Source organism: Bacillus sp. RZ2MS9 (genome assembly GCF_001816185.2).
GTDB lineage: Bacteria > Bacillota > Bacilli > Bacillales > Bacillaceae_G > Bacillus_A > Bacillus_A cereus.
Window position 1 is genome coordinate 3,001,689 of sequence record NZ_CP049978.1, and the last position, 461,373, is coordinate 3,463,061.

Sequence of the window (461,373 nt, forward strand, 5' to 3'; positions counted from 1 at the left end):
TAGTTAAATTATCATCAAGAAAAGCTAAAGAGGCTTTGTTTATATAAAATGATTTCCAGTTTGTTTGAATTTCTTCGAAACCTACATCTGATTTAATTAATTGTATTCTTACAACCCCATCCAATGGACGCCCGCAGCCTCCCATTTCATATTGTAGAAATCGAAAATGGTTAGGATATTTAGTCTCTAAACTTTCGAAATGTTTAATAGCCGCTTCTGTAACAGTGATATTAATTTGCATATTATTTTCCCGCCTTTTCTATTTTGGATTGAAAGTAGAATAATTCAAGAACTCCCAATTATAAGATTCATAACAAGGTACTTCAAGTACTTCAATTATTTGAAATTGTACTAAACGTTGTGCACCAGGGAACTTTGAGAGAATATCTTGATCAATGTTCCAAATGATACTTGCTTCTCCTGTGATTTGTAATGTACCACCAGTATTAAAATCAAAAAACAGTAACCCAACATTGGGATTTTGAACAATATTTCCTAAGGTATTGAACAACATGTTTCCTGAGTAATCTGGAAATATAATTGATTTTTCATTAATGACATGAACAAATCCTGGCATCCCACCCCTATGGGAAATGTCCATCTTTCCCTCAGAACTTGCACTTGCAATAATAAAAGTATCGGATTCACTAATCCAATTCTGTTGCTTTTTATTTAAAGTGTTAAGCGGATGAAGTTTCTTATTTACAATTTCTTCAACAGCTTTATATTCGAATCTTCTCGCCTGTATATATTTAGGACAATTACCGAATACTTGTTCAATTTTGATTTCAAAGTTTCCATCTGGATAAACTATCGAAACCTTACCATTTATTCGTATTCTTATTCTGGAAGCAAAATCAATTACTAAAATCCCTACTTCTTTATGTTGTAAAATATTTAGAAATAAAGGGTCACCTTCGTTTATTTTTGTATTGATTTTAACTATGTCGGCTTCAATAGCTTGTATGATACCAGGATTTCCTGCTAAAAATGAACTCCAAACTCTTCCTCTTTGATCCATAGAAGACATCACGAATGAATTCTGTCCATTGAGAAAATTCATGAACTTCTTTGGGAGTGTCTGTTGAATCATTGTACTTGCAGAGTTTGCAATCTTTTGTACACCTAGTAAATCGTGTACAGTACGCTCTCCAGAATGAAAAACCTCCATTTATTATTCCTCCAATCTACTTTGCAATAGCGGACTAGCTAAAACACCTTCAAATAATTAAATGAAATAAAAAACATCTGATTCCCAAAAAATGCAAAGCGAACATTGATAATATAAGCTTTGTCATAAACAAGCTTTCATTACTTTTTATTAATATACATTGAATAATGAAAGCCATTCACTACAAGAAAATAACTTCATTTCACACTAGTCCTCTTTTGCAAAAGCATAATGGATTCAAAGGATTACCTTTAAGTTCTAACCTAAATATATACAGATATCTTTACATTTAAAGCCACGCTTTACAAGATACTTTATATACCCCTTATCGTGAGATTTTTATCTATTAAAGTTACTTATCATTTCGTATTGCTATCTTGTAAAGCAACTTCAGTTTAACTCTCAGTTAACTATTAATCAATTCTATAATTTCTATAGTTAACATAGATGACATCTATTATTTTGAGTACATAAAACATTTATATATTAAGGATAAATTTAATTCGTGAAATAGGAGGCGCCAAAATTTTTTAAGTTAAAAATAGTTATTTGAGTTTGTTTCTTTATGATTTATTGAAACCTTAATCATAGATAATTTCTATGAAAACGATAGAAATGATTACATTGATAAATAATAGATGCTTTATATAATTAAGTTAAGCTCATGAGCTAGCAAGAAAATGGACAATATCAATTATTTATAGGAGGCAATTTATATGCAAAAAACAGTTGCAGGTATAGTAATTCCAGATAGTAAAATAGCAGTAGAGGCGCAAGAAATTCTTCGTGAATATGGTAACGATTTACTTTGGAATCATTCAAATCGTGTTTACTTATTCGGTGCTCTTCAAGGGAAAAAAGCTAATCTTAAGTATGACGAAGAGCTATTATATGTTAGCGCTCTATTCCATGATCTTGGACTTACAAAGAAATTTAGTAGTCCAGACAAACGTTTTGAAGTAGATGGTGCAAATGCTGCACGTAGTTTTCTGCAACAACATGGCATGGATAATGAGTCAATTAGACTGGTTTGGGATTCGATTGCACTTCACACAACGATTGGAATTGCTGAATATAAAGAACCCCAAGTTTCATTAATTTATTCTGGAGTAGGATACGATGTTATGGGGGATGGATATGACGAAATTTCAGAGGAAATTCGCGAGCAAGTTGTATCTGCTTTCCCTCGAGATAATTTCAAACAAAAAATCCTTCCTGCTTTCCTTGAAGGTTTCGCTCATAAACCTGAAACTACTTTTGGAAACATTAAAGCAGATGTTTGCTCGTTACTTCTTCCAGGCTTTAAACGCAAAAATTTCTGTGATTGCGTTTTACATTCACCTTGGAAAGAATAGTCATTACACTTACGACTGTTATAAAAATTAGAACGAGCTAATTAATTTCTAATTTAATGTAGTTAAATATTACTCATAGAGATAAAAAGCTTGCCATTTTCATTAATGGCAAGCTTTTTTAAGCAAATAATATCTAATACTAGAAGGATCAATTTTGGAGCACTCCATACATGCCCATCAACCTAAGATTTTGAAGTATCCCCAAAACAAAAAATTCATCCTTTCATAGTTGTCCATAGAAATTTAGTTCATTTTTTCATTTTGAGGAAGAACGTATTTTTCAACTTGATAGTGATGTGATACTACCCCATCTTAGAAAAATTATTAGATGACAAAATGGAATGCAAGATTGGATCCTCACACTCCATCCAACACATGAACTAAAGGAGAAACTTATCCAAAGTGAAAAATTGGAGAATTAACGGGAGTTAAGTTCGAGGCTATTGAAACTAAAGAAAAATACTTTTTATAAAATAGTGAAAGAATATGGAGAAAACGAAGTGGCAACTAACTTATAACGAATTGAAGCCGAAAGTTTCTTAGCGTAGAAAATTCGGCTTCTTTTATATGGAAGATTGCTCTACAATATCAGAGTGAAATAATCACCTGATTCATAGAAAAACCGCGGTTTATACTGTAATCCGTGCCATAACAAAGCATTAGCCAGTTCCCATGTGTTCAATTAATTGAAATGCTGTCGGGGGTGGACCATTTTCGAGCCTCAAGCGAATTAAATTAGCACACTCTTCAGGGGTTAGTACAGAAGTATCGATTTCTAAGTCATAAATACCGAGCTCATGGACGGACTCTTGCCATAGTTTTACTGGTAATGGGATTGAACCATCTTCTGAGTAACCAACTTTCCATGTTTCTATCCGTCGTTTCATAATAATTTCAATTGGACAATGTACCCCCACAAACATAACTGGCAGTCCCTTTAGTATCCGTGCACATTCGGGCAGAATTCTCCATGGGACGGAATAATTGTCATGATGACCAACATCAACTACGACGTTTATCCCTAAACGACTATGTGCAGCAATAGACTCATACATGGCTTTATACATAAGTATAACCAAGGGCTCAATATCGGGTCGCTCGCCACCAGGGCGTAACCCAATACCTGGCTGATAGCATTCTGGGGTCATTTGCATGAACCCATCTACTCCTAAGTTCATCCACACACCTTTAAACGTGCTCTGGATTACAGTGGTGATGCTGGATTTCCCAGATCTAGGAGTACCGTTCATAATAACAATTTGTCCAGGTTTATCCTTTGGTAACATACAGGAATACCCCTTTCATGATTCTACCTTTTAATCTTAACTCCGATTTCCCCTTTAAAGGATTAACTTACAACTTCAAGAATGATCCTCAAGAGTCCTTTCTTATTTCACAATCTGGCCCAATTGTTGAATAACTTTATTATCTCTGTACATTAACATTAGGGGGAATTTTGTTTTGTTAGCTCATACAACATCAATTATAGTGGATGTCGTTTCTTTTTCTAAAGGCTACGACGTGTAAAGAATTTAAAGACCCCTCAGGAATCAATGAATTCCTAAGGGGTTGCCTACGTGATATAACATATTTACAATTACGTTACGTTTAAAATACGTATCTTTTTCATTTACCTTATAACCACCCTATTTAAGTTTATAAGAACTATGCTTTTGAGATAAAAGTCATTACTTGTTTTATAAACTCGTAACCAAAATAACCACTAAATCCGAATAGGACTATTGCGGCAAATATAGATACTCTTTTAATAAAGGTTGGATTTAGAAAACGTCTAGTAAAATGAACAAAGCTTAATAAGATCATATCATGCATAAAGATACCTAATAAAATACCTACAGCTATTAATATAAATGTAGATGTACTTGCATTACCTAATGAAGAAACGAGAACCGGGCCAAAGACCCCTATCCAAAATACAATATTAGCCGGTGATATAGCAATCATAAAACCAGATAAATAAGCTGATAATAAAGATTTATTAGGATCTTCTCCATCTATGTTAACTTCCGACTTTGCTTCTTTAATGCTTTCTATTCCAATAAACATTAAAAATATAAAACCTAGGAGCCACATAACTGTTTCTACCCATGGATTGGTTAATACACTAGAGAACCCTAGATAAATCAGGACTATTAAAGATAAATCTACAGTCATTCCTCCTATACCTACAAACCAACCATGTACGAAACCATTTCTCATTCCTTGTTTAGTCATTTGGACTGTCATAGCACCTGCGGGTATTGCTAAAGATAAACCTAACAAAATATATGTGAAAAGTGTTATAATCATAAAAATTCTCCTATTATAAGTATTGTAATAATCAAACCCTTTTTCTTTTTCCTCGGGTTCAGCAAATAGAACTAGAGCACGGCGACTTTTCACATTACTTCTAGCAAGCATCAAAAACTCATAAGAAGATAAATGCCTAAAATCCCATAAGATCCTTTACATGTTCAGCATTCTTTTTAGATGTTAATTTTTCAAGTAATAAAAACGCAACATCAAAAGCTGTGCCTGGATTTGATGATGTAATAATATTTCCATCTTGTACTATTAAATCATTTTGTACGATTGCACCGAAATTCTTTAACTGCTCTTTTCGTTTACTCGTTGGATGACTGTATGTGGTAGCTTTTTTACCTACAAGAATTCCACTTTTTCCAAGCGTTAATGATGCAACACAAATACTGGCAATAGGCTTCTGCTTGGCATAAAAATGTTGAATAACATGTAAGAATTCTCTACTGTATGCATCCCGATAAAAACCAGCCTCTTCAAATCCTCCTGGAATAGCTAGTGCATCAAATTCATCTAATTGAATATCATCAACCGTTTTTTCCGGTATGACAGTAAAATTCCAAGTACAAGTTAATTTATTCCGAAGACCAACTGTTACGACCTCGGTTGATCCATCTCCCTCCCATTTATTCCAGCCTAGTACATCTGTAAATACACTAGCTTCTACTGCTTCAAACCCGTCAGCTAATAATAATAAAATCTTTTTCATATCGTAAACCGCCTCCTTCTACCCTTATTTTATAGAAGTATAGAAGGCTGATAAATAAGTTCAATAAGGATATTTGATTGTTTTTCTTTATTTTATAAAGAATTTAGGTTATTCTATTTTATAAAAAAAGGTTGGATAATTTATGGATCAAATTGATAAAAAAATCGTGGGACTATTACAGTCAAATGCAAAAATTTCAATGAAGGATTTAGCGGAAGCGGTTCACTTATCTTCCCCGTCAGTAACTGAGCGAGTACGAAAGTTAGAGGAACAACAAATTATTGAAGGTTACCATGCACATGTTTCTCTAAAAAAAATAAATCGTCCAATTTCTGCACTTATACTGTTTAAATCAACAAATTGTAAATCATTATCTAACTTTTGCTACAATCATCCAGATGTACTTGAGTGTTACAGAGTAGCAGGAGAAATTAGCTATATTGTCAAAATAGCAACACATTCTGTAGAAAGTTTAGAACAATTTATTGATGATTCAATGCAATATGGTACGCCATCAACGAATATTGTGTTATCTTCTTATGAAAAAAAGATAATTACTCCTTTTATTAGTGAAGAATAAAAATACTGGCATAATCAATTAACTATTGCTTATGCAGAAGGATAATTTTTGTATGTTATATTAAAAAATAAAGACGTTATATTTTTTTAAAAGGAGTGTAATTACAATGGATTTTTCTAATAAATCAGTGATCATAACAGGGGCTGGAAATGGAATCGGGAGAGGAATTGCTTTACATTATGCAGAAAAAGGGGCCAATGTTATTTTAGCAGATATAGACGAAAAAGCAGGTGCAAAAACAGTTACTAAGATGAAAGAACAGGGTAAAGAAGCACTTTTCGTACAAACAGATGTAAGGCTGGAAACAGATATTATTCGATTAATGGAAGTAGCTAATCAAACATACGGTCAGATAGATATTTTAATTAATAATGCAGGAAAAGAGTTATTCAAGTCTCCTTACGATATTTCGCTAGAAGAATGGGACGATGTAATAAGCACAAACCTAAGAAGCGTTTTCTTGGGTTCACGTGAAGCAGCAAAGTATATGCGTCATAACAAAGAAGGTGGATCTATCGTGAATATTGCCTCTACAAGGGCGATTATGTCTGAGCCAAATTCAGAATCTTATGCTGCCACAAAAGGTGGGATCGTTGCTATTACACATGCGCTCGCAGCCTCATTTAGCGAAGATAGGATTACCGTGAATGCTATTTCCCCAGGTTGGATTGAAACAGGAGATTATTCAAAATTAAGTAAAATTGATCATGAACAGCACCTATCAAAGCGTGTAGGAACACCAGATGATATTGCACGAGCCTGTCTGTATTTAACAGCCAGCGAAAATGATTTTGTTACAGGTATAAACCTTGTCGTAGACGGTGGAATGACGAGGAAAATGATGTATGAGGAATAGGCGGTAATCAATCAAGAAATACAGATTCGCTATCAATAAAGCCTACTTTATCCAAGGTGATTTACCGAATCATCATGTGAATTTGAAATACAATTGAACTGTTTATAAAAAAGATGAACCGGAATTTCCTATCTCTAATAAAGAAGGGATTTCCGTTTTTCTTTCGGATGAAACATGTGAAAATGAATAAAAACCATGAAGTACTCAATGCAAGGACACCAGCTACACTAAGAGCGTTAGTTAGATAAAAAATAGAATATATCATATAGCTAGTAAGAGATATTAGTATCACTGAACGGGCTGTTAATAGCTATTGAAAAGCATAATTTAATCAATCTCAATTACATCACAAAACTTAAATATCCTTTGATTATGAAAAGCATCGGTACAAGTAATCGCCTCATTTAATGAATTTCTATTAGAAACTGTTCTGTATTCTTTATAAACCTACGTTAAAATATTCAGATGAACCTTTTATTAACTCATAACCCCTCCTCAAAAAATAGTAAAAACTACACTTGTGAAATCAATATTTTCTGTTTGCACTTTATATAAATCGATATGTCTCCACCTTAATTTTTGTTTTTTGTAATCCCCACTAATTCTTTTCTCAAATCCCCCAAAATGGATTTGAGAAATTAGGGAACTATAATGTCGTATTGAAACATATTAAGGGGGACAAAAGGTGAACAAGGAAATGAATTATGGAAGTGATTACAAGTTTATTCCAGCAACTTCAATTGAAAGTGGTCATGGCCTCGAAGTATTACCTGATTTATTTTGTTACACGATTCAAATCGTCAATATATGCTTTGTTGGAAATCCTCAGACCAATGATTTTGTTTTAGTTGATGCTGGAATGCCTAAATGTGCAAATGAAATTATCTCTATCGCTGAAGATCGATTTGGTACCAATAGTCGCCCAAAAGCAATTATTTTAACTCATGGGCATTTTGATCATGTTGGAGGAATAATTGAACTCATTAAATATTGGGATGTTCCAGTCTATGCCCATCAAATGGAGATACCGTTTTTGACTGGACAACAAAGCTATCCAGAACCAGACCCTACAGTTGAAGGTGGTATGGTAGCGAAAATGTCTCCCCTGTTCCCTAATGAACCGATTGATTTAGGAAATAGCGTAAAAGCACTACCTACCGATGGAACTGTTCCCCATATGCCAGATTTTAGATGGATTCATACATCAGGGCATACTCCTGGGCATATTTCATTATTCAGAGAGAAAGACCGAACTTTAATTGCTGGGGACGCTTTTGTTACAGTGAAACAGGAGTATCTGTATAAAGTAATAACTCAAGAACAGGAAATAAGCGGACCCCCTCGTTATTTAACAACAGACTGGAAAGCAGCTAAAGAATCAGTCATTAAATTAGAAGAATTAAAGCCTCTAGTCGCTATTACTGGACATGGGATACCAATGTCAGGTGAATTGCTATGAACAAGCCTCAAAACACTCGTTCAAGAATTTGATAAAATTGCTGTACCTGATTACGGAAAATATATAGATAAAAAGATGCATTAAATGCGGAAATACTTTGTTTATTTTTATATTAATGAATTAAAACACCAACGAATATTAAGTTTAATATGAAAAAACACTGTACTTAGGCAACATCTCTATTATAAGAATGGAACTACCCTTTATGAATAAAGCTCGATATTCCGCAAATACTATCCATAGTATAAGCCTGCTTCTTACCCAGGTTGTACTTCTTACCATTAAGGGGTGATTAAAACGGGTTACGCTATATAAAAGCATAATCCGTTTTTAATGAAATATTGTATTCCATATACGTTTAAACAATGGAGGAAAATGATGAAACATATTGTTGCCTTATTAATTAAATACACAGCGATAACTGCAGTATTGCTAATCATGCTCAGTATCTTTCAAGGCATTTCAATTCCTAGAGTATTACTAATTTCTCTTTTTCTTACGGGAGCTGCCTATTTAATCGGAGACCTCTTCATTTTACCTAAATACGGAAATATGATTGCTACAATGGCAGATTTCGGCTTAAGCTTTTTCGGAACTTGGTTACTAACATCCTTGTTTACTAATTTAGATGCTACTCGTAACATTGGACTTTCTTCATTTATAGCCGCTTTAATTATTGGTGGAACAGAAGTTTTCTTCCATATTTATATGAAGAGGCTAGTGCTACGTAACGACGATGAATTAAAAAATCGCAATCATATTCATCATGATAAATATGCTATGGAAATATCAGATGAATATATAGATTCTTCCACAATAAATAAATCCAAGCTTGAGGATACATCTAAAAAATAAAAAAGTGGCCAATGCCACTTTTTTATTTTTGTTTATTAAGCTTGATCAGAATTTCTTACATGTAACGGAGGTGGAACTACCCACCCTTTTTTCTTACTTAAACGTAGCAGAGTTACACCTGCCTGCGCTTTTTTCATATGAAATTGGCCAAATAGCATCCCTACATCTTCTCGAAGACATTTTCCCATCACTTGACTACATGTCACAAGTCCAGCTGCTAATCCTGCAGAAACAGCAGCAGCAATTTCAACATCATTAATACGTGCTCCCGGAGGAATGTCTTCGATAGATGCAACTGGTCGTTCTGGAGGAGCAGGCGGTAAAGCGACCCCATTAATCTTTAAAAGAGCTTTTAATTCTTCTATTTCCGAATTCATATCATTTTCAATTAAGCCTTCTAAAAACTTCTTCAAGTCTTCATCACCTGTATGATTCATAAATACTTGATGGCTTGCAATCGCACCCTGTGCAGCAAGAAGATAGCTCCAAATGTCAAATACTTCACCGTAATGTAACGGTTCATTTTGAGGATTTCCACTTAATATACCCATTTTTAAATTCCTACCTTTCGAAAATATCATAATAAATATTGATTTCAATATTGAAATCAAATTTTTAAGTATGCTTTTTCCTGCAAAAGATTTTCTACTATGCATGGAAAACACCTTTCCAACACCGCGTGTTTATTGTTTAGGAAAGTAGTTTACAAATTAAATACTCAAAGATTATGAAAGAAGATTATCAATAATCTTTGAGTGAGTATCTGTTTAATATAAGGTTTTTTATTTTTATGAATACACAAAAGAAATTGATTTACATATTTGCTATATTTTAAGCCAATTTACTTAGCGGTTAGCTCTACCACCAAGTTGTTGTTCTGCCATTGCTACTAAACGTTTTGTAATTTCGCCACCAACAGATCCGTTTGCACGAGCTGTTGTATCTGCACCAAGTTGTACACCAAACTCTTGTGCAATTTCATATTTCATTTGATTAAGAGCTTGTTCAGCACCTCGAACTAACAATTCATTACGACTTCCACTATTATTGTTTGCCATCTTATTTCACCTCCGATGTTTTTAATATGCTACAAATTATGAAATAATAATTATCCTTTTTATGGGAATTAGATTATGAATAAAAATTGATTTTTTTCTTAAAGTAGGGCAAAACATATAAGAAAGAATAACTGATATAACATACTTTCATAACAACACTATGTATACTTCCTAATTCCCTTCAGTAAATAAAAGAAAGATTTCTATTTCACCAAGAGATTAAATAAAATTATGTTTTGAGACATAATCCAAAAGGAGATATGAGATGAAAGCTGTAACCTATCAAGGACCAAATCAAGTACAAGTTAAACAAGTTGATGATGCAAAGTTAGAGAAAAAAGATGATATTATTGTAAGAATTACTTCAACCGCTATTTGCGGTTCTGATTTACATTTATATCAAGGTAACATGCCCTTACCTCAAGGATACATTATCGGCCATGAACCAATGGGAATCGTTGAAGAAGTCGGGCCAGATGTCACTAAAGTGAAAAAAGGCGATCGTGTTGTCATCCCCTTCAACGTTTCTTGTGGACATTGTTTCTATTGCCAACATGAAATGGAAAGTCAATGTGATAACTCAAATCCTCATTACGATTCTGGTGGATACTTTGGTTATACGGAGAAATTTGGTAATCATCCAGGCGGACAAGCAGAATATTTAAAAGTTCCATTTGGCAATTTCACTCCATTTGTTATACCGGAATCATGCGAGCTTGAAGATGAATCCCTACTATTTTTATCAGATGTTTTACCTACAGCCTATTGGAGTGTAATAAACGCAGGCGTTAAGCCAGGTGATACTGTTATCGTCCTTGGTTGTGGACCTGTTGGATTAATGACACAAAAATTTGCTTGGATGCAAGGTGCTAAACGTGTAATTGCAGTGGATTACTTAGATTATCGGATGAATTATGCAAAAAAGATTAACAATGTTGAGGTATTTGAGTTTACAAAATTCCCCGATATGGGAGAACATTTAAAGGAAATTACTCATGGTGGTGCCGATGTAGTTATTGATTGTGTGGGGATGGATGGAAAAAAATCGCCACTAGAATTTCTGGAACAAAAATTGAAATTACAAGGCGGAACTCTCGGCCCTATTCAAATAGCTACGAAAGCCGTAAGAAAATATGGAACGGTTCAAATGACTGGCGTTTATGGTGGCAATTATAATGCATTTCCACTCGGAGCATTTTGGGTTAGAAATATTAATCTTAAAATGGGACAAGCACCTGTCATTCATTTTATGCCAGAACTATTTAAAAAAATAACAAATAAAGAATTTGATCCAAAAGAGATTATTACACACAAAATCCCCCTTGAAGAAGCGAGCTACGGTTATCAAATTTTTAATAATCGTGAAGATGATTGTATAAAAGTCATTCTGAAGCCTTGAAGCTACAATTCATTATTCTTAATGAAAAGATAAGATTACATTTCGTAATCTTATCTTTTTTTATTAAATGCTAAGTATCTATCCCCTATTTTCATCTCACATCTAAAATAGTTATTTTCAAAAATTTTTCATTTTGAGATAATAATTAATTGATAAAAACATGAATTAAAGTATTAAGTAACCAAACAGCGGACACGATAACAATGTTAACTAACTTAAAAGAGGTGTACTTTAAAAAACTAGAATTTATGAAATGAGTTCCAATCAAACTTTTAGAGAAACACTTGCATTTTTAATTGTACGTGATAATGCACATCAAAATGCTTTCGCAAAAGCTTTAGAGACATTGGGTGTTGAATGGGGGAAACTCTTCCCTGTGCCCAACTATGATATTAATAAATACCCAGAGTGCAGAAAGTATGTAGACATGGGATTCCATAACGCACAATTTAATTTTAGTTTAGATCCAACAAGAATGGGAGAAATATTCCAAGGTGAATCACCAAGTAGAAACAAAGGAACATTAGCAGTAACTGACCCGCCAAAAGGTTTTCCTGTACCAGAACTTCCTGAAATACCAAATGAGCATAGTCCTGGATTAAAAGATATGGGTCTTTAAGATCATTATGGCCAACTATTGATTCATGGTTGGTCATAGTTATTTATAAAGATTCATGTAAACTTGTTGTTAACATGATAGGATATTTTAATAAATCCTCTTTATTTAAAAGTGGTGTTGATCATATTTCTGCTCCTCTTAATGTTGTTTCTATGAACCATTAAACGCCACTGTATACTTACTTATAATCTCCCTACCTCTATTCACGTATAACATCCCTATATTGTAAACAAAGAGGAGGGACTTGTCCCCCCTCTTCTTTTAATTTTTCTTTAAAAGAATTGCTCCTGCAATCCCTGGGTGTGTCATTTCGAATGGATCTAGAATTAATTCTAAGTCCTCTTGTGACAATACACCATTTTTCACACAAAGTTCTCGAACGGATTGCCCTGTCGCGATTGCTTCTTTCGCAACGCGAGCTGCTGCTTCATAACCAATATGAGGGTTCACAGCTGTAATAATTCCTACACTTTTCTCAACATACTCTTTTAAGCGCTCTTCATTCGCTTCAATTCCTTTTAAGCAATTATCTGTAAAGGCACGGAAACCGTTATTCATAATGCTAATCGATTGCAGTAAGTTGAAAACAAGTACTGGTTCCATCACGTTTAATTCTAATTGTCCTGCTTCTGAAGCAAGGCAAATTGTATGATCATTACCTATTACTTGGAACGCAATTTGATTAATAACTTCTGGCATAACAGGGTTTACTTTCCCTGGCATAATAGATGAACCTGGTTGACGAGCTGGTAACATAATTTCCGCTAAGCCAACACGTGGACCTGATGCCATTAAGCGAAGGTCATTCGCGATTTTAGACATATTCATCATACATACTTTAAGTGCTGCAGATACTTCAGTATAAGCATCCGTATTTTGCGTCGCATCTACTAAATCTTCTGCACCAACAAGCGGTAGTTCACTAATTGCAGCTAAATGTTTTACAACTGCTTCAATATATTCTGGATCTGCATTTAAGCCTGTACCAACTGCAGTTGCCCCCATATTTACTTCATATAAATGTTGACGCGATTGTTGAATTCGTTTCATATCACGTTCAAGTACGCGAGAGTATGCTTTAAACTCTTGTCCAAGACGAATTGGCACCGCATCTTGTAAATGTGTACGCCCCATTTTAATAACATGGTCAAACTGTTCTGCTTTTAATTCAAATACATCATGCATATAACCCATCGTTTGTAATAAGCCTTCTAATGCATTTAACGTTGCGATATGAATCGCCGTTGGGAATGCATCATTTGTTGATTGCGCCATGTTCACATGACTATTTGGACTAATATAATGATAGTCTCCCTTTTCCATTCCTAATAATTCAAGAGCACGATTGGCAATGACTTCATTTGCATTCATGTTCATTGAAGTACCTGCTCCGCCTTGGATTGGATCGACGATGAAATGATCGTGCCATTTTCCATCAAGAATTTCTTGAGCAGCTTCTGCGATCGCGCCACCCTTGTTCAATTCCAATCTTCCTACATCTGTATTAGCAAGCGCTGCTGCTTTTTTTACAATTGCGAACGCTCTAATTAAACTTTCATGAATTTTGTACCCTGTAATCGGGAAATTTTCAACAGCGCGTAAAGTCTGAATTCCGTAATATGCCTCAATAGGTAATTCCTTTCCTCCCAAAAAATCATTCTCCACTCGCACGTTCTTGTTTGTCATTGCCATTTTAATTTCTCCTCCATATTAAATGTAAAACCTAAATAAATCATATGAAGTCATTACCAATCCTTATCAGATTTTATTGTTAAATCGTAGGCTAAAGGCTCTTCAATAATTTTTTTAATCTCTTCTAATTTATTAGTTTTCCCAAGCGCCCACATCAATTTTGCTATGATGGCTTCCGTATTCATATCTCCAGACAATATTACTTGATGTTGTGCCACTTTCCGTCCTACTTCATAGAGAAGTATGTCTTCTCCTTCTTCCAGGCATTGAGTAGTAATCACTACAGCAATCCCCATTTCAGTCAACTCTTGAATTTTCGAAAGCAAGTTCCTTCCTTCAAAAGGTAATCCACCGTTTCCAAAACTTTCAATAATAATTCCTTTATACAAATCTTTTAAACAATCAAATATCTCTGGTTTTGTACCTGGATACAATTTCATAAGAAAAACATCCGTACATAAATTAGTATTTATTGAAAGTTCATTATGGGAGGACGTTGGCTTCCAATGATATTTCACTTCATCTTCATTTACCTCCGCAACATATGGATAATTCACACTTTCAAATGCATCATAACTTTTTGTTCGCATTTTAACTGCTCTCGTCCCAATAATCACCCTACTATCAAAAACAATAAACACACCGCCAACATCCTCACAGGCAAATCTAAGAGCATCAGCTACATTTTTCTTTGCATCTGTCTTTTTAAAACTAATAGGTACTTGTGAACCTGTTAAAACAACTGGTTTTCTTAAACCTTGCAGCATATAAGATAACGCGGAAGATGTATAAGCTAACGTATCCGTTCCATGTGTAATCACAAACCCGTCATAGTCATCATAGTGATTAAAAACAGCATTAGCTATTTCTTTCCAGTGCTCAGGTTGCATATTGGTACTATCAATATTCATTAAGATTTTGCAATCTATTTCTAAGTTTCGAGAAGACTTCGAAAAATAATTCAATAATTCCTCAGCAGACAATCCTGGAACAAGCCCCTCATTCCCCTCCACAGATGCAATTGTCCCACCAGTTGCAAGTAATAAAATTTTCTTCATACACAACCCCTCCATAAAATAAACAACGATATATCGTTCGCGTAATGCGTATTTATATTTATCATTATAGAACTTAATTTGAATTAATCAAGATTTTGTATTCAATACGCGTACTTTTTTTCTATTCTTGATTCTTTTTCTATGCTATAATTAATTTAATAAAATTAGATGGGGTATGAGACGAATGCTGGAACGTTTATCTAAATTAAGAAAAAATCAAAAATGGTCCTTACAAGAGACAGCAGATCGACTTGGGATTGCGAAAAGCACCTATGCTGGTTATGAAAATGGTTATAGATTACCTTCATTACAATCTTTATCTAAAATAGCCGATTTATTTGATACATCTGTAGATTATATATTAGGTCGAATTGAACATTCACATCAAAACAAAGATGTAATTGATATTACAAGACTCCTAAACGATCCAGATGCAACACTTTTAGTAGATGGAGAAGCACTGTCAACAGAAGAGATAATAGATTTTATTGCTTTTGTGAGAAGTAAACGAGAACTAAGTTCCAAGAGAATAGAAAATATTGAACCAACATGTAAAAGTTAATTCAATAAAAAACGAAGACACTGCACTCTTTAAACTTAGAAATACTTAGACAATTAATTTGTAAACGGTTTATATAATAGATTCTTAGCAGCTGGCCTCATTTGGGGACTTATACTTGGAAACAATCCCATTGGTTATATGATTCAATTATTTTTCATCATTTGTGTGGGGTAGCAGCTATTTTCGGAGGTCTCACATCCAATAAATCAATTATCATGAAACAAGGACTTCTCGCTATTTTAGCGTTGCTTGCCCTTTTATCTGTCATATAGAACTAAAGCTTTTCAATAAAGGAACTCACTTTTGAAGAATACGCCATTCTTTCTGTAGATTTATAAGAAAGAATGGCGTTTTTGTATGTCTATTTCTGTATCGAGAGAATTTGAAAGTATAACAGAATTCAAACAAGAATTAGCAAAGTATATAAAGTACTATAATCATGAAAGAATCAAGGAAAAATAAAAGGGAATGAATCCGGTATTGTACTAGGCTCATTCCCTAGAGGCTACTTAACAAACCGACCTTTCTAACTTTCGGGGACACAGTCTAGTTGAAGTGCTACAAGCAACGAATTTACTATTTTAAAGTTAAGTGTTTAACCTTGAAGTATTTAATTCTTTTTTCCAGACAAAGCATACATTATATCTTGATGCTTTATTGTCCTCTTATAATTATGTGGTATCGGGAATTTGTTTCGTTGTTCTTTTATTATAATTATGATTACTATAAGTGATAAAGCTACAGGTATAAAAACGATTAACAAAGCATCTTAATGTTTATGAAATTCTTTGTTAATCGTTTCTCTTCTCCCTAATCTCCTGCGAGACTATATTTTTTATTAAAATTTCCCATATCTTATTTGATTTATTCTGTGACACCAGATTGGGTTACTTTTACATCAGCTGTTACACGAAAACGTAAATCTTTATAGGATTCTTCCCATTCTTGACTGTTCCATTTTCTTACGTGAGTTCTACCAAGCTTTCTAAGTCCTATAGGATCTGTGTCTTTTTTAATAAATCTCTTTATCAATGTAGTTGCTTTTTTTTCTATTTCTTTTTCCATAATTTTTTCTAATTTTTTTATTTCTTTAGGATTATCTAGATTTTTTGTTTTTGTAAATTCTTGAATTTCAGCTTTAACTTGAATATGAGCATTTACGAATGGATGCTTACTATTCCCCTCCATCTTATATTTTGTTCTAGCTTTTATATTCTCTATCGTAGCGTAAGTATTTGAAGAACCAGGTAGTTTGAATTGGTATGTACCTTGTTTAAAATTATCTGTCAACAATTTAAATACAAATAAATCTTTAGGGTTCACTTTATCAACCATTTTACATCTTTTAAAAAGTGCTATTCCATCTAACTCCAACACGTTACCTTTTTTAGATATTATCGGTAAATAGGAATCTCTCGCATCATCATTAAGTTGGTTTAAAAACATAAAAAAATTTGTTTTGGGCTGCGTTCCATTGTCCATATTTTGCTCCAGTAAAGAGGATAGATAGGAAGCAATTTCTTTTTCTTTAGAATAGTTCCCCTTTAATAGTGATTCCCCTTTTACATTTGTAATTGCTAAATAAATTGCATTTCCTACACTAGGATTTCGGTTCAAAGTCTCTAAAATTTCCTGCATTCCCTTTTCAATTATTTTTTCATTAAATATAATAACACGCAATTGCCCCAACTCTAGAGGTCCAGAAGATTTTTCGGATGCTCTTGCAAGAACTTCTCTACCAGTCTGGCCTGATGCTGAATAGATTTTTGTTTCACCTTCCCCGCCTCCTTTATAAGCTGAAATCGCAAAGGTTCCTTTTAGCTTACCGTCTGCTTCGGTATCATATGCCGCAACTTGAACTAAGTCAATGTCATCCACAATTTTCGTTTTAGCACAACCTATTAAGAAGACACTTAATATAAGGAAAAGTATCCATCGCTTCATGTTTATCTCCTTAACTTTATTTTGGCCGTTTGAATTAGCCATAGTACAGGTAGGTATACATATATATATACAAAGCCCATTTGACCTGTCCAAGTATTTAATAAGTTAATTTTATTACGATTATTCAAGAAAAATGATAAAACAAAGATGAATAGGATGATAACTGGCAAAACATATTTTTGCTTTATTCCCAGTGCCTCTTTTATACCACGACTTACTCCCCATAATGTAAAGGAAACATTGGGTAATATAAAAAAAGCCCAAACAGAAACAATAATGTATTCAAACCGCTCTATAAAGGGAAATTGTATAATTTTAATCATGCTTAAATATGCCCATATCGCACTCGCTAGTTGTTTTTCACTAAAAAATGCAAGAGTTAAAATCATAAGGTATGTGTAGACAATAGTCGTTACTAAATTTGCATAGTGCGCATATTTTTGAGACGTTTTTGCCTTTTTAATAAATGGGTAGTACAGCAATAACATTTCAAATCCAAAAAAACTAAACATATTTCCTTTCATTCCTTTCATAATTTCTAGGAATGAATGCTGTGCAATTGGAAATAAATTCTGGAAATCTGCATACTGCAAAGGATAAAAAAATGTGAAGATTAGAATGCTTGGGATAACGATTCCAAAGAAGCCGATTCCGGCAACTACACGAAATCCTCCAGTAACAATGTAATAACATAGACCCAAAAAAGCCCCTGCTATAACCCAAGATGAAATTGAAGGAAACATCCAAACATGTACTACTTCGATATAAGTATGTAGTGTTGTTGCACCTAACAATACAATATAGGATAAAAAAATGAAGTTGAGCAATCCACCAATCCATTTTCCAAGTACGTTTTGATTGATTGCAATGATGTCTCCATTACCCTGATTTAAAATCTGATATATGATCCAAATCATAACATTAACAGATATTCCAAAAAGTAGCGTGCTAATCCACGCATCATTTCCAACTAATTTTGCACTAATCCTTTCAAAACCAAGCATACCAACTCCCAACTGTATAGTAATAATTAAAAAAAATACCATATATGGCGAGACTTGATACTCAATTGGGATCTGTTTCATAATGCTCCTCCCTGTTAAATTCAATCATCAAAATCATTTCGTGATATGATTTTATTTTTCTCTACCTCTTCTGGATTAAAGCGAAAACGCTGTTTAGACCTTGAAAAAATAGGACGTCGAAACATCGCTGAGATTGGCATACGTATAATGCTGTCTTTCCAATCTGTAGGACGTGTAGGATAAAAAGGGAACAAATAAGGACGTCTTAATGATTCTGTACGTAATAAGCGTACTAAAAGGAAAGAACTTGTTAAAACAATTCCTAATAAGCCCAATAGGTGTGCAGATATTATAAAAGGAAAACGAATTACTCGAATTGTATTACCAATTCGATATATTGGTGCTGTAAATGAACTAAGAGCTGAAAGTGCAACAATGATAATAAGTACGTTACTTGTAAGACTTGCTTCTACCGATGCTTGTCCAATTACAATACCACCTACGATACCGACAGTTAAACCCACTTTAGTTGGTAAACGTGCCCCTGCTTCTCTCAGTAATTCAATCGTTATTTCTAAAAAAAGTGCTTCAATTAATGGAGGAAAAGGTACTTTACTTCTCGATATGATTAACGTTTCTAGAAGTTCTTTTGGGATAAGCTCGTAATGATATGTTAAGATCGAGACATATAATGGCGTCGTTAAGACAGAAAATATAAAAGCAAAAAGCCTTAATAGACGAAAAAAAGAGGCTATAATCCAAGGCATGGTGTAATCTTCTGTCGTAGAAAAAAAATCAATTAATGTTGTTGGAAGAGTGATGGCATAAGGCGAGCCATCTACAAAAAGTGCAATTTTCCCTTCTGCTAATACAGCTGCCACACGGTCCGGACGTTCTGTATTCAAAAATTGAGGGAATATAGAATTCGGGTTGTCTGCAATTAACTGCATCAAATAAGTACTATCCAAAACATGGTCTGTTTTTATTTGACTTACCCTTTTTATAATTTCTTGTAGATTTTGATCATTTACAATTCCCTCAATAAATACAATCGCAACAGTTGTGTTAGAGAGAGAGCCTACTTTCAATTCCTTCATTTGTAAATAAGGTGTTGGGAGCTTTCTACGTACTAAATTTAAATTTACATCTAAATCTTCGACAAATGCGATTTGCGGACCCACAATATTGTATTCAATTTCAGCTTTTGTAATATCCCTTTTTTCTTTCTTTGACACATTTACTAACAAACAATTTAGTTTATCTGTATCGAACTGAATAAGTATATAGCCATTTAAAATACTATCCTGAATATCTTCAATTTGATTTGTTATTTTTGAATTTTCAAAGGGTAAGACAGACCGAATATCTTGTAATGAATCGCAGCTCTTCTCTTTTATATAAGTTAAAACCTCTTCATGAAATATATTTACATCGATTAAGGTTCTAAAATATGAAATGACTATAGAGGATTTGTTTGAAGCGATCTCCAACGTTATAAAATCTTTAGATTTTTTTAGTAATTGCATTAATTCCTGCAAAGATTTTATAGAGTGAACAGGTACTTTTTCATGTGGTTTCAATTGATAATACCCTTCCTTTCAAAAAGAACCTATATATAGTTTTTAAAAATTTCTATTTTAAAAATGAGGGATATTTATATGTCAATATGCTCATTAAAAATAATGCCTTTTTAACTAACTTAACCAAAATTAGTTAAAAAATGTATTACAAGTAAAAATTTGAAATATCCCCAAGAAAAATTACAATATTAAAAACATCCTTTCTTTTGGTTCTAAAGAAAGGATGTTTTTATAACAGGCTTTTTCAAGTGTCTATTCTATAGGGTACATTTACCAGTGTTCTTCTCTTTATTATTTCATTAAGTAACATTATCATTACATTCTGTATGGTTTCTTAAAAAATTTCAGTAAAAGAACATATTAATTTTGAAGTGTACAAATAGGGAGAGTGACTTCAACTGTAGTTCCCTTATTCACTTCACTCTCAATAAATACCTTTCCCTGATGTGTTTCAATGATTTTATAACAGATCATTAACCCTAAGCCAATCCCCTCTTCTTTAATACTATAAAAAGGTTCTCCGAGGTATGGTATACGTTCTTTTGGAATCCCACACCCTTGATCGATAAAACGAATACTTAATTGATTATTATCAAGTATATTTAATTGAATGAGAATTTCTCCTCCCATCGGCATAGATTCAATTGCATTTTTTAATATATTAACAAATACTTGCTTTAATTGATTTCCTTCACATGAAATCAATGGAATACCAGGGTTAAGATCAATTCTAATTTTTATATTATTCATCATTGCTTGAGGGTGTAGTAGCATTAAAACTTGATCCATTAGCACACTAATATCATTAGGTTTTATTTTTACCACCTGTGGTTTGGCTACCGCCATAAATTCAGTTGTAATACTCTCTATACGCTCAATCTCTGATGATACTATATTTATATAACTTTGATTATTTTCATTTTCCGTTGATTTTAGTAATTGCATGAACCCTTTCATTGCAGTTAATGGATTATTAATCTCATGAGCCATTACAGTCGCTAATTGTCCTACAACAGCAAGTTTTTCAGATTTTCGTAATAATTCTTCTGTTTTTAGCCGTTCAGTGATATCACGAGAAATACTTAGGAAAACTTTTTTACCATTTAAGTTAAAAACACGAACACTAAACTCAGTTGTTATTACTTTTCCTGTTGGAAAAACATATTCATCTTGCAAAGTGAAGGAAGTTTGTCCCTTTTTAATTTTTTCAAATAACCTTACGATTATTTGAGAATCTTGTGGTACTACATTTGAAAATGATAATGAGAGCAACTCTTCTCTACTATATCCAAATCTTCTACACCCAACAGGGTTTACCTCAATAAATCGACTTGGAGCATTATCTTCATTCAGCTCTACTACATATACCGCATCAGTTGCTTGTTCAATTAGTGCACGGTACTTCATTTCACTATCTCTTAATTGCTGGTGTAATCGATGTCGTTCTCTTTCTGCTTGTTTTCTTTCAGAGATGTCTCTACATATTGCTGATAAAGCTATCACATTTCCTCTTACATCTAGTATAGGAGAAACTGTCAGACTGACATCAAGAAGACTCCCATCGCTCCTTTGTCTAACAGTTTCTAATCTAGTAACCACAGATTCACCTGTTAGAATTTTCTGAATATTTTTAAGCGATTCTTCCATTAAAAAATCTGGTACACAAGGTAATCTCTTACCTATGATTTCTTGTGATGACCACCCAAATATCTTTTCATAAGCTTTATTCGCTTGTAAAATATGCCCTTCTCGATCAGAAATGGTAATAGCATCTAGATTGTGCTTTATAAATGATTCCAATAATTCTTTGGTAGCGCTTAATTCTGATTCTACCTTTTTCCTTTCGGTTATATCAACTGTAGAACCAACAACTTCAATAACTTGTCCATTTCGTTTAATCGGCCTAAGCGCAATAAGAATAATAGTTTTATCATTTGGCCAAGGTAATTCAAATATAATTTCTTTTCCTTCCCATGCCTGAAGATAGTACTTCATCAATTGTGGAACTAAATGTGGAGGAACAATAGAAGCATCAATAGTACGTAAGCTTTTTCCTACCACCTGTTCAGAATAAAATCCGTTTTGATAATAAAACTGTCCATCACATAAAGTGTGTATAAAGTGCTTACCCACTTTTTTAAATTTAAAAATTCCTCCTTGAAGCTCATGTACGGTATCTGCAAGTTCTTGCTTCGATTTTTTTAATTCTCGATTCATTTTAGATAAGTCCTGTGTTAAATAATACAATCTCCGGTAGGCTTCCATAAGAAATAGCCCAATTAAAAGTCCTAACGCTATATATAATAAGCCTCCTGTGTAAAGTAATGTAGTATTAAATAATACGCCAACTAACCACTTTATTCCAATAAAAACAGAAAAATATAACGATGCACTTTTAAAAGGATGTAGTTTTTTAAAATAAGTTTTAAAGGTAGAAAATAGAATCCCCATACCTAAATAAGCAATCACAGGAGGTTCCCAGTACCCTCCTGTGTAAAAGATACGCATTACAATTATGCTAATTAACGTAATCCAACCAGCAATACGACCAAAGTAAATAAAAGATAGAATAAGAGGAACAACTCGAAGATCGTAGGAAAATCCCATGTATGGAAAAGAAAAGAACATTAACGTAACTGCAATAATCCCTCCATAGAGCTTTTCAAAATATCGACTAGAATTAATTGTAAACACTTGAATAAATATTGCTGCGCTAACTAATAAAGAAAAAATAGAAAGGTTGATGAAATAATCTTTAATAATCATGTAATGTCCCTCCTTGCATTAAGTGTATTCGACAAAAAAGCTAAAAATCCTACAAATTGTATAAACAGTTCAAATGCATAAATTTTAAACTAGGATAAAATCTAGAAAAGTAAATAAGGGGCACAGCAGATGAGATATTTTAATGAAAAATAGTTCAAAAAAGATAATAGTAACCGTTGACTACTATTATCTTTTTTCTTTAATTTATCGTAATATGTCTGAAACTCTAAGGGACGTGGTATGTCATTTCATCAAACAATGATTATATGCTGAGTGATGAATATAGAAATTTCAGCAGTCATTTTTGAAAAATAACATAAAAAACAAAACTATCTTTAAAAATAGAAAAAAACTATATAAATGTCAACTAATCTATGTACAAAAACGTTTACTTAATTTTGCATAAAATCACTCAACTTAGGAAGCTAAGTAGTTCTTCAAGGTCGATAAGAACACCTGTAGATGCTTCAGGATAACTACATAATTGTATGAGTAATGTACTTGAAACCTTTCGGTAAAACCATACACATAAGACAACTAACTCCTTTGTTCAATATTTACTTTTTCGCTGAACAAATTCTTTTTCTTGAGCAAAATATTCTAGGATATAAGGAGATTTTTCAATTAACTTGTTGTCTAGTTTATTGTCCAGCTCCAATTACTTCGTTACTTTCAGATTCAGTTCATTATATTTTGTACTTTGTCTTTATACACAAAATATTCTTTACCATCCACTACTGCTACTACCGCAAATTCATCATTTGGATTGAATGAAAGCCAATCAGCCCACATGTTAGTATTAGCCCCTCCACTCCACATATTATGAACAGTGTTTTTAGTTAAATTCATAACTTTATAAGACGCATTTGGCGCATTTGTTCCAGTCTTTATTTCAAAAGTGTATGCGTTATGAATTTTTTTATAAAAGTAGAAAACGTTTGATGGACGAAGCTGATTCAAAAAATCCTGTTCTTTTTTCTCTGCAATTTTTATCCCTTCTTGCAAAGTGACAACATCTGTTTTTAATGTTTTCCAACTGTTTTTCGCTGCATTCAAGCTAGGGGTTAAGAATTTATATTTATTTTGATCAGCTTTTTGATCAGCTTTATCAATATGTCCCAGTACACCCGAATATTGAGAATCTAAATCCTCCCATTGCGTAGACATATAAGTAAGAGCAGTGATAGCACTATCAAGCATACTATGCATATCACTAATATTATGAAATGCAACTCCAACTACACGATTCAATGTTATTTTATAATCTACAGTCTGACGCAATTTTGCTAATTCAGGTTCTAGCCAACCTAACTTACCTCTTGCATCACCTATCATTATGCCACCAGCAATCAAGGTTGGAATAAAGGGGATTTTAACCATGTCTAAGCCCTTAGATTCTATGTCTTTCTGATATTTTACTTGTCCTAAAAGGTCCTCTAGACGCTTTTGGTCAGCCTCCACATCAGCACCTTGGTTTTTTAAAATCGATTGCAATGTCTCTTTATGACTTCCAAATGTTCTAACATCTTCTCCAATAGCATTTTTTAATTGAATTAATTCTTCTTTTAATGCTTTTGCAGACTTTTGATTTTGTTGAATTCCTCCCTGTAAATCTGTAATCCCTTTTTTTAAAGTATCTCCATTTCCAGTATTGATCGCCTCTACTAATGTTTCATAATAATTTTCAAATTTTGTATTGTATTCTATAATGCCTGTCAATGTATCAAAAAGCTGTTTTTTTACTTGTGTATTCCATGTAACAGCATGTGCTCTTGCATTCTTTTGATCTTGTACAATTTTACTAGGTAAATCTGCATTTCCATTAATAGTTATTCCTTCAAAACTCACATCTGGATTATTAATTAGCAAATAAGAATATTCATTCATAGCTTTTGCAAATAAACCAGCATCTTGCAAAGCTTTTTTCATCTGTTCTTCATTTGCTGAAAAAGACATATTTTCAGTGTTCGTTTGTTCAATTTCAATTGCAAAAGTTTCTAGTGGTATGACTGCATAAGTAGTTGTTATAGTTAAAAATGCTGATACAGCGAGTAGTTTATGAGGGATTTTTTTCATCATTTCGTATTCCTCCTATATAAGGTATGGTTTCAAGTTCTAATCTTATTAAAAAGCGATGTCTTTCAAAATGAGTTCTACATCTTTTATCAGTATCGTTTGAACTTTCTTTAGCAGCCTTCAAATCATTAAGTATTAAAGAAAATGTATATAATCTGCTTCAAATTAACCGATTCTGTTGCAAATTTTAAAAAAGCAATTAAACTACAAGGTTATTTTTTATTCGAATCATACTTATATATAATTGAAAGGCGAAGTCTTTAATGAGACTCCGCCTTTCTGTTATATAAGGATTTATTAATTATTACTTTTCTGTTTAACAGTGTAATCATAGACTTTCTATGTTTTAGTTCACTTTACAACAGAATTAATATTTCCCTATTTTTGTGGAGTAACAGTTTCCACTTTTAATTCCTTTATTCCTTCTTTTAATGTAACAGCATCTGTTCGTAATGTTTTCCAACTGTCTTTCGCTGCATTTAAATTAGGTTTTAAGAATTTGAATTTATTTTGATCGGCTTTTTGAGCTGCATTCTCAATATGCCCTAGAACGCCCGAATATTGAGAATCTAAATCATGCCACTGTGTGGACATATAAGTAAGAGCGTTAATAGCATCATCAAGCGCCTTGTGCATTTCATTAATATTACTGTAAGCAACTCCAACTACACGATTTAAGGTTACTTTATAATCCACGGTCTGACGTAATTCTGCTAATAAAGGCTCTAACTTACCTAAATTATCCCTTGCTACTCCCACTATGATACCGCCAATTATTGGTAGACCCAAAATAGCACCCTTCATTACATTAAACCCATCAGATTCTAATTGTTTATAATAGTTTACTGATCCTAATACTTCTTCTAGACGCTTTTGATCGGCATCAACATCTGCACCTTGATTTTTTAAAATTGACTGCAAGAGCTCTTTATTACTTCCAAATGCTCTAACATCGTGTCCAATAGAGTCTCTTAATTTAGTTAATTCTTCTATTAGTTGTTGTGCATACTTTTGATTTTGTTGAATTTCACCTCGTAAATCTGTAATCCCTTCTTTTAAAGTTTCTCCATCCCCTGTATTAATCGCCTCTATCATTGTTTCATAATAATTATCAAATGTTGTATCGTATTCAACAATACCATTCAGTGTATCTAAAAGCTGTTTTTTTACTTTCGTATCCCAAGTAACGGCATGTGCCCTTGCATTCTTTTGATCTTGTACGATTCTACCAGGTAAATCTACATATCCATTAATGGTAATTCCCTCAAAATTCACATCAGGATTCTTAATTAACATATAAGAATAGGCATTCATAGATTTTGCAAATAATCCAGCCTTTTGCAAGGTCTCTTTCATTCTCGCTTCATTTGCAGAAAGAGCCGTATCTCCATTATTCGTTTGTTCAATTTCACTTGCAAAAGTTGTTACTGGTGAAACTACATTAGCGGTTGTAATAGTTAATAGCGTCGATACAGCGAGTAATTTGTAAGGGATTTTTTTTATCATTTCATTTTCCTCCAATTTAGGTTTTAAATTTCAGTTCTACTCCTGTTTAAAAGCAATATCTTTTGAAATGAATTCTGCATCTTTATGAATATCATTCCAACTTTCTTTAGCGGCTTTTAAATCATCTGGTATTAAAGAGAATTTGTGGTCTTGCATAGAATCGATATTATCCAATAAATCTGTATAATTTGCGCCCATTGTATTCCATTGCTTTTGAATATTTGTTAGAGACAATATCGCTTGATCTACAGTCTGGTATAAATATGCCAATGTTTCTTTCGCGTTAGTAAGCGAAAGAACTGCTTGATTAGCACGATCTGCTTTCATACTTAATTCTCCGATTTTGTTAGAAATTTCATTATAGGAATCCATATGCTTAGATGCTGTGACACCAGCCGCTGTTCCTAGACCGATACCAGCTGCACCAAGAGCCGAGAGTCCACCAACAACAGCCGGTGTTGCTGTACCGCCAGTTACAACAATAACTACCGCTCCTCCAATAGCTGCAATAACTAAAATAGCTGCTCCCAATCCACCACCAATTGACCATGCTAATACATCATCAAAATGTTTTTTCTGAGTAGAACGAAGTTGCTCAATTTCAGCTTGAAGTTGTGGAATCGTTGCCTGTTGACCTGCTAATATTGCAGTTAATCCACCTTTCCCATCCGGACCACCAACATTATTTTTAAAATCTGTAGAATTTTGATATAGTTTCCCTTTGAAGTCTTGTAGCATCTTAATCACATCTGTAACTTCTTTTGAATTTGTATTGATTGTAGTAATTAAATCATTTATACCCTCTTTTAGACCTGCCTTATCTTTCTTTTGTACAGTTTCTACTAATGTGTCGTAATAATTTTGAAATTGTTCATCGTAATTTACAATATTACGAGCAGTTTTTTGAATCTGTGGCTTCGCTGTATCTAACCAGTAATTCGCATTGATTCGTGACAGCTCTTGATTAAGGTGAATATTTTTGAGCAACTCTCCCCCCTCTGAGCCTAAATCGATATTAGATAAATTTACATTTGGTTGCTTAATCATTGTTTTTGCGTATAAATCCATTACTAGAATATGAGACCCTGTTTCAGCTAATGCTTTCTTCAGTCCTTCGGGGCCTAATGCATAATTGCCTACTTTTTGTTCTTGAGCGGTCGTTTCTTGTGCAAATGCATGAATAGTGTTACCGGTAGTAGCAGTTATAACTGTTGCTAATGTAGCTAAAGTTAATACTTTGAATGGAAATTTTTTCATGACTATTCTCCTTCTTTCGCTAAATGCTTATAATCTTTATGAATTACCAAAAAACGCAATATTAAAATTTATATACTTGTTCTTCAAGGTAACTTATTACATTTTTTAATTGTCTTAATGTATCTTTTTGAGACTGCTCGTTAGTTGTATCAACATTAGTGGATAATTTTGTAATACTATTTTTTATTAGATTTAAATCTTCTTTATAGCGCTTTAGTAGATCCAGTTCTACATCTACTTGATTTGCAAACGTATGCAAATCATTTTGTGTAAGAAGAAGCATTGATTTTTGTAAATCAGCTATTGATAATTTCGTTGTTAAATCATATATTTTTTGATTTTGTTTCTCTAAATCATCTAAATATGCTCGCTGTTCTGCTGTTAATTTATTTACTTCAGCAAAAACGCCAAATGTTTTCTTAATCTTTTCGGTATCAATGACCTTCATCAGGTCATACTCTTGTGTTTTTGCTGCGGCTGCGGCTGCTATTTCACCTTGTTTGCTTTTCTCAATTGCTTCACGAGCTGCTTTTTTTGCTGCTTCAATCTCTAGAGCAGTTTTACCTTGTTCTGTCGCTTCTTGCGCCGCTTTTTTCTCCGCTTCTAAAATAGAGTTGTTAATTTCTTTTCCTTTGTTATACGCTGCCACCCCTGCTTGAGCAGCCGGTTCAATAATTTCTTTTGAAAGACTATAAACTTCTTTGAATATAGCAAATCCCTGTTCATTTAAAGCCCCTGGTATTAATGCAATTTGCTGTAAATCATTTTGAATTGCTTTTTTGGTATTTAATATTTCATTTTTTAACTGATCTATTTTTCCTGTTCCATCTGTACTTAGTATGCCTTGCGCAGTTGCCACATTAGTATCAAAATCTTTTAATTTTTTATCAAGCTGTAATTTAAGATCTGTTAATTCATTGATTTGTCGTTGCGCATTTTCTTGATTCGTCATAGCCATTTCTTGAAGTACTTCAAGTCTATCCGAAAACCCTTCTCTATCTTCTTTATTGTCTACAAACGATTTTAATGTCGGGTAATAACTATTAAATTTTGTTACAAATCCTTTACTTTTTGAATTTAATAGAATTAACTGTGGATAGAGTTCCGATGACCATTCCTTCATATCTTGTTTGATTAGGAATTGATTGGTATTTAAAGCTGGGACTTCCTCTAGCTGTACATTAGGACTCATTAAAGATTGATCAATATACGTTTGGACTAATTTAGAATGCGCACCTAATTTTCGTAATGATGAAGAAATATCCATGTTTTCTTGTTGAGTTTCTGCTTGAACGATTGGTGTTGCGAGAGTATTGATAGGAATAGTTGCTCCAGTTACAATGGATGTTATTAAAAATCCTGTCATTATTTTAGTTTTCATTCCGTACACTCCTTTACCATTGTTTTTATAACTTAATTCATATAACTTGTACGACCGCTCTCTTTGTAAACTGGATAAGAAGGAGAAATCTTTCAGATACGTTAATATCGTTGTTTTTTACTTCTAATAGGATATAAGGATTTTATTTATCTCTCATTTCGATACTCTATTTTTTAAAATATAAATAACAAAAATTTATTAACTATATTTGAATCAGGCACCTTATGAGTAGTAAATTATTAATTCTTTCCTAAAGTTGCGGTTTAACTTACAGAATCGTGAGGATCAATAAACCAATGCTTACAGTTAATCTTGTCATAACATTGTTTAATTTCAATTTGATAATATCCCTCTTAGTTTTGTCAGCAAACTCCTTACTAGACAACAAAAGATGAAATTATACTGTACATTGCTTATACTTTTATTGCGGAATAACTTCACTTTTGTTATGCAGAAACTTAGAACACGTTTATTACCAATTTGATTCTTGACCTCTCGTAAATAAATTGACTATTTAGAAAATTATTAAAGACATAATGTTACTTATAACTTCACTATAATTCCTATTAGCGTAACCTTCTCCTTTCTGTCTGGTCATACCAGTTATGTTGTTCATTAAAACATTAAATTTTTAATGCGTAAATAGAAAAATTTTGTCGATTAAGCTCGATAATTCACTGTTAAATAAAAATATGTCCCGAAAAAAATTATATAAATATAGTTATTCGTAAATTTCATTTCTGTAATTGGAATGATTACAAATTAATGTGTATACGGTTAAAAATAACTATTTTAGCTCAACCAAGAAATTTTATTTTAGAAAAAATACTTATAGAATAATATAATAGGTCTTTTTATACTTTTTTACCTTTATTTACTTATGTATAATTGCATAAAATGTAGATATATTTAGTAATATATGTTACATTATTGATTTTTCACAAAAATCCTAATATCATTATTAATAAATATCCAGTATGAAGATATTAGTCTATAAACTTATCTTCGTTATAAACATAGGTTTTAAATTACAAAAAAGCTGCAAAGCTTCCTTGGAACACTTTGCAGCCTTCTGTCTTTTTATTTCCTTTAGCAAAATAACGGTTAGTATATTTTTTCAAATTAACAATATGGTACAAAGATTTCCATTGAGCTTTTGCTCACATATGTGTTTATAAAGTCTTCAAGAGCTATTTGTTTGAGCTGACATCAGACTAGTTTATCTGATTCAGAACTATACCGATAAAGTGCAACTTTAATCAGTGGGGGTTTTGTTCATCCCCACTGATTATTAGCCCACACCAATCGGGCTTTTACGGGCAGCCCGCCCCCCCACCTAACTTCTTTGCTTTCGCTGAATTTTTAGATGGAGGTCTTACTGCCCGGCAAATAGCGGGATAAATTCAGCACATGATTGTTATTAAAAAAATAGATATACTTTGTTTCTCCATTATTTTTCTAACTCCTAAAAATTGAAACTGTTCCGCTAACAAGATAATATCTGGTTAATCTCATACGTCTATTTGAATACAAGTTCTTTTTCTAGACAAATCACAAACTCTTTCTAGCGTAATAAGTCCAGTATTTTCATCTTTTGGGGTACTTACACCCATGTTTAAGTCTTTACATTGGAGACAGCAAATAACAAGCTTATATTATTGTATATTTTTCACGGTACTGCCTAGGAGTCATGCTAGTGATTTTTTTGAAAACTCTTATAAAATAACTTTGGTCATTAAAGTTAAGCCAAGCACAGATATCTGATAACGAATAAGTAGTGAGGGTTAATAATTTCTTTGCTTCTTCCACTCGTTCCCTTTGAATATATTCGCTTAAAGTAATTCCCATTTCTTTTTTAAATAGTTTAGACAGATAAGTAGGCGTAATTTCTAAATGATTAGCAAGTTCATTCAGAGATATTCCATCGTAAACATTTTTATTAATATGTTTTATACATGTAGTAACCGCGTAAGAATACTTTTTTGCATTGTATTCTTTCACACGATCTGCAAAGGTACGTAAAGCGTCCCCTGACAATCGCTTTACAGATTCTACACTATCTAATTGTTCCAGGGTTTGTATATATAAAATACTATGAGCAAAAGCAATATCTGGTGGCAGATTTCCTTCTATTGCATATCGAGTGGCTAAGGTAATCGCAATAATTCCAAGGTTTTTTTGATTCCTGAGCGGATCCTCTATTAGCATAAGTTCAACATCTTCTTGTGAAACCGCATACATATACTGTATTAACTTTTTTTTATTTCCTTCTTTGATAGTCGAAAAGAAATCATTTACTAATGCCATATTGTGTGTTTTAGGTTTGTTTTGTCGGCGTTTTAAAATATATAAATCAGGTTTCACAATTTTATTAGGAACTTCCTCTAGTACTTTATTTTTTTCCAAGACAATATCTACATCTAACTTTTCATTGAAAATCATGTAATGTAATAAAATTCCCATATCAATTAATGTAGTTTTTTTAATCTCAGATAAACACTGATAATAGGCAAGTCTTTCTTGAATGTTATCATTTGATTTAAATTCTTTCTGAAATTTTATGATCATATCATCTGAATCTTTTGAATGTATAGTAGGACCGATTATAATAGTCCCTTTAATATCATCATGATTTTCTATATGAATTAGAACAAAATTTTCAAGATAGTTGTTACTTCGGAAAAGTGGCAAGTTAAAGGGATCGTTTTCTTGATAAATATCACTAAGATGTTCTTCTTTTGAAGAATAAAAAGGACTACAAACATTATCAGATGTAGAATGATATAAAATTTTTCTGTCTGTAGACAAAATATGCACAGGGGCATTAAATGCTTTATGTGCAAGATCACACAAGTGTTGTATATCGATAGAAGTATTCATTACATTCTCCTTTATAGATCCATAAAATATATTTTGTTATATATAATTCACGACAAATAATACTATAAAATATCAAATTAGTACAATTCACAACAAAATATTACTATATCTTTTTTATAAAAATCATATATTATTTAATTGTAGTTAGCATCTAAATATCAGAGTAGATACGTAAAGGAAATACACTAAGTTCTTTTCTTAATTCTACAAAATATAATTATTGAATTTGAGAAAACAGTGAAGTACTTCAAAATACAGTGGTAGTCAATGCGAGGACCAAGCTGGAAAAAGATTTAAAATAAAGCGAAAGTAACAGGAGATACTGTACCACCGCAAGAAACAACAGTCAAAGTTCCAATTCAATCATTTATACAAATTGAATTCAAAAAATAAATACTGCTAATTTAAATGTGAAACTGAAAAACTATTTTGCTCCAAATTTTAGAAAAAGATAATAAAGAAGTTGTGAAATTGGAAACAGATGAAAGCGATACGGCTATTTTTGAAGCACTATGCTTTGAAAAGTACAAGGTGGAGGAAATTCAAGTACTCAATTAAATATTTAATTGAGAGAAAGGTCTTTTCATCAACTAAAAATAAAAAACGAATGGAATATTCAAAAACATGACACTATATTACTGGTCGTAACAATAGTTTTACTTTCCACAAAAGAGGAAAAAATATATAGACTTTACAAATACTAAGAATAGCAAACTAGCTAGTTTTATTACCTCATCACATAAAGTGAAACTTTAATCAGTGGGGGTTTTGTTCATCCCCCACTGATTATTAGCTCTCACCAATCGGGCTTTTACGGGCAGCCCGCCCCCCACCTAACTTCTTTGGCTTCGGCTGAATTTTGAGGTGGAGGTCTTACTGCCCGGCAAATAGCGGGATAAACTTATTATTAATTTCCAAATACAATAGTTGTTAATCAACAAAAAAACTTCAATAATTAAGGTGCACAGTAAATTGACCTCAAAACAGTAATTACTACAATATCAGTTTTTACTTATTCTATAAAAAAGAAATATCACTTAATGATTATTATTTTATATCGATTTAGACATAGAACATTTTATTATATCGGCTTAAGTATTATGGAATTAAAATTGCAAATAACGCCAAAACTCTTTTAAGGGCTCGTACATCGTTCGTATCAGGTTGATTATCTTTTGATACCTATGTCATTAACACAAATAAAAAAGTTTATTACAAAGGAATCTGAGAGGTTTTTTCAATTTCGAAATTTATTTTTTTGTAAATTAAAGGAAAAATAATCCATATATACGGATTATTTTCTTAGTGTACTCTGTATTGACCTGTTAACTGTTTTTCAGCCATTCGAACTAAGCGTTTTGTAATCTCTCCACCGATCCGAACCATTTGCAGATGATGTGATGTATCAGGTCCCAGTGTGACTCCTAGTTCAAAAGCAATTTCATACTTCATTTGCTCGATAGTACTTGTAGTAGCAGAAATAAGAATTTCATTTGTATTACTTTCGCATCTTTGAATATTTATAAATAACATGTACCTAATTATGCTATTTACGCATGAGTAACCTAATTTATTCCAGTATTTTTATAGGAACCCTTTCCCTCCCCTTATTCCACCAATTAAATTTGAAACACAAATGTACATTGCATTTCAATATAACAATAAAAGCTACAAAAGCAACGAATTTACTATTTTAAAGTTAAGTGTTTAACCTTGAAGTACTTAAATTCTTTTTTCCAGATAAAGCATACATTATATCTTGATGTTTTATTGTCCTCTTATAATTATGTGGTATCGGGAATTTATTTCGGTGTTCTTTTATTATAATTAAAGTTTGAAGTTCTATGTTCAATACTTTTGCGAGGACATGATAGTTATATCCATTGTTTAACAGAGAAATTATGTCATAAAACATAGTTTTTCCACCCACTAATTTTACTAATTTATTCTTTAACTCATCCCCTTTTTCTTTAGCTTCATCAATTTCTAACAACATAGATTTTTTATTTGTCTGCTTAATGTATTGAGTATACAACTCTGGGAATTCTTTTTGTACTTCTTTGTTTAATACTGGTTTATATTTAATCATATAAGTAACTTGTAACAATGAGCGTTTTAACAAACTATCTTCAATGAGATACGCTACTTTATTAAATAAATGGACATATTCCTCAATATTGGAATAACTATTAAAATGAGCTAATACTCTACTTTTTATACTAAAAGCCTTGCCTACATAAATAATATTGTCATTATAATCTTTAATGAAATAAATACCACTGTCAGTTTTTTTCAATTTATTATCTAATTCTTCTATACTCATAAAATGCAATTCACTCATACTTCTCTCTCCTTAGCAGTTTTAAATCGTAAAAAACAAGCAAGGTTTCTAAAAAAGTACTTAGCTGCCCTAGCATCTCTAATTTTATCTCTTGCTAAATGTCAAAAAACTGTTTCTATGTTCCTCAACTATCAATATGATTATTAATAAAATTTTCTATCGTTATTATCTCGCAATTTTATCATGTAATTTCGAGATCGTTTCCTCATTTAAATTACTGTGTTTTATCGAATAAAGGAAATATATTACTACCCCAATAGTAATCCAAATACTAAAGTACACCCATGTCCTTAACGGTAAATTTAGCATTAAAAACACACAGCATACAATTGCAACGCATGGTAATACAGGTACAAAAGGTACCATAAATCCACGTTTTAAATTTGGGTGTGATTTACGTAGAATAATAACTGATAGACAAACTAACGCAAACGTCACCAAACTACCGATATTAACTAAATTAACTAATTCTTTCAAATCAATAAACCCAGCTATTATAGAGCTCCCTATTCCTGCCAATCCAGTTATAAAAGTGGGTGCTCCAGTTTTCTTATTAACTTTCGCAAATGATTTCGGTAACAATCCATCACGACTCATTGCAAAGAATACTCGTGTTGCCGCATACATATTGGAAAAAATAACAGCCATAAGGCCAATTACAGCACCTGCAGCAATTGCACCAGCGACTTTTCCTTGTCCTACAACTTCCATTACATAAGCCATCGCCTCAGGAACATTTAATTCTTTATAAGAAACCATTCCTGTCATAACAAGGCATACCATAACATAAATAATTGTACATATGATTAATGATGCAATAATACCGATTGGAAGATTACGTTTCGGATCTTTTACTTCTTCTGCTGAAGTTGCTAATATATCAAAACCCGTAAAAGCGAATAAAATAGCTGCTCCACCCGTAAAAACTCCACTTAAACCGTATGGTGCAATTGGTATCCAGTTCATTGGTTTTACATAGAATATACCAACCGTAATAAACAACAAAATCATTCCAATTTTAATCAATACCATTGTATTATTGATTCGTTTACTTTCCCTCGTACCACGGGATAACATCCATGCTAATATCAATGTAATGATTACTGCTGGTAGATTCACAATACCACCATGCGAAGGAATCGTTACTAGAGCTTTAGGTATCTCTAATCCAAATCCCTTTATTAAATTGTGGAAATAGCCTGTCCATCCAGCAGCGACAGCCGCTGTTGCCACGATATATATTAATAGCAATGACCAACCTACTAGATGAGCAACAAACTCACCAATTGTTGCATATGAGTATGTATATACACTACCAGACGCCGGGAGTGTAGAAGCAATTTCCGCGTAACATAATGCTATAAATCCACATATAATTGCTGCAAGTATAAATGAAAAAACAACTGCTGGGCCAGCATTTCTTGCTGCTACTAATCCAGTTAACACAAGAACACCCGTTCCAACTATCGAGCCTACCCCTAACATAATTAAATCAAATGCTCCTAATGTTTTCGTTAAAGTCTTGCTTTGATTATGCTCTAACAATTGTGTAACGGATTTCTTTTTTAGTAAATTACTCATATTTTCTGTATCCCCTTTAAAATAAGGTTTATTCTTCTCGTTAGTGTTGTATATAAATTTACTTAGTTATTAACTAGCCTCATAATATTTCTTTTACATTAAATAGATTTAAAATATTATATAAATTCGCTTCTCACTTACTAGTTAAACTAGACATTTCCATAGATTTTTGCGTACAACGTTTCATAGCTGAAATGATAGCTGTTCTTAAACCTTTTTCTTCTAGCGTTACTACAGCCTCTATCGTCGTTCCACCTGGAGAACAAACCATATCCTTCAATTCACCTGGATGTATTCCTGTTTCCAATACCATTTTTGCAGAACCTAATACAGCCTGAGCAGCAAATTTATAAGCTTGTTTTCTCGACATACCGCCAAGTACAGCAGCATCTGCCATGGCTTCTATAAACATATACACATATGCTGGAGAAGAACCACTAATAGATGTAACAACATCCATTAGTTTTTCATTTATAACCTCCGTCTGGCCGAAAATATTAAATATGTTCAGTACCTCTTTTATATCTTTTTCTGTAACCATTTCATTAAAACATAACGCAGACATTCCTTCTCCAACAAGTGCCGGTGTATTAGGCATTACTCTAACAACTTTTAACTTTCTACCAAATTCATTCTCAGTGCTCTTAATACTTTTTCCTGCAGCAATAGTTACAACGATTACATCATTTTTTATTTGATCTTTTATTTGGTTAATTACCGATGAGTATAAATCTGGTTTGATTGATAAAATTAAAATGTCAGCGCTGTTAGCGACTTCATTGTTGTTAGTAGTTATAGTTATGCCATATTCATTACTAGCATTTTTTAAATTAATAACATTTAAATCTGAACAAATTATTTGATCTGGAGAAACTATATTTTTTTTAATCATCCCACCTATCATAGCAATACCCATGTTTCCACATCCGATGAATCCTATTTGTTTATTCATAATAATTTGCTCTTGCTCCTTCTACTCTAAATTTTATTGATTTTGAAATTATTATTCTAAATAAGGGCTATTACAATTACTTGGTTTATCAATAGAATTTCAAAATTCTCCTTCCTATATAGAGCTTACATATACCTCTAATAACTTCTTTGCTTTCGCTGAATTTTGAGGTGTGGGTCTTACTGCCCGGCAAATAGCGGGATAAAATCATTTCTTTAATCTATAATAAGAAGGACATAAAAAAACAAAAAGTTACAAAAATTTTCAAATTAAAACTTTTATAACTTTTTGTTTTGATGTAAATATAATTTCAATTAATGTATCTCACCGTTTTAAACTTGACGCTCCATAATCTTGTATAGTTACATTTATATGATATTTAATCGGTACTTTACTAAATGTTTGATCCCAATCTTTTTTGACTTTCTCCCATGTTCTCGGGTGTTTAATTCTTAATTGGTTGCCAAAACCCGCAATATCGACTTGGTATTCTTTTTGTATTTTTTTTGTAACATGATGTACTAAGTGCTTTACTTCTTTTTCAATAGCTTTTTCTTCCCTTTTTAAAAATTCATTTTCAAAATCTTTTCCTGATTGCATCCAATTTTCAGACAAACGCCCTTCTGATTCAATGTTTACATCAAAGGAAATATTATTTCCGTTAACATGTGGTATGATTTTGCTTTTTATTGACTTTATTTCGTATATAATGAGTTTCTTTGATTCTTTATCAAAAGTTTTTACCACACCACCATTCCTTTTTCCATTTATCCATACTACTCCTTCCAATTCCTGTTCATTTAAAAAGCCCATCAACTTTTTTGTCTTCCCTTTAATTACAGCAGCTCCTGCAAATTTTGTTTCCCCTTTTATCGAGATTACATTTTGCAAAAGAAAACTGGACCCTGACCGCATCTTTCCTTCCAATTTAGCGAGCGAGACAGGAGGTAAAATCCTTGTTGTTCTATTTCTATTATCTGCAATTCCAGACAAACGAAATGCTGGGATTTCTCCTTTTTTGTTTGATTCCAGTACCTCCTTCGCTAGACCCTTGCTAATTAAGAGCATACAGCTAAGCCGAACTTCATTGTCACGGAGATACTGTTCAAGTAATTGTTCTAAACTGAATGTACGTACAAGACTATCACTAATAACAATGTTTTTTAAATGTGGGCTGAACATTGTGCTCTCTCTTTTCAATGAAAACTCACGAACAATTTGATGAATGGAATCACCGGTCTCAGAAACATTTATATAACGTTTTTGTTGTCCATTTCCTTTACTTTGTGCTTGCGAACTAACAATTTGATAAGTAGCTGTTATAAGATTTCTTTTAGGATAACCTCCTTCCTCATCCTCTTTCTCAATTGTTGAATCCTTCCCTTTATCTAGTGCTATACCTGCAGTTAAACTCAACTCTTCTACTTCTTTACTGCTCCAACATCCTGTTAAAAATAGAAGCAAAAGCGTCCATAACAAAGCCAAATAGAACCGCATATAATTAAATTTATTTTTCACACTACTCCTCCTTTTAATCGCGTAATAATAAGAAGAAGCAGTGGCAGTAAACCAAATAAAAATAAAGCAGCATTACCGAGCATATCCCCCAATTTAAGCAAGTCATTTATATTTTTCGAAGTCATAGCAATGATGTAAATGATTGGAATCAAAGCAAAAATAAACGGATGAATTCCCTTTTTAAAGAGTTGTGCTAATCCTAATGCAGCTGCATAATAACTAATCGTATAGGTAGCAAATATTTGCATAATCCATATTACAAGCAATAAAGATTCAAAACGTTCAAATATCAATCCAGAAATTTCAAAACTGCGCATAAGATCAATTGTCGGCCATGTTCTTGTTACAACCCCATCAATTGATAATGCACCAATGACCATTACAACAGTTATTACATAAAAGATTAACGGAATAGAAATTCCAACTAAAATAGCTTTTACTGCTTTATTTCGTTGTTCCATAAATACCAAAAGAATTAACATAATTTCAGGACCTGTATATGCGAGAGACGTTGTTTTTATCCCATCTAACACTGGTTTAATCCCCAAACCCAATACGGGACGGAGATTATCTATCTCGAATATTCCGATGCTCATAAAGGAAATGATTAAAAAAATAAAAACAGTAATAGGAAATATTATTTCAAACATCCGTGCAATTGAATTAATACCACTCATAATCAAATAGAGACCTATCCACATAAAAGGCATAACAATAGCCCATGTGGGGGTTCCTTCGAGCAAAAAAAAGCTTATTACTTCTGCCATTGAACGAATTTGAAATGCTGAAGTTGTAAGAAAATACCCTATAATAAGAAAACTAAGCAACCTGCCTATCCATTTCCCTACAATATCTTGACTGTATTGGTAAAATGTTTTTTCTGGAAACTGCTGACTTAATTTGACCATAATTACTCCTGAAACCATTGCCAGTATTCCACCTAATATCACACTTAGCCATACATCTGGTGTTTTCACTTTTTCCACAGATGCTCTGGGCAAAGTGAGGATTCCTGTCCCAAGTATGTAATTTACAATAATAACAACTGCTTGCGAAGTTGTTATTCGGTCTTTAAGTTTAGTAATCACTGAAGGCCACTTCCTTTCGTCATCAGCTACCTTTTGCGGATATTTTTTTTGGTATGCATTATTTTTGGTCGACGTCTCATTATTTTTAATGGCATGCGAACCATAAAATCTTTCCAGTCACTAAATCGATATGGAACAGCAGGACTGGTATAAGGAACGCCAAAACTTTTCAGTTTCACTAAATGACTGCAAAGTAAAAGAAAGAAGAGAATAACTCCATACAAGCCAAATATCGCAGCACAAAACATAGCTATAAAACGAAGAATGCGTAACGTAATTCCCACACTATATTGCGGAATAGTAAAAGAAGAAATAGCTGTTACCGCAACAACGATAACCATTATTGGACTAACAATTCCTGCTTCTACGGCAGCCTGACCAATTATTAAACCACCCACAATTCCCATTGCAGGCCCAATCGGTTTAGGCAGACGTAAACCTGCTTCTCGCAAAACTTCGATAGCTACTTCCATAATTAACGCTTCTATTAAAGCGGGAAAAGGAACTCCTTCTCGCGATCCGATAATAGAAATAGCGAGCTTAGTGGGAATTAATCCTGGATGAAATGAAATAAAAGAAATATATAGTGCTGGGGCAAATAATGAAACAAAAGCTGTCATGAAGCGTAATAAGCGGAGAAGCGTACCAGGAAGCCACCTTTCATAATAATCTTCTGGTGATTGCAGCAGCATACTAAATGTAACTGGAGCAATTAAAACAAATGGTGTTCCATCTAACAAAATAGCTACTCGACCTTCCATTAAAGCACTAATAACACGATCAGGTCGTTCTGTATTTTGAATCTGCGGAAAAGGACTGAGATAATTATCTTCAATAAGTTGCTCTATATAACCAGATTCGAGTACACTGTCTATGTCAATTTTCTGAATTCTGTTTTTTATTTCATCCACCAATTCTGTACTAGCAAGATCTTTAATAAATGCGACAACTAACTCTTTCTTTGCACGTTCTCCTACTGGTAGCTTTACTAATGATAAGTTCTCATCCGCACAGTGTCGTCGCAAAAGTGAGGTATTATCACTCAATACTTCAGTAAAACCGACCCGTGGCCCTCTGACTAATGCCTCCGATACTGGTTCTTCAATATTTCGTTTATTTGCTTTTGTTGTACCAAGAATAAACACATCTGCTAAACCATCAATTAAAAGAGCTGTTGAACCTATCAATACTTTGGGTATTAAATCTTTTATGTAATGGACTTCTGCTACTTCACTAATTGTAAGAACTTTATTTTTAATATATTCTTTTGAAACAGTCCCCTCCACATAAGAAGATTCATTTTTATATTCATCAGAAAAATCATCCATTAGTAATTTCATAATATGTTTGTCAATTATCTCTTTATCTGATAGACCATCAATAAAAACGATCCCAGCTTGAATATCTGTGCGTCCAATATTAAACTTCCGAAAGCGAACATCAGAATTATGTCCGATTTGTTGCTTTATAAGTTCTAAGTTAGAGGCAAAATCATTTGTGAAATGAACGTTTGCATTTTGAGATAGTTTATGCTCTTGTTTCGTTTTAATTTGAATATTATTTTTTTTCACTTGTTTGTCTCTTGACTTCCACCAACTCATTCTTCCCACTCTTTCTCTGACATACGAACCCAACGAAAAAATCTTGAGATAGTATACGGAATTAAAAACAAGATAAAAGCTTGTACAAAGACTTTCCAATCTGGAAGATAAGAGGTAATTATGTTCCACATTTTTATCACCCAATTTATATACTCTGCTAGGATTGAGATTTCTAAAAAACGATATGTACTTAATAAAAAATAACGATAAGATTAAAGAGCAGAAAAGCGAGACATTATGCTTATTTAGTACAAATAACCTAATTAGTATAAAAACATTTCTGACCTAAAATACCATTTCCAATTATAATTTGTTAAATATTATCTCCTTTTCCCTTATTTATATGCCCGCATTTGAATTTCAAATAATATAAGGATCAATGATATTTCCTCTTAAAGAAAAAAAGATGCTAGAAGATAGCATCTTTTTTTAAATTCAACTTACTATGTAGTTATATTTTATTTTGAAAATACTCGTTTTTTTAATGAATATTAATGTTTAAAAAAATAAAAAATACATATTCTTTTGTTCTAAGTTCATGCACTTCTACCAAATCAATACGGAATTTTCTGATTTTAAAACTAATATGAAATAAAGGAGAATAAAAAGAAAAACTATTATCAATCTATCAATTGAAAATAATACTTAACAAGAGTTTATCATCTTAACTCCAAGTGTATTCGTTTTGCTTCAAAATAAAGAACTTGAATAAATTTTTTCGTATCAATACGAGCAGGTAATGTTGGTTCATTATTCAATTCTGTCATCTTTCTCCTTACGGTAGTAAAATCAAAAAATCTAGAAGCATAATTTTCGAACTTCGGGTTTAAAAAATCAGTAAGTCCAAGGGATGCTAAATGGTTTAATGATTGATAAATTGCTCTCCGAATCCGTTGTTTGGAAGCTTCTATGAACCTTTTTAATTCGGCATCTTCGGCTGAATCCCCAAGTTTTTTTTGAGCCAAATTCATAAAAATCTCTTTTAGTGAGGGAAAGCCTTGTTCCAACGTGTTATCTTGTTCATATTTATATAAATAATCTAGCATATCCATCAAATCTTTACTTCCACTTTCACTGGCTATTCCTAATTCAGACAAAAGAAAATGAATGGAATTTTGAAAATGATTAAAAGTATTTAAATGTTTTTCATTACGGTATTTTTCTTGCGTACTTGAATTACTATCTAATTTTAGTACCATATTAAGCGATTCTTGAATGTTTTTTATCGATTTTTCCAAACGAATTCGTTCAATGACTTTCCGAACAACTGTTAATACTTCAATCCGGTTAATTGGCTTAATAATATAGTATTCAACACCAAGCGAATAAGCTTCAGCAATTAATTCTTTTGATTCTACTTGAGAGACCATGATGATTTTCCCTTTAAACGAAGGTTTTATTTGACGGATTGTTTTTATTCCATCTTGAATCGGCATTAACAAATCGATAAATAAAATGTCTATATTTTTAAGGATTAGCATTTGTTGCTCTAAAGATAAACCATCCTCAGCTTCTCCTATAACCTCCCCAAGATCTTCATCCTCGATAATTTGAGCCAACATTGAGCGAACCGCTTTTTCATCATCTACTATATAAAAATACATAGAATCACCCTTTCGAAATTATATGATCAATCCCTAATCTAATTATAAAAATTGATCCTTTTCCTTCGGTTCTGTCCTCAAGCGTAACATCACCTTCAAGTTGTTCGACCATTTCTTTAACATACGATAATCCGATACCTGTCGATGGGTTGCCTAAATCATCATATTTAGAAGTAAACCCAGGCTCAAAAATTGAATCTTTATATTTTGAAGAAATACCAGGACCATTATCGCCTATTTGAAATTCAACAAAATGGTGGTCTTTATTAATGTCAATTGTGATGGTTCCCATACCTTGGATAGCTTCTACAGCGTTTGTAACGATATTATTTATAATAGATAAGATTGTGTAAATATGATAATGAGAATGCACACCATCAATTTTATACACAAATTGGATGTCTTTCTCTAGCAACCGTGCATATTTCGTATTTGCCCGTATAATGATATTTACTAGTTCATGTACAGACATATAATCTGTAAAACTTTCATCAGAAATTAGTTTTGAAAGTCCCGCAAAAATACGTTGGTTATCCTTTTTAACGTCATGGACCTCACCAGCAATTTGTAATGCCTGTTGCCTTAAATCCCCAAACTGAAAATCCATCTGTTTGTGCTCAAAAGAGTCTAAGGTTTTATATAAATCATAGGATTTTTTTGTTATATTCTCAGCATCTTGTAATGTTTTCTTTAAATGAACAGCATCTTCATATAAATTAGAGATAAGCATGAGCATGTGTTCATTTTGCTTCTTTATATGTCTCTCCCTTGATTGCGCTTCATACAATTTCATCATATTGAAAAAGCTTAGAACTATAAAACTATGGGAACATGCGATAACAATAATCTCATTTATTGCCTCGGATGTGATCGATGTTTTTAATACGAAATATTGAATCATTAATTCCACACAGTCTGACAGTATTTCAATCATGCAACCAATAAAACCAATCATTAGTGGTTGATGATAAAAACGTTTGATTTTTGCTAAATGAAAGAGATACGAATAAGTAAAATAAAAGAAAAAACTAGGATAGTGCGTATGAAAAGCGGCTAGCCAATCCATATTTCCCTTTATAATGACATCCATTGAGATACGAAATACTACAACGACTATCGCTGTTAAAAAACCCGGTAAAAATGCTGGAATTCGTCGAAACAATAACAAAAAAAAGAAAAATGTTGGTGCGCCAAAGCTCATTCTAAATGTTTCATTTAAAGGAAATGACTTTATTTCACCTACTAAGGGTACTGTAAGTATCATTAAAACGAGAATATAGATGTCTTTTTTTACTAAATTACTAAGATTCAAAATAATCACTTCTCACTTTCGCCTAACAGTCAGTATACAAACCTATTTGCATTAATACAATACTTACTCTATTTTTTTCAAAAACTGATAAATAAGATATAAACGAAAGCATTATAGATTGTGAGTATTCATTACACCCTTCTACTTTAGAAAGATACTTTATAACTCAAAAATGTTCAGACACAATATAAGGTCTGAACACTTTTGGACTCGCTCTAACACCAAAATATCTGTGCTCCTTTTTAAAATATACTTAAATCCCATTCTTTTGCAATATGTTCTAACAACATAATTCCTGGTAAACTATTCCCATATTCATCAATGGCTGGTCCGTAAATACCAATACCACATCCATCTTGGAATGATAAATCCTTCCTAGATTTTGAGGGAACAAGTGTCATAATTCCACCGGATACCCCACTCTTAGCTGGTAATCCAATGAAAGCAGCAAATTTTCCAGAAGCATTGTACATTCCACAAGTTAGCATTAAAGCTTTTGTTAACCTAGCTACTTCTTTAGGGAGCACTTGTTCTTTGCGAATAGGATGATATCCATCATGTGCTAGTATAAGCCCTATTAAGGCAATATCTTCTGTATTTATTTCAATCGAACATTGTTTTAAGTAAACCTCTAGTGTCTCCTCCACATCTGATTCTAGAAAACCATTCTCCTTTAAATAGTATGCTAATGCTCTATTACGATGAGCCGTTTCCCATTCTGATTGAAATACTATTTCATTAATAGCGGGACGCTTCTCTATCATTTTTTCAATTAATACGTATAGAGATTCTAATTTTTCTTGCACCGATGTCCCTGGCAAAAGTGAAGCTATCGTAATCGCTCCAGCATTGATCATAGGATTAAAAGGTTTTCCTGGTTTATGTATCTCTAAACGAATAATTGAATTAAAGGCATCTCCAGTTGGCTCTACGTCAACTCGTTCTAATACATAAGAAATACCGCGACTTAAACAAGCGGCTATAAAACCGATTACTTTTGATATACTTTGTAATGTGAAAGGTATCTCCCAATCTCCTGATTTTATCATTGTTCCATCTGGCTTTACTATACAAATACCTAACTGCGATACATTTATTTCCCCCAGAGCGGGAATATAACTGGCGCTTCGTCCCTTAGCTGCATACGCTCGATAATGAGCTACCCATTGATCTAAGCAAACTTTTTCTTGACCCTCAACTTGAACGCTAGAATCCTTTATCATTTAATCATATTCCCCCGTACTATTAACTTTATATAGAATGATTTTTTCTTTACTATAATCAATAATATTTGCACTAGAACCAAGAAAAATATTCAGACATATTGCAGTCTGAATATCCTTCTTATTACACACTTTTCTTTTTTGAAGTTTTCTCATAACTATCCCAACATTCAATATTTTCAAGCCCTTTAATGTTTTCTTTATAAAAAACAGGATCTTTACCAGCTTTTTTCTGTTTTATATAATCTTGTAACGCCGCAAATGCTACTTTTGAAAGTAAGGTAATAGCAATTAAATTAATAATAACCATAAAGCCCATAAATAAGTCCGCTAAATCCCATACAATTTGAATCTTTGCAACAGAACCAAATACAATCATAGCCAACACACTTATTCTGTATATCATTAACCACACTTTACTTGTATGTAAGAAGCGAATATTTGTTTCACCATAATAATAGTTGCCAATTAACGCACCAAATCCAAATAAAAAAACAAAGATAGCAAGACAACCCGATGCCCAAGGACCTATGTGTTCACTTAATGCTGCTTGTGTAAGTGCAATACCATTTAACCCCGGTTGTTTATATGCATCAGACAGCAAAATAATAAAGGCAGTGCTAGTACAAATGATCAGTGTATCCGTTAATACACCAAATGCTTGAATCAGTCCTTGTTTCACCGGATGACTTGTTGTTGCTGTTGCGGCAACGTTTGGTGCACTTCCCATACCAGCTTCATTTGAGAATAAACCGCGTTTAACTCCATTCATAAGTGCTGCACCAATTGAACCGCCTGCTATTTGTTTAAAACCAAATGCGTTTTGAACAATAAGAGAAAGAACTTCCGGCATTTTTGATATGTTGGTAACTACAACAAATAATGCAACTCCAATGTATAATACTGCTAAAAATACCACCTTGTATTCAGCCATTTTTGCAATACGTTGTACACCACCAAAAATAATCGCAGCGAAAGCAATGGCCATGATTATCCCAACTGTTAGACGATCTGTACCAAATGAGTTTTGAAAAGCAATTGTAACTGTATTTGATTGTACTGAATTGAATACAAGACCAAAAGTAATTGTGATTAAAATAGAGAATAATACTCCCATCCAACGTTTATTCAACCCTTTTTCCATATAATAGGATGGACCACCGCGGAAACCAGTTTTATCTTTTACTTTATATATCTGTGCTAATGTGCTTTCGACAAAACTGGAGGCCGAGCTAATAATAGAAATAATCCACATCCAAAATACAGCTCCAGGACCACCTAATGCAATTGCAATCGCAATTCCTGTGATATTCCCTGTTCCAACGCGGGCTGCCATACCAATACAAAACGCTTGAAAAGGAGAGATTTGATCTTTAGAACCACTTTTCCCCTCCATTAATACACGGACCATTTCTTTTAACATTCGAAACTGTACAAAATTCAATTTAAATGTAAAATAAATTCCGCAAATAACAAGCATAATAATTAACAATTTAGACCATAAAAAATCATTTGTTGATCCGACTAACTCTACAAAAAATCTTTCCATATTATCACTCCATACCAAAAATTTATCTATCATAATCTATATAAAATCACCTATATTCCTTGGCATAAATACCTCATTCATATTCAAATACAACAAGGATAAAAATTTTCTATATTAATAGAATTGGCCTGTTTAAACAAACATCGCAACACGCAACCTCAAAACTGAATTTTCTAAAAACTTACCATTTATACACACGATGCTCTATCCCCTTCTGCAAAACTAATATTCTTATCCACTAATGTTGTTGTACTATTATGTTTGTTTCGTTTACCGGTGATTTACATTTAAATCATAATAATCAATAGTGATTAACTGGTTTTTTGTTAATTTTCTTAAGAACATGGAAATATCTCCTTTCTTACTACTAATCTCAAAAATAGGCTAGGTAAAAATTTCACGAAAAATCTATAAAGCGCTTTCAATCTTTAACTAAGAGAAGCTTGTCTTTAATTTATAATTAAAAGTACAGAATGTTACGAAAAAGTACAGATTTTTATAAAAACAAAAAAATATTTTAAGATTTTTCATCTAAAAAAACAGTGAGATTTTGTGAATTTTATACAGTATCCAAACGTCGCAGATTTTGTTCTATCTATCCTTTGACAAGCCTCTATTTTCTTCATAAAAACATGCATATTTTTTCTCTTTTAGAAGTTCATATAAAGTATTTGAAATCAAGAATCAACGGAATATTATAAGAATATTTAAAAAATAAAACATTTAATTTATTTATGGTATCATACAAAAAACATTTGTTTTCTCAATTAATCCCCCTAGTTGGATTCGTCTATATTGCACATATTTACAACATGAAAGACACTAAGAAAAAAGGATTTTGTTGAAGGGATGAAACATTACAAAACTCTTATTTAGGACCTTATGTCATCCTCTTTTCTAGCAATATCGAGTTATCCCAAAAACGTATATTTACTAACATAGATTACAGGTGGTGTATTGTGAAAGAAATAGTATTCGTTCAAAATAAAAAAAGACTCCTTATGAAATTCGAATTTTTAAAAAAGGATTTAGTACTTACCATTTCACTGATACTAGCAATTGTAAGCTGCTTAATACATTCGCCAAAGATCGAATATATTAACTTTGAAGTGTTAATTAGCTTATTTAATCTAATGGTGGCCATTAAGGCCTTGGAACAGCTAAAGATATTAGACAAACTTGCCGTTGCGATTTTAAATAAATGCAATAACAGCAGGTCAATATCTATTATTCTAATTTTGTTATGCTTTATTTGCTCCATGTTTGTAACAAATGATGTTGCTCTCCTCACTTTTGTACCAATAACACTTGTCATTAGTAAAAAAACACAAATGAACATGATGGATACAATCATCCTGCAGACAATTGCGGCAAACATCGGTAGTAGCTTGATGCCTATGGGAAACCCACAAAATTTATACCTATATTCTTACTATGGAATTAAGCTCATCCCATTTTTAGGTTCAATCCTGCTTTTAGCTGTACTTGGAATTAGTTTGTTATTTATATTTACTCAAAAACTTCAAAAAACAGATTTGAAAATAGAACTACCTGTTATTACCGTGAAAAATCGAAAAAAAGCTACCGTCTGGATTTTGATACTTATTACTATCATTGCATCTATTTTTGGTGTTATTAATTATTACATTGCGCTAATAGTCACACTGATAGCAGCATTTACGTTAGATAGAAACTTACTATTTAAGATTGATTACTTTCTTCTAATAACCTTTGTCTGTTTTTTTATTTTTATCGGAAACATTTCCCATTCCGATGCACTGGGGACATTTGCTCGCGCTAATTTAAGAGGAGATACTTCAGTCTTCTTTAGTTCCATATTTTTGAGTCAATTGATTAGCAATTTTCCTACTTCAATTCTTCTATCAAACTTTACTTCTGATTGGAAAGCTTTATTACTAGGAGTAAATATTGGAGGGCTTGGAACAATTATCGCATCTTTAGCCAGTGTAATCTCCTATAAACTATTCATTCAGGCCAATGTTAAAGAGAGTAAGGCATATTTAATTAAATTTAGCATTTACAACTTTTCATTTTTAATCATACTTACATGTATACAATACTTTATCTTTAAATTTCTAAAAATTTTTTAAAAAATTGATTCCTTTAGAAAAACCCAAATATCTCAATTTAATGCTGAGATATTTGGGTTTTAATATAGGTATGTTTAAAGAGCTACAACAAAGTTACCATCAATTTAATATTTTGAGATGTTCCCAAAGCGAAAACCTTTTAGCTTTTACGTTATTTAATAGAGTTTGGTTCATTTTTTATGCACTCAGTTATATAATAAATGACTGAATTTATAGGGTAATAACTTTCAATTAATAATAGAAAGTTATTACAATGTTATTTCATTTTTGAAGTCCTCTTCACAAAATCCTTAATGTCCCTCAATTTTTTCCCGCTAATATTATCTTTGATGGTTAAATTTAGTTCAATTTCTAATTTTGCAAATACTGCTCCTACACAATTATAGATACTTAATCCCTCTAAACTCTTTCAAGCGGTAATCCATTCCGATAGAAATTACAAATGACAAAATTTATCCGTTTTTCCTACTTGCTAAATTCAGCAAGTAAAATGTTTTTAAAAACTTCTGGGTTATTAAGGTTTAAACTGTTCGAATTGATAGCGAGTGTATGTTTACCTCCAAGTGTTCCACCAGCAAAAGTGGAAAACCCAGGAACGGCCCCCCTGTGTCCCCATACCGAGACACCGTTCGGAAGCTTAATTTCAAGTATTCCAAGACCATATCCGGTTCCCTCTCTATTTGTAGGAACTGTAGTAAGCATTTGTTTTAACTGCTGTTCCTTCAGTAATTTGCCACCTAGTAAGCAAGAGAAGAATTTGTTTAAGTCATCAGCAGTAGAAATCATATCTCCATCCGAGCTACCTGGGTTAATATAAGTAACATCTTTTAGCTCACTCGCTCCGTCTAGTTGCAAATAGCCACGGGCATGCTTGGTGCCTGGAATCACGCTTGAATTACCAGGTAAAAATGTATTTGACAAATCAAGCGGTTCAATAATCCGATTTTCAACCTCTTCCGCATAGCTGTTTCCTGTTACTTTTTCAATAAGGATTCCTAGTATTACATATCCTGTATTTGAATAAGACCAACCCTTTCCTGGGGCAAAGTCTGGGGGAAGTGAAATCCCCATCTTTACAAATTCTTCAGCCGTATACGATTTTTTTATATCCGTAATATCAAAGTCTTTTGAATTTATATAGTCAGCAATACCACTTGTATGATTCAATATTTGCCGGATCGTAATCTGGTTACCATCATATCCGTTTCCTTGAATAACACCAGGTAACCATTTTTCAATGGAGTCGTCTAGATTCAAACGGTTCTCTCCAGATAATTGAAGTAGAACTGTTGCAATGAACGTTTTCGTCACACTGCCAATGCGAAAGCGAAAATCTGCTTGCATTGGTTTCTTAGTTTTCAGATCCGCTACCCCAGCACTATAACTCCAAGTTTTATCCCCCTTAGAAATTTTAGCGAGTATTCCTGGGTATCCAAGTTGCAGTTCATCTCGCATTGCTTTCTTAACGGAAGTACGATCGCTTTGCGTACTTGTTTGTAACGAACTAGATACATTTTGCGTAGATTCTGCTTTTACAACTGATGTTGGTGTTATGTATAACAGGGAACTTCCACCTATTAAAAGTGCTAGACTTGCACATGTAATTTTACTGCGTGTTTTCATAAAAAATTCCTCTCTTCTATTAAAATTGTATAGATAGTTGATAGCAGTGTCATATACGAGCCACACAGCTATCCATTCTCTCAATGATGAAAAGGCAACAATACATTTGCAATCATTGTACTCATTATTTTCACAAAACACTCTTGTTACTAATTGTTATATATATGCCGTACTTATCCCCCCTTCACGCCTCCTTATATTTTTATCCTACACAATGAAAATCTCTTTTTCCTTACCTATCCCTTACAAATTCCTTACATTCAAAATCACTTGTACACTAGGGTTGAAGTAGCATCTGTGCCCGAAAACGCAAAAAAATAGATTACCTGCACACGAAAAAGTATAGTGCACAGGTAATCTATTTGTTTTTAAGATTAACAAAAACCTAATTTATCTTTTGAATTCTTCCATCAATAATAGACTGAATTGGTTCTTTTGATTTTTTTATATAATCTACTAATGCTTCAAAATCAGTTGGTCCTGTTTCAGCATCTTTACCGTTTTTAAAAGATACAAATCCATCTCCCCCTGAAGCTAAAAATGCGTTAGCAACGACGCTGTAAGTTTTAGAAGGAATAATTTCTTCTCCATTCGTTAAGCGAATACTTGTTACTTTTTCTCCATTGGGCTTGTTCGCATCCCAAGTGTATTGGATTCCTGAAATTTGAAGCATTCTTGTTATGTCTTTTTGCCATTGTTGATTTAAAATACCACGAATGTCTTGACCTGTTAAATTTACTTTTATTAATTGATTTCCGAATGGTTGAATACCATATATCTCTCCCCATGTAATATCACCAGCATCTAAGTCATTACGAATACCACCAGGATTCATAAGTGCAATTTGGGATTGCATTGTTGTACGCTGGGCATCAGCAACTAAATTTCCAAGAGTAGATTCACCAGCCGTATTGAGTTTGCGATCTAGTGACGCAATAGACTTACCTACAACTTCATTAACAAGAGGTGCGATTTTTGCTTGATATTTCTCCATCTTCTTCTTTATTTTTTTATCAGGCTCTATGCCTTCATGATAAGTTGTAACAATTTCTGCTTTTTTCTCAACAATATCTTGTGTTTTACGATCAATCTTTACATCAACATCAGCAAAAGCCATACCATATGAATTTGCTTGTACGACAAGTTTATTATTAACAGTTCCATTTACATAAGTGTGGCTATGGCCACCAAAAATAACATCGACTTCTGGATCAGTCTCATTTGCTAATCGGACGATATCACCATTTGTTACGCCGTTCCCATCTGTTATACCTCCGTTATGTGCAAGAACAACGATAGATTTAACGCCTAGTTTTTTTAATTGCTTTACGGATTTGTTAATAGCTTCAACTTCATCTGTAATTTCTACATTCTTTAGCATAGTAGGCATAACAAGGTTAGGAACATCCGTTGTTACGACTCCGATAAATCCAACAGGAACTCCTTGTACCTTTTTTATAGTGAATGGTGGTAAAAATAAACGACCGGTGGATTTATTATAGAAATTTGCAGCAACATATGGGAATTTTGCTCCTTTAAAATTCCCTGTTTTCTCATGGTATCCACCATAAATAAGGCGGTTCATTTCTTCAACACCTTCATCAAATTCATGATTCCCTATCGTTCCAACATCGAATTTCAAATCATTTAGAAATTCAATCGTAGGTTCGTCTTGTAATAATGCTGAAACAGGAGTACTTGCTCCAACAACATCTCCAGCATGTACCTTTAATGTATTCGGATTTTGTTTTTCACGATCACGTAAATAAGCCCCTAAGTACTCAATTCCCCCTGCATCTTTATTGTTAATTTTTTTTACAGTGTCTAGTTGCCCATGAAAATCGTTAATACCGAGCATTTGTACATCTATGTAGCGGTTTGATTCTGTACTTGCTTGGGCTGAAGGCATAGCAAATACACTAGTAAAAGTAACTGTACTTAATGCTAAAGCAACTGGAATGATTTTTTTCAACATAAAATTTCTCTCCCCTAATTAAAATCTGACATAATACGATGTTATTTTAATATATTAAGAGAATTATTTCTATAAAAATTCAACTAATTATAAAAATTAATAAGATTTTATTGTTTTCTGACAAAACATTTCTTTATTTTGAGGATTATTCAAAATATTATCTTGATAGTAATATAACAATACTTCTAAGAAATCTAAAAAACTCTAATCAATATATTTTAGCTGTTAAGAAGAGTATTCAATCCAAAATTAATGGAGATTTATCAACCTAACATCTCAATATCACCATTAAAAAAGATGCTCCTGGATTTATCCAAGAGCATCTTTTATAAAGCTTTATTTTAACTTGTTTATAATTTATTAATTAACAATTATATAGTTGTAATTAGTCCTTTAAAAATGATAGGAGTGCTTCATTAAATTCTTTAGCATGCGTTGCATTTAGCCCATGTGGACCACCCTTTATTAACGTTACTTTAGAATTAGGAATTGCTTCATGTGTTAATTTCCCACTATATTCATATGGTACAGTTGCATCAGAATCACCGTGAATAATAAGAGTAGGTATATTAAACTTCTCCAAGTCTTTTCTAAAATCTGTCTTACTAAAGGCGGGAATACAATCAAGTGTTCCTTTAGGTGATGCACTGGCTGCAATATCCCAATTATATAAACGGAATGGCTCACTAACTAAATCTGTTCGATTACCAGCCGCGAAAAATCCCTTAGTAAATTCATCAAGAAATGCAAGGCGGTCATTAATCACACCACTTTTGAACGCTTCAATTGTTGCATCATCTAATGCCCCTTCAGGATGATCCTCTGATTTGTATAAATATGGAGGTACTGCTCCAGCAAAAACAGCCTTTTCAATACGATCTGTTCCATACGTACTAATATACCGGGCTACTTCGCCTCCACCCATAGAAAAACCAACAAGTGTGACATTTTGAAGCTCTAAATGTTCTAATAGTTGATGTAAATCAGAAGTAAAGGTATCATATTCATACCCTTCCCACGGCTGAGATGATTTTCCAAATCCTCGACGATCATATGTTATAACTCTGTATCCAGCCTCAACAAGAGCGGGAACTTGGTATTCCCAAGATCGACCACTTAACGGCCAACCATGAATTAGTACAACTGGTTTTCCTGTGCCATAATCCTCATAATATATCTCAATTGGTTCTTGATTTTCGGTTCCTACAGTAATTTTAGCCATGCTTCTACCTCCAAAAAATATTCTAATATGTATCCTTTTCTTCAATAATCCGGATGAATGTCATAACCTATTCATGCACGTTTATGTTGTGAACTCTAAGTATGAAACTCTATTGTCCCAATGCATTCATTTTCTCCTTTTGGAACAATCCCCCCTCTAATACCTTTTTCATCATAAAATAATTACTTAACATTACTCCTATTCAATTGTAATAACAAAAATAGGTGACTATCAATATTGTTCTATCTATAGGATGTATAGGTAAAACCAATCTATTTTATAGTGAAAACAACTATAGTTACGACCTATACGAATTATAGATAATTTAGAATTGATTAACGAATCAGTTTTCAAATACTATAAAATTGTATAGCACTTCATGTTCTGTGAATGCTGCTATAACCAATATTATTGGTCAGCTTAGTTATAAACGAAGAAACTTATGATAGTATTCGACTATTTAAACTTTCTTCGATTACTTAATTTTTAGGAGGAATACATAATGACTGATCTCTATTCTCGTATTAACAAAGATGATGCTGTCGTACTTTTAGTAGATCATCAAACTGGTCTTATGTCCGGACTAGTACGTGACTATGGTGTTGATGAATTCAAGAACAATGTTTTAGCTCTTGCTCATACTGCTAAGTTTTTTGATTTACCAGTTATTTTAACAACAAGTTTCGAAAACGGGCCTAATGGACCTTTAATGCAAGAATTGGTTGATCTCTTTCCTCATGCACCAAAAATAGCTCGACCTGGACAAATTAACGCATGGGATAATGATGATTTTGTAAAAGCAATCGAAGAAACTGGAAAAAAACAACTTATCATCGCAGGCGTAGTTACGGACGTTTGTGTTGCTTTCCCGGCACTTTCCGCTATAAAAGCTGGATATGAAGTATTTGCTGTTACGGATGCTTCAGGAACTTTCAGTAAACAAGTTGCAGATGCTGCCAATACTCGTATGGCACATAGTGGTGTGCAACTTATGAACTGGTTTAGCGTAGCTTGCGAATTACAACGCGATTGGCGCAACGATGTCGAAGGTTTTGGCAATTTGCTTGCTAGCAATCTTCCAGGCTATCAAAATATAATTGGAAGCTATAGGGGAGCTCAGCGAGATCTTAGTAAACAAAATGCATAAAGTGAAACTTTAATCAGTGGGGGGTTTGTTCATCCCCCACTGATTATTAGTTGAACCAATCGGGCTTTTACAGGCAGTTGATCCCCCACCTAACTTCTTTGCTTCCGCTGAATTTTGAGGTGGGGGTCTTACTGCCCGTTAATGCGGGATAAATGTATCTCAAGGAAATAGCTTTAAATCACCTTTTTTAAAGTAGATAGTATGAATTTAGTGCTGATTAAATCAGCACTAAATTTAAATTAAAAAGTATAGCAGATCTCCAATTGACAGAATATACATCACTTTCAATAAACAATTAAAAAAGGAGCGTTTTATTATGAGTAATTTAGAATTGTTAAATCCGGAGAACAGCGCATTAATTTTGATTGATTTTCAACCTCAAATGACTTTTGGAGTTGCAAGTATTGATAGACAAACATTGATTAATAACGTTATGCTACTTGCTAAATCAGCAAAAACTTTTAACGTACCTACTATTCTTACTACAGTTGAGACACGCAGCTTTTCTGGTTATTTTTGGCCACAAATTCTTGATATATTCCCAAACCATGAAATTATAGAACGCAGTTCAATGAACTCTTGGGAAGATCCAAAATTTGTTGAAGCAGTTAAAGCAACAGGTAGAAAGAAATTAATATTTGCAGCACTTTGGACTGAAGTTTGCCTTGCATTCCCTGTGCTTGAAGCAATGAAAGCTGGCTATGAAGTGTATGCAGTTGATGATGCTTCAGGTGGTACTAGTCTGACAGCACATAACGCTGCTATGCGTCGTGTAGAACAAGCTGGTGCAATTCCAGTGACAGCAATTCAAGTTTTACTTGAATACCAACGTGACTGGGCACACAAAGACACTTATGATGCTGTAATGGAAATTGTAAAGGAGCACACTGGCGCTTATGGTCAAGGAGTAGAATACGCATATACTATGGTGCACGGCGCGCTTCCAAGCAGGAAAATATGAAACAAGAAGGAGTAGCTGTCGAAGAGACTTATACAGGGAACACGATGGATGCTGCTGATCCAGTAACAACGATTGTTACATGGGAAATTCAACAAGGTAAAGAAAAACAGTTTGAAACATGGAGACATGAAATCGAAGCTGCCGCTACTAAATTCCCAGGGCATTTAGGTGTAAATCTAATAGTCCCAAATAACGAATCGAGAGAGTATACTGTTATTTTTCGCTTTGATACGTATGAGCATCTACGTGCTTGGCAAGAATCAGACATTCGCCGGGATTTGTTAAAAACGGCAGAACAATTTCAAGTTACTAATCCGAGTTACAAAACTGAAAGTAGTTTGGCTTATTGGTTTGTTACTCCGAAAACGCCAGTTCCACCGCCAAAATGGAAAATGTCTATCGTTACCCTTTTGGGTGTATGGCCTCTTAGCATGTTAGTTCCTAAAGTGATAGGACCTATTATAAAACATATGAATCCTATTATGTCGGCCTTTTTTGTTTCAGTATGTATAGTGTCCTTGCTATCATGGGTAGTCATGCCGATTTTCGGTAAATTATTTCATCCATGGTTACAAAATAATAGAAAGTAGACGAGGTGTGAACATGAATTTACCGGATATGATCTTATATAACGGAAAAATTACTACCCTTGACCCTTCTCAGCCTGAGGTATCTGCTATCGCCATAACTGATGGTTTAGTCACTGCAGTAGGTGGAGATGAGCTTCTTAATAGTGCCACGGAAAAAACAAAGAAAATAGACCTTAAAAGAAAGAGAGCTATTCCAGGCCTGAATGACTCTCATATACACGTTATTCGTGGTGGTCTGCATTATAATATGGAATTACGTTGGGAAGGCGTGCCATCACTTTTTATTGCTCTAGAAATGCTCAAAGAACAGGCAAGGCGTACACCTGCTCCTCAGTGGGTAAGGGTAGTTGGAGGTTGGTCTGAATTTCAATTTAAAGAGAGACGGTTGCCAACTTTGGAAGAAATTAATGCCGTTTCTGAAGACACTCCTGTCTTTGTGCTACATCTTTACGATAGAGCACTTGTAAATCGTGCTGGGCTGCATGCACTGGGATATACAAAAGATACACCAGACCCTCCAGGCTGCTTAATTGAGCGGGATAAACGAGGTAATCCAACGGGCCTTTTAATTGCGAATCCTAACGCTTCTATTCTTTATTCAAGTTTGGGTAAAGCACCAGCACTTAATTTTGACGACCAGATTAATTCAACTCGCCATTTTATGCGCGAATTAAATAGATTAGGTATTACAAGTGCTATTGACGCAGGTGGTGGATTCCAAAATTATCCTGATGATTACAAAGTTGTTGAACATTTAGCCGAGAAGGAACAATTAACTTTGCGTATTGCTTATAATCTATTTACGCAAAATCCAAATCATGAATATGAAGACTTTGCTTCATGGGCAAAAATTGTTTCTCCAGGTCAAGGAACTGATAAGTATAAAATGAATGGTGCCGGAGAGATGTTAGTATTCTCAGCAGCCGATTTTGAAAAATTTCAAATGCCACGGCCTGAACTAGCTACGATGATGGAAGCTGACTTAAAGAAAGTAATTTCTCTATTGGTGGAAAACCGTTGGCCCTTCCGTTTACATGCAACTTACGATGAGTCAATCACACGTTTCTTAAATGTATTTGAGGAAGTTAACAGTGAAATTCCTTTTAATGGTCTACGATGGTGGTTTGACCATGCAGAAACAATCTCAGATCGTAGTATGGAACGTGTTAAGGCTTTAAATGGCGGTATTGCCATCCAAGACCGCATGGCTTTTCAAGGTGAATACTTTGTTGATTTATACGGAAAGGAAGCTGCAAAGCGTACTCCTCCGATTTATCGTATGTTAGACCTTGGTATACCTGTTGGCGCCGGTAGTGATGCAACTAGAGTTTCCAGCTATAACCCTTGGGTCGCTCTTTATTGGATGGTTGCCGGAAAAACCATTGGTGGACTTTCGATATACGATGAAAAAAATAAACTGGATAGAAAAGTAGCCCTGGAATTATATTCAAAAGGAAGTGCGTGGTTCTCTGGTGATGAAGGTAAAAAAGGAACCCTTGCAGTAGGTCAGTTTGCTGATCTTGCTGTATTGTCTGCTGACTACTTTACTGTGCCAGAAGAAGAAATCAAAAACCTTGAATCATTACTCACAATTATGGGCGGACAGGTTGTGTATGGAAATGATGAATTTAAAAATTTATCACCTGAATTGCCGCCAGCATCACCTGACTGGTCACCGACGGGAGTTTATGGTTATGGCGGTGCTAACCTAGCCAACACTATACTTTCTCACGATGCCCATGATAACAAGTTACATAGTTGCAGTAACCCTCTCCATCAACACACTCATACCGTAATAGGAAAAGATGGAACTACATGGGGTATCGGTTGTACTTGCTTTGCTTTCTAAATCAAAACCACCGGTATAATGCCGGTGGTTTTCTTTCTGCAATAAGGATATGTAGATTCGAAATAGCATTGTATATCTCTATTGGAATCTATTACTATTTAATAGGACAAAAGAGTTGATAGCTTAAACTTGATTTGATTTTTACATCCTTCTCTCCGTGCAAAGCCTACCCCTTTCCCTTAAGTAAAAGTCAAAAATCGATCACACCACACATATAAAGCCACTGCCCTTTGACTTTAATATTTGCTTTATCTTAAGACTTATAGATTTTTTCAAATTTCACACTAGAATCATTATTAGTTCTATTACACTGATACTTTTTGCGAATCATTTAACTTCTGCATAAAGATGCGTGCAGCAAAACTTAAAAATTTATCATCAAAGTGAATAAGATTAATATCTTGACTTGGTGTTGGATCAGTAATACGAACTATGCTCAAAGTATCATTATTAACAAAGTTAACCAGTGAACGAGGTATTATGGCAACCCCATGTCCATTGTATACAAGGCTCAATAGAGAAATAGAAGATTTTGTTTCTATATTTGCTTCAGATAAAGATAACCCTAAACTCTCACAATATATTTTAATAGATTCACGACAACTACATGAAACCATTATTCTACTCAGCCCTACTAATTCTCGAAAAGAAACAAATGATTTTTCATTCAAAGGATGATTTTTTGGAATGATAAGGACGAGCTCTTCACTATACAAAAGGGTGTTTGTTAATGTGTCTGGAATTTGAGCACTACGTGTAATCCCAAAATCAATATTTTTGTCAACGATTTGATTTACGGCAACTTCGGATTCTACAATTTTCACTACGATGTTGGGATAATGTTGTTGAAACTTCATAATATAAGGTGTTAAATAAGTAAGGTCCTCTAATAGACCTCCTATAGTAATCACACCTCTTTTTACACCCTTTAATTCAAAAATTTCATTATAAACGTCATCAAATTGTTGCATGATAAATTTTCCTTTATCAAATAGCAGCTTACCCGCTTCTGTCATTTTGATACCTCTTCCAACTCGATGAAACAAAGGTGTATCAAGTTCACCTTCTAACACACGTATTTGTTGACTTAAAGTCGGCTGTGAAATACCTAGAACTTCCGCAGCTTTAGTAAAACTATTATTATTACAAACTTGAATAAAATACTCTAAATGACGTAACTCCATTCTTGATACCCACTCTCCGCTTTATGAAAGATTTATAATGAAAAGGACGATATGTATACGTGAACATAACAACTTTATTTCCTACTATATTAATTGCAATTACATAATTTCTTTATTTTGTACTACAATACATTTACTACTATTTATTAATTTTCCCTCCTATTTATTTAATTTATATTTAATTAGGATATTACTAAACAGAAATAACATCTAAAAACTTACACTTTCTGTGCGTAATATCCTAACTTTTTCAACTGTTTACTTATCATTTTTTCTCAATATAGTCCAAACTACCAAATATTTGCCGAATCCCCTCTTTATGCTGAGGAAAAATTAGTGTCACCAATTCAATACTTTCTGAAATAATTGATGCATACGTGACACGGCGGTCTTTAGGACATGGTTTCACCTCTTCTTTTCCAACCTATCCACTACATACGTGATACAAAAACTTGCAAGTAATATTTTGTCCCCAATTTTTTTATAGGCTGATCAGCTTTACTGTATAGTAGCTCAAGCACTGCAAATTCAGTTGCATTAAGTCCATAAATTTTTAGATCCTTTTCAATAAGTTTAGTGATTGGCTGTAATTCCCTTGATAATATAACAATTAACTTTAAAGATAAGCTCTCATCGTTAATCACGCTCACAATTACCAATCCTTTACAAATTATCTTGAATTCGAGATTTATTATATTATCGTCTAAATATTATGTCAATCATTCATTTTAGCTTTATCAAGCCACTTATAATTTATTTCTCAACATAAGACATATGGAATTGTTAGAAAATAACTGTTAATATATAGATATCTCAATTACGTTATTTTTTAGAGGGCTTGTTGTCTAGCGCAAGCTCTCTTTTTTCATAGTCTAAATGGAATTCGGACACATTTTATATGGTGAGTTTTGCCCTCTTTTAGCGATAGAGACAAAAAATCTGGTTGTGATGTAAAAACTTCAAAATAACCGCAAATAATCTATAAAACTCAGACATATCAATGAATACGCATTCAAGCGATTCCGATCCACAATGCTACACTCCATCCTCCGAAAAAGGATCCAACAGCAACACCCAAAAAGAAAATAGACATGAATAATCCATTTAAGCGACTACGAACTTCTGGTTGCAAAGAGAAAATCAAACGTTGACTTAAAACTGGAAGAGGAATATCGCACTCGATGTTTCCAGCCCCGTCGACTGCAAGCAAAGCAACTTCTAGAGAAGGGAATTTAAAGAGGAGAATTGAAAGAAAACCTTGATATTGAATTATCCATCGATCTCATTTACGGACCAATTTTTTATCGGTTGCTAGTAACCGGTGATAAGTTGGATGATTCCTATGTACATCACTTGGTAACAAGCGCATTCGATGGAATACGATAAACATGAATAACATTCGAAAAAAGAATTAAATGCGCCTTCCTCCTATACGAATAAAATTTCGCTTAACTTAATAAATAAAATATCTAATTATTTAAGCTGATGTATATGAGTCGGTCCCCCACATACATCAGCTTAAGAGTTGAGAATTACCCTAAATGAATGAACATGCAAAAAAATTTATTCTGAGGATTTTACGATATTTTATTTAATCGAAATGTGACATAACTCCTAATATTAGTCTTATTAAGACGCAAGCTCCCTCTCTTCTATTTTTTAATTGAATATTTTAGGTTTATAATGATTTATTTTTAAAGATAATTACCTAATTTATTAACTTATTTTAGAGTAAAAAATAGGAGAAGCCTATCGTGACAGACTCCTCCTAAAAAAACAACCGTTATATACATATTGAAAATAAATTTATTTTATTAATAATGAATATTCACCAGTGTTATCATCAAATTTATACACATTCAAATAATATTTCCCTGGTTTCGCTACGAATTTTCCCTTTATAGCATTTCCTTCATCTTCACCACAAGCTACGTAATTTTGCATGTCTGATTCATGATAAAGTACCCATGTCATCCCAATGTTTTGTTCATTTACCACAGAAATATCTACTTCTTTTGGAACTGTAACATCAAACGTATAAACATCTGTTTGATCAGGAGCAATCAGATTTCCTTTTACAAGCTTATTAAACGGGAGTACCTTTTCCTCTTCAAGGGATCCACCTGTTTGCGGATCTTGTTTTACAGTAACTTTTGTTTGTTCTTTACTTTCTTTTCCTCTACTATCTTTCACTGTTAGTTCCACAGTATATGCTCCTTTTTCTCCATATACATGGGTAGGGCTGACTTCTGTACTTGTTGTACCATCTCCAAAGTTCCATAGATAAGAAATAATTTTTCCATTTTCACTTTCTGTACCATCACTATGGAATTGAATTCCTTCATTTACTATCCCGCTATATGGTCCATTCATATTTACTATAGTCGTTGTTTTTTCTTTTTCCTCTGTTGCAACACCATGGAAAACAATATCATATTCAAATTGATTGGCTGCATTCACACGATAGTTAACAAAATAGGCTGTAACTGTTTTATAGCCGCTCCATCCTGTTTGAGACAACTGCTCCAAGGTTTGATTGACTTGTTTACTCATTGTTTTCCAGTCTTCAGACTCACCTTTTGATGTACTACCTATGTACTTGCCTTCTACAGTAAATGTGTTAAAAAATTGAGACTCATGTTTTGTGATTTTTGCATCTTTTATATTAGTTACATCGACAATTTCTTTCTTCACTTCAGCTAACGGCTTAGGTGCATGTTGTATTAAGTAATCATTTGTTACTTGTGGTACATTGTATTTATCTTGATTATCAATCAACTGCTGCATATACGTTTGATATTCTGTATTCAGCTGTGCATCTTTACTTAATGCTTCACGATACGCGTCATAATTTTTCACATCGTTTGCACGGATTAAATCCTGAATCTTATCAAAGGTTTCAAAGTGGTGATTATATAGATAAGACTGTAGTGCAAAGGAATAATTATAAAAATCCCATGATCCATATTTTGCGAACAAAGTTTGCTTTGCAGTATAACGGCTTGCCGGATCAGATGATAAGCCACTTATAATACTTTTACGTGGAACAACATTATTTGTACGTGTAGATCCTGCAAAGAATTCTGCATTCCCTTCTTGGAACCAAGTTAAGCGTTCATTTTGATATAGTTCTCCACTCCCAAATAAACCAGGAACCTCGTACCTTCCTTGTAAATAATGAGTGAATTCGTGACGGAATAACTCTTCTAGACTATAAATACTCTGTTTTGGTGTACGCTCATATGTAAAGAAAGTACCCTTCTCTTCAATATAAATACCGCCGTTGTTCGTTTCATATCCATATAATTGTCTATTTAATTGATAATCATCTGGATTATTATAAATTACAATTGTCAGCACATCATCTGCGTTACCTGGTTCTAGTGCTTTATCATTTCCAATTACACGGTGATATTGTGCCTTTACTTCTTTGGCTGCCCAATATAACCTTTTAATTTTCTCTTCTGTTACTTTATCGCCTGTCTTAAAAACAATAGATCCATCATCAAATGTATATGTTTTAGGTAAGTATTGTAACTTCCCTTCTTCACGTATTTTCTGTAAATCTACTGTATTTCCATCATAATCTTTTCCACCGTAGTTTGTTTTGATTTGCTCTACCGCTATAAAATAAGGTCCACTTAGGCGAGGATACATATTCATCGCTTGTGTAATAACTTCCAATCCTTTGTTTGGATTGCTATGAAATTTCCCTAAACGTCCTGCATAATAAATCCCATTATTAATTAGCCAACTATTCTCAGTTGTTAAATTCCGTATGAGAGCAATTCTACTAATCTCATTTATAAAATTATCAATTTTTCCATACCACATTGTTGCATTAGGTTTTTTATTCGTTTCCTGCAAATAAGACTGTAGATCATAATCAATACCTTTTACAATTTCATATACAGCTTGTTCTTTCGTATAATTTTTAGCATACATAGAAAGGTTATCATTAAACTGTTTTAAAATATTTGCTGCATACTGTACTGTTTCAGCATCACTAGAAGCATTACTAATTAACTTTCCATACGCAACTACTACTCTATCTTGCTCAGCTGTACCTAATGTAAAGTTTGGATTTTTTGCAATAGCTTTTAATGCTGGTAAACATTTGTCATGGAAGCTTCTCTCATTTAAGTAACCTACTTCATTATTAAAATATCCCACATAAAAAGCAGAACGTAATATCTCAACGAAAGTTTCAATTCCCATTGAGTCCTCTTTCGTAAAAGATTTTCCTCGTCGTCCTAATTCATTAATGATAACGTTCATACGTTCTCTATTTTGATAAAAAGCTTTCGTATCTTGATTGAATTGAAATAAGTCTGTAATTTGATTCCATGAAACTCTTGATAGCGTATCAATGAATTGACTATCAGGCATTTTATTCAGTTCTGCCAGAGTATAGCTTTGCTTTAATTGCCTGTCATTATGTTTCATCACCGAAGTTGGCCTTTGTGAAAAATCACCTACTTTTAAACGCTCTTCAAAAGTTAAAGTTCCATCCGCTTTTGTAGCATGTGCAATTTCATCTTTTAAAGTTTCTATCCCAATCGGTTTCATCTGTAACGTATTATAGGGTGCTTTTTCTTCTGCGGATACCTGTGTTTGAATACTTCCAAATGATAATGCCATCGTACTAATACCGATCATCATTTGAGTAAATTTTAAATTCTTGTTCATAACATTTCCTCCATTTATATATTCCACCCAAAAATATAACATTTTATTTTAATAAATTATCATAAAATGTATTATTACATATTGTTTAATATGTATTTCTGTATAAATTAATATTAAACAAAGCATTATTGAATCTCTTTCTTTTTCCATACATACTCATAAATTGAGTAAACTTTTTGTTTGGAATTTACAGGTTCGTTGCACGAAACCAGACTCTCTGGCAAGATTTCTTAAGATGTTCGGGGATAAATAACATTGAATTTCTTGAGCAAATAGTTGTAGTTCATCAGATACAAAAATAGACATAAAAAACGCTATCCTTTCCTATGATTCTAGAGAAAGAATAGCGTTTTTTTACTCGTTCAGTACTTAGTAGGTATAACTTTTTATATTTCAAATGACTTTTCTCTCTAAAATTATTTTTCATACAAATTTTCAGATTCTAAAAAATCTATAAATTTCTTATAATGTGTCACTGTTCTTTCTAAAGCAATCATTAAAACAAATATAAAATAAATTGCTTGAATTCCATTCATATAATTAAAGAGTGATTCAAATATATATACAATACTTGCAATCATAGAACAAAACCATAAATAAAATTTCATTTTCAGTTTTTTAATTTTTTGCTTAGTTGTCTTACAAGGCTGGCCATGAACTCTTATAAACAAATAAATTGCTGTATGCAAAATAATAATTGAAAATTGGAAACTTCGATTGTCCTCTGAACTAAATTCAGAGAAACCTATTTCTAATGAATGTAATACTATCCAAATAGAAAACAAAGATAGCACGAAGACATATAAAAAACCAAATAATAATTCAAAAATAAATAACCAAGGTTTATTTAATATTGAGTAAAATGGATTTAGATATTTTATGGTTAATAAAAATTTCTTCACTAAATCAGTAATAATAATTGATGTATTAGTTATATTCATATAGAAAAGTAATGTTATTGGAACCAATAACATTATAGCAATGCCCCAAATGGTAATCTTAATACCGGATAAAAAGAAAACAGCTCCAAAAATTACAACTGAAAAAATAAAAGTTGATATTGGAACAAACATTAAAAATATAAGAGTTCTTATTAAGATTAACTCCCCTAAAAAATCTTTTATTATGAAAACATGTATTTTTTCCTCCTTGTAATTCTTCACAGTTTCAACTATTTCTTTCTCGGATAAAAGAAAATACTTCAATCTATTAAACATAAAAAAACTCCTTTATATTAATTTAAAAAAGATTGCCCTCTGTATGCTACAGAGGGCAATCTTTCTTGATGATTAAAATATATACCCAACTGTTAGCAAATATATTAAAAGACATTGTCATTAATTCACTTTAAATTTCACTTCTGGGTATTTGGAGTCCAATTTTTCAAGCGCAGAGCTATCGTCTACCTGTTTCACATATCGATCAAAAAAAGCGAGACTGAATTCGTTTATAATACGGTGAACGTATCTTGGATCTTCATCTAAGCTTCGTAACAAAGGAGAGAACAAATGAAAATCAGTGAAACTCGTATGATTGGTATGGGGAATAACCATTGACATGCCACCACCTGCAAGTGCATGGTCACTACGAACTTTTCCCTCTAAAAAATCTTTCGTGGAATCATCACTAATCTCTGCATTCATAATCAAAAACGGTTTTCCAACTCTAGATTTTGGAACATTTTCCCCATATAATGTACCATCCATATTGATGGCTGCTTTGACACGGGAGTCTTCCACTAACACTTGCGCAGCTGTAGCTCCACCATAAGAATGTCCAAACATTCCAATTCGGGATGTATCCATTCTTCCTGTAAAGCGATTATCTTTATCGCTTTGGTTAAGCTTCTCTATTTGATTAAGTACAAAAACAACATCTTCCTTCCATAATTTGATATGGCGATCTCGTTCGGCAAAATCAGTTAAATTGATCGACTGTACAAAAGCGGTTCTGCCATCTGGAAAGACGGTAGCTGCAGCATCATAGGTATGATCAATTCCTACGACGATGTAACCTTGGCTGGCCAACTCCTCCACCTCAAACGTGTTTTGATTGCGAAAACCGCTTAAACCATGGGAAAAGAGTAGGACCGGATAACGTTCCTCTGAATCTGACAATTGAGCTTCCATGAATGCATTCGACTTCATCAAGCCTAGATGATGAAACGCGAATGCTGGAATAGACAATGATTTTTCCAACCCCTTGGCAATCTCATCCGAGTTATGGATATAAGGTGCGCGATTCATCTCTCCTTTTTCTTTTGCAGGATACCAAACCTGAACCATCAGCTCGCGCCGGCCGTTCAAATCTTTCATATAAGGTTCTTCTCGATTATAATCAATCCAATGATAAAGTGTAGTACCAACCTTGAAGGGACCGCTCGTTTTTTCAAATAAAACTACCGGCATGAGGGAAGGAAGCATGACCGCAATAGTCAAATAAATGACCAGTAGCGCTGTCTTGACTGTGAATGCCCCACAACTTTTAACGTTCTTTTTTGATTCAGCAAATAGATAGCAGCTTGTTAAAATAAATGGGGACAAATAAGCAGGAATCATCTGCCAGCGATACCCTTCTACGATAAGCTGCACAACAACCACACAAAAGGCAACTGTTAGAATGAAGACAGACCATTGTTTTATTTTCTCACTAAAAAACAATATACAGCCTAGAATACTAAAATTCACAATGATTATAACAGTCTCAAAAAAATCCATTTACATTCCTCCTATACCCGTATTTTATCTTCAAGGACATCCCAGCCAAATTGAAAAAACAATTTAAAATTACAAACTTTTCGTTTCCATCTCTGATTACCTTAATTCGTACCTTTAGTACCGAAAAATTATTTTTGGTACTCATTTTATATTATACCGAAATCTTCCAGACTGTAAAGTATAATTACCCTTAAGTAAAATCGACATAAAGTGAAACTTTAATCAGTGGGGTTTTCTTCATCCCCCACTGATTATCAGCCCTCACCAATCGGACTTTTATGGGCAGTTGATCTCCCACCTAAATTCTTTGCTTTCACTGAATTTTGAGGTAGGAATCTTACTGCCCATTAAAGCGGGATAAAAATAAAAAATGAGCGGGGCTACGTTAACCTGTATGGTTATTGTGACCCTACTCATTTTTTATGTAGAAGTACTATTTAATCCTTACTTGTGATTCCATGCAATATGATATCGGCCATCATTGCAAGTGACTCTTGTAGAGTAATTTGGTTAGAGGCTATACTCCCCTGTTCAAAAATTGATTTCATTAACGTTTTGAGTGTTTGGATTAGCACTGGAATGTCCATTGAACGTAAAACACCGCTATTGATGCCCTCTTCAACTAGCCCAGTAATTACCTCCCATTCTTCATTTATGCCTTGTTCTATTTTTGCCCACTGCTCTGGATGGTAACGTCGCAGTTCAATCAGTAAACGTACGAAGCTGTGCTGAAAATCCTTAGGCACAATTAAAAGAATCCCTTTTAATTTTTCCGGTATGGTCAAATTCGAATTATCGATAATTTCCCGAAAACGTATTTGGGCTTCTTCATTTATTTGCTCAACTACATAACCAATAAGCTCGTCCTTAGATGGAAAATGCTCGTAAAGCGTACTTTTGCTTACACCTAGATCACGAGCTAAATCACTCATTGTGAATTTTATTCCCCTTACATGAAAAAGCGCAATAGCAGTTTTGGCAATCCGATCTTTCATCATTTATTCACCTCATACCAAAATAGTAAAGTTATTATCTCTCCAGTACTATAATAGTACTTCGAGTACAAGAATAGTTTAACTTTTTATTTCTTGAAGGTCAAACGTGATGAAGATGAAGATGATGACATTTCACTTCATAGCCTTTAAATGAAAATATTATGTTTTTTATGGAAACCAAGTTTATTTTTATCATTGCGGGGACATCAAAACTTTAACTTGATAGGGATATGGCACTACCCCAATTAATAAATATTATTAACTATATGTCTATCATATTTTTTATAAACAGGATCAATTAGATTTAAAAAAAGACTTCTTTTTCTTTACTCTTAATAAATCACCTGTCCACCCTTTGAATCGCATATACATATACATACCCCCTGTTGTGAAAATAATAAATAAGAGAGCCATTAAATAGCTATATTTCCATTCAAGTTCAGGCATGTATTTAAAATTCATACCCCATAATGCTCCTAAGGCTGTCAAAGGCGTACTTACAGCAGTTAATACAGTAAGAGCTTTCATAATTTCATTCCCACGATGAGAAGAAACAACTTCTTGTAAATGAATCATCGTGTCTAATTCTTCTTGGTACTCTTTAACAAGTTGTAATCCACGCTCTAATTTTACGTGTGTTTGTTTATAACAAAGGGTGTTTGTTAGTTTTTCTAACCAAGCTTCTTTTAGGCCTTGTAACACTTCTTGTATTAAGCGAAACACATGTGTGTTCATAAATAATTCATGACGAATATGATAAATCCTTTCTAAAACTGCTATGTTATTATGATGATAAAAATCCCATAACACATTTCTGAAATTGTTTTCAAAATAGTCAACCTTTCGTAAATAGTGAGATATAAATATCGATAAGATGGCACATAGTCCTTCAGCGGAACTATTACAATTTTTTATACCTATAGGGAAATTATGTATTAATTCTTGAAAATCTTCTTCCTCTTTTTCTTGGACCGTTATCAGTATCCCATGAGCTACGAAATAATGAAGAAATTTTTGAATTTTGGCGTCCTTTTTATCTTGATCATATAAAAACGAACCATATACACAAGTTTGACTTGGTGATAACGTATAAACATATAATCCATTTTCACAAGGAGAACTTATTTTCTTTACAAATTGAGAGAAATAAGATGTTACATCACGGGGGATTATAGAAGAAATTTCTTCAAACTCACTAGTTTTCACATGATACCAACTCCATTTCGTCATTTTTATGCATTCCATATTATTCTTCCTTTCTAAATAGTTTTATGTTTGATCGAATCATATCCGTAATATGAAATTTGTATGTAGGTATCCATATCTTGGAGGAAAAGTTTTTAAATCATCTAAATTACAAAATAAATGCATAGGAGGTCTTATTCTTTAAAAAGGAAGACCCCCTATATATTAGTTATTTTTATTCTCAATTTTAAACATTTCCTCTATACAAGCACTTTTTATCTTTTCTTATTTATATTTTATATTTGGAAAAGAAGCCACACAATTTGGCACGTCTATTCAACGAAATCCATTTCGGTCGTCATTATAATTTGGATTTATATGCAGATTGATTGGTGATGTCCTCAAATACTTGACTTCCAATAATATAGTATCCATGAAGCGCGGCCTCTTTTGAAGCGTCTACCATACGGAAAGAAACAATTTCACCTTGCATTTTTTCAATTTGTTTTTTGTGGAGATCTACTACTCCTCCTGTCCAAATAATAGTATCATACTGGTCTAACTTAAATTGTTCTTGTAATACACGCATGATGTCTTGGAAATGTGTATCCAACTCTTTTTGAATTAAAATATCCACCTGACTTGTCTCATAATTTTCTTCTTTATCTCCATATCCTTTTTCTAATATTTTTGGCATGTCATTAATATGCAATTGATTACTTTCACCCGCATGATTCTGCAGGATATTCTTAATATTTTTCAAAGGCTTGCTACATCCTAGTTCCGTCTCATAATGATTTAAAATGACATTCTGTTTCATATCTGTCATTTCTAATGTACGAAATCCACCATCAATAATTAAGATGCGATCTTGTTCCTGAATGATTCCCTCTTTTAAGAAATAGGCATGTAAAGCGATCGGTTGCTGAAGAATCAAAGCATTTTCAACCGTAATATTAATAAATTTCCCATCAATTTGTACGGAAGTTTCTTTTTTTAGTGCACGTTGTAATTGCTCATGCTGACTACCAAAACAAGTGACTGGAAGCCCGGTAACAACTAAAGGTAACACGACATTTTCTTTATAATCCTTTGCAATGCAACCAAATATTTGTTGTTTAAACTCTTCGCTTTCATAATAATTTTCTATTTCTTCGTCAAATGGAGGAAGAAATGAAGCGTCAGATTGATGTGCTTCATTTCCCATGTAGTATGCAAAGTCTAAGTCTATAAAACTTACTTTTGTTAAATCTTCACTTTCAACATGATTAGGTACAGGAGCTAGTGTGGCAGCTTCACTCTTAATCGTCACCTCAGAATCTACATCCTGTCGATATGCCCGCTTAGTAAAACCAATTCCTACATCAATTGCATACAGAGATTTCATACTTTTTTCCTCACTTTCTCTTTTTAGAATTAAATCTAAGCACTCTCTTCTTTCCCTTCTTTCACATATTTCTTTTCATTTTCCGTTTTTTCTCCGTCTAGGTTCTTACTATTTTGTTTTATTTCATTATCCTTTTCATCTTTTTTCTTTTTGTTATTTTCGTTTTCTGTTAAATCTTTAATAGTAGAAATTACAACCGGTGTGGCTGTAAGCAGTTGTGGTAATGTTTGTTTTGCAACATTAGCTGCAGTTACAGAGAATTGTTTACTTGTCTCGGTTACCTTCTCTAATGTTTCCTTTATGTTTCCTTCTTGTAGTTTGTCTTTTACGCTTTTTCCTTTTGTTTGTATAGCTTTCCGATTTTCTTTTTTTAACAGAGATACCATGACTCCGGTCGTAATCCCAATCACAGCATATTTAAATATTGTATGTTTCATTTTTCTCACCCTTCTCTACTTTTATTTTCTTCCATGCTACAACCTAAAATAATTAACTTATCTATTTATCAGATATTGCAATCTATTAGAGAGAATGATAGTTTTGCGGCTGCCTATCACTCGCCGTTAATGTTTCATCTGTTACTAGAAGTAAAATTCTCCCTTGATCTAGTTTTTCTTCATATAAGTTAGCTTCCTCCTTCGACAACCCCATTTCCTCCATTTGATTTCGGAGCTCGTCCCCTTTTTTGGAGAAAAAGTTGATAATACTTGTGCCCAACCCTTGTTCTTTTACTCCAATCGTATTTGTGTTTGTATCATCCGCAATCTTTTTTGTTATATGTTTTTCATGTGTTAAGACGTAAATGTCATCTTGGTGAATCCCTTTCAATTCTAGCTCTTTTACTTTCATAACTACTTCCTGTTCATTTTGATATTCATAAACCACCGGTTTTCTTTCATTCTTATGCATCGTATTTTTCCTCCCTTAGATTTTTTATTTTCTTATTTAGTTGTTATGTAATATGTAATACACCTATTTTAAAGATGTTAAACCTAAATTTTCAAAAAACTTCACATAATAGGTTATTAATGTTTTTGAATATCAAGGAAATGTCACGAGCACTTTGCTTTGATAACAGTGTTACAAATAACGCTTTATTTGGAAGACAAGTCCATTATTTTATAGAAATCATAGAAAAATAAAAAAGCACTCCTTTTCAAAGAGTGCTAAAAAAAACATATAACCTAATAAAAATATTTCTATTTTGATTACAGAAAGAAAGTCTTTATTAAAACATATGGTTGCTAATTTAATTGCGATCTGCCTTGCACCCAAGCAGCAATATCATTTATAACATACTCAGGAATATTAGCAGGACTATAATATTCATCCGGTTTACTTATTTCCCCATCGCCCTCTGTAAAGAAATGATTTAACTTTGGATATAGTCGATAATCAACGTTATTTCGTTCTTTTAATTGTTCTTTCCAAAGAGGAATTTCGATTTTTGATTGAACTTGATAGTCTCTTTCTCCTTGAATAATAAGAAGTGGTGTCTTTTGTTCTTTTGATATTTCTGCTGCTTTAATTTTCCGAATAGAATCCCAAAATACTGCTGATCCTAAGTAAAAATCTTTTGGAGGATTCTGACCAGAGAAATTTGGATCATTTAATAATTTAAATTGCGATTTGTAGAATTTATATTGCTCCTGGTTCATTGCTCCAATAGAAAAAAGATACTCAAATTGATCTAAAACAACGTCTTGAATCGTACGAGCTGGTCCACCCATTACAATTGCCCCAGCAATATTTTGATTTTGGTCTTTTTCAATCATTTTCGGAAGCATCATTCCACCTTGACTATGACCAAGAATATATATTTGATTCTTATTTATTAGAGGCTCATTTTTAAGAAATTGAGTTACAAGAAGAGCATCATCTGTTGTCTCTTTATCAACTGTATAGAAGGGACTGAATTGTGTTTTCAGCCCATGTTCATACGTTCGTTTATTATAGCGAAGGACAGCAATTCCCTTCGATGCAAGACCTTCAGCTAAATCGCGAAATGGTTTTAAAGCAAACGCTGTTTCATCCTGATCAGTTGCTCCTGATCCTTGAACAAGAATAACCGCTGGAAAAGGACCATTTCCTTTTGGAACCGACAATGTTCCTGGTAATGGAAATGCACCACTTCCAACTACTACTTCTTTATCAACAAATAATTCAGGCTTACTATATGATGGACGCTCAGCAACAGGACTAAACGACATGCTTAGTTGAAAATCGTCTATTTTTCCAGATGGATCTAGTTTAATTAGTAAAGGTACAGTCATTTTTTCAAAAACTAATTGAATCTCCACATTTGTATGAACAGGATTTGTCTCTTTTTGTGTAACCTCTCCAATTTCTATAAAAGAACCTGCTTGTAATTGAACTGGCAGTCCCTCCCAATAGCTCTTCAACCATTCTTCGGATATTATTTTCTGTAATGACCTTGAGGTTAAATCAAATGCAGATTTATAATCTTCACTATTCATATGGCGAATAAATGAAAGAGTAGTAGATATAACAGGATTTTCATCATCACTATTGTCTATTTTTTTTATATTTGTGTTTACTTCCTTTAATTTTGAAATAAATTGGTGGTTAAATGGATTATTATATGTATTAGGATATAAATTTGTTTTCAAAATTTCCGTATTCCGTGCCTTATACAAATTTGAAGAACTCTTAAAATTTTCAGGTGAAATTACTTCCTCCGCATATGAGACTGAGGGAATTGCTATTGTAAAAATTGCACTGATAAGTAATAACTTATTACTTATTCTTCTTTTCTTACCCATACTTATTGATTCTCCCTTCAAAATTTAAAATTTCTAATACAATATGCCAACTATAAGGAAAATAAAAATTACCAAAGAGATTAATAATCTATTTTACGATCCCCCTCTCAAGTTAAAAATCTATCATTAACAAACTTCAATAAAAAACGCCTTCCCCCTCTTTTTTTATTGTTGGATTTTCCAATGACCTAGAAGCACAGCACGAAATTACATGTAACCGACCCATGAGATTCTCTGTTTCAAAAGAAAAAAGCCCCCCACTAGATGCTTTCTTTAATTGTTCTCACTATCATTTATTCAGGTAATTCTCTTATTACTATAAGATAAATTCATTCTATTTCCTAAACCTCACTTATTTCTTAATTCACTCATACCAATATAAAACCTAATAACCTACCATCAAAAAATAAAGAAAATAGGTTATTTGGCTATTCATTTCGTAAACTTAATGCTCAAATTAGTTTTTTTCACAAAGTTAAACTTTATTAAGAAAAACTTAAAGAATTTCCCTCTATATTCATAAGAACTTTTTTCTATACTCAAAAATGTAAATAGACAAAAGGAGAAACGATCATGAAGAAATTTGTAATTTGCATACTAGGAATAGGCCTCCCTATATACTTACTACCTTTTATATTACGCGGAGATTTAGACAGATTTAATCCGATTGCTGAAGAAAAAAATGTATATGCCGTTGCGAAAGGATATGGTGTTCCAGATTATCATCATAAAGGAAAAGCTATGTACTCACTAAAAGCTGTTGACGAATTAAGTAATGAAAAAGAATATACAGTTGGAACGAACACGCCTAATGATTTTATAAGAAAAACTTACTTAAAAATTCATGTAAAAGGAAAATATGTGTATTCTTACGATATTATTTCTAAAGAGGATATTCCTGAGAAAATAAGGGGACAATTGGAGATAGCAAATAAATAAAAGAGCCAATTCATACGATTTGGCTCTTTATTCTCTCTCCCATCTACCGTTTGGATAATTCTTTCGGTAGATTTATTAAATTCGTTATCATTGTTCCAATAACCATTGTTCAATTACTTTTACTGTTTCATCTCGTTGTGCTTTTGCCGTAATTAAACTCGCATTATCACCTTTTTGCTCACCATACATGCCAAAATGAGCATGGTTTCCCCCTTTTATCATGTGCATAGTTGTATTTTTCGACATTAACTTTTTATTGTTCTCTATTTTTTCTAAAGTTGCTAAAGCATCTACTTCTCCATAAATTGATAACATCGGAATCGATTTTGTAGAAAAGTCATCTGCAGGATACGAACCTAAGAAAATGATTCCGTGTACCTTGTCTTCATGCTGAGAGGCATACTTAGAAATCATAGCTCCGCCCATTGAATGCCCCGCAACATACCATTTTTGAACTTCAGGATACTTTTCAATTACACTATCTACCTCATTTATTCCAAATATCGCTAAGTTTAATGGTAACTTAGGCATTACTACAAAGTGCCCATCTTTTGCAAGAGCTTCTCCTAAGTAACTATAAGCCTCAGCTTCTACTTTAGCTCCTTGATAAAAAATAACCCCTACTTTCGCATCTTTCGCTCCAAAAACGATATTATCTTCATCTTTTTTATCATCTACTAACGACAAAGCCTCTTGCGTCGGTTTATAAGTAAACTGAGACCAAGTTAAAAAAGTAATACTTCCTATAATTAAAATAGCTAGTAAAGAGTACAGCGTAATTTTTATCCATTTCTTCACAAAGATGACCTCCATAAGATGTATATATTCCATATTTCGGATTATCATTAACACACATAAAAACTCGAGCATTTTTATTATGCTCAAGTTTTTATTTACGCCTTTAATTTATACTATAAATGGTCCAAGATAAATATGTAGCAAATGCAGTCCATAAAAAATATGGAATTAGCAACCATGTCGATACTTTAGATAAATTGGAAGAAACCGCTATGAGAAGCAACGTAGTAATAGCGACTAGTAAACAATCTATTGTTGCTAAAAACAAATTCTTTTGGCTAAATTGAAAATAGCTGAACGCTTGATTGAATATATAATTTAAAAGGAATAAAAACCAAAATGTTTTTGGCTTAAATCCATAGTTGTTGTAAATAATTGCTACTGATAATGCAATAAGTCCAAATAATACAGCCCATATCATTCCGATTGTCATACCAGGAGGTGTCCAAGACGGCTTTTCTAACGCATCATACCAAGTACGATCAATAGGGAATAAAACACTAGAAACATAAAACAAACCATATGTTAGTAAAAATACTATAATACTAGATTTTTTCATAAACATTCTCCTTTTTACTAGAAGATTATAGAAACTTTATATGATTAGTATGTCCTTATAATGGATAAAATTCTAAATACATATTGTTTAACCTATTTCATACAAATTCTTTCATATTTTTATATGCACAAAGGGCTCTCTCTCGTGCTGCCTTATGATCAACAATCGGATAAGGATATGTATTCCCAAGTTTTATATTGGATTTTTGTAAAATATGCTCAGGTGCTTCCCAAGGTTTATGTATATATTTGTTTGGGATATCTCTTAATTCTGGTACCCATCTTCTTATATACTCTCCATTTTTATCAAACTTTTCTCCTTGTGTGATAGGATTAAAAATACGAAAGTACGGGGATGCATCTGCTCCACTTCCAGCAACCCATTGCCATCCCATTGTATTATTTGCAATATCAGCATCTAGTAGTGTATCCATAAACCATTTTGCACCTTCTTGCCACGGAATTAACAAATGCTTTACAAGAAAAGAGGCTACAGCCATTCTTGCCCGATTATGCATAAAACCGGTTTGCCATAGTTCTCGCATTCCCGCATCAATAAACGGATAACCAGTTTCACCCTTCTGCCATACTCTTAATAACTCCTCTTCCTTATTCCACGGAAAATGTTCAAAGTTTTTATTAAGAGGTTTATATACTGTAAACGGATAGTGATATAGCAAATAATAAGAAAACTCTCTCCAAATTAATTGGCGTATAAAACTAATCACTTGTTTTTCAAAAAAACTACATTGTCTTTCGGTACTTTTATTTATTAAGTAGTGATACATTAACTTCACTGATATTTGGCCAAATGAAAGATATGGCGCCAACATTGAATGAGCATTTTGATTTGGAAAATCTCTTCCTTCACTATAAGAGGCTAATTTACTAGAGAAAAATTTCTTAAATGTTTTGTATGCCCCTTCCTCTGTAGGCTCCCATATTGCTTCCATATGAGATGTCCACGGTATAGTCGGCAACAAGTGTAATTCTGAGACAGATAAGCTTGCTGGTAAAGAGCTTCCCCACTTTATACTCTGTACTCTGCTAATAGGTTTAGGTATTACCTGCTTTTGAAATGCATTGTAAAAAGGCGTAAACACCTTATATTCAGTGTTATCCTTCTTTTTTATAATCCACGGTTCTAATAATAAATGCGAATTAAATTCCTTACAAATAATACCTTTATCTTCTAATATCATTTTCATTTTTTGATTAGATTTTAACCTGTCTGGATCATAACAACTATTCCAATATACAGCCGTTATATCTAATTGTTTTATGAGAGAAAGTAATTCTTCCTGTGTATTTCCTTTGCGGATTATTAAAGTAGAGCCCAATGCCTTAAGTTGCTTTTGGACATCTATTATAGCATGGTATAACCACCACTTTGCCGCACTTCCTATTGAAAAAGTTTCATCTTGTACATATACCGGAAGAACCTCCCCGGACTGAACAGCCTCAAATAGAGCTGGGTTATCATATAAACGAAAATCTTTTTGAAACATCACGATAATTTTGTTTTGCATGGCTATCCCCTCTTACTCTTAAAACATAATAGATTCTTTATGTGAATAATCCTCTTTTTTACTTTTGCATTATTATATTAATAATTCTTTGTAATCGTAAACAAACGTTTCCATAGTTATTGGACTTCTATCTAGTAAATTCGATAAATCTGATGTGACTTTTTTAGCTAACCCTAATTTTGCAGTTGTATATATTCCAATCATAACCCAAATAAAGTCACTGTTAAGTCCCTTTTGAATCATTCTTTTTCTAAATTTAAATATACTTGGATTTGTATAAGTAATATCTTTATTTATTATTTTTGAAATAATAGCAGCAACTTCATAATATGTTAATGCCTCATTTCCCGTTAAAGAATAAGCTTTAAATTCATGTCCCTCTTCGGTTAATATTTTAGCTGCAACTTCTCCAATATCCCGTACATCTATAAAACTTGTTTCCCCTTTACCAGCAGGTACTTCAATTATTTTTTCATTTCTTAATTCATCACCATGTTGTGATAATAAATTTTGCATAAAAAAACTCGGTCTTAGGAATGTGTAAGGGATCCCAGAAGCCTTTATCATAGCTTCAATTTTAGCATGAGGTACTATCGGATTTTTTTCTACACCTAATAAAGATAAAAATACAATGTGTTTTATACCTATTTCTTTTGCGGCATCTACAACAGGCTGGAAATACTTTTTTGCATCAGCTAGATGTGGTGGTCTTATTAGAAAGACTTTAGTAACACCTGTTAAAGCCGCCTTTACAGATGAAGGGTTTTCAAAATCAAAATACACTCCTTCAGTTTCTCTACTGCGCGTTGTGACTTTGAAAGTAGCATTTCTTTTTATTAGGCATTTTACAACCTCTTTTCCTACATTCCCTGTAGCACCTGTTACTAAAATCATTTTAATCACCCTTTATTTTTTTGTAAATTTTGAATCATACTTTGCAAAACTCGAACTGTATTTTCTACTTCCTCTTTAGGAATACTAGCTGTAGCATTTTTTATAACTTCATCGCTTACATTTTCTATCTCCTGTATTAATGTCTTAGTTTCATCTGTTAAAAATATTAAATGTGACCGTTTATCTTTAGGATTATGTTTTATAAGAATCCATTCTTTTTGCAATAATCTTTGTATAATCCCGGTTACTGTTGGACGGTCTGCTAAGAGCCTTTCAGCAATCATAGCTGGGGTGGTTCCATTTGGATAAAGAGATATATCCTTTAACACAGACCATTGCTGAGCTGTTATTTTATATTCTTTTAATTGATTTGATAATTCTGTTTTCGTCATTATACTTACCTTGTGTAATAAATAGCCTAAATTATTCATATAACCCCCAATATAGTTAGCACACTAATTATATAGTTAGTATACTAACTATAATGTGTAATTACAAACTTCAATTAATAGTTTATATATAAAAGATATATCAAATTCTTATTTTGTACTATTTCATATTATATTTAAAATCTTCTTTAATCCTGTTTTGCATGTATTGTACACTCTATATACAAAGGTTATTCCTTGCTGTGACTTTAAATAGGCATTTACAATTGTATCTAGCATAGGTATTTCTTATTGTCCGATTAGTCATATTTATTCTTAATTCTGCAAAATAAAAAGAAACTGGAGAAAAATATAGGAAAACAATTTGATAAACAGTCAAACTTAAATACATTTATTGATTCAACAATCCTATGGACTTTTCAAAACAAAAATGCTATAAATACACTTTTGAATGAAGGTAAGCTTATAGCCAATCCTATTTTTGTTAGTAAAGAAGATTGCACAGCATATAAATACATTGTAAGACACATGAAACAGAAAGGTATTGACTTTACTATAGATTTCCCCATTTGGGCATGGCATTCATGCAATGGTTACCAAAAGAAGCCTACTATTGTTTATAAATGCTTTATTTAAGCATTTATATTAGTTACATAATGAAAATTTTTAAATAGTTTTTAAACATTTTTTAAAAGTTGTAATTCTACATGTATCGTAAGACTATTTCCATGACTTTCAGCCCATACTTTGCCCTCATGCAATTCAATTGTGCGCTTTACAATTGCTAAACCAATTCCGGATCCGTGTATTTGACTCGACCGTGATTTATCAACTCGATAAAACTTCTCAAACATCTTGCTTAATTCTTGTGCTTCAAGATGATCTGTTTTATTTGTAATACAAATAAATGCCTTATCTTCTTCTTTTTTTAGTTCCACTATTACTGTTGAATTTGAAAAACTATATTTTTCAGTATTAGATAGTAAATTATCAAATACACGCACCAGTTTTTCTATATCTGCCCATACCCAAATATCCTTATTAATGATATTTAGTTTAACAATTAATTGCTGTTTTTCAAAAATCGGGATATACTCTCCTACTAGCTGACCTAACAAATTGCCCAATTCTACTTTTTCTTTTCTCAACTTAACATCAGGTAAAGATAATTTTGTGTATTCAAACAATTCATTAATGAGAGTTTTTAATTTTAATGTTAAATTATACGTATTTTGAATATACATTTCTAATTCTTCTTTATTTCGATATTGTTTTTCATTTACTAATGCTAAATATCCAATAATAGACGTTAAAGGGGTACGCAAATCATGAGAAATATTGGTAATAAATTCACTTTTACCTTTCTCAATTGCTCTCTCTTTCTCAAAACGCTCCCTTAATTGACTAGCCATCCAATTAATATTATAAGCTAAAGAAGATAATTCATCTTTTCCTTTAACACGTATGGAATGTTTCCAATCTTTTTTTACAATCTTTTGAATACCTCGTTCAATTTCTTTAATGTATCTTGTAATAGGGATCATAAACAGCAAAAATAAAAGGATGAAAATTAATATACTGCTCACCAAAGCAAGTAATAAATTTTGATTATATTGAGTTGGTGAGATTGTTTTATTCGAATTTGGAGATTGTACCATTACATATCCAATTCCATCTTGAAATGAAACTGGTGAAACAAACAATATGAATTTCTCAAACAAAGGATTTCTGACGTTTGGTGTAACATTTAATTTCTCCTGTAATAATTCCTGTGGGAGATTATCCTGCAATTGAAAATTATGTGAACGATAGATAATATGGCCTTTATAATCTAATACTAAAAACCTTAAATTTTCATTCTTCTTTTGGATAGATTGAATCATCGGTATAACTTGTTCTATATGCCCAGATTCCAAATTACGCTTTTGTATATCATTAGTTATCCCTATCGCTATTTCCCTTATTTCGGCTTCTTTTTCAATCTGTTGATTATAAGAAAGTAGATTTGCACTTTTCATTGCTATGAGAAAAAAAGTAACAACCGCAACGATGAAACAGAGCAAAAAAATTAAAATAAGCTTTATATTTAAGCGTGTAGAAAAGAATATATTATCCCTTAATTTCGTACGATCGATCATACTCTATAGCCAACTCCCCATACTGTTTTTAAATAAACAGGCTGACGAGGGTTTTCTTCAATTTTTTCCCGTATTTTAGTAATATGAACCATGACTGTATTATCTGATTTATAAAATGAATCTTCCCAGACCATCTCGTATATTTTTTCTACACTAAAAACCTTTCCTTTATTTCTCACTAATAAAGAAAGTATGTCAAATTCCTTTGGAGTTAACCTTACTTCTTCATTTCTAATGAAAACTTGTCTTGTCTCCTCGTCTACCTTAAGATGGCCTATTTCATGAATAAATTGTTTTACTTCTTCTGTTTGATAAACACGATATCTTCGTAATTGAGATTTAATTCTTGCCATTAATTCAAGTGGATTAAACGGTTTGGTAATGTAGTCTTCTGCCCCACTCATTAATCCCTGGATCTTATCTATATCCTCATCTTTAGCTGACAAAAAAATTATAGGCATTTGATACTGTTCTCTTATTTTTAAACAAGCCTCTATGCCATCCATTTTCGGTAACATAATATCTAAAATGATTAAATCAATTGTTGTATTTCTTAAAGTTTCTAAAGCTTCTATAGCATCCGATGCATCTATAATTTCATACCCTTCATTTTTTAAATAAATGGATACGATTTTTCTTATCTCTATATCATCATCTACAATCAAAATTTTTTCTTTCTGCATCATATTTTCTTCCTCTCTGACATCTCGTTCTATGCTGTAGTATTATACATTTAGTTTTACCTTACACGTATAAAGTGAAACTTTAATCAGCCCTCACCAATCGGTCTTTTACGGGAATCCCGCCCCCCACCTAACTTCTTTGCTTCCACTTAATTTTGAGATGTGGGTCTTACTACCCGTTAATGCGTGATAATACACTTTGCTTTTTTAAACATATTGAAGAAACCATCTGTTTTGCAAGTTGATTTGAACTGGGTAAAATAGCCCCCTACGATCCGAGGCCGCTTCACATACTCTTACATAAAACAAATAACATTCATAAATTCCTCTCTAATGTTAATTTAGAACATACAATCAATCTACTGAAAAAATCTTAATTTTCACCCTACAAAAATATTAAGATTTCTTAAAATTGAATGGAGAATTTACATATTAAAAATGGACAGTTCCCTATACTATTAGACCTGTCCAAATTAACGTTTTTAATTTATGAATTAAAATATTATACTTTTCTTTATTTTATAATATCTGTCACTATAAACATTGATTTTCTATCTCTCTAAGTACATCATTTCCAATATTATCTATCTTTTCATTTTTTATAGTGTTATATAAACTCTGTAAAACTTTTAACTCTGTTCTTAAATGTAAAATGACACTAGATAATATATATAACTTAGCTACACTCTCTTTTCCACACTTCTCTTCATATACTTTTTGAAGGGTAGTAAGATATAACGTCAGTTGAGAAATTTTAGTTTTTAGCTGTTCTAGAATTAATTCTTCTTCCCCATATTGTGCAAAAAGTAGCGCTTCATATATAGGACGATGCATATCCTCTTTCTTTATCATTTGCTCTAATAATAAATGTTCAAATTCTTGTTTACCACTTTTAGTAATACCGTAAATAGTCCGTTCAGGACGTTGTTCATTACGAATAATATCAACAACCTCTATAAAACCCTTCTTTTCAAGTTGCTCAAATGTATAATATAAAGAGCCTTTAGTAATTTTTATATAATATTTCATTTCACTATTTTTTAAAAGTTGCTGGACTTCATACGGATGCCTATTTTTCTCCATAAGAAGACCCAGCATAAAAAGCTTTGTATTCATAACTCTCCACTCCTTAATAACCTATACCAATAGTATAAGCTAAAAATAAGTAAAGAATCTTTTTGTTTTATAAAATTTATAACTTCAAATTCACTTTATTATCCTTTGTACCAGCTTTGACATTCCCCATAAATAATATTGCCATAAACGAAACGATAATTGGAATTAAAGCTAATAGAAAAACAGTAGTAATGGAAGATGACATAGCAGCTATAACCTTTTCAAGAATAAAAGTAGGTATACTGGACCTTACATCTGAGCGAAATATTGCACTCGGATCACCTAGATTATTTAACATGCTGGAACCATGTTCTATTCCCTTAAAAGCATCCTTTAAGTTAGCTGTAAAGGTACTATTTTGAATGGAGCCAAAAATCGTTACTCCAATTGTCATACCTAGTGAACGAAAGAATGAATTTGTTGAAGTAGCTGAACCACGGAATCTCGGTTCCATATTATGAATAGAAACTGTGGGAAGCAAAGAGAACGAAAATCCAACTCCAAACCCCGTTATAATCATGTATATCGTTAAAAGTACACGGCTTGTTTGTGGATCCATCGTTCCTAACAAATACATACCTATCCCAAAGGATATTATAGATAATAACATCAAGTTGCGGTAACTAATTTTCGTTTGAAATATTCCACCAATTGCACTACCTACTACAGAACCTAACATCATTGGGGTTAAAATTAATCCAGCATTAGTTGCTGTTCCACCATATACAGCCTGAACAAAAATAGGAATAAATACTGTTAAAATAACAAATGTTGCTCCATAGAAAAACGTAATAATTTGTGATATTGCAAACTCCTTACGCTTAAACATCCAAAATGATATTATCGGATCTTTCACTTTTCTTTCTACCAATAGGAAGCCAACAAAAAATACAATAAACGATGCAAATAACCCAATGATTTGTATCGAATCCCACTTAAATTCTTTTCCTCCCAATTCTAAAGCGAACATTAAGCTAATTACTGCTATGACGAGTGTTATCGCCCCCCACCAATCAATATTTTGCTTAGTAGGTGGATTATTTTCTTTATAAGCTTTTAAAATAAAAATTAATGACATTAGACCAATTGGAATATTGACGTAAAAAATCCAATGCCAACTTATATTTTCTGTTATATACGCACCTAATAAAGGTCCTAATACACTTGAAGAACCAAATACGGCCCCTAATAATCCAGTCATTTTCCCTCTTTTTTCAATAGGAAAAATATCAAATACAATGGTAAAGGCGATTGGCATCAGTGCCCCCCCACCTATACCTTGAATTGCACGATAAATACTTAGCTGAACAATACTTTGCGCAGTACCACATAATGCAGAACCAATTAAGAAGATTAATAAACCAAAAATATAAAACCTCTTTCTACCATACATATCAGATAATTTCCCGAAAATAGGCATACCCGCCATAACTGCAACCATATAAGCAGAAGTAACCCAGATGAATTTATCCAATCCACCCAAATCTGAGACAATTGTACCAATTGAAGTGGCAACAATTGTATTATCCATTGCAGCCATTAAAATGCCTAGCATTAACCCAGCTATCACTAAGCGTAAGTTGCTCTCTTTTGCAACCATACCTCTTTCCTCCTTTTTTCACACTCAATAAAATATATAGTCTAATTAAACTATATACTCATTATAGTCTAATTAGACTATTTTTCAATAAATCATAAGAAAAAAACAAATCCCCCCAAATATATTGGAGAGATTATAATTGTAGAATTGCTTCCTATATAAAGTAATTAAAACCGTAAAAACTATTACTTTTTTATACTACCTTGATTTTGCATACATGTAGCTTACTCATTTAGTTTTGGTCTAGTTTGTAAATATAAATTCAAATCCGGACTTGAACCGCTAATAATTATATCTCGAACAATTTTAGAAAGCACCATACTATATACTAATCCATTATCTCCATACGCATAGATAAAGTGACAATTTGGAAACTCTTCATACATTCCAATTATAGGTAAACCATCATGAGTACCACCATAAAAAGCACTTAAATAAAATTCAGGTTCAACTGTTATATTGGGAAAGAGCTTATTAAATTCATTTACTAATTTCTCTTTTTTATGGATTAATTTTGAATCTCTTTCTTGAGCAATGTTTGTATCTTCATCTAACCCACCTATAATAATCCTGTTATCTGCAGTAGTTCTCATATAAATATATGGTCTCGCAGTTTCCCAAATGAGAGTACGTTTATACCAAGAAGATAAATCTTCTACAGGATTAGTAACAACTGCATATGAGCTAATCAGTGTAGCGTTCTTTTCCTTTTTAAATTCCAACCCTTCATATCCTGCAGCCACAATTACTTTATTGGCAGTAATAGAATTGCCCCCCTTTGTATAAAAGATAGCACATTCTTTCTCTAACTTTTTGCCAACAATCTCTGTATCTTCATAAATTTGAACTCCTTTATTAGCAGCTTGTTCTAATAAACTATGTGTAAATTTATAAGGATTTATTTCACCATCATTATACGTATAAATAGCTGCACGTTTTTTAAATGGATATCTCTGTCCAATTTGTTCCTCTGATAGCCAAGTCGCTTTAAAATCATGCTTATGTAAATAATACAGTTCTTTTTCTAATTTCTTTATATCCTCTTCATAACTTGCATAATATAAACTGTCACGTCGTTTAAAATCAGAGCAATAAGGCAAGTTTTGATCAGCATATTCAATATCATTAATAGCTTGTTCACATAATTTCATATGCTTAACTGCATACTCTTCTCCAAATGTATTTACAAGTTCAAAAAACATCTTGTCACCTAAATATTGAATCAGTGCTGTATTTGTAAGGTTACTTCCGTGTCCTACCTTTCTTTTATCAACGACAACAATATTTAAATCTGATTCACTCAAATAGTATGCTGATTGAGCACCTGAACTTCCTGCTCCTATTATTAGTACGTCACATTTTATATCTTCTTCCAAGCGAGGATAAGAAGATGTATTAGAAAAAGTTGTGTTCCAATATAATTTCCCTTTCTGTAAATCCATTTAAAGTGCACCGTCCTAAATAAAATAGTTATATCCCCATCTGTATCTCCAAATCATTCTTACTATATACTTCTTATCAAATTTATTTTTGCTACCATTAGATTATTAATGCAATATTTTGTTCACCCATATATGGTATTAAACTAGGCTTATAAAAAGTTAATAGTATATATATTATTTATTTTCATTTAGAAATTTAAGAACTTGGTTAAAAGCTTCTTCACCTGCTGGAGTGTTCATTTTAAATTGAAATTCATGTGCTAACTCGCCAGAGATATTTTTATCAAAGAAAAGTGTATCTACAGGTACTCCTTTATTTTGTAAAGTAGAAGCTAATGCTTTACCTTGCTCTTCAAATGATGCAGTATTTCCATCTGTGATGAACGTTGGTGGGTAATCTTTTGTAACGTGTTTATAAATAGAGGCGATTTCCATTTCAGGTAATGTTTCAAATTTCTTTTTCCCAAAGTAAGCCCAGCCAGTAGTACGCATAAAGTCTTGCACTTCTTTGGATGTTTCCATTTTAGCTAATGCAGGCATATTATACGGGCCGCAAAATAGCAATATACCTTTAATTGTAGAAGGAGCAACAACAGCGTCAATCCCGGTTAATTTCGCATAATCTGGAGATGTTTGAATAGTAACAAATTGTCCAGATATTTGCGCTCCCGCAGAATCTCCTGCAAAATATAGGTCATCTAGTTTTACATTATATTTCTTTGCATTTGCTTTTATATATTCATAAGCCTCACCAAGTTGTAGTACTGGTGTAGGATACTTTCTTTTAGGAGCAAGAGCATAATTTATATTTATCACTGTATAACCACGAGCAGCTAATTCTACTGCATAACCAGTAATGTCTGATTTATCTCCACCTACAAATCCACCCCCGTGCACCCAAAAAATAACAGGTGTTTTCCCTATAAAATTTTTGGGATAAATAATGTCTAATGTACCATCAGGAAATTTAGAATTATAATTGATATCTTTAACAATTCTTGTCTCTTTTAGAGCGTTTTTATAATTATTAGATTGAACAAACATTCCACCTTCAAATGCTTTTTTTATGAGAAACGCTTTCGGAATAGGTGAAACATTCCAAAAAACAACCCCCGCAATAATCAATCCGAAAACAATAAAAAGAGTTAGCAACATTCTTTTTTTCCATATCACTTTAGGTTTTAACTTTTTTATTCTCATAATTAAAGAATCTCCATTCTTTTTAATAATAATCTTGAAATAAATCACAACATAATTTTTTATTTTCCGCTTGCTAATCCGTCCTTAAAATCTCATACAAAAGGTTATATATTTTTATTATGTACATATTAGATATCTCCTATAAAACACATGAAAAATTCAAACAAAAAGAGCAAAAGATCCCCATTTATAGAAGATTTCTTTTGCTCTTTGTAAAGGACACAAGTCCAAATAAAAGTTGCTTATTTATCGATAACTTACACATAAAAATCCATTTGTTTCAGTACTTTATTAGCAGAAACTTTAACAACCGTTTCTTTTTCACCCGTTCTATCAATTATGAAACCATGAACTTCAATATCAGAAGGTACTAATGGATGATGACGGATCATATCTATACTCTTTTCAATATTTTCACTAACATTTTTTTGTCCACTCAGCCATTGATTAAGGCTACCACTTGAAAATTCAGGCATGCAATTTTTAAAGAGATAGTCTAATTCTATATTATCTTTTATGAAATCACGTTGAGTTTGTAGATTAACTGAAGAAGTTTCTTTATCCTCTATTCCGACAACAAAAATTTCTTTAACATTTTCTTGATAAATAGCAATAATAATAGATCTCATTATATCTCCATAAGGATGTACAATTACAGAATCATAGCTGTGTATAGTCAACATGTTTTCTTGTTGAATGTTAGTTACTTGTTGGATACTAGGCTCTATTCCGTGTTCAATGTCTGTTAATAATAAAACTTTTTTATTCTTTGAATTCATATGGAGCACTCCTTCTTCATTATTGTATTTATGAAACTTTTAAGCTAGTAACAATAATAATTGTTACCAGTTTTTCCAGCTTCCCTCTGGATCAACACTTGCAAGTCTAACCCATCCATTTTGAACTTTTTCTCGAAATGTGAAATCATTATTTAACAAACGTTCTATATATTCAATAGGTGCTTGAATGACAATTAGTAAACGAAGTGGTGAATGATACGTCTCACTATCTGACTGCATAACGGATTGCCAAGGTAAGCCTGGCAACAGGTCACTAGCATTCCCTTGCATAACACCGAGACCCGCCGTTACGGTTTGGGTTGTTTTATTTCCACTACCATAATAATGAGGAGCTACAGTTGATGCGTAATATTGTAGATTTATCCACTGTGCAACTGTTCCTGGTCCTGCAATAATGTTAGCTAATATATCGCCACTTTCATCCTGTTTCCAATCATAATTATGAAGGAAAGCCCTACCTTCTAAGTCACAATCTTGAGTTAATTCACGCTGTCCGATAATAAAAGATGCATTACGCGCTAATCCCCATTCTGGACGTATTTCACTCCAATCTTCTGCAAATCGATGCGCCTCTTTACTCGGATTTTTTATTTTCGTTTTAAAATTAGGTAATTGCGTTAAACGTTCTCTATTTGCATGTTGGCTCACATTTGGCATAATCGTCTCGATACAATCAAACGCTTCTTGCGCAGTTTTCGAAAGTTCTGGGACGTAAATCCATTCCAATTCGTCCACTGTTGTTTTATGTTCAGCTGCTGCAAAAATGGTATCCTTAGGAATGTTAATGCCTTCAGCAAACAACGCCTCTCTCACTTCTGGAAGATTACATAAAGTCGCAAAAACTCTTGCATTGAATCCTCCTGCTGCTCCGCCACAAGCACCACACTCAAGTGCTGCCGCATAAGGATTGTTCGTACTTTGACTACTATGTCCGCACATTACAACTAAAGGAGCAAATTTTTCTGTCAGTCCCACCATTTTTAAAGCTTGACGCACATAGTTCACTTTTTCTTCTTTCGTAAAACCGATAGGTATCTCACCTTTTGTGTCATGAACATGATTAAGCGAGAATGTTGTATCAGGTTTTTGTAACATAGTTTTACGAAGTTTACGAATGAAACCACCAACTCCTCTTGGGACAAAGCTTCTTGTCACCATCTGTAGACCAAGTAAAGGACCACTTAACTCAGGTAGCGCCATACTTGTCAGTACGTTCTGTTTCATCGTTTTAAATGTATAACGCACCGAACTGCCTACCCTCTTACGTTGCTCATAAGATTTAAATTCATTTTCATCTGTAAGCTCTTTTATTTGATGCTTCGGTTTCAGTATAACTGGCAAGGAAGGATGGCTGTCATTACTACCTAGTTCACTAGTCGCAATTGGTAACCCAAAGAAACCAGCTATTCCAAACGTTTCAAACGGACCTAGTTTTTCTAAGTGGCGACGAAACGGTTCTGAACGTACATCAATACAAAATGCTAATTGAGCTAATACACGCTTTTTATCATTGGTTGCACGTTGTTTAGAAGCAATCTTCTCTCTTAATTGCTCTGCATGCGTTTGTTCCCAAGCTTCCAGCCAAAGTTTCCTGCGAATATTTTCATCAAAACGATATGCAAATGCTAACAATTCGCTTTGTTCAGCTGCAGACATTTGTGACCATTCCCGTGTTGAAATATTCCCCCAATAGATCCAAGAAGCTATAAGTGGGACGATCGAAACTTTTTTCTCAACCTTTTGATTTTTTAAAGGTAAATAAGGTTTTGCAATAGCCAGCTCCATAGAAATTCGAACTGCTAAATATTCTATTAAAAGCCCCTGTTCCTGAATCGATTGTTGTGAGCGCCATCGTATCATTCCTGCCCACCCAGGTAAAGAAAGTAAGTGCCCTTCAAGATAAGCTTGTATGTTAGATTCAGAAATTCCTAGTTCAAATAACGCTCTCGCTAAAGCTACTTCGGCATCTTGTGGCCAATCTTTTAAAACTTTACGCTCATTTTTACTGAGCGCTGGATCAAATGTAATAAGGTGTTGCCATGCGCGATAAAAACCTTTCTCTCGATTTGGCATCGTCCAACTTGATCCGGAGTCATCAAGATATAATTTACACCATTTAATGATATGATAATTAAGAATATCAGATAGGTTTTCACTATTTTGATTCTCTATAAGCGAACTTATTGGCTGCATAACAGAGGCTTTCATATTTGCTGTATTTATATAACTCATTTCTTCTGCCAATTTATTTAATTCTGGCGATGATAATAGACTAGAAGGTAATTTTTCTAACTTTAAAGCCGCTTGGCAAAATCGCTCTACTTTCTCTCGCGGAATATGAAAAGATTGTGAATCCAGCCAACGAGACAAACTCATTTGTAAAAATGATTCCTCAATCTCACCTTTCGCTTTTGCCGAATGAATCATGGAAGTACTAGGATACATATCCACATTACGAGCTTCTTTTAGCCAATTTGCGACTTGTTCAAATGATTGCTTTTCAAGTCCCATCCAAGGGTGGTGAGCTGCAAACGTAGAGATAGGCCAAAGTGGTGCAATAACTCGGCTAGCAGATGCAACTAAATCATTTATATTATTTTCTTGCATATCAATGTTTGTATCTTTCTTTAATATTGACGATATGCTCATCACGAATTACCTCCCTTTGATACATAATGTTTCAGATAGCTTGGGTGACTTTCTACTGATTTTCTTCTCGCCTCACCTACTCGAACTAACCAAAGATAAAGTACAGCGAATAAAGTAGAAGATTGATGACGAGTAACGAAAGTACTAGTAACACTACTAAATAGTAAAATACATATAACAAAGATAACGGCTGGAGCTGAAGGTTGAACACTTTGATAAATATCAGTATGCAACCATTTATAAAGAGAATTATGAACGGTAAAGTAAATGAGAGAAAATCCAATCAAAACAATTACGCCAGCAATTCGTCCCATTCTTCCCTCTCCAAAAACAACAAGCTGTTTCCATGAAAAGTATAGTGACCAGCCTAAGATTAACGCACTAACTAGCTGATACCCCTCTCCAGAAGTCATAAACCAGAAAGTAATTGCTATAAATACTCCTAAAACACGCCCGACTATAATCCATAAATTGGACATCTTTTCATTAGACTGATTCACTATCCCAAAACGTTGCACTGAAGAACCAGCTTGTAAAAACAGTGTAGCTTTAAACAAACCATGTAAAATTAAATGAATAATAGCCGCTAAATAAGCGCCTAATGCACATTGAATAAGCATAAATCCCATTTGTGCAATAGTTGAACCTACTAGCTGACGTTTATAATCAACTTGGACTAAACTAATTCCTGTTCCGATTAAGACAGAAATACTAGAGAAAATAAGTAAAAAGATTTGTGCAATATCATCATGAAAAAGAGGTGAAAATCTAGTTAACATGATACCGCCAGCATTTACTAAACCTGCATGCATAATAGCTGAAACAGGAGTTGGAGCAACGGCAGACTCAATTAACCATCTTTGAAAAGGCCATTGTGCTGCTGGAATCATCACAGCTAGTATAATGAATAAATTGATTACTGTTCTTTCTAATGTTCCAAATTGAACTAAATTTTCATTCGTTAAAACTGATGTTAACTGCCACTGTCCAGTTATTTGAAAAAGCCAAATGATAGCTGATAGCAACGCAATCCAACTTATTGTAAATAAATAGCCAGAGATTTTTGTTGCTTCACTAACTACTTTCCACCCTTTATTTAGCCCTATGAGTAGAACCAATCCTATAAGCGTTGCTCCCCAACAAATAATCATGAAACGAAGATCATCACTTAACCATGCAACCGAAGATACACCTGTAGTAAATGTAAAAAGTACAAAGTATTTTCGATATGAGCGATCTCCCATTAAGTAACGTACAGAAAAACGCTGAATGATTAAACCAATTGTAAGAACAAAGAAAGCCATTAACCAAGCTAAAGTATCTAGATGCCAAGGCCCCACAACTCTATCTCCATTGTTATTAACAAGTGCGAGCAAAGAAACCAATGAAGGTAAAGCAGCGATACCAATATGGATATGAACAAAACGTAAAGGAATCCTTGCATGTAAAAACAATAATCCACTTAGCCAAGAAGCACTAAGCGCCATAAAAAATAAAGTTAACAGTGTTGATGAACTCAGCGAAATTAACATGTTAAATACTCCCTTCTAAGCGAAAATAACCTATAAAAATTCCTTTTAATTACGATAGTTTTTTAAATTTCAATTTTCATTCACTCTTTTTAGTGCATCGTTTTTTCCCATAAAAAAAACCGACAACTTCCATAATTCAATGATTTTATATCATCATTGAATTATGGAGATTGTCGGTTTCCCTTCAACTAACTTCAATAAAGTTTTTTGAAGAGCTCCCATTTTATAGAGGATAATAATGTATGTATTACTCCTGTTAAAAAGAAATGTATATTTCTGATCTCCTAGATTATGCAATCAATATATCAATTTATGTTATACGCTATCTTTTAATTAAGAAACTTTTTCATTTAGTCAATATGACATATTAAAAAAATGCTAAAGCCTTAATTATAGCAAGCTGTTAAAATGAGCATCTATCAATTTTTTAAAACAATTATAAGATAAACCATATTAAGCAGTTTGTCAATTTATTTATCCGTTTTTTAAGAGTTATTAGAATTAAGTTTTATTATACCTAAATAACTTCAAGTTTTTAATTATTAGCCTGTTAATAAAGTGCAAAACTTGTAGGTTTCTTAATCCTTCCACTAACCTTAAGGTATTTTTAAAATTTCTCCTCAAGATTATGAAGCAATTTAAAAATCATTACTCGTTCGCCTGTACGGGAGCTTATATCCGTATGAAAGCTTTTCACTTTCTCTCCAGTTAATTCTAGTATAATCTCTTTCAGATCATCAATTCCAGATTCAACTAGCTCCGAACGATTCTTCTTTATCGTTAGCATCCCGTCTTTTGTTTCGCAAACACTATATTCAGCCGGCGTTAAAACACCTTGTAAATTTACGATAATCATATCCCGTAATATATCTGTCTTAACGGATATAGACCCGCGTCCTAGATAGTCCTTTTCCCAGTGAGTAATTGCTTTGCTTATCTCTGATTCAATAGAGCCTTTTGAGCTTTTCATCTATGTATCCTCCTTCAATAAAATAAATTTACAATAACAATATAATAATCCGGATTGATTTTATTTTCAATTATTGAGAAGAATTTATTGGGATTGCAAAAAAGAACTCTTATAAAATTAAGAGTCCCTTTTATATTAAATGCGCTTTTCCTTAGTAATGTAACGCAAAATAGCACTTAGGCATTTGTAGATTTATACAACATATTTCGAAGCAGAATACAAATAAACCCTAATACTAATGCAAACATGCCTACAAATAAAATATATTTCGTTCCAATTTGTGCAATAATTATCCCTGCGATCCCAGTACCAATTGTAGTCCCTAAATTACAAGAAGTTAAAAATAATCCATTAGCGAAATCTGGTGAATTAGGTGCTGAAGACATCATCCAATATTGATTGACATTACCACCAATCCCGCCAAAAACACCCCAAATTACAATAAAAATTGCAGTTGGTATCGCAAGATCTGATACAAAGAAAAAGACAAAATATAATATCATTAGAGCAATGGGATAAATGATTACCGTACGGAAAGGAGCTATTGTCAGTAATCTCCCTGCAAGAATATTCCCGACAATATTTGCTAACCCATAAAAAAATAGCATGATACTTATCATATACGGCGACATTTTCGTAACTACATCTAAATATTCGGCTAGATAACTATAAATTCCAAATACCGCTCCATTTAAAAAAGTTACAGCAAGTATGGATAGCCATGTGATACCTTTCGTTAAAATCTTAAGCTGCGAACCATAAGAAAGCTTTTTCTGAACAGGCATAGAGGGAATAAATACGATTGTCATAATAAACGCAAAAATATTAACAAGTGCAAAAAATGTTAATGATATTTCAAGTGTAAATACATTTGCTAAAAAGTTGACAATCGGTACACCTAAAACCATACCAGCTGAAACCCCAATAAACACTTTGGCAACTGCTTTTGGAGCTTCTTTTGCACTAACTGAAGTTGCTGCTACTGATAAAGCCATCGATACGTACACTGGATGAAAGAAAGCCGGAATTACTCGTGCAACTAAAGCAACTGTAAAATTCGTTGTAAAAATTGAAATAACGTTGCCGATAATAAAGATTGCTAGTACGAACAACATAACCGTTTTTCGATTTACACCCGAAAAAACTAAAGGAAGCGTTGGAGCCGCAATGGCAATGGCGAGCGCGAACAAACTAACCATTAAACTTACCTTCGAAACACTTACATCAAAATGATCTGATAATGCCGGAAGCAAGCCAATATATCCCATTTCAGTATTAAGAATACCGAAAACCCCTACTGCTAATATAAAAATTAATACACTTTTTGAATTCTTCATAAAAAACACTTCAACTCCTCTTTCACTTCTTATCAATGCTTTTGGTAATGTGATTATAAAATGGTATTATTGAGATAACAAATACCTATATTGAATACATTCCCATAACAAATAGGCATACGAAGGAGAAGAGTTTTTTGGACATACGTGTATTACGCTACTTCATTGCGGTAGCAACGCAAGAGAATATATCTGCTGCTGCAAATGCATTGCATTTATCTCAACCTACATTATCAAGACAGTTAAACAACCTGGAAGAAGAGCTTGGAACTACTTTATTTGTGCGAGGAAATCGAAAAATCACTTTAACAGACGAAGGTATGTTTTTATTAGATCGAGCAAAAGAAATTGTGGATTTAATAGAAAAAACAGAAGCTAATTTTAACCAAAAATCTGAAATTATTAGTGGAGAAATTCATATTGGAGCTGGAGAAACAGAGGCAATGCAGTTCATTGCACAAACTATAAAAAAAGTTGTTGTCCATCACCCTAACATTAAATTTCATTTATATAGCGGCAACGCTGATGACGTTACAACAAAATTAGATAGTGGTTTATTAGATTTTGGTATCGTTATTGAGCCAGCAAATAAACAAAAATATGACTACTTAAAGTTGCCAGCTACTGATGTATGGGGCGTACTTATGCGAAAAGACAGTCCCTTAGCGGAAAAAGCTTATATCCATCCAACAGACTTACTAAATAAACCTCTTATCATATCAAGACAAACGGCTGTAAGTAATGAATTATCAGGATGGCTTGGAGAGGAAATTGAAAACTTGAATGTTATAGGTACATATAATTTACTCTATAATGCATCCTTACTCGTAAAAGAAAATATAGGCTACGCATTATGTATTGATAAGCTTATGAATACGTCTGGGGAAAGTACACTTTGCTTCCGCCCCCTATCTCCTAAGCTAGAGGCTGGACTAAATATTCTTTGGAAAAAACATCAAACATTTTCAAGTGCTACAAAGATTTTTCTAACATATTTGCGAGGAGGTATGTAAATATTTTCTTACAAAAACTACATGTTTGAAAAGCAGCATAACCTTCTTTCTAGGATAAATTTTTAGAACGAAACACATATACACAAATGTAATACATCAATGAGATAACTATTCCTTGATTATTTTTTAATTTTTTCTTTTGCTTTTTCTGGAACATCACTTTCTTTTACTTCTTCTAATGAAAAAACATAACCTCCTTTTACTCGAACTTTTATATAAGTATCTTGATATTCATGTTGGCCGGTAATCCCTACCTTAATTACCGATTCCTTTCCTGATTCATCCACTCCATTTAGCATATACATAAATCTCCTAGGGTAATCAGGGTCAGGTTCAGATGGTTCCTTAGTAAGAGCATAGACATCTTTTTCTATCACAAGTGGATTATATCTATCTATAATTTCGTTTTCTGTAAAAGTTAATCCCGAACACACTATAATTAGCACTACAACTACTCCAGCAATTTTAAATAATAATTCTTTCATGTTTAAATTTCACCTTTCGTTAATTAATATATTTATAATAATATTTATATTTTTAAATTTTAAAATGATAAATATGTTGTATAAGACCTTTCTAAATATAATGGGTATATCTTAATAAAAAGTAAATAAATAACTTAAGTTTTTCTTAATCTCCCATAATGAGTCATTATCATAACGGACATAGACACTGTAACAGTGAATAAGAGCTATCGAAAAAATAAAGTTACCTCTCTAAGGAGCTACCTGTAGCAAAAGAAAAAGACGATTTCTTTATCGTATAGGAAATCGTCTTTTGGCTTAATTATTGATTTAGTAATAAAAACACCTTTTTAAAATAACTATGTTTATACTATAGACGTTGATCTTTTTGGAAGTTTAGACGAAAATGATCCTCGTCATTATATACCCCAAATCCATACCCTTGCTCTTTATAAAATTTAATAATTTCAGGAAGGGCTTGTAATGTTTGCGCCTTTTCATGCATTAAAACAACTTCTACTTCTTCTGTTGTCTGTTTCTTTACATTATCGATAATCTGAGTTGGATTATCTTTTAATTTCCAATCATTTGAGTCTATTGTCCAATCCCAAACTTTTATTGCTGCTTCTACAATTTGGTTACGAATTTCCTCACCCTTTAATCCTGGTGCAGATCCATATGGCGGACGAACTAATTTAGGAGTTGTACCCGTAATATTATGGATAAGAGCTAACGTTTCTTTCATCTCCGGTACAAATTGTCCTTTTTTGTATAGCTTATCACTATTATGTGTCATACTATGAGCACCAATATAATGTCCTTCTTTTACCGCTCGTTTTACGTTTTCCTGAAAACCTGTATTTTGTAAATTGCTACCTTGCATAAAAAATGTCGAGGCGACATGTTGCTCTTTTAGTACATCTAAAAATTTCCCAGTTAGTTCGCTAGGACCATCATCGAATGTTAAATAAACAACCTTTCCCACCGGTTTTCCATCAGGTCTTTTCTGTTTTGCTGGTGGTGTTTCTTTTTTCTTTTCTTGTTGTTGCGTGTTAACTTGATTACTACTTTCGTTAGCTATTCCCTTCGCTGGGATAGAGTTCCATTTTCCTATTAAAAAGAAGGTGAAAAAGGTCGTTGCTAAAACAACTCCTAGAGATATTATTACCTTAGTTAGTCGACTTGTTTTTTTCTTACTTTGTGATTCTTTCATTATTTTTCGATCCTTTCCCTATTAATTTTTATATTCATTATTTATACAGCTGAGCATTAACTCCAGCTGATGTTTACAATAAATAGATTAATAGGGGAAGGTGAAGATAAAATGCAGATAATGTCGAATTTAGTTAAAGAATAACGTATGGCATCCACTCTTTAAAAAAATATTTGTTTCTCTACTACAGTTAAATTTGAAAACTGGATATACATCCAAAATAAAAGATACTACTCTTTCTAAACAATATTTTCATATCAAGATAACAACATGCTGGTATAAAGATAAAATACAAAGATAGCCGTACTATTGAAATTCTATTATAATTTTGTAATTGGAATTCATTTGAACCAAATGAAGAACTAGAAGAAATATTATTATGTGGAGGTGCCCCGATGAACCTTGTAATTAGAGAGTTAGAAACAAATGATTTAGATAATCTCCCGGAGATTGATGACAGTTTTATAGTGAATGCTCGGTTAATTCTTTCTCTTTCCAAAGGAAATAAACGTATAGAATATACAGTAGAAGACGTTCCGAGTTATGAAAAAAGTTATTTACAAAATCAAGATGATAATGAAGAACTGGCTTACAATGAATATATAAATAAACCTAATCAAGTCATTTACATAGCACTGTTACATAACCAAATCATTGGATTAATGGTATTGAAAAAGAATTGGAACCACTATGCTTACATAGAAGATATAACGGTAGATAAAAAATATCGTACACTCGGAGTTGGTAAAAGATTAGTTGATCAAGCAAAGCAGTGGGCAAAAAAAGGCAATATGCCAGGTATCATGCTTGAAACGCAAAATAATAATGTCGCAGCATGTAAGTTCTATGAAAAATGCGGATTTGTAATTGGTGGGTGTGATTTTCTTGTTTATAAAGGTTTGGATAAGACAAGTGATGAAGTTGCAATTTATTGGTATATACATTTCAAATGATAATAGTTTATAACGTAAAAAACTCAAAATAAAACCCCAATTTCTCTATACTAAAATCGAGAAATTGGGGTTAAGTTATTTAAAACAAATAACTAATTAATAATCCTGCTGACAACAAGAAGCCGAAAATCGTATTTGTCATCGCTGTTGATTTCATTGCGATGCGCATATATCCAGGATCCTTTGCCCCTTTTTGGAAACTTTGAATCGCAGAAATTGGCTTTCTCAAACCTAGGAACATAACTAATGCCCAAGGGCTTATATAACCCATTAATACAATTACGGCAATCCATAAATACGCAATGAAAAAGGCTACCGCTAGTGTTACCACAGCTTTCTCTCTTCCAAGGAGGATTACTAATGTCTTTCTTCCACCTTTAATATCTTCTTCGATATCTCTGATGTTATTCGACATATTGATTGCACCGACTAAAATTCCAATTGGAATGGAAATCAATACACTTTCAATCGTTATCGTATTCGTTTGAATAAAGAAAGCAATGAGTACAAAACATGTCCCCATTAACAATCCGGAAACTAATTCTCCAAACGGGGTGTACGCAATTGGTAATGGACCGCCTGTATATAAATAGCCAACTGCCATCCCAATTAAACCAATGACAACTAACCACCAGCTGCTATTCATACAAATATAAATGCCGATAAGTGCTGCTACGACATATAATAAAAGCGCAACTGTTAACACATTTTTTGGCTTCAATCCATGACGGACAATTCCGCCACCGATGCCAACGGATTCAGCGGTATCTAATCCACGTTTGAAATCATAGTACTCATTAAATAAGTTCGTTGCTATTTGCAATGCTAAACATGCAACCATCATCGCAATAAATAACAGCCAATCAATTTTGGCAACATAAAGTGATGCCACTGTTCCTAAAATTACAGGAGAAAACGTCGCCGTTAATGTATGTGGGCGCGTCATCTTCCATATTAATTTAGCGGAACTAATTTCTTTTTCTGTCCCCATAACTCTGTTCAATCTCCCTACATTTTAAGTATAAATTACTAGCAGTATCTTTCTATCTATTTCCTGCCACGCATCCATTCATTATATCAATAAATGATTATCCTTTCTAACAAATCAACTTTTAATAAAGTAAAAATTATAAAATGAAACTTTACCATATTCACATAATATTCTGTATTATTTCTAAGAGTGGTTTTAAAGCGATGCGATAAGTAAATGAAATACATAATAAAAAAGAGCCAATCTCCAACACAATAGAAGATTGACTCTTTCCTTTATTTACTCCCCTGTTTCAGAAAATCGCTTTATACGTTCTCCAATTTCATCGCGAACACGTTGAAATTCAGACCATTCTTTTCCTGCTGGATCATCAAATCCCCAGTGAACACGATTCACATGCTGCGGAGTAGATGGGCATACAGCATCCGCATGACTACAAAGCGTAACGACTAAATCAGCACTATTTAAAATGTTTGCATCAATTATATCTGATGTTTGATTTGTTATGTCGATATTTACTTCGTTCATTACTTTAATTGCGTTTGGATTTACTCCATGTGCTTCAATTCCTGCAGAATACACATTCCACTTATCCCCTAAATATTGTTTACCCCACGCTTCTGCCATTTGGCTTCGGCATGAATTTCCCGTACATAAGAAATAGATTGTCTTTTTGTTTTCCATGGTATTTTCCACCTTTATTTTTAAATTCAGACTGGTTGGTCATTAAAATATTTACGTTTAAACCAAAAAGCAACGTTTACAAGTGCAATCATTACAGGTACTTCAACTAATGGTCCGATAACTGCTGCAAATGCTGCGCCTGAATGAATACCAAACACCCCAACTGCTACAGCAATTGCTAACTCAAAGTTATTACTACCTGCTGTAAATGCTAACGTTGTTGTTACCGGATAGTTTGCACCAATTTTTCTTCCCATAAAGAAAGATACAAAAAACATTACGATAAAATAGATTAATAACGGAATCGCTATTCTTACCACATCTAGTGGCACGCTAACAATCATCTCTCCTTTTAAAGAAAACATAATGACGATCGTAAATAGCAATGCAAGTAATGTAAGTGGACTAATTTTAGGTATAAACACCTTTTCATACCACTGTCTTCCTTTTAACTTAACTAGTACAAAGCGTGTCAACATACCTGCTATAAAAGGAATTCCCAAATAGATAAATACTGATTTTGCTACTTCTATCATTGTAATATCGACAATAGCACCTTCAATCCCTAACCATTCTGGAATTACAGTTACAAATACGTATGCATAAACTGAAAAAAAGAGCATTTGGAATACCGAATTAAAAGCAACTAAACCTGCCGCATACTCTTTATCCCCATCAGCAAGATCGTTCCAAACGATTACCATTGCAATGCAACGTGCTAATCCAATCATAATGAGACCAACCATGTATTCTGGTTTATCAGGAAGAAAAATAATTGCTAACACAAACATAAGTACCGGACCAATAATCCAGTTTTGTACTAAAGATAGAACTAACACTTTTACATCTTTAAATACTCGGCCCATTTCCTCATAGCGAACTTTCGCTAATGGTGGATACATCATTACAATTAAACCAACAGCAAGTGGAATAGACGTCGTTCCAACCTGTAATGTATGTAGTCCGTCTACTACACTAGGAAACACAAACCCTAAACCAATCCCAACAGCCATCGCTAGAAAGATCCATAGTGTTAAATAGCGGTCTAGAAAAGATAAACGTTTCATTTTATTTCCCATCTCCTATTAACAACAAGAATTTTTTTCTACTACTTTAGAAGTCGTACAACAAGATGGATCTTCTATTTTGTGAACATCACTATCTGCTTTTGTATAAAAGAACTCCCACTCATTACCATCGGGATCCGTTACCCAAAACTTATCTTGTACTGCATAGCAACAAGTCGTATCCATCTCATCACGCGCGAAGAAACCTTCTTTTTCTAATCGTTCTTTATGCAATGTAATTTCTTCAGCTGTATCCACTTGGAAACCGAAATAATTTACTTGGTTTCCCTTCACTTCATCTCTTACGTTCAGTGTGAAGTTAAGTCCTGGCGTCTCTAATAAAAATTTTGCATAATCTGTTTTCACTTTAACTGGTGATACACAAAATACCTTTTCATAAAATTCAATAGACTTCTCTAAATTCGTAACGTTTATACCGATGTGAACATATCTCATACCTTATTCCTCCTTTATATATATCTTTAATCAATTTTTTTTGATTAATAGTGCAAAATTTTAACAGCAGCTACCTTTTCCTGTTTTTCTAAAGATACAACACAATTCTTCTGATAATAAATTATTCACTTCCGCATCATTTAAATCATAATAACTCCACGTACCTTTTGTTTCTTTTACAATTAAACCTGCATCTAATAAGATCTTTAAATGATAGGACAACTTAGATTGCGTCATTTCAAAAACTTCTGTCAAATCACATACACACGTCTGGCCTCGCTGGCAAAGCTCATACATGATTTCTAAACGTTTTTGATCAGCCAACGCTTTAAACTTTTTCTCATATAACTGAAAATTTCGTGCCACTGTAGTTCACTTCCCTTCATCAACTTTTTTTGATGTTTATAGTATATACGCTAGTGAGTTTATTATGCAACTTATTAATCAAATTTTTTTGATTTAGAAAAACTTCCTCCCATTATATCTTTGCTACAACTAAAAAGAACCCTAGCCTTTTCAAAAATGAAAAACTACGGTTCTTTTTACAACTTAATAGTTACAATATTTCCGAGAAATGGAGTCTCTATAACTGTTTTAAATTTTAATTTGACCATTATAGAGTAGTGCCCTACCATCAAGCTAAGAAAAACAAATACCCCAAAATGAGAAAAATCGATATAACTCTTCGGCAAATAAAGATAACTCTTGTTTTTAGTGCATAATCATAAAAAGCACGTCACCCTTTCTCATTAACATAAGAGAATAGTAATGTGCTTTCAATTTCAAAAATAGTCTAAATCCTTAAGTTGATGGTTGTGGGGCGGGCCCCAATAAGAACGGTATCTAAGATTGTATGAAAGGTGTTAGTTCCATTCAAAAGGCCTCAGCCGACGATTAACTCAAGTACCGGTTTCGGATGACTCCCATGTGATGAAGTTCGTGTCCTGCGATGCCGTACGCGAGGGCGCGCGCCGTAATGCTTAGGTTGTTGGCTGTACCCTTGCGGTTCCACGCCTCCGCCGGTAGCCCGCGCAGCAATGTGACCGTTGATTGCCGGACGGCCTGGTAGTCTTCGGCCAGTTGCGCGATTGTCCAGCTTCCGAAAGGAGGCATGAACAATTCCTGATCGAAACCGGTCAGCGGCGTCTGGTCCCCTCTTGCGAACCGGAGCAGGCGGTAGGTTATGACGCGTTCCGCGTCTGTAATGTGGCCCACAACTTCTTTCAGTGTCCATTTTCCTTCCGCATACCGATATGCGGCCTGGCTTTCGGTCAACGATGCCAGGAGCTCGGTCATTTGCTTTTCCTGGGCGAGCAGAATGTCGATGATGTTACCGTCTGGCACCAAACGGATATATTCGCCGGAGCTCCCAGCGTATTCTTCTTCTGAAGGTCTTTGATTCATGCGTAGTCACCTCTTTATGTATATATAGAAAATTATAGGACTCGTCTATGTCTAATCAATTCGCGAAATGATAGAACTTTCCTTTTAATAATTGAGGATAAGCAACTATTTAGTCAGTCAGTCGCCACACTATCCTGATTCGTTAGCACAATAAGCAACGCTAATCAATAATGCATAAAAATTATCTGTTATACAATATTTCAAAGTTATTAATATATAAAGGTAACACCTTCTTTTTTTAATTTAAAGATGAATTTTCAATTATATTTTGAAATAGACCGAAGTAAAACACACTAGTCTAACTACTTTTCTATACAAGATTTTATGCAAAAAAGAATAGCGAAGACCCTAGAATCCCCGCTATATCAATGATGTATAAAATCTTGTATAAGAGATAGATAGACATAGAGACAAAAAATTTAGTAAAAATAAGGATGCTATGAAAAACTTGCTAACGATAATGAGACATTATGTTAACCTTATATGAATATCCTATACAATCAAAATCACACGATGTATCACCTCACCCGAATGGTATAATAAGGAAAATGACAGGGGCTTCTTCAAAAACGTTAGGAGGATACTATGGAACTGGGATTAGAAGATAAAATTAGGAAATATTTAGTGAGCAAATATCAGTGCCACTCTGTTATTGTCTATGGTTCCTATGCGAACGGTGACTACTCTGAGGACAGTGACATTGACTTGTTATGCTTTACTGATGTACCCACCCATTCAAACGATATAAATATTTTGCAGGAGAAGCAGTTGGATGCTTGGATTTACCCGACTGAGAAAATAAGGGACATAACAGATTTCCTTCGCATCCAAAACGGGTATTCAATTTTGGATGAACGAGGTTTGTGTGCTAATTTTCTAAACCAGATTCAGGAACTATACCAGCAAGGTCCAGAACCATTACAAGATACCCAGAAAGAGTTTCTGAGAGAGTGGCTTAACAAGATGTTAAAGCGTTCGGAACGGGGAGATATAGAGGGGAACTTTAGGTTTCATTGGTTGTTGGTTGATAGTTTGGAGATTTACTGTAACCTGCACGATACATGGTACTTTGGACCAAAAAGGACATTGAAATGGATGTCTGCACACGATACTAACAGTTACAGATTATTTGAAAAAGCCATACACCCAAATGCAGACCCCTATGATGTAACCGCTTGGATTGCGTATATTACACAAGAATAATCCACTTCCAATAACGAGAATTATGTAAATAAGCTGGCCATGTGGACAGCTTATTTTTTTTGCTTAGCGTGCAAAATTCGCGTCTCGTTGGCGGTACCCCATACCCATCAAGCTAAGATTTTGAATTATTCCAAAATGAAAATTTCATTCTTTCATAGTTGTCCATAGAAGTTCAGTTCGTTTTTTTCATTTATGGGAAGAACGTATTTCTTAACTTGATAGCGATGTGGCGAGACCTCTACAATCAATTTATGGATAATCAGATTTAATATCAAATGTAAAAGTTACCAATATATACATATAAACCAGTATTATAGTTAGATACTGGTTTATTTGATGCTTTTATTTATGTACTTGTTAATTTAGCATAGATGATAAAAAATAAGGTTAATTGTCCTATTATCGTAATATTCGGCACTACTATAATTAAATTAATAATAAAAAAGACTGCTAAAATCCCTAAAAACAAGCATAAATGATAAATGTTCAAGCGGTGTTGTTCAAACCTGTATTGATGAAAAACAATTGTAGTTGACAGGAAATAGAGCAATACAGAACCAAAAACAAAATATAAGATAAAAGAATAATAGACCTCATGTAAAAATAATAATCTAATGGATGCTGCAACCATACTCAAAGACATTAAAATAAATAGATGACCGTAAATAATAATTTGACCAGAAGTTTGTCTAGACTTGTCGAGTTTCTTCTCCATGTTATCGAAATATTGCCACCACATCGAAATAATGAGGATAAATGAAATAATCGCAAAGCTTATTGAATCCCAATTTCCTTGTTTAGGTTGAATGACCACAAGAGTGCTTATAAGAGCTTCCCCAAAGAGAATAATAGAAAATAGACCAAATCTCTCTAACAAGTGGGCTGTATTTGTAGGAACCTTTTCTAAACACTTTCTTCCAAGCAGTGGTACAATAATATCGATAAGAATCCCAAAATATAACACAGCATATCGAATCCAAGAATCAAAAAAGACGGATAATAATGAAATAGCGATTCCAATCCAAAAATATCTTCCTAAAAAGAGGGCTGCTTTTTTTCGAGCCCCCTCTTCTATACGCTGGACCACAAGATATTGAATTGCAGTCACGACCCTTAAGCCAATATAGCCAATTAAAAAAGAAAGATAATAAGGATCAAAATCAGCTGATAAGCTTGATGTCATTATTAGGACAAAAAACATTTGCAAGATCAAAAAAATTCGTTGATGAAATAAATCTTTTCCAAACCGGTTAACAAAGATGGTTTGCCCTACCCAAGCCCACCAGATCGGAATAAAAATTAAGACAAACTTTACTAAATACTCTGCATGGATGTGACCATCTTCAACATGAAGTAAAACATGAGTCGCAGCCGTCACTGCCGCCACAAATAACAAATCATAAAAGAGTTCTAACCACGTCACTTTCTTTTCTTCCATTTCTGCACTCCCTCCTTATAGTAATAGTATGCTAAAAATATATAATAATTGGAAGAGAAAATAATATAGACATAAACCATTTCTCATCGCGGGCGTAGTTACGGATGTTTATGTTGCTTTCCCAGCACTTTCCGCTATAAAAGCTGGGTATGAAGTATTTGCTGTTACGGATGCTTCAGGAACTTTCAGTAAACAAGTTGCAGATGCCGCCAATACGCGTATGGCACATAGTGGTGTGTAACTTATGAACTGGTTTAGTGTAGCGTGCGAATTACAACGCGATTGGCGCAACGATGTCGAAGGTTTTGGCAATTTACTTGCTAGTAATCTTCCAGGTTATCAAAATATAATTGGAAGCTATAGGGAGGATTTATGGAAAGGTATTATACAATTTCAAGTTATGCACCATATATAAGAAGAATCCAACAAACTATGATTAATCACTACATTTTCTTTCATAGGATAGGATGTCAACGTAAAAAAAGACACTTTCTATAGTGTCTTTTTTGAAATAGTATACCTATGTTAGCTTTTTACACTCTAAAATAAAGTCGATATCCTCACAAGTAGTATCCTCATTGTAAATACGTTCAATAACTTCCGCTGCATACTCTTTATCTTCATATGTTTCTGCTAATCTCTTTATATAGTTTTTTACAATTTGTATTGCTTCTTCCAGGTCTAGATTACTTTTCATTAATTCAGGGTTGAAATATCCCAATTCGTACACTCCTTTTCATTAATGGGGTACCGCCACATCAACTTAAGGGATGTATTAAACAAAAACGTAAGCTTTCTGGTTTCGGTTTAAATAAAAACCTGTCAATAAGATCAGGATTGCATTGGAAATGTATCTCTGTTGTTTTTTGTTATATATTTGGATCAGTATACAGTTATGCCAAATCCAATAGTAAGAATTAATCCTGCAAAGATATATGGTAGATTAACATTTACATTAAGTAAAATGCCTCCCGTTGCTGGCCCTATTATATTCCCGAGACTTGTATAAGTAGAATTCATCCCTCCGATAAATCCTTGATTTTCTCCAGCTATTTTAGAAAGTAATGTTGTAATTGCTGGTCGAAGTAAATCAAATGCCAAAAAGATGATAAACGTTAAAATCGCGACCATCCAATAATTACCGACAAATGTAGATACAACTATAATTATAGCGGCTATGAATAAGCTATATTTAATGATCCCTTTCTCACCAAATTTTTTTACTAATTTTTCAAAGAACATGATTTGTGCTATTACTCCTAATATGGCGCTTACTTAAATAATTATTGATATATCTTTAGGTGTAAAACCAAACTTTTTATCAACAACAAAGCTAAACATATGTTCATAAGCTGATAAACCACATCCTAAAACAAAAACAAGTAATAGTGGGATAAAATATAAAGGGTGAAAAGATTGTTTAATTTCTTAAAAAAAACTAACTTGTATTTTGTTATCTTGCATTTTAATTCGTTGTTCTTTAGATACAGGATCTTTCAAAATGAATACTGAAAAACACGCAGCGATACCAGAAATTACTGCTGCAAAAAAGAACGGTGCACGTATGCCAAAATCAGATATAAAGCCACCAATACCAGGTCCAATTATGAATCCTGTACTAATAGCTGCTGATAAATACCCTAATGCTTTTGCTCTGTTTTCTAATGATGTTGTATCAGCTATAAAAGCAGTGACTGCCGGCATCATACATGCAGAACTAACACCTCCTAGTGCTCTAGAAAGAAATAATACCCATATTTGATTTCCAACTCCAAATAAAAATTCAGAAAAGGAAAATAGAATTAACCCTGCTATGATCATTTTTTTCGACCAAATATATCTACCCATCTTCCGGCAATAGGAGATGTTAATAGTTGAAAAATGCAAACATAGCAATTAAATATCCCATAGTGTCAGTGCCTAAATGTAATGCCCTCATATAAGATGGCATTACAGGAACTACAAGACCAATTCCTAAAAATACGATAAATACATTAAATAATGCTAAAACTAAAGCTAAATTTTTCCTATTGTATATATCCATATGACTTTCCTCACCTTATGATTAATTATATATAGACATAAAAAAGCTTTTTTATATAATTGTCTTTAGCATAAACCCTAAAGTAACTTTAAGGTCAATACAAAAATTAAAGACGTAAAAATATCTATAAGGCGTATCACCAGATCAGGTTGCCCCAAAACGATAAAATGAACTTCATTGTTATAAAAGACTCAAATTTTTCGTTTTGGAGCATTATAAAATTTTAACTTGATGGTGATGAGGCGGGACTCCAAACAGTACGATTTTATTTCAAAGACACAACGATCTTACTATACACTTTTTATTTATCCCACACTCTCATCTGCTAATATTACTATTTTCTATTACTAATGTTGCCGTTTCACTCGGATGGCTAAGAGGAAAATGATGGCCATATGGAACAAAATCAACTTTACCAAGATGCGATGGAGCAGAATAGGCTCTGTCATAATCCCCCCAAATAATGTGAAGATTATACTTTGTTACTTCATTGAAATCACCTTGATCGTTTTTCAGTAGTAAACTGTTAAGCTGAACCGTAGTATTTAAAATTCTAGGAGAAGTAAAACTGTTCCTTATTTTTTCAATATAATGTTCAGGGATGCTCTCCATACTTTCAAACAAACCATTACTTAATAAATATCGCTCTATGAAATTAGTAGTTGCCAATTTTAATGTCCATTTGTTCATAAATTGAGGAACATTTAGCGATTTAGCATTTTTTTTAACTACAGGTGGCTGAAGTAAAGTGATTGCATACTTCTTATCTATGTACTCTTGTACCAATGCTTCCAGAAGAATAAATGCACCGAATGAATGACCAATTAGATGTGCACCATTTGTAGCTTTCTCCAATAACTTTTTCACTACATTCAAATAGATATTTAGAAGATTTTTATCTCGTTTAAAAGGAGAACGCCCCAAACCTGGAAGATCCAAGATCCATACAGGTTGACCAGTTTTTTCATGAAGCTCTTGTGCTAAAGGAATTAAATCCTCTCCATCACTCAATAAACCATGTAATAAAATAAACGGTTTACCCTCTCCTTGTAATTGGTAAACGGTATTGTTATCGCATAATGTTCGTTTAAATACATGATTATGCTGGCCATTTTGATACATCATTCGATAATCCAGATCAGCTACTACGGCAGGGAAAAATTTCATTACACTCGTCTTCCTAAACCAATCTCCTCCCATAATTTTTTTCGCTGAAACATTTGAAAATTTTCGTTTTGTAATAAAATTCAGTCCATCAGAAGGAATTTTTGTTATTTTACTTACTCCACTATTCATAATTGTTTTCATAAGCGGCATTGGAACCGAGATTTTTGATGCCCTCATATTCATACTTTCCGACATAATAGGGGTCACCATATCATTTCGGGAATATCGTACGTTTAGACATAATTTGGACACAAATCAACCGATTTCTTAACGTACAAGGAATCGGCTAATTCTTTACATACTCTTTGATAATGACAGAATCCGGAATCATACACAATTGTTGATTTGAAATACAGCACAATATAGAGATTACGTACTATGTCGGACTATTATGTGACATATAATTATTGATGCATGAATTCTAAAATAAAAAATACTTAATAAATAATAATATCAATTTATATTTTTTTCTCTAAATCTTTTTTTAATTCTGATATTATTTGTTTTTTGTTATAGTCAGTATTATTATCTTTATGTTTTTGAATTAATAATGCACTATAACCTGATGTATAAGCTGTTGCGAATGACACACCTGTATCGAGGGTCATTTTACTATTAAAATACAAGGAAAATATGTCTTCCCCTGGAGCAAATACATCTACTTTTTTCTTTTCAAATTCTTTAGAATACATTTTCCCTTTAACATTCAACATTCCTACACCAACGACTTCGGGATATGCGCCAGGATAAGCTTTATCCGAGTCACCTTCATGTTTAATATTCCCCGAGGAAGAAACTACAATTATATTCTTTTCACTAGCCTTTTTTATTGCCTCATGTAATTCATTATTTTCATTTGGAAACTCTAAGCTGATATTGATGATATCCACATTTTGTTCTATTGCCCAATAGACACCTTTAACAAGGTTTTCAAATTTCGCATCCCCGTTTCCATTAGCTACTTTAGCAATATATAAATCGGATTCTGGAGCAATTCCTAATAGTGTATGATTATTTTTACGAGCACCAATGATTCCAGCGATTTTTGTTCCATGCCCATTATCATCGGCAAATTCATCTATCTTATCACTAGTAAAATTGGCACCTTTTATGTAACTCAAATCACTATTATTTTTATCAATGCCTGTATCAAGAACAGCAATTTTTATATTCTTCCCATAAACTTTTTCATCATTCCATTTTTGAAGATTATGATTAATATCTTTTTGCATAACCTCCTGCTGATTTTTTGTACCTAATCCTTCATCGGAATCATGATTTTCGTGTCGTTGTTGATTTTCCTGTTTTACATGATTTTTGTGTCCTTCGTGATTTTCATTACCCTTGGCGGTTGTTTGGTTACTACATCCAATTAGTAAACTACAACTAACAAGAAATGCAAGAGCGCCTATTGCGTTGTTTTTCATAATTCTTCTCCTCAACTGTTAAGATATCTTCATACTATTAATGAGTATGCCACTTTTCACGATGACCAATTAGAGGCGAACAGTTGCGAACATATGCTTTGCAGTATCGCATTCTAGCATCCATCTTACCTAAAGTAGAATCTAAAGCACATACTTGCATCGCTAATATTGCTTTATAGCAATCTGAGGTTATAAAATTCCATGGACCCCATCCATTATCATCTAAACAGTATGGGAATCCACCACCTGAAATGATTCCATCTTGTTCATCTTTAGAATGATCCACATAAATTACCGATTTTGGCCATTTTTGATTAAGACTTTCTTTTAATTTTTTTGCAATTTCATGATTTCCTTCACCTAGTGAAGTAAATCCTTCTAAAGTACTGGAAAGTCCTTCTTTATGAGTAGCAACACTTTCTTTAATCTTGTTCATGTCTTCTTCGCTAATTCCAAATTCCTGGGCGTTTGCTTTTAAAATTTCATCCATTGAATAAAATTTTTCATGATTTCCCTTAGCGGTTTCAACTTTTTTCTCTAATTCTGTCTGCATTCTTTCTTGATTGGCAACCATTTCATTCATAAATCGATCATCGTCAGTTTTTTGAGGAGCCTTTTGTATTTTTTGAGCATCATAACTTGTAATCATTTGTTCGGCGACCTGTTTAGGTGTCATATCCTTCATTTCTCCCTCATGATGCGATTCCGCGGATGCAGACAAAGGGCTACCAACTATTAAAGTTAATGCCAATGCTCCTACTAATTTTACAATTTTTTTCATTGTAATTCCCCCTTATTTAATATTCACATAAAATATTACCAGTTTTTAGAAATAAATCAACAGATTTTTCTATTTTTTTCAATAAATTCATATTTTCAGATGATTATATATTTAAGCGCTCCCTTTTTTGTGTAATAAATTTTGAAATATTAATAAAACATTGGTAATATTTAGATAGGAGGGATAAACAAATGGTACTTAATAAAAAGATAATATTTCCATCTTCCATTCTACTAGTAATATGCCATATTTTTATTGCTTATTATTGGGTTGTTGATTGGAAAAAACTAATAACCCCATACGGACTAATTATTTGGATAAGTTCGACACTTTTTGGTTTTTTACTTTATCGATATTATAAAAAACTAAAATTAAATAAGGAGTTTAATTTTAGTGCTTTATTATTAATTATTTCTTCATCATTTATGGTGTTATTAGGAATTATTTTTGTATTTATTTCAATAGTCGTTAGCTCTATGCCTTAAACATTATCTGAATTACAAATGAAAGAGAGCATGAGTATAATAATTATTAAACAGTTGTCCCGGCTTTTATTTAATAACAAAAATAAACACCCCCATGTTGAAAAAAGATTAATCAAAATGAGGTTCCCTCTTTAATTTTAGTACAAATTTTGTATACAAATTAACAATTGTGTCTGGTTCGGGATTCTGTCATCAGCAAAGATTATGTAAAGAATTAGCCGATTCCTTGTACGTTAAGGAATCGGTTGATTTGTGTCCAAATTATGTCTAAACGTACGATATTCCCGAAATGATATGGTGACCCCTAATACTTAATAATTCAGCAATGTTCTGATCGTGCTGTTTGTCTTCAACAAGTGTATATGTTTGAATAGTCGGTTGCTCCAATCTGAAAACCTGCACAATAAACTTCGCAAGCTCAATGTTTGAAATAAGTGGTAACCTATATCCCTTACCTCCAGGAATCACTGGCATGAGCCCTCTTCGCATACTCTTCACAAGCAAACCTAATCCTGCTATCTGCTCTGTACTCCCTGTTTTACTACTACCGACTACAGTTGGCGGATTAATTACAGAAAGCGGATAACCTACTGCTGATGCCTGCTGACGGATATAAAGATCTGCTAAAAATTTTGTTCTCTCATATGGATTTTTTATTTTCAAATAATTATTCCCTTCTTGAAACACATCAATTGCAATCTTGCTATTTTTATCATCAAAGGGACTCATATAACCTACAACATGAATAAATTGTTGCAAGCCCTTCAATTGATGAATACTTTTAGCTAATTCACTAATATGTTTGGCGCCATTTAAAAATACGGAAGCTACCTCTTTACTTGTCGCTTGAATATCCATGGGGCCTCCTGCGTGAATAATCACATCCGTTTTCAATACCCTCTCCTTATCTTCAGCACTTAGACCTAAATCTATTTTCGTCAAATCACCTTCAATAAAGTGCATAACTTCCTTTTTTAAGATACCTCTTTCTTGAAAAAGGCGTATTGCTTTACTTTTCGACCTCACTAAAAGAAGAATTTTAACATCCTCTTTGGCTAATTCTTTCACTAATTGCTTTCCAATAAAGCCTGTTCCACCAGTTAAAAATACTGTTCTCATATAAAATCCCCCTTTTTAGTACTATTCAGTACTAATTCGATGTAAAAAAAATGCTTCTTTTATCGAAGCATTTTTAAAAAATGATCTGCTGTTTTCGTGATTACAGTTGCATCCTTCAATGTTTCTGAAATAAATAACGCTCCTTCAAGATTTGTAATAAAAAGTGATGCAACCTCATCAATATGAATCGTATTTCTAAATTCTCCATTCTCTACCCCTTGTTTAAGTAATAGAGAAACTTTCTTTTGTAATCCTGTAAAAAAAAGACCTATTTTTTCTTTTATTTGCGTGGCCTGTTTAGGACTTTGAATATAAAGAGTAATAAATGGACAGCTCCCCTTATACTCTCTCGACTGAACTCCTTGTGATAATTGCTTTAAAAACAGTTGGATACGATCTTCAACTAAAAATTGATTCTGAGAAAGTACGTCATCAATTGCAGATTGATACATTTCAATCCAATAATCAACGACCGCTTCTAATAATACTTCCTTATTAGAAAAGTGATAATACACATTAGACTTTGAAACTTTGCTTACACGTACTAATTCATCCATACTTGTATAAGCAAACCCTTTTTCTAAAAATAATGTTGCGGCTACTTCAATCACACGTTTTTGATTCATTAATTTTACCTTTGTCATAACTAGAACTATATAGTACTAATTTAAATATTACAAGTATTTATGTTAATTTAGAAAAAAGTTTGATTAAAAAAGTTCCACTAACATTGATTTTACTGCAAAAAATCTTAGCATCAGTGTTACGAAAAAAAGAAAGGGAGTGGATCCCCCACTCCCTTTAACCATCTACCCCTGATTCTTCTGCGCTTCTCTAAACTCCTCCTTCACCTTCTCTAACAACCCTTCTTCCGTAATTAATCGATGTGCCGTATTCGCTAGTACTTTTGCCGATGTAATTAATGCTTTATCTCCAAGTTCTGAACGTGCTGCTTCTCTAAATTCATTCGTATGTGCAATTAAATCATCTGGTCCGATTTTAATGTACGGATGAATTGTCGGTACGACTTGGCTTACGTTTCCTGCGTCGGTTGAACCAATCCCTACTCTTTCTTTACGATTTACATCTTCACCTAATAGTTCTAGTTCTTCCGCTACGATATCGTTATATGTTTTTGTTACGAGTAATTCATCGATTTCATTTTGGAATTGATGGATTTTTACTTTCGCACCTGTTGCTAATGCTGCTCCCTGTGCGATATTTTTTACTTTTTCTGTTACTTCTGCACATCTTTTTCGCGTTGCTGCACGGATGAAGAATCTTGCTGCGGCATAGTCAGGAATAATATTAGGTGCTTTTCCTCCCTCTGTAATGACGCCATGAATTCTCACGTCTGACGGAAGTTGTTGGCGAAGTGCGTTAATACCGTTATAGAGCTGAATAACCGCATCTAATGCGTTAATCCCTTCTTCTGGCGAAGCTGCAGCGTGAGCTGTTTTTCCGTAAAAATGAAAATCAAGCGGATCGACCGCTAGTGAAGGACTCGTTGTCGCTGTCTTTCCGCTTGGATGAATCATAAGCGCCGCATCAATGTTTTTAAATAAGCCTGCCTTTACATAACTCGATTTTGCGCTACCGTTCGGTCCTCCTTCTTCAGCTGGTGTTCCGAACACGACAACTTCCCCGCCAATTTCTTCAAGCGTTTCTGATAATGCAATTGCTGCTGCAACGCTAATTGTGCCGATTAAATTGTGACCACACGCATGGCCTAGTCCTGGTAAAGCGTCGTACTCCGCTAAAAATGCGATTGCTGGTCCTTGTTTTCCAGAGCTTTTTCGCGCGATAAATCCCGTTTCATGTCCAGCTATATTGTGCTGCAACTGAAATCCTGCACTGCCTAGCAATAAACTTAACGTTCTAGATGCATAAAACTCTTGGTTACCAATTTCCGGATTCGCATGAATATCATGACTTGTTTCTATGTACTTTTCCTTATTTCTTTCGATACTCTCTTCAATTGTTTTTCTTTGTGACGTTACTCCTGTCGCTCCCATTTCTCTTCCCCCTTATATTTTCACATAAAAAAGCCTCTTTCTAAAAGATAGAAAGAGGCTTCTGTATATACAGTCAAAATGAGCTTCTTTCTTATCTTTCAAGTTACCTTGCTGGAATTGGCACAGTATTCATAACGAATCCGCTGCCGAGGTATCATAGGGCCAGTCCCTCCACCTCTCGTGATAAGAATTTTCATAAAATTATATTAAATTATTTTTTATTCTAAGTTCATTCCAAGTAAAAGTCAAGGAATTCCTATCTGAATTTACCGAATATCTAAAAATCCTTTTAATACACCAATTGTCTCAGTTGCTTGCAGTCTTGCACATACGTACGGAAATTCCGTACTACCTTCAAACATCATTTGAGATGTAAGCGGTGCGCCTGCCCAGAAGATTTCATCATCAATTACGATAAACGGGAATGCTTTATTTTGTCTTTGTAACTTTACATTTTTCATTGGAACTGGTCCATCACTATAAACTGTTATTTGCGCATTTGTACGCATTAACGCTTGCCATACTCGTTTATCCACTTGTTTTGTACTTGGAAGTGAAATAATAATTTTTCGTTTTGCGGCTAAAATATCTTTTAATACCCCTTTCGTTTCCTCAAGATTCATTTCCATAAACCAGCGTAAACGTTTCGAAATTTTTCGTTCCCACAATTGTCTTGATGTCGTACGATCATACACATCTCCATGACGTTCTATATGAGCTGTTAATTGTGATAACGCTTGTTTTCTCGAAAGGTTTTTACGCATATAATGACAATCTGATAATTGAATGAACTTCCCTCTCGCCCTTGTCACTGCAACATTGACGAGGCGATGGTTTTTATGGTCAAAGAATAAAACGCCTGGTCGTTCTTGCGGATAGCTATCCACTGTATCAAATATCATCATATCTCTTTCAGAACCTTGAAACTTATGAACCGTCGCCGCCAAAACTGGTATATTTTGATATTTCGTTCTCTGCAATATTTCCCTGATACACGTTGATAAAAAGCGGGATTGTGCCCTGTAAGGTGTAACAACACCTATCGATTGAACACCATCTAACAGTCCGATTAACATCATTTGCATCGCTACTAAACCAGACATAATATTAAAACGAGAACCTGAAGCAGCGTCTTTTAACGAAAAGGCGCCCATTAAGCTCGTATCAAATAAAACACTCGCCTCATTTGCGAATGGTTGCAATTGCGCAAGTTCTTTACGTTCTGAAACAGACGGATGATCGTATACTCTATTTTTATAAATAAATGAATTTGTAAACTTCGATATATCCGCATGCATACGTCTTTGTTCCTGCAACATAAAGAGGTTCGGATGTGCTTCTGATTTATTGACAGACTCAACAATCCCCGCATGGTAAAACATATCTTCCCCGAGCCATTTTCGAACGAGTTCATGATTCGCCATCGCAATTGGAGGTAACTGTAAAAAGTCACCACAAACGACGATGCGTTTTCCAAGTGATGCAGCTAATGCAATTTGCGGAACATATGCCATACTCACTTCATCTACGACAACTAAATCAAATGTACGCTCATAAATCAGTGAATCAATGGCACATTTCGATAAAGTCGCACCGATTACTTTTGCATTTTCAATATATTCTTTTTCTACTTCTTTAATTTTCGCTTTTTGCTTTCGAAGATCACTTTCAATCTCTTGTATACGCTTCTTATCAGCAGAAGTCGCTTTATATGATAAAATCTTTTCACGGAGATCTTGTCGTGCTTCCTCTAAATAGAGTCTTTCTTCTCCCCAAGATCCGTTCGTCGTTTCAACTAACTTCGATGCAAGCAACGTTTCATGATTTCGTATATGATCATGCTGGCTATAACCGTAACGAACAATTTCACCAGGCGTCCATTTCTTTTTCTTCTCAATTTGCTTCGTTACTTCACTCATTAATACGTCCACTGCCGCATTACTATGAGCTAACACAAGTACCGATTTTCCTTTTTGATAATGCGCCGAAATAATACGTGATAAATTGTAAGACTTCCCTGTTCCAGGTGGTCCCCACACGTATGTTGTCGGATTGTAAAACGAACGATACGCCAATTCATTTTTCGGATTTTTCATCTTCTCAATATGTTTCGGACTGCTCGTCCCATCAACAAGACGCTTTATACGATTACGTTTCAGCTTATCTTTACGTGCTTCTTTCAATCGCTCTTGTAGTTGCTCTAACAATTGCCACGGTTCACTATATAAAACCGCTTCTCTTATTTCACCTTGTATATAATCATTTAATTTCAGCTCTATTTCTAATCCATGTATAGATAATACTTCCCCTGTCGCTTCCTCACCATCGAACTCAATTCGAATGGGTGAACCTTCAGGTAAGCTTACTTCCGAAATAAGCTGAAATACGTATACTGTACTTTCATAATCTGTATATAAAAAACGACCGTTCATGATAGAAATTTTACTACCACCTATCGTTTTCCAATGTTTAATTTCATACGCTAATGCATAATGCCACTCTTTCATCGTTTCCGATAATGAAGGAGTTTGAGTAGTTGTATTCATCGTATAATCTCCTTCCTTCTCCCCAAACATACTTTCTCACTATACCATATAACACGCTAAAATTTGTAAGGTTTTTATCTTGCTTATTTTCTTAATTTTCAATAATATATTGTATATAATTTTCAGAAAGAAGGAATCTACATGCCAGTTAGAAGAATTGAACACGTTGGACTTATGGTTGCAAACTTAGAAACATCTATTTCATTTTATGAAGAAGTAGTCGGCTTACAGCTCATGAAACGTATGGGTCATCCGAATCCAGACTTAAAACTCGCTTTTTTAGGTGTAGAAGAATCAAAAGAAACGATACTAGAACTCATTGAAGGCTACAACTCTTCTCTTCCGGCAGAAGGAAAAGTACATCACATTTGCTTTAAAGTGGATTCATTAGAGGATGAGATCGAAAGACTAAAGAAACAAAAAGTAACCTTTTTACTAGGAGAAGAAATTGAAACATTACCAGATGGAACACGTTACATATTCTTCGCTGGCCCTGATGGAGAATGGATTGAGTTTTTTGAGACGGAGAGATAAAGTAAGACTTTAGGATAGAAAAGGAGCCGGAATTCCGGCCCTTGTTTTTAATGAAACATATTTTATTATAGGAATAAAAAGAAATAGGATATCCTCTCCTATTTCTTTTCTTAGTGTTATAAAAATCTTTCTAATAACTCTAACTTGCACAATGCTTCCCGTTAATATAATAGGCTGATTCTGTGAAAACTGTAAATACAACCTCTACTTCTGGAAGTCCAAAATCCATTACATATGTAGTAATGGCCTTGGCAAATCGATCACGAATTTCCTGTCCACGCTCGAACCATTTCACTTCAATAAGAGGAAACGCTTCTATTTCTTCTCCATTGAATACAAACGTAGAACTTGGTAGTTCCAAGGTGAAATTATCCGTACCACACTCACAGATATCTGCGAGTTCTTCTACTAATGGCTTGCTTATGCTTTTTAATTGTTCAGTAGTAATTCCACGAAACACAACATGCGGCATGTTATTCCCTCCGTTACATAGCTTTATATTTCCTCATATCATAACACAATTTATTTTGCTGCACTAACATCTATTCGTACATTTCAATGACATTCTTAAGAATGATCATATGTTATTGAAGCTAATATAATCAGGAGTTAAGGAAAAGCAGACTGATAGAATTAAAGGTGAAGAGGTAATACTTGACCTCAATTCTAATCGTCATATAATCAATGCCATGCACAAAATGACTCATCAAAAAGTATTATCTCATGAAAAGCAAGGATTTATTAAAATGACTCCAGAAAACATCGAAGCAGTACGTTGAGTAATTGATGAAAATAATAGTGGAACCTTACAACATAAAGAATAGTACCTCAAGATTTTGATTGGTTGGTATGAAGGCGATTTCTCCCTTATCGTTTTATGATATGCTAATAACATTTGGTAAAATACGGTATCTATAGACAGTCAAACACCTTTAAAGATACCTCGTCCAGTTCTTGCTGTTGCAAGATAAACAGCATATAATCAGTTAACCACCCACATTAGTAACGAACACATAAAGAAAAGGCATTCCAAATATGAAACGCCTTCTTTCGTTTTATAAAACCATCCAACACGCTGAACTTTTCAATTTAATATAATCACTCGTTTAACTAAAGAAATTGATTACGTGCATAACGCTCTTCTCACTTTTCTTGCAAAATTTAGTGGATCATCAACGTCTTCGATATTAACGTAAATTAAATTTGGATCATCACATAACCACTCATTGTGTATAGACGAAACGATTATTCCTTGTTTAATAATTGTCGCCACAAATTCAGTGACTTCTTTTTGTAAAAGTGCTACTCGGCCTAGGCATAATGCCCGTCCAGTTTTATTGTCTCGTGATTCGAATGAAAAGGAAGTTGTTACTCTAAAACGTTTTCCCAAGATTGTGGCTCGTATTTCATCACGGTTTATTGTTGCCACGCATTTCCCACCAGCGAATCCTTCTTGACCGCCAATGATTCTTGCAAACTGTTGACAAATTGATTCCTCATTAACCGCCATACCTTTAATCATTCCTCCTTTTACTATTAGATTATGAATTCATACATAGGTCTGAAACGGCAATGAATCTAATCTATTATAAAAAAATGATGGCGATCTACCGAAAGCTATTAACTCAATTATTCTTGATCGTATGAATTGTTATCAGAGTTTAAATGGTGCAGAATTTTTATTTTATGCCTAATGGACATCGGAGACTGAAAGCAAAACTCAGCTATTATAATGGTAAGACATTTTTAAAAAGCATAAAAAAGACACCCTAAGGTGCCATCCTCCGACTTGAGAATTATATCTATGTATGGAGAAATTTAGAAAAGACAAATACAAAAGAGAAGATTCTAACTATAATTTATAGAACTCTTATGCTATGACTTACTTACATATTTCCTTATTTACCAGAAGAAGAATCTCAGTTACATTATTTTCTGAACAGTCTCGTTAAAGCCATCCCAAGAAATCCAGCACCCATTCCTATTAGCCATCCAGTTTGGGCATTTCCTAACATAGATCCCACTCCTCCACCAAGAAACATACAGCCAACGAATACTAATCCTCCAATTCCCCAATTCGGCCGTTCCATAATTCAATCACATCCTTTCAATAAAATATATGCGATTAGCTAACTCAACTTTCTTCCTTAAGATAGTTCATTACTTTGCTTAGGTTTAGCACTTCAGGGAATTCATAAGATGCGAAGCTTGAGTCATTTATATAGATTGTAGAAATACGGGTATCAATCGTTATTAAAAATAACTGACGCATTTTAAACATCATCGATTTTATCATTTTGGACAACCTATTCTGTTAAATTGATATACATGCGAAAAAACTATCAAAATAAAACCCCAGAAATCCAAAGGTCTCTGGGGCTCCATTATATATTTAGCTCTTTTTGCTTTTTGTTTTGTTTATGTCTATACAGCAATTTTCGGCTTATTAGAGAAATCACTAATAAGGTCAGAATTAATAAGATAAGTTGCATAAATGATAAATCAAAATATTTAGCACCTGTAACGATTAAAAGTGTAGAAATCGTGCCTTTTACAACGAAAAAAATAATAACCCATAATCCGCCTTTTTTCCAGTTCATTTTATATTACCCTTTCCTACGTTTAAATTCTTAAAATATTTAATGATAGTTCTTAAATGTGACAACTTAATAGAAATCTATTATATTAACAAAAAATTCATGTCTAATTAAATACAATGATTCTATATTAAGTGAAAATGATATTCATTGTCAATTTTATTGACTATTTGAATACTTATTATTTCTTTCTACTTTGTTTCTTATAAGCAATACGCTCTTGTATTCAAACAAAAACACCTCCATTGCATTTGCACACTTAGTATGCGAATGCAAGAGGTGTTTTTTCATATACCATCAGGTAAGATTTCCTGCTTTGTTTATTTCTTGATACATAGCTATTTTTTAATACACAATAACTGGATCATACGTGTTCAAACTATCATATACAGTTTTTGCAACATTAGGAAGAAGGTTCACACACCCACCTGATCCTCCTGTTAAATAAGCATTATTTCCCCAGTCTTTGCGCCAGCCGGCATCGTGGAATCCTTGACCACTATTTGTGAACGGAACCCAGTAATCTACTTTAACCGCATAATCAGCTTTTCCTACTGCGTTACCTCTTAGCGTATATGGTGTTCGTTTATATAGGACGTACCACACACCTGGTGATGTATCTTCACCAGTACTATGTTTACCAGTTACTACATTTGTTGTAACAACTAATTTTCCATCTTTGTAAATCCAAATTTGTTGCTCTGCAATTGAAACTTCTGCATACGTGTCTCCGATGCCATTATTCGATGTTGTTTTATAACCGATACCTTCCTTCTCCCAACCATTCCCGTGAATATTAGAAGCAGAAAGCGATTTTTCGCCTTTCTCAAAGGCTTGTTGAACTTGTTTAGTTTCTTTTTCAACATCTAGTGCCCAGCCGTATCCTTCTCCTTTTACTGATATGACTGAACCGGAATGAGTTTTAAATGAGAAATCTTTATTTAATGTTGATTTGGCATTATTAATTTCAGTAATTTTCTTCTTAATGTCACTCGCATCAATTGTAACTTTCATATCCTTTGACATAGAGGCATTTTGAATTAAATCTTTCGCTTTTAAAGGATAAACTTCATCCTGCACTTTATACTCAACAGACTGCCCAAGAAGATTCTGTAGTGCTTTCTCCTCTTTTTTGACAATCGGATCGTCTTCTTTAATAGGTTTTATGTATGCAGACTTCAGATGAATTTCGCTTTTATATTTTTGCTTATCATAATCTTTCAGTAGACTAGTAACATCATACTGTTTTCCTTCAACACTTTTCGAAATAACAATTTTCCCTTGTTCTAGCTTCGCCATAGCATCTTGAGGCGCTTTTAATTTCTCATTCATAGAGATGAGCTTTTCTTCTACAAGTTTTTTCATCGTTTCACTACGATACTGATCTGCCTTCTCTGGTAGCAATGAATAATTTTCTCCCTTTGAGGAAGGGAAAAATGTCCACTGGTTTTTTAATAGTTTCTTAACTTGAGGCAAATCTTTTTCCGTAAGTTCTGTTTTTGTATCTTTTTCATCTAAAATTTGTTGTTGATCAACATAGACTTTGTTTGCTAGTCCAGATGTCTTTAATTTCTGTATTGCCTGATCAGCGCTCAGACCACCAACTTTTGTGTCATTAATTGTAACATTCGAATTGAAGTGAGTTGCCTGATAATAACTCATTCCCCCAATAAGAAGTGCAATTACACCAATACCCGCTGCAATAAACTTCCAATTTGTATAACGTTTTTTTGATCTTACTCGTTTTTGATCAATTTCTTCAACTGATTCATTTGTTGTATTGTTGTTCATCAATCTTTCCCCCGTATGCATTAACGTCAAACGATTTTCAACTAAAATCATAAACTAGTGTACCTTATTTTTCCTAAAATTTCATTATTTCCGACCACATTTTATCGCAATTTAATGATTAAATTTAGATTTTTCAATAGTACGATGCATTGCACAGCCCTTTACAAGTTATAAAATGAAATTTCAATCAACCGTTATACCAAGGAAATTAACTACATCTTCTTTGGAAAACTTTTTCTCTTTACGCAAATACGAATTATATTATCCATTTTATGAACATCACCTCCTAATTTTGTCAAAAAAATAAACGATAGTCCTTCTATCTAAAATGTAGAAGGACTATCGTTTTTTCAGTTAGAGTATTTGTATAATCGTTTAAGTTTTTATTTCCTGAAGGTCAAACTTGATGAAGATGATGAAATTTCATCTCATAGCCTTTAAATGAAAACATTATGTTTTTTATGGCAACCAAGTTTATTTTCTTAGCTTGATGTCCCCCACATATCCAGCAGCCTAAGATGAAGTAAGAGTCTGTTCAACTAGATTTTTTCTAATATTTTTAGGAGCATCTTATTTCGCCTCGTCATATTTCACTAATTGAATTTAAAACACATCCGTATGCTATTTAGTAAAATTTACGATTCGAGACGTAATTATTGCAGTAATCAAGATAATACTAGCGGTTATCAAGCCAGATTCTCCAATCCAAATCTCAGTTTGATACCCTGTACTTGCACGTGTGAAAGGTCCTTGAATAATGGCATTCCAAGTAGCATGGATGATAACCGAAGGCCAAATGCTACCTGTGATAAGTCGTAAATAAGCTATAATATAACCGAATGGTACAATACAAAGATAGATACCAAGTACTGAAAGAACGACAGATGGTCCCGCTACATATAGACCAGCAATAACTATTGGAACATGCCACGTTGCCCAAATCAATCCACTAATAAGGATGGGCCGTGAAAACTCTGCATCGACTAGCCTTGTGAGCATATAACCTCGCCAACCCATTTCTTCTCCCAAAGCTGGGATTAAGCCAAGCAAACTTCCGAAAATGCCGCTCAATACTACTAGATAAATGAAGCTGAATGGTGCCGTTACATACTGAAGCCCAAGCATATTGTAGATCGGTTCTAAAATAAACATACCAACTTCGGGATACTGAAACCCCGCAATTCCGCTCGACCAGGCGATAGAATAAGTAATTCCACAAATAATCATAGGGATTAGCAGAGCAAAACCAATCCCTTTCCATATCTTTAAGTTACCGAGACTAAAAGATACATCTTTAAACCCTTCTTTCAGTATTATGCGAGTTAAAATAGAAGATAATGCTGGGGTAAACATATATACCACAATAAGTGGCATACTTTTCGTAATTATTATTACTACATTTAGGATAATTGAAGTAATGATTAAGATACTCAGAAAAAGTTGAAGTCCTATTTTAGCACGTTGGATTTTATCTTTATTGTGGAACGATTTTGCGTGTAATATCATTTTAATCCGCCCTTCCCCTATAATTCACTTGTTTATCGAATATACTTCTTGTCATTTCCACAGACACAACTTAGAATAAAAATATTTTTGTATACAAATTCATTCATCTTTAAAATCCCTCCCCAATTTATAATCTAGTCTTACTTACGACTCATCAATGTAATTATTATTTATAAGTTGTCATAGCGGATAGTACAAAAGTGTAATGATTAGTCTATGACCTGTGTCAATTAACCTTATGACAATATGTAACTAGAAAATATGATATGGGATAGATAACAATTGAATTAAGGCAATTGATTCGTGCAAGTACAATGAATCAATCTTGCTTTTACAAATAATTCAATTGAGGTGAAAAAAATGAATAAGAAAAGAATAATTGCAATGGTTAGTACAGCTTTATTAGTCACAGGATATGTAGAAGTAGGAAAGGCTCAAACAATAGCAGTCGAAAATTCAGGTCAATCAATCCAAAAAAATATAGTTAAATCTATACAATCACAGGCTTACCCATTAAAAACGATAGAGCCGTCAAAAAAATTTGAGGATTTAAAACCACTTAAGAAAATGATTGGGAGCGCACAATATGTAGGTTTAGGGGAGAATACTCATGGAAGCTCTGAAATTTTCACTATGAAGTTTCGCCTTGTGAAATATTTGGTTACTGAGATGGGTTTTACAAATTTCACAATGGAAGAAGATTGGGGAAACGGCTTAAAGCTAAATGAATATATCCAAACAGGAAAAGGAAACCCTAGAGAATTTTTAAACTTGTTATATCCTACTGATGAAATTATAGCCATGATTGAGTGGATGAAAGATTATAATGCTGATCCATCCACTAAAAAAAAGATCCAATTTATTGGGCTCGACTTAAAGGAGTTGGACCAAGGTTGCTTTAATAAAGTAATTGATTATGTAAGGCTGCATCGACCAGATTTGCTGGCAGAAGTAGAAGAAAATTATAAAGAATTGCCGTCTTTTACTGGAAGTTTACAGGAATATATGAAACTTGCTCCTGAAATAAAAGAAAAGTTCAAAGGAAATGCTGAGAGAGTATCCCAATTACTAAAAGATGAGAATGAGCAAGCCAACACAAAAATAGTTTCACCCGAGTACATCTGGGCGAAAGCAACGGCAAGTGCAATAGAGAAATTTACAACAATGCTAATTCCTAACGACCATCCAAGTCTGTTAAAGTTACATGAGCAATACATGGCCGATCATGCAATGTGGGCGCAAGAAACATTCGGTGGTAAAACGATGGTATGGGGACACAATATTCATATAGCTAAAGGAATTATCGATGATGAATCATACCCTTATGCTGCGGGGCAGTTTTTGAAGGAACGTTTAGACAATAATTATGTCACAATTGGTAGTACAACTACGGGGGGGGAATTTCACCTTATACAGTGAATATGATCCTTCCACTGGAGGTAAAATTACATCGCGTGCGATTCCACAAAATGTAAATAGTTTCAATTATACCCTCGGAAAAGTACCATATAACATGTTTTTATTGGATAACCGTCACCTTAAAGGACCAGCAGAGAAGTGGGTTAAAGCAAAAAGACCATTACTAAGTATAGGGGCACAACTCTTCCCCAACGAATCGGCATACTTTGATAAGTCATTGCTTGAGCAATTTGATATTATTTTTCATATTCGAAAAACAAGTCCATCTCATATTAAATAAAAGTACAAAACAATCCCGTTCTTGCAGATGCAAGAACGGGATTGTTTTATGGTGATTCATATAAGCATCTTTTTTAACCAGAATTAGGTTACTCTCCCCTTTTTATCATCATTTAAAAATGTCATATGACACTTTTACACTAGTGAGAATGACAAAAAAAGCAGTACAATTCGGTTATTACATAGATAGGAGCGAGAACTTTATGAAATCAAGATTCATCCAGAATGGTTATTTTTTATTGCTAACTTTCGTTACAGGGTTGTTTTATTTTTGTTTTTATCTAATAGCTCTGCTATTCAGTTTCACCCTTTCATTTACGGTAATTGGGATTCCACTAGTTATACGCGTACTACAGACTACGACACCTTTTATCCAATTCGAGCGCATACAGACGAAAATTTATACAGATATTTCAACAGACTCTTATGATAAAAGTATAACAATAGATACATCAAACTGGGCTCAGGTGAAATTAGTGCTTACAGATCGTCGTACTTGGTCTGCTGTCTTTTGGTTAATGCAGAAATTTGTGATTGGCATTTTTAGTATCATTTGTGCAACCATTTTTTATGTAATGCCACTTATGTTCTTGTTGGCACCACTACTGTATCGCTACATTGAAATGAATATTATATTCATACAGATAGATACTTTTACTAAGTCACTCTTTGTAATGTTTATGGGTATAGTATTTACCGCCATAAGTAGTAGAATAGTAGATCGTTTGACAAAGAAAATTGGAGGCTATACACGTAGCATGATTCGGCAACTAAATCGATAGAAGTTTGCCTTCTGTGAGAGAATTGCAGTGTAAAATTAAAAAGTATAACAATGTATGAAGGATTAATTTATAATATAGGAAGTAAAAAGGTAGGCTACTTAGGGGGTAAATGACTTGTTAGATATGGTTAAGTATTGGTTTTGGTACGATTGGATTATGTTAGGGATACGTCTACTTACTAGTGTGTCTATCATCCTAGCTACATTAAATTTTCAGGATGGTTTAACATTACCACTTTGGATTATTATTCTTTGGGAAATTATTGCCTTCTCTGTTCCATGGGTAGCCTTACTATTCAATTATAAATATTATTTGTTCACAGAAATACTGCTATATGGTGGACAATGTATATATTTAACCTCATTATTTCCGGAAGCTTACAACATATTTCTTATATCAGTGTTTCTAATTGCTGCGAATAGTAAGCATTTTTCCTATTATTGGACAGCTCCAATAACAGTTTTTATAACGACTGGAATTTTCTATGCGGTTGCGCCAAGTAATAGCTATTGGGTTATGGTCACCTATTATGGATTCGCATATGTAATGGGCTTCGCTTTTCATTTATTAATCGTCAATCATAAACAAAATGAATCAATTCGTAAACAAAACGCGGTACTTGAGCAATATATGTCTCAGATTGAACGCATCACACTGGCGGAAGAACGGAACAGACTGTCGAGTGAGCTTCATGATACAGTTGGTCACGCTTATACTTCTATTATTATGGGGATGGAAACGTTGCGCACCGAACTTGCTACTGAAATGGGTATACAGAGGCTAGATTCTCTGCTTGAAATGGGACGGAAAAGCATCGAGGACGTGAGAGGTTACCTACATCAAATGGATTCTCCATGTCAATCTCCTTCCTTGATTCAATCTCTACAAAATCTTGGAGCCGAATTTCAGGAGCACGCTCAGGTAAATGTAAGTTTTAGGACATTCGGAGAGGAATATCAACTATCTCGGCAAGCGAAGATCACATTCGTTCGTTGCTTACAGGAGTCCCTTACGAATGCAGTACGTCATGGTCAAGGGACTGAAATTATAGTTTCATTGCAGTTTGAACAACAATATACGAGGTTAGAAGTTCAAGATAATGGAAAAGGAAATGTAGAATGGCAGGAAGGCTTCGGTATGAATGCGATGAAAGAACGGGCAATGAACTTGCAAGGTCATTTGTCTGTATATACAAAGCCAGAGGAAGGAATGCTTGTTACATGCACCATACCGCGACAAACTGAAATAAAAGATGGACTTATTCGTTTGTTAATTGTAGACGATCAGCCATTTGTCCGGGAAAGTTTGAGGACACTACTCGATAGATATGAAGATTTAAATGTAGTCGGTTTGGCTGAGGATGGCAATGAAGCCATCGATTTGTGTGGGCGCCTTCAACCCCATGTTATACTTATGGATTTAGATATGCAGCACATGGATGGAATTGAAGCAACCAAAAAGATTAAGCAACAATGGCCACATATCCGCGTATTGATTTTTACAACGTTTCAAGATACCGAACAGGCAGTGGAATCACTTCGCAACGGTGCGGATGGTTTTTTACTTAAATCTATTGAAACGTTGGAGCTAGCCAATACGATCCGACTTATTCACAAAGGTGGGACACTAATTGATCAGGGAATGTCTCACAAAATATTTGAGAAGTTTGATGAGCAAAAAGAGACACCACAATCAAAAGCAGCCGTTTATGAGCTAACAGCTAGGGAGATAGAAATATTACAGCTAGTAGCAAAAGGACTTCGATACACTACCATAGCATCAAGGTTATATTTGTCAAATGGTACGGTCAGAAATTATGCTTCTACAGCTTATACAAAGCTAGGAGTCTGTAACAAAGAAGAAGCTGTTCAAAAGGCTCTAGAAATTGGAATTATTGAATAAAAAAGTGTTTTTTGTTTCTTTACAGCAAGATGAAATGTAGTTACAAAATACATAGAGGATAAACTTATGAATTTAATTGGATATCATTTTTTATAGGTAAATTTCTTGAAAAATTTAACCCTGTTTAAAAAATTTAAATAGCGTTGCTACATATTGAATGTAGCAACGCTATTATTTTCTATATTAGAAATTAGACATCTTTATTATTGCTATAGGGAAGGCTGTTTCAGGTCTTTTCACATGAAGATTCCTCTAAGCCAAATGCCCCCTCCCTAATACACTTGTTGCCTCTGAAAATAACTATTTAAAAATATGGTTGCTAATTTCATTTCAATCTTCCTTGCACCCAAGTGGCAATATTATTTATAACATACTCTGGGATATTAGCAGGCTATAATATTCATTCGATTGACTTAATTCTCCATCTCCTTCTGTAAAGAAGTGATTTCACTTTCGATACAGTCGATAATTAATGTTATCTCTCTCTTAATTGTTCTTTCCAAAAAGGATTATCTATCATTCTTTATGAATAACATCATTACATTGATCTTTTTTTCGAGAGTACAATTCCTTTATATAATTGAACTGTAATCAAGTAATAAATCGAGTAAATTACTACAAAAATAACAAGTGGTAAGCAAATACGAGAGTACGGATCGATTAAAATAGGACTAAACATGTTCATACCAAATAATATATGAGTAATCCCGACAATTGCTGGGAATAAAAATATGAAGTATAACTCTTTATAGATTGAGTTTGTTAATAATTCTCGGCGGACAACAATTTTACGAAACGTTTGATAACGTGCCACATCTTTTGATGCTCCCGACAGAACTTTAAACATTAAGCAACTTGCCATCGTTGCTAAAAATGCAACTCCAACGAAGAACTCCATAAACATTAGTCCGCTAGCAAAATCATGACTCACAATATTGTGACGAAAAACCGGGAAAATAATAATAACTAGTTACTATTATTATTTATTTGTCACTTTTAAAGCATCTAACACTATCTTGGTTGCTTCTGCAATAAGCTTATCATCGTATTTAGCATCCTCTTTATCATGATTAGAAAGTATCGCAAGAACAATTGGTTTTTTATTTGGTGGCCAAATAATTGCGATATCATTTCTGGTTCCATAAGATCCCGAGCCAGTCTTATCAGCTACTTCCCATCCTCCTGGAACTCCGGCACGAATTAAATTGTCTCCGGTAGTATTCCTTTTCATCCAATCTATTAATAAATCCCGTTTCTCAGTTGAAAGTACATCTCCTAGCGTAAAAGCCTGAAGACTAGTAGCTAATGCCTTTGGGGTACTAGTATCACGTACGTCTCCTGGAGGCACTTCGTTTAATTCTGGTTCAAAACGTTCAGGATTTGTAACGGTGTCTCCTACTTCTCTTAGTGATTTTTTGAATTCACTAGGTCCACCTAATTGTTTAAGAATAAGATTTTGTGCAGTATTATCACTATATCGAAGAGAAGCATCTGCAAGCTCTTTCAGGGTCATACCACTATCAACATACTTTTCTGTAATTGGATTGTAATTAACAAGATCTTCACGGGTATACAAAACTCTTTGATTTAGATCTTCTATTGATTTCTTTTGTAAAAGTACTCCCACAGCTAAAGCTTTGTGGGTAGATGCGTATGCAAACCGTTCATCTGATTGATAAGTAACGGTTTGATTCGTATCAGTGTCCAATGCATAAATACCGAGTTTAGCATCAAATTCTTTTTCAAGTTTAACAAAAGAATCATTACCAGTAATTTCTTGTTTGATTTGATTTGTTTGTTTCGTTTGTTTAGGTAATTCAGATTGAGTATTACCATCGGAACAGCCTATAAGCGTTGCACATGAAAGAAATACTACAGGTACCATCTTTTTGTAATGTAAAATGTTAAAAAACTTGTTTAAGACTATCATACATTTTCAACCTCTTTCAAGAATATATGTTTTTTTAGGTGTTATACATATCGATACAATTAAAGAGTGTATCGGATATCACTCTCTTGCATCTCACTTTTCATAAAATGAGTGAACTATCATGAACCCCTGTTTTATACGTATACTTAATAGACAACCTAAATAACAAGTTTGTTCCATTTTTATCAGTAGTCGTATCTAGAAACCTAAAAAAGTCCATTTAGAAAATCTAAATGGACTTTTTCACTCATATAATCCTATCTATAGTTAAACGAATAAGATTAAATAAATTTAATTTTTCTTATTTTATCTAATAAACTGTTTAGGCATTTCTTTAACGTGCTTATCGTCATCACGCCAATCATAGGTTTCTTTCTGTGAAACATCTAAAGTTTGATCTCCAATTCTAACAATATTCTTATTTACCCATTCAATATATGGATCTGTATCTGGATAGTTCCAATATATATTTTTCTCTGAATCTGTATCAAGGTTAACTAATTCACCCCTAACAGCATCCGCACTTAATGATCCTGCATTATGAAAATAAGTCTTGATGAGATATTTTCCATCTGGGGATTTCACTGTTCGAATGAATTCCCCTTTTGGAACACCTTGCAAACTAAAAAGTTTCCAATATCCAAATCCAATTATAATTACTAACATAGTAAGTATAGTTAGTAATACTTTTCTTTTTGTTTTTTTAATTTCACCTTTTGTATTTATAATACTCATTCAACTCCATTCCACAGAACGCATACCATATTATACCATTAAATAAATGGTATAATATATCAAAAATAAAAATCCTCCCGTAATAGCATTATAAAAAGGGCATGTGATGGTCTCCCTATTTATAAAGTGAAACTTTAATCACCCTCACCAATCTGGCTGCCCGTTAATGCGGGATAATCATGAAAATTCCCCTTTAAGAAAAAAATAAAAAATCAGACAGTATACTTGAATTGCTCTTCGCAAGAGAATATACTAATAAAGCAGGCTATGACGTTCCTTCCTTCTAACTTCTTTGGCCAAATAGGGATGTTACTTTCCTGCTAAACACATAGGCTATGACAATTCTTCCTTCTTTGTAGAAATTTCAAATTGTTTTAGAGTTGTCAATTCCCTATGAAAAATAATTAGACTATAAAACCTCTTTCTTCTTTGGGATTGCATAAACTTTAGTTTATCAACCATTGATGTAGAGGTTTTCTTTTCTTAATTAACAAATTACCACTTAACAACTAAATGTTATATCCCTAATTTCCCACTAAAAAATAGCTATGTACCCTCTGTGCATTTTTCTACAATTAGTGTGTTTATACATATAAAAATAAAAATCTACCACTGAAAGGAGGACAGTCAGACTATTCCCCTCTTTTATAAGGCGTGAATAGCTGGCGTTCTCATGAAAAATTCTATTTACATAAGAAGAAGTTTGAAAGTAATTATAAAAAGAGAAGAAAATAAACTACCGAACATTTATTTAGCCACTGTTTTAAAAAACTTGGAAAATTTAGGATTTACTTTTTCCGAGCCTTTAATAGAAGAGTTGCAAACACTTTCGGTTGATGCATTCACATCGTTTTACAAAGAGTTGGTAAAACATTTAAAAGAAATGGTTGGAGCACATATTCAGTTTACTCCTATGTATCCAAACTTTCCGCAACAAATGATGGATTTAAGTGACGCTGATTTATACATTAATGCCATTATTCATTATGTGACGTTGCGCCTACCTGTATCAAAAGTAGAAGAACGACTCCCTCTTTTAGATAGAGTTGATTTGAAAGTTATTGACTTAGGAAGTGAAGAAGATTTCAATCAAATGATTTCTCAATTGATTAGTGCAAACAGCTCTATTTCCTCAACTGATAAGACGGATGTAGAATGGGCTATTACACACACTGAAGATGTTTCCTGTTTTCTACCTAATGTAATTCCTCATAAGGAAAATATGTCTTTTATAATTGGGGTTTTATTAATAAACAGAAAAATATCAGCCGATGCTGCTGCAAAGTATTTTAAAACAGCAACTGATGTTCTTCGCCTTGCAGTTGCTTTATCTGAAGGCGATGTGAGTTTATCATCCTCCGTCCGATTCAAGAAGTTTAACCGAGCAGAAAGACGCTTCCTTTTAGGATTGTTAGAGCAATGCGGAAACATTACCGAAGATATGCTTCGATACAAAAAACGTTGGATTCGTTTAGGTGAAATTCTTCATCCAGCAGAATATCATACTCGTTTCCCAAAAACCCACCGAGCATTTGAGATTCTTCGCAACAACATTAAAGTTGAAACATTTAATGGAAAAATAGAAGCAGCTTTGTTGAATCGTGATATCATGACAGCAAAAAATCTTTTAAAAACTCGCCCGGGGGAATTTGCCAGACGCTTGGATCATTTAATCCGTTTATGTAGTGATAAGTCAACAGATGTTTTCAATATTCTCGAAGATTTTCTAAGTATAATAGGAAACGTTTCTACTCCTGTATTACTTCAACTCACAGCTCATTTTAAGCATCGAAATGATAAAAATGAATTTCGCACCTTTTTTCCAAAGGGTAATGTAGCAAAAGCTATAGGTATCGAAAATACACTTCCATTTATCTCAGAGGATATTTGTTTAATGATTGTAAAAATGTGTGAAGATACTTTAAAAAATCGCTTCGCAGAACTTCCAAGTCTCGGAAAAGTATTTTTGGATGAACAGTTAAAAAATCACTTAGTTCCCTTCTCTCAACGTTCAGCCAGCAAAGCGCTTCGCACATTATCTCGAGGAAGTAAAGTAGATTTGCCAGAAGGAGATACGATTCGTTTTTTCCTATGGTGGAAAGAAGGCTATGTGAATGGACAACATACAGGACGTGTTGACATTGATTTATCTGCTGCAATGTACGACGAAGATTGGCAATACAAAGAACATGTATCCTTCACGAACTTACGTTCAAAAAATTTCAAAGCCTACCATAGCGGAGATATTACTTCTGCACCAAAGGGGGCATCTGAATTCATTGATTTCGATATTCCGTCTGTGCTGAAATATGGTGCACGCTATGTAGTAATGACTTTGCTTTCTTACACAGACCAACCGTATAAAGATTTACCAGAATGCTTTACTGGTTGTATGGTTCGTCAATATCCTGGTTCAGGTGAAATATTTGAACCTTCTACTGTTCAAGATAAAGTGGATATTACTGCCGACACCCAAATCTCTATTCCAGTTATTTTAGACTTAAAGGAACGAAAATTGATTTGGACAGATTTGTCTCTTACGAGAGATCTAACTTATGATAATACCATCGAGGCTAATCAAAAAGGTATGATACTAGTTGGGAAGGCTTTAACTAATTTAGTTAAACCGAATTTATATGACTTGTTCCGATTACATATTGAAGCTAGAGGTGAACTCGTTCAAGACATCGAAGAAGCAGAAAGCATTTTTTCTTTGGATAAAGGGATTACTCCTTTCGATATTGAAAAAATAATATCTGATTTTATAGCTGACTCAAAAGGCTAACTACATTACAAACATTGATAATGCGTGGAAAATATCGATGTATAATGTCTATGTGAAACAGGACCTGATAGATGCATATCAGGTCCTGTTTTTTATTTAGTAGATACTAAATAGTCCGGTTAATCACTATTCATCTAAATACACTATACTAATAAAGTGAAATTTATTCGAAAGAAGTTCATTAGTTAATATGTATCTAATTAAGAAACAGTCATATACCAGCCCAAACATCTTTTCCATATCGCCCTTCATCTTGCACACGATCCAACCAATTTCTTGCTTCTTGTTCACTGACTTCATGAATTTCTTGATATGCTTGACAAAGGGTATCTTCTACATCCGGAGCCATTTTACTTCCATCACCACATATATAAAGATGAGCTCCATTATCTAATAACGAAATTAAATTGATTCTATCTTGTTTTATTAAATGCTGTACATATGTTTTTGGATGTCCCTCTAGACGAGAAAAAGCTGTGTGTAAAGAGATTAATCCATCTCTTTCATCATTTTCTAGTTCTGTACGATAAAGATAATCTTTTTCAGGATGACGACAACCAAAATATAGATGTGCTTCTCCTAAGTTAATACCTTTTTGCTTTTGAACACGACGCGCTTGCAAGAATCCACGGAATGGTGCAATTCCAGTACCTGGCCCAACCATAATAATTGGTGTTTCTGGATCTTTAGGTAATTCAAAGTTTGATTGTGGCGTTCGAATGAAACAGATAATCTCATCTTTATTATGACGCTGAGCTAAGTAATTAGAAGCGACTCCTTCATATGTCCCTTCCCCACTCCATGCAGGCGCATTAACAACACCGACCGTAATGCTCAGACGATTCTGTGCAACGAGTGGAGAGCTTGAAATAGAATAGTAACGCGGTTTGAGCGCAGGAAGAAGTTCTAAAAAGCGTTCAAATCGGATTTCACAAGCCTCATACTTTTCAAGAAGGTCCAACATTGAAATCCGTTTCTTTAGTATTTGTTCATGGTAAACTCCTTCTTCTAATAATGCTTCCAATTCTTTTTTATGAGGAGGACATGCTGTGAATGTTACCATTTCTCGTATTTGTGCTCGAGTGGCTGCTTCTTGAACTTCAACACTATAACTAAGAAGGTCCAATAAACTAACAGGACTGTCTAAAGGTATGTGATTTATACTTCGTCCACTTGCACTCAGTATAACTTGATCCTTCCCATTTAATCCAAAGCGTCTTAAAATTCGGTTGATATTTTTCTCGCTATTAACTGGCAGCACTCCAAGGTGGTCTCCTTCTTTATATGTAGCGCCTTCCGGCAAGGATACCTCGATATGTCGTGTACTTCTATCACTGCTGGATGATTGGAGTTCACGATTTTCTAGTATAGACGCATAAACTGCTTCATATGTTCGTGCAAGAGGAGATCCTCCAAGACGACTGACAAATTGCAGACTCAAAGTACTGCGCTCTTTTTCCATATTTTTGTTGAGCTCCAATCCAAATGCCTTCATCGCATCAGACCACATGCTTTGTTTCCATTGCTCGAGCTGTTCCTCGAAATCACCACTTGCATCTGCTTCTCCGCGTTTAGAAAATCTTGTTGCTCCTTTTTGAGCCATCTGCTCATCAATGTATCTTGGAATCCGTTGATAAGTACTAGCCCAATTATGATCTCCACAACCAAAAACTGCGTATTGAACCCCTTTTAGCTCATCTGTTTTTAGTTCCTCCAACCATTGCACAAACTGCCCTGCATTACTTGGCGGTTTTCCATTATAAGAAGAAGTCACAATAAGTACCGCTCCTTCTTTTGGCAAACTTCCAATTCGATCGTTAAGAGCTACCACTTCCGTTCGAACTCCTTCTAAACTAGCTGTATCTGCTAATTCTCTTGCAATACCTTCTGCTACCCCTGTATCCGAGCCATACAGAACAAGAAGTGAAAGATTATCGGCCCCAATAATAGAAGGTGTCTTCTGAACGTGCTGCTTAATTTCATCGTTTTTCAGCTTGTCCTCTGTAGGTGCAAGAGCAGTAGGATGGCTAATAGTTTGTTTTCGGGGTAGAATCCTAATCTTAAAATCACCGGGCTTTAGCGTTAATGTTTGTTTTACGTCCAGCTGATAGTTTTGATAATCAATTAATTCAAAATGTTGAAGAAGCATTCCCATTACAAGAGTGGCTTCATGAAGTGCAAATTGCATACCGATACATGCTCTCTGGCCATTTCCAAATGGCTTATAAGCATGATGAGGAACCTTATCCAGCTCTTCAAATCGTTCAGGTTGGAATTCTTCCACATTGTCTCCCCATGCATCTTTATCCCTATGTAGCTGTGGAATAAGAACAGAAATACGATCTTCTCCTTTCTTAATTGGGTATTTCCCGCCAATCACTGTATCTTCTTTTGCATAGAGACTGAATGCTGGAGCGGTAGGCCATAGACGCAGTGATTCATTTAAAATCATCCGTATATACTTCAGTTTCATAACTTGTTGGTATGTTGGAGTAGGATCTGTCAAAACACGGTCTACTTCTTCATAGGCTTTTTTCAATTTATCCGGATTCTTTAATAAAAAGTAAATTGCAAAAGATAACAATCCACTTGTTGTCTCATGCCCAGCTATTAAAAAAGTGATAATTTGGAAACGAATGTTTTCATCATCTAATTTTTCACCAGTTTCCGGATCTGACACATTTAACATACGGGAAAGTAAATCATTTTCTTCCTGATCTCCACTACTTTTACGTTCAGCAATAATATTATCTACTAAAGAAAACATAGATTGGATATCATGCTGAAATTGACGTTTCGTTCTCCACATAAGTTTGTCTTCTATATCCAGCCGCTGCAATTGGTGCATCGCCTCATCTAGAGCACGGGTCATGCTAGTAATAAAAGGATGAGGGGTCTCACGATAAAAGCTATTAAATCGGTAATTAAAACCACATAGACCAATTGTATCTAACGTAAGACGAGTCATATCCTCCGGAACATCCACGTTTTCATTCGGATTAAGCCGTGCCCATTTTTGAACGAGTTGTACAGCAATATCAACCATCATAGCATGGTAATCTTTCATTGCCCGTTGGCTAAATGTAGGCATCAAAATATTATGAGCTTTTTTCCAGTTAGGCTCGTGAGTCTCGCTTGTAAATAATCCGTCTCCAGCAAAGGCGCGAACTTTTGCTAAAGCACCCTCTATACTTTTATCGAACCGTGTTTCGTCACAGACTTCTGCTACCAGTTCATGTCCGGAAACGACAATTATGGTATCACTTAAAGTTTGAATTCGAAAAATGGGACCATACTCTTCCGCCAGCTTAATAAACGATAGAGTCGGTTTATCTTTATCGATTAATGGGAGATTACCCAGCGGTCCATATGTTTTCGGCTGAGGAATGGCAGATACTTTTTTTTCCATTTAAAACACCCTTTCAAAAAAGCATGAAATAACATATCCCATTTAATAAAGAGGAAATAGCAACTAATCGCCTGGGATAAAGATATGTAATTGATTACCTTATTTTATCTTTTCCCTAACTATTCATGATTATGATATTACGTATAAGCTTGGCAATTAGATTTATAACTTGTAGAAAAATACTAAATTAAAATGAAGCGAATAAATATAGTTGGAGCCTTTTAATGTTGGTGTTAAAAGATAATCTAAACTTGTAATGTTTATGAGAAATTGCAAACGGATCTCATCTCTTGTATTTGTTTATAAAAACGATTATTTTAATTCATTTTCTTCTAAAACACCCCAAAAATAGAGAAGTTGACGAGCTTAAGATTGTAGTATTCGAAAAATCAGTAGTTTAGTTAAACCAATACGATAAGCAAGTATACCGTGTTACTAATGAAAGAGGACCTGATATGAACATCAGGTCCTCTTTTACTATATAATTATTTCCCTGCTTCTTTTAGTTCTTTTCTAGCTTTAAATACCGGCGCCTTAGCAGCAAAAAACTTGTAGGAATCATTATCAAGCGTTTTATTTTTCTCTACCGATTTAGCTTCTCGACAGCTTCCGCACTTGTATCTACACGTTTAACGAAAAAAACTAATAGTAGTGCAACAACATTCATGCCAAGCGCTACATAAAACGAATATTGAATTCCAGATAATAAAGCCTTCTGAGTTACTATTGCCTTCGTAGTTTCTGTAAAGGTTGCTGGATCTATATGAGACATTAAACTTTCAGCTTTTGTTTTTGTTACAGAGTTCATAATCGTAACAAGAATAGCAGTACCAATCGAACCGGACACTTGTTGAGCCGTATTATTAACAGCTGTACCGTGCGGGTTTAAGCGAGTTGGCAATTGATTAAGACCATTTGTCATAAGTGGCATCATAACCATCGCCATCCCAAACATCCGCAGTGTGTAGATAAGAATAATATGTGTGTGACTAGAGTCAATTTGCAGACTTGCCAACATATAAGTTGAAACAGCTGTAATGGAAAGCCCCACTATGCCAAGAATCCGAGGACCATATTTATCAAATAGTTTACCTGTAATTGGTGACATAATCCCCATTATAACCGCACCTGGAAGCATCATCAGTCCAGAGCTCAGCGGAGAAATGCCACGGACGTTTTGTACATAAGCTGGTGTTAAAATCATACCCGAAAACATGGCCACCGCGTTGACAATTGCAATTACAGACGCAAGTGCAAACATTGGGTACTTGTAAACACGTAAATCCAATAACGGCTCATCCATTTTTAATTGACGAATAATGAAAGCAATTAGGGCAATTGCGCCTATGATTAAGGTTGTTAAGACAACTTTATTTGTCCAACCATCGGAGCTTGCAGAACTGAATCCATATAACAAACCGCCAAAACCGACAGAAGATAATAGTAATGAGAGATAATCAAGTTTTGCATTTTTGTTTTGTTTCATGACATTCTCAGATTTCCAAATCCCTAACAGTAAGCTAATGATTGCTAACGGTAAAATCATTTCAAAAAGCAAACGCCAGTCATAATACTCTACAATATAACCTGATAGTGTCGGCCCAATTGCTGGAGCTGTAATCATAACTAGTCCAAAAATCCCCATTGCTGTTCCCCTTTTTTCTCTTGGAAAGCTTACTAGCATAATATTCATTAACAAAGGTCCCATAACTGAAGAGCCTGCCGCTTGAACCATCCGACCAGTAAGTAATAAACCAAAGTTAGGTGCTACAGCCGCTAAGGCAGTACCAAGAATAAAAATCACCATAGATGTAATAAATAGGCTCCTATTGGAGAAACGCGTTATTAAAAATGCTGAGGCCGGAATTAATATACCACTTACAAGCATATACCCTGTAGAAAGCCACTGGATCGTTGAATAATCTTGAATGTTTAAATCTTTCATTATTGATGGCAAGGCTACATTTAAAAGGGAGTTATTTAGAAATGAAACAAATGCCCCAATAAAAAGGATTACAAGCATTACATATGGTGGTTTTCTTTTATGTAATGTTTCACTCATATATTTAATTGCCCCTTCATTATAAATTTCATTGATTCGTTTAAATCGTTTACATATTTGCACAAGAAAATATTACCCTTGCAGTATTTTGCCAAACTCTTCGAATGGATATTCTCTTTTTAGCAATTCCACTTGCTCAACATACCATTTTAAAATCTTTTTGTTGATTAAACCTTTATAAAAATGTTTGTTAACGGAATTTAAATTAGGCTGAAATACAAAAAAGAAGCAACTGAAAATCCCCTTCTAAAATAAAGTGAAGCTTTAAATCAATGAGAATTTTACAGGCAGCGAGAAAAATCAAAAAGACTACGCACCCATTCCTTTAAATACAGGCTTGTAGATCTAGTTATGTAACCATCCATAAAAAGGAATATTACATAGGCTAAGTCTAACATTACATTTTTAAAGTGAGGAGAATAAGCGTATGGACCAATATTGGTATTTGAATTCAAAGGGAAATGGGCAACAATATACTAACCAAATTTCATTATATTCACAGCCCGAAATAACTACATCTGAGGTAATGAATGATTTGAAGCTTCCTGAGAATTGGAGTTACCGAGTCTATCCAGTTAGTTGGGATTCATCAGCCAATTATACGGGGTTCAATCCCCAACCTCCTCCCTTCTCTTGGGGGCAGCAGCCAATTAATTATGCAGAGATACTACCACAAGGTCACCCTGCTAATTGGACTCCATTACCAAGTCATGCAGGTTTTAATTTTCAAAAACCTCCCTTCCCCTGGGCGCAACCATTCAATCATACAGGGATGTTCGCACAAGGTCATCTTGCAGCTTTACTATCGCCGCCAGCCAAGCCTTTTCATTTCAATACCAATAACTCGGGTGTTTTTGGAAACCCTCCAGGATGGGGTGGTCCGTGGGCCCCAATGGGATGGGGAAATAACGGAGGTAACGGTCAGCTAGGAATGCTTGGAAACTTACTTACAGCAGGAAAAGGCACCATGAGTGGAATAGGAATGATCAGTAGTCTAATCGGGATGGGGAAGTTCTTCTTTTAGTTAATTAGAACAGGAGAATGTGGCTGTAGCTTTAATCAGCCACATTTAAGGACAGTAATCTCCCACCTAACTTCCTAGCATAGCATTCGCGGAAATTTTAGGTGGATATGTATTGTTACAAGTTACTGTTTTACTTTGAGTGCTCCTTTACTTTCTTATCAAGTGCCTTACTATAAGCATCTTTGTTTTCCTGTGATAACTCATAAATTGCTTTTTTCCAATGCTCTCCGTCTACACCTGATAAAAATTCAGTACCTTTCATTGTAGCTTCTTGAATCTTCTGTTTATCTTCTTTACCAGCATCCTTAATTAACTTCGTTGCTTTTCTTGCCTCTGTTACCCCTTCTTGTATGGATTTGTGAATGTCTTTGTATGTATCAGGTACTTTTATGTGTTCCATATTGTCTAAAATTTTATCTATCTCGTTTGATGTTTTTAAAACAGCTTTTGCTTTTTCTTTGTCCTTTAAGGATTCTCCTAAGTTTAGTAACAGTTCATCCTTCTTAAATTGGAACTCTACCACTTGCTCACATATGTAGTACGGATACTGTTGTTCAGAAATTACTGTTTTCGTTATTGCTTTACTAGTTTGCTCAGTCTTATGAGTAGAATCTTTATCTCCTACCTCGCATCCGACTAACAGCATAAATGGAACTGCTAACGTTACTAGTTTCTTTGCTCTCATTATGTATTCTCCTTGTAGAAAGTATTGTAAGTAATTAACATATCAAACTATAACACACATTACATTATGGTTCACTTCCATTACGTTTTAAAATGTAAAATAAGAATACACCCCATAAGCCGCAAATAAGATTAATAGAATAGAAATGCCGAGTACCATATATATGATCCATTTTAAATTTGAGTTCATATCATCCTCCCACCTCTAGATAATTCCAGTATATAACAAAAAAGCATTGGATACCCAATGCTTTTTACACTTACGCAAATAAAGAAGTATTCGCATATAAAGCTGGTGAACCACCTGAATGTACGAATAAAATATTGTCTTCCTTATTAAATTTATCTTTTCTAATTAAGTCGATTAATCCCGCTACTGCCTTACCTGTATACACTGGATCAAGTAAAATACCTTCTGTTTTCGCAAGTAACTGAACTGCCTCTACCATTTCCGGCGTTGGTAACGCATAGCCTGGTCCTACATATTCATCAAAGCACGTAACAGCGTCGCGCGAGATAAAGTTTGGAATACCAACATGTGCTGAAGTTTCATCTACAAGTTTTGCTACTTTCTCTTCTTGCTCAGCTTTTCCTCTACTTACGTTAATCCCGATTACAGGAATATGGCTTTGTGTTCCAGAAAAACCAGTAACTAAACCAGCATGCATACCGCCGCTACCACTTACACAAACAACTGAACTGAAATCAATTCCTTGCTCAAATGATTGCGCCATAATTTCTTGCGCACAAGCAACGTATCCCATTGCGCCCGTAGGGTTTGATCCACCAACTGGAATTACATATGGTGTATTACCTTTTTCACTTACTTCTTGTGCTACTTTATGCATTTCTTCCATAAGATCTGCTCCGTTCGGTACAACAATGACATTTTCAGCACCTAATAAGTGATATAAGAAATAGTTTCCGTTAAAGTCTCTCTTCTCTTCTGGCTCAAGCCCTTCCTCTAATACAAGGATACATTTCATTTTTTCTTTTACCGCAGCTGCCAGTGTGAGGCGGCAATGATTTGACTGAATACCACCAGCTGTAATTAACGTATCTGCCCCCTTTTCCTGTGCATCCGCAACTAAAAATTCTAACTTTCTCGTCTTATTGCCACCAGCTGTTAAACCAAGTAAATCATCTCGTTTAAAATAAATAGTCGGGCCACCAAGTGCTTCAGAAAAGTTGTTTAACTTTTCAATTGGTGTATATGATTCTGTATATTTTTTTCTCGGGAATTTAGCTAAATTCATTGTAACGCTCCTTTTGTACTTCTTTCACAATATATGTAACGTTACTATTATTACACGTAAAAATGGTGAAGTCATCTTTCTCGGTTAAAAATGTATTAGAATTTCATTTTGATAAGTAAAACCGTATTAATGATTTTAACTTAATTACGGTACATGAAATTTATATCAACGATTTTTTAAATATATCGTTCATTCCTTTCAATATATCAACGATTTTTCAAATATATCTATCGTAACTTGCAATATATCAACGATTTTCTTAATATATCGATCTATCGACAAAAAAACGACAGACAGGCAACCCCTTTCTCATCAACAAAAAAAGAGCCCACACATTCAAATGCAGACTCCCTCCAATCACTTATTTACCGAAAAACGAAGTAACTGTGTTAATCCCGGCTCTAAATTCATTTCACCTTTATGGCGTACGTATACGACTTTATCCCCATCAAATTTCGGAGGGTTTGCTTTACTATACGTATGCCACTCATTCGTTCCTTCTATAGAATACTCCATATATTCAGTTGCACCGACAATTATATTTTCACTATCATCTGCCGTTACATTTGGTGCCATCTGCGCAATTTTTGAATCACTAATTAATAACTTCTTTATATCCTTATCACGTTTGTAATCGTAAGCTGTCACAATTACATCGTTACCATATGCTTTCACTTGTAACCCTTGTTTAAATGAATAGCCATCTGGAGCAGTTTTCTCTCCTCCATTTGGTCCTGCTGACATCCAGCCTGTTTCAATCCCGCCCGTATTTACAACAGTGAAACCTTTTTCATCTCCACCTTTAATTTTCTTTTTACCAGCCCAGTCAGGTAAGTTTAAATCCCAATGCGTATGACTCGTGAAGAAAACAACTTGCGGATAGTCTTTTAATATATCGTACAATTTATCCACGTTTAAATAATCTTGTAAATATGGTGATTGTCTTGATCCAGATACTGTATCAGGTAAAACGTGATGAGAGAAAATAAAGATTGGTTTATTTTTATCTTTTTGACTATACTCTTCTAAATTTTGTTTTAACCAACCTAATTGCTCATCACTCATATATACTTCATCCCACATTTTTGAATCGTGGTATTTCATATATTTTTCAGTTCCTAAAAATAAAAGTGGATAGCCATCTAATTCTTTTTTATGATATACCTTTTCTTGTCCACTAAATTTCAGATAGCGGTTAAATAAAGTTTCCTCAGTTACACCATTTGGCCATGTACTTTGGGAGAGTTTCCCATCTGCTGTCCATTTACCAGCATAAAACTCATGATTCCCAACAGTAGACCATACATTTTCTGGATGCTTATTTTTATTTAACACACGCTTTACATCATCATATTGTGACTGTTGTCCAGTCGGCGTTATATCCCCATTCATAATAAGCGCTCTAGAAAGTGGCGTTACTTTATTCATATCTTTTAATACGTGATCAAAATCTCCTAAATCACCTTGAATGTCACTAATAACATTAAAAGTTGTAGCTGATTTTCGAACTTGCTCTTTCCCTTCCGCATGTGCTGAAAATGTCGGTAATAATGCCGCCATAACTGCTAACGAAGCAACTGTCTTTTTCATACAAATTCTCCCCCTAATAATAGAATGTACCAACTGACATGTTCTGCTTCTCTTAGGTGCTTGTCCAATTCACATTATAAGGGGAGATTGTAAAGATTAATGGAATAAAAAATTAAGTGTTTTTTAAGAGATTTTGTCTTTTCTACACACTCCACAATTAGCAATTCGCGCCAATCTAGCTTTCTAGTCTTTAACATTACATAAATGTAAATGAATATGATGAATCTCTTAGTTTAATATGTTGTCTTTTTAATCTCTGTTATATAACCGCCACAAAATATGCTATCTTTTCAAGTTCTCTTTCTTTAATAAACGTTACTCCTCTTTTAATTAGCCTTAAAATTGTAAAGTGGCTTAATAATATGTTTAATATCAATTGTTTCTTTTGTATTCTCAATAATTTCATCCATTGGCTTATATACCATTGGTGCTTCATCTAAAGTACTTTCTGCAACAGATGTAGTCCAAACCTCTGTCATTGTATTTTGAAAATCCTCTAAGTTAAGTACTTCTTTCGCCTTCTTGCGACTCATAATACGCCCTGCTCCATGAGGGCCAGAAAAGTTCCAATCTGGATTTCCTTTACCAAATGCAATGATTGAACCATCTCTCATATTGATTGGAATGATTACTCGTTCATCTTTCTGAGCTGAAATAGCACCTTTTCTTAGAATCATATTGTCCATATCGATGTAGTTATGGATTGTAGTGAATTGATCTGTTACTTTCCAATCCATTGTAGTGACGATTTCATCAATCATTGCTTTACGATTTAACTCCGCATATTTTTGTGCAATTTTCATATCATTCATGTAATCTTTAAATCCTTGTCCTTCTAAATAAGCTAATTCTTTACGAATCACCGGTTTCTTAATTTCACGTAAAGCTTCATGTATTTCTTGTTGTCTGCCTTCTTTCGTTAAACGCTCAATAATTTCTTCTTTAATAGATTTAACGTTTATAAGTTGCTCGTAAGCAAAGTTTTGATAATACTCTGCTACTTGTTTCCCTAAATTACGCGAACCACTATGAATAACAATGTATACATTTCCTTCACCATCCTCATTCAGTTCGACAAAATGATTGCCCCCGCCAAGTGTACCAATACTTTTTTGAGCACGTTGCAATGTAAACGGGGCTCTTACACTATCAAAATCAATCATTTTTGAAAATCTATGTTCCTTATCTCGAATACGAAAACCACTTGGGACAAGTTTACGTATCGTTTCATCTAAGTAATCGAAGTTGATTTCCTCTTTTTTCTTATTAATTATAACAACCTCCATGCCACAACCAATATCGTACTTACCTCCCAGTTTCCTGAAAGTGTGGACTATACCTTCTCTACAGTCATCGAGATATGCAGTCTCTACTGTAGGCTCACCGTATTAATTATTCCTCTTCAACTCAAAATGGATGAGGAATAATTCTGTACCTTAGTCTGCTAACATGGTACAAGTCTCTGAACCATTCGATTATGTCACCATAACCACTGGCTGCTGATTGCCCTCGCCTTTTATCGTTAGGGTTCCCAGTCAATTGAGTGAGTAGTTTAAAGTCTGAGCCGATTAGTTAACCCCGACTAAATTAGGAACAATCTTATCTTGAATTGTCATTGTTGTCCCAATCGTGCAACCTGCACCCGCATGTGTATCTGGCATAATACGAATCTTGCTATCCTTTACGAATTCTTGGTTACAAAGATCAATAATTTGACCTGCTGCAGTTTTTTCTACATTCGTAGTAAACACTTTTGCTTCATTGTATTTCCCTTGTAATTTCAACATCTTCTATTTCCCCTTTCCTTTAGTTTCTACAAAACATTAATTTATATATATTTATAATTATATTTTCCACCACTACAGCTCATTTCCTTTTTTATAAAAAAAGACACAGAGATTCCTCCCCATGCCTACTAATTTCCTACCTTTTCACCGCATGCACATAATGCACCGTCTCAAAAGCTTTCAAATAATCGTTTCGTCCTTCAAAATATAATTTATTTATGTCTTCTGGCGATAAATGTTCATAAATGAGTAAGCCCGCCTTCTCTAACAGTGCTTCCATTTCGGCATAAGAAAAACATGATTTCATTGGTTCTCCGCCTACCGCAGCCATTTTCACCATATTTTCAACTCGATTGGACAGTCCCTTTTCCGTAAACAAATTTTCATCGGGATAATCAAAAACGATAGAACTACCTGCCGGAACCATCTCGAATAAACATTCTAATAAACTAGCAAGTTCCTCTTTCGTTAAATAGTACGTAACACCTAAAAGGCTAAAGAAAGTCTTTTTATTTTCAAATCCTTCATTGCGTAACTGTTCATAGGAAAATCCTTTCGTAAAATCCATTGAAACAAAATGAAGGTTATTTGGAACTTCAATTTCTACTTCTTTTATTCTTTCCTTCTTAAACGCCTGCGTAGAAGGATGATCCACTTCAAATATTTCTATTTTATTCTCTAACTCTCGGTTTCTAAAACTGAACGTATCTAAGCCTGCACCGAGTATGACGTATTGTTTCGCTCCTAATGTAATTTCATGTAGTAATACTCTTTCACAATATGCGGCACGTGCTAAAGGTGTTGGTGATAACTGAACTTGTGTAATCCATTTTAATATTTCTTTTGGATTGTCTTGAAACCGCTCTGCAATGTCTGTATTGAAAAAGTGAATCCCTTGAACCATGTTCGTTTCAATATTGTTACGTTCTTTTTGTGAAATGAAATCTTTAGCTACATAATCATTAAAGATTTTAGGACTATCAAATTCACTATGATATGCCCTGCTGAAAGCTGATACTAACGACGTTACACTTGCTTCACCTTGTTTCACGTACATACACTCTCCTTCATTTTTACAACAAAAATAGGGTTCCCCTGGCCAGGAGAACCCTATTATACACTTTATTTTTATATTGGTAAATTATAGCATAAATAAGTTTTTTTGTCAAGTTTTCAGCCTACTAACGCTCAACAATTTGTGTAATCTCTAGCAGGAAGATTTCGATCTACACCGAATATTCCAGTTCATAACAATACAAATGGAGGCCAATATGAAACGATTCGTCATTATTACTGTAGGAAAAACACACAGCGGTAAAACTACATTTGCAAAAGCTTTAGAAAAAGAGTTACCCCACTCTTTCGTTATGGATCAAGATAACCAAGCTAAATTTATTAACACGCATTATGAAAAATTACAGCCGGCTGAAGGTGCTAATACATTTAAGCACGGTCTTTCAAAATTCATTGTTGATTATGCGAAAGAACATACAAATTTACACCTTATTATTTGTAATTCCAATCGCAGTAAAAGCGGAAGATTCTATTTACTAAACGAATTATTTCCACAGAATGAATATGTACGCATATTAGTTCATTTTGACATTCCAGATGATGTACTTTACGAAAGAGTGGCTCGAAGCACGCGAAGTACGAATATTTTTAGAGGTGGATATTCTAGTTTCAAAGAAGTATTTGATCAACAACAAACTGAATCACTTCACGATGATGTGGTAGATCCTATAGAAAATGAGGCTGATTATTTGTTTGTTATTCGCAATAATAAAGATATAAGCTTTACTATTGAAGAAATTGTTCATCTAGCTAAAGATTTATCCCCTACTCCAAAATAAGAGATTATAAAAATTACATAATCATAGATTATTATGCAAATACTTCCTCTAGGCAGCGCAGATGGTATATAATGATGGAAGAATCTACTTCTATATGCTCAATTTTACACAAAACAGCTCATGCATATGAAAGAAAAGAGGTACAAAAATATGAAAACAAAACAAACAATCGCTGCGTCTACACTAGCTTTAGCAATGATTGCTGGCGCGAACTCTGCTCATGCGGAAGTAAATGATACTACTCCCCAGCAAAGTACAGGAGATCGATTAGCTGAAATTAAGCAACATAAACAAGAGTTAGATGCGAAATTACAGCAACACAAAGAAAACGTGGATCAAACATTAAACGAACTTAACAAAGTTAAGGAAAATGTTGATACGAAGGTGAATGAACTACATGAACGTAAACAAGTTGCTGATGAAAAAATTAACGAAGTTAAACAGCATAAACAAGAACTAGATGCAAAACTGCAGCAAGACAAACAAATCGCCGAAGATAAAATCGCTGAAATTAAAGAGCATAAAAAACAAGTAGAAGATAAAGTTGCTGAAGTAAAAGAACATAAGCAAAATATCGATAACAAAGTGAATGAGATTAAAGAACATAAACAAACTGTCGATGAAAAAGTGAATGAAATGAAGCAACATAAAGAGAACATTGATCAAAAGGTTAATGAACTTAAGGAAGTTAAAAAACAAGTAGATGAAAAATTAGCTGAGTTAAAGAAAGCGAAACAAACTGCTGAGGACAAACTCGCTGAACTAAAAGAAAACAAGCCGAATACCGGTAACACGTTAGAGGAACTTAAGAAAATTAAAGGCAATTTAGACAGTCTTTCCGCTAACTTAGAATTAGCTAAACAAGATGTAAAAAACAAACTAGCTGTTTTACAAGAAGCTAGACAAGATTTAATTAATAAAATTAACGAAATTAAACAATCGAAACAAACTGTTTCAGATGATTTATCAAAGAAAAAACAAGACTTAGATATTAAAATCAACGATTTTAAGCATACTGAGAAAAAAATTGACGACAAATTAGCTGAGTTACATACAACGAAGCAAAATGTTGATAACAAGATTAATGAAGTATCACAGTCTAAACAAACGCAAGCAGATAATGGTACTAAAAACAATAACGCTAAAGAACTTCCTAACGCTGGTAGCGAGCAATCAAACAATATGGCTCTAGGAATGCTATCTGTATTAGGCGGTGTTTTATTACTTACTCGTAATAAAATTAAAACGTTATTCTCTAAATAAGTCCATAAAAAAAGGAAAACCGCACATACATGTACGGTTTTCCTTTTTTTATATTAACTGTCCATCTCGAAGCGTCAATATACGATCACATACATCAAGCATTCTTTCATCATGTGTAATCATAATTGCTGCTTTTTGGCTCTCTTTCACTTCGCGTTTCATCATTTCAACAACTTCACGTGCGCGTTTTGAGTCTAAGCTTGCCGTTGGCTCATCCGCTAATATTAAATCTGGGTTGTTCATGAACGCACGAGCGATTGCTACCCTTTGTTTTTCCCCGCCAGATAGTTGATTTGGATAATGATTCTTTCTTTCTCCTAATCCAAATGCCGCTAATAAATGATCTGCACGCTTTCCGGATTCTTGTTTACTTTCTTTTTTTAGCTTTGCAATGTAAAGTAACTGTTCTTTCACATTTAAATATGGAACAAGGTTTGCAAACTGGAAAATGAAGCCGATTTTTTTCAAACGAATGTCTGTCATTTCCTTTTCTGATAGCTTCGTAATATTTTGCTCGCGAATGTAAATATCCCCTTTTGACGGTGATAATAAAGCACCAGCGATTGATAATAACGTACTTTTCCCTGATCCAGAAGGACCGACGATTCCGATAAATTCTCCGGCTTTCACATCAAGCGATATCGGATGAAGGGCTGTTACTTCCGTATTCCCTTCTCCGTACACTTTACTTACTTTGTCTAATTTTAATAATGAAGTCATTACATCCCGCCTCCAATTGCTTCTAATGCATCAACTTTTAATACTTGGTATAACGAAATAAGTGTTCCTAAAATACTAATTACGATAAAGATTGCTGCATATTGCGCAATCATCGGTGTTGTTAATAAGAATGGCATACCAGCTGGTAAAATTTGTTCTAACCCTTGTACAAGAACGATACTGATTACCATCGCAACGACTGATAAGAATAACGCCTGCACGACTAAGCTATTTGCTAAATAAGAGTTCTTCGTACCAATTGCTTTTAATACGCCTAATTGCTGTGTTTTTTGCAGTGTAATAACGTAGAAGAATACACCGATTAATAACGCAGCGATAACAAGTAAGAATGCAATGATCATCGTCAATGTTCCTTGCTCTTCTTTAAATCCTGGAATACTTTGCAGTACTTCTTTTTTGTCGATAACATGTGCATTTTTGATTTCTTTATCTGTATTCAGCGCAATTGCACTATAATCTTTTTGATTTGGTTGTGAAATAGATCCCCATACGTCTTCATTTACATACACAACTGGTGTATGGCTAAACATTTGATCTTTCGTAAATCCAACGATTGTAAATTCTTTCTTTGAAACAGGATCAATAATTGTATCTCCAATATCAATTCCTTTTTCTTTAATTGATTCGTCAGCAACCATTTCGTTATTTGCTGTACCTAATTTCTCACCTTTTACAATTTTGGGTTCTAAAAATGAATCACGTTCACTTGAGAAAATAGCGACATCCACTTTTTTCGAACTATCTTTCTTTTCATATGTTGAAACTTTCACACGAAACGGAACCGCTTCTTTCTCGCCTACTTGATTTACTACGTTATCTACATCGTCTTTCTTAATTTGTGAACGAAGTAATTTATTTTCCGCATCATCTGCTAAAACGAACTTATTTGCCTCCATATTTTGAATCGATGAAGCATTATCATATGATAGTCCATTTGCTAATCCTGAAATAACAAGAACTAAAAATGATAATAACACCATAATCAGTCCGATTAATCCGTATCTTAATTTTGATTGTTTCAATTCACGCAGAGCTAAAAACATTTCGCTCGCTCCTTCCTCTTTCTTTCTATGCACTTATCATAAAAAAGAAATATGAACGGAATATGAACAGAAGATTACAGAGGGGAAATTAAATTACATCTGATACTTTTTGAGCGCGGGAAAGGTGTGGCTTTATAGCAGAAATACAGTACGTGAAATTTATATCAGCGATTTTTCAAATATATCAGCGCAAATAGAATTATATCGGCGATTTTCAAAATATATCGGCGCAACTCAAATTATATCAGCGATTTTCCGATTATATCGACTTACCGACATAAAACGACAAAAAAAGAGGCCGTTCCGAAACAGCCTCTTTCTTTCCATCTATTTCGGAAGCTCCACCAGAACGGTTGTTCCTTCCCCCTTCGTACTATACACCGAAACGTTTCCATGATGCAGTTCAACAATCTTCTGCACAATCGACAACCCTAAACCGCTACCTTCTACGTTTCTCGTCCTTGCTGTATCTACTTTGTAAAAACGGTCAAAAATACGATCCATTTCTTCTTTTTCCATACCGATTCCGTTGTCTGATATAGAAATAATGACACTAGACTCTAACTCTTCGACGAAAAACTCAATCGTTCCACCATCGTTTGAAAACTTAATGCTATTCGTGAAAATGTTACTCCAAACTTGATGAAGTAAGTTTTCATCACCTTTTATAGTGATATCTGGCACATTAAATTCAACGGCGATATCTTTTTCCCGCCATTTCCACTCAAGCATAAAAATGACGTCTTTAATTTGCTTCTGCAGATTGAATTCTCTTATTTGTAGAACCTTTTCCTCTTTATCTAATGAAGCGAGCGTAAGTAACTGTTTACATAAACTAGACATTCGCTTACTTTCACCCTCAATAATTTGTAAGTAATGATTTCTTTCTTCCTCACTCATCTTTTCTGTTTGCAACGTCTTTGAAAAACCTTGTATGGAAGAAAGTGGCGACTGAAATTCATGTGAAACGTTCGAAACGAATTCTTGTCTCATTTCATCTAGTTCTTTAATACTCTTCGTCATCTTTTGGAAGCTTGTAGATAACGTTCCTATTTCATCTTTTCGTTTTACATCTAATTCAATTTCATATTCCCCACTCGCAATTTTTTGCGTAGCCTTCGTAAATTTACGGATTGGGCGAACGATGTAACCTGCTGCAATCGCTATAAAAATAATACTTAATAGTACGATAAACCCTAATAATACCGCTAGAAAAATTCTCATCTCGCCGAATTGTTGTTGAACGTCAGGGCGAATGAATAAAGCGTACTGTTTATCACCGTGTTGTACTGGGACACCGACGCTATTAATTAATTCATTATCGAAAAAACCTGTAATAAAGAGGCGCGTTGGATAAGTAGAAACACCATTAAATGTCTCCCCCTGCAATACTTTATGAACGGTATCATCACTTATTGTCGTCTTACGAAACGCATTACCGATACGCTTTCCATTCTTTTGATCATCAACAATGTAAATCTCATACCCTAATTTTGCAATAGAATGCAAATACGTCTCTTGATTTTCTTCACTTTGCTTTTCATATAACGATTTAACTTCTTCCGCATACTTTAAAATCTTTTCACTGTTATATGGTTTTAACTTCACTTGATAATATACGTTTGTTAATAAAAAGCCGATAATACTACTAAGTAGCATAATGCCGACCGTCATAAATACAAATCTAGAATATAGTGATTTCATCTTATTTCAACTCCAACTTATACCCGAGGCCGCGCACTGTTGTAATTTGAAAATCATCCGTTCGTTTTGAGAAACGATCTCGCAGCCTTTTCACATGAACATCAACTGTTCGTTCATCTCCTTCAAAATCCATTCCCCATACTAATTCAATTAGCTCTTCTCTTGAAAATGTTCTTCCAGGATAACTAGCAAGTTGTGATAATAACTCAAATTCCTTTAAAGGAAGCAAAATCGTTTGACCGTTACACTTTACTTCTACACCTTTTCGATCAATTGTCGTTCCGTGCAACGTAATAATATCTGCACTCAGCATTTGATAACGTCGTAATAAAGCTTTCATACGGAAAATCACTTCAGCTGGTTCAAATGGTTTTACAATATAATCGTCCGTACCAGAAATGAATCCTTTTTCTTTATCAACTAACTGATCTTTCGCCGTTAATAAAATAACCGGTATATCATGATACTTCCGGATTTCTTCACATAACGTATAGCCATCAACGAACGGCATCATAATGTCTACGATCGCAAGATGAATATTTTCCTTCTCTAAAACGTCTTGCGCTACCTTTCCATCTTCTGCTTCAAAAACTTTAAACCCCTCTTTTTGTAAATGGTAATGCAACAACTCTCTAATATGCTTATCATCATCAGCTAATAAAATATGTATCATCTTCATTAAACCCTCTCTCGTTCATCCTTCTACATCACTACATTAAGAAACAATTGGATTTTTTGCAAGAAAAAGAAAAAGAATCTATTTTGAAAAAAGATTATTCAAAATAGATTCTTACGTTTTAGTATTAAGATTATTTTAATCAAAAACAATTTCTAAGCCTTCGAAATATCAACAAATCCTTCTCCGAACACATCACGAACATCGTGTATAGCGATGAACGCCGCCGGATCCGTAGTTTGAACAATCCGCTTTAGCTTCACTACTTCTTGCTTATTAATAACAACATAAAGAATTTCCTTCGGCGTTTTCGTGTAATAGCCATGCCCTGAATATACAGTAACCCCTCTCCCCATTAAGGTTGTCACCTTCCCGGCAATTTCATCTGGATTATCAGAAATAATCGTAATAGCCTTCTTCGGATTTAACCCTTCAATTACAAATTCCATCACTTTCGTTGCTACATATAGCATAATAATTGTTATCATCAGTTTTTCTGCACCAATGATGAAATAAGATGAAAATGCAACGATTAAATCGAAGAACAGTAGACCGTAGCTAATGCTCCAGCCTAAATATTTATGTGTCATCCTTGCTAAGATCGTAGTACCTGCAGTTGTTCCGCCAACGCGAATGATAAGACCAATACCACACCCGATAAATATTCCTCCGAAAATGGCATTTACAAGCATTTCATCCGAAGCAATCGTCCAGCCTTCTGTTAAATGAAGAAATAGCGAGTTAGTCACTACAGCGATAATCGTATAAATTGTTGTGATTTTATTTAAAAATTTATAACCGACTATTAACAAAATCGCATTTAAAATTAAGTTAACTAAACCTGGTGACCATTCAAATAAATAGTACGTAATAATCGTGATACCTGTTACCCCACCCTCACCAAACTCGTTCGGGATAACAAATAAATTGACACCTAAAGCAAAAAGAAATGCACCAATAATAATAAAAATAATGTCTGTCGTTCTTTTTTTCATACAGTACCTCACTTCTTATGTAAATATTTATTCTGTCATAAACTCTCACCATTATATCGTGGAATATTCAAATCGAACAGTGGTTTGTTTTTTATTTTAATATAGGATGATAAATCAACTTTATCCTATATCCACTTGTAATTAAGAAAGTAAAATAACTGTATTTATTATGTACTACAACTAAAGTTTTGATTTCACATGCAATTCATGCTAAAAATGAATAGGAACACGTACTCGCATTAACTTCGAGTACAAAACAAATAGGCGAAGCTATAGAATAGGCTTCGCATCAAACGTGTGCTCACAGAGATTTATATTCATAAATCTCTGATTTTTTCACTTATCTTTCTCCATATACTCTTTAATTTTCCGTTCTTCCCATTCTTTTCCGAATATCCCAAATGGAAAAGTTGTTAAACCGTGTATAACGATACCAATCCCCCAACCTCCAAGTGGATATAAAAACCATAATTTACTTGAATCAGAGCTTATATTTATGAAAAAAAGCATTAAGTTAACTAATATATAGACCGTTAAATGAATGTAAAACGCTTTTAAATTCTCCACTCTTTTTTTAGCTCGTAAATAATTCTCATCTCGCTCCATATATAAACACCTCTTTCATTATTGTATTTTTTAACTCGCTCTGATTTAAACATCATATTCTAGTCGGATATCCCTTATTCTCAAAAAATACAAAGCAAAAAAGTATCCAGCAAATGGTCATACACATCACCATTTGCTGGATACTACATGATACATTTGTTATTTACAGGATTTTAATTAAGACCAAATCCATACACCATCATTATTTTCAGCGTTCGTCTTTGCTTCATGAACTTTTTCAATATGATCAACTGTGTTCCAGTTAATAGAACTTCCGCCCCACCCTACATACTTCATATCAATTTTCACTTTCTCACCCGCATTAAATACTTGTCCCTTTGTTAAGAAAACATCAATAATAGCTTTCTTCCCATTTAGCGATGGATACTCAACTACAACATATTTAGTAGCACCGTCTCCCTCATCTTCCATCGTTCCTACTTTTGATACTTCTCCAATTACATAATTAGGTGAGCCATCTTCTTTCATGTGCATACCTAACTTGTTTGTTGTATTTTCAACTGCAGTTGCAACCATATATTCTGTAAAATTACGCATCATAGATCCAGTAGCTTTTACTTCATCTCCTACTTTCACATTTGAAAGTGAATCAATATACACACTAACCGGTTCCTCATATTGCTTAGATTTTACAACAATTACACCGTTATCTACTTCTACTACTCGTCCTTCTAACGTCGAGAAATTCGATTCAATAGAAGCTGCACTCGCTTTTGTTACTTCTAGTCCTGGTAAATTTGTTCCTGATAATGCTGCGATCCCTAAAGCACCTGCTAAAATTAATTTTTTCATACCCATTATGAAACATCTCCATTCACGATGATTTTATTTTTTTGATTGGTATCGACCAACCTGTAATCATTATAGTTACAGGTAGTAAAAATAACAACCGTTTTCCTCATGCAATGTTGCATACTTTGATTTTCAAATATAAATCGGTTATTCCTATATTCAACACTAAGACTGAATTCTTGAATCCCAGCAGGTAAACGGATTGATGATGAAGAAACTAATGTCATACATCATGTTTTTCAATGATACAGTTTGTATAATCGTAGTCCATTACATTATGTAGGAGCGGAGTTAACATGTTAAAAAAACAAAGAGATTACAGCCAGGAGATACCGTGGCGACAGTAAGTCCTTCGTGGGGAGGAGCAGGTGATTCTGAAATAAGATAACGATATGACAGGACTCAAATAAATAAAAACACTCCTATAAGATATGACTGTGAATTGGTACTTTTCAAATGATATGAAGATTACTTATCTAATGATAAAGGGGGATTTACGTGTATGGACGTAACATTTACAGTAAGTAAATGGGATGAAAAACTAATTGATGATACTAGAAAAGATTTCCCTATTAATATTGCCCATGTTGAATATGATATTGATGGAGAATTAAAAGGAAAAGCTTTTGTTGAATACTTATTATATTATCTAGACTCAAATATAAATGATGGTCACTTGGCTACGGCTAAAATTTCTGGATTTTTACACTTTGAAGGAATTTATAAGGGGCAACAAGGGACATTCACAGCTATAGAGCAAGGAATATTTGATAAAGGAAATTTAGATTCCCCAGGAACAATTATTAAGGCTACCGGTAACTTAGAAAATCTGAGAGGGTCCTATAATTATCAGTTTACAGGTCAAACTAGTAAACTAATTTTAGAATTTGAACGTTAGCAAAATACCTTATAATTTAGTGGAAAGGACATTTCTTGTAATACTAGGAATGTCCTTTTTGTCAACGAGCTTATTCAAGTTAAAAATGAACAGAGTATATTATCAATATACAGCAATGCATATCATTTTCGTTATGGTGGGATTAAAAACCTAAGCCCGAGTGACATGGCCCCCACCTATTCATTACTTTTCCTACTAACTAAAGAATAATCCCAGAAAAACTCCCCTTCATAACTTCCTTTTCAAGTTGATTCCTACATATAAACATCGCAGTAATATTTGTACGATTTTTTTCATCGGGTTCAAATTGTTCAATGGTTAAGTCACAACGAATTGTGTCACCACTAAACACAGGACGTAAAAATTCAAAATCCATCTTGCGAGCTAGTACGTTATAATCACCGCCAATTTTTGTAGGTAGTGTTGATGTTAAAAGCCCTTGTACAACAAATCTCCCCTGCTCATCTGGTGTAACATGATGAACACCTTCATCTTTCGATACTTCCGTAAATAACGCAACATCTTCTTTTGTAAACGTTCGTTCAAAGGTGATTTTTTCGCCTACTTGTAATTTCATCCCATGCCCCTCCTCAAAAACTCTTTTAAAATAAGAAAAACCGAAACTCAAATCATTTCGGTTTTTCAAAACTATAGAAGTCAATATTTACTTTAAAGAATGGACAAACAACCCACTACGCAGTTTCGGTTCAAACCACGTTGATTTCGGTGGCATGACTTCTCCGGCATCTGCGATTGCTAATAAATCTTCCATAGATGTCGGATATAATGCGAATGCTGCTTTGTATTCGCCGCTGTTCACAAGGCGTTCTAGTTCTTCTAATCCGCGGATTCCTCCGACAAAATCGATACGTGAATCAGAACGCGGATCATGTATTTCAAGTACTTGGCTTAATAAATGATCTTGCAGGATAGATACATCTAAACCTCTAACAAGATCATTCGCATCAAATGTTTCTTCTTTCACAGTAAGCTTATACCACTTCTCATTTACATACATACCAAATGTTTTTGGCTCATTTGGTTTATACGGAGAAACAGGTGCTCCTTCTACATAAAAGTACTGCGTAATTTGATTTAAAAACTGTTCCTCTGATAAGCCATTTAAATCTTTCACAACTCGGTTATAGTCCCAAATAGATAACTCATCATGAGGGAATAAAACAGATAGGAAGAAATTAAACTCTTCTTCTCCTGTGTAATTTGGATATTGTTCTCTTCGCATAAGCCCTACTTTTGCAGCTGATGCAGAACGGTGATGCCCATCTGCAATATAAAGATTAGGAATATCTTCAAATGCGTTTACTAAAGTCGTAATTACATCTTCATCTGCAATCTTCCACGCAACATGCTTAACACCGTCTTCTGCTGTAAATGTATAAATTGGCGCATGCTCTTCTTTCCAGCTTCTAATTAAATGCTTTACTTCATCTTTTGTACGGTAAGTTAAAAATATCGGACCTGTATTTGCGTCACACACATCTACGTGGCGAATACGATCTAGTTCTTTTTCATGACGTGTTCTTTCATGTTTTTTAATTGTATCATCTTCATACTCATCAATAGATGTACAAACGACAAGGCCTGACTGCGTTCTTCCTTGCATCGTCAGTTCATAAATATATAGCGCTGGCTCTTCATCTTGTATGAACACTTCTTCTCGTATAAATTGCTTTAAATTGTCGCCCGCTTTTTCATACACGCGATCATCATACGGTGACAATTCAGGATCTAAATCAATTTCTGCTTTATCAACATGCAAGAAAGAATATGGATTCCCTTTTACAACTTCCCTTGCCTCTTCACTATTTAATACGTCATACGGTAAAGCTGCCACTTGTGCCGCTTTTTCCTCTACTGGACGAATGGCCCGAAACGGTCGTATTTTTGCCACATTCCTCTCTCCTTTACACAATCATTCGAACGGCTACAACACCTGTAATTTTGCTTATATTTTCTACAATATTCTCTTTTATTATATCATCAATTCCGTTATCGATATCAATCATTGTGTATGCCCAAGAATGTTTACTACGATTAATCATATCGGCAATATTAATATGATGTTCCGCTAAGCATCCTGTAATTTGCCCTACCATATTCGGGACGTTTTGATGCATAATTGTAATTCGTTTCTTTCCGATATACGGCAATTCTACGTTTGGATAATTTACTGAGTTACGAATATTTCCTGTCTCTAAATATTCACGTAATTGACGCGCCGCCATTACTGCACAATTTTCTTCCGATTCAGACGTTGATGCGCCAAGGTGAGGCGTCGCTGTTACATTTTTCATCTTTATTACATTTTCATTCGGGAAATCCGTTACGTAATGTGTAATAATATCTTCTTCTAATGCTGTTTGAAGAACCTTTTCATCTACAAGTTCTCCTCTAGAGAAATTAAATAGACGCATCCCTCTTTTCATCTTCTCTACAGCGTGTTCCCCAATGATCCCCTTCGTTTGATTCGTAAGAGGAATATGCAGTGTAATATAATCACACGTTGCAAAAATTTCATCAAGGCTAAATGCTCTTTGCACATGTGTAGAAAGACGCCAAGCTGTTTCAACTGAAATATAAGGATCATATCCGATAACATCCATGCCTAACGCTAACGCATCGTTCGCAACTAAAGCACCGATTGCGCCAAGTCCGATAACACCTAGACGTTTCCCTGCAATTTCTGATCCAACAAATTGTTTTTTTCCTGATTCAACAAGCTGTGGTACTTCTTCACCCTCTAAGTTTTTCGTCCAACTTACACCATTAATAATGTTACGTGAAGACATAATAAGACTGGCAATAATGAGTTCCTTTACAGCGTTTGCATTTGCCCCCGGCGTGTTAAATACTACAATTCCTTTTTCTGTACATCGCTCGACAGGAATATTATTTACACCAGCGCCAGCTCTTGCAATCGCCTTTAAGTCTTTTGAAAACTCTTCTTGATGTAGAGAGTAGCTACGAAGCAAAATTCCATCTGGATGATTGATTCTATCTCCTACTTCATAACGTTCTTCAGTAAAAACTTGCAAACCTTTTTCTGCAATTTGATTTAACGTTTGAACACGAAACATATCCCCATCTCCCTATCTATTCTCAAGCTCAAATTCCTTCATATAATCTACTAATCGTTTTACGCCGTGTGCTGGCATCGCATTGTAAATACTGGCACGCATACCGCCAACTGAGCGATGTCCTTTTAACGTAACAAGGCCGCGTTCCTTCGCTTTTTGTAAAAACTCATTGTTAAGTTCTTCTGACGGTGTTGTAAATGGAATGTTCATAAGTGATCGATACGCAGGATCAACTGGTGAAGTAAACAATTTAGATTCATCTAAAAAATGATAAATAAGTGAAGATTTCATTCTATTTTGTTCTTCAATCGCAGATACTCCGCCTTGCTCTTTCAACCACTCTAGTACAAGTTTTGTTACGTAAATACTAAAGGATGGCGGTGTATTATATAAGGAGTTATTTTTACTGTAAGTTTCATAATTTAACATTGTCGGACAAGAGCGATCTGCTCCCCCAATTAAATCTCTTTTTATAATAGCAATCGTTAAGCCCGCAGGTCCTAAATTCTTTTGCGCCCCCGCGTATATAAGACCAAACTTCGAAACATCATATTGTTCTGACAAAATATTTGAAGACATATCCGCAACGAGCGGCACTCTTTCTATATGTGGAATATCCACATATTTTGTCCCCTCAATTGTATTATTCGTTGTAATATGTACATAATCTAGTTTTTCATCGCTTAGTAAACCGTCCAGTTTAGGAATCGTAGTAAACTTCTCTTGCTCGGAAGAAGCAATTACTTGTACTTCCCCAACTTTTTCGGCTTCTTGCAGTGCCTTTTTAGACCATGAGCCAGTTAGTACGTATCCAGCTTTTTTATACGTATTCATTAAGTTCAGTGGTATCATAGAAAATTGTAATGACGCACCACCTTGTAAAAATAAAACTTCATACTCATCAGGGATGCTCATTAATTCACGAAGTAAGTTACTCGCTTCCTCTATAATACTTTGAAAATAAGAAGATCGATGACTCATTTCCATAATAGACATGCCTGTCCCGTTATAATTTACAAGCTCCTTTTGCACTTTCTCTAAAACTGGCAAAGGGAGTATTGATGGTCCTGCTGAAAAATTATAGACTCTCTCCATTACCCTCATAACCTCCCTATTTCTCATTTTTATTAATTTTTAAACTTTCTGAATTATAACCCAAAATATAATACGTGGTCAATTTGTTTTCTATTATTACGGCGCAAGACGCAATGGAATCGCTTGCATGTGCAAACTATTTTTATAAACATACAAAAAAGTGTTAAGTACATAATCGTACTTAACACTCTAGTAATAAAGTATAATTGCTAATTATCCGTGAAGAACCGATCAAAAATTTGATAAATAGCAGAAAGACCAATGAGCCAATAAATAGTGTCCACAAGCGCCGGCATAGAACCAAACCATTTCTCAACTACATTGTAATCTAACGCTACAAACAACCAATTCAAACCGCCGAGAATCACCAAAATTACTGTAAGGTAAGACAAAAATTTCATTATGATTGCCCCCTAGGTGATAAGATGGTGAAAGGCCTTTCACTAGAAATATATGTAGTAAACTTCAAAACTTACCTATTTTGTAAAAATTATTTTCGGTACCAGCCGTTAATAACTGCCTCCGCTTCTTTACTATGTATTTGATACGGATGTGTACTATCATTAGAGCCAATAAACCAAATTGAAAAACCTTTAAAATATGGTTTCGGTTCTAATACATCGCGGTAAGCACGCCATCCATTTAATTGTACATCTTTCGAAAACACATTAGAAACATCTGGATTCCACGGATTTTGCAGTCCAAGTTCACGCGCTGGAACGTTAAATCCACCAAAATAAACGGGCTTTCCTGTTGCATTATGTAATTGTTCCAATTGCTGAACAACATTTTGTCCACGGTTATATACTGTCGTCGCAAATAAACCTTGCTTCACTTCTTCATATGACGGATTCCTTTTTCCAGAAACTTCAAACCAACTATCGATACTAACAATATCTACCTTCTTTAAATACGGACGGTTTATTTTCTCTATAAACTTCGCTTCATAAGAAGGATCCCAGCTTGCTGTTAACCACCAGTTCATTTGATACAAAATATTTCCTTTATACTGATTACGAACAAAATCAATTGTATCGCTCCAGTATCCTTCTGCATACTCCATATTCACGAAATTAGAAGCAATCTTTAGTCCATACACATTGTATTTACTTGTAATGGAATTAAAAATATCTTGCAGAATAACCGTCTTCCAATTCCAGAAGAAATCATTAATGTTACTTGGGTTCCATTCTGTCTCTCCAACATTCCCCTGCTGAATATATGGGAACGGTTCCACTATAACTTGAATATTACGCTTTAATAATTCTTGAATTAAAATAATAGCTTGTTGCTTTTGCGCTTGATTAATTACCATGTTAGTAGAAGTCACATTTGGGATATCTACTTGAATCGGTACATTTACTGTATTTAAATTTAAGCGCTCCACATCCGCTAATACTTTCGCTACATTTCCAACTTCCCATACTGTTACGTTTCCTGATTTGATTTTTCCAGATTGAACAGTATTTACATCTGCCTGTACATTTCCTTGAAAACAAAAAGAAAACAACATAATAAACACTCCTAAAAAACTTATTAAACTCTTATTTTTCTTCACAACTTTCCCCCTATAATTTTTGCCTTTCTTGATTATTTTATACAACGTTTCACATTTATTCCAGAAAAAAATGAAGTGCCGTTCAACTATATTCATATAAATCTTCTAAAAATAGTAGGAAAAATAAAAAAGGAGCAGATTTCCGCTCCTTTTTATCCTTTTACGATTGAAATTATTGAATCCCTTCTGGTAACTTAATTGAATCAAACTTTTCATATGAATCAATCTTTATACTCACAACTGCATCCAATTTTTCCTTATCTGTACTAGCTTTTTTATCTGAGTTACTTTCACTCACTTTTATAGTTGTTCGCATCTCTTCAAATTTATAATCTTTTGTTATTATATATTCAATGTTAAACGCATCCATATTAAATCCTTCCGTTAATTTTTTCATATCTCCATTAATTTTTTGTAACGTATCTACCGCTTCTTTTCCCTTTAATTCAAGTGTAAGTTTATATGTGTCTCCATCTTTCTTTGCTTTCATTTTCTTAGCCAAAGCTTCCGGTAAATCTAACTCATTAAGTAAATTTTTACTGACCATTACATCATTTACATTAAATTGATTATTAGGTATCGTAACTAACTCTCCTGTATCAGGGTTTTTCACTTGAGCAGCGACCTTTCCATCTACTTCATACGTTACAATATCTGTACCACTTATTTTCATTTCAGCTCTAGAATTCTTCAGTTTCGGCTCCATTTGTATTTTCATTTTAATTTCTTCTGATTGGCCGCTCCCCTTCATTGACATAAGAGATGTCAATGTAAGATATTCCTCTTGTTTTAATCCGTCAGCTGCTTTTTTAAAAATATCTTTCGCTACTAACTCTTTTTCTTTTTTTACAGATACTGTTTTAGGTCCACTTGTTTTTTCACTGCTACAACCAGTTGTTAAACCTACTATTAGCGCCAAACTAGATATTACAACCATTTTCTTCATACTGATTCTCCCCATTTCCCACTTAAAAATATTTTCATCCCATGTATAGTAAATCAACTGAAATAAATATATATACAATAATTATTTAACCTCTAAACGAAACCAGTTATTCAATCCGTATACTAATGTAACTAAAGCTCCTATCACACCAAAAACAACAATATTTATACCAATTGACGAACCAAATAAAACAGCCATCATTGACACCATCAGTAATAGCATAGCAATACTATTTATCTTAATTTCTACTACATCGCCATCCTTTACTTTCTTTTCTTTACTTCCAAAAAAGAATTGTTTTACTTTAATATTCGCTTCATCTAATTCAAAAGGAAGCGTATATTCTTCGTTATTCTCAAGTTTCATTACTACTTCGTTATCTACCTTTACAGCAACTCTTGCTGCTCCTCCCATTACCCCTGTTGCTCTTATTACTTTAATACTCATGCTAAATCTCCTCTCCCCCTATGACTTCTCCATGTCATTCATTTTTGTAATTCTTCTCTTATGAAATCCTTGAATGTAAAACAAAAAATGTATTTGTATGACACCGAAATCTTTTACGCTATACACCCATTTCTCGTTAAACAAAATATTCCAACAGAAATTATAACAAGTTCCTACAAATTTTTTTGTCAAATTTTGTCGCGTTTACAAAAAAAGAGACTCTTACATATAGTAAAAGTCTTTTCTATCATTACCGTGGCTGTAACGTTAACATTTTCCCTTCTATTCCCGCTGTATTCAGTGTAGTCGTATGATAAATCATCTATTTGATCATGATACCAATCCCTTCTAAAAGGATAAAAATCCTCTTCCCCCTAATTCGCTTCTATTATGAAAGAACCTTTTGAAACATTGAAAAACCCCTTTCATTTTCCTACCAATGAAGGGGTTTTTCTTATCGTTCGCTACGCCAACTTTCATTATGCCCAAGATTTGAATCTGTCGCTACTTGCACATCATATAACATTTCACTAAAGAAGCGTTTATCTACTTCTTTTGGTACAATGCGTCTTTCATCATCAATCTCATCGTATTCATATGAACCACGATTCACTGTACCTGCTTTATAAAATTGAATGTCAAATACACATACATCTTCTTCATCTTCATAACCAATCGGTGCTCCGCTAAATGACAATTGCACTCCTAATCCGGTACGAGTATCTTCTTTGTACAATGTATAATATACACCGCCATCTTGAACAGACCCACGGATCCATCCAAGCTTCGTCATCTTACCGAATAACGAACGACCATTTAGTAAAATACCGCCAAATCTCTCAATAGCACTCTCATCATTCTCTTCTACTACAAACACTGGACGCTCAATTTGTAGGAACGGCTGAACAATTCCCGCACTTTCTAATTGCTCTTTCCATAATTCCTTCTCCGCCCCAGACAATTCTAACGGATGAACGAAACCAATAACAGTGCCAGATGAAAGTTCATAACTCTTCCCGTCAATTGTACAGAACACGCCACCTTCTGCATAACGGAATGCCTTCAGCAACTTCCCTTCCTTATACTCACCCCAAATGAGTGAAATAGAAAATTGCTTCATAATTGGATTATCCATAAATACAGACTTCCATGCATTATGTGACCAATAACGCTTTAATGAAAGTGCCGTTTCCAATCGTTGTTTTTGCATGGAAAGAGTATTTCGGAGTTCCTTCTTTAAAGAGGCTAATTCTTTTTTAGCCTCTTCAGCCTTTTCTACATCATCTTTTGCATTCGGCTTTGGAAGTGACTTCATACGTTTTCCTTCTTCTGTCTCTAATTCAATTTTTGACTCTGTAGTTAAAATGGCAGTAAAACTTCGATTCCCGAAATCAATTATTTTTTCACCATGTATAGTAAAGCCGAGGTCCGGCACCAATTGATCTTCCAGCTCTTCCTCTGTTATACCACGTGTTTTCGCAGCAAGACTTAGCGCTTCTTTTGCTGCATTACGTACTTGCTTATGTTTATATTTAAATGCTATTGCATGAATAGACATAAGTGCAAGCTTAGATGAAGACAAACCTAAAGCACGAACGGCATCCGCTGCTATCTTTCCTCTCATTTGAAGCACCCATTCATCAATTTGCTTTATAAGTATGTCGACCATTTTGTCGTCACTATACATTCCGTATAGCGAAAGAATTCCACGTTTCTTCACATCTGCGTCTTGAGAAATCCATATTTGATATATTGTTTGCACATATTCTTTTAAGTCCTCTTCATTTAAAGCTCTACCAATTACTTCTGCTGTTTCTTTCTTCTCAATAACAGCATCTGAAATATACTGTTGTAAATAGGCTAACGGAATTGCAGCATCAGCAATTTCATCAGAGTCACGTAAACGGATTTGTGGCTCATCCCCAATCAATTGCAGAAGTGAATTTCTTGTTTGTTCAGTTAAAATACGTGCACATAGTTCTTCTATCTTTTTTTCCTCCGTTTGAAATAAAAACGAGAATTTTCCTGCGAAAGATTCATTTTTACTTTCTTGCAAAGCTTCCTGTACAAGTTTCGTATATTTTTCAAGCTTATACTCTATAAGTATTTTCATCACATTTTCACGAACAATTTTCTTTTTATTATGAAGTTCAACTGCTACATCTGCTGCAGCTTCTACATCTTTTGAAAGCAGTTTAACTACAGACTCACGCATTTTTTTAGATGAATCTCCTAAGCTTTTAATTAAAATTGGACGCATTTTAATCATGTTATCCTTTGCTAACTCTTCTAAAATATATGCTTTGGCCACAGCAGAATACTCATCAAATCGTTCAATGATGTACGCTTGTTCTTTTACAATTACACAAACAAGCGCTTCCTTCGCCTTATTTCGCTCTTCACTGTAGCATGCAGCTTCTTCAACTGCATAAGCGATAAGCTTTTTCTTACTTAATCCATACGAAAGCAGATCTTCTAATACTTGTTTCGGTTCTACTCCCCTGACAGAACATTCGTAAAGAAGTTCGTATAAATTAACACTATCTTCATCTCCAAACTGTAGTGTAAGTACAGCTTCCCTCTTCGCTACATCATCTATATCCCAAAGAAGCGCAACCTCTAACACCGGCATACCCCAATACATACTTCTATATTTCGGATTTTTAAGTATTTGCTCCATATCCTCAAGTGACAATTCCCTAGTAAATAATCACGATATGTATCCCGCACTGTAGACAATTTTATTTGCAAAGCAGCAACAAAAAATTCTTCTCGCATTTTCCCTATATTTAGCTCATATCCTTTTTCAGCTAACGTTCGTGCGATGATGAGATAATTCATTTTACTTACATATTGCAAAGTACATTGAATAAATTCAGGATCTTCCTCCAACATAAAGCATAGCAATTCATATTCATACGTCTTACAAAAATCCTCACTATTTAAATCATGTTGCCTTAGACGATGCGCAAAAAATCTTTCCTTAGAAATCCAAAACTGTGTACAAAAACTTTGAATTTCTTCATATGTTTCTCTATTTACACTACCAGTTTTTTTGTAGTTTTGAGACTGACCGAGAGTGTGACACATATAACGTGTTGCATAGTTTATAAAACCCCAAACATTTTTCTTCGCCAATATTTCAATATATCGCCTCGCAACATTCGAATATTTATGAACACAAAATAATAGCCGCCAAATATGTTCCGGTAAATTCCCACCTATAAATACTTCACTATCATCTTTACCTTTTAAATACCGTTTAACTGCTTCAACCTTTTCCTTTTCCCCTAGCAGTTTCAATATAAATTCTGTATGTTCTTCTAACCTCTCATTCAATAAAGAACTATATGTACGAAACTTTTCATAATCTACATCAAACATTACAAGAAGTAATGTTACTTGCTGGTTAGTTGGTAAAGTATGTAATTGTCCCTCTATATAGTTCGGATTCTCTCTTGTTAACTCTCTAAGAAAAACATCTGCTTCATTCACATAACTTGAAATACTGGATAAATATTTACATGCGATTGCTACAAGTTTGTCCAAAGGAAGTGCACTTTTTTCTAAATAAATCTTCATTTTAGAAAAACTGACATGCGCAAAACGGACTACAAGAACATTTAATAATTGCTCCTCGAGTATATGGTAAAATAATCGAAAAAAATCCGGATCTTGTTTATGCACTTTCCTAAAATCGTTTATAAATCGCTCCGCAAAATCGCTTCTTTTTTGATCACGAATTGTCGTTAGTTGAATATCTTTTAAAATCTCTTCTTCTTTTGTCTGTAAATATCGTTGTGATAATTGTTTCTGTTCTTCTGTCATATTAATATATTGAAACAACTCAGATGTACTAGTAGTCAAACTTTGTACCCCCCGCATCTTTTTATCTATTATAAAATACCCTTATTTAATGGTAGTATAGCATAAATCCCACAAAAACGAACATACATTCTATGTCAGGTTAATGTAAATTAAAATACACTACTCAAAATACATTTCCTTCTCTCTAAACTTCCCATTACGCACTTCTCCCCACTAAAATCCTTTAATTTTTCACTACACCAATTCCTCAAAATCCCCTTCACATAAGCTAACGTTTTCTTATTATTTTCAAACGCAATTTTAAGTACCTCTAACACTTTCTCTCCAGAAAGTCTTTGTATCCAATTCTTCAATTCCTTCACAATATATGGGGATAAACTACTAATATTTTGTTCATAAAACTTATAAACTTCACTATTTGGAACGTCCTCTTCTATGGTTTCCACCTCTATCTCTTCCGCTTCTTCTTTCTCTTCAATAACTACTTGTGAACTACTATTATCCTCTTCTTTTGGCATACCAAAATGCTGCAGTACTAATGGAATCTTGTATTCTTCTTCAAGGCATTTACGTAAAAATATATGTATGAACTTATTACTTTTTATAGTCTTTAACTCACGTAATACGCACTTCTCCACATTCGTATTTGAAATAGGGTTATAGTGTAACCAATTTATTATGAATACCTCTTTCGTTTCCGTATCATATAAAATCTTTCCATACTCAACAAACCTGTTTAGCAACTTCTCAACAGTCTCCATACTATAACCTGTTTCAAGCTCTGCCACACGCTTCGGTAATATGTAAATACCACATTGCTTTGTTTTCGTACCAGTTAACAAATATATGTAAAAATAACGTTCCTCTGGCGTTAAATCTAATATGAATTCATCTTGCCAAAAGTTCACCTGCACATTACGGTATACCGCCATATGTTTCCCTCCACTCTTTGCTAGTAAATAGGAAAATTTTAATCCTTCATTATAAAGATAGGCATACGGGAATGGTTTTGGCATTCGAATTACAATTTTTTTACTACTACAACGCCGGTTTCATTTTTTCGCGCTTGTTTTGTTCTTGTTTTTGTTTTTGTTTTTGTTTTTTCTTAGTGATTTATTACTTGGTAGGGGCTTATAAGGGGCTTGGAAGGGCATTTTACATTACAATCTATGAAATACAATTTGTTCTTCCTACTAAATAGGAGCTATTCCAAATTATTATTTTGGATAGCTCCTTTCAAATTCTTCTTATTTTTTACTTCTACCAATGTCAGCTTCTACATACAATTTATTCTGCTATTTGCGGACAGTACAACTCTCATTTCAAAATTAGGTGAATAAACTGCTCGATTGCAATGCGAGTGGCCCTCACTGATTAAAGTTTCCTTTTATTTTTGCATTGAATCTAACATCTTCACAATAAAGGCAGCTGCCTGACCACGAGTTGCTGTACCTCGGGGATCAAACTCATTATTTCCAATACCATTAACTACCTTTAGACTGTATAATCGTTGAACCGATTCTTTGTATGTTATTAAATGCTTATCTGTAAATGGTAATGCTACTAACTCACCTGTAATTCCTTTATATCGTAATGCTTTGTCAATCATAATAGATACTTCTTCACGAGTAATTGGTGAGTTAGGATCAAAAATCCCTTCACCACGACCATTAATAATTCCTGCACTTGCACAACGTTTAATACCGTCATGAAGTGATGGATGTGCCTCATTAATATCTACAAATGACTTATTTCCCTCTGGTAGTTTAAGAGCATTCGAGATTAATTTCGCAAACTCCGCTCTCGTTACATTTCGATATGGCGCAAATACACCATTACCTTCGCCTTGCATAATACCTAGACTGTTTAATTTACGAATATGCTCTTCAAACCAGCCACCTGTAATATCATCTTTTGGTTTTTGTACTTCTTCCTTAGGCTTTTGTACTTCTTCCTTTGGTACATTGTAGTTAATTTTAATCCAGCTTGGGTCATAGAAAATCCATTCTCCATTACCTACTTTATACCAACCATTTTTAACCGCTAATACTTTGTAACGATCTCCGGTTGAAGCTTTACGTACAACACGATGTTCAATACCCGCATCACTACGTACATTGATGCCACTACCATTTACCACTAGTTCCATGCTAGGTTCAGCTGGATTATTTTCATTTGGATTAAATGAGTCATTTTTATCTTGTAAAGGCGTATCAATCTGCGCATTTATATTTGCATACCACTGAATTCCTTGTACGAAACCAGCCCAATTACCACGTGAAATTAAAATGTCAGGACATTTTTTCCCGCTCCATTGTTGATGCTTGTAAATATGATCTGCACCAATTCCTTCTTTGTTCATTAAATAACCTGCAAGTCGTTTTGCATTTTCTAAAGCTTTATTGTAATCACCATCTTGGTTAACCGCGATCTCGATACCGATAGACTCCCTGTTTCCTGATCCATCTCCATCTCCTGCATGCCAACCATTTTCGTTTGTTGGTAAGTGTTGATAAATTTGTTTATCGTCTACAGTAAAATGCCATGAAGCTGTTCGGAAAGTGCCTTCAGTTGCTTGCTTGTATAAATATTTCGCATGATTTTCAGCATTAGCACCAGCGGCTGTATTTGCGGTCTCATGAATTGTAATGTAACGTGCTTTCATCGGATTTGCAGGACGAATATCAGGATTTCCTGCTGGAACAATCCACTCCACAAATGGAACTCCTGCAAGTGTTCCATATTTCTTCGTACTCTGTGCACTATATTGAATACCTCTTGGCTTTGCAACAGGTTTCATTTGACGATCAGATCCATCATTTCGACCATCTACAGATTCAAATGCCTTTTCAATGTTTGAAATAGCTTCCTTTTCTGCTACTTGTCCCTTCTTAGCATTTTTCATTTTGTTTAATTCTTCTGTTTCATCATGTTTATGCTTATATTCTTCTAAAAGCATTTTTTCATTTTCAGATACTTCTGCTTCGTTAATTTGTACATGATTAGGAACTTCCAACTTGAAATTAGAATAATTTAATCCGCTCGTTCCGTGTTCTCCTTGGGCAATATTAAGTTGATCAGTTTGAGAGTTGTTTATCTCTTCTGCTGATGCTGATAAAGGTACGCTCCCTAAAATCACTAGACTTGTTGATAATGCGATTACTTGTTGTTTGATTGTCTTATTCATTATTATAATAAATACATACACACTCCCACCGTGTATGTATCTCAACCTCCCTTTATTGTCACATTAATTTTTAAAAATATGAATCTACTATGTACTTCTATTATATTTTCTTTTTATTTACATATTTTAATTATTTCATTTTATACTCATTAAGAAAATATTTATATGTCATCCCTACAGATGAATTTCATCTAACATACTTTTTACAAATTTCGTCAACAAACATTATTTTACAACTAATTACAAATACCGTCAAAATAATCAATTTAAACTTAGACAAATAACTGGCATACAATTTCATAATAAGAGATCCTATACTATCGAAATACATCTATTACAAATTCCCTTTAACGTTTTCAACAATCTCATTTATCGTATTCCGATCAAACTTATCACTAATTTCATATGACTCACGATCTCCTACGAATTGCACGCCTACGATATCATTGCGATCCTTACCGTATTGCACTTCAATAATAGATCCTCGCTCTATTTGTTTCCAAATGAGACCTGCTTCATCTTTATTATCTAAAATAATGCAGTCTTCAATATTTTCATCAATCCCAATTAACTTATTATCATCCATATATCCAATCTCGTATTGTTGCCGTTCTTTCGCTTTGCCACTTACTAATATACCTTTGCTACCATATGAGTAATCCATATAGTCCTTTTTCTCCGTTTGTACCGCTTTCGGCTTTTGTGCTTCAGTTTTTTCAGCAGCCCCACAACCTGTAATAAGACTGATTGGGATAACCACTATTAATACTAATCTAGTAAATTTTTTTATCATTTGTAACCAACCTCATATATTTAATGCAAAACTCCATTTATTACTCTATTAAAGAATAACATGATACTAAGTAAACAGAACGAAAGATAACATATTATTTACATACTCGCACTTTAATGAAGGACCAGGCCATTTAAACCTAGTCCTACATAACTTTAACTTTGCTTCACATACTTAATTGTATTAAATGACGTCTCATTAAATAATCGCAAGTTTTCCCCATCATAATCTTGAACTTTATATGCTATTTTCTTTTTTTGAATTGTATCTTCTACACCGTCTACTAAACGTTTATTGAGATGTAAATAGATTGTAAAAGCTTCCTTATCATATTCCCAAGTTCCTTCAATATAATTCTTTTTATTTGGATACTCACCTTTACCATACGTTTCAAATGTCTTATCACCTTTTAAAATGAGTGACATATTGAAACCGTCTGTTCCTTGGAATCCCCAATTACCAATTAATTCCGTACCATCTTTTACATTCTTCATAACATTATCTGTATTAATTCCAGCTTTCTTATCTAACTCTTTCAAATCTTTCATTGATACTGTACCGTCACCGATTTTAATATCCCCTTCAAGATCTTTAAATGCCTTAAGCCAGTAAATATCTCCTTCTTTCACTAACTTTTCAGATTTCTCTATTAACTCTTTATCAGTCTTATCACCTTTTTCTCTTTTTTCTTTTCTGGTGAATACTTCATTTATTAAAGAAAAAGACTCTCTAAAATAACTAATTGCTTTTTCAAAATCTTTTTGTTGGTTTACATACTCTGCAGGGGGATCTATCGACTCAAATTTATCTAACACTTTATTTAATTCTTTCACACTATCTACTATATCTGATTTCTTTTTCTTACCGTCAAAAACCTCTCTTGTAATATTATTATGCTCCGCAAACAACTTATCAAACTCTACCCCTAATTTATACACTTTATTAGGATAGTCTTCCTTTGAAACTTTTTCTTTCTTACTATTAGACTTCGATTCTTTTACTTTAGACTCTTCCGTTTTCTCCTGTTTAGAAGTGTTCGTTTTCTCAGAAACTCCACAACCAAATAACAACATGACCGGAACTGCTACCCCTAGTAGTTTCTTTGCATTCATGACTAATTTCTCCTTCTACTTGAATAGATTACTCTTGCTATACCCATCCTCTTTTTTATCTTGTAATTAAAGTTACAATCGCAATAACTCCTAGAATCGGTCCCCAATATTCCATTTTTATAAAAAATAATGAGTGCTTTTTGTTAAACATAACTTTTTCACCAGTTTCGGTATCTATATAAACTTTCCCATCTGGCTTATTAATATATTTACCTAAATACCAAGACATAACCCCTGATATAATAAACATTACCGCCATTGGCCAACTATGGTCTTGAAAATATGTAGCGTCCCCCGTTATAGATCCAAAGATAGCCTTACCCAAAAGAGTATTAATAATTACAATAATTGCGACTAAAAAACCCCAACCAGACCAAATAATCATCTATTTCTCCTCCTAAAGCGTACAACTTTGTACTTTATGTTAATTTGAACTGCAAACGAAAATGTTTAAAAAACCGAATATTCAGACGTTAATAATTATATTTAGCTTACATTCGATTCTAACTTTAATGTCCTAAATGCAAATGAACCAGATATAATTTGTAAAATTGTCGGAATAAGTAAAAAGAATAATGACATAAATAACATAACTATAGGAATCACAATCATACAAACTCCATAAACTTTATTATTAACCTTGTTTACTAAACACGATAAAATGAACAATCCTATTTGAACCGTTAAAATAATAGAGTAATAAGCTAAAAGTTCGTAATCAACACCTTCCATAATATTAAACGCTACAACTATTAATATTATGGAAATAATAATTCCCAAAATGCCACCAATTAAACCTAATACGAATTCAGGTGTTCTTTTCAATTCAATCCCCCTTTTATGAACCACTAACAGCTTGTATATTTTTCCCATTCACCATCATACCAAATATTCACTGGAAAAACTATACATACTTTTCATTCTTCCTTACCTTACAGTGACCTTCTTACCATTATAGATAGCTTGTAGCAGTCACAAAATCAAAACCTTCAAAATTACTAACCGGTTTCGATACTTTTAGAAAGTAGACATACCCCTTGAATACAATTAGTATTAACACATGAAATACGAAAGGCTTAAAAAGGCTTTCACATGAAGAAAGGAAGTTGCACAACTATGGATTTTAAAACAGTTATGCAAGAACTTGAATCTCTAGGTAAGGAACGAACGAAAAAAATATACATATCTAACGGTGCGCATGAGCCAGTATTCGGAGTAGCTACAGGTGCTATGAAACCAATCGCTAAAAAAATAAAATTAAATCAAGAGTTAGCTGAAGAGCTTTATGCCACAGGTAACTACGATGCTATGTACTTTGCAGGTATTATTGCCGATCCAAAAGCTATGAGTGAGTCTGATTTTGATCGCTGGATAGACGGGGCATATTTTTATATGCTATCTGATTATGTAGTGGCAGTAACTTTATCGGAGTCAAATATTGCACAAGATGTTGCTGATAAATGGATTGCAAGTGGGGACGAGCTTAAAATGTCTGCCGGATGGAGTTGCTACTGTTGGCTTTTAGGAAATCGCAAAGACAATGAATTTTCCGAAAGTAAAATTTCCGATATGCTTGAAATGGTGAAAGATACAATTCATCATTCTCCAGAACGAACAAAATCCGCTATGAATAATTTCCTAAACACCGTGGCAATATCATATGTACCACTACATGAAAAAGCAGTCGAGACTGCAAAAGAAGTTGGTATAGTTGAAGTCAAACGTGATAATAAAAAAAGCAGTTTGCTAAATGCTACAGAGAGTATTCAGAAAGAACTTGATAGAGGAAGACTTGGTTTTAAGCGTAAGTATGTAAGATGTTAAAAGTATGAAGGTGTCAATCTAGGAGAGATTGACACCTTTTTAGTGGACATTACTAGACTAACGGAACTGCAAGTTAAAGGGAACCAATCATTCATCTCCCCCCTATACATCTCAAACTTCTTCTTTCAATTTATATACCCTATCTCTTTTCTCATCATCTTTGATAAAAATAAGTTTTCCTTCTGTAACAAAACCTTCTAATAGTAAACATACTTGTCCATATGCTTTAGGCTTATTCGTAGTGAATCTTTCATCGGGTATTTTACCAGATCGTATTAATCGTTCACATAGCTCAAGCGCACTTATTTCTTCAGAATCAATTAATTCTAAAATATCTTTTTGTAATGGTGATAAAGGGGCTGGTACCTTACATACCTCAGCTACCTCCACCTTTTCTTTTTCTTCTTCAAATAAATCTTCAAATGAAATTTGATTCATTACATCTTTTCCTTTCTAACAATTGATTTATATAACATGAATTGAATTCTATAGGTACGAAAACTTTAAATATTAGCTATTGTTATGTATTGCTTACCTCATTACATGAATTTCAAACTCATGTACATCATTTCATATAGTATATTTTGATTATACCAAATATACGTTCTGTCTTCTATTGTAGAATTTTTATAACAGAAATGAAAGTAATAGTGAACATTTTTCTTCTCTTTAGTTGTATAGAAAACTATGTAAAAATTTTACATAATAAAATTATAGTTATCTGTTAAATTTCTACGCTAATACGCAAAAAAACACTCGTTGCCTTTAATCGACAATCGAGTGCTTTAAGTTCATCTATTTTTAAGTAGCATAAATTTATAAATTTTGTAGTAACAGTATGACACCATTTATATGTCGTGACAACGACTATGTTAACACTTACGAGTTTGTATGAGTTCGTTAGTTTAATATACATTCCATATGTTTATATTCATCGCCAAATAAAATGCTATCTCACCTAAGATTTTACTTTATTTTCTATTCTATCATTGCACACAGTACTCCATGATGGTACAACCATGATGGAGTACATACTTTCAAAAAACCTTTTATTTTTTCTATCTACTTCACATATACTTTATTTTTTATTCATATATACTTATGCGTATTTAAATTTAGCACCACGAACTTTATTATATCCGTCCATAAAATATAATTTAGTATAGTAAGGTTTATAAAATCACTATAACTAAGCTCATTTATTTACTGTAATGAGTTTTTAATGTTTATTTATATTTTAGGAATATCAATTATATTTCCTGGTGACTCATTAATAAGAATATCTGAAATACTTGGGTTCCTTTTTTTCAACTTGAATATTTGAATTTTTGTTAATTCAGAGCTAAATGATATATTTTGTGTTTTAAACTCCAAATTCATAATTTTATTTTGAAGTTTTAATATAAAAACCTTCCATTCTTGTAATGGAGAATTCGCAACTTCCTCTGGACTTTCTAATAATCGATATCCGTCTGCATAATGAAACATTAGTAATCCCGTTCCTAAGTCACAATCTTTGTTTTCAAGAATTGCATTTGGTATATCAAATCCACTATTCCAATTATAATTTGCTGCAAAACAATGAAGGAGTATTGGATTATCTATATTCTTTATTCGGCTAATTGTATCCTCTTTATTTGTATTATAAAGTAATTCTTCAAGCAAACTAATATCTTTATTTTCCATTACACCTTACCACCTTACTGATATTTACTTATTTTGTATTTCCAATTGTTTTAGCTTTCTTTCCCAGAGTTCTACTGTTGCACCTTGGCTTGGGTACAATGGTAAACCATTCCCCTGTAATTTTCTTAATTTTTTTTGCAAATCATATACCTGCTTTTGTAAACTATCAATACTTTGGCTAATATCCATTTTATTTAATGCTCTTGCAACTACTTCATTGTAAACAGAATAATATCCTCTGTGTCTAGCCATTGTACTTATATTATCATCTGGTACTCTTAGAAAAATACCATTTGATGAGTCATCAAAGTTCATACCTATCTTTTTAATGACAGGATTATCTGCCATTTCAGAAGGAATAATATGCTGTGCTTGATATCCACTCCATTTAGTTGAACGTCTAAGCCCCATTTCTGTCATCATATTTTTTCCTAATTTAGTAGAATTTCCTCCTATTGCAATACCCGGAGTACCAGGAATAATCCTACTACCTTCACCCGTACCCTTAGAAACTTCATCGACTTTCCTTTCGAACTTGCTAATTAGATTTCCAAGCTTTTCCGTATCAACTTGGAGGGACCTCAATCCGAATAAATCAGCCGTTTGACTAAGCCTAACCTTAACAGGAATTGGAACATTCTGATATTCCTTTTTCCACCGTTAAGCCGTGCTCATTCCGTCATAAACAGGGAGCTTGTATTTAACTTCATAAATACCTAGAATATCCGGATGTGGCGTTTTTGTTACACCTTGATTAATATTCTTTATCGGATCACCGAAGTTGTCTAAAATGTACTATTCAAAGTTTTCAAGGTTGTGTCCATCTTTTATACCTATAGTCTGTTTTGCTTTAAAACCTTCTACTTCAATTAAATGCTTATCATAACCAGTCTTAAAATTCACTTTAATTTTCGGATTAACTTTAGGAACTTCACCAGTCCCCTATGTTGTACTTTTAAATAATTCGGGGAAAAAGAAGAGGCTTTCTCTAAGTCGTTAGACCATAAAGAAAGCCCCGTTTAAATTAAAGAGATTAACCAACTATTAACTAATTCCAATCAATAAAATCCTATCATTAGTTTTCAGGAATATATAAATTATCCACAAATTCAGAGAAACTTTTAGAAATTAGTCGGATGTATTCCTCTCTTAACTCGTTATCTTCTTCAAAGTAATCCATATCACAATGATATACACTACCTCTATCTTTCCCATCAATTGATAAACAAATCAAACTCCCCGCGGGGTCAATTCCAATTGGAAGAAAATTACTTGGTACCACTTGCATCAAATTATAACTTCTTAATTTCTCTTCTAGATTTATTTCATTTTCTATTGATAGAGGAAAAAACATTGAAACAGACGATGTTATTACGCCTTTCTTAGTTGTATCATTAGTTTTAAATCTTCGTTGCTCAGTTTTCCCTCCATTTTTAGACAGCAAAAATTGTTTATAATCAGCAGGTAACAATATACCATACTTATTTTCGAAATCTTCGATATCTTCAATGCCAATAGGGGTAAAAGTATATTCAAAATCTAAATTCCTCATACAATTAACCTTCTTTCCTGTTCATTTTGTTTTTCTCAATCAGAGTATAATCTCTCAATCAATTCAGAAAAAGAGTCGCATATTAATTTAATTTTATCCTCATTCACTGATTCCTGATCATAGAAAACTACTGACGGAGAATCTTTAGTATCACAGTAATTAAAACAAATAAGTCCCCCAAATGGGTCTCTTGCAAATGGAATAATACCTTCCGGAAGTGAAGTTAATTCATAAACAACTTCTATATTTGCATCTTTGCTTGTAAAACTTAATAGACAATCAAAGACTGCTCCACCCTCATCATCATTAATATCATAAATATTAGGCTCAGGATAACCACCGTTATTTTTTTTAATGCATTCACGGTAGTCATCTGGAAATCTGACACCAAATGAATTCTCCACAGCAATAATTACTTGCTCATCTATCGCTCCATCCGTAAATAGCCAAGTTACTCGGCTCATTTTATCATCTCCAAAATAATTTTCTTCAGTTTACCTGTTCTACCGTCATCTCCACCACCCCAAATTGCTCTACCACCTGTATGACCCGCAACCTGATGTTCATAGTAATCAACAAGTTGCATTTTACCAGTCTCTTGATGATGATGCCATGTGACTGATTTTGGCTTCTTACCTAATTTGAATAACTCAATATCTGTTTGGCTGAATTGTTTTGCTAAGTTTGGATCTTTCATTATATCGTCATATAGTTTTTGTGAGAGATATTTAAACTGCACTGAGTCAGGCTCTAAATGATATGACTCTGATAAAGATGTTTCATATTTTGAATTAAAAATTGGGTAACCATCTTTATCATATTTAACTTTATAAGTTTCCCCATTTTTCTTAGATGTAAATGTATAAGTAGTAATTCCTGTAGAATCATCTACTACTTTTTCTTCAAAATCTCTTGGTTTATTAGGTTTTCTACTATAAGGAGGTAAATCTCTAGCTGCTTTTGTCATAGCTTCTTCATATTCTGCAGTTCTTTCATTAGTCGGTTTAATTTTTTTAGTTTGAGTACCTTCCCCCGTACCCTTAACCCCACCACTCTCCAAATTCGAGATCCTACTCTGAATACTCGCCTTTGAGGCATCATAGGCTTCTTGGAATTTTCCGCTATAGTTCGTTCCAGATCTAACGACACTTCCATCTGGCAGTATTTCTACACCTTTAGCGAATGGGGTTACGGAGTCCATGTGCAGTGATACTCAAGTTGTTTAATTTTGTGTCTAGAAATGCAATAACCTTCTGCCTGTTAATTTGGTACGAGGTTATTAAAGTTGTTTAAAAATAAGTTTTATTTGTTGCACTTTTTCATTTAAGTGAATAATAAAAGTGTTTAATTTCTGGATAGCTAATAATTAATAATCACCCCTTTAATATTCAATCCCAAACATTAAAAATTACTTCACCGATATTTTCTGGTCGCCAATATTTAGCATCTTTTAATTCTTCTTCTGTTAAGTTGTGTTCCCTAGGTATAAAAGGCTTTTCTAAATAAGCTTTCGACAAAACTTGATAGTACGCTTCAAATTCACTTTCTAATATGGGCATATCAATAAAACTAAAAATAATTTTTCCTTCTACATTTTTATCCGCAAAAGCTAAGAAAGGATAAAACTCATGCAATAAAATAATAAATTCCTTATCGTCTATTATCACTATCACTTCAAAAAAATTTTTGGGATAGTGTGGTTGTATCCATTCTACTATTTTGAATTTACATGTCCTCAATACATCATAAAATATTCTCTTTGTTTCATTTTCATTATGGGAATTTAAATGTATTGCTTTCAAACCTGTAATATGTGGCGGTATTTTCACTCCCAAAACCTCATTCCCTTTTATTAACTAACCACAGATATCGAAACATTATTCCTTTTATTATACGAGAAACTCAAAAGATGATATTAAATTTCAATTCTGTACGATTTTTCAAACAACTTTATTATTCGTGGTCAGTCCACACCTTTGGCTAATATATTTTCAATTATATAATAATAGTAATTTTCATTAGCCTGAATTCATAAAAAATAATTTCTAAAAATTTATAGCATGTCTATCTATTAAAAAAGCACTCGTTCCTTTAGTTGACAATCAAGTGCTTTAAGTTCATATGTTTTTAAGTAGCATAGATTTGTAAGATTTATAAGATCTGTAAGTTTTGTAGCAACAGTACGACACCTTTTACATGCCATGACAACTACTAAGTTAAAATTGACGAGTTTGTACGGGTTCTTAGTTTAATATACTTTCCATGTGATTATATTCATCACTCAGTAAAATGTCATCTCGCCTAAGCTCGTACTTTGTTTTTTCGACGTACAATGAATTAGAGAAACTATTCAAAGTTGCATAAACTCTACCTACTAAATTAGGATTTTTTTGTTTATATAAAAACTTTGCAACAGAACCTTTAAACTAAACTTCAAATCCAATTACTATCCATTCATCAACTATGTCCCAAAAATTCATATTATATCTAGGCTCTTTATTCGTCCACCATAAAGTCGCATTATCATTCTTAGAATTCTTATAATCTACTGCAACATAACCACCCATACCACTTTTAAAGAAACCAAAAGTAGTTTGTAAATCAATTTGTAAAGGTTCTTCTAACTCCTCAATAATACCCCATTCATCATCATCAAAAAAAGTTACATTTTCTAAAGGAACTAAACCCATAGATTGACTCGCATAAAAATAGAAACCATTATGAACAGTTCGATAAAAATTTCGTATTGTTGAAGGAATCTTATCCCAAGATTTTTCTAATTCTTCATTATTAAACTCATCTTTGGGATTTCCCCCTTCATAATATAGAATTTCCCCATTATCTGTTTTAATAGTGTATAAAATTGAATATCTACCATTTGTGTTCATAAGCTCTACTTCTTCAAGGTGCCTAGACAAATAAGAAATAGTGTTTCTTAATTCCACTCCTACTTGCTCTTTCCATATCGATAAAATACTCTCAACTCTCTTGTCTACGTTTTCTTCTTGAAACAATTCATACCATGAATTTGGTATTTTCCCACTATCAAGTTTATTAATCTCATGGCATGATATAAGTTGTGCATTTCTTTTATATTTTCTTAAAAAACCAAGTTTTTGTTCCATAATTCTAGCTCCTTTATTTATCTATATCCTTTTTATTTCCTTCAACAAAATCATCAATTTGTTTTTGTAATTTCATTTCTAATTCTTTTTCCTTCTTTATCATTTCTTCTCTAAACTTAGGATCAACTTCAATTTTTTCTTTCTTATAAATTGTCCAATCAGAATAAGATTTAGACCCCTTAGATTTATTGGCTGCTTCACTTAATCCTAGAAAATTCTCTTCATTGTTTAAAACCTTAAGTTGTTGTTCTTTCGTTAATTTATCGAAATTTTCCATCTTTGCTATATTTTTCATTGATACGATATGATCAGCTTGAAGTCTATCTGTAATATACTTACCAGGTAAAGCAGGGTCAGGCGTTCCTATTTTATCCTCAATGCCCTCATTAACTTTTTCCCGTAGCTTTGCAGTAGGCGTTCCATCTCTTAATTCATCATATAATTCCTTTGAGATTCTTCTTTCCCCGCATCGAGGCGGTGTTCCAATATCACCCGTGCCCTTAGTTAAAACAAAAAGCGATAACTGGATTTTCAATTATCGCTTACTAAATCAAACCATTTAGTTCACTATAAAGTAACAATTTTTTTATTAGCTATAATAGTTTTAAGGTTGGTGTAATTTCTGATCATATTATTACCTTATGCACTAACGGCTTCATTATTATACTTTCATAGTATCTTTTAATATCTTACTATTCCTTACTTACAAGTATTCTCTCGATTAAAGTCAAATGCTGCTTCAACGCCATTTTTCATTAATTTTTGTAATAATACATCAAGTCCATCTGTGTAATAACAATGAATTTCTTCTTTATATAATGGTAATAATGTATGGAAGTATACTGGCCAGTCACCCTCTATTCTTTTACCATCTTCACGAAATTCCATTTTGAATGCACCTGAACATTGTGGAAGCGGTGGTACCACCATAACACCGGAAAATTTTGTTTCTTCACTATATGGATGAATTGGCGCATTTAGATCTTGTTCTGCTCCACCTAACTGGGCTACATACGAATTTTTTAAATATTCCTTTGATTGATTTGGAAATACAAGCCACTGCCCCAACCAATATCCATGTCGCATTACATCTTGTCCAAAGTCCTGTAAAAGGCGTAAAGGCCAAGCATATTTCGAACTCGCCAAAGCGGCTACTGATACATCCCAATCCTTAGGTAGATGCATGACAAGCTCTGCATAACCACTATCTACACTCGATGGAGCTGGCATACGGAAATAGCTATTTCGATACGTTACTACTGTATGAAAATCAACCATTTTATTTGGTCCAACATCATATAATTCTACATCGGTGATCATTTTTGTATTGGCTTCTATATGATTCGTAATCATTCCATAATGTAGCTGAATATGTGACTTAAAATCTTCTATTGACGTTGGGCGTATCATTGGATTATTTTCTATTTTTTGTTCATCATTTTTCTCATCAGATTCCCATACTAATTCAAATTCAAACCCTTTTAGTTCACTTTTTGCAACTCTCTCTTTAAATTCGTTTGATACGAAAGTTTGTACAGATACAATCGGAAAATCTCCATATTTATGCTTTGTATTCAATGTACAAAAAATATGCTCCCCCCTAATTTCCTCTGTAATAAATGCAAATTTATCAAATCCACCAAAATCATCAGGGTCCGCATTCTCATAATCAATACAATCTAATACATTTAATACATTTATTGCATAACATTCGTATCGTTCATGAACAAGTGGAAGAATTTCAACTTTCCTTTTAATTAAATCAAATACTACTTCTATCGCTTTTTTTGTAAAAACAAGTGGTATTTCACTTAATAAATCTGATGGTTCCCCCTCATTTAAAAGTTTCATTTGCAGTGGATCCCATTTATCAATTACTGAATGACCTTGAAAAGCATTATCAAAGATTTCTTGTCCTTCCTCATTCTCACACTCTAATTGATCAAAATTAGAATTGCTAATAATTTTCCATATTTTCATTAAACTACTCCTCTTAATCTTTATATAGGAATTCTATTTTCCCCGTTAATAAATTATTTCTAGTATTCTCTATAAACTTCAATATCTCTTCACGCTTAAGCTGTTTTGTATATCTGTTAAAAAACCAGTACAACGTAATATTATTGTATGAAATAGTTTCTGCAACTCTATTACAAAACCAACGTTTACCCTATTCATATCTAAAACATTGAAAATACCTTTCCAGAGCATTTATTTCATCTAAGGAATTTTCAACAGAATATATTTTACCCTTACTAGCTCTATCTATGAAAAGGCAACAACCTGCTTTTTCAACAATTTATAAAATATATATTTGTATTTTTCAACCCAAAAGATATAATTCTTTTAGAGTTTCCATAAAATCAGAATCCGTCTTTACTCCAATCATATTAATCAAATCATAAAATTGGCTTATTTTAAAAGAAAAATTATATAGAACAACTGCGGCACTATTTAACTTTCTAGATTTATCTATATAAATCTTAGAGTCACCTTTTCCTAAAAATAATACATTATATCTATCATTTGTGCTTTTTTCTAAAATTATTCTGTCTGGCTTAAGTGCATAAAAAGAATAATACTGTTCATCTAAAAAAGTTTTGAATATCTTTTGAATAATACTTAATGATGTTGCATTTTTAATCTCATTTTGAATATTTTCATCATATTTTCTTACTTCTAACTTACTTTTCGAAAAAATATATAAAGCCACTGCTGATTTATATTTATCTGAAAATACATCTACTTTGTATTCTTTTCCTCTAACAACTTCAAAAAGCTCATACTGATTATTTACTTCATTGAAAGTTAACTTAACTATAGCTTCAGGATAATCTTCTCCACTTACCGGTGCAACATAAATAATATCTTTTTCCCCTTTAATCACTTTAAATTCAGTTTCAATTAAATTGTATATACCAATTAAGTCCATATTTTACACTCCATTATGGGTTTATTAATTTTAATCTCTGCCCATTCTTCTACGATGTTATCCATCGTTTCTATTAATTGAATTCAAATTGTTTATATAGCCTGAAAAATCACTCAATAAAATTATAACATGTCTATCTATTAAAAAAGCACTCGTTGCCTTTAGTCGACAATCAAGTGCTCTAAATTCAAATAATATTTTCTAAGAGTTTAATTTATTGATTATATAAGACATACACGGAACCAATAGCAATTTTCCAACAATATTATTTTGAATTAATAATTGTATTAAACGGTGCTTAATTCAAATACCCTCTATTTTAAGCCCTAAAATCAGTTAATCAGTACTAGATATTTTCAATATATCCCCTAATTCGCCTAACAGTTCTATGTTTTTTAAAGCCAACTCAACAGGTATGTCTTTCATTAACACGAATGGTAATTGTTTTGATCCTTTTAATAAGTCAAACAATCCCTTTTTGATGATAAATACCTCTTGTATTTTCTTTAAATCCATAGCCCCTCCTACTGGTGGACTTACCAATATAAGATTACACAGTTTTTCCTTAAACACTTCCTGTTCTTCGTCCACACAGTCAATATCTATCGCTCCGTCATTTATCCACTGTATAAAATTCTCACTTACTGTGGTTGCATAATTCGGATCCATAATCCCCGAATCAACTTGTACTAACGCTGTTGCGTTTTCATTTGCAGTCATTAACAGTATTTTGCCTCCACCATTACTTCCTACAGCAACATAACCCTTTGCATATTCATGGACTTCATATGTTTTATTCATTTCATCTATTATATCCACTCCAAATATAACGACTCCATTATCGGACACAAAACCATTTGTATGCTTTAGTAATTGTTTATAAGCATTAGGGAGTATTAATCCTATTTCCTCTTCAATTTTTTTAATTTCATTTTCATCAACTGGAGAATATAATTCATAAGTCGACAATTTTTGAACATTTATCATTTAAATCCTCCTAATCCATCAAAATATCTATATGCTTCTCGCATTACTTTTTTTGCTACTTTTAAATCTACACCCGCTTCAATCATTTCTTTATAGCTAATATTAAATTCGTATATTATATCCGTACTAAAACCTTCATTCCTTCTTCTAGCTCTTTGAAGGGCGGATATTATAGTATGTGGTTCACCAGAGGTAGATTTGAGTAATATTGATAGTGCTTGTCGACTGCTATAATTATTACCGCTTGTTTTAGCCCATATCTTAGCCCATTCATCTTGTATTGCATGATGCGCTTGTACCAATCCATCATTTTTGGTATTCCGAAAACCTAGAGCACGATTCTTATTTGGACTCATTTTTTTATACAAGTCAACATCTTCAACAATATAACCTCCATTTTTAAGTTGACTCCTAGTGGACCTTTGCGGAAATGCAATACCAGCCCTTTCATTAATTAGCATGGAGCTGTTCAGAAGTTAATTCGCCATATTTCCCTCTTAAATATTCTAATCTGGATTCTCCCGTACCCTTAACCCCTCCACTACCCTTAGCAAGTTGATAAGCGTCATCCTTAGCTGCCGTACTTGCCTTTGAAAACTTTCCAGCTACTTCTCCAACAGTTGAAGATTCTATATAAGGAAGCTTCATTCCTATTCCAGTATCCACCATCCTAACTGCTACTGGAATAGGAGTATTTTTCATAGCATCTAGTGTATTCTTTAAAGTCTTATTTTCCTTAAGCGATTGTACCACATTATTTCTACGCTAAAACGCAAAAAAGCACTCGTTGCCTTTAATTGACAATCAAGTGCTTTAAGTTCATCTGTTTTATAAGTAACATTAATCCGTCACTATTCTTTTTTCAATAGCCTAACTAAAGTTAGTTGATTTGGATATTTTACATATTTACTCGCTAATAATGCATTCCTTAATTTAACAGAGAATATTTTAAGATTTATTTTGCTCTTCATATTCTTTCATCTCTTCGAATTTTCTTCGCTCATTTTCATTACTCGGTTTCTTCCCTAAATATTTATATTCAAAATAATCCACTCGGTCATTCGGTCCAAAAGTAGATTGATACCATTTAGTATACCCATAATAAATTTTTAATTTCCCCTCAGATGTCACAATCACGTCAAAAGGTTTATAGACTTTGTATCAAAATTTTAAAAACCTTTTATTCAAAACCGATAACAATCCATTCATCTACAAAATTCCAAAAGTGAACATTATATTTAGGCTGGCTCTTAGCTGACCAAAAAGTAGCATTGTCATTCTTACAATTTTCATAATCTATAGCTATGTAGCTCCCCATACCATTACTAAAGAATCCAAAAGATGTTTTTAAATTAATCCTTATAGGTTCTTCCAATTCATCTATAATCCCCCACTCTAAGTCATCATCCCCAAAGTAAGTTATAGCTTCTAATGGCATCAATCCCATTGATTCACTTATGTAATCATAAAATCCATTATGAACATTTTCATAAAAGTCCCTAATAGATTCAGGAATTTCTCTCCATGAAGATTCTAATTCCTCATTATTAAAACTATCTTTAGGGTTTCTTCCTTCATAATATAAATCTTCTCCACCTTGATTTTTTATTGTATACAAGATTGAATAGGTGTCCTCACTTACCATCAGTTCAATATCCTCAAGGTATTCTGATAAGTAAGCAATAGTATTAGATAAATTATTATCTACATATTTTTTCCATATACTTAAAATTTTCTTGATTCTCTTTTCTCTATCATGTTCACTAAATACTTCCACCCATAAAGCAGGAATTAAAGGTGAATTTATATTCTTAAATTCATTTGCATTAATCAATTGAATATCTTCATTATACTCTCTTAATATATCTAACTTAGAACTCATTTTTTCCCATCCTTTTTAATATTATTTTATATTATTCTTTGTTAAAATCATCAATTTGTTTTTGCAATATTCTTTTAATCTGTCTTTCTCTTGTAATCATCTTGCTCCTAAAATCAGGACTAACTTCTATTTCATCTGGTGTTCCCTTTTTATAATGTGTCTTAATTCGTTCATTAATTTGTCCAGGTGTTAACTTACCAAATTTATCATGCAGTTTATCCAAGCGATTTGCATATTTTCCTCTTTGAAGCTTTTCACCTTCACCCGTACCCTTAACCCCACCACTCTCCAAATTCGAGATCCTATTCTGAATACTCGCCTTTGAGGCATCATGGGCTTCTTGGAATTTCCCGCTATAGTTCGTTCCAGTTCTAACGACACTTCCATCTGGCAGTATTTCTACACCTTTAAAGATTGGGGATATGGAGTCCGCACCTTTTGCTAATGTATTTTCAATTATATAATACTAGGAATTTATGTTAGCCTTAATTCATAAAAAATTACTTTTTATAAATTTAACCCAAGTTTCTCGTTACCACATTTCTATATTATAACATTAACTCAATCGTATCTTTTAAAGCTTCATTTACATTAATAGCCTTTTAAATAAAAAAACTGAAAGAGGATTAATCCACCTTCCAGTTTCTTCTTTCATTATTCTATCGGCCCCATAAATTGAGTAATTAAATAAACATGCTCGATAAGTTTGACTTTTTGTAAGTTTTCTACTTTTTCTGGTCCACCTAGTGCAAGTAAAGGTGTGTAACCAAAACATTCATCTATTTCAAGCTTTCCGTATTTATTTAATGCCTGCTGATAATGCTTCCAATCCAATCCTTTCTCTAAAAAATAATCATCTTTCGTATTTTTAAAGAAAAACTTGAATTTTCCAGCTACTACATCTACCGTACCTTTTCGATACTTAAGTAATAATAAATAGTTATTTTCCCACACAAGAATATCTCCCATACCTGTTGTAAAAATTGGGATAGCTTCTTCATAACGGATATAACTTTCCTTTAATATATCTAAATATTTTTCTGGGTTTATTGCTCTTAAGTATCCATTTAACATACTCCCAAACCCATAGCATTTCCATAAATCTATTATTTGATCTGGAACTTTCCCTGTATACTTTTCAATAACCTCTGTTGATGGTTTTTCGAAAGATATAAAATCATTTATATTTTCCATAGTATCCCCCTACTCCGATTTCAATCTAACATTAAGATATGTCAAATTTTTTTCTTCCTCTGATAAGGTGTCAGCAACTCGTCTAATTTCCTTATCCACATTACCAATCCTGCTTTTCCACTGCGAACCTATTGATGAATTAATTCTAGAATCACCCATGCCAGTTATTTTTAATGGATTTCCACCCGCAATTTGATCTGGGTCATGTAATGTAGCTTTATCCTTTATCCACTTTAAAGCTTGCTCTTCTGCTTCCCTAAATGAAAAACCTTCTTCCATAAATTCATCAATTTTATCTTGCACAGCTTGTTTTCGTGTTAATCTTTGAGCTGAATTTGCTTGTTTTGATCTCCCATATTTTAAAAATTAGTTCCGATTCTAAATAAACTCATAAACTGTCAATTTTCCCAGTCCATCTTCTTGGTTTTTTAATTGTCATATAAACTCATCTTCATTATGTTTCCGATTACGTTTAAATTTGATTCCAATTTCGTCAGTACGCGAGCTATTATTACCCACTCCGCTAGTTTTATTACTTCCTTCTAATTTACTATGCCCATGAGCAAGTTGATAAACGTCATCCTTAGTTACCGTACTTGCCTTTGAAAACTTTCCAGTTACTTCTCCAACAGTTGAAGGAAGCTTCACTCCTATTCCAGTATCCACCATCCTAACCGCTACTGGAATAGGAGTATTTTTCATAGCATCTAGTGCATTCTTTAAAGTCTTATTTTCCCTAGGCGATTGTACCACATTATTTCTACTCTAAAACACAAAAAAGCACTTGTTGCCTCAAATAGACAATCAAGTGCTTTAAGTTCATATGTTTTTAAGTAGCATAAATTTGTAAGATTTATAAGATCTGTAAGTTTTGTATTAACAGTACGACACCTTTTACATGCCATGACAACTACTACGTTAAAACTTACGAGTTTTTACAAGTTCGTTAGTTTAATGTACATTCCATGTGTTTATATTCATCGCCATGTAAAATGTCATCTCGCCTAAGCTCGTACTTCGTTTTCTATTCTATCATTGCACACAGTACTCCATGATGGTATTACCTTCATGGAGTCTCTATTTTCAAATATATCGTTTTTCTTTTTTCTAATTCAATACTTTAATTATCTTTAGTTCGCTTGCCTTATGTGTTAGTGATATATAACACCTTTCTTATAGATAGCTTTGGCACTATAGAGTGCTCCTAAAAACATTATCTTTCCTCTCTACACAAATGAATATAATGACCAAATTCAGGAAATACATCCCAGTTTCTTTCAAGGGTATCGCTAATCTCACGCTCCTCGACTAAGCCGGTCTTTAAATCCCTTTTTTCCATTGCTATATAGCCATTTTCTCGGAATCCCAAAATCAAGCTACTTACTTCTGTATCAGTTTCATCATCATATTCCCAATACGTAGCTGTTCTTAAAAATATCTTACTGTCACTCACAACTTCAAAATCATAATTTAAATACTTACGAATCAAGTCATCATAAAATCCCACCGAAACCCATTCATTTGTAACATTTACAATATACTTAAGGTTTTCATCTTCAGTTAATACCGCCGTATATGGTTCATGTTTTTGATGGTATGTGTATGCATCACGGTCATCTAAAATATTCCAAGGCTTCTTTTTAATGTCCGACCATTCGTCACAATAATAAATTTTCATAGTCAATTATACACCTTCCCTTTAATATCCCTAATAATAATCCTATTTTTTGTTGCTTCATCAAGAATCGTTTGCGGAATTGGTTTATTTTGAACTGGTACTTCTAATATTAACTCACCTTTAAGCCGCCCCCTTTGAGAGCGTTAGGATTAAAAGGACCATTTGATATTTTAGAACCTGAAGGATATTTTTTTGTAATTTCATTTAAATAACTCTTAGCTGTCTTTTCTTGCACTTCACTAAGTTGAGTGAATTTTCTAGATACTATTTCCTTATTGTGCGCATATGAGTCAACTACGTATTTTTTACCCCCTACTTCTTTTGCTTCCAACTCTACCTCATTATAAGGGTAACGAGGACGATTTTCCTTATTAAAATTATTCCCTGCTTCCCATCGCTCTTTAAGCCAATCCGGTACACTTTTCTTTTTAGGTGTAGCTTCACCCGTACCCTTAGCCACACTACCTTCCTTACTAACTCCTGAACCTCCACTACCCTTAGCAAGTTGATAAGCGTCATCCTACCACATTATTTCTACGCTAAAACGCAAAAAAGCACTTGTTGCCTTTAATTGACAATCAAGTGCTTTCAGTTCATATGTTTTTTAGTAGCATAAATTTTGTAGGTCTTCGCTTGATTTTATATTACATCTTTCTATAAAAAACTGCAGTCCAATTATATCTAACACTTGGGCTACACTTCATATCAGACATTTTTTCATATAAATGTTCTTAGTATATTATTTTTGTAACTTTAAACTAGCAATTAACTCATCTAAACTATCCGAAATCTCTTCAAATGAACCTCGTTCAAAATCCTCCAATTCAACCTTACCACTTACATTATCTAAAACAACTATCAAACCGTTCCCCTCTACACCTATTGGAGTCTTATCAACCTTATTATGATTGTTTTTATACCCTTCTAAATTACTTTCGAAGGAATCCAATTCAATATTTGGTAATACAGGTTCTAGCCTAATATAATGATTACCAATAAATCCATCTAAATCAGCAAACCAATAAGAATTAAAATAATCATCAATTGAAGTGTGCAGTTTAATTTCAAATCTTTCCTCAATCTTCGTTAAATCATTCTTATTATTTTTTTCAATAGGTTTCCATGAAATTTCTTCTTCATCATCCATTTCACCCTGATATATAAATGAATCAACTTCTTCGTTATATGGCGTTTTAAATAAAAAATCTAACCCTTTATCAAAATATTCTTTTCTTAAATTAAAATATTTGCTCATAGCATCCTTCATTACCAAAATAATCACCCTTACTTTTCTAAGAATTTTTCTAATAGTTCAGCATATTTTTGGTCATTTCCCCAAACTCCTGCGCTTTTCTCAGCATTATGAATCCCTCCTAAACCTGGATGTAGCTTTGAGGGTACAGCCACAGCTTGACCTCCACCACCAATGTGATGATGTATTAAAGTGTCATTATATAATTCTTTTAAATCATATTGGGGAAAATGTTTTCTAAACGTTGGATTGTTTATAGGTGCGAATCCTAATTCTATTTTTTGTCTATTTGACCTATTAAACGCTTCTGGGTACTTCTCTAACATCTCTTTCCAATAAAAATCTTTATCGCGTAACCAACCCTCTGCATTGGTGTTTTTTTGCCCTTTACCAACATAGGGCATCTCAACAGTTAAGCGAGGATCCGCAGTATATTTAGCCTCTAGCTTACCTAAATCAGCACCACGATATGTTCTAATAGGATCATTAATATCACCTATCTTCTTAACCGTTTCACCCGTACCCTTAACCCCACCACTCTCCAAATTCGAGATCCTACTCTGAATACTCGCCTTTGAGGCATCATGGGCTTCTTGGAATTTCCCGCTATAGTTCGTTCCAGATCTAACGACACTTCCATCTGGCATTATTTCTACACCTTTAGCGAATGGGGTTACGGAGTCCACACCTTTTGCCACTAGACCTTTAATGAAGTAGTCCGCATCATTAATCTTATCTACGGTTTTCCAACCTTGTATTTTTAAATTTTTTAATAGATTATTTTCCTTAAGCGATTGTACCACATTTCCACCCAAATTTGGATTAAAACCAGGCATTCCTTCTTTGAATTTTAATAATTTGGCTAAATCAGCTAATTCACTCGTGCCTTTGAATGCTTTTACTCCTTTTCCTAATAGCCCTACAGCTGGGATTGCATCTAATCCGCCAAAAATGATGTTTCCTGTTCGTTCTTCTTGGCTCAATTTCCGGTGTGTTCCCCAGTCTTCTCCGTCGATACCGCTTTTTATTTGTACAGCGCCGTATACAACTGCCGCAGCGGTTCCAAGTGGTGGACAAAGGATTGTTGTGATGATGATTCCTACGCCTATTCCTATGTCTCGCACCATTTCTAGTTTTTTCTGTTCATCTTCTATCGATTTGTATTCAAATCCCCGTGTGGATGGGACTACTTTCTTGTATTCTTCATAATTTAATTTTGCATCTGGATTTTGTTTTTTTAGTTCTTTGTATTCTGCCCTAAGTACGTTATCAAATGCAGGTGAATCTCTAAAAATATCTTCTACTGTTATTTTATCTTTCTTCTTCTGTATTGTTTGTGGTACACTTCCGTAGCCTGCATGCGCACCTGGTAATACTGTCGTTGTTGTAGAGCCAATTCGGTTATTTGTTTCAAAACTGAGAATAGATGTATCTCTCATTTTTTGAGCGAATTTATCCATTTCTACTAAAAAAGGTTTATCTATATGTTCAGAGACTAATCGCCCTGCTTCTCCGCAATATTTTTGTAATGTCGAATAGCTATCAAGTAATTCCCCGATTTTTTGCGATTGATCTTTAGGATTAAAATGTATACTACCATCCGAGTCTAAATCTCGTATTCTTTCATCAATACTTTTTAATAATTCATTTGCGTCCCGTAATTTTATGAGTCCATCTTTTGTAATTCGATTCATACCATCTCCCATGTTTTGCCATGGTTCAGGTCTATATTTCACATCCATTTCGTTTTCATCCCCCAGCCGTATGGTGATTTCTACAACTTACTTAATATTTCACGTAATTGTTCGTCCTTTTCAAACATTTCTACACATGCGTCCCTTACAACTGTCGCCGACCTATAATAGTGTTCAGACAATTCAAGTGTTTTGTGTAATATATCAGGGTATTTTTCAATTACTCTCATCGCTTCACCTTTTTGATAAAAATCACTACTTAATAAACTCTCAATATTCGTTCCAATGACGTCTACATGGATTTTATATATATTTTCTAACTTCATTACTATATCAAGTAGTTCTTGAAAATTAACTAATACTTCTTCTCCACCAGAACCACTATCTCCCATTGATACTTGCATTATTGAATACCTCCTAACGAGAATTGTCTCGGGTCAATTAACTTTTTATATGGCATTTTTAACACGTCATACAATTTCTTATTAACCGCATAGAGGCTCACCCAGTCATATCGATTACGATCTACATCTATTTGAACGAAATCTTCTCCTTCAGTGAAATATAAGAAACATTCCCATTTTCCTCCTCTATTACTTCGAGGCCTCGTATACGTTTCTATCGCTATAACGTCTTTATTTGATAAATCTTTTTCCTCAAATGTTTGTTGTTCTGCCTCTGTCATTCTCTTTGAGAAAAATGTATCTTCTATTTCCCTCGGTTCTCTCAATAAGAAAGGAATGCGTGTTAATAAGGAAAAATATACGTCTGGCTTTGGTATGTAGTCGATTTCGTATTTTTTATTTGGCTCTATTTCCGTTAATACAGCCACTCGGTCTTTATCCTCTTTTAAAAAGCCAATTAATACATTATTCATTCTCGTGTATTCATAACAATTTTCATATTCCTTTAATAGTTCAATCATTTGAAAGGCTGCAGGGGTAATTCCATTTTCACTTGTAAGTAAGCCTTTTTCTTTTAAGCTCGTTGTTGCTTTCGTAACACATTCTTCATCAAGTAAAATAATTACGTCACGATTTGGTAATCCAAATATATCCGTAACTCCAGCTGCACCTGCGAGAACATATAATTCAGCAGGTGCAAAACTCATTTCTTTCCCCATTCTTTTATCCCTCGTTTCTCCATCACAGTTGTTTTATCGCCCTTACTTCCGATTTATCTCCGTACGTTTGAATGCTTTTATCTAACTCTTTCAAAGCTTTCGTATGTCCTTCAAATGCCTCTACCATTTCTGAATTATATTGAATGATCAAATCAAGATAACTTAAAAATGCATCTCTCGTTTTTCCATTCCATTTCGCACCTGTGACATATGCTTTTAAGTCTTTCGCTTGGTTTAAAGAATCCTTCATACCATTTTCAATGTTTTGTGCGTAAGAAATGGCACTTGCAGTGTTACTTCCTATAATTTCAACCTCTTTACCACTCATGTTCGTTCCCTCCATTCTTTGTATGCTTAATGGATAAGTTTTTCAAATTCCTTTTTCTTTTCTTCAAAAGCCTTGGTCGCTGCAGCGTATGATGACGCTTTCTCCGATTCTGCTTTCGCTTTATATTCCAAATACTTTGCATAAGCTGTACTTTTTGCAGATCCAACATCGCTTAATGCACTTTTAAAATAGGATACTAATGTATGTAATTCTTCATCCTTTTCATGACGTTTTTGTTCAAATTCAACTGCCGGAATTTTATTAGCTTCTAAGCCATTACTTTTACTCTCATACTCTCTCTTCGCTGATTCAGCCTCTTGAATGAATTGCTTTAACTCTCTTTCTTTATCTTTTAAATAATCATGTAAATCATCATACCGATCTCGTTTCCTCGCACTTTCTGTAAAACCAGACGCATTTAAAAAAGCATTGTACAATTCATCTAACATCTTTCTCCCCCTTTAGCACAATAACTATGTAGTTAAATTCGTATATTTAAACATGAATATTCATTACATTAAGAATTAACAAATAATTATTTTTACATATTGCTATTTTATCAAAGGGATTTTAACATTTCCATATTTTATGAATGGCTTTCGCATTTTTCTTCAATAAAGTGAAACTTTAATCAATATGACTATGTATTTATGTGCAGAAATAATAAAAAACACTGCCAGGCGCAGTGTTTTTTATTACTACCTTTTATCCAATTCATTCGTATTAAATCCTTGCTTGAGAGTAAGACCAGTTCTTTCTTATTTCACCAACAACTATTTCTGGATAATCCCAATGAAGCGTACGAGTAGGCTCCCGGACTCGTTTTACTATTCCTTAGGCTGTTTTATTTCTATATTCATTCCAATATTTTGGCTCAGTCGCTCTTAAAAGAACGATAGAAAAAGGATCTGATATGAATATCAGATCCTTAACTTTAATTTCTTAATACATACATCTTTTTACACGATAACTGGTTCATACGTGCTCAAATTATCATACTCAGTTTTTACAATACTAGGCGGAAGGTTAACACATCCTCAGATTCACCTTTTCTTGTAGCAGTGCATAATGTTTAATAAAATTAAAGCATATTTTTACTTACCAGACTTAATTTTTTCGTTATATTCTTCTAAAGTTAACCCTTTTTCTTTTAGATAAACGGCAACTTCTTTTCCTACATAACGATAGTGCCATGGCTCATACTTAATGCCAGTAATATTCTCTTTATCTTTTGGATAGCGGAGAGTAAACCCATATTCTGCAGCATTCTTATCTAACCATTTGAATGCATCGGTAGTTTCAAATTTTGCATTTAAATCTTCTACAGTATTTTGCCATTCAACTGAAATAATGTCTAACGCTAATCCAGTATGATGTTCACTTGCACCAGGATACTGAAGATATTCCAATGCCTTAGCACTAGCCTCTTTATCCGACAAACCTTGAGATTTATAGCTTTTAACTGAAGCATCATAATAAGTTTGTTGTAATTTTATAGCTCGATAACCTGATCTTAAATAAAGATTGATTCCCTCTTTTTTTGCAGCTGCTACCATATCCTGATAGGAAGTTGCAATTCTACTATCTATTTTCATATTTGGCTTCGCATTTTGGGTGATACTTGTTAATTCAATTCCTAGTTCCTTTGATAACATATGCTCTCTATTTACAAGGATAATTCTCCAATCATTAACATCAGAGATAGGTAAAACATCTTTTTTCTTCGCATGTATTTCATTTTTATTTTTATCGTTATTATTAGTAGTTGCCTGAGATGTTTGCTTTCCACTACAAGCAGCAAGACTCCATCCCATTGCTAATACCAATGCTAAAATTATAAATTTTTTAATTGTATCTCATTCCCTTTTTGTTTATTAGTCTTTATACCAATTTCCCAACACGTCTCTAGGAATCTCCTTGAAATCCTTCAAAGAAACGGGGCCGACAAATTTTTTAATTCCATGTTTTTTAGAATTTTCATCCGAATAATCTTTTAAAAATTGAATTTTAAATTGTTTCTTACCATCGGCATAGTCGGTTACTGTCGGTACGATTGCCGCTTGTCGTATACCAAAAGTTTTATCTTCATACTTAACAAATTGTACATAAGATAATCCTCCAACTAATGTTTCTAATTTTTCTTGCGCAGAAATAAGATTTCCAAGAGAATAATAGATTAGCGTTTCATGTCCATCTTTATTTTGTTTCCACTCAATTGGTTGAATTACATGTGGATGATTTCCAATTACTACATCTACACCTAGATCTGTTAAATATTGAGCAACTTCTTTTTGTTGCTTTGAAGGTGTTGAGGTATATTCTACTCCCCAATGCACCATAACAATCACCATATCAGAGCTACTCTTTGCCTTTTCCACATCATTTTGTATCGCTTTTTTATCAATTAAATTTAAAGCCCAAGACTTATCAGCTGGAATTTTAATTCCATTCGTACCATATGTATAATTTAATAACGCAAAACGAATACCATTTTTTGTAATCGTTTTTATTTCATTACGCTCGTTTTGACTCTCATTAATACCTAACGGGATAACATCCGGATATTTCTTCCAGTATTCTCTTGTATTCGCAACACCTTTAATACCCATATCCATAGCGTGATTTGTCGCTTGCGTCACTATATTGAATCCAGTGTCCACTAAAGATTGGCCTACTTCTTCAGGTGTATTGAAAGTTGGATATCCCTGTACTTTCAAATTATTTCCGGCAATCGGAGTCTCCTGGTTCACTATAGCAAGATCACTTGATTTAACAGCTTTTTTGATATTTTCATAAATATAATTATAATCATATGAACCGTCTTTTTGTTTGCCATCTTTAATTACTGCATCATGATATAAATTATCACCCGTTGCTATTAAATTCACAACCGATTGTACTTTTTTATCTTCCGTAAAATTAGGAGACTGTTGGATAGGACTTTTCTCTACCCAATTTGGTGCTTTTAATGATGTATCTATATTGGATTCAGCCGGTGGTAATGAAGCTTTAGATGTCTTAACATCTGTATTACCACAAGCGGTTAAAAGCACTAAAAAAATAAGACATACTAAAAAAAACTTTTTACTTCTCTGTAAAGTATCTAACATGTGATCCTCTTTTCTGTTTTATTCCTTATAACCAGTTCTAACAAATCATTCTTTAAAACAACGTATTTTGGTTTTACCCTTAATTATGGAAGGACACTCTGTTACACCTGCTTCGGAATATACTAATAATTGTTTTCCGCTTTCTAGCAATCTATCGATTCCATCAGAAGTGATAGGTTACTAGAAAAAGATGATCCATCAGGATGTCGACTAGTTTGATATACCTATTCCAATTGCAATAACTCGTTTAATATTTAAACAAGATAGGAGAATCGTTCATATAGCCTCTTCTCTCGCTTTATGTTTAAGGTGCCTCCAAAAAAGGGATCGTTGCTGTACCCCTTTGCATAGTGCGAAATTTTTGTAACTAATTTCTTTCATTCAAGCGACAAACATTATACCGATAACAATAAGTAAGACCCAAGAACTTATTTTACCAATATACGAAAAAAGTAGCAATCTTTTGTCCCATATAAAGAAGCCCATTAGGAGAAATGAACGAGAGATTCATTCTATTCAATTCCTTCATTGATTAATAAAAAAACAAGCCACCCAACTATTGGATGGCTCTATACTATAAAGAGAATTTGTTATTGGATTACTTCAATTTCCCTTCAAAAACAATCTTCCTACCGCACGGCTCAACTACTGTTTTGCCGTCTTTCTTTACTTCATGAAAGATTGGCTCTTCCATACGACGAGACGGAGCGTAGCCTTCTTGTTCCATACGTGCTAAGCAGTCTGTAATTGTTTCATTTTCAAGTACTTCAAATTTCTTTTTATTAGGTTGTTTTGTCATGCCCTAACCTACTTTCTATTTTTCTTGATGCAAATTGATTTTTCATGTAGACCATATATAACATTGCGAGAATTCCCATTATAATCATAACCGCAATAAAAAAGCTTGTATACTGTATTTTTTCTATAAATACGCCGCCTAATACAGGTCCCATAATACTTCCTAAACTAAAAGCGATTCCGGATAATATATTACCTGCAGGTAGTAAATGTCTCGGTAATAAATCAGTCATAAATCCAAGCCCTAAAGAGAAGCACGATCCAATAACCATACCCGCTAAAAGCATGCAGGCAAAGACGATCCAGTAATATTGATCAAATACGGCGGCAAGTAGAAAAATGCCCGTACTTATGCTAAACGTCCACGTTAATATACGGTCCCTTCCGTATTTATCACTCAATATACCGAGCGGAATTTGTGTAATAATACCCCCAACTGCAAATGCTGGTAATAAGAAGGATACATCTGAAACAGACCACCCTTTACGAAGTGCGTATACTGGTAAGTTACTGTTTAACATTGCTTCAAGTACGCCATATGCAAGTGGTCCTAGCAGTGCAATCCATCCTAATCCAACAACTTGTTTATAACGAGAAAATGATGATTCACTCTTCACTTCTCTTTCATCTTGCGCTGGGAATGCATTTTTTGTTGGAAGTAGTAAAAGCCAACCTATTAAACAAAGTAAAGTAGATATAATAAATGGCGTTGCAAGACCGTACTGCACAGTGCTTGCTAAATACGGGCCAACGGCAAAACCAATTCCGAAGAATACACCGTATATCGATACTTGTCTCCCTATTTTACTTGGGTCTGATGTTGTCGTGATCCACGTTTGTGTTCCGACATGAAGCATATGATCTCCGACTCCAACTAGAAATCTAAGGATAAACCATACCCAAAACGAAAATGTTTGTGTAAAAAAGAATAATGAAATAATAACGAGAAACCCACCTATAACAATAATCGGCTTCATTCCAAACCTTTGCATCGGTTTTTCAAGAAACGGCGAAATGACTAATATCCCAATGTACAATGCCGTCGCATGAATACCATTAATACTTGAACTAACCCCTTCTTGTTCAAAAATCATTGCAATGGCCGGTAAGAGCATTCCTTGTGATAAACCCGAGATTGCTACAATCCCAACCATAATCCAAAAAGTAAAACGCATTGACATCCCTTTCCCTCTCCTTCTCACGCTTCCACTTTTCATTATAAACTGTTTCTGCAAATGCGTGTACGAATATTCGCAATAAAAAACAAGCTAAAAGAATGAATCTTTTAGCTTGTTACCTTATCCTTCCCAAACTTGTGCTTTCACATTGTTATGAAATTGCTTAAAGTATGGATGTTTATAAAAAGCAGTTTCATATAAGTATTGCTGTGCGTTTGCGATTGGTGGCTGCGGATATTGCATTTGTAAAGGAACTACAGCTGGCGAAACTTGCATATACAGCGGGTTTATCATCATTTTTGTATATGCGTAATGATTATATGGCGAATAAGCGATGAAAAATGGTTGATGCATTGATAATCTCCCCTTTTACCTACAATGTTATAGTATATGCAATACCTTTCATTTCGGGGATTATTTCTGTTCTAACCAATTCTCTACATGTTTTATAAATACATCTAAACAATCAATAAACGGCGAGTGTCCGCAATCTTCTAATACCTTCAACTCTGCATTTGGCAAATGTTTCGCTAATTCCTCACCGACTACTTGGGGTACGACATAATCTCTATCACCTTGTATGACGAGTGTTGGCGCTTTAATACGATGAATTTGCTTACTTCCCTCTACAACCCCATTATGTTCATCTGAAATATTAAATGTAATGAGCGCATAATTCACATCTACGAAATTACGTTGCGTTAACATATCATCTAAATACTTTTCATAACGGTCCGGTTCAGGTTGGTTATGTGTATATATTAATAGATTCCATACTGTACGGTAATATAGTTTGTTCATATTTTTTATCGCGTCTAATACTGGAGCGATTTGTACTGGATCTTGTGCAATTTCTTCTTTCGTCTTTACTAAACTTGATACAATCGGCTGCCCATTCGTATCTTTTTTAAAGATTGGGTAACCTTTCATTCCTACTGATTCTACTAAAATTAACTTTTCTACAAAAGTTGGGTGATTCGCTGTAAATTGCATCGCAACGCCACCACCCATTGACCAGCCCATTAATGAGAATTTCTCTAGCTTTAACTCGTCGATAAATAATTTTACATCTTCTGCAAAGTCTTGTAATGAATCTATCGATTGATTATACGTTGATTGTCCAAATCCTCTTAAATCAAGAGCGTAAATATGATATTGATTTTGCAATTTTTCAATGACTAAATCCCAATGTTGTGACGATGTCATGTTCCCGTGAATGAGTACAAGAATATCTGTATTTCGCCTTCCAACTTCCTGATATGCAATCGTTTCTCCGTTCGATAGTGAAACAAACTCCATTGTTGCAGGCTTAATCATCACAAGTTCCCCCATTCTATTTAATAGAAAGAAAATTCTTTACTTAATTAAAGAATAGCACGTAGAATGTACGTTCGCAACATAAAACCTATAAGAATTTTTTACATAAATCAACATGTCTATTACTAGACAATTATTATAAAAAAGTATATAGTTAGCTAGGTAACTAATTTGAAAGGATCAAAATACATGGACGAAAAACAACATTTTTTTCACATCGTCAGCCAGACTTCTCGAAAGTTTACGAAGAAATTTAATGAACGTGTATCTCCAACAGGGTTATTTAGTGCGCAATGGGCTGTTATTTTCCGCATTAATCAAACTGGTTCTTGTACGCAAACAGAATTGTGCCAGTATTTAAATGTTGAATCACCAACGATGACTCGTACGTTAACACGTATGGAAACGATGGGATGGATTATTCGTACAGAAGGTAAAGATCGCCGTGAGAAGCTCATTTCTTTATCCGAAACAGCGATAAAGATGATTCCAATATGGCAAGAAGAAGTTGATACTTTCGAAGAAAAAACGCTAGAAGGTATTAACGAAGATGATTTACATCAAGCATTTCAAGTGTTACAACAAATTATTAAAAATTTAGATTAAATTGGAGGGATGACGATGCAAAGTGAGAAACTTTGGACGAAGGATTTCCTCGGAACTTGTTTTAGTAGTCTATTTCTCTTCTTAACATTTTACATGCTTATGACTACTCTGCCTGTCTATGTAATAGACGGCCTAAAAGGAAAACCTGAGGAAATTGGTTTAGTTGCAACTGTGTTTCTTATTTCTTCTGTTTTATGTAGACCATTCACAGGAAAATGGCTCGATGATTTAGGAAGAAAGAAAATATTATTTATTTCACTTTCATTATTTTTAGCCGCTACTGTTATGTATTTCGGTGCGCAAAGTTTATTCTTATTACTTGCCCTTCGCTTCTTACACGGTATTGGGTTCGGGATGGCAACGACAGCTACTGGTACGATCGTAACTGATGTTGCGCCAGCTCATCGACGAGGCGAAGCACTTGCATATTTCGGCGTATTTATGAGTCTGCCGATGGTAATTGGTCCTTTTTTAGGTTTAACAATTATTTCTCATTTTTCGTTTACTGTGTTATTTATCGTTTGTTCCGTATTTTCATTACTTGCATTTTTATTAGGACTACTTGTAGATATTCCACACGAAGCACCTGTTAGCAAACAAAAACGTGAAAAAATGAAATGGAAAGACTTAATCGAACCATCTTCTATTCCAATTGCACTTACAGGATTTGTTTTAGCCTTTTCTTATAGTGGTATTTTATCCTTTATTCCTATTTATGCGAAAGAACTCGGTTTAAGTGAAATTGCAAGTTACTTCTTTATTTTATACGCACTTGTTGTTGTCATTTCTCGTCCATTTACAGGAAAGATTTTTGATCGCTTCGGTGAAAATGTACTCGTTTACCCTGCTATCATTATTTTCACAATCGGAATGTTCATATTAAGCCAAGCACAAACTTCATTTTGGTTCCTTGGCGCAGGTATGCTAATCGGTTTAGGTTACGGAACATTAATTCCGAGTTTCCAAACGATTGCGATTTCTGCCGCTCCAAACCATAGACGTGGTTCTGCGACAGCTACGTATTTCTCATTCTTTGATAGTGGTATTGGCTTTGGTTCTTTCATTTTAGGTATTGTCGCAGCGAAATCCAGTTATCATAATATGTATTTTATCGCAGCTATTATCGTTGCGTTCACTTTACTTTTATATTATGGATTACACGGACGAAAACAAAAATTCAAGAAACAACCTACAGACGGAAAAATTTCCGCTTAACGTTAATAAGGAAAGTAAACTTCCCCGTTTACTTTCCTTATTTTGTATTTCTTTCAAGACGAGCGTATACTTATAGTAGAAATAAAAAGGAGGGCCATATATGAAACTAAAAAAATCTCCCCTACTCTTACTTATACTAACATTCATATTTGTAATTACAGGGCTTGGGTTTACTTACTTCAAACAAAATAAAACGACCCCATCAAAACATAATGTGACAAAAGAAAACTGGTTAAATGACCCTTACTTACGTTGGTCATATACTCATATGAAAGAATTCACTTTAGTTAATAACGTAAAAAACAATCCTGACCAAATTGCTCACTTCCCTTCCGCATTGCAAAACTTAGACGATTTTGCTGTGGAGCGTAGATTCGGAAATACAACTCCTCTAAAAAAACTTTTAGATGATAACAAAACAGATGCTTTTGTCGTTGTACATAATGGACAACTTGTTTACGAACGATATTTCAATGGGTATAAACAGAATGAACCTCATGGTATGGCATCATTAGCAAAAGTCTTTACCGGGGCAATTATACAATCTCTCGCTGAAGAAAAACGTATTGACTTAGAAAAAACAGCTGACACTTACATAAAAGAATTAAAAAACACACCGTTCGGTAATGCCACACTTCAGCAATTAATGGACATGCAAGTGTCAGCAGAATACCCGACCCACGGATATGAGCAGCCTGGGCTAGAAAATCAAGATGCACAATTATATTTAGCTAGCAATATTTTACCCCGCGGCAAAAACTACGACGGTCCGATGAAAATTTATGATATGTTACGAGAAGCCGAAGAAACTGCACCGCCTGGTTCTTCCTTTTCTTACAATAACGGATCAACAGAAACGCTCGCTTGGATTATTAAAACTATTACTGGTAAATCACTAGCTGAAAATGTAAGTGAACGAATTTGGTCTCAAATTGGTATGGAAAAAAACGCGTATTACGTTACAGATGAAACAAAAATAGAACAAGCTAGTGCTGGATTAAATGCAACTGCTAGAGATATGGCGAGATTTGGGCAATTACTATTAAACAACGGGGAATATAACGGAAAACAAATTCTCCCTTCTTCTATTACAGAAAGTGTAAAAAATGTCCAAGAAGGTGAACTTGCAATTGGCCCTGGAGCTTCTATTTCTTATCATAATCAATGGTGGATTCCGCACAATGAACAAGGTGCTTTTGAAGTGTTAGGTAGTTACGGACAAACACTTTACATCGATCCGAAAGCAAATATGGTAATCGTTCATTTCTCTTCTAACGCAACGCCAAGTAATGAAATACATTCGGTTTATTCAAATATGTATATTGATATTGCACATTATTTAGAAAAGCTTCCACAGTAGTGGAAGCTTTTTCTTGTTGGGATATTTTATTTATACTCCTACATATTAGAAGATACTGAAAGAATAACTGCTTAAAATACGCCTATCAAAATTTATATAAGCAGTTTACATGTTTAATTAAGTGTTTAACTAATACATCCACACCTTTTGGAGAATTCGTTAAAACACTTCCCTTACAAAGATTGTCTGTTCATATTGGTCGAAAATTTCTTCTATAGATGAAAATAAAGTTTCTTCCGGGATGATGAACTTTATTTTTTGACCATTTTTTAACATAAAGGAAATTGTTCCATTATCATTAAAACCTGTATGAAACGTTCCTCGTTTATTTAATACTACCTCTTCAATTGTATTTATTTCAATTGAAAAGTTATTCTTTAATTGCAAGAGTTCATGTACATCGCCAGTATGTATTTTTGTATCTATTTCAGTTTCTAAGTTTAATTGTTTTTTCTCAATTTTTTTGAACCAGAACAAAAACAATAGCTCTGAAATACCAGGTAATTGTTTTTTATAAGCATGTCGACTATGAAACTGTCCGCCAATCTTTATAAAATATATACAGTCACCTGTAATAAAAACTTTATAATACATATCTGCCGTAAACATTTTAGGCTTTAAAAGATAAAAACTTTTGATCATAATTCCCCCATCAATTTTAAATGTATTTGTATAAACATTTTTAGCTAGATTTATGCTAAAACATATTTCTCATGTAATACAACACTATTGTATTGAATCTCCTCTCCCTTTGCAACCGTTGCTTTGAAGCCAGCTAGTAACCTTTCTCTATACTATCCCTATAAGTGCTACCCCATTTCCAACCGTTTTCTTCTAGTATATTAAAAGCAGAATCTGATACAAGGCTCTATATCAACCTATCAATAAATTATCATCCTATAAATATCTGAATTTTCTTTATATTAGAGGTTATCTCCTAAACAACCTCGAATAATTGTAATACATATACATAAGGAGGCTGATCTATTTTGTTTCGTTCCTTTACAAATGGTTGCGTCGCCTTAGTGCAACGCTTCTTGCCAGAACCGTTTATTTTATCATGTTTACTAACTGTTTTCGTTATCTTCTTTGGTATGTTTGCGACTCACCAAACCCCTGTAGAAATGATTAATCACTGGGGTAATGGAATTTGGGGACTCCTCGCCTTTTCTATGCAAATGGCACTTGTACTCGTGACTGGATCTGCTTTAGCAAATGCTCCTCTTATAAAAAAAGGATTAACGAAAGCTGCCAGACTACCAAAAACGAATGGACAAGGCATTATTGCCATTTCAATTGTAAGTTTACTTGGTGCATACATAAACTGGGGCTTTGGAATTGTTGTATCTGTTTTATACGCAAAAGAAGTGGCAAGGCAGCTGGACGGATTAGATTATAGACTAGCAATCGCCTCTTCTTACTCTGGGTTTCTCATTTGGCATGCCGGTCTTTCAGCCTCTATCCCTCTTACGTTAGCAACAGGCGGTGAAACGTTAATTAAAACGACTGCTGGAAGTATTAAAGAGGCGATTCCAATAACAGAAACGTTATTCTCACCATACGCTCTCGTTCCAGTTATTATTTTTCTCGTTACGATGCCTCTCATTAATAAAGCGATGCATCCAGATGAAAAACATACGATTACAGTAGATCCTAGCGTGTTCCATGAAGAAGCCGCTGCTCAAGAAGTAGAAAAAAATACGTTCGCTGAAAAGATGGAAAATAGCATTATTATTACACTTTGCGTTGGATTGTTAGGTCTCATTTATATTTTCAATTACTTTTATACGAAAGGTTTTAACCTTACTCTCGATATCGTGATTTTTATGTTATTAATTGCAGGTCTTATTTTCCACCGTACTCCGATTCAGTATATTCGCGCTTTTTCAGACTCTACGAAAAGTGCTTCTGGCATTTTACTTCAATTTCCGTTTTACGCAGGAATTATGGGCATGATGATTGGAGCAAATAGTGAAGGACTTTCACTTGGAGGAGCTATTTCTAATTTCTTTATTAGCATTTCAAATGAAACGACTTTTCCGCTCTTTACATTTTTAAGTGCTGGCATTGTTAACATTTTCGTTCCATCTGGCGGCGGTCAATGGGCTGTGCAAGCACCAATTATGATTCCAGCTGGCGCTGAACTTGGTGTACCTGCTGCAAAAACAGCAATGGCAATTGCATGGGGCGATGCTTGGACGAATTTAATTCAACCTTTCTGGGCATTACCAGCATTAGCGATAGCTGGTTTAGGTGCTCGTGACATTATGGGATTTTGTGTTGTGAACTTACTATATGCGGGTTTTATCATTAGTCTATGTTTCTTATTTATTTAAACAAAAAGCTAGTTTTATACTAGCTTTTTTACATAATAAATCACTTATTTCCCATGCAATTTATAATCTTCTTCCACTCTACTCTACCTCCGTAAGATGTAATGACTCAAATGCAAAAAAATCTTCACACACTTTTTCAATTAAATGTGGATTTTCCCTCAAAAAATTCCACTGTAATACTTTAGGAAGAAAATGCATTTCATATTCTTTACTTCCCTGTACTACCTCATCTACTTCTCTTTCACAAATTCCTCTTATCAAGTAGTCATTTCTTAACTCTATTTGAATTTGCTGAAATGTTTTACTACATTTTTTCAATTGAAGTAAACACGTAACATACTTCCGAAAAAGTTCGCCATCATACTGAACACAGTTTATAATACGGTCGACTTCATTCATAATGTACGAGCCTTTTCTTCTCTTCATTAAATACGAGGACTGGATCAAATTGTTCTTTGTATAAATCAAGCAGCGTAACTGAATGATTTGTTTCCGGTAGTCCTTTTTGCACATGATTGAAAATCGCCGCGTTAAAACTTGAAGGATTAGGATGAGCGTATACAATTAGTACGTTCACTACATAACAACTCCCTCTATACATTAAAGTTTCTCCTTCTTTAACATCTTCTCTACAATTTGCACGTTTTTCGAACTTTGCAATAATCGATTTAATAATATAAGTAACTCTTCTTTTTCTAAATCTTTCAGTTTCTCTTTAACTGCACTCTCACCAGCACCTTGAATATCATAAACAACTGCCGCCATATGCTTACAAAGATTCTCATATGGACATTCGCAGCTACTTTCTGAAAAATCTTCGAGATCGATAACTACTTCATAATTTCCGGCATTTCCAGTAACGAAAGCAAACACTTTTTTATCATGTATTTCAACATCTTCTACATGTCCATCTTCATAATATTCATATCCCTTATCTACAATGTACTTTGGGATCCATTTCGTTATATCTTTTAATAAGTAAGCGTACATAATTGTACCCCTTCCTTTAATTCCCTTTTGACTTCAAAAATCCTGTATGTTATTCTAATAACTGTCAAATAGCAAGTCTATATGACAAAACGACTGACACCTATTCGGCGAAGGTGTCTCTTTTCATTTGCAGCCGATATGAATTGCCTCTTTCAGGCACATTCAATTTTTGACACTACACACTCAACACCATTCCCTGTATCAGGCTGCTTTAGCAGTCTTTTACTCTACATACTCCGTTATTTTAAGAAAAAAAGAGAGCTTAGCTCCCTTTTCTCGCCTTATACAATACCCCTTTTTCAGCATAGAGATATTCATCAGCTAATGTAATTTTCCCATCCAGTTTTAGTTCATCTAATAATCTTGATAAATAAAATTGATGCAACATCTTTTTCGTGAATTTTCCTTCATGATGCGAAACGATATGTTCTTGAATATCTAACAATGATATCGGCTTATCTTGCTCTATCATATATTCATAAACTGTACTACGCAGTTTTACGTATTTTTCGAGTGTCACAGTAATGCGCAACCCCTTTCTTCTTAATATAAATTTTCGTAATCGGTTTTTTTGCAATAAAAAAACCTCTCCGATAAGAAGAAGTTACGTATATATCTTCGTCTTATCTCCCAGAACAAATATGTTCTGCTGGAATTAGCACCTGCATCGCGGTTGCTGGGTTTCATCGGGCCAGTCCCTCCACCTCTCTGGATAAGAAAATATTCACTTAATTCTTACTATACGTAATTCCACTTTAATTGTCAAATAAATATAACAAATTATATTTTCTTCCTTACTGTTCATACTACCCATATACGAACACGCAAGGAGGATTATGAAATGCATCAAAATGCTCGCGGATATGTACAAGATTCTTTTCAATCATTACAAGAAGCTAAAAATTGTTTAGAAGAAGCGCTCGAAACAGTTGAAAAAGATTTTAATCGCGCTCGTATTGAACAATCACTTTATGCTGTTGAACAAGCTATTCAACGTTGCGAGTACACCGTTCACATTTTAGAAAAAGATTAAAAACTTCCCATCAATTGATGGGAAGTTTTTTCAAATGGCATACTTCATAATTATTGCCGTTATGATTAAAAAATATACAGAATTAGCAATTTCTAAAATTCCTACTTTTATAATAGAAATTTTTTTGCCATACAACACAATTGCTCGAATGGCACTTGGTATAAAAATAAGAGAACACCACGGATTAATCACAAATATGATTATTGTTAATACGATATGATATCCCCAAGATATAAGACGATACTTCGGGTTATTTTTTTCACGAATCATCGTTTTCACATAGAACGTACTACCTAAAAAGTATAAAAATGAAATAAGTGCAATGAATAATGCTGTATGATCGATTTGCTTCATTGAAAAGTAATAACTAATTAATCCACCGATACAAAACACAATAATCGCACAAATATCATTTAATAGTGCTCTTTCATTTTTTTGACGTGCGTAATACATATTCACTATAAATAATGGAATCATTACTATTACGAATAAAAGAATTCGCCACTCATATAATAAAGAAATCATCCCAAATAGGAACGCAATGCTGAAATAAACAATGGCAGCTTGTAAAAACTCTTTTTTTCGTCTTTGCTTTATGTACGTAAGAAATGGATACGTGGCTAAATAGATAAAAAACCACGCTAAAAACAATGGAATATGATAAATAGTAGGTTTCCCAAGTATGACACTTAATAAAAAAGGAATAACAAGCATAGCCCATGCACCATGTTGCTTTGGAATAACTAACTTCATTAACTATACACCTCACTTTTGAAAAAAGTTCTCACCTACCATTATACAAATAATTTTATATAATAACGGATGTATATTAAATCGATTTTTTGACAAAAAAATGCTCCTTACAATATGTAAGAAGCATGAAAGAGGCAAACGAATATGTAAGTCGCGACCCTACCTTATATGAGTATGCTTTTCTATGTCACGTTATGCTCATCTAATATACCGTATTTCTTTTTAAATCTTGTAAGAATCGTAATCCATGAAGTACTAAATAGTAATAAGAAAATAACATTCGAAATCGCATGGCTCAAATCAAAGTAAAAACTTGCGATATAATACGAAATGACAGTTTCCCACGTTGCTTCTCGTATAAAACCGAGAAGGCCCCAGAAATTCATAATCCAGCCAAATAAAAAGCCAACAATTACTCCGTAAAGAAGTCTTCCCCATAGCTTTTTCATAAAAAATGTATTACAAAGTAAACCTGCTATAAAACCAATCATACCCCAGGAAAACATTTGCCACGGTGTCCATGGACCTTGTCCTAAAAAAATATTAGATACAATCGCTGCTGTAGCACCAATCATAAAACCAGTTTCACTACCAAATACAATTGCAGAAACGATAATGACAAAAGAAGTTGGTTGTACACTTGGTAAAATAGAAAATGGCACCCGGCTTACTGCTGCAATTGCCGCTAATACAGCAACGAGAACAATTTCACGTGAAACAAACGCCTTTCTTTCAAAACGGATATAGAAAGGTAACATAATAACCGCTAATATAAACAAACTACTTAACATGTAATAACCGTCCATGACAAGTGTCGTAAGAAGTAATGTGCCGATTATTACTGCAAAGATACATATTATGAATGCAACATATCGTTTGGACACGCTTCGTACACATCCTCCCACGTTAATGCATATGGCAATTCTTTTCGAATGAATCGATTAATAGATGTTGTATAAAAGAAGTTCCCGCTAAAAAATTCTTTCGGTGCATCATTCATAATGACTGTTCCGTCAAATAACATCATACATTGATCAACGTATTTCGCTGCAAATTCAATGTCATGCGTCGCCATTACAATTGTTGTTCCTTCTTTTTGCAGCTCCCTAAATAGTTCTCCTACTCTTTCTTTCTTCCATGGATCTAACCCCTTTGTCGGTTCATCCAGTAATAATAGCGTTGGCTTTGATAATAACGTTGTACATAGCGCAAGTAATTGTTGCTCTCCTCCGCTACAATCGTGCGGATGGCGTTCTTTAAGCGAATACAACCAAAACTGTTTTAGCCTATCTTCTGCTATTTCTTTTCCTTGTTCTCCGTATAATTCACGTGCACGTTCATAAACCTCGTCCCATACTGTATCAAATGTAAAATGATAATACGGATGCTGCGATACATATCCAATACTTTTAAATCGTTCTTTCGAATCAATTTTATGTATCACTTTTCCGTTCCACTTTACTTTCCCTCTTCTCGCTTTTTGTAATCCTGCTAAAATCGTTAACAGTGTAGACTTACCTGTACCGTTCTTCCCAACGAGCGCTACCCATTTTCCTTTTTCAATCGAAACTGATAAATCATGTAAAATAAGCGGACTATTTTTTTCATATTGGAACGAAATATGCTCTGCGCTTAAAATTACCTCTTGCTTTTCACTTTGTGCTATTGGCTCATTTACATATGATATCGCTGCAAAATCATTCATTTTCATTTGCGCCTCTCGCACTGTAAACGGAATATCTCTCACATTCCACTCTAAAAATAGCCTTGGAATTTGCGGAATAAATGGACGGAATGATTCTACTCCCCACATATCCGTAATAACAATTTTAGGACTACCATCATACATAATACGGCCATTATCCATACAAACAACGCGTGTTGCAAGCGGGATAACTTCATCTAAACGATGTTCACTTAAAATAATCGTAATTCCAAGTTCTTCATTAATCCGTTTTAATAATCCTAAAAACTCTTTTGCAGCGATTGGATCTAACTGCGCTGTCGGTTCATCTAATAATAGCAATTTCGGCTGCATAACTAATACCGCAGCTAAATTAACAAGTTGCTTTTGCCCACCAGATAACGTGTGAACAGATTGATGCAATAAATCTTGAAATCCTAAAAAGCTAATAAGCTCTGCTATTCTTTTTTGAATAATATGTGATGATAATCCGATATTTTCTAAAGAAAATGCTAATTCTTGAATTACTGTATCCATAACGATCTGATTTTCTGGGTTTTGAAATACCATGCCAATTTCTTGGGCAGATAACAAATCAGCTACTTCCTCTATTAAAACACCCTCATAAAATATCTCTCCAGAACGCGTACCAATTGGAAGTAACTCCTTTTTAAAATGTTTTAATAAAGTCGTCTTCCCAGATCCCGATCCTCCAGCAAGTGCAATAAACTCACCTTTTTGAACAGAAAGAGAAATATGCTGTAACGCATATTCGTTTTCATCAGCATATACAAATGATAAATTGTTTATTTCTGCATGCGCCACCATATCCATTCTCTCCCTTCCATTATGATTGGTAAACTAATAAACATCGTAAATACGACAAACATCATCCCATCGTATTGTTGAAATAGAATCGATTCGACTTTCGGATAAATAATCAATTTCCCTCCGCCATAATTACTACATATAATAGCAGCTATAAATAGAATGATTAAATAACTGAGCGTATACCAGTCACGCCTTTCCATTCTATAGCGAATATACGTCGTACGCTTCGTTACACCAAATCCACGAGCTTGCATAGAATCTGCCGTTTGCAGTGCATCTTCTAATGAACAAATTAATAATACTTGCAGCAATTGCATACCATTTTTGACGCGTTCAATTATCGAACCTGAATCTACCTGCACACCTTTCGTCTTTTGAACGAGTGTGATTTTCTTTAATCGCCTTATAAACAAAGGAACAAATCTCACTGTAATCATCGTTAACAATGCAACTTTCGGTGAAATTCTTGAAAACAAATATAAAAATTTATGACTGGAAATAATATCATTGTATGACGCAAACGTAAACATAACTGCAACTAGTAATAACCCCATTACTATTCCAAACATAATCGCCTCAAGCTTAATACGGCTATCACCTAACCAAAATAACGTAGTTCGACCTCTATGCGTTAATAACGAATTAAATAAAATTACCATAAAAAAGAAAACAATTATGCTCGGTAGCATCTTTCTTATCTTTTCGCTATTTCCTTGCATCACATTTAACATAATAATTAATACTATTGCTCCAATTAAAAAAAGAGGATGAAGACACATCATACATAGTATCATCACCCCGATATAATAGAAAAAATTCACAAAAGGATGTAAAGAAGAAAAACTTATTTTCATAGCCCTTTACCGAATGCCTTTCTTATTGTAATACGTATACCCACTCAATTGTATCTCCTGGTTTTACCGTAGCTACACCAGCACTATGGTTTGGAAAAGCACCGTTCACACGATATTTCCATCCACTAGTATCCGCAATATCTTTTTCATATAAATCATTAATACCTTTTACATAAATACTATCTCTAGATCCGCTTGCATCAACATCTAATCCTGTACGTTGTAATACTTTATACACAGTATCGCCATCTTGTATATCCATCTTTTTCGCACCCATTATATATCCGTTATTTCCTTTTACCGAGATTGTTACTTGTTTTGCTTGCGGTTTCGGTGGTGCTGGTGGATTAGGTGGTACTGGTTTCGGTGGTGCTGGAAGAGTTACGTCTTTTCCACCTTTATTCGGATCAACTTTTTGCTCCTGCTTCGGTGTTTCTTTCGGCTGATTCACAACCTTTGCTTCTTCTTTTACTTCTGGTGCTTTCGGTTGTTGTTTCTCTTCTTGTACTTGTTGCTGCTCTGGTTGCTTATTTACAGCAGGTTGCTCTTTCGGTTGTTCCTGTTGTTCCTGTTGTTTCTCTTCTTTCTTTACCTCTGGTTGTGCCTGCGGCTTTTCCTCTTTCGGCTTCTCTTCTACTTTTTGTTCTTGTTTCTCTTTCTGTTCTTCTTGCTGCTTTTGCTCTGATTCAGCTTGCTTTTCTTCTGCTTTTTCTTCTGGCTTCGCTTCATCTTTTTGTTCTTCTTGTTTCGCTACCTCTTCTTGCTTCGGTTCTACCTTCTTTTCAGGCTTTACAGCTGCCTCTTCACATCCGGCAAGTAGCCCGAGCGAAAGCAGTAAAGAAATGAACCATTTCACCTTACTCATCCTATCTCTCACCTTTCATACGAAAATTAGGAGCAAATAATTGCTCCTAATTTTTTGTTAAGCTGCTTTACGTCTCCATAATACATATGCAGAAGCAATACATAATACACCCATACCTACTTCTGTTGCTGGACTATGAGAAGATGCTCCTGTTTTTGGTAGACTGTTACCGTTTCCGATTTTTTTATTCTTAACCGGTTCGTTATCTACAACTACTTTTAGATTTTCATCTTTTGTTTCTTGTTGTACTTGTTTTTGTTCTTTCGGTTCTTCAGTAACTTCTTTTTCTACTACATTATTTTCTGGTTCAACGACCTTTTCTGGCTCTTCAATCGGTTTTGGCTTAATTACATCACCAGCGTCTACATTAGACCAATCATAAATAGATTTTCCCATTTCCTTAAATTGAAGTAATGCTAAAAGAGCCTGTTCTGTAGCCATTCCGTTACCATTTTGATCACTTGGTAACCATTTAAATTCACCATTTGAAAGTTGATATGATAATAGGTTTTGCATTGCCTTATGAAGACGATTTTGATCTACATCTTTAACAAGCGATAATCCAATAATTGCTTGCGCAGTACTATTTGAATTTTCTTGTCCATCAGCTGAAAAACCGCCATTTTGCAGCTGTTCGTTATATAAATACGCAACAGCTTTTTGTATAGCTGGTTTCACATCTGATCGCTCTTGATAAGGAGCTAATGCTGATAAAACCATACCTGTTACATCAACGCTACTAGCACTATCTTTACTACCTGAACTATTATAAGTCCATCCACCGTCTGTATGCTGATTATTTAACAGTGCTTCCACTAGAGCAACTCTGTTCCATTTTGATTCAACTGGAATCTCATACTTCTTCGTATCAAATGCAAGTAAAGCAAATGCATAACCTGTAACAGAATTCACTTTATCTGACTCATACAATTTTTGAACTAAATTATGTCCACCTACATTTTTAGGGTCTGCACTCATTGCATTCATCATAATAATTGTTCTAGCTAAATCTGTCGCTGAAAAACGGTTAATACGCTTTTCTACTTTTTCAGTTACTGACTTAACATAATTTAATTTTGCCTCAATTGGCACATTCTTTCCAGAACGAGAAAGCGCTACAGCTACCCAGTCACTTTCAATTCCATCTTGTAACATCTTATCTGATGTTTTAGAAATGGCTTCGTTTAATTGTGCACTTGGAACTTGAATGTTCTCTTGCTGTGGTTGTTCTGTTTTTTTATCATCTTGACCTTCTGGTTTTGGATCAACTGTCGGTTTACCATTTTCACCTTCCGGTTTTGGATCGACTGTCGGTTTACCATTTTCACCTTCCGGTTTTGGATCGACTGTCGGTTTACCATTTTCATCTTCCGGTTTTGGATCGACTGTCGGTTTACCATTTTCACCTTCTGGTTCTGGTTCTTCTGTTTTGCCACCGTTAGGTTCTTCTGTTTTACACGTCCCGAACTTATCTAACGTTTCTTTCAATGTTTCCTGGCTTATATTGCTCCAGTCTGAAACAAAGCGAAAGACAACAACATCTCCAGATTTTAATTTATAACTATCTGCTCCGACTTCTGCAGACTTATCATTTACATCATACAGCCAAGCACTTGTAGCCCCGGCCATTAAACCATCGATGCCTTTTACATATGTTCCAAACGACATCGTTTCAGATTCTACCTTGTCCCCCATGACCTTTTGCAGCAAACTTAAAGCTGTTTCCCCATCTTTAATTTGCTCTTCTTTCGGACATAACATAATGCCTTTTTGTGATTCCCCAATAATTGCAAGTTTTGCTGTATTTTCTTCAGCAAACGTAATATGTACTGTATTCGCAAAAGAAACAAATACAAGTGTCACTGCCATTAACGACGTAAGCAGCCACTTTTTCAACATTGCCATCCCAAAATTTCCTCCCTTACTACCATTTACACAAAAAAAGGCCCTTCAAGGGCGTGCGATTGACACTCTCTTTTTGTAAGTGTCGAACAAAAATGTACAACACCTCCTACCCGCATTATTCGCGGCTATATTTGTATAGGAAAAATAATTTTGTTTATGAACGTATCATTGTGATAACATTCACTTTTCTTGGCACAACTTACTTCCATTTAAGTTATCGTAAAACGATAAACCTATACATTCTGTAAATTTTAAATTTCTGTATTATTTTACTATTGACAAAGAATTTTGTCCATGCTTTATCGGATTTATTTTCTAAGAATAATAACTTATTAACTCTTAACTATGTAAACTCTTTTCACTAATAATGACGCCATCTTCATCCGCATAGACATATTCATTTGGATTCCAATCCACTTGTCCAAAGTGCAATGAAATATTTCGTTCTCCTTTTCCTTCTTTCACACTTCTATTTGGCATCGTTCCTAACGCTAAAATACCAATATTAATATTCTTTAGTTCACTAGAATCACGAACATACCCATTCACAATAATTCCTGCTAGCTTTCTTTCTTCCGCAATAGCTGCCAAATTATCACCAAGTAACGCACAATTAGTAGACGCTCCGCCATCAACAACTAATACTGTTCCTTCTGGTAATGTTTGCAATCCTTCCTTCACTAGTACATTATCATCTTTCACTTTTACAGTTGCAATTTTCCCGTGGAATTGTTCTTTCTTCCCAAAAGACCGAAAAGACTGGCGACATATTTGTAATTCCTTTTCAAATTCATCACATAGATCTGTAGTTTTCCACATCTTGTTCCCTCTTTTCCTTTTTCTTTCTACATAACATATTCTTGGCTTATTATCGTTTCCCTGTCTAATATTGCAATAATTTGTATGTACGGGAAAAGGATACAAAAACTATTGCCTTAAGAAGCTACCTTTATTATAATCTATTTCACAGATTGAATTCAGAATATTGAAATTAATAAAATGAAGAAGGAGGAATTTTATGCAAATACAAACTGAGGCAAAAAAACAACCTAGTAAACAAAAGTTTAAAATGCCTGATGCGTACGTACTACTATTTTTTATTGCCTTACTTTGCGCCATTGCTACGTATTTTGTTCCTGCTGGAGAATTTAAAAGAGTTACAAACGGGACCGTTACAACGACAATACCAGGTAGCTATCATTCTGTTCCGCAATCACCTGTAGGATTTGTTTCTTTTTTTACCGCTATTGAAAAAGGAATGACACTTGCTGCTCCGATCATCTTTTTAATTTTATTTACAGGCGGTGCCATTGCCATTCTTGAAAAAACAGGTGCTCTTGACGGTTTAATCTATCATGTTATAAACAAATTTCGTAATCAGCAATTACTTTTCATTTGTATCGTTGCCGCACTTTTTTCTATTCTCGGAACGACTGGCATTATCGTTAATTCAGTTATCGGTTTTATCCCCATCGGTATCATCGTTGCACGCACATTAAAATGGGACGCTATCGTCGGTGTAGCAATTATTTATTTAGGCACTTATGCTGGTTTTAACGCTACTATTTTATCCCCCTCACCTTTAGGCATTTCACAAAAGATCGCAGAACTTCCGATGTTTTCGGGAATTGGTTTACGCACAGCTATCTATATATCTTTTTTACTTGCCACTATCCTTTATATTAATTGGTATGTAAAGCGCTTGAAAAAATCGAATAAAGGAAGCATTCTTGGCGATAACTGGTTTCCAAGTAACGCCCTTTCAAGCGAAAAGGAAGCAGAGAAAAAAGAAGTTCCTTGGACGATACGTCATAAATTAATTTTACTCGTTTCAGCTTTATCATTAATTGCATTTTTAATAGGCGCTTTTCGTCTACATTGGACGGACGCAGAAATGACCGCTACTTTTATTTTCATAGCAATTACAGCCGGAATAATAGGTGGCATGAAAGCAAACGATATCGCTTCTACTTTTCTAGCGGGCTGCCAAAATCTCATATATGGTGCTTTAATCGTCGGAATGGCTCGCTGTATTTCAGTCATTTTAGAACAAGGAAAATTACTTGATACAATCGTTAACCAGCTCGCACAGTCTCTTGAAGGACAAAGCCCTGTATTTGGCGTTATCGGTATGTACGTAAGTAGTGCCGCATTACATTTCCTTATTTCATCCGGGACAGGAGAATCGGTTATTTTTATTCCGATATTAGCTCCATTAGCTGATTTCATGCACATTACACGCCAAGTTACAGTACAGGCTGTTATGCTCGGCGAGGGTGTAGTAAACTGCCTTAATCCAACTTCCGGTGTTTTAATGGGCGTTCTCGCAGCAAGCGGCATTTCTTATGGAAAATGGATTCGTTTCATGGCTCCACTTGCACTCATTTGGTTTATCATCGGACTTGTTTTTCTTATTGTTGGGGTGAATATTGAGTGGGGACCTTACTAAATACTTAACTAGATAAATAAGTACTATCGTTCCATATAAATATCTATTCTATTTCCCTCACTAGTCCTATAAAAATCATTTATTCTAGTAAAAATCTAACAAGGGATTGATCATAATGATCAATCCCTTTTATCAAAATATAATACCTTTAAAAATCTTAGTTCCAAATTTTATTTACCCATTCAGGATGATCAATAAAAGGATTGCGGTTATGTTGATATTTTGTAAAAATCACTTCATTACGCTTTCGCTCTAAATCATCGACCGGGTCTTGTTCATTCCATTTTAATAAAACAGATAGTTTCCCCATGTATGGATCTTTATTGTTATTCACTTTTTCATTTAGTTCTAAATCTATTTCGCCGTTGTCTCCCTCGTAACGAACAGCCATATAAAACAGCATTCTAGCAATATCTCCCTTTACACTATCACGAGGTTCCCAAGAATCACTATCATATTTACATTCTGTCGCTTCAGAATGATTCACACCACCATTATCAAAATCCAGATTTCCACGTGAACTATTTACAGATACATCCGTCGCTCTTAAATGATGTAGATCTGTTCCAGGTCCTGCAGTCGTTCCAAAGTCACCGTGAGATTTTGCCCAAACATGCTCTCGGTTCCAGTTATTTACTCCTGATCCATTCGTAAGTTTCCCTTGCGAACGACCAGTGTATAAGAGTATCACATTATTTTTATTATTTGGGTCCTCATCAGTATCTCTTAGCGCTTCCCAAACCGCACTGTATGATAGCTTTGTATGATTATCAATAATATTATGCAGTTTCTTCTTTAATTCTAAACCCGTTTTTCCTATTGCGTTATTATAATATGTATCGTCATAATTTTTCACAATACTCTCTTGTGCTGATGCAGGAGCTACTTCACCGTGTATAGTATCTGTGAATGATAGAGATGCAGAACCTAAAATAAAAAATGAAGACAGTGTAATCATAGCAAGCTTTGTATTTCGAAACTTCATATACCCATTTCCCCTTTAAAATATAATTTGAAGCTATTCACTAAAAAATGCTTTCTAACTCCCGAAACCTTTTAGAAACCCCTACCCCTTTTCTGTTTATTTAATACAAGACTCTATCCAGTCTGTATCACTTCTAAACTTTTTATTTATTCACATTCCAAACAATTTCACTTTTAACAAGAAATATCCTTCTCCTATAAAGATTATTAAAATATTCTTTACAATTTAAAAGTAGTTTAATATTAACTTATAAATTTAAATTTATTTATGCAATAATGCATATTTGATAAATACTTTAAAAAACAGTTTGAATAAAATGCATTCAAAGAAAACCGTGCCACAAAACAGATACAATCTAAGACAGAAATAATAAAAATCAAGATGATAGCTCGACTTTTCCCTTTTCCATAACTGTCTTTATTTTTGTGTAAAACCTTTCTTTCCCTGAATAATACGTACAAAAATAGATTGGATACCATGTAGGCACCAATCTATTTTAATTAAAGAAACTGTGTCAATTCTGAGTTCACAATACGTTGTGCAGTAATGATAACACTGTCAGCTGTTAGTCCATAAACACTATATAGTCCACCAGGTTGATTAGGAACAATTTGAACTTCATATTCAAATGCTTGTCCAAAAGCAGGATGAACTAAACTTAGAGTTACAAAAGTAGAAGCATTAGAATTCACATTGAAGTTTACCTGTTCAATTAATACTAATGAACCGTCAAGTCTAAAAACTCTAGCTACTCCAGTAAGTGGGCCCGCAGTACGGTTAAGGATTTTCACCCTAACTCTATTTGCATTAGCAGGTTGATTTCCTACGTTTTCAATTGGTCCTGTAGTAAGAGCCATATAACATCACCTCCATTATATTATTATGATATTCAACGATAAACATTAATGTTATAGTCTAATTACCCAATTTACTTAAAATAAAAAGAAGCTCCAAATTCTATTATATTTAGGTCATAGATATTAAACTTAATAAAATCAAAGGCAGGAGCATATTTGATATGTTCCTGCCTTTTTATTGTGGGATACCGATAAATAGCCCTCTAGCTAAGATTTTAAAGTGCTACAAAATCAAAAATTTTATCTCACCACAGTTTTCTACGAGAATCCAGTGAACAGCTTATTTACATAATTTTTGTTCTCGGAAGTTGATTTTGTAGCGCCCTTTCTCGTAATTCACTATGTTTTCCAAAGAAAATAGTGAAAAACAGGGCGATGAATACATTTACAAAATGACAAAACTGTAAGAATACACGAATGTTTGTAAGAAAGTTCGATGTTTTCTTTTTCCTTTTTTTATTATAGTGAAAAAGAAGAACAAAATATTCTCTTATGTAGGAAAGGAAGATAATAATGATTGATCTATTAAATAAATGGATGTTAGAAAGTACAGCCAATTTTAATATCGTTGTAGGACTTACAGCACTTCTATTTTTGGGTTCAGTAATTGCACTTATTATTATTTACAAAAAAATTGGTAAACCGGTTGAAAGAACAAATACTATTTATTTAAAAATTACTTCTCGTATGTTTACTACTCAAATTCTAATGAATGCTATATTTATTTCTTTAGTTGGTAAAGATATTGAGAATTTCCGTCAAATCTTTATATTATTTGAAGCTTTTGTATTCTTTATTGGAGCTATTTATTCGTTTAAATTATATAGACAGGAGTACAAATGATTCACTTATAAGAAACAATAAAAAACAGTAGTGATTTTACATTACTGTTTTTTATTGTTGATTTTTAATTGTAAACTTTTCATTTTTAGTTAACTGTATATTCTATACATATGAGGTTAACATAACCCATCATTATCGTTAGCGAGGAAAAAGGACAACCCTGCTCTCACAAGTGAACCCTTTTTTAGTTCTATGAATCTATACATATTTTATACATTCCTATCCTAACGCGGTTTTAGTGCTCTTGTTTGTTACTGGATTAGCCAAAAAACTGTATAAAATCTTGCATACTATTAGCGTGTTTTTTCAAAAATACTGGCATCCCCCAATTTGTGCTTTCTTATGGATATTTCTTGACTCCTCATTAAAACACTCTCCGGTTCTTTGTCTATCTTTAAGAATAAACTCTGCTTGTTTATTTCAAGTTCTTACATCGAGGCTTTACCTCCTCCTAAAGCCAAACAAATGTTTCATATTACACGCCTACATTAAACTGAATATCCAATCCTTATCTAGTCTGCAAATAAAAAAGGATAATCAGCCCCATAATGGACTAACTATCCTATAAATTATTGTCTAAATTCAATAAAGTGAAACTTTAATCAGCCCTCACCAATCGGGCTTTTACGGGCAGTTGATCCCCATCTAATTTCTTTGCTTCCGCTGAATTTTGAGGTGAGGGTCTTACTTCCCGGCGAATAGCGGGATAAAACTAGAACTTCTTTTCCTATGTATCATTATTTCGTTACTTCACCAAACTGCGCTCTCGTCACTTTCGCCAAGTCCTCTACTTTAAGCTCAATTTGTATACCAATTTTCCCGCCACTCACTATCATCGTTTCAAGTGATTGGGCACTTTCATCAATACATGTAGAAAATAGCTTTTTCATTCCAACTGGTGAACAACCGCCGCGAATGTATCCTGACACTTTCGTAATATCTTTAACAGGAATCATTTCAATTTTCTTTTCACTTACTGCTTTTGCGGCAGCTTTTAAATTTAGTTCCTCATCTACCGGAATAATAAACACATGATAATTTTTACTATTCCCTTGAGCGATTAACGTTTTATATACTTCTCTCACTTCTCGTCCAATTTTCTCGGCTACTGATACGCCATCAATTTTCCCATCGTCTGGATCATATGACATCATCGAATATTCAATTTTTTCTTTATCTAATATTCGCATCGCATTTGTTTTATCTTTTTTCATAACGTTCTCCTTAAAAGGTTATTTCATATTATTAAGTTTTCTTTTATTATACACCTCTTTTTAACAATTCTGCGGAACTTCACATTTTTGTAGATAAATTCAAATACTATTTATTTATATCTTTCCACAAATGAATTACGTTTTACATACACTTCTGTCAATCTAATATAAGCTCCGAATCCGCATATAAAACCATTTTTCATATAAATTTTATTTATATCTCAATATTTACGACTATTAATTCATTCTCCGTGACAAAATAAAAAGAAATATCTACTAAAAAACACATAAAAGGTGGTGAATAAATTGTTACAAAGCATTCATTTGTTTTTACAGATAATTAACACCATTGGAAAATGGTTATTTATGATGATAAAACATTATCGGATCACTTTAGGAATTCTTCTTTCCATTAATTTAATTACCTTTTTATATACGTCAGAAAAGAAACATTTCCCATGGTTTGCATTTTTCCTATTGTTATATTTTATAATTTCCTTTTTAAAAATACGGAAACAAAGAAAAAATAATAAATCATTGATTCCTGAAATTCATATCAAAAACACAAATTACATTCACATAAATAATAGTGAAAAATCAACTATTAATTCTAATAAAAAGGATAACAATCATTATTAACAAGGTCTGAAAAACTAATAAATAATACAAAATGTAAAAGGACCATTTTTCACGGTCCTTTTGTTAATTCTCATCTTCAAACAACACAACTATTAATCCTATTTTTATCTGTACACTAGAATTTTCATTTAAATGGTTTAATAATATACTCTTCCCCTAAATCAATAAAGTTCACATTCAAATCTTTTATAATCTCTTTTATTTCATGCGGTTCCAGTGAAGTACCTACTATAGATTGTCCTTTACTCTTTGCTAAAACTTCAAACAATTCCTTTTGACTATTCATAGCCATTTGCTGTTGACCTGGTTCATCAAATACCATCAAACCAGGATGATTTCCTGCGAATTTCTCACTTGTCTTAAATATAGCTATTATATAAGACCATATTAAACGTATATTATCACTGGCAGATGAATCAAATTTAATATCAAACCCTTTAACAATAGGGGTATATTTGTCATGAGAAATCGAAATTTCATTCGTTTTAATACTTGAGAAACTAAATTCCTTTAATAAGATGAGAAAGCATTTTTCAAAATATGCTAATTTCTCTTTGTCTAATTTTGAAAAATATTCACTCGACATATTTTCCAATCTTTTTAAGTAATTTTTCCATTCACCTTTTATATTTTCAAAACGACTTAACAATTTCTCAAACGATACATTCGCCTCAGACAATTTGTTCAATCGGATTTTCATTTCAACAATCCTATCTAACTCTCTTTTGGTTGGTAGTTTAGGATTTTCACTTAGTTCCGTTTTATATAATCTCAATTCTCTCCTTGCTTCATTTAAATGTTCTAAGATGACAGCAAGTCTTGATTCTTTATTCTTAATCACTAATTTTGATTGCTTAACCCCAAATTTCAATGTCGCTATTTGTTCATTTATAAACTTTATATTTTCATTCAAATCTAACGGCTTTATCCCTGTATCCTTCGGCATTAACGTATCTTCAACATGCTGATGACATGTTGGACATAATCCTTGAGGTAATGTTGAGTCTATATCTGATCCTAACTTATATAATTTGGAAGCTTCTTTATTTCTTTTTAAATCAATTTCTAGATTTTCTAAGTTTTCTACCATTATTTTTTGATTATTGATTTCTAAACGTAAATCCTGCCTAAATGAATTAACTTCATTTTGTAATGCCATGACTATGGTTTCCTGCTCACGGATTTTCTCCTCATATTCATCAACAACTTCTGAAATTACCTTTACTCCAAAGCTCTCTTTTTCTTTTATTCTATCTTCTAAAATAAATATCTCTTCTTCAATTGCAATCAATTTATTGTCTTCTCCTACAACATTCAAATGTAATTCATCTAAAAGAGTAGGTTTATCTGGAAATCTTGGAATTTCAGCATGTATACTAAAAGCCAGTCCTTCAAAATCCCGTTTAAGAGCCTGCCAATTACTTGAAATTAAGACTTTCTGTACTTTTAGCTCTTCTTTTTCTTTTGAATTTCTGATAACATCCATATCAAGTAAAAATTCAAAAGCACGTTTGGATAAATCACGGATACCATAATTCCCTGAAATCGGGACATAAAATCTGCTCCATCCTTCATTTTGCTCAACAAAGAACAATGGAAAAAGTGACTGTATATACAACAGTTTATCTTTTCCATCAAAACTTGGAACCATAGGAAGTTCTAATCCTAAAAATCCCTCTAGAAACTTATGAAAACCAGCTTTTTCAACGGCAGCACCTTGTAAGTGAACATAAAAGTCCTTTGTTTCCAAACTATTTTTTATTTTCCACTCTATCGCTGGCCCAAAATGAACTCGAATTAATTTATCATCAATACTTGATGATTTTATCCATCTAGTAAGTGTAATAATTTCATTCTTATTATTTGAAATTTCTAGCTGCACTTTTGATTCTAAAATAGGAATCTCTTTATCCAAATAAAGAAGTTTATCTTTAAGGACCGGTTTCATCGTTTTTGCACCTTTTCCACCTAATAACTCTTCAATGCCCAACGCATATAAAATTGCATTTAAAGACGAACTTTTTCCTTTTGTATTTCTAGCTCTTAAAATGTTGAACCCATTTTCTAAAGAAATCTCCGTACCAAAAAGCCCCTCACTCGTCTCTATTGTAATTTTCAAGCGATTTATTTTCAATTTATTCATGATTGGTACTCCTCTTTAAAGATTGACGATAAAAATTTATCCGATAAACTCTTTTTTATACTATGTAAGAAGGATTTTTCTTCTTCTAATAAATCTTCTTGGTATTCAATTGATACAGCAAACTCTTCTCCTTTTGTAGTTAAAGTGAATTTTCCTGTGTTTTCATTAAAAGAAAACAACTCCATAGCTATTCCATAATTAAGTGCCCTATTCAAAAATGGATCAAAACGTATGATTGGAAAATGTCTTGTTTCTTTTAATTTTAGTAATCTGTCATATCTAGCTGTTCTTTTTAATGCCCAATTAAAAAGTTGTAATTTTAATAAAGAAGCTGTTTGCTTTGTTGAAGAAATATATAGTATCAATACAATTTGTGAAATTTTAAACATGGGTCTTAATTCTGGTGATATCGGTATTTTTTTTCTACTAAAATTGATCTGTTTGATTTCATCTAATGGTAAATCCATAAATTACCCTCCAAAATCCAAAGGACAGTCTATTAACCAGCTCGCAATTGCCTCACTGCATAAATCCTCATACACCGAGAACTCAAATATCTCATGAAACTTTTCACCCTCTAAGGCTGACTTGTACCTTTTCATTGTATCTTTTAATAATGCCTTTGGCATTAAATCCGTTAATAATACCTCTTCTTCTAAATGTTCAGCTATGGAATCTTTAATTCTCACTTGTTTTTCGTATGCTAAACTATAATTTTGCTGCATACGATTTAAAATTTCCTGTCCCTTGATATAATTTCTCACCTGTAAATTGATGTACTTATTCGTTCTTTGTATTTTAATTTCTGTATCCAGTCCTTCAAACAATGCACTAATTTTTCTATCTAAGATTTCGATTGAACTTGTTTGACATTGCTTCCAATCAATAATCTCTTGCTCATTAGGAACTGGCACATTTATAGTAATCTTTTCATTTAAAATTTGTTTAATTTTAAAAATTTCACTGACATAATATTTTTCATCGTGAACAAGTACATCAAATTCAGGGTCTAATAAATCTATTAATTCTTCATCTTCTCTATACTCAATTGCTTTTTCATGACAATGTGCAACTAGTTCTTTGTTTGTATATTTAGGAGTCAAAAGTATCCATTTTTTAATTTTCACATTTTGCAAGTATCGTAATAATTTATTTTTATTTTTTTTTAATTTATTTAAGTCCTTTGTCACTTTATCCCGCTGATGTTTATATAACTTTGCAGAATCATATTCATCATCAGGGCAATAACATTGAAACACGATTCCACTTCTCGTGAATCCTTCAATTCCAAGGTCACCATGGGTATTCGCTGGCATTTCTTGATAGCCATCTGATTCATACTTCATTTTCAAATATGACTGACATTGTTCTTCCCAACTGTCTCCGTCATATGTCCCAAATTCTGTCTTGAACATAACTACCCCCGTAAACTAAATAATATTATTATATTTAGTTTACAAATTTATCTAAAATTCTACAAGTCCGTCTGAACGATAGTCATACAATCTTCTAAAATATAAATACTTTTTTTCGCTATTTAAATGTTGAAAAAGTTATTTTTCTCCTTCCCACTAATTCCCATAATACCTCCCCAAAACCAAACGTTAGTTCTATATTGATTATTTTAAAGCATTAATTAATTTAAATCAAATATGCACTAACTGGTTAAATATTTTCTATACCTTTTTATAAAATTGTCCATCCACACCTAGTATGCTTTCAATTTAAATAGTGGTTTTTCATAATACGTTTAGTACTACAAGATAATATTTAGAAGAACTCCTATATAAAGGACAATTTTTTGTATTTTACTAGAGCATCTAATCTAGATTTTTAGCTTATTCACTATTTATTTCCACAACATCAAAAATTTTCAGTAGTATTTTTAATACCTATACCCTTCAATAGATAATTTATATAATCTTTTATTTTTTAATGACATAAGACAAACTATCACTAGCGTCCTATATCCGCAAACATCGATTCCTCTACCAGTTGTATATCATCTAATTCCACTACTCCACGTATTAAATTACATGTAGTTTACATCCATTCTTATAAAACTTAACATGCATGCTTATAAGTGAAAGTATAAAAAATCATAAAACTAAAAATATTGATAATTCAAAAATCATCTGATATAATTTGGAAAAACTTATGTTAAGGAGAGATTTGTCATGCGAAATGTTAATACTTCTTTCCAACTTCATCATCATACGTAACGCCGTGTATCCGAAGAAAAATTTTTCTTCGTGGGTACAGGGCTTTTCCTGTTGACCCACGAAGCGTTCATAAAGCTATGTGGGTATTTTTATACCTGCATAGCTTTTTTTAATTTAAAAAAGGAGTGATTATGATGGAAATGAGAAATGTAAAAGGAACGAAAGACTATTTACCAGAGGAGCAAGTGCTGCGAAATAAAATTAAAAGAGCTTGTGAAGATACGTTTGGACGATACGGATGCAAACCTTTAGAAACGCCGACGTTAAATATGTATGAGCTTATGTCTTACAAGTACGGCGGTGGTGATGAAATATTAAAAGAAATATATACACTTCAAGATCAAGGAAAACGTGATATTGCCTTACGATACGATTTAACTATTCCATTCGCAAAAGTTGTGGCAATGAACCCGAACCTCCGCCTCCCTTTTAAACGTTATGAAATTGGGAAAGTATTTCGAGATGGGCCAATTAAACAAGGAAGATTTCGTGAATTTATACAATGCGACGTTGATATTGTCGGTGTAGAATCAGTCATGGCTGAAGCGGAACTCATGAGCATGGCGTTTGAGCTGTTCCGAACATTAAACTTAGAGATATCGATCCAATATAATAACCGAAAATTGTTAAATGGTATTCTTCAGGCCATTAACATCCCTACTGAATTAACAAATGACGTCATTTTATCATTAGACAAAATCGAAAAGATTGGGATTGATGGTGTACGAAAAGATGTATTAGAGCGCGGAATTTCTGAAGAAATGGCTGATACAATATGTAATACTGTATTATCTTGTCTAAAGCTTACAATTGTTGACTTTAAAGAAGCTTTCAATAACCAACTCGTTGCCGATGGCGTAAACGAATTGCAACAATTACAGCAATATTTAATCGCTCTCGGAATAAATGAAAATACGATATTCAATCCGTTTTTAGCAAGAGGACTGACAATGTACACAGGTACTGTATATGAAATCTTCCTAAAAGATGGCTCAATTACATCTAGCATAGGTAGCGGCGGCCGTTACGATAACATTATTGGAGCATTCCGTGGTGATAGTATGAACTATCCAACAGTCGGTATTTCATTCGGTTTAGACGTTATTTATGCAGCACTATCGCAGAAAGAAACAATCTCATCTACAGCGGATCTATTTATCATCCCGCTCGGGACAGAATTACAATGCTTACAAATTGCCCAGCAATTACGTTCTACCACTTCCTTAAAAATCGAACTCGAACTAGCAGGACGCAAATTAAAACGTGCCCTTAATTATGCCAATAAAGAGAATATCCCTTATGTGCTTATTATTGGTGAAGAAGAACTTAGTACAAACACTGTTGTGCTGCGGAATATGAAGGAAGGTAGTGAGATGAAGGTTCCGCTTACTTCTTTGAAAAATAATACATTGAATAAATATTTTACTACGCCTACTACGTTATGACTGTGAAGTATTCTCAAAATGTAAATCAGGTAAACAAAAAAGGGCTGTCCGCGCATGACAGCCCTTTTCCCTTAATGAACAACACCTTCATAAGTGAAATTATATTAACGATTTTCCGAATATATCTATCATAATTTACACTATATCAACGATACATAGATTTTTCATTTGATAGATAACCGGGCAATTAGTTTACATAAAATAATTATACTCAATTTAATCTTACAAAACTTTAACATCCAATTACCTATTTTAATAATATATGGTTTTCTAATTTCACTACCAATTTAAGAAAAATTCATATCCTTCTCTACTATACCACTTTCATCTATTAACTTTTATTTTGTGCATTCCTACTCTCCAAAACTTTCTCCATATTATGAGTTGCCCATTCCATCATTAATAGAATCACTGGACGTAGTGATTCACCAAGATCGGTTAACGAATATTCTACTTTAGGTGGCACTTCACGGTATACTTCACGATGTATGATGCCATCTGCTTCAAGTTCTCTAAGCTGAAGTGTTAACATTCTTTGTGTGATATTAGGTTTTAATCTTTTTAATTCATTAAACCTCTTTTTCCCATCTAATAAATGATACAAAATAACACCTTTCCATTTTCCACCAATCACCTCTACCATCGCTTCAACTGGACAAGAATATTTATTTAAAAATGGGTAATTTATATTTTTTTCATTTGAACAATCCATAATAAATCCCTTCCCTTAACAATAGTATCTTTTTTGATACTATAACACATAAATGTGCGTACTTGTATCTATGTTACTTTAAAAATATAATTTACTTACAAAATAAATTAACGAAAAGAGGAACTTTTATGACAAATACAAACGAAATTACAAAAGAGAAAATTATGGAGGCTTTTCATTTCAGACATGCATGTAAAGAGTTCGATCCTATGCACAAAATTTCAGAAGAGGATTTTAAATTCATTTTAGAAACAGGCAGATTATCTCCTTCTTCTTTTGGATATGAACCTTGGAAATTTATTGTCGTACAAAATAAAGAATTAAGAGAAAAACTACAACCGTATTCATGGGGCGCTGGTGGGCAACTTGCAACAGCAAGCCATTTCGTCATTGTTCTTTCAAGAAACATTAAAGATATGCATTATGATGCAGAGTATATTAAATATATGATGAACGATATTATTGGATTGCCTGAAGACACTCAAAAAATTAGATATGAATTCTTCAAAAAGTTCCAGGAAACAGATTTTAACTTATTACAATCCGATCGTACTGTATTTGATTGGGCATCTAAACAAACTTATATTGCTTTAGGTAATATGATGACGAGCGCAGCTCAAATCGGCATTGATTCTTGTCCGATAGAAGGATTCGATAAAGAGAAAGTAGACTCCTTACTTCGTCAAGAAGGCATTATACAAGGCGATAATCTTGAAGTATCAGTTATGGTTGCCTTTGGTTACCGTAAAGAAGATCCAAAACGTGATAAAACAAGACAGACTATGGATACAATTGTTGAATGGATTAAGTAATATAGCACACACAAATAATGCTCCTAATGGCTGGATACTTATACTAAAGAACTATTAGTCGTTTTTCTTATGTATGAATTTGGTTTTTCATGGAAAGATATGTTAGTATGTATACAGTTTGAGCACTCTATTTTTTAGAGTCGAACAGGAGGAGAATGAATATGTCTGATATTGAAGTTGGCGAAGTGTTTACTCTTAGTGATGAGAATAACGAAGAGCAAGAAGTAGAAGTACTTGGAGCGATGGATGTCGAAGGCGCAGAATATATTGCAGTTGCCTTTGTTGAAGATATCCAAACAGAAACTGAGGAAGACATTGATATTTTCTTTTTAAAAGTAGAAGAAGATAATGAGTTTTCATACATTGAAAATGATGAAGAGTTTGATAAAGTATCTGCTGCGTTTGAAAAGATTTTGGATGAGCAAGAGCAAGAATAGTATGAATGAAAAACACGAGGGCGGATGCATATCCGCCCTCTTTTTATTACTCATCCAGAGACTCACGCAGTAATTGCAGTACATCTTTCATCGCAAAAGGTCCATCTTTTTTAACATGCTCCGCAAATTCTGAAACGAGACGTAATGTTCTCACACTTTCGATTGGATGTTCTCCTGATGCACTTTCAGCTGAAAGCATAACTGCATTCGTCCCGTCCAGTACAGCTTGAAACACATCAGTCACCTCAGCCCTTGTTGGAATAGAATGATCTACCATAGATTGAAGCATTTGTGTTGCTGTAATGACATATGTATTCGTTCGATTACATTCCTGAATCATCATTTTCTGTAAAAGCGGAATGCATTGATACGGTAACTCTACTCCTAAATCGCCCCTTGCAATCATAATTCCATCTGCTTCTTTACATATATCCTGAAAATTCTCGATTGCTTCCATCGTTTCTATTTTTGCAATTACATTAGGTGACGTTTCTTTATACTGTTGTATAAAATCTCGTATTTCTTTTATATGACTAGGTTTTCTTACGAAAGAACATGCGATAAAATCAACATTCTCCTCTAAAAGAAACTGAATATCTTTTTTATCTTTCTCTGTAATAGCTGGTAAACGAACAGCCGCATCTGGTAAATTAACTCCTTTATGAGATGAGATATTGCCACCTGTTTTTACCTTCGTTTCTATTTTGTCCGTACTTATCTTTTCAACAATTAATTCAACTTCTCCATCATTAATTAAAATTCTACTGCCTACTTTCACATCATTCGGTATTCCTTCATAATCAACACTCGCTTCTGTATTACTCCCTGTAACTGGTTGTGTATGTAAAATAAAAGAATCTCCTGCCTGAAGTGTAATTTGCCCTCCCTTCACTTCACCTAATCTTATTTTAGGTCCTTGTACATCACCCAAAAATTTAGTAGAGTCATCTAATGATTTCACTAAACGAATGATGTCTTTATGACTTTCATGCGTGCCATGCGATAAATTCAGTCGAACAATTTTCATACCATTCTTTATTAACTGCGCTAACGTTTCTTTATTATTACTTGCGGGTCCAATTGTACAAATTCGATCGATTGTCATTTTTGTCACCATCCTTTTTTTAATAAGTTTCCCATATGAACTTAAAAATAACAGAGATTCTGACATGAATAGATTTAAATTTACATGAATTTCATAAAATTAAACCTGTATCCCTTGCTGGCTAAGCATTAGAAGATATATTCGCTTTTTTGCAAATGAAGACATGTTGAATCGAAAGTAAAAGAAAAGTTAAGTATGGGATAAACCATTGAGAGTTTCGAAATTTTCATATATTGTATGAATTGAGTTCGAACTCAAAAATTTAAAAAGGTGGGAAAATTAGTGAATATGAAAAAATCTTTATCGGTGACAACTTTAGGGTTAGCGGTTTTAGGTTTTGGTTTTACTAATAACGCAAGTGCTTCAGAGATCGATACTGTAGACAAGCAGCCCGTTTTAGTTGACTTTGATACAATTCAATCAACAAAAACATCTAGTGTTCCTAGTTTGACTATTGCAGCTGCACCTAAGAATGACTCTAACATTAGCGTATATACTCCCTTTTTTGGTAACCCATATGCAGTTGCTAAATCGAAATCAACTACGACCGAAGACTATGTTTATGCAAAAGCAAGAACTTTCAATGGCGATGGCTCATTAGTAAATACGAAAAGTAATAGTGCAAAAAAATCATCCTTTGTAAGTGCTACAGCGACCAACACAAGCATTTATTATGGAGATGATTACGCTATCGGTAATCATACCTATAAATTAAGTGGTTATAATGATGTGAATCACGAAACAAAAGCTTTCTGGTAAGAAAGAGAAAAAAGATATGCATCTTGCATATCTTTTTTCTCTAATATTTTACATATATTGAGGTGCTATTTATGAAACAAATATATATTATTAGCGGTGTTTTACTTATTTCATTACTTACAATTTATATTTTGTTCAATACTTCAATCATACAACCTCATCCACCTTCCATAGAAAATAAACGCGAGCAACAAACCAATACTATTTCTTACGGATTGAAGGATAATCAAGGCCAACATATTAACAATGGCAGTACAATTACTAGTGAGGATAATAAAATTAATGTAACATTATCATTCGTACATACTATTAATGAAAACCGAAAATATGGATTAATTGTTCTAGAAGATTACGAACAAAAACCTTTTAAAATAGAAGATACTACTAATGAAATATCACACTATTTTTTTGATATGAAACCAAACAGTTCAATGACTACGAAAATCTCTTTACACACTTCTCCTAATGCAAGTGAATTAACCTTTTTAATAATAAAAAAACCTGAATACAAATTAAAAGATAATAACTTAAATAAAGCAGCTATTTTAGAAGATATTCTAAGTATGCGATATTCAATGCATCCTCTTCAGAAAGAAAACGAAAAAATAAAACTCCCCCTTATAGATCCAGATGCTATTTTAAAAGATGGTCTTTACGAACCAGTATTTGTTACGAACCGTGAAGAGAACTTACAAACTGTCTTCTTTGAAAAGGAAGGCAAGCAATTAATTTTATCAAACGGTAATGAAACAAATGATGAAATGACTTACGCAATCGTGGCTTTTAAAGATTGGAAACAAGTTGAAATATTTAACAATAGAAAAGTCGTTTATACTAAGGTTGCACCTGAAACAAGACAAATCTTTAATTTCACATTGCCTTCAGTGGATCAAGAAAGTAATTTTCAACTCGTCGCTTTTCCATTTCCTTATAAAGTTAGCGAAGAAGATTATGTCAGTCAACAAGCATTCAGTTCCTTTCGCATCGTAATTGAAAATGAAAATAAATAAGTTATACTGTGCACATTACAACAACCTAAAAAAGGCCTACTCACACGAGTAGGCTTTTGAAACTATGAAAGTTTCGTCAATAACTGATTTAAATCTTTTTTCGTTTTCGTCGTTAATGATTTCATTTTATTAACATCAATCTTTTCCTTCTCCGCCCCTACAATTAACGGATACATACTTTGACCGATTGTTTTAGAATCCGTCGGATGTGATGCTTCTAGCTCTTTTTCAATCACATCCCACTTTTCGTTAATTTGTTTGCCAAGCTTATTCACTGTTTCCAATTTCGGATTAGCAGCTAACTGCTTGTCCAAGCTATCAATTAATGCTACAACTTCTTTAACATTCGTTTTCACAGCAACACTTTTCTTCGGATCTTTCGTTACCTTTCCGTTATTGTTTGTGCTTGTACTTGTGCTTTGATCTGCTGTTTTCCCGCTAGTCGTTTGATCATTCGTTTTTCCTGTCGTTTCTTTTTCTTTTGTTTTTACATTTTCGTTTTGAGTTGACGTTTTGCCGTTACTTTCTGTTCCTGATGATTCTTTCGTATTTTTTGCATCCTTATCTGTTTTTTCATTTGAAGAAGTATTTGTTTCTTTTTCAGTATCTTTCGTTGTTTTTGAAGCTTCATCTGCACTTGTCGTTTTTGCTTCTCCATCCTTTTGCGCAGTTACTTGCTCTTTCTTTTCCGTTTCTTTATCTGCTGAAGGACTACAAGCTGCCATAGTAAGCATTGTACCAATTGTAATCGATGCGATAGCGACCTTTTTCATTTTCATATAAATCCCCCTATGTTTTACATAATTTATCCTCCCCTTTACGATTCGATTTCCCCTTAAAAAATCCCTTTTCATACGAATTATCATCTTTCCGACAGTAATCTTCATAATAATACGGACAAAAACTGATAAACTCATTTTAATATTCGAGTTTCTTCTACTTCATTTTTCTGCTCGCAAGTAAAAGAAAAAGAGTATATTGTCACATTAAGAATCACTATCTTCATATGACGATATACTCTTCTATCAAATTTTTATCTTTCTTGACATTTTATTTATACAAAAAAATAAAATTTTCTTTCGTTTTTTGTTTCTCAGCATTTGTTAACATAATATTTTTATGAATAACCACCATTCGAGTGAATGACTTGCCCAGTAACCCATTTCGCTTCTTCACTTACTAAAAAAGAAATTAAGCGCGCAGCATCCATCGTTTCTCCAACTCTACCTTGCGGGAATTTCCATACTAAATAATGTTTTAATTCCTCTGTAATCCACCCTGTATTTGTTGGTCCTGGATCAACAGCATTAACAGTAATCCCCTTCTCCATCGCTACTGGTGCCACTGACTTTGTAAATGCTTCAATTGCCCCTTTCGTTGCTGCATATGCTAATTCATCTGGCATTGGACTTACTGACTGTCCTGAAGTAAGATTAATAATACTCCCGCCCGTTTTAAGTGAATAATGTTTTATAAACAATGAACTTAATAGCATAGTAGCCCGAACATTAACTGTATAATGTTTATCCAACTGCTCTACATCTAATTCCTCAATCCTCGTATGAGTAGAATATACTGCATTATTAACTAGAATAGATGGATCACCTAACCGTTCTGATACCATATAAAACAAACGATTTGGCGAATAAGACTGCGATAAATTGATTTCTGCCATTTCACATCGAACATCGTAACTTTCAATTTCCTTTTTCAGCAAAAAGGGTTCTTGATCACTCATTCCCCATGGCATCGCTTTATCATACTTTGGCCAGTACGTGAAAAAAATGTCTATCCCCTTTTGAGCAAGCACCTTGCATACAGCTGCACCAATTCCATTCAGACGAGTTGCCCCTGTTACAATTGCTATTTTCTTCACCTTTTTCTCCTCCATCTATACACAGATCCCCTGCATGAATACAGAGGATCTATCTTCTTATTGAATATTTGACAGTATACGTTCAGCACCTAATTTTAACATTTTAATAAAGATATAATTTACAATCGTAAACATTACAAATAAAACGATAAACATAACCCACAGTCCGACATGAAGGAAGAAGTATAATACACTTACTCCCCCCACAATAATTAAAGCTATTAAAATATTAGCTAAAAAATTCCACAAAGTTGTATATCGACTTTTAAATAATTTCTGCTCTGTATCCCAATGAATATCTGCAGTTTGCGCGTCCCAGCGTGTTCCGATTAAATTAATTAATAACAACCCGTTCGCACTTAGTAAAAACCACAGTATCATAAAGACTGGAGAAATCCCAGCTACAACTGCCATCGTAATACCGAATACTGCTAAAATGATCACATTAATTAACCAAGCAGTGATTGCTTTCGCAAAAAAGATATCCGAAGCCTTTACTGGTAAATAACGATTCACAAACCAAGAGCTTCCATCTCGCGAAAATGACGTTGTTGCAATGACGTTACTACCCATTAAAAATAACGATGCACAAAGGCCAACACCAATTGCAAATCCCGTTGTCTCTGGATTGTTAATATACTCTGTAATAAACTTTAAATTTCCATCTTGCACAAATAAAATAAAGAACAACATAATTGGCATAACGAAAGTTTGTACAATGCAATTTAAGAAAAATTGTGGTGTACGGAATAACGTTTTAAATTCTTTTTTCACATACGCTTTTAAATGCGAACTTTGTACTGTTGATTTCTGTAAACCTTCCGCCGAAATAACTTGTTTCTTTGCTGTACTCGTTGAAAGTCCAATAACCCCTTTTAAATATGTACGCTCTGCTATGTAATAAAACAACACAAAGAAGACAAATGAAATAACTGCAAAGATTATTACATATAAAGGTCCCTTCCAATTTGCATTTTCTACTAATGCCACTGCTCCGAAATATGTAGTTGGAAAATAGTTTGTCATTTGTACTAAAAGAGAAGATTGGTTGTTTGCAAGGTAATCCGCAATTGCATCTTCAGAAAACGAACTTTTATTTTTCCACTGCAAAAATACGTTAATTCCTACAATAAATAGTATACTTACGATTCCAATAAATATATTTCCTCGGTCTTTATTTTTCGCTATATTTGTATACCTCATAATAACTGTCATCAGTAACGAAGCTAGTACTAACGGCACAATTGGGAAGAGTAAGTAAATAAAAATCATATATATGTAATATGTAATAAATGCGCCACTTTTTAATCCGTACGTAATAAAGATTGGTAATAAAATGAATGAACTCATTACGTATTGTGTTATTAATACTGTTAAAAATTTTGCCGAAATAATCTGGGCTGGTTTTAATGGTAATGGTAGTAACATTTCAATATCATTGCTGTAGTAAAATACAGTTAAAATGTTCGTAATACTCATTAAAAATACCCATATACTCGCAATCGCAAGTCCCATTGCGATAATCATTCCTGGATCTTGCCCTAAATGTATCATTCCCTCATACATTGCATGCGTGATAGAACCAAATAGTAAAAAGCCGACAAATAAAATAGCTGCAAATGAAAATACATACGCCCATCGCTTCTTCTTATCTGTTATAAAATCTGCATAATTTAATTTCAATAATACTTTCGTTAACGTCCAAATTTTACTCATTGCCCGTCATCTCCAAGAACATTTTTTCAAGTGATTCATTGGATTTAAAATGATCTCTCATTTCATCTAAATTCCCTTTAAACTGAAGGTTTCCCTTATTAATAATCGCGACGCGGTCACATAATTTTTCTGCCACTTCTAATACGTGTGTAGAGAAGAATACAATCTTTCCTTTATCCGCATGTTCTCTCATCATTTCTTTTAAAATATATGCAGATTTCGGATCAAGCCCAGTTAATGGTTCATCTAAAATCCATACATCTGGCTCATGTACGAGCACACCAATAATAACGATTTTTTGTCTCATACCGTGCGAATAACTTTGAATTTGATCAGATAAAGCATTATAAAGATCAAACTTCTTCGCTAAAGACTCTATTCGTTCTTGTCGTACTTCTTTCGGCACTTCATACATATCGGCCATAAAGTTTAAATATTCAATTCCTTTTAATCGTAAAAACATATCTGGACTATCTGGTACATAACCAAACGTCTTCTTCGCTTCCATCGGCTCTTCCATAATATTTTTTCCGTTAATCGTAATAGTCCCTTTGTCCACCCCGTGAATGCCAGTAATCATCTTAATTGTCGTTGATTTACCCGCACCATTCGGTCCTAAAAATCCAAAGATTTCGCCGCTAGGTACAGATAAACTTAAGTCTTTTACTGCATAGGTAGACCCATTATAACTTTTTGACACATTCGTAATTTCAATCATTCCATCCAATCCTTTCCTTAATTACCAAATAACTATATTGATATTATAGCATAGTTCTATTTTAAGATTTTTACATTTTTCAGTATATTTAACCTTTAAAATAAATATACACCCCTAATCCAACAACTAAAACGACAGCTAGTATAATATAAATCATTGTTAAGCGTTTAATATTCCCCTTTGTCGCTTTGCTATAATTTGCATCACCATTCCGTCCAATTAACACCGTCGCAATGACAGTAATTACTACAAGTAATACAACGATCATGATCCAAGTTAGCATTTCTTCCTCCCCCTCCTTACAACCATTTTACAATATTATCCTCTTTATTTCGCAGCATATTTCCTCTTTTTACTATTATTATGAAGCAAACTGGAAAACTATTATTACCATTCCTACCCAATTGTGATATATTTATAACATAACGTGACTTATTTCTAACAACATAAGGAGGAACTATCATGAAAACAACTTGGATAAAATATTTAGGATTTCTCGGTTTCTTCGGTTTCCTCGGATTTTTTTATGAAAAAGGATTGTTTACTATGTTCTGTTTCTTCTCCTTTTTCACATCGTATAGAACAGTTCAACACGATGAACTGTTTGAACAAATTGTCAATAAATCGTGTCGCAATGCATTTATCGTTACGTTACTAACTACCACAATCATTATGTTTATTGAAATGTTATTTCCAAACCCTACGCTACAAGAGATTGATATCGCTCTTATTTTCGGCACACTCATTCTTACATTCGGCTTTTCTATGTTCTTTTTCGATAAACCAATTGATGAAATGGAAGATGCACCATGGCGTTCGTAACGAGAATAAAAGAATACCGCGCCAAATTGAACATGACACAAGAAGATTTAGCGAAGAGCGTTGGTGTGCGACGTGAAACAATTAGTCATCTCGAAAAAGGTAAATACAATCCTTCCTTACAACTTGCTCACGATATAGCGAAGGCATTACATAGTACGATTGATGAGATTTTTATTTTTGAGGATTGATTAAAGGCATCCAGTCACAAGAATCACATAAAAAAATACCGTCATTCTTCTTGGAAAGAATGACGGTATTTCTCATTGATTATCCATATAAAACCGCATGAAATACGCCTAATAGTAAGTATTGATCTTGCATGTAATCTTCATCATATACATTCATCTCAATGTAATACATATCTTCCTCAAGACGAATATTCCAATCTGCAATTACATAGCCCTTTCGTAATAACTTTCCCATTCCAAATGAAGTTTTATGAACAACATATTCTTCTGCCTTATATGTAAAGGTAAATAAGAAATTTGCATCCAATAACTTTCCGTCACATACAAGTATTTCATGCTCTGCATCATGATTATCTTTGTACGTTACTAAAATCTTTCTTTGGCGCTGCCTACTTACATCCTTTGCAATGACGCGAATATTGTCCTTACTATCCTTTATTTCATAAATAATATTACTACCAATTTTCGGAATAAAATCCAGCACTCTCATCAGCGTATTTTTATAATAGCCCCTTACTACACCTACTTGCTCACTTCCATTATAAACCTCTATCGGTGTCGTATCTGCTTTGCTATCACACAGTCGTTTGTAAGAGAGCTGCATCATTCGCTCTCCTCTTAAGTACTGATCAAACGTCACAGGATATTCTATCATGCGCAGTTCTTTATTTAGCTCATACAAATAGCTTTGAACACTCTCTATTAATGTTGTAGTAGCTATACGCTCTTGAAGTTCAAATTCTTGCCAACTGGAAAAAACATTCCATTGATTATGATCCTCTTCATAGAAGAAACCAAGAATTACCTCTTCACGGTCAGCCGTTTCATATTTCATAGGCACGTTCTGCCCATGTTGAACTTGCTCCATCCACTGACCTAAATAAATGCCCAGCTCTGCAACCTTCATACATGATTTTTGAAAAAATACGCTGTCACTCGCGCAAATCGTTACATCTCCTTCGATAAAACCCTTTGAATAAGCATCATACCGTGGCTCATCCTTCTGCGGGAGATTCTTATCTAACTCAAATAAAAACGTTAACATCCTTTATTCACCTCTAGTTGTTACACTAATCATACATGACATCGCATCACGCTAGGAAACTATTTATATACGCATATTTAATTCACGCATTATAACACGTGAATGACCTTGTATAGTAGCGCTATTTTTTGTTCTATATCTTAATATACGAACTTATAAGAGCGATTTTTCAAATATATCTATCACAACTTACAATATATCAACGATTTTTCAAATATATCGATTTTTCGACAAATATCAGCACAATTAAAATGAAGCTACCTTTTCTTCAGCCACTTCTACAATTTCTAAAATTTGTAGCAGACTCTCCACTTCATAAGTCGGATTAACACTCGTCTTATTCTCTTTCAAACTCGGATTATACCAACACGTATCAATGCCGAAGTCTTCTCCGCCTTTCATATCAGAAGTTAGCGAATCTCCGACCATTAGTACACTTGATTTATCCGTAATTCCAAATTTCTCAAATGCATAATCAAAAATCTCACGCGCTGGTTTTTGATGACCAACTTCTTCAGAAATAATAATGTGATCAAAGAAATTACATAAAGGCGAATTTCCGATTCTTGATTGTTGCACCTTCGTATATCCATTCGTAATAATACCTAACTTGCAATCTTGAAGATTTTCACATAATTGTACTGCGCCTTCTATAAGATGTACTTCCTTCCCTAAATTTTCAAGGTATACATCACTAAATTGCTGCGCATCTACGGCTATATTATGAAGTGCAAATAATTGTCTAAATCGCTCTACGGCTAATTCACTTAGCGTAATCATTTTATTTTCTAAATCTCTCCATAATCCATTACTAATCTCTTTATAACTTGCAAGATAATCATTATACCCTGTAGGCATACCAAACTGTACAAACGCATTATGTAATGCGTGTCTTTCTGTTTCAGGGAAATCTAATAATGTATCGTCTACGTCGAATAATATAAATTTGTATTTCATGATGTTCTCCTCAATTCCTATTTTAAAAGCTTCGTTCTCATTGCTTATAAGTTTTTATATATGTCGTGATGAAGCGCTTTAACCCGCTCTTTATAGAATACACCTTTATCTTTTATTTTCAAATGTGCTATAAATAAGTTTGCTAGCATGACTGCTGTATCTAGTCTATAAAATAAACTAACAATATGAGGAGTAACATTAAAGATACTATCATTCTTATATCCATCTTTAAATTCATCCCAACTAACCTCATTTGTTTCAGCTATTCTCATAAGCTCCAGCAATGGATGACCAATTAAAGCATTATCCCAATCAACTATTGCTTTAACTTCTCCATTATACCCGATTAAATTGGCTGGTCGAATGTCCATATGTAATAAACATTTTATATGATCTGCTGTACTAAGAATATATTCAATTGTTTTTGTATCCGGAAGATTAATTTTGCAGTTCGTGATTGTATTAAACCCTTCTATCCGTTTCACAATTCGTTCTGCTATATACTTACTAATGGGCTCTCTAATATTTTGTTTGTAATACAAACCATCAATTGGCATACTATGAAGATTGCTCACTAACTCCCCTATTTTGCATGCGGAAATTGGCATATGATCAGCATACACACAATCCGAAATTAAAAAATCAAGTTCGGTTGAAAGATGCAATCCGTGTATCCTTGGTACTGGAATACCTTTTGAATGACAATACTTAGACAGCTCCGCTTCCTTTTGCAACGAAATCCGACTGTTAAATAAGTCTTCATTTATATTTTCCACTTCTCTTTCCCACGGTACTCGAAATGCCAAAGACCCCTTTTCTGAATCTCCTTGAAAAACAATATTTTGTACTCCCGTTCCAATCACCTTTAAATCTTGAATAGCTAGTTCCTTATACTCTTGACTTAGTATTGTTGCCAGCTTCTCTCTTAACCCCTCTGCTTTTACACGTGTATGAATCATTTTATCCCCCGATTCTTAAGTTCTTTTCATCCATTTTCTCCTCTGTGCACAACATCCTCATTAACAAAATTATAGCAACAATAGTAAAAGGAGGCTAATCCACTCAGCCTCCTTCTCATTATTAATCTTCTAGCAATAACTCTTTCATTTCCTCTAACGACTCTTTCGTAAAGCCAAGAGCTTTTTCAGCGTATGCTTCAACTGATCCGTATTGCTTTTGAATTTCACCAATCGCAGCTTGCAAGTATTCAGCACGTGCTTCAAACATTGCACCTAATATCGCTCTGCTCTCATCGTTTTGTAATTTCGCACCTAAAAAGGCCATCATTTTTTCATTTAGCTTTTCACGGAATCCGTTACTTAGTAAGTAGTCTTCCATTACTGTTTTTTCTGGTACACCTAGTAAAAGTAGTAATAATGCTGAACCAAATCCAGTACGATCTTTTCCAGCTGTACAGTGGTTTACTAACGGTAAGTTTTCCGGGTTTTGCGCTAAGTTTAAGAAGCTCACGAATGCCTCGTTGCCACTTACGAAATCTTGATTCATTTTCACAAGATACTCACCTGGTTTTCCTAACATAGAAAGGTCACCAACTTGGAAAAACTCATTTATATTTAAGTCTTTCGCTAAGTCTTGCATAACTGGTAAGCACACTTGACGAACACCTGTAATTTCTGGATTCGGCTTATGCTTCACTTCAAAGTCTGTACGGTAATCACAAATTAACTTTAAGCCAGACTTTTGTAAATACGCAATATCCCATTCTGTTAGTCCTGCTAATTCTTCAGAACGGTATAATTTGCCCCATTTCACTTTACGGCCTTCTGTCGTTTCATATCCTCCCATATCACGGAAGTTAAACGCGCCTTGTAATGGCAGTCTACGCTCAGCTACTGTTACTGCTTGTCCATTACTTCCTACTAATCTAAAATATGGACGTTCATTTTCACTCGGGTTTTCAATTGTATATGATAATTCTCCATTTACCGTTGCAAGTAATTCTCCAGTTTCTTCAATATGTTCTGGTGAAGTACTCCAATAAATACGAACTTCTTCTATATTATTTTCCCATTTTATTTGTAACGTATTATCTTCATTTCTCTCTACAGTTGCTTGTAGCCAATTTCTTTGCTGCTCCATTCTTTCACCAACGCTTTCTCTTATAGTCAAATCTTACTCTATTTTATTATAGGAATAACTACTTTGTCGTTCTCATTTTTCTTTTTATCTTACAAACAGGCGAAAAGTTCTTTTACTTGTTCAAAATTTGTACATGGATTACCACGAAATACGTATGCGATTTGTTCATTACCTAAATCTTCGTATACAACTGTTCCGCGATTAGGGTGCGGATAAAACTCTAACCCGTTTATAATTTGTTTTGGGCCATAGTTCATTGTCCATGAAGAAATAGGATAATACGCTTTGTTTTTATGTCTACAAACCCAAAGTGCATATAGTTTATTAACTTCGTCCCAGTATACATACTGCGTTTCATCATTTCCGAAACCGACCGATTCAAGTTTCCAATTTAGTTTTTCATGAATTAACAAATTTACATAGGATACGTCATCTGGAGCATTCCACTCTCTACATCTTCCTATCTCACCCATTTCACTTCTCTTCGCTTGAAAGCTTAATAAGTGAAATGATGTATGTAATATCGTTTTCCCAAGCTCCATATTTACTGGTTGTAATTCAAATAGAAATCGTTCCATTTCGTCTTGGTTTACATATCCATGATCAACAGAAATTTCAACTTGTGTTTTCCATATAGATGTAACGTAACTTTCTTTTCCTTTATAATTTATACCTTTCCAATACACAAGCCCTTTATAATGAAAACAATCTCCTTTTGCTTGAGAAATACAGCTATCCGGAAATACTGGTTCCATTATATCGAGAAAAAATTCCTTTACTCGAAACATCCCAGTTGGAGTAACAACCTGAAACCAAAAACTTCCCCACTTTTCACCTTCATAACGTTCTGAAACTTTTTCAACATTCCAGCCTTCTAACAATACATTTGGATACAATAACACGAATGAATGCATGGATTGCTTTAACATATATAGTCTCCTCCCGCTATACGAGTTCGAGAGTATACATCATTCATCCTCCTAAAACTTTCTCACATATCTCTCAGTTGAACTAAACAGCTGACATCCATTCTTTTCAAAAACATCCTTCATCCATTCATTTTGTATATTTGTCTCACCAATATAATAAGATGCACCTATTTCCTTTAAGACAAACATCGCACCTGCAAATAATGCCGCTTCATATCCCTTATTACGCATATTTGGAGTAACTGCGAAGTACATAAGTTTCCCTTCTTCTAACGTACCTCTTTCAATATGCGGGATTACAATTCCTATCGGCTCTTCATCAACACTCGCTGTTAAGCAATGTTCTTTCCATTGCTCACCAATTTCTTGTAGCATCATATGCACAAATTGATCATGAGCGACTGGTTCTCCCGTCGCTTCATTCCACAGTGAATAAAAAGCCTCTTCTCCAACTTCTTCAATAAGCTTAAAATCAATTTCACTTTCTGCATCTTCTACTTCATATATATCTTTAAATACAATCATGTTTTCCGTAACATATTCAAATGAATACGTTTCAAAACATTTTTTATACACATCATAATTTGGACTTTTTGAAGAGATTTCAAAATGTAGTTTTTCTAATCCATCTTTTTTAGCTTCAGCAACGCAATATTGCATCATTTCCTCTAATTGCTCTTCTGTAAAAATCTCTGCATTATTTTCTTTTATCATAATAGAAGAAGCACTTCTTCTTATTTTAAAATGTTTTTCTAACTGTTCTATCGTCGTCATATTCTTCCCTCATCTATATCATACTCGAATTTCTAATCGTTCTCCTTGCATGAGCAGGATTGTCCTTGAATATATAGAATACTAGAAAAGATCGCATCTTTAAAGTGCGGAGGAGGTTCTCCAGTGGATATTACAGCATTGCAACAACAGTTAGAGCTTATACAACAAAATGACTATACGCAACTACAGCATATAGACGTAAATGAGTTAACTTTGAACATGCTTCAGTATATCGGAACGACTGATAGCTACGTTCGTTACCAACTTATATATAAATGTTTTGCGCATTTCATTCATCATGAATTCCTTATGGACGATCAGCTGAAATTACTTCTGCAAACTTGTTTAAGTGATGAGTATTTATATTGTGACATTTACTCCCCACATACAGATGGGGTTTTCACACGTTCTTACACTGTTTCGTTAATTGCGTTAATACTCCAATTCGCTAATTCGCACTACTTTTGTACAGAGGAGGATATCGAAGAAATAAAAAATAAACTCATTACATACACAAACTTAGAAACGGATTTTCGGGGCTATATCGAAAATAAAGGATGGGCTCATTGTCTTGCTCACGTATCTGATGCCTTTACTGAAATTGTTCATAATACGTATACAACTTTTGAATGGTACGAAGAATTAATTCATTGTTTATTAAATAAAATCTTTATTCCATCTGACCTTTTTCATAATAACGAAGATGAACGCATTGTTACTCCATTACTAGCAATGCTGTATCATGATTTTCCTCAAAACGAGTTAATTTCTATTATTCATAAAAAAATAAAAAGGCTTCCTCAAATTAGAAAACGCCTTTCGCTTAATGAGTATTGTATTTTATGTGCCAATATTAAAACCTTTTTACGCACATTATTTTTCAGAACGAAAGACGACCATAACTTAGCCTTTACAGCACGTAAAACAGAAAGAATGTTAAAAGAAATTCCTAGCTATTATTAAATACAAGGAGCAATGACATGGGTTATATTGAAGATATGAGAAATCTAGTAGGAAATCATCCACTTATTCTAATAGGATCACACGCCATTATATTAAATGAAAAAGATGAAATATTGCTGCAGCTCCGTACAGATTTTAACCGTTGGAGCATTATTGGTGGTGCCCTAGAATATAACGAAACGTTAGAAGATGCTTTAAAACGAGAAGTGTTTGAAGAAACTGGACTTATTATTAAAAATCCAGAACTATTCCGTACATACTCAGGGCCAGATTTCTTTCAAATCTATCCAAACGGCGATCAAGTACACGGTGTACTCGTTGTTTATATTTGCCGAGAATTTCATGGTGAACTTGTATGCGATCAAAGTGAATCAAAAGAACTACGCTTCTTTTCACTTGATGAATTACCTAATAATCTTCCCTCTGTTATTGAGAGGATTATTACAGATTATCAAAAAAAATAAGGGAACGCTTAACGTTCCCTCTCAAATCCAATCCGTTTTTTAATTTCCGCTAAATTTACCTTTGCAATAGCGCGTGCCTTCTCAGCACCGTTTTCCAACGCTTCATATAATAAATTCGTTTCATTCATATACATAGTGTATTTCTCACGAGGTCCAGCTAACTCTCGATCTACTACGCGAAACAACTCTTTTTTCACATCGCCCCATCCGATTCCAGTCTCATATTTTTCACGTAATGACTGTATTTCGTCTTCTGTCGCAAATTCTTTATAAATTGTAAATAAGGTTTCTAGTTCTTTCGGTTCATTTGGAAGTGAAGAATCTGTTTTGATTTTAAATATTAACTTTCGTAGTTTTTCTTGCTCTGCAAATAATGGGATCACATTTCCGTAACTTTTACTCATCTTCCTTCCGTCAAGACCAGGTAAAATAGCTCCTTCTTCTTGTATGACATACTCCGGAAGTGTAAATGTCGTGCCAAATGTATGATTAAAATACGTCGCAATATCACGCGCAATTTCAATATGCTGAATTTGGTCTTTTCCAACTGGTACATGGGTAGCTTGAAATAATAATATGTCAGCTGCCATTAAAATCGGATACGTATATAACCCCATATTCACTCCTGCATCGACCTCTAACCCCGCTTCTTTATTTTGCTCCACCTTCGCTTTATACGCATGAGCACGGTTCATAAGACCTTTCGGAGTTAGGCAAGCTAAAATCCAAGCTAATTCTAGAATTTCTGGTACTTCTGTTTGCCGATAAAAAACAACATCTTCCCCAAGTCCAAGCGATAACCAAGTAGCTGCTACCTCTTTCGTATAACTGCTGAACTTTTCTGAATCATGCACAGCATTTAATGCATGATAATCAGCTATAAAGTACAATGCTTTTCCTTCATTATTCTTTGACATTTGTAATGCAGGTTTAATCGCACCAATATAATTCCCTAAATGCGGATAACCTGTCGGCTTAATTCCTGTTAACATTATTTTTTCACTCACACTAACTCCTCCTTTCGCAAAATAAAAAGAGCCCCTCATCCTTAAAAAGGACGAGAGACTCCCGCGGTACCACCTTAATTAGCTATCATTAGCTCACTTCATACTTCAATAACGTGAAGTAACCGTCTTTACCTACTCATTTCAGTTAGAAGCTCCAGAGTCCATTCCATATTCATCCCTTACTGATTCTCACCACATATCAGCTCTCTGAAAAGTTTCGAATATGTACTCTTCTCTTTCATTGCTTTTTCGTTATTTTTTACAGTTTATCACATTTCACTTCCAAACAAACCCGAATTTTCTATTTTATATAGCAGGAATTTCCACTTCAATTGTCTAATATTATATAGGTTTGCAGAAATATTCGAAACAACTTTGGAGGTTTTTTCATGGTAAAATATATATCCATTTTAGGTTCCACAGGATCCATCGGCACATCTGCATTAGATGTCGTTTCAGCTCATCCCGAACATTTCAAAATCGTCGGTTTAACCGCAAATTATAATATCGATCTTCTTGAGCAACAAATCAAAACGTTTCAACCTCGTATTGTAAGCGTTGCAACAAAAGACTTAGCAGACACGCTTCGTACGCGTATTTCAGTGAATACAAAAATCACATACGGAACTGATGGCTTAATTGCGGTAGCTACTCACCCTGATTCAAATCTTGTATTAAGTTCTGTTGTCGGAGTTTCCGGACTACTTCCAACGATTGAAGCATTAAAGGCGAAGAAAGATATTGCCATCGCTAATAAAGAAACGTTAGTTGCAGCTGGACATATCGTAACTGAACTAGCGAAACAAAACGGATGTCGCTTAATTCCAGTAGATAGCGAACATTCAGCTATTTTCCAATGTTTAAACGGAGAAAATAATAAAGAAATTGAGAAATTAATCGTTACAGCTTCTGGCGGTGCATTCCGTGATAAAACACGTGATGAAATGCAAACATTACAAGCAAAAGATGCTTTAAAGCACCCAAACTGGTTAATGGGCGCAAAACTAACGATTGATTCTGCCACATTAATGAATAAAGGGTTCGAAGTAATGGAAGCGAGATGGCTATTTGATATTCCATATGAAAAAATTGATGTAATGATTCATAAAGAAAGTATCATTCATTCTTTAGTAGAATTTATTGATGGATCAGTTATGGCACAGCTCGGTGCTCCTGATATGAGAATGCCGATTCAATATGCGTTTCACTATCCTACTCGGCTACCTTCTTCCTATGAAAAACTAAATTTATTAGAAATCGGTAGTTTACATTTTGAAAAACCAAATTTAGAGAAGTTCCCTTGTCTACAATACGCATATGAATGTGGCAAAATCGGTGGTACTACTCCCGCTGTATTAAATGCAGCAAATGAAATTGCGAATGCACTATTCTTAAAAAATGAAATTGCCTTTTTCGATATCGAAAAAACAATTTACAAAACAGTTGAAGCTCATCATAACGTAAAAGATCCTTCACTAGATGCTATATTAGAGGCGGATCAATGGGCACGCCAATATGCAAATGAATTGTTAATAAAAAAGCGCTAAAACAGTTCCCACTGTTTTAGCGCTTTTTTTCACGTATTCAACTTAACAAATCTATAACCGTGCGTAACTAACACTTTTAATATCGCATATCCTGGAATGGCTAAAATAATGCCCATAATCCCGAATAAGTTTCCGGCAGTTAAAATGATAAAGATGATAGTAATCGGATGAATGTCTAACTTTTTCCCCATAACTTGCGGAGAAATAAATTTACCTTCTGCTAATTGTACAACCATCATAACGATAATTACTTTTAACACCATTGCTGGCGAGTCGATAAATGCGATAATTAACGCTGGTGTAATGGCGATAATTGGTCCTACGTACGGAACGATATTTACAATCATCGCTAAAATTGCAAGTAGTACCGCATATTTTATACCAATAATAAGATAACCAATTAATAGCATAATACCGATAAATAAGCTGACGATAATTTGACCTCTAATATACGAGCTAATCGCATAATGCATATCATCTAGTATTCTCATTGCTGCTGGTTGTCTTTGCTCTGAAATGAACTTTAAGAAGTGATTCGGCAATTGTTCGCCATCTTTTAAAAGATAGAACAATATAAATGGAACCATTACAAATGTTAAAACAACCTCTGTAATAGTACTCAAAAATCCAGTTACATTCCCAGTTACTGATGATAATGACTTTGTAAAATCAACTGTATAGTCTTTTACCATATTCGCAACATTAATATTTAAATTCTCCTGAATTTTACCGAGTAAATTACTTTCCCCGAATCTACGTGCTGCTTGTTCAATCTCATGGCCAAAATACGGTAAGTTATCAATTAATGCATCAATTTGATCTTTAATAATAGGGATAACCGTTACAACTAAAAATACAAATAATCCTAGTACGATTAAATATATAGAAGCTATCGATACGATTCTTGAAACACCTTTCTTTTCTAAAAGCGAAACGAATGGATGTAAAATATAGAATAGTACGCCTGCTAATAGTACTGGGAAGAAAATTGTTTTTAAAAATACGATAAACGGTGTAAAAACAAATGATATTTTTGTTAGCAATAAAATATTAATGAACAATAACGCAAATCCAAGTAATACCGCCAAATAATTTTGTTCTCTAAAAAACTTTCTTAACTTATCTCTTTTTCTTATATTTATTTTCTCCAATGAAACCACCTCTTCGAATGATGAAAAGCCCTTATTCAGGGCTCTTCATCATAATCTATATATCTATTTCTTTGCAGCTTTCACTACAAATGATACAATAAAAATTAACACGATTGCACCTAATAATGCTGGCACTACATGAATCCCACCAAATGTTGGCCCAAAGGATCCAAATAATCTACCACCTAACGAAGCACCTAATAAACCTGCGATAATATTTCCGAACATACCACCTGGGAAATTTTTACCTGTTATAGAACTAGCAATTGCACCTATAATAGCACCAACTATTAATGTGATAATCCATCCCATTTTTAGTCCTCCATTTCTATTATAGTTTGTATGATTTAATACAAACATATGTATTTATCATTGCTAATCATATTTCACTATAGAAATATATTTACTACTATTTTACATATGGAGATACATATATTATATGCAAAAAAGAAAAATATTGTCAAACTCACCCATAAAGCAATTATATTCATATACCATATTTAAAGGAGGCTTCATTATCTATGATTCTTAAGTTAAATTCCAGTTCTTTTGAAGTAGCAACATCCATTTTACAGGTTCAAATTCCAGCTTATAAAGTTGAAGCAGACTACTTAAATAGCACTGCCATACCTCGTTTATATGATACTGTAAACGATATTCAAAGTTGTGTTGAAACATTCTATGGATATTTTTCTGAAAATAAACTTGTCGGTTTTATTTCTTTTGTACAAGAAGAAAAACTAATCGATATCCACAGGTTAGTTGTATCCCCCGATTTTTTTCAAAAAGGAATCGCAACAAAACTCCTAATTTATATATTTAACATGTTTCCCTCTTCAATGACATACATTGTACAAACAGGTAAAGCGAATACCCCTGCTATTACTTTATATAAAAAACACGGATTCATCACAGTATCCGATACAATACTTCCTGACGGTATGATTCTTACGCAATTAAAAAAGACAGAATACACAAAATAATTTGACTTGTTCGCTCCTTTATGTTATTTTTTACTTTATAAAACCTTTTGCTGAGTCCAAATTTTGGAGCGGGGGAACCATTTTTGTAGCTATGCTACTTGGGGCGAATCTTTTTTAAGTAGGGAAACTCTCACTTCCCGAGTCCGACAGCTAACCTCGTAAGCGTAATGGGAGAGGAAGGTGCTTTTTGCCTATGTTACACATTTTGCCTCCTTAATTATAAATATGGGATCGATATCAAATAGTCACCTATATTTATAGAAAAGGAGAATGTATTATGTTACGTTTATCTGATCACGCAATTAAAATGATGGAGCAAAGACTTCGAATTGAAAAACAACGCACATATCAAGCAAATAAGGTTGTAGATAACTTACATCACAAATACTTCTTTCAGCATATTTTTCAACCGAAAAGATAAAGAAAATGTTTATTTAATATTAAAAAACACAAGGTGTGTCTTACAAAGACATTCCTTGTGTTTTTTATATTCTTTATAAAATTCTCACTACATTTAAGCTTGCTGTAATCGCACCTGCTATAGTAGTCACATGCCCTACACCTAACGGGCCATTTTGTAATATTAATGTTGAATTGGCACTCGTCACATTCACAAGAAGTGTATTTGAAATGGCTGGTTCGATTACTACAGTTGATGTCGTTACGTTTTGTATAAAACTCCCTGTTAGTTGCGTTCCATTTAATAGCAATCTAACAGATACTGTCTCATTCCCACCATTTGCATCCCCTTGAAAATAGTAGCTTACTAAATATATTCCTGGCGTCGTTACTGTGACTGTCGTAGCACTAGTTAAAGATACACCAGTTCCATATACAGTGGATCCAGAATTAATTGGGATGTTGGCACTTGCTGCAATTGTGCTTGTTGATGTAGAAAAGAAATATCCGCCACCTGTCGATATAGCAGATGATCCTGTTGCTCCAGTTAAGCCTGTTGGACCCGTGGCACCTGTTGGGCCTGTTACTCCTGTTCCCCCTGTCGCTCCTGTTATTCCTTGTATGCCTTGTATTCCGGTCGGTCCAGTTGCACCAGTCAATCCTGTCGCTCCTGTTGCGCCGGTTGCTCCCGTCACACCTTGTGGGCCTTGAATTCCTTGGATTCCTTGTGGGCCTGTTATTCCAGTCACTCCTGTTGCTCCCGTCGGACCCGTTATCCCTTGCGAACCTTGGATTCCTTGGATTCCTTGTGGACCTGTTACTCCCGTAGAGCCGGTCGCTCCTGTTGGGCCTGTTACTCCTTGTGGACCTTGAATTCCTTGAGGACCTTGAGGACCCGTTACTCCCGTCGGACCTGTTGCTCCAGTTGCACCGGTTGGACCCGTCGAGCCAGTTATACCTTGTATGCCTTGAGGTCCAGTCGGGCCTGTTGGACCAATCGGACCTTGAATTCCTTGCAGACCTTGAATTCCCTGTGGACCGGTTGGACCTTGTATCCCTTGTATTCCCTGAATCCCTTGCGGGCCTGTTGCTCCAGTTGCACCGGTTGGACCCTCTGGGCCTTGCACTCCTTGTATTCCAGTCGCTCCCGTTGGACCTATATCTCCTTGTGGACCTTGAATACCTTGTATTCCTTGAGGACCAGTTGGACCTGTTATGCCACTCGGACCTTGTACGCCTTGCACTCCTTGAGGACCGGTTGGACCACTCGGACCTTGGATTCCTTGTAGCCCCTGTAAACCAGTTGGACCGGTCGCTCCCCTTACTCCTTGCTCACCTTGTATGCCTTGTATCCCTTGAGGGCCGGTTGGACCGATTGGCCCCTGTGCCCCTTGCACTCCTTGTGGACCAGTCGGACCGGTTGCTCCTACCGGTCCCTGGATTCCTTGTAGACCTTGCGGACCAGTCGGACCGGTTACTCCTTGTATCCCTGGTGGACCTTGAATGCCTTGATCACCCGTTGGACCCGTTGCCCCCATTGGTCCCTGTACTCCTTGCAAACCTGTTACACCAGTTGCTCCGGTCGGTCCCTGTATTCCTTGTACCCCTTGAATTCCAGTCGCTCCTGTTGCTCCGGTCGCTCCTGTTGCCCCTGTTGCTCCAGTCGGACCAGTTGGACCCCCTGGTGATCCTGCTGGACCGGTTGGACCAGTTGGACCTCCTGGTGGACCAGTTGGACCGGTTGCTCCAGTCGGGCCAGTTGCAGAACCTGTCGGACCAGTTATCCCAGTGGCTCCTGTTGGGCCAGTTGGACCTGGATCACCTTGTAAACCGGTTGGACCAGTCGGACCGATTACACCTTGCACTCCTTGTATTCCTTGTATTCCTGTTGGACCTACCTGCCCCATCTCTCCCTGGGGACCTTGTAAACCTTGAACACCAGTTTCCCCTTGTGGACCCATTGGTCCTTGCTCCCCTTGAATTCCTTGAGAACCAGTTGGCCCTGTTGGACCAATCGGACCCTGTATTCCTTGTATTCCGGTTACACCTTGTAAACCACTACCTCCTAAATTACCTTGCACACCTTGTATACCAGTATTTCCAGTTGGTCCAGTCGGACCAATTTCCCCTTGCACTCCTTGTATTCCTTGTACTCCTGTTGGGCCGGTTGGACCGATTTCTCCTTGCATTCCTTGTATGCCTTGTATTCCTGTTGGACCGGTCGGACCGATTGGGCCAGGAATTCCTTGTATCCCTTGAATACCAGTTGGACCAGTCGGACCTCTTTCTCCTTGTATTCCTTGAACACCTTGTATTCCCTGTGGGCCTCGTTCTCCCATAGGTCCTTGATTACCTTGAGAACCTTGTGGTCCAGTTAAACCAGTTGGGCCGGTTGGACCATTTTCTCCTTGCACCCCTTGCACTCCTTGTATTCCTTGTGGGCCGGTTGGACCGATTGGACCTTGTACGCCTTGTATTCCTTGCGGTCCAGTTGGTCCACCTAAAGCACCAGTTGGACCAACTGGACCAGTGGGCCCCGTAATACCTGGCGGTGGAAAAGGAATAGGTGCTTGAAACTTACTACACTTATCTTGATTCTTCACAAGCATCTCCCCCGTTATAACTAACGTATCAAACTATTTTTAATACATTTAAACTAGCTGTTATCACACCAGATAATGTCGTTACATGCCCGATAGCTAACGGACCATTTTGTAAAGACAAAGTTGTATTTGAAGAAGTAACTTCAATGACCATCGTATTCGAAACTGCTGGTTCTAATATAAAAGTACCTCCTGTAACATAAAAAATAAAACTTCCTGCGACTTGTATTCCATTTAAAGTAAGCCTCACTGAAATTGTTTCATTTCCGGCAGTTGGATCGCCTTGAAAATAATAGCTTACTAAATAAATTCCCGGCGTACTTAACGTTACAGTTGTTGCATTTGTTAAACTGACATCAGAACCAAAAACTGTAGATCCAGAATTAATTGGTATTAACGCATTCGCTGCAATTGTACTCGTTGAAGTAGAAAAGAAATAACCTCCCCCGCTAGGTAAGCCAGTCGCTCCTGTCGCTCCCGCTATTCCCAAGAAACCTATTGAACCTGCACTACCAGTTGCTCCTGTCGGTCCCACCACGCCACTTGGGCCCTGACTACCTTGTGCTCCAACTGGGCCTATACTACCACTAGCACCTGTCACCCCACTTGCTCCAATTGGGCCTTGCAACCCTTGAATCCCTTGTATACCTTGTATTCCTTGCGGACCCGTTGCACCTGTATTGCCTGTCGTTCCCGTTATTCCTTGTATTCCCGTAATCCCTTGAACACCTTGCACACCTTGTAGTCCAGTTGCCCCAGTTGCTCCTGTGGCTCCAGTTTCGCCCGTTGCTCCTGTAATTCCAACATTTCCTTGTGGGCCTTGTGGGCCTTGACTACCTTGCGCTCCTTGGACTCCTTGTGAGCCTGTTATACCGACTTCCCCTGTATTTCCTTGGGGACCTCTAATTCCTTGTGCACCTGTTGGGCCGATAATTCCTTGCACTCCTTGTATTCCTTGCACTCCTTGCGCTCCTGTTGGACCCGTTATTCCTTGTAATCCTTGAGGACCTTGCAAACCAATAGCTCCTGTCGGTCCTATTATTCCTTGCACTCCTTGAGGACCTTGGGCACCTTGTGTACCTGTCAATCCGGTAGTCCCTTGTATCCCTTGAACACCTTGAGGACCTTGTGTTCCAGCTGCTCCTGTTTCCCCTTGAATTCCTTGAACTCCTTGTATACCTTGTGCTCCAGCAGGACCAGTTGCTCCTCGGATTCCTTGTGTTCCTTGAGCTCCTTCCGCTCCTGTAACACCAACTGGACCAGCTATCCCTTGTATTCCCACCATTCCTTGTGCACCTGTTGGACCTATCACACCTTGTATACCTTGAATACCTTTAGGACCTTCTGCACCAGTTGGACCAGTTACTCCCAGCGGACCTTGTATTCCTTGAGAACCTTCTGCACCAGTTGGACCTGTTATACCTTGGTTACCTTGAGGACCTTGTGCTCCTTGTACTCCAACTGCTCCAACTACACCTTGGGAACCTTGCGCTCCCCTTACACCTTGAGAACCTGTTGGACCTGTTATACCTTGCACTCCTTGCGCTCCAATTTGTCCTATCCCTCCGCTTACACCTGTTGAACCGGTCGCACCCGTTGGACCTGTTGGACCTCCTGGTGGACCGGGTGGGCCAGCTGGTCCAGTCACCCCACTAGAAGGGAATTGGACCGGTCACTCCCGTCGGACCGCCCGGTGGTCCTTCTGAGCCTTGAGTACCAATACTACCCGTCGCTCCTGTTATACCTCTTATTCCCTTTATCCCTTGAAAACCTGTTGCTCCCGTTATACCTTGTATTCCTTGCACACCTTGTGGTCCTTGTAAACCTATTGCACCTGTTATCCCCTTTATTCCACTTATACCTTGGGCACCTTGCATTCCAGTAGAACCAGTTGGACCCACTTCACCTTGTATTCCTTGAGCTCCTTGTGGGCCTTCTTCTCCAGTAATTCCTTGTATACCTTGGAAGCCGTCTTCTCCTTGTATACCAATAGCCCCTTGCTCTCCTTGTATTCCTTGAACACCTTGAGAGCCTTGTGGACCAGTTACACCCGCGACTCCAGTTATGCCTCTCTCTCCCTGCATTCCTTGTGCCCCTGTTTGTCCTCGCTCACCTATTTCCCCTTGTATTCCTTGTATGCCTTGTATACCTTGACTACCAGCAGGACCCGTAGCTCCTTGTATTCCTTCTAATCCTTGTACTCCAATATCACCAATTAGACCTTGGTTACCAATTAATCCTTGAGCACCTTGGAGACCAGTTGGGCCAGTTATACCTTGCTCTCCTGTATCACCAATAACCCCTTGTATTCCTTGTGCTCCTGTTGTCCCTCGGGGACCTTGTATCCCCCTGATACCTTGAGGACCTTGGGGCCCAGTTGCTCCCGTCGGTCCAGTCACCCCTGTAGGACCAACAGGACCTTCATGCCCTCCAGTTGGACCGATTGGACCACTATTACCTGTCGGACCCGTTGCTCCTATAAGCGGAAGAGGCAGTGCCACTCCAAATTTTTTGCAATTTCTATGATGACGCACAACAATCCCCCTTCCCCAAAATAATTACACCTTTTATATGAAATGCATTTTTATAAGAAAAGTACACATTTAACCTGAATTTTATTAAAATAAAGAAGCCTATCATTTGTTTGAAATGATAGGCTTCTTTTATAAAAACAGTTTATTTTCTAGCTTTAATAATAAAAGTAGTCGGCACCATTCTAGCTTTATATAAAGAATAATACTTCGTAGACGGCTCAGCTAGTTCTCCATCAAACGAGCTTGATGGTTCAGGCTCTTCTATTCTCTCAATTTTAAATCCCGCTCTATTTAACTCATTTATGTATGTACTTATTTTTCTCTTATATAATGTCGCTTGTACATTTTCTCCTTTAAATGTTTCAAACGTAATGGGCGTTTCCTCATGATAAGAAGACTTTATAGCAACTTCTTCTGTACCATACTGTAAGTTTGAATATATGGGATGCTCCCAGCTAAAAATAAAACTTCCTCCTGGCTTTACATACGAATAAATCAATTCCAACGTTTTTCTTAAATCCGAAGTCCAGCCTAATGCATAAATGGAGTATACAATATCAAAATAATCTTTCGGTATATCCCCTTCTTCTTCCATTGCTCCACATATTAACTTTGGATTCCAACTCTTTAACGTTTCATTCGCTATTTTAATTTGTTCACTTGAAAGATCCAGGCCCCATACTTCCTCTGCTCCATGTTCCCCCATATATTTCAGCGAATGCCCACTTCCACATCCAATATCAAGTACCTTTTTATCTTTAATTGAATCGAACAAATGAATCTCATCTTCAGACGCCGTATAAGGACCATATTTCGGTAAACAATCCACTTGAAAGAAATAAGGTGCAACTGTATCCCAACACTTTTTATTTAAAGCTAACATTTGTGTACCTTTCATATGCTACATTCCCCCATCCATTTTCTTCCCCACTATTAATTACACATCATAACCCGTTCTTCCTTTTCTCTTCGCCCGGTAGTTTTTCACTTTCGCAATCGTACCGCATGCTCTTCCTCCTTCTTCTCCAGCATACATACCGCACCATCTTTTACTTCCATTTCGCGAATAATCATAAAATACCCAGCGACAATCTGGACATGCTTTTAACCTTCCCCACACATTTTCTTGAATTGACATTAACACAATGCTTAACACTTTTGTATACACATTCTCTTCATATACTGGTTCATATGTAATACCTTTCATATCATCCTTTATATGTACATGAAATGGGTATTTCTCTAACCATTTTTGTAATGATCCTTCGCCTTCAATTGTCATCCGAATATCTTCTCGAAAACCTCTTAATTCCTCTATCGTATGAAATGGAAACTCTTCATCAAAATATTCTTTCATAAAGAGCTTTATATCTTCTTTTGTTTGCAGCAAATCAATTGGCTCTCTCGTATCGTTTGGTATTCTCCATGTATTTAAAAATTCCCGAATATATTCTAGTTCATTTGGAGCGTTTTGATTCAATTCGATCCACCTTCTTCTTAAAATTTACTTTTTTCTGACTTTATGTATAATTATAGTATAAAATAGTTAACCATCAAATAATTTTACTGGTTACATAATTAGGAGGATTTCTATGAAAGGTTTCTCAACACCGATACGTTTCATGCTTATTTCTTCATTTTTTATGTCTTTTGGGTATTTTGCAGTATACGCATTTTTAGCTATTTATCTATTAACCTTTCTTCATTTTTCTGCTGTCCAAGTAGGAACAGTGTTGACGATTATGACAATTACATCACGAGTTATCCCATTATTCTCAGGGTTAATTGCTGACAAAATAGGCTATATCATTATGATGATAGCCGGATTATTTTTAAGAGGAGTCGGATTTATCGCTTTAGGAATATGCTCTGATTTCTATACAATTTCTATTTCTTCTGCACTTATTGGCTTCGGAACTGCATTTTACGAACCTGCCGCTCGCGCTATATTTGGCTCACAGCCAGCTCATTTGAGAAAAAATTTATTTACATATTTAAACCTTAGCTTTAATTGCGGTGCAATAATCGGACCAATTGCAGGAGGATTCTTACTCTTACTCGATCCACTCTACGCTTTCTCTCTAACAGGATCTCTTATGCTGTTATTTGCTTTTATTTTTTACTTACTTAAAAATCACTTCCAAGTCACTACTGAAAACACGTCTATTACATTAGGAATACAGGTCATCTTACAAAACAAATCTTTCCTTCTGTTTTCCTTTATCATGATTTTCTTCTATATTATGTTTACTCAGCTTACTGTCGCACTTCCACTTCATATGAAAAACATTAGTAATAGCAATCAACTTGCTACACTCGTTATTACGATAAATGCGATAACAGGCGTCATATTTATGGTATTATTCCGAAAATTATTCCACAAATACAACACACTTTCGATTATTAAATACGGTGTTTTATTAATGAGTATTTCCTTTTTACTCATTCCTTTATTTCAACACCCATATTGGCTCTTTATTTGTGTAATTTTATTTACAATCGGTGAAACACTCGTATTACCTAACGCTGATATTGCTATTGCAAATTACAGTAATGAATCATATACAGCCACTTTCTTCGGATTTTATCAACTATCACTCGCATTTGGTTTTATCATTGGTAATTATACCGGTACATCTTTTACATCCAACTTAAGCAGAATGTATACACCATGGCTTATTTTTGGCGGAATAGGACTTATTGGTTTTATTTCACTACATATTTTGAATATAAAAAAAGTGGCCTCTAAAGAGGATATACACCTATGTAATACAAGCGACCTATAACGAAAAAGATTCGACCATCATATGTGACAGTCGAATCTTTTTATTTTTCATATTCAAGGTGATTATGTCTTTTACAACCAAATAAATAGCAAGCCCCTATATGATCAGTTTCAAACTCTAATCCTGGAACGTATCCAGATTTGATACGTTCTACCATTGTTTTATAACAATTATTCTCTTCTGTATATTCCTCAATTAACTCTTTCTTATCATTTTCTGTCCAGTTTTCTTCTACTTCTTCACTCTGAACATCTTCTATTTCTGCTGTTTTCACTTCGATAGATTCCCGTATAACTTCATTTATACGGGAGAAATTATTCGTTTTATATAGAGCATACACAAATCTACCAATCCAATTAGGACTTTTCCAGCATTCTTTATATCCCTTTTCGAACCATTCAATTGCTTCTTTATAGCAATTCAATTCAACATATAAATCTGCTACATTAATTTCCCCTAAAAAATTATCAGATTCCCTGTTAAAAGTATCTAACTTCTCTTTTGCTTCTGTCGTTCGTTCTAAATCAATTAAACATTTTACATAGCTATACATGATATAGTCCGAATCCCCTGCAACTCGTAAAAAAAATTCCGAAGCTTTTTCCAGCTCTCCAAGGTTATAATGAGCTACAGCTACATTATGATATGCTTCATCCGATGGTTGAATCGAAATAGATTTTTGTAATACTTCTTTCGCTTCTGTCCATTTTTCTTGTTTCATGTAAATGTCCCCTAAGATGTTATAAGGAAAGTATGAAGAAGGATTCAACTTAACAACTTCTCTTATTAATTCAAGAGCTTTATCATCATTCTCTTCCTCATAGAAGTACATCCAAGCAAGATTATTGAGAGATTGTACGTCTCTAGATTCATGTACTGCTTGTTGAAACAGTTCCATTGCTTCCTCATATTTATTTTGTTCAAACATTTCAATTGCCTTCTCGTTAATGTTCAAATAACTACCTCCGAAGTGAATAAATTCATCTACGCTTTATCATTATTTTAAGATGTAAAAATTGAAATTTCTATAAAAAATTTCTTTATCCTGTCTACATTTCGATTGAAATAGAAGCTAAAACACACGAATTTACAACAATAAATAAATTTTTCAGTCTCTCTTACATTGGATATACAGCCTTTTTTAATTTACATATTATGGTACAATAAAAAGAGTACTAACTAAACATTTACGCTCCACACTAGTAATCTAGCAATACCAAAATCAAAATTCACATGGAATTGAGGGATGTTATGAAACAGAAATTAGCTGTTCTTCTATTCACTGGAATCATATTATCAGGATGTTCAACTATAGCAGAGAATTCTTTAGAAAGCGGGAAAGGCAGTATGGAATTATTAACACCAACGATCACAGCAAAAGATAATGAATTAGAAATTAAAACTAAAGGCATTGATGAAAATAAAGTAACTTTTATTTATGTTGCTAATAAAAAAGTGTTGGAACAAAAACTAAAAAATGGTGAATCCTACAAGCTTAACATTAAAGATATCGAACACGCTCATAGGACAGACTACAAACCAAAAGTTCAACTTTTCCAAACGAAAGATGATAATGATGATGGAGAAATGGTAACCTTCAAACAAGTTAGATATACAGTTAAAAACTGATTTTAAAGTTGTTTCATTATAAATGTAACGAACGAAAATATACTTTTAACAGTAGATAAATGTAGGGGGTGCTAACATGAAAAAACGATGGATTTCTTGGTGGATTGGTAACATATTTTGGATTATCGTTTTTGGAATATGGGCCGCTATTATTTGGCTACGAGATGTTGATGGTGCTGGTGTTATTCAAACACCTGAAATTAAATCAATATCACTTATCGTTTTATTAATTGCGTTTATCATACCGGTATTTTTTCAAATTATATGGCTAATCATTAATTTGAGAATGAGTAAAAAAAATAATTATACGATTTAGTTTTTTTGAATTAACAGATCAATATTTTTCATAAAAAAAGAGAGGAATCTACATCAAAATAGATTCCTCCTTTTACATTTGGACTTATACTGCACTTTTACTGCAGCACTACTCCTCTTTTTTACGATGCATGTTCATCTTTCTTCTTCATTAACGCTCTTTTCTTCATCGCCTTCGTTAAATATCCACCCTTAAACGAGCGAATTTCATACGAAGACATAAACGCTTTCGGTGCAATTTCATTAATGATTTCTAAAAGCTCTTTCTCTCTAGAACGCTTTGCGACGATATCTAAGCGATAACGTATAGAATTAATACCTTCGCCTTCAAATACTGTAACGCCAAATCCAGAGTGACGTAACTCATCTACTAATTCATTACAACGGTCTAGTAAACTAACTTGATACGTAATATAACCAATTGCTAATTTATTCTCTATATAACCGCCTAATAACAGTCCCGCACTAAAGCCAATGACATAGGCAACGATGTTCATCCAATTTGATAAATCTTGAAACACAATACCTAAACTGACAATGTAAATAGCTCCTTCTAACAATCCAACACCAGCAGCGGATCTTGTTTGATTCTTTACAAGCAAAATCGTACGGATTGTTAAAATTGGAACGTAAATAATTTGTAGCACAAAAATAAGTAGCGCTTGTAACATTGGTATCCACCTCTTTCAAAAAGTCTTTTGTCATAATAACATACATAACCTTTAGAAATCGATGGGTTTTTTAAAAAATTTTTATTATTTTTCATACTATTGAAAAACGTAAAAAAGAAGCGTATTATATTTGTCGTTAATTTGTTTACTTGTATCAAATCACTAAAATAAAAAAGGAACCCGATTAGGTCCCTTTCATCATAGCTCTATGTTTTTCGAAGCATGTTCCCTTTGCTTCTCTTCTTCTTTCACTAACTGCATATTTGCATACGCTAAATTTGCAATCATTAAAAAGTGGCCACCTAAAATACCTGTACCGAATGCCCACATTTCCATCTCATGCTCAATTTCATACATGATGATAGCTCCTAAAATAGCAGCTGCAAATCGGTTTAAAACTCCTAATCCAGGAGCCTTTTCCTTCATTACGATACTTTTTCCGAGTTTCTCCACTCTGCGAGCTAATAACCAAAGACAATAGGCGCTTACTGCTAATCCAATACCGAACCCTGTCACTTGTTTTCCAAACGGAGTAATCGTCCACATAAGTAGTAAACCACTAAAGATCACATACAATTGTAATCGATATACACGTAAGGCTTCTTGAATCAAAATATCCGCTCCTAAGTTCTCATTTTTTGTACTTTAGAAGAAAAGCAGCAACTTACACAGTTGCTGCTTTCTCTTCTTCTTGCTCTTGTTCCATTTTACGAATTTCAACACGTTTAATTTGGTAAGCGTCTTTTTCTAACACTTTAAATTCATAACCTTCCGCCTCAACGTGTTGTCCTTCTTCGATTTCATGATTTTGCATCATAATCCATCCACCGATTGTATCCACATCATCTTCTTCAATGTGTAATCCAAATAAATCTTTCACTTCTGAGATAAGCACTTTTCCATCAACAATGATATGTTGCTCGTTCACATGTTGGATTGGTGGTGCTTCATCTTCATCATATTCATCACGAATTTCGCCGACGATTTCCTCCAAGATATCTTCAAGCGTTACAATTCCGGCTGTTCCTCCGTACTCATCATATAAAACAGCCATCGGAATTCGCTTCTTCTGCATTTGAAGTAATAAATCGTGAATTGGAGTCGTTTCCATCACTTCAATAATCGGACGCATATACGAGCGAATAGATGATAAATCTTTTTGATCCTCGGTCATATATCGAATAAAGAAATCTTTTACGTTGACCATACCGATAATATCATCTTTATCTTCTCCAAAAATCGGATAACGTGTGTATCGCTCATTTTGGATTACTTTCATGTGTTCTTCTACTGAATCTTCCAGGTAGAAACCAACGATTTCTGTTCGCGGTACCATAATCTCTTTTGCAATACGATTATCAAATTCAAAAATGTTATTTACATACTTGTATTCAGCTTGATTAATTTCGCCACTTTCATAGCTATCTGAAAGGATAAGACGTAATTCTTCTTCTGTATGAGCTACTTCATGTTCTGAAGCTGGCTTTAAACCGAATAAACCAGTTATCACACGAGCTGAACCGTTCAATACCCAAATAAATGGATACATTACTTTATAGAACATCATTAATGGACCTGCCAATAATAACGTTACCCTTTCAGCCTTTTGAATTGCCATCGTTTTCGGAGCTAATTCCCCTACTACAACGTGTAAATACGTCATAATCATAAAAGCAAGACCAAATGTTAATACTGATGAAATAGAAGGATTTAAGTTCCATTTCTCAAATAACGGGTGTAATAACTTTTCAATTGTCGGTTCACCTAACCAACCTAATCCCATAGCTGTAACTGTAATACCTAATTGACAAGCAGATAAATATTCATCTAAATTTGTTGTTACCTTTTTCGCTGCTAAAGCACCGCGTTTTCCTTCCGCAACAAGCTGATCGATACGACTTGAACGTATCTTTACAATCGCAAACTCTGCTGCTACGAAAAATCCAGTAAATGCGATTAAAATCGCAACCATGACTAAATTAAATATTTCCAATGAATCCCCTTAGTTAAAAAACTAAGGTGTCCACCTCCTGTATACTATAATGTTTTCTTATTTGTTTGTTAGAAAACATAGCCCGATACAAAAATTAAAGAGGTCGGATTTCACTTATTCTATAATAATAGAGCAAGTGTCTGTATTAAAGCTGTCGTTTGACCTGATAAAGATTTCGATATTTTTTCACGTTGTGAATCAGTCAATTCATCTAAAAGCGGCTTTAACTCAGTAAGCTCCACTTCTAATTGATGAATATGGTCTGTCACTTCATTCACTTGTTTCGAAACGTGTTCATTGATACCGAGCAGCTTCTTCTTCTCCTCGATTTTCTCTTTAATCTCACAAAGCGGCATATGCATTTCTTTGCACTTCTCAATAAATTGTAATGTCTCAAATGCTGTTTCGTCGTAATAGCGATAATTAGATTGAGATCGCTCCGCTTTTAAGATACCTAGATTCGTATAATAATCAATCGTTCGTTTCGACACGTGAGCCATGAGAGCCAACTGTCCGATTCGATACACCTTCCCAACGATCTTCCCCCCTTGTTTATATTACTTACATCATACAACACATAAACTGTACAGTCAAACGTGACGGTTTATTATTCACAATTTATACAAAATTCCAATCTCCTCCTATGATGATTCAATACGAGTAATCTACACTTATACAATAAAATTACTAAACTACTACCTAATCACTACATTGTCTGCCACTTTTAACCTTTCTTATTTAAAAGCATATCCTACTAATAATGATTGCTTGTATAGGAGGGAATTAATATGAAAAAGACAATCATTTCTCATTTTTATAATGAAGAATACCTACTTCCATGGTGGCTTATGCATCACACGAAAATATTCGATCACGGCATTTTAATTAATAGAGGGTCTACAGATCGTTCCGTAGAGATTTGTAAACTATTAGCACCCCACTGGGAGGTACGAAATTCAAGATTTCTTGAGTTTGATCCAACTAATACTGATATTGAAGTGATGGAAATTGAAAGAGAAGTTTCAGGTTGGAAAATCGTTTTAAATACTACTGAATTCTTTTGTTGTAATAATACTGAAGAATTTTTTTCATCTCTTCATACACTAGGCCAAAACATGTATGCGATTAGAATGATTTTAATGATAGATAATCATAATTATAATTATTCAAAGCCTAGATATTCTATCCCCTTAGTAGAACAGCGATACCACGGTGTCTTCCCTTATAACCCAAATCTCGGATGTGCTTGGAGATTTATTCACAATCATCTAGACGGTGCATATTTACCTGGTAGACATCATTCGCGGCACGGATATATAATTTATGACTATCCTTCATTTATTTTAAAATTTTATTTTAGCCCTTGGAATGAACAATCAAAGGCAAGAAAATTACAAATTACACCTACCCTTTCAAAAAGGGGTGTTCAAATGGGACTTCAAACACATTACGGTCAATCTTCTGAAGTACTGGACATACGTTTTTTAGAGCTTAGTAACCTAACACAAGACCTCCGTCATAACCCTGAATATCAAAAATTATTTCCAAAATTCAAACCGTAATATTTTCTGCATCGTCATCACCTCAAACATTTTCATTCACTTAATCAAAAACAATCTCATTTGCATAAAACATGAATACTGTATAAATAATAAATTTTTATTTTAGGAGGAAAAAATGAAAGCTGTTATTCTTGCTGGTGGGTACGGTACAAGAATTGGGGAAGAAACACATTTAAAACCGAAACCTATGATTGAAATTGGAACAAAACCCATTCTATGGCACATTATGAGTTTGTATAGTCATTACGGGATTACTGAGTTTATTATTTGCTTAGGCTATAAAGGATATGCAATTAAAGAGTTCTTTCTAAATTACAACTTACACATGTCTGATTTCACAATACAGTTAAACGATAATACAATTACTAGCCATTCTCATCGTGTAGAACCATGGAAAGTTACACTAATCGATACTGGTGTAAATACCGAAACGGGTGGCCGAGTGAAAAAGATTCAAAATTATGTCGGAGACGAACCTTTCTGCCTCACTTATGGTGATGGATTAAGTAATGTAAATATAAAAGAACTTATTACATTCCATAAAAAACATGGAAAAATGGCTACTGTTACTGCCGTACAACCTCCTGGTAGATTCGGTTCTCTCATATTAGATAAACAGTCTGTAACATCTTTTCAAGAAAAACCATTAGGTGATGGCGGATGGGTTAACGGTGGATTTTTCATTTTAAATCCTGAAGTTTTCAATTACATTAGTGGAGATAAGTCTGTTTTTGAAACAGACTCTTTAGTTCAGTTAGTAAATAAAAATGAATTGGCCGCATATCAACATTCTGGTTTTTGGCATCCGATGGATACATTGCGCGATAAAAATAAATTAGTCGAGCTATGGGAAAGTAATAACGCTCCGTGGAAGGTTTGGTAATATGGCTTCATCATCTTTTTGGAATAAGAAAAAAGTATTTATTACGGGACATACTGGATTTAAAGGCTCCTGGCTCACCCTTTTCTTAAGTTCTTTAGGTGCAGAAGTAGTAGGCTTTTCTTCTCATCCCCCATCCATTCCTAACATTTTCGAACAAGGTAACGTAGCAAAAGAGTGCACGACAATGAAAGGCGATATTACAGATTACCATTCTTTATTTCATGCCATGAAGCAGCATAAACCTGACATAATATTTCATTTAGCAGCTCAGCCAATCGTAACCGCTTCATACAAAAACCCTATCGATACATTCAAAACGAATGTTTTAGGTACTGTTCACGTGCTAGAAGCAGCAAAGTCCGTCGAAAGCGTACGTGCCATTATTAATGTGACAAGCGATAAATGTTATGAGAATGACGGTAGTGGCGACCGAGCGTTCGTGGAAAATGACCGACTAGGAGGTTTCGACCCTTATAGCGCTAGTAAAGCTTGCGCTGAAATAGTGGCAACATCCTATCAAAAATCATTCTTCCGCACTAATACCCAGAAACTCGCCTCAGTCAGAGCTGGTAACGTCATCGGCGGTGGTGATTGGGCAGAAGATCGATTATTCCCTGATATCATTCGGGCATATTTGCACAATCATACTTTGTGTATTCGAAACAAATATGCCGTCCGTCCGTGGCAACATGTTTTAGATCCTCTACATGGCTATATCCTTTTAGCTGAGAAACTTTGGAATGATGCTAAATATGCAGAAGCGTGGAATTTCGGCCCAATGAATGAACCTAACAGAACCGTTCATGATGTCATTGAATCTGTAATAAAATTATGGAATAACCCACTAACAATCATTTCCTCCTCTACAAATACTCCTTATGAATCACCTGTTTTAACACTCGATAGTACAAAAGCAGTAAACAAACTCGGCTGGACTCCTAAGTTATCAACAGATGATTCTATCGCTTGGACTGTTGATTGGTACAAAAAATATGCATCTGGTGAAAATATAGAATCTTTCACACGACAACAAATCGATGCATTCAAAAATTTATAAAGGGGCTATAAAATGGAACAGAAAAAATGCCGTTTTTGCCACTCATTACTAACCAACACTTTTTTAGATTTGGGCGTTTCCCCTCTCGCTAATTCATTTGTAGCTCCTGAAAGCTCATATAAAATGGAACCTTTTTATCCGCTGCACACATTTGTTTGTCACTCTTGTTTACTCGTACAGCTAGATGAATTTGAATCCCCGCAAAATATTTTTCATAACTATTTATACTTCAGCTCTTACTCCTCAAGTTGGCTACTACACGCTAAACAATATGTAGAAATGGCGATTAAGCGTTTCAACTTAACGAAACATTCAAAAGTGATTGAAATCGCAAGTAACGATGGGTACTTATTACAATACTTTAAAAAAGAAAATATCGAGACATTGGGAATTGAACCCGCGAAAAACGTAGCAGAAATTGCTATCAAAAAAGGAATTCCTACTCATGTGAATTTTTTCAGTAATGACTTAGCAAAAAAATTGCCACAAGCTGATTTAATCGTCGCAAATAACGTATTAGCACACGTTCCAAACTTGCATGATTTTGTTGCCGGTTTAAAAACACTATTAAAACGTGATGGCACGATAACAATCGAATTCCCGCACTTATTAAACCTTATATCCTTTAACCAATTTGATACCATCTACCATGAACACTTCTCCTACTTCTCACTTATAAGCCTTCAAAAAATTTTAGCTCATCATCATTTACAAATTGTTGATGTAGAAGAGCTTTCAACACATGGTGGTTCATTACGTATTTTTGTAAACCATCTAAGTTCCCAATCCACTATCCATTCCAACGTTACAAACTTACTCCAAAAAGAAGTCAATCACGGACTCGATACATTAGATTGCTATCTCCTTTTTTCTAAACGAGTGGAACAATTGAAAATAAATATTTTAAAGTTTTTTATCAAAGCAAAAGCTTTAAACAAACAAATCATCGGCTACGGCGCTCCGGCTAAAGGAAACACCCTGTTGAATTATTGCGGGATAGGTAAAGAATTTCTAGCTTATACAGTAGATAAAAATCCTCACAAACAAAATCTCCTTTTACCAGGAACTCGTATTCCAATAAAATCTCCAGCAGAAATTAAACGTACAAAACCAGATTACATTCTTATACTTCCTTGGAATTTGAAAGACGAAATTATGAAAGAATGCTCTTTCATTCGTGAATGGGGCGGTAAATTTTTAGTGACAGTTCCAGAAGTTGAGGTGATTGAGCCATGAAGAAAGTTGTTGTAACAGGTGGTAGTGGCTGGATAGGTAAATATGTTGTACATTCACTTATACAAAAGGGATACGAAGTGCACGCCACGTATAATAAAAATAAACCCTCTCACCTCCCTTGCCACTGGCATAAAGTAAACTTGCTCCGCAATGACGAAGTAAAACAATTCATTTACGACGTTCAGCCTAGCCATCTCATTCACCTTGCTTGGGAAGCAGTACCACCAGCATGCTATGTATCTATTAATAATTACTATTGGCTAAAGTCTAGTATTTCATTGATTCAGCACTTTACAACATGCGGCGGAAAGCGTGTTGTCGTTGCAGGTACTGGCGCAGAATACGAATGGTTTAACGGCATATTATTTGAAGATTCACCGCTCCTTTCCTATAAAACCCCGTATTCTTTATGTAAAAATGCACTGCACTCCTGGCTAGAAACGTATGCACAACAAACAGGCCTCAGCATGTGTTGGGGCCGCATTTTTCATATGTATGGACCTCACGAACAAGGTAATCGGCTCGTTTCTAACATTATCACTTCCTTATTAAAAAACGAAGAAGCACTATGTACACATGGAAAACAATCGAGAGATTTCCTCCATGTGAGTGACGTCGCTGACGCTCTCGTAACAATATTAGAACACGGCGTTACAGGCACCATCAATATCGCTTCTGGTCAATCTGTACAAATTAAAGAGTTAGCTTCTATCATTGCTAAAAAGATAGGAAAAGAACATTTAATTAAACTAGGTGCAATCCCTTTCTCTAAAGATGAACCTTTATTTGTCGGGGTTAATGTAGAACGTTTAAAAACTGAAGTAAACTGGAAACCAACATACGATCTAAATACAGGAATAGAAGAAACAATTTTATGGTGGAAATCATTTATACAAAAACATAACGATATGCATCATTAAAACGTAAATCCTTCGTTCCTCTCGCTAATTCCTTATACCATTCTTCTAATCTTTCCGGCGTAACAATATGATGCGTACCCATTCCTCCATGCTTACTAGCTTCAGAAAGAGTCGGACCAATTTGTAACTTTCTCTTTCTCATCGCATCATTCCACGGACTAAACCCAAACCATAATATACAGGCAAGAGGTGGATAAATCATCGATTCATGCGCAGATAAATGTCTTCCAACCGTATAACTTCCATGCTCATGATTATGAATAAATCTTCCCCTTCTCCATAGTCTCCACTCCTCTGGTAAATAACCATGAAATCGCTGTTTCATTAAAGGTATTCCAAAGTTAAGTTCCGGATAATTATAGTTAGGATCATCGACCATAATAAGCCCTTCTAGCCAATACATCCTACCTCCCAATTCATCTAGTGATTTCCAAAACTGATTTTTATCTTGCATGCAAAGAAACTCAGTCGTATTTAAAATCATTTTCCATCCTTGTACTTCTTGTTCTATCCTCATCACTTCATGATCTGTCGCATATGCATCAAACTCTGGATTTACAGAATCTCGCACTTCCCAATGCGGTGCGAATTTTTTACAAATCTCAACGGAACGATCTGTTGAACCTTTATTAATTAAAATACCATGATCAAAAAGTTTCGTATGATGCATAAGCCACCATGGCAATAAATATTCTTCATTGTAAAAATGCGAAATAACGGTTGTAGTTATAATAATCTCCTCCTCTTTCTCTATTAATCTACTTTTTATCCTACAACCAATATACTCATAAGCAAAAATATGTTTCCTAATTATTGATCAAATATTATTATTAATATTTTTGTAAGTTTTCCTTTGGTACCCAGCCCTTCTCACCATCTCTTCCTTCGCCCCAAACCCATCCATTGAATTCTTCTAATCCAATCACTCTTTCTCCAATACTCACATTTAATTCTTTCGCAGTATATTGTTTTATAATAATTCCTGTTCCATTCATATCTTTTTTTATAATTTGCTCCGGAACCCATCCTTTCCGGTCATATTTCTCTTCGTGACAAAACATCCAGTTTTCCCAGTTTTCCGGACCAGCGTAACTCTCTATCATTTTCACTACATCCCCCTCTTCTAAGCGAATTGGATTAGGATAATTGCTAACATGTGATTTTATAACGATATATTTCATAACAACCTCCAATAATCAGAAAATTAAGTTATAATATCATTATAACTTAAAGAGGAGGAATGCACGCATGTACTACAACACTTCATTCGAAAACGATCAACCTGTAGCCCGTCTATAAACTAAGACGGGCAATCATATAACACATACACTACGCCTCGTCTTAGGGAACTCATAATACCCTAAAAATAGACGGAGGTACTTTACATGAAACAAACAATTTTAGGAGCTATATGTTTATCACTAGCAGCAAGTATATGGGGTGGTATGTATGTTGTTAGCAAATACGTACTCGATTTTATCCCACCACTAACACTCGTTTGGCTACGCTTTATCATTGCTTTTGTTGTTTTGTATGGCATTTTGAAACTAGCTGAGAAAAAGCAAAAGAAAAAAGTAACCATTCGCAAAAAAGATTGGCTCCTATTCGCTTGGATTGGATTTATCGGCTATTTCATTTCGATCACATGCCAATTTATCGGAACAAAATTATCCGACGCTCATACAGGCTCGTTAGTTACATCAGCTACACCTGCATTTATGGTTATATTTGCAGCGCTCATTTTGAAAGAAAAACTAACCGCTCGTAGACTTTTATCTACTATAATAGCGACAATCGGCGTCATTATCGTAATCGGGTGGGATATTGAAATTGGCTCCTATTTTATCGGAACAATCATTTTAGTTGGAGCCGCTATTACGTGGGCTTTACTATCTATTTATGTAAAGATCGCTTCAATCCAATTCTCATCCTTAGTTATTACAACGTATGCCATATTCTTTTCACTCTTTTTTATTACACCCTTTATGATATGGGAACTACAAACATCCTCTATCGGAACAGTAAATACGTACGTAATATTAGGCGTATTATACTTAGGTATTGTTTCAACAGCAGGTGCCTTTTTCCTTTGGAATAAAGGATTAGAATTAATAGATGCAAGCATCGGTTCCTTATTTTTCTTCTTCCAACCTATTGTTGGATCATTACTTGGCTGGCTCTTATTAAATGAGACATTAAATAGTAACTTTTTTATTGGCGGTATTCTTATTATATGTAGCGTTTTCATTACTACTTTTGAAAAGAAATAAAAAGCAGGCAGAGATTTTTAGTCTCTGCCTGTTCGCATTATTGGATCTTGATCGTGAAAACCAATACAAATCGGTATATTACTTTGCACTTCACTACGTACACTTATAAAACTACACAGCGTTTTAGCAATTAAATATAAAGTTACACCGACTGCTTTTTCACTTGTGTCAAAGCCATTTCCATTATACATATCTGCTAATTCTACAGACCCCGGCCCCTCAATATTATATGTCCATTCAGATGCCCAATCATCGTCCTCTTCTTCAAGTGGAATATATTCCTCACAAATATAAAACTGACTATCCCATTCGTTATCAAGGTCATACTCAAAATAAATCGCTTTTGATTCTTCATTAGTAGCCATTTCTACAGCTGAATCCAAACCTACTCGAATACTTTCCTTATATGACTCTAAATCAATTGCTTTAATTCGTTCTGCATATTCTGCAGACGCTAACATGCTACAAATTTCAAAATACTTCGCTTCTATTTGCTCTACTGCTAACGAAAAGACATCCTCTTGCATCTCTTCTAAATACTGAAATATATCCACACTAAACACTCCTCACTCTTTACGCACTCCAATGCGATGGACGGGATAACATTTTCGGTAATTTCGTATGCTTATTCCCTTTCGCTGCGTTAATTTGAACTTGCGTCAGAAAAATACTATTTGTAAAATCAGCCCCGCGAATATCTGCATCTCTTAAATCTGCTCCGATAAGATCTGCTCCTCTTAAATTTGCTCCATTTAAGTTAGCCGCAATTAAGTAAGCACCCCTTAAATTTGCACCTTGTAAATTTTTCTTTTTCAAATTTGCTCCCATAAGATCTGCTCCGCGGTGAATGATTCGTTTCTTACGTGCAGTATTCATTTCCTTCCATACTAATTCGCTCGTTTCTAAAAGAAGAATGTTCACCTCTGCCCTATGCATTGGAACATTTATTTTCATTAACTCATCTGGATTTAAATTCGAAAGTCGCTCTGTCTCCTCAATTGCGGTCTCCAGCTCTTTATGAATTGGCTGTGTTGCCTTTAAAAGAATCGCCTCATTCAAATACCAAAGCATTTCATGAAGTTGATGCATAACTGGAAAAGCATCGTACATTTTTCTTGCATGCTTTGCATCTTTCCGCCAATCAATCCCTTTAAACGTACCCTGAGAAATCTTCTGTCCAGCACCGAAACACTCAAATACTGTACAACCTTTATAACCTTTTCCTCTAAGATTTTTATGTATACTACATTTAAAATCTGATTGTAAGTTGGAACATGGTTTACCACCATCTTTATTCACTGCAAAATCTACCGATGCTGCGAACGGTAATGCAACGCAACATAGACCGAAGCATTTTTCGCAGTTTGCTTTTAAATGATCGTTATGATTAGTCAAAATCTATACCCCCTGTTGTCTTTTGACTATTTCATAATATTCCAACTGTAATAAATAATCAATTTTAAAATAAACCAGCATCTTTCGTTTCAATTCATAACTTTATCATTCGATTTCCTTTCAATTGAAAAGGACTATTTCTATTTAATGAATTATAATTAAATTATAAATTTTCTAACTAAAAAGGAGACTTATTATGGCACTAGAAATGAAAACAAACTGTCAAATTTGCGATCAATCGCTCGAACAAGATTCTGAAGCATACATTTGTGTATATGAATGTACATTTTGCGCACCATGTACAGAAGAAAGACATAACGTTTGTCCAAACTGCGGCGGCGAATTAGTACGTAGACCGAAAAAGAAATAATAAAAAGCAAAGCGATATCGCTTTGCTTTTGTTTAGGCATCTGAAATTATATATTTAAAAACTTCACACAAACAGGCTCTGGCACAACAACATCAGATTGTAAAAGTGTTAACTTACCTGTAGATTCATCTCTTGAAAATAACACAAGATTATGTGACTTTTCATTTGTAGCAACAAGGAACTTTTCAGTAGGATCTAATACAAAGTCTCTTGGCCAATTTCCTTCTGTAGATGTGTGTTCAACAAATGTAAGCTGACCTGAATTTTGATCTACGCTATAAACAGCGATACTATTATGACCACGATTACCTGCATATACAAAGCGGCCGTCAGAAGAAATATGGATAGCACTGCCTTGACTATTTTCATCAAATTGTTCTGGAAGAGTAGAAATATACTGTAATTCTGTAAAGGATCCTTCTTCCGAGTTATATGTTAGCGCAATAACCTCTGAACTAAGCTCCGTCATTACATAAGCGTATTTTCCATTTGGATGAAAAGCAATGTGTCTTGGTCCACTTCCCGGATTCACAGACAGGCTATTCACTTCTATTAATGCACTATCTTTTACTTCATACGTAATTATTTTATCTATCCCTAAATCAACGCCCACTACATATTTTTCATCAGGAGTGTACCCCGCGTAATGTGCATGTGGTTTTTCTTGTCTTTCTTTATTCGGACCTGAACCTTCATGTGCCATAATAGATGAAGCAGGATTTACAGCTCCATTTTCTTCATTTATTTCAAAAGACTCAATCGTTCCTTTATGGTAATTTGCTGTAACTACTGTATGATTTCCACTATCAACACTAATATGACAAGGAGAAGCCCCTTCTACTACTTGTCTATTTTTCGCTTTTAGTTCTCCAGTATGACTATCAATGGAATACGCAGCTACACCGCCAGATTCGCCTTCCTTAACAACAGAATAGAGATATTCATTATTTCGGTTAATCGTTACATATGTAGGGTTATCCAGCTTAGCAGTAAGTGTTACATTACCAATTTTTTTTGCTTCCGTGTCTAAAATAAACTTATATATTCCTTCGCTATTTTCTTTCGTGTAAGTCCCAACATATCCGATAAACTCTTTGTTATCCTTCATTTTCATAACCCTCTCTCCCTATATTTTCATTCATCATACTTTTTAAAATATTTTATGTTGAAAGAGTATCCTAAAAAATCGGAGTACCTCTTTATACGTTACCATATTTTCTTGGTAAATAGCTTTTAAACCCACTTTTTTTGATACGCTGCTATACTTTCATATTCTTCTTCCAATTGACGGGACAAACGGATATAGATTGGCGTTAAATCTTTATATTTTTCCACACTTTCCATGTTTGGCTCATGATGAAAATCTGCACCTACCATTTCAGAAACTACGGATAATGTATCTATTTCACCTAAACTATATAAACCGAGGATTGCAGCTCCTAAGCAAGAGCTTTCGAAACTTTCCGGAACATATACGTCTTGATGGAAAATATCCGCCATCATCTGTCTCCAAAGTTCCGACCTTGCAAAACCGCCTGTCGCTTGAATTTTTTTCGGTTCGCCAATTAGTTCTTTTAAAGCGAGAAGAACTGTATATAAGTTATAAATTACTCCTTCTAAAACAGCACGTATCAGATGTTCTTTCTTATGATGCAATCCGAGTCCAAAGAAAGATCCTCGCGCATTTGCATTCCATAAAGGAGCCCTTTCCCCCGCTAAATACGGGTGAAATAATAAACCGTCAGATCCCGGATTCACTTTTGCTGCTATTTCAGTAAGCACCTCATATGGATCTTTTCCTAAGCGCTTTGCAAGTTCAATCTCTGAAGTGCCCAATTGGTCACGAGCCCACCTGAAAATCATACCGCCGTTATTAACTGGTCCACCGATTACCCAATGGTCTTCAGTTAACGCATAACAAAAAATTCTACCTTTTGGATCTGTTACAGGACGATTTGTTACAGCACGTATCGCACCGCTTGTACCAATGGTAACAGCCACAACGCCAGGATCTATTGCATTTACACCTAAATTAGATAGTACTCCATCACTCGCTCCTACTACAAAAGGCGTAGAAACAAGTACATTCATCTCTTTGGCAAGCTCTTCATCTAATCCTGTTAAACTGTGCGTTGTTGGAACAAGTTTAGAAAGCTTTTCATCTGTAATTCCCGCAACATGTAAAGCCTCTTCATCCCATTTTAAAGATTTCAAATTAAACATCCCTGTCGCTGACGCTATAGAATAATCAATTACATACTCTTTATATAACTTGTAAAAAACATATTCTTTAATAGAAATGAATTTATAACTTTTTGCGAATAACTCTGCCTTCTCATTCTGTAGCCAAACTAATTTCGAAAGCGGTGACATAGGATGAATTGGTGTCCCAGTACGAAGGTAAATTTCATGACCATTCATATCATTCTTTATTTTCTCCGCCCAGCTTGCACTTCTATTATCTGCCCAAGTAATACATCCCGTTAATGGATTCCCCTTTTCATCTACAGCAATGAGACTATGCATTGCCGAACTAAAAGAGACACAAAGAATATCACTTGGCTGTACACTACTTGATCGTATAGTTTCTTTAATCGTATTTATTACTGCACGAAAAATTTCTTCTGGGTCTTGTTCCGCTGTTTCAGGCGTAGGAGAATATAAAGGATATTCAATTCCATGACTAGCAATAACAGATCCATCAGTAGAAAATAGAACTGATTTTGTACTAGTTGTCCCAATGTCTACACCAATCATATATTTTGAGCTCACCATTTCTTCCTCCTAACAAAAAATTGTTACAGTATCCCACCATAAAAATACATTCCTTTTATCTATTGATAACGTTGTATGCCACAATTATCTAAATAGAAACATCTTTATCTTAAACAAACATATCGAGTAGTAAAACGCCTCCAAAAGCGATAAATGAAAGTAACGTTTCTAATACTGTCCATGTTTTAAATGTTTCTTTCACTGTTAAACCTAGGTATTCTTTTACCATCCAAAAACCAGCATCGTTTACGTGTGAAAACATTAATGCTCCTGCACCTGTTGCAATAACGAGTAACTCTAAGTTCACACCTGTTGTATTTTCAACGATTGGCGAAACGATACCCGCTGCTGTTGTTAAAGCGACTGTCGCTGACCCTGTCGCAATTCGAATTAATCCTGCTACTATAAATGCTAATACAATTGGAGATAGTGCTAAATGCTCAGACATTTGAGCAATAGCATTCCCTACGCCACTATCGATAAGAATTTGCTTAAATCCCCCTCCAGCACCAATAATCGCAACAATTGAACCGATTGGTAATAAGCTATCTTCTGTTACCTTCTTAATAGCCTTTTTATCGATACCTTGGCGAAATCCAAGAAAATAAAACGCTGCAAAACATGCAATCAATAGTGCAATGATAGGACTACCGATTAATGTGACAGTCTTCATCAAAGTAATAGAAAGGGGCACATAAGGAGCTGCTGCAGCTAAAACCATTAACATAACAGGTAACAAAATAACTAAAAATGAAACTCCTATTCCTGGTAATTTCGTTGATTTTGTATTTACACGAATCAATTCTGGCTCATTTTCAGGAATTACACGTTTGTGAATCCATTTCGCAAATATAGGACCTGCAATAATCGCTGCAAAAAATGTAATAATGAGTGAATACAATAGTACCTTCCCAAGATTCGCTTTATAAATACCAATTGCAACGATTGCCCCTGGATGCGGAGGAACAAGGCCGTGTACGACAGATAGCCCAGCAATTGCTGGTAACGCTATCAATAAAATATTTTGTTTCGTAGTTTTATGAATTGAAATTACTAACGGCAGTAATATTAAAATACCTACTTCAAAAAACACCGGAATTCCAATAATAAAACCTGCAATTAACATAGCCCATGGTAAGTTTTTTATCCCAAAGGATTTAATAAAGAACTCTGCCACTTGCATTCCAGCACCTGACTCTGCCATCATTTTCCCTAAAATTGTACCTAATACTAAAATGCCTACTAAATGTCCTAGAACACTTCCGACTCCCGTTTCATAAGCACTCACTATTTTATCCATTGGCATTCCAGACATAATTGCTAAAAACAAACTTGCAATCGTTAAACTAATAAACGCATGCCATCTCCACCAAGATACCCCTAAAATAACAATTACAATTGATAATAATGTAATCATTAAAAGGTACATATTCATACTCAATCCCCCTTTATGTAAACCCTTTCGTAATTACTATATAATTAAAAGAACCTATATAGTTCTTACTTGAGTAAAAGATACCTTTACATATTGCTATACACTTAAAAGCATCTTCACATCATAATGATTTATATAAAAAGAATCTCCCTTATTAGAGATACACTATAACTCATCTCTCTAATAAGGGGATTTCTCTTTAATAATTATAATGTTATTGTGATAAACGCTTCGCGCGATCAATTTTCCCTTTTTTAAAAGTGAATGACACTTTCTTCTCTTGCTGTTTTCACGTAGTAAGACTACAAACTCAGTATCCACTTTAAACGATGAAGTTACTTAGGATTTGTCTTCTCATGAAAAACAACTTTCGGAAAGCACCTTCACTTTCATAACATTATAATTTAGGCGCTTTCGCCCAATCAGCAGCAAATTTCTCAATACCTTGGTCTGTTAATGGGTGCATAGCAAGTTGTTCAATTACTTTATAAGGGATTGTTGCAATGTGAGCACCTGCCATCGCTACACGAGTTACATGATCTGGATGTCTAACAGAAGCCGCAATAATTTGTGTATCTAGTTGATGAACATCGAATAATTCAGCAATTTTAGCAACTAATAGTACACCATCTTCAGAAATATCATCTAAACGTCCTAAAAATGGAGAAACGTACGTTGCACCTGCTCGAGCAGCTAAAAGTGCTTGGTTCACCGTGAAAATAAGTGTAACATTCGTTTTCACACCTTTTTCAGTAAGGTAGCGACAAGCTTCTAATCCTGCTAACGTCATCGGAAGTTTAATTGTAACTTTTTCATCGCCACCGTTAATTTTAATCAGTTCTTCTGCTTGGGCGATCATCTCTTCAGCTGTAACAGCATCTGGCGTTACTTCTGCCGAAACAGATTCAACTTTAGGAACTGCCTGACAAATTTCTGCAATACGGTCTTCAAATTTAATGCCCTCTTTTGCTACTAAAGAAGGATTCGTTGTAACACCAGCTAAAACTCCAAGTTTATATGCTTTTTTTATATCCTCAAGATTTGCAGTATCAATAAAAAATTTCATGATTAATTCCCTCCAGTTTTTAAACGTTGATGAGTTACATGTTTAATATGCTTATCCCGTAAAAGCCCGATTTGTGTGGAATGAAGCCCCTACTTATTAAAGTTTCACTTTATTTCTTTTCTACTGCATGTCCGCCAAATTCATTGCGCAGAGCTGCTACAACTTTTCCTGTAAATGTATCATTGTCTAATGAGCGGTAGCGCATTAATAGAGACATTGCAATAACAGGAGTTGCTGTTTGAAGGTCTAATGCTGTTTCTACTGTCCATTTTCCTTCACCAGAAGAATGCATAACACCCTTAATCTCATCCAGTTTTGCATCTTTAGAAAATGCATTTTCTGTTAATTCCATTAACCAAGAACGAATCACTGAACCGTTGTTCCATACTCTTGATACTTTTTCATAATCGTAGTCAAATTCACTTTTTTCTAGAATCTCAAATCCTTCACCAATAGCAGCCATCATACCGTATTCAATTCCGTTATGAACCATTTTTAAGAAGTGACCACTACCAGCTTTTCCAGCATATAAGAATCCATTTTCTACAGCAGTATCGCGGAAGATAGGTTCAACGATGTCCCAAGCTTCTTGATCTCCTCCGATCATGTAACAAGCACCATTACGAGCGCCTTCCATTCCACCAGAAGTTCCTGCATCCATAAAGTGAATGCCATCTTTCTTTAATTGCTCATATCGGCGGATAGACTCTTTATAATGTGAATTACCAGCTTCAATTAAAATATCTCCTTTTGATAAAAGTGGTGTAACCTCATCAATAACAGAATCAACAACAGCGTGTGGTACCATTACCCAAAGAATTCTTGGTGATTGTAATGACTGAACAAGTTCACTTAAACTAGATGTACCTGTTGCCCCGTACTCTTTCATTTCTTCTACTGCGCTCGTATTTAAATCAAATGCTACTACTTCATGTTTATGATCCATTAAATTTTTCCCTAAATTTAATCCCATTTTACCTAACCCAATTAATCCTACTTGCATAATATAATTCCTCCTCAAATCATCTTTTATTAAAAATCCATATCACTACAATCTGGAATACCTTTCAGCACTGAAATTTTAATATGTACAGAAAGGTATTCACAGTCATAGCTTAAGAATTCAACACATTTTTTGTAATTTGAACAACATTTTCTGTCGTAAATCCAAATAGATTCATGACTTCAGCTCCAGTACCTGAAGCTCCAAATGTTTCAATTGATATTACTTTTCCTTCTTGTCCTACATAACGTTCCCAACCAAGAGATACACCCATTTCAAGAGATACTCGTTTCGTTATAGAAGACGGAAGAACGGATTCTTTATATTCGTTCGATTGGCGATCGAATAACTCCCAGCTCGGCATTGCAACGATGCGAACAGAAACTTGATCTTCTTCTAATTTTGCTTTCGCACTAGCAGCTAAGGATACTTCAGAACCTGTCGCAATTAAAATCACATCCGGATTTTCATTTGTTTGTGTTAATACGTAAGCTCCTTTAGAGAAATTCTCTATGTTCGCTTTCGTTTCATTAAACACCGGTAAATTTTGACGACTCAGTACTAAAACGACTGGACCATCCGTTTGCTGTAAAGCATACGCCCAAGCACTTGCTGTTTCATTTGCATCTGACGGGCGGATAACTGTTAAACCAGGAATTGCTCGAAGAGCTGCCAATTGTTCAATTGGTTCATGCGTTGGACCATCTTCTCCTACAGCAATCGAATCATGTGTAAATACGTAAGTAACAGGTAACTTTTGCAGTGCAGCCAGTCGAATGGACGGACGAAGATAATCATTAAATACAAAGAATGTACTTACGAAAGGTTTTACTCCTCCATGAAGCGCCAATCCATTCGCTGCAGCGCCCATTGCATGTTCACGTACACCGAAATATATATTTCGTCCAGCATACGATTCTACTGCATATACTGCTTCACCTTTTATATCTGTCATCGTAGAATGAGAAAGATCCGCACTTCCACCGAAAATAGAAGGAATCGATTTCACATAATGATTAATAGCTTCCCCACTTGCAACACGAGTAGAAATTGTTTTTTCAGTATCAAAGGATAGAATGTCTTTCGCTTCAATTAAAACCTCACCTGTAATCGCTTTTTCTAATTCATCTGCCAGTGTAGGATTCGCTTCTCTGTATAAGTTGAACTGCGCATTCCAGTCATTGTCTTTTTCAATACCTTTTTGTTTTAGTTCATTAAAATGAGCTTTTACTTCTTCAGGTACAAAGAAATCTTCCTCATAATCCCAACCATACACTTGTTTTGTCGCTGTCGCTTCTTCTACTCCAAGCGGATTACCATGTGCTTTGTTCGTTCCAGCAACTTTTGGACTTCCATAACCTATAATGGTTCTAATTTCTATAAGAGTAGGTTGATCCGTATTTTCTTTCGCTGATTGAATAGCTTTTGTAATCGCATCAACATCGTTTCCATCTTCAACTCTTACATATTGCCAATGTACAGATTCTGCCCTTTTCTGAATATCTTCAGAGAAAGCAATGCCTAATTCACCATCAAGTGAAATTTCATTTGAATCATACAGTACAATTAACTTGCCAAGTTTCATATGTCCTGCCATTGACATCGCTTCATAAGCGACACCCTCCATTAAGTCACCATCTCCGACTAAAGCATACGTATTGTGATCTATAATAGAGTGACCATCCTTATTAAACTTCGCTGCTAAATGAGCTTCTGCCATTGCCATTCCTACAGCATTAGCAATCCCTTGTCCTAACGGGCCTGTAGTCGCTTCAACTCCAGGAGTATGCCCAAACTCAGGATGTCCAGGTGTTTTACTATTTAACTTTCTGAAATTTTTCAAGTCATCAATTGAAACGTCATATCCAGCTAAATGAAGTAGGCTATATAACAGACTAGATCCATGTCCCGCCGATAAAACGAAACGATCACGGTTAAACCATTCTGGGTGATTAGGATTGTAATTTAAATGATTCGCCCATAATGCATAAGCCATTGGTGCTGCTCCCATCGGAAGACCTGGATGACCTGAGTTTGCCGCATTAATAGCATCAATCGATAACGTACGAAGTGTATTCACTGCTAATTGATTTATGTTTTGTGTCATAGTAATCGTCCCCCTAAATGCTTTCATTAAAGAAAGTACTTATTTTTCCGTCTCTTGATCTAACCACCATTTAAATCCACTTTCTTGTAACAGTTCATTAGACGCTTCTGGACCATATGAACCAGACTCATATTCATGAAGCGGTAATAAGTTTTCCTCGAACGCTTCAAGAATTGGTTGTACCCATTCCCATGACAATTCAACTTCTCTCCAATGTGCAAAGAATGTAGCGTCTCCACTCACAGCATCATGAATGAGTCTTTCATACGCTTCAGGTACTCCCACATCCGCTTGCTCACAAGTAAAGTTAATACGCATCGGTTCAATTTCTCCATTTTTCAATGGATTTTTACTGTTTAACTGTAATGAAACGTTCTCACCTGGGCTAATTTCAATTATTAATAAGTTAGGTGCTGCATTTGGATTATTATCTTGATATTGCTGTTTTAACGTATTTTTAAATTCGATTACAATACGAGTAGACTTTTCTTTCATTCGTTTGCCTGTTCGTATATAGAAGGGAACGCCAGTCCAAAATGGATTATCGATCCACAGGCGAGCAGCAACAAATGTGTCTATGTTAGAAGAAGGATTTACTCCTGGCTCCTCTTTGTATGCTACAACTTGCCCGCCTTTTATCTCACCTGCAGCGTATTGTCCGCGAATGATATGGCTTTGAACGTCTTCTTTTTTCACTTTACGAAGCGTTTCCATTACCTTTCGCTTTTCCTCTCGAATTTCACATGCATTAACCTTTTCCGGCAGATTCATAGCAGTCATCATTAATATTTGTAACATATGATTTTGAACCATATCTCGAATGGCCCCTGCCTGGTCATAATATCCTGCCCTTTCTTCAACCCCAACTGTTTCACTCGCTGTGATTTGTACATTCGCTATATGTTCTTTATTCCAAATTGATTGGAGAACAGGATTTGCAAATTCTAATGCTTCAAGATTTTGAATCATCGGTTTACCTAAATAATGATCGATACGGTATATCTCGTCTTCTTCAAACGTGCGACTAAGCTTATCGTTAAGCTCACGAGCAGATGTAAGGTCGTGCCCGAATGGTTTCTCAATCATCAGACGTTTCCATCCATCCGTTTTATCAAGTCCGCTTTCCTTAATATTTAAAGCAATGGTCTCGAAAAATTCAGGAGCAACGGAAAGATAGAACATTCTATTCCCTTTTATATGTAATTCTTCTTCCCTTTCACGAACGACTTGTAATAACCTCTCATAGTCTTCCGGCTTACTCACATCTAATGGACAATAGCGAAAATTATCTAAAAAACCTTCGAGTTCCGGAGTACCTTCTTCTCTATGACGGGAAAACGTCTCTATTGATTCTTTTATTCTTTCTTGAAAATCTACATGAGATACTTGACGTCTCCCAAGCCCGATAACGGATATTTGCTTTGGAAGCTTTTGATCTCTATATAAATTATATAGTGCTGGGTAAATTTTGCGTTTTGCTAAGTCCCCTGTCGCTCCAAATAAAACAAAGGTCATTGATTCCAATTTCAGTCCCCCTCTTGTTGTATAATCCTTGTCAATATTTTAAAAATGAATTGTACAGAAGCTCATGTTTTATAAAAACAAAGAGTTATCAAATCCCAATTCTTTTTATACCTTTCGCTTTTTAATTGTCCCCAATATTAATAGTGGCAATTCAAAGCATTTCTACCACAACTTACTTATTTATAGAATTTAACGAAACATTTTATATCAGATTACTTTTAGTAATTAAATAATCTTATGTCTAATATATTAACCACATAAATTATTATCGTCAATAAAAATGTCTTGAATTACATACGATTTATTTCGTAATACTTTTCTAAGTGTATTCCTAGTTACCATTCATTTTCAAAGATAATGATCGTTATAATAAATATCATTTTCATCAAAATATTCAATTAATTTAACACTAAACTCACGAGCAGACGTTACATTATAACCAAAAGGCTTCTCTATAATAAGACGATTTAATCCTTTTGTAGCTCACAATCCACTTTCTTTCCTTCATTCATATAAATCTATACTTTTCATATTTCTACTCAAAATTGATAGGCAATACTGTAACACCACATTGTTGCCTATTGTAATCGTTATAACTTTCTTTGTGCTACGAGTGTTATTATAAATCGGCCATAACATGAATAGCAGTACGTACTTTAAAGTGATGTAGGCACTTTAAAATACCTATACTAAGTGAGTAATAATAAACATAATGAATAAATCATGCTGCAAAAATAACATCTACCCTTTCTTCAAAAAGCTTTACAGTAGTTTTTAGAAGTACGTTACATTATTTCATTTCATGCACTTTCCCCTTCTCTATATAAAATTCTCACTAACAAAATTCAAAATATTATACTTATTTTTCGTACTTTGCTATGCTATAACCACAAACAGGAGGTATAAACTATGAAAGCACAAATTATCCATTCTTTTGGGGATTCATCTGTATTTCAATTAGAAGAAGTTTCAAAACCGAAACTTTTACCAGGTCATGTTCTAATCGATGTAAAAGCAACAAGTGTAAATCCAATCGATACAAAAATGCGTAGTGGGGCCGTTTCAGCCGTCGCTCCTGAGTTTCCAGCTATATTACACGGCGATGTAGCTGGTATTGTTATTGAAGTAGGAGAAGGTGTTTCGAAATTCAAATCAGGGGATAAAGTATACGGATGTGCCGGAGGTTTTAAAGAAACTGGAGGTGCACTTGCAGAATTTATGCTTGCTGATGCACGATTAATTGCTCACAAACCTAATAATTTAACAATGGAAGAAGCTGCTGCTCTACCATTAGTTGCAATTACAGCTTGGGAATCTTTATTTGATCGTGCAAATATTAAACCTGGTCAAAATGTTCTCATTCATGGAGCTACTGGTGGCGTAGGACACGTAGCCATTCAACTAGCTAAATGGGCAGGCGCTAAAGTTTTTACAACAGCTTCTCAGCAAAACAAAATGGAAATAGCCCATCGTTTAGGAGCCGATATAGCTATTAATTATAAAGAAGAATCTGTTCAAGAATATGTACAAAAACATACGAACGGAAACGGATTTGAAGTTATATTTGATACAGTAGGCGGCAAGAATCTTGATCATTCTTTTGAAGCTGCTGCGGTCAATGGAACTGTCGTAACTATTGCAGCTCGTTCAACCCATGACCTCTCTCCTTTACACGCAAAAGGACTCTCTCTGCACGTTACTTTTATGGCATTAAAAATATTACATACAGATAAGCGTAATGATTGCGGAGAAATCTTAACGAAAATAACGCAAATTGTAGAAGAAGGAAAACTTCGTCCATTGCTAGATTCTAAATCTTTTACGTTTGATGAAGTTGCACAAGCACATGAATATTTGGAGTCAAATAAAGCAATAGGTAAAATAGTTTTGAAAAACGTTTGGTAACTTTCACTAAATAAAATGTTTGTTGTTGGGAAATAACAGCGAGATCGCTTCGCCTTATCTTTTTCTTAAGAGGCGTGCCACAACCTTAAAAGCTTTCCATCCTTTACAACAAGTAAAAAAATAACAGCTAAATTTTGAGGTGGGGGTCTTACTGCCCAGCAAATAGCGGGATAACATTCAAAAAAACCTTGCAGAAAAATTCTACAAGGTTTTTGTCTATAAATACAAATTAATCACTATATTAAAATGAAAGAGTTTGTAATTCATCACAATAATATTAAATATACGCTGCTTTAAAGGCTTGTTGGACAGCTTGTACTTCTAATGAGTCTTTACCATATAAGTTCGTTGCTACACGAATACAAGCTTCTTTTAATTCTTTAAAATCAGAAGTCATATTTAATTCATCCGTATTTGCATAATAGAAAATATCAAACATTTTATCTTCTCCAATGCCATGTACGTTTACTCCATTATGGCTTCCACCACTAGCAATCAAGTAAGCTACTTTATTAATAATGCTAGAGTTCGTGTGTACACCACCATGATCGTGGTCAGCATCAATAGGTAAGTTATTATAATGCCTATAATCCTCTGGATATCTAGAAGAGATAGATGATGGGTTTTTCATATCTCTAAAAATACGACCTGATTGTTCTCCCATTGTCCAATTGAACTTTCCGTTATTGGCATACTTTTCAACGGCTACTCCTAAAATATCAGATAACGCTTCATTAATTGCACCAGCTTCTCCTGCGTACTCAAGTCCAGACTCATTTCTTGTAACCGCGTGTGTAAATTCATGTCCTGCCACATCAAATGCTCTAACAATTGGATCTCCGTATACTAGCATAGCGCCATTACTAAATGCATTAAACCACTGCTTAGGATTTCCTTTATTCGTACCATTTGTGTTCCAACCATGAACGACAGAAATTACTTTTTGTCCGTTATTATCAAAGCTGTTACGGCCATATTTTTCTTGATAAAAATCATATACTTTCGTTGCTAAATAATGGGCACTAACTGCTTTAGGATCTGTAAAATTTGTAGAATTACTTGTTACTAAATCATCGAGATAACCCCATACATTTCTTCTATAATTATTATAATCTTTATAATTAGCAGTATATGTTTCAATTCCCTTACCACGAGAATAATCTGCAAGCATGTACGTTCCATCACTTCTTTGTGTAATTCCAAACGTACGATTAATACCTAAGTCATCTTTTCCTGTACCTGTTAATTTTGAAGGATCTGTTGATTTATTTGATGTCGCAGATTGGACAATACTACTCTCTACTTGTATACCCAATTTTTGAACGAGTTCTTTTAATAGATTACCACCAAAAGCATCAATTAATACTGTACCGGATACATATTCAGGTGTAGATGCACTAAAAGTAATTTGATATGCGTTTGTAGCTTTATTTGTATTTTCATCTACATATACCACTTGTTTAATTTCTGGTTCTTCGATAAATGTTAGATCATTTCCATAGATGTTGAAAAGCTGTTTCTTTGCATCCTCTTCTGATAGAGTAATAGGTTGTTTCAAATCTTCCTGTTGTTGTAAATTTTGGGCACTATCTCCCGAAACGCTCGTAAGTACACCATCATCATTAATATGTGCTGTTAGTTGATATCCGTATACATCACGTCCTTCATACGTTTGTTGAAGACGTACCAATGTAGTACCATCATAAGATTTACGACTTTGCGTAACATTATAATTAACTTTGGATTCCGTATTAACTTGCTTTGATGATAATGCTTGTTCTGTTTTTCCTTTTAGTGCATCTTTTGCTACATTTTCTGCCGAATTTTGAGAAGGTGCTGTTAAATTACCTGTTCGGAACGTATCTTCCTTTGTTTCCACTTTTAAATCTTCTGTTTCCGCATGTACTCCTCCATAAGGCATAATCGCCGATAACACCACTCCTGTAGTTAAACCTACCTTTACGAAATTATTCATATTTTTACTCCTTTATAATCGTATTATTAAATTAAATAAATGTATTTTAGAATTTTAAGCATAGATAAAAAATTTTAACTATAGCCAATCGTTTTTACATACCTCTACATACATAGGTTAATAGATTGTTTTGCTACTTTTTTAGATTCAATTCATTTCTCAAAAATTATTCATTATATAAGCTATCTTTATATTTATTCATATACGTTATTTTTTGTGGTTCTGATAACATATTTATTGCCATCCACACATTCTTTTTCATTTCTAATTTTTGCATTGGTATCTCTTTTAAAAACTGATTACCTATAATCGCTTCCATTTCTTCATCAATTCTTTGTATAAGATTTTCTTCTGGATTATTTTGCAAAGAAGTATTTTTCAATCCCCATTTTGTTATTATAAATTCATTCGTTTTATTCATAGGATTAATAATAGTAGCTTTACTAGTTAATCGTTTTTTTATTTCATCATGATAGATTTTAATTCTATATCCCTCTTTTAGTGGAATGATATCTTTTACAATTGTTACATTTGTTCCTTCCATTTCCTTCGTATAAATTTTTTCACCTTTTTCATTAAAGACCTCTATCGATGCATATTTTTCACCTGCATAATAGCTATGAGGCGTTTTAGTAGTAACCGTAAAAATAGCTCGATTTTGCTCTAAGTCTGTATTTAATACGGCAAACTGGTCATCTCCTAATCCTAGGAATTGAATCGTTTCATTTACCAACTTACTCACTTTCATTTCGTTAATATCAACCTTTAGACTATTATCTTTTTCTTTTACATAGGCATAATACGAACTGAAATGGTACATACTATTCGTTTTCCCACCTGAAATTTCAACCGTATACACTCCATTTGGTACGTCTTGTAAATTGATATCTGGTGTTTCAATTGTTTTCTCTTGAATAACTGTATTCCCTTCTTTTAATTTAATTTTTCCTCCTCTTAATGTATCTATTTCATTTGTATTTAAATGGATATGCAAATTCCCTTTTAACCCAAGTGGAGCAATTTGCTGATTCGTAACTATTTCGAAGTTGGAGTTTATCGGAATATCAGGATCAACTATAGCTCTTGCTTTCGCTAATTGTGATTCAGGCACTATATAAGCTAAAGAAGTAACAGCCGGAAAACCTTTCGCCCTATTCATCTCTATTTGTTTATGATTAAGCTTAAAGCCCCATCTTTCAAAAACAGGTGTAAAATCAACTTGTCCATTCTCACTATAATACTGATTCATTAAATCTGGTAAAGAATGGTCACCTTTTTTGAAAGCAGCATTGCTAGCTAGTTTTCGATAACCTTGATACATTTTTGCAAATGCTTCATCGCCAGCTTTTTGTTTCGCCATCGTTAAAAGAATAAGTTTTTGTCGTAAATCTAAATCATCATAATTTTTATTTTCTTTCATTAAAGCATTATATAAATTCCGTTCTACCTGTTCCTTTTTCCCGAAATTAAACAACCAACCAAGTTGATCTGCTTTTTTGCCGTATTTACTATATTGATATTGAACACCAAATAGATTATTAGAAACTTCTCCTGTAAATATTCCTTGATTATCAAAACCAGCTTGGTATCCATGAGCGATTTCATGTAAAGTTCCCCAACTTAGTTTATCTAACCACATCTTTGTACTATCTGTACTATTCGCTGTCCAATTTGTGCCATAATAGGCACCGCCAGCACCAGATATATCTGCTTTTAAGAAATAACGATTTTGACTTTTTTTATTTTCAAACGTTGAGCCATCTAAACCAATAATTGAATCATACATCACAAAAATATCTTCATAATACGCAATTAACTCATCCAACGATTGAAAATCTTTTAAAGATCTTACTAACTCTTTATCTTTTTTAGGTACAAATAATTGAAAACTCTCCCCTTGAAGTAACGCATACTCTCCATCAAATTGATCCCATGTACTAAAAAATTGAGATACACTTCCTTGTTGTTTATAAATGGGAAGGGGTTTAGTAGCACTTTCATTCCCTACTTGGTACTCAAGTACAGCGTGCTCTTCACCATACGGAGTATCTATGAAAGGAACTAAAGACGTATCACCTTGGATAGTAACCCATTCATTTCCTACTTGTATGGATTTTTCATTTTTTGAGTCATTAGACAATAAACGTAATGTTAATTTGTCTTTAAAATTAGGATTTGTTTGTCTTACCTTTAATGGTGTATTTCTCTTCAAAATAAATCCTAAATCTTGTCGATCATGATATTTCCCCTTACTTATGCCCGCCTGAAATATCCAAGTAGGCTCTTCTAAACTAGTAATTTTTTTTGCATTTATTCGTTCATCAGCATGTAAGTGTATATTTCCTATGAGGAAAAACATTGTATACATTAGGCCTATAACAAGTAACCTTTTCATTTGCATATCTCCTTCTCTATTTTTTTATATACAAAATACAATAAAGCCCTCCTTCTTCACTTATAATTGTCGTCAATAAGTTACTTATCAGTGTAATTATTATAGTTACATTAACTCGTGATTATCAATCATTAAATGTATGTAATTTTGCATATATGAATATTTTGTGATAAATTCCAAAATATCGTATAATTATCAATATTTTTTCAGACATTATTCAATAAAAAAAACACGAAGACTCTTAAGTCTTCATGTTTTTTATACATGTTATTACACTTGTGATTGAATTAATTACTAAAATCTTTTTAATCGTAAAAAATCAATTATTTTTAGGCTGATAGCCGTACCTAATCTTTTACAATTTACTTATTCTTTTTGTTCTGTAATATTAAATTTTGAAACCAATTCCGTTAATTCTTCCACCTTTTCTTTCATTTTGTTGGATTGGATTGATATTTGTTCAATTGATACGGCCTGTGATTGAATTGAATTTACAGTTTGAAGAGTCTCCTTTTTCACATCCGTTGCAGTTTCAGAAACTAGCGAAAGAGAAGCATTTACTTCTTCTGTACCAGCAGACATCTCTTCTGTCGCTGCGGATACTTCTTGAATTTGACCTGTAATCTTATCAATATCTCTCATAATAGACAAGAAGGTTTGATTCGCTTTGTAAGCAGCTTCTTTTCCTTCTACTGCCTTTTGTTGTCCTTTTTGCATGACATTAACTGTATCTTGGGTATCTTTTTGAATGGATTTTATTAAATGATTAACTTCTTTTGCAGATTCTTTAGATTGCTCAGCCAAGTCTCGAACTTCTGCGGCAACCACTGCAAATCCTTTCCCATTCTCTCCAGCACGTGCCGCTTCAATAGCGGCATTTAAGGCAAGAAGATTCGTTTGTTCGGCAATATTAGTAATTGCAGCGAGAGCTGTATCAATCTGTTGTGTACGTGTAACAAGTTTATTTATTACTTTTGATGTTTCCTCGACAACATCATGCACACTATTCATTTGAAGAATAGAGTGATTTATCACTTCACTACCGATATTTATTCGTTCTGTAGTCGTTACTGCTACCTCAGCGACTACTGCTGAAGATTCAGCTACAGTTTGCACCCCGGTTGTAATTTCTTCCATTGAGGATGAGCTCTCCTGAATACTAGTTACCTGTCCTTCTATTTTTGTTTTTACTTCTAAAACAGTCTGTACAACCTCATTTGAAATACTAGACGCTCGATTTGTATCTTGTAATACGCCCTCCGTAGTAAAAATAACCTCTTGTGTTGTCATCTTAACATTCGCAATTAATTGTTGAAGGTTATCTAACATACTATTAAAAGACTGAACAATATGCCCTAATTCATTATTTGCTTTATAAGGAGTACGTGTTGTTAAATCTCCAGCTGCTACTTTTTCCATATCATTTTGTAGTAATGCAAGTGGTTTTCGGATAGTTAATTTAATAACATATCCAATTAATATAATTATTAAAATTGCTAAAATCGAAATACTAACAAACATTATCATTGTATTTTGAGCACTATTATTATTTTCCTTTTGTAAAAGCTCTGCATTATTACTATTATATAAAATCAATTCACGAATTGATTTTATTGATTTTTGCATATTAGGTTCAATCTCTTTTAGATAATATGCATATGCTTCCTCATTATTAGACTTCCCTAATTCTTGTGCTTTCTTCATTTGAGTCCTTAATTCATTAAATGTTTCATGAAACGTGTTATATAATTCTTTTTCTTTAGTAGAAATAAGTTTAGCCTCAAACTGCTTTAAAAGATGATCATTTTCCTTACGAATCCCATCCATTTCTCTTATTAATTCGTTCATTCTTTTTTCATCTTTTGATAACATTATTTCCATAAAGTTCATATTAACGTGATAAAAATTAGATTCTACAATTCCAATCCACTCAATTGGCAGTAAATTATCCTCATACATATTAGAGGAAGTACTTTTCCCTCTTTCTAACCCCCAAAACCCTATTAGGGATAATACTATACATGCAATACTTGATATAGTTATTAATATGTTTAGTTTTGTACCAATCTTACTGTTTCTTAATAATTCCAATTCACTTTCTCCATTCTAATATATAGTTTAAGTAATGTATTTTATACCAAGAATCCAAAAATTACGATGTTTATTTTGTAATATGTAATTTTGCATATCGTCCACTACTGATTCAAAATAACCTAACATTGTAATTTTCGTTTTCCAAAAATTCATGATCATGAACACATCTCATTAATTCTTGAACTTCTTACCCAAAATATCCGCATATACTGTGGCACCAGGGAAAACCATCACTGGTATGATATATAAATTACGCTTCCATACAAGACTAGCTTAAAAATATTTTTCTTATTGCTCATTTTTCTATTCCCCCTCTATTAGAAGTACTCCTAGCACATCACACTAATAAAAACGATAATATTAAAAAATAAGGAAAGACATAATACGTATGTCTTTCCTCTAAAATTGTAATACTCAATATGCTCTTGGCTCTATTTGATTTTCCATTTAAATCCTCACATATCTTTCTTTATAATATCTCCTAACTCCATCCAATTTGTAATACGCGGGATATTGAGATATTGATTGTAAGAAGTAGTTTTTGCATATACATTTATCGGTTTTCCTATTAACGTTTCTAAAACAGCCGGCTTATCATCAAAGAAATAGTTTAATTTTATTTCTTGTATAAAGTGTATTTTTTCTTCATCCTTCATTCCATAGAAAAAGCGATCTTCATGTACCGGAAATCCTTTTTCTATTAACCATTTTTTTGTTTGCTCTCCATGCTCTTTAGGTCGCGCCGTTATATAGTAAATTTCATGTCCCTGTCTTTCTAATTCTTGCAATGTCTCTACAGCATACGGAAACGGTGAACAAGAAGTATAATAAATCTCATCCAGCAAACTATTCCACATATGACCGCCTTCCTCGGAAGTCATGCCAAATGCTTCATGAATTTCAATTGTTTTTAAAGAATGGAATACATCCAACCCTACTTTTTTGTTTAATTTCTTATTATATAAATGAAAAGCATGCTGCCTTAAATCAATTAGTGTATCATCGATATCAAATCCAAATTTCACTCTTCATCGCTCCTTTCTGCAATCCATTTATCGGAACATATAAGTAGTTTTTATTCCCCTTATTGCTCATCTTTCCGATATGCTGGATAGCCAATAAATCTATAATCTTTTCCAATCTGGGTAAATGATATATCCTTAAATTCAATTGCATCTTTCATTTTAGTAATACCAGTCCCCTCTACAAAACTAGGCGCCAATCTACCTCCAATAATTTTAGGTGCGAAATATAAAATAATTTTATCCATTAGTTTATTTTCAATAAACGAAGCATTTACTTCTCCACCACCTTCAATAAGCAGGGAGGAAACTCCTTTTTGTCCTAAAACATCAAGCATTTCATGTAAGTTTATATGCTTTTCTCCGCTAGTAACAAATACTTTAACTCCTGCATTTTCTAATGCTTTCTTTTTTTCCTCTGCATGATTACTTGTTGTAAATATCCAGGTAGGAGCTTCTCTATCTGTAACAACGTTAGCTTCCATCGGTATGCGTAATGTCGAGTCCAATATTACTCGAATTGGATTTCGGCCATTTGGAATACGCGTTGTCAATGATGGATTATCCTTTTGAACAGTATTCGCTCCTACTAAAATAGCCGCATTTTCGTTTCGTATTTGGTGTACTTCTTGTCTTGCTTCTGTAGATGTAATCCACTTACTATCCGATAAAGACGTAGCGATTTTCCCATCTAATGTAACTCCTGATTTAATCGTTACAAATGGGCGCTTTGTCAAAATATATTTATTAAAGACTTCATTCATTTTTTTAGATTCTTCTTCACACACTCCTACAAGTACTTCAATACCTGCATCTTGTAGAATTTTAATTCCACGTCCAGAAACAAGCGGGTTTGGATCAAGTGTAGCAACTACTACCTTCTTAATTCCTGCTTGTACAATTGCTTCAGCACAAGGCCCTGTTCTACCATGATGAGAACAAGGTTCAAGAGTTACATAAATTGTACCACCACGTGCCTGTTCTCCAGCCATACGTATCGCATGTATTTCGGCATGTGGTTCTCCGGCCTTCATATGTGCTCCGACCCCTACAATTCGATTATCATTTACAATTACAGATCCAACCAATGGATTTGGAGTCGTTTGTCCCTTCATAGCCTTGGCATTTTCTAGTGCTAGCTTCATATACAATTCATGCTCAAGCATGTAAGTGTCCCCCTTCAAAATGTCCAGAACGCTGAATCTTCGTTTGCAAATATTTCTCATTAAACTCTGAGACATCACCCCATAACGGTTCACGACTCGTAACATTTAATCCAGCTTTTTGTAACGCTTCTAATTTTTTCGGATTATTTGTAATAAGTTTTACAGGTTTTGAGCGTAGCGCTTTTAATACTTCAATTGTATCATCATAGTTTCGAACATCATCTTCAAAACCTAGGTTCAGATTAGCTTCTACTGTATCTAACCCATTTTCTTGCAAGAGGTACGTCATAGCTTTACTAAACAAGCCAATTCCTCTTCCTTCATGATTCGCTAAGTAAAATAAAGCACCTGAACCATGTTCTGTAATCATTTGTAAAGACTGCTTTAATTGGAATCCACAGTCACAACGTTTACTACCAAAGATATCACCGGTGTGACAAATACTATGCATACGAATTAGGGCATCTTCAGAATTCTCAAAATCACCATATACAAGTACACTAGATTGCTGCATATCAGCTAAATTAATAGATGAGAGTTTTTCGATAATTCCTTCTACACTATTTGTAACCTCACTACATTGTAACCAAGAATACCATTGAAAAACTTTAGTCTCCCCATATAAATTAATTGGCAATTTGATAGGGCCTACTAAATAAATATCCTTTCCATCTTGATGTATAAATTGAATTTTATCTTCTAACATATGAATTGTATCTGTTGTAACCATTAGGTACCTCCTAGTATAGAGAATCTCTAAAATTCTCTTCCATTGTTATATTTTTTATTGTTTAACTTACACAACGTAAGTGTTTTTACAGATGCTATTCTTTTTTCTCTCAGCTTATATGCAATATGTATCATTACAACTTTGGCCATTTAAAGAAAAGAGTTTTAGTTACATAAAACAACTTAGTTACTTTATGTAAGTGAGTATACATTCGTAATCAATTTACGTCAAGTAATTAATTATAAAAACATTTGTTACTAATAGTAAGATGTTATATAATTTATTTTAGGAGGTGAAGGAAAATGAATGATTCTACATTATGCCCTCGCTTTGAAAAAGGAATGAAATTTTTTAGTCAACGATGGACAGCACTAATTATTTACCAACTTTTTTCTGGATCTCAGCGCTTTTGTACACTTGAATCTTCTCTTCCTGTTAGCGGAAGATTACTTTCAGAAAGATTGAAAGAATTAGAACTAGAAGGAATTGTCGAACGTAAAGTCTTTCCTGAGACACCAGTTCGTATAGAATATTCTTTAACTCAAAAAGGATTTGCTTTAGAAGCTATTATTCGCGGAATAGAAGAATGGTCACAGGAATGGATAGAACTTGAGGAATAACATAAAAGCTTTTTCGTATATAGTTTTAAGTAATCAAATTACAGATACCTATTATTAAAACGCTAATTTTTCAAGCATTTATGAAAAGCTAGCGTTTTTTAATAAATAAAATGTAAGAAATAAAGCAAGGTGATCAAAACGATCACCTTGTTCCCTTACAGATTAAAATAGTGTTTTAAAATCTTTTATTCATACATACTCGATTAATAAAAAAAACGAATAAGCTTTTTTATTAATAAACAGTTTTATTTTTACAATACAGTTAGCTTCCCCTGCTATTTGCGGACAGTAAGACCACCACTGATTAAATTTCTATTTTATTACATTCGAATATTACTTATGAAATTTCACACGCTCTTCAAGTGGTTGGAATTCTTTTTCACCTGGTGCAGCTGTTGGATTACCAAATGGCATTTGTGCAATTAGTTTCCAATTAGCAGGGACATTCCATTCTTGTTTTACCTCATCGTCAATTAATGGATTATAATGTTGTAATGATGCCCCTAATCCCTCTGCTTCTAAACCTGTCCACACGACTAATTGGTGCATACCTGATGCTTGGTGTGACCAAATTGGGAAGTTTTCAGCATATGCAGCAAACTTTTCTTGAAGCGATTTAACGATAGCCTCATCTTCAAAGAATAATACTGTTCCATAACCAGCTTTAAAAGAATCCATTTTTTGTTGCGTTCCTGAAAAGTCTCCATCTCCAACTACTTTTCTTAATGTTTCAGTGGTAATATCCCATAATTTATCATGAGCTTCACCAAATAATACAACTAATCGTGCAGTTTGAGAATTGAAAGCGGATGGAGTATATTTCACAGCAAACTCCACGATTTCTTTAATTTTTTCATCCGATACTTGTACCTCTTTATTAATCCCATAGTAAGTACGTCTTTCTTTCAGTGCAGTATAGAAATCTTTTGTCATAATTCCGTTCCTCCTAAGTTTTAATATTCTTCAAAATGATACATCTCGAAGATAGTATGCGTTTAAATGAGTTCATTTTTGAATCATTGAACTTCCTAGCACCCATTGCCAGTCATTCTAAATCTAAACACACTGCTTCCTTCAGTTTTCCTAAAAAAAGCCTTATAACATCATTCATAAAATCTAATCATCATTCGGTACTATTTTACCCATTCTCTATTCATGTATCCTGCTTGTTTCATATTTACACAAATATGAAATGTAGCTACTTTAATCACCAAATTTCACATTAATTTAGAGCATCTTCAATTACAGCAATTTCGCTCACTCGAACAAAACGATGCAATTTAAAGAACATTGCAAAATTAAGTACTACCTGTAAAAGAACCCTCTTAGCCGACTATAAGAAAAAATAATAAAAAGCCAAAAACGAACAATAATATGTTCATTCTTGGCTTTTACTTAACCATCACATTTATTTTTACTATTGCTTCAAATGATTTTTAACTGCCCTTATTACCAATTCGTGATCTTCTTCTGGTGGTAATCCTGAAACTGTTATCATTCCAATAACCCCTACGTTTTTTATTCTGATAGGAAAACATCCACCAAACGCAGCGTATTCTGAAGTATCTAAAAGATATTTTTCATTATAGGAGACCCCAGTTATTTCACTTTGTATCTGCATATAATACGAGCTACGATCATGCAGGGAAACGACTCGTTTTTTACGCTCAATCCATTTCGTATTTTCCTCATTTGTCCCTGTCATCTTGAAATGAAATAATTGCACACCATTTTTCGTTATATCAACAGCAATCAATTTCCCCTCTTGCTTTGCTGTTTCAACGATAAATAAACCTAGTTGCAAGGCATCTTCATTTGTAAAAGAGGAAAATTGAAGTGTTTCCTCCTCTTTTAAAATTTGTTTACTTATTTCATTCAAATTTGAAGTACTCATATCTTTAACCTCCATAATTGTTTTATGCCACACCGACATTTTTTCGAAATTATTAGGCCATATAATACAACCTTTTAATCACACTGATTCTAAATAAACTACTGTAACATCTTTGATAACTAGTAGTACCGTAAAGCTTGTTTTCTTCTTACTGGTGCTATTATGAATGACATTCAAAGTTATAAAAAGTACTATTCTACTTATCCCTATCTTACAGAGACTATTATGAAATATATTTAACATCTTAAAAATGTATGTACTAAAGAATAATATTTTTAATCACTAACTTTTTTGATCAATCGTTATAATCCAATTTCATCAAAATTTTTATCAATTATTACACTATCCAACAATAGGAGGAAACAAAGATGGATGAAAGTATATCCAAAAGCTGAAAAGCAGTTGAGTCCCTTGAGGGAATAGTTATAATTCACTACGTATAGAAATAGACATACAAAAACGCCATCCTTTCCTATAATTCTAAAGAAAGAATAGCGTATTCTTTTCAAAAATGAGTTCTTTTATTGAGAAACTTTGATTCTATATCATACATAAAAGGGCAACCAGTGCTAAAACAGCTGGAAATCCTTGTTTCACAATAATCGATTTATTAGATGTGAAACCTCCGAAAATAGCTGCTATCACCACACAAATCACGAAAAATAATTGGACCATATAACCAATTGGATTGAGCCCAAGTACAAGTCCCCAAATGAGACCAGCCGCTAAAAATCCATTATATAAACCTTGGTTTGCAAACATAATGGCTACGTTTCGATCTCCTTCTAAATGCTTCGGTAATTTGAAAGCACGTTTCGCTACTTTTGAATCAATAAAAAACATTTCAAGGATCATGATAAACAAATGTTCTAATGCTACGATCCCGACTAAAATAGCTGCGATTATTTCCACACTATTCTGCCCCCTACACTCTCTATTCTTTAATATTCTCTACATTTTTTTGCATCTGTAATAGAACATGAATAAGTATTTTTCGTTCTTCTCCACTGATATTTACGAACATTTCCTTCATAAAATGTTCCTTTTCTTTCTTGTTAAAATATTAATTGATGTATCAATTATTGATACATCAATTAATATACATCTCTCTTTTTATTTTTGCAAGTTTTTTTGCTCAATTGGTTTTATTTTGTTCCAGCAACTTTAAACCAATTCAAAACATCAGTTCGCATTTCTAGAAATCATAATTACTTTAAGTTCATTCTGACAATCATATTTAACTACATATATAAAAGAATTGAGTTATATCTCCATCAATTTATAAAAATTAATTTTTTCTAAAAACAGATACTTTACGTTTTTTATAGTAATAAAAATCATTTTTGTTTCAGAGGCAATCCATTTTGTTAGCTTGATGGGCATAGGATAGTACCCAGATGACGAACCAATTATCTTTCAAGAAGACGGCTAGAAATCTGGATTTGGCACAGGCGTTGCCTACTTCCGTGATCCAGATGGTACTAATTTAGAGCTAATTGCTCCAAAAGGTCCATTTAGACGTGATTAATTAAAATATATTAATACTGAAAAACCACCTTTATGAGAGGTGGTTTTTTGTTGCTAATGGTGAAGATTAATATTGAGGTCTGATTGAGACCTATTCCTTTTCCACATCTTTCATCATACCATCGAAAGAATAGTCTTATAGCTATTTCAAATATTTCGGCAGTACTATATCGCTAGCAAGCTAAAATTTCATGGTACTCAAAAAAAATCTGCTGAATCATAACCAAAAAGTTCATTTTATCATTTCGGGGTAATTCGAAATTCTTAAGTTGTCGGGCACGGGGTACAGCTGAAAAACAGTGTATATTCATTAACTTCAAACTAATTTTGATGTAACAAAATTTGTATTTATACCTTTTTAACGAATTCAGATTTTAATTTCATAGCTCCAAAACCATCAATTTTACAATCAATATCATGATCTCCATCAACTAATCGGATACTCTTTACTTTTGTACCAATTTTTACAACTGATGAAGTTCCTTTTACTTTAAGATCTTTAATTACTGTTACAGAATCACCATCGTTTAAAATATTTCCATTTGCATCTTTAATTACCTTTGTATCTTCACTATTTTCAGCTTCTAATTCTAAAGTCCACTCATGAGCACATTCTGGACAAACAAAAAGATTCCCATCTTCGTAAGTGTATTCTGAATTACATTTTGGACAATTTGGTAAATTAGGCATATTTTTATTTCCTCCACTCGTTTTCGTTTATTCTATTAAATAAATATTATTTTTAATTTCCGTTTTTCGTTTAAATGTACGGAAAATATTCTCTTCTTGCTGTTTGATACTTATTTGTTGAATGTATAAAAAAACTACTTGTTCACACCTTGTAAAAAATCTTCTCCACATTCTCCAAAGCAAACTTTCTTCTTCTCTACTTTTTTAATAAAATGATTAAAAAAGTAGATTAACTCAAACAAACTTTGTATGTGAAGTGAAATTTTTAAAAATCTAATGCATTTTCTTTATTCTTTATTGTATTGATTTCCTGAGATTGCTGAGAAAGCCCTGTACATTCATGAAAAGCAAAATGCTTACACCCTATACATTTTTTTGTATTCAGATGTCCTAAAGCACAATTAATTGCTTCTCCGGTATGATTAAAAAAGTTTTCTTCCCCAATCTCAGCGTACAATCCATTCTTATCTAGATTGGCTTTTAGCTCTGATTGAATTCCAGAAATAAGAAGTACGCCACCTTGTTTTTTGAAGTGCTGAACAATATTCCTAAAGTAAGACTCTCCTGTGGTATCAATAAAAGGAACTTTTCCCATACGTAAAATTAAAACATTAGGTTTATAATGAATAGTCGCTAAAATATTTTGTTCAAATGTTTGAGCAGCCCCAAAAAATAATGGCCCTTCTATTGTATAAATGCTAATTTGTGGGCAATCATGAGCTTTATTTACCACATGTGGTAGCAATTTTTCATTTCTTTTTGTATGATCAGGAAGCACTTTTGATATGACAAGCATATTACTCATACGTTTTGTAAACAAAATAATAGCTAATATAAGACCAATCTCTACAGCTGTTGTTAAACTAGTAAATACAGTAAGTAAAAATGTTACCAATAATACAAGAGAATCTCCCGTCTTCATTTTAAGTATGTGATAAAAATGTTTCTGCTCGCTCATATTCCAAGCTACCACCATTAAAATCGGGGCCATACTAGCAAGTGGAATATGTGAAGCATATGGCGCTAACAGTAGAAGTGTAAATAACACAAATCCTCCGTGAATAACACCCGCCATCGGAGATACAGCTCCACTCTTAATATTAGTTGCTGTACGTGCAATCGCTCCAGTTGCCGGAATTCCGCCAAATAACGGGGTAACAATATTGGCAATCCCCTGACCGATAAGCTCTTTGTTACTGTTGTGTTTACTATTTGTCATACCATCTGCCACGACAGCGGATAAAAGTGATTCAATTCCACCGAGCATCGCAATAACAAATGCAGGACCAATTAACTGCTTTATACGTTCTAATGTGATTTCTGGTATATCAAACTGAGGAAGTGTATTTGGAATCGTACCATATGCTGTACCAATAGTAGGTACATAACCTGAGAAAAATACAGTTGCAATTACAGTTGAAATAACAACACCTACTAATGAACCAGGCACTTTTGGTAAAATCTTTGGTGTTATGAGTATAACAAAAAAGCAAATCAAAGCAGTTATAACACTATAAAAATTGGTAGTACTGATATGAGTGAAGAGTTCCTTCAAATTCGCTAGAAATTCCTCATGCTTTTTTATACCTGTTAAACCTAAAAAACTAGCAATTTGTCCCGTAAAAATAATAACAGCAATACCTGAAGTAAAACCAATTGTTACAGGACGTGGAATAAACTTAATTAAAGAGCCTAGCTTGAAGATTCCCATAAGACATAAAATAATTCCAGCTAACAAACCCGCGAGTAGTAAATTTTCGTATCCATAGGTAATTACAACTCCTAAAAGAATCGGAACAAAAGCACCTGTAGGTCCTCCAATTTGATACTTCGAACCACCAAACAGTGAAATGAGTATTCCAGCAATACAGGTTGTATAAATCCCATACTCTGGCTTAACACCAGAGGCAATAGCAAAAGACATAGCAAGTGGAATCGCAACAACTCCAACAATCATTCCTGAAAGAAGATCCTTTTGAAAATGTGCTAATGAATATCCTTCAAACCTTCCTGTAAATAACTTTCTCATTACAAACCCTTCTTTTCTATTTTTAATAGTTCTGGATTACAAATGTATTTCTCGGTCCCTTATACAGAAAATTGTCCTTTTCACAAAAAGAAAAACCATCCTAATATTTACTATATGTTTTACTTAAATGACACTCCAATTCACCTATATCTCCACCTTGTTGTACATAGGATTTCAATCTTTCTGCTAGACGTTCTCCGGCTCGACTATCTAGCTTCTTCGTATCAATAAACGATCTAATCCTTACCTTATCTGGAGTAATATCTCTACGAAACATTTGTCCTGGAATTTCACTCCAAAAACGATTCCATTCATCCAGTAATCCTATTTGATCAAATAAAAAACCTTGAATTCCACATAACCAAGCTGTACAAGCAGTATTTCTTTTTCGACATCCAACTCCATCTTGTAAATGTTGGCATGAAAAACAACAAGAATTTCCACTTTTTATACAAACTTCACAAACGTAATGAGCTCCTAATGAGCGAAATGTTTCAATCCCATGTTGGATGATATCTTCTTTCTTAACCTCAATACTCAACCTATCCCTCCTTAGCCATCATTTCAGTTTCTGCTCCATCTAGCTCTTCTAACATTGAAATCGTATCGATTAAATGGTTGTTAAAAATCTTCCGTGCAACCACCAATAAATCCACAATAATAGGGTCTCGTAAAGAATATAAAACTCTTTTTCCATCTTTTCTACCAACAACAATGTTTTTTGAACGTAGTACACTTAATTGCTGAGAAACAGCTGAACCTTCCTTATTTAGAATATCTTGAATTTCGTTTACGCTTTTTTCACCTTCTGACAATAATTCTAAGATACCTATTCGCAAAGGGTGTGCTAAGGCTTTAAAGAAATCTGCTTTAAATTGTTGCATTTCGTTTCCCATTGAAATCCCTCCGTTACTTTTCCTCAATTTTCAAAAGTACCATATACATCTTCAAATGTTTGAATATGTATATGGTACTTTTAAAACCTCGAATTTTCAATACAAATTTTACAATATTAAATAAGCATCAAATAGAGATACTATTCAAATTCAGGTTCAAAATTTATTATCCAAAATAAAAGCGCCTAACATATTAGGGATATATAATACGTTAGGCGCTTGATATTTAAAATTTCTCGATTTAGGTCTTGATAATATTGGATGAGTATATAACCAAAATGCTAGATGACTAATATGAATAAACTTATTTGTAAAATTAATTCATTAGAATATTTTAAGAGCAAGTTTTGAAAAAAACTATTCAAAACTTGCTCCTTCTTTTCTCAGATCCAACTATTTTGATACTAAAACCAACAGTAGTGAATTAGAATAATGATTTAATACTTGCTAAGACAGTAAGTACACCTACAATAATAACAAATACGTTACTCATTTTCCCTTTGTATTTAGCTAGTACTGGAACTTTTTGAATCGCATACATCGGTAATAGACATAAGATAGCAGCAACTAATGGACCGCTTAGAGAATCAATAAGTCCAAGAATACTTGGATTTGTATAAGCAACAAACCAGCATGATAATACAACAAAAGTAAGGATTACTGTCTTAATTGTTTTTTCTTCAATATCTTTTCCACGTGATTTACCGAACTTAATAATCATGTCACGCATTACTTCAAATGCTCCGATATAATGGCCAAGGAAAGACTTTGTAATAGCCACAAAAGCAATAATTGGAGCTGCAATAGTGATTACAGGCGAATTAAGCTCATTAGCAAGATATGAAAGAATTGATAAGTTTTGTTCTTTTGCCATTTTTATATCATCTGGAGTCAAGCTCAATGCGCTACTCCAAACGAAGAACATAACAACAGCGAATGTCATGATATAACAAACCTTTTGTATTTGCGCACATTTAGCATCAGTGGCTTCGATTCCATACGTAGCTCTCTGTTTCACAACAAATGATGAAATCATAGGTGAATGATTAAATGAGAATACGATGATTGGTAGAATCATCAATATCGTTCCAAAATAGCCTGTTCCTGTTGAAGCAGTTGAAACAGCTGAAAAACTAAGCATTGACGTATTCCACTGTGGAATTAAAGATATTGCGATAAAAAGTAAAGAAACTATGAAAGGATACACTAACATACTCATTACCTTTACAGTAATATCTTGACCAAAATTCAGTATAGCGATAAGACCAAGAACTAATACAAGTGATAAAATAGCTCTTGGAGGTTCTGGCATGTGCAATTGATGCACGATAAAACTACTTGCAGTGTTTGTAAGCGCAACCGAATACATTAGTACGATTGTATAAATTGAACCGAAATATACGATGTTAAAAATGATACTCGCTTTATTTCCGAAATACTCTCTAATTGTACCTGTGATCCCCTCATCAGCAGAATTAGAAGCGTATATCATTTTAGCAAGCGCCCTATGTGAGTAATACATAACTGGATATGCAAGTAATGTAATTAGTAGTAAAGATAATAAACCACCTGAACCTGCATTAATCGGTAAAAAGAGCACCCCTGCTCCAATTGCAGTTCCAAATAGACTGAGTGCCCATGTAGTATCCTGCTTATGCCACTTTTTCGGATCTGCATATTGCTCATTTTTTCGTGCGGTATTTTCAGCTTGAACTTCTATTTTCTTTGCAGTATTCCCGTTCATATAATAACTCCCCCTTGTATCTATTCCTGCATCTCTCTTTGCACCTAACAAATATTCCCTTTTCGGAAAATGAATTCCTTACAAGTTGCCCCACTTTGTATGTCCTTCATCATAATGAATCCAAATTGAAACATTCGCTAGTTAGCGTCCTAATATAATTGTTAGCGTTCACAAAAAAGTTTACTCGTAATATCCGCTCTTTATATAAAGACCTCTTAAGAGAACAATATAGAATAGACTTCATAAATACGTTGCAACATTTCTAATAACAGTGTATTACTTTAATGGTTTCTCTTTTTTACTTTTAACAGTAATTTTAGCTAAACCGGCCTCTCTTCATTTGCGAGGCATTTCTTTCTCAATTCTATACATTACCTTCATAACTTCGGTAGCACTGATGATATTGCTTACACAAGCCACTGAAGCACATTACATACATTTCGCCTCTAATCACACACCTTTCTTACTAGTAATCGCATTTTTTATATTTTCTCCAGAGATAATAAAATTTCTCTCGACGCCCTCATTATAACGTGTATATTTATAAAATTAATATTTTTATATTTTCAGAAATATTAAAGTGGAATATTTTTATATGGATAATATTTTACAGTTAGCATGTAGCCATTGTTTTTATCGCTTAAAGCTGAATTAGTTAGTAAAAAAATACAATAATACATTGTTTTTCTAGGTTACTCATTATAAAGATACTTATATCCCCTTTATCAAAAAATTTCATTTTAAACATAAAAGATATTCTAATAAATAATTAATGTAGGTAAAAAGAAAAAATTCCAAAATAAAAAAACCAAATTTTAGGATATATATTATTAATATTGAATTCATATACATTTTAAAAAGATACACTGAGTAAAAAACAAAAAAGCTGCCCCATATGGACAGCTCATTTACATAATTATCGTTATCAGGAATATCTCTATGTTTGTAATGAATCGTTTTTACATCATTTCCTTTTATACGAAAAGTAATTGTGTCCTCTCCATAAGGCGGATTGTGTGCACCCTCAAAAGTTTAAATTTTAAAATCCCTCATTAACTAGCTCTTTTATCGAGTTTAATTTTGAAGAAAGCTCGATAAACCATTCTTCATCCCCTGTTAATAATGCAAGATCTATAAGATAAAGGATTTGTTCCTTATTTATTACCTTTGATTCAGGGAGTTTGTTAACGTGTTTACTAAAGAGTAAAATCGCTTCGTTTATTGTGTACTGGCCGTCACGTTTCACAATACTAACTGTAACTATATCCTCTACATCATCAAGTGATACAATATAACCAACTATTAATTCACCTTCATTTGATATTCCACGAACCCAATCTCCTACTTTTAAAACATGATTATTATTTGACATCATACCGTTTCACCTTCCTATAAATATTTTTTGTGACAATAAAAAAGATATAAAAACAATTATACTGTAATATTTTTCATTACATTTAAGTGTTAAGAACTCACGGCTATATAATAATTAAGCCGCTTAACGCTCTTGATTGATAAGGTCAACAACTTCTTTCATTGTATAATTCTTTAAGTATTCACCTAGATGCTCTTCAGCACCTAAGAAAATAGCGAAAAGAACTTTTCGCATGTTCGAACCTACAACACACTGATTGTTTGATTCTGGACACTTCGGCTGCAAAGCACCTTCAGAGGTTATCTGATAAATATGCCAAAGATTAATTTCATCTAAATCGCGAGCGAAAATAAAACCGCCACCAGTCCCCTCTTTCGATTGTATAAACTTATGTTTTTTTAACAAACTTAGTACTTTGCGAATGCGTACTGGATGTACACCTGCACTTTCTGAAATAGCATTACTTGTTGACATCCGATCTGGCTGTAAAGCTAAATAAGTTAAACTGTGTATGGCCAAGGTAAAGTCGCTGTTCATGATTTTCCTCCTACGATCAAAAATATTGTTTCTCATATATTAACTGTAGCCATAAATATTACAGATAGGTTAGAACGTTAAAACATATAGAATACTTCTTGCCATAAAAAATTAATTCTCTTATATTCTATCCGGTCCCACCTATATCTGATAACTTCATTTAGCTTTTTAAGTTGAAAATAAAATTAAACACTCCACTGTTTCTTCACTTGTTCTTCTGCCAACTGTTTAATTTTTGTCCAAATCGTATCTTTACTCACAATAACATTTGTTTGATAATTTCTATCATTATAATTAACTGTAACACATACTTCAATCATCTTCTGCTTCCTCCTTTCAAAAAACTTTTTCTAAAAATACTACTTATTAATTGGCCAATTTTTGCAATTCAATGTTCAAAAACGTTCGAACGCTACGTGGTAAAAATTTACGAATTTCTTCCTCATTAAAACCAATCTGCAATCTTTTCTCGTCCAGCATAATTGGGCGTCGTAACATTAGTGGATGCTCAATTATTAATGTATAAAATTCATTTAGCGAGAGCTCATCAATATTTATATTTAAGTCCTGAAAAGTTTTGGATCTAGTTGAAATAATTTCAGTAGCCCCCTCTTCAGTTAAACGAAGAATTGATTTAAGCTCATCAACTGTCATAGAATTTGATACGATGTTTTTTTCAATATAATCAATTTGATGCTCTTCAAGCCATGCTTTCGCTTTTCGGCATGAGGCACAGCTTGCTGTTGTATATAGAATTACCATATTTAACTCACTCCTTTAATGTTATGAAACGTACATTTTAAACATCGGTTATTGAAATGTATTAAAAAAAATTACAGTTTAGAATCAAATACAAGCAATATTATTTATTCGAGAATATTTAATTTATCTACATTTTACAGACGATAACAACTCACTTCTAAAAACTATACTGTAATTTTAAACTTTACAGTTCTATAAATCAAATGTTAAGTCTTGGATTCATTCTATTAACGTATAATGGGAGCAGTTGAGACAATACTTGCCTCAACCGATTTTTATATCTCTTTATAATTTTTTGCAGTAATGACTGTTTCAAACTCAAAGGTTTCGGGTAGATGATCTGCATAAGAATATTCAAAAGTTCGTCCATCCGTTAAATAAGCTACTTGTTCAACTCGCATTAGGAAATCCTGATTTGTTAAGTTCATAAACTGCTTTTCCCTATCATCTGGGCGAATTCCTTTAACCCTGACAACAGATGTCCCTACTTCAAGACCAAGTTTATTTTGAATATGTGAGTATATCGACTCCTCTAAAACAGAAACCTCAACACCTGGGATAACCGAAATTGGCATCCATGTATGCTCCATAATCGTCGGAATGCTGTGAATGATGCGGAGGCGAATGATTTTATAGACGAAATCACCGATTGAAACTCCCAATTTCTCAGCAACTACTTCATCAGCCCCAACAATCGCAAACTCGATAATTTTACTTTCTACCTCACTGCCGTATACAGCTTTCGTACCCGTTAAAGTTTGAATCATTCGTGCCTTTTCCTGTTGACGCCAATCTTGCACCACTGTTCCACTTCCGCGCCGGCGGATGATGTAGCCATCTCTAACTAATAGATCCAGCGCTTTCTTAATAGTAAGGGCTGAAACACCAAATTCTTCAGCAAGGACGGGGCTACTCGGAATTTTTTCGTTGATTTTATATTCACCATCTAAAATTTGCTGTTTAATCTTTTGATAAATGCCGAGGTATTTTACTTGTGTTGATCCGCTTGCCATTTTCATACCTCCTTTATACTGCAAACTCTCTTCTATTCATTCAAATGTAAAGCCTCAAGTTTGTAAACTGAAGGTGATGGGGCAGCAAATCCATTTTCTAAGATTTCAATATTCGTTACCGCTTCTTCGTCTTTCACAAGTTTTGGTGCACCATTTATAATTGTTTCATACGCGGCATCATAGAAACGACCGTAATCACCAAGTGGCGTTTTAATTTGTTTTTCAATCCAGTCACCATTTGCATTACGATACTTAGCAACTCCATAGTACATCGGTGAATCTTCACCAAATCCTGCACTCTCAGGCATAACACCCGCTTTCAAATCATTTTCCTGCTGATCTTCACCATATTTAATAAATGATCCGTTTGTTCCATGAACGATAAAGCGTGGATAATCTTTTGCTACGACATGGTTCGTTTTCAGCTTAATCTTCAACTGATTTCCGTAATGTAAACCAACATCGAAATAGTTATCAACCGCACCTTCCATTTCATTATTACGAATATCGTATGTCACCGTATCTGGACGGCCGAATAGTGAAATCATACGGTCCATCGTATGAATACCTAAACTGTAAAATGAACCTTCTTCTTTTGGAGCTTCATGAGTGATTGAACCAGGACGGAAATAATCAATATGTGATTCAATCTCAATAATATCACCAAGGAATCCTTGTTCAATTACTTGCTTCACAGCTAAAAAATCACCATCAAAACGGCGGTTTTGATAAGGCATAACTACTACACCTTTTTCTCGTCCTAAAGCTAATAATTCTTTCGCATGTTCCACTGTATCGCAAAATGGTTTTTCAACGATAACTGATTTTCCAGCAAGTATAACTTTTTTCGCTAATTCGTAATGCGTATGTGCTGGCGTACAGACCGTCACCACTTGAATTTCCTTGTCATTCAACAATTCGTCCAAATCAGTAGTGAAGTAAACACCTTTTCCCTTATATGGAGCCGCTAATTTTTCATTTATTTGACGTACAAAAATCGTTTTTATTTTTATATTATTACGCGTGTTTACATAAGGTAAGTGATAGCGGTTAGCTGACTTTCCAAATCCAATAAAGCCCATTGTTAATGTCATATTTTTCAACTTCCTTGCTCATAAATTTTCGTTTCTATATTTATTATATAATTTAATTATTAAAAGTATATAGTTTTAACTTTATAATTATATATTAAATAAAAAATCCACGATAAAATTCGTTCTCACTATAAGTTATGGACCTATAAAGTGAAACTTTAATCAGTGGGGCGATTTATTCTCTACTGATTATTTACCCGTAAATACCGGGATGAAAAGGAGCGTAATGAACATGGCATATACTACTATATCTATGGAAATTTTCGGATCAACTGAACAAGTATGGCAATTAATCGGAGGTTTCAACTCCCTTCCAGACTGGTTACCTTATATACCTAGCAGTAAATTAACTGAAGGCGGTCGTGTACGTCATCTAGCTAATCCAGATGGTGAAACAATTATAGAACGCTTAGAAGTATTCAATGATAAGGAACGCTACTACACGTATTCAATCATGAATGCACCGTTCCCGGTCACTAATTATTTATCTACAATCCAAGTTAAAGAAGGTACTGAAAGTAACACATCGTTAGTAGAGTGGTCTGGTACGTTCACTCCTGTTGCGGTTAGTGATGAAGAGGCAATAAATCTGTTTCATGGTATATACAGCGATGGACTGAAAGCATTGCAGCAAGCATTTCTAGATTGATTCATGTAATTGATTGAGACGAAAAAGTTAATTAACAGTCAAACATTCAACTTTGTGGTTAAGTTCATTATGAAAGATAAACAAATACAAATTTCATGCCTGCTTGTTAATGACAAGAAATAAAAAATACTACCTCCAAATGGAAGGTAGTATTTTTTTATTAATCAGGAAAAACAATTAATCCCTCTTCTTTTTCCTCCTGTTTTAAATCTTCTTCTGGGAATGTTACAGTTGAATTTTTATCCCCTGTTTTTTTTGTTTCTTCACCTGGAAATACGAAAGTTGAATTTTCTTTTCCTTCATTTTTTTCTACGTTATCTGGAAATACCATAGAATCATTGGTAGTCAAATCACTATGAAAACCAAGGTTAGACAAAATCGCTTTTAAATCTGGTAAAACCCCTATTTTATCAGATGATGGGTCATTAGACTTTGTGCCTGTATTAGGATTACTTAAAATTGCTCTCAATTCTTTTGGTGTATATGCCTTACCTAAATGTTCTTTAGCAATCCCTTGAATTGATACAGCAGCCCCAGCGATTATAGGCGAAGCGCTAGAAGTACCACGGAAATTAGAAGTATAACGATTCATTATACTCTGATCTGTAACTTTTTGTCCTTTACTATTTTGATTTTGATATGTATCTAATGTGTCAACATACTCTCCCCAACCATATACATCAATTCTACTACCATAGTTAGAGAAACCTAAACGTTTATGAGGAACTCTTGCAGTAGATGCTCCAACTATAATAGCTCCTGAATCTTTAAAGTCTGGACTATTTCGATTTAAAATCTGTTTACCATTACGGTCTTTAAATTCATCTAAATCAATCCCACCATTACCAGCTGCTTCTACAATAATAATGCCCTTATCTGTACCTTTGCGAATTGCGTTAAATATACTCGGGTATACTTCTACTGGTAAAGGGTCATCTCCATATCCATCATATTTAAAGGATTCCTCTATTAATAAAACATCTCCAGCCTGTAAAGAATCTACGGCACTTAAAATAGCATCTCTTACATCGATTCTCCCATTATCTCGGATCACTGAAATTACTTTTGCCTTTGCTTTTGGTGCAATCCCAATGTTCCCAATCCGATTGTCAGCTGCAGAAACAACACCTAGAACTGAAGTACCGTGAGAAAGATCATTACTCATTTTTCCAGACATAAATTCAATATTTTGACCGACTAAATCTTCATGATTTAATAACCAGCCTTCTTCCAAATCTACAAAGGTTGCTCCTTGACCATCTCCTCCTTTAATTCCCCAAGCATAAGGAGCATTAATTCCTAAAGGTGCCTCTTCAAGATATCCCTGTCTCGAAAATCTAGGTTCATCATAAGGATTGATTGATAATACAGGCAATCTCGAGCTAGTTGTTGTGTTTATACTCTTATTAGAACGAAATTGTATTTTACTAGAATCGTTATTGGCAGCATGTACTGTATTTGTTACAAATGTCGTACCTACCCCAGCAAAAGTTGTAATTGCAAGTGATGATATCAACATACCTTTAAAATTTTTCATCTTTCCACCTCTAGTTTTCTATTAGAATTAACATATTTAATAATGTGTATGAACCGAAAAGCTTTTTATCTTATTATAAAAATTAATAGATTTTTATAACTTTTTGATTTACATAAAAACTCCTTTCATTCTTGTAATTCAATGTGTATATTTCAAAATAACAAACTCACTGTAACTATTATAGTTACACCTTTATTGATTTTCAACTACGAAATATAAATTTTTAAAAATAAATTTATATTACTTTAAAACAGAGCTAACCTTTTACGCATAAAAAAAAACAAAATATCTGTGCAAATTACAGCGGTGAATAAGTTTATAGACTGCAAAAAAACAAGAAAAAGCAAAACACTAAGTGCTTTGCTCCTTATAAAATTCCTTTTAACTTTTCACCAATTAACCTCGCTACATACTCATAGCCTTCTGGTCCAAAGTGTAATCCATCTTTTTCACCATTTTCTACAAATCTTTTATAATCCCGTTCTTGAATCATTTCAGCGAATACGTTTAGAAAATAACTTCCTGTTTCCCTCGCCACTTTCTCCACCACGTCTGCATACTGACCAAGCACTCTATTTGTTCTATTACGCTGTCTTTCTTCATCAACTGGTGCAGGACTAATCAGTAGTACTTTATCTGATGAAATATGGTTCACAATCTTCTCTAAGTTTTCTTTATATGCTTGTAATGACACTTGAGAAAAAGAAACTGCATCATTCGTACCAAGAAAAACTGTTACGAAATCTGGTTTATATGATATTACATCTTCTTCAATCCTATTTAACGCATCGAATGTATTATCCCCTGGAACACCTGCATTCACTACTTTCCACTTCGGAAACATCTCTTGCAAACGTGGTGTTAATCTCGGCATTCCATCAAAAAATGTTTCATCAGCTGTAATACTATCTCCAAAGCATACTAACGTTTTCATTAAGCTACTCTCCTTTTACGTATGAAACAACTTTCCTTCTATTGCTTTTATATATCTTTCAGCAGAACGTTCAACTGCCTCATCTGCATTTTCTTTTACTACTCGATGAAAAGCATTGTATAAACGATTAAACTGTAACGGCTTCACTCGGTTCACCATTTCTTCCACTTTTCTCGCTGGTAATGGAATTAAGTTTGGATAGCTATACATAAAACTTACCCACCGCTCATCCGCTACAACTTGAATAATATCACCTGTTAACAAAATCCCTTTTCCATCATTACCTTCTTCCCAATGCAATACAGAACCACCACTAAAATGTCCTCCAAGACGATGTACAGTAATCCCATCCGCTAATTGTAAAGACTCACCAGACCAATAAATAATACGACTACTTGGGCGCATCACCCATTCTTTATCATCTTCGTGTATATAAATTGGTACATCAAATGTCTCTGCCCATTCTACTTGCGTTGAATAATAATGAGGATGAGACAATGCAATCGCATCTAATCCACCAAGCTCTTTTATTTTCGCAATTGTCGTTTCATCTAAATACGTAATGCAGTCCCATAGTAAACGATATGACTCTGTTTTCACTATAAATGCCGTTTGACCGATCGCAAATCCTGGTTTTGTCGTAATACTATAAAGTCCATTTTCCTCTTCGATTATTTCATTTTTATATGTATCATCTGTTTGCAAATTTTCTAAAGTCGTCCAAGACTGCCCTTTCGGATTCACATATTGCCTCTCTTCATCACAAATATGACAACTCACCGGTTCCTCTACACTCGCTGCATACTGCACACCGCACGTTGTACAAACGTAATTTTTCATCATAATTCCCCCTATCCCTATATTTTTATTAAACTGATTTTTGTTGATAATAATCTACTTTTTTATTTTCAATTAATAAACTTATAAAAGTAAGTAAATAAACAACTGTAACTGACAATGGAATTACAGTAAATCCTTTTTGGCTTCTGCAACATTCATCTCACTATCTCCCCAAAAATATTTGTACTATAAAGTCACCTCAACCTCGTCCATCCAATAACGCCAAGCTGCTAAATAATCTTCTAAATCTTTCGGGTGGTGCCGTAAACATGTATCTATACGCAAATATAATCCTATGACTATTTCTTCATATAAATCACGGTCTTTTTTATAAAATACACATTGTTTCATCGCATAATCGATTGTTTCTTTTGTTAAATCTTCCGGGGTTGAACAGAACGCATAAATCAAATCATATATAGGATCTCCTAACACTGGTAAAGGATCAATTACACCGTGCAGTTTATTCCCTTGAAATATAAAATTATGAAATCCAAGATCACCATGCAATAAAAATGGCTGATTTATTCCAGTCCCCCTACTTGGACTATTTGCTAACTTAAAAACCGTTCTATACTCTTCCTCACTTATGTAACGTCTTACATTTTCATGAGCTTCCATCACATTTGTCGTTAAAAATTCATTCCAAGATTGAACTGGGTTTTCTTTCCACCCCCAGCCATCAATCTCTGTAGCTACTTCATACTTATTGATAACTTCCTTTACAAGTTTACTAAGAACACTCCGTTTATGGCCTAGTTTGCAAGAAGTTGTGCCCTCAAGGAATGAGTAAACAATATAGCGATTTAAAGGTTCCTTATATAAAAGCTTTGGAAATAATTCGTCCTTTTTATAAAACTGAAGAAAATAAGCTTCTTCACGTATGACATCCGATTCATTCAACTTTATAACGTATTGTTCATCTAACAAATATATAGTACTTGTCGTTCCCCCGTTTAATGCTTTTACGCTATTTGGATAATGTGAAATAACTTTTTCCTTAACTAGTTGTGCAGTGATTATTGAAATGTCCATTCTCTCACCCTTCAACTCCGAATATTTCCTTAATTCAAAAGACAACTTTACTATTATTTGACAAACATAAAGGAATTCCTCCTAAAAATCTTAATATAACAAAAAATAATTTTATTTCATTTCAGCTGATTCCTTCAATATTCCATCATAAAGTTCATTCCATTTATGGTAATGCGATGTGATTTCTTCACTCCAAATGATCTTCATTTAATCTAGTAATTTCTATTGAATTATCTCTTTCTTTTAACTTAAGAACCAAACTTTCTACACCAAACACTTCTGTAAACGTATGACTGCCTACAATTAAATTAATTCCTTTAAATTTCGCATGTTGCACTGTATATAATGTTTTTTCACCTGTTATGTACGTGTCACATCCTTTTTCTAATGCACGTTCAATCAAATTTGTATTGTTTCCTGCACCGGTTAAGATCGCAATCCGTTTTACTGGTTTATCGTGATTTCTCCAGCTCTTCACTTTCTCTTCCATTTTTTCTTCAAGTTTTCCAACTAAGTTTGAAAAAGGAATCGCTTCTTTATATTCTCCTATTCCCGGTAGTTCTTCTTCCTCATAGGTTGAATATTCCAGTATTGTATCTATCCCAATTTCGTTAAATAACGATGTACACGTGCCAAACTTTACAAAATCTAACGGCAAATGAATCCAAAAATGATTCATTTCATATTGCTTCAATTTCTCAATACAAGCCTCTTCCATACCAAATAAAAAACTCCACGGCGCATGATGTGTAACTATCATATCGACTCCATTTCGATACGCTTCTTCAATAGTTTCTAACGTTAAATTTGTTGTGTAACCGATTTTGTGAAATTCATCTTTACTTATATAAGTAAAACCATATTCATCATCGCCATATTTATGAAGATGCTCTCCAAATAGTGATGTTATATGTTCATTAAACTGCTTTATATTCATTTTTATTTCTCCTTTCATTTACTTTTATATTTCATAAATAAGGAAATACTAAATTACAACGTTACATACATATAGGAGGACAATATGAAACCTGAATTTTTAAAAGCTGTACATGATGCAATCGGAAATGTCGAACACATTCATATAGAGGAAAGCGGTGCTGACAGCTTACTTATTCATCATGATGATGCACAGCAGTTACAACAAGTTGCTAAGGCGTTAGAAAATAATAATTTCCGCTCCGCTTTAAGAACAACTGGAAATGCTTCGTACATTGAAGTATTGAACAGATAATGAAAGTCCGGATGTATTCCGGGCTTTCTTTTTATCCCGCTATTCACCGGGCAGTAAGACCCCCACTGATTAAAGTTTCACTTTATATTGAAACTTCAAACTCTTTCACATACACCGCTGTTCCAGCAATATCTATTTGTAACTTCTCGTTTTCTATCCCTTTCGTTACATAAACAGTTACACGACCATCTTTATTTATTTCCTGTCCTTGCTCAACGATTAAACTCAATTCATGTTCAAAACCTTTCTCTAAATACTCCGCATAATACGCTCCCATTACACCTGAAGCTGTTCCTGTCACTGGATCTTCAATCGTCCCAGCGTAAGCTGATGAAAAATGACGGCCGTGCATTTGTGCTATTTCATCATAAGTTTCTAGACAAATTGGGTGAATAGAAGCATTAGGTATTTCTTTTAATACTGATGGAAATGCAGCATTATTAGGTTTCATTCTCTCACATGCATTAAGATTTTTAATCGGTACAATTACAGTCCAATTACCAGTACTTCCATATACAATCGGTAAACTTACATCTAAATCATTTACTTCTAAACCGATACTATGAGCTAATTCTTCTGCTGAACCTGTAAATTCTTTAAACTGAGGTGCTGCCTGTCTCATTTTAATAAAGGTTTCTCCATTTTCATTTACACCTATTTGTATCGGTAAAATCCCAGCCTTCGTTTCAATCGTAAGGTTACTTTTCTCTTCTAATAAACCTTTTTCGCGCAAGGCAAATATCGTCCCTACTGTCCCATGACCACATAAATCCATTTCAAAACCAGGTGTAAAATAGCGCATTCTTATATCTCCTACTTCTGAGGAAAGAACAAAAGTTGTTTCGTTATATCCAACTTTTTCAGCAATAATTTGCATTTCCTCTTCCGTTAATCCATCTGCTTCTAATACAATACCTGCTGGATTTCCCTTATTTGGTTTATTCGTAAATGCGTCGTAATGAAATACGTTTATAGTCTTCATTTTCTTTTCCCCTTATTTGTCCATTTCTTTATTTTTATAATCAATAAGAAAATCGATCTAACCAACTTTCATAATCAGCTTTTTGAAATGGACGGATAATAAGTCTATCCGTCTCTACTTCTAATAACGATAGCTTCATTTAATTTCATCCCTCGAAATATTAATTGAATTTTCTTTATTATCTTACACAAAATACAAAATCTAGTAAATCATTATGTTTTTGATACATAAAAACCCAGTCATGCTTTATACATAACTGGGTTCTCCATCGTTTCATAATTTTCTATTTCACAAGAACTGCATCTCGTAATTCCCTCTTCAACACTTTTCCTAAAGCGTTTTTCGGTAACTCATCTATGAATACTACTTCTGGTATTTTATAGCTTGCTAATTTCTCTTTACAATACTGAAGAATACTTTCTTCTGTTAATGTTGTTTCGCCATCCTTCACAATGTAAGCTCTTGGAACCTCTCCCCAAAAGTCATCTGGAACTCCAACTACTGCAACTTCTAAAACACCATGTATTTCATGAATAACATCTTCTACTTGATCTGGATATACGTTGTCACCACCGCGTATAATAACGTCTTTATATCTTCCCATAATATGCAGGAATCCATCATCATCTATCATGCCAGCATCACCCATGTTAAACCAGTTATCTTTTACTACCTTCTTTGTCGCCTTTTCATTATTCCAATATCCTTTAAACATGTATGGACTTTTCACATGAATCTCTCCAACTTCATTTGTTGTTAGTTCATGTCCTGTTTCCGGATGAACAATTTTCACCTCTACATTTTTCAAGGTCTTTCCTACAGAAGACATCTTTTCTTTTCCCATCATTGGATGCCATGAGGTTACAACCCAACCTTCTGTACTACCATAGCCTTGCACCATATATATGCCTTTTTCCATATATTTTTGAATGAGTGTTTCTGGCACTTTTGTACCACCGCTTTGTGCTACTTTAAAGGTTGAAATGTTACGTTCTTTTTTATTTAGTTCATCAAGCATGTAACTATAAACGGCTGGGAAAGCAAGCATCGTAGTAATTTTCTCTTCTTCAATCTTATCCCAAATAAGAGCAGGATTCGAATCAGCTAAGAAGATCATCGTAACGCCATGATAAATACAATTTAAAATAGAAAGCACGCCACTCATATGAAACAATGGATGCACAGATAAAAAGCGTTCACCTGCTGGGATTTCTCTTTGTCCCGCAATTTCAGCAAAATAATGATGTAAGTTTTTATGTCCAATTACACATGCTTTTGCCTGTCCAGTCGTTCCTGATGTAAACAAGTAAATGGCATCGTCTTCTTCATGAACTTCTACGTTCGGTTCTGTCGTTGGCTGTTTTTGCAACTCTAATTCAAATGAACCAAAGTCTTCTTTTGTTGTTTGAATTACATAAGGAATTTCTTTAACAGCATCAACCTTTAATAACACTTCATTAAATTCTTCATCAATAACTAACACTTTTAATTTCGCTTCTTTTACAATCGTTTCTAATTCATAAACAGTCAGCTGATGATTTAGCGGAATAAATACCGCTCCAATTTTTAAACTTGCCATCATAACGCTTGGAAATGGGTGATTATTTTTGCATAGTATTCCTATACGATCTCCTCTTTGCACACCATTATATAACAAATAATGTGCAAACTGATTTACTCGTTCATTATATTGCTGAAACGAATATCTTTTCTTCCCCCCTACAAGCGCTTCCAAATTTGGTGATTGCATTGCTCTTTTTTGTAGTAATTTTTGCATCGTTCTCAAGTAAAACTCCCCTTTATATATGTTAGGTTTTTTATTTTACCAGATTAACTATTAATTTACTAAAGATTACACTTAGTGAATATAAAAAGAATATAAAATAGCCATTTACTTTACAAGTAAATGGCTATTTTTCATTATATATTAGAATACTTCTTGTTCATCACATATTGCACATACTCAGGTGCACTTTTATCAATCTCTTCATCACTTAGTTTATATTCTGCACCATATAAATAAAAGGAAGGTATAAATTCCATACCTGTGTATAAGCATGTAGCTTGGAATGGTTTCGTCAACTCATCCATTGTAATTCCACTATTTTCATAGTCTTTTTCTAATCCACCTATAGAAATAGCTACACCAAATTCTTTCCCCTTCACTTTATCACCTTTAGATCCGTACGCAAATCCATATGTTAATACATCATCGAACCATTTTTTTAATAATGGTGGTGAGCTGTACCAGTAAAGCGGAAATTGAAATATATATCTGTCATGTTCTACTAATAACTTTTGCTCTTCTTCAATATTAAACTCCCAATTCGGTGCCACTTTATACAATTCATGCACCGTAATTTCATCCGAATATTTCTCAAGTTCTTCAATCCATCTTTTATTAATTTTTGATTTTTCAATATCAGGATGTGCTACAATTACAAGTGTTTTCATCTTTTTTCATCCCCTTTATAAATTATTCAACCCTTTACGTATTAGTATGAATGAGTCACATATAATTGAAAAGTACGTACTTTAAAGTGCTATAGGAACCTTAAAGTACCTGTGGAGGTGTTATATGAATCAAAATGATAATTGCCCAATTGCAACAACACTCGATGTAATCGGTGGAAAATGGAAAGTTCATATTTTATGTATTTTGTCAGATGGAAAAATGCGAACAAATGAAATTAAACGAGAAATCCCAAACATTACACAAAAGGTTCTTACACAACAACTTCGGCAACTTGAAGCTGATGGGATTATCTATCGTACCGTATATCAAGAAGTTCCACCAAAGGTTGAGTACACACTAAGTGAATATGGAAAATCTTTAATGCAAATAATGGATAATCTGTTTGAATGGGGAAAAGATCATCAGATTAAAAGATTACATGACTAAAAAAGCACTATATACTTTGTTTCATCCTCTACGTTCATATTTTTTATTTCTATAAAGTTTATTTTCATCATTTTTTAGCTAACTTGTTTTCTTAGATTGATGGACGTGACCCCACATCCATCAATCTAAAAAGATACAATTAGAAAAATGAGATTTCTATAAAGTTTCGCATATAAACACTACTTCCGCCTCATTAAACGCTCGCTCTACTTTTTCTAATCTCAATTGTACGTAAGCTATAAAGAAGCACCCCTAAACCGAGAATTTTTTCATTATTAGACACATTAGAACCTAAGGTAATAGTAGGTACATTTAAACCCATAAACCTTTCACTCCATTCTATAGGCATATAAAAAGATACTCCTTAAAAATAAAAAACGCTATTCTCTCTGTAAAATCATAGAAAAGAATAGCGCTTTTTATTTTGAAATAGAAATCATCATTTAAACTAAACATGCTAATATTGATTTTGTGCGATTGTCAGTTACCTCATAATAAATTTCTAATCCTTTCCGAGTACCTGTAACCATTTTAGCAGCTTTTAGTTTAGATAAATGTTGACTAATTGTACTTTGAGGCATTTGTAAATCCCCATACATTGTTGTTACATTAGTAGGACCTTTTGCAAGCATTATTTTTACTAAAGATAGACGAACTGGATGCGCCAATACCTTTAACACCTCAGCGATTTCTTGAAACATTTCTTTTTTTTCTTTCATCTTATTTCTCCCCTTTTATATACATATTTATGTTATCCATATATATAATTCGGAGGTATATGCGTTTTTGTGTCCGTCATTTAAAAAAAATATAAAAAAACTTTAATCCGAAACTAAAGGATTAGCTTAACATAATGTCTCACCATTAATGATGAATAGGAATCTCATTATAGAAGCAGCAGTTTTTATACCACAACTCTACATTCAACTAACTAAAACCAATGAAAAAAAGAGCAGATAGTCTGCCCTTTTATGATGCCTCCTTATGTTCCGTGGAATGTTTAACACTCCCCAGTCTCTTTAGTTTATTCCACCCTACCGCTACTCCTCGAAGCGATGAGAATATAGATTTAATGACAACATAAGTCATAAATTGGCGATAAATAAAACGTTGTAAAATTAACCATGCCAATGGTTTTGGGTTCTCTTCCTCTAATTTAAATGCGAACAGAGAAGCGAGAAGATCCATTAAAAAGAAAACAAGATAAAATCCTAAAACTTTTAGCGGATTACTACTAAATAGTCCTATAATCATTAATATATCTGCAAAAGGAGCAATGAATTGCAGCACATATTGGAATAACCACATATTAGGCAGTGCAATAAATCCTAATGTTTTATGCTTTGGATTACATAACGCTTTTCGATGTTTCCAAAGACATTGAAGTGTACCATATGACCAACGATACCGCTGTTTAATGAGACTTTTCACATCTTCAGGTGATTCCGTAAAAGCATGCGCTTTTTCTTCATATACAATTCTATGCCCTTGACGTAAAAATGTAATAGTAAGATCCGTATCTTCTGCTAACGTATCTTCGCTTAAATATCCAGATTCAACTACATTCTTTTTGCGCCACGCCCCAATAGCTCCTGGAACTACTGTAATACAATTTAACTCATCAAAAGCTCTACGTTCTAAATTAAACCCTGTAATGTACTCAACATGTTGCCAAGTAGTTAACAAATTCCGTCTATTCCCCACTTTGACATTACCTGAAACTGCAGCTACATTCTGATCTTCAAAGTGTCTAACCATTAGAGAAATGGCGTCTTGCGCAATAATAGTATCCGCATCTAAAGTGACAATGATTTCTCCTCGCGATTGTTGAAACCCTAGGTTCATTGCCGATGATTTCCCGCCGTTTTCTTTCTGAATGAAACGAACTTTAGGGTGTTTATAAAATGTTTCTTTCATTACTTTTGACGTACCATCTGTCGATCCGTCATCCACAACAATAACTTCAAATTCTCTATAATTACTATCCAAAATTGAGTGAATTGTCTTGGCTATCACCTTTTCTTCATTATATGCTGCTATGACAACACTAACAAAAGGTTGATAGGACGAATTAATATAGCGAGATAACGTTTTTCTTTTCTGCTTCCATGCAAAATAAATTAAGAATAAAAATCGAAAAATCCCTAATCCAATAGCAATATAAAAAATAGTTGTTAATATATGCTTAAAGTATCCTGCCCCTGAAAAGACAGCTTTATTGTAAAGCAAATATTGCTTCCCCTCAGAAGAAACAGGAGGCATGATTTCATCTCGTTCTTTATTCATTAAATCTGAAATTGTTACAAAACTATATCCATGCTTTTTTAGGTCTTTAATAATAATTTGGAGCGCCTCTACTGTATGTGTACGGTTCCCTCCCGCATCATGGAGAAGAATTATATTTCCCTCTCCCTTATAAATGGGATTAAGAGCACGCTTTACTAATTCATTTGTTGATGGTATTGCCCAGTCTTCGGGATCAACTTTTTCCGCTACCATTGTATAGTTCATATTTTGTGCACGTAAAATAGGCAATATTTCATTTGATGAATCCGGGTTAGCATCCGCTTCATATGGCGGTCTAAATAAAACCGTAGAATGTCCAGTTACTTCCTGAATTAAACGTTGCGTCGTATTAAGTTCTACTTTCGTTCGTAGTAAAGACGTATCTGCTATGTTAGGATGCTTGAAAGTATGATTGCCAATTTCATGCCCTTCATCGTATATTCTTTTTACAATACTAGTATTTAGTTGCGCGTTTTCACCAAGTACAAAAAAAGCAGCTTTTATTTGATTCTCTTTTAATATATCTAATATTTCTGGCGTATATTTCGGGTCTGGTCCATCATCAAATGTTAATACTACTTGTTTCCCATTTGGTTTTCCATATCGTTGCACTTCATATGCAGATGGTAAGGATTGATATACTTCATCTGTAATATAATCATCTTTGCCTACTTTAAAATCTCTCAATCCATTTTTTCTTTCATTCTCAATCTGTAAAATTTCACCTTGTCCAGAATAATTCACTTCATCTAAACTACTGATTTTATGTAATACATTAGGATTTTTTTGTACCTCAATAGGATTTTTTAAAACTTTCCATATTGTAGGATCTTCTGCTCCTAATCTCCATAGCGCAAACCCCTTTGCATGATTGTCCATTGCGATTTTCACTTGATTATAAAGAGTAACACCGTCTAAGAACCAAGCAGTATGTTCTTTCTCTCCTGTTTTATATCTAAAATACGGATTTCCACTCACCTTATCCCATTGAATTTTTATATTTGAATCATGAGCCATTGCCATAACTTCTGAGAAAGTCATAGACTTTGCAGCTTCTTTACTATTTACTTCCCAATCATATCCATAGTTACCGAAAGCAACTATAAGTTTATTAGACGGAATATTCAGTTCTTTTAATGTATGTTGGAACCATTTATTTGAAGCAATTGGTCCTGGTTCCCCCGCTCCATAGTGCTCATCGTACATCATTACAATCATTCGATCTATTATTTTTGCTAACGCACTATAATCAAAAGCCTTATCATTAGCTGGAACATCTTGTGTAACGAGCAAATCATGTTCATGAAATTCCGTAGTAAGTTCTTTCATAAAATTTGTTAAGTTTTCTCTATCACTTTCAGGTACGGCCTCAAAGTCAATATTAATACCTGAAAACTGATTTTTTTTAACTTGGATTACTAAATCATTAATAAACTTTGTCTTTACATCGTTTGAGGAACTCAGTAACTTATGAATTAGCCCACTATCAGGACCAGAAGCTTCCTCAGTATAGTTAGTAAGCAAAGGCATAATCTTCACTTGATTTTTTTCTGCCAACTTTACTATCTCAGGTTTTATCTCACTTCTAATCGTTAAATCTGCTTTTAAATGATACCACTCTGGTACTAACGTAGTTAATGAATCGATATTTTCTTTTAAAGAAGCGGTACTATTTTCATCCCAGTTTACATAAAAACCATACACTTCTTTAGGATGTTTACTATCCTTCGGCGGATTCACCAAATTTTTATTATCCTTCGTTTCGGTATTTGGGTTAAATGCTTCCTCCTTTAACTGCTGATCACTAAGTTTTTGATTAATTGGTACAAGTTTAGTATCTTGTTGTACAGCGGTATTCATATTTGGAATTTCTGGTGTTGAAAAAATACTTTGAAAGAAAAAATAAAATACAACACTTACACTAACTATTGAGATACATAGAAACCAAATAAAGGCTATGTTTCTCCTTCCTTTCGGATCATAAAAAACAGGTTTTTCTTTATCTTTCTCTTGTTGAATGTTTTTCTCCATTATATTTTTCACATACTCCTTCTTAATAGAACTATAGAATATTAAAGTGCAACTTTAATCAGTGGGGGTTTTGTTCACCCCCCCACTAATCATCAGCCCTCACCAATCGGGCTGCCCAGCAAATAGCGGAATAAATCCTTTTAGCTTTGAAGTGAATCTCTCACTTCCATATTCTATTGATTCTTCTTTTCATTCCCTTGCTGGTGGCCTCTATTTTCTTGTTGAGACCCCCTACCATTGTTCCCTTGCTCGTTTCCGTCATTTTCTTTCTGGGATCCTCTTCCATTGTTCCCTTGCCCATTTCCATTATTCCCTTGTTGTGATCCTCTTCCATTGTTCCCTTGCTGATTCCCATTATTTCCTTGTTGTGATTCTCTTCCGTTGTTCCCTTGTCCATTTCCATTATTTCCTTGTTGTGATTCTCTTCCGTTGTTCCCTTGCCCATTTCCATTATTCCCTTGTTGTGATCCTCTTCCGTTGCTCCCTTGCCCATTTCCATTATTTCCTTGTTGTGATCCTCTTCCGTTGTTCCCTTGCCCATTTCCATTATTCCCTTGTTGTGATCCTCTTCCGTTGTTCCCTTGCTGATTCCCATTATTTCCTTGTTGAGCTTCTCTACTTTTATTCTCCTGTTGATTCCCTCTATTTTCTTGCTGAGATCCTCTTCCATTGTTTTCTTTTATTTGCTTCGATGGCTGTTCCTCTGTTTTCTTTTGTTCTTTCTGCTCTTGCTTTTCATATTTTTTTTCGTCTACAGGAGATAAATCCATTGATGCATCAGGAGATGACTCCGGCTGTGATTGCACCTCTTCTTCATTTCCCACCGGATTAGGCGGCGTGGCAGGAGGAGTAAGCGATTTGTTTTTCTCATTCTCTTGCTTTATATAGACACCTGTGCCAATTCCAGCTTTTCTAGCATTCTCTCGTACTTGCATCGTGCTACTTTGATATTCAACTGTAATATGTTTTAACTCATATTCTTTCTTCAATTCTTTCATTGCCTTTTCTAACTGTGGTTCTAGCGCCTTGTCCTTTGCAACTGCTGTTAGCATAACTTGCTTATCATTCGTTAAATACTTATCCTCTTGACTTTGCTTTATAATAGTACGTATTACTTCTTGTAATTGTTTATTTTCCCATTGCTTCAATTCTTTTAAAATACGCCTTCCATCATCATTACAAGCCTGTAAATCTATAACACGAAAATCCTTCGTTACGCTCACCTCTAAACTTGGATTTATATCAACTGAGACGTAAGCAAATACTTTTTCTTCTGGTTGGTTGTAGAAAAACAGCACTGCAAATAGAAAACAAGCAACAAGTATTGATGCAGGTTTTAAAAAGGAAGGGATCGAAAAATGCGATGCTTTTTGTTCTTGCTCATCAAATGAGATTTCCTCCCCGATCATGAAAGAATCCCCTTTTCTTTTACACGTAATAAACTCTCCATTTGGTGTTAAAACAACTACGCTATGCTTTTTTATATCCATCACAATTCCTTTATTCATCATGCTTTTCCCCTCTTATGTAATCCAGAATATATGTATAGTTGTTTGCAAAAATAATACACATTGCAATAATGTATTTTCTATGTCGTTCCAACGTTTTACGACTTACCCTAACACGCGGTTCAATATGTTTAAGCGGTAACTTTTTCTTTCGGAACAGCTCTTCCATCATTTCCTCTTCTTTTATAATAATTTTTACAATTTCTATTAAGTGCTCACGCGTATCACGATGCTTAGGAGATTCTTTAGCAAGCTCTGAAAATGTGATTTTAAACTCAGCTAGCACACTTTGAAAATGAAGAATTTCCTCCTTACGGTTACTATTTTCCATCTCTTTCATATACTCCGTAAGCGACACTTGCATTTCTAACATTTCCTCTTGCTCATCTTCTTTTAAAAAGACAAAGTTATGTTTAGATTCCTTACGTATATAGTCAATTACATCTCTTTTTATAAGAAGATCAGCAAACGCTAAAAAGGATTTTCCTTTTGTATAGGAATACTGTTCAATTGCTTCGTTAAACGCAAACAATCCAATGCTATATTCATCATCCTGTTCTGTAATATATCGGCGGCAGACAGATGAAATTGATTTTCTAATAAAAGGCTGATACTGTACGATAAATGCTTCTTTATCTGCTTCGTTGTTTTGTATGTTACATACGATATCTTCTATTTTCGGTTTTCTTAAGATTTTCATTACTAAACTCAACACTTGTAATCTCCCAGCCTCCTTCAAATAGCAAAATGGCCACTACAAAAGTGACCATTTAACCAGATTTTCTTGGTACTTTTCTTCGGTCTTGTTTTCTTGCTGTTAGTTATATTTTTAGAGTCTAACGTTTTCTTAATGATTTTTCCTTTTCTCTCGGCACTAAAGTTAAGTTTGTATTTTTATCTACTTTCTTATTTTCTACCGTTCGTTTTGCTTATTCATTTTCTATTTTATCTGCAATCCTTGAATAACTCTTCTCTATATAATTGGTAATTTCATCCTTCCGTTTTGGATGCCACTTAATCTAGTAATTTTATTAATACTTCTATATTCTTTCATAGTCATTTTTCTTCTATTTATTTTTTTCACTATACATATTCGGAGGAGTACAAAGTTTTATGGGGGTCAAAAAATATTTTTATAAAAAAATACATATTTATTTCAAAAATAAAAACCATCAATTTGAAAAAGGGTAATCAAATTGATGGTTTTCTTATAATATCTATTAAATTAAGTTGGATTCTCATTATATCTAAAAAAGTACTAGCTCTCCCCTGCAGATTTTCTCCATTTTCATCTTTCTTGGTTATCATAATATGTCTTATCTGCGTATTTTCTATCATTTCCTTTTAGATAAGCTAAAATTACTTTTGGATTTTTAAGTAAAGTCCAGTCTCCATATGTATCAAATCTTCTGCATGAAGTTATCATTCCATTTTTAATAGTACCGAATTTCTTATTATTTTTCTTTCCCCACTCTTTTAAACGTTTAGCAAAATCTGCATCTTCTGCCATAAGCATGTTTTCATTAAATCCGTTGATTGCCATAAAATCTTTTCTATAGCACCAAAAAATCCCTACAGATATAGCTCCGTACTTAAAAAGTAAGGGGATTATGATTAACATTGCGGAGAGAAATATTCCTAAAGATATTCTTTCAAACTTCCCATTTACCCCACCACCAATGTATTTACCTGAAGCTAAATATTTATCTACATTAGACAACATAGACTCTGTCATTATGGTATCAGCGTCTATAGTGACGATTATTTCTCCATTAGCTATTTTAGCCCCTGCATTTCGAATTTTAGATAAGTTTTTATCGTTATTTTTCAATGTAACACAATTATAAGATTTTGCTATTTCCTCTGTTTTATCTGTACAACGATTTAAAACAACTATAACTTCCGTTTGCTCTTTATATGCCTCTGATGCCTTTGCAATTGAATCTAAACATTTTCTAATGTACTTTTCTTCATTGTGTGCAGGAATTATAATAGAAAACTTCACATCTTTTTTCAAATTGACTCCTGAAGATTCGTTTGTCTCAGTCATAATATGCCCCCCTTATTTTATAAGGTAAATATCTGTTATACATAACGTATATTAAAATTCAATAAATTATATGATAGGAACTGCAGGTAAACTATTACTTGAGTATTAAAAAATAAAAACGTTATTCTTTCTAAATAAGCAAAATTACTAGAAAGAATAACGTTTTTTATTAGTTACATTAATATTTTATTCGTTGCTTTATTTCTTCAAAACGAGCATGTATAATTTTTCTGATATCTGGATGATTCTTATATAAAGTAACAGTATACATGATGGAAGATGCAAGAATAGTAGACCATATTAACCAATCTCCAGCATGAGAAAGAACTTTAATTATTTCACTCGTAAATTCTTCCTGTCCGTCATGAAATGTATAGCTGAGTAGTTACCTTATTTTAAAAAAAACATTCTGATTATTTCTTTTTCACTTCTTCTACAAATTCCCATGTCTCTCCGTTATCTTTTGATTGATAAAGTGCACTACTATCGCCATTGTAGTCTCCATCTGCCCCTTGTCCAACTAACATATTAAAAACCCCATCTTTCTCATATGGCATACTAGGAGAATCAAAAGGACTTATTGTGGACTGTGTATGATCTAATTTCACTTCATGCGGCGGATATTCTACCTTTTTGAAAGATACTCCCCCATCATCTGTGCGATATAACTCTCCTTCATTACCAGAAGGCCTAATTGCTCCTAAAAACCCAAGTTTATCATTTATAAAAATGATTCCTGATACACTACCAATCCCCCCATTAAATGGGTCTGGATTGATAACCTCCCATGTTTTCCCTTCATCACTAGTCTTGCTTAATGAATAAAAAGCGCTCCCTAATGCTTTATCTGTCATATTTAGTTTATAACCAACTTCTTTCGATAGGAAAAACTGTTCTTTTTCATTCTTTAAATCTTGTTGTTCCTTCTCTTTAAGCATATCTTCTTTTGGAGGCGTCTTTGATTTACTCCAACTTGCGTCACTTATTAAATTATATCTAGCAGGGACTAGCTCTTTCTCTTTTCCAGGGACAAATATAGATACAGTATATCCAATGATATCAGAAGCTGCTTCTTTAACACTCTGCCTCTTACCATCCTCAGTAATATTAATAATTCCCTCTGTATTGGATCCCCAATTTCTTTTTCCATAATAAATCAACCCATACTTACTTTCATTCCATTTTTTGACCGTTTGCTTAACTGGGATCGCCTTAACCGTTTTAATTAAAGGTTCTACTAATTTATCATCATTATAATCAGGCTTTGCATATCCATCTCGTATTATAGTAATATCTTCTGATTTCTTCTTATTATAAGAGATTAAATAAGTTTCTTCTTTCCCATCAACATTTTTCCCATAAACAAATGTATCAAACGCTGTGATTGTTCCATCTGAATGAAATGTAAGATCAAAATCAGTTGCCATATACAATTTCTTTGGCAAAGGATATTTTTTATTTATATCTTCAAAAATACCTTCTACTCCAGATTTATATATATTATTATGTTTAAGTTTAACTGACCTTTCATGTTTTAACTTTTCTATAAACCATGCCAATTTGCCATTGTAATTTATTGCACTTTTATAAATCTGCATCCCATAAAATGATGTAATTGCAACAATAATGATAATAGAAATGGATCTCCATGCTATTGAATTTGTTAATTTTTTAGATTCATATTCTCTATTTTTTATCACCCGCATTGTAGTAAATGTAGTTATGGATATAAAAAGTACTATACATAATAACAAAATGTAAATATTATAATTCATTCTTCCGTACTTACAGTATAAGGCCAACTCATAGCAAAAGATCCCGTATACAATTATTAGTATTGGATTTGTTACTAATGACAGAAGTATCCTTTTTGTATTTTCTCTAAATATAGAAACCACTCCTAATTATATGAATTACTGATATTAAGTATACTTTATGAATATTCACCATTCTTATCATCGGATTTATACACATTCAAATAATATTTTCCTTGTTTCGCTACGAGTTTTCCCTTTATAGTATTTCCTTCATCTTTACCACAAGCTACGTAATTTTACATGTCTAATTCATGATAAAGTACCCATGTCATCCCAATATTTTGTTCATTTATCACAGAAATAACTACTTCTTTCAGAACTATAACATCAAACGTTTAAACATCTGTCTGATTAGGAGTAATCAGATTCCCTTTTACAAGCGTATTGGAAGTCCTTCTTCTCTTCGAGGGATCCACCTGTTTGCAGTTCTTGTTTTACAGTAACTTTTGTTTGTTCTTTACTTTCTTTTCCTCTACTATCTTCCACTGTTAGTTCCACATTATATGTTCCTTTTTCTCCATATACGTGGGTAGGATTCGCTTCTGTACTTGTTGTACCATCACTATAAAATTTAATTTCTTCATTAAAAAGCATTTTTAATTTTTTATATACTCTTACTGTCGACGTTCAAAAGCTAAACGTACTGCAAGACCTGTCAATACGCTCGCCATAAGCCAACGCTGCACTCGCAGCCACGTTGGACGTGTGCCAAACCATTTCGCAATTTTACTTGCTGTACATACAATTAGAAGGTTAACTATAAAGCTAACAGTGATTTGCGTAAGGCCCAAAACTGCACCTTGAAAAAGCAACGATCCCTTCTCTGGATCTTCAAATTGAGGTTAAAGTGATACATACAAAATAGCAATCTTTGGATTCAGAAGATTAGTCATGAGTCCCATTAAAAATAATTTCCGTGGTGGTTCATTAGAAATCGTACGAGGTTCCATAATAGATATAGCACCCGGTTTAATCGAATTCCAAGCTAGCCAGAATAAGTAAGCAGCACCTGCCCACTTTACTGCTTCATATACAGCGGGAACCGCAAGGAATAGAACTGTAAGTCCAAACATAGTTGCGATTATATAGATTACAAATCCAAGCATGATGCTCAATAAAGAAATAAATCCCGCCATACGTCCCTGCGTAATGGAACGGGAAATGAGATAAATTATATTAGGCCCAGGTGAACAAACCATGCTAAGCGAAACAATTGCAAAAGCTATCAAGGTACTCAAGCTGACCATAAACCTTCCCCCTTTATGTTACATAAAATTTCCTATTATACATTTTATCATGATTGGGGAGAGAAAAAATTAATATAAACCGATGCAGCTAAGTAATATTATCGGATCGAATATAGTGTAATCACATATTTCTCATTCTCTTAAGTAAGGACTAAAAATAACCTATCCATAGAGCTACTAAAACCACTACGAATAAAGCAAAGCAACATGTAATATTTCGAATCCACTTTTGTATATCACCAAAATACCTTTCTATAAATATAGCGTTGATAGTAAGCATAAGAAATAAAACAATGTAAGTAAAAGCACCCAATTTATCGTTAAACTTCTCATTTGTAAATGTACTTACATGAAGGAATAGAAAAACAAACGTTACTATGAATAGCTCAAATAGCCTTTTTTTATTCACCCCACCACCACCTTACAGTAATTCCCTTTCATTCCATTTTATCAGAACATACTGTGTAGCAGCACATGAATATTATATTCATGTTAAAAAGGCCAACAATCCAAGATTGTTAGCCTCTACTTCCCATATTCGTATCTTTTATCACTTTACTTCCTTACAACTGGAATCCACATTTCACCAAACACTAAGCCGTTTCTTTTCCCCATCTCAACCGTCGTATTTGGTCCACCAACATAAGCAAACTCATTTGCATCTGGTAAAGCTTGACCGAAGGCGATGCCAGTCAACTTATTACTTAACTCTTCAGCTGTTTTGTCTTCCCCTTTTACTACTAAGTATTCTCCCCTCGGAAACTGAATCACTCTAGATTCTTCTTCTATTTGTGCTTCTGTCATGACACCCGCATAATACATCATTTTGTTATTCACCGCTTCGCTCACAGAAAAAATGTATTCATTTGTCGCTAAAGCTTTTAAAGTGTCCAGCCTTCCATCTTCTTTAACAGCCGACCAAAAGTCTTCCTTTTCTTTATTTATTCCAGCAAAGTCTGTGTACTCACTCTTAATTTCAGTTCCAATACCTAACACAATAAAGCTATCTTTTTCTTCTATAGTATAATTTTTCATATACAAAACCTGCCTCTTTTTTTATTAATCAAACGATTTATCTTTTCATCTGATACGTTTATAATATCTTTAAACCATGTCAAAAAATGATACTGTTTAGGAGACCAAAATGAAAAAAGTTGAACGGATCAATACAATTATGCGATATATTAACAACCGCTCTCACTTTACAATTTCTGAAATCATACGAGAATTTAACATATCACGATCGACAGCTATTAGAGACATTAGAGAAATTGAAGCTATGGGAATGCCACTTGTCGCTGAAGTTGGGAGAACGGGTGGATATTTTGTTATGCATAATTCTATCCTGCCCGTTGTTCGCTTTACTGATAATGAAGTGAAAGCTCTTTTTATTGCCTTTATGGCTACGAGGAATCAACAACTTCCCTACCTAAAGAGTCGTCAATCTTTAGCCGAAAAACTACTAGGACTCATCTCAGAAACCCAGCAAGATGACCTTGTTCTTTTAAATCAACTCTTGCTTTTTGAAGGGACTAACCCACATAACCCTGATCTACTTGAGCTTTCTGACCTCCCCCATCCGATGTTAGAAAAACTCATTCAAATCCTTCTTTTGAATAACCATTTATTGATTACCATTAAAGAAGATGAAGAAATCAAGTCTTATCCAATTTATCTATTACACCTTTATCAAGAAAAAAGCCATTGGATTATTGAAGGATTTGACTTAAAAGAAGAAAAGAAGTTGATGTTTCCTGTCGATGATCTCATCAATATCGAACCATACACGACGAATAAAAGACTCAATAAGAAAAAGATTTTAGAAAAACTAAGTAAGAAGGCTAAAGCAATTAACCTTGTACTTGAACTTGGTCCGACAGCAATTGCCCAGTTCAAAAAATACCATCCTTTAAAAATTTCAATATCTTATACTAATCCTTACCAATCCACAGCCATTTTAAAAACTTTTATCAATGTTAACAATCCCGATGAAGTGACGGAAATAATAAATTGGCTGCTTTTTCTAGGGAAGGATATTACAATTAGGGAAATGCCTGAAGAAATATTAAAAGATTTACAAGAGCGATTATGTTTATATTCCCCATAAGTAGTGATCAGTTAAACCTCAAAATATTGAGTTTAAGCGATCACTACTTAACGAGGCTTCTATGAATAATACAACAAAAAAGGTAGGAACTAACTTTTAGTTCATACCTTTTATATTAGAGTTTTCTATAAACACATTAAATTGCTTGTTTAAGATTTGAATGTGGATTTGGTCCATACTTATTCTCACCTTCATCACTTTCAATGATACAAAACACAAGTAGAACCGCTCCTCCAAATGGCACAAAATTTAATAGCTGCCACCATCCTGTTTTTCCACTATCATGTAATCGACGAGCTTCCACTGCCAGAGTAGGAACGATAAAAATTGTTATATATAGCAAGGTAATATTGGCTCTTAAGTAAAAGGCCGACGAAGAATAAGAGGCCAAATATATTAATGACCAAAACGTAACCTTATTAAATAAAGTAAAAATCCAGTACTCTTTTCTCGTAGCTCTCCCACTAAATTTCGCATAGTTTTTGAGAGTATATAAATACCATTTCATTTGAACCTCTCCCTTTTTCATCCCCTAAACGATTAATTTATACATTATATACCTTATAAGTATAAATATAACACATCACTACGATAACCTCTATATTTACACGGAATATTCCGTTTATTAACAAGTCATTTTAGTTAAGTGTTAACATACCATACAGGCATGTGTATTCAATTTATTATTCTCCTATTTACTTTAAAACTACTACAATTAAGCGAAGTATGAATGAATTATTAAAGCACGGAAAATCTTCCCGTGCTTTTTCAAAAAAATATATTATTCCGGATGATTTCATTCACTTACCCTAGCTGACGTTTAAATGCTTTACTAGCAAAGAAGCAAGCAATAACCATAATTCCGACGCACCAAGCGAGCGCAATCCAAATATCGTTTCCAACAGTTCCTTCATATAAAAGAGCACGAATCGCATTCACGATTGAAGTTACAGGCTGATTCTCCGCAAACACACGAACAATTTTTGGCATCGTTTCGGTAGGTACGAAGGCTGAACTAATAAATGGAAGAAAAACTAGTGGGTACGAGTAGGCTGTCGCCCCTTCCATAGACTTTGCCGTCAGCCCTGGAATGATAGCCAACCATGTTAGCGCTAACGTAAACATTCCTAGTATCCCAGCTACTGCAAGCCAATCTAGAATATTCGCACTGGAACGGAAACCCATTAAGAGCGCAACAAGAATAACTACAACGATAGTAAGTACATTAGCAACAAGAGAGGTTAAAACATGAGCCCACAATAACGATGAACGCTTAATAGGCATCGTAATGAAACGTGCCATCAGCCCACTCTTTACATCCGTAAAGAGTCGCACAGAAGTGTAAGCTACACCGGATGCGATAGCCATTAGCAAAATTCCCGGCAATAAATAATTGACGTAGTTATCTGTTCCTGTCTGTATAGCCCCACCAAATACGTATACAAACAATAGCATCATCATAATCGGTGTAATCGCTACCGTAATAATTGTATCTGGACTACGCATAATATTGCACATTAAGCGCCCAAGTAATACCCTTGTTTTGCTTTTCATTTATATCCCCTCCTTTTTGCCAATGATCGCAAGGAATATTTCTTCCAATGTAGGCTGCTTCTCAATATACTCCACTTTTGCCGGTGGGAACATCTCTTTCAGTTCAGAAAGAGTACCTGTCGTAATAATTTTTCCACCATGCAAAATTGCGATACGATCAGCCAGTTGTTCTGCTTCCTCCAAATACTGAGTCGTAAGCAAAATAGTTGTACCACTATCAGCAAGTTCCTTGACTGTATCCCACACTTCAATCCGCGCTTCAGGATCGAGTCCAGTCGTTGGTTCGTCAAGAAAAATAACTGCTGGCGCCCCAATCAAACTCATCGCGATATCAAGCCGGCGCTTCATCCCACCTGAATACTGATCTGCCCTTTGGTTTGCCGCATCAGTCAGGCTAAATCTTGCAAGTAGATTGTCAGCAACTTGAGCGGGATTGGAAACACCACGTAATTTGGCGATCATTATCAAGTTTTCCCTCCCTGTCAGCATACCGTCTAAAGCTGCGAACTGCCCTGTCAAACTGATACTTTGACGAACATGGTCTGGTTGACGCTGTACATCAAATCCGCAAATACTTACTTCACCGCTATCTTGCTTCATTAGCGTCGAAAGGATGTTAACCGTTGTCGTCTTTCCCGCTCCATTTGAGCCTAGCAGCGCGAAAATTTCTCCACGCTGCACCTCAAAATCTACCCCTTTTAAAACTTCCTTGTCTTTAAAGGATTTTTTCAAGCCTTTTATAGAAATCGCTGCATGACTCATACTTTTTTCCTCCCTATAAAAATGTTTTGCGGAGATAATTTATTTACCTCTATCTATTTAGTACCACTGATATTCTGTATCACTTAGTACCGAGCTAAAAATATAACTGAATAGCTATGGTGGCAATTCATATGTGTAACCAGCTAATCAGTCGGTATTACTTATTCCATTTATTTTTTTCTCAATTTCTTCATAATACTTTCATTCAAATCTTCACGATACTTGGAGACGTAAGTTTTAGCATTTGCCACTAGTTCGTCAGCAAAGGAAGCCACGTCATCCCCAGTAATGTCAAGCACTTGTCTTCCTTCTGCTGCACCAGCTTCAAACAAATCGATTAATTCATACTGTATGTGTAACATATCCATCCCGTTACCCGCTGAGAAATTCCACATGTAGTTTTGAATTTTCTTAAATACAAATTGGTAGTCCTCTGGCAGAGCCTCAACTCGTGCCATCATCATTTTGTACTCTTTTTTATCACCAATTAACTTTTTAAACATTTCTAACATCTTATTTTCCTCCTTTTTTATAAAACCGAACAAGAAATTCCCAAAGTATCGGCCGGAACATTTTATCTTATGAACCTATTTTGACTTCAAGACGTTAATTTTTGACGATACAAAATCCCATTTTTCCCAAAACAATTCAAGCTCCTGGCGGCCTTCTTCATTTAATGAATAAAACTTACGAGGCGGTCCCATATCTGATGGTTTCTTTTCAATATTCACAAGCTTTTTCTTCTCTAATCGTACGAGGATGGTATACACCGTACCTTCCACAACTTCGGTAAACCCAAGATCATTCAGGTGGCGGGTAATCTCATAGCCATACGTTTCACGGCGACTAATGATTTCCAGTACACACCCTTCCAGTGAACCTTTCAGCATTTCAGTTAAATTTTCCATGTCCTGATCCTCCTTTACCCCCTATTCTGTCTGACTTATATTCAGTATCACAGAGTACTAAGGCGAATTTTTTACTGAACAGTTTTTGTGAATCCGAACTATTCAGTATCACTTATTACATCTACATTGTATGACTAAGTAGTTATGGATGTCAACTTTATTTTCAAAAAAATTAAAAATCCGCTTTACCCTAACCGGATACAGCCTACTTTTTTATGTTGAACTATCCATATAGCTAGTAAGCTAAAGAATGCTTTACAACAAAAATAAATACAATCTTTTTTGTAAGGGGCTACCCCATTTCCATCAAGCTAGCAAAACCGAGATGCCCCCAAACCGAAAAAATGGGAGTATCTCGGTTTTATATATTTGATCATATGTCCTTATTCATATACAGCTAGTTTTTGTAATGGTTGTTCTTTTATAATTAGCCATTCGCTTACAATAATACTATATACAACCAAAAGTGTAATTTAAATCACCTCTCTTTTTAGTGTTTTTATACCGATGTATCTTGTTTTCATGAAATAGATTAAGAGAATTGTGTTTTTTGTTCGTTAAATTGATATTTAATTAATGTAAATTTGATATTAAATATCAACTACCCTCTTCACTATACAGAAACATTAAAAATATCATTACTAAAGCTAAGCCAAGTTTCAATTAAATTATGCCTTAGTTTATAAAAGAAATACCCAATGTAGCATCTAATATGTAAAAAACCATTCGATATTTCGGTATTAATTTATACCTAATTTCAGATCCTTTAATAAAATATCAAAGATCAAATGGAGTTAGAAAATTTTTTATGAGTTGTTTTCACTTTTAATAAATTCCCATTTTTCTTTGATCATGCCATAAGCAATAAATTAATTCCCTCTAAAAAATCCCGAAAATTCATTTAGCTCCAAATGAAAAGTGATTTACGGATGTAACTTATTTATTATTTGGAGAGCGTACTTTGTATTTATCAACGATTATGGATGCCTTTAATCGCCAAATTATAAGTTATGTCGTCAGTAATCGGTCCTTAGCGATGAAGATAGTAAAACAAGCAATGAGAGGACGAAAAGTAAAAGATGTCATTCTTTACACAGACCAAGGAAGTGTTTATACTGCGAAGGAATTTCAATCGTATGCCAAACAAAACGGCATTATCACCAGCATATCCCGGAAAGGAAATTTCCATGATAATGCCATCATGGAAAGCTTCTTTGCGCATTTACAAGCGGAACTTTCTACTCACAAAAGATAGCAAGAGTATTCAACACAGCTGTACGAAAGGTTGTGCTAGAATACATTCATTACTACAATTGTGTGCGAATTCAAGAAAAATCAAACCACCTATCCCCTAAAGAATTTAGGGAACAGATGGTTTAGGTGTTTTGATAGGCGTTCCATTTTCAGGGTTCACTTCAGTTTTAATTTTATTACTTCATTAGTCTTCTTAATTTTCCAATCATTGATTCCGTTGAGTTCCTTTTTCTCAATTTGAACATTAAGGGTGTTCTCTCGTTTCTTTATATTCATCAATAATATATCCCGAATAGGTAGTAGCTTGCCTTTCATATCCAATTTTAGTTAAATTAATATCATTAATCCATTGGAAATAATGAGTCAGCTCATGAGCAATAGTAACCAGATAATATCCTAATGCATCATCTTTTCCATTTTTTTTTAACGTTTCATAATAATCACCTGTTGAAATACGAATATATGGCTCATCATTTCGATTAAATGGCTCGAAGAAAGTTCCATAGACTAGCTCTCCATCCATCGCTTTAATTTTACATGCATATTTCACATATATCGGTACTCTAATAGGGAAATAATACTCTTGTCGTAACCATTTACAAAATTCTTTAATTGCTCTTCTTACCTCAGGATCAACATCTTTATCAAACTTTAATCTTAATCCTGTACGGTGGCTCTTGTCTTCTAAATTATAATATTTCTGCCAATTTGTCAGTGTCCAAATATGCATATCATCACCCTAACTACCTAATATTTTCTATGCCCCTTACCTGGTGTATGTTTTTTAGGTTTTGAAGGACCATCTCGTTTGTTTGATTGACTTTTCCAACCTTTTTTCTCTTTATTTTCTCTTCCTTGTTTCTTTTGACCAGGCCTTGCATATGGATCAGGATTATAATTTGATTTGGCAAACTTATATACTTGATACCCCCTGTAAATTGCAAACCCTCCAGCAATAACCCATTCCAAAAGTTAGTTCCTGCAGCAGCTAAGGCAATTGCATAATGCCCATCTGGATCGACTTTCATTACCGGATTATTATCCCCATACGTGTATCCATTCATTGTAACCGGATCATCTTCATCACCCGGATCTGGATCTACCGATAAAAACACACCATGTTCTGGATTATAGTATCTCGCAATTAGATAATACATGCCAATTTCTTTATCATACATGTATCCCTCATATCCAAATGGATTATCTGCGGCGATACCTTTTGCGTCACTCTTTAATACGTTACCCCACGAATCATATTCATACGTTGCTACGACTTCTCTATTTTGATCTGTCATCGCGACTACATCACCACGTGGGTTGTAGTGATAGTATAGCGTTTGCCCTTTTGATTTCATAGCTAAGCGTGTACCACTTGTGGAATATACATATTGACGAAGTACAGTTCCACTACCATCTGTCTCATATAATGGGTTAATGCTATCTCCATCATAGAAATAGCGTGTTACTTGACCATTTACACTCTTTTCAATACGACGATTATTTTCATCGTATTTATACGTTGCGAATACATTGCTTTCACCTTGTTTTGTAATTGATACAATCTGGTCATTTTCATTCCATGTATACTTGTACTTCCCGTCAGATGTACGATTTCCATTCGCATCATACGTTAACGATTCGTTTCCGAATTTTACAAGCTGATTTCCTTCATTGAATGTTGCCGCTATAGATTTTGTTTCTTTTCCATTCTCTACAACTTTCACACTCGTACGGTTCCCAAATCCGTCATATGTGTATGATTTACTTGTTCCGTTTGGCAATGCTTCATTTAATAGTTGGTTGATCGGGTCATATACAAAGTTTGTTTCTGTTACTTTTCCGCCCGCACCTTCATGTTTAATCTTCGTACGGTTACCCGCTTGATCATATTCATATCGTTCAGAAAGAAGAATACTGTTGGATGTACCTACTACTAGGTCTTTAATTTTGTTCGCGTGGTCATAGTTAAACGTCGAACCTGAACCATTACCAGCTGTATACGTACGAACGTTTCCTTAATCATCATAATCAAATCGATACGTTTGAGAACCGTCTGTTACACGAATGTTTTGATCTAGCGTGTTGTAGTCATACGATACTTTATTTGTGTATCCACCTTGCGTTACTGTTTGCTTTGTCGTGATATGCCCAGTCAACTTTTCCGCCTCGGCTATCTGTTGCACTTGTGACACGGTCAGCCTTATCGTATGTTTTCGTGCGTTCTACACCATTGACATGGTCTTTCACTTTCGTAACTTGTCCATTTTGATCACGTTCAAAAGTAAATGAATCTTTTCCGTTACGATAACATCATAGCCATGTCTTCTGCTGCATTTGTAATTAGTTTTAAACCAAATGTTTCTTGTAATACATCAAGCACGCCAGGTGAAATAAATTCAGGAGCCTTTGGACCGATGCGAATATCTTGAATCCCAAGACTAAATAGCCCGAGTAAAATGGCAACCGCTTTTTGTTCAAACCATGATAGCACAATACTTACTGGCAATTCATTCACTTCACATTGGAAAGCATCAGCTAAAGCAGCCGCTATTTTCACTGTAGAAATTGAATTATTGCACTGTCCTAAATCAATGTAACGCGGAATTTCCGTACCAGGTACAACACCGTAATCCACATCATTAAAGCGGAATTTCCCGCAAGAAGTTGTTAAAATAACTGTTTCTTGCGGAAGCGACGTTGCTAATTCACGATAATATTCTCCGCCTTTTCCCGGTGCATCACAACCGGCGATAACAAAGAAACGCTTTATTTTCCCTTCTTTTACTGCATCAATAATTTCTGGAGCTAATGACAATACTGTATTATGATGAAACCCTGTCACTAACTGTTCATCCGACTCCATATGTACTTCTGGAAGTTCTAGTGCTTTTTGAATTAATGGTGTAAAATCATCATTTTCAATTTTTTGTACACCTTCTAAACCTGCAATGTCATATGAAAAGAATCGATCAGAGTACGAGCCTTTAATTGGCATAACACAGTTCGTTGTAGCTAATATGGCACCAGTAAATTTTTCAAAAAGGCGTCTTTGATCATACCATGCCTTACCGATATTTCCTTTTAAATGTTTATATTTTTTCAGCTGCGGGTATCCGTGTGCTGGTAGCATTTCAGAATGTGTATAAATATTAATGTCTTTTCCTTCTGTTTGCTTTAATAGTTCTTCTAGTGCAAATAAATTATGACCCGTAACTACAATTGCTTTACCTTCTACACGATTTTGTGTAATTTGTACAGGCTCTGGCACACCAAAATGATTCGTATGTGCCTCATCTAATAATTCCATCACCCGTAAAGCTGATTTCCCCACTTTCATAGCCATATCAATATGCTCTTGTTCGTTAAAGTTAGAATTTGTTAATGTCATATATAAAGCTTCTTGTGTTGTAGCATCTACAAATGCATCCGTATACCCTAGCTGAGCAGCATGTGTGCGATAAGCTGCAATTCCTTTTAGCCCAAACACAATCGTATCTTGTAAACTCGCAATCGTTTCATTCTTGCCGCACACACCCATTACTTTACATCCGCCTGCTGGCGTTTGTTCACATTGATAACAAAACATATCATCCCACCCTCTCCCAATCATTCATTACACCTTAAGCATAATACCCATTGAAAAAAAGTGATGTGATATCAATCACAATAATATATAAAGATTTGTGACAGTTCATATTGTTGACATAATATTTTTATTGACACTAAAAAATATGCATTAGTGTACACACATCTTTCGATACTTTTAAATAGCTAATTAATTTGGAGAAATATATACAACGAAAAAAATTTTTGAATCAAATGTACAAATAGTTGCAATTCATCACATATGAAAATAGACATAAAAATACGCTCTTCTTTCTATCATTCAATAGAAAGAAGAGCGTATTTGTCATTTTAAGGAGCTATCATTTTTTATTAAAGTCTTTATTGTAAACCTTTTTATTTACAATACATTTACATTATCTTAACATTACTTACATTATTTATATGATATATTTATATAGAAGCTACTTAAGAAATTTCATATACATTTTATCTTTATGATCTCTTATCTAATCAATAAAAAGATCATGTTATATTTTTATAACAGGGGTGAATTACGATGACTGAAACTTTAAAAACACTTATAATGCTTGATGCTACTTATGTTGTTATAGCAATTATGACAGTACTAGTATTTGTATACTTGGAATTAAAATCTCAGTAATATATGCTGACGTAATCAACAGATTCAGCATTTAAATATAGTTAGAAGAAAGAGAGGAGAAAATTATTTCTCCTCTCTTTTGTATTTCTACAATTTCTTATTTTAATAAATCCAATGTATGTAAAAGTAATCCTTTGTCCCCTACTTCCCCATGACCAGGCACTACTGCATTTATATTTCTATATCGCTTCAGCACATTCTCAATCGATGTAGACCATTCATTTACATAAGCATCAGCAACATTTCCTAAATCTTTTGCGGACGTAGATTTCACTAAACAGCCTCCAACTAAAATATTGTATTGCGGTAACCATACGACAATATTATCTTCTGTATGCCCTTTCCCTGGATAAAATGTTTCTACTTTCATATTTCCAAACTTCAAATTTGTAACGGTTTGTAAATCTCCAAGTGGCTCTTCATATCCACTTTTCTTTGCTAGTTCTGCAGTTAATGCTGTACTATGCGCTTTAATGCCTCTTTCTTTCAACGTTTTTATTCCGCCAATTCGATCAGCGTGCGCATGTGTAATAATGACATCCGTTACACGCTTCTGAAACTTCTTTTCTACCATTTCTATTAGTTCCTTCGTTAATTTGTCATCCCAAGAAGAATCAACAAGTACTAACCCTTTAGAAGTATTAAGAACTAGACCGTTCGAAGGAACTGCTTCTCCATTAAAAGAACCTAACTCCGTATGAACCCATACATTCTTGTTTAACTGAGATATTGAAATGGTTCCCGTCTCATTTTTTATTACTGTTTTCTCTACCTTTTGTGATGCTTGTACAGAAGAAATTGTGCTAACAAATTGAATTGTTCCTAGTAAACCTACACATAATCCTACTTTTAACAACGTATTCTTTTTCATGTTATCAACCCTTTCTTTCAAGCTAAATAGTTATTACCTATATTAGACAATTCATCTCAAATATTTGTTCCATATAATTGGACACTTTATTATCGCCGCTTATGTAAATACACGCATGGTGCAGTAAAAAAGATCACCCAAATGGATGATCTTTTTTATAATTTATCAACATATTGCTTCGCTTCTAGTAAGGAAAAACCAAAAGCTTCTCTTACTCTCTTAACTGCTGTAACTTTTTTTCCTTCTTCTACAAGCTGGCGTAGTTCTTTATTAATTTCAGGTTCTCTTTCTACAATTCCCTTTTCTTTCGTAATTAATTGTAATCTATCTTCAATTCTCTTTAAACGCGCATCATTTTTCTTTTCAATTGTAGCTAATTTTTCAGCGATATAAATGAAACCAAAGGCTAATATTAGTATAACCATCCAGAATTCCATGAATGTTCCCCCTTACTAACTTTCATTTATTTTATTTCACTAACTTATGTAAATTTTACCACAGGACACATTTACTGTATAATACCACTATATCAAACTGTTAATAAAACCTATTATTTTAGGGGGTCGCTTTATGAAAAGATTTTTAAATACGTTACTTCAATTTGTAGTTCTGTCAATCGTGCTACATTTATTATTTGATATAGTTGGTTGGCTTGTTTTCAATGCACCAATTAAAAACAAACAAATCATTATTTCTTTAATAACAATCTCATGGGTTATGTACATGTACCGAGACAAATTTTTTCAAAAGTTCACTTCAAACTAACTAAAAAAGAAAACACTTCATTGGTGAATTACGAAGTGTTTTCTTTTTTTTACTACTGTATAATAAAAATAATATTCTGTCTTTAAAGAAAGGAGTCACCATGAACTTAAAAATTAGCAATATATACGAGAAAATGAACCAATATTCCGTTGCAGGTTTAAGCCTCGCTGTTATACGTAATGGCAAACTAGATGAAGCGACTGCCTTTGGAACACTTGAAGCTGGAACAACTAGAGCTGTTACTACAAATTCTCTCTTTAATTCTTGCTCTATCAGCAAATTCATCACTACAATGCTCGTACTAACATTATCAGAGCAAGGTATCGTATATTTAGATGAAGACGTAAATGATAAACTCACATCTTGGAACATTCCTACCAATCTATTTACTTCACAAAAAAGTATCACTTTGAGAAACTTATTAAGCCATCAATCTGGACTCATTGATCCACCTAATAGTTTTGAACATTATACACCTGCAAAAGGATTACCTAATATGTCTGAACTCCTTTCCGGTAAAACACTATATTGCCCCGTATCTATAGAAGTAGCTTATAAACCAGAAAGTGAATTTCATTACTCGGACGCAAACTTTTGTATAATCGAGCTACTACTAGAAGATATTACAGGAAAATCATTTAATCAGTTATTAGAAGAACATATCTTCCAGCCACTACAAATGAAAAATAGTACACTTTTCTCTCCAAAAGACATAGATAAAACCGATGTTTTTGCTTGCGGACATAATAAAGATAGAACTGTAACAAATGAGAGATTTCCATTTTATCCATTCGCAGCTGCTTCAGGCATTTGGACAACACCAACTGACTTATCAGCTTTAGTCATTGAAATCATTCATTCCTTACAAGGAAAGGGCAAACTAAAACTTTCTCAAAAATTTGTACTAGACATGATTTCTCCTCAAGGTTGCTCAAAATGGACTGGATTAGGTGTTTTTCTTGATGATTCTAATGAAGAATTACAGGTTTATTCACTCGGATGGGGCGTCGGATTTCAATGTATGATGGTTTGTTATCCATACTGTGGGAATGGTGCTGTTATTATGACCAATTCCGATTTAGGTGTTCATCAAATGGAAGGGATCATTGGTGAGGTTGTAAAAACGTTATCCTTATAATGAAAATAAAGAAGCTGTTCCTTCCAGCTTCTTTATCTATATAACATTTTTCGCAACAATTTTTATATGTTCTGGTGCGATAATCTCCGTTATACTTTCTTGGAAATCTTCCCGCAACATTTCTTCCAAATGTTCTAACTGCACTTCAACATGTGTGCATTCTAAATTATGTATATTTAACAGTGCATAATGATCTTTTTTCTTAATTACTAAATATTGATTTTCCTCTGTCACAAGTACAGAACCTAATCGGACTCCTAATAAGCGTTGATCATCAAACTTCATAATTACTTCTCCTTCCCTCATATAAACAAAACTACAATGAAAATAATTACATTTATGGAAAAACACGCTTATTTAGACTATATCATAATTTACTAAAATAGAAATATCTTTTTCTGTTTCAATAAAAATCCCTATTCTTTCATATATTTCGATACAAAAAACTTTCTCAACATTAAATTTGAATTTTCAGTTTTTAATTCCGTAAAAATCTATTATAATAAAGTTAATAAATGTTTGACCTCTCCTAATTCATGTACATATGGATGATCAGTAGTTATCGCTACTGATCTATTTTTTTGATTTCAGAAAGCAAATATGCTGCATCCTTTCCTACACCACAAATAAGTGCAGAACCCCTTTGAGATTGCCACGGCAATCCGATATAATACAATCCTTTTACTGGACTGATTCCCTTTATATGATTAGGAAATCCTTTCTCATTCACTGCTTGTTCAATTTCAATCCAATTATAATTTTGAACAAAACCAGTTTACCATAAAGTAAACTCCCCTTCATTCTATCTTCCCAGTCTTTAGCGCCTGTGCCCAGTCATATCTTTCTTGTTGAACAGCCAATCTAGCAGCTTCTTCCCAATTATAAGGAACTGAAATTTGTTCAATTGTCCATTCTCCCAAAACCTTTTCTATCACTACATATTTTGCATGCGGAGTTCCTGATTCCATTTTATGCATAACAGGTAACTCATCTTTGTATGCTGGAAGTCCTACACTTCCTGGATTTATAATGATCTTTCCGTTCGCTAAATAAACAACTCTAGGAATATGTGTATGACCACATACTATTATTTTTTGTTCTATATTTTGGAGTTGATCCATTATATTTTTTTCATTCTTTAATATTGCACCATTCTCATTCATCTCTTCTAACAAATACACTTCATCTGAAGTTGGCGTACCGTGACAACATAACATATCGTCTACAATAAATTGTGAAGGATGTTGTTTTAACCAACCTATATGATAATTTGTTAATTGATTTTGAACAAAAGTTAGTGTAGCAGATTGCTCTTGTATAGGTTCCCAAAGCATGCGATCACAATTGCCTTTAATATGTATCATCTCGCTACTCATTAATATTTCAATTGTCTCTAAAGGCTCTAACGGCCCATACACACTATCTCCTAAATTTATTATCATTTCGACCTTGCGACGTGTAATATCTTTTAATACCGATTTTAAAGCGTGACTATTTCCGTGGATATCTGAAATTATAGCTATTTTCATCTTAATCCCTACTTTAATATATTATTTATAAACATCTGCAGCCAATTCCCTCAAAACTTCTACATTCACTACTTCAAAACAACCATTGTTTTTCTTGATTATATTTTTATCACAAAAGAGATTCAAAGTACGTAATAAATGCCGATAACTCGTTCCTAACAACTCCGCTATTTCCGTTAAATTCCCACTAAACACAATTCTATTTTCATGCTGAACTGCTCGTTCTCCTGCTGCTAACATGTAACTCGCAAGTCTATTTTCAAGCGGATACAATAAATTAATTGTACTGTTTTTGGAAAGTCGGTTTAATTTATGTGCTAATGATCCGCAAATACATCTTAAAAATTTCGCATCATGAAATAGCTTATTTCTCACCTTTCCTAAAGGTAAACCCACACAATACGAATCTGCCATCACTTGTACGTTTGAAGTGATTCTTTGAGAATGAATTAACTCCACATCTCCAAGTAACTGCAAACTATCGTAAAAACATAATAATACCGATTTTCCGTTACTTAATGTGTTAAATGCTTTCGCTTTTCCTTCAACAAAGAAATATAAATAATCTATCTCTTCATTTTCTCTACAAATAAACTCATTCTTTTTAAAAAATATAAGTTCCATATATGGCTTCATATCATGACTAAAAAATGAATCAATATTATTTTGCTTTATATACTCTGCTAATTTATTAGAATTACATACTTTCTTCATAGTTCCCCACCTTTACAACTCATCCCCATTGTAATCAAAATTTTCTTCTTCCACTATGACATATGTCATAACAATACACAATTTCAGCATGATACAGTCATTACAAATATGAAATATAAAGGGGATATTACATTGTATAACTTTCTTTCTGTCTTTATTGGTGTGCTCATCGCCGTTATGCTTCCATTGAATGGAATTTTATCCGAGTTAATTGGAAAGTATACAGCAAGCGTTGTCATTCACCTTGTCGGTTTAATTGCAGTTATCTTCATTTTAATCATAAACAAAAATAAAATTCGTTTCGATAAAAGTATTCCACTTTTTTTATATAGCGCTGGAGCAATTGGAGTATTCACTGTTCTTTTTAACAATATAAGTTTCTCCGTCCTTGGTGCTTCTATTACGATCGCATTAAGTTTACTCGGTCAATCTATTGCTTCCATCATTATCGATCATTTCGGCTTATTAGGAATGAAAGTTGCAAAGTTTGAAAAAAAAAAACTAATTGGATTATGTTTCATCTCTTCTGGAATTATAATCATGACAATTTATTAATGGGGGCAAGAAAATGTTATATATTACGATCGCTATTTTAGCTGGTGTTTCTATCGTTGTTGCTAGAATTATTAACGCGAATTTAGCAAAGGAAATTGGAAACTGGGAAGGTACGTTTTTCAATTATATTACTGGATTATTTTTCTCTATGTTATTTTTAATTTTCAGTTCAGATTCATTGTATATTCCAATGCAGACGTTACAATCTATTCCTATTGCTGTGTACTTAGGCGGATTAGTAGGCGTTATCGTTATTTCATTATCCAACTATATTACTCCTAAAATATCAGCCTTTTATTTAACATTACTCATCTTTATCGGACAATTATTTGCGGGGACTATTATTGATTTCTTCCTGACAAATGAACTCTCAATCGGTAAAGTTATCGGTGGCATTTTCGTATTAATTGGGCTCACTTACAATTTACTCATAGATCGCCCGATAAAAACTGTGAAGCATAACCAAGTTCAACTATAATACTTTACGCTTACCTATCATATATTAATAGAAAAGCTCTTCACACGAAATAATAGAAAGGAGAAAATTCTATTAAAAAAATTATTTTATTGCTAGGTAGCGTATTAATTATTTGTGGAATTGTATGGTTTGTAAACTCGGGAAAATCTATTCAAGATCTCTATACTGCAAACAAACCGAAAAAGAAAGCTACTATTATTTCAAGCTCGCGAGATCCAAATGAGCCCCCTGTTTTTTTAGGTAAACAGGAAATAAAAGATATACATGTAGAATCAATTAAAACAAAAAAGGATATCTTTCTCACAAAAACAGATGAATTAAAAACGTTTATTAACAGTATGAATACCGCAAAAAAAGGCAAATTAACATTGGATGAAGAAGGATCAGATTTAATAGATTGTGATATGTGGATTACTTTCGAGGATGGAACTTATAAAAAATATTTCATATGGGTAGTTGATCATCACAGCAGCGAAGTGATGATTGCTCAGCAAGATACTCCTGATGATGTAAACCTTACGTACTATCAGTTAAACGAAGATAGTTCAAAAAAAGTTTATAATTTATTTAAAAAAATTATTTAAATGAAAAAGTCATGAGCACGCGAACTCATGACTTTTTGCACTATATATACTCCGGGAACACTCTACAACCCTTTTCCTGCTCTATATCATGACCAAAGAAAACAATTGGTTTCTCTTTCGCCACAACTTCTTTTAAACGTTTAATTGAAGATAAAGCTAATTCTGGATCAAATCCTGCGAATGGCACTTCATCTTCAAAATTCTCTTTCGTGTACGATGCATCAATCGTTAATAAAACTGAACCGGATTGCTCCGTCTCAATGAATAGCGACTGATGGCCTGGAGAATGACCTGGCGTATACAATAATTGAACACCTGGTACCACTTCATAATCCCCTTCAATAATTTTGTAGTTCAAATGCGGTAATATACATTCTTTCATATATTCTTCTCTATGAAGTGCTGCCTCATATTCGGTTCGCTGCATAATAATCGGTGTATTTGTAAAAGCACCGTTTCCTCCTGCATGATCAAAATGTAAGTGAGAGCTAATAATATATAAAAGGTCGTCTGGTTCATACCCTACACGCTTTAATATATTCACGATTCTATCTTCTTCAGTCATTTTCGGTAAAATCTGTCCTTCAACAAATGTACCGTTAAAAAGCCCTTCATTATTAACTGCACTTTCTGGCATACCTGTGTCTACTAAAATAGGACCTTCTTCCGTCTCCAGAAGATAACACCACACCGGCAAGTTTAATAGTTTCCCCGGTGTTAACGCACTGTTAACAGACGAATGATCCAACATGCAACGACCTGCTGGGATGAAATAAAGTTTCTTTACTGTCATTATGTATCCACCTTTACATTTAGTTTTGGATAAAGTAATACATTAAAAAATTCTTCTTTTTAGAAATAAACTCCTTCTAGACTATCAGTGCAGCTTGCATAAAAAAGAGGGTATTTTTTTACATAGCAGTATTTCACCAACTATAATATAGAAGTAAAGGATTCTTACTTTAAATGAAACATTAACACCGATTAACGCTGAAAACTAAAAAAAGCACATGCACTACTTGAAAGCGGGCACACCATTGGGAAAATCGTATTAGAGAAATTTTAATCATGATAGTGATAGGTAGTATGTGAAATTATATTAACGATTTTTCGAATATATCTATCATAACGTACAATATATCAACGATTTTTCGAATATATCTATCACAAATCAAATTATATCAACGATTCGACAAGGTATATCGATTTATCGACAAATAACAACAATAAGAAAAGGCTGTTCCAGATGAACAGCCTCTTCTTTATTTACTTGAAATCTCTTTATTATTTTGAACGTCTAACGGAGCTCGCTTTCCTATTCCGAAAGCATAGAAACTAATTGTAACGATAGCTAAGAAAATAATACCTACAACTAATGAAATGCGTGTATCATCGTTAAACCACATTCCGATTAATACCATAATTAAAAAGGCAATTGTTAAATAGTTTGTTACAGGAGCAAATGGCATTTTGAACGGATGATCTTTCATCTCTGCTCCCTTTTCTTTCCTAAAACGAATTTGACTAATTAAAATGACGAACCATGGTACCATACCAGGAAGTACACTCGCACTATATACATATACGAATAAGTTTTTCGGTGCGATATAACTTAAAACAACACCAACCGCTAAACCGATAATTACACCAACTGTACCGAATAAAGGTACACCATTTCCAGAAAGTTTCGTGAAATATTTCGGTGCTTGTCCATTTACACCTAACGTATACAGCATACGTCCAGCACTATAAATACCACTATTACAACCAGACATTGCTGCTGTAATAACAACGAAGTTAATAAGGCCAGCTGCTGCCGTAATACCAACCTTCGCAAAAGTTGCTACGAACGGGCTACCAATTGTACTTAATTGATCCCACGGATACACAGTTACAATAACGAAAATAGCACCGATGTAGAAAATTAAAATACGCCAAATTGTACTTTGAATCGCTCTTGTAAGTGTCTTCTTTGGATCCTTCGCTTCACCAGCAGTAATACCGATTAATTCCACACCTTGATACGCTCCAACTACAAGTGATAATGCAAAGAAGAATCCTGAAAAACCACCTGTAAAGAAACCGCCATTTGACCAAAGATTAGATATGCCAATCGCTTCTCCGCCGTTACCAATTCCGAAGAAAATAAGGCCAAATCCTGCAATAATCATTAATAGAATCGTAACGATTTTAATCATCGCAAACCAAAATTCAAATTCACCAAATGACTTCACAGAAATTAAGTTAGCTGCACCAAGAATAACCATTGCAATTATACCTGGTATCCAAGCTGGTAAATCCGGGAACCAATATTGCATATACGCTCCAACCGCGATAATTTCTGACATCCCAACGATAACCCACTGGAACCAGTTACTCCACGCTGTCATATAACCAGCTAGTGGATGAATATACTTATGACCGAATGTCGCAAATGAGCCTGTACTTGGCTCCATATACAACATTTCTCCCATGGCACGCATGATGAAGAAGATGAAAATACCTGCAATTGCATAAGCAAGCATTACTGACGGACCTGTCCATTTAATTGTGCTGGCTGATCCCATAAACAAACCAACACCAATCGTTCCGCCTAAAGCAATCATTTGAATATGACGTGCTTCTAAACCTCTTTTCAATTCTTTGTTTGCCACTTCACTTCCCCCTCTTAGATGATTCATAGCCGCATTTTAACACAAGATGCTTTCCCCTAATTCCTTTCGGCCCTGAAAATGATGAAGCAAACGTCATTTTACACTAGCTTTAAAGCTATCCTAAAATCGTTTTGTGCTCCTAATAAAATTCTCAAAACCTTTCATCTTCCAATATTCTATAAATCTTAAAATTACTTACCTTATATTAATTCATTAATCTGAAAAATTCAATTATTTTTTCAATAAATTATTATACATAAGTCTGATTAATTTTTAACTAAATTAACAATAAAATACATCTATTCAATATGATTCCGGCATGTATATTATTACAATATAAATAACCGAGGAGATGCTATCTTCCTCGGTTTCATATCTCAAATACTTCAACCTTTATAGTTGATAACGTAATTTCCCACACATTCGATTCATATACCAATAAGAAATTTAATATATTAATAAACTACTAACTTCTTTACCCCAGCCAAATTTTGAGGCAGAAACCTTTCTGCCTCAAAACAACGGGATAAAATATAAAAGAGTCTCATTAAAAAATGAGACTCTTTTACAATTTCATATTTAAATCGATTTCGAAGTTTGCTTACCAAAGATAAATACCCTAGTAAACAATGCCATTATAACTACAATAACCAGAAAATAAAGTGGCATCACCAGTAACGAGCCCGTATGCAATTGACTCATTCCCCAAATTGTCATCGTTACAATTACATAGTATCCTAAGCTAAACAACGCTCCAGCTGTACCAATGACATCTTGAAAATCTACTAACGCTAAACTTAAACAATTAGGTAACGCTACTCCAATTCCTAATAGCAATATAAACATCGCTATTAAAAATACAACCATATATATTACATTCGGATTTGATCCCACAAACGTAATAACAGATAAAAAGATAGCTCCTCCTGTCATTACGAGACAACCGATATATATAATTTTCTCTGGTTTATAAGTAGCAAGTAAACGTTTTGAAATTTTCGCTCCAACAATAGAAGCAGACGCTACAACAATTCCTAGAAATCCATACATACTAGGCGATAATTGAAAATATTCAATAAAGATAAACGGCGCTTCTGCGTAATAGCTAAATAAAACACCATTTGCTCCTCCAATTAACAACCCATATGTTACCACTTTCGGATTTGTAATTAACCTCTTCAAGACTGAAAATACATTTATTTTATTCGTTACTGAGCCCGTTTTTGTTTCAGGAAGAGAAACAAACGTATACAGAAAAATACCGATACTCATAACTACTAAACTTAAAAATACTATTTTAAATCCAAACATTTGATCAAGAAAGCCACCAATTAACGGTCCTATCGCTGGTGTAAAAGCAATGACTGCCGAGATTTGAGCAAACATAACATGCCTCTTATGCCCTTCTACACTTTCACGAAGAATCGTTTGCGTCACAACTGATCCTGCACTTGCTCCAAACGCTTGAATAAAACGACTTACCAATAAAACTTCAATGGAATTTGCAATAAAGCACAAGAAACTCCCAGCGCCGTATACAACAATTCCAAATAACATTGCTGGGCGACGGCCAATTATATCTGATAGCCATCCAATAAAAAATACACCTAAAGCAAATCCAGCAAAATACACACTAAGCGTTAACTGCACCTCATTATTACTTACATGTAACGCCTTTGAAATGTCCGGTAAAGACGGTGTGTAAATCGTTTCACTAATTTGCGGAAATGCGACAAGAATAATCATTAACAAAAGTGATGGTACTGAGACTTTTTTCATTTTTCATACCCTCCTATAACTTTGAAAATCTCAGAAATAAAAAGACTTTCCTTAGCTACGGAACAGGAGGGGCCATTATAGAAATCCGGTCATAAAACAACAAAGAAAACACCTCAATTACGTATGTTAATACTTATAGGAGGGTAATATTAACATCGATTTTTAAATATACTTTTTCAATTATATTACATATTAATTTTATTTTTCTAGTATTATCATTTCGAATGCTCTTTTTATATTAGTGAACAAATAATAAACGCCATAAAAGATAACAACTTGATATGAACGCCTTATTGTGGAATAATTAGAAATAGTTTGAATTAATGAACCTGATTATAAATTGAAGGTTCTTTTTCTCTTTCTAAATCTTTTATAACTACTTTAATCATTCTAGTAACTATATCAATCCCTCTATTAATTTCCTTAGAGGATAAGTATGCAGACGAAAAGGAAACGGAAAATTTATAGTTTCTCATTTACATAAAAGAAAGAGGGAGCTCCCCTCTTTCTTTTCTATCGTTCTATTTCACAAGACTAAATCATTCCTTTTAATATTAATCCTAAAACTGACATTATTATCGCGCTAATAATAATTCGTAAAATCCAAGTAGTGTTTGTACTTATTTTTTCTAATTGCTTATTGATTGTTGCTATATCTTTCTCATTAATAGTGGTACGCGTTTCTAAAGCACGAATGTCTCTCATCATTTCTTTTTGCTCCGCCTTGAGACTGTCAATTTTAGCGTAAACATCTTCCATATATTCACACCCTCTGTTCATCTTAATAGAAAAATCTATATATATTATGAGACAACCCTCTTACCTGTGAATACATTGCGTATATCCGCGTACCAAATTTTTTGTACAATCTAATTGAATTACTCACATGTTTCCATTCTTCTATTTATAAATTAGCGTTGAGATACATTAAAATTAGAAAAGGAATCCCTTGTTTATTTAACAACAAACAAGGTGCAATCCACCATTCGGGAGCACCTACGATAATTTCTATTGTTTTCATATTTACAACTCCATATAATCAGTATGATTTTCTGAAGAAGCGAATTTTTGAACTGCTTAAAGTATACTAATATGAATACGAAATAGCTGTATTGATAAACTCTCTAGAACAATAAATATACTGGCTGAAACGGATCTATATCCAATATTTTTTCCAGTAACATGAATGGTTATTTCTGATAAATGCGTTTGTACATCATTGTTTTCAAAAATTTCATCCTCAACCTTTACAATATCTGCTTCACAATCTACTTCTTTAAAAGTTTTCAATAATTTTGTTTCCAATAAACTACAATCAAAGCTCTCATCTTTTATTACGGCAAATTTAACCTTCATATCGATTTCCCCATTTTTAACAAACTAAAATCACTAAATCAATATAAATATATATTATTCTATTAAATAATTCAAAATATACGCTTCTTATATACATTATTAAAAATAGGTTCTAAAGAATTAAATGAAAAAAGAAATTACATATACAAATCCCCTCTTTCAACCAATCAATATAGAATTCCCTTATGCCCAATGATTAAAATCTTTTCATATTAAAGCCGTAGATTCTAAGGACTTTTTGTTTTTATATTGATAAGTCATTTCTTGAATTTTGTATCATCGGAATTAATAATATAGTAAAACAAATTAAATATTAGGCGTTCAACTAATCTTTCATATAATTCGTCTCTTAATCATTTTGCTCATTGCACTTTTTTATTTTCCTCACTATTTCAACTGAACTTTGTGTAATAATACATATTTCAAATACATTATTTCCTTTCACTCATACTTTTATCATTGAGTTTTTATTCACAAATTCGTAACACATACATATGAGTTATCATGCTAAAATTAGTTTATTCACAAGAAGAAGTTATTCTTAATAAATCAATAATTTTTAATACCCTGTTTAAAGCCTTGCCCCCCTGCAAGGTTTTTTCCTATTTAAATAGAGTAGTAGTTTTCGTTATGCTTCTCTCCCCCTTGTTCCTTACCCTACAAATAATACTTCATATTTATTTTAATTTTTCAGCATCCGTACTCGCTCTGTTCGAGAGCTCTTTACCAAATATTCAATCTAATGATAAGATTGACCAAATTAATATTTTCGTCCATAACTGTATCAAAAAGTACACTAAAGAAAAAATAGCACTCTCACAATTAAGTAAACGCGAGCTTTTTCTTCTATCTACTTACTATTTAAGGTTAATAGTGATATAACCAGATTTAAAAATTCGACTTAAATTCATTGATGAATGGAGAGGTTTATATGAAATTGAAAGACAAAGTAGCAATCATAACTGGTGGTGCAAGTGGAATTGGCGAATCTACTGTTCGTCTTTTTATCGAAGAAGGTGCAAAAGTAGTTATTGCTGACTTTTCTGAACGTGGAAAAGAACTATCAGATGAATTGAATGCACATGGATATAATACGTTATTTATTAAAACTGATGTAACAAAAGAGGCAGATATTAAACAGCTAATTCATGAGACAGTAAGTACATACGGTAAATTAGATATTATGTATGCCAATGCCGGCGTTGCTGATGATGCACCAGCAAACGAATTATCCTATGAAAAGTGGAAAAGAACTATTGATATTAATTTGTCTGGGGTATTCCTTTCTGATAAATATTCGATTGAACAATTCCTTAAACAAGGTACAGGTGGTGTCATCGTTAACGCTGGTTCGATTCATAGTTTTGTTTCATTACCTACCCCAACAGCATACTCCTCTGCAAAAGGTGGTGTGAAACTATTAACTCAAAATTTATGTACTGCCTACGCTAAATATGGAATACGTATTAATGCGGTGTGCCCCGGTTATATTGACACCCCTTTACTTGGTAGTGTTAATCCTGAACAGAAAGAATATTTAGCTTCACTTCATCCACAAGGCAGACTTGGAACACCAGAAGAAGTCGCTAAAGCTGTCTTATTTTTAGCAAGTGATGATGCTAGTTTTGTTAACGGTACAACACTTCTTGTTGATGGAGGCTATACTGCACGTTAATTTAAAAATTTTGAAGCACCCTAAGAAATATATAGTCTTCAACAAGAAAAAGCGCCATCACAAGTGACGGCGCTTTTTCTATGTAAGAGCAACTAGAAGGTATCCTTCTAGCCTACTCCCATTTATAAGTCCAAAACTGTTCAAGTTGCAGCCATTTTAATGTTGCTGCATCTTTGTTTTTTATTTTTGCATGCGTGTCTTCAAGCATTGCTTCTGTTTGTGAACGGTGCGCACCTAATGCAGTTAATTTATGATCAAATACTTCACTAATGTTATTTACAACATCCGGTTCTCCTAATACTGCTTCACGATTTTTCGTAATCGCAACAGCATGGATAACTGGGCGCTCTTCTTTTGGCATACGTGATACAGCGCGAACGACAGCGCGGCCAAATGCATTATGATCTGGATGTACACCGTGCTCTGGATAAAATGTAATAATTCGAGATGGATTTACTTCTTGAATAATTGCTTCAATTTTGTCAGCAACGAAATCAACATCTTCAAATTCTAACGTTTTATCATGGAAGCCAAGCATTCTTAAATCTTTAATACCCATCGCTTCACAAGCATCTTTCAATTCTTTCTTACGGATATGTGGAATCGTTTCACGGTTAGCGAATACGTTCTTACCCATGTTACGTCCCATTTGTCCTAGAGTACCACATGCATACGTTACAGGTACTCCTTGATCTGTTAATAAGCGAATTGTTCCTCCCGCAGCATATGCTTCATCATCTGGATGCGGAAATACAACAAGTACATGTCTCTCCATAAGTTTCCCTCCTTCTTACTTAAATGGTGTTAAGCTTAACTCAAGTGCAACTGCTAGACGACCTAAATTATCATGTCCAGCTAATAATAAACGCTCTTGATCGTCTACTTCCCAGTGCGTAATACCTTCAGCATATACCCAACCGTGATCCATTTTCAAACCAACTCGGTATGGATTTGTTCCAGTTATCTTCCCGCGTTCAAAACGGATAATCGCATTTCGAATGAAAGCACCAACTGTCATCATCTTTTCATTTATGTGTGATGCATACGCTCCGTTTGTCGTTTCTAAATGAATATATACATCTTTATTTACAAAACGTTCAATTTCATTTTGAATAAGAGAACTATCTTTTACTATTTCCATCGGAATTCACCTCTTTAAACCATTTTACGCAAAAATAATGTAAATTGCTATCTCTATATTAGAGGACAACGCTCACTTTTCCTAATAATTTGCACTGTGTTTTTTATATTTTTTATATGATATGTAAAAAATACATTTTTTCCTTCACTTTGTTAAATAGTTTTCTTTCTTTTTTGAATTTGCTACAATATATTTTATCCCGTATTATTGCAGCGAGATACATTTCGACAATTGAATACATAATTTAAAGAAGGTGACATGATTGGAACAGTCAGCACATGAAGTAGCAAATTGGCAATATTATTTTGCAATTGCCGTATTTTTAATCACGTACGGATTTATTATTTCTGAGAAATTGAATCGTGCTGTAATCGCACTATTCGGTGCTGCTATTATGATTATTTTTGGAGTTGTAGATTTACATACTGCTTTCACATCACATATTCAATGGGAAACGATTACCCTTTTAATTGGGATGATGATTCTCGTACATATTACGAGTCAATCAGGCGTCTTTGAATTTGTGGCCATTAAAGCGGCAAAAGCAGCTGGTGGAAAACCGATTCGCATTTTATTATTACTATCCCTATTAACTGCTGTCGGATCAGCATTTTTGGACAATGTAACGACTGTTTTATTAATCGTTCCTGTTACATTATCCATTACACGTATTTTAAAAGTAAATCCTGTGCCTTATTTGATTTCAGAAGTGCTGTTTTCAAATATAGGCGGAACAGCAACATTAATCGGTGATCCACCTAATATTATGATTGGATCAGCAAACAAGCATTTAGACTTTAACGCCTTTTTACTTAACTTAGCTCCAATCGTAATTATTATTTCTATCGTGACACTTGGCATTATTTACTTCATGTATCGTAACAAACTAAAAACAACACCTGAACAAATCGAAAAACTAATGGCATTAAACGAAAAAGATTACATTAAAGATCAAAGCCTCCTTTTAAAATCTATTTCGATTTTAGGACTAACTATTTTAGGCTTCGTACTTCATTCGATTATTCATGTAGACGCTGCTGTTATCGCGATGACAGGCGCTACACTTCTTATGTTAATCGGCGTGAAAGAACATGATATTGAAGATGTATTTGCCCATGTTGAATGGGTAACCATTTTCTTCTTCGCCGGATTATTTGTTCTCGTTGGCGGGTTAATTGATATCGGACTTATCTCTTCACTTGCAAGAGAAGTAATCGACGTAACAAACGGTGACATCGGATTCGCAGCTATACTTATTTTATGGGTATCTGGCATCGCATCTGCGACAATCGACAACATCCCATTTGTCGCAACGATGATTCCTCTTATTCAAGACTTAGCTACAGGACTCGGACTATCTGTCGATTCTCCGCAAATCGAAGTACTATGGTGGGCGTTATCTCTTGGAGCTTGCTTAGGAGGAAATGGAACACTAATCGGTGCATCTGCAAACGTAGTCGTTGCTGGTATTGCAAAACGTGAAGGACATGGCTTCTCTTATATGGACTTCTTAAAAATTGGTTTACCATTAACTATTGTTGCACTCTTGTTATCACATGCTTATATATATTTACGTTATTTAATGTAAAAGTTGTATTGCATGAAATTATATCGTCAAATACAAAAGGTTTGCAGCATCCGTGCTGCAAACCTTTTTTCATCACCAAAATATACCGATAATTGCTAAACCACCTAAAATCATACCACCAATTTGTCCGACAATTGTTGGTGATAATTGAACACCTTTTCTCACTTCAACAACTGGTCTTTCGTGCCTTAGTTGCTGCACTTCACTTTGAAGTTGGTGCACACTTCCGTGTAACTCTTTAATAAGTTCTTTTAATTCGGCGACCTCTTCATTTACTGGTTTTGCCTTTTCTAAATTCATTTTACATGACTCCTTATAAATTCAATCAACACACTGTAAATTTTCGCCAATTACCATTATATCTCCTGCATACTACATATATAATTTCGAATGTACTTTCTAACCTTGCAGCTCTATCCATTCATCCCGCAATATCCCCATAATCATACGGTCAAAACACTTCCCATCTCTTTGAACCGCTTCTCTCATACAGCCTTCCATTTGAAAACCCATCTTTTTATACAATGCAATGGCAGGTTTATTATACGAAATAACATCGAGACCGATGCGGTGTAAATTCAATTCATAGAAAGCATACTTTAGAATAAGATGTATTGCTTCTTTCCCATATCCTCTTCCTCTATCATTCGCATCTCCTATACCAATGGCTAATAAACCTGTTTTGTTATTCCACTCTATACCATGAATCGCCACAAAACCAATTAAGCGCTCTTCTTGAACTGTCCTTACCATGAAAGAAACACTATTCGATCTCCGTCCTTTTAATAACTCATCACTTGCTATTTCTTGTAACGATTACGGAAACGCTACATCTGTATCGACATTTCTTAAATACTCACTATCCTCTTGCCACATAACCATTACTACAGCATCTGATTCTCTAATAGCGGATAATTTTACAATTTTATTTTGAAAAAGATTCATCGTCATTTCAAACTCCCCCTTTTTTAATAACGGGGATACTTATTTTAGCCTATTTATCCCCTTGTTCCATAAACTGCTTTATAAACGGGATACTTACAATAAGCGCTGACATTGGCACATCTCCTCTACACGAAATTAACTTCATTGTATAATTTTTCGTTTATTCTAACAATAATAAAAAGCCCTCCAAATTTAGAGGGCCTTTCCTAATAGCAAAACTATATTATTTCGTAAACATTTTCTCTGCTTCATCCATTGCCATTTTGTTACCTAAAGCAGAATAGTCAAGCCATGGTTGGTCATTGATAATATATACATGCTTGCCTTTAACAGCTTTTAAGTCTTTCCAAATTGGTGTTTCTTGAAGTTGTTTAAATGCAGCTTTTGCTTTATCATCTCTATTTACAACAACGAAAATCGCATCTGCATCAAAGTCAGGTAATACTTCTTGTGAAATGACTTCGAAAGGACGTTTTCCATTGATTTTCTCTACACCATTTGCAGGTTGTAATCCTAAGTCTTGGAATAAAATTGGTCCCATCGGTCTTTTCGTACTAAATACACGTAATTCTTTTGCAGTAACGCGAATTGCCATTACTTTTTCGTTATTACCTAGCTCTTTATCTATTAAACCTTTTACTCGTTTTGATTGCTCTTCGTAATCTTGAATATATTGATCCGCTTCTTTCTCACGGTTTACAAGTTTACCAACTTGTTTTAAATGGTCTCTCCATGTACCTTCATCTAAATTGAAAGTATGCGTTTTTGCAATTTTTTCGTATTTCGCTACATCTTTACCAGCATATTTTTCATCAACATAAATGTCAGTTGGCTTTAATTGAAGTAACGCTTCCATATTCGGATCTGTTACAACACCAAGCTTCTTCGTATCTTTCAACTTCTCTTTAGCGTGCGGTAAGAAATCTTTTAAATCTCCACCAATAACAGAACCTACTGGTGTAATTCCTAATGCAAGTAAATCATTCGTTAAATGAATAGACATAGAGGCGATTTTTGGGTCATTACTTTTTTTCGTTTTTTTCGTTGCCTCTTCATTAGATTTCGTTTGACCACATGCTGCTAGTACTAAAATACACATGATGCTAAATAAAATAGTAAGTTTCTTTTTCATATGTTCTCCTCTTTGAAGTATTTATTTTGTTTTTGTAAGTAAATAAAGAAAATACGGCGCTCCTAAAGCTGCCACTACTACACCAGCTGGAATAGAGTTTGGCTCAAATATAGAACGACCTATCGTATCTGCTAGCACTAAAATAATCATTCCGATAATGCCAGCTAGTGGAAGGAAATGTTGATACGTAGTACCTACTAACTTTCTTGCAATATGCGGAGCAACTAAACCAATAAAACCAATCCCTCCTGCCATCGATACACTCGCGCAAGATAATCCAACCGCTGTAGCTAAAAGGAGTAACCGTTCTTTTTGAACAGAAACACCAAGTCCCGCTGCCACACTATCACCGAGTGACAATGCATTTAACGTTTTAGATTTTAGCCATGCATACGGAGTTAGTATGAAAATCCAAGGTAATAATGCAAGGACATGAATCCAATCCCTTCCCCACACGTTACCAACTAACCATCTAGAAGCGAATGTATATGTCTCATCATTTAACTTGAGAGAGAAAAATAACGAAATTGCACTAAAGCCAGCTGAAACCGCGATACCAACGAGAATAAGTCTAATGGGAAGTAAACCTTTTGATCGATCACTCGCAAGTAAAATAATAAGAAATGCAGCTAATACTCCTCCGCCAAATGTAAATAACGGTATTAATATCGATGCATTCTCATTAATAGAATGAAAGAAAGTAACGAATATAATTAGCCCGAAAGATGCACCTGAATGCAGTCCAAGAATACCAGGATCGGCCAACGCATTCCTTGATAACCCTTGCAAAATCGCACCGGAAATCCCAAGGCCAATACCAGCTAACATTGTGATTATAATTCTTGGCATACGATAATCGTACAGCACGGTTGCACTCTCAAAATCACCATGACCGAAAAGCGTTTGAATTACTTTGAGCGGTGCAATGCTAAGTGTCCCCGTATTTAAGCTAAGCAAAATGACAGCGATACTAATACAACCAAATATTGTAGTTACAGTAACGGCTCTCGTTTTATCTGTGTTTAAAATCTTCTTCACTTACAACTCCCTCCCAACTTTACGTGCTGTATAGAGGAAGAACGGAACTCCAACAAGAGCCACCATAATTCCTATCGCCAGTTCTTTAGGAGGGTTTACTGTTCTTGCCCCTAGGTCAGCTAAAACTAATAACATAGCACCTAATAATGCTGACATAGGAATAATGAGTCGATAATTAACACCAACTAATTTTCTAGCAATGTGCGGGATAACTAGTCCTACAAATCCAATAGAGCCAACAGCTGAAACAGATACACCTGCAAGAATGACTACTATAATCATCCCTAGTATTCTCGTTCGGTTCGTTTTTACTCCTAAATTCGTAGCGACATCATCCCCCATTGATATGAGTGAAATAGACCGCCCTAAAATTGTCGCAAAAACAATTGTTATGAGAATAATAGGAACTAAAAATTTCAAGTGTTCCCACTTAACCCCTGCAACACCACCAGCGTACCAAAAAGCTAAATCTTGACTTAAGTCATAATAAATCGCGACACCTGAACTTAACGAATGTAAAAGCGCAGCCATAACTGCCCCAGCGATCGTTAATCTCATCGGTGTTAATCCGCCTGATGTGGCCGATCCGATAATAAAAATGAGTACTGTACTTAAGACCGCTCCAATAAAGGAGACAATCATTAAATAGGAATACGGCATATGCGGAAAAAAGGCAAAACTAAGTGCTACTACAAACATCGCACCTGCATTTATGCCAAGTACACCTGCATCAGCTAAAGGATTTCGTGTTACTCCTTGCATAACAGCCCCAGCGACCGCAAAAGCCGCTCCTACAACTGCTGCGCCAATTACCCTTGGGAGCCTTAATTCGTAAATGATTTGATGCTGCGTTAATTTCGGATTGTAATCAAAAACCGCTGTCCACACCGTTTGCAAATGAATATCCTTTGCACCAAATGCGACGGCCAAAAATATAGATCCAATTAAACATATAATTGTTAAGCTCATAAAACATATGAACTTAATATGTATCCAGCGGTTATTGCCAGCATGTATAGTAGACTTATGTAACATGTTTCATTTCATCCTTTATATGCAGTTGTTTTTTATAATTATTTTTAATTTATAATCATTACTGATAATAATTATCATTTTCATTTAGATATTATATCCTCACTTTTTTTAAATAGCAAACTATTTTTTTACTTCGTTAAATATTAAAATACTTATTACAATTCCCTTCCAAAACTTACAAATACACGCAAAATAGAATACTAGCTTATTTTTAAAAGTGTAGTATACTTAATCATTATTTTGAGTTTTCAAATAAAAACATCCAAGGTGATGCAATGTTATATATAAAACAACTACTCTATTTTACTTATGAACAAGCATTATCCTGCTTATTCCCAGTCGTTATTTTCTTAACACTAGCCCTTTCAAAAATCGTTTCGATCCCAGGGTTATACCGCTACGATTTCATACTCATCGTATGCCTTCTTATGCAGTGGGTTATGTACAAGACTGGCCTTGAGACGAAAGACGAATTAAAAGTAATTACTGTCTTCCACCTCATCGGCCTTTTACTAGAAATATATAAAGTTCATTTCGGTTCATGGAGTTATCCGGAAGAGGCATATTCAAAGGTTTTTGGAGTTCCACTTTACAGCGGCTTTATGTATGCAAGTGTTGCCAGTTACATATGCCAAGCGTGGAGAAGATTGCATTTACAAATGCATCATTGGCCGAAAGCTATTTTTGTAATACCTCTAGGAGCACTGATTTACTTCAATTTTTTCACACATCATTTTCTATACGATTTTAGATGGTTCTTAACGTTACTTCTATTCATCGTTTTCTTTCGAACATTTGTGGAATTTTCATTACGAGGCGTTACATATAAAATGCCGCTCGTTCTCTCCTTTTTTCTTATCGGATTCTTTATTTGGATTGCAGAAAACATCGCAACATTTTTCGGTGCATGGCAATATCCAAACCAACGGGAAGCTTGGAATCTCGTTCACTTAAGTAAAATCAGCTCATGGTTTTTACTCGTTGTTATTAGCATTATGATTGTTACACAACTCAAACATTTGAAAGAGTCGAAAAAATAATGCTGATTATGTAAAAATAGTTAGCCCATCACTAATTAGAAAGTGATGGGCTTTTTACCTTCCTTATTAAAGGATTTACACATTATGAACTACTACTAGCAGAAGATGTTGCTGCAGATGAAGCGGCAATCGTTGCCATCATAGCAGCCTGTTGTGCTTGTATGAGGACTTCTATCATTGTTTGTAAACCTGTGTTGGTAGTTTTACTTTCCTCACCTTTCTGACTTACGAACAGTTGAATAGCAATAAGAATATTTGTATCTGTATGCCAACGGAACAATTTATCCCCCTGCAATTTTTCAATAAATGCTCTAATAGAATGAATCTCTTTTTCTCCATCCTCGAGTAACGCTAGTAACCCGATAGCTGGGTAATGCATCTGTTTTACTTTTACCTTTTCTTGCTTTAACAAATTCCATATATTTGTGCATTTTGCGACTAACAGTTCTTCCCTGACATCCTTCTTTAGTGAAAGAATATGACTCAAAAATTGAAGATCATTCCCTTTATGCAAACCAGCTGTCGCTAGTTTCTGATAAAGGCGTTCCACTCGGTCCATAAGTGTGTCTACATTCTCTGATTGTCCTGCTAATAAAACCGCGAGCGGATAATCATTTGTACTTGTAAGAAAGAGGTGATCCTTTTTCATGCGTTTATATACTTGCATCGAGCGTTGAATGTGCGCGCCATGCTGTTCATTTTCTTCTGTTAAAAGTACAGCTGCTGCGAGATAAGTAAATATACTCCGGCTAAACCCACCAGTGACCAATTGTTCATATAAATCTAAAAACTCCCGAAAAGCTTTCTTGTAATCTGTAAAGTGAATATCTAATGTTGCTGCCACTACAAAACGATGATAAGACTTTAAGTATGAAAACATCCCTACCTGATTCTTAATATAACTACTAATTTCTAAAAAACGTCCGAGATTAAACAGTTTATCACTACCTGCATACATAGCAGCAATCATCATTCCTGTTCGAGAATCGCTCGTTTTCCATTTTAGTTCTCCCTTTAACTGTACATATGTATGTTTATATTGCTCCAACTTTTGCTCTAATGTAATCATAGTATTCACCCCTATTTCTAGTTCTTCTCTATCATTATACTTATATTCCATATTTAGGAATACTACAATTAATAATCACACCATAAAAATTATAAAATCCTCTTATCCTTCTTCATCAGCATCACGATGATAATCCCTAATCCTTCAAGAAGTTAAACAAAAAAGGTAGATAATAATTTATCTACCTTTTTTGTTTATATCATTTAACATTACACCTGTATTGCTTGTTATATGCAATTAAGACTAAAGAGCTTTAATAATACGTTCCATCGCCTTCATTTGTCCAATATGATCAGCTTCATGATAAAGCATCATACCGTAAAGCTCACCAACTGTTTCCAATCCTAGAAATGGCTCTGGCAGTTTATTTTCAAATGCTTCTGCTGGAATTTCTTTAATACGTTTTGCTTGTTCTTTTAATTGGACCGTTAACACTTCTAATGATGGTCCTTCTGTTGTCCATTTAGATGGTCTTGATCCATATCCAAACATACCTGGATATTCAGTTGGTAATTGTTTGAATTCTTTTCCAAACATGAAAACTTCTGCTGCCGTTAATACATGACCGATATGCCAACGAATTGTATTGTTAAAACCCTCTGGCTGCGTATCTGCAATTTTATCATCTAGCGTCTCCATAAATTTAAGTAATGCCCCGCGCGTTATTTCAAATTGTTTTAGACCAATTATTCTATTCATTTTATCGTTCTCCTTCTTCATGTACATTTTATTATGAACTAAGAATGTTCAATTCATTAAAGTTTCACTTTGTTTAATCTATCAGAAACAATGAAGAAATACATCTAATATGCTTAGTAAAATAATAAAAAGGTTCACCTCTCGTACATATAGAATTACTTATTACACAAATAGTTTAGTAAATAAAAGAGGAGTGTTAATTTCATGTTACATGTTTTAAAACAGCAATATAATCTTATTAGCTCTACAAGAGAAACTCTATTTTCGTTTTTGGAAGAAATCCCAGTAGAAAAATTACATAGCACAGTTCCTAATTTCGGGAGCGGTAGCATTATAAAGACTCATATTCATGTAGCCGATTGCTACCGATACTGGCTTGGATCATTCGCATTTAAACAAAAGCGAGTAGACTTTTCATTTGCTAGCGATTACGAAATTGAGCATGCAGATGTGAAAAAAGTTCGCGCTAGATTTAAGTTAGTAGATGAGACTGTACAACGTTTTTTAGATGAATACAATGACCGTTGGCTCGAAAATATTGCAAATGAAGTAAAGTGGCAAAAAGGGCCTTGGAGTACAACTCCGCTATGGCTTTTAACTCATACGGAAACCCATGAGTTTCATCATAAAGGACAAATTGTATCAATGGCTAGGCACCTTGGATATACTCCTCCTGATACAGACCTTAGTTAATACATTCATGTTCATTTCAAAGCGGAATGAGTAGCAAGAATAATAGTATGATCAAAAAACTCGTTGATACATTTTGTTGTGTATAAAACTTTTATTATTTGTTTTAGGTATACCATACCATTATAAAATTCATGTAACATCGAATTAAGGTTCATATTTTTTATGTAACTCATTGAAGAAAGTTTAAGTATTTATACATTCAATTACTAACTAAAGGAGAAAATTATAATGAGATTAGAGAGCGAAAGAATTTATTTAAGGCCTCTTTGCCAGCTAGATGCTCCTATTATATTAGAAAGTACAATGGATGATGAAATAAGATATATGACTGGAACTAAGTCCACTTTTTCATTGGAGCAAATTACGAAACATATAGATCATATAAATAATGATTCAAGTCGCTATGATTTCGCTATTTGTTTACAAAGTACTGAAGAGATGATTGGAGAGTTGTCGATTTTAGATATCGATGAGGAGAACAAAAGAGCAGGATTCAGAATATCAATGCTTTCCATAGCATTAACAGGACAAGGTTATGGAACTGAAGCTATTAAAATCGTTTTAAGATTTGTTTTTGAACAACTATCATTAAATCGTTTACAGTTAGAAGTATTTAGCCATAATTTACGCGGAATTAAAGCTTATGAAAAAGTTGGTTTTGCAAAAGAAGGAACCTTACGTCAATCTTTATTTTATAACGATACATACTCAGATGAAATTATTATGGCCATACTTAAAAGCGATTATATAGAGAGACCTTTGTAAATGAATGTACTTAATCTATTAAACAATTTTAAAGAACCTTACCACAATAAAATGCAGTAAGGCTCTTTCATTTTTATATCAAATAACAGCTCTTAAAACATGTATAATCGTATCAATACCAAATAGTCTCCGCATAATTATATGCATCACTATTCGGAATTGCATGTTTCCCCTGCGCTTGTGCTTTTCTTGGATCTAAATCATATACCATTGGCGTATAGCATGATGTTTGCCCTTTATTTACAACACCATTTCCTCCAGCACTTCCGCAAGTGTATGCCTTTCCATCTGTTTTTCTAACAATCCTTGCATCAGCTTCATTATTATAAACTGCCAGGCGAGTTACAGTAACTTTTGCCCACGCTGTTTTACACGTCGTGCTAAATTTTAATTCCACATAAGAATTTGAATCAATCCACTTCTTTTCTTTCGTTACTGCTGATTGATCACAACTATTGTAATACGGACTTTTCCCATCATACGAATGGTCTTCTGCAAATGCTTTATCATTATTGGTCGTACTAAACACACTAGTTACGACGAGCAATGCCAGACAAAGACATGCGCTTACCTTTTTAATAAGTTTCACAGGATTCCACTCCTTTATTAATAACGTCCAGTTTTCCCGTAACCATTATTAATCGTCACTGCTTCGGCATCAGCTGTATAACCAAAATCAGCAGTTAAATCAAACACCATTCCTGTATAAGTGCTCGTTTGCCCCGTTTTAATTGCTCCATTACCACTATTAGAATCTACTGATTTTTGGAATACACCATTTTTATATTTATTAATAACAGCGTAAGCATATACTCCTCCAGAAACAGAAGGTGCTGGTTGATCTAAAACAAGCTTAGACCATGCCGCATGACATGTATTACTGTAACGTAAATACACTGTTCCTACTTTTTTACTACCTTCGTACACCGCTGTAGACTTTGCATTAAATCCATCTGCATCACATGTTGTACTTCCCCCGTATACTTTCGTTGTTGCTGGATTTTTTCCGTCATAATAGCTACTCAGATCGGTAGCTGCAAATGTACTTTCTTGAAAACTAAATAATACCCCTACACTCGCTACACTTAACACACATACTTTCATTAACTTTTTAAACATTTTTAATTCCCCCTCAAAATGATTATGTATACTAAACACAACCTATACTGCTGTGTCAGCCCTCCTTCCATGCTTCCTAGAGGCATCTTACAAAAACGAATTAACGTTGTAAATTCCCTTATGATTATTGGAATATACGAAGAACTTTACTTATCCTTGTAAGAAAAAAAGTTGAGAAATACACATTTTATAGCATCCTTTATTTAAAACATAAAAGAACCGATACTTGTTATATTCAAGCATCGGTTCTTTATACAAAATTGCCATTTTTTCTTTTATATAAAATAAATATTTCTCCACTTAATTTGTTGTAAAAAACTCCCTCGTTACATCAATAAATTGCTGCAGTGGTGCTGTCATCCATTTATCTTTATGCCAAGCAATTTGTGTATAAATTGGAGGTATTGTTTCGTTTAACATTAACTCCTTTAACGTCCCTTCCCGTATATCTTTTTCTACTACTATCGCTGGTAAAACGGCTATACCTAAATCTGCAATAACACATTGTTTAATTGCTTCCACACTAACAAACTCAATTTTATTTGCTGGATATAGATCTTCCCCGCGAAATAGCTCTTCAAATAAAGTTCTATATGAGCAGCCTAATTCTGTTAATAAAAGTGTTTCACTCTCTAAATCTTTTATAGAAACAGTAGTCTGTTCAAGTAAAATATGCCCTGGAGCAGCTACTACTTTTAATTCTTCTTTCATAAGTGGTTCCACATGTAAAACATCTTCTGTTTTACATTCGTCCAAAATAAATGCAAGATCTACTTTTCCCTCCATCAATTGTTCCTTCGCATCTTTATTGGAATGTGCTGGTTTAAATATAAGCTTTATTTTGGGGAATTGTATTTTAAACCTCTTTAATATAGAAGGCAGTCTGTATGTACATTGACTTTCTTGTGCACCAATTATTAACGTACCTGCTATTTCCTCATCATCTTTCACGGCCGTCTTTGCTTCGTTACTAAGTGCGATTATCTTGTCTGCATATAGTTGAAACTTTCTTCCTGCTTCAGTTAAGAAAAGACGTTTCCCTAATCTCTCAAATAGTGGTGTATCGAGCTCAGCCTCTAACGTTTTAATTTGTGCTGTAACGCTTGATTGAGCAAAGTTTAATTTCTTCGCAGTTTGTGTAAAGTTCAAAGTATCTGCTGCTACTTTAAATGTAATTAATTGTTTTATCTCCATTTATCATCCCTCTTTTTCAATCGATATTTCCGATTGATTTCATCGGAATAATCCTCTTTGTCTATTGATATTTATATTGTATGATAAAGAGCATCGACAAACAATAAAATGGAGGTATTCCATATGAAAGCACTTTGTTTCGAAACATTCGGAGATGCTGATGTACTTCAATATAAAGAAATCCCTGATCCAATCATTAATCCAAATGAAATTCTTATCCGCACGAAAGCAATCGGTCTAAATTTCGCAGATATTTATAGACGCCGTGGTGATTATCACCTCGCTGGTAACCCTCCTTATATATTAGGTTATGAAGGCGCTGGTATCGTTGAAGAAGTAGGTGCTAACGTTACTACTATCAATCCTGGAGACCGTATTGCATTTGCTGACGTTCCATTCGCAAATGCAGAATTAGTTGCCGTTCCAGCAGAAAAAGCAATCCCGCTTCCAGATTCAATTTCTTTTGAAACAGCCGCTTCTATCTTATTGCAAGGTCTAACGGCACATTATTTAACGAAAGATAGCTATCAAATAAAACAAGGTGATACAGCTTTAGTCCATGCTGCGGCTGGTGGCGTTGGTCAACTTCTTATTCAAATGATTAAACTACTAGGCGGAAAAGTAATCGGTCTTACGTCATCAACCGAAAAAACCAAAGTAGCCACGTTAGTTGGGGCTGATCACGTATTTTTATATACTGAAAAATGGCATTCAAAAGTACTTGAAATAACAAATGGTACTGGAGTAAATGTTGTATATGAATCAGTAGGCTCTACACTAGAGAAAAGTTTTAACGCTACTAAAATCGGTGGTACTGTCGTATTTTACGGAATGGCCGGTGGTAATCCTGCGCCCATTGATCCACGTATGCTTATGGATACTTCGAAAACTTTAACTGGCGGAGACCTTTGGAACGTACTTACTACTTTTGAAGAACGTAAACAGCGCTCTACTCAATTATTTGATTGGATCGCTACTGGAAAATTGAACATTGCAAGTCCTACTACATTCTCTTTACAAGACGGTGCCCGTGCACATGAATTATTAGAGAGCAGAAAAAGTACTGGGAAGATTTTATTGATCCCATAATTCATAAAATGAAAAGAAAGCTAGATTAAAATTTTGTGAAGACCTATAGTGAAAAAAATTGATAAATGAAAGGACATAACATATTTTATATAACTAATATGTTATGTCCTTACTTCTTCAAATAACGATCCCATGTATCACTCGAATAATTTTTGAGCTCTTTTCTCAATTAAAACTCCCTTTAATTGCATATGTTCTTTTATTTGTATATTGCTAGAAAATTATCATTTTTATTTATGAATAAGGCTACGTACCGATTTAAGCTAAAAACTAGATTTTGATCCTATAACAACAGTGGCATCTAATTCCTCATCTCTAGTCACTTTCGTGGTAAGCCCAGCACCAGCAAAGATTTCAAAGGTCTGAGTTGCCTGCATTTCACTCGTCTCTATTAAAAGATGCCCTCCCGATGCGAGCCAGAGAAATGCTTCTTTTGCTACTCTTCGCTGAATGTCGAGTCCATCCTCTCCTCCGTCTAGCGCCATTTTCGGTTCATGTAGACGGGCCTCCTGTGGAAGCAGCTTTATTGTCTCGGTAGGAACATAAGGTACGTTTGCAACTAGGGTGTTCACATGGCCTTTAAGTGCGTGAGGCAAAGCTTTATACAAGTCCCCTTCAAAAACATGGCCACCGAAATTTGTTACGTTGCGGCTAGCACATCGTACTGCGACAGGATCAATGTCAACAGAATACAATTCAATTCGTCCTAAAGCTGCCGCCAGAGCTACACCCACAGCACCTGAACCGCAACATAGATCAACGACGATATCACCAAAGCATAACAGAGCTTCTGCTTGGTGAACAAGAAACTCGGTACGTTGACGAGGTACGAAAACACCTCGGTCCACTTCTATCCGCAACCCACAAAATTCTGCGTATCCAACAACATATTCAAGTGGCAAACCATTGGCTCGCATTTCCACCATTCTCTTGAGCTCCTCTGGAGTTCGGGCTGCTGAAATAAGTAACCGGGTCTCTTCTTCTGCGAAAACACAACCCGCGCTCTGAAGTCTGTTAATTATACATTTTTCCGTTTTATTGTCCAAAAAGGAATTACATTCTTTCCCTATTTATCTCACCACTTTTTCTTATTTATAACCCTGTATTCGCTAAAAATTGGATGTATCCTTTTTAACAAAGTGGTCCTATTCAAAAAAATACGCCCTTATTCAATTAAATGACCCGATTGTTGAACAAAGAAACGTTCTACACAATAGAAAGTTTCATTATAATATCCCAATATAACCTTATAAATGATGCACTAAAAAATAAAAAGGAAGCTAGATTTTACTAACTTCCTTTTCTTATATCTATTTAAGATAGTATTATATTTCCACACTTTCTTTCCCTTTTGCAACATAACTCATATCTCCAACCGACTCCACTGTGTATGTTCCATCTTGATATACAATCTTCGTCACGCTAGCATTTTCCACTCCAAGTTTTGTTTTGCTACTGTCTAACATTTCTATTAAGGTAGTAATCAAAAGCCCATGAACGACAACTAAGACGTTACCGCCACCATTTTCAGCAGCTTCTTCACTAATTTTATCTATCTCTGTTTTTATACGAGTAGAAAACAATTCCCAATCTTCCGCCTGTTTTGTCGGATCTGCTACTCTAATAAGATTAATCACTTCTTGAATAGAAAGCTTCAAGAGTTCTTCTGGTGATGCAACGCCTGCAGCTTTTCCAACCACATCCCACATATTCTCAAGTTTTTCACCTTCAAAAATACCGAAATTTAATTCTCGCAAATCTTTTCTTTGCTCAAGTTTTAATTTTGATTGCTCACTATATTTTAATACTAAATTAGCAGTTTCAATTGCGCGGCCGCTATCACTACTATACGCACTCATAAAATGAATATCTTTTAATCCTGTTCCTAAATTTGTGGCAACTTCAACACCTCTTTCTACTAAAGGAGAATCTGCCCAACCTTGCGCGCGATGATTCGTATTTAATATTGTTTTACCGTGTCTTGTAACATATAACGTCACTACATTCTCATTGCTATGTGTTTCTCGCTTATTCATTTCATTCTCTCCCTTTACGTTTCTATATCAATTTTACCACCTCAATTATTCATTGAGCAAAATATACGTCAGTAGATCCGCTTAATAAAAAAAGCTATCTTTCTGTATATCCATACAAAAAGATAGCATCTTTTATGATTACATTTCTTAACCGGTACTCCTATTCAGCAAAAGCACTCGAATATTGTACAATTCCTTCTACACCTCGAAGAGAATTTTCTGTTAATTCCATTATCATAAATACCTCTTCAGGCACTTCAAACAGTGCTTTTACATTCCACTCACTTGCTTTCTTAAAACCAAATTTCGGGTAGTACTCTGGATGTCCTAATACTACAACTGATCCGTATCCAAGTTGTTTCGCTTTTTCTAAAGCAGCCGTAATCAGTTTTCCACCAATTCCTTTCTTCTGATGGCCCCTAGCAACTGAAACTGGTGCAAGTGCTAACGATTCTACAGAAGTTCCATCTTGTTCTATCGCAATTTTAGATAACATAATGTGACCGACTATTTCCTCATCTACTGCAACGATTGATAACTCTGAAATAAATGCATCACACTCTCTAATACGTTTTACAAGTTCATGTTCCTTTTTATCACTAAACTCTTCATGTAAAAATGCTTCTTTTACAACTTCTTCTGTTTTTCTATAATCATTTTTTTGTTCTTGTCTAATCGTTACCATTTTAACTTATCCTCTATTCTTTCTTATTTCTTTTTGAATTTTACGAAGTGCTTTTTTCGATCCGCGCTCAATATCGTGTTGCATTTTTCTCTCTTTATAATCGACAAATAGTGTATTTAAATCGTATCCCTCTGGATATAACTCCTTCGCTGCTACCTCTAAAGTAATACGTTTTACATTTACTTCAACGAATTCACCGTTATAATATACAACGACGTTATAAAAATTATCTTTTTCCTTATAGATGATACCAAAATCATCATAATCTAATAAATTCACACGATCGCCGATTTTGTACTCATAATGAAATTCTCTTTTTTCTTGTACAAATTTCGGTTTTCTAATTTTACTTTCATTCACTTTTTCTAAAGCGTACTCTTTATTTCCCATGTACTCTTTCGCTCTTTTCAGCACATGTTCTTTTACGCTCATTTTATTCGCAATCCAAAGTGCATTACTTTCTCCTGATTTTCCGATAACTAATTTATAAAGCGGCTCTAGCGTTTCACTATTAAACTGCATCGCTGCATTCATAAAGTCATCGTGCATTTCTGAGAATCGTTTAATTTCTCCGTAATGCGTACTCGCAACGGTAATACATCCCGTAAGGTACAACTCTTCTAAAATAGATATTGCAAGTGCTGCACCTTCATTCGGTTCTGTACCGCTTCCTATTTCATCAAATAAAAGTAACGTATTATTATTTGACATCCTCATAATCTCAGAAAGATTTTTCATATGAGATGAAAATGTACTTAATGCGTTTTCGATACTTTGATTATCACCAATATCTACAAATACATTTTCAAAAATAGCGATTTCTGTACCTTTATCTCCTGCAATATGAAGACCTGACATTGTAGCTAATGTTAACAATCCAATCGTTTTTAACACAATTGTCTTTCCGCCCGCATTCGGCCCTGTAATAATTAAACTACGATACTCTTGACCAATTTTAAAATTTAAGGGTACAACTTGCCCTGTTAAAAGCGGATGCTTACAATTCACTAAATGAATGTAACCATGATCATTTAACTTCGGTTCTATTCCATCAATCGATTTACTAAACTTCGCTTTTGCAAATACCATATCATACTGACTAATTAGCTCCATATTAATCTTTATACTATAAATGTTTTCTAACACCATTCCTGATAAAGTCGCTAAAATTTGATATTCTTCAACCGCTTCTTCTGCTTTCAAACCCGCTAGTTCCGCATTCAATTTCGTAACCGTATGCGGTTCTATAAATACAGTAGAACCTTTTGCCGAGGCTTCAATAATACTTCCAGCAACTTGGTTTTTATAGGAAGATTTAATTGGAATCGTGTAACGGTCATCCTTTTTACTAATAAAGAATTCCTGAATGAATTTCTTATTTGCACTACTATTTAAAAACTTCGTTAAACGTTCTTTTATTTTCCCATCTACAGAATCGATATTATTTCGAATTCGTTTTAACTCTTTACTTGCAGCTGCATCAATACTATTTCCTTTAATTGAAAAGTTAATTTCCTCTTCAATACTTTTATATTCAGTCATTGAATTTGCATAAGAAGCTAATACTGGTGCAAAAAATTCTTTATCTAACATAAACTTTTTAATCTTTCTACATCCGCGTAAAAAGTCTGAAACACTGACTAATTCTTCTGGATCTAAAATCATCCCTTTTTCTAATTTTTGAATTGTACTAGCAATATTAGAAATGCCGAAGAAAGGAACATGCCCTTCTGCATCTAATATAGCTCGTGCTTCTGTCGTTTCATTCAACCGATTTCTCACTACTTTTATACTCGTACTCGGCTCTAATTTGTTTAATAATTCCTTACCTAATCCACTTACACAATAAGATTTCACTATATCCTTTAATTCGTTATATTGTAGCTTTTCAAAAGTCATCGTATTCATTTTGTTTCTCCTCACTATGATTGATTTTTATCATAAATGAAGATACCTACTCATTAGATTCCAACGAGTCATATATAAAATTCCATAATTATACAATAAAAATATATACAAAAAAGCTGCGGGGATACCGCAGCTTTTACATTTACAAGGCATTTGTAATAACATATGAGGAAATATGCCATAAAAAATAGATGGCAGTCCCTTATTACACGCTTTATAAAGTATTGTAGGTATCTTCATAGGTTTTGAAATAAATGCATGACAAAATTAGGGGTATGATGTACATAAAAATCCCCTGGTCTTATCCGATTTATTTCATTAAATTTTTCCTATTTAATACCTACCGCACTCACAAAAAGCACCTCTCATTAATTTATATTATAGTCATTGAAATCTAATTTATTGAAATCATCATACTATATGTTACGTGAGAAGTAAAGGTGTCATACTTTTATAACTATACAGAATGTAAAAAGGAAGAGGAAAACTTATATTTCAGTCTACCTCTTCTTTTTCATCACCAAATTACTGCTGAACATATATGGAAACTGATCCTCCACTTACTTGAAACTGCCCCCACCCTTCCTTATTAATTGTTACAGTATTTGTTTGATTACCTGTAATATCGTACCATACTTCCCCTGCATTATTTTTTCCAACATCCATCCACTTTGACCCTCCTGGTCCATCAGAGATTAATGTTGCTAAACCAGAATTAGCATGTACACTATCACCTTCTCTTGTCCAGCCAATCACATCTGGATGATCAAAATAATCACGCTGCGTACCATATGCAAAGTTTTTTCGTGCCGTCAAAATCGGATCAATTTTGTCCTTTAACGCTGGAATTTCATAGTTACTATTTCCTTTTGTACCATAGTAATCACCATAGAAAACAGAAGGATACCCCTCTGCACGCGTTAAAATAAATGCATATGCCAGCGGCTTGAACCAAGGGCTCACTACAGATTCCAATGACTGACCAGGCTGTGAATCATGATTTTCAACTAGAGTAACCGCAAGTGTAGGATGATTCGCAACTACTGTTCCTTTTAAAATATTTCTCATATCATAATTTCCATTTCCTGTTGAAGCATAATGAAAATTATAATGAAGTGGTGCATCGAACACAGATTGATTATAATTAACCTTCGCTAAATAATTATTTAAAGTCTGGATATCATTTTGCCAATATTCAGCTACTGTAAACATTTCTTTCCCTGTTTGCTGTCTAACGTGATTTACCCAATCGCGCAAATATTCATGATCAATATGTTTAACAGCATCTAAACGAAAACCATCTAAATTTAATTCATTCGCATACCACGTTCCCCATTTTTTCATTTCATTCGCAACATCTGGATGATCAAAATCAAGATCCGCATACATCAAATAATCATAATTCCCATTCTCGCTAGACACTTCCCAGTCCCATGCTTTACCTATGCCCCTAAATTTATAAATTCGGTTTAATTTCCTTCCTTCATCCCAATCCGTTCCGTCAAAATGATACCATTTCCATTTGAAATTAGAATAAGAATCTCCACGCCCTGGAAAGTTAAATCCCGTCCACGCACTAATTTCATAATCACCTGATACTTCAATATTCCGATTGCTCGGGTCTACCTCAACTGCTGTGACAGTTTCTGTATAATCAGCCCCACCTTTATGATTCATAACTACATCACCGTATACATCGATGTTTTTCTTATGTAAAGCGTCAATTGCAGATTTCAATTGTGCTTTCGTCCCATATTTCGTCCGCACTGTTCCCTTTTGATTGAATTCCCCCAGATCATATAAATCATATGCTCCATATCCTACGTCATTTTGCGTAGTTCCTTTATATGCAGGTGGTATCCAAACAGATGTAATTCCTTTTTGCGCTAAATTTTCAGCATCAGTACGCAAACGATTCCAATGATCTCCATCATTCGGAGCATACCACTCAAAATACTGCATTAACGTTCCATTGTTAACTGTATCTGCATATGCTTTACTCCCCTCATATATACTAGGTAAAAACATAACAACTGACAATCCGACTATTGTTATTCTTTTAAACATCTGTACACCATCCCCTTCCAAGAAAGCGTTTGCATAGTTTATCAGAATTATTATAATATTCGTCCCACCGTTAGTAAAGTAGCAATCTCTCACTCTCTCATATTATTTTTAATCTAATTTCAAATATTCAACGTAGTTTTAATTTCACATCCTATTCAAGATTGTTTACAATTTACCTATAAAAGCATAACGGAGGGATTTCGATGACAGACTTTCAAAAACAATTTTTCGCACGATTACATATAGAAGAAAAAGACACAGTTTCATTTGAAGATTTATCTAACATTATGTACGCAATGGCACAAACTGTTCCTTTTGAAAACTTAAATATTCTCGAAAAGAATTTTAAAGAAATATCAAAAGAAAATTTGAAAGAGAAAATTTTAGTAAATAACCGTGGCGGTCTTTGTTATGAACTCAACCCTACTATGTATTACTTCCTGAAAGATTCTGGATTCGATGTTCATCTCGTTTCAGGAACAGTTTATAACGCTGCAAACTCCATATGGGCTGTTGATTCTGGCCATATCGCAACCGTTTTAACACATCATAATGAACTTTATTTAATTGAAGTAGGATTCGGATCATACTTACCTCTTGCCCCTGTCCCTTTCTCAGGTGAAGTCATTCACTCTATTACAGGAGATTATCGTATTCGTAAAGAAATGACCGAAAAGGGAAACTACATTTTAGAGATGCGGAAAAACAATGAGTTCTTGGATCAATCTTCTGCTGATGATTGGACGTTAGGCTATGCATTTTATATAGAAGAAGTGGATGAAGAAAAAGCAAATACAGCACAAAAAATTATCGTTGAACATGAAGGATCACCCTTTAATAAAGTACCTCTTATTGTAAAACTAACTGAAGATGGGCATGCCTCTTTAACGAAAGATAGCCTTACAGTAGCAAAAAATGGTAAAAAAACGAAAGAAACCGTTACAGACGTGCAATATACAAACCTTTTACATTCAAAATTCGGAATTACACTATAAGTAAGTAAGCCTTGTTATTTTAGCAAGGCTTTTCAATTTTCAGCAGGGATTTTTTGCAATTTGTTGTATTTCATAGTTATATAGAAATATAACTACATGTTTAGAAAGGAAATGATTATGACAGAACTTAAAGATCGATTACAAGTAGCTGATATAGAAAAATGGGATTTAACAGACATTTACCATACAATTGAAGATTGGGAAAGTGATTTTCATAAAATTGAAGTATTAACGAAGGAATTACACGAGTTTAATGGAAATATTCACGATGGCAATAGTTTATTAGCTTATTTAACGAAGAGTGAAGAAGTTTCTAGCATAATATCTTTAATGTTCGCTTATGCACGATTACAATCTGACCTTGATACACGCGATACTGACGCGCAATCTCTTGTCGATAAAGTATCACAATTACACGTGAAAGTAAGTGCAGCGAAATCTTTCTTTTCCCCCTTCTTACTTAGCATAGACGAAAACACATTACATTCTTACATAGAAGAAACAGAAGGCTTACAATATTATAAAGAAGACTTATTTGAATTATACCGTTATAAAAAACACGTATTAAATAAGGACCAAGAAGAAATTTTATCACAAATGGGTGAAGCTCTTTCTTCTCCACAGCACACATTTGGTATGTTAAATAATGCAGATATATTATTTGGTGAAGTGACGACTGACGATGGAGAAAAAGTGAACTTAACACGCGGAATGTATGCAAAGTTAATAGAAGATACGAATCGTGAAAAGCGTAAAGAAGCTTATAAAGCATATTACAAACCATATGTTCAGTTAAAGAATTCCATCGCATCTACTTTATCCGCTGCTATTAAAAATAATGTTACTGTTTCGAAATTAAGAAACTATCCATCAGCGCTAGAGAAATCATTATTTGGCGATATGGTTCCGAAAGAAGTATATGAAAACCTAATTGATACAACGAAAAAAAACATTCAAACATTACATACATACAATGAAATTCGAAAAGAAAAATTAAACGTAGATGAACTAAGACAATACGACTTAGGCGTCGATTTAGTAGAAGGTGCAAAACAAGACATCCCATATAGTGAAGCATTTGACATTATGATTGCATCACTAGCTCCTTTAGGAGAAGAATATATTGAGACATTAAAAAGTTTTAAAGATAAAAGATATATAGACGTAAGAGAAACACCAGGGAAACGTTCTGGTGCTTATAACTTTGGTGTATACGGCGTTCATCCTTTCATTCTTTTAAATCATCACGATGATTTAAACAGCCTGTTCACTCTTACTCATGAATGCGGTCACGGTATGCATACGCACTATTCACATGGATACCAACCAAGAATTTCTGCACATTATTCTATCTTTGTCGCAGAAGTCGCTTCTACAGTAAATGAAGTGTTATTAATTCACTATTTATTAAAAGAAGCAAAAGATACGAACGTGCGTAACCATTTAGTTAACCATTTTATTGAGAAATTTAAAGGTACTTTCTTTACACAAATTATGTTTGCAGAATTTGAAAAAATCACACATGAAATGGCTGAACAAGGTAAACCATTACATGCACAAGTCTTCAGTGAAATTTATGAAAAGCTATTTAAAGAATATAACGGTGATTCACTTGTATTTGATGAAGAAGTAAAATACGGATGGGCTAGAATCCCTCATTTCTATCGCCCGTTTTACGTATACAAATATGCAACTGGATTCGCATCTGCCATTCAAATCGCTGATAAACTATTAAGCCGTGATCCGGATGCTCAGAAAAATTATATTGAATTCCTTAAAGGCGGAAGTTCAGACTACCCATTAAACTTATTGAAAAAAGCTGGCGTCGATTTAACAACGCCAGAACCGATTGAAAGTGCATTAAAACAATTCACTCAACTTGTTGAGGAGTTTTCAACATTATAAAAAGCATGCAGAGTATATGCTCTGCATGCTTTTTATTTGAATTACTCTATTCTATATGCTGCTGCGTCACACAATGAATCATACCACCGTATGCATACAATTCGTTAACATATATACCGACAATTCTTCTCCCTGGAAATTGACCTTCAATGATTTGAAGCCCTAATTTATCATGTTCATCACCGTATATAGGTACCAATACAACTTCATTACCAATGTAAAAATTTAAGTACGATCCTTTACAATCTGCTTCTTTTACCACTTTTCTTGTTACTGGTACTGGAATGAGCTGAAATGGCTTTCCATCTATATTTTTCGCTTGCCGTAATTCTTGATAATGCTTTTCGTACGCCTCCAAAAGGTATGGCTCTCCTTCATCGAAAGGATCATATTCATACAGTATCGTATTTTCATTTACAAACCGCGCCGCGCCATCAATATGATAATCCGTATCTTCATCATAATTATCTTCTCCGCGTATACCAGTTATCCATATAAAATTTGTTACTCCTAAATATTTCGTTAACTCCATTTCAATTTCTTTCTGACTTAGTGTGGGATTTCGATTTTCATTTATAATAGACGTTTTCGCCGCCATTAAGGTCCCGTTTCCGTTTATCTCAATTCCCCCACCCTCTAGACAGACACTAGATTCAACTTTTGGAATACGATACATTTCACTTATTTTATTCGGAATATTAGCGTCTTTTTCGTACGGATATTTATTTCCCCAACCATTAAATATCCAGTGCGTTAGGCAGCGATTCCCTTCCTTATCCGTTACAAAGATTGGTCCGTTATCTCGTATCCAAATATCATCAGTTTCTTGAATTAAGAAATCAATTTTATCCATATTTACATTAGCTTCAATTAACTTCGATTGGACATGTATTTTCTCTTCTTCATCACATACAACAATATGGACATTTTCTCCATAGTGAAGCTCCTTTGCCATCGATATCCAAATATCATCTAACTTAGCTCTGTAGCCTTCACCTCTATGTGCTTTATCATGTGGCCATTGGAGCCATGTACCTTCATGTTTCTCCCATTCCGCAGGCATATAAAACAAACTATTCTCTATATTTCTCATACGTGTTCACCCCTTATATGAATGTACGTACAGTCTATACTTTGACATCGTGTTAAGGTCAACAGGAATATCTTCATTTACTTGTAGCAACTTTATAAGGTGATTCTTTACTTCTCCTTTTTATTATGATAAATTGCTTTCATACATAGAATAAGGATTGACATAATGTTAATGTCAATCCTTATTCTCATTCTATTTTCGTAACTAGAAAACAAATTTGTGTCACATACTCTTCTGCTAAACAATCACATTCAGGTCCCTTTATATAAACCTCATATGGCGAATTAATTATTACATACCCATTTCTTTCAATCCATTCTTCTAACGCTATATAAGCGTAACCTATATAGTCGTAACTTCCATAATGCATAGTAGTAACGATATGATGTGGACTTAGTTGTTTCATTTCATACTCTTGTGCTACGTCTTCATCATTCCCCTGCATAACCGGAATTCTTAACTCAATATCACTGTTACTTGGAATATATTCTTCATCATAAAAGACTGCAGATGGAGAACCAACTATTTGAAAGTTATTTTTTTGTACCTCTTCATATAAGTCATAAAAATAATCATCCATATCATCTATATCTATTTTTACTCTTTGAGTAATTAACGTTACTTCGTTCCTCATTCCCATTAATATATCGTAACTTCTATGGCGAGCAATATTTAGACTACTATTCACCATTACCATTTCATTCATTTCTGAAATAACCTGTAAATTTTGCTTCACTTCCTGAGACAACTCGATAATTTGTGATTGTATATGTTGAACAAACGAATCTTGATCCGATGACTGCAAAACAATTTTAATTTTTGGAAGAGGAAATTTATACTCCCTTAGCTTTTTTATTTTCAGCGCTACTTCCAGTTGCTCTTGTTCATAATACCTATACCCATTAACCGGATTCACATATGCCGGTTTTAATATCTCCTCTTTGTCATAATGTCTTAACATCCGCGTACTCATTTTACAAATCCGAGAAAACTCAGCGATGGTATACATATCAATACTCCTTGAATATATTTTCTTTTCATTACTTATTTATTAAAACCAATCAAAAATCTTCTTCATTGAAAAATTTCCATTCTGATTTTTCAATCTTCTCATTTTCGAAGGTAACAAATGACTTGGACAATACCACGTTAAACAATTCATCGCGCCCCCCATTGTTGATATTTCTCCTACATGAATTTGAATAACTTGTTTCTCCGTATACTGTTGAATATATCGTAAAACTTCCTCATCTTTAGCTAGTCCAAACTTAGGAACATAAAGAGCATCACATGATTCTAACATATTTATATACAACCCTTTTGCCGATGCTATCTCTTGATCATATTGTCCTTTCTCTGTATATGATGAAGGAACAACTATAAATTCAGCTTTTGGCATTTGTTCTTTAATAATCTCTTGAACACTATATCTAAATTCATGATCCCCTAAAAAATCACTAATAAACATTGTATGTTCATCAATAAATTTAACCATTCCGTCTGCGTGTGCTAGTACATCCCCTTCCTCAGCAGGAATAATAATAACTCGGCTCACATCTAAATCCCATTCTAACTGCTCAATAATTTCCTCTTCTGTCCAATCATCGTTATCATCAAATATGCGTTCTGTTAATATTACAGTATCTTTTTTATTCCAAATAAGATTACCACCATCTAATATTAATGGGGATTTTACATATTCAAAGTCATTCTTTTTCAACCATTTATTAAATTGTTGATCTAAATATCGCCCTTGATCATTTGGCAAATAATTTGGTCGATATTTAAATTTAACTAGATGATTTGTGACAACCGGTGCAACATCTCTTAGCCAAATATCATCATACTCAAAACAGCTCGTATGAAAGTCTTGTTCTTCAACAGATAAAGATATAAGTTGATCCGCAATTGATTTCTTTTCATTTAAACATTCATTAAAGTAAATCAAGTCTTCATAAAATGGTTGATAATATTCATTTGATTCGTCTGGTATTGCAGTAAAAATAATGCCATTATGTTTTTGTTCCATATTATTCACCTCGCTTTTTAATAGTAGTTACATAACTGATTTTACAAAGCCAACTATTCCTAAATTTATGTCTTTTTTCGTTACAACTCATGCAACATGTACATTTTATGAATGGATTATAGCATGGAGAAATATTATATATTTATATAAAAAATATAAGGCTGACGTTAAGCCTTATATTGACTCTTGACAAGTTTTTTTAATACCATATTTTAAAACAACAATAAATGATTAAATGATAACTCGATTCATTACCATCCAATTTCAGTTCTTGTATAAACTGAATGACTTCTTTCATAAGAAACACACTTAGAATAACCCCTAAGCAAATTAAAGCTACATTTAAAATGTACTGTAAAACGATAGGGAAATACGAAAACACTATTTTAAAATTCTTTAACACAAACATTTTTCTCCTTTACCATATAAAACGAAAAGCGAATATACACTATAATTAATTTATCATTATATTAAAATTTTATTATTATAAATAATAAGGAACGACAAAATAGGTAATAAGATTCCACCTATTTTGTCTATATAGCAGAACAACGAAATTACAATCAATTACTTCAATGCAATGGGTTGTTGTTGTGTCACACAATGAATCATACCGCCGTTTTTATACAACTCTCTCACATCAATACCGACTACTTTATGACCTGGGTATAACTTCTGAATCGTATCGTTTGCGATTTTATCATTCGGATCATTATAATTAGGCACTAATACAACTGTATTTCCGATATAATAATTGATATATGACCCCTTATAATCGAGAGTTTTTCCATTTTCTAAAGCAACCTTTTCTTTACTAAGCGGCAAGTATTCATACTTATATTTCTGTCCTGAAGCATTTTTTGCATCTAACAATGTATCCATATCTTTATTAGATAAACCCCATTCGGCTAGGTCATCTTCTTTCATCGTTACAATGGTAGATTTATTATGGAATTTAGCAAATCCATCAATATGAAAGTCCGTAATATCTAAATTAGGTACTCCGTCTAACCAAATAAAGTTTGATACCCCAAGATCACTTATATATTTTTCAATTTCTTTTTCTGATAAATCAGGATTTCTATTTTTATTCGTCACCGCACTTCGAGTTAATAACGCAGTCCCATTGCTGTCTAATTCAATTGCGCCGCCTTCAAGGACAAATTTTCCCCAATCAATTCTTTCAATTCCTAATTGTTTACTAACATTCTTACGTATTTGAGCATCATTTTTATACGGTGTTTTCTTCCCCCAACCATTAAATGCTGGATCTAATATTTTGAGATTTTTATTGCTGTCATAAACAAAAATTGGTCCACTGTCCCTTGCCCATACATCATCAGTAGGCGCGATAAAGAAATCAATCTTCTCCATATTTAACCCTTCATCTGTTAAAAGGTTATTGATTCTTTCTTTTTCTTCCTGGTCATATGAAACAATGTGGACTTTCTCACCCTCAGTTAAAGCACTTGCCATCTTAACCCAAATAGGTTCAACTTCCTTCTTATACTCTTCACCATATGTGTATTCATGTGGCCATTGTAGCCATGTACCTTCATGTTTATCTTTTTCATCTGGCATCGTATATTTCCCAGCATTTTTCTGTACCTCTACTTTTTCCCCTTCTTTCCCTTTAACATTTTCATTGTTACCCTCAAAAGAGCATCCACTAATAATCGTTGTAGATAATGTAGCTATTAAACAAAACTTTATTGCTTTTTTCATTTTTTCAACCTCCTGTTCTTGTCTCCAATAATGTAAAGCTTCACATAGTGTGAAGCTCAAGCTTTTTTATCAATGTAAAAATTACCAATTGTTCTTTGCATTCCTTAACATTTAACTACCTATTTAGATTTATTCAAATGCCAATCACCTTTCTTACCTATTTATCCCGCTATTTATGGGCAGTAAGACCCCCACCTCAAAATTCAGCGGAAGCAAAGAATTTAAGTGGGGCCCTGTTGCCCGTAAAAGCCCGATTGATGAGGGCTTCTACTCAGTGGTGGATGAACAAAGCCTCTCCACTGATTAAAGTTTCACTTTATTCAGTAAGTAAAACTTTACAAAATAAAAAAATCGGTATTGATAATTCCATATCAATACCGATTTTTTATAATTATTTTCCTTCTATTAAATCATTCGCCATTTTCCTAAATTCTTGATTAAATGCATCATTCATACCATTTTGGACGTTAGAAAATAATATGACAAACGTTCGTTTATCCCAGTTAAAATTATTAAAAGTGTTCCAGCCAGCTAATACACCGTGGTTATGATAATAATCTGGGTAAATATAGAAACTAAATCCATATTTTCTTGCAGGTGATGCAGAAAACATATCTGATACACTTTGTTTAGAAAGTAGTTTACCATCCATAATAGCTTCATCTAACTTTTTCATATCTTCAACAGTCGTATACATTTCACCACAACCATACAGCCAGTTCATTTTTAAGCGAGGTGTGGCTATTAACTTATTATCTTTTTTCGTATACCCTTCTGCTAAGAAAATATCTTCTGGGAGTGTTGCGCCCATTCCAGATTCATGCATTTCAACAGGATTCAAAATATTTTCTTTCACATATTCAGCAAGTGGTTTATTTGATATTTTTTCTACAATATATGCAAGCACCATATAATTATAATCTGTATATTTCCATCCTGTCCCTGCTGGAAATTGTAACGTTTGTGCCCCAATCCACGTTACTAATTTTAACCGTGATGCTGCGTCAACACTACCTTGTCCCTGTTCTGGTAATCCAGACGTATGTGTTAACAAGTTTCGTAACGTAATGTTTTTATCTGCTGGAAACGATGGGATATATTTATTTACATTGTCTTCAATGTTCAACTTCCCTTTTTCTTTTAGTTGCATAATAGATATTGCAACAACTGTTTTCGTAATAGAGCCAATGCGATATTTCGTTCTTGGCGTTGTTAGTACTTGATCTTTCACATTCGCATAACCGTAGCCTTTTCGTAAAATGACATGACCTTTACTTGCTACAAGAACACTCCCATTAAATCCTTTATCTTTTAAGTACTGATCTAGTTTTCCAGCTGCAATTTCATAACGCTTTTTCTCATTCGCATCAATTTCCTGCTTAACATCTTTTTGCTTACTATTTACATTAGAAAATGCCTTTGCATCATATTTTTTTCCTTTATTTGCATGTATTAGTGTAACAACACTTCCACAAAAAACAGCAAAAATAAAGAAAATGATTAACCATTTCTTTAACATACTAGGAGCCCTCTTTTATCTAGTTTCACTTAACGTACATCCATTCTATTTTATATCTTTTAATTATCAAGTATATTATAATATTATTTAATATTCACTCTGTTAAAACTAGATTCCTTTTTCTCACTTTCAATTTTGACTACTCTCTATTGTATTTCTTTCTTGCAAAATTTCCAACATACAATCGGATGCATTACAATATAATTTCAAATTCTTTTGTAACATTTGTTACATACTAAAAAGAATGGAGATGTAATATGAAAAACACCGATAAACGCAATCGTTTAGATGATAAGATGTTTCATTATCGGATAACAAAAAATAACATGTTATTAATTGAATATTACGGAAAACAGATTATAGCATTAAAAGGAAATGATGCTGAAAAATTTTTAAATAAAATAAATCATGCAAATAACAATAAAGAAAAACAGCTAATTATGGCTAAAATTACAGGTAATTTCAAAAGAGGTAATGAACGAAATTGAAAACGAATCTCATTTACATTTTGATTATACAACAAATAAAAAAAGAAATGTCGCTCATTCAACATTTCTTTAGACTTTCTTCATAAAAAATTTACATTGCTAACATTCCTTCATTTTCTATACTTCCTATATAAGCTAACCGCTGAAATAGTTAGTAATACAACTATGCATAACCACGCATACGTATATCCCTTCTTATCTACAATATAACCAAATAAAGCAGGCGCAGCAATAATAGCAATTTGATTTAATGTAAGTGCAAAACTCACTGTCATCCCTACCGATTCTTCACTTGCTGATTCCGCAACTTCAGTTATAAAAAGACTAAACCATCCAATTGAAAAGAACCCTAACAATGCACTTACACCATACAATACATTCGTTATTGTATGTATGCTCATTACTAATATTAGAATGAAGAAAATAGAAATACAAACAGTTATAAATAAGAGGGTACGCCGATTTCCCTTATAAAACAAATCACTAGTAGCTGCTAATATAACCCTACCAACCATTCCAGAAAAGAACATAACGGAAAATACTTTTCCAGCTAAAATTGGCGTGATTGATTGTTCCAATACTAAAAATTTTATAAAGTGTGCAACTAACACCATTTGCAATGAAATCATACAAATGCCAGTTATATAAATTGCATACAATTCTTTTTTACACATCACTTCTTTTAACTGCATCCAAAAAGAAAGTTTACTACGTTCTTGTTTAACTTTCTCTTGAATATATGGTTCCTTATAAAATATAAAAAATAAAAACCCTCCAATTATACAAATACATGCAATGCTATTTACCGCATAGGCCATATTATATTTTATTGTAAGAAACGGGATCAATACTCCCGCTAATGTACCACCAATCGGTATACCGGCTTGTCTAATCCCCATCGCTAACCCGCGATTTTCTTTTGAGAACCACTTCATTATCACCTTACTTCCTCCTGGCTGCGAAACACTATAAAACGTTCCTACTAATAAAAGTACAAAGAGTAACCCATTAAATCCATTGACCATATTAGTCAGTAAAAACGAACTTCCTAGTAAAAATGAACTTATCGAAATTAACAACTTTTCATTGTATTGATCAAGTAGCCGCCCGACAAAAAGCATACAAAATAGCGGTCCTATATTTACAACACTTACTAACAATCCAATCTCCGTATTCGTAAGTGCATATTCTTCTTTCCAAAATAAAGCAAACGCTCCAACACCATACGTTATAAGTGTCGCTGTTGTTTGAGCAACCGTCGCAAAAATTAACATAACCCACTTATAAGTACTATTCACCCTTTCTTCCATTAACACAATAATCCCTCCATCCCCTTCCATTGTATGAAAGTTCTGATATCATATAAAATAAAGATTTATCATGTAATCCATCAAAAAAAATGATACCTTTTCTGGAGGGATGATACTTGGATATAAAAGATTTAACTGTATTTTACGAAGTTGCGAAAGAAAAAAACATATCTCATGCAGCTAAAAATTTAAACTATGTACAGTCTGGCGTAACAATGCGTATGAAACAACTAGAAAACGAATTAGGTGTGCCTTTATTTTATCGAAACGGAAAAGGTGTAACTTTAACTTCTAACGGTGAGATTTTATTAACATACGCCAAACAAATTATCCACTTAATGGATCAATCTGTTAAAGCAGTTCAAAGTAATGGGATCGAACCAAGAGGCACTTTAAAAATTGGATGTACAGAATCTACAACCGCTGTAAGACTTCCATCTATATTAATGGCCTATTATGAGGAATACCCAAAAGTCGAATTGATTTTAGAATCAAATACGACGGAACAATTGATTAGACTTGTATTAGAACGAAAACTAGACGGGGCGTTTATCGCTGGAACCACTCAGCATGCTGAACTTCATACAAATATATTTCATGAAGAAGAATTAGTTCTCATTAGCAAAAAGCCTTTATCTTCCTTTAAAGACATAGGAGACATGAATTTACTTGCATTTAGTCACGGGTGCTATTATAGAAATTTATTAGAAGATTGGCTTCAAGAAGAAGGAATTTCACCTAAACGAGTATTAGAGTTTGGAACAATTGAAGCGATACTCGCATGTGTAAAATCAGGTATAGGCGTAGCAATTATGATGAAGTCTATTTTAAATGGTCATAAACATGACATATCATTCAATCCTTTGCCAAATAGCTTCAAAAAAGTTCCTACTACTTTTATTACTAGAAAAGATATATATCACTCTGCTGCATTACAAAAATTTATGGAGATGACTCTCAATGCGTGAAAAGAAAATACGTGGTATGAAACGAAAAACAAACACTATGATAAAGCGAATTGAGGAACATACAAAAACATTCCCTTCTACTTTCTATAACGATGAATATTGGAATATGCTATTGCCAGTTTCGCAAGCTTTTATCGATTCTTGTAAAACGCCTAGAAAAGTAAAACGATTATGTATTCAAACCTTATTAAATCAAGCAAATCATTTAATAAATATGAAACCGAGCGATACACATACATATCGAGTTGTTGTTTTGATTTCTATAAATAATTTGTGGGATTCGCAAATCATTATATTTAAAAATGAGGACTACTTTCATAATTTCTTTAATAGAGATAGTGAATTTCAAAAATGGATTCTTCTTTCAAATGAAATTGATTTTTGGGAGACATGGGAAATTTCAGTTTGTCATTCCTTCAAAACGCTTCACTTTCAAGAAATTATTTATGATGCAGATGAATGCTATGAAAAAGAGATTACGTTTATCGGGGAGTTAAATTAAAAAGGGTATACCTAAAACACTGGTATACCCTTTTCCACTTATTTTTCCTTTAATACACTATGTAATCGATCCGGATAATTTGTAAACATTCCTGTAGCACCCCATTTGATTAACAGTCTCATATCGGGTTTCTCATTAATTGTATAAGGGTGAATTAACAGTCCATTTTTCCTAGCCATTTTCATATATGACTCATCAATAATTAGTTCTCCGTTATCATTACGTAAGTTTGGTCCAATACCAGCTGCATACTTTTTAATTTCTTGAAAATCATCATTTGTTACACTTTTCGGTTCATGTGTAATACCAGACCATTCAACAATTTCATTGTTTTCATTTGGATAATACCAAAGCAATTGAACTAACGGAATATTTTCATTCATACTATGAATCTTTTTCAAACTATCTTTACTAAATGATTGAATCATAACACGGCTAGAAGACATGTTTTGGCCTACTAAATTATATTTTTGTAACAACGCCAACAATTTCTCTTCCATTCCTGGATACACATCTGGTGATTTTGTTTCAATATAATACTTCATACTTCTTCCATACTTTTGGAAGATTTCTTCAAGAGTTGGAACCTTTTGCCCAACATACTCTTGCTTAGCCTTTTCTGGATACGCTTTATTAAACCATGATCCAGCATCTAAACTCTTTATTTCGCTTAACGTTTTATCTCGTACTTCGCCTGTTCCATTTGTAGTGCGATCAACTGCTGTATCATGCATTGCAATTAATTGGCCATCCTTTGTTAATTGAATATCTAACTCTAAATAATCCGCTTTCATTTTTTTCACTAGATCATAAGAAGCAAAAGTATGCTCAGGTGCATGTCCACTTGCTCCGCGATGTGCAATATTTAAAAACTTATTCGTATTCCATTCATGCTTTCCTTCTGCTTTCGCATGAACAGCTCCCCCAGCAAAGATGCTTCCTGTCATAAAGAAAATAACTAAAACGCTAATAATCTTTCTCATCCTTCAAACCCTTCCTACGTTGCAAATTTCAACAAGCTAATGAGATTTACACGAAATAGAAGACACACTTTCATTATTTTTATAAACCTATATTAAAATTCCAATCTTACAAATGTTTTCTATATTATTAATATAGAAAACTAGTATTATCCTATTTAATTTCTATAGCCCTCCTTTTCACATGTAACTCCCTATTTTGTACGGTTCATTCAATAAAAAAAGCCATAAATTATTTAGAATACACTCCTGTATCCCTAAATAAATTTATGGCTTTTCTCAAATATCTCCGGCCTCTATTAACTTGTCGAATTTAATCATATCAAACCTATTGAAATTTGTGAATATTTTTTTCAGTACAGTGAAGTACATAAAACAATATTTCTGTAGTTACTTAAAAATCACATAATAAATTTCTCATTACCTCTTCCAATACTATATCTGGATTTACTACCGTTTTTTCCGAACGCCATCCGATAAAGCCATCTGGTCTAATTAATACAGCACCTCCATTCTCTATACCATATAATTTGCTAAAAATATCTTCTGGAACAATAAAGTCTCCACTTAAGCCAACACGATACCCTTTTAGATGTATTCCTAATTTAGCTGAAACAGCATGTGCTGCCTCAGCCCAAGAACTATTTTCTACTCCTGTAAGTAATACAAAACTGTTACCGAATAAGTCTAATGTAGAAACTTTCTTCCCCTCATACGTTCCCCATAAATGTGGCGCTCGCGTTCCAGGTCTTCCGTTCAACTCTATGCTATCCATTCTATGCGGAGTGACTGAATCATCTATAATCGCCTCTGAACAATACTGATATCCAACTGTAACAGCTAAACCATCCATATTATTCAAACTGCCTTCCTCTCTATTCGCAGCACGAAACAGTAAACTACTTGCATAAGCTGTCGTTAATTTTGCAACAGAGTGTCTCTCCTCATGATATGTTTCTAACAATTTTGGTTTTGCCTTCCCTTTTATAACAGCCGCTAATTTCCAAGCTAGATTGTGCGCATCTTGTATTCCTGTATTTGAACCAAATCCTCCTGTTGGCGGCATAATATGTGCAGAATCGCCAACTAAAAAGGTTCGATTTCCTTGAAATTTCACCGCTGTACTTTCAGCGGCTTCCCACGGTAAAACACTTAATATTTTTGATTCAACATTTGTACTTCCAATTGCTATTTGAATAATTTGTTTACAACGTTCTATAGTGAAGTCCTCTAGCCCCTCTCCTTTTAATGGATCGTAGGCTACATGATAAATCCATTTTTTTACGTTATCAACCGGGATAAGTGCACCAAGAACCTCCGGATGAAGTACCATCGAAAAACCGAATGCATCTCCTTGTATAAACTCACTTAAATCAGCTTCAAAATAAATATTCATATAATAGCCACCAATGGTTCCACGACCCTCAGTTTTAATCCCTAACTGCTCACGTATTTTACTTTTCGCTCCATCCGCTGCAATTACATAGTCACAATGTATGACACTTTCTTTTTCTGTTTCACGATTTCGAATCGTTGCTTTTACCCCGTTTTCATTTTGTTCAAATGAAACTAATTCATGATAAAAAGATAGTTGCTCGCCTAATGTTTTCGCTTCTTGTAACATCATCTCTTCTAAAATAATTTGATAACACGCAGTTTGTTTTGATGGACTAATCTTTTCTATTTTTTGAAGTAACTCTTCATCGTTTCCGTATTGCGTCGCTCTCATTTGTTCCAATTCTTCTTTATTCGCCTCAGCTATTGTATGAACCGCTATTCTTCCTCTGCAGTTCTCTAATGCTTTACCTGCCAATTTAATTCTTTTTTCCAAGCCTAATTCTCGAAATAACTCCATTGTACGTAAAGTAAGACCGCCTGCTTTCGGATGAATGGCAGTAGACGGATGCCTTTCAATAAGTAAGTACTCAATATTATGTTTTGCAAGAAATAACGCAGACGCTAACCCAGATAATCCCCCTCCAACAATTAAAACTGGTACATAATTCGATTTCATATATTTACCCTCCACATCATTGTTCTGAGCTCAGTGACATAAATATAATCAAAAAAAACATTAAAATATAGACTTATATTTCATTTTGAATTATCATATAAATAGATTACGCCCCAAAATTCCTTTTACCTTTTCATACATCTATAATCCACCTGAATTGTGTCTGTATGAAAGTGTAAAACAAAAGAATGTACTTTACGTTGAACCATGTTCTATCGTAAAAATCAAAAATAATACAAACATTATAAGCGGTCGTAACCTTATGGATTATACAAGGTTACGACCGCTTATTTTATTGTTACATCATTTTTTGTTTTTAAAACTTCATCTATTGTGTTATGTAATCCTTCCAATCCCTTTTCTATCTCCCTATAATTTTCAACAATAAAAAATTCATTCGTCTCGATTTTCTTTCTCAATATTGCACCTCATGCAACAATCATGTAGCATTACCGTATCGAAGTAATGGTTCATCATCTTAAACCTTTCGACTAATTTTTTGGAGGTAAAGTGATTGAAATGAATAAACAAGAACAATTAAATGTTATAAAAAAAGATTTTATTGATTCTCAAAAAGTATTATTGGCAATTGGCGATGAAACACGTCAAGCTATTTTGTTAGTTCTCATGGAAACGGAATGTCAAACCGGATTACGTGTAGGAGAAATTACGAAACAAACACACCTTTCTCGGCCAGCGGTATCACATCACCTAAGGATTTTACGAGAAGCCGGTATTATTTTAATGCGAAAAGAAGGTACAAAAAACTTTTATTATATTGATATACGTACAAAATTAGGTGTATTAAAAAATCTTGTGTTAGATATTGAGAAACTATTGCACAACTTTTATTAAAATTTGGAGGTATAAGAAATGAAAGCAATGATAATTGATAAGTACGGAAAAGTTCCAATGCGCATGGCAGAGGTACCTACTCCTGAAATAAATCAACATGAAGTGCTCGCAGAAATTCATGCAGCTAGTATTAACCCAATTGACTTTAAAATACGTGATGGAAAAGTAAAGATGTTACTGAAATATGAAATGCCTCTAATCCTTGGTAATGACTTTTCCGGTGTCATCGTGAAGGTTGGATCGCAAGTAACTCGTTTTAAAGTCGGCGATGCAATATATGCACGTCCAAGAAAAAATAAGATCGGTACTTTCGCGGAATATATAGCCATTCATGAAGATGATATAGCTTTAAAACCAAAAAATTTAAGTTTTGAGGAAGCGGCGTCGATTCCACTCGTTGGCTTAACATCCTATCAAGCACTACATGATATTATGCATTTACAAAAAGGACAAAAAATATTAATTCACGCTGGGTCTGGTGGTGTTGGTACTTTCGCAATTCAGTTAGCAAAAATAATGGGCGCTACCGTTACAACAACTGCTAGTGAAGCTGGTTCCGATTTAGTAAAGTCTCTTGGCGCAGATCAAATTATTAATTACAAAACAGAAAAATTTGAAGAAATACTCAAAAATTATGATGCAGTATTTGATACAATCGGCGGAACAACACTTGAAAAATCATTCAATATTATAAAAAGCGGAGGAAACATTGTTTCCGTTTCAGGTATGCCGAATGCTCGCTTCGGTAAAGAATTTGGTTCAGGCTTCTTTAAAACTCTCTTATTTTCATTAGCCAGCAAAAAACTTACTGCACTTGAAAAAAAGCATAATGCTCAATATTCATTTTTATTTATGAAGCCAAGTGGGGATCAATTACGTACTATTGCAAACTATATTGAAGCTGGACAAATCAAACCTGTAATCGATCGAGTTTTTCCTTTTGAAGATGCGCAAAAAGCAATGGAATATTCAGAGTCTGGAAGAGCAAAAGGAAAAATAATTGTAAAAATTAAATAATAATAAAACCTCCATTTTCTTAAAATGGAGGTTTTAAATTTGCTGTTAAATAGACATAGTGCAATGAAGTCCTTACAATAGATTGCAAGGGGAAATATTATATTATACTTTTAGTTAACTTTACAAAGAATACATACGTACAAATACATAACTTAAAATACAAAAAGGAGGAGATACAATGACTAAAAATAATGAAACAGGTTGGAATTTAGATAATAGTTATACGACTTTACCACAATCATTTTATACAGAAATCCCCCCTACTCCCGTAAGTTCACCGGAGTTAGTTAAACTAAACCATTCATTAGCGATATCTCTTGGCTTGACCCCTGAAGAACTGAAAAAGGAAGCTGAAATTGCTATTTTCGCTGGTAATGCACTCCCAGAAGGAGCTCATCCATTAGCTCAAGCATATGCTGGCCATCAATTCGGACATTTTAATATGTTAGGCGACGGTCGTGCTCTTTTAATTGGCGAACAAATTACTCCTTCAGGTAAGCGTTTCGATATTCAACTGAAAGGTTCTGGCCCTACTCCCTATTCACGCCGAGGAGATGGTCGTGCTGCACTCGGTCCGATGCTACGTGAATATATTATTAGCGAAGCAATGTATGCACTCGATATTCCAACTACCCGCAGTTTAGCAGTTGTCACAACCGGTGAACCAACATATCGTGAAACAAAGTTACCTGGAGCAATTTTAACTAGAGTAGCTAGTAGCCATATACGCGTCGGTACATTTCAATATGCTGCAGCTCGTGGTTCAATAGAGGACCTGAAATCACTAGCTGACTATACGATAAAAAGGCATTACCCAGAAATTGAATCCCATGAAAACCGATATACTGCATTACTACAAGCAGTCATTAAAAGACAAGCTAGTCTTATCGCAAAATGGCAACTTGTTGGATTTATTCACGGTGTAATGAACACTGACAATATAACGATCAGTGGCGAAACAATTGATTACGGTCCTTGTGCATTTATGGACAATTACGACCAAGGAACCGTATTTAGCTCTATTGACACACAAGGTCGTTATGCATATGGAAATCAACCATATATGGCCGCATGGGATCTCGCACGACTAGCAGAATCTTTAATACCGATTCTGCACGAAGATGATGAAGAAGCACTAAAAATCGCTCAAGACGAAATTTCGAAATTTAGCGTACAGTATGAAAACCATTGGTTCCTTGGAATGAAAAAGAAATTAGGACTATTTAGTACCGAAGAACAAGATCAACCACTTATTGAGCAACTTTTAAAAATGATGGAGAAATATAAAGCGGATTATACAAATACATTCCGTTCATTAACTCTTGATGCTATTGAAAATACAGCTCTATTTGAAAGTCCTGAATATAAAGATTGGTACAAACTGTGGCAATCTCGATTAAAAAGACAAGAACAATCGAAAGAAAACGCCTACGAAATGATGAAAAATAATAACCCATCCATCATCCCGAGGAACCATCGTGTAGAAGAAGCACTAGAAGCAGCTGTTACAAATGGAGACTTTAGCGTAATGGAGAAACTTCTTGAAGCTTTATCAAACCCTTATGCGTATTCGACAGATCAAGAAGAATACTGCATTCCGCCTGCACCGACGAATCGCCCTTATCGTACTTTTTGTGGGACTTGATTGTTTAATATGTAAAAAGGTGCGTTCATATAAATTGTGTGAACGCACCCTTTTTATATCCCCCCACTCAACTAAAACTTTAAAATGCACATCCCCCGATGCCATTTCTTTAATCCAAAACAAATTCTACATTATTCCAATAGACTTACTCGTAAGCTTGTTAAACAAATATTGAGAAATATAAAACATCATTTCTAAATATTTTTATTTTTGATACTATATTTTATAAGAATATTCAAAAAGTGAGGGGATTTCATGAACGTTCAACTACAAGGTAATGAACAAATTACAAAATTATTTAATGACTGGTATTTAGCGATGTTAAAACAAGATGTGTCCCAAGCGACAAACTTAAAGCATGAAATTGAGGAAAAGGAACTAAACTTTGAAGAAGATGAAAATTTATCATTATATCATTCCTTACTAGAGTTTCGACATAAAGTTTTGACAGATAGTTTAAGTATTTCAAAAGATAGCTTTGATAAAATAGATTCTTACGTAATCTCATCCAATCATCCACTGTCTTACTACTATCACTTCTTTAAAGGCATTTATGCAACTTTAACCACAGACTATAACTTAGCTAGCGAACATTATGAACAGGCTAAGTTATTATTAGTAAATAACACTGATAATCTAGAGCATGCTGAATTTTATTATCGAATGGCGATTTTCCATTATCACTTTTACCAACCAATTGAATCTATTGAATATGCAACTAAGGCTAAAGAGATTTTCGATAAACAAACTGGCTTTGAAGTTAAAGTTGGATTATGTAAAAATACATTAGGTGCCTCATTTGTATATTTAAAACAATATGAACAAGCAGAAGAGCAATATAATTCAGCAATACACCTTTTACAGAAATCTGATGAAAAAGAATTAATTTTAAGTGTACGTAATAATTTGGGTTGGTTGTATGCCAGTCAAAACCTCTCCACACTCGCAATCCGTCACCTATCAGAAGTGACCGAAAAGAAACCAACACATTTCAAGGCTCTCTTCTTGCAAGCAAGAGAACACTCTAAACTAGATGAAACAAGTATCGCTGAAGGATTAATCCAAAAAGGGTTAAAAATTTGTACGGAATTAAATAATGAAGAATATATATATCATTTTAAAATTCTAAACGAACTAAATAATAATGTTGGTTCTGAAGAATTAGAAACAATTATCCTTAAAGGAATTACGTTTTTCGACAAAGAATTATTATATAACTACACTCAAGAATACTCAGAAAAATTAGCTGTTAAATTTTATAGTGAAAATAACCACATTAAGGCAAGTGAATATTTTCATAAAGCGTTACAAGCAAAAGAAAAAACGTTTGAGAAAGGGGCATTGAAATGATTAAAAAAATTAGCTCTGTTTTTTTAGGACTATCTGTTTTCGGTATTTTGGCTACTGGCATTCATAGTTCATTTACATACCAAGCGGGTCATGCTGATCTTCCTGCACCCCAAAGACCTGACCTTGTTCAATCCGTTGACGTAAGTAAAGACTACAACTCAACAACAACTGAAAAAGCACTTTAAAAAACGGAAGACCTTCAATTAAGAAGGTCTTTTTAAATACGCTTATTTAGAATATTTCCCTTTCATGTAGGCTTTATTTTCTCATCAACTCCGCAATCCTCTTACTCTCCTCACTACCAACTTTCTCAAGTTTCTCCACAACTAAATTCTGTCTCTCTACAGAATGATTTTGACTTAACTTCGCTTTTCCTTCTATTTTATTTATCTTTATTTTGAATCCAACTATTCCCTTACTTAATCCTCCCATATAATTCGGATCTACATCATTAAGTGAGTAGGTGCTCTCTGGATCTTCATATTTATTTACTAAATCTTGAAGAGAATCTACTAATGTCTTCTCATCTTCAACAATTTCTAATTCACCATATACATGCACTGCAACGTAATTCCATGTTGGTACTGCATTGTTTGTTTCATACCATGACGGAGAGATGTAACTATGTGGTCCTTGAAATATAGCTAGTACTTGCTGAGTCCCAATATCTTTCCACTGTTCATTCGGCCGTGCGAAGTGACCATGTAAAGTAAGAGTTTCCCTATTTAGCAACAACGGCAAGTGCGTTGCATATGGTTCTCCGTTATGTTGAGAAAATAATGTCGCAAAGCTATTTTGTTCCATTATTTCGTACTTCATCTCTTCATCTTGTATTGCGAAATATTTTGGTATGTACATAAGCTCCCTCTTTTCCGCTCTTTTCTATTTTGTTTCCTATTATATTTAGTAACCGCATCAATCAACAGGGCCAGTTTGTATTTGTTTTATAATGGCAGCTTTCTATTTCAAAACAATAGGCAGCATGTATTCCATGCTGCTTTAGTTTATTTTTTCTAATATATTTGTAATAAATACGGTCTTACCCTCAATATAACTAGATCGATTTTTCGACTCTCTTGCTAACTCTTCCTTCAAGTTTCCATACTCATTAGCTACTTCAGTATGTTCACGAAGGTAATCTCGAAACACTATATGCCTTCTCAACTCTTCACTATTTTTATCACACACATATAAATGATGTTCCATCCAAACTGTATTTCTCTCGTTCCATGGAACGAACGTATCCTTTCTTCCAAACGCCTCTCTTCCTTTAAAGCTCCATTCTAACTGATGATAGTACCCTATCTTCTCAAGTTTTTTTACTACCTCATGAAAAATTTCGTACTCTTCTATTACAATATCAATATCTAGTATTGGTTTTGATGCAAGCCCTTTAACAGATGTACTCCCAACATGTTCAATAGATACAATGCTGTCTTCCATTACATTGTTAATAAGAGTGTATATTTTATTAAATTCACTTTCCCATTTGACATTATATTCTTCGATAGCAATTCTCTGCTTCAACGTACCCCTCTTCTCAAAACAAATTATAACCGTTGAATATGAGTATCCTTAAAATCCGTCTCATATTTCAATCCATATCCAAACATTCGATCCATTCCAATATGTGCTGTCCATATTAAGCCAATCATTATAACGATATCCATCTTAAAATAGACACCTATTAGAACAATTAATATGGATATGATATATGTGTGACATACATTATATATTTTCGCACCAACGTGATTATTAATCCCATATGCTAACATTGATAGATCCGGCGCTAAAAGGAATACAAAAAATATAATCCAACTAAACTCATATATCGAATACATATAAATCGTGGCTAAAAATACAACCATTCCTTCAAAATGTACAATACGTTTTTGCATTATTTATCATTCCTATTTTTCTATATTTATTGATACATTTTCATCGCTGAAAGTATTCTTTTTATTTTTTGACCAGATGGTTGCTAATATTGGCCCTGCAATGTTATGCCATACTGCCGCTAATACACTTGGGAGTGCAGCAACCGGTCCAAAATGCAAAATACTTTCCAGCTATATTACTTTCATCCACTCAGCCCCTATCTTTTAATTGAAACACCTTTTTCGGATTCAAAATATTTTGCGGATCAAGAACTTTCTTTATTTTCTCCATTACAAATAATGCCGCCCCATGTTCTTCTTCTTGATACTTTCGTTTCCCGATTCCAACGCCATGTTCTCCTGTACACGTTCCTCCTCGTTTAAGAGCATACTGAACGATACTTTCATTTATTTCGTCTGCCTTCTTCACTTCCTCCTTATCATTTGTGTCAATCATTAAGAGTACATGGAAATTCCCATCCCCAACATGACCGAGAATACCGCCAATAAGCCCTACTTTATGTAATACCTCTTTCGCATGTTGAATCGCTCCAGCTAATTCCGAAATTGGTACACATACGTCTGTACTCATTAGCTTTTTACCAGGATAACTATGCACGTAAGAGTACGCTAAGTTATGTCTTGCATCCCACAGCTTATTTCTCGCTGCTGTTTCCGTCTCAAACGCAATTTCTATACATTTATGATCAAGAACGATTTCTTTCGTAAATTCAATATCTTGCTTTAACCCTGCTTCATTGCCGTGAAACTCTAAAAACAGTGTCGGTTCTTCTCTGTAACTTGTTTCATTGTAATAATTTACTTGTTTCATAGATAATTCATCAACAAGTTCAATTCTCGCGATTGGAATACCTGCTTGTAATATGTTAATTACAGCTTCTACTGCATCATTTATAGTTGGAAACGATGCCCTCGCAGCCATAACATGTTCTGGTATACCGTATACTTTTAAAGTTAACTCCGTGAAACATCCAAGTGTTCCTTCTGAGCCTACGAAAATACCATTTAAATGATAACCTGATGATGACTTCGCTGCTAAATTCCCGGTATGTATTACTCCTCCATCAGCAAGAACGACTTCTAAATCTCGAACTTGATCACGCATTACCCCATACTTTACCGCTGTCGTTCCGCTCGCATTTGTAGCAGCCATTCCTCCTAACGTTGCATCAGCTCCTGGGTCTACACTAAAAAATAATCCATACTTTTTCAATTCTTTATTAAGCTGAGAGCGCGTCACCCCTGGCTGTACTCTCACAAGAAAATCCTTTTCTCTTATTTCAAGTATTTTGTTCATAAGAGAAAAGTCCATTGTAATTCCTTTTTCGTAAGGAATTACATGTCCCTCTAGACTGGACCCTACTCCAAATGGAACGACAGCTGTTCCGTGCTGAATCGCTATTTTCATTATCGCGCTAACTTCTTCGGTCGTTTTTGGAAAAACAACTACATCAGGTAAACTACTACTATGGTAAGATTCATCTTTACTATGTAACTCTCGTACTGTCATATTTATTACTACTCGATCTTCAGGAAGTATGCCTTTTAATTCATTTACTACATGTTCAATTGTTATTTCCATAATCAACTCTCCTTTTTAATTTTAAAACAAGTATACCATCTTTATACAAAATAATTAGAAAAATAAGATTATTAAACCTGAACATACAAAAAAGAACCTGCAGCACACGCTACAAGTTCTTTTTCACTACATTTTAAACGATTTCTTTATTAACAACATAAACCAAATTAAAGTAACTGCCATCAACGAATGAGAAAATCCTACAATATAAGTTAACCCTTTAAAGTCAGCTCCATTTAACTGAAGAAGCCCTCTCGCTACTAGCGAACCTAACATTAATGTTAATGCAATATTATGTAAAACAAACCACTTATTAAACCCTTGCACTTCATGAAACGCGAATACTTTTGCTAATCCTAAAGCAATTAAAAAGAAGAAAAAGCCAAGTACAAGTGTATGCGTATGCAAAAGATTTAACAAAGTAGACCCTAAAATCCCTTTATACTTACCATACTCCCTAGCGAAAATCCCTGATAATAAACCGATAATCAAATACGTAAACGATGCATTATATAATTTCTTCATTATGTACCTCCTTGAGTAGAATGTATAGTGTGTCATATTTAGTAATAATGATAGTTATATAGTAAAAACTCCTAGTCACCTAGGAGTCATTGTATAAGCATCTCACTCTTTACAATTAATCCTAATTATAAGATATCTCTCTATACAAAACAAACGAACTTTATGTGAACAAACACCCCCATTAAAATATGTTGCACTTTTGTTTTACACAATCCATACTAATTGTTATAACTTTTTAAAGGTGGTGTAATTATTGATAGTTCTTGAAACTGAACGTCTTAATCTTCGCTGGTTTGATATAAAAGACGCTCCTTTTATTCTTGAGTTAGTAAACGATCCTGCATGGATTCAGTTTATCGGTGACAAAGGAGTTAGTAACTTAGAAGATGCAAAAAATTATATTGTAAACGGTCCCATCGATATGTATAACAAACTTGGATTCGGCCTTTACTTAGTAGAACGAAAAAAAGATCTCACTCCACTTGGTATGTGTGGCCTTATTAAAAGAGATTCATTAGAAGACGTTGATATCGGGTTTGCCTTTTTAGAGACATTCCGTTCAAAAGGATATGGCTACGAGTCAGCTTCTGCGATAATCGAATACGGTGTACAAAAGCTCGGCATGAAACGAATTGTAGCAATTACTTCTGTAGATAACATCGCCTCAGGAAAGCTTTTAGAAAAAGTAGGATTACGATTTGAGAAAATCATTTCAGATTCAGGAGAAGATTTAAAATTATTTTGGTATAACGCATAGTAAAGAAGGTCGCCGTGAATGGTGACCTTCTTTACTATTTTACTGATCTCGTCATAATACTTTTAGTTCCATTTATAGTTTTGCAGTAATTCTTGTGATTACTACTATGCCTTTCATATCACATTTTTTGGAAATTCATAGAAATAAAACTTTCACATTTAAATAAATTATATTAATATATCAAATAAAGGAAGTGAGAATAAATGGAACAACCGCTATTTTTATTAGTTCTTCAATTCATTGCATTCATATTAATCATTTGTATCGTATATGGAATGTTGTACAATACCGTATTAAATTTAAATATGCCTAAATGGACTGCACATATAGTAGCTACGGTCTTTTCCCTTGGTATTACCTATCAAGCTTTTATAAATTTTATTTGAAAAACTTTTGTAGCAATTACTTCTATTGTTGATGCAGTAAAGCTTTTAGAAAAAACAGGATTGCAATTTGAGAGGGTTATTTCAAGATCAGAAAACGTAACCATTTTTTATACAGTCTTTCCAGCGCAAAATAGTGAAGAAGTTAGTTCCGCTGAAAGTGTGTTTGCATAAAAAGAAATGAATTTAATTGATGCTACAAAAATTTTATTTTAATTCTGGTTCTATTGTTTGGAATCGTTCTAGGGTACCATTTGTGTGGACTTTAAAAATTTTCATTTGCGCACCAAAATGTTGCGTTAAGTAAAATGTATCACCAGTTATTAAATTTCCAATCTTCCAATCAGGTTGATATGTACTTTCCATGGAACTTTCTAAATCCCCAATCATTATTAAATTGATATATAATGAAGATGAACTACTCAACATTTTCGTTAAAGATAGTCTATCAACCTCTAACTACCTAATGAACTCAAGTAAACACATCTTCAGTCATTTTAAGAGGTACAAAAGGCACCCTTTCGGGTGATTTTTGTATAAAAATTCTATTTTTTTATATTCGATACCAACCACGAACCTTTTTAAAATAATAGTATCATTATGTCTCCTTTTTAGAGATTATTTTTAATTACCTTTAATTTTTTGCACCAGAACCGGAAAATCCCTGACTACTCGAAAGATCAACTATCAAGTGCTAATATTCAATAACGCGTACTGAAAATGATTAAACATTTTTATAAACCCGTGGAACATTTAAGAAATCAATTTTTCTCTTATCGAAATTTAATTAGCTTACAGTAATACAGTGGTCATATATTTTTAAGAATAACGGAAGAATATATAGAAATTGCTACAGAAATGTGAAGTTTAATTAATTTAGGAGGAACAAACTTGTTTAATCAGCTTGTAAAAGTTATACCGAATTTATTTACGATTGGAAATTTATTGTGCGGTGTTTTCTCAATCACCTTGAATATGAGTGAATATTTAGGAGCAGCCTCCATTCTCATTTTCTTTTCAGCTGTTTTAGATTTTCTTGATGGAAGAATTGCAAGAAAATTAAAAGTGAACAGTGAGTTTGGCGTAGAATTGGATTCCTTAGCTGATATTGTTAGTTTCGGCGTCGCTCCTGCGCTTTTATTTCATACGATAGCAACACCTTCTATTTTAACTTCTTTGGCATTTATCCTATTCCCAACAATGGGTGCTTTAAGATTAGCTAAATTTAGTATTAAACCAACTATTGGATATTTTAAGGGATTACCTATTCCAGCTGCAGGATTATCATTGGCTGGTATGGCATTGTTTTCATATAGTAATGCATGGATTACTTTAATCCTCGCCCTCTTAATGGTAAGTCCCATTAGGTTTAAAAAATTTTAATGAAGGTCACGCCCAACGCCATTAAGGAGCATTTTAAATGGATTTAACGCGTCAATAAGTATAAAAAAGCAGGACAATAATATTAAATTAGGTGCCCTTCGAAAAATTAAAACCTTGTATTTATGGCTATTGGGTTAATCCATCGATATGTTATTCTGAAACGTCAGTCCACTTTTAACAGGAGCTCCCTTTATCAAGAGAGCTCCTGTTCTTATTTCTTCTTCTTTTCTGTCGGTTGGCTTTGTTTAGCAAAATTAGATGAATCATCAAAATTCGGTTGCTTTTTACCAGCATTATTACTTCTACCTTTTCCCATATGTAATGCACCTCCCCTCCCCCTTACTATTCCCAATAAAAAAATTCTCTTGCATCCAAGAGAATTTTAAATTGGGTTCTTATTGATAATACCTAAGTACTTCCAACACTGCCATTCCATAAAAGATGGATCCAATGTTAAATTATTTAATGCTAAAACAAATATTACATTTTCATATTTAACTGGATAATCAATTAATAATCCTAATGTATTTCCTGAATCTGCGACAATTATGATTCCCTTTTCTAACACGTCATCTATAACTTCTTTTAATTATTCTTACCTAGCATATAATATTTTCCTACACATTGAGATTGCATGTTGTATAAGGAAGCCCTTCTTCTTTCCATGCAAGAAATCCTCCCTTTAAATTCACTACTTCCTTTATACCAGCTCTTTGTAAAATACTAGCTGCTATAGCGGAACGTAATCCGGTTCGACATTGCAAAACTATTGGAAAATCTTTCGGTATATAATCTAGTTGTTCAAATAGATTACCTAAAGTGATATGTATTGCATCATGAAGGTGTCCTTCCTCCCACTCTTTTTTACTACGCACATCGATAACCTTAACGCTTCCACCTTTTATATGCGGATATAATTCAATCGATGTTTTTTCTTTGTAACTTTCAAATCTATCAAGTCTTTGTATTACTTTTAAGGGTGCAAAAGCAATAATATTATCTAACCCAATAGATTCAAATTCTCTAATAACTGCCTCTACTTTAACTTTTTCCTCATCTAGAATTATTAAAGTTTCTTTTTTATAATCTAATAACCATCCACACCAAGTTGTGAAAGAATTGTTATAAGGTATGTTAATTGACTTCTCGATATGACCTGCAGCAAAACTCTCTACATCCCTTATATCAACTATTTGATAAACGCTCTTCAAAATTTCTTGAAGTTCTTCTACTGTATTAATAGCAGTACTTTTTCTCTTCTTACGAATTGGCGGACCATACTTATTTAAATTCTTCATTAATGAAAAATACTTTGGAGGCTCTGGCTGTCCCGTCAATAAAGTCGATATAAAATCACTTTCTTCATTACACCGAAATGCCCAATTGAACATCTTTTCATAACCTAATGTAGAAGTTGGAATTGCTCCTAATGCTTTTCCACATGCGCTTCCCGCACCATGTGATGGCCATATTTGCAAATAATCAGGAAGTATTTTTATTTTTTGTATAGAATCAAATAATTGTTTCGCTCCTATTTTTGCAGTATCTTTAATACCGACTGCAGTTTCTAATAAATCCGGTCTTCCTATATCTCCTACAAATATAAAATCACCTGTGAATATTCCTATCGGTTTATCATTCGTATAATTATTTTGACTTGTATCAGTTACTAAAAAAGAAATACTTTCAGGCGTATGCCCTGGGGTGTGAATTACATTAAATTTTATATGACCTACTTTAAACTCTGTGCCCTCTCTAACCAATTTGTATCGACCTTCGTTAAGATATTGATATTTCCAATCACAATCTCCTTCATCAGATACATATAAATTTGCATGGTAAAGATTAGAAAGTTCTCTAGACCCAGAAAGAAAATCAGCATGAATATGAGTCTCAGCCGCAGCAATTACTTCCATCCCCTCTTTCTTGGCAAATTCTATATATTGTTCTATATAGCGACTAGGATCAATAACGATTGCTACGCCTTCTTTCTGACAACCGACTAAATAGGAAGCATGTGCTAATTTTTCATCATAAAAATATTTTAAAAGCATAGCTATTCCCTCCAATTAGTTATTTCAAATTAATTTTCAATTTTTGTAACCACTTTTTATCTTCTCCTATAGAATCCCTTTCAACATTAAATTCCAATACATATATGGCAACATATATCTTTTAAGTAAAAACATACTATACCGTTCTTTCGCTTGATTAAATGGAAACGTTTCTTGAGGCTCATGTTCATAGTTAAATTCAGCAAGTATAAGACTTTTATATCCTGTAACAATCGGACATGATGTATATCCATCATATTTAGCCTGTAAATCTCTTCCGCTAAGTACGTCCATAATATTTTGTTTTAAGACGGGTATTTGTTTTCGAATTGCTGCTCCAGTTTTAGAGGTAGGTAAATTGGTACAATCTCCAAGTCCAAAAATATTTTTATATTGCACATGCTGCAAAGTATAAGGGCTTATATCTACCCACCCCTGATGATCACTTATCTCACTCTCTTTAATAAAATTAGGTGGCCCCATTGGTGGAACAACATGTATCATACTATATGGTACGGTTTCTCTTTTTAGTGTTTGCGTATCTTCAAAAATTGCCTCTCTCTTTTCGGCGATAATTTCCACTAAATTTTTATTATAATTCGTTATAATTTGCTTTCTTTCTAGTACTTGTTCTAAAGTATTTGCATATCGTGGAACCTGAAATATGTTATTGTTTGCAGAATAAAACATTACTTCACTTCTGTTTCTTACACCACTATTACAAAAATACTCCTCTGCTAAGTACATAATTTTTTGTGGAGCACCACCGCATTTAATAGGAGTATTAGGGTGGGTAAAAAGCGCATTTCCTCCTTTAAATTTTTCGATTTCTCTCCAAGTAGAATCAACAGATGTATAAGAATAATTGCTACATACCCCATTAGTGCCAATAGACTCTTTTAAGCCTTTAATACTGTCCCAATTTATTTGTATACCAGCTGCTACAATAAGAATTTCATACTCAAGTAGCAGTCCGTCATCTAAAAGTATCTTATTTTCAGATGGAAATAACTTAACAACACTTTTAGGGATCCACGTTGCCCCTTTTGGAATAAGCGATTCCTGATTACGCATCGTACTTTCCTTTGAAACAATTCCTCCCCCCACTAAACTCCATAGTGGCTGAAAGTAATGTTTTTTTGATGGATCAATAATTGCTATACTTTCTTTAAATAGGGGTACATTTCGTAATAAATGTGCAGTAGAAGATAGTCCTGCTGTCCCAGCACCAATTACAATAATTTTATAACTATCTCTGGTCTTCATTATCCTCTTCCTATCTAAAATTGATTTTTAAATTAACTAATTAGTAGCCATTTTTTCATCGTAGTAACATTATTATAAGTTAAAAACACCATAATTTTATCTGATTTAAATGAAAATTTTGTTAATTTTACCATCAACATTACTATATGCGTAAATCCACTATGTTACTTCCATATTTTAGTTTTAATATCAAAACTATATATTGTTATATAAGATAATATATTAAAATACTTTTCATGAATCCGGATAAGTAATGTTTTAAAAACAACAATTTTACTACAGTAATCAAGAACAGTTTTCTAAATTAAGTTACTGCAGAAAATATAACTCTGGCGCAATATCCCTACCAGCTTTCATTCCAATAGTAACTCCATGATATAACATCAAAGATGAAATCCCTCAACTTAGGTATTTGACTTTTTAAATTTATACAAATGTCTTAGCTCTATGTACTGTGATATATAGGTCCACATCAATATGTTATTGCATCATATACTGAACAGATAATTTAAATTACTTTTATAAAGGATGATGAGGATGAACCTAGAAGATATACAAAAATCCTATGGCGTAATTGTAAGTTTAGGAGGATTGTGTCAAGTCACCAACCAAATCAAAAGACACAATTTAAGAACATTTTCTGGACCTTTAGATTGGTTTTATTATCCATCACTTTCAGATGTAAACAGATTACTTCAAAATCGATTTAAAAAATTTATGAAGTTGGAAAATATGATTATAGAAGGTTCAGAAAGTTACGGTCTTATTGAATCAGAATTTGATAATCAAATTAAATGGGCAGAACGAATTACCTACTGTATAAAGGACACTTATTATAATTGTTTTTCAATGCATGATTTTCCTATTAATTCAGAAAAGGATTTGAAATCAACCTATCCTTCTTTTAAAGCTAAATTAGACACTAGAATTAATCAATTCCTTGAAAAAATAAATAGTAGTGAATCCATTTTATTCATTAGAATTTGGGGAAATCGAGATGAAGCGGTTGAATTACAAAACGTATTATCTAAAATTACAAATAAGAATTTTAATATCCTTATTGTTAATTTCAAGGAGGGTATATCTAATATTGTTGAACAAAATTGGGGAATATCGCGAGTTTGTTCAATTGAACTCCCACGTTATCAGGATAGATGGGAAGGTGATGATTCCGATTGGGATGTTATTTTAAACAAAATAACATTAACTTAATAATTTCCTTCTTACTTTTAACATGATTTGGTCCGTAAAATCAAATAGGTGTAGAGAAATAAAATTCCTGTCTAATTGATACACACTTAATTAACAAAACGTTCATATAATAATTCGTAAGTCCTTCTTTATTGAATAAATAGTTCTTTACAAAATTAGTTCTATCACTAGAGCACCTTTATGCGGTGCTCTTTTTTGAATTTATAAAATGTAAAAATAGTTGTTCCATTTTCCTTCAAATGGCTAATTCCCTTTGTTATTCTTCTGTTGATTTCTGTATAATCATTTATGCGATCAGCATATTCTGCTTATGTAGTGCATTCACGACTACTTACTTCCATACTTTATCTTATATTTTGTCTTCTTGGATATTTCATTATAAGCTTCTTCAATTCCCTTGATTTCCTTCCCCTTCTTTTATCTTAAGAACAAGCAATTTCTTTCATTAATATTAAATAAACTAAAGCATAGATTTTAAAAGAACCTAATTTACATATAATTAATGATAAACTACAATGTGTATTCTCCACGTTTAATCAACATCTGAATTATAAATCTAACATATTTTTTTTAGTTGATTGTCATTATGGTACAACCGTGTATACATTTACCAAACAAACTACATAGTTTAAATTAGTAAAATATATTGAGAGGAAGGAAATAAATCTATGAAAGTCATAATTTTGTGTGGCGGAAAAGGGCTTCGGATGCAAGGAATTTTAGAGGACATTCCCAAACCATTAGTTCGAGTTCAAGGAAAGCCTCTCCTCTTGCATATAATGAATTGGTATAGAAAATATGGACATTCTGATTTCATTTTGCCCTTAGGATATAAAGGTGAGAAAATTAAGGAATATTTTATGGACTTTAGCTGGAAAGAGAATGACTTTAGTTTGAATTTTAAAACCAGTCAATATACGCTACTTCAGAAATTAGAAAATTGGAATATACACTTTATAGATACAGGAATTGATACAATGACCGGGGCAAGACTAAAAAAACTTGAATCCTTTGTACAGGGTGAAACCTTTTTATTAACTTATGGTGACGGATTAGCCAATATAGATATTGATCAACTAATAGCATTCCATAAAGAAAAAGGAAAAATTGCTACATTAACTGGAATTAAAAAAAATAGTCAATACGGCCTATTGGCGGTCGAAGATGGAATTGCTATTGATTTTAAAGAAAAACCATTACTTGATGAAGTAATTAATGGCGGTTTTTTTGTATTTAACAAAGAAATATTCGATTATTTAAGTAATAATGATGATTGTGTTCTAGAAGAAGATCCTCTTCGAAATTTAATAAAAGACAATGAGCTCGCAGTCTATGAACACAATGACTTTTGGGCTAGTGTCGATACACCTAAAGATTTAAAAACTGTAAATGAAAGTTGGAATCCAAATAAATTTTAGTGGAGAGGACTGAATAAGCATTGAACTCTAATGATAAAAAAATAAGTTTACCTCGATTGTATATCCCCTCTAATGAGAAAATAGTTAACCCACTTTCAACAGGAATTAAAGCTTCAAATCTCTCCAAAAAAAATACTCAAAAAAGAATTGATCCCCAATTCTATAATCAACAACATGATCTAAATAATCATTTCTGCGTCATTGTAGGTAGTGAGTATGTCTTGAAAATTATTGCTTTACAGCAATCATTAATGCAGTACTCAGAAAAATTCACATTGTGGATTTGTTGTATAGATCCTTTTGCATATTCACTATTAAAAGAAATGAGTTTAATTAATGTAAACCTTTTACAAGTTGAAGAATTGGAAGATCGTGAACTAAAAGCAATTAAGAGAAAAAGAAAAGTAAATGAATATTGTTGGACTTTAAAATCTGTCTTGATAGAATATTTATTGGTCAATTATGATTTACCATCTATTCTATATTGTGATGGTGATTTATGCTTTTTCTCTGACCCTAATATTATTTTTGAGGAATGGGGTGACCATTCTATTTTCCTAACCCCCCAAAGAGATCGTGATTGGGTAGAAAAAATGTATGGAAAATATCAGGCTGGTCTAATTGGATTTAAGAATGATCTCTATGGACTAAAAAGTGTAAGATGGTGGAAAAATAAATGTATAGATTGGTGCAGTGCCGAGGCTGAGGAGGGGAAATTTGGAGACCAAAAGTATTTAGATTATATCCCTATATATTTTCCAAAAGTAAAAATTTCAAATAACTTAGGTATAAATGCTGCGCCTTGGAACTGTATATATAATAACGATTATAAAATTGACAAGACTAAAAACGATATATTTATTGAAAACGACAAACTAGTTGTTTACCATTTTGCATGTATTACTATCTTTACTGAAAATGATTTTGATCTTTGGTCTTTGGGAGAAATTTCAATACCCAATAATATATTAAACCATATTTACACTCCGTATTTAGAGAGAATTCAATTTGTTTTAAAGCAATTAAAGGATAAATTCAATAAAGATACTAAACAATTTTTAAGTAAAAAAGATATAAATAAAGCTCAAACTTTATATAAAGATTCACAATTAAGAAGAAAAATGAATCAATCCAATCATTTTATGAACTTTTCCATGATTATAAGTAAAGAACGATTAATTCAAGGATTGACCTCTTATTATTCCTTAGAAAATTTCAACGCTAAATTTACTGTATGGATTTGTTGTATGGATGATTTAACTTATCAAATATTAGAGAAATTAAAATTAAAGCACGCCATACTAATTCCGGTAAAAGAAATTGAAAATCATGAGCTCCTCAGTATAAAAAATGATAGAAGTTTACAAGAATATTGTTGGACATTAAAAGCGCCCCTATGTCTACATGTCCTTAGTCTTTATCCGGAAGTTGATCACATTATATATTGTGATGCTGATATGTATTTCTTTACAGCACCGAATATCATTCTTGATGAATGGTGGAAGTACTCTGTATTCCTTTGCCCTCAAAGAAGCTCTACTGAAATTGAAAGCATACACGGTATATACCAAGCTGGTTTAGTAGGCTTCAAAAATGATCAAAATAGTAAAGAAATTTTAACATGGTGGAAAGATAAATGCCTAGAATATTGCAATAATCAATATGATGTTGAAATGAATAGATGGGGTGACCAAAAATATTTAAATCACATTCCTAACATCTTTTCTAATATAAAAATCATGACTCATAAAGGTATTGATGCAGCACCTTGGAATGTCATTTTAAATAGCAGTTCTATATCCAAAACAGATAATAAAGTTTTTATTGATCAAGATGAATTAATAGCTTTTCATTTTGGAAGTATGCAAATTATTAATCCAAATGAGTTCGATTTATGGAAACAAGAAACTTTAGAATTACCTCCAGCAGTTTTAGATTATATATACATTCCTTATATTGAACAATTGAACAAGACATGTCATACCCTTCATAATACTTTTCAAAAATCTCCCTCCTCTTTATTTGCTGACCAAATTGATACAACAACAATAAAAAATTATTTTAAATACCCCTCCCCTCATCACAATTAAGACTGATACTTTCCTTATTTAAAAATAAATCTATTTATTTCAGCAACTAAAAATACATCTTAATAAAGGATAGATTATCACTATGATTGCTTCATTTAAAAATAAAACTTTCCTTATTACTGGTGGATACGGTTTTATTGGTTCTCACTTGGCACGAAGACTTTTAAATTTACAAGCAAAAATTGTTCTTTTCATAAGAACACCATCAAACTCTTGGAGACTAAAGGATATTCTAAAATATATTGAAACCTATGAAATAGATATACGAGATAAAAAACAAGTACAAGATGCAATAAAGAAAATTAATCCCGATTATATCTTTCACCTGGCAGCCTATGGTGTAAATTCTGCCCATACAGATTACATCCATGCTATAGAAACAAATGTTATAGGGACTTGTAACATTATTCAAGCAGCAAAATTGGTGAATTGTAAAAAAATCATCAATTTTGGGAGTAGTTCTGAATACGGTAACAAGATGGAACCTATTCATGAAAATATGTTACTAACTCCTGTGGACATCTATGGAAGTACCAAAGCTGCTGCTACTATACTGGCCCATCAAATTGCTAGCGAAAACAATATTAATCTTATAACATTAAGACCTTTTGGCATATTCGGAGAAGGCGAAGAGCCGCATAAAATTTTTAGCTATATAATCTTGCGAGTATTACAAAACAAAGATGTAAATTTAACTTTATGTAATCAATTAAGAGATTATTGTTATATAGAAAATGTAATAGATGCCTGTATCCTAGCAGTAGAAAATACTACTGTACAAAATGAAATCTTTAATATTGGGAGCGGCACTATTCACCCCTTGAAACATTATGTAGAATTATTATTCAAACATTTGAAAACCAATTCCAGACCAAATTACGGTGCAATTTCCTCTAGAACAAATGAAAGATGGGTTCCTGAAGCGGATGTGCAAAAAATAAAAAACTCTCTTTCCTGGGAACCTAGAATTAATATTGAAGAAGGAATTATAAAAACTGTTAATTGGTATAAAAATAATAAACATTTATACCTAACTCCCTAAAAATAGGGTACTAAAGGAGGTGGACTAATTGTTAAACCAAAACTTTAATAATGCTTTTTACGGAAAAAGAATTTTAATTACTGGACATACTGGTTTTAAAGGTTCTTGGTTATCCCTATGGTTGAATGAATTAGGTGCTGCTGTAATCGGATATTCATTAGATCCTAAAAATAAAAATGATAACTTTAACATTACTAACCTTCAAAATAATATAATTGATATTCGTGGAGACATTAGAGATTTTAATAAATTAAATAAGGTTTTTACAGATTATAAACCTGAAATTGTATTCCATTTAGCTGCCCAACCTCTAGTTAAGTATTCATATGAATATCCTAGAGAAACATACGAGGTAAACGTTGTAGGAACTATGAATGTACTAGAGGCAATTCGATTACATGAATCAGCTAAAATAGGAATTATGGTGACAAGTGACAAGTGCTATGAAAATAAAGAATGGCCTTGGGGTTATCGTGAAATTGACCCTATGGGCGGCCATGACATATATAGCTCAAGCAAAGGATGCTGCGAACTTTTAATTTCTTCCTATCGTAATTCTTACTTTTCAGAAGAAAAATTTTCTCAACACAAGAAAATAATTGCAAGTGTTCGAGCTGGTAATGTAATTGGTGGTGGTGATTGGTCAATAGATAGAATTATTCCCGATTGTATACGAGCATTAGAATCAAACAAAAAGATTATTATTAGAAATCCTACTGCTATTAGACCCTGGCAACATGTACTAGAACCTTTAAGCGGGTATTTACTCCTTACAGAAAAAATTATAAATAATGGTATCCTTTTTTCAGGAGCATGGAACTTCGGGCCATCCCTAAGCAATATTGTTTCAGTAGAAAAATTAGTGACCAGTTTACTAGATATTTGGGGCTGCGGGGATTGGACAGCAGAAAATATAGGTCCAATAAATTTTCATGAAGCAAATTTACTAAACCTTGACATTAGCAAAGCAAAATTCAATCTTAATTGGCAGCCAAAATGGTCCCTACAACAGACTTTAGAAAATACAATAGAATGGTATAAACATTATAATTCTTACACCAGTTCTGAGATGAGAAATCTATGTATTAGCCAAATCAAACAATATTGCATGCTTTGAACTACTCCCACTTACCCATACTTGCTGTGAGTTCCTTATGGAGGGAGTCTTCTTGGCTAAAATGATAAAATAAAACAAAACCATACGTAAGATAATTTTACTATTACAAATAATGACATAGTCTGTTTCACCTTTTACATTATCTAAAAAAGAACCTGTAGGAATTCTTACAAGTTCTTTTTTATTTCCTTTATTCTCTTCTTATTTACATACGCAAGATTTATACATTTGGTGGGATACATACTATATTTATCCGATAAAATAATCTAAAAATTAACACATAATTGATCGTTTTAAGAAAAAGAAATTTCATAAATCTTCAAACACAGTTTCTTAGTTCACCTAATAGAACGTATAAAGACTCATATCATCTTTTGATTATTTTTGGATGTTTTATTCTACGTATATTCGACACGAATTGATTGTTTTTTATGAATTTTCTTGAAAAATATTGTAATATCACTCCATTTTTTCTTCTATTTTGTTATGATGTTTATAATTAAATTGGATTAGGATTTTTTTAGAAAATGGGGGCGTATATTATGAGTGTCTCAGTAAAAGGAAATGAGCAATTAACCTCTCTATTGAACGACTGGTATCGATCTATGCTATCTCAGCAAGTTATAAAAGCTACTAATCTAAAAAAGAAAATTGATGAAAAAATTAGTAAGTTAAGCATTGAACCGAATCAAGAGCATCAGGATCAAAATTTGTTACTATACTATTCACTACTCGAATTTCGTTACAAAGTCTTAACAGATAGCCTTGGTATTCAACAAAATAGTTTTGATACTATTAGCGATTATGATATGCCTACAGATCAATTTCTACAATTCTATTATCATTTTTTCAAATCCATTCATTCCACTTTTATATCAAATTATACTGAGGCAGAGGAACATTATAAACTAGCAGAAAAAATATTGGTAGCTATACCAGATGAAATTGAACACGCCGAATTTTACTATAGAATTGCTACTTTCTATCACCATACCTATAACAATCTCGCTTCTATCGAATACGCAAATAAATCGAGAGCAATCTTTTCAAAGTACGAAGGTTATGAAGTAAAAACAGCCTTTTGTAATAGTTTGCTAGGTGGTTGCTGCATCTATTTAAAACAGTACGAACAAGCAGAAGAATATCTACATTGTGCAATTGATTTACTACAAAAAAATAGGGAAGAAGATTCCTTGTTATACGTAAAAAATACTATGGGGTGGCTGTATTCTGATCAAAGTATGTCTACTTTAGCTATTCGTCACCTTTCAGAAGTAACAGAGAAAATCCCTACACACTTCAAGGCCATCTTCCTACAAGCTAAGGAACATTATAAGTTAGGAGAACAATCAACGGCCAGCCAACTCATTGATAAGGGACTACAGATTTGCAGAGAGATTCATAACGAAGAATATACACACCACTTCTCTATTTTAAAAAAATTAAATGAAAATATTCTATTGGAAGAATTAGAAAAAATCATTCAAGAAGGAATCTTATACTTTGAGGAAGAAGAATTATGGGAATATGTTGTCGAATACGCCGAATTATTTGCCACAAAATGTAGACAATTAGAGAACCACCAAAAAGTAAGTGACTATTTCCATATTTGTTATCAAGCAAGACAAAAATCAATCGCAAAAGGAGTGTTAAAATAATGAAAAAAATTAGCTTATTATTATCAAGCATTGCTTTTATTGGGGTATTAACGGTGGGAATTTTTCAGTTTTCTAAAACAGATCAGCTTGCTACTCATGGGCATTATCCTGCTCCTTCATATAGTGTTGGCGATTATGGTGGTGCACCACCACAAATTTAATGTAAATGTATTTAAAAACCCTCCAAATGGAGGGTTTTTAAATGGCTTATCTGCCTGTTCAATACGCATAGAGAGTACATATTATACTTATTTACTATGTTATAAGATTTTTCATTTCCACTCTGTAACAAGATTCTAGCATTCTCTCCTAGAATCTCAACTTAAATCTTAAATCCACCAATTAACTCTTGAAGTTCTTCCGCCATCTGTGCTAATTGTATTGCTGAAGAATTTATCTCTTCCATAGAAGCATGTTGTTCCTCAGATGAACCAGCTATCGTTTGCATACTTGAAGAATTTTCTTTTACAGCCATAGCTATTTGATCAATCGATGTATCGACTTTCATTGCATCAGTAGTCATTGTATTAGATAGTTCCACCATACCATGCACTTTTGACACAATATCATTTGCAGATTTTGAAATCTCATAAAAACTTTGTTTTGTATCGTTAGCAACTCTAATTCCCGACTGTACTTCTACGCCTACTTCATTCATAGCTTTTACAGTCTCATGTACGTCTGCTTGTATTTCCTTAATTAAACTTCCAATTTCCATTGAAGATCCGGATGATTGCTCCGCCAACTTTCTAACTTCATCGGCAACAATTGCAAACCCTCTCCCCTGTTCCCCAGCTCTAGCTGCTTCAATCGCTGCATTTAATGCTAATAAATTTGTTTGTTCCGCAATATTTTGAATCGCTTCTAATATACTGCCAATTTGCTGTGATTTCTTATCTAATAATTTTATGACATTATCGGATTGAGAAACAGAGTGATGGATAGACTGCATTTGTGCTACAGTTTGTTCTACTAATTGTTCACCTTCATTTGCTTTTTGTTTAGTGTATATGGATGAAGCCGATACTTCAGATGCATTCTCAGCTACATATTGAATATTTCGTGTTACCTCACCAATTAATTCAGCTCCAGACTCAACTTCATTATTTTGAACCTCTGCACTGTTCGAGATTTCTTCCATCTCTTTTGTAATTTGTTCTGTCGCAACACTTGCTTGCTCTACACTAGCAGTTAGTTCCTCAGAAGACGCAGCTACATGTCCTGCAGATGTGTTAATTTGAGAAATAATATTACGTAACGACTCTGCCATTGTATTGAAACTACCACCTAATTGACCAAGTTCATCCTTTGAACGAATATCTATTTTCTCGGTTAAATCTCCTTGACTAATTCTTTGAGCTGAAATGACTAATTGTCTTAGTGGAGTAATTATAGATTTGAGTATGAATAGAATTACAATTCCACCTAACAATAATGAAGCACCTATTATAGTGAGCGTTTTATAAAAAATAGGATTGGTAGCTTCTTCAATTTCTTTCGTAGGCATTACGCCAGCTATTTTCCAACCTGTTTTTTTATTTGTCTTAAAGCTTATGTTTCGATCTTCACCATTGAGGCTATAAGTAATTACTCCATCTTCTGTCTTGTACAATTCATCCACTAAAGTTTTATCTAATTTCTCTCCAGGTTTTAGTGATGGATGAACAACTATAGTTTTATCTTGACTAACTATAGATACAAATCCTTGCTTCCCAATTTTTATCATTTTGGATGTTTTTACGATATCTTTAATATTCAAATCTACGCCAATGACACCACTTTTATCTGCATTCTGCTTTGCAATTGCAATTACCATATTTCCTGTAGACTTTGATTTATATGGAGATGAAACAATAATCTCTCCATCTGCTTTTACTGCATCCTTATACCAACTGCTTTCTAGCGGATTAAACCCTTCTGGTATTTTTCCAACAGGTGCATGAATAAATTGATTGTTACTGGATGCCGTATAAATCGTTTCTATCTCTGGATGTAACTGTATATATTGATCAAATTTATTCTGTACATTTTGCGATTGTTCAGGATTATAATCCCCTTGTGTGAGTACCTTTGCAAAATGAGTGATATCTGTATGCTTATTTTCTAATTCATCATCAACAATCTTATCTAAAATACTTATATTATCTTTTGCTGATTGTAGAATTGTTTCATTAAGATCTGTTTTTGCTTTATTATAAGATGATACTCCTACGATAAGGCTTGGTATAATTAATATTGCTATAAATGCCATAGACAACTTCGTTTTAAGCTTTATTTGCCCCAATCTTTCTTTTATATTAAACACTAGCTACTTCTCCTTTTCATTTTTACTACTTATATAGTTTATTTAAATTTTTCTCCTTTACTTTTCCACATTCATTTATGGTACCATTCGAAATGAAACCACAATTACATTCTATTATCCGTACTTTATAATTTATAGATTTAATTTTCACAGACAGAGTTTTATCTGCTCTCCTTTCGAATATGTTATTTTTCTAGATTCAGCAATTATTAGACTACGAATTATTCCAAATAAACTTGATGCAACATATACTTCATTTAAAAAATAATTATTGGATTTGTTTGGATAAAAATCTAGTTTAGCGCTAATCCAATCGGATGAAATTCTTACCATAATACATTCACTAAACATAAATAAGTAAATTTATTTCTTTTAATACTTATATTTAACTGCCTTTTAACCATTCTAACTGTATTATTTCATCGTTTTATCTATTTATTACAACCACTTTTGTATTATTGAATCACTAAACTATAAATTCTAAATAGGAGAATAAAATAAATTAGAGAATTACATTGTAACACATATATATAAGTTGTTAATATTAAAATTTAAAACTTTACTATTTTTCATATGCAATATTACATGCGAAAAGCCATAATTTTTTTGTTATACTATGCATGTGGATTTTTCATCCAAAATCCACCCAAACGCATATTTATGTATATGCCACCCTAATTGATGAAAGTGAGAAGAGTGTTTATCATTTTTCTCACTTTTTTATTTAGGCTCTGTTAATATTGATTATTGATAAAAAGTATTAAATAAGGGAAGACACCTTAGAGTTGGTGCTTCCCTTATTTGTTGATTATTCAAATCTAAAATAGGTATTTTCTAAACCTATTCTTTGCTTTAATGTTCTGCCCAAAGCATAATTATTTGGTAATTCTTTTTCAATGACACAAATAATATAACCTGCTTTTCCTGTTGTTAAATTAGTTAGTTGTAAGTAGTTAGTGTTGTCGTAGATATAAGAAATAATATATTCATAGAAATTATTTTCTTTATCTTCTCTATTCATACCAACATTGTACACCCTAACTCTTGCTCCTACCCAAATTTCCTCATCATCATCAACATTACTTAAAGGCATCCATTTCGAGTTATCCAATATTTCACCCTTTTCTTAATTCATTCGTTTATACACGAATGTTGCTAGACACAAACTATCATAAGCATTCGTCATTTCATTGATTAGACGACCACCGACAGAAAAAAAAGACTCAACATAGCTTTTTACCCATTGAAACACTTGCTCTTTTAGTTATTTTTACATTTTGAATCTACGAAAATGAATTCCCTTATAAAAACTCTAACAGAGAATCTTCCTTCCAAATTTCACCTAGGGAATTATTTGTTTTCCAAAAAACCTACCAACATCTTTATCAACTCATTTTAGAATATTTAAACAATAATTCCATATACATTACCTGCATAAATTATTCATTTTCTTTTATATAAGACCTACCTTTTTACTTTTGATAGATTATTAGACATTGGATTATTATACATAAATCCCAAAAACATGCGGTATTTTGTAGAATTTTGTCTATCAATATGTATGTACACCCTTTTGTAGTGGATATAGACTGTGAGGTGTAAGGAGATACCTTACAAAATAATAAAAAGGAGATTATAGAATGAGTAGATTAACAAAATTCTCAAAGTTAGTATTTGCAACTTTAATCGCGGGAAGTAGTCTAAGCACCTTTGTTTCGTCACACAGTGTACAAGCTGACACCTTAGATCCTAATTACCAAGACAATATAAAATTCATACCACCTTCTAGTGCTAGGCCAAAATTGGAACAAAAAAACACTATTGTTCCAGAAGCAAAAGTTGTTAAAAACCATTATGTAAAGTACTCTAAAGCACATTTCCAAACTAAAGAAAGTATACCAAAAGAGATTTATTATTCTTCAGAAGGCTTTAAGGGCTATATACAGGCAAGTACCGTTTGGGATATGGGAGATCATTTCGCAACACTATATTCCGGAACCGTTATTCGATGTTAGACTTTTAATCCATTCTCCCCTAATGCTTAAAATGGTTAATAACTCACTGCCAATACTGTAATATCTATTGTTCATAAAATAAACCACAAAATCTTTCGATTTCATGGTTTATCAAATATAAAGATAATGCTAAACGAATACTCTAACATTACCTTCCCCAAAGTTAATTATAGAGTATTTTCAAAAAAAAGACACTCTTGTAGTGTCTTTTTTATAGTATTTTAAAAAGAATTCCACCTACTAACACCTTTTTGTTGCGCCTATTCGTTTATTTCAATATGATACTTTTCCATCTCGTATATGCAATAGACAATGATAGCTAAACTCCAACTGACACTATAATAATTATGTGTGTAGAAGTCATAGCCCGCTTTAATACCTTTCTCTATTACAACTAATGTAAATCCTAAAGCCACCCATCTGTTAATTTTCATCTTTATAAACGTTAAAGAGATAATTATTAAAAATAAAATATTTGTAAGATGATTTATCATTAGCTCATATTTTTGAATGTATACCGCCATTATACAAGCAACGATATTAGTCGCAATGCCAAAGGCAATCACCGCTCCCCAAACCCTGTCCGAAAGTCCCACTCCTGAGTCAGTCCCTTCCTAAACAAATATCCCTTTCTTTAATTCGTTCCTACACCCTATTCAAGATATGCTAAATTATCCTTGTCTGATGAATATCTATTTATCTTTTCATATAGAGCAAACAAAATTTCTACTCATAATTTTTTCTTTATTAGACAAACTATGTCTAAGCCGTTTGAACTAGCGGCTTCACTCTTCTGGTAATGAGATAGCACAATTTATTGAATTGACTAACTCATTCAATCCACTGGCACCGGCAGGCAACAAAATAGTTGTCTGCCATTTTCATGTATACTTTTTCTAATTTCATTACAAACCAAATGTGTGCTGTACTGATTTCAAAAGGACAGCATTTCATTTTTAAAAATGTAAAAAAGATAAGATCCTGTCTACTTTTGGTATAGGACTTTTTCTTTTCACACATACTATTTTTGAACCTGTTTACCGATACGTGTCCTAATGGTGTCTTGAATTCCTCCTAAAAAGGGCTGCAGATACGACTGCATGCCCTTTTATTTACGTTGCTTCTCTATATTGAGTAAAATAATTAAAAACTAAAAATGTAATATTACATATTTTTTCTGTTCAGATTATGTTAGGATTTACTTCGTAGTCGAATTATGGTTTCGTATCTAATTCAGCAATATGTGAACTGTTTACCTAAAGAAAAGACACCCAAAAGGTGTCTTTTCTTCTTTTAATCTAAAAAACATTTTTTCTGTTCAGTAAGATCCAATTATCCCTCTAACCTAAACCTCATAATTAAAGGCAATTTAATCATGGTACTCAAGAGTTTTCATCCATTTCAATATACTTATAACTTAATTTCCAATCACATTTCCAGCACTATATTTGCTTTCCTACAGATTTTCTGTCTTGTTCTTAATTCTGTCAAAATCCTCATGTAGCTATACAAAGAATATATGCTACTATGATATTAAGAAACTATGCGTTCCCTTAACCCTGTATCCGGCCCTGTATTTATTACAGGGTCTTTGTTTATTTTATTTACTTTTATTGGCTTATAAAGGTTAATACACAACCAATTTCAATTAAAACCGTTTAAATGTTAGTTAGAATTTGAAAAAATATATCTATTAACTTTTTTAACAAATGTAATCTAATATTAAATTTCTAAATCTATACTGTACTATACACCAGTTAACACTATATAAATAGTATTAACTATCTTAATTGAATATTAGCAATAGTAAGTATAAATATTATCAATTTACTATATCTTACATTTATGTAAAAATAGATGTATGTTAAGCTTATTCAAAATCTTTCCCCTAATAAAGATTTGAAGTAGCATTTCATGATTCTCCTTACTGTTAATATGCCTTGAAAAAGAACCCTATAGGGTTCTTTTTCTTTTCATTATAACCTCAGTAAGTCCTTATTTAACATGCAAAAAGGACTGCTAATTATTTGCAGCCCTTTTACATGTTAATATACACTTGTATTAAATACTTAATACTTTCTTGTATTAGGCGTTTATACAAACTAAACATGCCATTATTATTTAGATATATAACACTTCAAAGTTTAGAAGTATACAATAACAAATCTTTCCCAACTTCCAGCTACATAACTATTAGCAGTTAATTCTCTACCACCATTTGCTGATATAAATCTACCATTACTTAGTGCTTGTAATACATATATCCTATTGTCTCCACCATTATATAAGATAAATTTTTCCCATGCCCCAATTGATGTACGATCTGCTACTACTCTACCATTTGGCTCAAACAAAACATACTTCCCATTACTTTTAGTTTTTAAAGCGTACGTATATAATTCCCCAGTCGGAATTAATTCGAATTTCTCCCATTCATTAACTGCATTACGATTTGCTATTATATTTCCCGAAGGCTCAGCCGAAACATATTGTAAATTTGCTGCCTGTATAGCAACTGTCCAACTTCCATTTTACTTTAAAGGTTTAAACAATTGTGACCACATTTGTTTGAACCTCCACAATTTTTTTCTAAGCTATTCTCTAAAAATCTTATTTTTCGTTGTAAATAAACCTGATTGGTACTCTTTATGCAAAAGAAAAGATGGAATCTTTAATTCAACTCCACCTTTTTTCGAAATAAAAAGCATCTAATTCTATTGGAATTAGATGCTTACATTTAGTCCTTAAGCCTAATATTCTAAACTATTTACGCGTTTGTAAATCTTTTTTTATTACATCCCAGAGTGAATTATCTTGACGCATCGGTTTACCCTCTTCATCCCATTTTATTTTTTCTGTTCCCAATTCATAATTCATCCCTGTCCATGTGTCTTCACGGAATGCATAGAATGATTTATGCCATCCTTTTTGGTTAAAGATAGAAATAAGATCTTGCATGTATTGGGTAGCACCTGGAACAGTACGGTTAATTCCAAACTCCTCTGCAATAATTCGATTAGATGGTACATGATTTTTCTTAGACCATTGTTGAATTGGCTTCAAAAATTTCTCTAATCCCTGCTTATTCCACATTACAGGTTTCTCTAAGTCTCCTACTTTTACTAATCCTGGATATTGATATTCTTTATTTTTCTTTTCACCTTGACTCGTTAATTCATATGGTTCATACATATGAAATGCGTAAAGCGTTTTTTTATCCTTTACTGGCTTTAAGTATTTAAAGGCCCATGGAGTAGCATATAAACCTGAATCTAAAATAATCGGTGTTTCTTGGTCTACTTCACGAATGGAGTTAATCACCTTTTCATAAAATCTGTTTAAATCCGCTGTCGTTCCCTCCACTTTTGCATACCATTTCTCGTAATCTTCCGTCCAAAAATCATTATATCTATTATTTTTAGCTGTTTCTGGATGTGGTTCATTTATAATATTATAACCAACCACCGCGGGGTAATCTTTTAGTTCCAGAGCGAGGTCCTTCCAAAATTGACTTGCTTGTTCTTGATACTTCTCTTCTTCCCATATTCTGTCGTCATTCTTATTATTATTAAATTGGCGCCATCGATCACCAGGTAAGGATAACATTGTAAGAACGACTTTCATTCCTTGTGATTGTGCGGCATCTAAATCCGCCTTTAATTTTTCTAGATCTTCCTTTACTAATCCCCGATAGTTATCTGCATTACCTATCAGAAAATCCTTTCCAGAAGTATCTGGTTTATCCTCAAATAGAAAATCTTTATCTTTTGCCCATTTATCAGGTGCTAAACGTACATATTCAATATTAGCTTCTTTTGCACTTTTATAGTTTTCAGGTAATGACGTACTATTCATGAAATTAGTACCCTTTCTTTTCGAATCCCAAAAACTAATTTTTGAATCGCCCTTGTGGTATGTATCAGCTCTTACATTCATTTCCTGTACTCCAAAACTCATCATGCCTAATAACGCAACAATTGGCAAAACTTTTTTCACAACTTTTCCTTCTTTCTCTTTATATTTAACACACATAACATACCTTTGTTTTGTTACAGGAATATGGCAATTTTCCAAAAATACCTTTTAAATTTATACATTGGTAGTTCATTCATAAAAAAAGAAAGAGATAATTAGAACGTTGCTTCATTTTAAAAGAAACAAAAAAGGAATCCTTTACGGATTCCTTTTTGCAATGCACTCTTTTTCAAATGGTACATTTTGCACCTACTTTTAGTATAACTTATAATTCCTATAAAATAAATAAGATTAACTGAAATTTACTTCAAATTGTGATAAAAAACATAATTAAGAAGCGCAGATAACTAAATATCATCCCTTTATTAAATAAAAAAGATTAAATAATTCCCCCTCCAAACTAGGAGTCCTTTTGTTAATTAGCTATTAAAAATGATAGCATGTGATTATTGTATAATTTCTTCCTTTTTTAGATCTGCATATTCTTCTACGAAATCCCATAAACCTTGCTTTTCGAAGTAAGAAATACTTTTTTCACTTCTTCTAAGAGTTTAATTGCTTCATCTTCATTAAGAGAACGTAAAATATTGAAATGATATACATACTCTTCATTTCCTAATTCCATACAAACTGCTAATCCTTTTTCAATAAGTTCTTTTACAATATTTGTTTTTCTTAGCTTATAGTGTTCACGCGCTTGTAAGAACACTGCTTTAAAATGGGCAATATTCTTCTCTGTGACTTCTGATAAATGACGAATTGCTAATTTAGATAAATTTTGAGTTGCATATAATAGTCCTAGATTATGCCTTACTATTAAAATCAATTTTTCTTCATTATGTTTTTGCAAAAGGTCAATGGAACGATTGAAATGTTCTTCCGCTTTTTCAAATTGCTTTAAGAATATACGAGCTGTCCCTAATGCGGTTTCACAAGAAGCAACTTTCACCTCATATCCCATTAGCCCTAAATACAAGGAATATAGATACTTATTTTACTTTCAAAGGCTGAAACCTTGCTGCATAACTACTGAAAATAAAGTGAAAAGACGTTCAAATCCATATGGATAGATCGTCTTTTCACTTTATTTCATACATATACTGATTTTTCACTTATTCATTTTGTATTGTACTTAAAAAACCAATAAATTCATCTTCATTTACAGGTTTACTGTAGTAATAGCCCTGAATTAGATAACATGCATTACGTTGTAACACTGTTAATTGTTCCTTCGTTTCTACCCCTTCTGCTATCACTTTCATGTTTAAAGTATGAGCAAGTGAAATAATGGTTTGTATAATTTCATCTCCATCAGTAGAAGTTCCAATCCTATTAACAAATTCTCTTGGAATTTTCAAAGTATCAATTGGATAAAGAGGCAGATACGCTAATGAAGAATAACCTGTACCAAAATCGTCAATTGATAAATGTACACCATATGATTTTAATGCTTTTAACTTCGATAAGGTTTCCTTTTCATCTACCATTGCTATTCGCTCTGTTAATTCCAAATCAATCGAATTAGCAGGTACTCCTATCTCTTCTATGGTAGATATAATGGTTTGAACAAAATCTTTCTGTTCAAACTCTATAGCTGATAAATTTATCCCCATCTTTAGATTTGAAAAGCCCGCAGAATGCCATTCTTTCAGTTGTTGACACGCTTTCTGTAACGTCCACTTCCCAATTGAAATAATCTGCGCCGTTTCTTCTGCGATAGGTATAAACTCAAAAGGAGAAATCAGTCCAAGCTCTGGATGTTGCCAACGTATTAAAGCCTCTGCACCAATAACCTTACCTGCCTTACTATCAATTTGTGGTTGATACAATAAAAACAACTCATTATTTTCAATTGCATTTGGTAAATCCTGTTCTAATCGTAATCGACGAGTTACTTTTTGAGATAATGTCTCGTCATACATACAAACAGCATTGTTACCTTTTTCCTTTGCGCTATACATAGCGATATCAGCGTGTTGTAAAAGTGTAGTAGTATTTATTCCTCCAAATGGATACACTGCTATTCCTATACTAAGAGATAAGTAAAAACTATGCTGATTTACTACAAATGGTTCTTCAGTTATACGAAATAGAGTTTTACACAAATCCAATAGCTGTTGCTCTGTTTGGTTATGGACAATGATCGCAAACTCATCACCACCTATTCTTGCTAGAGGAATAGTCGGTGACAGACATGTCCTAAAACGTTTGGCAACTTCTTTTAAAACCTTGTCACCAATCGAATGACCCAATGTATCATTAATAGTCTTAAAGCGATTTAAATCAATATACAGGAGCCCAAACTTATCCTGTGTTTTTTGTGCACGCTTAATAGATCTATCTAATTCTTGTTGGAAGAATATACGATTTCCAATCTCCGTCACCGTATCATGGAATGCAAGGTAATTTATCTCTTCCTGTTGTTGTTTCATCCTTGTTATGTCTTTTACCATTACATAGCTCCCAAAGGTTTGTCCTTCTATCATAATAGGAACTATAGTGACATACCAAAAGAGTATATCTTTCTCATTGTTATTTTTCACACGTAACTGTAGTGAAGATGAACTACATCGTTTCCCTTTCTTTATAGCTGCTTCCAATTCAGATTTATCTTCATCTAAAAAAATAGAGAAGCACTCTTTCCCTATCAATACAGCACTTTCTTTTCCTAATAACATACTTCCAGCCTGGTTTATATTTAATACGATACCGCTTGAATCAATCGTTAAAATAGGATCCGGATGATACTCATATAATGACTTAAATCTCTCTTGATTTTTTACTAAATCATTAGATTTATTTATTAAATCCCTTGTTCTTTGAGATACTGTTTGTTCTAATTGATTATTAAACACTTTTAATGTTTTAGTTAACTCTTTGTTTTGCATTCGTACGATTGTATGACGAATCAGTACAAATACAAAAGCAATACAATTTCCCGTAATTAATGTAGCTGAAGAAGTTTGCTCTTTCAAAGTAAAGCCAATTAAGACTGCAACTGCAAGATAAGGGAATATACCAAGAAGTTTCTCTCCAAATGTCGGATTAATAATAAAATAATTTCTTTTAGAAGAAGTATTCTTTTGGATTGTAGCAGCAATAGCGATAAATAATAGGAAAACTCTATACAAACACCTTAAAAATATAACTGAACGCTCTGACAAATCACCTTGTAAGTAAAAATACAAATAGTCCGTAATAGCCAATCCAGTTAATACTAGGATAAAAATAAACAATTTACTTTTTGCATTGAAAATAGCAGGACGAAAGATCAGTGTAACTCCAAGTAATAGAAGCAATAAATCTATAATCGGAAAAATAAATGAGAGAAAAACATCTCCAATTGATAAGAATAAAATATTTGCAGATGGTTTATTAAATAGGTACCACTCTAATGTAAAAATAGCAGTAACAACAATGCATAAATCACAAAGTAAATATGCTTTCTCCCATTTATTACATTCCATCATAATTTTATAAAAGAACGCAAAAAGAAAGAAGAATAAGAAAAACAGTAGAAATACATCAGAAATATTAAAATTTTGTATTGGTAATTCTACATTAAGTACTTGAAAAGCGGATATGAAATTTCCTATCAAAAAACACCCTATTGCAATAGTAATGCAAACCCAGAATACTCCTAACTTAATTTTTTGGGATAATATAGAATACAGTAATGAGATAAATACAGTAGTTTCAACGACTAAAGATGATAGTCGGATATTAAAATCTGATACGAAATAATGATTCGGAAAAACAAATAAAAATATAAAGCAAAAGCTTATATAAGCTATTAAAGCCAATATCAATACATAAAATTGCACATATGCATGCTTACGCAATGGACTCACCTTCTTGAGTTTTTTCTATACTTTTATTAAAAAATGTCTTGATAGTGGCACAACTCCTACTAAATTTAAATGTGTGCTACCTATTATCCATATTATGACCTTTTTAAAAGATTTCTTTCTACATACAACAGTCTTGTTAACTTTTTGTAGATGTTTACAATTATTAATACTGAGGATTCTAAAAAGGATAAGCTGAAAAATGTAGTTTTTTAAGTATTTGCGCATCGTAAATTTGGCGGGTACAACTTATCTACTCTTTACATATGAGATAGAATCTACTCCTCTATTGGATTATAGTTGCTATCTGTCACACTTAAAAAGGAATGAAAATATACTATCATTAAAATAGAAATTCAAATTAGTTTACGAAACAAACTGTAACTATTATAGTTACACAAAAAGTTGATGTCAATTTCATATCCTCCCTTTTTAACGGACAAAAGACATGACCTATTGAACAAAAATGTGATGTTTATAAAAAGGGCGGTAAAGTTTTATCTCCTTACTCAAAGAATTATAAATGATTTAGAATTAGATGAAATTGAAGCTAATATTGCATCTCCCTAAAAAGAATGTTACTCTAAAAATAGAATTATGAAAGGAATGATGGATGAATAATGATTAACTAATTTATATTTTAAGTTGAATTTTATAACTTCAAACTACAAAATATAGGGTTAGTCTATCCATTTTTAAAATTCAGTTCATACTTTATTTGTCATGATTCAAATGATTAATAAGTACTTATTAAGTATAGACGAAAGACTAATCCTTCCGATTACAAATTGGGGGATTTTTTTATTCCCGTTTGTCTTAGTTGAAACTTACTAATTGTTAAATGTACTTCACAAATAAAGGAGCGAGAAAAATGAGTACTTCAGATACTATTGTTACACATGTAATGCTCTATATAAGTCGTTAATATCCATCAAACTTATATAGAGGAATTAAAAAATGGATGGATGTTCCGACTTTATATGAAACGTTTCGATATATAAAGGAGGAATTATTATGTCAATGATAAAGGTCCAAGACTTAACTTTTTCATACCCAGGTAGCTTTGATAATATTTTTGAAAGTGTAAACTTCCAAATAGATACGGATTGGAAGCTAGGATTTATTGGTAGAAACGGACGAGGTAAAACGACATTCTTTAATTTATTGTTAGGGAATTATGAGTATAGCGGGAAAATCCTTGCTTCAGTAGAATTCAATTACTTCCCCTACTCTGTTTCAGATAAGAACAAATTCACTCATGAAATCCTTGAAGAAATTTGTCCCCAAGCCGCAGATTGGGAACTTCTACGTGAGATATCCTATTTAAATGTTGATGCTGAGGTCATGTACAGACCATTTAAAACATTATCAAATGGGGAACAAACAAAAGTGTTGCTTGCTGCACTGTTTTTAAATGCGGGTCAATTTCTATTAATTGATGAACCAACAAATCACTTAGATACAGATGCACGAAAGATAGTCTCCGATTATCTAAGGAAGAAAAAAGGATTTATTTTAATTTCACATGACAGAATCTTTTTAGATGGGTGCGTTGACCATATCCTATCTATTAATAGAGCAAATATTGAAGTTCAAAGTGGTAACTATTCTTCTTGGAAGTTAAATTTTGATAGACAGCAAGAACACGAGAAGGCTACAAATGAGCGTCTACAAAAAGACATAGGGCGATTAAAACAGTCTTCCAAACGTTCAGCAAGTTGGTCTAATGACGTGGAAGCTTCAAAAAATGGAACGAGGAATTCAGGCTCTAAGTTGGATAAGGGGTTTGTAGGTCATAAAGCAGCCAAGATGATGAAAAGAGCAAAAAACCTTGAATCAAGGCAACAAAAAGCTATTGAGGAAAAATCAAAATTACTAAAAAATGTGGAAAAAACTGAGTCATTAAAATTGGAACAATTGCAATTTAAATCAAATGAATTGGTTACTTTAGTTGACGTGTCCGTTAAGTACAATGATCAAATTGTGAATGAGCCGATTAGCTTCATAGTTGAACAAGGTGACCGAATTGTACTTGATGGAACGAATGGGAGCGGAAAAAGTAGTATCCTAAAACTAATTCTAGGACATCCGATACAGCATACAGGCTTAGTTACTTTAGGTACAGGACTCATCATTTCCTATGTCCAACAAGATACTTCTCATTTGAAGGGATCACTATCAGGCTTTATTGAAGAGCACAAGATTGATGAAACCTTATTTAAGTCCATCCTAAGTAAGATGGACTTTGACCGAATTCAATTTGAAAAAGATATATCTCATTATTCTGGTGGACAAAAGAAAAAACTGCTTATCGCTAAAAGTTTATGTGAAAAAGCTCATATATATATATGGGACGAACCACTAAATTTTATAGATATCTATTCCCGCATGCAGATTGAAGAACTTATTCAACAATTTAATCCCACAATGGTTATTGTTGAGCATGATAAAATATTTCAACAAACAGTTGCAACGAAAACTATATCTATGTAGCTCAAAACGAATACTTGAAAATATAATCATTAACTTGAGTCCTTGAATTATAAAAACTTTAATGAATTGATAAAAAAAGCCTAATTTCTCTACAATACATTGAGAAATTAGGCTTTAAATAGTAATAATAGAATTCATAAACACTGAATAATTTACACATTAGGTTTACCTGTTAATGCAGTAACAATTCTGTCCACTAAGTCTTCGGGTAATCCATATTCCTTATTAACTACAGCCTGTATACTAGCAAAAGAACTTTCATTGTATTTTGATTGCCTTTTTCCTCTACTATCTTTCCTTTATTTATGAAGTTTTCACGAGATTCATAGTTCATCTTATCTGATTCTTTACCAATAGATTGATTGGTGTAAATTATAAAGATACCTAACATCATAATTACACAAATGAAAATCCCTACTAATTTAAGTCTCATTATTCATTTCCTTCCTGCAACTCTTACTGTTTCTCGTTCATAATATCTCAACCATATCAAATTCATATTAATTTGAAGTAAAATTTTGTTCTTAACATATTTCTTAATAGAAAGACTGTATATCCTTCTATTTGTTTGACATCATTAAGATGCTCACAAATAGAAATAAATTCTATTCCTATATATAGATAAATAATCTAAAAATTTATATAATAAGATTAGAAGTGTAGCATATTATTATTATTATTATTATTGAAAGGTCTTGGTATAATGCTAGGCATTAATGTAAAAAAAACAAATGAAGAGTTAATTATTTCATGGCAATTGGCGGAGATTACAATTCCATTACGTGATGTGATTGAGGTTACCGAAGATGCTACCTATGCTGGTGTTGAAGAAGTAGATGTAATACGTATTGGAACAGCTTATGGGACAACAGACCGTATTTTAATTAAAACAGTAAAACAAAATTATGTATTGTTTACTACAAATAAAGTTGCTATTTTAAATGCCATTCACGCTTAAATATAGGAGTCTTCTTGGCTAAAATGATAAAAATAAGCACATCTTGTTATAAAAACAGATGTGCTTATTTTTTAATTTCTATGCATTTTTACGTTTTAAGAAAATCACTCCACCAACAATTAACAGTAATGCTCCTGCAGCCATAGAGATCCAACTTGTAAGATTAGTACCTGTTTGCGGTAACCATCCAATTTTAGATTGAATTTCTTTCTTAAGTTGTGGTTGTTCTTTTACTTGCTCGTTAGGTTGCTCTGGTGTTGGCGTATTTTTACCTGAATTTGGCTGTTCTGGTTTTGGTTGTTCCGATTTTCCCTCTTTAAATTTCACTGTTTGTCCCTTATCTTCAATTTCAGCGTGAATAGCTACTAATATATTATCTTGATACAGTTCTTCAAATACTACTACTTCTTTACCTTGTAATGCAGAAGCATTGAAAGTGAAGTCTAATGTGATAGAACCATTCTTCTCTTTAGCAGTAAACTTAGATTCTACTGTTACTTCTTTACCATCAACTAATAATGGCTTGTTTGTTGCTTTATCCATTAGTTTGCCTTTTACAACGTACTCTTTACCCACAATTAAGTCTTTGTATTCCACTTTATCTTGGATTGTTACAGTTTTAGAAGCATCTAACTCTTTAGAACCATCAGCTTTGTTTGTTGCTGTCGTTTTAATAAAAGGTTCTACAAATCGAACTGTTTGACCTACATCGTTAATGTCAGCATGAGTTGCAATTACTTGACCCTCATGTAATAAATCTTCAAACACGACTACTTCTCTTCCTTGCTGTTCAGCACCAACAAAAGTAAAGTCTAATGTTACAAAACCGTTCTTTTCTTTTGCAGTAAACTTCGTTTCAGCTGTTACTTCTTTTCCATCAATTAATAATGGTTTGTTAATAGCTTTGTTCATTAGTTTACCTTTTACAGTGTACTCTTTACCTACAACTAAGTTAGTATACTCCACTTTGTCTTGAATAGTGATAGAATCCTTTGAATGAATCTCTTTTCCACCATCAGCTTTGTTTGTTGCTGTCGTTTTTACTGATGGCTTAACGAACTTAACTGTTTGACCTTTATCATTGATATCAGCATGTGTCGTAACAACTTTTCCGTCTTTCAGTAACTCTTCGAATACTACTACTTCTTTTTCTTCTAAACCAGTTGCATCAAAAGTGAAATCTAGTGTAATAGAACCATTTGCTTCTTTTGGTGTAAACTTCGTTTCAACAGTTACTTCTTTACCATTTACAACTAATGGTTTATTAGTCTCTTTATTCATTAATTTACCTTTTACAGTGTACTCTTTACCTACTTGTAGATCTTTGTATTCCACTTTATCTTGGATTGTTACAGACTTAGACGTGTGCATTTCTTTTGTACCATCTGTTTTATCAGTAGCTGTTGTTTTTATTGAAGGAATCTTTTCATCCTTGACAATGTGTTTAATAATTTGACCATTCTCTTTAATTTCAAAAGAGAACGTTTCTTCATTTAATACATAACCGTTTGGTGCAACAGTTTCTTTATATGTGTATTTTCCAAATGGTAACTTTTCAAATTTAGCGATTCCTTTATCGTCTGTTTTTCCTTTTACTACTTCTTTTCCTGCTTCGTTATAAATCGTAAATTCTGCATTTGGAAGCTTGTTATTTCCATCAGCTACATCTACCTTTGTAATTTCTAGATCACCTTTGATAAGATGATTAACTGCCAATAACTCAATAATCTTTCCATGTTCCTTTATTTCGAACATAATCGGTTCTTTAACAAGAACGTAACCATTTGGAGAAGCCTTTTCTACAAATGAATATTTACCATACGCTAAATCTTTGACGTTAATCTCACCATTTTTATCTGTCTTATATTCCCCAACTACTTTTCCATTTGCATCTTTTAGCTCGAATGCTGCACCTTCTAATTTTTTACTAATATCTTCATTATCTACTTTTAGTAATTTTACACTACCTTTCACTTCGGTATTTTCCACTGTAAAAGTAAGTGTTTTATTGTGCTCTTTAATTTCAAAAGGATACTTTGTTTTATTTCCAATATATCCATTAGGTGTTTTTGTCTCTAAGAAATAATATTTACCATACGTAAGATCTTCAACGTTTGCAATTCCATTTTCTTTTGTTACTACTTTTTTCACTTCTTTTCCATCTTCAGTGAAGACTGTGAATTCAACATTTGGTAAAATCTTTCCTGAATCACTAAGCTTTTTAATTTCGATGTTACCTTTTACTTTGTTATTTACTATTTGGACAGCTCCTGTTTCCCCTGTCTTAACTTCAATAGTTTGTGGTTTATCATCTGAAACATAGCCTGTTGGTGCTTTAATTTCTTTTAATGTGTAAGTACCAATTGGTAAGTTGTTTAATTCTGCCATACCATCAGCACCAGTCGTGATTTTTCCGACTGATTCATTATTTGCATTAAAGACCTCAAATACTGCACCAGCTAAAACTTCTCCATTTTCTCCAACCTTTTTAATTTTTAAAGAACCAGCTGCTTCCCAATTTACTGCAAGATCACTACTAAGCTTTTCTTCATTTCTCTCTAATAGTACTGTAGCATTCTGAACAGTATCCGTACCACGGTAAGCAATTGCTTGAACTTTAGTTAAATTAGCAGCAACACTTAAATTAAATTCACCCGTTTTTGTATTCTTAGGAATTTGGATACGAAATTTTTCTCCAACTGAAAGCTGATCTTTCACTTCTCCATTTTCACTAACAATTCTAACTCCATTAGGTGCATTTTTCGCTACTACTTTATAAGAACCACTCTTAGCATTTGTTTGTACTGTATATAGATTCGTTTCGAAGAATTCACCTTTTAATTCTGCTTTTTGTTTTTCAGCTGGGATAACATTCATATAAATATCTTGCGTATCCCCACTATTATTAGCAGCATTGATAATTGTCTTAGCCGCTTTTTCAACATTTTTATTCGCATGTTTCAGTTCATTTACATCAAGTTGACCTAGTGCATTCCAAACCGCAAGTTGCGTTGCATAATGCGCTTCATTTTTATTAGCTACTCCCAGCTGTTCAGCACTTTTTTGCGGGAAACCATTTAATAAGACTCTATATACTACATTATCTGTTTTCCCCATTTCAGGAAGATCTTCACCATTTGGTGATTTTAATCCAAGGGTTAAGCAATAAGCAATTTGACCACTTGAATTTTTAATCATTTCAGTGCGAATGTACTTACCTAGACTATTACTATAACTCCAGTCCATTGAATATTTCTCATGCGTCATAACCTCTGCACTAGCCCTAGGTAAAAATACATTAAGGAATAATGCCAGTACTGATAATAATGTAAAAACTCTTATAATGACTCTCTTACCCAATTTTGTAACCTCCCTAGAATAAATTAATCCGAGTATATATCGCAATATCTAAAACATTCACGATCGACCCAATTATCATTATAAAACAATAAATTACAAATATTAAATAATTTTAATAAAATAGTCAAAAAATTTACACATTTTATTATTTATCAAGTTTTTTAACGAATTTACTATATACAAATTCTAAAACACGCCTACAATTTAAAAGACAAATATGTATGTTAAATATATAAATAGCAATTCCTTTACTCCAGTTATTAAGCTTTCCCCTATTAAAAATAGCCTTTTCATTTTCTTGTTAACCTGAGTAATTTATACACCTCTTTTAATCTATTACACTCCTCCATTTAAATATAAAGGTGACTTCTCGTTCAAATAATAAAGCGAAACTTTAATCCGCCCGATTCCCACCTAACTTCTTTGCTTTCATTGAATTTTTGGGCGGGAGTCTTACTGCCCAAAAATAACGGGATATATTATGCAATATTGCATTTGATAATCTTTTTCGTTGTAACTATAATGATCACAGGATTACTGTTAATCTAATATTCTACATGGAGGTTTTATTATGTTTAAAAAAATTATTGTATCTTCTATGGCGCTTACTATGTTCGGTGGAGCTGCAACTATGCTAGAGGCACCTACTGCTCAAGCAGCTTCTTATAACTCAACGTCATCCTCTTACTTTGATGTCACTCCTGAAGAGGCCGTGGCTTTCTATCAATCTCAAGACTATAAAAAATTAAAAGTATTTTTGGATGACTTTGAAGCTAGAAACCCTTATACTCCAGGTGGAGGCTACGCTCAAGGGAGTGTACGTATGCAAAAATTCAACGATGCTCTTAGAGATGCCAAATTAACAAATGTCTACCAAGAATTTATTAGAATCTCATACTACAATCATTATCCAGAACCAAAATAATAACAACGGATTAAATGTTTATTATTTCTATAACTTAGCCTAATTTTAAATGTATAACCTAAAAATAATTACTAAAAACCACTCATATAAGGGTGGTTTTTCTATTTCCCCATATAATTTAGCGGAATGTTACATCATCTTTATTTAAATATCTTTTATAGTAGACATTCTCTCGTTGACACAATCTAGTAGGTTAGCAATGGGGATATCAAAATATATTTATAATTATTTTCTGTTTAATAGCAAAAAACGAACACCCTCTCACAATTAGATAAGGTGCTCGTTTTCATTTTTATCGGTAATTCTCAATTCATTTTAGCTTCTTTCCAATAAGCAAAGATTAAATTAACTTAAAAACAAAGCGTTTTAAATTTAATTCATAGATCTTACTGAAACTTGGAATTGCCCCTTAGAACCATCATCATTTGAAACGTAAATTTTATATGTTCCATTCGGTAATGGAGATAAAGCATTCCGTACATTTGTAACATTAATTTGTTGTTCTCCAGGTTTTATATAACCACCAACAATTAGCTCTGTATTTGGACCTTTTACACTATATCCCATTGTATTTTGACCATTATTTTTCATAGAGAAGCTTAAGTCAGTACTCCCATCATATACGAAAGAAGTTACAGCCTCGCCACTATAATTCATTGTTTGGGTTAATAATAAGTCTGCAGAAACATGTTCAACTACATGAATTGGATCATTCGTTTTGTGTACTTCTTCAGCATAAGTATTATTCCCTAACACACCAAGTGTTAATGCTGAAACTACTCCACAACTAAGCACTAGTTTATTTAACTTCATTTTAAGTTCCCCCTTGATGTTTGTATTCTATTACCATCATACATCCTTTTTTAAGTGCGTTTTTATGTAATAATTCATATCTATAAACCTATATATTTTAACTTTTCGCCTTAATAGTTATTGAGAAAGCCCCATAGATAAAGCTACAATATTACACTTCATAAAAAACATGTAAATTTTAAAGTCTTTTTCTAACAAAGTTTTATACGAGTAAGTACCAAAATACTCAAATAAATAGCATTTCTATTTCAGATAAAATGTACTAATAAAATTTTTCTAAAATTTCACTTTGTAATTTGATATATTCCATGTTAATATAACGAAGGCTACAAAACAGGAGTCACCACGCATATCTTTTTCACAGAATATTCATACTTAAAAAGACTTATTTTATCAGTAACTCAATCCAAATTTCACCTATACAAAAGTTAGTTTATGATTTCATATGTACATAAATTTAAATAGATTTTTTATCTATTATTTTTTTCTATTTTCCTTATCAATTTTAATACGAGTAATATAACAGCACTTTTCAAGTACCCTTCCTTTTTTAGATAAAAAGTCTACTAATACTAAACATCTATGTCCAACTCATACATAATTCTACTTACAAACTATCGGAGATGCAAAACTATGGGAATTTCTACTCTTTTATTAAATACCTTTATTATAATAATTTGTATCCTTAGCTATCACGTATTTTGGCTAGAGTTTAAAGAAAAAATAACATGTAATAATATGTTATTTTCTATCCTTTCCTCCATTTCTATTATTTTTTGTATGACTTTTCCTTTTCATTTACATGTGGGATTTATTTATGATTTACGTTTTATTCCTATAATATTAGTTTTTCTATATGGAAATACAAAAAACATTGTTTTTATAGGAATTTTATATCTTTCTTACCGGTTTTACTTAGGCGGAAATGGCGTTCTTCCATCATTTATTATCTTTACTATCATTTCTGTTATAACAATGCTCTTTCGTTACTTATTACCTATGTATTTTAAAGAAAAAAAGATATTATTAAGCTTACTTCTTATTTTAGTATGTACAGCTTCCCTTTCTATTTGCGGTATTGTAACTCAAATAAATACAGGAGGTAAAATAGACTCTACTCTCATAGAATTTTTATTAAATTATATAGTCATTAATATTTTCACAGTACTATTATCAGTTTATTTTATAGAGGAAATGATTGAGAAATATAAAATGAAAGAAAAACTGCAACGGGCTGAAAAATTTTATATAGCTAGCGAACTAGCAGCGTCAATTGCACACGAAATCCACAATCCACTAACCACGGTACATGGATTCACTCAATTATTAAATGAAAAACATGCCTCTAAGCTATCTCAGGATCAATACTTAGAAATCATGTTAATTGAAATGCAGCAAATACAATCTACTATTAATAACTATTTATCTTTAACCAAACCACAGAATACCCTAAAAGAAAAAATAGATATTAATCACATTTTAAATCAGGTGAAAGATACTATTTCACCACTCGCTCTATCATACAAAGTTGAAATCAAACAAAATAGTACAGATTCCTTTTATATAAATGGGGACCCCGAAAAATTCAAACTCTGTCTAAACAACATCATCCAAAACGGAATTGAGGCTATGAAAAATGGTGGATTATTACAAATAAATATACAAAAAGTAAAAGGAAATATCATAATTGATATTATTGATTCAGGAATTGGGATGTCATCTCAACAAATAAAACGAATTGCTTTGCCATTCTATTCAACAACAGAAAAAGGAACTGGGCTTGGTACTATGATTGCTTATAGTATTATTAGAGAATTAAACGGAGATATAGAAATAGAGAGTGAATTAGGTAAAGGGACACGCTTTTCTATTAGTATCCCTTGCTAATGTGATAACAATTTTCTGTTTAGTTAATTACATAAATGAATTTTAAGAATCCCGCTAGCTAGCTTACTTATTAATTATCTTAAATTCATATGCGTTAATTAAATATAATAAGGATCAGAGCCTATCTATTGTTACAGATACACTCTGATCCTTTAGTTTAATTCAATTAAAAACACTTAATATTTATAACTTTTCTTACATCGTGATGAAATACTAGTTCATCTATTTTATCTTATTTACTGATTAAATTGGTTTAATATAAATATAACATCTCGCGACACTTAATTTGTTATTATCATTAGAGACATTGCCTGCAGTTGTTTTTTCATTAAAGTACAGACCTTTTTCCATTCATTGAACAAGATAACTCCCCTTTTACTACTTCACTTCCACCGTATAATTCCCTGTCCCCCCGCCATACTGATACACATGTAAATAATACTTCCCTGGATACGTATAGTAACTACCTACTAGTTTATTCCCTTGTTGCTGAGCATACGTAACATAATTATTTAAATCTGCTTCAGAATAAAGTACCCAGTTCATTCCAATATTATTTTCATTCGTTACGTTAATTTGAAGGTTTTTAGCAGTCTCCACATTAATTTCAAAGAAATCACTTGTATCGCCATTTCCTAAACTAGCACGTAAAACTTGATTTAACTGCAATTTGTTTGCTGTTTGGAATGAGTTATTCGGTTCTTTTTCTACACTGTTATCTTCTTTCTTTTGAACAGTTACAGTCGCTGTAGCAGTATTAGTTGCTCCTTTATCGTCTGTTACCGTTAATTTCGTCGTATACGTTCCTTCTTTTGTATATACGTGAGTTGGATTTTGCTCATTACTTACTGCTCCATCACCAAACTCCCATTTATACGAAGTAATTTTCCCGTCTTCATCTTTTGATCCGTCGCTTGTAAATAAAATTGCTTCATTTACATTTCCGCTATACGGACCGTTTATAACTGCAACTGGTGCTTTATTCTCTGCACCTTCTTCTGTATTAATACCGTGGAACACAACATCATATTCAAATTGTCCTGATGTATTCACGCGATAATTTACAAAGTATGCTGTTACTGTTTTATAGCCTGTCCATTCCTTTGCACTTAAACGTTTTAACGTATCATTAACGTTTTGTGTAATTGTTTTCCAATCTTCATATTCTCCTTTTGCTGCAGTTCCTGTATATGTTCCTTGTAGTGTGAATGTATTAAAGAACTGTGATTTATTTTTCTTCACTGATACATTTTTCAATTTTGCTTCCGCTGTTATTTCTGCTGCAATATCTGAAACTGGCTTCGATGCATGATTCGCTAAATAATCGTCTGATACTAATGGCACATTATATTTCTCACGATTATCAACTAGCATTTGCATATAGTCCTGATATTCTTTATTTAAATCCGCATCTTTACTTAATGTAGAGCGATATGCATCATATGCTGTTACATCATTTTTCCTAATAAGATCATGTATTTTATCGAACATATCATATCTCTTATTGTACATATACGATTGTAAAGCAAAGGAATAATTATAGAAATCCCACGTTCCATACTTTGCATTTAACGTTCGCTCTGCCGTATAACGCTCTGCTGGATTTGATGATAATCCTCCTATAATACTCTTTCTCGGTACAACATTATCCGTTCTCGTTGCCCCTGCAAAAAATTCAGCATTTCCTTCTTCAAACCAAGATAATCTTTCATTTTCATATATTTTCCCTTGTCCCCATAACCCTGGTACTTCATATCTACCTTGTAAATAATGCGTGAACTCGTGTCTGAATAATTCTTCTAAACTATAAATACTTTCTTCTGGCGTACGCTCATAAGTAAAGAACGTACCTGTTCCTTCTATATAAAGACCACCGTTATTCGTTTCATAACCGTACAATTGACGATTAAATTGATATTCTGCTGGGCTATTATAAATAACCATCGTTAATACATCATCAGGATTTCCTTTTTCTAAAGGTTGATCACTTTCAACCGTACGATGGAATTGTGCCTTTACTTCTTTTGCCGCCCAATATAAACGTTTTACTTTTTCTTCTGTCACTTTATCTCCAGCTTTTAAAACAATTGCCCCATCATCAAACGTATACGTTTTTGGCAAATATTTTTTCTTTCCATCTTCTCTTATTTGATCTAAATTCACTACTTTACCATTTGCATCTTTTCCGCCATAATTCGTTGCAATTTGCTCAGCAGCTACGAAATATTGCTCCCCTAAATACGGATACATTTTCATCGCATCTGTTACAACTTGTAACCCTTTCGTTCCTGTACTATGGAACATACCGAGTCTACCTGTATAATAAATGCCATTATTAATAAGCCAACCGGTTTTTTCTGTAATCGTTCCCATTAATGCAAAACGACTTAATTCATTAATATAACTATCTATTTTCTGATACCATACTGTATCTTTCGGTGCTTTCCTCGTATCGTACAAATACGATTGAATGTCGTAATCAACACCTTGCATAATATCGTAAATAGCATTTCCAGCTGAAAGATTATCTACTAATGTAGAAAAATTATCATTATATTGTTTAAAAATCTTTGCAGCTGATGTTATCGTTTCCACATCGCTCGAAGCGTTTCCTATTAACTTTCCGTATGATGATACCACTCTATTTTGCTCTAATGTACCCAGCTTGAAATTTGAATTGTTAGCCATCGCTTTTAATGCAGGTAAGCATTTATCATGATAACTCCGTTCATTTAATTTACTAAGTTCCGAATTATAAAATCCTAAATAAAATCCTGAACGTAATACCTCTACTAATGTCTCAATCCCTTTTGAATCATCCTTCGTATAGGCTTGTCCTTGCTGCTTCAATTTATCAATAATCGCCTGCATCCTACTATCATTTTGATAGAATGCTAGACTGTCTGTATTAAACTGAAATAGCCCCGTAATTTGCTCCCAATCAATTGTTACAAGTAAATCTACTAACTGCTGATTGCTTAATTGATTTAATTCGGCAATTGTATAAGTTTTCGCTACAGCTAATTGCTTACTTTCTTTTTTCACCTCAGGTGGTCTTTGTGATAAATCGGCAAATTGTAACCTTTTCTCAAAAGACTTGCTTTCGAGCACTTTCGATGAATGAGCTAATTCTTGTACTGGTAGTTGTACACCGACTGGCTCCATTTTGAGCACATTTCGATAAGAAACTTGCTCTCCCTTAGTATCTTCTGCCAAACTTACCCCTTGAAAACTCCCTAACATTAAACTAGCAAAACTTACCCCTACTAACATTTTCTTTGAATAGCCTTTCATGCTCTCCCCTACCTTACATTTTTAGTGTCCCGCTCCATTATTTTACTATTTTTACTTTTTGTCCTGTATTGAGAAAAAATAAGGTAACGTTCACACATGTATCCATTCCATATAAAATTAACGCTTGACTTTCCTTGCATTTTATATCAAAAAAGATAGATAATAGCAAAATTCCTGCTACATCTATCCTCGTTTTCAACACTATGATTTTAACTTTATAAATGTAACTTCCGGTAATGTTTGCATATGCTGAATAAACTCATTCTTTTCTTCTGACGATATATTTTTCAGTTGCATCCCTACCTTATAAACAGTTTCTGTACCTTGCTGTGAAGCTTCCACCTCATATGAGAGTATTGGGATGCCTTTCACTTGTAGTGTTTCTAATATTTGTTGTACCGCTTCATGTTTATTTACAAACATTTGCACTGTTATATTTTGTGGAAATAAAAATTGCACCTTAAAAATACGACTTACAATTTCTAAACCAATTAAAACGAGAATCGTCGCTCCAATGCCTACTACATACATTCCCGCTCCAATTGCTAATCCTATGCCGGCAGTAGCCCATAAACCAGCCGCAGTCGTTAATCCTTTCACCGCCTGCTTTTGAATAATAATTGTGCCTGCACCTAAAAAACCAACTCCACTAACGACTTGTGCTGCAATACGACTTGGATCTAGAGACATATGCTCTTCAAACACAATATCTGAAAAGGCATATTTCGAAACAACCATTATTAACGCACTTCCTACCGCTACGAGGAAATGAGTCTTTAATCCAGCTTCTTTCGATCGAATTTCTCTTTCAATACCAATCATTGCTCCTAACAAGCCAGCAACACCGATTCGTATAATAAAATCAAAATCTACACTCACGGGCACTTCCCCCTTTCATTCATTATAGATAGATAAAACAAAAATTATCACAAACATCCTTTTATTTACATGTAGGGATAATACTAAAATATACTTAATACTCCGACCGTTTTATGTTAATATTTTAAATATTAACATAAAATAAATAACTTCTAATTTTAAACCTCCACTAATTTTCTAAAAAAACAAAGATGGATTACATGAAATTAGGTTGAGAAATTACGGAAAACGCTTTCACTTTGTATCGTAATTTTTTATAAAAACTATATAAATAAAGGAGCTTACTAACAATGAACGTCTCATTACTCACACCTACTACTGATTTACAAGAAGAATACTTAGATTTCTATAACGAATGGAAAGATAGCGGTGAAACAATGATCCCGTGGGTTATCTCAAAAAATCCTGCCAACTTCCCAGCTATGGTTCAAGAACTTCTCGATGCGCATAACGGAATAAATATCCCTGAAACTTGGGTACCAGACTCTACATATTGGCTTGTTACAGATGAAAATAAAATTGTGGGAGCTGTTAATATACGTCATAGTTTAACCAAACATTTATTTAACGCTGGCGGTCACATTGGTTATGGCATTCGCCCTTCTGAAAGAAGAAAAGGTTATGCTACGAAGTTACTAGCATTATCATTAGAAAAAACGAAGGAGTTAGACATCACGAAAGTACTTGTCGTTTGCGACGCTGTGAATACCGCTTCTGAAAAAACGATTTTGCATAACGGCGGGATTCGTGATGATGATTTCACTGAGGAAGATGGGAATATAGTAAGAAGATATTGGATTGAGCTATGAATAATCACAAATAAGCGAGAAAGTGATTATACACTTTCTCGCTTATTTTACACTGCTTCTATTTCAAACTGCACTGTAATACCACTTGGATCTACCACCACAAACCCATTTGTAGTTTCATTTATTTCATGTTGTTTTTCTATTAATCTTTCTTTCACTTCGTCTAACGCTTCTTTATGCGGTAGTACAATAGCATATACCTTTAGTCCAGTTACATATACTGGTGGGTGTGGATTGTTTACTCCGTTCCACGTATTTGCACCAATATGGTGATGATATCCCCCTGCTGAAATAAATAAGCAATCCTCTTCACGCTGTTGTACTTCAAAACCTACTGTTTCCACATAAAATTCATGTGATTTCTCTACATCAGCTATTCGTAAATGTACGTGCCCAACGACAGTATTAGCAGGCAGACCATCAAACTCATAATCAACGAGTGTCGCCAATTCTTTTAAATCAAGTGGTGTACTTCCTCCTGACCCTTCTCCCCATTGATCACGCGGACGGTCTGCATAAATTTCAATACCATTCCCCTCTAAATCTTGCAAATAAAAAGCTTCGCTATATGTATGATCACTTGCACTATTAAACCTTGAAATTGGTAAAATTTCATTTGAATATGTATAACGCCCTTCTTGCTCATCCGGGCTGTCAATTACATTCTTATTACGAAGAACCCCAAATAGCGCAGAAGCAAAAGCTTCACGAGTCGGAACTAAAAAGGCTACATGATATATACCAGTCGTACGCGGTTCTTGCAGTACCCCGTCCTCTAACTTTTCAAGAACAAGTAACGCGTTCTTTCCACCTTTTCCAGATAAATATGCTTTATTCCCCTCTTGCTTAATTACCTCTAATCCTACAACATTCTCATAAAAAGCAATTTGACGCTCTAAGTCTTTCACTTTAAATTCAACATGACCAATACGTGTTTTCGGATGAATTTGTACCATGAATAACTCCATCTCCTTATCCCTATATTTTTCCATTACATATAACCGTTACTATGAAGGATACAACTAAAATCATCCTATGTAAATAAGAAAAGTCAGAATTTATATACATTTTTATTTTCATAATAAAAAAGCCACCTTTTCTAAATTTCAGAAAAGGTGGCTTTATAACTCTTATCTCATTTTATGTACTTCAGCAACTAGCTTTCCACCCTGAATGCCCATATAAAGCTTCACAGGTGCATCATTCGTATTTTCAAATACTAAATCTAAATATGGATATGCAATTGTAGCATCTCTTCCTTGTGGAACATAACCTACCGTTTTAGAATGTGTAGTTCTCTCCACCATTTTCAGGCCAGCTTGATCTGCTGCATTGTATAAAGTTGAAGATGTTTGACAAACACCACCGCCATATCCATCTACTAATTTACCATCAACTATTTCTTTCCCTAATTGATATCCTTTATCTGGTGTTGTATCACCGATTAATGAATTAAAAGAGAAACGGTCTCCTTTTGCTAACACAACTCCGTTTATGCTCGCTGCTGACAAACGAATATTCTCAATACGGCCACCTGTTGAACCACCTAAGTTCGTTTCATATCTACCAATTACCGCACCATTTCCTTGCGCATCACTTAATGTTGCGACTGGTTTTTTCTCCACGATCGGCAACTGATACGTAGCATCCCACATACCAACATTTAACAATTTATCTACTAATTCTTTTTCCATTAATTCATAAGAAGGTTTTCCTTCTTGCCAACTTCCATCAGGTGCTATACGTGAAGGAACCATTTTTTTGTCGACGCTTTTTCCAATCTCACCAACAACCTTTGTGACAGACTTTTTAAATTTCGCTTCATCTTCAAAATAGCCTAAACTAGATAAATCTAATTTTTTCACTTCAGTACCAGTTCGACCATCAACTAAACTAATAGTATCCTGTACTTCTGCTTTAGCCTCTACAGTGTGCCCACCAATATCACTTACCAATGCAACATCACTTACTTTTGCACCACAGCCACTCATTATAGCTACACATAACACCCCAACTAATATACCCTTTACTTTACGGAACAATATACTCTCTCCCTTTCCCCAACATCACTATTATGTATTTATTTCATTTTTATGTATGTTTTGTTACAATCATTTTACAATATGTTTATAAAATGTTACAAGTTATTTTTCACTCTATATAAATTACTCTTTTCTTTTATAAATGTCTATACATATTTACATAAAAGTTTGAGTTTGATAGAATTGTAACTTTTATGTAAACTCTCCCTTTTATCCAGTATATACCATTACACAAAAGAAATACAAATCAAAAACTCTCAAGCTATTTTTTATAAAGTGAAACTGTAATCAGTGGGGGTCTTATTGCCCAGCAAATAGCGGGATAAAGAGAAATCCCGTCAACATAAATAGGTATTTGCCGTGCCACCGCTCCGCTTTTGCACATACATTATGGTGAATTCAACCTATTTTAAAGAAATGGAGGATGTTATTATGTATCCCTACAATCCATATGATCCATATAATCAATATGCGTACCAACAACCACAGTATGACTTACAAACACAATATCAATCTTATATAGATCAAGCAGAGCACACGAATCCATATGACCAAAATAGACAATTCCAACTTCCAATCTCTTTTCCTGGCACTGGAAATCGTCAATTAGAAAGACGCGTAAATGAGCTTGAACAAAGAGTTCGTCAACTAGAAAATACAGTTGAGCGCCATACACGTAGACTAAACCGCTTAAACCAACGTTTACGCACAGTAGAAAACAGACTAAACATTCCATTCGCAGCATTAGAAGACGGATTTTAATCGAGAAAATAAAGATTATATAAAGGAAGGGGCTTCCCCTTCCTTTATATAAATTGACGAAAGTTTTTTCCATCTCTATACTGATAAGAGTTAATGAAATGAAACAAGGTGATAAATATGGATTTTGAAATAAATTATCTTTCCTTTTATGTTGTACAAGTAGAAGGAAAAGGTGAAGCAGTTGATAAACGCTACAAACATTTTCAAACTTTAGACGCTGAAGAATATGAAGATAGTTCCTTAAAAGAATTTTTGAATGGTGAGTTATTAAAAATATCGAAGCGAAAAGTAGAACGTCATGCAAAAACAGAACAAGCCCCAACAAAAATTGGTCGCTTTATTGTAGAAGAAGGGCACGAACTTGATTCAAACCCTCATTACAACCTTTTTAATCGTATTCGCTTTGCAGAAACAAAAGAAAACTTTAAAGATATGAGCGAACCTCTCGTTTATACATATCTTGACACAAGCGCTGTACGTGGTGGTGTATTTTTAATTGCTCAGGCAAAACTACGCAAATACTTTGATGATCCATTCGTATTCGTAATGAAATGCGACTTTGAACCAAAGGTTGCTTCTATTTCTGATGAATCAACACTGATTCGTAACGTTGAAATGGCCATCACAACAAAGAATATGAAATCTATCCAATATCCGTACATGCCTGAAGAAGGAATGGTTGAAGTAGGCGAACTAAAAATACATCAAGCATCACATGCCCGCTACTTTGAAGACTTCTTAAAATTCGTCGAATATGAACGCTCTATGCCTGAAATTATGAAAACACAAGTAATGGACATGGTATACGACCAAATTGAAGATGTATTTGAAGAAGGTACGGAAGAACGCGAACAATTCGACCAAGCGATGGAAGTATGGGCTGCCAGTCCGAAACGCGAAATTATGGAACAATTTTCAACTGAAGAAGTAATGGAAGCAACCGCTCAAATCGTCGAGCATGCTCCTGAAGTGGAATTAAAACTAAAAGCCGATCATATCTCTGTGAAGGCGTTGCTTGCGGATTTTGGGGATCAAATACATATTGCGAAGGTAAATGATCGATATGTACTTATGATTGAAGCAGACACACTTACATTTGAAAAAGGCTTCTCTCCTATTGAGTTTCTGAAGCCAGATGAGCTGCAAGATGTGATTGAGCGGATTGAGAATAAGCAGCAGTATTCGTTTGATCCGAGCGGTATTGAATAAAGTGAAACTTTAATCAGTGGGGTTTTGTTCATCCCCCACTAATTATTAGCCCTCACCAATCGGGCTTTTACGGGATAAATACTTCCATATAACTGTTGTTACTGGGCGCTTTTAATAAGCGCTCTTTTATTTATATTAAAAACCGATTCTACTAAGAATCGATTTTTCTGCTTTATAATAAAACATGTTTATTTTTAAATTTTTTTGATGCAAGATGACATTTGTTGCAGAATCAAATATATCCCTTCCTTGTTATACAGGCTTATTTCCATTAGAAATATCTACTTCAATATTTCTAGTTGACCAAGTCCTTCTATAAGTTGTTAAAATGCAAATTTCACTTTACTACCTCAAATTTATTGTACTCGTAAAAAGATAATTGAAAACGATATTCCGGATGTTCTCTCACCCAATCGTAGGCTTCTTCTAAAATTTCCATTTTGTTTTGCAAGTCATTAAGTTCACTACATTCGTCCCTTTTCTGTTTGCACAGAGGGCAGAATCCATTCACTATTTCCGCACTCGTCGCCCTAATAGTTTTACTTTCTAAATCAACTACTAGACGAAGAATAACAGAATGCTCTTCTTTTGTAGTCACCTTCATTTCAGCAATCCGATCCTCATTCCAAAAGACACCGTTTAATTCCATCTTTACTGTGACATCTTTAATATCCAAGTCTACCACTATCATACCTCCCTTGTACAAAACTCAATCTTACTCTTCTATTTTAAACTTTAATACACCACAACTTAAAGAGATATTAAGTTTTTTCCAATTCTTCTTTACTATGAAAGAAAGTGTAGTTAATGCTAATTGTGTGGTAAATATTATCCCAAAAACTAAAACAGTTAAAATGTTAAAGATTGTTTCCATTAAACTACACTCTTTTCTTTATATATATTTTTATTTTATTAATACAGTTTAAAACTCTTATTACGTCTTAACACTCCCAAAGCAATTATAATGTACAATCACAACAACAAGTTGATGCCTATTTAATATCAATACACTGTTATTACATGTATGTAGTTAGAGATGGAGGAGCAATTCATTTAACCTCTGTATTCTCCTCCATCTCAGCCAAATACCTAATCTGTCGTTCCGCTTTTCTCACTGCTATACGAAAATGTTTTTTCAGGAGTTCTACTGTATTTTCACTTATATAATATCTTTCCGTTATACTTTCCCACGTGTCACCACTTTCAAATGTACTCCATTCAAAAGGGCGTTCTGTATTTTTCTTTAGTTCTTTAAACACCCATTTTCGCATCTTTTTTTTCGCTTTTTCTGTTAGTTTTCCGTTTTTTACAAGTTCAAGTTCACCATGTCTTTTGTATCGCTTATTAATATCTCTCTCGCTATACACTTTAAGAAGTATATTTGCTGTATTTTCAGCATCTGCTAAAGCACGGTGCTGTTTTCCTTCCCACGTTAAAGCGAGCTGTTCTACCGCAAATTGTAAACTTGGCGTATGTTCAAACAATTCCTCATATGCTTGGAAAACAAATTTTTGCAAATCAATTCTATTTTCTTTTTCTATACTTGGGCATTCAACACCATATAATGTACAATCATGAGATAGAAAGCGATAATCTTCTTTTCCCCATGAAACAAATATAGAACCTTCGCCGATGAACTGAATAAATTTCTCTATAATCTGAGGGAATTTTTCTACACCCATTAAATCTTTTTTCGTAATACCGGTTAATTTTGTTGTATGACGAGTTAATCGTGCACTTGGTTTTACTAACTCCGAAAATTCTTCAATTATCTTCATTGTACCTATTTCTATTTTTACAGCTCCGATATCAACTATTTCTGATGGATCTTCTGATTTATACGGTCTGAAATTCCTTTCAATATCAAACACAATGAAATGTGTAGCGTTTTTCAATTTATTTACCTCTTTCTAAATTCCTTTTCACACAAACACTTTATTTTCAGTATTTATTTATTCATGTACTTTATACAAAAATACTCCGAATAAATAAATGAAAATTCAGTCTTGTTATGATATGTAAGTAGGAGGACATCTATAAAAGTGCAAAAAAAAAGAAGGGCGAGCCCTTCTTTTTTCAAAAATTACTTCTTGTTTACGTTAGTAGCTTGAGGTCCACGGTTACCTTGTTCTACTTCGAAAGTAACTTCTTGACCTTCTTCTAAAGTTTTGAAGCCTTCGCCTTGGATAGCTGAGAAATGAACGAATACGTCTTCTCCGCCTTCAACTTCGATGAAACCGAAACCTTTTTCTGAGTTAAACCATTTTACTTTACCGTTTTGCATGAAAAAAATCCTCCTACAATGTACCTATATGTACATATTCATTTTCAACCACCTTACAATAATAAGCCAGATATTAAAAAACTGCAACCCCTGAGGAGATTTAACATTGCTATCCTCCTCGGAAGTTACAGCTCATTTAAATCTCTATATTATTAAAAGTAAAATGGTTTAAACATACTATATCATATCAATATAATAAAAGTAAAGTTTTTTCTTAAATTATTTTTTGTTCCCACTGCATTGCTTTTAATTCACCTGATCCGGCTACTACATAACCCTCTTTTTGATTAACAATGCGCCATCCGTGCCCTTTAACTGAATCACATACTGTAACAATACCTTCTTCAAGAAGCACACGGCACACACTACTAATACCCGCCTTATTTTGCGTTGAAGTTGTATATAAAACATGTTGATCTACACTTAAGTCTAAATAACTACTTGCTTTCTGCTCACTTTGACATGTGTGCCAATATATTTTTTCACTTGCAATACTTTCATCTATTTTACAATAAGAAATATTCCCGCTAACTCCCTTGCACGATCCACTTGCCGCTACTAAATAAGAATTGTGTAAAGTCAACGCGGAGATCATTTGATTCATCGCAATTTTAATCCTCTTTAATTTACGTGTCTTCAAATCAAAGAGCCAAACACCACCATATTTAGCATGTATTTTCGTACCAATAAATAAGTAATGTTTATATAAAAATAACGATCGAATAGACGGTGCCGCACTGCCATACTCAAGAAACGGATGAATAGTTTCCCATGTCGAACCGAAATTATTAGAAAGATACAGCGTTTTTTCTCCATGAGCAACAACATTTCCTTGTACATTGCTACATACATTCCAACTCGTTGCTTTTGTTGGAAAACGCTGAATTGTCCAGTTCTCTCCACCATTCATACTACGAATAAAAATCCCTTCGTCACCTACACCATAAACTACATTATCTTCGCTATGTAAATCCCTAATTCGTTTTTGAAAACCATTTAAAATTCGTTTCCATTCTCCGTCTTGTTCAACAAATAAGCCATTATATGTAGTAGCTAACAACAGTTTTCCATCTCTTAACTTTGTAATAGCAGTTACACTTAACATTGTCTCCACGTTGACACTCCCATTCTTAGAACTTCTCAGCAAATGCAATTGCAAAATTACTGCATTTTTCAACATCCTCTTCATCTTCTGGAGCTAATTCAATTTTTAGCCCTTCTTGTACAAGCTCTGCACCGCGCTCTACAAGACGTTCTTCAAATATCGTTACCGCTTCACAAAACAGTTCATACGCTGTATCACCCGATCCGAACACCGCTACCTTTTTCCCAGCTAAATCTATATTTTCTAAGTCATCATGAAAATCTTCCGCTTCAAATGGTAATTCACCATCGCCCCACGTATAAGATCCTAAAATGATTCCATCATAAGCTAATAATTCTTCAGCATCCATGCCTTCCATTTCTTGCAATACTACTTCATGATCAAAAGCATCTAAACTAACTTTAATTAAATCAGCAATACTCTCTGTATTTCCTGACATACTTGCATAAGCTATTAAAATTTTTGCCACTTTGGCATCCCCCTCTAACAATAAATGATTCTCATTCTCATTATATTAATAATGAGAATCAATTTCAATTGATTTTTTTCTACTTTTATTTACATTTCACATCTGACTATTTATATTTCATTTTAAATATCTACATTCATATTCAACTATTGCCAAATCTATCTTCAAACATTATTGTATTATCATCATTTCACATTACTTATTTCAAATAAAAAATGTTTTTGTATCATGCTCAATCTCTAATCAATTGTTCACTTTACAGAAAGAGGAGTCCTTATGATGAGAAAGTATTTTATTAGATTTTTAAAAGCAACCTCCCTTTTAACAATATTCTTACTAATAGGAGCTGCTATTATTTTATTCGGTACTTCATACGGTCATAATTTACGTGTTATCGCAGCCGAGAGTATTTTAACTTCTCAGCATCCACAATATGCAAAATTCACGTTATTGTCTGATGAAGAATTAAATGATATTTCTCAATCCATCACAAATCCAAAATGGAAAAATAGTGAATTTTTAACTTCTAAACTTTCAAAAAAAGAGTTAGAAAGACGAAAAGATTTACCACTAGATGTTTCTATTGAAACAATAAAGAAAAAATATAATGATCATTTTTTCGAAGGGAAATTAATGACAATTAGTAATCCATTCAACGTAAAACTTGTTACCCAGCAAGGTTCAGAAGGTAAAGACGTCGGAGAAAAAATATACGTAATGGCAAAGCGAAACCATGCAGTTGCCGCTGTCAATGCCAGTGGTTTTTGGGATGAAACCGGGCATGGTGGTGGTAAAACCGGAATCGGTATTGTTATTGAAAACGGTAAAGTTATAAACACGCCGAAAGATATTAATACCCCTACCCTCACTAGTGGTATTACAAAATATGGACAAATGGTTTCTGGAGAGTTTTCTGCTAACCAATTGTTAAATAAAAGTGTTGTTTCCGCTGCTGGATTTATGCCTCAGCTAATTGTAAATGGAGAAAAAATGATTACAAATGATGGTGGTTGGGGATATGGCCCTCGAAGCATTATGGCTCAGAAAAAAGATGGATCGATTATGTTTTTCGTCATTGATGGTAGACAACCTCATAGCATTGGTGCTTCCTTGAGAGATTGTCAAGATATTCTTTATGAAAAAGGTGCTGTCAATGCGATGGCAATGGACGGTGGATCATCAGCAACATTATATGCAATGGGAGATATTTTAAATATCCCTTCCACCTTATCTCATAAATCACGCTATTTACCAAACGCATGGGTAGTTACAGCGAACCCTAAGCAACAAGTTCATGTAACAATAGACGGTAATTCTGCGAGCTCTCAAAAAATTTCTGAATTAACAAAGACGACTGCTATAGCTTTCAATAAATAAAAAAGCACAGATGACTATACAATCATCTGTGCTCTTTTATTACTTTTTAAAAATACCAAACGGCTTTCCAACTGGTAAAACAACTTTTCCGAAGTGTGTGTTTAACACTGCTGCTGCTGAACCATAGAAAGATAATAATGAAATAAGAAGTTCAGAATATGCTGCTAAATTATGCATTGCATGCGGCATAACACCTAAAGTACTTAATGAAAGACCGATAAATAAGAAATCAATAAGGACGAAAATCATAAATAATACTTTATGTGTTTCCATTGCACCAATTGTCATAAAGATTGTGAAAATCAAATATCCGATAAAGGCTACACCAAGCTGTTTTGAATCTGCAGCTTGTGCTAATTTTTCGCCAAATACTCCAAGTTGAATTAACCAAGTCATTCCAACACCTAGCCAAAATAGACCGTACGCACCGAATGCTGTTGTACCGAATGTATTATTATGCTTTGCATCATGAATGCAAGCAAAGATTTGTGCAAATCCTCCTAAAAAGATTGCCCACGGTAATACAAGTGAAACGCCATCTGTTAAGCCTAACTTTTGAGATGATGCTACAAGTGTTACCATCGCTAATCCAAATAGACCAATTCCAGATGGATCTGCTGTTGTCATTTTCACATGATGTGTAGTAGTTTGATTGCTCATATAAACCTCCTGATTATAAACATACTCGAATACAATACTTAAATCAGAAGCCTATGTCAATGGTTTTTTTTGTATGTTGTCAGACGTTATATTTTATAATGATTAAATATATTTCCGACCACTTCATAAGGTTTTATATTCACTTTTTCCAACTCATTTATCGGTAGCCATAACGGAATATAACTTCCTCTACCTTCCCACTGAAATTCCTCAGCTGTTCCACTTCCGAACACTCCGCCTGTAATATAGGCAGCATAATAATATTCATTTCCTTTATATTTTACCTTTGCAATAAGGTGCTCCACTTTTATATGTACCCCTAATTCTTCGTATACCTCTCTTTTCGTTGCCTCTTCAGGCGTTTCACCTTCCTCAATCCCTCCGCCAGGAAACACATAATATGTTTCCTCTTCTCGAATACGTTTTATAAGAGCGATTTTTCCTTCCTGTACAATGATAGCCGCTCCGCGATTTCTTATCATTTTATTACCTCAATACGAATCGCAACTGTTCCCCACTCTTTTTCTTGTTCTTTCGTATATATTTTGTATGTACTTTCTAACATTTCCTCTAAACTATCATTTTCACAATCCAATAATTTTTTATCGATTTGTTCATACATGGCTTTAAAGCTCTCGTATCGCTTTATTTCCGTTACTTTTACCGTCATCATTTCTTTTGTCGTAAGATTCGTAAATACGATTTCATCGCCTTTGTTTATTAGTTGACGTTTTTCATCGTATAGGCGTACTTCATATACTTTTTTTCCTGATTGAATTGACTGAAACGGTTTATTATATAGACCCATTTCGTATCGCATACATCCCACTTCCTTTTGTTCATTTCACCTATTAATACAGTTCACATTACTACATCTTGCATATAATATTCCATACGTATCACTTAATTGAGAAAGGAGGCTGAAGAAGCATGTTATATTTAAATCAAAAACCTGAATATAATAAATATGATATTGGTGATTATACTTATAGTAAAGTAGGGCCAACCATTTTTTCTTGGAACGATGAAACAAAATTAAAAATAGGTAAGTTTTGTTCATTAGCAGAAGAAGTCGTTTTCATACTTGGCGGTGAACATCGCGCAGACTGGATAACAACTTATCCATTTAATGCACTTTTTGATGAAGGAGCACATATTACTGGTCACCCTTCTTCAAAAGGTGATATCGTAGTCGGCAATGATGTATGGATTGGTTATCAATCCTGCATTTTATCTGGTGTTACAATTGGTAACGGGGCCATTATCGGCGCCAGGAGCATTGTTACAAAAGATGTACCCCCGTATGCAATTGTAGCTGGTAATCCTGCAAAATTTGTTCGATATCGTTTCCCGCAAGAAACGATTGACAAACTAGAGAATCTCGCATGGTGGGACTGGGACATTTCTGTTATAAAAGGAGCCATTCCATTACTACTCTCCGACAAAATCGACGAATTTTTCACCTCACCCGAAAAAGAATCTACATGATAAATACAGAAAGAGCATCCTTTTTTCCGGATGCTCTTTCTGTATTTATTTTTTATTTATTTGCAAATGATTACACGGAGAACATTGAAAAGGAATTTTCCTTAAGCAATTAAGATTCGTTTCACAAATTTGTTCTATCGTTGGAACAAATGGAATGACAACTATGTTACTTTCTACCATTTGTGTAACAGGTGGCAATACTGTGCCTACTTGATGTTCGAAACGAATACTCGCTTGATTTATATAATTTCCTGAACCATTTGGCGCGCTCTGCACTACTACTTGGAACGAAACTGTCCGTGCTTCACCTGGATTTAAATTTCCTATAATAAAACCTGATACTGGGTTTACATTTGGCACTGGCGTATTATCAATCGTTACAGTTCCAAGGACGAATTGAACACTACTATCTAACATATCTTGAAAACGAATATTTTGTATTGCTGTATCCCCCGTATTTGTAATAACTGTCGTAAACGTAATAACATCGCCAATTGTTGCTGCCTGTAAATTTGCCGTTTTTACGACTGTCGTTGAGACATTTTGAGAAATAAACGGGATAACAACTGTATTGCTATCACCTTCAACTACTACTGGCGGCTCATTCGGATTTACAGTTGCGAGCCCATTTGCTATAGCAGTATTTGTAACTAAATTATTTATTTGTCCTCCTGTTATTACAACTTGGAAATTAATAATTGCTGCGTCATTTGGCTGAAAATCACCTAACGGAATACCGGTATTCGGATTAGCAAATGGAAGAGGTACATCATTTACCGTTACCGTGCCATTTATAAATAAAGTATTCGAATCAATGATATCTGTTAAAACAATATTCGTCACAGGAACTGTACTGTCATTTATAACGGCAATTCCATAAGTGACAACATCTCCTACCATCGCTACTTCAAAGTTTGCTCCTTTTGCAACAAATAAGATTGCAGTATTTACCGTCACTATAACTGTATTGCTCGTATCCATCACTGTAACTGGAGGCTCCCCTGGTACTAAAATATATTCTGCTAACGCCCCAGCAACGTTCACTACTGTACCACCATCTGGAAAGCTCGTAATCGTAGCTTCATATGTTACAATCGCCGTCTCACCAACTGGAATGTCTACAATCGTAAATCCAACCTGCGGATTTACTCCCGGACGAGCTACTCCATTTACAGTTACACTATTTGGTACAAAAACAGCTTCCGGAGATAGGACATCGATAAATTGAATATTCATCGCATCAGCAGTACCAGTATTTAATATTCGAACCGTATACTTTACTGTTTCTCCTACTCCAACAATTGAATGATCTACTTCTTTTTGCATATCTAAACTGCCTCTATTTACTGGTGTGACTGTCGTATTACTTGAATTCGTAATTGTAAACGGAGGTTCTCCTGGAATTAATTCAAAATCACCCGTTACTCTTGCTGTATTCATAATGCTACTAGAAGGCGGAACTGCGATTACATTTACTTCAAATGTAATTAATACGCTATCCCCTACTGCAAGATTAGGCAATGCAAAGCCTACAAATGGATCTAAACCTACTTGCGGAATCCCATTTATTTGTACACTTCCAGGAACGAATTCTAAACTAGGTGATGGAACATCGCTAAACTGAACGTTCGTCGCTGTTACCGTTCCCGTATTTGTAACTTGCACACTATACGTTAACGTATCTCCTAATCGTGTCGCTTCTTTATTTACAGATTTTATAACGCTGAATCGTCCTCTATTCACTCTAGTTATCGTCGTATTACTCGGCTCTGTTACTACAACCGGTGGCTCTCCTGGCACTAAAGTAAAGCTTCCTGTTATATTTGCAACGTTCGTAATTGTTCCTGATGACGGGATGTTTGTAACTGTCGCTTGAAACGTCACTATAACTGTTTCACCAACTGGGATATCTCCAACTCCAAATCCAGTAATCGGATTTAAGTTTGGTTGCGGGGCTCCATTTATCGTTACACTATTTGGTACAAATGACGCACCTGTTGAAATCGTATCAATAAACTGAACATTGTTAGCTGTTACTGTTCCTGTATTCGTTATTTGCACTGTATACGTCAATACATCTCCAACTAGAGTAGCGGCTCTATTTACTTGTTTAATAACATTAAAGCGTCCTCTATTTACAGTTGTGAGTGTTGTATTACTTGGCTGATTTACTATAACTGGTGGTTCTCCTGGTACTAAAATAAAGCTTCCGGTAACATTTGCCGTATTGGCAATTGTTCCGTTTGACGGAACGCTAACAACTGTTACTTGGAATGTGACTTCTACACTTTCACCTGGAGTTATATCCGGAAGTGAGAAGCCAGTGTTAGGATCTAATCCAGGCTGTAACACACCGTTTATCGTTACACTATTCGGTACGAATGTTATAGAGGATGGTAATACATCACTATATTGAACATTCGTCGCTATCACTGTTCCCGTATTTTGAACTACTGTTGTATATGTGATTGTATCGCCTACTGCAACAACCGGCTGACTTACTGATTTTAAAACATTCAAACCAGATTCATTTATTTCTGTTAATGTCGTGTTACTTGTCGTCGTTTCAGTAATAGGCGGCTCTGTTTCACTTACAGCAAACGTAGCCGTAACGTCCACAAAGTTAACAACTGTTCCACCTTGAGGTATGCTCGTTACCATCTCTTGGTATGTGACAAGTACAAAATCACCTACAGGTATATCTGGAACAGCAAAGCCTATAAACGGATCTAATCCTGGTTCTGGCACTCCGTTTATACTCACACTTCCTGGAACAAATGCTACACCACTCGTACTAGAATCAAGAAATTGGACATTCGTTGCCGGTACCGTTCCAAAGTTAAAAATTAGTACATCATAGGTTAATATTTCCCCAACCGTCGCTGCCTCTTTATCTACTATTTTTACTGGAAAAATTGAAGCTATATTAATTGTCGTAACGACTAAATTCGTTAATATCGTTTGCGTAATCGGTGGCTCCTGCGGATTCGGTTGTGAAGTAAATGTAACGTCAGCATCATTTAATATGACTTCATTATCAGGAATTTCCGTAATGGTCACTTGGAACGTTACAGAAATACTCGCACCAGCATTTAATAACGGACTAACTGTAAAGCCTATTTCTGGATTTAATCCAGGTTGCTGTATTCCACCTATCGTTACACTGTTGTCAACAAACGTCGTCCCTTCTGGAATGACATCTTGGAAGAGTACATCTGTAACAGGGATAATTCCTACATTCGTTATTAGCACTGTATACGTTAATACATCCCCAACAGCCCCAGTTGCAATATTTACTGTTTTTATTGCTGTCACTTCACCAGGAGGAGGTAACGGTATTGTAACTACCGTTGTATTACTTGAGTTCGTTGTTGTTACAGGTGGTTGTAAAGGATTCAATAAGAAAGTAGCTGTAGCAGACGCTGTGTTTAGAACTGCCCCAAGCGTTGATGGTGCAACAACTATCACTTGGAATGTTACTGTCAATGATGTGCCAGCTGCAATATTAGGAAGCGGGAAACCAATATTTGGATCAAATCCAGGTTGAGGCGTTCCATTTATCGTTACACTATTTGCTACAAATGTTGTTTCTGGAGCAATCGTGTCAATGAAAGAAATATTTGTAGCTGGAACTGTACCTGTATTTCGTATAACAACAGAATATGTGTAAGTCTCTCCAAGTGCTGCTTGTTGTACAGATGAAGATTTTTGTATAGTTAGTCTCGCTGTATTTACTTGTGTTACTACAAAATTACTATTTGTAGTAGTCGTTATAGGAGGTCCTGCCGGATTTATAAGGAAATTTGCAGTAACATTCGATTGATTTCTTATATTTCCACCACTCGGAACGCTTGTCACTGTCACTTGGAACGTAATTGTAGCAGTTTGCCCAACTGGAATATTTGTAACAGGAAAACCCACTATAGGATTCGCACCTTGCTGAACGACTCCATTAATCGTTACACTATTCGCTACAAATGTAGCTCCAGATGGGATTGGATCTTGAAAAATAATATTCGTTGCGGGGACAGTTCCTGTATTTTGAATAAGAATCGTATACGTTAACGTATCTCCTACACCTGCTTGTGGTGTATTTACACTTTTTATTACATTAATTGATCCTACATTCACTCGCGTCACAACAATATTACTAATCGTTACAATTGTAATTGGTGGCTGGAGAGGACTTACTTGGAAATCAGCAGTTACATTCGCATTATTCGGAAGAACTCTATTTGGTGGTACACTCGTGATTGCCACTTGGAAAGTAACTGTTACTATACCTCCTACTGGAATATTAGCAAGTGGAAATCCAGTTGTCGGGTTTAAACCTGGTTGAGGTGTCCCGTTTATTGTTACACTATTCGCTACAAAAGTGGTTCCAACTGGAATCGGATCAAGGAATGATACATTTGTCGCTACTACCGTTCCACTATTTTGTATAGCAACTGTATATGTTAGTGTATCTCCTACACCTGCTTCAGTAGCGCTTACACTCTTCATTACATTTAGTCCTGAGGAATTAACAACTGTCATAACAGTATTACTTGGAACCGTCACAGTAATTGGTGGCTCTGTTGGATTTACAAGAAAATCTCCAGTTACATTCGCGTTATTTACAACATTATTCCCTGGCGGAATTTCATCAATTAATACTTCAAATGAAATAATTACACTCGCGCCAGTAGGTAAATCATTTAATGGGAATCCTAGTCCTGGATCTGCCCCCTCTTGTAAAACACCATTAACCAATACACTATTTTCAATAAATAATGTCCCTGGCGGAATTGAATCTTGGAAAAATATACTTGTAGCTGGTACACTACCTGCATTTATAACTTCGATTGTATATACTAAAACATCTCCTACCGTTGCCACATTCGTATTCACTGCTTTCACAACTTCAAAGTTCCCTGATTGTACTGTCGTATTCACAACGTTACTCGGTACATTGATTGTTACTGGTGGTTCATTCGGATTCACTTGAAAGCTTGCTGTTACATTTGCTTGATTTAAAATATCTTCATTTTCTGGATTCTGTACAATTACTACGTCAAATGTGACTACAACCGTTTGAGCCGCAGGAATATTCGGAAGAGAGAATCCTGTATTCGGATTTAGTCCACTTTGCTGTACTCCATTAATTGTTACAGAATTTGCAACGAAGGAAACAGCGGAAGAAATAGTGTCTTGAAATAACACATTTGTTAGCGGAACGTTTCCTGTATTTTGAACGGCAATCGTATATGTTAAAGTATCTCCTACTGCTGCTTGTGTTGTATTCACTTCTTTTATTACATTTAAACCGCCTGTATTAACTTGTGTTACAACTGTATTCGTTTGTCTATTAATCGTTATTGGCGGCTGATTCGGAATAACGACGAAATTAGCAGACACATTTCCGCGATTCGGAATCGTACCTCCTGATGGCGTAGAAGTTACTCGTACTTGAAATGTAACTGTCCTAGTCCCACCTGGAGATATGTTAGCAACTGTAAAGCCAGTTGCCGGATTTGCCCCAGGTTGCGAAATTCCATCTACAGTTACACTATTTGTGATAAAAGTCGTTCCAGTTGGGATTGGATCTTGAAAAATAACATTCGTCGCAAGTACATTTCCTGTATTTTGAATTGTTACCGTGTACGTAAGAACGTCGTTAACCGTTGCAAAAGCTTTATCCACTGTTTTTCTCGTTGTTATATCAGCTATATTAATTGTCGTAACTACAGTATTGCTTGTCGCTTGCCCTGAAACTGGTGGTTGACCAGGTACTGGAGTAAAGTTAAATGTTACACTCGCACGGTTTGGAATTGGATTGACAAGAGGGTTTGATGTCACTCGAACTTGAAAGCGCACTACAGTCGTTTGCGATGCATTAATACTTCCAAGATTAATACTACTTGCTGGATTCGCTCCTGGACGTGCTACCCCGTTTACCGTAACGCTATTTGCGACAAATGTTGTTCCAGCAGGGATACTATCAACAAAAATAACATTGTTTGCAGTGATGTTTCCATTATTCGTTACATTAACCGTGTACGTTAATACATCATTAAGTGTTGCCGTCTGTAGATCTACAGACTTTTGCATACTTATAGTTGCTTGATTCACTGTCGTTTGTACTGTATTTGAAGAAGACGTACTTGCAATAGGAAGGCTACCAACGAAAGGACGAAATTGGTAAGACACCATTGCACGATTTGAAATAGGATTTGGATTTGGAAACGATGTAATTCTTACTTGGAATGTAACGATTCTTTGAGCATTATTTGGTATCGTTCCTAAATTAATTCCACTAGCTGGATTCGCACTTGGTTGTGTTACTCCACCAACCGTTACACTACCAGCTATAAATGCTGTGCCGTTCGGAATACTATCTTGTAATATAACGTTGTCCGCACTTCCTGTTCCTGTATTCGGAACTGTAATCGTATAAGTGAGAATATCTCCTATACCTGCAACTGCTTTATCAACAGATTTGACAGGATTTATAATCGGTCCCGTCGCATCAATTTGAACACCAAAACCAGCCGCTGCATAACCATCACCATTTGTAACGAACCGAACGGTTGCTGACGTTTGATTATTTACTAATGATGATGAAGCATCTACGTTTGTAATATCCCATCCTTGTCTTCGAACAGCCAAAGCTATCCCTAATGGCTGATTCAAATCTCCAAACGTTCCGGTTGTATCTAATTCCCCAAAGTCATTACAAATTTGAGATTGAAAGAAATTATTTGCCGGATTTCTCGGTCCGAATAATGCAACTGTAGCATTTGGGTTTGGTCCAAAGCGAAGTTGATCTCCAGAAATGTTGGAATCTCCCTCTTGAACAGTTACGAGTACTCTTCCTGTAACAGCTCCTGTAGCTGGAGTAGCAAATCCTGAAATAGTAGCATCAACAGGCGGGGATGAAGCATCAATAATTTCTTGGCCTGCATAAACTGACAAATTCCGAAGAGGTAAACTTGCATTTTGATATACAACCTCAAGCGTCCAGCCAGCTGAACGACTGATTGTTGGATCAGCTGAAGTTCTTGCAGCGGGCACAGCACCTGTTGTATATGTGCCTGCCCCACCTGCACTAACAAGATTCGTTACATTAGCAGAGCGAGCATAATAAAACTGATTTCCTACTGAACCTTGCTGCGCGGTAGCGGGATCTGGCGTAACAGCAAACGTCCCTGATGGTGTTGTAAATGTAATATCATCATTTAAAAATGGTAAAACATCTTCCGTATCAGTCCGAAAAGTACCAGCCCAAACTAACTCTGCATATAGTACACTACTCCCCGCCGGAAGATTTAAAATTGCACTTGAAGAATTCAATTGCCATTCATCCGTCGTTCCTGCTGGGAACCCTGGTACTTGCAGCGCTGTATTTACCGTAGTAAATACAGCAAGTGTACCAAAAATATTACCTGGCGCAGGTGATGTAGGGCTAAGCCCTAACGTGTTCCCAGTGAACGTGACGGCACCAGGTACTGTTGTTGTAAAACGGTTTATAAAAGGCACACAATCATCTCATTTCATTTATAGTAAAAAGTGCTCTATACTATAAAATGTAGACAAACTATGCAATGTACGTTGTCCAACAAAATTCCGCACATACGAGAGGAGTTTATAAAACTATGCGCTACGTTATCATAACAGGAACTTCACAAGGTTTAGGTGAGGCTATTGCCACTCAGTTGTTAGAAGAAAGTACAACTGTCATCTCTATTTCTAGAAGAGAAAATAAAGAACTTACTAAACTTGCAGAGCAATATAACAGCAATTGCATTTTTCATTCCTTAGATCTTCAAGATGTACATAACTTAGAAACTAACTTTAAAGAAATCATTTCATCCATTAAAGAAGACAATGTATCCTCTATTCATTTAATTAATAATGCAGGTACAGTTGCACCTATGAAGCCGATTGAAAAAGCAGAAAGTGAACAATTCATTACGAACGTTCACATTAATTTACTTGCACCTATGATTCTTACATCTACGTTTATGAAACATACGAAAGAATGGAAAGTAGATAAACGCGTTATAAATATTTCATCTGGTGCAGGAAAAAATCCTTATTTCGGATGGGGCGCTTATTGTACGACGAAAGCTGGTGTAAATATGTTTACACAATGCGTAGCAACTGAAGAATGGGAAAAAGAATATCCAGTAAAAATCGTCGCTTTTGCCCCCGGTGTTGTTGATACAAATATGCAAGCACAAATTCGTGAAACAGCTAAAGAAGACTTCACAAATTTAGACCGCTTCATTGCATTAAAAGAAGAAGGAAAGCTATTATCACCTGAATATGTTGCGAAAGCTATTCGTAACTTACTAGAAACTGAGGAATTCCCTCAAGGCGAGGTTATTAGAATTGATGAATAACAAAAAGGCGTGCTAAAATAGCACGCCTTTTTGTTTTACTTCTCTAAAAATATGAGCACAGATTCCGCAATTTGTTCATAACCAATTTCTTGATAAATTTTATTAGATGTCGGATTCGCTAGATCAGTATATAACGTAGTCGTCTGATAGCCTTCATCTAACATACGTTGACTAAGTGCTGCTACACAATGAGATGCATACCCTTTTTTCCTTGCTTCTTTCGGCGTATATACAAAATTGACTGTTATATTATTTTTAGTTGGTCTCGTTTTTGCAGCTACAGAAACGAGTTTCCCATCTACTTCCAAACCAAACAGTCGATTTGTAATTATTAATGTATACGCAGTTTGTTTTGCTTCTTCTTTCGTAGTAGGAAGCTTTACGTCTTCACAAAATTGATATATCCACTGTTCTATTAATGGTAATTCATCATTATTTACCGCTCGGAAAAGTCCATTCGCATTACACTTCTTCTTTACTCTGTTCAGCCCATACACACCTTGCTCCATTGCAACATTCGTTTTTTTATTTTCTAATACGGCAATCTCTTCCGCTAATTTCTGTACAATTTTCTTATTACCGATCAATCCAGGAATATCCGGATATACTTTCGTTAATTCTTTTGCAAGTTCCTCAATAGTTACTCCCGCAATTTCAGAAGTTGCAACAATGATTTGTTTCTTCTCTTCTGTTTGCAGAAATACAACCGCAATTTCTTCTCCTTGTTTCGCTATCCCCATAAATATCGGTTCTTGGACCATTTGTAATACACCTAATATGAGATTGTTTTCCTGCTCATTCTTTTCTAGAAATGGTGTAACATCTTCTTTAAAATGAAAAATCTCTTCATATACATGTAATTGAATCATCGACAATCTCTTCTCTCTATTCATAGTTTAATTAAGTATTGGCGATTAATTCATCAAATCCCTCTTTTACGATTCAATAATATTCAAAGCTAATGTATTCAAAGCATTTTCAGCTTGTAAAATTCTCTGTTTTTCCTTTTCAAATACATCTTCTTCTTTTTGAAATGACTCTTTTCGATTTTTGATCATGCGCTCCATCTCTTTTTTACTCGGTCCACCGTATACATTTCTTTTTTGAATAAAAGCTTCTGGCGATATAATTTCTTTCCACTCTTTTTCTAATAAATTTATTTTAAAATGTTCTTGCAAGTACATATTTACCTCTTTGAAGTGTAATTCATGTAGTTCTTTTTTCTGCTCCAATGACATATTTGCAATAGCACTTGCTGCATGATGAGCATGCCGAAATGGAATTCCATAGTTTTTTGTTAAAACATCGGCGAAATCCGTTATCGTTATTGCATGTTTATAGGAACGACTTTTTAACGTTTCTTCTTCTACTTTCATCGTTCGGATCACTGCATTCATCATACAAAAAACACGAATTGCCTTTTCAATCCCTTTATATAAATATGGCTGCAAGTCATCTTCCGTATCGACAATATCACCAAATGGTGTATTATGAATCATTTGAAATACTGTAAATGCTTCTCCTAAAGCACTACTCGTAATTGCACGAGCATGTTCAATTGAAACCGGGTTTCGTTTTTGCGGCATAATACTACTGATTTGTACATATGGCTTTGCAACAGTAATACCGTCATATTCTTTCGTTGCTAACAACAAAAAGTCATGAATCCATCTACTCGTATTCGTCATCATTACCATAAGTAGCGAGCTAACTTCTAATAAATAATCCGCTCCAGCAACAGCATCATATGAGTTCTCAATTACATTTGCAAATCCAAGTAGATGAGCAACTCGTTCTCGTTTAATCGGGAAACCTGTTGTAGAGAGTGCAGCCGCCCCCATTGGAGATTGATTTAAAAGCTGGTACGTTTTTTTCATTCGTTCTAAATCTCTTTGCATCGTATCATAAATTGCTAACGTATAATGACCAAATGTTGTTGGCTGTGCCGGTTGTGTATGTGTATAAGCTGGCATTATTGTTTCCTTATAATCAGCAGCAAGTTGTAGTACACTTTCTTG

The 461,373-nt window shown here is 33.9% G+C and carries 406 protein-coding genes, 47 pseudogenes, 3 riboswitches and 1 other annotated feature (2 of these 457 running past the window's edge); of the genes and pseudogenes, 118 read left to right on the plus strand and 335 right to left on the minus strand.

Annotated elements, in window-relative coordinates; translation table 11 throughout:
* Together BHV55_RS15395 and BHV55_RS15400 are read right to left on the minus strand one after the other, a co-directional pair.
* Window positions 1-241 carry the 5' portion of an iron-sulfur cluster biosynthesis family protein gene (locus BHV55_RS15395; RefSeq protein ID WP_001166648.1) on the minus strand. It extends 80 nt beyond the left edge of the window, so 241 of the gene's 321 nt are visible here — the first part of the coding sequence; it begins with the start codon at window positions 239-241; its stop codon lies off the left edge, out of view.
* A gap of 18 nt (window positions 242-259) precedes the next feature.
* Window positions 260-1,171 (minus strand): pyridoxamine 5'-phosphate oxidase family protein, encoded by a 912-nt coding sequence (locus BHV55_RS15400; protein WP_065703763.1) that lies wholly within the window; start codon window positions 1,169-1,171, stop codon window positions 260-262.
* 716 nt (window positions 1,172-1,887) lie between these two features.
* Here BHV55_RS15400 and BHV55_RS15405 point away from each other — a divergent pair.
* Window positions 1,888-2,526 carry an HD domain-containing protein gene (locus tag BHV55_RS15405; protein ID WP_001174225.1) on the plus strand — a complete coding sequence of 213 codons (639 nt, stop codon included), beginning with the start codon at window positions 1,888-1,890 and terminating at the stop codon, window positions 2,524-2,526.
* Window positions 2,527-2,914: 388 nt separating this feature from the next.
* Window positions 2,915-3,044 (plus strand): annotated as a pseudogene (locus BHV55_RS27770) (recombinase family protein); the annotation flags it as partial.
* Between the two features lie 141 nt (window positions 3,045-3,185).
* Here the strand turns inward: BHV55_RS27770 and BHV55_RS15410 are convergent.
* From BHV55_RS15410 to BHV55_RS15420, 3 genes are all read right to left on the minus strand, one after another.
* Complete coding sequence (locus BHV55_RS15410; RefSeq protein WP_070756656.1) at window positions 3,186-3,812, minus strand: chloramphenicol phosphotransferase CPT family protein; 627 nt, start codon at window positions 3,810-3,812, stop codon at window positions 3,186-3,188.
* Window positions 3,813-4,191: 379 nt separating this feature from the next.
* A complete protein-coding gene (locus BHV55_RS15415) occupies window positions 4,192-4,836 on the minus strand; it encodes a LysE family translocator (protein WP_000587494.1) in 645 nt (214 codons plus the stop codon).
* Between the two features lie 136 nt (window positions 4,837-4,972).
* Window positions 4,973-5,554, minus strand: a complete 582-nt coding sequence (locus BHV55_RS15420; RefSeq protein ID WP_000722336.1) for a DJ-1/PfpI family protein — start codon at window positions 5,552-5,554, stop codon at window positions 4,973-4,975.
* A 142-nt stretch (window positions 5,555-5,696) separates the two neighbouring features.
* Here BHV55_RS15420 and BHV55_RS15425 point away from each other — a divergent pair, with 142 nt between their 5' ends.
* The 4 genes and pseudogenes from BHV55_RS15425 to BHV55_RS15440 all read left to right on the plus strand — a co-directional run bounded on the left by BHV55_RS15425 (window position 5,697) and on the right by BHV55_RS15440 (window position 9,304).
* The gene (locus tag BHV55_RS15425; protein WP_000372089.1) at window positions 5,697-6,134 is read left to right on the plus strand and encodes an Lrp/AsnC family transcriptional regulator; all 438 of its coding nucleotides are present in this window, start codon (window positions 5,697-5,699) and stop codon (window positions 6,132-6,134) included.
* 106 nt (window positions 6,135-6,240) lie between these two features.
* Complete coding sequence (locus tag BHV55_RS15430) at window positions 6,241-6,990, plus strand: glucose 1-dehydrogenase (protein ID WP_000347901.1); 750 nt, start codon at window positions 6,241-6,243, stop codon at window positions 6,988-6,990.
* Window positions 6,991-7,675: 685 nt separating this feature from the next.
* Window positions 7,676-8,533: pseudogene (locus BHV55_RS15435) on the plus strand (MBL fold metallo-hydrolase).
* A gap of 294 nt (window positions 8,534-8,827) precedes the next feature.
* Complete coding sequence (locus BHV55_RS15440) at window positions 8,828-9,304, plus strand: YndM family protein (RefSeq protein WP_000680670.1); 477 nt, start codon at window positions 8,828-8,830, stop codon at window positions 9,302-9,304.
* Between the two features lie 35 nt (window positions 9,305-9,339).
* Here BHV55_RS15440 and BHV55_RS15445 read toward each other — a convergent pair whose 3' ends face one another.
* Window positions 9,340-9,855 carry a DUF3231 family protein gene (locus BHV55_RS15445; RefSeq protein ID WP_002101091.1) on the minus strand — a complete coding sequence of 172 codons (516 nt, stop codon included), beginning with the start codon at window positions 9,853-9,855 and terminating at the stop codon, window positions 9,340-9,342.
* Between the two features lie 294 nt (window positions 9,856-10,149).
* The gene (gene sasP, locus BHV55_RS15450) at window positions 10,150-10,362 is read right to left on the minus strand and encodes a small acid-soluble spore protein, SasP family (RefSeq protein WP_070756658.1); all 213 of its coding nucleotides are present in this window, start codon (window positions 10,360-10,362) and stop codon (window positions 10,150-10,152) included.
* A gap of 265 nt (window positions 10,363-10,627) precedes the next feature.
* Between sasP and BHV55_RS15455 the strand changes: the two genes are divergently transcribed.
* Together BHV55_RS15455 and BHV55_RS15460 are read left to right on the plus strand one after the other, a co-directional pair.
* The gene (locus BHV55_RS15455) at window positions 10,628-11,761 is read left to right on the plus strand and encodes a zinc-dependent alcohol dehydrogenase (RefSeq protein WP_000649093.1); all 1,134 of its coding nucleotides are present in this window, start codon (window positions 10,628-10,630) and stop codon (window positions 11,759-11,761) included.
* 235 nt (window positions 11,762-11,996) lie between these two features.
* Window positions 11,997-12,380 (plus strand): annotated as a pseudogene (locus BHV55_RS15460) (manganese catalase family protein); the annotation flags it as partial.
* 261 nt (window positions 12,381-12,641) lie between these two features.
* Here BHV55_RS15460 and aspA read toward each other — a convergent pair.
* The gene (gene aspA, locus BHV55_RS15465; RefSeq protein WP_065703755.1) at window positions 12,642-14,072 is read right to left on the minus strand and encodes an aspartate ammonia-lyase; all 1,431 of its coding nucleotides are present in this window, start codon (window positions 14,070-14,072) and stop codon (window positions 12,642-12,644) included.
* Between the two features lie 53 nt (window positions 14,073-14,125).
* Complete coding sequence (gene ansA / locus BHV55_RS15470) at window positions 14,126-15,130, minus strand: asparaginase (protein ID WP_000722299.1); 1,005 nt, start codon at window positions 15,128-15,130, stop codon at window positions 14,126-14,128.
* 184 nt (window positions 15,131-15,314) lie between these two features.
* Here ansA and ansR point away from each other — a divergent pair, with 184 nt between their 5' ends.
* From ansR to BHV55_RS27905, 3 genes and pseudogenes are all read left to right on the plus strand, one after another.
* Window positions 15,315-15,692, plus strand: a complete 378-nt coding sequence (gene ansR / locus BHV55_RS15475; protein ID WP_000893567.1) for an HTH-type transcriptional regulator AnsR — start codon at window positions 15,315-15,317, stop codon at window positions 15,690-15,692.
* A 66-nt stretch (window positions 15,693-15,758) separates the two neighbouring features.
* Window positions 15,759-15,964: pseudogene (locus tag BHV55_RS27505) on the plus strand (DUF1304 domain-containing protein); the annotation flags it as partial.
* Between the two features lie 103 nt (window positions 15,965-16,067).
* Window positions 16,068-16,154: pseudogene (locus BHV55_RS27905) on the plus strand (IS3 family transposase); the annotation flags it as partial.
* A 125-nt stretch (window positions 16,155-16,279) separates the two neighbouring features.
* Here BHV55_RS27905 and BHV55_RS15490 read toward each other — a convergent pair.
* The 11 genes and pseudogenes from BHV55_RS15490 to BHV55_RS15535 all read right to left on the minus strand — a co-directional run.
* Window positions 16,280-16,410, minus strand: a pseudogene (locus BHV55_RS15490) (excinuclease ABC subunit C); the annotation flags it as partial.
* Window positions 16,411-16,556: 146 nt separating this feature from the next.
* Window positions 16,557-17,636, minus strand: a complete 1,080-nt coding sequence (locus BHV55_RS15495) for a Ger(x)C family spore germination protein (protein WP_070756660.1) — start codon at window positions 17,634-17,636, stop codon at window positions 16,557-16,559.
* 2 nt (window positions 17,637-17,638) lie between these two features.
* On the minus strand, window positions 17,639-18,721 hold the full coding sequence (locus BHV55_RS15500) for a GerAB/ArcD/ProY family transporter (RefSeq protein WP_000809694.1): 1,083 nt from the start codon (window positions 18,719-18,721) through the stop codon (window positions 17,639-17,641).
* Between the two features lie 20 nt (window positions 18,722-18,741).
* Entirely contained in the window at window positions 18,742-20,241 is a 1,500-nt protein-coding gene (locus BHV55_RS15505; protein WP_000802290.1) for a spore germination protein, read from the minus strand.
* A gap of 360 nt (window positions 20,242-20,601) precedes the next feature.
* Window positions 20,602-23,007, minus strand: a complete 2,406-nt coding sequence (locus BHV55_RS15510; protein WP_070756663.1) for a PAS domain S-box protein — start codon at window positions 23,005-23,007, stop codon at window positions 20,602-20,604.
* A 430-nt stretch (window positions 23,008-23,437) separates the two neighbouring features.
* Window positions 23,438-23,665 (minus strand): annotated as a pseudogene (locus tag BHV55_RS27510) (hypothetical protein); the annotation flags it as partial.
* A 20-nt stretch (window positions 23,666-23,685) separates the two neighbouring features.
* Complete coding sequence (gene hblB, locus BHV55_RS15515; protein WP_070756666.1) at window positions 23,686-25,086, minus strand: hemolysin BL regulatory component HblB; 1,401 nt, start codon at window positions 25,084-25,086, stop codon at window positions 23,686-23,688.
* A gap of 375 nt (window positions 25,087-25,461) precedes the next feature.
* A complete protein-coding gene (gene hblA, locus BHV55_RS15520; protein WP_000591969.1) occupies window positions 25,462-26,589 on the minus strand; it encodes a hemolysin BL binding component B in 1,128 nt (375 codons plus the stop codon).
* Window positions 26,590-26,625: 36 nt separating this feature from the next.
* Entirely contained in the window at window positions 26,626-27,846 is a 1,221-nt protein-coding gene (gene hblD / locus BHV55_RS15525) for a hemolytic enterotoxin HBL lytic component L1 (RefSeq protein ID WP_000714435.1), read from the minus strand.
* Window positions 27,847-27,907: 61 nt separating this feature from the next.
* Window positions 27,908-29,227, minus strand: a complete 1,320-nt coding sequence (gene hblC / locus BHV55_RS15530; protein ID WP_000850227.1) for a hemolytic enterotoxin HBL lytic component L2 — start codon at window positions 29,225-29,227, stop codon at window positions 27,908-27,910.
* A gap of 1,650 nt (window positions 29,228-30,877) precedes the next feature.
* Window positions 30,878-32,107: a helix-turn-helix domain-containing protein gene (locus BHV55_RS15535; protein WP_001097930.1), complete on the minus strand. Its 1,230-nt coding sequence runs from the start codon at window positions 32,105-32,107 to the stop codon at window positions 30,878-30,880.
* 429 nt (window positions 32,108-32,536) lie between these two features.
* Here BHV55_RS15535 and BHV55_RS15540 point away from each other — a divergent pair, with 429 nt between their 5' ends.
* A complete protein-coding gene (locus BHV55_RS15540) occupies window positions 32,537-32,665 on the plus strand; it encodes a hypothetical protein (protein ID WP_000939299.1) in 129 nt (42 codons plus the stop codon).
* A 744-nt stretch (window positions 32,666-33,409) separates the two neighbouring features.
* Here the strand turns inward: BHV55_RS15540 and BHV55_RS15545 are convergent.
* The 11 genes from BHV55_RS15545 to BHV55_RS15595 all read right to left on the minus strand — a co-directional run bounded on the left by BHV55_RS15545 (window position 33,410) and on the right by BHV55_RS15595 (window position 46,876).
* Window positions 33,410-33,640: an alpha/beta-type small acid-soluble spore protein gene (locus BHV55_RS15545; protein ID WP_000897397.1), complete on the minus strand. Its 231-nt coding sequence runs from the start codon at window positions 33,638-33,640 to the stop codon at window positions 33,410-33,412.
* 166 nt (window positions 33,641-33,806) lie between these two features.
* Complete coding sequence (locus BHV55_RS15550; protein WP_001292169.1) at window positions 33,807-34,448, minus strand: nucleotide excision repair endonuclease; 642 nt, start codon at window positions 34,446-34,448, stop codon at window positions 33,807-33,809.
* Window positions 34,449-34,613: 165 nt separating this feature from the next.
* Window positions 34,614-36,029, minus strand: coding sequence for an amino acid permease (locus BHV55_RS15555; RefSeq protein ID WP_000067455.1), 1,416 nt, complete (start codon window positions 36,027-36,029; stop codon window positions 34,614-34,616).
* A 133-nt stretch (window positions 36,030-36,162) separates the two neighbouring features.
* On the minus strand, window positions 36,163-36,981 hold the full coding sequence (proC, locus tag BHV55_RS15560) for a pyrroline-5-carboxylate reductase (protein WP_048568447.1): 819 nt from the start codon (window positions 36,979-36,981) through the stop codon (window positions 36,163-36,165).
* Between the two features lie 324 nt (window positions 36,982-37,305).
* Complete coding sequence (locus BHV55_RS15565) at window positions 37,306-38,499, minus strand: Ger(x)C family spore germination protein (protein ID WP_000790799.1); 1,194 nt, start codon at window positions 38,497-38,499, stop codon at window positions 37,306-37,308.
* Window positions 38,496-39,587: a spore germination protein gene (locus BHV55_RS15570; protein ID WP_000628929.1), complete on the minus strand. Its 1,092-nt coding sequence runs from the start codon at window positions 39,585-39,587 to the stop codon at window positions 38,496-38,498. The genes BHV55_RS15565 and BHV55_RS15570 overlap by 4 nt, the downstream gene beginning before the upstream one ends.
* A 26-nt stretch (window positions 39,588-39,613) precedes the next feature.
* Entirely contained in the window at window positions 39,614-41,188 is a 1,575-nt protein-coding gene (locus BHV55_RS15575) for a spore germination protein (protein ID WP_070756669.1), read from the minus strand.
* A 659-nt stretch (window positions 41,189-41,847) separates the two neighbouring features.
* Window positions 41,848-42,792, minus strand: coding sequence for a response regulator (locus tag BHV55_RS15580; protein WP_044584615.1), 945 nt, complete (start codon window positions 42,790-42,792; stop codon window positions 41,848-41,850).
* Window positions 42,793-42,796: 4 nt separating this feature from the next.
* Window positions 42,797-44,113, minus strand: a complete 1,317-nt coding sequence (locus BHV55_RS15585) for a sensor histidine kinase (protein WP_000584794.1) — start codon at window positions 44,111-44,113, stop codon at window positions 42,797-42,799.
* Between the two features lie 233 nt (window positions 44,114-44,346).
* On the minus strand, window positions 44,347-45,327 hold the full coding sequence (gene glsA / locus BHV55_RS15590; RefSeq protein WP_000588648.1) for a glutaminase GlsA: 981 nt from the start codon (window positions 45,325-45,327) through the stop codon (window positions 44,347-44,349).
* A 124-nt stretch (window positions 45,328-45,451) separates the two neighbouring features.
* A complete protein-coding gene (locus tag BHV55_RS15595; protein ID WP_070756671.1) occupies window positions 45,452-46,876 on the minus strand; it encodes an alanine/glycine:cation symporter family protein in 1,425 nt (474 codons plus the stop codon).
* 959 nt (window positions 46,877-47,835) lie between these two features.
* On the opposite strand from BHV55_RS15595, the gene BHV55_RS15600 reads away from it, so the two are divergent.
* Window positions 47,836-48,987, plus strand: coding sequence for an anion transporter (locus BHV55_RS15600; RefSeq protein ID WP_000659287.1), 1,152 nt, complete (start codon window positions 47,836-47,838; stop codon window positions 48,985-48,987).
* A gap of 465 nt (window positions 48,988-49,452) precedes the next feature.
* Here BHV55_RS15600 and BHV55_RS15610 read toward each other — a convergent pair whose 3' ends face one another.
* The 3 genes from BHV55_RS15610 to BHV55_RS15620 form a co-directional block, all read right to left on the minus strand.
* Window positions 49,453-50,610, minus strand: coding sequence for a serine hydrolase domain-containing protein (locus BHV55_RS15610; protein ID WP_070756674.1), 1,158 nt, complete (start codon window positions 50,608-50,610; stop codon window positions 49,453-49,455).
* Between the two features lie 385 nt (window positions 50,611-50,995).
* Window positions 50,996-52,585, minus strand: coding sequence for a bifunctional metallophosphatase/5'-nucleotidase (locus BHV55_RS15615; protein WP_070756676.1), 1,590 nt, complete (start codon window positions 52,583-52,585; stop codon window positions 50,996-50,998).
* 385 nt (window positions 52,586-52,970) lie between these two features.
* On the minus strand, window positions 52,971-53,807 hold the full coding sequence (locus BHV55_RS15620) for a bromoperoxidase (protein WP_070756679.1): 837 nt from the start codon (window positions 53,805-53,807) through the stop codon (window positions 52,971-52,973).
* A gap of 502 nt (window positions 53,808-54,309) precedes the next feature.
* Here BHV55_RS15620 and ycaC point away from each other — a divergent pair.
* The 4 genes from ycaC (at window position 54,310) to BHV55_RS15640 (ending at window position 58,354) form a co-directional block, all read left to right on the plus strand.
* Complete coding sequence (gene ycaC, locus BHV55_RS15625; protein WP_000131214.1) at window positions 54,310-54,954, plus strand: isochorismate family cysteine hydrolase YcaC; 645 nt, start codon at window positions 54,310-54,312, stop codon at window positions 54,952-54,954.
* 316 nt (window positions 54,955-55,270) lie between these two features.
* A complete protein-coding gene (locus BHV55_RS15630) occupies window positions 55,271-55,915 on the plus strand; it encodes a hydrolase (protein ID WP_000067163.1) in 645 nt (214 codons plus the stop codon).
* Window positions 55,912-56,505: an antibiotic biosynthesis monooxygenase gene (locus BHV55_RS15635; protein WP_000806851.1), complete on the plus strand. Its 594-nt coding sequence runs from the start codon at window positions 55,912-55,914 to the stop codon at window positions 56,503-56,505. Before BHV55_RS15630 ends, BHV55_RS15635 begins: the two co-directional genes overlap by 4 nt.
* A gap of 13 nt (window positions 56,506-56,518) precedes the next feature.
* Window positions 56,519-58,354, plus strand: coding sequence for an amidohydrolase (locus tag BHV55_RS15640; RefSeq protein ID WP_070756681.1), 1,836 nt, complete (start codon window positions 56,519-56,521; stop codon window positions 58,352-58,354).
* Between the two features lie 305 nt (window positions 58,355-58,659).
* Here the strand turns inward: BHV55_RS15640 and BHV55_RS15645 are convergent, their stop codons facing one another.
* The 3 genes and pseudogenes from BHV55_RS15645 to BHV55_RS15655 all read right to left on the minus strand — a co-directional run.
* Window positions 58,660-59,538 (minus strand): LysR family transcriptional regulator, encoded by an 879-nt coding sequence (locus BHV55_RS15645; RefSeq protein ID WP_000423203.1) that lies wholly within the window; start codon window positions 59,536-59,538, stop codon window positions 58,660-58,662.
* A 218-nt stretch (window positions 59,539-59,756) separates the two neighbouring features.
* A pseudogene (locus BHV55_RS27515) lies at window positions 59,757-60,188 on the minus strand (MarR family winged helix-turn-helix transcriptional regulator).
* A 362-nt stretch (window positions 60,189-60,550) separates the two neighbouring features.
* Window positions 60,551-60,697, minus strand: a pseudogene (locus tag BHV55_RS15655) (MFS transporter); the annotation flags it as partial.
* On the opposite strand from BHV55_RS15655, the pseudogene BHV55_RS15660 reads away from it, so the two are divergent.
* Window positions 60,688-60,924 (plus strand): annotated as a pseudogene (locus tag BHV55_RS15660) (TetR-like C-terminal domain-containing protein); the annotation flags it as partial. The pseudogenes BHV55_RS15655 and BHV55_RS15660 overlap by 10 nt on opposite strands.
* 420 nt (window positions 60,925-61,344) lie before the next feature.
* On the opposite strand, the gene colA (BHV55_RS15665) reads toward BHV55_RS15660, so the two are convergent.
* The 10 genes and pseudogenes from colA (BHV55_RS15665) to BHV55_RS15710 form a co-directional block, all read right to left on the minus strand.
* Window positions 61,345-64,227, minus strand: a complete 2,883-nt coding sequence (colA, locus tag BHV55_RS15665) for a collagenase ColA (RefSeq protein WP_070756684.1) — start codon at window positions 64,225-64,227, stop codon at window positions 61,345-61,347.
* A 159-nt stretch (window positions 64,228-64,386) separates the two neighbouring features.
* A pseudogene (locus tag BHV55_RS15670) lies at window positions 64,387-64,533 on the minus strand (IS4 family transposase); the annotation flags it as partial.
* 110 nt (window positions 64,534-64,643) lie between these two features.
* Window positions 64,644-65,444 (minus strand): hypothetical protein, encoded by an 801-nt coding sequence (locus tag BHV55_RS15675; protein WP_000483298.1) that lies wholly within the window; start codon window positions 65,442-65,444, stop codon window positions 64,644-64,646.
* 120 nt (window positions 65,445-65,564) lie between these two features.
* Window positions 65,565-66,944 (minus strand): alpha/beta hydrolase family protein, encoded by a 1,380-nt coding sequence (locus BHV55_RS15680; protein WP_070756687.1) that lies wholly within the window; start codon window positions 66,942-66,944, stop codon window positions 65,565-65,567.
* Window positions 66,945-67,381: 437 nt separating this feature from the next.
* Entirely contained in the window at window positions 67,382-67,942 is a 561-nt protein-coding gene (locus BHV55_RS15685) for a TetR/AcrR family transcriptional regulator (RefSeq protein WP_000974054.1), read from the minus strand.
* 291 nt (window positions 67,943-68,233) lie between these two features.
* Entirely contained in the window at window positions 68,234-69,184 is a 951-nt protein-coding gene (locus tag BHV55_RS15690) for a magnesium transporter CorA family protein (protein ID WP_070756690.1), read from the minus strand.
* 301 nt (window positions 69,185-69,485) lie between these two features.
* A complete protein-coding gene (locus tag BHV55_RS15695; RefSeq protein ID WP_070756692.1) occupies window positions 69,486-70,511 on the minus strand; it encodes a ParM/StbA family protein in 1,026 nt (341 codons plus the stop codon).
* Window positions 70,512-70,546: 35 nt separating this feature from the next.
* A complete protein-coding gene (locus BHV55_RS15700; protein WP_000683226.1) occupies window positions 70,547-70,948 on the minus strand; it encodes a hypothetical protein in 402 nt (133 codons plus the stop codon).
* An 85-nt stretch (window positions 70,949-71,033) separates the two neighbouring features.
* On the minus strand, window positions 71,034-71,420 hold the full coding sequence (locus BHV55_RS15705) for a YflT domain-containing protein (RefSeq protein ID WP_000549439.1): 387 nt from the start codon (window positions 71,418-71,420) through the stop codon (window positions 71,034-71,036).
* Window positions 71,421-71,755: 335 nt separating this feature from the next.
* Window positions 71,756-73,294 carry an alpha/beta hydrolase gene (locus BHV55_RS15710; RefSeq protein ID WP_070756695.1) on the minus strand — a complete coding sequence of 513 codons (1,539 nt, stop codon included), beginning with the start codon at window positions 73,292-73,294 and terminating at the stop codon, window positions 71,756-71,758.
* Window positions 73,295-73,867: 573 nt separating this feature from the next.
* Between BHV55_RS15710 and BHV55_RS15715 the strand changes: the two genes are divergently transcribed.
* Window positions 73,868-74,233 (plus strand): YxeA family protein, encoded by a 366-nt coding sequence (locus BHV55_RS15715; RefSeq protein ID WP_000714887.1) that lies wholly within the window; start codon window positions 73,868-73,870, stop codon window positions 74,231-74,233.
* Window positions 74,234-74,320: 87 nt separating this feature from the next.
* Here the strand turns inward: BHV55_RS15715 and BHV55_RS15720 are convergent, their stop codons facing one another.
* The 5 genes from BHV55_RS15720 to BHV55_RS15740 form a co-directional block, all read right to left on the minus strand.
* Complete coding sequence (locus tag BHV55_RS15720; protein ID WP_000758824.1) at window positions 74,321-75,031, minus strand: alpha/beta hydrolase; 711 nt, start codon at window positions 75,029-75,031, stop codon at window positions 74,321-74,323.
* A 103-nt stretch (window positions 75,032-75,134) separates the two neighbouring features.
* Window positions 75,135-75,590 (minus strand): TspO/MBR family protein, encoded by a 456-nt coding sequence (locus BHV55_RS15725; protein ID WP_000749742.1) that lies wholly within the window; start codon window positions 75,588-75,590, stop codon window positions 75,135-75,137.
* Between the two features lie 97 nt (window positions 75,591-75,687).
* Complete coding sequence (locus tag BHV55_RS15730; RefSeq protein WP_070756697.1) at window positions 75,688-77,118, minus strand: cryptochrome/photolyase family protein; 1,431 nt, start codon at window positions 77,116-77,118, stop codon at window positions 75,688-75,690.
* A 72-nt stretch (window positions 77,119-77,190) separates the two neighbouring features.
* Complete coding sequence (locus BHV55_RS15735; RefSeq protein WP_000604773.1) at window positions 77,191-78,012, minus strand: SDR family oxidoreductase; 822 nt, start codon at window positions 78,010-78,012, stop codon at window positions 77,191-77,193.
* A gap of 5 nt (window positions 78,013-78,017) precedes the next feature.
* A complete protein-coding gene (locus tag BHV55_RS15740; protein ID WP_001061041.1) occupies window positions 78,018-78,443 on the minus strand; it encodes a MarR family winged helix-turn-helix transcriptional regulator in 426 nt (141 codons plus the stop codon).
* Window positions 78,444-78,752: 309 nt separating this feature from the next.
* Here BHV55_RS15740 and BHV55_RS15745 point away from each other — a divergent pair.
* Window positions 78,753-79,013 (plus strand): annotated as a pseudogene (locus BHV55_RS15745) (DUF3841 domain-containing protein); the annotation flags it as partial.
* A 65-nt stretch (window positions 79,014-79,078) separates the two neighbouring features.
* On the opposite strand, the gene BHV55_RS15750 reads toward BHV55_RS15745, so the two are convergent.
* The 11 genes from BHV55_RS15750 to BHV55_RS15800 form a co-directional block, all read right to left on the minus strand.
* Entirely contained in the window at window positions 79,079-80,539 is a 1,461-nt protein-coding gene (locus tag BHV55_RS15750; RefSeq protein ID WP_000567229.1) for a sensor histidine kinase, read from the minus strand.
* Window positions 80,536-81,222 (minus strand): response regulator transcription factor, encoded by a 687-nt coding sequence (locus BHV55_RS15755; protein ID WP_001168370.1) that lies wholly within the window; start codon window positions 81,220-81,222, stop codon window positions 80,536-80,538. The genes BHV55_RS15750 and BHV55_RS15755 overlap by 4 nt, the downstream gene beginning before the upstream one ends.
* Window positions 81,223-81,756: 534 nt before the next feature.
* Window positions 81,757-82,338 (minus strand): PadR family transcriptional regulator, encoded by a 582-nt coding sequence (locus BHV55_RS15760; protein ID WP_001093176.1) that lies wholly within the window; start codon window positions 82,336-82,338, stop codon window positions 81,757-81,759.
* A gap of 76 nt (window positions 82,339-82,414) precedes the next feature.
* Window positions 82,415-83,938: an MDR family MFS transporter gene (locus tag BHV55_RS15765; RefSeq protein WP_000225814.1), complete on the minus strand. Its 1,524-nt coding sequence runs from the start codon at window positions 83,936-83,938 to the stop codon at window positions 82,415-82,417.
* A 224-nt stretch (window positions 83,939-84,162) separates the two neighbouring features.
* A complete protein-coding gene (locus BHV55_RS15770; RefSeq protein ID WP_000365648.1) occupies window positions 84,163-85,380 on the minus strand; it encodes an NAD(P)/FAD-dependent oxidoreductase in 1,218 nt (405 codons plus the stop codon).
* Between the two features lie 174 nt (window positions 85,381-85,554).
* On the minus strand, window positions 85,555-86,580 hold the full coding sequence (locus tag BHV55_RS15775; protein WP_048568434.1) for an alpha/beta hydrolase: 1,026 nt from the start codon (window positions 86,578-86,580) through the stop codon (window positions 85,555-85,557).
* 257 nt (window positions 86,581-86,837) lie between these two features.
* A complete protein-coding gene (locus tag BHV55_RS15780; RefSeq protein WP_065703713.1) occupies window positions 86,838-87,359 on the minus strand; it encodes a carbonic anhydrase in 522 nt (173 codons plus the stop codon).
* Window positions 87,360-87,422: 63 nt separating this feature from the next.
* Window positions 87,423-90,029: a DUF2309 domain-containing protein gene (locus tag BHV55_RS15785; RefSeq protein ID WP_016111611.1), complete on the minus strand. Its 2,607-nt coding sequence runs from the start codon at window positions 90,027-90,029 to the stop codon at window positions 87,423-87,425.
* Window positions 90,029-91,561 carry an NADH dehydrogenase subunit 5 gene (locus tag BHV55_RS15790; RefSeq protein ID WP_048568432.1) on the minus strand — a complete coding sequence of 511 codons (1,533 nt, stop codon included), beginning with the start codon at window positions 91,559-91,561 and terminating at the stop codon, window positions 90,029-90,031. Before BHV55_RS15790 ends, BHV55_RS15785 begins: the two co-directional genes overlap by 1 nt.
* A 607-nt stretch (window positions 91,562-92,168) precedes the next feature.
* Window positions 92,169-92,531: a Na-translocating system protein MpsC family protein gene (locus BHV55_RS15795; protein ID WP_000842548.1), complete on the minus strand. Its 363-nt coding sequence runs from the start codon at window positions 92,529-92,531 to the stop codon at window positions 92,169-92,171.
* A gap of 176 nt (window positions 92,532-92,707) precedes the next feature.
* A complete protein-coding gene (locus BHV55_RS15800) occupies window positions 92,708-93,868 on the minus strand; it encodes an MFS transporter (protein WP_070757037.1) in 1,161 nt (386 codons plus the stop codon).
* A 137-nt stretch (window positions 93,869-94,005) separates the two neighbouring features.
* Here BHV55_RS15800 and BHV55_RS15805 point away from each other — a divergent pair, with 137 nt between their 5' ends.
* On the plus strand, window positions 94,006-94,881 hold the full coding sequence (locus BHV55_RS15805; protein ID WP_070756702.1) for a LysR family transcriptional regulator: 876 nt from the start codon (window positions 94,006-94,008) through the stop codon (window positions 94,879-94,881).
* Between the two features lie 119 nt (window positions 94,882-95,000).
* On the opposite strand, the gene BHV55_RS15810 is transcribed toward BHV55_RS15805, so the two are convergent.
* Window positions 95,001-95,366, minus strand: a complete 366-nt coding sequence (locus BHV55_RS15810) for a YxeA family protein (protein ID WP_070756704.1) — start codon at window positions 95,364-95,366, stop codon at window positions 95,001-95,003.
* Between the two features lie 349 nt (window positions 95,367-95,715).
* Complete coding sequence (locus tag BHV55_RS15815; RefSeq protein ID WP_000665174.1) at window positions 95,716-96,558, minus strand: polysaccharide deacetylase family protein; 843 nt, start codon at window positions 96,556-96,558, stop codon at window positions 95,716-95,718.
* A 395-nt stretch (window positions 96,559-96,953) separates the two neighbouring features.
* Here BHV55_RS15815 and satA point away from each other — a divergent pair, with 395 nt between their 5' ends.
* On the plus strand, window positions 96,954-97,511 hold the full coding sequence (gene satA, locus BHV55_RS15820) for a streptothricin N-acetyltransferase SatA (protein ID WP_070756706.1): 558 nt from the start codon (window positions 96,954-96,956) through the stop codon (window positions 97,509-97,511).
* Between the two features lie 79 nt (window positions 97,512-97,590).
* Here the strand turns inward: satA and menA are convergent, their stop codons facing one another.
* The 6 genes from menA to BHV55_RS15850 form a co-directional block, all read right to left on the minus strand.
* The gene (gene menA, locus BHV55_RS15825) at window positions 97,591-98,502 is read right to left on the minus strand and encodes a 1,4-dihydroxy-2-naphthoate polyprenyltransferase (RefSeq protein ID WP_070756708.1); all 912 of its coding nucleotides are present in this window, start codon (window positions 98,500-98,502) and stop codon (window positions 97,591-97,593) included.
* Window positions 98,503-98,781: 279 nt separating this feature from the next.
* Complete coding sequence (gene arsC / locus BHV55_RS15830) at window positions 98,782-99,186, minus strand: arsenate reductase (thioredoxin) (RefSeq protein ID WP_070756710.1); 405 nt, start codon at window positions 99,184-99,186, stop codon at window positions 98,782-98,784.
* Between the two features lie 26 nt (window positions 99,187-99,212).
* Complete coding sequence (arsB, locus tag BHV55_RS15835; protein ID WP_048568426.1) at window positions 99,213-100,253, minus strand: ACR3 family arsenite efflux transporter; 1,041 nt, start codon at window positions 100,251-100,253, stop codon at window positions 99,213-99,215.
* 18 nt (window positions 100,254-100,271) lie between these two features.
* Complete coding sequence (locus BHV55_RS15840) at window positions 100,272-100,709, minus strand: ArsI/CadI family heavy metal resistance metalloenzyme (protein WP_070756712.1); 438 nt, start codon at window positions 100,707-100,709, stop codon at window positions 100,272-100,274.
* Window positions 100,710-100,769: 60 nt separating this feature from the next.
* On the minus strand, window positions 100,770-101,075 hold the full coding sequence (arsR, locus tag BHV55_RS15845; protein WP_048568424.1) for an arsenical resistance operon transcriptional regulator ArsR: 306 nt from the start codon (window positions 101,073-101,075) through the stop codon (window positions 100,770-100,772).
* Window positions 101,076-101,603: 528 nt separating this feature from the next.
* Window positions 101,604-102,113, minus strand: coding sequence for a DinB family protein (locus BHV55_RS15850; RefSeq protein ID WP_070756714.1), 510 nt, complete (start codon window positions 102,111-102,113; stop codon window positions 101,604-101,606).
* Window positions 102,114-102,698: 585 nt separating this feature from the next.
* Here BHV55_RS15850 and BHV55_RS15855 point away from each other — a divergent pair.
* Window positions 102,699-103,316, plus strand: a complete 618-nt coding sequence (locus BHV55_RS15855; protein ID WP_070756716.1) for a nucleotidyltransferase domain-containing protein — start codon at window positions 102,699-102,701, stop codon at window positions 103,314-103,316.
* Window positions 103,317-103,662: 346 nt separating this feature from the next.
* Here BHV55_RS15855 and BHV55_RS15860 read toward each other — a convergent pair whose 3' ends face one another.
* Complete coding sequence (locus BHV55_RS15860; protein WP_070756718.1) at window positions 103,663-104,754, minus strand: low temperature requirement protein A; 1,092 nt, start codon at window positions 104,752-104,754, stop codon at window positions 103,663-103,665.
* Between the two features lie 73 nt (window positions 104,755-104,827).
* On the opposite strand from BHV55_RS15860, the pseudogene BHV55_RS15865 reads away from it, so the two are divergent.
* Window positions 104,828-105,169: pseudogene (locus tag BHV55_RS15865) on the plus strand (isochorismatase family protein); the annotation flags it as partial.
* Window positions 105,170-105,274: 105 nt separating this feature from the next.
* Here the strand turns inward: BHV55_RS15865 and BHV55_RS15870 are convergent.
* The 5 genes and pseudogenes from BHV55_RS15870 to BHV55_RS15890 form a co-directional block, all read right to left on the minus strand.
* Entirely contained in the window at window positions 105,275-105,475 is a 201-nt protein-coding gene (locus tag BHV55_RS15870; RefSeq protein WP_065703698.1) for a hypothetical protein, read from the minus strand.
* 161 nt (window positions 105,476-105,636) lie between these two features.
* A pseudogene (locus BHV55_RS15875) lies at window positions 105,637-106,798 on the minus strand (MFS transporter).
* Window positions 106,799-107,116: 318 nt separating this feature from the next.
* Window positions 107,117-108,163: pseudogene (locus BHV55_RS15880) on the minus strand (alpha/beta fold hydrolase); the annotation flags it as partial.
* Between the two features lie 260 nt (window positions 108,164-108,423).
* Window positions 108,424-109,392, minus strand: a complete 969-nt coding sequence (locus BHV55_RS15885; RefSeq protein WP_070756720.1) for a S8 family serine peptidase — start codon at window positions 109,390-109,392, stop codon at window positions 108,424-108,426.
* Between the two features lie 37 nt (window positions 109,393-109,429).
* Complete coding sequence (locus BHV55_RS15890; protein WP_048568420.1) at window positions 109,430-110,173, minus strand: hypothetical protein; 744 nt, start codon at window positions 110,171-110,173, stop codon at window positions 109,430-109,432.
* Between the two features lie 191 nt (window positions 110,174-110,364).
* Here BHV55_RS15890 and BHV55_RS15895 point away from each other — a divergent pair, with 191 nt between their 5' ends.
* Window positions 110,365-110,658 carry a hypothetical protein gene (locus BHV55_RS15895; RefSeq protein ID WP_048568419.1) on the plus strand — a complete coding sequence of 98 codons (294 nt, stop codon included), beginning with the start codon at window positions 110,365-110,367 and terminating at the stop codon, window positions 110,656-110,658.
* Between the two features lie 306 nt (window positions 110,659-110,964).
* Here BHV55_RS15895 and BHV55_RS15900 read toward each other — a convergent pair.
* The 4 genes and pseudogenes from BHV55_RS15900 to BHV55_RS15915 form a co-directional block, all read right to left on the minus strand.
* Window positions 110,965-111,777: pseudogene (locus tag BHV55_RS15900) on the minus strand (SDR family oxidoreductase); the annotation flags it as partial.
* A gap of 59 nt (window positions 111,778-111,836) precedes the next feature.
* Window positions 111,837-112,403, minus strand: a complete 567-nt coding sequence (locus tag BHV55_RS15905) for a TetR/AcrR family transcriptional regulator (RefSeq protein WP_048568418.1) — start codon at window positions 112,401-112,403, stop codon at window positions 111,837-111,839.
* Between the two features lie 183 nt (window positions 112,404-112,586).
* Complete coding sequence (locus BHV55_RS15910) at window positions 112,587-113,792, minus strand: M20 family metallopeptidase (protein ID WP_048568416.1); 1,206 nt, start codon at window positions 113,790-113,792, stop codon at window positions 112,587-112,589.
* A gap of 88 nt (window positions 113,793-113,880) precedes the next feature.
* A riboswitch (SAM riboswitch) is annotated at window positions 113,881-113,982 on the minus strand.
* A gap of 76 nt (window positions 113,983-114,058) precedes the next feature.
* Window positions 114,059-116,368, minus strand: coding sequence for an AAA domain-containing protein (locus BHV55_RS15915; protein WP_070756722.1), 2,310 nt, complete (start codon window positions 116,366-116,368; stop codon window positions 114,059-114,061).
* A 111-nt stretch (window positions 116,369-116,479) separates the two neighbouring features.
* Here BHV55_RS15915 and BHV55_RS15920 point away from each other — a divergent pair, with 111 nt between their 5' ends.
* Window positions 116,480-116,872 (plus strand): VOC family protein, encoded by a 393-nt coding sequence (locus BHV55_RS15920; RefSeq protein WP_001145286.1) that lies wholly within the window; start codon window positions 116,480-116,482, stop codon window positions 116,870-116,872.
* 139 nt (window positions 116,873-117,011) lie between these two features.
* On the opposite strand, the gene BHV55_RS15925 is transcribed toward BHV55_RS15920, so the two are convergent.
* The gene (locus BHV55_RS15925) at window positions 117,012-117,344 is read right to left on the minus strand and encodes a DUF1904 family protein (protein ID WP_001120970.1); all 333 of its coding nucleotides are present in this window, start codon (window positions 117,342-117,344) and stop codon (window positions 117,012-117,014) included.
* A 130-nt stretch (window positions 117,345-117,474) separates the two neighbouring features.
* Here BHV55_RS15925 and BHV55_RS15930 point away from each other — a divergent pair.
* Window positions 117,475-117,693: pseudogene (locus BHV55_RS15930) on the plus strand (DUF6241 domain-containing protein); the annotation flags it as partial.
* A gap of 302 nt (window positions 117,694-117,995) precedes the next feature.
* Here the strand turns inward: BHV55_RS15930 and BHV55_RS15935 are convergent.
* From BHV55_RS15935 to BHV55_RS15955, 5 genes are all read right to left on the minus strand, one after another.
* Window positions 117,996-118,382: a DUF1259 domain-containing protein gene (locus BHV55_RS15935; RefSeq protein ID WP_001986336.1), complete on the minus strand. Its 387-nt coding sequence runs from the start codon at window positions 118,380-118,382 to the stop codon at window positions 117,996-117,998.
* A gap of 418 nt (window positions 118,383-118,800) precedes the next feature.
* Window positions 118,801-118,962, minus strand: coding sequence for a hypothetical protein (locus BHV55_RS15940; protein WP_000441008.1), 162 nt, complete (start codon window positions 118,960-118,962; stop codon window positions 118,801-118,803).
* A 294-nt stretch (window positions 118,963-119,256) separates the two neighbouring features.
* Complete coding sequence (locus BHV55_RS15945) at window positions 119,257-119,472, minus strand: hypothetical protein (protein WP_001104104.1); 216 nt, start codon at window positions 119,470-119,472, stop codon at window positions 119,257-119,259.
* 342 nt (window positions 119,473-119,814) lie between these two features.
* Window positions 119,815-121,260: a L,D-transpeptidase family protein gene (locus BHV55_RS15950; RefSeq protein WP_001064057.1), complete on the minus strand. Its 1,446-nt coding sequence runs from the start codon at window positions 121,258-121,260 to the stop codon at window positions 119,815-119,817.
* 621 nt (window positions 121,261-121,881) lie between these two features.
* Complete coding sequence (locus BHV55_RS15955) at window positions 121,882-122,766, minus strand: CPBP family intramembrane glutamic endopeptidase (protein ID WP_070756724.1); 885 nt, start codon at window positions 122,764-122,766, stop codon at window positions 121,882-121,884.
* Window positions 122,767-123,126: 360 nt separating this feature from the next.
* On the opposite strand from BHV55_RS15955, the pseudogene BHV55_RS15960 reads away from it, so the two are divergent.
* From BHV55_RS15960 to BHV55_RS15970, 3 genes and pseudogenes are all read left to right on the plus strand, one after another.
* Window positions 123,127-124,465, plus strand: a pseudogene (locus BHV55_RS15960) (erythromycin esterase family protein).
* Between the two features lie 202 nt (window positions 124,466-124,667).
* Window positions 124,668-125,246 (plus strand): sensor domain-containing protein, encoded by a 579-nt coding sequence (locus BHV55_RS15965; protein ID WP_070756726.1) that lies wholly within the window; start codon window positions 124,668-124,670, stop codon window positions 125,244-125,246.
* A 114-nt stretch (window positions 125,247-125,360) separates the two neighbouring features.
* Window positions 125,361-127,148, plus strand: a complete 1,788-nt coding sequence (locus tag BHV55_RS15970) for a helix-turn-helix transcriptional regulator (protein ID WP_070756728.1) — start codon at window positions 125,361-125,363, stop codon at window positions 127,146-127,148.
* A 325-nt stretch (window positions 127,149-127,473) separates the two neighbouring features.
* On the opposite strand, the pseudogene BHV55_RS15975 reads toward BHV55_RS15970, so the two are convergent.
* From BHV55_RS15975 to BHV55_RS15990, 4 genes and pseudogenes are all read right to left on the minus strand, one after another.
* Window positions 127,474-127,665, minus strand: a pseudogene (locus BHV55_RS15975) (alpha/beta hydrolase); the annotation flags it as partial.
* Between the two features lie 21 nt (window positions 127,666-127,686).
* A pseudogene (locus tag BHV55_RS15980) lies at window positions 127,687-128,082 on the minus strand (ABC transporter permease); the annotation flags it as partial.
* A 45-nt stretch (window positions 128,083-128,127) separates the two neighbouring features.
* Window positions 128,128-129,078, minus strand: coding sequence for a class A beta-lactamase (gene bla / locus BHV55_RS15985; RefSeq protein ID WP_000636458.1), 951 nt, complete (start codon window positions 129,076-129,078; stop codon window positions 128,128-128,130).
* 306 nt (window positions 129,079-129,384) lie between these two features.
* The gene (locus tag BHV55_RS15990; RefSeq protein ID WP_000022538.1) at window positions 129,385-129,813 is read right to left on the minus strand and encodes a DUF5412 domain-containing protein; all 429 of its coding nucleotides are present in this window, start codon (window positions 129,811-129,813) and stop codon (window positions 129,385-129,387) included.
* Between the two features lie 673 nt (window positions 129,814-130,486).
* Between BHV55_RS15990 and BHV55_RS15995 the strand changes: the two genes are divergently transcribed.
* On the plus strand, window positions 130,487-132,598 hold the full coding sequence (locus BHV55_RS15995; RefSeq protein WP_070756732.1) for a TerD family protein: 2,112 nt from the start codon (window positions 130,487-130,489) through the stop codon (window positions 132,596-132,598).
* Between the two features lie 211 nt (window positions 132,599-132,809).
* Here BHV55_RS15995 and cypD read toward each other — a convergent pair whose 3' ends face one another.
* On the minus strand, window positions 132,810-136,007 hold the full coding sequence (gene cypD, locus BHV55_RS16000; protein WP_070756734.1) for a bifunctional P-450/NADPH--P450 reductase: 3,198 nt from the start codon (window positions 136,005-136,007) through the stop codon (window positions 132,810-132,812).
* Between the two features lie 583 nt (window positions 136,008-136,590).
* Entirely contained in the window at window positions 136,591-138,069 is a 1,479-nt protein-coding gene (locus tag BHV55_RS16005) for a DHA2 family efflux MFS transporter permease subunit (protein WP_000005137.1), read from the minus strand.
* Between the two features lie 427 nt (window positions 138,070-138,496).
* Between BHV55_RS16005 and BHV55_RS16010 the strand changes: the two genes are divergently transcribed.
* Window positions 138,497-139,093: a hypothetical protein gene (locus BHV55_RS16010; protein ID WP_070756736.1), complete on the plus strand. Its 597-nt coding sequence runs from the start codon at window positions 138,497-138,499 to the stop codon at window positions 139,091-139,093.
* 130 nt (window positions 139,094-139,223) lie between these two features.
* Here BHV55_RS16010 and BHV55_RS16015 read toward each other — a convergent pair whose 3' ends face one another.
* The 6 genes from BHV55_RS16015 to BHV55_RS16040 form a co-directional block, all read right to left on the minus strand.
* Entirely contained in the window at window positions 139,224-139,778 is a 555-nt protein-coding gene (locus BHV55_RS16015) for a hypothetical protein (RefSeq protein ID WP_001201801.1), read from the minus strand.
* Window positions 139,779-140,037: 259 nt separating this feature from the next.
* Entirely contained in the window at window positions 140,038-141,033 is a 996-nt protein-coding gene (gene cuyA / locus BHV55_RS16020) for a D-cysteate sulfo-lyase (RefSeq protein ID WP_070756739.1), read from the minus strand.
* A gap of 357 nt (window positions 141,034-141,390) precedes the next feature.
* A complete protein-coding gene (locus tag BHV55_RS16025; RefSeq protein ID WP_000754277.1) occupies window positions 141,391-142,623 on the minus strand; it encodes a DUF4073 domain-containing protein in 1,233 nt (410 codons plus the stop codon).
* 326 nt (window positions 142,624-142,949) lie between these two features.
* Window positions 142,950-143,909 carry an RtcB family protein gene (locus BHV55_RS16030; RefSeq protein ID WP_070756741.1) on the minus strand — a complete coding sequence of 320 codons (960 nt, stop codon included), beginning with the start codon at window positions 143,907-143,909 and terminating at the stop codon, window positions 142,950-142,952.
* 282 nt (window positions 143,910-144,191) lie between these two features.
* A complete protein-coding gene (locus BHV55_RS16035; RefSeq protein ID WP_000916240.1) occupies window positions 144,192-144,410 on the minus strand; it encodes an RtcB family protein in 219 nt (72 codons plus the stop codon).
* 136 nt (window positions 144,411-144,546) lie between these two features.
* The gene (locus BHV55_RS16040) at window positions 144,547-145,467 is read right to left on the minus strand and encodes a class I SAM-dependent methyltransferase (protein ID WP_070756743.1); all 921 of its coding nucleotides are present in this window, start codon (window positions 145,465-145,467) and stop codon (window positions 144,547-144,549) included.
* Between the two features lie 202 nt (window positions 145,468-145,669).
* Here BHV55_RS16040 and BHV55_RS16045 point away from each other — a divergent pair, with 202 nt between their 5' ends.
* Together BHV55_RS16045 and BHV55_RS16050 are read left to right on the plus strand one after the other, a co-directional pair.
* Window positions 145,670-146,263 carry an AAA family ATPase gene (locus BHV55_RS16045; protein ID WP_139147400.1) on the plus strand — a complete coding sequence of 198 codons (594 nt, stop codon included), beginning with the start codon at window positions 145,670-145,672 and terminating at the stop codon, window positions 146,261-146,263.
* Window positions 146,264-146,413: 150 nt separating this feature from the next.
* On the plus strand, window positions 146,414-147,526 hold the full coding sequence (locus BHV55_RS16050) for an LPXTG cell wall anchor domain-containing protein (RefSeq protein WP_070756745.1): 1,113 nt from the start codon (window positions 146,414-146,416) through the stop codon (window positions 147,524-147,526).
* A 48-nt stretch (window positions 147,527-147,574) separates the two neighbouring features.
* On the opposite strand, the gene BHV55_RS16055 is transcribed toward BHV55_RS16050, so the two are convergent.
* The 7 genes from BHV55_RS16055 to BHV55_RS16085 form a co-directional block, all read right to left on the minus strand.
* Window positions 147,575-148,246 carry an ABC transporter ATP-binding protein gene (locus BHV55_RS16055; RefSeq protein ID WP_070756747.1) on the minus strand — a complete coding sequence of 224 codons (672 nt, stop codon included), beginning with the start codon at window positions 148,244-148,246 and terminating at the stop codon, window positions 147,575-147,577.
* On the minus strand, window positions 148,246-149,310 hold the full coding sequence (locus BHV55_RS16060; protein ID WP_000477762.1) for an ABC transporter permease: 1,065 nt from the start codon (window positions 149,308-149,310) through the stop codon (window positions 148,246-148,248). Before BHV55_RS16060 ends, BHV55_RS16055 begins: the two co-directional genes overlap by 1 nt.
* 327 nt (window positions 149,311-149,637) lie before the next feature.
* Complete coding sequence (locus tag BHV55_RS16065) at window positions 149,638-151,014, minus strand: sensor histidine kinase (protein ID WP_070756749.1); 1,377 nt, start codon at window positions 151,012-151,014, stop codon at window positions 149,638-149,640.
* Window position 151,015: 1 nt separating this feature from the next.
* Entirely contained in the window at window positions 151,016-151,693 is a 678-nt protein-coding gene (locus BHV55_RS16070; protein WP_000781961.1) for a response regulator transcription factor, read from the minus strand.
* A gap of 152 nt (window positions 151,694-151,845) precedes the next feature.
* Window positions 151,846-152,685, minus strand: coding sequence for a YitT family protein (locus tag BHV55_RS16075; protein WP_000747492.1), 840 nt, complete (start codon window positions 152,683-152,685; stop codon window positions 151,846-151,848).
* Window positions 152,686-153,021: 336 nt separating this feature from the next.
* The gene (locus tag BHV55_RS16080; protein WP_000438994.1) at window positions 153,022-153,291 is read right to left on the minus strand and encodes a 2TM domain-containing protein; all 270 of its coding nucleotides are present in this window, start codon (window positions 153,289-153,291) and stop codon (window positions 153,022-153,024) included.
* 177 nt (window positions 153,292-153,468) lie between these two features.
* A complete protein-coding gene (locus BHV55_RS16085) occupies window positions 153,469-154,110 on the minus strand; it encodes a F0F1 ATP synthase subunit alpha (RefSeq protein ID WP_000525525.1) in 642 nt (213 codons plus the stop codon).
* Between the two features lie 496 nt (window positions 154,111-154,606).
* Between BHV55_RS16085 and BHV55_RS16090 the strand changes: the two genes are divergently transcribed.
* Entirely contained in the window at window positions 154,607-155,002 is a 396-nt protein-coding gene (locus BHV55_RS16090; protein WP_000383503.1) for a DUF3224 domain-containing protein, read from the plus strand.
* 199 nt (window positions 155,003-155,201) lie between these two features.
* Here the strand turns inward: BHV55_RS16090 and BHV55_RS16095 are convergent, their stop codons facing one another.
* From BHV55_RS16095 to BHV55_RS16165, 15 genes and pseudogenes are all read right to left on the minus strand, one after another.
* Complete coding sequence (locus tag BHV55_RS16095) at window positions 155,202-155,579, minus strand: hotdog family protein (RefSeq protein WP_000776359.1); 378 nt, start codon at window positions 155,577-155,579, stop codon at window positions 155,202-155,204.
* A gap of 87 nt (window positions 155,580-155,666) precedes the next feature.
* Window positions 155,667-156,914, minus strand: a complete 1,248-nt coding sequence (locus BHV55_RS16100; protein WP_030026422.1) for a DUF1015 domain-containing protein — start codon at window positions 156,912-156,914, stop codon at window positions 155,667-155,669.
* 13 nt (window positions 156,915-156,927) lie between these two features.
* Window positions 156,928-158,100: a 3-phosphoglycerate dehydrogenase family protein gene (locus BHV55_RS16105; protein WP_000490230.1), complete on the minus strand. Its 1,173-nt coding sequence runs from the start codon at window positions 158,098-158,100 to the stop codon at window positions 156,928-156,930.
* 12 nt (window positions 158,101-158,112) lie between these two features.
* Window positions 158,113-159,195: a 3-phosphoserine/phosphohydroxythreonine transaminase gene (gene serC / locus BHV55_RS16110; protein ID WP_000442941.1), complete on the minus strand. Its 1,083-nt coding sequence runs from the start codon at window positions 159,193-159,195 to the stop codon at window positions 158,113-158,115.
* Between the two features lie 209 nt (window positions 159,196-159,404).
* Window positions 159,405-159,596, minus strand: coding sequence for a DUF378 domain-containing protein (locus tag BHV55_RS16115; protein WP_000670803.1), 192 nt, complete (start codon window positions 159,594-159,596; stop codon window positions 159,405-159,407).
* Window positions 159,597-159,685: 89 nt separating this feature from the next.
* Window positions 159,686-160,753 (minus strand): glycoside hydrolase family 113, encoded by a 1,068-nt coding sequence (locus tag BHV55_RS16120; protein WP_070756751.1) that lies wholly within the window; start codon window positions 160,751-160,753, stop codon window positions 159,686-159,688.
* 172 nt (window positions 160,754-160,925) lie between these two features.
* Entirely contained in the window at window positions 160,926-161,699 is a 774-nt protein-coding gene (locus tag BHV55_RS16125; protein ID WP_000738993.1) for a DUF6612 family protein, read from the minus strand.
* An 81-nt stretch (window positions 161,700-161,780) separates the two neighbouring features.
* Window positions 161,781-162,146, minus strand: coding sequence for a hypothetical protein (locus BHV55_RS16130; RefSeq protein WP_000025026.1), 366 nt, complete (start codon window positions 162,144-162,146; stop codon window positions 161,781-161,783).
* Between the two features lie 454 nt (window positions 162,147-162,600).
* Window positions 162,601-166,013, minus strand: a pseudogene (locus tag BHV55_RS16135) (DUF4132 domain-containing protein).
* A gap of 110 nt (window positions 166,014-166,123) precedes the next feature.
* Window positions 166,124-166,906 (minus strand): DnaD domain-containing protein, encoded by a 783-nt coding sequence (locus tag BHV55_RS16140; protein WP_048568394.1) that lies wholly within the window; start codon window positions 166,904-166,906, stop codon window positions 166,124-166,126.
* A gap of 455 nt (window positions 166,907-167,361) precedes the next feature.
* Window positions 167,362-169,161: an S-layer homology domain-containing protein gene (locus BHV55_RS16145; RefSeq protein ID WP_070757038.1), complete on the minus strand. Its 1,800-nt coding sequence runs from the start codon at window positions 169,159-169,161 to the stop codon at window positions 167,362-167,364.
* Window positions 169,162-169,495: 334 nt separating this feature from the next.
* A complete protein-coding gene (locus BHV55_RS16150) occupies window positions 169,496-169,954 on the minus strand; it encodes a hypothetical protein (protein WP_000591634.1) in 459 nt (152 codons plus the stop codon).
* 155 nt (window positions 169,955-170,109) lie between these two features.
* Window positions 170,110-171,066: a DUF3994 domain-containing protein gene (locus BHV55_RS16155; protein WP_016118256.1), complete on the minus strand. Its 957-nt coding sequence runs from the start codon at window positions 171,064-171,066 to the stop codon at window positions 170,110-170,112.
* Between the two features lie 55 nt (window positions 171,067-171,121).
* Window positions 171,122-171,451: a hypothetical protein gene (locus BHV55_RS16160; RefSeq protein WP_000587855.1), complete on the minus strand. Its 330-nt coding sequence runs from the start codon at window positions 171,449-171,451 to the stop codon at window positions 171,122-171,124.
* A gap of 101 nt (window positions 171,452-171,552) precedes the next feature.
* Window positions 171,553-171,891, minus strand: coding sequence for a DUF4064 domain-containing protein (locus tag BHV55_RS16165; RefSeq protein ID WP_000831724.1), 339 nt, complete (start codon window positions 171,889-171,891; stop codon window positions 171,553-171,555).
* 291 nt (window positions 171,892-172,182) lie between these two features.
* Between BHV55_RS16165 and BHV55_RS16170 the strand changes: the two genes are divergently transcribed.
* Window positions 172,183-172,890 (plus strand): DNA alkylation repair protein, encoded by a 708-nt coding sequence (locus BHV55_RS16170; RefSeq protein ID WP_000346350.1) that lies wholly within the window; start codon window positions 172,183-172,185, stop codon window positions 172,888-172,890.
* Window positions 172,891-173,001: 111 nt separating this feature from the next.
* Here the strand turns inward: BHV55_RS16170 and BHV55_RS16175 are convergent, their stop codons facing one another.
* From BHV55_RS16175 to phaZ, 35 genes and pseudogenes are all read right to left on the minus strand, one after another.
* The gene (locus BHV55_RS16175) at window positions 173,002-173,328 is read right to left on the minus strand and encodes a DUF3895 domain-containing protein (protein WP_001071909.1); all 327 of its coding nucleotides are present in this window, start codon (window positions 173,326-173,328) and stop codon (window positions 173,002-173,004) included.
* Window positions 173,329-174,120: 792 nt separating this feature from the next.
* Window positions 174,121-174,576 (minus strand): DUF4274 domain-containing protein, encoded by a 456-nt coding sequence (locus tag BHV55_RS16180; RefSeq protein ID WP_070756753.1) that lies wholly within the window; start codon window positions 174,574-174,576, stop codon window positions 174,121-174,123.
* 24 nt (window positions 174,577-174,600) lie between these two features.
* Window positions 174,601-175,161 (minus strand): AHH domain-containing protein, encoded by a 561-nt coding sequence (locus BHV55_RS16185; RefSeq protein ID WP_246874068.1) that lies wholly within the window; start codon window positions 175,159-175,161, stop codon window positions 174,601-174,603.
* Window positions 175,162-175,651: 490 nt separating this feature from the next.
* Window positions 175,652-176,128 (minus strand): SMI1/KNR4 family protein, encoded by a 477-nt coding sequence (locus BHV55_RS16190; protein WP_061666903.1) that lies wholly within the window; start codon window positions 176,126-176,128, stop codon window positions 175,652-175,654.
* Window positions 176,129-176,163: 35 nt separating this feature from the next.
* Complete coding sequence (locus BHV55_RS16195; protein ID WP_000092333.1) at window positions 176,164-176,592, minus strand: SMI1/KNR4 family protein; 429 nt, start codon at window positions 176,590-176,592, stop codon at window positions 176,164-176,166.
* On the minus strand, window positions 176,589-177,095 hold the full coding sequence (locus BHV55_RS16200) for an HNH endonuclease (RefSeq protein ID WP_000158590.1): 507 nt from the start codon (window positions 177,093-177,095) through the stop codon (window positions 176,589-176,591). The genes BHV55_RS16195 and BHV55_RS16200 overlap by 4 nt, the downstream gene beginning before the upstream one ends.
* Window positions 177,096-177,215: 120 nt before the next feature.
* Window positions 177,216-177,329: pseudogene (locus BHV55_RS27910) on the minus strand (hypothetical protein); the annotation flags it as partial.
* Window positions 177,330-177,516: 187 nt separating this feature from the next.
* Window positions 177,517-177,957, minus strand: a complete 441-nt coding sequence (locus tag BHV55_RS16205; RefSeq protein ID WP_044584677.1) for a hypothetical protein — start codon at window positions 177,955-177,957, stop codon at window positions 177,517-177,519.
* A 597-nt stretch (window positions 177,958-178,554) separates the two neighbouring features.
* Window positions 178,555-179,253, minus strand: a complete 699-nt coding sequence (locus tag BHV55_RS16210) for a superoxide dismutase (RefSeq protein WP_044584678.1) — start codon at window positions 179,251-179,253, stop codon at window positions 178,555-178,557.
* 13 nt (window positions 179,254-179,266) lie between these two features.
* A complete protein-coding gene (locus BHV55_RS27775; RefSeq protein ID WP_000788961.1) occupies window positions 179,267-179,548 on the minus strand; it encodes a hypothetical protein in 282 nt (93 codons plus the stop codon).
* Between the two features lie 404 nt (window positions 179,549-179,952).
* A complete protein-coding gene (locus BHV55_RS16220; protein ID WP_044584679.1) occupies window positions 179,953-181,233 on the minus strand; it encodes a suppressor of fused domain protein in 1,281 nt (426 codons plus the stop codon).
* Between the two features lie 343 nt (window positions 181,234-181,576).
* A complete protein-coding gene (locus tag BHV55_RS16225; RefSeq protein ID WP_044584680.1) occupies window positions 181,577-182,185 on the minus strand; it encodes a hypothetical protein in 609 nt (202 codons plus the stop codon).
* A gap of 336 nt (window positions 182,186-182,521) precedes the next feature.
* Entirely contained in the window at window positions 182,522-183,172 is a 651-nt protein-coding gene (locus BHV55_RS16230; RefSeq protein WP_044584681.1) for an SMI1/KNR4 family protein, read from the minus strand.
* A complete protein-coding gene (locus BHV55_RS27530) occupies window positions 183,169-183,540 on the minus strand; it encodes a hypothetical protein (protein ID WP_240634808.1) in 372 nt (123 codons plus the stop codon). Before BHV55_RS27530 ends, BHV55_RS16230 begins: the two co-directional genes overlap by 4 nt.
* A 145-nt stretch (window positions 183,541-183,685) precedes the next feature.
* A pseudogene (locus BHV55_RS27535) lies at window positions 183,686-183,928 on the minus strand (DNA/RNA non-specific endonuclease); the annotation flags it as partial.
* A gap of 192 nt (window positions 183,929-184,120) precedes the next feature.
* Window positions 184,121-184,315 (minus strand): annotated as a pseudogene (locus BHV55_RS16240) (immunity protein YezG family protein); the annotation flags it as partial.
* 37 nt (window positions 184,316-184,352) lie between these two features.
* Complete coding sequence (locus BHV55_RS16245; protein ID WP_044584682.1) at window positions 184,353-185,054, minus strand: superoxide dismutase; 702 nt, start codon at window positions 185,052-185,054, stop codon at window positions 184,353-184,355.
* A 259-nt stretch (window positions 185,055-185,313) separates the two neighbouring features.
* Window positions 185,314-185,514, minus strand: a pseudogene (locus BHV55_RS27540) (HNH endonuclease); the annotation flags it as partial.
* Between the two features lie 194 nt (window positions 185,515-185,708).
* Window positions 185,709-186,248 (minus strand): T6SS immunity protein Tdi1 domain-containing protein, encoded by a 540-nt coding sequence (locus BHV55_RS16255; RefSeq protein WP_000427865.1) that lies wholly within the window; start codon window positions 186,246-186,248, stop codon window positions 185,709-185,711.
* A 9-nt stretch (window positions 186,249-186,257) separates the two neighbouring features.
* Window positions 186,258-186,590 (minus strand): annotated as a pseudogene (locus BHV55_RS27545) (polymorphic toxin type 15 domain-containing protein); the annotation flags it as partial.
* A gap of 93 nt (window positions 186,591-186,683) precedes the next feature.
* Complete coding sequence (locus BHV55_RS27550) at window positions 186,684-187,001, minus strand: hypothetical protein (RefSeq protein ID WP_000250842.1); 318 nt, start codon at window positions 186,999-187,001, stop codon at window positions 186,684-186,686.
* A 460-nt stretch (window positions 187,002-187,461) separates the two neighbouring features.
* A complete protein-coding gene (locus BHV55_RS16265; RefSeq protein WP_042886892.1) occupies window positions 187,462-187,926 on the minus strand; it encodes a hypothetical protein in 465 nt (154 codons plus the stop codon).
* 109 nt (window positions 187,927-188,035) lie between these two features.
* Entirely contained in the window at window positions 188,036-188,386 is a 351-nt protein-coding gene (locus BHV55_RS16270; protein ID WP_246874069.1) for a hypothetical protein, read from the minus strand.
* Window positions 188,387-188,665: 279 nt separating this feature from the next.
* Window positions 188,666-189,181: a SecY-interacting protein Syd gene (locus tag BHV55_RS16275; protein WP_002101116.1), complete on the minus strand. Its 516-nt coding sequence runs from the start codon at window positions 189,179-189,181 to the stop codon at window positions 188,666-188,668.
* Between the two features lie 29 nt (window positions 189,182-189,210).
* Window positions 189,211-190,920, minus strand: a complete 1,710-nt coding sequence (locus tag BHV55_RS16280) for a hypothetical protein (RefSeq protein ID WP_070756757.1) — start codon at window positions 190,918-190,920, stop codon at window positions 189,211-189,213.
* Between the two features lie 32 nt (window positions 190,921-190,952).
* Complete coding sequence (locus BHV55_RS16285) at window positions 190,953-191,276, minus strand: MFS transporter (protein ID WP_070756759.1); 324 nt, start codon at window positions 191,274-191,276, stop codon at window positions 190,953-190,955.
* Complete coding sequence (locus BHV55_RS16290; protein WP_070756761.1) at window positions 191,276-191,995, minus strand: DUF5081 family protein; 720 nt, start codon at window positions 191,993-191,995, stop codon at window positions 191,276-191,278. Before BHV55_RS16290 ends, BHV55_RS16285 begins: the two co-directional genes overlap by 1 nt.
* A 22-nt stretch (window positions 191,996-192,017) precedes the next feature.
* A complete protein-coding gene (locus tag BHV55_RS16295; RefSeq protein WP_000014535.1) occupies window positions 192,018-192,323 on the minus strand; it encodes a WXG100 family type VII secretion target in 306 nt (101 codons plus the stop codon).
* A 26-nt stretch (window positions 192,324-192,349) separates the two neighbouring features.
* Entirely contained in the window at window positions 192,350-192,772 is a 423-nt protein-coding gene (locus tag BHV55_RS16300; RefSeq protein ID WP_070756763.1) for a hypothetical protein, read from the minus strand.
* Between the two features lie 645 nt (window positions 192,773-193,417).
* The gene (locus tag BHV55_RS16305) at window positions 193,418-194,149 is read right to left on the minus strand and encodes a M15 family metallopeptidase (RefSeq protein WP_000241986.1); all 732 of its coding nucleotides are present in this window, start codon (window positions 194,147-194,149) and stop codon (window positions 193,418-193,420) included.
* A 48-nt stretch (window positions 194,150-194,197) separates the two neighbouring features.
* Window positions 194,198-195,433: a CapA family protein gene (locus BHV55_RS16310; RefSeq protein ID WP_048568386.1), complete on the minus strand. Its 1,236-nt coding sequence runs from the start codon at window positions 195,431-195,433 to the stop codon at window positions 194,198-194,200.
* A gap of 598 nt (window positions 195,434-196,031) precedes the next feature.
* The gene (locus BHV55_RS16315) at window positions 196,032-196,232 is read right to left on the minus strand and encodes an NETI motif-containing protein (protein WP_000166303.1); all 201 of its coding nucleotides are present in this window, start codon (window positions 196,230-196,232) and stop codon (window positions 196,032-196,034) included.
* Complete coding sequence (locus tag BHV55_RS16320; RefSeq protein WP_000062802.1) at window positions 196,216-197,412, minus strand: MFS transporter; 1,197 nt, start codon at window positions 197,410-197,412, stop codon at window positions 196,216-196,218. Before BHV55_RS16320 ends, BHV55_RS16315 begins: the two co-directional genes overlap by 17 nt.
* A gap of 117 nt (window positions 197,413-197,529) precedes the next feature.
* Window positions 197,530-197,763, minus strand: a complete 234-nt coding sequence (locus tag BHV55_RS16325; protein WP_000554161.1) for a hypothetical protein — start codon at window positions 197,761-197,763, stop codon at window positions 197,530-197,532.
* Window positions 197,764-197,823: 60 nt separating this feature from the next.
* Window positions 197,824-198,726, minus strand: a complete 903-nt coding sequence (gene phaZ, locus BHV55_RS16330; RefSeq protein ID WP_000594888.1) for an intracellular short-chain-length polyhydroxyalkanoate depolymerase — start codon at window positions 198,724-198,726, stop codon at window positions 197,824-197,826.
* Window positions 198,727-198,915: 189 nt separating this feature from the next.
* Between phaZ and BHV55_RS16335 the strand changes: the two genes are divergently transcribed.
* The 3 genes from BHV55_RS16335 (at window position 198,916) to BHV55_RS16345 (ending at window position 201,907) form a co-directional block, all read left to right on the plus strand.
* Window positions 198,916-199,332 (plus strand): MarR family winged helix-turn-helix transcriptional regulator, encoded by a 417-nt coding sequence (locus BHV55_RS16335; protein ID WP_000343675.1) that lies wholly within the window; start codon window positions 198,916-198,918, stop codon window positions 199,330-199,332.
* 15 nt (window positions 199,333-199,347) lie between these two features.
* The gene (locus BHV55_RS16340; protein WP_001190318.1) at window positions 199,348-200,547 is read left to right on the plus strand and encodes an MFS transporter; all 1,200 of its coding nucleotides are present in this window, start codon (window positions 199,348-199,350) and stop codon (window positions 200,545-200,547) included.
* A gap of 100 nt (window positions 200,548-200,647) precedes the next feature.
* Window positions 200,648-201,907 (plus strand): serine hydrolase domain-containing protein, encoded by a 1,260-nt coding sequence (locus BHV55_RS16345; RefSeq protein WP_070756765.1) that lies wholly within the window; start codon window positions 200,648-200,650, stop codon window positions 201,905-201,907.
* Between the two features lie 159 nt (window positions 201,908-202,066).
* Here the strand turns inward: BHV55_RS16345 and BHV55_RS16350 are convergent, their stop codons facing one another.
* The gene (locus BHV55_RS16350) at window positions 202,067-202,549 is read right to left on the minus strand and encodes a hypothetical protein (protein WP_000597311.1); all 483 of its coding nucleotides are present in this window, start codon (window positions 202,547-202,549) and stop codon (window positions 202,067-202,069) included.
* A gap of 347 nt (window positions 202,550-202,896) precedes the next feature.
* Here BHV55_RS16350 and BHV55_RS16355 point away from each other — a divergent pair, with 347 nt between their 5' ends.
* Window positions 202,897-204,243: a short-chain fatty acid transporter gene (locus tag BHV55_RS16355; protein ID WP_000490013.1), complete on the plus strand. Its 1,347-nt coding sequence runs from the start codon at window positions 202,897-202,899 to the stop codon at window positions 204,241-204,243.
* Between the two features lie 40 nt (window positions 204,244-204,283).
* Here BHV55_RS16355 and BHV55_RS16360 read toward each other — a convergent pair.
* The 4 genes and pseudogenes from BHV55_RS16360 to BHV55_RS16375 all read right to left on the minus strand — a co-directional run bounded on the left by BHV55_RS16360 (window position 204,284) and on the right by BHV55_RS16375 (window position 205,753).
* Window positions 204,284-204,642 (minus strand): annotated as a pseudogene (locus BHV55_RS16360) (group-specific protein).
* Between the two features lie 10 nt (window positions 204,643-204,652).
* Window positions 204,653-204,820: pseudogene (locus tag BHV55_RS16365) on the minus strand (NAD(P)H-dependent oxidoreductase); the annotation flags it as partial.
* A 23-nt stretch (window positions 204,821-204,843) separates the two neighbouring features.
* Window positions 204,844-205,233, minus strand: a complete 390-nt coding sequence (locus BHV55_RS16370; protein WP_000271521.1) for an SWIM zinc finger family protein — start codon at window positions 205,231-205,233, stop codon at window positions 204,844-204,846.
* Window positions 205,234-205,495: 262 nt separating this feature from the next.
* On the minus strand, window positions 205,496-205,753 hold the full coding sequence (locus BHV55_RS16375; protein ID WP_000171476.1) for a hypothetical protein: 258 nt from the start codon (window positions 205,751-205,753) through the stop codon (window positions 205,496-205,498).
* Between the two features lie 100 nt (window positions 205,754-205,853).
* Window positions 205,854-205,952: riboswitch (SAM riboswitch) on the minus strand.
* Between the two features lie 122 nt (window positions 205,953-206,074).
* Here BHV55_RS16375 and BHV55_RS16380 point away from each other — a divergent pair.
* Window positions 206,075-206,266: a hypothetical protein gene (locus BHV55_RS16380; protein ID WP_000554032.1), complete on the plus strand. Its 192-nt coding sequence runs from the start codon at window positions 206,075-206,077 to the stop codon at window positions 206,264-206,266.
* A gap of 30 nt (window positions 206,267-206,296) precedes the next feature.
* Here the strand turns inward: BHV55_RS16380 and BHV55_RS16385 are convergent, their stop codons facing one another.
* The 7 genes from BHV55_RS16385 to rraA form a co-directional block, all read right to left on the minus strand.
* Complete coding sequence (locus BHV55_RS16385) at window positions 206,297-207,019, minus strand: YwiC-like family protein (protein ID WP_070756767.1); 723 nt, start codon at window positions 207,017-207,019, stop codon at window positions 206,297-206,299.
* A gap of 182 nt (window positions 207,020-207,201) precedes the next feature.
* Window positions 207,202-207,903 carry an ECF transporter S component gene (locus BHV55_RS16390; RefSeq protein ID WP_070756769.1) on the minus strand — a complete coding sequence of 234 codons (702 nt, stop codon included), beginning with the start codon at window positions 207,901-207,903 and terminating at the stop codon, window positions 207,202-207,204.
* Complete coding sequence (locus BHV55_RS16395; protein WP_070756771.1) at window positions 207,876-209,537, minus strand: ABC transporter ATP-binding protein; 1,662 nt, start codon at window positions 209,535-209,537, stop codon at window positions 207,876-207,878. Before BHV55_RS16395 ends, BHV55_RS16390 begins: the two co-directional genes overlap by 28 nt.
* Window positions 209,510-210,388 carry an energy-coupling factor transporter transmembrane component T gene (locus BHV55_RS16400; protein WP_070756773.1) on the minus strand — a complete coding sequence of 293 codons (879 nt, stop codon included), beginning with the start codon at window positions 210,386-210,388 and terminating at the stop codon, window positions 209,510-209,512. The genes BHV55_RS16395 and BHV55_RS16400 overlap by 28 nt, the downstream gene beginning before the upstream one ends.
* A gap of 22 nt (window positions 210,389-210,410) precedes the next feature.
* On the minus strand, window positions 210,411-211,253 hold the full coding sequence (locus BHV55_RS16405; protein ID WP_070756775.1) for a DUF4430 domain-containing protein: 843 nt from the start codon (window positions 211,251-211,253) through the stop codon (window positions 210,411-210,413).
* A 57-nt stretch (window positions 211,254-211,310) separates the two neighbouring features.
* The gene (locus tag BHV55_RS16410; RefSeq protein WP_070756777.1) at window positions 211,311-213,158 is read right to left on the minus strand and encodes a DUF4430 domain-containing protein; all 1,848 of its coding nucleotides are present in this window, start codon (window positions 213,156-213,158) and stop codon (window positions 211,311-211,313) included.
* A 339-nt stretch (window positions 213,159-213,497) separates the two neighbouring features.
* Window positions 213,498-213,977: a ribonuclease E activity regulator RraA gene (gene rraA, locus BHV55_RS16415; protein WP_000266038.1), complete on the minus strand. Its 480-nt coding sequence runs from the start codon at window positions 213,975-213,977 to the stop codon at window positions 213,498-213,500.
* A gap of 199 nt (window positions 213,978-214,176) precedes the next feature.
* Between rraA and BHV55_RS16420 the strand changes: the two genes are divergently transcribed.
* The gene (locus BHV55_RS16420) at window positions 214,177-215,607 is read left to right on the plus strand and encodes a YfcC family protein (protein ID WP_001166973.1); all 1,431 of its coding nucleotides are present in this window, start codon (window positions 214,177-214,179) and stop codon (window positions 215,605-215,607) included.
* Window positions 215,608-215,764: 157 nt separating this feature from the next.
* Here BHV55_RS16420 and BHV55_RS16425 read toward each other — a convergent pair whose 3' ends face one another.
* Both BHV55_RS16425 and BHV55_RS16430 read right to left on the minus strand, forming a co-directional pair.
* Entirely contained in the window at window positions 215,765-216,592 is an 828-nt protein-coding gene (locus BHV55_RS16425; RefSeq protein ID WP_070756779.1) for an endonuclease I family protein, read from the minus strand.
* 500 nt (window positions 216,593-217,092) lie between these two features.
* On the minus strand, window positions 217,093-217,449 hold the full coding sequence (locus BHV55_RS16430; RefSeq protein ID WP_001229426.1) for a hypothetical protein: 357 nt from the start codon (window positions 217,447-217,449) through the stop codon (window positions 217,093-217,095).
* 513 nt (window positions 217,450-217,962) lie between these two features.
* On the opposite strand from BHV55_RS16430, the gene BHV55_RS16435 reads away from it, so the two are divergent.
* The gene (locus BHV55_RS16435) at window positions 217,963-218,292 is read left to right on the plus strand and encodes a hypothetical protein (protein WP_000566272.1); all 330 of its coding nucleotides are present in this window, start codon (window positions 217,963-217,965) and stop codon (window positions 218,290-218,292) included.
* Window positions 218,293-219,029: 737 nt separating this feature from the next.
* Here the strand turns inward: BHV55_RS16435 and ybaK are convergent.
* The 4 genes from ybaK to BHV55_RS16455 form a co-directional block, all read right to left on the minus strand.
* A complete protein-coding gene (gene ybaK, locus BHV55_RS16440; protein WP_000710861.1) occupies window positions 219,030-219,506 on the minus strand; it encodes a Cys-tRNA(Pro) deacylase in 477 nt (158 codons plus the stop codon).
* Window positions 219,507-220,269: 763 nt separating this feature from the next.
* Window positions 220,270-222,288, minus strand: coding sequence for a hypothetical protein (locus BHV55_RS16445; RefSeq protein WP_070756782.1), 2,019 nt, complete (start codon window positions 222,286-222,288; stop codon window positions 220,270-220,272).
* Window positions 222,285-222,755, minus strand: a complete 471-nt coding sequence (locus tag BHV55_RS16450; RefSeq protein WP_070756784.1) for a hypothetical protein — start codon at window positions 222,753-222,755, stop codon at window positions 222,285-222,287. The genes BHV55_RS16445 and BHV55_RS16450 overlap by 4 nt, the downstream gene beginning before the upstream one ends.
* A 3-nt stretch (window positions 222,756-222,758) precedes the next feature.
* A complete protein-coding gene (locus tag BHV55_RS16455) occupies window positions 222,759-223,703 on the minus strand; it encodes a hypothetical protein (protein WP_070756786.1) in 945 nt (314 codons plus the stop codon).
* Between the two features lie 938 nt (window positions 223,704-224,641).
* Between BHV55_RS16455 and BHV55_RS16460 the strand changes: the two genes are divergently transcribed.
* Window positions 224,642-225,955, plus strand: a complete 1,314-nt coding sequence (locus BHV55_RS16460) for a histidine--tRNA ligase (RefSeq protein ID WP_100240250.1) — start codon at window positions 224,642-224,644, stop codon at window positions 225,953-225,955.
* 331 nt (window positions 225,956-226,286) lie between these two features.
* Here the strand turns inward: BHV55_RS16460 and BHV55_RS16465 are convergent, their stop codons facing one another.
* A complete protein-coding gene (locus BHV55_RS16465; RefSeq protein WP_000340643.1) occupies window positions 226,287-226,667 on the minus strand; it encodes a winged helix-turn-helix transcriptional regulator in 381 nt (126 codons plus the stop codon).
* 128 nt (window positions 226,668-226,795) lie between these two features.
* On the opposite strand from BHV55_RS16465, the gene BHV55_RS16470 reads away from it, so the two are divergent.
* A complete protein-coding gene (locus BHV55_RS16470; RefSeq protein WP_000185718.1) occupies window positions 226,796-227,479 on the plus strand; it encodes an NAD(P)H-dependent oxidoreductase in 684 nt (227 codons plus the stop codon).
* Window positions 227,480-227,634: 155 nt separating this feature from the next.
* Complete coding sequence (locus BHV55_RS16475) at window positions 227,635-227,916, plus strand: DUF1292 domain-containing protein (RefSeq protein ID WP_002005464.1); 282 nt, start codon at window positions 227,635-227,637, stop codon at window positions 227,914-227,916.
* Between the two features lie 46 nt (window positions 227,917-227,962).
* On the opposite strand, the gene BHV55_RS16480 is transcribed toward BHV55_RS16475, so the two are convergent.
* A complete protein-coding gene (locus tag BHV55_RS16480; RefSeq protein WP_053512615.1) occupies window positions 227,963-229,021 on the minus strand; it encodes a pyruvate kinase in 1,059 nt (352 codons plus the stop codon).
* A 282-nt stretch (window positions 229,022-229,303) separates the two neighbouring features.
* Between BHV55_RS16480 and BHV55_RS16485 the strand changes: the two genes are divergently transcribed.
* Complete coding sequence (locus BHV55_RS16485) at window positions 229,304-229,780, plus strand: hypothetical protein (RefSeq protein WP_001056346.1); 477 nt, start codon at window positions 229,304-229,306, stop codon at window positions 229,778-229,780.
* A gap of 71 nt (window positions 229,781-229,851) precedes the next feature.
* A complete protein-coding gene (locus BHV55_RS16490; protein WP_048568378.1) occupies window positions 229,852-230,790 on the plus strand; it encodes a hypothetical protein in 939 nt (312 codons plus the stop codon).
* Between the two features lie 62 nt (window positions 230,791-230,852).
* Here the strand turns inward: BHV55_RS16490 and BHV55_RS16495 are convergent, their stop codons facing one another.
* The 5 genes from BHV55_RS16495 to BHV55_RS16515 form a co-directional block, all read right to left on the minus strand.
* Window positions 230,853-231,569, minus strand: a complete 717-nt coding sequence (locus BHV55_RS16495; protein ID WP_070756788.1) for a hypothetical protein — start codon at window positions 231,567-231,569, stop codon at window positions 230,853-230,855.
* Window positions 231,570-231,907: 338 nt separating this feature from the next.
* Window positions 231,908-232,666 carry an SDR family oxidoreductase gene (locus BHV55_RS16500; protein WP_033685810.1) on the minus strand — a complete coding sequence of 253 codons (759 nt, stop codon included), beginning with the start codon at window positions 232,664-232,666 and terminating at the stop codon, window positions 231,908-231,910.
* A 57-nt stretch (window positions 232,667-232,723) separates the two neighbouring features.
* Window positions 232,724-234,382: a putative ABC transporter permease subunit gene (locus BHV55_RS16505; RefSeq protein ID WP_000036884.1), complete on the minus strand. Its 1,659-nt coding sequence runs from the start codon at window positions 234,380-234,382 to the stop codon at window positions 232,724-232,726.
* Complete coding sequence (locus BHV55_RS16510; RefSeq protein WP_000570206.1) at window positions 234,375-235,100, minus strand: ABC transporter ATP-binding protein; 726 nt, start codon at window positions 235,098-235,100, stop codon at window positions 234,375-234,377. Before BHV55_RS16510 ends, BHV55_RS16505 begins: the two co-directional genes overlap by 8 nt.
* A gap of 88 nt (window positions 235,101-235,188) precedes the next feature.
* On the minus strand, window positions 235,189-235,383 hold the full coding sequence (locus BHV55_RS16515) for a hypothetical protein (RefSeq protein ID WP_000958863.1): 195 nt from the start codon (window positions 235,381-235,383) through the stop codon (window positions 235,189-235,191).
* A 179-nt stretch (window positions 235,384-235,562) separates the two neighbouring features.
* Here BHV55_RS16515 and BHV55_RS16520 point away from each other — a divergent pair, with 179 nt between their 5' ends.
* On the plus strand, window positions 235,563-235,922 hold the full coding sequence (locus BHV55_RS16520; protein ID WP_000859225.1) for a DUF3796 domain-containing protein: 360 nt from the start codon (window positions 235,563-235,565) through the stop codon (window positions 235,920-235,922).
* Window positions 235,910-236,110, plus strand: a complete 201-nt coding sequence (locus BHV55_RS16525; RefSeq protein WP_000896323.1) for a helix-turn-helix transcriptional regulator — start codon at window positions 235,910-235,912, stop codon at window positions 236,108-236,110. Before BHV55_RS16520 ends, BHV55_RS16525 begins: the two co-directional genes overlap by 13 nt.
* Before the next feature lie 79 nt (window positions 236,111-236,189).
* On the opposite strand, the gene BHV55_RS16530 is transcribed toward BHV55_RS16525, so the two are convergent.
* The 6 genes from BHV55_RS16530 to BHV55_RS16555 form a co-directional block, all read right to left on the minus strand.
* On the minus strand, window positions 236,190-237,155 hold the full coding sequence (locus tag BHV55_RS16530; protein WP_070756790.1) for a tubby C-terminal domain-like protein: 966 nt from the start codon (window positions 237,153-237,155) through the stop codon (window positions 236,190-236,192).
* Window positions 237,156-237,401: 246 nt separating this feature from the next.
* Window positions 237,402-238,112 carry a YjjG family noncanonical pyrimidine nucleotidase gene (locus BHV55_RS16535; RefSeq protein ID WP_065703623.1) on the minus strand — a complete coding sequence of 237 codons (711 nt, stop codon included), beginning with the start codon at window positions 238,110-238,112 and terminating at the stop codon, window positions 237,402-237,404.
* 44 nt (window positions 238,113-238,156) lie between these two features.
* Window positions 238,157-239,071 (minus strand): phosphotransferase family protein, encoded by a 915-nt coding sequence (locus BHV55_RS16540; protein ID WP_070756792.1) that lies wholly within the window; start codon window positions 239,069-239,071, stop codon window positions 238,157-238,159.
* A gap of 121 nt (window positions 239,072-239,192) precedes the next feature.
* Window positions 239,193-240,212 (minus strand): tyrosine-protein phosphatase, encoded by a 1,020-nt coding sequence (locus BHV55_RS16545; RefSeq protein ID WP_070756793.1) that lies wholly within the window; start codon window positions 240,210-240,212, stop codon window positions 239,193-239,195.
* Between the two features lie 89 nt (window positions 240,213-240,301).
* Window positions 240,302-241,141 carry a hypothetical protein gene (locus BHV55_RS16550; RefSeq protein WP_002102212.1) on the minus strand — a complete coding sequence of 280 codons (840 nt, stop codon included), beginning with the start codon at window positions 241,139-241,141 and terminating at the stop codon, window positions 240,302-240,304.
* Between the two features lie 51 nt (window positions 241,142-241,192).
* A complete protein-coding gene (locus BHV55_RS16555) occupies window positions 241,193-241,915 on the minus strand; it encodes a GNAT family N-acetyltransferase (RefSeq protein WP_070756795.1) in 723 nt (240 codons plus the stop codon).
* Window positions 241,916-242,038: 123 nt separating this feature from the next.
* Between BHV55_RS16555 and BHV55_RS16560 the strand changes: the two genes are divergently transcribed.
* Complete coding sequence (locus BHV55_RS16560; protein ID WP_000355453.1) at window positions 242,039-242,878, plus strand: DUF2785 domain-containing protein; 840 nt, start codon at window positions 242,039-242,041, stop codon at window positions 242,876-242,878.
* A 17-nt stretch (window positions 242,879-242,895) separates the two neighbouring features.
* The gene (locus BHV55_RS16565; RefSeq protein WP_000540453.1) at window positions 242,896-243,342 is read left to right on the plus strand and encodes an NUDIX hydrolase; all 447 of its coding nucleotides are present in this window, start codon (window positions 242,896-242,898) and stop codon (window positions 243,340-243,342) included.
* Between the two features lie 8 nt (window positions 243,343-243,350).
* On the opposite strand, the gene BHV55_RS16570 is transcribed toward BHV55_RS16565, so the two are convergent.
* Window positions 243,351-244,349 carry a tryptophan--tRNA ligase gene (locus BHV55_RS16570; RefSeq protein WP_070756797.1) on the minus strand — a complete coding sequence of 333 codons (999 nt, stop codon included), beginning with the start codon at window positions 244,347-244,349 and terminating at the stop codon, window positions 243,351-243,353.
* Between the two features lie 43 nt (window positions 244,350-244,392).
* Window positions 244,393-244,600: a binding site (T-box leader), on the minus strand.
* 138 nt (window positions 244,601-244,738) lie between these two features.
* Between BHV55_RS16570 and BHV55_RS16575 the strand changes: the two genes are divergently transcribed.
* Window positions 244,739-245,896 carry a 1-deoxy-D-xylulose-5-phosphate reductoisomerase gene (locus BHV55_RS16575; protein WP_070756799.1) on the plus strand — a complete coding sequence of 386 codons (1,158 nt, stop codon included), beginning with the start codon at window positions 244,739-244,741 and terminating at the stop codon, window positions 245,894-245,896.
* Window positions 245,897-245,925: 29 nt separating this feature from the next.
* Here the strand turns inward: BHV55_RS16575 and BHV55_RS16580 are convergent, their stop codons facing one another.
* A complete protein-coding gene (locus BHV55_RS16580) occupies window positions 245,926-247,047 on the minus strand; it encodes an AI-2E family transporter (protein ID WP_000411480.1) in 1,122 nt (373 codons plus the stop codon).
* Window positions 247,048-247,110: 63 nt separating this feature from the next.
* Complete coding sequence (locus BHV55_RS16585; protein ID WP_000539736.1) at window positions 247,111-247,359, minus strand: GlsB/YeaQ/YmgE family stress response membrane protein; 249 nt, start codon at window positions 247,357-247,359, stop codon at window positions 247,111-247,113.
* Between the two features lie 209 nt (window positions 247,360-247,568).
* Here BHV55_RS16585 and BHV55_RS16590 point away from each other — a divergent pair, with 209 nt between their 5' ends.
* On the plus strand, window positions 247,569-248,030 hold the full coding sequence (locus tag BHV55_RS16590) for a GNAT family N-acetyltransferase (RefSeq protein ID WP_000601225.1): 462 nt from the start codon (window positions 247,569-247,571) through the stop codon (window positions 248,028-248,030).
* Window positions 248,031-248,068: 38 nt separating this feature from the next.
* Window positions 248,069-248,211, plus strand: a riboswitch (cyclic di-AMP (ydaO/yuaA leader).
* Between the two features lie 96 nt (window positions 248,212-248,307).
* Window positions 248,308-248,451, plus strand: a complete 144-nt coding sequence (locus BHV55_RS16595; protein ID WP_000945243.1) for a hypothetical protein — start codon at window positions 248,308-248,310, stop codon at window positions 248,449-248,451.
* Window positions 248,452-248,524: 73 nt separating this feature from the next.
* On the opposite strand, the gene BHV55_RS16600 is transcribed toward BHV55_RS16595, so the two are convergent.
* The 4 genes and pseudogenes from BHV55_RS16600 to BHV55_RS16615 form a co-directional block, all read right to left on the minus strand.
* On the minus strand, window positions 248,525-251,038 hold the full coding sequence (locus BHV55_RS16600) for a BC_3345 family exosporium-associated protein (protein ID WP_070756800.1): 2,514 nt from the start codon (window positions 251,036-251,038) through the stop codon (window positions 248,525-248,527).
* Between the two features lie 22 nt (window positions 251,039-251,060).
* Window positions 251,061-253,566: pseudogene (locus BHV55_RS16605) on the minus strand (collagen-like protein).
* A 142-nt stretch (window positions 253,567-253,708) separates the two neighbouring features.
* Window positions 253,709-254,464: a class I SAM-dependent methyltransferase gene (locus BHV55_RS16610; RefSeq protein WP_000679180.1), complete on the minus strand. Its 756-nt coding sequence runs from the start codon at window positions 254,462-254,464 to the stop codon at window positions 253,709-253,711.
* A gap of 39 nt (window positions 254,465-254,503) precedes the next feature.
* Window positions 254,504-255,046 carry a CGNR zinc finger domain-containing protein gene (locus BHV55_RS16615; protein ID WP_070756802.1) on the minus strand — a complete coding sequence of 181 codons (543 nt, stop codon included), beginning with the start codon at window positions 255,044-255,046 and terminating at the stop codon, window positions 254,504-254,506.
* A gap of 112 nt (window positions 255,047-255,158) precedes the next feature.
* Between BHV55_RS16615 and BHV55_RS16620 the strand changes: the two genes are divergently transcribed.
* Window positions 255,159-256,352, plus strand: coding sequence for an MDR family MFS transporter (locus BHV55_RS16620; RefSeq protein WP_000675760.1), 1,194 nt, complete (start codon window positions 255,159-255,161; stop codon window positions 256,350-256,352).
* A gap of 40 nt (window positions 256,353-256,392) precedes the next feature.
* Here the strand turns inward: BHV55_RS16620 and BHV55_RS16625 are convergent, their stop codons facing one another.
* The gene (locus BHV55_RS16625) at window positions 256,393-257,307 is read right to left on the minus strand and encodes a tetratricopeptide repeat protein (RefSeq protein ID WP_001024466.1); all 915 of its coding nucleotides are present in this window, start codon (window positions 257,305-257,307) and stop codon (window positions 256,393-256,395) included.
* A gap of 278 nt (window positions 257,308-257,585) precedes the next feature.
* Between BHV55_RS16625 and BHV55_RS16630 the strand changes: the two genes are divergently transcribed.
* Both BHV55_RS16630 and BHV55_RS16635 read left to right on the plus strand, forming a co-directional pair.
* Window positions 257,586-257,981 (plus strand): hypothetical protein, encoded by a 396-nt coding sequence (locus BHV55_RS16630; protein ID WP_002024430.1) that lies wholly within the window; start codon window positions 257,586-257,588, stop codon window positions 257,979-257,981.
* Between the two features lie 76 nt (window positions 257,982-258,057).
* Window positions 258,058-258,297: a DUF3923 family protein gene (locus BHV55_RS16635; protein WP_000747679.1), complete on the plus strand. Its 240-nt coding sequence runs from the start codon at window positions 258,058-258,060 to the stop codon at window positions 258,295-258,297.
* Between the two features lie 121 nt (window positions 258,298-258,418).
* On the opposite strand, the gene BHV55_RS16640 is transcribed toward BHV55_RS16635, so the two are convergent.
* From BHV55_RS16640 to BHV55_RS16655, 4 genes are all read right to left on the minus strand, one after another.
* Window positions 258,419-258,967 carry a DUF2179 domain-containing protein gene (locus BHV55_RS16640; protein WP_000938438.1) on the minus strand — a complete coding sequence of 183 codons (549 nt, stop codon included), beginning with the start codon at window positions 258,965-258,967 and terminating at the stop codon, window positions 258,419-258,421.
* Window positions 258,968-259,165: 198 nt separating this feature from the next.
* The gene (locus tag BHV55_RS16645) at window positions 259,166-259,579 is read right to left on the minus strand and encodes an ATP synthase subunit I (protein WP_000613876.1); all 414 of its coding nucleotides are present in this window, start codon (window positions 259,577-259,579) and stop codon (window positions 259,166-259,168) included.
* 52 nt (window positions 259,580-259,631) lie between these two features.
* Window positions 259,632-260,960 carry a hemolysin family protein gene (locus tag BHV55_RS16650; RefSeq protein ID WP_000402258.1) on the minus strand — a complete coding sequence of 443 codons (1,329 nt, stop codon included), beginning with the start codon at window positions 260,958-260,960 and terminating at the stop codon, window positions 259,632-259,634.
* Between the two features lie 119 nt (window positions 260,961-261,079).
* Window positions 261,080-261,487 carry a MerR family transcriptional regulator gene (locus BHV55_RS16655; RefSeq protein ID WP_000285634.1) on the minus strand — a complete coding sequence of 136 codons (408 nt, stop codon included), beginning with the start codon at window positions 261,485-261,487 and terminating at the stop codon, window positions 261,080-261,082.
* 261 nt (window positions 261,488-261,748) lie between these two features.
* Here BHV55_RS16655 and BHV55_RS16660 point away from each other — a divergent pair, with 261 nt between their 5' ends.
* From BHV55_RS16660 to BHV55_RS16680, 5 genes are all read left to right on the plus strand, one after another.
* On the plus strand, window positions 261,749-262,522 hold the full coding sequence (locus tag BHV55_RS16660; RefSeq protein ID WP_070756804.1) for a glycosyltransferase family 2 protein: 774 nt from the start codon (window positions 261,749-261,751) through the stop codon (window positions 262,520-262,522).
* Window positions 262,523-262,637: 115 nt separating this feature from the next.
* Window positions 262,638-263,405, plus strand: a complete 768-nt coding sequence (gene rfbF / locus BHV55_RS16665; RefSeq protein WP_000648805.1) for a glucose-1-phosphate cytidylyltransferase — start codon at window positions 262,638-262,640, stop codon at window positions 263,403-263,405.
* 1 nt (window position 263,406) lies between these two features.
* A complete protein-coding gene (rfbG, locus tag BHV55_RS16670) occupies window positions 263,407-264,462 on the plus strand; it encodes a CDP-glucose 4,6-dehydratase (RefSeq protein WP_048568361.1) in 1,056 nt (351 codons plus the stop codon).
* Between the two features lie 12 nt (window positions 264,463-264,474).
* Window positions 264,475-265,698 carry a class I SAM-dependent methyltransferase gene (locus tag BHV55_RS16675; protein WP_000435772.1) on the plus strand — a complete coding sequence of 408 codons (1,224 nt, stop codon included), beginning with the start codon at window positions 264,475-264,477 and terminating at the stop codon, window positions 265,696-265,698.
* The gene (locus BHV55_RS16680) at window positions 265,695-266,618 is read left to right on the plus strand and encodes an NAD-dependent epimerase/dehydratase family protein (protein WP_070756806.1); all 924 of its coding nucleotides are present in this window, start codon (window positions 265,695-265,697) and stop codon (window positions 266,616-266,618) included. The genes BHV55_RS16675 and BHV55_RS16680 overlap by 4 nt, the downstream gene beginning before the upstream one ends.
* On the opposite strand, the gene BHV55_RS16685 is transcribed toward BHV55_RS16680, so the two are convergent.
* Together BHV55_RS16685 and BHV55_RS16690 are read right to left on the minus strand one after the other, a co-directional pair.
* Entirely contained in the window at window positions 266,587-267,387 is an 801-nt protein-coding gene (locus tag BHV55_RS16685) for a glycosyltransferase family 2 protein (RefSeq protein ID WP_071686365.1), read from the minus strand. The two genes, BHV55_RS16680 and BHV55_RS16685, sit on opposite strands and share 32 nt — an antisense overlap.
* 61 nt (window positions 267,388-267,448) lie before the next feature.
* Window positions 267,449-267,799 carry an SH3 domain-containing protein gene (locus BHV55_RS16690; protein ID WP_000875282.1) on the minus strand — a complete coding sequence of 117 codons (351 nt, stop codon included), beginning with the start codon at window positions 267,797-267,799 and terminating at the stop codon, window positions 267,449-267,451.
* A 204-nt stretch (window positions 267,800-268,003) separates the two neighbouring features.
* Between BHV55_RS16690 and BHV55_RS16695 the strand changes: the two genes are divergently transcribed.
* Window positions 268,004-268,888, plus strand: a complete 885-nt coding sequence (locus BHV55_RS16695) for a DMT family transporter (RefSeq protein WP_000814735.1) — start codon at window positions 268,004-268,006, stop codon at window positions 268,886-268,888.
* A 17-nt stretch (window positions 268,889-268,905) separates the two neighbouring features.
* Here BHV55_RS16695 and BHV55_RS16700 read toward each other — a convergent pair whose 3' ends face one another.
* Both BHV55_RS16700 and BHV55_RS16705 read right to left on the minus strand, forming a co-directional pair.
* Window positions 268,906-269,442, minus strand: coding sequence for a hypothetical protein (locus BHV55_RS16700; protein WP_000350930.1), 537 nt, complete (start codon window positions 269,440-269,442; stop codon window positions 268,906-268,908).
* A gap of 19 nt (window positions 269,443-269,461) precedes the next feature.
* Window positions 269,462-270,283: a pentapeptide repeat-containing protein gene (locus BHV55_RS16705; RefSeq protein ID WP_000181432.1), complete on the minus strand. Its 822-nt coding sequence runs from the start codon at window positions 270,281-270,283 to the stop codon at window positions 269,462-269,464.
* Window positions 270,284-270,479: 196 nt separating this feature from the next.
* Here BHV55_RS16705 and BHV55_RS16710 point away from each other — a divergent pair, with 196 nt between their 5' ends.
* A complete protein-coding gene (locus tag BHV55_RS16710; protein WP_001162788.1) occupies window positions 270,480-270,653 on the plus strand; it encodes a DUF1272 domain-containing protein in 174 nt (57 codons plus the stop codon).
* Window positions 270,654-270,699: 46 nt separating this feature from the next.
* Here BHV55_RS16710 and BHV55_RS16715 read toward each other — a convergent pair whose 3' ends face one another.
* The 8 genes and pseudogenes from BHV55_RS16715 to BHV55_RS16750 form a co-directional block, all read right to left on the minus strand.
* Window positions 270,700-271,767, minus strand: a complete 1,068-nt coding sequence (locus BHV55_RS16715) for a lactonase family protein (RefSeq protein ID WP_070756808.1) — start codon at window positions 271,765-271,767, stop codon at window positions 270,700-270,702.
* Window positions 271,768-271,886: 119 nt separating this feature from the next.
* A complete protein-coding gene (gntK, locus tag BHV55_RS16720) occupies window positions 271,887-273,428 on the minus strand; it encodes a gluconokinase (RefSeq protein WP_070756810.1) in 1,542 nt (513 codons plus the stop codon).
* A gap of 109 nt (window positions 273,429-273,537) precedes the next feature.
* Window positions 273,538-274,863 carry a gluconate permease GntP gene (gene gntP, locus BHV55_RS16725; RefSeq protein WP_001057613.1) on the minus strand — a complete coding sequence of 442 codons (1,326 nt, stop codon included), beginning with the start codon at window positions 274,861-274,863 and terminating at the stop codon, window positions 273,538-273,540.
* 397 nt (window positions 274,864-275,260) lie between these two features.
* Window positions 275,261-275,929 (minus strand): fructose-6-phosphate aldolase, encoded by a 669-nt coding sequence (gene fsa, locus BHV55_RS16730; protein WP_000667676.1) that lies wholly within the window; start codon window positions 275,927-275,929, stop codon window positions 275,261-275,263.
* A gap of 109 nt (window positions 275,930-276,038) precedes the next feature.
* Window positions 276,039-276,932, minus strand: a complete 894-nt coding sequence (gnd, locus tag BHV55_RS16735) for a phosphogluconate dehydrogenase (NAD(+)-dependent, decarboxylating) (protein WP_001195925.1) — start codon at window positions 276,930-276,932, stop codon at window positions 276,039-276,041.
* A 112-nt stretch (window positions 276,933-277,044) separates the two neighbouring features.
* Window positions 277,045-279,039 carry a transketolase gene (tkt, locus tag BHV55_RS16740; RefSeq protein ID WP_069605303.1) on the minus strand — a complete coding sequence of 665 codons (1,995 nt, stop codon included), beginning with the start codon at window positions 279,037-279,039 and terminating at the stop codon, window positions 277,045-277,047.
* Between the two features lie 39 nt (window positions 279,040-279,078).
* Window positions 279,079-280,563, minus strand: a complete 1,485-nt coding sequence (gene zwf, locus BHV55_RS16745; protein WP_000445362.1) for a glucose-6-phosphate dehydrogenase — start codon at window positions 280,561-280,563, stop codon at window positions 279,079-279,081.
* Window positions 280,564-280,911: 348 nt separating this feature from the next.
* Window positions 280,912-281,064 (minus strand): annotated as a pseudogene (locus tag BHV55_RS16750) (glucose-6-phosphate dehydrogenase); the annotation flags it as partial.
* Window positions 281,065-281,472: 408 nt separating this feature from the next.
* Between BHV55_RS16750 and BHV55_RS16755 the strand changes: the two are divergent.
* On the plus strand, window positions 281,473-282,468 hold the full coding sequence (locus BHV55_RS16755; protein WP_000647254.1) for a zinc-dependent alcohol dehydrogenase family protein: 996 nt from the start codon (window positions 281,473-281,475) through the stop codon (window positions 282,466-282,468).
* Window positions 282,469-282,745: 277 nt separating this feature from the next.
* Here the strand turns inward: BHV55_RS16755 and BHV55_RS16760 are convergent, their stop codons facing one another.
* The 7 genes from BHV55_RS16760 to BHV55_RS16785 all read right to left on the minus strand — a co-directional run bounded on the left by BHV55_RS16760 (window position 282,746) and on the right by BHV55_RS16785 (window position 291,850).
* Window positions 282,746-284,443, minus strand: a complete 1,698-nt coding sequence (locus BHV55_RS16760) for a M4 family metallopeptidase (protein WP_001058955.1) — start codon at window positions 284,441-284,443, stop codon at window positions 282,746-282,748.
* Window positions 284,444-284,609: 166 nt separating this feature from the next.
* Window positions 284,610-286,838: a putative mucin/carbohydrate-binding domain-containing protein gene (locus BHV55_RS16765; protein WP_070756812.1), complete on the minus strand. Its 2,229-nt coding sequence runs from the start codon at window positions 286,836-286,838 to the stop codon at window positions 284,610-284,612.
* A 366-nt stretch (window positions 286,839-287,204) separates the two neighbouring features.
* Entirely contained in the window at window positions 287,205-288,929 is a 1,725-nt protein-coding gene (locus BHV55_RS16770) for a methyl-accepting chemotaxis protein (protein WP_000421999.1), read from the minus strand.
* Window positions 288,930-288,956: 27 nt separating this feature from the next.
* Window positions 288,957-289,091: a hypothetical protein gene (locus tag BHV55_RS27675; RefSeq protein WP_000605687.1), complete on the minus strand. Its 135-nt coding sequence runs from the start codon at window positions 289,089-289,091 to the stop codon at window positions 288,957-288,959.
* A 296-nt stretch (window positions 289,092-289,387) separates the two neighbouring features.
* Window positions 289,388-289,957: a 5' nucleotidase, NT5C type gene (locus BHV55_RS16775; RefSeq protein ID WP_000668223.1), complete on the minus strand. Its 570-nt coding sequence runs from the start codon at window positions 289,955-289,957 to the stop codon at window positions 289,388-289,390.
* 59 nt (window positions 289,958-290,016) lie between these two features.
* A complete protein-coding gene (ribD, locus tag BHV55_RS16780) occupies window positions 290,017-291,120 on the minus strand; it encodes a bifunctional diaminohydroxyphosphoribosylaminopyrimidine deaminase/5-amino-6-(5-phosphoribosylamino)uracil reductase RibD (protein WP_000889429.1) in 1,104 nt (367 codons plus the stop codon).
* Window positions 291,113-291,850 carry a GTP cyclohydrolase II gene (locus BHV55_RS16785; RefSeq protein WP_000258865.1) on the minus strand — a complete coding sequence of 246 codons (738 nt, stop codon included), beginning with the start codon at window positions 291,848-291,850 and terminating at the stop codon, window positions 291,113-291,115. The genes ribD and BHV55_RS16785 overlap by 8 nt, the downstream gene beginning before the upstream one ends.
* Window positions 291,851-292,152: 302 nt before the next feature.
* Between BHV55_RS16785 and BHV55_RS16790 the strand changes: the two genes are divergently transcribed.
* Complete coding sequence (locus tag BHV55_RS16790) at window positions 292,153-292,470, plus strand: winged helix-turn-helix transcriptional regulator (protein WP_001000104.1); 318 nt, start codon at window positions 292,153-292,155, stop codon at window positions 292,468-292,470.
* Window positions 292,471-292,803: 333 nt separating this feature from the next.
* On the opposite strand, the gene BHV55_RS16795 is transcribed toward BHV55_RS16790, so the two are convergent.
* The 3 genes from BHV55_RS16795 to BHV55_RS16805 all read right to left on the minus strand — a co-directional run bounded on the left by BHV55_RS16795 (window position 292,804) and on the right by BHV55_RS16805 (window position 295,276).
* Window positions 292,804-293,403, minus strand: coding sequence for a nitroreductase family protein (locus BHV55_RS16795; protein WP_000158938.1), 600 nt, complete (start codon window positions 293,401-293,403; stop codon window positions 292,804-292,806).
* Between the two features lie 484 nt (window positions 293,404-293,887).
* Complete coding sequence (locus BHV55_RS16800; protein ID WP_002061924.1) at window positions 293,888-294,403, minus strand: heme-degrading domain-containing protein; 516 nt, start codon at window positions 294,401-294,403, stop codon at window positions 293,888-293,890.
* A gap of 501 nt (window positions 294,404-294,904) precedes the next feature.
* Complete coding sequence (locus tag BHV55_RS16805) at window positions 294,905-295,276, minus strand: DUF1304 domain-containing protein (protein ID WP_000402470.1); 372 nt, start codon at window positions 295,274-295,276, stop codon at window positions 294,905-294,907.
* Window positions 295,277-295,757: 481 nt separating this feature from the next.
* Here BHV55_RS16805 and BHV55_RS16810 point away from each other — a divergent pair.
* A pseudogene (locus tag BHV55_RS16810) lies at window positions 295,758-295,892 on the plus strand (VOC family protein); the annotation flags it as partial.
* Window positions 295,893-296,239: 347 nt separating this feature from the next.
* Here the strand turns inward: BHV55_RS16810 and BHV55_RS16815 are convergent.
* The 12 genes and pseudogenes from BHV55_RS16815 to BHV55_RS16870 form a co-directional block, all read right to left on the minus strand.
* The gene (locus BHV55_RS16815) at window positions 296,240-296,581 is read right to left on the minus strand and encodes a zinc ribbon domain-containing protein YjdM (RefSeq protein ID WP_001133198.1); all 342 of its coding nucleotides are present in this window, start codon (window positions 296,579-296,581) and stop codon (window positions 296,240-296,242) included.
* A 265-nt stretch (window positions 296,582-296,846) separates the two neighbouring features.
* A complete protein-coding gene (locus tag BHV55_RS16820) occupies window positions 296,847-298,610 on the minus strand; it encodes a SulP family inorganic anion transporter (RefSeq protein ID WP_070756814.1) in 1,764 nt (587 codons plus the stop codon).
* A gap of 100 nt (window positions 298,611-298,710) precedes the next feature.
* Window positions 298,711-299,151: a hypothetical protein gene (locus BHV55_RS16825; RefSeq protein WP_000021461.1), complete on the minus strand. Its 441-nt coding sequence runs from the start codon at window positions 299,149-299,151 to the stop codon at window positions 298,711-298,713.
* Between the two features lies 1 nt (window position 299,152).
* A complete protein-coding gene (locus BHV55_RS16830; RefSeq protein WP_065703588.1) occupies window positions 299,153-299,506 on the minus strand; it encodes an ArsR/SmtB family transcription factor in 354 nt (117 codons plus the stop codon).
* A 424-nt stretch (window positions 299,507-299,930) separates the two neighbouring features.
* Window positions 299,931-301,250 carry an aromatic amino acid transport family protein gene (locus BHV55_RS16835; protein ID WP_001014190.1) on the minus strand — a complete coding sequence of 440 codons (1,320 nt, stop codon included), beginning with the start codon at window positions 301,248-301,250 and terminating at the stop codon, window positions 299,931-299,933.
* Between the two features lie 918 nt (window positions 301,251-302,168).
* Window positions 302,169-302,282 (minus strand): annotated as a pseudogene (locus BHV55_RS27560) (DUF3888 domain-containing protein); the annotation flags it as partial.
* 7 nt (window positions 302,283-302,289) lie between these two features.
* On the minus strand, window positions 302,290-302,625 hold the full coding sequence (locus BHV55_RS16845; protein ID WP_000987462.1) for an IDEAL domain-containing protein: 336 nt from the start codon (window positions 302,623-302,625) through the stop codon (window positions 302,290-302,292).
* 123 nt (window positions 302,626-302,748) lie between these two features.
* A complete protein-coding gene (gene saiR, locus BHV55_RS16850; RefSeq protein WP_001083465.1) occupies window positions 302,749-303,162 on the minus strand; it encodes an Rrf2-family transcriptional regulator SaiR in 414 nt (137 codons plus the stop codon).
* A gap of 185 nt (window positions 303,163-303,347) precedes the next feature.
* Complete coding sequence (locus BHV55_RS16855; RefSeq protein WP_000573532.1) at window positions 303,348-303,482, minus strand: BA3454 family stress response protein; 135 nt, start codon at window positions 303,480-303,482, stop codon at window positions 303,348-303,350.
* Between the two features lie 46 nt (window positions 303,483-303,528).
* Window positions 303,529-303,924 carry a transcriptional regulator SpxA gene (gene spxA, locus BHV55_RS16860; protein WP_000236189.1) on the minus strand — a complete coding sequence of 132 codons (396 nt, stop codon included), beginning with the start codon at window positions 303,922-303,924 and terminating at the stop codon, window positions 303,529-303,531.
* Between the two features lie 275 nt (window positions 303,925-304,199).
* Entirely contained in the window at window positions 304,200-304,937 is a 738-nt protein-coding gene (locus BHV55_RS16865; RefSeq protein WP_065703585.1) for a GntR family transcriptional regulator, read from the minus strand.
* Window positions 304,938-304,969: 32 nt separating this feature from the next.
* Window positions 304,970-306,031 carry an oxidoreductase gene (locus BHV55_RS16870; protein WP_000176647.1) on the minus strand — a complete coding sequence of 354 codons (1,062 nt, stop codon included), beginning with the start codon at window positions 306,029-306,031 and terminating at the stop codon, window positions 304,970-304,972.
* A 232-nt stretch (window positions 306,032-306,263) separates the two neighbouring features.
* Here BHV55_RS16870 and BHV55_RS16875 point away from each other — a divergent pair, with 232 nt between their 5' ends.
* A complete protein-coding gene (locus BHV55_RS16875; protein WP_000332044.1) occupies window positions 306,264-306,680 on the plus strand; it encodes an SRPBCC family protein in 417 nt (138 codons plus the stop codon).
* 160 nt (window positions 306,681-306,840) lie between these two features.
* Here the strand turns inward: BHV55_RS16875 and BHV55_RS16880 are convergent, their stop codons facing one another.
* The 6 genes and pseudogenes from BHV55_RS16880 to BHV55_RS16900 all read right to left on the minus strand — a co-directional run bounded on the left by BHV55_RS16880 (window position 306,841) and on the right by BHV55_RS16900 (window position 311,963).
* Entirely contained in the window at window positions 306,841-308,217 is a 1,377-nt protein-coding gene (locus BHV55_RS16880) for a S8 family peptidase (protein WP_000787686.1), read from the minus strand.
* Between the two features lie 367 nt (window positions 308,218-308,584).
* On the minus strand, window positions 308,585-309,151 hold the full coding sequence (locus tag BHV55_RS16885) for an SGNH/GDSL hydrolase family protein (RefSeq protein WP_000855202.1): 567 nt from the start codon (window positions 309,149-309,151) through the stop codon (window positions 308,585-308,587).
* 15 nt (window positions 309,152-309,166) lie between these two features.
* Window positions 309,167-309,994, minus strand: a complete 828-nt coding sequence (locus BHV55_RS16890) for an MBL fold metallo-hydrolase (RefSeq protein WP_001986571.1) — start codon at window positions 309,992-309,994, stop codon at window positions 309,167-309,169.
* 25 nt (window positions 309,995-310,019) lie between these two features.
* Window positions 310,020-310,136: pseudogene (locus BHV55_RS27915) on the minus strand (DUF7010 family protein); the annotation flags it as partial.
* Window positions 310,137-310,177: 41 nt separating this feature from the next.
* The gene (locus tag BHV55_RS16895) at window positions 310,178-311,026 is read right to left on the minus strand and encodes a phosphotransferase (protein ID WP_070756816.1); all 849 of its coding nucleotides are present in this window, start codon (window positions 311,024-311,026) and stop codon (window positions 310,178-310,180) included.
* 187 nt (window positions 311,027-311,213) lie between these two features.
* Window positions 311,214-311,963 carry a Nif3-like dinuclear metal center hexameric protein gene (locus BHV55_RS16900; protein ID WP_016118346.1) on the minus strand — a complete coding sequence of 250 codons (750 nt, stop codon included), beginning with the start codon at window positions 311,961-311,963 and terminating at the stop codon, window positions 311,214-311,216.
* A gap of 84 nt (window positions 311,964-312,047) precedes the next feature.
* Between BHV55_RS16900 and BHV55_RS16905 the strand changes: the two genes are divergently transcribed.
* Window positions 312,048-312,257, plus strand: a complete 210-nt coding sequence (locus BHV55_RS16905) for a hypothetical protein (RefSeq protein ID WP_000801651.1) — start codon at window positions 312,048-312,050, stop codon at window positions 312,255-312,257.
* 82 nt (window positions 312,258-312,339) lie between these two features.
* Here BHV55_RS16905 and BHV55_RS16910 read toward each other — a convergent pair whose 3' ends face one another.
* The 4 genes and pseudogenes from BHV55_RS16910 to BHV55_RS16920 form a co-directional block, all read right to left on the minus strand.
* Window positions 312,340-313,239 carry a PhzF family phenazine biosynthesis isomerase gene (locus BHV55_RS16910; RefSeq protein ID WP_048568349.1) on the minus strand — a complete coding sequence of 300 codons (900 nt, stop codon included), beginning with the start codon at window positions 313,237-313,239 and terminating at the stop codon, window positions 312,340-312,342.
* 46 nt (window positions 313,240-313,285) lie between these two features.
* Window positions 313,286-313,378 (minus strand): annotated as a pseudogene (locus tag BHV55_RS27360) (GNAT family N-acetyltransferase); the annotation flags it as partial.
* Window positions 313,379-313,522: 144 nt separating this feature from the next.
* Window positions 313,523-315,025, minus strand: coding sequence for a class I adenylate-forming enzyme family protein (locus BHV55_RS16915; protein WP_070756818.1), 1,503 nt, complete (start codon window positions 315,023-315,025; stop codon window positions 313,523-313,525).
* 134 nt (window positions 315,026-315,159) lie between these two features.
* Window positions 315,160-315,693 (minus strand): NAD(P)H-dependent oxidoreductase, encoded by a 534-nt coding sequence (locus BHV55_RS16920; protein ID WP_000855231.1) that lies wholly within the window; start codon window positions 315,691-315,693, stop codon window positions 315,160-315,162.
* A gap of 124 nt (window positions 315,694-315,817) precedes the next feature.
* Between BHV55_RS16920 and BHV55_RS16925 the strand changes: the two genes are divergently transcribed.
* The gene (locus tag BHV55_RS16925) at window positions 315,818-316,141 is read left to right on the plus strand and encodes a winged helix-turn-helix transcriptional regulator (protein ID WP_001072981.1); all 324 of its coding nucleotides are present in this window, start codon (window positions 315,818-315,820) and stop codon (window positions 316,139-316,141) included.
* Window positions 316,142-316,334: 193 nt separating this feature from the next.
* Here the strand turns inward: BHV55_RS16925 and BHV55_RS16930 are convergent, their stop codons facing one another.
* The 12 genes and pseudogenes from BHV55_RS16930 to BHV55_RS16985 form a co-directional block, all read right to left on the minus strand.
* The gene (locus tag BHV55_RS16930; RefSeq protein WP_002098201.1) at window positions 316,335-316,490 is read right to left on the minus strand and encodes a hypothetical protein; all 156 of its coding nucleotides are present in this window, start codon (window positions 316,488-316,490) and stop codon (window positions 316,335-316,337) included.
* A 94-nt stretch (window positions 316,491-316,584) separates the two neighbouring features.
* The gene (locus tag BHV55_RS16935; RefSeq protein ID WP_000660066.1) at window positions 316,585-316,860 is read right to left on the minus strand and encodes an ArsR/SmtB family transcription factor; all 276 of its coding nucleotides are present in this window, start codon (window positions 316,858-316,860) and stop codon (window positions 316,585-316,587) included.
* A 250-nt stretch (window positions 316,861-317,110) separates the two neighbouring features.
* Complete coding sequence (locus BHV55_RS16940) at window positions 317,111-320,458, minus strand: trifunctional glycoside hydrolase family 18/polysaccharide deacetylase/glycosyltransferase family 2 protein (protein WP_070756820.1); 3,348 nt, start codon at window positions 320,456-320,458, stop codon at window positions 317,111-317,113.
* A gap of 173 nt (window positions 320,459-320,631) precedes the next feature.
* Complete coding sequence (locus BHV55_RS16945; RefSeq protein ID WP_070756822.1) at window positions 320,632-321,969, minus strand: anti-sigma factor domain-containing protein; 1,338 nt, start codon at window positions 321,967-321,969, stop codon at window positions 320,632-320,634.
* Window positions 321,959-322,681 carry an RNA polymerase sigma factor SigI gene (sigI, locus tag BHV55_RS16950; RefSeq protein WP_002093524.1) on the minus strand — a complete coding sequence of 241 codons (723 nt, stop codon included), beginning with the start codon at window positions 322,679-322,681 and terminating at the stop codon, window positions 321,959-321,961. The genes BHV55_RS16945 and sigI overlap by 11 nt, the downstream gene beginning before the upstream one ends.
* Window positions 322,682-323,254: 573 nt before the next feature.
* The gene (locus tag BHV55_RS16955) at window positions 323,255-324,016 is read right to left on the minus strand and encodes a glycosyltransferase family 2 protein (protein WP_000141006.1); all 762 of its coding nucleotides are present in this window, start codon (window positions 324,014-324,016) and stop codon (window positions 323,255-323,257) included.
* Window positions 324,017-324,194: 178 nt separating this feature from the next.
* Window positions 324,195-324,389: pseudogene (locus tag BHV55_RS16960) on the minus strand (hypothetical protein); the annotation flags it as partial.
* A gap of 40 nt (window positions 324,390-324,429) precedes the next feature.
* Window positions 324,430-325,914: a WD40/YVTN/BNR-like repeat-containing protein gene (locus BHV55_RS16965; RefSeq protein ID WP_023901655.1), complete on the minus strand. Its 1,485-nt coding sequence runs from the start codon at window positions 325,912-325,914 to the stop codon at window positions 324,430-324,432.
* Between the two features lie 35 nt (window positions 325,915-325,949).
* Window positions 325,950-326,424, minus strand: a pseudogene (locus BHV55_RS27780) (PKD domain-containing protein); the annotation flags it as partial.
* Window positions 326,425-326,447: 23 nt separating this feature from the next.
* A pseudogene (locus BHV55_RS16975) lies at window positions 326,448-327,080 on the minus strand (LysE family translocator).
* A 151-nt stretch (window positions 327,081-327,231) separates the two neighbouring features.
* Window positions 327,232-327,489 (minus strand): DUF3963 domain-containing protein, encoded by a 258-nt coding sequence (locus BHV55_RS16980; protein WP_001036206.1) that lies wholly within the window; start codon window positions 327,487-327,489, stop codon window positions 327,232-327,234.
* Window positions 327,490-327,635: 146 nt separating this feature from the next.
* Window positions 327,636-328,115 carry a GyrI-like domain-containing protein gene (locus BHV55_RS16985; RefSeq protein ID WP_000801038.1) on the minus strand — a complete coding sequence of 160 codons (480 nt, stop codon included), beginning with the start codon at window positions 328,113-328,115 and terminating at the stop codon, window positions 327,636-327,638.
* Between the two features lie 109 nt (window positions 328,116-328,224).
* Between BHV55_RS16985 and BHV55_RS16990 the strand changes: the two genes are divergently transcribed.
* Window positions 328,225-329,187, plus strand: coding sequence for a helix-turn-helix transcriptional regulator (locus BHV55_RS16990; protein ID WP_070756826.1), 963 nt, complete (start codon window positions 328,225-328,227; stop codon window positions 329,185-329,187).
* Window positions 329,188-329,323: 136 nt separating this feature from the next.
* Here BHV55_RS16990 and BHV55_RS16995 read toward each other — a convergent pair whose 3' ends face one another.
* From BHV55_RS16995 to BHV55_RS17015, 5 genes are all read right to left on the minus strand, one after another.
* Complete coding sequence (locus BHV55_RS16995) at window positions 329,324-329,695, minus strand: DUF805 domain-containing protein (protein WP_070756828.1); 372 nt, start codon at window positions 329,693-329,695, stop codon at window positions 329,324-329,326.
* A 296-nt stretch (window positions 329,696-329,991) separates the two neighbouring features.
* The gene (locus tag BHV55_RS17000; protein ID WP_070756830.1) at window positions 329,992-330,741 is read right to left on the minus strand and encodes an ABC transporter permease; all 750 of its coding nucleotides are present in this window, start codon (window positions 330,739-330,741) and stop codon (window positions 329,992-329,994) included.
* On the minus strand, window positions 330,742-331,503 hold the full coding sequence (locus tag BHV55_RS17005) for an ABC transporter ATP-binding protein (protein ID WP_070756832.1): 762 nt from the start codon (window positions 331,501-331,503) through the stop codon (window positions 330,742-330,744). It abuts the gene before it with no gap.
* A 170-nt stretch (window positions 331,504-331,673) separates the two neighbouring features.
* Window positions 331,674-332,015: a DUF1048 domain-containing protein gene (locus tag BHV55_RS17010; protein WP_000891986.1), complete on the minus strand. Its 342-nt coding sequence runs from the start codon at window positions 332,013-332,015 to the stop codon at window positions 331,674-331,676.
* A 75-nt stretch (window positions 332,016-332,090) separates the two neighbouring features.
* A complete protein-coding gene (locus tag BHV55_RS17015) occupies window positions 332,091-332,411 on the minus strand; it encodes a PadR family transcriptional regulator (protein WP_000429487.1) in 321 nt (106 codons plus the stop codon).
* Between the two features lie 922 nt (window positions 332,412-333,333).
* On the opposite strand from BHV55_RS17015, the pseudogene BHV55_RS17020 reads away from it, so the two are divergent.
* Window positions 333,334-333,791 (plus strand): annotated as a pseudogene (locus tag BHV55_RS17020) (transposase); the annotation flags it as partial.
* A 118-nt stretch (window positions 333,792-333,909) separates the two neighbouring features.
* Here the strand turns inward: BHV55_RS17020 and BHV55_RS17025 are convergent.
* The 4 genes and pseudogenes from BHV55_RS17025 to bla2 form a co-directional block, all read right to left on the minus strand.
* On the minus strand, window positions 333,910-334,395 hold the full coding sequence (locus BHV55_RS17025; RefSeq protein WP_070756834.1) for a hypothetical protein: 486 nt from the start codon (window positions 334,393-334,395) through the stop codon (window positions 333,910-333,912).
* A gap of 17 nt (window positions 334,396-334,412) precedes the next feature.
* A pseudogene (locus BHV55_RS17030) lies at window positions 334,413-335,969 on the minus strand (RHS repeat domain-containing protein); the annotation flags it as partial.
* Complete coding sequence (hcp, locus tag BHV55_RS17040; protein WP_070757040.1) at window positions 335,965-337,251, minus strand: hydroxylamine reductase; 1,287 nt, start codon at window positions 337,249-337,251, stop codon at window positions 335,965-335,967. The gene hcp and the pseudogene BHV55_RS17030, both read right to left, overlap by 5 nt.
* 739 nt (window positions 337,252-337,990) lie before the next feature.
* A complete protein-coding gene (bla2, locus tag BHV55_RS17045; protein WP_000742471.1) occupies window positions 337,991-338,764 on the minus strand; it encodes a BcII family subclass B1 metallo-beta-lactamase in 774 nt (257 codons plus the stop codon).
* Window positions 338,765-338,810: 46 nt separating this feature from the next.
* Here bla2 and BHV55_RS27920 point away from each other — a divergent pair.
* A pseudogene (locus BHV55_RS27920) lies at window positions 338,811-338,891 on the plus strand (DUF3784 domain-containing protein); the annotation flags it as partial.
* A gap of 28 nt (window positions 338,892-338,919) precedes the next feature.
* Here BHV55_RS27920 and BHV55_RS17050 read toward each other — a convergent pair.
* Window positions 338,920-339,201 carry a hypothetical protein gene (locus BHV55_RS17050; protein WP_000397715.1) on the minus strand — a complete coding sequence of 94 codons (282 nt, stop codon included), beginning with the start codon at window positions 339,199-339,201 and terminating at the stop codon, window positions 338,920-338,922.
* 133 nt (window positions 339,202-339,334) lie between these two features.
* Here BHV55_RS17050 and BHV55_RS17055 point away from each other — a divergent pair, with 133 nt between their 5' ends.
* Both BHV55_RS17055 and BHV55_RS17060 read left to right on the plus strand, forming a co-directional pair.
* Complete coding sequence (locus tag BHV55_RS17055; RefSeq protein WP_000819660.1) at window positions 339,335-339,529, plus strand: hypothetical protein; 195 nt, start codon at window positions 339,335-339,337, stop codon at window positions 339,527-339,529.
* 100 nt (window positions 339,530-339,629) lie between these two features.
* Window positions 339,630-340,667, plus strand: a complete 1,038-nt coding sequence (locus tag BHV55_RS17060) for a serine hydrolase domain-containing protein (protein WP_048568276.1) — start codon at window positions 339,630-339,632, stop codon at window positions 340,665-340,667.
* 36 nt (window positions 340,668-340,703) lie between these two features.
* Here the strand turns inward: BHV55_RS17060 and BHV55_RS17065 are convergent, their stop codons facing one another.
* The 4 genes and pseudogenes from BHV55_RS17065 to yeiL form a co-directional block, all read right to left on the minus strand.
* Window positions 340,704-340,952 (minus strand): hypothetical protein, encoded by a 249-nt coding sequence (locus BHV55_RS17065; RefSeq protein WP_000666948.1) that lies wholly within the window; start codon window positions 340,950-340,952, stop codon window positions 340,704-340,706.
* 280 nt (window positions 340,953-341,232) lie between these two features.
* Window positions 341,233-341,442, minus strand: a pseudogene (locus tag BHV55_RS17070) (oxidoreductase); the annotation flags it as partial.
* Window positions 341,443-341,464: 22 nt separating this feature from the next.
* Window positions 341,465-342,196 carry a metallophosphoesterase family protein gene (locus BHV55_RS17075; protein WP_070756836.1) on the minus strand — a complete coding sequence of 244 codons (732 nt, stop codon included), beginning with the start codon at window positions 342,194-342,196 and terminating at the stop codon, window positions 341,465-341,467.
* Window positions 342,197-342,217: 21 nt separating this feature from the next.
* Complete coding sequence (gene yeiL, locus BHV55_RS17080) at window positions 342,218-342,910, minus strand: transcriptional regulator YeiL (RefSeq protein WP_000754858.1); 693 nt, start codon at window positions 342,908-342,910, stop codon at window positions 342,218-342,220.
* 108 nt (window positions 342,911-343,018) lie between these two features.
* On the opposite strand from yeiL, the gene BHV55_RS17085 reads away from it, so the two are divergent.
* The 3 genes from BHV55_RS17085 to BHV55_RS17095 all read left to right on the plus strand — a co-directional run bounded on the left by BHV55_RS17085 (window position 343,019) and on the right by BHV55_RS17095 (window position 344,527).
* Window positions 343,019-343,465, plus strand: coding sequence for a DMT family transporter (locus BHV55_RS17085; protein ID WP_002005482.1), 447 nt, complete (start codon window positions 343,019-343,021; stop codon window positions 343,463-343,465).
* A 13-nt stretch (window positions 343,466-343,478) separates the two neighbouring features.
* Window positions 343,479-343,943 carry a DMT family transporter gene (locus BHV55_RS17090; RefSeq protein WP_000965814.1) on the plus strand — a complete coding sequence of 155 codons (465 nt, stop codon included), beginning with the start codon at window positions 343,479-343,481 and terminating at the stop codon, window positions 343,941-343,943.
* An 89-nt stretch (window positions 343,944-344,032) separates the two neighbouring features.
* Window positions 344,033-344,527: a YhfM domain-containing protein gene (locus BHV55_RS17095; protein ID WP_070756838.1), complete on the plus strand. Its 495-nt coding sequence runs from the start codon at window positions 344,033-344,035 to the stop codon at window positions 344,525-344,527.
* Between the two features lie 40 nt (window positions 344,528-344,567).
* Here the strand turns inward: BHV55_RS17095 and aiiA are convergent, their stop codons facing one another.
* Window positions 344,568-345,320: a quorum-quenching N-acyl homoserine lactonase AiiA gene (aiiA, locus tag BHV55_RS17100; RefSeq protein WP_000216578.1), complete on the minus strand. Its 753-nt coding sequence runs from the start codon at window positions 345,318-345,320 to the stop codon at window positions 344,568-344,570.
* 166 nt (window positions 345,321-345,486) lie between these two features.
* On the opposite strand from aiiA, the pseudogene BHV55_RS17105 reads away from it, so the two are divergent.
* Window positions 345,487-345,593: pseudogene (locus BHV55_RS17105) on the plus strand (zinc-binding alcohol dehydrogenase family protein); the annotation flags it as partial.
* A gap of 196 nt (window positions 345,594-345,789) precedes the next feature.
* On the opposite strand, the gene BHV55_RS17110 reads toward BHV55_RS17105, so the two are convergent.
* Window positions 345,790-347,181 carry an amino acid permease gene (locus BHV55_RS17110; RefSeq protein ID WP_001284405.1) on the minus strand — a complete coding sequence of 464 codons (1,392 nt, stop codon included), beginning with the start codon at window positions 347,179-347,181 and terminating at the stop codon, window positions 345,790-345,792.
* 579 nt (window positions 347,182-347,760) lie between these two features.
* Window positions 347,761-348,960, minus strand: coding sequence for a multidrug effflux MFS transporter (locus BHV55_RS17115; protein ID WP_070756840.1), 1,200 nt, complete (start codon window positions 348,958-348,960; stop codon window positions 347,761-347,763).
* 339 nt (window positions 348,961-349,299) lie between these two features.
* On the opposite strand from BHV55_RS17115, the pseudogene BHV55_RS27925 reads away from it, so the two are divergent.
* A pseudogene (locus tag BHV55_RS27925) lies at window positions 349,300-349,428 on the plus strand (DUF5823 family protein); the annotation flags it as partial.
* A gap of 66 nt (window positions 349,429-349,494) precedes the next feature.
* Here the strand turns inward: BHV55_RS27925 and BHV55_RS17120 are convergent.
* Window positions 349,495-349,719: a hemolysin XhlA family protein gene (locus BHV55_RS17120; RefSeq protein WP_000390468.1), complete on the minus strand. Its 225-nt coding sequence runs from the start codon at window positions 349,717-349,719 to the stop codon at window positions 349,495-349,497.
* Between the two features lie 318 nt (window positions 349,720-350,037).
* A complete protein-coding gene (locus BHV55_RS17125) occupies window positions 350,038-350,316 on the minus strand; it encodes a hypothetical protein (RefSeq protein WP_000865018.1) in 279 nt (92 codons plus the stop codon).
* Window positions 350,317-351,247: 931 nt separating this feature from the next.
* Between BHV55_RS17125 and BHV55_RS17130 the strand changes: the two genes are divergently transcribed.
* On the plus strand, window positions 351,248-351,991 hold the full coding sequence (locus BHV55_RS17130; RefSeq protein ID WP_000768017.1) for an SDR family NAD(P)-dependent oxidoreductase: 744 nt from the start codon (window positions 351,248-351,250) through the stop codon (window positions 351,989-351,991).
* A 112-nt stretch (window positions 351,992-352,103) separates the two neighbouring features.
* Here BHV55_RS17130 and bshB2 read toward each other — a convergent pair whose 3' ends face one another.
* Both bshB2 and BHV55_RS17140 read right to left on the minus strand, forming a co-directional pair.
* On the minus strand, window positions 352,104-352,766 hold the full coding sequence (bshB2, locus tag BHV55_RS17135; protein WP_000439483.1) for a bacillithiol biosynthesis deacetylase BshB2: 663 nt from the start codon (window positions 352,764-352,766) through the stop codon (window positions 352,104-352,106).
* 15 nt (window positions 352,767-352,781) lie between these two features.
* Complete coding sequence (locus BHV55_RS17140) at window positions 352,782-353,132, minus strand: YojF family protein (protein ID WP_000407045.1); 351 nt, start codon at window positions 353,130-353,132, stop codon at window positions 352,782-352,784.
* Window positions 353,133-353,394: 262 nt separating this feature from the next.
* On the opposite strand from BHV55_RS17140, the gene BHV55_RS17145 reads away from it, so the two are divergent.
* On the plus strand, window positions 353,395-354,720 hold the full coding sequence (locus BHV55_RS17145; protein WP_000437992.1) for an ArsB/NhaD family transporter: 1,326 nt from the start codon (window positions 353,395-353,397) through the stop codon (window positions 354,718-354,720).
* 72 nt (window positions 354,721-354,792) lie between these two features.
* On the opposite strand, the gene BHV55_RS17150 is transcribed toward BHV55_RS17145, so the two are convergent.
* The 5 genes and pseudogenes from BHV55_RS17150 to BHV55_RS17170 form a co-directional block, all read right to left on the minus strand.
* Window positions 354,793-355,020, minus strand: coding sequence for a coiled-coil domain-containing protein (locus BHV55_RS17150; protein ID WP_001047304.1), 228 nt, complete (start codon window positions 355,018-355,020; stop codon window positions 354,793-354,795).
* 99 nt (window positions 355,021-355,119) lie between these two features.
* A pseudogene (locus BHV55_RS17155) lies at window positions 355,120-355,671 on the minus strand (GNAT family N-acetyltransferase).
* A gap of 217 nt (window positions 355,672-355,888) precedes the next feature.
* Window positions 355,889-356,797: an iron-hydroxamate ABC transporter substrate-binding protein gene (locus BHV55_RS17160; protein WP_000728198.1), complete on the minus strand. Its 909-nt coding sequence runs from the start codon at window positions 356,795-356,797 to the stop codon at window positions 355,889-355,891.
* Window positions 356,798-356,818: 21 nt separating this feature from the next.
* Window positions 356,819-357,835, minus strand: a complete 1,017-nt coding sequence (locus BHV55_RS17165) for a FecCD family ABC transporter permease (protein ID WP_048568281.1) — start codon at window positions 357,833-357,835, stop codon at window positions 356,819-356,821.
* Entirely contained in the window at window positions 357,836-358,870 is a 1,035-nt protein-coding gene (locus BHV55_RS17170) for a FecCD family ABC transporter permease (protein ID WP_048568282.1), read from the minus strand.
* Window positions 358,871-359,145: 275 nt separating this feature from the next.
* On the opposite strand from BHV55_RS17170, the gene BHV55_RS17175 reads away from it, so the two are divergent.
* Complete coding sequence (locus tag BHV55_RS17175) at window positions 359,146-359,910, plus strand: DUF817 domain-containing protein (protein ID WP_001969367.1); 765 nt, start codon at window positions 359,146-359,148, stop codon at window positions 359,908-359,910.
* 82 nt (window positions 359,911-359,992) lie between these two features.
* On the opposite strand, the gene BHV55_RS17180 is transcribed toward BHV55_RS17175, so the two are convergent.
* Window positions 359,993-361,030, minus strand: coding sequence for a DUF4003 domain-containing protein (locus BHV55_RS17180; protein ID WP_070756842.1), 1,038 nt, complete (start codon window positions 361,028-361,030; stop codon window positions 359,993-359,995).
* Between the two features lie 192 nt (window positions 361,031-361,222).
* Window positions 361,223-361,699, minus strand: a complete 477-nt coding sequence (locus tag BHV55_RS17185; protein WP_002196761.1) for a DinB family protein — start codon at window positions 361,697-361,699, stop codon at window positions 361,223-361,225.
* Window positions 361,700-361,882: 183 nt separating this feature from the next.
* Between BHV55_RS17185 and BHV55_RS17190 the strand changes: the two genes are divergently transcribed.
* Window positions 361,883-362,371 (plus strand): DinB family protein, encoded by a 489-nt coding sequence (locus BHV55_RS17190; RefSeq protein ID WP_000903461.1) that lies wholly within the window; start codon window positions 361,883-361,885, stop codon window positions 362,369-362,371.
* Between the two features lie 228 nt (window positions 362,372-362,599).
* Window positions 362,600-363,136, plus strand: a complete 537-nt coding sequence (locus BHV55_RS17195; protein ID WP_001235431.1) for a GNAT family N-acetyltransferase — start codon at window positions 362,600-362,602, stop codon at window positions 363,134-363,136.
* Window positions 363,137-363,248: 112 nt separating this feature from the next.
* Here BHV55_RS17195 and BHV55_RS17200 read toward each other — a convergent pair whose 3' ends face one another.
* The 3 genes from BHV55_RS17200 to BHV55_RS17210 form a co-directional block, all read right to left on the minus strand.
* Entirely contained in the window at window positions 363,249-363,725 is a 477-nt protein-coding gene (locus tag BHV55_RS17200; RefSeq protein ID WP_000767004.1) for a DUF2690 domain-containing protein, read from the minus strand.
* A 17-nt stretch (window positions 363,726-363,742) separates the two neighbouring features.
* Window positions 363,743-364,255: a DUF2690 domain-containing protein gene (locus tag BHV55_RS17205; protein WP_000473748.1), complete on the minus strand. Its 513-nt coding sequence runs from the start codon at window positions 364,253-364,255 to the stop codon at window positions 363,743-363,745.
* Between the two features lie 300 nt (window positions 364,256-364,555).
* On the minus strand, window positions 364,556-365,449 hold the full coding sequence (locus tag BHV55_RS17210) for a LysR family transcriptional regulator (RefSeq protein ID WP_048568285.1): 894 nt from the start codon (window positions 365,447-365,449) through the stop codon (window positions 364,556-364,558).
* A gap of 123 nt (window positions 365,450-365,572) precedes the next feature.
* Here BHV55_RS17210 and BHV55_RS17215 point away from each other — a divergent pair, with 123 nt between their 5' ends.
* Window positions 365,573-366,538, plus strand: coding sequence for a quinone oxidoreductase family protein (locus BHV55_RS17215; RefSeq protein ID WP_048568286.1), 966 nt, complete (start codon window positions 365,573-365,575; stop codon window positions 366,536-366,538).
* Window positions 366,539-366,801: 263 nt separating this feature from the next.
* Here BHV55_RS17215 and BHV55_RS17220 read toward each other — a convergent pair whose 3' ends face one another.
* The 5 genes from BHV55_RS17220 to amyS all read right to left on the minus strand — a co-directional run bounded on the left by BHV55_RS17220 (window position 366,802) and on the right by amyS (window position 373,234).
* Window positions 366,802-367,584 (minus strand): putative protein N(5)-glutamine methyltransferase, encoded by a 783-nt coding sequence (locus BHV55_RS17220; protein ID WP_083320083.1) that lies wholly within the window; start codon window positions 367,582-367,584, stop codon window positions 366,802-366,804.
* A gap of 279 nt (window positions 367,585-367,863) precedes the next feature.
* Complete coding sequence (locus BHV55_RS17225; RefSeq protein WP_070756846.1) at window positions 367,864-368,574, minus strand: histidine phosphatase family protein; 711 nt, start codon at window positions 368,572-368,574, stop codon at window positions 367,864-367,866.
* Window positions 368,575-368,734: 160 nt separating this feature from the next.
* A complete protein-coding gene (locus BHV55_RS17230; protein ID WP_070756848.1) occupies window positions 368,735-369,259 on the minus strand; it encodes a GNAT family N-acetyltransferase in 525 nt (174 codons plus the stop codon).
* Between the two features lie 6 nt (window positions 369,260-369,265).
* Window positions 369,266-371,167, minus strand: coding sequence for an endonuclease MutS2 (locus BHV55_RS17235; RefSeq protein ID WP_001095188.1), 1,902 nt, complete (start codon window positions 371,165-371,167; stop codon window positions 369,266-369,268).
* 525 nt (window positions 371,168-371,692) lie between these two features.
* On the minus strand, window positions 371,693-373,234 hold the full coding sequence (amyS, locus tag BHV55_RS17240) for an alpha-amylase (protein ID WP_070756850.1): 1,542 nt from the start codon (window positions 373,232-373,234) through the stop codon (window positions 371,693-371,695).
* Between the two features lie 203 nt (window positions 373,235-373,437).
* Between amyS and BHV55_RS17245 the strand changes: the two genes are divergently transcribed.
* Together BHV55_RS17245 and pepF are read left to right on the plus strand one after the other, a co-directional pair.
* Complete coding sequence (locus tag BHV55_RS17245) at window positions 373,438-374,229, plus strand: arylamine N-acetyltransferase family protein (RefSeq protein ID WP_070756852.1); 792 nt, start codon at window positions 373,438-373,440, stop codon at window positions 374,227-374,229.
* Between the two features lie 117 nt (window positions 374,230-374,346).
* Complete coding sequence (pepF, locus tag BHV55_RS17250; RefSeq protein WP_000137545.1) at window positions 374,347-376,134, plus strand: oligoendopeptidase F; 1,788 nt, start codon at window positions 374,347-374,349, stop codon at window positions 376,132-376,134.
* 46 nt (window positions 376,135-376,180) lie between these two features.
* Here pepF and BHV55_RS17255 read toward each other — a convergent pair whose 3' ends face one another.
* From BHV55_RS17255 to BHV55_RS17280, 6 genes are all read right to left on the minus strand, one after another.
* Entirely contained in the window at window positions 376,181-377,227 is a 1,047-nt protein-coding gene (locus BHV55_RS17255) for an agmatine deiminase family protein (protein WP_001244183.1), read from the minus strand.
* Between the two features lie 187 nt (window positions 377,228-377,414).
* Window positions 377,415-378,236 (minus strand): MerR family transcriptional regulator, encoded by an 822-nt coding sequence (locus BHV55_RS17260; protein WP_000287984.1) that lies wholly within the window; start codon window positions 378,234-378,236, stop codon window positions 377,415-377,417.
* A 42-nt stretch (window positions 378,237-378,278) separates the two neighbouring features.
* On the minus strand, window positions 378,279-379,256 hold the full coding sequence (locus BHV55_RS17265; protein WP_070756854.1) for an agmatine deiminase family protein: 978 nt from the start codon (window positions 379,254-379,256) through the stop codon (window positions 378,279-378,281).
* A gap of 199 nt (window positions 379,257-379,455) precedes the next feature.
* Window positions 379,456-379,659 carry a hypothetical protein gene (locus BHV55_RS17270; protein ID WP_000916568.1) on the minus strand — a complete coding sequence of 68 codons (204 nt, stop codon included), beginning with the start codon at window positions 379,657-379,659 and terminating at the stop codon, window positions 379,456-379,458.
* 164 nt (window positions 379,660-379,823) lie between these two features.
* A complete protein-coding gene (locus BHV55_RS17275) occupies window positions 379,824-380,981 on the minus strand; it encodes an agmatine deiminase family protein (RefSeq protein ID WP_048568292.1) in 1,158 nt (385 codons plus the stop codon).
* 391 nt (window positions 380,982-381,372) lie between these two features.
* Window positions 381,373-382,500 carry a serine hydrolase domain-containing protein gene (locus BHV55_RS17280; RefSeq protein WP_000915165.1) on the minus strand — a complete coding sequence of 376 codons (1,128 nt, stop codon included), beginning with the start codon at window positions 382,498-382,500 and terminating at the stop codon, window positions 381,373-381,375.
* 257 nt (window positions 382,501-382,757) lie between these two features.
* Between BHV55_RS17280 and BHV55_RS17285 the strand changes: the two genes are divergently transcribed.
* Window positions 382,758-382,988, plus strand: a complete 231-nt coding sequence (locus BHV55_RS17285) for a hypothetical protein (protein WP_048568293.1) — start codon at window positions 382,758-382,760, stop codon at window positions 382,986-382,988.
* A 110-nt stretch (window positions 382,989-383,098) separates the two neighbouring features.
* Here the strand turns inward: BHV55_RS17285 and BHV55_RS17290 are convergent, their stop codons facing one another.
* The gene (locus BHV55_RS17290; RefSeq protein ID WP_002000388.1) at window positions 383,099-384,328 is read right to left on the minus strand and encodes an MFS transporter; all 1,230 of its coding nucleotides are present in this window, start codon (window positions 384,326-384,328) and stop codon (window positions 383,099-383,101) included.
* A gap of 86 nt (window positions 384,329-384,414) precedes the next feature.
* Between BHV55_RS17290 and BHV55_RS17295 the strand changes: the two genes are divergently transcribed.
* Complete coding sequence (locus BHV55_RS17295; RefSeq protein WP_070756855.1) at window positions 384,415-385,266, plus strand: LysR family transcriptional regulator; 852 nt, start codon at window positions 384,415-384,417, stop codon at window positions 385,264-385,266.
* Window positions 385,259-385,768, plus strand: coding sequence for a DUF3916 domain-containing protein (locus BHV55_RS17300; RefSeq protein ID WP_048568295.1), 510 nt, complete (start codon window positions 385,259-385,261; stop codon window positions 385,766-385,768). The genes BHV55_RS17295 and BHV55_RS17300 overlap by 8 nt, the downstream gene beginning before the upstream one ends.
* A 38-nt stretch (window positions 385,769-385,806) precedes the next feature.
* Here the strand turns inward: BHV55_RS17300 and BHV55_RS17305 are convergent, their stop codons facing one another.
* The 3 genes from BHV55_RS17305 to BHV55_RS27685 all read right to left on the minus strand — a co-directional run bounded on the left by BHV55_RS17305 (window position 385,807) and on the right by BHV55_RS27685 (window position 389,181).
* On the minus strand, window positions 385,807-386,751 hold the full coding sequence (locus BHV55_RS17305; protein ID WP_001226340.1) for a glycerophosphodiester phosphodiesterase: 945 nt from the start codon (window positions 386,749-386,751) through the stop codon (window positions 385,807-385,809).
* 391 nt (window positions 386,752-387,142) lie between these two features.
* Entirely contained in the window at window positions 387,143-388,762 is a 1,620-nt protein-coding gene (locus tag BHV55_RS17310; RefSeq protein WP_000841674.1) for an FAD-dependent oxidoreductase, read from the minus strand.
* Between the two features lie 287 nt (window positions 388,763-389,049).
* A complete protein-coding gene (locus tag BHV55_RS27685; protein ID WP_001227549.1) occupies window positions 389,050-389,181 on the minus strand; it encodes a hypothetical protein in 132 nt (43 codons plus the stop codon).
* A gap of 91 nt (window positions 389,182-389,272) precedes the next feature.
* On the opposite strand from BHV55_RS27685, the gene BHV55_RS17315 reads away from it, so the two are divergent.
* From BHV55_RS17315 to BHV55_RS17335, 5 genes are all read left to right on the plus strand, one after another.
* A complete protein-coding gene (locus BHV55_RS17315; RefSeq protein ID WP_000571880.1) occupies window positions 389,273-389,617 on the plus strand; it encodes an ArsR/SmtB family transcription factor in 345 nt (114 codons plus the stop codon).
* Window positions 389,618-389,635: 18 nt separating this feature from the next.
* Window positions 389,636-390,634: an NADP-dependent oxidoreductase gene (locus tag BHV55_RS17320; protein WP_070756856.1), complete on the plus strand. Its 999-nt coding sequence runs from the start codon at window positions 389,636-389,638 to the stop codon at window positions 390,632-390,634.
* A gap of 178 nt (window positions 390,635-390,812) precedes the next feature.
* Window positions 390,813-392,279: a protein adenylyltransferase SelO gene (locus BHV55_RS17325; protein WP_070756857.1), complete on the plus strand. Its 1,467-nt coding sequence runs from the start codon at window positions 390,813-390,815 to the stop codon at window positions 392,277-392,279.
* Window positions 392,280-392,534: 255 nt separating this feature from the next.
* Entirely contained in the window at window positions 392,535-393,629 is a 1,095-nt protein-coding gene (locus BHV55_RS17330; RefSeq protein WP_070756858.1) for a response regulator aspartate phosphatase, read from the plus strand.
* Window positions 393,626-393,814, plus strand: coding sequence for a Phr family secreted Rap phosphatase inhibitor (locus tag BHV55_RS17335; protein WP_000592016.1), 189 nt, complete (start codon window positions 393,626-393,628; stop codon window positions 393,812-393,814). Before BHV55_RS17330 ends, BHV55_RS17335 begins: the two co-directional genes overlap by 4 nt.
* A 73-nt stretch (window positions 393,815-393,887) precedes the next feature.
* Here BHV55_RS17335 and BHV55_RS17340 read toward each other — a convergent pair whose 3' ends face one another.
* The 6 genes and pseudogenes from BHV55_RS17340 to BHV55_RS17365 all read right to left on the minus strand — a co-directional run bounded on the left by BHV55_RS17340 (window position 393,888) and on the right by BHV55_RS17365 (window position 397,634).
* The gene (locus BHV55_RS17340; RefSeq protein WP_000275795.1) at window positions 393,888-394,487 is read right to left on the minus strand and encodes an FMN-binding negative transcriptional regulator; all 600 of its coding nucleotides are present in this window, start codon (window positions 394,485-394,487) and stop codon (window positions 393,888-393,890) included.
* Between the two features lie 141 nt (window positions 394,488-394,628).
* Window positions 394,629-395,156, minus strand: a complete 528-nt coding sequence (locus BHV55_RS17345; RefSeq protein WP_000813523.1) for a GrpB family protein — start codon at window positions 395,154-395,156, stop codon at window positions 394,629-394,631.
* A gap of 23 nt (window positions 395,157-395,179) precedes the next feature.
* A complete protein-coding gene (locus BHV55_RS17350) occupies window positions 395,180-395,527 on the minus strand; it encodes a DUF4260 domain-containing protein (protein ID WP_001172065.1) in 348 nt (115 codons plus the stop codon).
* A 12-nt stretch (window positions 395,528-395,539) separates the two neighbouring features.
* Window positions 395,540-395,683 (minus strand): annotated as a pseudogene (locus BHV55_RS17355) (bile acid:sodium symporter family protein); the annotation flags it as partial.
* A gap of 34 nt (window positions 395,684-395,717) precedes the next feature.
* Window positions 395,718-397,109 carry an FAD-binding oxidoreductase gene (locus BHV55_RS17360; RefSeq protein ID WP_000406571.1) on the minus strand — a complete coding sequence of 464 codons (1,392 nt, stop codon included), beginning with the start codon at window positions 397,107-397,109 and terminating at the stop codon, window positions 395,718-395,720.
* Between the two features lie 126 nt (window positions 397,110-397,235).
* Window positions 397,236-397,634 carry a DUF2871 family protein gene (locus BHV55_RS17365; protein WP_070756859.1) on the minus strand — a complete coding sequence of 133 codons (399 nt, stop codon included), beginning with the start codon at window positions 397,632-397,634 and terminating at the stop codon, window positions 397,236-397,238.
* Window positions 397,635-397,887: 253 nt separating this feature from the next.
* Here BHV55_RS17365 and BHV55_RS17370 point away from each other — a divergent pair, with 253 nt between their 5' ends.
* Window positions 397,888-398,391: a GNAT family N-acetyltransferase gene (locus tag BHV55_RS17370; RefSeq protein ID WP_070756860.1), complete on the plus strand. Its 504-nt coding sequence runs from the start codon at window positions 397,888-397,890 to the stop codon at window positions 398,389-398,391.
* Window positions 398,392-398,594: 203 nt separating this feature from the next.
* Entirely contained in the window at window positions 398,595-398,777 is a 183-nt protein-coding gene (locus BHV55_RS17375) for a hypothetical protein (protein WP_000437513.1), read from the plus strand.
* Window positions 398,778-398,981: 204 nt separating this feature from the next.
* Here the strand turns inward: BHV55_RS17375 and BHV55_RS17380 are convergent, their stop codons facing one another.
* Complete coding sequence (locus tag BHV55_RS17380; protein WP_002000399.1) at window positions 398,982-399,164, minus strand: DUF5065 family protein; 183 nt, start codon at window positions 399,162-399,164, stop codon at window positions 398,982-398,984.
* A 501-nt stretch (window positions 399,165-399,665) separates the two neighbouring features.
* Between BHV55_RS17380 and pssA the strand changes: the two genes are divergently transcribed.
* Window positions 399,666-400,157 (plus strand): CDP-diacylglycerol--serine O-phosphatidyltransferase, encoded by a 492-nt coding sequence (gene pssA, locus BHV55_RS17385; RefSeq protein ID WP_000483080.1) that lies wholly within the window; start codon window positions 399,666-399,668, stop codon window positions 400,155-400,157.
* A 617-nt stretch (window positions 400,158-400,774) separates the two neighbouring features.
* On the opposite strand, the gene BHV55_RS17390 is transcribed toward pssA, so the two are convergent.
* Together BHV55_RS17390 and BHV55_RS17395 are read right to left on the minus strand one after the other, a co-directional pair.
* On the minus strand, window positions 400,775-402,211 hold the full coding sequence (locus tag BHV55_RS17390) for an MBL fold metallo-hydrolase (protein ID WP_000925322.1): 1,437 nt from the start codon (window positions 402,209-402,211) through the stop codon (window positions 400,775-400,777).
* A 66-nt stretch (window positions 402,212-402,277) separates the two neighbouring features.
* Window positions 402,278-403,477, minus strand: coding sequence for an FAD/NAD(P)-binding oxidoreductase (locus BHV55_RS17395; RefSeq protein WP_000857304.1), 1,200 nt, complete (start codon window positions 403,475-403,477; stop codon window positions 402,278-402,280).
* A 537-nt stretch (window positions 403,478-404,014) separates the two neighbouring features.
* Between BHV55_RS17395 and BHV55_RS17400 the strand changes: the two genes are divergently transcribed.
* From BHV55_RS17400 to BHV55_RS17430, 7 genes are all read left to right on the plus strand, one after another.
* On the plus strand, window positions 404,015-404,689 hold the full coding sequence (locus tag BHV55_RS17400; RefSeq protein ID WP_001047149.1) for a papain-like cysteine peptidase: 675 nt from the start codon (window positions 404,015-404,017) through the stop codon (window positions 404,687-404,689).
* A gap of 668 nt (window positions 404,690-405,357) precedes the next feature.
* A complete protein-coding gene (locus BHV55_RS17405; protein WP_000864432.1) occupies window positions 405,358-406,107 on the plus strand; it encodes a sugar phosphate nucleotidyltransferase in 750 nt (249 codons plus the stop codon).
* A gap of 20 nt (window positions 406,108-406,127) precedes the next feature.
* The gene (locus tag BHV55_RS17410) at window positions 406,128-408,197 is read left to right on the plus strand and encodes a glycosyl transferase (RefSeq protein ID WP_070756861.1); all 2,070 of its coding nucleotides are present in this window, start codon (window positions 406,128-406,130) and stop codon (window positions 408,195-408,197) included.
* Window positions 408,198-408,279: 82 nt separating this feature from the next.
* Window positions 408,280-409,239, plus strand: a complete 960-nt coding sequence (locus BHV55_RS17415) for an NAD-dependent epimerase/dehydratase family protein (protein ID WP_000561952.1) — start codon at window positions 408,280-408,282, stop codon at window positions 409,237-409,239.
* A gap of 28 nt (window positions 409,240-409,267) precedes the next feature.
* Window positions 409,268-410,356, plus strand: coding sequence for a CDP-glucose 4,6-dehydratase (gene rfbG / locus BHV55_RS17420; RefSeq protein WP_000934338.1), 1,089 nt, complete (start codon window positions 409,268-409,270; stop codon window positions 410,354-410,356).
* A gap of 542 nt (window positions 410,357-410,898) precedes the next feature.
* Window positions 410,899-412,014 (plus strand): response regulator aspartate phosphatase, encoded by a 1,116-nt coding sequence (locus BHV55_RS17425; RefSeq protein ID WP_070756862.1) that lies wholly within the window; start codon window positions 410,899-410,901, stop codon window positions 412,012-412,014.
* Complete coding sequence (locus tag BHV55_RS17430) at window positions 412,014-412,175, plus strand: hypothetical protein (protein ID WP_000724116.1); 162 nt, start codon at window positions 412,014-412,016, stop codon at window positions 412,173-412,175. The genes BHV55_RS17425 and BHV55_RS17430 overlap by 1 nt, the downstream gene beginning before the upstream one ends.
* A 161-nt stretch (window positions 412,176-412,336) precedes the next feature.
* Here BHV55_RS17430 and BHV55_RS17435 read toward each other — a convergent pair whose 3' ends face one another.
* Complete coding sequence (locus BHV55_RS17435; protein WP_070756863.1) at window positions 412,337-414,319, minus strand: methyl-accepting chemotaxis protein; 1,983 nt, start codon at window positions 414,317-414,319, stop codon at window positions 412,337-412,339.
* 808 nt (window positions 414,320-415,127) lie between these two features.
* Window positions 415,128-415,412 carry a hypothetical protein gene (locus tag BHV55_RS17440; RefSeq protein WP_002062883.1) on the minus strand — a complete coding sequence of 95 codons (285 nt, stop codon included), beginning with the start codon at window positions 415,410-415,412 and terminating at the stop codon, window positions 415,128-415,130.
* A gap of 547 nt (window positions 415,413-415,959) precedes the next feature.
* On the opposite strand from BHV55_RS17440, the gene BHV55_RS17445 reads away from it, so the two are divergent.
* Window positions 415,960-416,334: a hypothetical protein gene (locus BHV55_RS17445; RefSeq protein ID WP_000088957.1), complete on the plus strand. Its 375-nt coding sequence runs from the start codon at window positions 415,960-415,962 to the stop codon at window positions 416,332-416,334.
* A gap of 260 nt (window positions 416,335-416,594) precedes the next feature.
* On the opposite strand, the gene BHV55_RS17450 is transcribed toward BHV55_RS17445, so the two are convergent.
* From BHV55_RS17450 to BHV55_RS17470, 5 genes and pseudogenes are all read right to left on the minus strand, one after another.
* Complete coding sequence (locus tag BHV55_RS17450) at window positions 416,595-416,930, minus strand: hypothetical protein (protein ID WP_000524431.1); 336 nt, start codon at window positions 416,928-416,930, stop codon at window positions 416,595-416,597.
* A gap of 1,548 nt (window positions 416,931-418,478) precedes the next feature.
* Window positions 418,479-418,865: pseudogene (locus BHV55_RS17455) on the minus strand (fascin domain-containing protein); the annotation flags it as partial.
* Window positions 418,866-419,097: 232 nt separating this feature from the next.
* On the minus strand, window positions 419,098-420,366 hold the full coding sequence (locus BHV55_RS17460; RefSeq protein ID WP_070757041.1) for a glycoside hydrolase family 5 protein: 1,269 nt from the start codon (window positions 420,364-420,366) through the stop codon (window positions 419,098-419,100).
* Between the two features lie 430 nt (window positions 420,367-420,796).
* Window positions 420,797-421,270 carry a tetratricopeptide repeat protein gene (locus BHV55_RS17465; RefSeq protein ID WP_002026151.1) on the minus strand — a complete coding sequence of 158 codons (474 nt, stop codon included), beginning with the start codon at window positions 421,268-421,270 and terminating at the stop codon, window positions 420,797-420,799.
* A gap of 151 nt (window positions 421,271-421,421) precedes the next feature.
* Window positions 421,422-424,151, minus strand: a complete 2,730-nt coding sequence (locus BHV55_RS17470; RefSeq protein WP_070756864.1) for a sensor domain-containing protein — start codon at window positions 424,149-424,151, stop codon at window positions 421,422-421,424.
* A 1,020-nt stretch (window positions 424,152-425,171) separates the two neighbouring features.
* On the opposite strand from BHV55_RS17470, the gene BHV55_RS17475 reads away from it, so the two are divergent.
* Window positions 425,172-426,650 carry an Lsa family ABC-F type ribosomal protection protein gene (locus BHV55_RS17475; RefSeq protein ID WP_000061799.1) on the plus strand — a complete coding sequence of 493 codons (1,479 nt, stop codon included), beginning with the start codon at window positions 425,172-425,174 and terminating at the stop codon, window positions 426,648-426,650.
* Between the two features lie 200 nt (window positions 426,651-426,850).
* Here the strand turns inward: BHV55_RS17475 and BHV55_RS17480 are convergent.
* A pseudogene (locus tag BHV55_RS17480) lies at window positions 426,851-427,083 on the minus strand (hypothetical protein); the annotation flags it as partial.
* A gap of 270 nt (window positions 427,084-427,353) precedes the next feature.
* Here BHV55_RS17480 and BHV55_RS17485 point away from each other — a divergent pair.
* Window positions 427,354-427,608, plus strand: coding sequence for a SunI/YnzG family protein (locus BHV55_RS17485; RefSeq protein WP_000900695.1), 255 nt, complete (start codon window positions 427,354-427,356; stop codon window positions 427,606-427,608).
* Window positions 427,609-427,686: 78 nt separating this feature from the next.
* On the opposite strand, the gene BHV55_RS17490 is transcribed toward BHV55_RS17485, so the two are convergent.
* Complete coding sequence (locus tag BHV55_RS17490) at window positions 427,687-430,968, minus strand: VaFE repeat-containing surface-anchored protein (RefSeq protein ID WP_070756865.1); 3,282 nt, start codon at window positions 430,966-430,968, stop codon at window positions 427,687-427,689.
* Between the two features lie 571 nt (window positions 430,969-431,539).
* Between BHV55_RS17490 and BHV55_RS17495 the strand changes: the two genes are divergently transcribed.
* Window positions 431,540-431,893, plus strand: a complete 354-nt coding sequence (locus tag BHV55_RS17495; protein WP_000473483.1) for a hypothetical protein — start codon at window positions 431,540-431,542, stop codon at window positions 431,891-431,893.
* A gap of 372 nt (window positions 431,894-432,265) precedes the next feature.
* Here the strand turns inward: BHV55_RS17495 and BHV55_RS17500 are convergent, their stop codons facing one another.
* On the minus strand, window positions 432,266-432,706 hold the full coding sequence (locus tag BHV55_RS17500; protein WP_000773525.1) for a hypothetical protein: 441 nt from the start codon (window positions 432,704-432,706) through the stop codon (window positions 432,266-432,268).
* A 633-nt stretch (window positions 432,707-433,339) separates the two neighbouring features.
* On the opposite strand from BHV55_RS17500, the gene BHV55_RS17505 reads away from it, so the two are divergent.
* Window positions 433,340-434,593, plus strand: coding sequence for a sensor histidine kinase (locus BHV55_RS17505; RefSeq protein ID WP_069605272.1), 1,254 nt, complete (start codon window positions 433,340-433,342; stop codon window positions 434,591-434,593).
* 378 nt (window positions 434,594-434,971) lie between these two features.
* Here BHV55_RS17505 and colA (BHV55_RS17510) read toward each other — a convergent pair whose 3' ends face one another.
* Window positions 434,972-437,887: a collagenase ColA gene (colA, locus tag BHV55_RS17510; RefSeq protein ID WP_070756866.1), complete on the minus strand. Its 2,916-nt coding sequence runs from the start codon at window positions 437,885-437,887 to the stop codon at window positions 434,972-434,974.
* Between the two features lie 201 nt (window positions 437,888-438,088).
* Complete coding sequence (locus tag BHV55_RS17515) at window positions 438,089-438,766, minus strand: MgtC/SapB family protein (RefSeq protein ID WP_000109720.1); 678 nt, start codon at window positions 438,764-438,766, stop codon at window positions 438,089-438,091.
* Between the two features lie 290 nt (window positions 438,767-439,056).
* Between BHV55_RS17515 and BHV55_RS17520 the strand changes: the two genes are divergently transcribed.
* Window positions 439,057-439,575 carry a GNAT family N-acetyltransferase gene (locus tag BHV55_RS17520; protein WP_001103121.1) on the plus strand — a complete coding sequence of 173 codons (519 nt, stop codon included), beginning with the start codon at window positions 439,057-439,059 and terminating at the stop codon, window positions 439,573-439,575.
* A gap of 47 nt (window positions 439,576-439,622) precedes the next feature.
* Here the strand turns inward: BHV55_RS17520 and BHV55_RS17525 are convergent, their stop codons facing one another.
* Both BHV55_RS17525 and BHV55_RS17530 read right to left on the minus strand, forming a co-directional pair.
* Entirely contained in the window at window positions 439,623-440,531 is a 909-nt protein-coding gene (locus BHV55_RS17525; RefSeq protein ID WP_070756867.1) for a VOC family protein, read from the minus strand.
* A 174-nt stretch (window positions 440,532-440,705) separates the two neighbouring features.
* Window positions 440,706-441,617, minus strand: coding sequence for a VanW family protein (locus BHV55_RS17530; protein ID WP_000488972.1), 912 nt, complete (start codon window positions 441,615-441,617; stop codon window positions 440,706-440,708).
* Window positions 441,618-442,049: 432 nt separating this feature from the next.
* Between BHV55_RS17530 and BHV55_RS17535 the strand changes: the two genes are divergently transcribed.
* Window positions 442,050-442,379, plus strand: coding sequence for a hypothetical protein (locus BHV55_RS17535; protein WP_000283715.1), 330 nt, complete (start codon window positions 442,050-442,052; stop codon window positions 442,377-442,379).
* Between the two features lie 117 nt (window positions 442,380-442,496).
* Complete coding sequence (locus BHV55_RS17540) at window positions 442,497-443,588, plus strand: DUF3900 domain-containing protein (RefSeq protein ID WP_000345046.1); 1,092 nt, start codon at window positions 442,497-442,499, stop codon at window positions 443,586-443,588.
* A 337-nt stretch (window positions 443,589-443,925) separates the two neighbouring features.
* Here the strand turns inward: BHV55_RS17540 and BHV55_RS17545 are convergent, their stop codons facing one another.
* The 5 genes from BHV55_RS17545 to BHV55_RS17565 all read right to left on the minus strand — a co-directional run bounded on the left by BHV55_RS17545 (window position 443,926) and on the right by BHV55_RS17565 (window position 447,446).
* The gene (locus BHV55_RS17545; RefSeq protein ID WP_000227983.1) at window positions 443,926-444,273 is read right to left on the minus strand and encodes a hypothetical protein; all 348 of its coding nucleotides are present in this window, start codon (window positions 444,271-444,273) and stop codon (window positions 443,926-443,928) included.
* 364 nt (window positions 444,274-444,637) lie between these two features.
* Window positions 444,638-445,483, minus strand: a complete 846-nt coding sequence (locus BHV55_RS17550) for an exonuclease (protein WP_070756868.1) — start codon at window positions 445,481-445,483, stop codon at window positions 444,638-444,640.
* Between the two features lie 188 nt (window positions 445,484-445,671).
* Window positions 445,672-445,872, minus strand: a complete 201-nt coding sequence (gene cspB, locus BHV55_RS17555) for a cold shock-like protein CspB (RefSeq protein ID WP_001179150.1) — start codon at window positions 445,870-445,872, stop codon at window positions 445,672-445,674.
* Between the two features lie 214 nt (window positions 445,873-446,086).
* On the minus strand, window positions 446,087-446,986 hold the full coding sequence (locus BHV55_RS17560; protein WP_000449526.1) for a WD40/YVTN/BNR-like repeat-containing protein: 900 nt from the start codon (window positions 446,984-446,986) through the stop codon (window positions 446,087-446,089).
* A 16-nt stretch (window positions 446,987-447,002) separates the two neighbouring features.
* Complete coding sequence (locus tag BHV55_RS17565) at window positions 447,003-447,446, minus strand: flavodoxin (RefSeq protein ID WP_001062752.1); 444 nt, start codon at window positions 447,444-447,446, stop codon at window positions 447,003-447,005.
* Window positions 447,447-447,725: 279 nt separating this feature from the next.
* On the opposite strand from BHV55_RS17565, the gene BHV55_RS17570 reads away from it, so the two are divergent.
* A complete protein-coding gene (locus BHV55_RS17570) occupies window positions 447,726-448,823 on the plus strand; it encodes a phosphodiester glycosidase family protein (protein WP_070756869.1) in 1,098 nt (365 codons plus the stop codon).
* Window positions 448,824-448,862: 39 nt separating this feature from the next.
* Here BHV55_RS17570 and BHV55_RS17575 read toward each other — a convergent pair whose 3' ends face one another.
* The 3 genes from BHV55_RS17575 to BHV55_RS17585 form a co-directional block, all read right to left on the minus strand.
* On the minus strand, window positions 448,863-449,483 hold the full coding sequence (locus BHV55_RS17575) for an acetate uptake transporter (RefSeq protein ID WP_000070938.1): 621 nt from the start codon (window positions 449,481-449,483) through the stop codon (window positions 448,863-448,865).
* Window positions 449,484-449,569: 86 nt separating this feature from the next.
* Window positions 449,570-449,965 carry an NUDIX hydrolase gene (locus BHV55_RS17580; RefSeq protein ID WP_000620829.1) on the minus strand — a complete coding sequence of 132 codons (396 nt, stop codon included), beginning with the start codon at window positions 449,963-449,965 and terminating at the stop codon, window positions 449,570-449,572.
* Window positions 449,962-450,303 carry an ASCH domain-containing protein gene (locus tag BHV55_RS17585; RefSeq protein WP_001268348.1) on the minus strand — a complete coding sequence of 114 codons (342 nt, stop codon included), beginning with the start codon at window positions 450,301-450,303 and terminating at the stop codon, window positions 449,962-449,964. The genes BHV55_RS17580 and BHV55_RS17585 overlap by 4 nt, the downstream gene beginning before the upstream one ends.
* 110 nt (window positions 450,304-450,413) lie before the next feature.
* Here BHV55_RS17585 and BHV55_RS17590 point away from each other — a divergent pair, with 110 nt between their 5' ends.
* Window positions 450,414-450,971: a CatB-related O-acetyltransferase gene (locus tag BHV55_RS17590; RefSeq protein ID WP_000966305.1), complete on the plus strand. Its 558-nt coding sequence runs from the start codon at window positions 450,414-450,416 to the stop codon at window positions 450,969-450,971.
* A gap of 45 nt (window positions 450,972-451,016) precedes the next feature.
* Here BHV55_RS17590 and BHV55_RS17595 read toward each other — a convergent pair whose 3' ends face one another.
* Window positions 451,017-458,489, minus strand: coding sequence for a DUF7507 domain-containing protein (locus tag BHV55_RS17595; protein WP_070756870.1), 7,473 nt, complete (start codon window positions 458,487-458,489; stop codon window positions 451,017-451,019).
* 116 nt (window positions 458,490-458,605) lie between these two features.
* Here BHV55_RS17595 and BHV55_RS17600 point away from each other — a divergent pair, with 116 nt between their 5' ends.
* The gene (locus BHV55_RS17600; protein WP_001271048.1) at window positions 458,606-459,355 is read left to right on the plus strand and encodes a (S)-benzoin forming benzil reductase; all 750 of its coding nucleotides are present in this window, start codon (window positions 458,606-458,608) and stop codon (window positions 459,353-459,355) included.
* A gap of 35 nt (window positions 459,356-459,390) precedes the next feature.
* Here BHV55_RS17600 and BHV55_RS17605 read toward each other — a convergent pair whose 3' ends face one another.
* Together BHV55_RS17605 and argH are read right to left on the minus strand one after the other, a co-directional pair.
* Entirely contained in the window at window positions 459,391-460,224 is an 834-nt protein-coding gene (locus BHV55_RS17605) for a GNAT family N-acetyltransferase (protein WP_070756871.1), read from the minus strand.
* Window positions 460,225-460,290: 66 nt separating this feature from the next.
* On the minus strand, window positions 460,291-461,373 hold the 3' portion of the coding sequence (gene argH, locus BHV55_RS17610; protein ID WP_070756872.1) for an argininosuccinate lyase. 426 nt of this gene lie beyond the right edge of the window; 1,083 of the gene's 1,509 nt are visible here — the last part of the coding sequence; its start codon lies off the right edge, out of view — the gene reads right to left on this strand; its stop codon occupies window positions 460,291-460,293.

Coding starts and splice junctions, on each gene's coding strand:
- arsB (WP_048568426.1), bottom strand. CDS start 100,253: ATGAAACGTTTATCTTTTCTAGACCGCTATTTAACACTATGGATCTTT.
- BHV55_RS15790 (WP_048568432.1), bottom strand. CDS start 91,561: ATGTTAATTTCGCTGAGTTCATCAACACTGTTAACTTTATTTTTTATG.
- BHV55_RS17170 (WP_048568282.1), bottom strand. CDS start 358,870: ATGTTACATAAGTCTACTATACATGCTGGCAATAACCGCTGGATACAT.
- BHV55_RS16325 (WP_000554161.1), bottom strand. CDS start 197,763: ATGCATCAACCATTTTTCATCGCTTATTCGCCATATAATCATTACGCA.
- BHV55_RS16310 (WP_048568386.1), bottom strand. CDS start 195,433: ATGTTAGATACTTTACAGAGAAGTAAAAAGTTTTTTTTAGTATGTCTT.
- BHV55_RS17185 (WP_002196761.1), bottom strand. CDS start 361,699: ATGAAGAAGGAGAACGATAAAATGAATAGAATAATTGGTCTAAAACAA.
- BHV55_RS16140 (WP_048568394.1), bottom strand. CDS start 166,906: ATGGCGGTATACCGTAATGTGCAGGTGAACTTTTGGCAAGATGAATTC.
- BHV55_RS15755 (WP_001168370.1), bottom strand. CDS start 81,222: ATGCAGAAAGAAAAAATTTTGATTGTAGATGATGATATAGAGATAAGA.
- BHV55_RS16855 (WP_000573532.1), bottom strand. CDS start 303,482: ATGATTGAAGTATGTGTTACAGTTAATTATAATGATAGAAATTATCAA.
- BHV55_RS16895 (WP_070756816.1), bottom strand. CDS start 311,026: ATGGACATTTCAATAATCACTGCACAACTAGTTAAGGAAAAAGTTATT.
- serC (WP_000442941.1), bottom strand. CDS start 159,195: ATGGAGAGAGTCTATAATTTTTCAGCAGGACCATCAATACTCCCTTTG.
- BHV55_RS16765 (WP_070756812.1), bottom strand. CDS start 286,838: ATGAAAAGGTTACTTGTTATAGGCCTAATGTATACAATGTTTTTCCTC.
- BHV55_RS17275 (WP_048568292.1), bottom strand. CDS start 380,981: ATGAAAAAAGCAATAAAGTTTTGTTTAATAGCTACATTATCTACAACG.
- BHV55_RS15765 (WP_000225814.1), bottom strand. CDS start 83,938: ATGGTTGCAAAAGAGAGCAACTTACGCTTAGTGATAGCTGGGTTAATG.
- BHV55_RS16985 (WP_000801038.1), bottom strand. CDS start 328,115: ATGAAAAATTATACTATAGAAGAAAAAGATAGCTTTATTGTGTTAGGT.
- BHV55_RS16660 (WP_070756804.1), top strand. CDS start 261,749: ATGAAAAAGACAATCATTTCTCATTTTTATAATGAAGAATACCTACTT.
- BHV55_RS17525 (WP_070756867.1), bottom strand. CDS start 440,531: ATGGTACAAATTCATCCGAAAACACGTATTGGTCATGTTGAATTTAAA.
- BHV55_RS17485 (WP_000900695.1), top strand. CDS start 427,354: ATGCTAGGCATTAATGTAAAAAAAACAAATGAAGAGTTAATTATTTCA.
- BHV55_RS16080 (WP_000438994.1), bottom strand. CDS start 153,291: ATGGAGCGAGATGAGAATTATTTACGAGCTAAAAAAAGAGTGGAGAAT.
- BHV55_RS16790 (WP_001000104.1), top strand. CDS start 292,153: ATGAATGATTCTACATTATGCCCTCGCTTTGAAAAAGGAATGAAATTT.
- BHV55_RS17130 (WP_000768017.1), top strand. CDS start 351,248: ATGAAATTGAAAGACAAAGTAGCAATCATAACTGGTGGTGCAAGTGGA.
- BHV55_RS15440 (WP_000680670.1), top strand. CDS start 8,828: ATGAAACATATTGTTGCCTTATTAATTAAATACACAGCGATAACTGCA.
- BHV55_RS15550 (WP_001292169.1), bottom strand. CDS start 34,448: ATGAGTGAATTGCATTTTATGAGTATAGAAGAATTAGATAATAAATTG.
- BHV55_RS17475 (WP_000061799.1), top strand. CDS start 425,172: ATGTCAATGATAAAGGTCCAAGACTTAACTTTTTCATACCCAGGTAGC.
- BHV55_RS16990 (WP_070756826.1), top strand. CDS start 328,225: ATGAAAAAAGTTGAACGGATCAATACAATTATGCGATATATTAACAAC.
- sasP (WP_070756658.1), bottom strand. CDS start 10,362: ATGGCAAACAATAATAGTGGAAGTCGTAATGAATTGTTAGTTCGAGGT.
- BHV55_RS16695 (WP_000814735.1), top strand. CDS start 268,004: ATGAAACAAACAATTTTAGGAGCTATATGTTTATCACTAGCAGCAAGT.
- BHV55_RS16320 (WP_000062802.1), bottom strand. CDS start 197,412: ATGTCAATGCGTTTTACTTTTTGGATTATGGTTGGGATTGTAGCAATC.
- BHV55_RS16505 (WP_000036884.1), bottom strand. CDS start 234,382: ATGAGTAAAATTTGGACGTTAACGAAAGTATTATTGAAATTAAATTAT.
- BHV55_RS16585 (WP_000539736.1), bottom strand. CDS start 247,359: ATGGGATGGATTATCACATTAATAGTTGGTGCTATTATAGGTGCAATT.
- BHV55_RS16815 (WP_001133198.1), bottom strand. CDS start 296,581: ATGCCTAATTTACCAAATTGTCCAAAATGTAATTCAGAATACACTTAC.
- BHV55_RS15690 (WP_070756690.1), bottom strand. CDS start 69,184: ATGGAATGCATAAAAATGACGAAATGGAGTTGGTATCATGTGAAAACT.
- BHV55_RS15535 (WP_001097930.1), bottom strand. CDS start 32,107: ATGAATACTTCTATCGATATACAACACTTGTGTGATCTTGCACATAAA.
- tkt (WP_069605303.1), bottom strand. CDS start 279,039: ATGACACAAAACATAAATCAATTAGCAGTGAATACACTTCGTACGTTA.
- BHV55_RS17075 (WP_070756836.1), bottom strand. CDS start 342,196: ATGAAAATAGCTATAATTTCAGATATCCACGGAAATAGTCACGCTTTA.
- BHV55_RS15775 (WP_048568434.1), bottom strand. CDS start 86,580: ATGAGAATAAAAAAGTTAAAACCTAAAGTGATATGGAAAAAAAGAATG.
- rraA (WP_000266038.1), bottom strand. CDS start 213,977: ATGTGGAAAACTACAGATCTATGTGATGAATTTGAAAAGGAATTACAA.
- BHV55_RS17015 (WP_000429487.1), bottom strand. CDS start 332,411: ATGGAAAATTTAACTGAAATGCTGAAAGGTTCACTGGAAGGGTGTGTA.
- BHV55_RS17115 (WP_070756840.1), bottom strand. CDS start 348,960: ATGAAAAAAGTCTCAGTACCATCACTTTTGTTAATGATTATTCTTGTC.
- BHV55_RS15840 (WP_070756712.1), bottom strand. CDS start 100,709: ATGAGATATGTTCACATCGGTATAAACGTTACGAATTTAGAGAAGTCT.
- BHV55_RS15610 (WP_070756674.1), bottom strand. CDS start 50,610: ATGAAAACACGCAGTAAAATTACATGTGCAAGTCTAGCACTTTTAATA.
- BHV55_RS17225 (WP_070756846.1), bottom strand. CDS start 368,574: ATGAATAAGCGAGAAACACATAGCAATGAGAATGTAGTGACGTTATAT.
- cuyA (WP_070756739.1), bottom strand. CDS start 141,033: ATGAATTTAGCTAAATTCCCGAGAAAAAAATATACAGAATCATATACA.
- BHV55_RS17590 (WP_000966305.1), top strand. CDS start 450,414: ATGTTATATTTAAATCAAAAACCTGAATATAATAAATATGATATTGGT.
- BHV55_RS16125 (WP_000738993.1), bottom strand. CDS start 161,699: ATGAAGAAAATGGTTGTAATATCTAGTTTGGCGCTAATAGTAGGTTTA.
- cypD (WP_070756734.1), bottom strand. CDS start 136,007: ATGGAAAAAAAAGTATCTGCCATTCCTCAGCCGAAAACATATGGACCG.
- BHV55_RS16910 (WP_048568349.1), bottom strand. CDS start 313,239: ATGAAGACTATAAACGTATTTCATTACGACGCATTTACGAATAAACCA.
- BHV55_RS17390 (WP_000925322.1), bottom strand. CDS start 402,211: ATGCTTTTAAAATATTTTTATGATGAAAAATTAGCACATGCTTCCTAT.
- BHV55_RS16510 (WP_000570206.1), bottom strand. CDS start 235,100: ATGATTGAAATTACGAATGTGTCAAAAAGTTATAATGGGTCTACCTAT.
- BHV55_RS15940 (WP_000441008.1), bottom strand. CDS start 118,962: ATGGAACGGCCGAATTGGGGAATTGGAGGATTAGTATTCGTTGGCTGT.
- BHV55_RS17060 (WP_048568276.1), top strand. CDS start 339,630: ATGAACTTAAAAATTAGCAATATATACGAGAAAATGAACCAATATTCC.
- BHV55_RS16075 (WP_000747492.1), bottom strand. CDS start 152,685: ATGAAAAAAAGAACGACAGACATTATTTTTATTATTATTGGTGCATTT.
- BHV55_RS15710 (WP_070756695.1), bottom strand. CDS start 73,294: ATGGGTAAGAAAAGAAGAATAAGTAATAAGTTATTACTTATCAGTGCA.
- BHV55_RS16675 (WP_000435772.1), top strand. CDS start 264,475: ATGGAACAGAAAAAATGCCGTTTTTGCCACTCATTACTAACCAACACT.
- BHV55_RS16635 (WP_000747679.1), top strand. CDS start 258,058: ATGAAAAAACGATGGATTTCTTGGTGGATTGGTAACATATTTTGGATT.
- BHV55_RS16190 (WP_061666903.1), bottom strand. CDS start 176,128: ATGAGGAATTTAGATTTTGAATATACTTTTACCCCTATTGGCATTGAA.
- BHV55_RS17160 (WP_000728198.1), bottom strand. CDS start 356,797: ATGAAAAAGAAACTTACTATTTTATTTAGCATCATGTGTATTTTAGTA.
- BHV55_RS17425 (WP_070756862.1), top strand. CDS start 410,899: ATGAGTGTCTCAGTAAAAGGAAATGAGCAATTAACCTCTCTATTGAAC.
- hblD (WP_000714435.1), bottom strand. CDS start 27,846: ATGAAAAAATTTCCATTCAAAGTATTAACTTTAGCTACATTAGCAACA.
- BHV55_RS17150 (WP_001047304.1), bottom strand. CDS start 355,020: ATGAATTTAGAAAAGGCAAAACCAGTAAATGAAGAGGTCGCCGAATTA.
- BHV55_RS15715 (WP_000714887.1), top strand. CDS start 73,868: ATGAAGAAATTTGTAATTTGCATACTAGGAATAGGCCTCCCTATATAC.
- BHV55_RS16875 (WP_000332044.1), top strand. CDS start 306,264: ATGGCATATACTACTATATCTATGGAAATTTTCGGATCAACTGAACAA.
- hblC (WP_000850227.1), bottom strand. CDS start 29,227: ATGAAAACTAAAATAATGACAGGATTTTTAATAACATCCATTGTAACT.
- BHV55_RS16680 (WP_070756806.1), top strand. CDS start 265,695: ATGAAGAAAGTTGTTGTAACAGGTGGTAGTGGCTGGATAGGTAAATAT.
- cspB (WP_001179150.1), bottom strand. CDS start 445,872: ATGCAAAACGGTAAAGTAAAATGGTTTAACTCAGAAAAAGGTTTCGGT.
- hcp (WP_070757040.1), bottom strand. CDS start 337,251: ATGTTTTGTTATCAATGTGAACAAACGCCAGCAGGCGGATGTAAAGTA.
- gnd (WP_001195925.1), bottom strand. CDS start 276,932: ATGCAAGTAGGATTAATTGGGTTAGGTAAAATGGGATTAAATTTAGGG.
- BHV55_RS16940 (WP_070756820.1), bottom strand. CDS start 320,458: ATGGAGAAAAACATTCAACAAGAGAAAGATAAAGAAAAACCTGTTTTT.
- BHV55_RS17245 (WP_070756852.1), top strand. CDS start 373,438: ATGACAGACTTTCAAAAACAATTTTTCGCACGATTACATATAGAAGAA.
- BHV55_RS17575 (WP_000070938.1), bottom strand. CDS start 449,483: ATGAGCAATCAAACTACTACACATCATGTGAAAATGACAACAGCAGAT.
- BHV55_RS17005 (WP_070756832.1), bottom strand. CDS start 331,503: ATGAGTCATGCAGCGATTTCTATAAAAGGCTTGAAAAAATCCTTTAAA.
- BHV55_RS16335 (WP_000343675.1), top strand. CDS start 198,916: ATGGACGAAAAACAACATTTTTTTCACATCGTCAGCCAGACTTCTCGA.
- BHV55_RS16150 (WP_000591634.1), bottom strand. CDS start 169,954: ATGATAAAAAAATTTACTAGATTAGTATTAATAGTGGTTATCCCAATC.
- BHV55_RS17325 (WP_070756857.1), top strand. CDS start 390,813: ATGACTAAAAATAATGAAACAGGTTGGAATTTAGATAATAGTTATACG.
- BHV55_RS17395 (WP_000857304.1), bottom strand. CDS start 403,477: ATGAAGACCAGAGATAGTTATAAAATTATTGTAATTGGTGCTGGGACA.
- BHV55_RS17600 (WP_001271048.1), top strand. CDS start 458,606: ATGCGCTACGTTATCATAACAGGAACTTCACAAGGTTTAGGTGAGGCT.
- BHV55_RS17400 (WP_001047149.1), top strand. CDS start 404,015: ATGAACCTAGAAGATATACAAAAATCCTATGGCGTAATTGTAAGTTTA.
- BHV55_RS16550 (WP_002102212.1), bottom strand. CDS start 241,141: ATGTTAAAGCAATCCATGCATTCATTCGTGTTATTGTATCCAAATGTA.
- BHV55_RS16835 (WP_001014190.1), bottom strand. CDS start 301,250: ATGAACGGGAATACTGCAAAGAAAATAGAAGTTCAAGCTGAAAATACC.
- BHV55_RS16265 (WP_042886892.1), bottom strand. CDS start 187,926: ATGAAAATTTATTATTGTGACGAATGGTCGGACATTAAAAAGAAGCCT.
- BHV55_RS17140 (WP_000407045.1), bottom strand. CDS start 353,132: ATGGAAATAGTAAAAGATAGTTCTCTTATTCAAAATGAAATTGAACGT.
- BHV55_RS16565 (WP_000540453.1), top strand. CDS start 242,896: ATGGGTTATATTGAAGATATGAGAAATCTAGTAGGAAATCATCCACTT.
- BHV55_RS15815 (WP_000665174.1), bottom strand. CDS start 96,558: ATGAAAGAATCACAAAGTAAGAAAAAAACAAGTCGACTAACTAAGGTA.
- BHV55_RS27675 (WP_000605687.1), bottom strand. CDS start 289,091: ATGATCATGAATTTTTGGAAAACGAAAATTACAATGTTAGGTTATTTT.
- BHV55_RS16285 (WP_070756759.1), bottom strand. CDS start 191,276: ATGCAAGTATCAATGGGAGATAGTGGTTCTGGTGGAGAAGAAGTATTA.
- BHV55_RS15910 (WP_048568416.1), bottom strand. CDS start 113,792: ATGGGAGCGACAGGAGTAACGTCACAAAGAAAAACAATTGAAGAGAGT.
- BHV55_RS17265 (WP_070756854.1), bottom strand. CDS start 379,256: ATGGAACAAAAACATAATGGCATTATTTTTACTGCAATACCAGACGAA.
- BHV55_RS16425 (WP_070756779.1), bottom strand. CDS start 216,592: ATGAAGTTTCGAAATACAAAGCTTGCTATGATTACACTGTCTTCATTT.
- BHV55_RS16595 (WP_000945243.1), top strand. CDS start 248,308: ATGTTACGTTTATCTGATCACGCAATTAAAATGATGGAGCAAAGACTT.
- BHV55_RS17205 (WP_000473748.1), bottom strand. CDS start 364,255: ATGTTTAAAAAGTTAATGAAAGTATGTGTGTTAAGTGTAGCGAGTGTA.
- BHV55_RS16210 (WP_044584678.1), bottom strand. CDS start 179,253: ATGGAACAAAAACTTGGTTTTTTAAGAAAATATAAAAGAAATGCACAA.
- BHV55_RS15785 (WP_016111611.1), bottom strand. CDS start 90,029: ATGAGCATATCGTCAATATTAAAGAAAGATACAAACATTGATATGCAA.
- BHV55_RS15895 (WP_048568419.1), top strand. CDS start 110,365: ATGGTACTTAATAAAAAGATAATATTTCCATCTTCCATTCTACTAGTA.
- ansA (WP_000722299.1), bottom strand. CDS start 15,130: ATGAAGAAAATTTTATTACTTGCAACTGGTGGGACAATTGCATCTGTG.
- BHV55_RS27775 (WP_000788961.1), bottom strand. CDS start 179,548: ATGAAAAATATAGCAAAGATGGAAAATTTCGATAAATTAACGAAAGAA.
- colA (WP_070756684.1), bottom strand. CDS start 64,227: ATGAACAAGAATTTAAAATTTACTCAAATGATGATCGGTATTAGTACG.
- BHV55_RS16300 (WP_070756763.1), bottom strand. CDS start 192,772: ATGTTAGATGAATTGTACAATGCTTTTTTAAATGCGTCTGGTTTTACA.
- BHV55_RS16795 (WP_000158938.1), bottom strand. CDS start 293,403: ATGACAAAAGATTTCTATACTGCACTGAAAGAAAGACGTACTTACTAT.
- BHV55_RS16495 (WP_070756788.1), bottom strand. CDS start 231,569: ATGAAAATGAAAAAGGTCGCTATCGCATCGATTACAATTGGTACAATG.
- BHV55_RS16845 (WP_000987462.1), bottom strand. CDS start 302,625: ATGATGTCAAATAATAATCATGTTTTAAAAGTAGGAGATTGGGTTCGT.
- BHV55_RS16350 (WP_000597311.1), bottom strand. CDS start 202,549: ATGATCAAAAGTTTTTATCTTTTAAAGCCTAAAATGTTTACGGCAGAT.
- BHV55_RS17010 (WP_000891986.1), bottom strand. CDS start 332,015: ATGTTAGAAATGTTTAAAAAGTTAATTGGTGATAAAAAAGAGTACAAA.
- BHV55_RS15760 (WP_001093176.1), bottom strand. CDS start 82,338: ATGAATACAAAGCTTTTTATGCTGGGTCTTCTTATGGAGAAAAATAGG.
- BHV55_RS16640 (WP_000938438.1), bottom strand. CDS start 258,967: ATGTTACAAGCGCTACTTATTTTTGTGCTACAAATTATTTACGTTCCA.
- BHV55_RS17570 (WP_070756869.1), top strand. CDS start 447,726: ATGAGAAAGTATTTTATTAGATTTTTAAAAGCAACCTCCCTTTTAACA.
- BHV55_RS17280 (WP_000915165.1), bottom strand. CDS start 382,500: ATGTTAAAGAAATGGTTAATCATTTTCTTTATTTTTGCTGTTTTTTGT.
- BHV55_RS16315 (WP_000166303.1), bottom strand. CDS start 196,232: ATGACAAAACAACCTAATAAAAAGAAATTTGAAGTACTTGAAAATGAA.
- BHV55_RS15730 (WP_070756697.1), bottom strand. CDS start 77,118: ATGCAAAACAAAATTATCGTGATGTTTCAAAAAGATTTTCGTTTATAT.
- BHV55_RS16410 (WP_070756777.1), bottom strand. CDS start 213,158: ATGGCAATGTTGAAAAAGTGGCTGCTTACGTCGTTAATGGCAGTGACA.
- BHV55_RS16430 (WP_001229426.1), bottom strand. CDS start 217,449: ATGGCTCTTACTACAGGACCAATTGAAAACGTAGGAAATCAACCTGCT.
- BHV55_RS15735 (WP_000604773.1), bottom strand. CDS start 78,012: ATGATTTTAGTAACAGGTGCTACAGGGAATGTAGGAAAAGAGGTTGTA.
- BHV55_RS16195 (WP_000092333.1), bottom strand. CDS start 176,592: ATGAGCCGAGTAACTTGGCTATTTACGGATGGAGCGATAGATGAGCAA.
- BHV55_RS16035 (WP_000916240.1), bottom strand. CDS start 144,410: ATGTTGAAATTACAAGGGAAATACAATGAAGCAAAAGTGTTTACTACG.
- BHV55_RS16755 (WP_000647254.1), top strand. CDS start 281,473: ATGAAAGCACAAATTATCCATTCTTTTGGGGATTCATCTGTATTTCAA.
- BHV55_RS16900 (WP_016118346.1), bottom strand. CDS start 311,963: ATGAATATAAAGCAGTTTAATGAACATATAACATCACTATTTGGAGAG.
- ycaC (WP_000131214.1), top strand. CDS start 54,310: ATGACTGATCTCTATTCTCGTATTAACAAAGATGATGCTGTCGTACTT.
- BHV55_RS15920 (WP_001145286.1), top strand. CDS start 116,480: ATGCCAGTTAGAAGAATTGAACACGTTGGACTTATGGTTGCAAACTTA.
- BHV55_RS17305 (WP_001226340.1), bottom strand. CDS start 386,751: ATGAGAAAGATTATTAGCGTTTTAGTTATTTTCTTTATGACAGGAAGC.
- BHV55_RS17500 (WP_000773525.1), bottom strand. CDS start 432,706: ATGAAGTTAAATAAACTAGTGCTTAGTTGTGGAGTAGTTTCAGCATTA.
- BHV55_RS16540 (WP_070756792.1), bottom strand. CDS start 239,071: ATGATTCATACACGTGTAAAAGCAGAGGGGTTAAGAGAGAAGCTGGCA.
- aiiA (WP_000216578.1), bottom strand. CDS start 345,320: ATGACAGTAAAGAAACTTTATTTCATCCCAGCAGGTCGTTGCATGTTG.
- BHV55_RS16945 (WP_070756822.1), bottom strand. CDS start 321,969: ATGATGAATAAAGGAATTGTGATGGATATAAAAAAGCATAGCGTAGTT.
- BHV55_RS16230 (WP_044584681.1), bottom strand. CDS start 183,172: ATGATAAATGTTCAAAAATTGTCGACTTATGAATTATATTCTCCAGTT.
- gntK (WP_070756810.1), bottom strand. CDS start 273,428: ATGGTGAGCTCAAAATATATGATTGGTGTAGACATTGGGACAACTAGT.
- BHV55_RS17460 (WP_070757041.1), bottom strand. CDS start 420,366: ATGTGTGTTAAATATAAAGAGAAAGAAGGAAAAGTTGTGAAAAAAGTT.
- BHV55_RS17430 (WP_000724116.1), top strand. CDS start 412,014: ATGAAAAAAATTAGCTTATTATTATCAAGCATTGCTTTTATTGGGGTA.
- BHV55_RS16295 (WP_000014535.1), bottom strand. CDS start 192,323: ATGAGTGGTAAAGAGGTTGAAATTATAGGAAGTAACACTGCAAGTGCC.
- BHV55_RS17505 (WP_069605272.1), top strand. CDS start 433,340: ATGGGAATTTCTACTCTTTTATTAAATACCTTTATTATAATAATTTGT.
- ansR (WP_000893567.1), top strand. CDS start 15,315: ATGCTGGAACGTTTATCTAAATTAAGAAAAAATCAAAAATGGTCCTTA.
- BHV55_RS16160 (WP_000587855.1), bottom strand. CDS start 171,451: ATGATTATTTGGTCTGGTTGGGGTTTTTTAGTCGCAATTATTGTAATT.
- BHV55_RS17065 (WP_000666948.1), bottom strand. CDS start 340,952: ATGAAGTTTGATGATCAACGCTTATTAGGAGTCCGATTAGGTTCTGTA.
- BHV55_RS16690 (WP_000875282.1), bottom strand. CDS start 267,799: ATGAAATATATCGTTATAAAATCACATGTTAGCAATTATCCTAATCCA.
- proC (WP_048568447.1), bottom strand. CDS start 36,981: ATGAATAAACAAATAGGATTCATCGGATGTGGAAACATGGGTATTGCT.
- BHV55_RS16530 (WP_070756790.1), bottom strand. CDS start 237,155: ATGTTAACGTTTTTATTTGAGTTAGATAAGAATCTCCCGCAGAAGGAT.
- BHV55_RS16545 (WP_070756793.1), bottom strand. CDS start 240,212: ATGGAGCAGCAAAGAAATTGGCTACAAGCAACTGTAGAGAGAAATGAA.
- BHV55_RS16535 (WP_065703623.1), bottom strand. CDS start 238,112: ATGAAATACAAATTTATATTATTCGACGTAGACGATACATTATTAGAT.
- BHV55_RS15680 (WP_070756687.1), bottom strand. CDS start 66,944: ATGGATTTTTTTGAGACTGTTATAATCATTGTGAATTTTAGTATTCTA.
- BHV55_RS17520 (WP_001103121.1), top strand. CDS start 439,057: ATGAACGTCTCATTACTCACACCTACTACTGATTTACAAGAAGAATAC.
- BHV55_RS16030 (WP_070756741.1), bottom strand. CDS start 143,909: ATGGAGGTTGTTATAATTAATAAGAAAAAAGAGGAAATCAACTTCGAT.
- BHV55_RS16455 (WP_070756786.1), bottom strand. CDS start 223,703: ATGTTCAAGACAGAATTTGGGACATATGACGGAGACAGTTGGGAAGAA.
- BHV55_RS16225 (WP_044584680.1), bottom strand. CDS start 182,185: ATGGACTTAATTGGTATATACAATTTAATTGAAACTGAATTTAAAGTG.
- BHV55_RS15955 (WP_070756724.1), bottom strand. CDS start 122,766: ATGATATTACACGCAAAATCGTTCCACAATAAAGATAAAATCCAACGT.
- BHV55_RS16170 (WP_000346350.1), top strand. CDS start 172,183: ATGGATTTTAAAACAGTTATGCAAGAACTTGAATCTCTAGGTAAGGAA.
- BHV55_RS16175 (WP_001071909.1), bottom strand. CDS start 173,328: ATGAATCAAATTTCATTTGAAGATTTATTTGAAGAAGAAAAAGAAAAG.
- BHV55_RS16005 (WP_000005137.1), bottom strand. CDS start 138,069: ATGAGTGAAACATTACATAAAAGAAAACCACCATATGTAATGCTTGTA.
- BHV55_RS15495 (WP_070756660.1), bottom strand. CDS start 17,636: ATGAAGCGATGGATACTTTTCCTTATATTAAGTGTCTTCTTAATAGGT.
- BHV55_RS16715 (WP_070756808.1), bottom strand. CDS start 271,767: ATGAAAATGAAGGATAACAAAGAGTTTATCGGATATGTTGGGACTTAC.
- BHV55_RS16220 (WP_044584679.1), bottom strand. CDS start 181,233: ATGAAAATATGGAAAATTATTAGCAATTCTAATTTTGATCAATTAGAG.
- BHV55_RS15415 (WP_000587494.1), bottom strand. CDS start 4,836: ATGATTATAACACTTTTCACATATATTTTGTTAGGTTTATCTTTAGCA.
- hblB (WP_070756666.1), bottom strand. CDS start 25,086: ATGATGAAAAAAATCCCTCATAAACTACTCGCTGTATCAGCATTTTTA.
- BHV55_RS16620 (WP_000675760.1), top strand. CDS start 255,159: ATGAAAGGTTTCTCAACACCGATACGTTTCATGCTTATTTCTTCATTT.
- BHV55_RS16145 (WP_070757038.1), bottom strand. CDS start 169,161: ATGAATAAGACAATCAAACAACAAGTAATCGCATTATCAACAAGTCTA.
- BHV55_RS17440 (WP_002062883.1), bottom strand. CDS start 415,412: ATGCCTTTAAGTAATGTTGATGATGATGAGGAAATTTGGGTAGGAGCA.
- BHV55_RS16470 (WP_000185718.1), top strand. CDS start 226,796: ATGACAAATACAAACGAAATTACAAAAGAGAAAATTATGGAGGCTTTT.
- BHV55_RS15800 (WP_070757037.1), bottom strand. CDS start 93,868: ATGAAGAATTCAAAAAGTGTATTAATTTTTATATTAGCAGTAGGGGTT.
- BHV55_RS15445 (WP_002101091.1), bottom strand. CDS start 9,855: ATGGGTATATTAAGTGGAAATCCTCAAAATGAACCGTTACATTACGGT.
- BHV55_RS17000 (WP_070756830.1), bottom strand. CDS start 330,741: ATGAAAAGCAAAACAAGGGTATTACTTGGGCGCTTAATGTGCAATATT.
- BHV55_RS17090 (WP_000965814.1), top strand. CDS start 343,479: ATGTTATATATTACGATCGCTATTTTAGCTGGTGTTTCTATCGTTGTT.
- BHV55_RS16055 (WP_070756747.1), bottom strand. CDS start 148,246: ATGACTTCATTATTAAAATTAGACAAAGTAAGTAAAGTGTACGGAGAA.
- BHV55_RS16010 (WP_070756736.1), top strand. CDS start 138,497: ATGGACCAATATTGGTATTTGAATTCAAAGGGAAATGGGCAACAATAT.
- phaZ (WP_000594888.1), bottom strand. CDS start 198,726: ATGATTAAGCCTGCAACAATGGAGTTTGTTTCACTATCGAACGGAGAA.
- BHV55_RS16290 (WP_070756761.1), bottom strand. CDS start 191,995: ATGGGGAAAGAAATGAGTTTTGCACCTGCTGAATTATATGTTCTCGCA.
- BHV55_RS16880 (WP_000787686.1), bottom strand. CDS start 308,217: ATGAAAAATTTTAAAGGTATGTTGATATCATCACTTGCAATTACAACT.
- BHV55_RS16930 (WP_002098201.1), bottom strand. CDS start 316,490: ATGCCTATAGAATGGAGTGAAAGGTTTATGGGTTTAAATGTACCTACT.
- BHV55_RS16130 (WP_000025026.1), bottom strand. CDS start 162,146: ATGAGTATTAAAGTAATAAGAGCAACAGGGGTAATGGGAGGAGCAGCA.
- BHV55_RS16180 (WP_070756753.1), bottom strand. CDS start 174,576: ATGGAAAATAAAGATATTAGTTTGCTTGAAGAATTACTTTATAATACA.
- BHV55_RS17085 (WP_002005482.1), top strand. CDS start 343,019: ATGAAATATAAAGGGGATATTACATTGTATAACTTTCTTTCTGTCTTT.
- BHV55_RS16255 (WP_000427865.1), bottom strand. CDS start 186,248: ATGGAAAATATAAATGATTTTATATCTTTCGAAAAACCATCAACAGAG.
- BHV55_RS16865 (WP_065703585.1), bottom strand. CDS start 304,937: ATGGCAAGCGGATCAACACAAGTAAAATACCTCGGCATTTATCAAAAG.
- BHV55_RS16905 (WP_000801651.1), top strand. CDS start 312,048: ATGAAACCTGAATTTTTAAAAGCTGTACATGATGCAATCGGAAATGTC.
- BHV55_RS17050 (WP_000397715.1), bottom strand. CDS start 339,201: ATGGAATTCTGGATGGTTATACTAATATTAGCCTTTGGTTTCATTTAT.
- BHV55_RS16465 (WP_000340643.1), bottom strand. CDS start 226,667: ATGGATTGTTCAAATGAAAAAAATATAAATTACCCATTTTTAAATAAA.
- BHV55_RS17495 (WP_000473483.1), top strand. CDS start 431,540: ATGTTTAAAAAAATTATTGTATCTTCTATGGCGCTTACTATGTTCGGT.
- BHV55_RS16520 (WP_000859225.1), top strand. CDS start 235,563: ATGAAAACAACTTGGATAAAATATTTAGGATTTCTCGGTTTCTTCGGT.
- BHV55_RS16920 (WP_000855231.1), bottom strand. CDS start 315,693: ATGAAAACACTTGTAATTGTAGCACATCCTGATATTGAAAAATCAAAA.
- BHV55_RS16090 (WP_000383503.1), top strand. CDS start 154,607: ATGGACGTAACATTTACAGTAAGTAAATGGGATGAAAAACTAATTGAT.
- BHV55_RS16955 (WP_000141006.1), bottom strand. CDS start 324,016: ATGACTGAGACAAACGAATCTTCAGGAGTCAATTTGAAAAAAGATGTG.
- arsC (WP_070756710.1), bottom strand. CDS start 99,186: ATGGAAAACAAAAAGACAATCTATTTCTTATGTACGGGAAATTCATGC.
- BHV55_RS16475 (WP_002005464.1), top strand. CDS start 227,635: ATGAATATGTCTGATATTGAAGTTGGCGAAGTGTTTACTCTTAGTGAT.
- BHV55_RS17445 (WP_000088957.1), top strand. CDS start 415,960: ATGAGTAGATTAACAAAATTCTCAAAGTTAGTATTTGCAACTTTAATC.
- BHV55_RS16380 (WP_000554032.1), top strand. CDS start 206,075: ATGCATCAAAATGCTCGCGGATATGTACAAGATTCTTTTCAATCATTA.
- BHV55_RS16590 (WP_000601225.1), top strand. CDS start 247,569: ATGATTCTTAAGTTAAATTCCAGTTCTTTTGAAGTAGCAACATCCATT.
- BHV55_RS17215 (WP_048568286.1), top strand. CDS start 365,573: ATGAAAGCACTTTGTTTCGAAACATTCGGAGATGCTGATGTACTTCAA.
- BHV55_RS15675 (WP_000483298.1), bottom strand. CDS start 65,444: ATGTTTAATAGATTGAAGTATTTTCTTTTATCCGAGAAAGAAATAGTT.
- BHV55_RS16200 (WP_000158590.1), bottom strand. CDS start 177,095: ATGACAAAAGCAGCTAGAGATTTACCTCCTTATAGTAGAAAACCTAAT.
- BHV55_RS15630 (WP_000067163.1), top strand. CDS start 55,271: ATGAGTAATTTAGAATTGTTAAATCCGGAGAACAGCGCATTAATTTTG.
- BHV55_RS15915 (WP_070756722.1), bottom strand. CDS start 116,368: ATGTTTGGGGAGAAGGAAGGAGATTATACGATGAATACAACTACTCAA.
- BHV55_RS16515 (WP_000958863.1), bottom strand. CDS start 235,383: ATGCTAACTTGGATCATGATCGTTGTATTACTTGTAGTAATTACTGTC.
- BHV55_RS16710 (WP_001162788.1), top strand. CDS start 270,480: ATGGCACTAGAAATGAAAACAAACTGTCAAATTTGCGATCAATCGCTC.
- BHV55_RS17580 (WP_000620829.1), bottom strand. CDS start 449,965: ATGATAAGAAATCGCGGAGCGGCTATCATTGTACAGGAAGGAAAAATC.
- BHV55_RS15750 (WP_000567229.1), bottom strand. CDS start 80,539: ATGATCGATCGTACGAAATTAAGGGATAATATATTCTTTTCTACACGC.
- BHV55_RS15890 (WP_048568420.1), bottom strand. CDS start 110,173: ATGAAAAAAATTGTAAAATTAGTAGGAGCATTGGCATTAACTTTAATA.
- BHV55_RS15595 (WP_070756671.1), bottom strand. CDS start 46,876: ATGGAAAGATTTTTTGTAGAGTTAGTCGGATCAACAAATGATTTTTTA.
- BHV55_RS15725 (WP_000749742.1), bottom strand. CDS start 75,590: ATGAAAAAATCTAGTATTATAGTATTTTTACTAACATATGGTTTGTTT.
- BHV55_RS15850 (WP_070756714.1), bottom strand. CDS start 102,113: ATGAATCAAAGACCTTCAGAAGAAGAATACGCTGGGAGCTCCGGCGAA.
- BHV55_RS16340 (WP_001190318.1), top strand. CDS start 199,348: ATGCAAAGTGAGAAACTTTGGACGAAGGATTTCCTCGGAACTTGTTTT.
- BHV55_RS16445 (WP_070756782.1), bottom strand. CDS start 222,288: ATGAATAAATTGAAAATAAATCGCTTGAAAATTACAATAGAGACGAGT.
- glsA (WP_000588648.1), bottom strand. CDS start 45,327: ATGATAAAGGATTCTAGCGTTCAAGTTGAGGGTCAAGAAAAAGTTTGC.
- BHV55_RS15425 (WP_000372089.1), top strand. CDS start 5,697: ATGGATCAAATTGATAAAAAAATCGTGGGACTATTACAGTCAAATGCA.
- BHV55_RS17260 (WP_000287984.1), bottom strand. CDS start 378,236: ATGTATACCATCGCTGAGTTTTCTCGGATTTGTAAAATGAGTACGCGG.
- BHV55_RS17330 (WP_070756858.1), top strand. CDS start 392,535: ATGAACGTTCAACTACAAGGTAATGAACAAATTACAAAATTATTTAAT.
- BHV55_RS15410 (WP_070756656.1), bottom strand. CDS start 3,812: ATGTTACCAAAGGATAAACCTGGACAAATTGTTATTATGAACGGTACT.
- rfbG (WP_048568361.1), top strand. CDS start 263,407: ATGGCTTCATCATCTTTTTGGAATAAGAAAAAAGTATTTATTACGGGA.
- spxA (WP_000236189.1), bottom strand. CDS start 303,924: ATGGTAATTCTATATACAACAGCAAGCTGTGCCTCATGCCGAAAAGCG.
- BHV55_RS16785 (WP_000258865.1), bottom strand. CDS start 291,850: ATGGTTACAACAGATACAATTCATATGTTAGAAGATAAAATTCAATTT.
- BHV55_RS15420 (WP_000722336.1), bottom strand. CDS start 5,554: ATGAAAAAGATTTTATTATTATTAGCTGACGGGTTTGAAGCAGTAGAA.
- BHV55_RS16800 (WP_002061924.1), bottom strand. CDS start 294,403: ATGTCGGTGTGGCATAAAACAATTATGGAGGTTAAAGATATGAGTACT.
- hblA (WP_000591969.1), bottom strand. CDS start 26,589: ATGATAAAAAAAATCCCTTACAAATTACTCGCTGTATCGACGCTATTA.
- bla2 (WP_000742471.1), bottom strand. CDS start 338,764: ATGAAAAAGAATACGTTGTTAAAAGTAGGATTATGTGTAGGTTTACTA.
- BHV55_RS17535 (WP_000283715.1), top strand. CDS start 442,050: ATGTATCCCTACAATCCATATGATCCATATAATCAATATGCGTACCAA.
- BHV55_RS16460 (WP_100240250.1), top strand. CDS start 224,642: ATGATGGAAATGAGAAATGTAAAAGGAACGAAAGACTATTTACCAGAG.
- BHV55_RS15945 (WP_001104104.1), bottom strand. CDS start 119,472: ATGAACTGGAAAAAAGGCGGATTATGGGTTATTATTTTTTTCGTTGTA.
- BHV55_RS15770 (WP_000365648.1), bottom strand. CDS start 85,380: ATGGATTTACAGAAAGGGAAATTATATTGGAACACAACTTTTTCTAAT.
- colA (WP_070756866.1), bottom strand. CDS start 437,887: ATGAAAGGCTATTCAAAGAAAATGTTAGTAGGGGTAAGTTTTGCTAGT.
- BHV55_RS17025 (WP_070756834.1), bottom strand. CDS start 334,395: ATGCATATTTGGACACTGACAAATTGGCAGAAATATTATAATTTAGAA.
- BHV55_RS16870 (WP_000176647.1), bottom strand. CDS start 306,031: ATGACATTAACAATGGGCTTTATTGGATTTGGAAAGTCAGCTAACCGC.
- BHV55_RS15500 (WP_000809694.1), bottom strand. CDS start 18,721: ATGAAACAGATCCCAATTGAGTATCAAGTCTCGCCATATATGGTATTT.
- BHV55_RS16630 (WP_002024430.1), top strand. CDS start 257,586: ATGGAATTGAGGGATGTTATGAAACAGAAATTAGCTGTTCTTCTATTC.
- BHV55_RS15545 (WP_000897397.1), bottom strand. CDS start 33,640: ATGTTATTTATAAATATTCAAAGATGCGAAAGTAATACAAATGAAATT.
- BHV55_RS15810 (WP_070756704.1), bottom strand. CDS start 95,366: ATGAAAGAATTATTATTTAAAATTGCTGGAGTAGTTGTAGTGCTAATT.
- BHV55_RS17380 (WP_002000399.1), bottom strand. CDS start 399,164: ATGATTGGGGATTTAGAAAGTTCCATGGAAAGTACATATCAACCTGAT.
- BHV55_RS16450 (WP_070756784.1), bottom strand. CDS start 222,755: ATGGATTTACCATTAGATGAAATCAAACAGATCAATTTTAGTAGAAAA.
- BHV55_RS17585 (WP_001268348.1), bottom strand. CDS start 450,303: ATGCGATACGAAATGGGTCTATATAATAAACCGTTTCAGTCAATTCAA.
- BHV55_RS15950 (WP_001064057.1), bottom strand. CDS start 121,260: ATGAACAACAATACAACAAATGAATCAGTTGAAGAAATTGATCAAAAA.
- menA (WP_070756708.1), bottom strand. CDS start 98,502: ATGGGGACAGAAAAAGAAATTAGTTCCGCTAAATTAATATGGAAGATG.
- BHV55_RS17320 (WP_070756856.1), top strand. CDS start 389,636: ATGAAAGCAATGATAATTGATAAGTACGGAAAAGTTCCAATGCGCATG.
- BHV55_RS15860 (WP_070756718.1), bottom strand. CDS start 104,754: ATGGAAGAAAAGAAAGTGACGTGGTTAGAACTCTTTTATGATTTGTTA.
- BHV55_RS16395 (WP_070756771.1), bottom strand. CDS start 209,537: ATGGATATGGTGGCGCATGCAGAAATAAACAATTTATCATTTGTATAT.
- BHV55_RS17365 (WP_070756859.1), bottom strand. CDS start 397,634: ATGAAGAAATTATATAATGCATCGTTTACGTATTTGATTATCGGTTTA.
- BHV55_RS17235 (WP_001095188.1), bottom strand. CDS start 371,167: ATGAATACGATGACTTTTGAAAAGCTACAATATAACGAATTAAAGGAT.
- bla (WP_000636458.1), bottom strand. CDS start 129,078: ATGATAGTCTTAAACAAGTTTTTTAACATTTTACATTACAAAAAGATG.
- BHV55_RS16060 (WP_000477762.1), bottom strand. CDS start 149,310: ATGTTTTTAGCTCTGCGTGAATTGAAACAATCAAAATTAAGATACGGA.
- BHV55_RS16345 (WP_070756765.1), top strand. CDS start 200,648: ATGAAACTAAAAAAATCTCCCCTACTCTTACTTATACTAACATTCATA.
- BHV55_RS16490 (WP_048568378.1), top strand. CDS start 229,852: ATGAAACAAATATATATTATTAGCGGTGTTTTACTTATTTCATTACTT.
- BHV55_RS15400 (WP_065703763.1), bottom strand. CDS start 1,171: ATGGAGGTTTTTCATTCTGGAGAGCGTACTGTACACGATTTACTAGGT.
- BHV55_RS17375 (WP_000437513.1), top strand. CDS start 398,595: ATGGAACAACCGCTATTTTTATTAGTTCTTCAATTCATTGCATTCATA.
- BHV55_RS16575 (WP_070756799.1), top strand. CDS start 244,739: ATGGTAAAATATATATCCATTTTAGGTTCCACAGGATCCATCGGCACA.
- BHV55_RS15935 (WP_001986336.1), bottom strand. CDS start 118,382: ATGGCGGTTAATGAGGAATCAATTTGTCAACAGTTTGCAAGAATCATT.
- BHV55_RS17285 (WP_048568293.1), top strand. CDS start 382,758: ATGAAAAACACCGATAAACGCAATCGTTTAGATGATAAGATGTTTCAT.
- BHV55_RS16070 (WP_000781961.1), bottom strand. CDS start 151,693: ATGAAGATGATACATATTTTATTAGCTGATGATGATAAGCATATTAGA.
- BHV55_RS16995 (WP_070756828.1), bottom strand. CDS start 329,695: ATGAAATGGTATTTATATACTCTCAAAAACTATGCGAAATTTAGTGGG.
- BHV55_RS15780 (WP_065703713.1), bottom strand. CDS start 87,359: ATGAATTCAAAGAATAAAAAAGTTTTATTATTAACAGACATTGAACAC.
- BHV55_RS15580 (WP_044584615.1), bottom strand. CDS start 42,792: ATGTATTTTTATATAGTAGATGATGAAAAAGCGGTTCGCTCAATGTTG.
- BHV55_RS15695 (WP_070756692.1), bottom strand. CDS start 70,511: ATGAAATCTCTGTATGCAATTGATGTAGGAATTGGTTTTACTAAGCGG.
- BHV55_RS16025 (WP_000754277.1), bottom strand. CDS start 142,623: ATGAAAAAGACAGTTGCTTCGTTAGCAGTTATGGCGGCATTATTACCG.
- gntP (WP_001057613.1), bottom strand. CDS start 274,863: ATGAATATGTACCTTTTAATGATTACATTATTATCAATTGTAATTGTT.
- fsa (WP_000667676.1), bottom strand. CDS start 275,929: ATGAAATTTTTTATTGATACTGCAAATCTTGAGGATATAAAAAAAGCA.
- BHV55_RS15685 (WP_000974054.1), bottom strand. CDS start 67,942: ATGATGAAAGATCGGATTGCCAAAACTGCTATTGCGCTTTTTCATGTA.
- BHV55_RS16610 (WP_000679180.1), bottom strand. CDS start 254,464: ATGAAAGGTACACAAATGTTAGCTTTAAATAAAAAGTGTTGGGATACA.
- BHV55_RS17335 (WP_000592016.1), top strand. CDS start 393,626: ATGATTAAAAAAATTAGCTCTGTTTTTTTAGGACTATCTGTTTTCGGT.
- BHV55_RS17255 (WP_001244183.1), bottom strand. CDS start 377,227: ATGAGAAATATAGAGAATAGTTTGTTTTATATGCCTGCGGAATGGGAG.
- BHV55_RS17190 (WP_000903461.1), top strand. CDS start 361,883: ATGTTACATGTTTTAAAACAGCAATATAATCTTATTAGCTCTACAAGA.
- BHV55_RS16525 (WP_000896323.1), top strand. CDS start 235,910: ATGGCGTTCGTAACGAGAATAAAAGAATACCGCGCCAAATTGAACATG.
- pepF (WP_000137545.1), top strand. CDS start 374,347: ATGACAGAACTTAAAGATCGATTACAAGTAGCTGATATAGAAAAATGG.
- BHV55_RS15640 (WP_070756681.1), top strand. CDS start 56,519: ATGAATTTACCGGATATGATCTTATATAACGGAAAAATTACTACCCTT.
- BHV55_RS15620 (WP_070756679.1), bottom strand. CDS start 53,807: ATGGCTAAAATTACTGTAGGAACCGAAAATCAAGAACCAATTGAGATA.
- BHV55_RS17210 (WP_048568285.1), bottom strand. CDS start 365,449: ATGGAGATAAAACAATTAATTACATTTAAAGTAGCAGCAGATACTTTG.
- BHV55_RS15575 (WP_070756669.1), bottom strand. CDS start 41,188: ATGAGTTGGTGGAAGTCAAGAGACAAACAAGTGAAAAAAAATAATATT.
- BHV55_RS15555 (WP_000067455.1), bottom strand. CDS start 36,029: ATGAGTAATTTACTAAAAAAGAAATCCGTTACACAATTGTTAGAGCAT.
- BHV55_RS16820 (WP_070756814.1), bottom strand. CDS start 298,610: ATGAGAAAGTTATTTACAGGAAGGTTTGAAGGATATTCATTAGCACAT.
- BHV55_RS16935 (WP_000660066.1), bottom strand. CDS start 316,860: ATGAAAGAAAAAAAAGAAATGTTTCAAGAAATCGCTGAGGTGTTAAAG.
- aspA (WP_065703755.1), bottom strand. CDS start 14,072: ATGGCAATGACAAACAAGAACGTGCGAGTGGAGAATGATTTTTTGGGA.
- BHV55_RS15990 (WP_000022538.1), bottom strand. CDS start 129,813: ATGAGTATTATAAATACAAAAGGTGAAATTAAAAAAACAAAAAGAAAA.
- BHV55_RS16050 (WP_070756745.1), top strand. CDS start 146,414: ATGAAAACAAAACAAACAATCGCTGCGTCTACACTAGCTTTAGCAATG.
- BHV55_RS16400 (WP_070756773.1), bottom strand. CDS start 210,388: ATGAAAATAAGTTTTTCTTCTTTACATCCTTTTGTGAATTTTTTCTAT.
- BHV55_RS15430 (WP_000347901.1), top strand. CDS start 6,241: ATGGATTTTTCTAATAAATCAGTGATCATAACAGGGGCTGGAAATGGA.
- BHV55_RS15510 (WP_070756663.1), bottom strand. CDS start 23,007: ATGATTATTAAAGATTATTTCATCAACCTTTCTATTTTTTCTTTATTA.
- BHV55_RS16045 (WP_139147400.1), top strand. CDS start 145,670: ATGGAGGCCAATATGAAACGATTCGTCATTATTACTGTAGGAAAAACA.
- BHV55_RS15795 (WP_000842548.1), bottom strand. CDS start 92,531: ATGAAAAGCTCAAAAGGCTCTATTGAATCAGAGATAAGCAAAGCAATT.
- BHV55_RS17300 (WP_048568295.1), top strand. CDS start 385,259: ATGCGTGAAAAGAAAATACGTGGTATGAAACGAAAAACAAACACTATG.
- BHV55_RS17405 (WP_000864432.1), top strand. CDS start 405,358: ATGAAAGTCATAATTTTGTGTGGCGGAAAAGGGCTTCGGATGCAAGGA.
- BHV55_RS17605 (WP_070756871.1), bottom strand. CDS start 460,224: ATGATTCAATTACATGTATATGAAGAGATTTTTCATTTTAAAGAAGAT.
- BHV55_RS16925 (WP_001072981.1), top strand. CDS start 315,818: ATGAATCAAAATGATAATTGCCCAATTGCAACAACACTCGATGTAATC.
- BHV55_RS15965 (WP_070756726.1), top strand. CDS start 124,668: ATGAAATCAAGATTCATCCAGAATGGTTATTTTTTATTGCTAACTTTC.
- BHV55_RS16890 (WP_001986571.1), bottom strand. CDS start 309,994: ATGATGAAAAATTACGTTTGTACAACGTGCGGTGTGCAGTATGCAGCG.
- BHV55_RS16435 (WP_000566272.1), top strand. CDS start 217,963: ATGATTGATCTATTAAATAAATGGATGTTAGAAAGTACAGCCAATTTT.
- BHV55_RS17290 (WP_002000388.1), bottom strand. CDS start 384,328: ATGGAAGGGGATGGAGGGATTATTGTGTTAATGGAAGAAAGGGTGAAT.
- BHV55_RS16275 (WP_002101116.1), bottom strand. CDS start 189,181: ATGAGCAAATATTTTAATTTAAGAAAAGAATATTTTGATAAAGGGTTA.
- BHV55_RS16385 (WP_070756767.1), bottom strand. CDS start 207,019: ATGAAGTTAGTTATTCCAAAGCAACATGGTGCATGGGCTATGCTTGTT.
- BHV55_RS16065 (WP_070756749.1), bottom strand. CDS start 151,014: ATGAAATCACTATATTCTAGATTTGTATTTATGACGGTCGGCATTATG.
- BHV55_RS17230 (WP_070756848.1), bottom strand. CDS start 369,259: ATGGTAACGATTAGACAAGAACAAAAAAATGATTATAGAAAAACAGAA.
- BHV55_RS15905 (WP_048568418.1), bottom strand. CDS start 112,403: ATGAATCAAAAACGTGTGATTGAAGTAGCCGCAACATTATTTTTAGAA.
- satA (WP_070756706.1), top strand. CDS start 96,954: ATGAACCTTGTAATTAGAGAGTTAGAAACAAATGATTTAGATAATCTC.
- BHV55_RS16105 (WP_000490230.1), bottom strand. CDS start 158,100: ATGTTTCGTGTTCAAACGTTAAATCAAATTGCAGAAAAAGGTTTGCAA.
- bshB2 (WP_000439483.1), bottom strand. CDS start 352,766: ATGGAGAGACATGTACTTGTTGTATTTCCGCATCCAGATGATGAAGCA.
- BHV55_RS16115 (WP_000670803.1), bottom strand. CDS start 159,596: ATGAAATTTTTGTCTTACCTTACAGTAATTTTGGTGATTCTCGGCGGT.
- BHV55_RS17180 (WP_070756842.1), bottom strand. CDS start 361,030: ATGGAATATAAGTATAATGATAGAGAAGAACTAGAAATAGGGGTGAAT.
- BHV55_RS15645 (WP_000423203.1), bottom strand. CDS start 59,538: ATGGAGTTACGTCATTTAGAGTATTTTATTCAAGTTTGTAATAATAAT.
- BHV55_RS16155 (WP_016118256.1), bottom strand. CDS start 171,066: ATGAATGCAAAGAAACTACTAGGGGTAGCAGTTCCGGTCATGTTGTTA.
- BHV55_RS16085 (WP_000525525.1), bottom strand. CDS start 154,110: ATGGGTATGAAAAAATTAATTTTAGCAGGTGCTTTAGGGATCGCAGCA.
- BHV55_RS16015 (WP_001201801.1), bottom strand. CDS start 139,778: ATGAGAGCAAAGAAACTAGTAACGTTAGCAGTTCCATTTATGCTGTTA.
- saiR (WP_001083465.1), bottom strand. CDS start 303,162: ATGAACAGCGACTTTACCTTGGCCATACACAGTTTAACTTATTTAGCT.
- BHV55_RS16405 (WP_070756775.1), bottom strand. CDS start 211,253: ATGAGTAAGGTGAAATGGTTCATTTCTTTACTGCTTTCGCTCGGGCTA.
- amyS (WP_070756850.1), bottom strand. CDS start 373,234: ATGTTTAAAAGAATAACAATAGTCGGATTGTCAGTTGTTATGTTTTTA.
- BHV55_RS15635 (WP_000806851.1), top strand. CDS start 55,912: ATGAAACAAGAAGGAGTAGCTGTCGAAGAGACTTATACAGGGAACACG.
- BHV55_RS16555 (WP_070756795.1), bottom strand. CDS start 241,915: ATGACGACGATAGAACAGTTAGAAAAACATTTTAAAATAAGAAGAAGT.
- BHV55_RS17415 (WP_000561952.1), top strand. CDS start 408,280: ATGATTGCTTCATTTAAAAATAAAACTTTCCTTATTACTGGTGGATAC.
- BHV55_RS17175 (WP_001969367.1), top strand. CDS start 359,146: ATGTTATATATAAAACAACTACTCTATTTTACTTATGAACAAGCATTA.
- yeiL (WP_000754858.1), bottom strand. CDS start 342,910: ATGAAGAAAGTATGTAATTCTAATAAATTAGCAGAGTATATAAAGCAA.
- BHV55_RS17540 (WP_000345046.1), top strand. CDS start 442,497: ATGGATTTTGAAATAAATTATCTTTCCTTTTATGTTGTACAAGTAGAA.
- BHV55_RS15405 (WP_001174225.1), top strand. CDS start 1,888: ATGCAAAAAACAGTTGCAGGTATAGTAATTCCAGATAGTAAAATAGCA.
- BHV55_RS15740 (WP_001061041.1), bottom strand. CDS start 78,443: ATGAATAATTTAGGCTATTTATTACACAAGGTAAGTATAATGACGAAA.
- BHV55_RS15705 (WP_000549439.1), bottom strand. CDS start 71,420: ATGCATAAGAATGAAAGAAAACCGGTGGTTTATGAATATCAAAATGAA.
- ybaK (WP_000710861.1), bottom strand. CDS start 219,506: ATGAAAAAAGATAAAACAAATGCGATGCGAATATTAGATAAAGAAAAA.
- BHV55_RS16370 (WP_000271521.1), bottom strand. CDS start 205,233: ATGTACGCTTACTTATTAAAAGATATAACGAAATGGATCCCAAAGTAC.
- BHV55_RS17350 (WP_001172065.1), bottom strand. CDS start 395,527: ATGCAAAAACGTATTGTACATTTTGAAGGAATGGTTGTATTTTTAGCC.
- BHV55_RS17465 (WP_002026151.1), bottom strand. CDS start 421,270: ATGGGATATGAGGTGAAAGTTGCTTCTTGTGAAACCGCATTAGGGACA.
- BHV55_RS17120 (WP_000390468.1), bottom strand. CDS start 349,719: ATGGAAGATGTTTACGCTAAAATTGACAGTCTCAAGGCGGAGCAAAAA.
- BHV55_RS16280 (WP_070756757.1), bottom strand. CDS start 190,920: ATGGATGTGAAATATAGACCTGAACCATGGCAAAACATGGGAGATGGT.
- BHV55_RS16095 (WP_000776359.1), bottom strand. CDS start 155,579: ATGAAATTACAAGTAGGCGAAAAAATCACCTTTGAACGAACGTTTACA.
- BHV55_RS15700 (WP_000683226.1), bottom strand. CDS start 70,948: ATGAAACATACAATATTTAAATATGCTGTGATTGGGATTACGACCGGA.
- BHV55_RS15455 (WP_000649093.1), top strand. CDS start 10,628: ATGAAAGCTGTAACCTATCAAGGACCAAATCAAGTACAAGTTAAACAA.
- BHV55_RS16040 (WP_070756743.1), bottom strand. CDS start 145,467: ATGTACGTGAAACAAGGTGAAGCAAGTGTAACGTCGTTAGTATCAGCT.
- BHV55_RS16885 (WP_000855202.1), bottom strand. CDS start 309,151: ATGAAAACGTTAGTATGCTTTGGAGATAGTATTACAGCTGATGAAACA.
- ribD (WP_000889429.1), bottom strand. CDS start 291,120: ATGCTTGAGCATGAATTGTATATGAAGCTAGCACTAGAAAATGCCAAG.
- BHV55_RS16760 (WP_001058955.1), bottom strand. CDS start 284,443: ATGAATAATTTCGTAAAGGTAGGTTTAACTACAGGAGTGGTGTTATCG.
- BHV55_RS17360 (WP_000406571.1), bottom strand. CDS start 397,109: ATGGAAATAACAATTGAACATGTAGTAAATGAATTAAAAGGCATACTT.
- BHV55_RS17125 (WP_000865018.1), bottom strand. CDS start 350,316: ATGAAGGTTAAATTTGCCGTAATAAAAGATGAGAGCTTTGATTGTAGT.
- BHV55_RS17055 (WP_000819660.1), top strand. CDS start 339,335: ATGAAAAGATTTTTAAATACGTTACTTCAATTTGTAGTTCTGTCAATC.
- BHV55_RS15855 (WP_070756716.1), top strand. CDS start 102,699: ATGGAACTGGGATTAGAAGATAAAATTAGGAAATATTTAGTGAGCAAA.
- BHV55_RS17195 (WP_001235431.1), top strand. CDS start 362,600: ATGAGATTAGAGAGCGAAAGAATTTATTTAAGGCCTCTTTGCCAGCTA.
- BHV55_RS16480 (WP_053512615.1), bottom strand. CDS start 229,021: ATGACAATCGATCGAATTTGTACAATTGGACCCGCAAGTAATAATAAA.
- BHV55_RS16600 (WP_070756800.1), bottom strand. CDS start 251,038: ATGCTTGTGAAGAATCAAGATAAGTGTAGTAAGTTTCAAGCACCTATT.
- BHV55_RS15885 (WP_070756720.1), bottom strand. CDS start 109,392: ATGAAAAACAACGCAATAGGCGCTCTTGCATTTCTTGTTAGTTGTAGT.
- rfbF (WP_000648805.1), top strand. CDS start 262,638: ATGAAAGCTGTTATTCTTGCTGGTGGGTACGGTACAAGAATTGGGGAA.
- BHV55_RS16830 (WP_065703588.1), bottom strand. CDS start 299,506: ATGGGAAACGAAATGCAACAATTTAAAGCAGATTTCTTTAAAGCCTTA.
- BHV55_RS16245 (WP_044584682.1), bottom strand. CDS start 185,054: ATGAGTTCTAAGTTAGATATATTAAGAGAGTATAATGAAGATATTCAA.
- BHV55_RS15615 (WP_070756676.1), bottom strand. CDS start 52,585: ATGTTGAAAAAAATCATTCCAGTTGCTTTAGCATTAAGTACAGTTACT.
- BHV55_RS15995 (WP_070756732.1), top strand. CDS start 130,487: ATGAAAAATTCTATTTACATAAGAAGAAGTTTGAAAGTAATTATAAAA.
- BHV55_RS16420 (WP_001166973.1), top strand. CDS start 214,177: ATGCAAATACAAACTGAGGCAAAAAAACAACCTAGTAAACAAAAGTTT.
- BHV55_RS17340 (WP_000275795.1), bottom strand. CDS start 394,487: ATGTACATACCAAAATATTTCGCAATACAAGATGAAGAGATGAAGTAC.
- BHV55_RS17310 (WP_000841674.1), bottom strand. CDS start 388,762: ATGAAATCGAATTATGTACCAGTTTTAATTGTTGGAGGGGGATTATCT.
- BHV55_RS15925 (WP_001120970.1), bottom strand. CDS start 117,344: ATGCCGCATGTTGTGTTTCGTGGAATTACTACTGAACAATTAAAAAGC.